The sequence below is a fragment of the Ruegeria sp. CE6 genome, assembly GCF_056537485.1.
In genome coordinates this window covers 393,573-847,570 of sequence record NZ_JBQFRR010000001.1, presented here as the reverse complement: position 1 = coordinate 847,570, position 453,998 = coordinate 393,573, and the positions used below count along the sequence as shown (strand labels likewise).

Below are 453,998 nucleotides of genomic sequence, written 5' to 3'. Positions count from 1 at the left end.
GAATATGTTCGTCGAGAAAATCCTGCCAAGCGCCATAGTACGTGATCTGGCACCGCAAGAAATGTCGCAGTACCGTGCGCCCTTTCCCACAGCACGAAGTCGCAAGCCGGTTCGTGTGTGGCCTTGCGAGATTCCGATCGATGGCACGCCTTCTGACGTTCATGAGATCGTCAGCGCCTACAGCCGTTGGTTGGGAGAAACGCAAACCCCGATGCTGATGTTCCACGCCACGCCCGGAGGCACCATCGGGACAAAAGAGGTCGCCTGGTGCCATCAGACCATCCAGAACCTCGAAGCGGTGGATATCGGCAAAGGCATTCATTTCCTACAGGAAGATAACCCCCATCTGATCGGAGAAAAGCTGGAGGAGTGGTTGGCGCGATTGCCCGCATGACCCCGTGCTGCCACGTGTAGCGGCTGAGCCGTATACATAAATCAGATTTCCTGATTTTATGCTTTAACTATCACCCAATACGTTCAAAGGCCAAACACCGGAGGGAAACCCTGTTGAATCTGACGACCCCCATCCCTTTGATTCTAGCGGCTGTACTGCCCGCCTTTCTGGACCGGTGCTCCGGGTCTGATACCAGCGTCGCTTTGGGCGTATTGGCGCGCGACCGGGTGGCTTTGACCGCGACAGCCAGCGAAATCGTCGTCGATTTGCCTATTGCCGAAGGTGCCGTGGTCAAGGCAGGCGACACGCTGGTTCAGCTTGATCCAACATTGCAAAGCTCAAAACTGGCACTGGCGCAGGCTGAACTGGAAAAGGCGCAGGCCACGCTTCTGAAGCTGCAGGTGGGGCCGCGAGAGGAGGAGATTGCGATAGCCGAGGCCAAAGTCGCGGGCGCTGTTGCACGCCTTGCCGATGCCGAAGCCATCTATGACCGAAACGCCAGACTGGTCGAAAACTCGGTCGTGACCGAAGCGCAGGTAGCAAATGATCTGGCCCTGCGCGATTCCGCGCGAGCTGAACTGGCCAGCGCTCAGGAATCGCTTAAAGAGTTGCAGAACGGCACCAGACCCGAAGACCTGGCGGTTGCCGAAGCCAACGTACGGGCCGCCGAAGCGTTGGTTTCCGCCGAGCAAACAGTTCTGGACGACTTGACGGTTACGGCCACCCGCGACGGCGTGCTGGATTCTCTGCCGTGGAATTTGGGCGAGCGGGTAACATCCGGCAGCCCGGTTGCCGTGATGGTCACGGGCCAGACGCCTTACGCGCGCGTCTATGTGCCCGAGCCGCATCGCGTCAATCTGAAACCCGGCGACACGCTGGAAGTACGCATTGACGGGCTGGCCGATCCGCTGGACGGCGTGATCCGCTGGATCAGCGACGACGCGTCCTTCACCCCCTATTACGGATTGAACAAGGACGACCGCACGCGCCTTGTCTATTTGGCCGAGATTGACTTGCCCACTGCAACACCCGACCTGCCCGCCGGAGTGCCAGTGCAGGTCCCCATGCCATGAGTGATATCGTCGTCTCGACGCAGGGTCTGACCCGTCGGTTTGGGGAAAACACCGCAGTCAACAATCTGGACCTCGAAATCCGAACGGGCCAGATATACGGGTTTCTCGGCCCCAACGGCTGCGGCAAGACAACTACCATGCGCATGCTGACCGGCCTACTGACCCCCAGCAGCGGGGCAATTTCGGTTTTGGGCCGATCAATGCCCGAAGCGGCTGAGCCGTTAAAAAATGAGATCGGGTACATGACCCAGATCTTCTCGTATTACCGCGACCTGACAGTGCTGGAGAACCTTCGGTTCGCGGCAGAAATTTATGGCATTCCAGTGAAGTCGGCCAAGGACCGGATTGAAGAACTGCTGCACACCTATGACCTGACAACCAACATTGATCAGCTCAGCGGCAGCATGAGCGGCGGGCAAAGACAAAAACTCGCCCTTGCAGCGACCGTCATGCACCGACCAAAACTGTTGTTTCTGGATGAACCGACCTCGGCCGTTGACCCCGAAACCCGACGCACTTTCTGGGAACAGCTGTTCGATCTGGTCGATCAGGGCGCGACGATGATCGTCTCGACCCATTTCATGGACGAGGCCGAACGCTGCCACCGCTTGGCGATCTTGCAGCACGGGGTGAAGAAGGCGGACGGCTCTCCGCGTGAGTTGATGGATGATCTGCAGGCCGATGTTGTCGAAGTTGAAGGCCCGGACCTGCGCAAGGTCAAACACGCGTTGGACGTCCAGCCCATGATCTTGTCGACCGCGCAAGTCGGATCGCGGCTGCGTGTGCTGGTGGATAAATCCGAACCTCAGCCGGTGGACATGTTGCGCGGCCAACTTGCTGCGTTTCCCGACCTGTCCCTGACCCTGCAGCGACCAAATCTGGAAGACGTGTTCGTCAGCGCCACACGGGGGCCAAAACAGTGATCTCGCCACGCCGCATCGCTGCTGTACTGAAGAAAGAACTGTTACAACTGCGGCGGGATCGGATGGCCTTTGCCATGGTGATCATGATCCCCCTGATCCAACTGCTGCTGTTTGGCTATGCGATCAACACCAACCTGCGCCATGTGCCTGTCGCACTGGTGGACCAGTCCGGAACAGAGTTGTCCCGAACATTGGCGCAGATCGTTCAGGCCACGCAGGTCGTGACCATCACCGAACATCTAACAACCCCGCAAGAAGCCGAGCGCGCGATCACTGAATCCCGCGTGCGCGCCGCGCTTATCATCCCATCAGACGTCAGCCAACGCCTTGCCCGAAGCCCGTCTGTCGGGCTGGGCCTGCCCAACGCAACGGACAAGACCAGTAGCCGACCGGTTGCCCATTGGATCGTCGATGGCTCGGACACGATGGTGGCCAGCGCAATCAAATCCCTGCGCACGATGCCTTTGACAGAACTGCTGAAACAACCACCAAACCGGCAGGTGCCTACCTTCGAGGTGACGCTTTACTTCAACCCTGAACAGCGATCAGCAGTCAATATCGTGCCAGGTCTTGTCGGCGTGATCCTGACCATGACGATGATCCTGTTCACTTCAGCCGCCATCGTCCGCGAACGCGAACGGGGCAATATGGAGATGCTGATCAACACCCCGATCAAATCGATCGAACTGATGATCGGGAAGATCATCCCCTATATCTTTCTGGGCCTGATACAGGTCGCAATCATCCTCGGCCTCGGGTATGTCCTTTTCGATGTCCCGATAAACGGCGGATTGGGCATTTTGCTTGTGGTGACCTTGTTGTTCATCATCGCCAGCCTGTCGCTTGGGCTGGTGATTTCCACGCTTGCGCAGAACCAATTGCAATCAATGCAGATGACTATCTTTGTTCTGCTGCCATCGATCCTGATGTCGGGCTTTATGTTCCCCTTCGACGGCATGCCGCAACCAGTCCAGATGATTGCTCAGGTTCTGCCCGCCACTCATTTTATGGACATGATCCGCGGCGTGGTCCTGCGTGGCGCGTCGCTATACGAGTTGCGCTGGGGAATTCTCTGGATGATTGGATTTGCGGCATTCGGATTGTTGGCGGCCACTCTAAGGTTCAAGAAACGGTTGGGTTGAAGGCGGCCCAGAGCTGCCGTCCGTGCGGGAATTGAATGCTGCATTGAGGCTTCCCAGAATCGGGAATTGAAAGACCTCTGTTGAAAACTAAACAACTCGAGGCGCAACCGCAGCCTCATCCGAGCAACGTACGCATCTCACCGTTTTCAAGAACAGCAGTACGACGAGGATCGTGCATCGCAGTTTGAAGCATGGCATGAGCCAATTCATCGGAAGTTACACCGATGGACGGCATCAGCCTTTGGAGCGGTTTGAAAAGGTAGTCAGCCAACTTCCATGTGTTTCTCGGGCCTGACGGCGCAATATAGCCTGGACGAAAGGCGAACCTCCGTTCGAGGTCAGATGCAAACAGTTTGCTCTCCGCTTCGCCCTTAATCTTCAATGCAAAGGACATACCGCCGCCATCTGGCCGAGCACCTTGTGCGGAAAACAAGCAGAACGTCGCGCGGGGCGCAGACCTCTCGCAAGCCGCCAGCAAAGCGCACATCCATTCTACTGTGATTTCCTCGTATTCTGTTCGACTGACGCGCGCGGAATAAGTGGCAAGGCAATGGAAGACGGTGTCGATGCCATCAAGATAGGTTTCGATGGCTTGGGTATCGCCGAATGCTGCAAAGCTCACATCGTTCAGCTTTTGGTGATCTATATGGCACGGCCTGCGCCCAAGTGACACTATTTCGCGCGCAGTTTTTTCGTTCAGCAATGCCGCAAGTACCGAGGAACCCACCATTCCCGTCGCACCCGTCAGCAGGACGCGCCCAAGTGGTCGTATTGTCTTGTCAGGCGGATTGAGCACGGCGCTCTGCCTCTGCTTTCAAGCCGCGATTGAAAGCTTGGTAACCTTCCACATACATTTTTGCCAAACGCCCTCCCATCAGGAACGTGATGCCTCCTATGATTTCATCGGATTGTATGAAGCGAGTTTTGCCACTCTCCAGCGGCTCGACACAAAAGTGATGGTTATCGCGAATACCGCCCGGTCCTTTCTCCGCCCAATAGAACTCTGCCCCGTCCACGACCGAGATTGCGTGATCCAGCGTGGTCAACTTCTCTTTTGATGAATCAAGCTGAAAGTCGACGGTGATCGTCGATTCATCCGTAATCTCTCCCTTGATACCCACAAGGAACACAGCCCAGTCCTTGTAGTTTGCCGTGTCGGTCAACACCGACCAGACCACGTCCGGCGGCGCATCGATCACAATGTCGGTGTGGATTTTGTGATGTGAGAGGCTCACTTTTTCCGATGATCCGGTTTCCATGACAATCCTTCCTTTGAGGTCTCAGGCGTTCTGTGGTGATACGCGATCCCCGCCCTGAATTGTGATCTGCCCAAAACGATCCCGCATGCGCTTGGATCGAAAAAGGTAGATCGAGATGATGATGTAATTGACCCATTCCTGGGCGAAGTTCCGGTAGCGATCCGGATTTTCCAACATGTCTAAGGTTTGCACAGCACACATCGTGGCAAGCGCGGTGAACATGACCAGCATGGCAATCGGAGTGACGCTCCAGCGCAGGACGTATCTGGCCAGATAGGTGGCACCCGAAGCGGTGATCAATATCCAATGGAGAGTTTGCATGCCCGGCGGAAAGGTCGCGTTTTGCAAAGGCATAAGCGGCGCCAGCCCGGTGAAGTATTCAAGAAACCCGAGAAGCCCCCAGCCCAACATGTAGCTGAGGCGAGCACGATCAGATACTCGAAACCCCGCGAGAGTCGCTGCATGAACCTGTTCATCCCCGTCCCTCAGATCACGAATGTCTGGTCGGTCATCTCTTCCGAGAGACGCCACAAACGTTTGGCCAAACCGTGGTCTTCGCAAATTGGATTGCGGATCGCGACACCGGTCTTGCCACTCATCTCTTCGGGGCCTGTAGGGCCGTAGTACTCGCCGCCTTTGACCTGATCAGACAAAGCGGCGAACAGAGATGGCCTCGCAGCGTCTTCATTGGAGTGCAGAAGTTGTTCGACTTGTGCCTTCATGTTAGCGCGCGTTTCTTCGTCCAAATCGTTGAACAGACCGGAGTCCGACCCGCCCGGATGCACAGTTAGCGACTTCAGCAACTTGCCCGAAGCCTTGAGTTGACGGTCCAGTTCGTCGCCGAACAGAAGGCAGGCGAGCTTTGATTGACCGTAAGCGACACCACCGTCCCGGTCGCATGTAAGATCGTCAAAGTGAATGTTCGCGTTCTTGTGGGCGATACTGGAAAGCGAGACGATCCGCGATGCGGGGTCGTCCAGGAACATGTCGATCAGCAGTGCGGTCAGCAGAAAATGTCCCAGGTGGTTGGTTGCGAATTGCAACTCGACACCATCAGCATTTGTTTGAGCTGAGTAAAGCAGAATACCCGCGTTGTTTATCAGCACATCCAGCTTGGAGTACCGGGCGCGGAAAGCCTCAGCGAACGCGCGAACCGAAGTCAAATCACTTAAGTCCAGCACGAGGATGTCGATTGATGCGGAAGGAATTCGCGCGAGAACGTTTGCTTTGGCGGCTGCGGCCTTTTCAAGGCTGCGGCACGCCATGACGACGTGAAAACCTGCTTCGGCCATACCGACTGTCGTTTCAAACCCGATTCCATTGTTTGCACCGGTGACGATCGCGACTTTTCCAGATTGTTTAGACATCTCGCATCCTGACAAATTGACATATTGTGATTGATTGTCAATGTTGACACTAAGCGCTCATTTGTCAATATGTAAATCATGAAAGATCGCTACGACTACATCCTCGAAGCCGCGAAGCAGCTTTTTCTTCGCTACGGCGTGAAGCGAACGGGCATGAACGACATCGCCCATGAAGCGGGCATCTCGCGGCAAACACTATACAAAGCATTCGCAAACAAGGATGAGGTGCTGCAGGCCACGATCCGATCGCTGGCAGACAGAGTCGTTCTGGATATCGAGGCCGGTCTTAAAAAAGCTGACGGACTTGGAGCACAACTTGATATCGTCTTCAAATATGCCGTCATTGAGCACTATGATTTCTTGCAGTCTTCGCCCAATGCCGAGGACATCATCGCTGGCGTAACTTCGACAAGTCAGAATGAGCTGGAGGCCGGTGCAAAGCGAAACACCGAGATCATCGCGCGTGTCCTGGAGCCGTATTCGAGTGCGATTGAAAGCTGTGACCTGACTGTTGATCAGTACGCGGATTTTATCCAGCGCTCTTCAACAGCGGCCAAGTACAGCGCAAAGAACAAGAAACACTTGATCGGATTGCTGTCCGCTTTGCGAATGTCGGCGTTGAAAGTCACCAGCAGCGTTCAGACGGGCTAGGCCCATAGCAGACCTTGAACAGAAAATTGAAATGCTGCGTTGGCAGCCCGCGTTGCCGACATTGGCGGCAAGCGCACAGTATCGATACAGTTCTGAAAGCTACCTAGGGCGGTCTGGGGCGTGGGGGTTACGCGCAATCAAGCTTTCTATTTCGTTTATTGCTGCAACCGGCAAGGCACCGAAGGTCAATGCCGCTGAAATACCCTCAATTTGTTCTTCTGTCCGAGCGCCTGGAATCGGTATGTATGTTTCAGATTGGCCCCAAATCCACCCGAGAGCCCCCTGCACAAGCGTTCGGCCATTTGTGGTCAGTAAATCGCGAATCGCATCGAGTTGTCGCATGAAATCTGGATTTGCCCTGCCATCCGTATAGTACTCCATCCAGCTTTCGCCGGATGCGCGCACATCATCCGATGCGATAACGGTATTCTGATGGTACTTCCCTGAAAGCAGCCCCATCGCAAGTGGTGAGCGGATAAGGGACAACAGTCCTTCCTCTTGGACAACCTGTTGCATGCGAGGCGCATCGAAAAAGACGTTCATCACGTATTCGACCGCCTTGAAGCCATCCCTGGTCGAGGCCGCCCTGGCGTTTTGGGAATAGTCAGTGCTCCAACCATAGGCGCGCAACTTCCCGGCCTCTTTTAAACGGTCCAGTTCGTCAAACACGGCCTCGGCCTGGTCTATTGGCATATCGTTCACATGCAACAGCAAGAGATCAATCCGATCCCGTTCCAGCCGCGACAGACACCCATCTAGTGCAGGGCCAACCTGAGCTGGGGTGAAGGGGTCAAATGAAATCTGCCTGCTCGCTTCATCGATCCCAACCCCAATCTTTGTGACAATCAGGGTGTCGGGTCGATGCTTGAGCGCTTTGCCTAACAAACGTTCCGAATGCCCCGCGCCATAGGCGGCAGCGGTGTCAAAAAGTGTGATTCCACCATCCAATGCGGCGTGGATTGTACGAATGGAGACACCGTCGTCCGATCGGGTGTAACCCAACGACTGCTCGCCACAATACATTTTGCCACCAATCGGCCAGCACCCCATGCCAAGGGGTGAGATTTCGGTTTCGAGAAAGTTCATGTGTGAGTCTCCTGACTGATACTTCAGAAGAAACGCCATCACAGTCTTTTCATCAACAATATAAAATGTAAGTTTCATTTCATGTATGAAAGCTACTTTGACTGGGACAACCTGCGGCTTTTTCTTGCGGTTGCCAGAGCGGGCGGGCTTGGGCCAGCAGCTGAACAGACCGGCAAGAGCGCACCCACACTGGGTCGGCGCATGATCGAGTTGGAACGCAATCTGGGAACTGAGTTGTTTCACCGTAAACCGCGTGGGTATGATCTGACTGAGGACGGACAAGCGCTGTTGAAAAAAGTCGAACGCATCGAAGCGCGTGTCCTACCTGTCACGGAAAGCGGCCTTGCCACCTCACCACCGTTGGTTAAAATTTCGGCCGGGACCTGGGTGACAAGGATTTTGATCAGCGCTGTCGGAAGACTTACGGGATCAATGTCAGTTCGGCTGCGTTTCATCTCGTCAGAAGACCTACTGAACATCGGGCACAGGGAAGCCGCGATTGGTATTCGAAATCACCGGCCAGAAGAGATAGGCTTGGCCGGTCGCAAGATCGGGCGAGTTCGGTTTGGAGTCTATGCTGCGGATGAAAGCATTTCGACCTGGGTTCGCGTGATGTCCAACACACCCTCGGCCAGATGGGTGAGAGAGCATTCGCAAGAGGACGACGCCATCGAAGTTACGGCGCCACAAAATGCGCTTGAGCTTGCAAATGCAGGTCTTGCCCGAGCGGTTCTGCCAACTTTCATTGGAAACACGCAGCCGGGCCTGATACCAGTGTCACCTTTGATTGACGATCTGGAACATGATCAATGGCTCGTCACGCATCATGAAGATCGGTTTCTTGCTGAGGTGCGGCATGTCATAGATCGCGCTCATGCAGTGATGTCGGAAGCTTGTGAAAACGGTTGAACCGATGTTGGCTGTTAGCACTATTCGCCCAACAGTTCCATCAACCGCGCGTAAGCTGTTTGGCCGCGTCTGAAGGTTGGCAGACGGAAAAACTCGTCCGGTGCATGTTGGTTTTCATCCTCATGTCCAAAGGCAAACATGACAGCGTGCAAACCCAGCTCGTCCAGTAAGGTCGACATCACAGGGATCGAGCCACCAACGCGGGTTTTATAAGCGGGTTTGCCGTAAACCTCTTCGAGAACCTGACCCGCGATGGCAGTTGCGTTGTGGCCAGCAGGTACAAGAAATGGGTCCGCGCGCCCAGGGTTGCGCGATACCTGAGCGGTGACACCCGGCGGGCATTCGGCCTCGACATGGGCGGAGATCAGATCAAAGATCTTTTCAGGACTCTGATTGGCGACCAAGCGACACGTGATCTTAGCCGAAGCAACCGCGGGCAAAACGGTCTTTGTGCCTTCCCCTTGCCAACCGCTGGTCAGGCCATTGACCTCAAGCGTCGGACGTGCCCACAGATTTTCACGTGTGGAATATCCTGGCTCGCCCAAGGTCTCTGGTGCTCCAGTCTGGGCAAGATAGGCCGCTTCATCCCAAGGCACCCGCGCAATTGCCGTGCGATCTTCATCGGTCAGCTCGATGACATCGTCGTAGAAGCCATTCACCGTGATTCGACCATTGGTCGATTTCATACTGGCCAGCAACTGGGCAAGCGCCATCGCGGGATTTGCGACGCCGCCGCCATGCATGCCAGAATGCAGATCGGATTTCGCGCCCTGAACCGAGATCTCAAGTGAGGTGAGCCCTTTCAGACCCAGAACCAGTTGCGGCGTCTCGGTATCCCACTGACTTCCATCGGCTGAAAAGATCATATCGGCCTGAAGTCGGTCGAGATTCGCTTCGATAAAGGGCGGAAGGTCGGGCGATCCGATCTCTTCTTGGCCCTCAAAGAAAAACCGCACGTTCACAGGCAGCTTCCCAGTCTTCGCCATCAATGCCTCAGCCGCAAGGATCGGTATTAACATTGCACCCTTGTCGTCGGTCGCCCCACGCCCGTAAATCCGATCGCCGCGGATCGTCGGCTCGAACGGAGGTGAGGACCAGAGCTCAAATGGTTCGGCTGGTTGCACGTCAAAATGGCCATAGATCAGGATTGTAGGCGCATCCGACCCGGCATGCAGCCAATCGGCACAGACCACCGGATGGCCTGCTGTCTCCATCATCTGAACGTTTTCCATTCCCGCCATAACCAACCGATCAACCACCCACTGCCCGGCCTTTCGAACATCGCCCGCGTTTTCGGGTTTGGCTGATACCGATGGAATACGAATGAAGTCGCACAGCTCTTCAACAAAGCGCGATTGGTGTGTGTCGAGATATTCGGTCCAGCTCATTCCATGCCCTCTCTGATGCTGGCGCCTAACTTACGAAACTGGACGTGGCCCGCAAGCCTACGGAAATCAGTGCATCCTGACCCCAATGTAAAGCCAAACTGACGACGCCTACAGAACTGCGAGATCAGGGCGTAGATAGGCCTCAGGGTAAGACATTGGTTTAGATGGCCCTCGGGGAACAACGCCATTCCAACTGCGCCCGAAATATCCCTGGCGGCAATGCACAAGGGATCCGGAGTTTGCAACGCCAGGCAGTGCATACACACGGCATAGCCAACGCCATAAGTATGGATAGTCCAATATCCGCGCTCCGTTAAGCTTCATCCGCACATAGTAGACGGGATCATGGCGATAAAGCGTAGGGAACAGGCGCAGATCGGCCTCTGTGAAGTGAATGCCGGTTAAAAAAGGCCTGCCATCAGAAAGGAGCTGCTCCAATTGTTCAAGTGCCTCGAAATAGGCGTCAAATGCTGCCGTATAGATCGTTTGATCGGACGAAAATCCGGCCTTGTAGGCGCCGTTGTTGATCGCAGTGTAGATCAAGTCATTCAAGTTATGGATGTGTTGGCGCAGTGCTTCGTCGTCCGGGTAAAGCCTCACGCGCCTCTTTGCTGGGATGGTGCCGCCAAGGGACTCTGCAGAGGCATCCAACATGCGGATAATTTCGGCGCTTTCGTTGCTCACGATTTGGCCTGATTTCTTATCATAAAGGATCGGCAGGGATTGTTCTTCGGAGCCTTCGGCACGGTAAATATCTTTGGCAAGGCGCAGTCCTCTGCCAGTTCCGGTCTCTCCGGTGCACTCTGGCAAGGTCTCGCTTGTGAGCGAAGCAATGCGGTTGGGTGCGAACTCCCACAGGTTCGGTCCTTCTGGATCGTCTTTGCCAGTGCGGTTGGGAAATGCCACATCCATCGTGACGCCGTCCTGCAACCCCAGAACACTGCGCGCCAAGGTCACGCGATGACACCACGGGCAATTCAGCGCCACAAACAGGTGATATCGGTTGGGTTCTGCAGGAAAATCCGGATCGCCAACGGAGTGGCGAAAGCCGCTGACGCCGCGCACAAATTCACCCCGTGCGCGGCGCTCAGTGATGGCAGTCTGGTCTTCTTCAGTAGATGTGTCGGTCATGACGTCAGCATCATCCTCTGAGTCTGTGATGCAAGATAATTGGTACGGCCAATTCTTCTTCATCACTCAAGTGGCGTTCCAGAAACGCTTTGATCGCTTCGCTTGTCGCATGGAGCTGCCCGGTCTCATCATAGGCTTGGGCCTCATCCAGAGCAGACAGTTTGATCACACGGTTCGCTGCGCGGGTGAAATCATCCAACACCTTGTTCAGATCGGCGTGATCCTGTTCCAGAAGCTCAAGCCCCGCATCAAATCGCGGGTCTGCAGTCGACAATTCAGGGAAATAGCTACGATCTTCCCAGCCGTGATGACCATGCAGGCTCCCGACCAGGTTGCCGCCATAGTGGGACAGCCGCCCAGCATAATCGTCCAACCCCAAATCGTTGTTCAACACATTTTCCGTGTCCAATCGAATACGTTCCGCCAAGTGGTGGAACATCAGGTGTGCGCCGAGCCAATGCTTGGTTTTTTCTTTGAACCCAGGGTGCGCATCCCAGCTGTCGCGCGGGTATTTTTCCAAGAGAAACCGCATCTCTTTCGGCATATCGTCTTGGCGGATAGTGTATTTATCGAGCATCGGTCGTCTCCTTTCGTGACATAGGTGGGAAATCGGATCAGTCTCACCAGTAGCGCAAAACGCACAGTGACTATGCGTCAGCGAACCCCCGCAAAGTGCATGCCGCCTTGATCAGCGATCGCGTATTTAAGTTGGTGATGTCACGTTGCGTGAAGTCAGACAGGCTGTCTTGGCCGCAAACGCCAGCGTAGACCTGCATAAATTGAGCGGTTATACCAGAGTTTCGCGCGAACCGTTACGCACCGACCTTCAATGCAAACACTGGGTTGTAATGCACGCTCTAGTGCGTGCTTCTCCGTTGGCCATTCAGATTAGAAGTGCGGGGCGAAAAAACGCGCCCCGCACAAGCTTCTAACGACCGCCCGCTTTCCCGGGCATGTTCATCCGCTTGGCCATACGTCGTGGCATTTTCATGCGCAGTTCACGCGGCGGCTTGGCTTTGGTCTTCACACGATTCGTAGATTTCGATGTGTCCTCCACAGCAGGAAGGGTTCGCACACGGGTGATTTTTGGTGGCTTGAAGGGCATATTGCACCTCATGACAAAAAGAAGCTTAAGTCGCGCAGATGCACGACTACGAACGCCCACAAGGGGCTAGCGTCGTGTGTCCATTGTCAGAGTCCTCCGCAGGAGTGTTTCGGTGCGCATTCTGCCATTTAGGTCAGCGCGCGGCGGGATCAGAGAGTATGCTGGTCCATTGTTAGAATCTCCTTTGCGAATGTTGGGAGCGTCTCAGACAACCGAGTATCTGTCAAACCTGTTCAACGAACAGCGACATTTGTCGCCTCGCTTCCGAGCGCGGCCCTGAACTGCGGCTGGTCGATCGGTATCATTGCAATTGCGCGTGGCGTCAGAGAAGAAAATTTCTGCTCAACCAAAACAGACTGCAGTCCTGCATCAAGAACCTTGAGACTACCCCAATTGTTCATGCGGGCATTTCTTAGGCTTATTGCTGATCAATTTCGAATGCTCGGCGATCAAGTCAGCCAACTCTGGCCGGCATGAACCGCAGTTCGTTCCCGCACTAAGGGCGTCTCCGATATCGTCCACATTGATCAAACGCTTGTCGTGAATGGCGCGGATAAGGGTTTTTAGCCCGACTTCGAAACACGAACAGACGATTGGGCCGCAGTCCTCAAAATCAACAGATGAATGGCCAGACAGAATCTGCTGAGGCGTTACCTCAGGCAAAGTTGCCAAATAGTCTCGCATCAGGGTGATAGGTCGGCGCGAGACGAAGAGCACTGCCAGAATGCGCTGACCGTCTGACAGCGCAATTCTATAAGAGCCGCGTTTGGGATCTTCTACTGAAGTAGCCGTTGCATCCGGTAAACTAAACCAAACGCGAGCGGTCTTTTCCCAGTCTTCAATAATCTGGTTCCCTGCCAACTCCATCCTGTAGCCGTTGGTTGTTCTGGCTGTCGCCGAATACTCTGCTTCAGGGAACGCTGCATCGGCTGAAACGGCGAAACCGTACCATGCTGCTCTCATACGTCGAACAGATACCGCTGTTGATTTGCTTTCCGGTTGACCAGAAATCGGGTCAGTTACACTAGGAATTATCTCGTTTACACGGGCCGACGGTGCCGTTTCACCGGTCCAGTGAATGGGTGCAAACACATTGCCACGCGCAATAGATTCCGTAATGCGAAGCCGAAATATGCCGCTTCCGACTGAACTACTAACTTCGACCAAATCGGCAGGACCAAGCCCCAGTTGATCAACGTCCTTCAGGTTCATTTCCAAATAGGGCTCGGCAAGGTGGGCCGATAAACGAGGCGACAATCCGGATCGGGTCATGGTGTGCCACTGATCCCGATTTCTCCCTGTGTTCAACAGGAAAGGATAGCGTTCTGATGGCTCTGCCTTGGGCGTTCGATGGGTGACCGGCACAAACCGCGCCTTGCCATCAGGATGAAAAAACTGCCCGTCTCCGAAGAAACGACCGTCAGTTTTCCGCGATGCCGTGGGCCATCGTGTCGGGCGCATCGCATCATAATCTTCGTCGTTGATGTCCGAAAAGCCAGCAATCTCAAAGTCTTTGCCAAATGAGACGGCAAGCGAGGACATGTTCGCATATTCCCTAAAAATCTGCGCCGCAGACTCATAGCTGAAGGCCTCGGCCCAACCCATGCGGCGGCCAACCGCGGCCAAGATATCCCAATCCGCACGTGCCTGTCCCGGAGGGGTCAGAACGGCGCGTTGCCTACTGATCATGCGGTCGGAATTGGTTACTGTGCCGCTTTTTTCGCCCCATCCTGCTGCTGGAAGCAATACGTCTGCGAGACGCGCGGTGTCTGTTTGGGCAGTCAGGTCGCTTACAACGGTGAATGGGCAGTTTTTGATCGCCGCATTGACTCGATCGGCGTCCGGCATCGTGGCCGCTGGATTGGTGTGGATGATCCAAAGTGCTTTGATCTGGCCATCTTTAACGGCGCGAAACATGTCGACAGCTTTGAGCCCCTGCTTTTCTGGCAGGATGGGCGCTTTCCAAAAGTCCCGGACGGCTGCTCTGTGGGCCTCGTTTTCGATATCCAGGTGACACGCAAGCATGTTGGCCAGACCGCCGACCTCTCGACCACCCATGGCGTTTGGTTGACCGGTAACCGAGAACGGGCCCATCCCTGCGCGTCCGATGCGTCCCGTAGCCAGATGGCAGTTCAGGATCGAGTTGACTTTGTCTGTTCCGCTGGAGGATTGGTTTACGCCTTGACTGAAAATCGTAACAACCCGCTCGGTTCCAATCCACAGATCGCAAAACGCTTCGATTTCACCTGGGGTAAGTCCGGTCTCATCCGGATCATCAAGCTGTGCGAGTTCGAGGGCTTCAGTGTACCCTACGCTGCGATCCAGAAAATCCGGTGCCACATGCCCCGATTGGTGAATTCTGCTCAGCAAGCGGTTGAACAATGCCACGTCACTGCCGGGTTGCAACGCCAGATGGAGATCGGCCTGATCGCAGCTTGCAGTTCGACGTGGATCGACAACCACAATCTTCGTACCGCGCACCTGACGCGCAGCTATGACGCGTTGATAGAGAACGGGATGGCACCATGCGAGGTTTGAGCCAACCAAGACAACCAAATCAGCCTCATCCAGATCCTCATAAGTCCCGGGCACGGTATCTGTGCCAAAGGCGCGTTTGTGTCCGGCCACAGTTGACGCCATACACAGTCGAGAATTGGTGTCGATGTTGGCCGACCCCATAAAACCCTTCATCAGCTTGTTGGCGACGTAATAATCCTCTGTCAGCAATTGCCCCGAGACGTAAAACGCCACGCTGTCCGGCCCATGGTTTTGAATTGCTTCAGAAAAACGATCTGCGACCAGTTGCAGCGCGTTGTCCCAGTTGGTGTCTTGGCCAAAGGCGCGAGGAGCCAGCAACCGGTGTTCCAGCCCAACTGTTTCGCCCAAAGCCAGCCCTTTCGAGCACAAACGACCATGGTTCGCCGGATGATCCGGATCGCCGCGAACAGTCAAGCCGCCGACCCCATCAGGCCGCAGAAGCACACCGCAGCCGACCCCGCAATAGGCGCAGGTCGAGCGAACCTCGGGCAGACCACTTCCGTCCATCAGGCGGCGCTCCGCCGGGTAACTGCGCTGTCGTCTAACAGGATACGGTCGTCTTCAATACGCACGGGATAGATGGTGATGCGGCCATCATCCGCGCCTTGCGCCTCGCCCGTATTCAGGTCAAATACCCAATTGTGCAAAGGACAGGTCACCGACTGCCCGTGCACAATACCCTCAGACAAAGGACCGCCCTTGTGCGGACAGCTGTTAGTCGCAGCATAGACCTCCACCTCGGCAGTACGGAAGACAGCGATGCAGCCGATATGCGTCTTGACCAGACGCGCCCCACGCAAGGGAACCTCGTCGATATGTCCGATGTCGATCCAGCTCATTCTGCGGCCTCCAGCGTGAAATCTGCAATTGGCGCGTAGGTTTGCGCTTTTTCTTTGACGTGTTCGGCCCACGGGTCTTTGCGGTAGATGTTTTGCGACAGTTCGAACCGCGCGACGAGGGCCGCGCGATTTTCAAGGTCGTCCACGACCTGCACCTTGACCCAGTCCATGCCCACCTTACCCAGCCATTTATATAAACGGTCCAGATACTTGCCGCCTTCGCGATAGGCTTGCGTGACGGCCATCACGATCTCGACCGCTTCTTCTTCGGTGGGAATCTGACAGAGTAGCTCGGTCTCTTTGACATCCATCCCTGCGGCCCCGCCGATGCTGATCTGATAGCCAGATTCGACGCAGACCACGCCGATGTCCTTGCAGGTCGCCTCGGCACAGTTTCGAGGGCAGCCAGATACGGCCAGCTTCAGCTTGTGCGGCGTCCACGACCCCCACAGGATTCTTTCAAGCTTTATGCCAAGCCCGGTGCTGTCCTGAGTACCAAACCGGCAATGATCGGTGCCGACGCAGGTTTTGACCGTGCGCAGACCTTTGGAATAGGCGTGGCCAGAGACCAGCCCGGCTTTGTTCAGGTCTGACCACATGGCGGGCAGATCTTCGCCTTTGACGCCCAGCAGATCGATCCGCTGACCGCCCGTGACCTTGACGGTGGGAACATCGTATTTATCCGCCGCATCTGCAATCGCGCGCAGTTCGTCGGGCGTGGTGATCCCGCCCCACATACGCGGTACAACGCTGAACGTGCCATCCTTCTGGATGTTGGCGTGTTTGCGTTCATTGACGAAACGGCTTTGTGGGTCGTCTTGGTATTCCAGCGGCCAGTCGGCCAGCAGGTAGTAGTTGATCGCGGGCCTACAGACATGGCAGCCATTGGGCGTCGTCCAACCCAGTTCCTGCCAGACGGCAGCCTGACTTTTTAACTCCTGCCCTTTGATCAGGCGTCGCACATCCTCATGAGTCAGGTCGGTGCATCCGCAGACCGGCTGCGCGGCAGGCATCTGGAACGCGTCGCCCAGAGTGACCTGCAACAACTGCTCAACCAATCCTGTGCAAGTTCCGCAGGATGCGCTAGCCTTTGTGGTCGTGCGCACCGCGCCCAGATCACCCGCCCCCGCATTGATCGCCTCGGCGATGTCACCTTTGCATACGCCGTTGCAGCCGCAAATCTCCGCCTCATGCGGCAATGCTGCAACGGCTGAGAGAGGGTCCGCAGTGTCGCCCCCCTGATATGCGGGTCCGAAGATCAGCGTCTCGCGCATTTCTTCTACGCTGGCGCCGTCTTTGATGAGGCCAAAGAACCAGCTGCCATCTGTGGTGTCACCATACATGACCGCGCCGACCAGCCGATCCTCTTCAATCACAAGCCGTTTGTAGACCCCGCGCGAGGGGTCGCGGAACACGATATCCTCGCGCCCCGGCCCATCCGCAAAATCCCCCGCACTGAACAGATCGCAGCCGGTGACCTTCAACTTGGTCGAGAGGGTTTTCTGAGCAAACGCAGCCTCTTCACCCAACAAAGCCTGCGCAGCCACTTTCGCCTGATCGTAAAGCGGCGCGACAAGACCGAAGACCGCCCCGTCATGTTCGACGCATTCACCTACCGCAAAGACATCCGAATCCGAAGTCAGCATCTGGTCATCCACATGGATACCGCGCCCGGTGGCCAGCCCAGCCTCTTGCGCCAGAGCTGTGTTGGGGCGGATACCCACGGCCATGACAAGCAGATCACAGGGCAATTCGGTCCCGTCATCCAGAAGCAGCGCGCGGACCTTTCCGTCCTGTCCGAGGATTTCTTTAGAGTTCGCCTGCAGGCAAATCCTGATGCCTTTGTCTTCCAGCGATTTCTTCAGCAGGTAGCCTGCGGCCTCGTCCAGCTGTCGCTCCATCAGGTGACCCATGATATGCACCACCGTCACGTCAACGCCATGGGCAGCCATACCCGCGGCGGCCTCGAGCCCCAGCAAGCCGCCGCCGATCACGACCACCTTGTTGTCAGGGCCCATGCCTATCATCTGCTCGGTGTCTTCCAGATCGCGGTAGGCAATCACGCCCTCCAGATCATGCCCTGGCAGAGGGATCATGAACGGGTTAGACCCGGTCGCAATCACCAGCTTGTCATACGGAACGTGGCCGTTCTGACCTTCGACCACCTTCATCTCGCGGTCGATCTTCGCGACCTTTTCGCCAAAGCGGCAGGCAATGCCCCGCGCGGCGTACCACGCGTCGTCATGGGTGACGATCTCTTCATAGGTTTTCTCGCCCGACAGTACCGGGCTGAGCATGATACGGTTGTAGTTCCCGCGCGGCTCGGCGTTGAACAGGGTGATGTCGAACGCATCCGGCGCGGCTTCGGTCAGGTGTTCCAACACCCGGCCTGAGGCCATACCCGCGCCTATGACAACAAGTCTTTGCTTCATGATTTCACTCCGCTGCAATCGCCTTGGGGGCGGGTGTTTTTGGCATGGCGCCATGTTCATATTCTTCGAGGAAATCGAGGACTTCCTGCCGGTAAGCATAGTAATCCGGATGCTCCAGAAGGGCTTTGCGCGTGCGCGGACGCGGCAGCTCGACCTTGGTGATCTTGCCGATCGTTGCCTGCGGACCGTTGGTCATCATCACCACGCGATCAGCCAGTAAGATCGCCTCATCCACGTCGTGGGTAACGCAGATCGCAGTGACCTTGGTGCGGGACCAGACCTCCATCAGGACTTCCTGTAATTCCCATCGGGTCAGGCTGTCGAGCATCCCAAAGGGCTCATCCAGCAACAGCAGCTTGGGGGACAGGGCAAAGGCGCGGGCGATGCCGACGCGTTGCTTCATGCCGTTCGACAAGTCGGAGGCGGATTTGTCCATAGCATCGGCCAGTCCGACCCGTTCCAGATAGTATTCGACCACATCCTGACGCTCGGCCATGCTGGCCTTTGGATAGACCTTGTCCACCCCAATCGCGACGTTCTCCTTGGCGGTTAACCATGGGAACAGGTTGGGGGATTGGAACACCACCGCGCGTTCGGGATCGGCCCCTTCGACGTGACGGCCATCCAGCTTGATCGCACCCTTCGAGATGTCGTTCAGCCCCGCCGCCATGGTCAAAACCGTGGACTTGCCACAACCCGAATGGCCGATCAGCGAGATGAACTCGCCCTTGTCGATCTTCAGTTCGAAATCCTCGACCACGGTCAGAGGGCCTTTGGGCGTCGGATACACCTTGTGAAGCTGTGAGAAGTCGAGGAAGCGGTTCTCGATCAGCCCCTTTTGCGCCTCGGCCACCGCCGTTGGAACACCGTGGATTGGAGTGACATCCGGGAGGATACGCGAGCCTTCAACCTTGGCCTCGATCCCCACATCCATCAGGTATTTGGTGACGTCCGCGCGCAGGCGTTTGAAAGTCTCGTCATTGTTCATCGCAGCGCGTTCGCGCGGACGCGGGATTGAGACAGGGAATTCCTGCCCCAGTGTGCCATCCGGGTTCAGGGCAATGATGCGGTCGGCCAGAATGATTGCCTCGTCCACATCATTGGTGATCAGTACGCAGGTTTTTTTGTCGACTTCCCAAATGTGTTCGATCTCATCAGCCAGATTGGCGCGGGTCAGCGCGTCGAGCGCCGACAGAGGCTCATCCAGCAACAAAACTTCGGGGTTCATCGACAACGCACGCGCCACGTTGACCCGCTGGCGCATGCCACCCGACAGCTCGGCCGGACGGCGTGTGGCGGCATGGCTGAGGCCAACCATCTGTACATAATGCGCGACTTTCTCGGCTTTCTCGGTCTTGCTGAGACCCGGGAAGACCGTATCAACCGCCAGACCCACATTGCCGCTGACCGTCAGCCACGGCATCAGCGAGTAGTTCTGGAAGATCACGCCCCGCTCCGGGCCCGGCCCTTTGATCGGGGTACCTTTGAACGTGACCTCTCCGCTGGTTGGGCTATCCAGCCCGGCCATCAGATTGATCAGGGTCGTCTTGCCAGTGCCCGAGAAGCCAAGGATCACCAGAAACTCACCCTCTTGCACGTCCAGATTGATGCCTTTCAGCACATCCGTGCGCGCGGTACCTTCACCGAAGGATTTCGAGGCGTTCTTGAAACTCAGGATGCTCATCGTACTCACCGGTTGTTTGTGAAGGTAAACAGGGATTGCAGCGCGTACATCACCCGGTCCAGCAGGAAGCCGATGATACCGATGGTGAAGACCGCAACCATGATCTTGGCGAGCGAACTGGAGGAACCGTTCTGGAACTCATCCCAGACGAATTTGCCCAGACCGGGGTTCTGCGCTAGCATTTCCGCCGCAATCAGAACCATCCAGCCGACGCCCAGCGACAGGCGCAGGCCGGTGAAGATCAGAGGCAGGGCCGAGGGCAGCACCAGCTTGGTGATCTTTGTATAAGTATTCATTTTCAAGACTTTGGAGACATTCACCAGGTCCTTGTCGATGGAGGCTACACCCAAAGATGTATTGATCAACGTGGGCCATAGCGAACACAGGGTCACGGTGATGGCCGAGATCAGGAAGGATTTCGCGAACCAGCCGTCATTGGTGACGTAAACGGCCGAGACGATCATGGTGACGATCGGCAACCAGGCCAGAGGCGAGACCGGTTTGAATATCTGGATTAGCGGGTTTAGGGCTGCATTTGCAGTCGGAGACAGGCCGGCCGCGATACCAAGTGGGACCGCGATGACGGTGGCGATCAGAAACCCAAAAAACACTGTTTTGATCGAAGTCCAGATTTGCTGGTAATAGGTCGGAGCACCCGTGAAGGCGACCTCTTTCACTTTCTCCGGCTGGCCAGCGTCAATGAATTTCTGATTGCGCTTCTCGACCATGGCCTCGAACTTCGCGCGTTTGGCCGCTTTGGCCTTGGCATCCTGGTTCAGGCTGACCATCTCTTCCCAAACCTGCGCCGGCCCCGGAACCGCGCCTAGAGAGGTCTGCACCTTGGGGGCCAGCGTTCCCCACAGCAACAAGAAGGCGCAGATCGACAACAGAGGCACGATCAGCAACCGCCATATCTCGGTCATCTGAGCGCGGGGATTGTCTCCGGCAGCAGCTTTCAGGATGGGTGTGGCCCAGCTGAGTCCCAGCACCTGGAACCATTTGTCGGCTGCATTGATGCGGGTGAAAAGGCGAGCGCGACGTTCCTCTCGGGCAGCGTCCGCGTTGAATTCGGGATCGACCGTTGTCATCTGATGTGTCCTTGCGATGGCGGGGCACTTTGGGGGCTGCGCCCGGCGCGGGCCGGGCGCGGGGTTTGGGGAATTAGCCTTGCACGTCCGAGCCGATGATCTTCTGCTCGCCCTTCAGGCCTATGGACAGGCTTTCGAGATAGGCGTTGGGTGTGCGTCCGTCGTAAGCGATGCCGTCAATGATATCCTGGGCCGGGGTCGGCGCTTTGTAACCATCGCTGTCCCAGGGGAAGTCGGCTTCATTCGCCAGACCTTCGTCGACCAGCAAGCGGGCGGCTTCCAAATAGATCTCGGGTTTGTAGACGGACTTGGCGACCTCGTCATACCAGCTGTCGGGCTTGGACTCGGCAATCTGCCCCCAGCGGCGCATCTGCGTCAGGTACCAAACGGCGTCCGAGTAGAACGGATAGGTCGCGTTGTAGCGGAAAAACACGTTGAAATCGGGGACCTCACGCTTGTCGCCCTTCTCATACTCAAACGTGCCGGTCATCGAGTTGGCGATAACCTCATAATCCGCGCCCACATATTCAGCCCGGCTCAGAATCTCGACGGCTTCAGGGCGGTTGGCATTTTCGTTCTCGTCCAGCCACATCGCCGCGCGTATCAGGGCCTTGGTCACGGCCAGAGTGGTGTTGGGGTACTGTTCTGCGAACTCAGCATTGAGACCAAAGACCTTTTCGGGGTTGTTCTTCCACAGCTCGTAGTCGGTAATAACCGGGACGCCGATACCCTTGAACACAGCCTGCTGATTCCACGGCTCGCCCACGCAATAGCCATAGATCGTGCCGGCCTCCAACGTGGCAGGCATCTGCGGTGGAGGGGTCACCGACAGGAACACATCCGCACCAATCTGACCGGTCACGTTTTCAGGGCTGTAGTAACCCGGATGCAGACCACCGGCGGCCAGCCAATAGCGCAGCTCGTAATTGTGGGTCGAAACCGGGAAGACCATGCCCATGTTAAATGGCTTGCCTTCTGATTTGTACTTATCGACGACCGGGGCCAGAGCCTCGGCGCTGATCGGATGCTGAGGACGGCCGTCGTCCATCACCGGGACGTTCGGCTTCATCTCTTCCCAAATCTCGTTGGAGACGGTGATGCCGTTGCCGTTCAGGTCCATTGAGAATGGCGTGATGATATGGGCTTCGGTCCCATACCCGATGGTTGCGGCCAATGGTTGTCCAGCCAGCATATGTGCGCCGTCAAGCTGTCCGTCAATCACGCCATCCAACAGCACCTTCCAGTTTGCTTGTGCTTCCAGCGTCACGAACAGGCCTTCGTCCAGAAAGTACCCATTCTCATAGGCGACCGCCAGCGGCGCCATGTCGGTCAGTTTGATAAAGCCAAAGGTCAGCTCGTCTTTTTCCAGTTCCAATTCGGCCAGTGCTGGAGACACAAGCGCCGTCGTCGCGGCGAGGCCTAAAAGAAGCTTTTTCATCTCGATCCCTTTCGGTTCAGCCCAACCCCATGGGCAAACAAAAAAAGCCGCCGACACAGTCCGCCGGGAGGAGGTGGCGGATGGTCGAGCGGCTTTGCTCTTCTAAGGTGCCCTGGATTGTGGGCGAATTCCGTCGGTGGGCGTCGTTGCCTTCCGATGTCCCGATTAAGTCAGACGCGCAGTGCGACGTCATCATTTTTTGACATCTTCACTTCGAGAATTCTGCAGCGCAGCAAAAAGAGATGCTGCGCTGCAAAAAAATTGTGCAATCTTACCCTGCGGGCTCGAAAATGCGCCGGTCGAAGAAGACGTTCCGAGATAGAATCAGGCTACCATTGGCTGAGGCAACTGCCGTCGACTCAGACAAAGCTCCTTCAAGTTTCTCGGATGCGCCGGGTGTTTCCACACCAAGCCCTTGCAACTCCCGACGATAGAGATCACTTCGAAAGACCTTGGCTGCTTGTCGTTCCGCTGTCCCGACGTCCAGCCCGTTTCTTAGCGCCAATTGATGCGCGACCCATTTTGCCTGACTACGCCACGGGAAGGTGGCAGCACCGTCAAAAAACTCGACAAACCCTTCCACACTGCGTTGCTCGCCGCGTGCAGATATGGCGAACTCACCCATTAACGCTCGGTCGATCAGCTCGGGTGAGACATTGAGGTAGGTTTTGCGTGACAGCATCTCGGACGCGGTTGTTCGGATGTCCGTGTTTGACAGCCAGCGTCCCGCACGCCATACGGTCCGCATGAGACTTCCCAGCAAATGCGGTTCCGTCTCGGCCCAGTCGTTTCTGACTGCCAACACCTTTTCAGGTGCACAAGTCCAGATCGCCTTTCCGGGCAACAGCAGTGCGCCAACACTGTCGTCCACTGCGAAGGAGCCCCAAGGCTCGCCCACGCAAAAGGCATCGATCTCGCCTCCCGCAAGCGCCTGCGCCATGAGTGGCGGCGGGACGGTACGGATTTCGACCTGTTTTGAGGCCAGTTTGGTTCCCGCAATCCAATAGCGCAGCAGCTCGACATGCATTGAAAATGGGAAAGGCACGCCAAACACCAAGACTTCATCGGCAGCTTTTGCCAGTGCAGCCCCAGCTGCAGCGGCATCAGTGAAATCAAAACCATAGCCCTGGTCGATCAATCGCTCGGCCAATTGCGTTCCAACACCGATAACATTGCCATTCAAAGACAGGACAGATACCGCGGATAGCGGTGTCGCGATTCCACCAAGACCCAAAGCCATCGCAACGGGGACAGGCGATAGTAGATGCGCCGCGTCCACATGCCCAAAGGCCAGCATATCGCGCAAAGAGGACCACGATGGCGCCGGACGCAGGTCTAGCGAGATGCCTTCAGCATGGTCGAACCCCATTTCGCGCGCAACGATCAACGGGGCCGCGTCGACAAGCGGCATATACGCGACGGGCAGTGTTACGGTTCTCATGACAACAACCCCGAAGCAGTGACCAAGGCTTCTGCCACCTCGGCGACACGGCGGTTTTGGTTCATCGCGGTATTTCGGAGTAGCGCATAGGCTTCGTCTTCCGAAATGCCCTTGGCTTTCATCAGCAAACCTTTTGCGCGGTCGATCACTTTACGCTCTTCAAGCGCACGGCGGGTTTCTGCAAGTTCAGTCCGCATCTGGCGCAACACCTGAAACCGAGCGATGGCGGTATCGATAACAGGTTTAATTCGCTCAGCTTGCAATCCATCGACAACATAGGCCGACACACCGGCCTCAACAGCAGCTTTTGCCAATCCGCCTGCGGCGCCTGAGACGAACATAGCCACGGGTCGTTCCAATGGGCCCGAAGCAACGGTAAGTTCTTCCAACATATCTCGAGAGGGGTTGTCGATATCGATCAGGACAATGTCTGGGCTTTGCATTGCAATTTTACGTGCTAACCCAGAGACGTTGCCGATTACAGAAACGTCTACGTCTCCGGCCTCTTTAAGAGCATCTACAATCGCAAAGGCTCGTTCTTGGTTCTGCTCGACTACAACGACAGTTAGATGTTGGTTCATAGGGTCACAAGTGAGGCCAAGGCGCATTGGTAGCAATTCCAGCGCCATTTAATGCTTCATCAGGCTGCCGTTCGCCCAATTTTTCAGCTTGATTTCACACTTAGCGGAATAGCTGCACAGTTTTTCTACATGCCATCAAAGAAATCCGTGATAGCACATCGCATCATTTTTTGGTTTTTCAGTTGCGCTACCAGTTTGCTTGAGGCACCAGATTCCACTTCCATTTGCAGATCAAAACCGAAGGTCCGCTTTGACAACTAATACAATGTGTTCCCGCGCCTGCAGCAAATGACTGCTTTCCGCCGATTCTTTAGAAAAGCAACGTGTTCTGGAGCAGAAGTAACGGCAAAGCCAACTCAGCCGCACTTGTTTTTGGGGCTAGTAGGATTTGGACAAGCCAAACGCCTCTGGCGATCAGGGGTAAGACGCTGCCTTCCCCCTCGGGCAACCCTATTAGACAAATCCGTGTCTTCCGCTGCGCTTGCGGGCCGCACCACTATTGTCGAATAACATTGCGTCGCCCCCAAGCGCGTTCGCCACGCGGCAGAGCAGCAGGAACAGGCGCCTCCGGCGTCTGATCTGCAAATCAGCCCTGGTTTTCTCGAAAGGAAGTCAGGATCAACTAAATCGGTCCGGGTTCTGGATGAAGGAAGGGACGCGAAAACGGCAAGGCTCTGTCGCTGCTGGCAGAACTATGTGTCGCCTTACAACAAGGAAATGTGGAACTTCACTGATCGTGGACTCAATCGACAACCAAAACCTCAACAAAGCGGTCGATCACGTCATTCAATTCTGACCCAAACGTCAAGCATTTCTGACCCAATACTAGTAACCGCCATTCAACGACGCTGCTGTTAGTGTCTCAAAAGAGTACAGTTTACCGTCCATCTTTCCGAATAGAATAACCGCTACTCCCGCTTTGAGGTTCCCGAAACCCAGAACTCGTTTCGCCTAGACCTGACCCGCTCGGACATAAAATCGACGAAGAGCCGGACACGCGTGGTGTTTCTAAGATCACGATGCAGCAATAGCCAAATGTTTCGGTACGGTATCGGCTTTTGGAAGGGCGCACGGATCAGATCGGGATGGCGGTCGCCAAGATTGCACGCAAGATAGGCCATGCCAAGACCGGACGCCGCCAATGTGATCAAGGGCACAAGTTCTGAAACACGATGCTTAAGCCGGGCTTTCGGATAGTAACTGTCTTTGATCCATTTGGCTGTAGTGGCCTCTTCTGGCTCATGCCAACCGATGAAATGCAACCCCTCGCCGCCATTGTCGCAGATCCGTTCGGCGTAGTCTCGCGTGCAATAGGCTGCTTGAGACATCTGGACCAACTTTCGCCCGACCACATCGTCCGTCACCTCATCCGCGATACGCAGGGAGATGTCAGCCTCTCGTCGCATCAGGTCTCGGATGTCGTTGGTGAAGTTCAAGCTCAGGATGATGTCTGGGTAAAAATCTGCGAAGGCGGCAAAATCATCCATCAACGATGTCATTGCCAATCCATGGGGAAGAGTAACGTAGACCGTGCCCGAGGGTTGCGCATCTCTGCCAACAATGACGCGAGACGCAGCGGTCATTTCAGCTTCTACCCGTTCGGCGTGAGGCATCAGATCTTCGCCGAGCTGAGTCAGGGCGAGGCCGGTTTTTGAGCGATCAAACAACCGGCTGCCGACGCGTTCTTCCATGACTGAAATCCTGCGCGTCAGCGTGGTGTGGTTCACCTGAATACTGTCAGCTGCCCCCCGAAGAGTTCCGGTTCGGGCAACCGCCAGAAAGTACTTCAGATCGTCCCAGTTCAGGGAATGGCTTTCCTTGATCGACATACATCTTGTGTTTCATTTTTGAAGCACTGTGTCCAGAAATACCTATCTACAGATCATTTATTGGCCATCCTACCTTGGGCGCATCAATCGCAAACCCAAGGACCATACCCCATGAACCAAATACAATCTGTATTGATCACAGGCGCAAATGCCGGACTGGGCCGCGAGGCGGCCCGACAGCTTGCACTGCAAAAGGGCATATCCAAAGTTTATCTGGCTTGCCGCAACCCAACGAAGGCGGAAGCCGCAATTGCAGCGTTGGAACGTGAGACCAGGCGCAAAATCTTTGAAATCGTCCTGATGGACGTGACCGATCCGGCTTCGGTTCGCGCCGCTGTAGCCGAACTTTCCACCCCAATCGACGCCGTAATCCTGAATGCAGGCGGTACGGGTGGACGGCATCCGAACAGCCTCACCAGCGATGGCGTGACCAACATCTTCGCCACCAATGTTCTCGGCCACGTGGTGTTGGTAGACGCATTATTGGAGCGTCAGTTGGTAACGTCCACAATTCTGTATGCCGGATCCGAAGCCGCACGCGGCATTCCCAAAATGGGTATGCGCCGCCCGGACTTGTCCGATAGAACAGTCGACGAATTCAAATCAATCGCTGATGGCAGCAAGTTCGGCCCCGAGGGCGATCCGATGCAGACCTACGGCTACGCCAAGCTCACCGCGACCCTGTGGATGGGAGCGATGGCACGCCAGCACCCCCATATTCGCTTTGTCACAATGAGCCCGGGTGGTACCGCAGGTACCGCTGGCTTTGACGACCTGCCGTTTATAAAACGTATTGTCTTCAAACATATTGGCGGCGTTCTGATGCCCATATTCGGGATGATGCACGGCGTTGAGGCTGGGGCAAAACGGTATCTGGACGGTTTGCTGAACCCGGAATTCAAGACTGGCCACTTCTACGCCAGTCAAACCGGCTATCCCACCGGAGCAGTCGTGGATCAAGCTAGCATCGACGGGGCTCTGTCAGACGTCACCACTCAGGATAACGCGAACCAGGCACTACGTCAGTTCGCCTGAAGCAAAGGAGAAATGAAATGGAAACCATACTGAACATCTTGGTCATCCTTGCAACTCTTATGCTGTCTAGTCTCGGCCTCATGTCAATGTTTGCACCCCGGCGCATGATAGCCAACTTTGCTATCGAGCCGGTCGGCACCACTGGACTCAGCACGATCCGTTCGGTGATCGGCGGGCTGTTTCTGGCCTCAGTGGCTTTGCTGGTGATCGGTCTGACCACTGGGCAGACACTGGGATATGTGGCTGTTGCAATCCTGATGGCGGTTGTTGCTGTCGGACGTATTGTGGGAATTCTTGCGGATGGGTTTGACAAGGCAGTTCTGCCACCGTTGGTCGTTGAACTTGTGATCATCGCGGTTTTGCTGTCAGCCTACTACCAGCTCTCCTACTAATCGCCTTCGAAATAGATGGATGGTGGCGAGAGTGAAGTGGCCGCCGTCCAATCAGCCCATCATTATTCGCACCAGCTAGCATTCGAACAGTTTCCGCTTTGTCCCGTATAGCGACCGGATCAGATCACGGGACCGAACATTCCGGATATCCAAATCTGTCATTCGTGAGGGGCACAAAGAATGTCAGCGACGAGCGCTAAGAAATGAATGCCGTGAACTGCTCGAACTGATAGTTCGATTTGACATGCAACATTATTGTTGCATGATGAAGCATGAGCGTTCATTTTGATCCGCAACTAAGCATTCTTTTCAACGCCCTTGGCGACACCACGCGGTTGTTGATCCTTGAAGAGCTGAGAAAGCGTCACGACCAGACGCTTTTCGAACTTTGTGCTCGTTTGTTGGAAGAGCATTCAGTCACAATTTCCAGACAAGGCATAACTCGACATCTGAATACGCTTGAGCAGGCAGGTCTGATCACCACGACTTGGCGGGGGCGCACAAAAATTCACACCCTGGTGGCCGCGCCGATCGCGGGTGCGATCAATCCCTGGGTGGACCTATATTCCCAAGGAGACGCACTATGAAAATGTACATGACGAGTATTTCTGTGGACGATCAATCTAAGGCTCTGGATTTTTACACCAACAGACTTGGGTTTGTAGTGAAGCACGATTTTCCACTCGGCCAGCACCGCTGGTTGACACTGGTATCAGCGGAGGAAGCCGAAGGAGTGGAGTTAGGCTTAGAACCGAATGTGCATCCGGCGAGCCGTACCTATCAGGAAGCACTTGTGGCTGATGGCATTCCCGTTTCGGCATTCAGTGTTGACGACATTGACGCTGAGGTTGGCAAGTTCGAGGCGGCAGGGGTGGAATTTATTCAACCCCCAGTGAAGGCAAGTGGCGCAACAATGGCAGTGTTCGACGACACCTGTGGAAACCTTATTCAGCTAGTTGAGTTGCATGTCTGACCGTCAAGAATGGCAATCCCGTCAGTTAGACGACGTGGGTATGCAAGACATCGATGTCAGCTTTAGTGATGGAACACTGGGGCACGTCACACAACCCATCAACTCAGACCTCCCAGCTGAAACCAGTCGCCTTTTCGGATACGTTCCATAGCTGAACCATCACATCCTTCTCATATGCATATGGGTTCAATGTACCCTTGCCGACCGGGCCAACAGCTTCTAAGCGGCCTGTTGGTCCGTAGAGTGCGCGTTGTTCGGTCAAAGTCTCTTCGATGGCGCACATGACTTCGGGATAGGACCCTTGCTCGGCTGTTTGAACCATAGGTGTCTTGGTTGTCAGCCACCAGATGAACCGCATCGTCCGGCTGCCGCTCGTACTGATCAGTGACGTTGCCGACGAGCCGGGGTGGCAGACATAGACCTCGACCTCGGTGCGCCCGGCGGCGGCAAGCCTGTCCTGTAGTTCATAGGCGAACATCATTTGCGCCAGCTTGCTTTGCGAGTAGGCGGTATTCGGCCCGTAACCCTCTTCCCAGTTCATGTCGTCGAACTTGATCGTCTTCAAACCCATGTTGTAGCCGAGACTGGCGACAACAACGATCCTACCTTTCGAGGCTTCGATCCGCTCAAACAGAAGACCACAGAGCAGGAAGTGACCGTAATGGTTGGTACCGAGCTGACTCTCGAACCCATCCTCTGTCAGCTTGCGGGTTGGCACCTGCGCGATGGCAGCATTGCAGATGAGCGCATCAATCCGGGGAACAGAATTCAGAACTTCTTCCGCAGCTTCGCGTACGCTTGCCAGCGAGGCCAGATCCATGCGAATGAAGCTCACTTCCGCCTCGCTGCCGAACTCAGTTTTCAGGTCCTCAACAGCTGCCTGAGACTTCTCAACCGAGCGGTTCAACATCACGACCTTGGCGTTCTTTTTTAGGAGCGTCCGCGCGGCCTGGAACCCGGCACCGGCGTTAGCACCCGTGATGAGGTAGGTCTTGCCGGAGAGGTCGCCGAGGCGCTCAGGCATCCAGCCTTTGGGTCCAAAGGTGGTATCGGGCATCTTTTGTCTCCTAACTGCGTCAGCGCAGGGATCGAGTGAAGAGTGTGTTAACTTGGAAATGCATATAACTCTCACCAAAGCACAGAAACAGGCGAGATCATCGCGAATACTTGCCCGATTACATCAAGGTAGTTGCCAGCATCGATCTGGAGCCATTACATCTCTGTTATGAGCAAGGATCAGATTAAACAAATCATCGCTAACCGAACCGAAACAGACGGCCTGACCGAGACAGGAATCACGGGCGTGCGGCTATTTCGCGCCACGCAATCAATCCCCTGTGTTCCAGCCGTTTACGAGCCCTGCATCGTGGCCATTGTGAGTGGTGTGAAGGAAGCCGTTCTGGATGGCCGAAGATACGAATATGACAACAGTCAATACCTCTGCTGCCCAATGTCGATGCCGGTCAAGGCGGGGACGCCTTTGGCCTCGCATGACAACCCTCTCTACGGGGTTATGATCTCTCTTGAGCAACACGCCATGGCCGAGTTGGCAATGGAGATGGAAAATGCCGGGGGCGTTCTGCCTTCGGTCAAAGGAGATCTGCGGGAGCCAGGAATTAGGTTTGCACCATGGGACGATGGATTCACTGAAGCTCTGCTGCGGCTACTGCAGCTCGGAAACAGCAAGACGGATACAGCAGTTCTTGGCGAGGCGCGATTACGTGAGGTGTTCTATGCGATCCTGAGGGGAGAAGCTGGCACCTTCGCCCGGCAGGCATTCGGTGCTGGCAACGCCATCGCACGTTCAATTGCACATGTGTCGTCACACTTGGATGCGCCGGTCTCGATTGACGATATGGCAAGCCGAGCGGGCATGAGCCGGGCCGTCTTCCATCGTAAATTCAAGCAAGTCACGACGATGGCACCAATCCAATTCGTTAAGTCGATGCGCCTCAACAACGCCGCCATGAAGATCGCGGGCGGGATGCCTGTGAACGAAGCCGCAATGGACGTTGGTTACGTCAGCCCGTCCCAGTTCAGTCGCGAGTTCAGGCGCATGTATGGGCAATCGCCGAGGCAATGGGGTAACGCACAGAAACTTCCGGTCAGTGTTGCTCAACGCTGACTTTCGAAGGGAAGGCAGACGTTGGCGCAGCTTCGGCGAAAGCTTCATTCGTCCCGTGAGGAGGCAGCCTTTCGAACTTGTTCCACAGAACGGCCATCACTCAACCAGAGATCGCTTGACATAAAACCGCTTCAGCAATGTTCGCGGTTTATTATGGCGCTGCAATTCGAGCGATGGTTGCAAAAATCGGTCAAACTGGGAACTCTGCTGGTTTCAGCGCCAAGCTTTATCGCAACTAACTTCATGGAGTCGCCTGGCGCTCTTTTTCTGGCCAGAATTCATCCACCACGACATATGCGATAATTACAAAGAAAGCGGCGCTGGCGACTTGCAATACTCGAGTGATGCTCTTGACGTCAGCCTCGTCTGAAAAGGGCGCAACCGAACCGCCATATACAATCAGAGCTGTTGTAATAGCGGAACCGGCGGCGGCGGCGAGCGGGACTTTTGACTTTCCAAGTGCTCCGAGTGTTAGGCAAAAGAAAAAACACAGCAGAATGGGGGTTAGAATAACCGGAGCTATTACGTTTATTTCATAGCATATGATGGAGACTGCCGCCCCAAGTAGATTTGCCGTCAGCATTGCTTTTGCAACTGCTTTGCCTGCAGCAGGCATTGCCGCAAGTTGCTGGCTCAGCAGGGCGACAAAAAACAGGACTAACAAAGCAGAAGCGCCGGAAATAAAGAACGCCATAGCAAAGGGCACTGTGACAAGAGACATCCTGACTATTCGGCGATGTGAGTCGAAGTCCGGCGATGCTGCAGCTTTCTTTTGAGGTGCCGTTTGAGGTGCAGCGGGTATCAACACGAACATCAGCGTCGATACGAAGCCAGCAAACAGCAGGTTCAACGGGATCCAATACACAAGCACCAAAGCCAGATCCTGTGATTGCAGCACCAAATTCGGAATCATCAACGCCCCCATGAGAGCGATGACACCCGGCAATACTCCGGCACCGGAAACTGACCAAATGAAAGACAGGATTATTCCAATGGCCACCAGAATGAGAAACACAAGTGGATAAGGTGAGAAGATTGACGACAAAAGGAACGAAATGAACATCAATCCAATCGAGAAGACAAACAGCTTACCAAATGCTGCCAAAGGTAGTGCCGCAGGTGCTTGAAGGAAAAGGGCAGTGAACACCGCCCCAACAACGGCAAGGGGCCACCCAAGAAATAGGCCCAATGCAAAGACACCCGTAACACCCAGCGCAAGCCGGGTGACAGAGCTTTGATCCTCAGTACGCATAGGAGAAGATTGAAACTACGCGGATGTAGGCGCGGCCTACGAGGTTCAGCAACGAGTTGTCGCTTAGATACATGATCACATCGGCCTGCCCGTTCAGTTGAAAGCGAAGATCGTCTTCGGCACTTCCAGCTTCATAGCCGGGTAAAACAATCCTGACCGGAAACCTTTCAGGCTCCCGCAAAAATCCCTTGGTGCTTGGCGGGCTCGCCAATTGCCCCGGCTCATCACCGCCACTCAAAGAAACAGCAGCACTAAAGCTCTCAATGACGCCCGGAACAATCTTACCTGGATGCATATCCAACACCACATCAACCGGAGACCCTATTGAAGCTCTTCCCAGATTGTTTTCGGTAAAATACGCCTCGATCCAGACGTCGGTTGCATCCAGAAACGTCAAAAGATCCTGGCCGGATCGCGCATACGTTCCGGGGGCAATCAGCAGATTAGAAATGACACCTGTCGCCGGAGCACGCAGTTCGGTCCATTCAAGGTTCAGTTCCGCATCCGCCAAGGCCGCCAGTGCGCGCTGGATTTTCGGGTTTTCAATCCCATCGTCACCAAGCCTTTGCTTCGCTTTTTCCAGATCAGCTTTTGCGTTCTCAAAGTTTGCCTCAGATTCTGCCAGTTGTCCTCGTGCATCATCGGCCTTTGAGACGGCAATCAACCCTTTCTTTTCGAGCGCAAATACACGTTCCGTCTGAATGCGCATTGTATCCAGATCGCTCTGCGCCCTTGCGAGTTTGGCTTGTGCCGCACTTACCTCTGCCGAAGACGCACCCACTTCTTGGGTCGCCGCTTCAAGATCAGCTTCCGCCTTTGAACGCTCGATTTCGTAGGGTCTGGAATCTATTCGAACCAGAACATCACCTGCGGAAACGACTTGGCCGTTTTCTACCAAAACTTCCGTTACCGTTCCGGTCACCTGAGGCACGATTTGGGTGGCCACAGCTTTTACTCTGGCGTTCCCGGTAAATGGCGTTTTTCGATCAGCGACCAAGTACCAAACAAGAAAAAACAGAATGACAGCGAGGGTTGTCCATATTGTCTTTCTCATTTCAACGCACCTTCAGCAGCGTCATCGGCTTCGGGCGACGCATCAATCCAAACCTTGAACAGCTCATAGAAGACAGCAAAGAGAACCGGCCCCATAAAGACGCCGATCAAACCGTAGGCCATCATACCTCCGAGAACACCGATGAGGATGACCAACATGGGAGTCTCAAGGCCTTTTGAGATGAACACAGGTCTTAGGAAACTGTCCATTATCATGACTGGAACGGCCAGTATGGTGAAGATCAAAGCAGTTCCGCCAGACATGGAGCTCCATGCGTAGATAATTACCGGTATAAGAACCAATCCGGGCCCGATTTGGATAATTGAGAGTATGAGGCAGACAAATGCCAGTGTGGCGGCCGAAGAAATCCCAAACAAAGCCAGCAGTATCCAAACGAAAACAGCCTGAATGGCTGCTACGCCAATCACGCCTTTTGTAACGTTCCGGATCGTTGCGCCTGCCAGTGTCACGAATTCACCGCCGCGTGGTGCAAAGACACGGTTGGCAAAGCGCTGAAGACCCTGGACCAAATTTGGCCCCGGGCTGAACAATGCCCCCATAATCAATACAGACAGAGCTAAGCCAAGAAGCCCGATACCAATGCCCAACACCTTTCCGAAGAGCGATTTGGTGATCTCAAGGATTTGCGCGCCGTATTTTGCAAGCGCGCCGTCAAGATTGCGCTCAAACATTCCCCAGACATCGGAGATTTTATTTCCAACCAACGGCAATTCCTTGAGGCCCTCGGGCGCAGGGGGGATTTTCAATTCACCCTTGTCTGCTTGTTCCGCGAATTCAGACCCTAGTTCTGCAGCACCAGACACCGCAGTTGCGACTGGCCCCAGGGTCAGAACAAGGCCCAACAGAACGATAATTGTTGTGGCAAGCTTCTTACGTCCTCCCAGCTTGGATTGCAGCCAATCAAATGCCGGGTAGAGCGCGACGCAGAGTATCGTTGCCCAGATAACCACACTTGCAAGCGGAGCCACCATGACCAGGGCGCTGTAGAGGAATAATCCGAGAAAGAGCAATCGTATCGCGAGGTCGACAATCTTCGCGTCCTGGGTCTTTTCCATTCCATCCCTCCACTATCTGTTTTCCAAACAATACACTCAAAAAACGTAATATGTATATTTTTTGAGTTTTCGGCGATCATCTATCAGTTTGAAGGTACGAGTGAATCCGAGGCACGGCTTCAGATGCGCGGTCGCACTGATACCTGCGCATGAACTCAAATTGCCTTAATTTGGGATAATTTATTTGTCCGTTTTTTCGTCGTCTTGGGACAAGATTGTATCTGCCACTGTGGTCGCCGCAGTCACGAAAACACCCAAGCCTACAATGATATACACCATTGTGAAGATTTTCCCCGCCGCAGTTTCAGGTGAGAAGTCACCGAACCCTACGGTCGAAATTGTCACTACGGAAAAGTAGATCGAGTCTAGCCAACTCCAACCTTCGACAAAGTGGTAGAAGACTGAGGCCCATAAAATCATTCCGACTGTGAAGGCAAGAAGGCCTTTCACTCTACCGTCCTTGAAAGCGACGCCTATCCCACGTGTTATTCTAGTTAGCGAATTCATTGTGTCCCCGTCGTTTGAAGAATTCACATATAACAGTAATTAGATGGATGTGGGAAATTGAAGCATTTTAACTGCGTCCAGTTTAATTGGGGTGTCCAGGCGCAGTAGTCAAAGCTAATGCAATGTGCTCGTTTATGAAACGTTAAACGCGTTTCAAGCCAGCTATTTTGAAACTGGGTCAGCAGCACATCCTAAATTTGGTCCTTTAACCGTTTCTTGGTCGCCCGACCAATTCCGCAAGAGAAGTCGGCTAAATGGTCAAGGTCATTTAGGGTTCAGCAAAATAAGAAGCCACATATTCCATTAACATGATGCTTTAATGGTCTAGTCTGCCCAAGAAAGGAATCAGAACCTTAGGAGAAAAGCGTGCGGTTCATCACAAGAGGTGTAATGGTTTGTTGCGCTGTCGCGTTCGTCGCGGTTGTTGTGGCATGGCTTTTCCTGTCCTCTGCGTTGTTTTCTTCTGTCAGAACCACTTTTGTTGAAAACCTGATCTCGAAGAAACTTGGTCAGGACGTGTTAATAGAAGATGAAGTGCGTCTAGGCCTTGGTCGGCAACTGCAGGTATCCGCAGCGGGATTGGTACTACCCGGCGCGATCAAGACCAAAGCGAATCTGGCGGCAATCGACAAACTTGAGTTCAATATTTCTGCCCGCGACCTTTGGAACAGCAAATTGTCGCTGAGTGAGCTTTCTATCTCGGGTGTTCACCTCAACTTGATCACGGACAAAGACGGTGTCGGAAACTGGCAGTCCGCTTCCCAAACGGGCGCTAAAGCCGGGGATCCGGCCAAACCTGCAAACCTGTCTGTGGCTGGAATTCTAACGGACCAAAAAATTGACCTGACCGATGTTGCCGTTCTTTACCAGAACGATCTAAACGGGCTTGTGCTGGATCTGCAGCTTCCTGAGCTGTTTTTAAAGCGTGATACGGAAACCGACGTTGCGACCGCGGTTGGGGCTGGTTCACTAAATGGAGAGAAGTTTGATCTGAACGCGAGCATTCCCGCGGACGACCCGTTTCAGGTCGCAGTGAACTTCGAACAGATTGCGATTGCCGCCGAAGAAGTCCCTGAAGAGAACGGGCTACAAGTGAATACGACCATAGAGGTTGCCGAACTTGGTCAGCTTCTTGATATCCTGAAACTCAATCGCGTTCTGGAGGGTTCAGGAAGCATTGGTGCAACATTCAAATCAGTCGACGGCGTAGCCCGGATTGATGACCTGGCTGTATTGACTGAATTGGATGGTGGGCAAAGCCTTTCGCTGACGGGACAAATCGGAGAGTTGGGAAACCCAGAAGACGTATCCCTGACAACCCGCATTCGGTTGTACCCTGAAGATGCTGAACCCGCCCCAGCCGCGTCGCGGTATGATCTAAAACTAATAGCAGTTGACATGGTTATCGATAGCGTACCCGGGCAGGTCCCGCAGCGGCAAATGGTCATTGAAACCAACGGGTTCACATTGGATACCTCTGGTGAAGGGCCGCCCCCGATTAAGTTTTCCGAGCTTTCCAGAACACCCGAAGGCGCCTTGAGTGTTGGAAACATCAATTTGAGAATTGGGAACCCTGCTGATCCATTTATCATTTTGGACGGTTCGATCGAAGACGCGTTGCAATTACAAGGCATATCGGCCGACGGGTTAATGGATATACCCGCAAGCAGCTTGATCTCATCAGAGCTTCTGGGACCGGATGATCAACTTGGTCGATTTTCTGGTAACTTTCATTTGAACGGCGACATCAATCAGCTTTCGCTGACAAATTTGGATGGCCAGACAAGCGAAACGGAACTTTGGAACCTTGAGGTGCATGGCTCTGTCAAAAATGTGCTCAAATTCGAGAACCTGGACTTGGCAATTCAAGTAGAAGTCCCCTCCGGAGCGGACCTGTTAGAAGCCCTGTCGCTTGAACGGGTGGAAACTGGACAGGCTATCTTTAAAATTGGCCTTGCCAGCGAAGGAACCGATTGGGATGCGAATGCCAAAGTCAAGGTTGCCGACTCTGTCCTGCAAATTGTGGCCGATCTTGATGATGCAACGAGTGATCCTGTACTACAGGGTTCCATAGAGAGTGACTTGATAAAGATAGATCAGATCCGAACCATCGTTCAGGCCGCTGCACAATTGAGGAAAATTGGCGGTCCAGAGCCCGACGAGGAAGACGTCATTGAGGAATCTGGCGTCACTAGTCCTCTAAGAGACGTAACACTTAAACCTATTGGGCGTTCAATTCTCTTGTCCGGTATGGATATGGATGTCGACGTTGATCTTCGGCACATAGAGGGCGCCAAAGGCATCAGCAGTCTGCGGAGTGGACTGACGCTCAACGAAAATGAACTCAAGGCCGGACCTTTGAATTTTGAATACGGAGGTGCTCATTTCGATGTCAGCGGACAAATGGATCTATCGAACGACGCGCATCTGCTCACGCTGACCGGCACAGCAGGCGGCTGGCAGCTGGATGAAATTCTTCACAACCTGAACTTCAAAAAGGGTGCAAGCGGTACCATCTATGCAGATTTTTCGGTGACCGGCGGAACCGATTCACCTAAGCATTTTGCCAACAGCATGAACGGCAATGCCACGGTCTCAATGCGTGACGGCTCGATCGAGACCCAGCTTTTGGATCTGGCAGGGCTAGGGATACTACCTTGGGTGTTTACCAAAGAGAAACAAAAGATTGCTCCGATCGTATGTTTGCGTGCACCGATTAGTATTTCAAATGGAAGTATTTCGACGAAACAAACCACATTGGAGACAGATCATGTCCAAGTCGTCGTCTTTGGCGGTGTTAATGTGGCGGGCAAGGTTTTGGACTTAAACCTGCAGCCCCGCAAGATTGGCGAACCTCTGTCGAAGAGCCCCTGGCCCGTGACCTTGAAAGGCCCACTAGCGAAGCCGAAGATCAAGGTAAAAGACGGTCCCAAGCGACTGAAACGATCGGATGGTGCGGACAAAATGCCGGCAAAAAGAAAACTCTGCGTTCCGGATATTTTACAACTGCAGTAGTGGCGAAGGCAGTCGACAAAAGAACACAAATAAAGTTCAAAAAGAATGACATCGCTTTCAGGATGCGATCTTTGCTTTGGGTTTTCTCTCGATGTATTCCACACTTTAGTTGAATGGAAGCTCTCTTAGAGTTCAGCCGACATGATGGAAGGACTTTGAGACGCAAATGGAAAAACGTGTGCACTATTGAAATGGCAGCTAAAGTAAAATCAATCGCTTAGTTAAGCGTGAACGACACATAGTTCTGCCACCAGTGACAAAACCTTGCCATTTTCGCCTCACTTCTTTCATCAGGTATCCAATTCAACTTCATCTTTTGGGATTACTTCGGGCGGAATGCGGAAATTCGCAGCAGGTGAGAGGGATATCCGGCGAACTTAAGTAGCAAGCATTCAGGTTTAGGTGACTGTGCAGGCTATACTCTGACGAGTCGACCACTCAACCAGAGAACGCCTCACATAACTCCCACAGGACGCTCGTGTTTCGACGTTTTTAGTAAACAACCAATGGTTTTGTACCCCGCCAATGAAGGCTTCTTTTAGCGATGATGTCTTTTTTCCCAAGCCTTGTAGCCAAGCGTTCCTTTCGACCTATCTGATCATGGAAGATAGATTACTGGAGCTTAAAATGAATCGGCACCGGTAGACTGAGGGTTACGACGAAGCGATTAAAACACAATGCGCGCTTCGCCGTACACTGTAGTTACTTCAGATAAGTGTTGAGCCAATCAATGGTGCGGTACCAGGCTAGGTTTGCCATTTCCTCGTCATAACGAGGCGTGCTGTCGTTATGAAAACCATGGTTGGCATTATCGTAGATGTAGGCTTGGTAAACCTTTTCGTTGGATTGCAGGGCGGCTTCAAAATCCGGCCAACCTGCGTTGCTGCGCTCATCAAGCTCTCCCATCTGAATCTGCAACGGTGCCTGAATTTTGGCCACATCCTCAACTGCTGGCTGGCGACCATAGAATGGCACGCCCGCCGCCAATTTTGGGGAGGCCACGGCAATTGCGCTGACCACACCACTGCCATAGAAGAAACCCACAACTCATCCCGCCCTGGCTCTGAAACTTCACTAAGCCTTTGATAAAAATTGACACTTTGATCACTGGCGTAGATGCGGGCTGTCGCAGAAAGTTGAGCCGCATCCAACTCAAGTTGGTCATTCAACTAGACAAAAAAGTCTAGTTTCTCCGTATCATTCAGGGTGTGGTAGCGCCATAGGATCGTAGACGCGAGAGTGAAGCCTGAAACTTCACCTTCGGCAGACAATAGCGCTTCGCATAGTTCGGCAATGGACCGTTTGTCATCTTGGCCACGCCTATTTCAGTACGCTCCAGAAATTGGTTCAATAGATCACCCAGAAACCAATTCCGCTGCATTTCAGGGCTCCATCTGACTACTCAGGTATTCGCCTGTTCGACGATAGTGATCAACCAGGTGCCGAGTTGCGCTGTCCGCGTCGTGGTTCAGTGCGGCGTCCAAGATTTGCTGGTGCTCAGCGGCAATGTCCCGCTTCTTGTAGCTCGAACCGCCAGCCGCCAGATAGCGATAGCGAATGTTCAGGTCGTAAAGCTGCGAGCAATACCGCATAAGCAACGGCAGATTCGAATTGTCCAACAAGGCCATATGAAACTCCTTGTGAGCGTCTTCAAAGTCACGCGCGCCGTTCTGGCCGGCCTTTTTCATATGATGGTGACGCAAAACAAGCCGATCTTCCCAGGCCTCATCCGCGTTGGTGATAGAGGCGCGCAACGCGGTTTCCTCAAGGTTGCAGCGCAACAGAAGTATTTCTTCGAAATTACATTTGCTGACTGGTGCTGCGCGAAATCCGCGCTGATCAATCCGCTCGACCAACATGTCCGAAGTCAAAAGGCTAAGCGCTTCGCGAACCGGACTAGCGCCGGTGTCCAAAAGGCCCCGAAGCTGCTCGATCTTGAGTTTTTGTCCCGGAGGTAATTCTCCGGTCAATATCATGTCGCGCAGCCTTCGATACGCGCCATGCGTGGCAGATGTCTCTTTGCCCTCAGTATCAAGCATGGCGTCCATATCCGACCGTTCCTTTGTTCGCGGCAAAACTTTTGATTGCTCTTAACTGAGGGCACTCGTTCCAGTCGATAGGCCAACTGAAAGGCTCAGCGAGCCTTCGTTGATCATCCAGCGCCGAAGTTCAAATTCGCGCGCACCGCTTTGATGCATCGGATCGTCCTCGGCCAGTTTTCGGGCAGCCTCAAGACTGTCAGCACGATAGATAATCAGGCCCATTCCTTGCATGTGCTCACCAGTCTCATCAGAAATTGGCCCTGCAAAAGCCAGCTGTCCCGCGCGTTCAAGCTGTGCCTGATAGGCCAGGTGGTCAGGTAGCGACGCCTTTACATCTTCGGGTTTTTTGGCAGGCGTGCTGAGTACTACGTAGAGTTCCAAAGCAAGTGCACCACGGCTTTTTGCTTCTGATTTGTAGTTCGCCCAGGCAACCATTTGCGTCCTCCAAAAATATCGATATTATTTGACATATTGCAAAATAGTCGGCAAAAATCAAGTGAACTGACATGGATGGTGAAAATGAAATACCTGGTGGGAGAGACTTTGGATGGCACAGCGGTTTTTGCTGTAAACGGCGAAAATGCAGTGAATCTAACGGCTTTGCATCCTGCAATCGGTTCGGATTTGATGGGTTTGATAGCCAAGCCTGAACTGGCCGACTCACTTGCCCCCCAAATTGACGCGGCAGACAGTGTGCCCGTGTCTTCCATCACTCCGGCATTGCCCGTTGCCGCTCCCGGAACGATCATTTGCATGGGGTTGAACTACACGGACCACATCAAGGAAGGCGGGTATGATATCCCGGAGTATCCGACGCTGTTTATGCGCGGGAAGAATTCGATCATGGCGGCAGGGCAACCTATGGTGCGGCCGACCTGTTCCGAGAAACTCGACTACGAAGCCGAGCTTATGCTGATCGTTGGAAAACGCGGCCGTCATATCTCGGAAGAGGACGCATTGGATTATGTCTTCGGCTACACCGTGTTTAACGACGGGTCGCTGCGGGATTATCAGCGTAAAACCGTTCAATGGACGCCCGGCAAAAACTTCGATGACACAGGCGCGATCGGCCCTTTCACTGTAACGCCGGAAGACTTGCCGGAGGGAGCATCCGGCCTGAAAATCGAAAGCCGCGTGGGGGACGAAATCCTGCAAAGCTCGAACACCGCCAACATGATCTGGGGGGTCCCTCAGGTCATCGCCACGATCTCGGAATATACCACGCTCGAACCCGGTGATCTGATTGCGTTGGGTACGCCGCCGGGTGTTGGTCACGCCAAAAAGCCCAATCCACGTTGGTTGAAGCCGGGTGAAACCGTCGAGGTCGAAATTGAGGGCATCGGCATATGCGCCAGCCCCGTCATTGACGAAAAGGACGCCGAGACTAAGGTGGCCGCAGCATGAGCGCACCAACCGGGGCAGAGCTGGAGGCACTTCGCGCAAAGGCGCAGCAAGATCATCGCGATCTGCGCGAGCGTATCCCACGTCTTTCAGACGACGCAATTGCCCTGATCCTCCGCGAATCCAGATCTCATTACGCCTGGACCGACAAGGCTGTTTCTAACGAATTGCTTGAAGAGATCTACGACATCACGATCAACGGCGCGACCAGCATGAACACGCTGCCCGCCCGCTTCGTTTTCGTGAAAAGTGCGGAAGGTAAACAGCGCCTAGCCAAGTCGTTAAAGCCGAAGAACGTGCCAAAGATGATGGATGCGCCGGTCACTGCGATCATTGCTTATGATATGGATTTCTGGAAGGAATTACCTTTTCTTTTCCCGCACGAAGATCGACGGCCACTTTTCGAAACTAATCCCGAATATGTAGCCGATACAGCGTTTCGCAATGGAACGCTTCAGGGCGCTTACTTTATGATCGCGGCCCGGGCTGTCGGGTTGGACGTCGGCGCCATGTCTGGCTTTTCAAACAAGATCGTCGACGAGGAATTCTTCGCGGGCACAACGCTCAAGTCGAACTTTCTTTGCAATCTGGGCTACGCAGACGAAACAGGATTGTTTCACAAGTTGCCTCGCTTCTCATTCGAAAAGGTTTGCTCTTATGCATGAGGAGGTGACGCTGTGGCGATGAAAGTCAAACCTGTCGTAACCTACCGTACGACAGCTCAATGCCCGACACACGCGCGAACCGAGATCCCAATTCGCGATCTGGACGTGATTATCGACGAGCCCGTGGAACGAGGCGGAACAAATCTTGGCCCGTCTCCGACCGAAACCGCAATGGCAGCCCTGATCGCCTGTACGAATGTCATCGGGCACAAGAACGCACATCGGTTGGGAGTTGACCTCGGCACTGTGACAATCGACGCGAAATGCAGGCTGGATCGGCGCGGTGTCCTGATGGAAGAGGAGATCGATGTTCCGTTTCCCGAAATCGAACTCACTGTGAAGTGCGATACGCCCGCCAGTCAGGAGGATCTGACACGCGTGGGCGAGGAGACAGCCAAGTATTGCGCCATCGCAAAACTGTTTCAAGCGGCAGGCACGGACCTGACCGTCAACTGGGTCAAAACCAACCAATAAAAATCGACAGGACCCGACTTTCTGGGAGGAGAGAAATGAAAAACTGGACTAAACGCAGCCTAATGGGATTTGCTCTGGCAGGCACCATGGCGTTGCCTCTTGCAGCAGAAGAGACCATTTCCGCCGTCGTGATTGATGGCTATCCCGATCGGGCCTTGTGGGTGAAAGAATTCACCAACTTCTTCATTCCAGAAGTGGACAAGCGGCTGGCCGACTCCGGCAACTACAAGATGAACTGGCAAGAGAACTATGGCGGTTCGATCGTAAAGCCGAAGGGCGTGCTGGAAGGGATCCAGCTTGGCCTTGGCGACATCGGCATTGTCACAACTATCTTCCATTCGTCCAAGTTGCCCAGTCAGGGGATATCGGGGTCGACCCCCTTCGTGTCATCGGACTCTCGCGCGGTAGCCAAAGCCGTGGATGAGATCGCGCGCGAATACCCAGCGATGCAAAATGAGTTCGCTGCACAGAACCAAGTCTATCTGGCGACCGGCGTAGTACTCGATACCTATCAGGTTTTTTGTACAGAGCCGGTCTCGGCTGTTTCTGATCTGGAAGGCCGAAAAGTGGCAGGGGCGGGACTGAACCTCCGATATCTCGAAGGTATCAAAGATGCAGCGGGGGTTCGTGGTGGCCTGACCGATTTCTACAATATGCTGCAAACCGGCCTTGTTGATTGTGCGATGCTGTGGCCTGAAGCAGCCAAGACCTTCAAGATCGCCGAAGTGGCTCCCTACATGCTCAAAGCTGACTTGGGTGCCGTGAACTCCAAGACGATCACGGTGAATTCTGACTATTGGGCAAAGTTGCCGGATGAAGTCAAAGGCGTTCTGCAGGCCGTCGCAATTGACTACCGTGATCATGTGGCCGGCATCGCTATGGACCGGGCTGCGGCCTCAAGGGACGCATACACCGAAGCCGGCGGGACGATTGTCGAAGTTTCGGACGAAGACCGAGCGGCCTGGGCCAACGCAATGCCAAATGTAGCACAGGAATGGGCAGCCACACTGAATGAGAACGGTGAACAAGGCGACGCGATACTGGCCGCTTATCTCGGCAAGCTGCAGGACGCCGGTTTTACCGGAGTGCGTGACTGGACGGCCGAGTAACAGTCTGGCGATCCACGAAAGGGGCCTTTCATGCTGAAGACCGCAGTTGCTGGCTTGTCGCGGGTCGCCAATTCGCTTGCTATCGCCGCCAACGCATTGGGTACGCTTGTCGTCCTTGCGTTGGTGGTCATTCTGAATGTCGACGTCATTGCGCGCGGTCTGTTTTCGGCACCTCTGCGTGGCACCTATGAAATGGTGCAGTTTTCGGTCGTGATGATCGTTTTTTTGCAGCTGGCCGACGTAGTCAGAGTGGATCGGCTGACGCGCTCGGACGGGTTTCTGAACCTGCTACACCACCGCCGTCCTGGGCTAACGGCCAACCTGAGGCGCATTATCAATGCCATCTCCGCAATCTTCATGGGTCTGATTGCTTATGTAACCTTTCCCGAGTTCCTGCATATGTGGGAGACACAGGACTACTTCGGAGTTCCGGGTCTTTTCACTCTGCCATGGTGGCCGGTCAAACTGGTCATCGCGTGCGGTACTGCGCTTGCCTGCGTGATCTTCCTGCTCAAGGTTGTCACGGCGCAGGACCGCCCGCATCTAATTCGCACCCCTGAACATGACGAGGCCGCAGAATGACGCCGATTGAGATTGGCCTGATCTCGGTCATAGCCATCGTCTTTCTGATTTACGCAGGCGTTTACATTCCGATTGCTTTGGGCGTGGTCTCGTTCGTGTCGATCTGGCTGATGCGGGACAATTTCACGCTTGCGCTCAACCTGCTGAAAGTGGCGGTCGGCGACAGCGCGATGGAATACAGCTTTGCAACCATCCCATTGTTTACTTTTATGGGGCTCATTGTCTCAAAAGCCGGGTTGGGCAGGGACATCTACGAAGTCATGACCATGCGATTTCGCAAGGTCAAAGGCGGTATCGGTATGGCAACCGTTGGAGCCAACGCCGTCTTTGCCGCAGTGACTGGGTCGTCAATAGCCTCCGCATCCGTGTTCACCAAGGTCTCGGTCCCGCAGATGATGGCGCAGGCTTATAACCCACGGTTTGCTGTTGGCGTGGTCGCCGGGTCTTCGGTTTTGGGGATGATCATCCCGCCCTCGGCGATGCTGATCATCTATTCCTTTGTCGCCGAGCAATCTGTTGGGGACATGTTCCTTGCGGGGGTTATTCCGGGGATCATGCTGGCGATCGCTTATGTAGGCGCGATTTGGGTTATGGGTCGTTTCACCCCAGCATTCGTCGGTGGCCGCGTTGTCGAAGACACCGAGTGGATGTCAGGGCGCGAGATAGCCTCCAAAACACTGCCGACACTGTTCATCATTACCATCGTCCTTGGTGGTATCTACACAGGTTGGTTGACTGCCGTAGAAGCAGGGGCCGCCGGAGCTCTCGTTGCGCTAATCATCGCGGTTGCCCGCAAGTCGATGTCTCCACGCGCATTCTGGGACGCGTTGCTGGAAACCGGTCACATCACAGCCGCGATCCTGTTCCTGATCACGGCCGCTTCAATCTACAGCCGCATGCTGGGGCTGGCCGGGCTGCCCAATCAACTACAGGATCTGCTTGCGGGGAATTCCGCATCTTTCTGGTCGATCATGCTGCTCTATGTTCTGTTGATGCTGTTTCTGGGAACATTGCTCGACACCGCGTCGATCATTCTGATTGTGGTACCGCTGTTCCTGCCCATGGCCGAAGCGCTTGATATGTCGCTGATATGGTTTGGCATTATCACCGTGGTCGGGGCTGAAATTGGTCTCTTGACACCACCTTTGGGTATATCCTGCTTCGTTATCAAATCCACGATTAACGATGACCGCATATCACTTAAGGACGTGTTCATGGGCGCACTTCCCTTTGCGTTCGTGATGCTGATCGTTCTGTTCATTCTGATCGAGTTCCCGATCCTCAGCCTTGCCCTGATTTAAGGAGGACAAGATGCGCTCTGTCACCAAAGACAATATCACCGACGTCTTCATGGGGTACCTGTCCAAAGATACTGATCCACGGATGCGTGAAATCATGGGCTCCCTGGTCAAACACCTCCACGACTTTGCGCGGGAAACCAACCTGACGCATGACGAGTGGCGGGCCGGGATTGCGTTTCTGGAAGGCTGCGCTGCGGTGGAAACCGAGGATAGGCATGAATTCGTGCTAGCCTCGGACGTGTTGGGCCTGTCGTCATTGGTTGATATGCTGCATTCCAGTGCCGATGCGACCAGTTCGTCCGTTTTAGGTCCATTTCACGTCTCGGGCGCCCCCCCGCTGCCAATCGGTGGCGATATGAAGCGTCACTACGGCGGGCCGGTTCTACTTGCAGAGGGCGTGATCCGCGATACCGAAGGTCATCCGATTGCCGGGGCAGAACTGGATATCTGGCAAACGGCACCCAACGGCCTCTACGCCAGTCAGGATGAAGAACAGGACACCTATTCTTTCCACGGGCTGATGTCAGTTGGCGATGATGGCAGATATGCGTTCACCACAGTTAAGCCAGTTGAATACACCGTGCCGTCTGACGGGCCAGTCGGTGATATTCTGCGCGCTTGTGGTCGCCATCCATGGAGGCCCTCACACTTGCACTTTATCGTCAAAGCCCCCGGGTATCGCTCACTCGTGACGGAGATTTTTCCGGACAATGATCCCTATTTAGATCAGGATACTGTCTTTGGCGTTCGGGACGATCTGGTAATGACATATGTTGAACGACCTGCATCAGAATTTCCCGATGGCATGGAGCTTTCTGGTAAGATTGCCGAACCTTTCTTGCACGTGAATTTCGACGTGACGCTTGCCAGGGTCTGAATGATATTGAGGAGGCTTGCGGTGCTGAAACATATCTCCATTTTAAGTGCAGCGTTATTTTGCAGTACCGCCGTCGCAGAACAGCGACCGATCTTTGACGCACATATTCACTACAGCCACGATGCAGTCAAACTGGTTCCGCCTGAACAGGTGGCCGAAATCCTTCGAGATGCAGGCGTGCGTAAAGCGCTGATTTCCAGCTCGGATGACAATGGCACTCAGCTATTGTTGGCCGTGGCACCGGACATCGTTGTTCCGGCGCTTCGCCCTTATCGTCGTCGCGGTGAGATCAACACCTGGATGCACGATGAAACTGTAATCGAGTATCTGGAAACAAACCTGGCAAAAAACAACTACGAGGCCATCGGCGAGTTTCACGCTTACGGAGATGACATCAAGACGCCGGTCATCCAGCGTATGATTGCACTGGCGAAAGAGCGGAACCTAATCCTGCACCACCATGGTGATCGCGAGGCCGTTGACTTGATCTTCGAAACATGGCCGGAAGCTCGGGTATTGTGGGCCCATTCTGGGTTTGACGATCCAGCCAGTGTGGTCGATGCGCTAGACATTTATCCCGGGCTATGGGCCGATCTGGCATTTCGTTCGGACATGGTTTCGCGGGGCCGTGTCGACCCGGATTGGAGGGCTGCGTTCCAAGCCCATCCCGATAGGTTTATGGTCGGTACGGATACGTTCGCACCTGAACGTTGGTACTACGTAGGCCCTCATGCCGATTTTTCGCGTGAATGGTTGGATTTGCTGCCGGACCAGATCGCAGACAACATTGCCTATGCTAACGCAGAACGTTTGCTGGCATCAGAATGACCCACTGCGCTGCTTGGTTTCTTATATGGTCCAGCGCGGCGGTTGCTTGTGAAGCGACGGGGCAACGCATGAATTCGGAAGTTCAAAACGCACCCAAGGTTTATCTGACGGTCGACGAAATTCCGTTGGCCCAACCGTTTTCGGTGTTGGTTTCAGTTTGTAGTGAAACTGCTGTGGGCCAAATGCGTGTGGATGCAATCATGCCCGCTCATCAACATGGTATGAACTATACTCCCAAGGTTACCGCATTGGACGGCGGAGTGTTCCGAATTGATGATATGTTGTTTCACATGCCGGGTTTGTGGGAGCTGCAAATCGATGTCGACGTCAGTGGCCAATCGGTTTTCTACACGTCAGAAATTGCGCTGAAATGAAGCTGTGGATGACAGCTGCGCTAATTTTTCTGACCGGGGCAGTACGTGCAGATGTCTTGTTGACCGAAGACGAAATTGAACAGACGTTGTCCTTTGGGCCGTGGCCACCATCCTTCCAGTCGGATCCAAGCAATAGGTTTTCCAAAGACGCCACGGCAATCAAGCTCGGACAGGCTTTATTCAACGATCCGGTGTTATCAGTCGATGGTGCATTTTCCTGTGCAAGTTGTCATGATCCTGATCAGGCATTTACGACGCCGGAGGCGCGGGCACTCGGTCGTGATTTGTTAAATCGAAACACACCATCACTGCGAAACCTTGCCGGGCTGCGCTGGTATGGTTGGGGCGGCAAAAGCGATAATCTTTGGGCAGCCAGCCTGCATCCGATCATCGAAGAACAAGAGATGGCGCATAGTGCCGAAAGCCTAAAGATAGCTATCTCTGAAAGTACCTACATTGATGATTTTGAAGCCATATTTGGTCACCTCCAGGATCAAAGCCCTGAACTTTTTCTGGTGAATACTGCAAAAGCTCTTTCTGCTTACTTAGAGACCTTAGCCACCGACCGGACGATATTTGACGATTTTCGCGATGCTTTGGAGCGCCGAGATATTGCAGCGGCTAAGGAATACCCAGAAGCAGCTCAGCGAGGTCTTCAGCTCTTTTTAGGGCGCGGGAAATGCGTATTTTGCCACAACGGTCCGAGGTTTTCCAACAACGAGTTCCATGACGCTGGTGTGCCATATTTTCTGAATGAAACCGAGGTTGACCAAGGTCGGTTCGGAGGATTGAACATTTTACTCTCAAGCCCCTACACATTGGACGGCGACTGGAACGACGATCCAGAAAAGAAAGGTGCCTGGGCGGTGCGAAATGTACGCAGGAGCCATTCTGATTTTGGAACCTTTCGGACGCCCAGCCTGCGGGGAGTGGCTGAAACCGCTCCTTACATGCATGACGGCAGCTTAGATGATCTGAAATCTGTGATACGGCATTACAGCAAAATTGATACTGAAAGGCTGCACGCCGACGGTGAAGCCATTCTTTCGGAATTGAATTTGTCTGAGCAGGAGATTGCAGACTTAGTTGCGTTTTTGGTCACGCTCTCCAAGGATTCTTAATAAAGCACTGGTGTAAAGGGCTTGGGAATGGGCTAATTGGCGAGCTATCTTAGCCTCTTCGTCTCTGGGACTAATTCGCTTCCGAAATTCTTAAACCTCCGCCTTTCACAAGCAGATCCACAATTGCGTCGACCCCGCTTCTGTGACGAAGTGACGAAAACAAGAAGGGCCTTCCTTTACGCATCATTTTCGCATCACGTTCCATAACCTGCAGCGAAGCGCCAACATGCGGTGCAAGGTCGGTCTTGTTGATTACAAGGATGTCTGATTTCGTAATCGCCGGCCCGCCTTTCCTGGGTATTTCTTCGCCTGCAGCGACATCGATCACGTAGATGGTCAGATCCGCCAGTTCCGGGCTGAATGTGGCTGATAGATTGTCGCCTCCGCTTTCAATCAAAACAATATCGAGATCCGGATGACGTGTCTGCATCTCGGCGACGGCGGCCAAATTGATCGAGGCGTCTTCGCGAATTGCTGTATGCGGGCAACCGCCAGTTTCGACGCCGATGATCCTGTCCCGCGGCAGGACCTGCATGCGCATCAGCGCTTCGGCATCTTCCTGCGTATATATGTCGTTAGTAATAACTCCCACCGAACAGACATCGCGCAGCGCTTCAGACAAGGCGGCGGTCAAAGTGGTTTTTCCGGCTCCTACTGGGCCTCCAATACCTACGCGAAGCGGGCCGTTCATACTGGTCATGTGCGGAAAATCCTCGAATATTGTGTTTCGTGCTTCATGGCCGCAATGTCCCCCAAGAACGCGGTAGAGCTTAACTCGTCCAGACTCGCCTTTTTTGCCCTTTCAGCAATCTGGGCGCACAACGGTGTCAGCTGGCGGATCAACCGCTGCGCCTCGGTCTGTCCCAGTGGTACCAGGCGCGTCGCACAGGCGACAAGGTTGCTTGCGAAAGCTTGCAGAAACATCTTGGTCGTCAGCAGCAAGGGAAGGTTTTGAAGTCTTGCAGCCCGTCCAATCGAGACGGGGTAGGTGAATTGCCCAAGGTCCAATTCCCAGACACCTTTGGTGACGTTTCCGAAGGCCTGTCCCAGCAACTCGGTTTCCATGAGCCTTTCGGATGTCGCACAAAAGGCGCGCGCCGCGATATCGACGTTGATCAGTTCTTCTTTGTCATGCGCGTTGAAGGCCGCCACAACGAACACAGCATCATTCCACCCAGAGCCATGTTCCAGCGCATCTGAAATCCAGGCTTCAGTATCCCGAGAATTCGCGACAGTTCCCCCGTCAATCGCAGCTTCAAGCCCGTGAGAGTAGGCAAACCCCCCAACAGGATAGGCAGGGGACAACCATTGTGTCAGCGTCAGGATGTCGGCGTCAGTGGGTGTGGCCATGGGTCCTGCCGTGGCCATAGGCCCCGCCTTCGGGGGTGAATGGTTCATTCACCTCTCGCACCTTTGCTCCGATTTTAAAAAGCATATCACGGATGACGTGATCGACTTGGATCAACAGGCGGGTCTTTTCGATCTGACAAGGCGTGTGCCGATTGCCGATATGCCAGGCGATACGTGTCAGGTCCGGTGCTTTTACCTCCAGCAACACTTCCGGTGCTGCCTGTATTTCCACTTCGCGACCGTCGTCCAAAACCAACGCGCCACCGTGGTTCAGTGAGGTCGTTTGCGCGAGATCGATGAGAATCTGTTCGCCGCTTTCGCAGGTAAGAACCTTACGCCGCAAAAAACGGTCGTCGTAGGTCAACGAGAGACAGTCTGCCGGATCGCCATGCGTGTGATCCGAATACTGGCGCGCAGTACAGAGCAGGGCGGTCATACCATCACCTCCTCTGCAGCGGGAATAGTCAGAGCCAGATTGAGTCCGAGAACACCCGATGCACGATCCGTTCGCGCGTCAGACCGCGGTTTTTCAGCTCTTCGTCGCTGAGCGATTGCAGGAATTCGACTTTCCGGACGCGAGATTGAGCTTCGGCTACGCTGATCAGGGCCGAGTAAATTGACGACCCGATGGATACGATTAAACCGGCCAGCGAAAAGCGCGTGTTTGTATGTGTTGCTGAGTGTGCCATTTGGACCCTCGTAAACGTTGGTCCTCCCATGGGTTTTTATATCTGTCATATTGGCCTCACTTAGAAGTGCGTATTTGGTCATTGCTGCCTTGCACGCGCCGCAACGCAGCACATTTTTTGATCAGAATAAAAAATACCGTTGCGCCATCGGCAGCGTTTCGGCGGGTTGGCAAGTCAGCAATTCGCCATCCGCCCGCACCTCGTAGGTTTCCGGATCGACCTCGACATGCGGTGTCGCGTTGTTCAGCAGAAGATCCTGCTTGCCAATTTCTCGTGTGTTTTGGACGGCGACGGTTTGCTTTGCCAATCCCAGTGTATCACCGATCCCATCCGCATGGGCCGCCTGCGAGACAAATGTGATCGCCGAGTTTTCCACTGACCGTCCGTAAGCGCCAAACATCGGCCGACTATAAACCGGCTGCGGTGTAGGGATCGACGCGTTGGGATCGCCCATTTGCGCGCAGGCTATGGTGCCGCCCAGCAGAACCATCTCGGGCTTCACGCCGAAAAAGGCCGGGTTCCAAAGGACGAGGTCGGCGCGTTTGCCTTCCTCGATGCTCCCGATCTCGTGGCTGAGCCCATGGGCAATAGCAGGGTTGATCGTGTATTTGGCGATATAGCGACGGACGCGAAAGTTGTCGTTCTCACCGGTTTCTTCGGGCAGGCGCCCGCGCTGTTTCTTCATCTTGTCAGCGGTTTGCCACGTGCGGATCAAAACCTCTCCGACCCGACCCATGGCCTGACTGTCAGACGCGATGATGCTAAATGCGCCCATGTCGTGCAGTATATCCTCGGCTGCGATTGTCTCACGCCGGATGCGGCTTTCGGCAAAGGCCACGTCCTCGGGGATGGATTTGTCGAGGTGGTGACAGACCATCAGCATATCCAAATGTTCCTCAACCGTGTTCACGGTGAAGGGCCGCGTGGGATTGGTCGAGGACGGCAGAACGTGGTTCTCGCCGCAGATCTTGATGATATCCGGAGCATGGCCTCCGCCTGCGCCTTCGGTGTGGAAAGCGTGAATAGTGCGACCCTTCATGGCCGCCACGGTGTTTTCAACAAAGCCTGATTCATTGAGCGTGTCAGTGTGAATCATCACCTGCACGTCCATCGCGTCGGCCACCGACAGGCAGCAATCAATGGCGGCCGGGGTGGTTCCCCAGTCCTCGTGCAGTTTCAGGGCGCAGGCTCCGGCTTTGACCTGTTCTTCGAGCGCGGCAGGCAGCGAAGCGTTACCCTTACCCGCAAAGGCCAGATTCATCGGGAAAGCATCCGCCGCTTGCAACATCCGCCCGATATGCCATGGACCGGGGGTGCAAGTGGTGGCCAATGTCCCATGCGCAGGACCTGTGCCACCGCCCAGCATGGTGGTCAGGCCGGAATGTAGTGCGTCTTCAATCTGTTGCGGGCAGATAAAGTGGATATGACTGTCGAACCCACCTGCCGTCAGGATACGACCCTCGCCAGCAATGGCCTCGGTTCCGGGTCCTATGATGATGTCGACACCGGGTTGTGTATCGGGGTTTCCCGCCTTGCCGATCTTGGCGATCCGCCCGTCTTTCAGGCCAACGTCGGCCTTGTAGATGCCCGAGTGATCAACGATCAGAGCATTGGTGATGACCGTATCCACAGCGCCTTCGGCGCACGTGGTCTGAGATTGCCCCATCCCGTCGCGGATTACCTTTCCGCCACCAAACTTGACCTCTTCGCCATAGCTGGTCAGATCACGTTCGACCTCAATCACAAGATCGGTGTCGGCCAACCGCAGCTTATCCCCTGCGGTCGGGCCGAACATCGCGGCGTAGTCTGAGCGCTTGATTTTTGCTGGCATCAGAGTGCCCCCATGACCTTTTGATTGAAGCCGTAGACCCTGCGCGCACCACTGATCGGGATCAGCGAAACTTCGCGGGCCTGCCCCGGTTCGAACCGCACAGCGGTGCCTGGCGCAATGTCCAGGCGCAGGCCACGCGCGGCAGTTCGGTCAAAGTCGAGCGCCGGGTTGGTTTCGGCGAAATGGTAGTGTGAGCCGACCTGAACCGGGCGGTCGCCGGTATTGGCGACCATCAAAGTGATCGCATCAGTGTCGGGGTTCAGGGTAATTTCACCATCAGCCGGGAACAGCTCCCCGGGGATCATTTGTTCAGCTTTGTGATCAGCGCGACAGCAGCCAGCGCAACAACCGCCAGCCCAACGCCCATCGCCGCATAATCGGTGCCGTGCGCGTGGATATGCGTTCCGTTATGGGCGGCTGCCGGGCCAGCGAAGATCAGGGCGGGGAAAAGCATGCGTGTCATATTGGTTTCCTTTTTCAGCGAATGGGGTTGTGGACGGTCACCAGCTTGGTGCCATCTGGAAAGGTGGCTTCGACCTGAACTTCGTGGATCATTTCGGGCACACCTTCCATGCATTGCTCTCGGGTGATCACCTCGGCCCCGGCTTGCATCATGTCAGCAACTGAACGCCCATCGCGTGCACCTTCGACCACGGCATCGGTGATCAGGGCGATCGCCTCGGGGTGGTTCAGTTTGACGCCGCGGTCCAGGCGTTTGCGGGCGACTTCGGCGGCCATGGCGACTAACAGTTTGTCTTTTTCGCGAGGGGTCAGGTTCATGTCAAAGCATCCAGCATCGAGGCAGCGTGTCTTTGTTCAACCGTCGCAAGATCGGCATCAATGTGCGACGGAGGGCAAAGCTGTTTTCGGCAAGAACACGAGCAACCAACAGGTCATTGCGGATCATAGTTGCACCTGCGGTATTGGGCAGCATCTGACGAATGGCATTCAGATGACCTTCGGCTGACTCCGATACGAAGACGATCAACGCCATCGCACCCGCGCCGTTTGCAATATGCGGTTTGGACAGATGTTTGTGCCAATCACCCGAGTACTGGATCGCGTCAAGGAACACCTTTTTTCCTTGGTACCGTATCTCGATCCGATCGTTTAGACGGATATCGGTCAGCGTCTCGCCCATCGCAATGCGGCCGAAGACCAGCGGCTCTACCATCAGCATCTCGGCATCTGGCGCCATCTCGATTTTCAGGCGTCGCTCCAGAGCGCTGCCATTGAACAGAATAGTCTCTTGCGGCAACCAGTTCAGCCGGGCTTCAGTCTCAACAGTCAGATGACTGGTAATCTGGCCACATTCTTGCGGCTTGGCCTTGTAGGCGCGCTCGCAGGCTTGTGTTGTCAAAGTCAGCGCCGTTCCTTTTGCTGCCTTACCGGAAAGTCGAAATGAGTCGCCTCCGGTTACGCCGCCTGCCGTGTTAAGAAGAACCGCGTCAAGATCAGGTGTGTTGGTTCTGGGGAACAGACATTTATAAGACCCGGACTGGCGAAACTTGTTCAGCACCGTCCTGTCACCCAATTGCTTGGTACTCAAACTGACGGCGCCTGCAGCGCGCGGTGGAATAGCACTGTGCATAGGCAATATGGCTGCAACGTGGGTAATAGGGCACCTTTGGAGCTTTGATTGGTGCCACTTGTTTCTCTGTTGAAGGGGCGGAACACTAATCTACAGTGTCGAAATCTGCTTAATTCGACATCGCGCGTCTAAATTTTAGACAGCGACCCCGGTCTTGGATGAAAAATTAGGCGCATCGCGCCGATTTTCCGAATTGGGTTAAAGGTAAGTTGCCAAGCTTGCTGCGATGCAGAAACCGTATGGGTGCCACCGCGGAAACGACCCGGGGGTGTGTGACGGCTGCGCGAATTGGACCTCGAACACAACCGCCACACGGAACGCAACAACAGTTGCGGGGATCAGGTAGAAGAAGAGTGTGCCTTTGTGCAAGCCCTCTCTCCCGGCCCCGCCAGGAGGATCACATGAAATCGCTCAAATCCACACTCGCCGGATCGGCAGTATTTGCTGTCATGGCCACCGCCGCCTTGTCGACCGAAGACACGATCAAGGTTGGAGTGCTGCATTCGCTTTCCGGTACGATGGCGATCTCGGAAACGACGTTGAAAGACACCATGCTGATGCTGATTGACCAGCAAAACGCCAAGGGCGGTCTGCTGGGTAAACAGCTTGAAGCTGTCGTGGTCGACCCGGCCTCTGACTGGCCTCTGTTTGCCGAAAAAGCGCGTGAGCTGCTAACCGTCCACGAGGTGGATGTAATCTTTGGCAATTGGACTTCGGTGAGCCGCAAGTCGGTTCTGCCAGTGATCGAGGAACTAAACGGTCTTCTGTTCTATCCGGTCCAGTATGAGGGCGAAGAAAGCTCTAAAAACGTCTTTTATACCGGTGCTGCTCCGAACCAACAGGCCATCCCCGCCACGGACTATTTCCTGGAGGAACTGGGGGTCGAGAAATTCGCTCTGCTCGGCACAGACTATGTCTACCCCAGGACCACCAACAATATCTTGGAAAGCTATCTGAAGCAAAAAGGTATCGCGGAAGCAGATATCTTCGTTAATTACACGCCTTTCGGCCATTCCGACTGGTCCAAGATCGTGGCGGACGTGGTCGCGCTGGGCGCGGATGGTAAAAAAGTCGGTGTGATCTCGACCATCAATGGTGACGCCAATATTGGTTTTTACAAGGAATTGGCAGCGGCTGGTGTTTCGGCAGATGACATTCCGGTCGTGGCCTTCTCGGTCGGTGAGGAAGAACTGTCCGGTTTGGACACCACCAACCTCGTCGGTCACCTTGCCGCTTGGAACTACTTCCAGTCGGCGGATACTGAGGCCAACGCGGAATTTGTGGACACCTGGAAAACCACCATGGGTGATGAACGTGTGACCAATGACCCGATGGAGGCGCATTACATCGGCTTCAACATGTGGGTAAACGCCGCGACCGAGGCCGGTTCGACCGAGGTCGATGCCGTGCGCGCCGCGATGTATGGGCAGGAATTCCCGAACCTGACCGGAGGCACCGCTGTGATGCTGCCGAACCATCACCTCGCGAAACCGGTTCTGATCGGTGAAATTCAAGAAGACGGTCAGTTCGATATCATCAGCGAAACCGACGTCGTGCCGGGTGACGCCTGGACCGACTTCCTGCCGGAGTCGGCTGTGCTCGTCTCGGATTGGAAAGAGCTGGGTTGCGGTATGTACAACACCGAGACCAAGACCTGCGTTCAGACCCTGTCGAACTACTAACCGACACGCAAGGCGGGTTTGTTTGCCCGCCTTGCTAAAATAAAGACATTCGGGTTTCACCACATGGTACGACTTTTCCTTGCGGGCCTCGCAATCCTGTGCGCCTGCCTGACTGCCAACGCACAAGAGGTCGGTCTGCAACCGATCCTGCAAGAGCATCAGGAGATCATCGCCAAAAGCTCGCGCAAGACGATCAAACCGGCGATTGATGCGATTGCGTCAAGCGGCTTGCCTCAGGCGCAAGTGATGCTTGAGACATGGGCAGCCAAGAACATGTGGATGCGCAAGTCGGACGGTCTGTTCTTTTCTGGCCAGAAAGGAGAGGGGCGGTCGTATGAATTGACCGACTTCGATACCGGAGAAGTCGTCGGTACGTTTGAGAAATCCGAGCTTAGGCAGCTGAAGCCCAACAGCGGTATCCGCGCGATGATCGGGACCGCTCTGGTCCAGTTTCAATTGACCGATCCGGATCGCGCAAAACGTCTGGCCGCATTGCAATCCATCCAACGTGATCCCGAAAGTGCACTCTTGGAGCCACTTCGCGCTTCGATAGGGGATGAACCCGAAGCAGAGTTGAAGGCGCAAAAGCAGCGGCTGGAACGGTTGCTGACGATTGGTTTTGACGAAGATACCGCAGCCCGCGTGGCGGCGATCAAAGAAATGTCCGGCGATCTGGGCGTAGACGTTCGTGCGGCTCTGAACCCGTTGCTCGTCACTGCCCGCCAAGCCGCTACCGAATTGCCCCAGGACCTGAACGTCGCCGTTATTCTTGAAGCGGGCTCAGACGCCTTAACGTCTGACGAAGCATATGACTTGCTCGTTGCAGGAAACCTGGCCGCACCGCGTGTTTCGGCGGAAGATATCAGATCGGCACTGGCGGCCAATATAGAAGGTGGTCGTGTAGGTGGTACTCCCGTCGCACAGCTGAATTCAGATGCAATGCGCGCGCGTGCGTATAACTCTCTGGCAGAGGCGGGGACTGTGCCAGCCTTGGTCACGAAGGCGGATGTCAACGCCGCAGTTAACACGCATGTATTCTTCGAAACCTACAGTGAGCCATCTGCCGAGGTCACTGAAGCAGCAGAGAAAGCCCTGCAACAGATCGAACTGAAGGTCGGCCTGAGCCAAACACTCGACCTGACGCTGGACGCGATCTCACTGGCGTCGATCTATTTCCTCGCCGCCATCGGTCTGGCCATCACCTTCGGCGTGATGGGCGTGATCAACATGGCCCATGGCGAGTTCATCATGATGGGTGCTTATACCGGCTACGTGGTGCAGCAGATTATCCCTGATCATACGCTTTCGATCATGGTTGCTATTCCAATTGCTTTTGCTGTCACCTTCGCGATGGGCGTCGCTATGGAGCGGTTGGTGATCCGCTGGCTTTACGCTCGCCCATTGGAGACGTTGCTGGCAACGTTCGGCATCTCAATTGCCCTACAGCAGCTGGCCAAGAATATCTTTGGCACGCAGGCGCGCCCGCTGACTGCTCCCGATTGGTTGGATGGTTCGTGGATGCTGAATGACGTGGTTTCAATCAGCTACATCCGCATTGCGATCTTCGTTCTGGCGCTTATTTTTCTGGGACTTTTCCTCTACATCATCAAACGGACGAGGCTAGGGCTTGAGATGCGTGCAGTAACGCAGAACTCGCGCATGGCGGCGTCAATGGGGATTAATCCCGGGCGAGTGAATATGCTGACCTTTGGGCTTGGCTCCGGCATTGCCGGCATCGCCGGGGTCGCGATTGGCCTATTCGCCAAGGTCACGTCCGATCTGGGCAGCGACTATATCGTGCAAAGTTTCATGACAGTGGTTGTGGGCGGGGTTGGTAACATCTGGGGGGCGCTTGCAGGTGCGGGTATGATCGGCTTCCTGCAGAAGGGGATCGAGTGGATGATCCCGTCGAACACCCTCGCGGCCCAAACCTACATGATCATCTTCATCATCATTTTCATCCAGTTTCGGCCGCGGGGCATTATCGCCCTCAAGGGTCGCGCGGCGGGGGATTGAGCCATGGAACGCAGCTTTATCGCCAAGAACCCATCCGTGCTGGTCTTTCTTGCCATCCTGTCCCTGTTCACCCTGAGCGTAACCATCCTGTCCGAGGGTTTCGGGATCGGTGTAATCTCGACCAGTTTCGTCAAAACGCTGGGCAAAACCCTGTGCCTTTGCCTGATCGCAGTGGCGATGGATCTGGTCTGGGGCTTCACCGGCATCCTGTCACTGGGTCACTTCGCCTTCTTCGGGCTGGGGGGCTACATGATCGGCATGTGGCTGATGTACGAACGCACCCGCCTGATCGTGGTCGACTCGCTGGCACAGGCCGAAATTCCACCGACGTCGTCCGAAGTGGTGGACGCGATTGGAACACAAGTCTTTGGCGTTGTCGGATCGTCGGAGTTTCCGTTGATCTGGGCGTTCTCCCACAGCCTGACCCTGCAACTGATCCTGGTTGTGCTGGTCCCGGGTCTGTTGGCGCTGGTCTTCGGATGGTTGGCTTTCCGGAGCCGTGTCACCGGTGTATACCTATCGATCCTGACACAGGCGATGACGTTGGCACTGGCCCTGTATCTGTTTCAGAACGACAGCGGGTTGCGTGGGAACAACGGCTTGTCCGGCCTGCAGAACCTGCCAGGTGTCACCGCTTCGCAGGACGTGGTGTCGATCTGGTTCCTCTGGGCCTCGGCGCTGGCCTTGGGTCTGGGCTATATGCTGGCAGCCTGGATCGTGTCAGGCAAGTTCGGCTCGGTCATCCGCGGCATTCGCGATAACGAGGCACGGGTGCGCTTCCTTGGCTATTCAGTCGAGGTATTCAAGCTGGCCGTCTTCACCCTGACTGCTTGTATCGCAGCCATTGCCGGCGCGCTTTATTACCCGCAAGCAGGCATCATCAATCCCGAGGAAATGGCCCCTATCGCCTCGATCTATTTGGCCGTCTGGGTCGCCATCGGTGGACGAGGCCGATTGTATGGCGCGGTAATTGGTGCAGCTTTTGTCAGTCTTCTGAGCACGTGGTTCACGGGCGGACAGGCCCCGGATATTCCGCTTGGATTTTACACGATCAAATGGGTCGACTGGTGGCAGGTGCTATTGGGCATAACTTTTGTGTTGGTTACGCTGTTCGCCCCGCAGGGTATCGGAGGATTGTTCGACTTGTGGACCGACAGCCGCCACCCGGACAGGCATGGGGCAAATCTGGGACCGGATGACGGCGCTCTGCGCGAGAAGGAGGCCATCGAATGAGCACTTTGCTTGAGGTTAGCGGCGTTTCGGTCACTTTCGATGGTTTCCGTGCTATCAACAACTTGTCGTTTCAGATCGGCGAGGCCGAGCTTCGCGCTGTGATCGGCCCAAACGGGGCAGGCAAGACCACGTTCATGGACATCATTACAGGTAAAACCCGGCCCGATGAAGGACGTGTCATCTGGGGGGAGAAATCGGTATCTTTGTTGGGGCTGTCCGAGGCAAAGATCGCTCAGGCTGGGATCGGAAGGAAGTTTCAGAAACCCACGGTTTTCGAAGACCAGACCGTGCAGGAAAACTTGCTGATGGCGCTTCAGAACAAACGTGGCTGGCTTCACGTGCTTTTCTATCGAACCTCCACTGACGATTTGCAGAAAGTTGAAGATCTGGCTGTCGAAATCGGCCTGTATCAGAATCTAAGCCGCAAAGCTGGTGAACTGAGCCACGGTCAAAAGCAGTGGCTGGAAATTGGCATGCTGCTGGCTCAGGAGCCGCGACTTTTGCTGGTGGACGAGCCTGCCGCTGGCATGACACCGCAGGAGCGCGAACACACCACCGACTTGCTAGTACAAGCCGCCAGAACCCGTGCCGTTGTTGTGGTGGAACACGATATGGAATTTGTCCGACGCCTGAATTGCAAAGTCACGGTTCTACACGAAGGGTCCGCCTTGGCTGAAGGCAGTCTTGATCACGTGACATCTAACCAGGACGTCATCGACGTATATCTAGGGCGCTAAACAATGCTGAAGCTAACAGATCTGACTTTGCATTATGGGCATTCGCAAATCCTCAACGGGATTTCCATGGAAGCCAGACAAGGTGAAGTGACTTGCGTGATGGGGACCAATGGTGTCGGGAAAACCAGCCTGATGAAAGCAATATCAGGTACGCATCCGCGATCGGGCGGCAGTCTGGAACTGGACGGGGAAATTCTGGGCGTCCTGCCCGCTCATCAAATGGCGTGGAAAGGTGTGGCCTATGTCCCACAAGGTCGTGAGATATTTCCTTTGCTCACAGTTCGCGAAAATCTTGAAACGGGGTATGCCTGTCTGCCTGCCAGCGAACATTTCATTCCAGGTGATATATTTGATATGTTCCCGGTCCTCAAACAGATGCAAAACCGTCGCGGAGGTGACCTTTCTGGCGGTCAGCAGCAACAGCTGGCGATTGCACGGGCATTGATAACACGACCACGCCTGCTTCTGTTGGACGAGCCGACCGAAGGTATTCAGCCCAACATCATCCAACAGATAGGCGAAGTCATCCGACACCTCAGAACCACGAGCGGAATGGCAATCATTCTAGTGGAGCAATACTTTGACTTTGCCTATGAACTTGCCGACAGATTTATCGCGTTGCGACGAGGAGAAGTCATAATCAACGGCACCAGGGAAGACGTGACACGCGATGAGTTGCTGCAGGCTGTAGCAGTCTAGTGCTGATACTTGAAATTGGTTTCGGAATTGAAGGATGAAATCCAAAATTTGGCACAATCTAAGCTCGGGACATGGTTTGATCATCTGAACAGGTTCAATTGAAACTGTATTTTCTTCTGAAACCCGATCGTGCGATGTCTTCCGGCTTGAAGAGCAAATATTTTTTGATCAGATGACGGGCTTCATTTCGTCCTATGGCTCGACGTGGACGCTCCTCGAACTTGCACCGCAATTAACGTAGTGACGGCTTTCTAGACGCACCTTTGTTGTGGAAGGCTTTTGAGCAGCAAACGGCAAAACCTGTACGCCGAAGAATTACCGAATGACTAATAGTCAATGACTTAAGTGTCATTGGAGGGTAAAACTATGTATCGCACAACTTTCCTGTTGAATGTCACACAAACCTGATCCAACCGTCATAGTCAGACCAGAAAAGCAGGGTACTTTCGACATCGGAAGGCGCTGCCAACGTTGGGCATCAGTTGAATTTGACCTTTGCGTCCTAAGCTTTCCGCAATAACGGGGGCGCTGCAGCCGGAGGGCGGCCCGGTTACGCGAATCTACTCCGTCCGAGGCAGGAGCAAAGCAGTGCATCTTGATGAACTGTAAGAAGCCGCATCGCGTTACATCGATCTAACCCTTGTTCTGCGCGAAACATCCAAAGAGGACCGCCTCGACGCATCAGCCTTTTTCGGTTTCGCGAGAGACGTGGTGGAAAAAACCGGTTTGTATTGCGGACCCGTCACCCTTCGGGATGTTTTTGGAAAGGCCTTAATGAAAAAGGCCTGTTCGCCCGACGCTTTCACTATGCGTTGTTCGAGATCCGATAAGTATTCAATGTCCGTTTTTGTTGTTGGCGGTGTAATCAAATGCTGCCTCCAGCTCTACACTCAGACTTGCGGCCATATCAAAAAACCGTCGTCGCACGGTCTCGGCGTAGGGATTGGCCTTCTCAATCGCTTCGAATACTTCTGGCGCATCGTGCTGAACCATGGAAATCGCCTCAGACAGCAAGTCAAAACTCTTCGTGGTCATGCGCGTTGGCAGCGGTCCCATTCGCAGAAGCACTTTGGCGATGAGGTGCGTGAGCCCTTGAACTACTGCCGCTTCTTGGTCGTGATCTTCTGGTGTTGTCATGATGACAGTCAGACCCAGTGTCTTGCGCAAAAACGCAGCAAGTCTGGCATGTTGCCTTCCCTGAATGGGGCAGACGGCAATTTTCAAACCCTTAATACCTGTCGCAGCACTCTGAGGACCAAACAAGGGGTGGGTCGCGATTATGTCTACATCGTTCGGTAGCCGCCGCCGCATGATTTCCGAGGGAACTACCTTTACTGAGCCTACATCAACAATCAGCGCGCTGGGCTTACAAGCAGCCGCGATCTCGCTGACAACTTGCTCAAATGAGGACACTGGTGCAGCAATGAGGACCACGTCAGCCTGCGATACTGAGTATAATGATGACGGACGTACTCCGAGTTGCTTTGCGGCCTTGGCAACGTCTGGGGACGGATCGTAAGCAGATATTTCGAAGTGCTGGCTAAGATGAAGGGCTGCAAGCTGTCCGAACGCACCAAACCCCACGATACCTAGTGAAGTGTTTTGATTTCTTCTGTTGTTGTTCATTTTTCGACCTTTAAATTTGCCGCCCGGCACAAGGTCGATTGTTTGTTGACCGCTGTCAGGGGCAGCGGAAACTAATGATGAAGCACCCGCAGCTATCGAAGCTGAGGATAATAGTCTTGGAGTGCAAAGAACGATTTCATCATGACAACAGCGATAAGACACCCGAGAGAGCAGAGTCAACGATATTGCTGCATAGCGGCAATCGGCTAGGGCGCTGCGTTTTAGAGTTTTGGATTCTATGCGGCCGTTCGACCAACTCGATTTGAAGCCCGCATTGCGGGTAAAGTAGATGTTGCTTTTGACGCAGACTGTCCTTCTGGCAGCCGACTACTCGGCTGCCAAAGCCTTGTGCCGGCAATAACATGATGCTTTGATTGGCACTTCGGCGCGGGCAGCGGCCTTGTCCAGTTGTAGTTTTATTTGGGGCGCTTCAACCGTTTCACCGCGCCGAGTTAGGCATTCGTACAAGCCGTGCAAGCTCCAGACATTGCCTGGGTGCTGGCAGGCCCGGCTAAGCGTTGCATCCAGACCAAGGTCGGCGCGATAGACGCTTTCCGCTTCCACCATATGGCCTTGCTCCAATAATAAAGCGCCGAGCGCATGCCGAGTGGGCTGCATCCAACCCCAGGGTTCGTCATAGGGCAGCGCATCATCAATCTCGACCGATCTGCGCAGATGCTCGAAAGCGCTCTCGTGCTCTCCCTTGTGATAGGCTAGCTCACCTAGCATCATTTGCTCAGCAACCTTCAAGATGTCGAGGCACGTGTTGTTGAACAGCATTCTGGTTTCAGGCACCTGATCCAAAGCTTCATAAAACTTTACCTTTTCACCATCGGCTTCAGTGATCTTGTGCTGGTTCGCCAAGGCAACGGTTCGCGCGTACCGCATCATGGCGGTAGTGACGCAGAAAAGCTCTTCATCCACTGGCAGGTCCTGATCGAGTATCTCTTGCCAGCGTCCGAACCGGATCAGAACATGTTGCTTCATAGGGATGAAACCTTCGAACCAGTCGGCCATAGGGCGAAGGGTCTCCGCAGGTAATGTCGCAATCAATTCTTCCGCCGCTTCTATCGCTGCACTCGGTTGTCCGAGGAACATCGCTCCGTAGATCTTGAAGTGGTAATTGTGGCAGCGATAAACGGAGTAGAAGTTGTCGGGGCCTTCGTGCTTCAGAAACTTCCTGTCGGCAACGATGGCCGCTTGATTGCGAAGCACCACGTTCATGTAGTCACCGCACAAAACGTCGACATGAGTAGGCATATGCAGTAGGTGCCCGGCGTCCGGAATCAGTGTGCTGAGCGCATCGCCATGGCGCAGCGCCCTTTCGGGGTGTGGGGACATTTCCATCAGATGGATATACATGTGCAGAAGCCCAGCATGTTCCCATGCGCCAGGAAGAGAGGAGAACGCTGTGTCGAGCACGCCAATTGCCTCAAGCGTGTCTGCGCCTTCGGCTGGCTTCCCGGTCGGTAAATCCCAAAGCTGCCAAGGCGTCCGGTTCATGATAGCCTCGGCAAGGACGGCGCACACGTCCAGATCATTGCTGAATTCGGCATGGACTTTGCGCATTGCGGTAGCAAAGGCATCATTCCAGGGTCTGAAATCCTCTACGTCTGGCGAACTCGGATAGCGGGATGGGATCGCCTCGATCAAGGCACGTTCAATTGGTGTCAATCGATCTAAAAGCGCGGTAGCGGCTTCGATTGATGCACTTGCCAATGCGATGCAGTCGGGCTTCTCGTCGTCCTCAAAAGTTTCCCAAGGCTTGTTGTAGTTAGGTCCGATGCAATACGCGATGCCCCAATGCGCCATCGCACAATCGGGGTCGGCGGCAAGAGCCTTTTGAAAGCAAACTATCGCCTCTTCGTGATTATAGGCATATGTCCACGCCAAGCCCCGATCAAACCATCTCTGAGCGTTATCTGACGACGTTGAAATCTTACGAGTGTAGTCGCCGAGGTCGTAGTACTCCATCGGGATTTTCCCCCACTAAATTCGCTAAGTTTATCATGGAACGCCTTGAGTCGATAGCGACGCCGCAATTTGGCGAGAAATGGAGTACCTGCTCATTCTTTTAGCTGATTTGCGCTCACTGTTGTCATGTGGGCGCTTCTGTCTGATGACGCCTGTCTTCGCTATGCGGTTCTTGGCTGTCTCCGGTTCGAGGTTTCAGTCTTTCAGGTCCGGTTCTTCCGTCTGCGTAAGCTCATCAAGATCGAGGCAAGGACAGAGACTCGGACAAAACGGCCTTTCGCAAAAAGACGTATCTGCAGGCACTTTACGTGACTGTATCTCCGATTTTCCGACTTTTAGAGACCTTGCGAACGGTAATCTCGAAGCAAAAAACACGCCTTCTGACAAGTTATCGATTCTAACATCTTATGGGCGTGGTAGAGTTTTCGAGCAATCTTGCGGGAAATAACCATGAGCCAACGTCGCCTTGCTGCAATCCTGTCTCTCGACGTCGTCGGCTTCAGTCGGATGATGCAGGGTGGCTCAAAGGCACTGCTCAAAACACTGAACACGCTGTACCGCGATTTGGTGACACCAATCGTCGGACAGCACCATGGCCGGGTGGTCAAACTTCTTGGCGATGGGGCACTAATAGAATTTCCGTCAGCGAGTCACGCACTCGAAGGGGCAATCGCGATTCAATCCCACCTTAGAGAGCCAGACCATCCATATTTGGTTCCAGAACGCATTCAGCTTAGAGCAGGCTTGCATGTAGGCGATGTCACTGTGGACGGTGAAGATATCTTCGGAGACGGCGTAAACATTGCGGCACGTCTCCAAGCGGCAGCTGAACCCGGTGGCATTCTGGTCTCAAAAGTACTCTGCGATCTTGCCGGGTCGGATTATGCCAACCGATTGCACAGAGAGGGACTGCGGACACTCAAAGGTATTGCACAGCCGATTGAGGTATTGTCGATTAATTTCACTGATGAAGGTGTATCAAAGTCACGAGTTGATTTCGCCAAAACACAAGAAATCCGCTACTGTCAAACTGATGACGGCATTAGTCTGGCTTGGAGCGTAGTGGGTGACGGATCCCCGGTTGTTAAAGCACCAAGTTGGATTGGACATCTAGAACTGGACTGGCGCAATCCTGCGGTGGCTCCAATTTGCACTTCGGTTGCGCAACATCACCGACTAATTCGATTTGATGCACGGCTCAACGGTCTTTCTGACTGGGATGCAGAAACTTGCACGTTCGATAGGTTCGTCGATGACTTGGAAACCGTTTACGACACGGCTGGTTTAAAGCGCGCGCCAATCCTTGCGATTTCACAGGGGTCTGCTGTAGCCGCCGCCTTTGCAGCCCGTCGACCAGACCGGGTCTCGGCAATTGTTATGATCGGTGGTTTCCCAGTAGGACGAGCAAAACGTAAGTCTCCGAAGGATGTGGCGCGGGCTCTGGCTATGAAACACATGATGACTGCAGGGTGGGACGACGAGTATCCGTCTCTACGCGATTTGATGGCGCAGATCATTGTGCCAGGCGCGAGCCAAGAAGCCCGGCGGCAATATGCAAAAGACATGAGCCAAATGATCTCGCCCGAAAACATGGGACGGTATCGCGATGTGATCGACCAAATTGATATCCGGCAAACATTGTCAAAGGTTGAGGTGCCGTGCCTGGTTTGTCATGCGACGGGAGACAGGATGCAACCGGTCGATCAGGGGCGACTGTTCGCTAAGGGATTACCCAACGCGAAGTTCATCGCCTACGAAAGCTCTAACCATGCCATGCCGGACAACGACCCAGAGTGGCCGCGTTTCGAGAGAGACGCATTGGCTTTCTTAGCAGAACACAAGTGAAAGGTTATGTCAGATTAACTAGGCTTCACCGTGGCACGGGATGGCGTTTGGGAATGACCAGACCAAACTCCGTCAAGTACTTCAAAAGCATTCCCGAGGTCATTCGCCCAATCGTGATCCTGGTAGGCATCGACCGCTATCCGGCGATTGAAGTAGTGGTTTGCTTGGTCCGCAGGGGAACTGACCACTCAACCAAAGATCGCTTCATATTAAACCCGTTAAACATCGCTTGTCGTTTGTTTTATCCCATTTATGGCGAGCGGGTTTGAAGGTGCTGGCTGAAGTATGAGTACCCGATCCGCAGTTTGTACAGGGAGCAACTATGGCCGCTTAGGTAAACAAACGTTGGGCATGCGATGAAGTGGGCTTTTGTTCGCAGCCTATTCTGCGCGGTTGCACCTGCATCCGGTCAATTTGCGCGCTTCGCAATCGACTAGTGCCTTGAGCCGATCTACCACCTCAACGACATCGAGGTTTAGCGCTTTAGAACCCACTTATGCGTTCTATGAGCCAGTACATCGATACTGACCCGATGCCATAAGCGGCAATCACAGTCGCCCTTTGGCTAACTGGACGTGCCATCAATCGCCAGATCGCGACAAGAAGTGCCAAAGCTCCGACAAAGCTCAACTGACCAGCTTCGACGCCTAGGTTGAAGGCAAACAAGGCTGCAGGAATATCGTTGGAGGGAAGTCCTATCTCGGCCAAAGCGCCTGCAAAACCAAGGCCGTGCAAAAGCCCAAATCCGAAACAAACGATCCAGGGCTTTTGTTTTGAAAGTCGAAAACGCCCGTCACCGCCCTTAACAATTTCCATTGCCAAAAAAACGATAGAAAGCGCAATGACGGCCTCGACCGGCGGGCCGGGGACATTCAGAAATCCCAGCGTTGCCAGTGCCAGTGTTATTGAATGTGCCAAGGTGAATGCCGTGATTGCCCCCGCCAGTCTCCACGGATCAGGGACCAAAATAAATAGGGCGAAGACGAAGAGCAGATGATCCCAACCTTCTAGTATGTGTTCATAACCCAACTGAAAATAGGCTATGAAAACAGACCATGTTGTCTGTTCAAAAGGTATGTTTTGGATGGCAGCATCCGGGGTGAAACGAAGCGTGGCAGGCTCGGAGTGCAGAGGATGCACACGGACCAAAACGTCGTTCTTTTGTGCCGCCAGTCCGTCGATCTCGATGGATTGGCCCGCGATCTCAGCACGGCATTCGACAACCCAGGAAGAAACCCACGCTCGCCCATCGGAGATTGGGTCAGGGCCGTGTGAGGGTGTACAGCCATCCGGTAACACCGCATCAATCGCCATTGGTTGACCATAAACATCTGGTTTTCGCCAATGAACACTCCAAGTGTCCGTAGTGATTTGTCGAATTTCCAAGTATCCCGGATCAAGCGCATGCGCGTTGGCGTACCCCGTGGGCCACGTGAACAGCAGAGCAAACATCAAGCTGAAGATGAAGTTCATTTGACCTGACCTGTGAGATCGGGTGCTGTGATCTCATAATTGTCGGCAAGAGCCTTGTATTGCGCCTGCGCCAAATCTTCGCTCATGGCGCGACGCCAATCACGAAGCACCACACTGTGGATCTCTTGCAAGCGAGGTATCCGGCTTGGTTCAATGGCAAGCACTTTCACCAGATGGATGCCGTAACCCGATTGGACCGGCCCCATCCACTGGCCTTTTTCGAGATTGGCGAGACCATTGGAAAATCCGGTTCCAAAGACCGAGTCGATTACCCGTGTCGCGGTTAGGGGCATTGATGCAGGCAGCAGTGTCGCGCTTTCCAAGCCGGAAGTCTCTTGCTCCGCAAGCAAGGCGGCCAGTGCCCTTTCAATCTCGGTCTCACTTGGTTCTTCACCAAGAAAAACTTGAGTGAACGCGACCTTATTGGGTGTCGCGTAGCGGTCCGCGTTTTGTTGGAGAAAAGCCTCTAGATCTTCGTCTTCTGGAATAACTGAAGCGGCGATGGCTTCGGTCAGAAAATCCATCTTTTGGCTCAGCCGCGACCTGATCACGCTATCTCCGCGTTCCAAGCCAAGTTTTCTTGCTTCTCTAACTAAAACTTCTTCGCGAATTGAAGCGTCGACCAACGCTTGTAGCTCAGAACCGCTTGGCTGGCGTTTCCACCTTGCTTCGAACTGTGAAGCTAACAGCGCGGCATCACTTTCGCTTATCGCTATCGTCTCCGGATCTGCAGCGGCGTCGTTATCTGGTGATATTATGTGGAACCAAATGAATATGGCAGCTCCGATCAAGAAGAAATGGAACAGAGGTTCTTTCACTATTCGCATGAAGGCTCCTGCGTGAAACGCGATACGGCATTATGTTTTATGCTGGCATCAGGCAGTTGAATAACACAAGGAATTGCAACTCAAGGTGCGCCGCTTATCATAAGAGCGTCCCGAGTTAGTGATTGCGACCTGGGTCCCCAAATCTGCACGAAGTAAGGTCACTCTGCCGGCGTGTACCAAATCGGCGAGGAATACGCGCGCTCCTGATGCGTAAGTACCGCATCTTCCGGCAGCTCCGCACCAAACCTCAGTTTGTCGTACAACACCCAGCGTGGGGTTGGGATTTCGAGCGCACGTACGTAATAGAATGCCCGCGCATTTGGATCGAAATCAGGATCAGACCAAACGGTTACCAGTTCGGCGGTTCCAATTGTATTGGTCCAGCTGGCGGTTTCCAGATCCACGGTATTCCCAACCGCAGGGATCTTGCCGTTTTGATCGGCAACACGGTTGTCCGACCATGCCACGTCATAGACGTTTTCCTGCAAAGCACCTTCGGAATCGAGCCATCCCTTTATCACCTGTACACGATCCAGGTTGGCCCCGACCGGGTCGCGCAGAGCAGCGATCAGGAATGTGGGCGGACCTTCACCCTCGCGAGGTCGCAGATCCGAACCCATTGGAACACCTTTTGTGTAGCCCACATCCGCAAGGAAGCGAGTTTCAACATCAGCGTCATCGAAATCCCATCCGCCAAAGAACCGTAGACCAATCCGCGGTCCAGTGCTCGCGTAGGTTTCGCGCCGCTTGAACGCATCGAAGATCGCAGCGCGAGTATTGTCGGTCGCCCAAACGGCCGTGTACCCGGAAGCTACAAGGAGGTCGCCAGGAATTTCGCCAAGATCGTTGGCGATGAAAGGATGCTTTATTCTCGTGGCCGAAGGTTCAACGCTGACGGATTTTCCGAAGAAGTTGTCTTCCTCAGCAGTTGCCAGAGACGTATGGCTGTCCGTCGCGCCACCCATGCCAAACTTATATGGGTTCACGCCGAACTTATCTTCCAACAACAAACCGCGCTTCAAGGCTTCTCGGGCGTACTCGCCGGCCAGCATGTCATCAGTTTTCAGCTCGGTTATGTCGAGGTTGCCAACGTCCCAGTTTTCGTAATCCGCGAATTCGTCGTCGGGGCTCAGATAGGGGTGCGCTTCGCCATCGCCCTTGATCTGAGTGACTTCGTAATGGGGTTCCCATTTTGCGCGGGCAGCCACATATTCCTCGTCGACCTTGCCACCGTGATAGGTGTCTTCGGTCGGGAACATCCATCCGTTCGACAGGTTGCCATTATGGGCGAAAGCTACCGCGCGACCACCCGTTTTTTCTTGATAGTCATCTAGCCATGAATACAGCGTTCTTGGGTCGGTATCACCAAAGGGCGGTTGCGTGACTGGCGGCACCATCTGAAGCGCCCTGATGGGCCCATCGCGCAGCATAACATTCCGGTGCAGGTTGAAGCCCTTGGGTACGGAAGTCCACTCGAACCCTATGAACGCCGTGAAATTGCCGGGGTCGTTATGTTCTTCCGCAGCCAGAACGATTTGCTCCCATGTAAAAGCAAAAGCGTCAGCACCCGGGCTGTAGGAGTCCAGAAGGACTTCTGGCAGGGTCATTTGCGAGAAATTGGTAATGATATCGAACGCCGCTTTGCCGGCCTCTTCGCCGCCTGCCTTGTAACCTTCGTACCATTCCAAACCTTTCGGATCGGCAAGAACGCCTGGCTTGCCAGCCTGAAGGTCAGGGGCGAATCCCATTAGGTCAGTGTGATCCGTGAGAACCATCCAGTCCAAAGGCCGGGCCAGTCTTACTGGTTGACCCGTTGAAGAAGTAACCTGTTCACCTTTTGCAAAACGCCATGCTTCATCAGGCAACAGAGTGTTCCCAAAAGCACCTGCGTCCAGCGAAAGCCCGGTGTGAAGATGCGTGTCTCCCCACAGCGGTCGCTCGGGGAAAGTGCGTTCGGCATACGGGGAATACGGTTGATCTGAGAACAAGCCTGCCGCGGCTTCTTCACTTGGAACAGCATCTGCAAGGACAGTCGATGATGCCAGCCCTAGTGAGATAGAACAAACAAAAGCTCGAAGCATGTGGAACTCCTAAATCAAGATAGCTCGGTGGTGCCGATGATCTGCAACTCAAGAATTAATATTCCTATTTCTCTATATAACATCAATTTTCCGTTTGTGGGGATATTCCGCTTTTGGCATTGTCACGGTGGTACACTTAGGAGTTTGTCTGAAGAAGTTGGTCTAACAATAACTCCATAAGCCATCTCCTAGATTGTTGTGCTCAACATCGATAACGGAAGCTTTAGAGAAATTGCGACTCAGCACCGTTAGGATTGGCAAATGCTCGGCCGCCCTCCATTGCAGCAGCCATCTAACTTTAAGATGAAGGCCTGAGATGGATCTTGGGATGATTTAAGATCAGCAACTCGCCGCAGCCCAAACCAGGCCTTCAAACCTGCGCCTTGCAATTCTAGCTTTGCAGACTTTGCCGCTATTAGCGATTAACTGTTTTAATTTCCGCTCTCAGATCAAAGAAGAAAGCAAAAAAAGCGGTCAGGCTAAGGAAAGCTGACCTTCGACGACCCGGAGCTGAAGGCCCCGCTTGCGGACAAAGCAAGGGTAAATTTCAGAACTGAATCGCGGTAATTTAAGTTGCTAATAGTATCAAGATATTCAACGCTGTGCATCAGATGGGCGCGCGCGCATTGCTCGGAAGCTTGCTTGAGGGTCCCGTTCAGCCAATCCCTGCGTTGGCGAGGATCAATGTTTGCACAATGATTGGATAGCCCCATGGCCTTCTCATTTCGCTTCCTGTTAGCGCCCGTTGCATTAATCGCCCTTGCGACGACGGCAGTACACGCTCAAACCGCCGACACCATATACACCAATGCGCAGGTCTATACGGTCGACCCTGAACAAGAATGGGCCCAGGCGTTTGCGATTGAGGATGGACGTTTCATTGCTGTCGGTTCAGCAGAAGAAGTCGTTGCGCTGGCTGGGAGCGAGACTGAAACGATCGACCTTGCGGGTGCGATGGTATTGCCGGGCCTTTATGACATCCATGTTCATTTCCGCAATTGGTACGTTGCTGCGGCATTGTCTGACGAGGTGATCCTACTCCCGGGCGATGCCGACCCGGAAGCGGCAACGGAGTTGATTCGCGAATTTGTAGCTGCGCGCCCAGATCTCGAATACCTTTTTGGATCTGGATTGGCCAACGAGTTGTTTGATGGAGAACCGAACACTACTTGGCTTGATGAGGCAGTCTCTGATATTCCGGCCTATATTATCACTGCAACCGGGCACGAGGCAGTGCTGAATACACCGGCGATGATCGATAGCGGTATTGATGTCGATACACCGGACCCACGGAACGGGATCATTGTGCGGGATCCAGAAACAGGAGAAGCAACAGGCTACATGAAAGAGGCCGCGATGGGTCTTTACGCGATGCCATTTCTACGCGGGCTGGATATCGAAACCCACGTTGATGGCGCAAGGGACGTGCTACACTTGCTTGCCTCAATGGGTGTGACATCTGCCAGAAACATGCATAGCGAATTGATAAATGTGCAGGCGCTACATCGGCTTGCAACGACCGAGGGGCTTCCGATCAGGGTTAGTGTGGCGTGGACCTACGATTCTCCGACGCGGGCATATCAATCCGTGGAAGACCAACGTGCTGCAATCGACACGTTTCAAGACTTGATCGCGCCACGGCTGGACCCAACCTTTATTAAGGTCAATATCGATGGCATTCCGACTGAAACCGGAGCGATGCTGGAACCTTTCCTGACGAACGCCTCGAAAGCGGAACAGTCCCAATCTGACGCGGTTTCAAAGTATGATCCTCTTGCTTCTGGTCAGGGCGACTATGGGCTAATCTTTTTCACCGAAGAGGAACTTGTGGCCGACATTATCCGGTTTGAAGAACAAGGTATGAAAGGCATGGTTTTCCACACTGTGGGTGATCGCGGTGCTAGGCTTGTTCTGGACGCAATGGAAATCGCACGAAACCAACTCGGCGAGCTGAAAGGCCGCTACCAGCTTGCCCATTCGTTTTTCATATCGGAAGATGACATGCCAAGACTGGTAGAACTCGATCTGACACCGGAATTCTCGCCAGTACTATGGTTTTCGAACCCCCACAACGATGTCGTCAACCGCGTGGTTGGCCCGGAACGCGCGCAGAGGGTTTTCCCAATGCGCTCTGTGGCTGACGCCGGAGGACGGGTCGTTATCGCTTCTGATGGTCCGTTGTTCATGCAGACCCCATTGGCATCGATCGAGGCGGCCGTGACCCGTATCGATCCTGTGGCTGACACGAGTCCACCCGATCCTGCGGTGGGCCAAGCGATCACGCTGAAGCAGGCAATTGATGCCCGCACAATCAACTCTGCATACTTGGATTTTGCGGAAGAAGAGCTTGGCTCAATCGAAACCGGCAAGCTTGCCGATTTCATCGTGCTTGACCGCAACCTATTTGAAATTCCGATCTCGGAGGTCAGTGAGACGCAGATATTAAAGACGTTCGTCGAGGGCGAGATGGTTTTTGAGGCCAAATAACGTTTTGATCTGAGTTTATTTAACTCACTGGCAGCAAGGCTTCCGAAAGAGACGCATGGTCCAGGCTCTCTTGGGGGTTACAAGGCCATGCGCTTGTGAACGCACCGGGTTCAATTCGGCAAGGCCGAGCGCCTGTACAAGTGTTTGTTTCAAGGCACGCCTTCAACCATGTAATTCTCGCTTTCCGTGCTTCTTTTTCATTGGCAAACCTTGCGTCATTGGGCGCGATGGGCTCGAGGCACGTGTTTGGCAAACTTGAATAATTGGCTGTTAAGCAGACAAAAGCTGCCGTTGATCGTTCAGTACGATCGGTACTCAAAAAACTAGTCGGTGGGCATTCTGAGAAAGCCGCTATCGCACCTTCTTCACTTTCTGGGTTGTGCTTTTGATCACAACGAGTGTCTCATCTGCTTGTAATATGTTCGTTGGATCTTAGCCGTGTTCGAAGCGCCGACATACCTCGCGATAACATCGATTGCAGTCATTGGTACTGTTCACGTCTTCTGCGTGTCTTTTTTCCGCAGATTCCCGGCCCCGGCAAGCTGGCTATCTGATTTTTCATCAGGGATCGGACTTGGCTATGCTTTCCTTTTCTTGCTGCCAAAAATCGGTGAATTGTCAGCCGGTTTAGCTGCAACCGGGAAATGGGAACACTCGCTGTATGGTTACTCTCTGCTAGGATTTCTCGCTTACTACTTGTTGGAAGCCGGTCGCGAGATAGGGGTCGACAACAGGTTGTCTCTTGGCTTGGATACTGTGGCACTCGGAACCTATAACTGCTTGCTTGCCATTACAGTCATGCAAGCAACCGCAACTTCGCCTGAACTGTACGTCATAGGAACGTTGGCCTATTCGCTGCATTTATTTGGAGTGAATATTTATCTCTATAAAACCCACCCCGGGCATATGTCTGGATGGCTACGTACATATTTTGTCGCTTCACTTACGGTCGGCATATTGATCGGTCTCAACGCGGACAAAAGTAGCATGCTCTATTCAATCGCGACCGGGTTAACGGGGGGCGTGATTATAGCTCTATCTCTTCGGGTTAAACTGCCCGATCGTTCTTCAATGAATACAAAGGCTCTTTTGATTGGTGTGGTGTTCGCTGCGGTCGCAGTCGTTGTAACCCGGTACTGATCCGAGGACACTATTGGACTTTTCTTTAGATTAATGCACCGGATGTTTCTCAGCCTTTTTTGAGAGGTATGGGCAAAGCATCGGATTGCTCTTCAGGCAGCGCCCTCTACCAATTGGCTTTGAAAACACACTTAGAACTTCAGTCGGATGATCGTGCGTTTGCCACAATTGTTATTTTCGTCCGGCCACAATCCGATCCAAGATTAACGCGCAGAACAAGATTGCCAAACCGGCCAGAATTCCTTGTCCCGCCGCTGCGTATTGCAGTGCCTCTAGCACGTCCTCGCCCAAACCCTTGGCGCCGATCAGCGAGGCGACAACAACCATTGCCAGAGACATCAGGATAGTCTGGTTCACACCTGCCATGATGGTTTTGTGCGCCAAGGGCAGGTCTACCCGCCATAGCAGGTAACGAGGCGTTGCTCCAAAGGCCAAAGCGGCTTCCCGCACAGTTTCAGGGACTTGCTGCAGGCCAAGTACCGTAAAGCGGATTACCGGAGGGCTACCGAAAATCATGGTTGCAACTACGCCTGCAGGCTTTCCAGATCCAATAAAAGCCACCACCGGGATCAGGTAGACGAAGGAGGGCATTGACTGCATGAAATCTAGAATGGGCCGCACGATGGCAAAAGCACGTGGGCGACGGGCGCAATAGATACCCAATGGAATGCCCAGCGTGATCGAAATCAGCGCCGCGGCGCCCAACAGGGCGATTGTAGTCATCGCCTTTTCCCAAAAATCCAGCAGGCCTAGATAGGCCAGCGCGGCTCCGGTGAAGATCGCCACACGGGGACCAGCCGACAGGTAAGCCAGCATGATGATCACCAAAGCTACGACCGGCCAGGGGGTATCGACCAGCACAACCTCGATCCAGTCCAGCAGGGTGCGCATACCATAGGTCAGCCCATCAAAGAAGCCGCGCCCGGCAGTCTTGGTCCACTCGAACACCGCTTGCACACCATCGCCTACGTTCAGACGCCAGTCCCGGTTGGTTGGGAAGGTCTTGAGCACAGCCACCGCGTCCGGTTGTGCAAATTTGATCATAGACAGGATCACCACCACAGCGGTCAACGCCGTTGCCACAATCAGCCGAGAGATAGACCAGCCATGGGCTACACTTGGGTCTGAACGCCAGCGCGCGAATTGACCTTCAAGCGTCCAGTTGGCCAGCGAAGCAGCTAAAAACTTGACTGCCAGCAGAAGGGCGATCCCAATGATCAGATACGTGACACCGGTAGAGTCCGCTGTGCGTGCGGCCTCCTGCGCGCCAGCCAGAGCACCTTCAAGTGATTCCGCCGCGCGTTTCAACGACTCCAACGTGGTCGACCCGGATTGCTCCGCCGCTGCAATCTGCTGTCGGCGCAGCTCCAGTGTCTGCTCGATCTGTATCGCCCGCTCGCGGAACTCGCGCCCAAGATCACCAAACAAACCCAGACCGATCTGGATGTAGGCCAGCGTTTCCAAAACCAAAAACCCGAGAAACCACGACCACAGCCCGCGTGCACCAAACCAGATCGGCCCGAGGATTGCTGCAGCTGTGTTTAAAGTAAAGCGATAGCCTGGGGCCTGCATCATGTAGGCGAAGGTCTTCTGGTAATAGGCGTTCCCCTGACCGACAAAATCTCCTATTAGCCCATTCAGACGGTCGGCGGTTTCCGGTTGGATCTGTTGCGTATCAACATGTTTCATATCGTTGCCCTTACGCCTGACTGTCCTGAATTGCGCGGATCAAACCCGCACGGTTAATAACACCTACCGTCTGGCCATCCTGCGTTACGGCTACGACTCCATGTCCGTCCACGCAGAGATTCATCAGGTCGGACAGATCCATATCTGGGTGAGCCTCTTTGGCATCCTCCGGGAGTTCGCCGTGATGCGCCTCGAACTCATCGACCGGTTTCATGACCGCATGGGCGAAGATCATATTGAGTTTCGAAATCCCCGCCACAAAGTCGGCCACATAGTCGTCAGCGGGGTTGAGTATGATCTCTTCCGGTGTGCCGATCTGCACGATGCGCCCGTCCTTCATGATCGCGATGCGGTGGCCGATGCGGATTGCTTCATCCAGGTCGTGGGTGATAAACATCGTGGTTTTGTTCAGCTTGTGACTGAGGTCCATGAACTGATCCTGCAACTGCTTGCGGATTAGCGGGTCTAGGGCCGAGAACGGCTCATCCATCAAAAGGATTTCAGGGTCTGCAGCGATCGCACGGGCCAGTCCCACGCGTTGTTGCATACCGCCTGACAGCTCATGTGCGTATTTGTCTTCCCAACCGTTCAGCTCGACCAGCTCCAGCACCCGGTCGGCCTCTTCCCAGCGGCGTGCTTTTCCGGTTCCGCGAATTTCCAGCGGCATTGCTACATTGTCGCGGACTGTGCGGTGAGGCATCAAGCCAAAGTTCTGGAACACCATCGCAACGCGCCGGTTACGCAGATCGCGCAGACCTTCATCGTTCAGGCCCATCACATCCTCGCCATCCAGATAGATATGGCCGTCAGTGGGCTCCAGCAGACGGTTCACATGACGCACAAGGGTCGATTTACCCGAACCCGACAGGCCCATGACGCAGAACAGTTCACCTCGTTCGATCTCAAAGCTGGCATCAGCCACGCCGACAACGCAGTTGAAGCGTTCCAGCACCTCAGCCTTGCTCAGGCCCTCGCTGTGGATAGCGTTCAAAGCCTCCTGCGAGCGTGTACCGAAAACTTTCCACACGCCTTTTGCGTCGATTGCTATTTCCGCTGTCATATTGGCCCCATTGGAATTGTGTTGGTTCGCGCCCCCGATAGTCAGGGGCGCATGGGCTTTAGTTGGTCGTCAGTCCCAGCCAACCGTCGACGATATCGCCGTTGGCGGCGATCCATTCGGCTACGACTTCATCCGTGTCACGGCCCTTGACTACGACTTCATAAGTCAGACCGCTTAGCTCTCCCGCATCCATGTCGATATTGGCAAGGAAAGAGGCCGCTGCCGGGTTGCGCTGTTCCAGCGATTTCGAATGCGCCACTGTCACGGTTTTGACCGGTTCACCCGTGCTGACATGGGATTTGTTATACCAATCGGCATCCTGATCGGGCTGAACCATCTTGTAGGTGGCCGCGTCGTGCTCGGGCTCTTCCAGAATGGTCACATCATATAAGGCGTGCACGTAGTGTGGCGCGTAGCAGTAGAAGGCCGCGCCTTTCTTCTGGTCGATCTGATCTTTCAGACGGGAATAGAACACGGTTTCGTCTTCGGTGGTCGGCGTCAGAAATGTCTCGATCCCATAATCCCGCACCCGCACCTTGAACGTGTTGGTCGAGGCCCAGCCCGAGGCACCAACCCAGACCTCACCCATGCCGTCGCCATCGGAGTCAAACAGCTCTTGCGCGACGGGTGTCGCCAGGTCGTAGATCGAACGGATGTTGTGATCTTCGACCATGTAGTTTGGCACACAAATCCCAGCGCGGCCTTCGTAACTGCCTGAGGACAAACCTACGGTGCCTTTCTGATCGACATATTCATCCGTAAAGGACGACTGGTTCGGCAGCCAAACATCCGGGTGTACGTCGATGTCACCACGACCGCCATCCATGGCGGCAAAGATCACCGCGTTTGCTCCGGGGGCATAGCCAGCTTCTCCACCCAAGCGGGTCTCAATGATCTGGCCGATCACACGGCTCATTATTTTGGCACCGGGCCAGCTGGGCTCGCCCACCATAACCTTTTCTTGTGCCATCGCCGTTGTTGCGCCGAAAGCAAAGGTCAAGGTTGCAATAAGTTTCAGTTTTTTCATGTACTTTCTCCCGTTGCGTTGAGTTGCATGCGCCTTCAGGCGCGCGCCCGCTTACGTTGCGGGTCTATGAATGGAATATCCGAGACGGTGGCTCGCAGGCGTTTCATCCGCCCGTCGAGTTGACCGATCTCAAGTTGAGTGCCGTTTTCCGCGTGTTCGATGGATAACCGTGCCATTGCGATTGCGTGTTCCAGCGTCGGTGATCGGGTGGCAGACGTTACCACTCCTACTTGCCGTTCACCTGTATAGACGGGTGCACCGTGCGTTGGCACATCATCGCATCCGATTAAAAGCCCTTTGAGCGCCCGACGTGGCTCGCGCAGGTTGCGTTCCAGTGCGGCTTTTCCAGTGAATTCAGTTTTTGTCAGATCGACGGCGAAGCCAAGACCAGCCTCAAAGGCATCGACACCCGGCGCAAACTCGGCATTGGCCGCGGCCAGCCCTGCCTCTATCCGGATGATGTCCAGGGCGGCCGAGCCCATTGGCGTGATCCCAAACTCTTCCCCAGCCGCCATCACCGCATCCCAGATCGCAACGGCGTCGGATTTGGAACAGAAGACCTCATACCCCAACTCACCGGTATACCCCGAGCGTGACAGCATAAACGGCGCACCCTCGCGGTCACGTAGCCGCGCGACGGTGACGCCGAACCATTTCAGATGATCCAAGCCTGGCACATGCGGTTGCGTAAAGGCGATCTTGCGTAGCAGTTCGCGCGACTTTGGCCCTTGAATGGCCAGGTTGGGCATTGCTCCACGCAGTGCATGGATCCGCACTTGCAGGCCACGCGCATCGGCCAGTTCTTGCAACGCGCGCCCGCTTTCCTCGGTGCCGCAACACCAACGGAAGATTTCGGGCGCAAGTCGGAACAGGGTGCCATCGTCGATCACCGAGCCGCTCTCGTCACACATCAATGTATAAGACCCGCGCCAGACCGATAGCTTCGCCACATTGCGCGTGGTGGCCAATTGCATCAGAGCCTCGGCATCCGGGCCGACAATATCGAATTTGCGAAGCCCGCTCATGTCCTGAACAGTCACCGCCTCGCGACAGGCCCAGTATTCACCCAACGTGCCGTGGGCAGGGTAACTGACGGGCGCCCATAGGTCGCGCGCAGGTGCGAAATGCTGGGTTAACGGGGCCAGACGGTCGTGAAAGGCCGACTCCTGACTGATCGACATGGGCGCGTCTTCCTTTTCACGATAGGCAACCGCACGGCGGATGGGCGTTTTGGGGCGGTAGATGCGTACATGCACATCGGTCGGGTTCCAGCCATTGATGGGATCAATGTCGTCCGGGCAGGCGGTCGAGACGCAAACCAGATCCTCAAGCGCGCGCATGGCGACATAGTCACCGGGACGCGAGTGGGATTCCTCGGTTAGAATGTGATGGTTCGTCGGGTCGATCCATGTATTCCAGAAGAAATTGATTGCAGGCCACGCAGCCCGCTGTGAAACACCGTAAGGGGCCAAGGCATTTGACATATTATCCGAACAGTTCAGATGGCCGGGGAACCCTCGCTCCTCATACCCGCGAGCGGTACAGGCTAGCCCGAATGTGTCATGCCGACCGCAGGTATCCTGAACCACATTCAACAGCGGGCGCATCTCACGATCAAAGAATTTGTCCAGCAAGCCGGGGCCGGGATAGGCACGGCGCACCATCGACCGAGTGGCAGTTGAATCGATCATCCATTCCTGGCCACGATCCAGCCCATCAGTTCGCAGCGCCATGAAGTCAGAACACTGCTGGCCTTCAATGTCGATGATTTGAACAAATTCTCCAGCCTTCAGTTCATAGGCCAGAGCGCTGCCGCGTTGCACGGTGAATTCGTCCCGTGTATCACCCAGCAAAGGTGGCAAAGGCGGCCCTTTGACCATTGCTGGTTTGTGCAAGACTGTGATGTTCCCGGTCGCACTGCCTTCAATCAACCCTGTAACCCCGGTTGTACTTATCACCCAGACAGTAACCGTGTGGTCTGCGCGGAGAATCAGCGGCTCGGGTATATGGTCCAGCCTGTGACAGGGAACCTGCCGACTGCCGCCATGCGCCGTAACCCAAGTCAGGAGCTGTGTACTATCAAAATCGTCCCATTTGACGTGCCCGGTTGCTGTCAAACTCAGCGCCGCCAGTCCCGACTTTCCATCATTGGTGAACGCCACAACATCCAGTGCTTGCTTTGGACCAACCCCTTCTATCGAAAGCAAATCACCGTGCTTTACGACCAGTCGAACAGCCTCACGTGGGGTAAGGGTGTGCATGCGGGTGTCAGAAGCGTTCTGAAACCCAGGAAACAGGCGGCCAGGGCTGTCAAACCCCGAGTTGGTAAACGCGTGTAAGACGGATGACCCCTGCATATCGCTGCTGAATTCCCAAAATGTAACTAGTTACAGAGGTTGATGAAACTAGTTACATATGTCAACTCTTTACTCAGAATTCCGCGAAATGGACACCAAATCCTACGATGCAAAAAGCCCCAGAGCCTAAAAAACGCGCAAATCTCAGAGATGTAGCAAAGGCTGCGGGCGTGTCTGTCGCGACGGTGTCGCGCGTGTTGAACGAACCGAGTGTGGTTAAGAAAGATACTCTGGAAAAAGTTCAAGCCACCATCGCTGACCTCAAATTTGTCCCAAGTGCGGCCGCGCGCGCGATCAACTCCGGACGCACTAGATTTGTCGGCGCATTGGTCCCAACTCTGGACAACGCAATCTTTGCCCGCTTTCTTGCGGCGCTAGAGCGCAAGCTGTCGGACCACCAATTGTCACTGATCGTAGCAACCACCGAGGCAAATCTGGATATCGAAGCCAAGAAAGCCAAAAGCCTGCTGGATATCGGAGCTGAGGGGCTGATTATCACCGGAGCCACACACAATGCCGCGCTGCTCGATCTGATCGAGCGCACTATGTTGCCAACAATCATTACGTCTTTCTTTGACCCCGAAAACCCGTTGCCGACCATCGGGTATGATAACGCAGCCGCGGCGCAACTTGCATTGCAGCACCTTGCAGATCTCGGACATCGGGACATTGCTGTCGTACATGGCCCGGTTCACGACAATGATCGCACACGAGCTCGCCTTGCAGGCATTACAACCTTTCCCTTCGCTGGAAATCTTTCAACCTTCGAAACCGAGATCAGCCATCAGGGCGGAGTAAACGTTGCAAAACACCTCGGCGGTCTAAACACCAAGCCAGATGCAATTTTATGCCTATCTGACGTCGTTGCGCTTGGGGTTTTGCTTGGTCTTCAAGCGCAAAACATCAGCGTCCCGGATCAGATTTCTATGATGGGCGTTGACGACCTTCCAATTTCGTCCGTGACCGTTCCGCCTCTGACAAGCGTGCATCTACCTGTTTCTAAGATGGGTGAACGAGCAGCAGACGCGCTAGCCGATTGGATCGCTTCTGATCAGGCACCTAAATCCGAAGAGCTCGCCACACGACTCGTTGTTCGGAGCTCTACAAAACGAATTTAGACGACCTGGGCATCACGATTTGCGAAACGAGCGAGGCTATGGATGATGCCGAAGGCCTATTACGGGCGCTGATCACCAGCCGGCACAAACCACAGTGGATGTCAGAGAGAAGCGCGTTTGCTCATTGGTCGAGACGCAGCTAATACCTGAGAAATTCTAAGAAGGGCGCTGACTAATCGGAAATGCCTTGACTTGCGAATGTTAGTGTCTGCGCTCCTCTAAGGAAAAATAACATATAAAATCAGTAAACTAATATCTATCGAATCGCAAAGCTATATGTCTCCCCGCATTCCTGTTGTTTAAAGTCAAGCGAACCCGACCTAACCGTCATAGTTGGACCAGACAAGCGGTGGACGTTCGTCATCAGAAGACGCCCCCAATGTTAGACATTAGTTGAATTTGACATTTGCTTCATAAACTAACCCACCGCCTCCAGTTCATGCTCCGACGGACTGTTTGGTTTGATCTGACTTCCCTTTCGGAAAATCAGAGCTGATTTGTAGGTCAGGCAGCGAACAATGGGGTTGCCTTAGAGGTCAGCCGCGCCTTTTGCGACGTTAGTAACCTTAATGATCGCGCGTTTCCTGCCACCGGACGAAACCCTTGAAGGCCTGAAAGCGTACAGTCCGCCCGAGCGAGGGCGCGACTTCCCGTTGTTCTCAGCGGCAGAGTGTTTTGTTGGCTATGCGATCAATCAAAGCTCGTTGTACAATGGCAAACCTCGGAGTGTGTGCTATTTCATCAAGTGTCGCGACCCACAGTGGAACATCAATTCTAGGATCCATCTCGCTCGATAGCTGAAGCCGAGGGTCCGCGTTCCCGATGAACAAGGGCAGAAACGCTCTGCCCACCCCAGATGCAGCCATCTGCTGAAGCACTAAGAAGCTATCTGCTCCGTTGGTCATTTCATCCGCACTGACATGATCGGCAAGCCATTTTGCTGGAAGAGAACGACTCAATGCCCCATCAAGCCGCATCCATTTTTGATTGGTGCCGCCGTCGTCGAAAACTCCAAATGACAGCGTACCTGCGCGTTCCCCAACAAGCCCTTCTTCAAGTTTTATGGAGGGCCTTACGGCGATGTCCGCAGTTAATCTCGATAAATCATGATGGCTGTTGCCGCTCAATAAAGTCAGCTCCAAGCCAGGGTACAACTGGGATATCTCTTTAAGTATTTGGGGCAAAACAAGCTGGCAAAGGCTGTCAGTTGACGCGATACGTACGTGACCTACCGGAGACCGGTTTGCTCCTACAAGCGCACGTTCGACCGATAGCACCGCATCTTCGACGCTTTCCATAGCCGACAGAACTGCTCTGGCCTCGGGCAGGGCGGAGTATCCCGAAGGGCTTTTCTGGAAAATCACACAGCTATTGCGCTCTTCGAATGCGGCCACCCTTCGCAACACGGTCGCATGCGTGACGCCCAGTGCCGCTGCCGCTGCATTGAGTGAGCCGTATTTGCTTACGGCGAGCGCGTACCGAATATCATCCCAGTTTTCGTTGTTCATAAATTAACAAGTGACGACCAATAACAAACAATTACAAGAAAAATCGTTCAAGTTAACATTCGGAGCATTAAACAGGGAGACACATCATGAAGAAGAAGTTCTCAGTATTCGCGACCGGTCTTTTGTCATTGGCCGCCATTGGCACAGCCATCGCCCAAGAAAGTGAAAACCCAGCTGTGAAAGCTCGTACCTCAATCATGCAACTCTATGCCTTCAACCTTGGTACACTTGGCGGAATGGCTAAGGGAGAGGTCGATTATGATGCCGAGGCCGCAACTCGGGCCGCGAATAATCTTGTTGTACTGACACAAATCGATCAATCCGCGATGTGGCCCCAGGGATCTGACAATGTGTCCGATCCGACCACCCGTGCATTGCCTGCGATCTGGGAGAACTTCCCTGACGTGGGTGCAAAAGGGCAGGCCATGGCAGACGCCGCTGTTGCGATGCAGGCTGCGGCAGGTCAAGATGTTGATGCCCTGAAAGCAGCGATGGGCGATCTGGGCGGAAGCTGTTCGGCATGTCACAAAGCATACAGAGCTCCAAAGAACTGATTGGGCCCTGACGGTGCGGCGCTTTCTTTTCTTTGTCGCAATCGTCATTGCGCTGGTCGGGTTGGCCGGTTTGGTGCTGACCCGACCTCAACGAATGGAACAATCACGACTCGACGGTTTGAACCCAGATCTTGCCAGAGGTGAAATCGTGTTCCACGCGGCAGGATGCGCATCCTGTCATTCAGCGCCGGATGCGGTCGGTGAAGACAAGCTCGTGCTCGCTGGTGGTCGCCGGTTTGAGACGGAATTCGGCACGTTCATTGCCCCCAACATTTCCAGTGACCCGGAAACTGGTGTCGGATCCTGGTCTGCCCTGGATCTGGCCAATGCCTTGATCCATGGAACCGGACCCGAAGGGCAGCACTATTTCCCAGCGTTTCCCTATACCTCTTACGCCAACATGTCGGCCGAAGACGTGGTTTCGCTACACGCATTCCTCGGCACGCTGCCAGCGGCCGCAACGGAAAGTGTTGCGCATGACGTAGGTTTTCCTTTCAGCGTTCGGCGCGGATTGGGGGGATGGAAGCTCTTGTTCATGTCATCAGGCTGGGTGGTCGAAGATGATCTGACCGACCAACAAAAACATGGCAGGTATTTGGTCGAGGCGCTGGGTCATTGCGCTGAATGCCATACCCCGCGAAATGGTTTAGGGGGCCTGAAACGAGACCTTTGGCTGACGGGTGCACCAAATCCAAACGGGAAAGGTCGTATCCCCGGCTTAACCTCAGACCAGCTTGATTGGTCAGAGGCAGACATTGCCGAATACCTAAAATCTGGCTTTACACCAGACTATGACAGTGCGGGTGGTGAGATGGTGGAAGTCATCGAGAACACCTCACGGCTGACGGATGAGGACCGTTTGGCGATTGCCGCCTATCTCAAGGCTGTTCCTGTTTCGTCGACCGGGCTTTCATCCGAATAACAGTCGTTTGGCGCCACGCAGCGGCGACCAGATGCTGTCGCCAATAGGATGCCGTAAGACCTATTCCCTTTTCGCCAAACACCTGTTTTACGTTTTGAACATCGGAGCTCACCAATCACCCGAGTTTCTGTACATGATTGACTGAGGGTCGCGGCCAAATGACACAAAAAATCGCTCTTTGGTCTATCCCGATATCCATTGCGGTACTGGCCCTGAAACTGTTGGCTTGGTGGCTGACAGGTTCGGTGGCTTTGTTGTCAGACGCAATGGAATCAACCGTGAATGTTGTCGCGGCTTTGTTGGCGTATTTCGCAGTTCGGGTTGCCAATAAGCCCCCTGACCAAAACCACCCCTTTGGTCATAAAAAAGCGGAGTATCTTTCAGCCGTGGTTGAGGGCGCGCTGATTGTGTTGGCGGCGTTCTTGATCATCAGAGAAGCTGTACTGGTGCTCCCGAACCCGCATCTTGAGGATGCGCCGCTGCTTGGAATTGCCGTCAATATCGTTGCAACGGGTGTGAACGGTGCATGGGCCTTCCTCTTGCTTAGGACAGGTAGGCGCGAGGGATCGCCCGCCTTGGAAGCGAGCTCCCGCCACATTTTTACGGATGTTATGACTTCTGTTGGTGTCGTCGCAGGACTGATACTAGCGCTTGTCACTGGCTGGTTGATCCTTGACCCGATCCTGGCAATTCTTGTTGCGCTGAACATCTTGTGGGAGGGCTGGAAAGTTATTCGGGCATCCGTCGATGGCCTGATGGATGTGAGCCTGTCGGAACATGACTTGCAGACTGTTTCTAATGCAATCGAAGCAAATCTCGGCGCAGCCTTAGAGTATCATGACCTCAAAGGGCGCAGATCCGCGAATGTTATCTTTGTAGAGTTTCACCTTGTTGTGGACGGCACAATGCCAGTCAGCGCAGCGCACGATATATGTAACGACATAGAGGAAGAACTAGAGTGTCTGTACCCGGGTTCCGTCTTTGTCATTCACCTCGAACCTGATGACGAGTTGAAAGGCGACGGGGTTAATCCCCACTGAACTGCTCATTTGGTTCTGCAAAAAATCTATTGGTTTGACTGATCTGATTAAGACGTTCGGCTTGAAATTCGTCAGACCTAAGCCCGATGTGGGAAAGTCGGACCGGTAGTAGCCTGTCTCCAATGTCACGATGCGTGTCGATCAAAATTGGAGGCGAAAATGAAAATTCAAAGAAAGCTGGGTCAACTTCTAAGTACCGCGGCGTTGGCTTCGTTGATTGCCGCGACGCCTTATGTGCCAACCTTTGATGAGGATGGTCGCCTACTTTTTGAACCGTCATATGCCTTTGCCAAAAGCGGCAAAGGGAAAGACGGGGATGATCGTGACGATGACCGGGATGATGATCGTGACGATGACAGGGATGATGATCGCGATGACGACAGAGACGATGATCGAGACGACGACAGAGATGATGACCGGGACGACGACAGAGATGATGACCGGGACGACAATTCGGGATCAGGAAAAAGTGGTCGCGACGACGATGACGATGACGATAATGACGACGATGACTCCAAACGCTCCAATAAGGGCAGCGGAAAGAAGGATCGGTCTCAATCAGGGGGTAAATCGTCGGGTTCGGCTGGGATAACAAAGGTCGAAACAAACGCCAACGGCATCGAAGTGCGTTACTCGGACGGAACCAAGGAAGAGATCGAAAACGGGCGGTATGAGAGAAAGAATGCTCAGAACCGAACTGTTGAGGAACGCTCCGCGACAGGCGCTGACGTTTCAAGGCTTCGGTCCTTGGCGAATGGTATCTCAATCGACAATGTACGCTCATCTGGGCAAGGCGGCACTGCTGGAAGTCGACCCACGAAAATCGAACGCCAAGGCAACAATATCGAAGTAAATTATGCCAATGGTTGGAAAGAGGAGATCGAGTTTGGGCGTTACGAGTTGAAAGACCCTTACAACCGGACTGTTGTTGAAAGAAACGCAACGGCCTCTGATCGCCGGAGGTTACAGTCGGTCGCCAACTGAGCTGCAATTCCAGTCGATAATCCGTTGGCGGCTTCTTTTTGGTGAGGGGCCGCCACCGTCGTCAAAGAGACCGCAGCTATTCTCCCTTGTTCCAAACATCATGTGCAATGAGCGCGGCCTCTACCCGATTTCGCGCATGAAGCTTGGACAGAACTGCGGTCATGTAGTGCTTCACGGTCTTTTCCTGAAGGTCTAACTCGTCGGCGATTTCACGATTACTCAGTCCTTTGGCCACACGTCTCAGTATTTCTTCCTCACGATGTGTAAGGTCATCTAGAATGCTGCTGTTAACAGACATGCCGGTGTCAGCGTTGATTTGAAGAAGTACCCGCGAGGCCAAGCCAGAAGAAACGAACCCTTCACCTGCGGCGATGCTGCGTAAAGAAGCGGTTAGTTCGCTTGCGGTTACTCCCTTCACAATGTACCCAATCGCACCCGCCTCCAAGGCGTCCGCGACATCGCCGCTGTTCTCTGAGACTGTCAAGATTGCAATGACGGGTGGATTTGCCATTGCCGCGATTTTACGTGTCGCGCTTATCCCGCCACCGGGCATCGAGAGGTCAAGAATAGCTATGTCCGGCTGATGCGTGCCGACCAGCGATACTGCCTCTTCAGCACTGGACCCAGCGGCTAAAACTTCGAAGCCATCTGCTTCATCCAACGTGCGTTGCAAACCATCCCTGAATATCGGGTGATCATCGGCTATTACGACAGATGTAGTCATGATGTGCCTAACTTTCTGGGAAATAGTGTCATAGCTATGGTGGTGCCTTCGCCCGGTCTCGATGCGACGTCGAACCTGCCACCAATACTCTCGACCCGATCTCGCAAGCCCATAAGCCCCTGGCCACCATCGTCTCGCAACGCGGTTTCTTCTGACCTGTCAAATCCTGGTCCGTCGTCTGTGATCTTTACAACTATGCGGTCGTTCTGCGCCTCAGCGATAACAGTGCACTTGGAAGCTGGAGCATATCTCGCCGCATTGGAAAGCGTTTCCTGGAGGAACCGAAAAACGCACAGTTTGTCGGACAATGACAACTCTGGGGCCTGGCTGCCCAGGAATGAAATATCCGGTCGCAACGGGCTGTGTTCGGCGTGATCCTCTACGGCTCTCTTCACAACATCGACGAGTGGCAGGCTATCGATATCTGGCGCGGACAGCCCTCGCGAAATTGCACGAATTTCAGCCAGCGATTTTTGCAAAGACTGCTGAATTTCCACTGCCTCTTTAGGCCTTTCCGACTCTTTGGAAAACGCCGCCTCCAGTCTAAGGGCGGCGAGCGACAGGTATTGCGCAGGGCCATCATGTAGCTCAGCTCCAAGATTCTTGAGGAACCGATCTGTTTGCGTGGTATATCTTTCTGACGCCTCGACCACACGCGACCGCAGCAGCGCATTCTGCTCAGCCATCTTCTCACTTTCTTTCAACCGCTGTTTAAGAAGAGACCCCTGTCGTCGAATTGTTTTGTCGCCAATTGCGACGATGGAATACAAAACAATTGTACTTGCCAGAAATGCGGAGCCGACGACCAACCAACTTGTTCGCCTAGCCTTGGCTAAGTCTAACTCAAGCTGGTCAGCTCTTTCGTAGAACTCCGCAACTGCGATGATTTCGCCGGACCAGAGTTCGCGGATGGGGCTGTAAACTTCAAGCAGTGGTATCCCCAATGCCGCCTCGGCGGCGCTCTCGGCATGATCAAGCTCTTCGAAAGAGCCGGAGATATCACCGTTCCACGCTCGCCTTAAATCATCCGTTGGATTGAAACGGTTTCCTATGATGTCTGTATCCGAGGCATGCGCAATCACACCACCTTGCTTCCAGAATTTGTAGGAAACGATACGGTCACGCATTGGCTGGGTCATGAATATCTCATCCAGCGCCAGGCTCGCCTGCTCAGAAAGGCGGTCGCCATGTGCCAATTCCTGGCTGAGCGGGGAAACTACGCTTTCCATATACAGCGCTGCGGAGTTGGCGGAGTTTTGCACGACTGCGTTCTGAATTCGATTAGACACCCAGACCCCAACGATTGCGGTAGCAGTACCCATCACGAAGATACTTGCCGCAAGAAAGACTCGCGACAACGACCAATTGCCAATCGTCAGGTCAGTTACTTTCGCTCTCATCGTGAAATCGACTATGAACTACAATCTGTTACCGCACCACAGACCTTGGTCTGAGGTGATCTGGCTAAATCTCAGACCCTGAGTTTCCGCCCAGTGTCCAGAGTCAGATATCATCCATCGTTCGCAGACTTTGCAGCATCGGGCAGTGAACGTTACCACTATCACAATTGGCAGTAAGCTCACTCAAGGCGTACTCCAGACGTCTGAGCTCATCAATCTTGCTTCGAACGCTAGAAATATGCGCCTCGGCCAGCTCTTTCACCGACCGGCAGTCTTCGGCACTTCCTTCTGACAGCTCTAAAAGCGCCTTTGCGTCTGGGAGAGGAAATCCCAGGTCGCGGCACCTCTTCAAAAATCGAAGTCTTCCCACATCGCTTGCTGAATAGAGGCGACGATTGTTCAGAGCTCGCACAGGTCTTGGTACGATACCTTCGCGTTCGTAGTAGCGGATGGTTTCTATGCCAACCCCGGATTGCCGGGAAGCCTCACCTATCGCAATCATGTGAAGTGCCTCCACTTGATCCTGTAGTTACTACAGGTGTTATACGCTCTGAATACCGGTGCTTCAACACAATCAAATCGAGCATCTCGGGAGCAAAAGATGAAGAAATACGTGAACCTCAGCTACTTGGGATCGGTTTCAGCTCTGGGCGTCGCAACATGCTGTGTTCTTCCAATGGCCATGATGTTGTTAGGCTTGGGCGGCAGTTGGTTGGCAGTATTCGGAAAAATAGCGGCGGCAAGCTACTGTGTTCTCGCCGTCTCAACAGCGCTGGCCGGGGTTTCGTGGTTCTTAGCGCATCTAAACGGGACGTTGGCAAATCTGAAATGGTGGCTTGTCGGAAGCACGGCGACTACCGCGTTGGCATGGGTCATCGTGTTCAATGAGGCTCAAATCAACGACTATCTAATCATGCAGATGTGAGACAATGACAAATCAAACTGTGGTGCTCGATAGCATTTTGACCTGCCCTCGGTGTGGGCACGTTGAAACCGAGAAAATGCCAATTGACTCGTGCCAGTGGTTTTATGAATGCAAATCATGCGAGGCAGTTTTGAAACCGCTGGCAGGCGATTGCTGTGTCTTTTGTTCCTACGCAACTGTACCATGTCCGCCAATTCAGTTGGGGGATAGCTGCTGTAGTAAGGCCACTGCGGCTAAAGGTTTCGACCCCCAATGAAAATAAATGAGCTAGACCGATTTTTACCTTGGCTGCTTGGGAAAAGATTCAATCACTAAATCCGCTCATTTTTCACTTTTCAGATGCGACAAGTGTTCTTGCGGGGCTAGTGTAACGGCTCAACAAAGGTTTAAGAGGTCTTAGTCTTTCTAAAACTAAGAGTGTCAGAATTCGCCAGCACAACTTAGGTTTTTTTGTTTCTACTTTGTTTCCTCAGTCCGCCCAACGAACCCTTTAAAAACTGCAAGGGTCTCTTCGCTTACATGATGCTCAATGCCTTCAGCGTCATGCTCTGCGACTTCCGGTGAAACGCCCAAGGCGATCAGGAACTCCACGACAATCCGGTGACGCCTTCTACAAGCTTCCGCCAATTGACGCCCGGCATCGGTCAGTTGAAGTGAGCGGTAGGGAATTTGTTCTATGAAACCTTCTCGTTTCAAACGGGCCAAATTCTTCGAAACCGTAGGTTGGGTTACGCCCAACCGCTCGGCTATTTCGACCGGGCGCGCCGTGCCATTCTGATGGATCAACTCCGCAATAAGTTCAACGTAGTCCTCAACCATTTCGCTTTGGTGCGCCTGTCGCACAGCCTCAAACCCGCTCGCCTGGGTATCAATACTACGATCTGAATCTTGCGGTGTCGTTTCAGTCATCGGCTCACGATTAGGTCGTTAATCCAGTCACTAGTGTATGCACCTGAAAGCCGAACTTGACAATGAGCATGCCTTCATCAATAAATTAGACAAGGCTAACTTTAATAGACAGTGCTATGAAATATCTGATAGCGTCCACACTTCTTTGTGCATTGCCAGTGATCGCGGATGCCACGGCGATTGAAGAATCTCCTTGGGCTCCGCGCGCTGCCGCGTATCGACTGACCTTGTTCATGGGAAATCTAACCCCGGTTCCCTGGGATGAAATTGAGAGGAGTTGGACCTCGCCCGCACCTGGCAGTGACATTCAGGTCGCTCCATTGTCACGCGTTTCCGACAAAGAGGCGCTTGCGATCAACCAAGCTATGGAAGCCGAAGATCTCCAGGCGCTGTTCGAAGCAAGCACAATTGCCATTGCTGAGGGAATTCTGCGCCATCTGGATGTCGCAAAGACCGCGCTGGGTCAGCCTGAGGCGGCCCGCGAGGTTGCACAAGCGGCAGCTCTGTTCCGCGCATTCGAAGATGGTATCAAGGCTGCGGATGCGTCGGCGGCTCGCGATCTGGGCCGGGCATGGCTGGTTCTGAACTCCACCCTTGGCAGCGCAGGAGTACTGGGCAATGGTGCACAAACGGTGGATGTCGACCAATTTGCGGAGGCTCAGGCCATTGTCGCTGCCTATATTCGTGCCAACTATCTGCCATCCGAGTATGCCCAACGCGACAAGTTAACACCGCTGCCTGAAACAGTTGTGCTTTCCGGCGAACAAATCACAATGCCCGCCACGCTGCCGCCAGGGTCGAACATCGGAGATCAGGCGCAGCTGCCGCGGCTGGTTCTTCAGTTTGAAGAGGCGGGTGAGGATGAAGCCAATCTACCGCTGGTGGCCTATGGCGATATGCTGTTCGATAGCCCTGAAATCTTCGGCGGCCCGGCGCGCGAGTTAGGCATCGCCTGCTCGACCTGCCACAACCGCTCCGACGTGAACCGGGATTTCTTCATTCCGGGCCTTTCATCCCATCCGGGTGGGATGGATGTGGACGGATCGTTCTTCAATCCAATGTTCAATGACCGGACCGATGATCACTTGGACACGCCTTCCATGCGCGGCATCCGCTTTACCGCACCTTATGGCCGCGACGGGCGCGAACCCAGCCTGCGCCGGTTCATCCGAAATGTGATTGTGACCGAATTCGCGGGAAAGGAACCAACGCCGTTCCAACTGGACGCGCTGGAAGCCTATGTCAAACAGTTCGACTTTCTTCCCAACCCAAAGATCGATCGGTCCGGTAAGCTGACGGATCTGGCGTCAGATGACGCCAAGCGCGGGGAGGTGCTATTCAACACCAAATTTGCAGGACTTGGTGACAAGTCCTGCGCTTCGTGTCACACGCCTGACCGTCAGTTCCGCGATGGTCTGACCTACGACATCGGCAGCGCTGAACCACCATTCCCCGGCGGCACGGCTTCTGCGTTCGAAACCCCGACGCTGCGCAACGTCAATTTCACTGCACCTTACATGCATGACGGATCGCTGCCGACGCTGGCCAGCGTTGTTGACTGGTTCAATGATACCAAAAATTTGGGTTTGGACGAAGCACAGCGCGCAGATCTGACGGCCTACGTCGAAGCTGTTGGAGACGGTGAAGACCCCTATCAAGTATTCGAAGGTCGCAACAGCGTATTCCGCTTGTCCTGGGAGGAGCTGACGACATTCGCCAGCACGCTCGATACCCTGCTGCCGATGCAGGATGCCAAAAACATAGCGGTTCTGATCGACACGGTAGCTCCTGATCTGGCCGCGGATGCCAGTGTCATGGTCAATCAGAACGCCAAGCCCGAAATCTACGAATTCGCCGCGATCCTGCGAGCGGTTGGCGATGCCAGCGCCGAAGGAAACTGGACCGAAGCCACCCGCCAGTGGGAACTGTTCAAGGCCATGCAGGCCGAAATTGACGAGAGGATGTTCTGATGTTGTCGCGCCGCAATTTTCTGGTCGCTGCAGCCGCATCTGCAGCCCTGCCCGTAATGGCTGCAACTGACCGGGGGCTGAAGCTGGCCTTCATCCCGCAGGAGAACCCCGAAAAGCTGTTGGGTGACATCAACGTCATCACCGGCTGGCTTTCAGAGCAGATGGGCGTCCCGGTCACGGGGTTTGTCACGTTCGACCACGCTGCTGCCGTTGAGGCGCTGCGCAACGGTGATGCCGATATCTCGTTCATGGGAGCGTTGCCCTTTGTGTTGGCCGAAGACCAGATCGGCGCCGTACCGCTATTGTCCGAGGTTTATCGCGGGCAACCCAGCTATTCGGGCCGGGTCTTCGTGCGGCGTGACAGCGGAATCGAAACGCTGGCAGATCTCCGGGGACGTGACATCGCCTTTTCCGATCCGGTCTCGGAATCCGGTTACATCTATCCCCTTGATCTGTTTGTGCGCGCCGGGCTGTTCTCGGGCACGGGCGATGCCGACAGCTTTTTCGGGCAAAAATTCTTTGCTGGCGGATATCAGCAAGCGATGCAGGCCATGGCCAATGGGCTGGTCGATGCGGCGGGTGCGAGCCAGTATGCCGATCTCTATCTGACTCCGGATCAGCAGGCCGAGGTCAAGGTGCTGGCGGAATCAGAACAAATTCCCAGCCACGCAATCATTGCCCGCCCTGATCTGGACGCCGGGCTGCAGGCGAAGTTCATTAAAACCATGCTGCGCCTCAACGAGAGTGAGAACCGTCATCTGCTGGCTTACCTCTATGGCCCGGACGGGTATCTTCCTGCTGATCCTTCGGTTTACGAAGGCGTGCGCGAGACTGCGCGGCGCTATGGGTTTCTGAAATGAACCCTATAGTTTCACTCAACGCGGTATCGCAGCACTTTGCCAGTGCGGCAGCTCTTTCAGATGTTTCGCTGTCGGTGCAGCCCGGTGAAAGCGTCGCGCTACTGGGTCCTTCGGGTGCGGGCAAATCAACGTTGCTGGCGTTGTTGGATGGTCGTTTGAGTGGATGGCAGGGCGAGGCACAGGTGCTGGGCAAGCCACTTTTGGCAACAGGAATTCCATCCCGCGAGGACCGTGCCAATACTGGCTTTGTCTTCCAGGAATTCGCATTGGTTGATCGGCAGAGTGTTTATCAGAATGTGATGAACGGTCGGATGGGCCGGATGACTATCTGGTCCTCACTCTGGGGTCGGTTTCGGGAAGAGGACCATATGTGTGTGACACGAGCGCTTCAGGATACGGGGCTGTCCGATCTGGCAAGCCGCCGTGCCGATCAGTTGTCGGGTGGACAACGGCAGCGCGTTGCGATTGCAAGATGTCTGGCACAAGAACCCGAGTTGATCCTTGCGGATGAGCCCGTCAGCAATTTGGACCCTGCTCACGCCGAACGCATTCTGAGCCTGATCACCAGCTCTGCACGTAGCCGCGAAATCGGCGTCATTTTCAGCTCGCATCAGCCCGACCTGTCACGCTGCTTTGCTGAGCGCATCATAGGCCTGCGAGATGGCGTGGTATTGTTCGACAAACCTTCGGCTCAGTTGACCAGCGGGGACATCGATGAACTGTATCACGGTGCCGGTGTCACATCGGGGCTGCGTGTAGTCAGTTGATGGGTCGATCCGTCATTTGGGTCATGCTGGTGCTGGCGATCCTGTGGTCGCTGACCAGCGGAGATATGGGATTGGGCAAGCTGCCAGGCGCGGGACCCCGTCTGGCAGAGTTTTTGGGGCGCATGATCCCACCTGACCTGTCCGTTTGGCGCGAGGTTCTGACCGGGCTGGCGGAGACACTGAGGATCGCCATTCTGGGAACATTGTTCGCTGTGATCCTGTCGGCGGGACTGGCCGTTTTGGCCTCTGAAACTATGGTGCCAGCAGCGATCTGGCGTCCCGTCCGTGCCTTGCTTGCGGTTATCCGGTCGATCCCACTGATCCTGGTCGCTATGCTAATGGTGGGCGCTGTTGGGTTGGGCCCGCTTCCCGGTATTCTGGCAATCACATTTCACGCGACCGGCATGTTGGCAAAGTTCTATGCGGAAGCCATCGACAATGTTGCCACCGCTCCTGTGGCGGCGCTTGAAAGCGCAGGGGCCAACAGAATTCAACAGTTGCGTTGGGCAATCTGGCCGCAGATGGCGCCTGTGATCGTGCGCGATACCGTATTTCGGTTTGAGCTAAATCTGCGCGAAAGCCTGATACTGGGCATTGTCGGTGCCGGTGGCATCGGGTTGTATGTACAAACCTACGTACGGTCGTTTCAGTATGAAAAGGCTGCGACCGTGACGTTGGCAATCATCGTTTTGGTTTTATTGTCAGAGGCACTGAATACGGCCTTGCAAAAGCGCTTCAGTTGAAGCCCCGCTATGCATTTCCGTGTGTATGCGTGGCGGCCATTCGAGCCTTCAGCTTCCCATTGCGCAGGGAACGTACGCGCGCGTTCATCCAGTGACGGAATATGAAGCGATAGAGCCAACCACGAATGCTCCCGAAACTTTGCGCATGGTCAGCATAGAACGCATCCGGACTATCAAAAACGCCAAAATCCTTCACGATTCCGGTTTTCTGAATGTACGTGTCACGACCTTCCCATTCGACCTGAGGGGTGCTCAAACAACGGGTACCCGCCCCATAACCGCACAGGCTTTCTGTTTCTGCAAAGTTATGCTGCAAGGCCTCCAAGTATGGCTGATCCAGAATAAATCCTTCGAGGTTGACCCAACGACCGTCTACTTCGACTTCGACCCACGAATGCAAGATTTCTTCTGGCGCCAGCGGATAAATCAATTCGGGGACCACACCCCTCTGCAACTCTTTGTGGATCGTAAAGCCATGCAAACGGCATCGAATACCGCTGCCGCGAAACAGTGCCATCAAAAGAGTGCCCTTGGTATTGCATTGCCCAAAGCCGTTAGCGAGCACCTCTGAAGCCAGGATATCGTCTGCACGGTTGTAACCAAAGGCAATCTCGTTACGAACGAAATCATAAATAGCGCCAATTCGATCCCCGATAGGCAGATCGGGCCAGCGCCGTTCCGTTATGAGCCCAGAAATTGCGGGTGTTTCAAAATCAAGCAGAGGTGTGGCGGTTAACAACGGGTCTCGGTTCAGCATTTGGTCTCTCGTCGAATCAACTCAGAAAGACTTGTAATTGCTACAGTGACTGTAGCTTCAAGAGGCTATTTCCAGTTCGCAACAACGCTGCCTAGGGTTACGCGCCGATGTCTTCGTGATCAGTAAGACATTCGGAATGATCGCGTAGAACTTCGAGTACACGACAATCCGAGGTGTTGCCGCCACTGCATTCATGCACCATGCGCTCCAGCTCGGTCCGCAACGCTTCTAGCCGCGCCATTCTTTGCTCAATCTGTTTGAGTTGTCGGCGCGCAATACTGTCGGCTTCATGACATGGGCGATCCGGATCGTCGGACAAATCAAGCAGTTCGCGTATCGCCTCAAGCGAAAACCCCAATTGGCGGGCGTGACGGATAAAAGCCAGGCGATCCAGTTCGGTATGGCCATAACGCCGCTGGCCACCTTCGGTGCGCCCCGGTTCCGGCATAAGTCCGATCTGCTCGTAGTAGCGGATCGTCTGAACCTTGGTTCCGGTCTTTTTTCCAAGCGTTCCGATCGTCAGCATCTGGGTCTCCTTACAAAGCTACAGCTTATGTAGGCTCGGGTTGACGCCGCACAATAGCACCTTCCAGACGTTGGACCTGTGACACCCAGCCGCAGGCTCAAAATCCCCTTTGAACCTCTAGCAGGTAGAGGGTGTACATGCCGTTCTGAACCAAGAATCACAGGCGGACGGCTAGCTTTGAAACTGACCGTATTTCAGAAAATCTTATGGGCACTGGCTGGTGTCGCAACGGCGGCATTTGCATATCTGATGCTGTGGTCAGAATATAGACCTGCGCGGATTGAGGAGGGGTCTGTTCCGTTCGAAGCCAGGTTCGAACTGACAGATCACTCTGGTGTTGTCCGTACCCAGAACGACTTTGCAGGCAAGTGGATGTTGGTGTTTTTCGGTTTCACCAACTGCCCGGACGTTTGCCCTACAACACTGTCCGAGGTGGCAGCAGTGCAGGAAGGTCTGGGAAATCAATCAACCCAAGTGCAACCTATCTTCATATCCATCGACCCCGAGCGCGACACTCCGGCCGTGCTGGCCGAGTACGTGCCACTTTTCGATGCGGGGATCATTGGGCTTACAGGCACGCCGGAGCAGATTGCGGAGACGTCCAAGACCTTTCCAATTTTCTACGAACGGATCGAACAAGCCACTGCGCCGGACGGTTATACGATGGGGCATACCTCTCATCTGTTTCTGTTCAACAAGGACGCTGGATTCGTCCAGTCCTGGTCATATGGCACGCCTGCCGAAGAAATTCTTGCGGATCTGAAACAGAGACTCTGAGCACCATGTCCCGGTTTTCTAAAGATACACTTCTTGGCCTGGCCTGGGCGATTGCTCTGGTTGCGTCTCTTTCTGTTCTGTTCATTGGAGAGATCCTGGGGCAGACGCCCTGTGTGCTGTGCTGGTTCCAGCGTGCGTTCATGTTCCCATTGGCGATCGTACTGGGGCTTGGCCTGTGGTGGCAGGACCAGAACGTGGGCCGATACGGGATAGCACTGGCATTTGGGGGCGCTGCTGTCGCCTTGTGGCACATGGGCCTGTATGCTGGTCTGATCCCCGAAAAAATCCAACCATGCTCGGCAAGTGGTCCGTCCTGCACCGACGCAAATCAATCTGTTTTGGGCATCCCGATTCCGCTGATGGCGCTCGTTTCGTTTGCGCTGATCGGCGCTCTATGTGCTCTTTCACTCAAGGAGAAACAAGTATGAACAGACGTGGCATGATCTTGTCCGTTCTCGCGCTCGGTGGGGCCGGATTCGGGGCCGCCGCCTGGTACGTGAACCGAACGACTGCTTCAGGCAATATCGAGCCTGTCGCACCCGAAATCGCTGAAACACTTATCCGTTCTTACTCGCCTGTTCTCGGCCCTAAAGATGCACCGGTTACAATTGTCGAATTTTTCGATCCGGCTTGTGAAGCCTGCCGCGCCTTTCATCCGGTCGTGAAGGACATAATGGCTCAGCATGGAGACGCCGTGCGCGTTGTGATCCGGTACACCCCTTTCCATGGCGAGGGCTCAGAGGAGGCGATCCGCGTGCTTGAAGCGGCACGCATGCAGGGGGTCTTTGAACCGGTACTGGAAGCCGTGTTGCGAGAGCAGCCCAAATGGGCCGCGCATGGTGCGCCTGAGCCTGGTCTTATTATTCGAATTGCAGCAGCGGCGGGACTGGATGCCGAGGCAGCGCAGGCACAAATGCTTGCGCCCCAGACAGTCGGTGTTCTCAATCAGGATCGCGCTGATGTCGAAGCGGTCGGTATAAGGCAAACTCCGACATTCTTCGTCAATGGCAAATCTCTGGATCCGTTTGGTGAGGCTGAATTGAGACGCCTGGTCGCTGCAGAAGTTGCAGCACTGCAAAGCTGAGCAGTAGCGAGAGGTACTATGAGACTCACTGCAAAAAATACACTTCTGGCAGGTGTGCTAAGTGCATTCGGTTTTACGGCCATTCTCTCGGCGCCGGTACTGGCAGGGGTCGATGATGTTGTCGTTGAAGGTGCCTGGTCGCGCGCGTCTATCGGCACCAACCGGCCGGGGGCCGCTTACATGACGATCCGCAACACCGGCAATGAGGCCGTCACGCTGACGTCTATCCGCACCGATCTTGCGATGATGCCCGAGATCCATCAGACATCGACCAATGCAGAGGGCGTCAGTTCCATGGCACCAGCTGGCGAGCTGGAAATTGCGCCGGGCGGTTCCGTAGCGCTTGAGCCGGGCGGGCTCCACGCAATGCTCATGCGGCTGCAACGCCCTATGACCGAAGGCGAGAGCTTTACGCTGACTCTTATCTTTGCCGATGGCGCAGAAAAGACTGTCAACGTACCGATATTTGGTATTGCTGTGCGAGGCCCCGAGAACTGATGCAACGGCGACGCGTTCTCACATTTGGGGCTGCTGGGCTTGGTGCAATCGAGCTGACACTCTTTGCCGGATGGTGGCAAGTGGATGGGCCGGGAGCGGCTCAATCTGATCGCCTTCGTCCCCTTGCGTTGTCAGACATGAACTTTCGCATGGTTGATCACGAAGGGACCACCGTCACCCCGCAATCGCTCGTCGGACGTGCAACAATGGTGTTCTTCGGCTTTACCTACTGCCCGGATGTTTGCCCGACGACACTTTCGGATATTTCCCTCTGGCTGGATGATCTGAGCAATGACGCGGATGAATTGAACGTCGTGTTCATAACCGTAGACCCTGAAAGAGACACAGTCGAATCTATGGCCGACTATGTCAGCTACTTTCATCCCGCTGTCCGAGGGTGGGTCGGCGTTTCGGACCAAATCGCTCAGGCCGCAGACGATTTTCGCGCCACTTATGAAAAAGTTCCAATGGAAGATGGCGACTACACAATGAACCACACTGCAAGTGTATTTCTGTTTAGCCCCACAGGCGAATTTGTCAGCACCATCGACTATCATGAGCAGAGAGAATTCGCTGTGCCCAAGATCCGTCGTGCTTTGAAAAGTGGAGCGGATAAAACATCATGAACGCACGGTTTCTAGCAACCTCGGCAATCGCGATCAGCAGCGTCTCAATTGCTTCGATCGTGTTCATTGCCTCGAACAGGTCTGAAGTGACGGCGCCTGCGCCCACGGTCTTTCCGGTGCCCAAGCTTCCTGCGGAACCGCAGATCACATCGGCTCCGTTGCTGAACGTACCATCGGCAGAACTCGCTCCAAGCCCCGTTTCGTTTCGACCTGCTCAGCCGGAACCCATTCAGGCAGAGGAACCTTTGCCACCTGTTGAACCACCTTCACGAACATGGACGCGCGAGCTTGCGGTGGGTGACACACTCGACAGTATGCTGTCTGACGCGGGGATCGACGCAACCGATCGCGCCGAAATCGCACTTGCACTTGGCGCTGAATACGACTTGCGGCGCTTGCGGCCGGGTCACTCGATAACAGTCGTTGCAACGGCAGCGGATCAACTGCGGAGTGTGGAGCTCGCTGTGGAAGATGGAGTGAGAATTGAAGTGACACTTAGCGAGACGTTGTCCACGCGCGTGGTCTCACCGGAACCCGACACTGTCATTCTGGCCCGCAAAACAGAGATCGAAACTTCGATCTCAAATGCTCTGAGTAGCGCAAAGATCCCGGTTCGTTTTGCGGTGGATCTGGCGCAGATGCTGAGCGGCACAGTGGATTTTCGGAGGGACCTGACAGGTGGTGAAGCTCTCCGTCTTCTCTGGCGCGAAAAGAGCATCGATGGCGAGAGAACAGGCCAGCCAGAACTCATTTTTGCGGCGCTGGAAGTTGATGACCAACTTTACGAAATAGCATGGCCAGACGCCGAAAATGGCCGCGCCACAATCTATGTCGATGGTGAGCTTCTTCGCGTCTTTTCGCAGCCAGTCGAGGGCGCGCGCCTGAGTTCAGTCTTTGGTCGGCGGAAGCACCCGGTCTACGGAAATGTTCGGATGCATACAGGTGTCGATTTTGCTGCTGCACGTGGTACTCCGGTGCATGCTACGGCCCCGGGCCGCGTGTCTTATATTGGTTGGCGCGGGGGGTATGGGCGTGTGGTCGAAATCGCTCATGGATCGGACACGGTCACGCGATACACGCATCTTAGCGCAACCGCCGATGGTCTGACCAAAGGTCAGCGCGTGGAGGCGGGCCAGGTGGTTGGTCGTGTCGGGTCGACCGGCACCGCGACCGGCCCAAATCTTCATTATGAAGTATTGGTCGACGGGCGCCCGACAGACCCGCTTTCTGACGATCGACTTGCTGCCGCTGCGAATGACAAGGTAGAAAACGAAGCAGCGCAAAAGCGATTAAGTAGTGCACGGGCACAGCTTGAGAAGCAGCTGGGCGATCTCACTGCCAAGAAACGCGAAGCTAACTCGTGAGAGTTCTTTCAGAACGCCTCCAGACGCGCGGCTATCAGTTTGACGGTTTGAACGCCTGAAGTGAACTGCACCGCAAATGAACAAAATCAGAGGATGTAAGATGATGGCAATCGCAGGTGCCTTGGTTGGCGCCGTTTGGGGTGGGGTCCTGGCAAAGCGCCGGAATGGCAACAGCCTTGATATTCTTCAGTATGCTGCAGGATACGCCATCGTTTGTGGCCTGATTGCGTTCTTTCTGTCGATCGCAGTTGTGCGTCTGGTGTCCTAGGCTGATCCGATTGGTGGTTGAAATTGAAAGCGCTGCTCAGGATTGTGCTTGGGTTGGTTCTGGCAGCCCTGTTCATCGCTACTGTCTGTTTCAGCACGGCTACATATCTCATGCTGGCTTCTCTTCCGGACTATGAGGAAGATTTTAGGTTAGAGGGTTTGAAAGATTCTGTGGAAGTCCTGAGGGACTCTATGGCGATCCCACATATCTCGGCTTCATCCCCGTCCGATGCCTATTTCGCACTTGGTTTCGTTCATGCGCAGGATCGATTGGGTCAGATGTTAAGGGAACGGCGGTCCGCTTCGGGCAAAGTGCCGGTTCCGCGATATCGCGATATGGATCCAGTTTTGTCCGAAATGCTGATTGCCTATGCAGCTGGCGTCAATGCCTGGATCGGGGAGGTGTCAAAAGACCGGCGTGGCCGGGGGGCACCAGAACTGTTGTTGTACGATGAAAAGACCATCATGGCTTGGCGGCCAGAGGATAGTCTCAGAATAACTCAACAGTTTCTAGACAATCTGCGGGAGACAGAGAGCGGCGGCGCGTCAATTCCAGGCGACAGACCGAAAACACCTGGATTGATCATGAACACGCCAAAAGCTCGGCTGGGAGCCTGGGCATTGACCAGTGAACGAACGGTTTCCAATTCCCCAATTCTCGCGATCGAGACTAGCGGGCCGCTTTCGCTCCCATCATCCTGGTACATGGCTGATCTTCAATTTCCCTCGGGGGCAGTAGCAGGGGTGACTTTGCCCGGCGTTCCGTTCGTTGTTCTGGGTCGTTCAAATGACGTTGCTTGGGCCTTGGACTCAAATGCCGGGCAACCTGAATTGCAAAACGGCACATCCGAACGGGTAGATAGCGATATCTTTTTAAAAACTCTTTACCGACTGACACAGGTAGTCACCGCAAAAGACGCCGTGAAGTTGATCTCTGAAATGCCTCTGTTCGGGTTGGAGACCGTCGTTATTGACAAAGAAGACGTCATGACCTGGCCGGGCATCTCCGATGAAGATGCAATCCTGCTTCGGCAGCAACGGCTCACAGAACTTGATGCGCGCCAACGCGTTTTTTCAGTTGATGGTGTTATGGCGGTACAACAAGATACCGTTAGTTCAGCAGCGCGTAGCTTGTTGCCTCTGATGGCAGCGGACTTGTGGCGTTCTGCACCCATGATCCCCGCAACCGACGACCCGCTCGATGGAATCCGACAGGATGCCTTGAACCGCTTGGCTGAATGGAACGGTGAAATGGATCGTTTTTCGCCGGAGCCATTGATATTCTGGGCATGGGCGCGTGCTTTGCAACGCCGATTTCTACAGGATGAATTTCCTGCGGCGCGTGATTTGTGGACCAATCCGAATCCATATTTTCTTGCCGCGGTTCTTTCAAATAGAGAAGAGGCCGCGATGTGGTGTGACAATCGCACCTCAACTCGTGTCGAAACCAGCGACGAGTGGATCGTTCTCGCACTCGACGATGCGCTCGTCTGGATAACCGAGCGCTACGGTCCCGACCTTTCTTCGTGGAGCTGGGGATCTGAACACGTTGTGAATCTGGATTGGTCTGCGGTTAGCCCAGCCGGATTCCTCAATGGGTTGTTATCTGTGCGGGAACCGAAGTCCGGAGGACCTTATTCATTGCTCTCGTCTCAATTCGGGATGTCTGACGAAAAACCGTTTGCAACAAATATCGGCACGAATTTTCAGGCCGTCATGTCTGTTTCAGAAGACAAAGGCTTCTTTTTCCTGACACCATCCGGGCAGTCGGGACACCCGCTTTCGCAGTTCTACAAGAACTTGTTTTCTTCATGGATGCGCGGTGATTACAGGATGATGGCAATGGATCTGGCAGTAGCAGAGGGTGGGGCAGTGGGGCGATCCAAACTAACCCCCCTCATTCAGGATGAAGTTGACTGATTAAAGTGCGGCTCCGGGAAGCCAGATCAGTGTCAATGTGCCCTCATCTTCAGGATGAAATGCCATACAAGATCCAAGACTGATTGATACATCGGGCACCACGCCACAGTGATAGATTGTGAAAATCGGCTGTGGGATGCTGATTTCAGTGGGCATCCCACAGCACACGCGATCTTAGGTGCCGCGCGCCTGATTACTGCCCATGCGTCAATTCAGCATTTTCACCTGGCGTTCCAACGGTTTCTGTTCCTGTTGAGTGTATGTTACCCTCCGAGGCTTTCAGAAGCCGCAAGGCGTTAGCCACGACCAGCAAGGACACTCCGACATCTGCGGCGATTGCACCCCACATTGATGCCAATCCAAAACCGGTAAGGGTCACAAACAGTGCTTTGGTCGCAAGTGAGAAGCCGATGTTCTGACGGATGATCGACATGGTTCGACGTGAATGATCGATCAGCCAGGGTACTTTGCCGATGTCATCAGTCATCAGAGCAATGTCTGCAGTCTCAATAGCAGCATCAGATCCAACTGCACCCATCGCAACTGCATAATGTGCCCGAGCCATCGCAGGCGCGTCGTTGACGCCATCGCCGATCATCGCAACCATCTCGTGCTGTTCTGCCAGTTCCTCAATCGCAGCGACTTTGTCCTCCGGCAGAAGTTGGGCCCGGACTTCGTCGATGCCGACTTCGGCTGCTACCGCTCTCGCTGTTTGTTCGTTGTCACCAGTCAGCATGATGATTGACTTCACGCCCTGCGCATGAAGCTGGGCTACGATGCTTCGGGCTTCGGGTCGAATGCGGTCCCGCAGCTCAAGCAAACCGGTTAACCCGTTCTCATCCCCGACAACAACAAGTGTGCTTCCCGCGCTCTCGATTTGGTTGCGCAACTCGGCAGGGATGGACGCGCCAAAGCCTTTCTCGACAGCGAAGCGGTCAGAGCCAAGCCAGATATCTCCACGCTCGGTACGGCCTTCCAGACCACGACCGGGAACGGTTCGGATGTCTTCAGCCGCCGATATCGAAATGTCGGTCTGTTCTGCCTTGGTCAAAATGGCGCGGGCCAGCGGGTGTGAAGACCGAACCTCAAGGCTGGCAGCGCTCGCCAACAGCTCCTGCTCGGATGCGGCGCCCAGCGGATAGACATTGGCCACTTCAGGCTCACCCATGGTGATCGTGCCTGTCTTGTCCATGGCCAGTGCGGTGGTACGCCCGGGGGCCTCGATATATGCGCCGCCCTTAATCAGAACCCCAGCCCGGGCCGAAGCGGTCAAAGCCGCAACGATTGAAACCGGTGTGGAAATTACGAGCGCACAGGGGCAGGCGATAACCAGCAGAACAAGCGCATTGTAAAACCAGAAGCCCCACGATGCGCCAAATGCAAGCGGCGGGATCAGGGCGATGGCCACTGCGACGACCATAACGATGGGCGTATAGATCCGCGCAAATTTTGTAACCCACTGCTCAACCGGCGCGCGGCGCGCATGAGCATCACCGACCATCCGGATGATCTTGGCAAGCACGGTGTCTGACGCTGTTTTCGTCGCACGTATTTTGAGGGTGCCTTCACCATTGATTGTGCCGGCATAGACCTCATCACCCAGCTCTTTGGGAATCAGCGCGCTTTCACCTGTGATTGGAGCCTGGTCAACGGCACCAGCCCCTTCGATGACTTCCCCGTCAAGTGGAATGCGATCCCCACCCTGAACGATGAAGCTGTCACCGACAAAGACATCCGCCGCCGGGACCGTTGCCTCAGAACCGTCAGCACGAACCAGCCGAACCGTCGGGGGGGCCAGATCAAGCAGCGCGGATACCGCGTTCCGAGCACGTCCGACACTCCAGCTTTCCAGATAAAGAGAGAGCGAGAAGAAAAATGCTACAGTTGCGGCTTCAAAAAACTCACCCAGAGCGATGGCACCAGCGACGGCAACAACCATCAAAAGGTTCATATCCGGCGAAAGTCGACGCGCCGAAGACCAGGCCTTAGGGGCCACCAGCCAGACGCCAAACAAGATCGCGACCGCGAACAAAGCTGCCTCGGGCAAAGGCATCGGAACCTCACCATGTCCCGAGAACAGCCCGAGCGCACCGCCCATGCCGGTTTCGAAAATGTGCCAGCCAAAACCCGCTGCCCAAAACCCTCCGCTAAGAGTGGTGAACCGCCGCTGACGTGCAATATGCGCCGCCTGGTCCTGGGCGGCATTTCCGTCATCCCATGGTTTGGCGGTCATACCAGTACTGGCAACCAGCATCATGACATCTTCGTCAGATAACTTGGCAGCACTTTCAAGAAGTGTCATCCGACCGTTGATCACATCAAATGCAAGATGCTCTTCGCCACCTGCTTTCGGGCCGACGACACGGTTCAGGATCGCCACCTCTTCGGCGCAATCAAGGCCAGAGACCTGAAAGCTTCTACCACCTTCAGGAATTGGACCGGCGGGGGCGATGTCGCCACACCCGCCGCTACCGCATGCGTGGTGACCATGTTTGTTTTCGTGGCCATGGTCGTGGCTATGGGTATCGGATGACATGATTGGACCTCAAGAATCTCTATGGTCCTTTGTAAATAGTTCCTACAGTAACTAGAGCTTCAATACCTTTTATATTTTTTTCATCCGGGTTCTTTGCCTGCGATATTGTTAGTTCATTTCGTCTTGCGGGCCGGCCGTGTGGATGCAATCTAATTGCAGATGACGCAAAAAATTTGGAACAGATCAATGCAGAAACAGATCGCAATTACCATCACGTTAGTCTCGATTACGGCTGGTTGCTCAGCCCAGTTCACTGGGGCCAAAAGCAAAGCACTTGAACCAGGCAACGTGCCAGATTCGGTCGTAGCGCTGGCAGGGCCGGCGCAGGATTTGACCACGGCACGCCTTTTGCCAGAAGATAATTGCTTTTGGTATGAGCACAGCGGACCTGTCGAGACGACATTGGTACCATTGCGCGCGACGAATGGCGCTCCGATCTGCATTGCGCGCGACGCCTGATCGAAATGAGGGCAGCGACGTCCATGTACGCTGCCCAATATTCATGAGCGGGCTGTGACGCTATCTTCGGCAGAGTATAGGAAAGCGGTCGAGCCGGTTTTCACGTTTGGGTAGAGGTCATTGATATGAGCCATGATCATTCGCACACATCCAGAACTTGCGCGACCGCCGATGCTTCTTGGCTCAGGCGTGCCGTGAATTCTGAGATATGTGTCTCGGTCTCCAACGTATAGATAAAGGGCACGAGAGCCGAGAGCATTATTCGGCCCGGGCTCCATGCCATTCCGGAATTCCGCGTATTCGGGGTTGCGCTCGATCATTGAAGCGGTTGGTGTCCAGTGTGGCCATTCGACCTTTCGGCGGATAACATAGGTGCCGGGCTCGTAAAGATTCCCACGCGCGATCGCTACGCCATAGCGCATTGCGGTCCCGTCTTCTTCGATATGATAGAGATAGCGCGCGACGGCATCCACATGGATGTCACCTGGAACCAAACCATCATTTGCCGCGACGCGTCTTGGTAAAAAACGGTCATGAACACCCCACGGATTTGAGGTCATTGGATCGTAACCAATTGGCGTGACCTGACTGTCCCAATAGGTCTTCTGCGATGCGGTTGGCCAGGTTTTGGCGATCAATGGACTGGCCGCAGACGCCGAGAACAGCGCTGTGGTGGATTGAATGAAATGGCGCCTTGTAAGCATAGGTCTCGTCCTGGTTCACAAGTTTAACGTATTTGGATCGCACTATCGCGAATTAATCCGAATCTTAAAGCCTCTAGCAGCTAGAGCTTCAAGAGGTTTCAGGTAACGCTTGGTTTACCCTGTCGATCAAGTGACCGGTTGCGTGAATCCTGCTTCGGTCGAGTTTACATTGGAATAGGTCGCAAAGACAATTGACACAGGCGAAGCCGCCATTGTAGCGGTGAATTGTTTTCGGTTCCTGATGGCTGAAGCCAAAAGGATTAAAAGGGAATACGGTTCGGTGTTTTCAATGGCGCCAATTCCGTAACTGCCCCCGCAACTGTGAGCGGAGAGCGATGCCAAGACACCACTGGTTCGTAATGGAACCGGGAAGGTTGGCGGAGCGAGCACCCGCGAGTCAGGAGACCTGCCGTAAAGCGCCGGGCTATGCCCAGACTGAACCTGTCGGCCTTACGGTCGATTCAACCTGACAAGCCGCCGGGTGAGGCGGTAGGGAGAAAGAACATGCATATCGAACCGGGCATCGTGAATGGTGCCAAAATCGCGCTTTCCTATGTTACCGCCGCAGGTGCGGCTACTTACGCAGCGAAAGAAACGTTTTCCACATTGCGAGCGAATGGACCTGCATCTTTTGTTATGCGCTCGGTGCTCGCCACCGTTGGGGTTTTCCTTTTCTTCGAAGTCCTGCCGCATTTCCCGGTTGGTGTCTCTGAAGTCCACTTCATCCTGGGGTCGACGCTGTTTCTGCTTCTCGGTGCTGCACCCGCGGCTTTTGGATTGGCAGCTGGTCTCCTGATTCAGGGTGTGTTTTTTGCCCCGTTCGATCTTCCGCAGTACTTCATCAACCTGACCACTCTGCTGGTGCCGCTATTTGCGCTACAAGCACTGGCCAGCCGCATCATCGCACCCGGCACAGCATATGTTGACCTCAAATATAGCCAAGCTCTTGCCCTAAGTGCGACGTATCAGGGAGGAGTAGTCGCATGGGTTGGGTTCTGGGCCTTCTACGGCCAGGGTTTCGGCGCAGAAACCATGGCGTCGGTTCTGTCCTTTGGCGGCGCTTATATGCTGGTAATCGTCATTGAGCCGATTGCTGATCTGGCAGTGCTTGCGGCAGCCAAGGCAATGCGCGGTTTGAACAGTACAGGTCTGGTGACTCCGCGTTTGTACAACGCTGCGAAAGCTTGACCAAAGTTTGAAGCGGTGTCCTAAACTTGGGTTGCCGCGAAACAACCAGTAGTCGCAGGACCAAAATTTTATTGTGGCGCGTCTCTAAGGCGCGCCACATTGTCTTTAGCCGCTAGAAACCTGTACCCAACGATCAGGGTGATTTGGGTCCTGTATTCGTAGGAAAAGATACCTCGTTTCCTTCCACGATTTGATCCTGTTGGTGACATTGTCCAGAATCAAATCGCCTTCACTCGAGCGATAAACTAAAACTGCATGGCCACTGCGATTGGTGTCTAAGACAGTTGCAATAAGTAGCTTCGTAGGATCCAAGCCGTTCTGCATTAGTTCAAACTTCTTTTGCAAAGCGAAATCTTCGCAATCCCCTGACCCCTGCATTGGTAGCGTCCAGTATTCCTTTGTCCCGTATTGGTTTTGATCCGAAACGGCGCGGATCCTCCGATTGACGCGCAAGTTAATCGCTTTAACGATCTGTTTCTCCTGCGCTTCTGGCAGACCAGAAGTACGAGTATTCGCGCACGCCCACGAATAATCTTTGCAGAGTGATTTGGCGCCCGATGGCGCCTGAACCTCTCTATCTAGTTTGATCCAGGGAAGCTCAGAAGCTTGCAATGAAGCGGCGGAGACAAGGTAGCTGCATATGATACAGGCCAACGATAGATAAACTGGTAACCGTTCCGAAAGTTTTTTCTGAGCGGAAGTAGGTTTTGTCATATCTGCTTTCCCCATACTCGTTTCTCCTGGGTATCTGAAGCTACCGAGCCAAGAGAACTCTATTTCAATCTTTTATGTTCATCGACGCATTACAACAGCTTATTCAATTTAAAATGCAGAGCAGCAAAGTTCGCGAGCGCGCAGTTATTAGTCGTGATTATGTGGGTGAGCTTAATTGAGATTCTTGCAGCGGCATAGAAGAAAGCCGGCTAGTAGTCCTGGGTTAGAAACGCTTGAGGTTTGTGGCGGATTTGGATGACGCGTCAAGCTGAACATCTTTGTGCAATGAAATGGGTATCAACCGTTCGCCGAGGCGCACCCTAACAGTGTATCTGCGATTATATGTTTCATGCGGCCAGATGTAACTGGCAATTGCAGATTTCCCCTGACCAAGGTGTGCAGGTTTTGATTGGAAATTCTAAAACAATGACTTCGTCGCTACACTCAGTCCTCTGTTAACGCGCACAGCGACGGGAGCGATGAGTTGGGCAGGTTCAGTGGCCTACGAGACATATTGCGTCAGGTTTCTATGATGCGTGCAAGTTTCGTACGATCGACTTTGGAGGCATGACGCTTGTCCATAGGGATGTGCTTAATCGAAATCACATTTGGAACGTCAAAACCAAGCGCAGATTTAGTCCAATCGTCGATGTGATCCGCGGAACCTTGGACGCAAAGTGTGGGGCCTGCTTTGGTATTGATGAGCGCGCATCGATCTACGCCTGGCCATCGCTGTGCCGCGATTTCGATAGCAAAGGGGAAGAGCGTACCTGAAAAGACTTCAATTTCGGACCCGACGTGCCCCCATAACCATAAACGCCCGTCATCATCCAGCGTGCCAGCGTCACCGGTCCGATGCCATATGACACCACCTTCTGCGATTTTGTTGTTCTTTGAGTGGGTCGGGTCCAAATACCCGTCATTCACATGTGCGCCGGCGACCTGAATTTCATTGTCGCGGATGCGGAGCGTGATTTCGGGCACCGGGTATCCCACAAGTAGACCCCTTCCAACAGCCATGTCGTGGTGATCCTTCACCGTGATATCCGCGGCGTCAAGATGGGCAATCGGTTCAGCCTCAGTCGACCCGTAGACGCACACAACCGACAGACTGTGCCGGGTTCTCAACGCCTCGACAAGACTCGGAAACACCGGACCGCCGCCGGTGAACACCGTGTGCAACGGACCGGTATCGTCGGATTGAACCAGTTTTTCACATAGCGATGGTGGGATGAGGGCCCGGGTGATCTGTTGCGTTTGGAGCCAGCTTTCCAACTGCACAGTCGACAGGCGGTCCGGCTTGCTGAACCTCCAGTTGGGCAGAACACTTGTGCGCCCGGCCGCCAGATTGATCAGGGTGAACACCGGAAAGGCCACCAGATCGCGCTCGGCCTTGCGGCTGTCGAGGAGGGGTGCGATGGCATCGTGCTGCGCCATCAGAAACGCATGTGAGCGCGGAATGGCCTTGGGCAGGCCAGTTGTACCAGAGGTAAAGGAAATAAGGGCGATATCGTCCGGTTGTACCTTTTGCGCCACCGGGTTACTGCGGCTTTTACCAGGCGTCAGCAGGGGCAGGGCCCAGAGATCCGGAACCAGAAACTTCAGCAAAGAATACGCACCCGCTGCACAGAACGCTTTTGGCTTCGTTGTTCGGGCGGCGTGGCGCAGACCGGCCAGCCCCAAGGCTGGCTCTGGTAAGACAACGGTTGCGCCAAGGGTCCAAAGCGCAGCCAGACTCGCATATAGGTCCGCGTTGACAGGCATGGCCAACAACACGCGATCACCTGACTGGATACCCTTGTCCTGCCACCGACCTGCCAAGTGCTGAACGCGCGTGCGCAGGGTTTGAAAGGTGATCTCGCGGCCCTTGCCGTCCACTATGGCTGTCCGGTCAGGAACCCGTTTAACCGCCGCGGCGAATTGGGACAGCAGGTCAGCCATTCAGTTTCCGTCCAAGCAAAGTATAGCGCCGGAATATTGTCGCACCTTCCGCTGCACTGCGCTCGGCGGAGGTGTTGTCATCATGGATCAGCGCATGAATGGCGGTTTCGTACCCCATCCTGAGCGCCGCCTTGTGAAACCGGTGGGCTAGATGCCGTCCGGCGCCCGGTTCGAGACTTGCATAGGTCTTGAGGATTGCGGATGCCGGATTGGGGCCTTCGGCATAATTGGGAATGCCAAACAGAAACCCGGCCAATGTGCCGTCATGGCGGCGCGTAAAAAGGATCAGTTCGCGCTTCATCATCGGCACAACTGGCATATACATGGCCAGAAAATCTGCCTCGGCAATCGGCTTGTAGAACGCGTTGTTTGAGAACGCACGGGTTGAAAGTTTGAAGACCTGACGAAACAGGGCCTCGGGGTCTGTTCCATCCCATTCTTCCACGACAAAACCATCGGTTACTGGCGGTGCTGATCCAGCGGCGGTCCGCAACGACACCCGGGCCGAAAAATACCGGCTGATCTCTGTAAATCCCGCCGACTGGAAAACCCTGGGCTCATGAAGTTTGTTGGTAGGCTCCATCAGGAACGGAGCGGACCCGTCGCTATCCGAGACGAACCGGTAACTGTGCCAGGTGTCGCCCGACATCGGCCCGATGATGCGATCCAGGCCTGCGTCTTGCACCCTCTCGATCCCTTTGCGCAGGATTTCGGCACCGGCTTCGGGCGTTTTGCAGGAAAAATCGCCGAAGGTCGCGGCGCGCGCGCCGTCCCAGATCGGACCGTTCAGATAAACGGTCAGCTTTGCATCCGTCGTTCTGATGATCTCTTTGGTCATGAAAAAACTCCGGCAAAGAACCCAGCACTTAGCGATCCAACAACGATCCAAACGTAGTAAAGCAACGGCGGCGCGAGGGCCAACAGCGTCAGCCTGAGCACCCGATCTTTTTCGAACCAAGTTGGTCGGAGCAACGGCGCTGCGACTGAACAAGTTAATGAGAACAGGGCCAGTACCGTCAGCGGCTCGGCCCAGTTCGACTGTTCAGAATTCTGGGAAACAGCCCATGTCCGAATAAGAAACAGGACAACCGCAGCAAGTGGTATAACAACAGGAATGGGACGCAGCGCCACAGCAGTGAGCCCCATAGCTAACCCCATCGCACTGAGCCCAAAAAAGGAAACTGCATCCCATCCCGTTGCATTTCCAGCCGCAAGCCAACCGAACCCCAATAGCCCCAAGGCGGCTATGATATCCAGATCGGGGTACTTACTGTCACAAGGAGAAGCGGTACGCGCCCAGCCATGTGCGGCAAGAACCATGATCGGCAGTACTGTGTTCTGCAATTTTGCGGCGGCCAGCAGCAAAAAAACCGCGACAACATACACACGGGTCGCATGTTTGGTCAGGCCCAGTTTGGTTCCCACCACGCCAAAACTGGCAAGGGCGGCAAAGAACATGGCGGCCAACAGGGCGAGCTCTGCCAAAGAGCTGAAATAGTGGCCGTTTAGGAAAATCAACAAGCCAAGCGGCAGGAAAAGGTTGTCAAACCCGCGCCAGCTTTGTGCTTCGACCAATGTGCCAAAAGCCGCAACCATAAGGCACAACATCATGATGTTAGATGGCGGGAGTTTCGATAAGAACAAGAAGCAGATGATCGCAACCAATAGCGTTACGACAAAAAACACCACGGACCCTTCTAAGCTCTTGTCGCCATCTTCTACCACGTAGCGTTTGGTTCCATACGTGGTCCCGGCAAGCGCAGCGGCTGCATCCGCCAGTGTCAGAACGGCAATTGGCAGGATGTAGAACAGCGTGTTTTCCCCGGCTAGCAGAAAACATAGCCCAACTGACAGGGCGAGCAGAAAGTCACCGTAGGACGTACGATCCACACCATGCAAAGTTGCACCCAGACCCGACGAAAAACGAGGCAGGCGCAGCGCCAGCATCACCAGGATTGTGGCCGCAATCAGCATGTAAACCGGCCAGCGATCGGGAAACAACCAGGGCAGCAACAACGCAAAGAGGCCGGTGCTGACATGCATAAGCTTGCGCTGCACTTCGGGTTTCAGGCCCGCTGTATTAGCCAGATTGCGTATAATCATCATTACGCCGACCAGAGCCAGCACCGACCCCGCCGCCAGCAGAATCTGCCCAAGAACAGTCACGGTTGAAACTCTTCGACGACGAAATCCGAATAGAAGAATGCCATGTCGCGGGCCTTCTGCTGTGTTTCGATGTCGGTCAGGGTTTCAACCTTGTTTCTGAATTCTGGCGGAACCCTCCGGGGTGCCATCATGTTCCAATAGACTAGTCGGGCATTTGGCTCTGCAGCGGTCAGGATCGACCCGTAAACCTGATGGAAGGTCTCGGGCGACATGTACTCGAAGATGTCGGACAGGTTGAATCCTCTGGCTTTTTCGTCGGTCGACACAAAAGCCTCAAGCGATCCAAGGCGGATGTCGAGACGATCCAACCGGGATCGGATTGTCTCATAATGCTCGGAACGCCACGCCATTGGCAGCGCGTCGCCATGATCGCCTTTGAGAATCCAGTGCAGATAGGGATTTTGCGAGGGATCGATGGTGACCCCCGCATGACGGATGCGGCGGGCGACATGTTGGGCCGGGCTACCCTCTACATGGTCAAAAAACGCACTGTCCCGGCCCATGCGGCCCATGACGAGGCGAGAGAAGAAGATGTTCAGCAAAAGACGCCATCGCACCGTGTTGAACCGTGTGTCGAAGAACGACTGTCGCTCTGCGGGCGAGCGGGGTACAAACACTGCGTCAATCGTTCGGCGTGAATGCACAAGAGGCAGTAGCCAAGTTCGAAAGATGCGAAAATAGCGCTCGAACTTGCCGACGCCACCGATGCCGTGTTTTTCGACTTCCGTGATCAGAGTCCGCCAGAAAGCGCGCGTTTCGGCATCTGTGGCTTCCAAAACCTGGTTCAGCAATGCGCCCCGTCGGGTACTTCGCCGCGAGCCGGTGAGTTCAATGAATTCGGGATGGGTCAGCACTTTGTAGGCCGCGATCCTAAGCTTAAGGCAGGCGATCTGGGCCGGTGAAAGATCCAGAACGACAATGCGCGCGGGATCGAGTGTTAGCATTGCCAGCGCATTATCCCCGGCAGAGCAGATGGAGACCAATGTCTTGCCCGCACAATCGCCCAGGGCGGAGGTAAGAACATCCGCGTCTTCCCACAGTTGGGCATAGCGGATATGGTCGAAATCCGCCTTTTTCTCAATCTCACTGCTATCCATCGCACCGCTCTACCGCGCCGCTTGCCCCGTCGACCCGGATCATCTCGCCATCTTCGATCCAGTTGGTGGCGCCTTTCAGGCCAACCACGCAGGGGATACCTAGTTCGCGTGCGACAATCGCAGAATGTGACAACAGAGATCCCCGTTCGACGACGATGGCGGATGCGTTCGAGAATACGGCGATCCAGCCCGGATCGGTGTGGCGCGCCACGAGTATATCTCCGGGGTTTAAGGCCTCGGTGCGCGGGTCGCGGATCACGCGCGCGCGCGCCTTGATCTGACCTGCGGAACAGCCCGTGCCCTGCTTCATCCGTGCAGTGTCCGCCTCCGCTTCTGCGCTCTCGGACCAGACCGGCGCGATGGCGGGGCCACGGATTTCGATGCGTTCCGGCGGATCTGGGCGTCGGGACGAGGCTTCGTCTTCCAGTTTGCGCTGCGCAACGATGCCTTTCAGATCGGGTGACAGGCTATAACCTTCGACTGCTCCGAGAACTTCATGTGTTGTCAGGAAGAATACATCCTTTGGCGATGAAAGCAGGTCACGCGCAGCGAATTCGCGGCCGATGCCCAGAAACACGCGCCGCGCATAACCAAATATGCGCGTGCGTTCAAAGCGCAGGTTTTCTCGGTCGCGCACCCGCGCCTTGGTCCAGCCCAAAATCCATTTGGCGAAGTACCGTTTGAGTGGGTTTGACGGAAACAGAGCCTTCCAGTCCGGTTCATCGCCGTCCTGACGCCCGGAAGGTGGACGTTCAGCGCTGGCTGCAATGGCCAGCAACAGACTGGTCGGGTCATCGCGTAACGGAACGCTTTCCAGCTTGAGCTCTTCCGTACACCGGTCGCCGAACTTCTCAAGATACGCATCAACCTCAGCTTCGATTTGTCGGTGTCCTGACAAAACCGACAGATTTGCATTGGCCTTCAAAGGAGCGGCAAGCCCTGCCTGCCGAACCAACTCTCCCATCCGGGCGATGCGTTGCGCGGGTTCCGCCGAAACGATATCACCTTGCCCGATCATGAGGTCGTTGTGCAGGGTCAACCCGGCCTCGCCCAGCCACTTTTGCAGCAGGTTGCGCGAGCCGCCAAAGGCAATCATGCACAGGAAATCGTTGATCAGCGGGGCATCCCACCGATCCAGCAGAGTGCTTTCAATGCGCCGGTATTCCGCAGCCAGTTGGGTCGCGTTAGAGGCATCCACGTTCAGCCCCGTCTGTAATATGTCGTTCAGCCTGCGGTAAAAATCACGCCGGGTCTGCGGTAGGCGGATGGCCTGCCAGATCAGGCCGCCCGCAACCTTGGCCAGTTTCGCGTACTCCACGATCTTGTGCCAGCCGGTGGTGGGGGGTGGGGCAAGAGCATCCGTGACCTCACGCGGCATCGGTTCAGAAACGCCCATCATCGTTTCCATATAGTTGCGGTTCAGTGAAAACCCGGGCAACAGTGCCAGCGCGCGATACCAGTTGATCAGATTGTAATAGGCGCGCCCGTCCACCCGCCCCAGTAAATTGTCAAACACAGTGGGGTTCAGCGCGACCGTGTGCCGGGACACGCCCAGCAGCCTAACGAAAGCGCGATATACCTGAGAATACACGTGCAGGGCAAAGGAATAAGTCAGCGGGCTGACGATGCCCGGATAGCTTTCGACGATATTGGAATTGTCGAAAATGGTAAGCGTCTGATCTTCGAGCGGGGCAGGGCGCAGGGCCGTGGTGATCGGGCGGGCCTGCAGAATATGCAGCCCTTGCGCATCAATGGCCCATTCGATGTCCTGAGGAGAACCGAATAACGCCTCGGCCTTTCGGGCTAGGGCTGCGATGGATCGCGCCTCCGTGACGGTCAAATGTGCAGGGGCGTCAGGAGCGCTTTCCGGTACGCCATCTGCATCGATGACCCAGTCTTCTCCGTCCGCTTCCCCCGACACAAGCTGCTCTGCAAGCCCGTCAATCGCTGAGATAACGACCACATCGCGCCGGCCACTGACCGGATCGGCGGAAAAGGCTACCCCGGCCGCTTTGGCATCGATCATGCGTTGCACGATGATTGCGGGGGCCTCGGCCTCGCCGCCGGATTTGACCGCGCGGTAGGTTTCGACCGTTGATGAGAAACCGGATTGCCAAACCTGCTTGGCCGCCGCGATCACACTCTTGCCGGGAACATTCAGGACCGTTGCGAACTGTCCTGCATGGCTGTGGTCCACGCCATCTTCGGACTGGCCAGAACTGCGTACCGCGTACGGCCCGGACCCGAGTGTTTCAAGCGCGGTGGACACAGCCAGTCGCAGGCCTTTTTGCGCGATCGGGCCCGATTGCCCCATACGAAACGCGTCATTTGTGATGACAAAGAATGCGGGCAGGGAAAACCCGTGCTGTGACAGATGCCACAGGGCTGCCGCTTTGCCTCCAACCACAGAGATGTCGTTGGCATCCATTTGGTCGACGATGAAAGTCATGCTACGGCTCCGATCAGGTAGGGTAGGAAACCAGCCGTGGCATAACAGAAAAATACCCACAGACCGGAAACAGTGTCCATCCTGTTCTGTGCTTTCACAGTGGGTGCCTGACCGTAGTGGAATGCAGCAACCCCGCAGGGAACCAGCGCTAGTGCGCCGATCAGGGCGCTTGGCCAGCCAACTCCGGTGGCGCTTCCTGTGCCGGCGAGAAGCGCGTAGGATAACAGAACGCAGCCGATCCAGATACGTCCCGCCGTACGCGGACCCCATAGGGAGGAATAGGTGTCGACCCCTTCAATCTCGTTTTCGGGCGCCCACAATTTCCGCCCGATCTCAAGGACGCAGCCATTCACAAAGGACAACGCCAGGAACAGCCATAGTGAGGGTGCTGCGCCGCCTGCCGGCAGCCATTCGAGGCCAGTCAGCAATAGATCGATCAAGGGCATGATTGCCATGTGGCTTAGCAGGTACAGAACCGGCCGGGCCTTCAGCCAGGCCGGGACACCGAATTCAACTGTCATCGCAGCGAGCCAGATCCAAACCGCGCCCAACAGCCACAAAACCGACGGGTGCCAGAACCAGGAAGCCGCAAGTGCAATTGGAATGGTCAGTAAGCCCAAGCTCAAAACTTGGCCTGGTGAGACCAATCCGCGTGGGATTGGCCTGTTGGGTCGGTAACGTCGGTCATCCTCGGCGTCTTTGAACTCGTCACAGACCCGCATCTGGAAGAACAGCGCCATGGCCAGCACAAAACCGGCGGCAAAGGCAGGCCACTCGGGCAAGGGGCGATCTGCCAGACGGGCAGACACACAAATGCTGGCCGAGGAAAACACCAGCAGCAGGGGGACGGTTTTCTTAAGCGGAAAGCGCTCGGATTGGTAAATCCAAAATCGGTTCTGAAAGCTCATCTGTGGCGGGCCAGACTTTCATGGGCGCGGGTGAAATGACCGGCAGCAATCGCGGCGACAATGGAGATTTCGCCGCATAAACACGTGGCCGCAGCAACTTCGGCCAAAGCCGTGCCACACCCGCTGCCCCGTAGACCGAGTATGTTCAGCGCTGCTGCCTGGCTTGGCAAACCGGTTCCGCCGCCGACCGAGCCGACAAGGATGTTCGGAAGCGTGACCGAGCAGAATAGATTGCCGCCCCTAGGTTCCATACGCGTGACGCCCATTGCACTTTCGGCAACGCAGGCCGCGTCTTGTCCGGTTGCGATATAGAACGCAGCCAGCCCGTTGGCATAATGCGCCTGTGCGCCAAACTGGCCAGACAAATGTGCGCCCAGATTGGCGACACGGCCATAGTCCAGCATCGCCTCGACCGTCGTGCCCAGCGTCTTTTCGACAATCTCAGCCGGAAGCGTAACCGAGGCGCTGACTTTCCGCCCGCGCCCCGTCACCAGCCCCAGAGCCGAGGCCTTTTTGTCGCCCGAGAAATTACCTTCGACATACCAGTTCTCAATCGCAACAGGACAGCTATCCGCGATTGCGTGGCAAAGGGCGTCGGTGGCGATGGTCACCATGTTCTGACCTGCAGCATCACCAGTGGTATAGCGGCAAATCAGGAAAACGACGTTGGTGTCAATGAATGGCTCCAGCGATACAAGCTTGCCATGACGGGTCGTCGCTTCGGCCGCAGATTTGAGCCTGTCAACATTGGTCACCACCCAATCCACAAATTGCCCCGCTCTTAGCAGGCTATCGAACACAAAGGCCGGGGTCCGCAGCACGCCTTCGTATAAAACAGCGGTACTGATACCGCCCGACCGAGTGGCGGCGTAGGCGCCCCGGGCGTAAGATGCGACCAGCGCTGCCTCGGTTGTTGCGAGGGGGACATGAAAGTCGCCGTTGGCGTTCATTCCGTTCAGGCGTAAGGGGCCAATAACCCCGACTGGAAGCTTAACCGTCCCGATGAAATTCTCGATATTGGCGCCATAGGTCTCGGCATCTTCGATAGCCGCCGAATCTGCAATTTGTGCCTGATCCTTGTCGCTGGCCGTTGGTTTCAACTTCTCCCAGAATCGTGCGACCATCTCCTTGGTCGGCTTGCGAGATGGGCGTAAGGTTGAAAACTCTGCATCGCTTGGCGCCATCTGCTGAGGTATCTGGTCAGCATCAAATCGTGCTTTTATGCGTTGAAGCATTTCCCGGACATGAAACGGAATTACCAATAGCGCGCTCCAATAGATTTTCTGTGCAACGCTGTTGCAACCAAAAACCGCTGCGAGGCAAGTTATCAGTCGTTTGATCGAAATCCAGTCAAATGTTCATCGATCAAGTGTTTGATCCCAAAGGGTCTCGCATTTGTCGCAGTTGAAAGTACCGGTAGGCCTGATGACGATGATCTTGGCACGACACGCATCGTCAAAGCGGGCCCCCAACTCACGCTGGGCCGGCTCGTTTAGTAAACATCTCAGGCGCAGCAAAAAAGGGCGCGGAAAGCCTGCATTCGCAGCAACTTTAAATAATGTACTTCATTCCTGATAGGTGCCGGATTTGTCAAAAACGAAACAATTCAAAGGATTATCGGAAGCTCAAGCGTAACGCTCGCTCCTCTTTCGACTTGGTTGATTAAGACTGATCCTTCGTGGCGCTGCGCCACCGCAGAGACGATTGACAAACCCAGGCCACTGCCTTCGGAATATTCCAACTGGGAGAACCGACTAAATGCAGCTTCGCTTTGGTCGGGCGAAAGGCCAGCGCCGTCATCAGCGACAGTAAGCCTAACGTTTCCGCCGTCAGAACGCAGGACGACTGAAATGCGGCTTAGTTTAGCGCCACCGTGCTTAACAGCATTGTCTAACAGGTTCTTTAGAGCTTCAGTTAGAAACACCCGATCACCTGATACCATGACCGCCGTCTCGGGCATCGTGACATCAAACTCGATGCCTTTTGCAAGAATGTGAACTCCCATTTCTGCGCAGGCTTCTTCGACAACCGAGCGGAAATCAATTTCAACCATTTGATCTTGGTGCGTCGGTTGCCTGAGCCGTTCAAGTGATAGCAGTTGTTCAGCGACTGTTGCTGAGTTTTTTGCCGCTGCGACAAGCTCGATGATGCGCTTATCGCGGTCTTCATCGGTTTTCGCATCTCGAAGCGCTTCGGCCATCGACTGAACGGCGGCCGCCGGGTTCCGTAGCTGATGTGCCGCTTCGGATATGAACACCTGATGGGCATTGATACTTTTTTCCACCTGTCCAAAGAGTCGATTCAAGGTTTTGACGACACCTTGAACTTCGACCGGTACAGGGCGTTTGATCTCACTCAGGTCATCTGGGGAGCGCAGGTCGATTGCGTCCTGTAAATCCAGGAGGGGCCGCAGGCCGCGAGCAACTCCGAACCATACCACAAATGCCAGAGTGGCAAGTAGGATTCCCATGAGAATTCCTGCGCGGATTGACAACTCATTTGCAAATGCGTTGCGATCCGCCATACGTTGCCAAACTGTGACCGTCGCATCTCCTATGAGATTTTCTATGGTCACACGTTCTGTCAGCTTAAGAACTCGCACCGGCTCGTCGCGATAGAGTGCTTCGAAAAACTGCGGCCTGTTCGCCTCTTGAGCAGACGGGTTCGCGGGTGCCGGAGGGTATGCATAGCCAGTCACGTAGATGCCACCCGGGCCCGTAACATGATAAAAGATCTCTCCGCCCGACGCGTCGCGGATCAAGCTGCGCGTGGTGGGCGAAAGTGCGTCACCTCCTGAAATCGCGACATCTCGTGAAATTGCAAGACCGGCAGATAGCAGGCTGTCGTCGAACAGCTCCTGAGCCGTTTCCTGGGCAATCATAAAGCGCCAAAGCCCAAGAAGGATCGCAAGAAACACCAAGGGTGTCAGGATAAGAATGAAGAGTCGTAGCCTGAGGGAGCCGTGCCTGATCACTTCTGCACCTCAAGAAGGTACCCCAGACCGCGCGCTGTCTTGATCTTAATGCCGAGATTCTGAAGGCGTTTTCGTAACCGCGACACATGAGGTTCAACAGCTGAGTCATCGACATCGGCCCCAACGCCATAGACATAATCTGTGAGTTGGCTTTTAGGAACAATTCTGCCCCGACGCTCCAACAGGCATTCAAGCACCGCTATTTCCCGCCGTGGTATATCCATGACTTCGCCCTGAACACTAACCTGACGCGATGCGCGGTCGAATTCGAGGCTACCGATGCTCTCCCGCGCTCCGTAGTCAAGTTCTTTGCGCCGAGAAAGTGCTCGGACGCGTGCTTCTAACTCGTCCATTTCGAAGGGTTTGACCAGATAGTCATCTGCGCCCATATCCAAACCGATCACCCGGTCGCTTGTTTCGGTGCGCGCTGTTAGCAGGATCACGGGCGCACTGTCACCACGTTCGCGAAGCGACCTCAGGATGTCCAACCCTGACCGGCCGGGTAGGTTGATATCCAAAACGATCAAATCCGCGCCTTCTTGTTGAAGGTAAAGGTCAGCCGCATCTCCGTCAGTCAGTATATCTGCCGCATGACCTCGGTCACGAAGGCGATAAGCAATGGCATTGGCGAGTGGCTCATTGTCCTCGACTATGACGATCCGCATCGGGTCTCCCGCAAGTTTCGCGCAAGGTTGGCGCTCCATGATTGCCAGATGGGAGGGGGAATCAACCCCACAGTTCTATTTGCGATCACGGTAGCGCCGGGGGCGATGACGTGATTGTCTGGTCAACAGGGAGGAACCAATGACCATTTCCAACTTCACCCGTCGCGCCGTCGTGGGGCTGATCGCCGCCGCCGGTATCGCTGCACCTGCCGCTGCCGAGGTTGATTTCTCGGGCAAGACCATCGAATGGGTCATCCCGTTCTCGGAAACGGGTGGTTCGGCGAAATGGGCCAACTTCTTTGCGCCGCTTCTGTCCGAAGCTCTTCCGGGTCAACCGACCGTGGTCGTGAAATTCATGCCAGGTGCTGGTTCGACCAAAGGCGCAAACTGGTTCCAGGAACAAAGCCACGATGATGGAACCTTGTTGTTCGGCACTTCCGGTTCAACTCAATTCCCTTATCTACTGAGCGATCCGCGCGTGCGTTATGAATACAACGACTGGATCCCGGTTATGGCGTCCGGGACAGGAGGTGTCGCCTATCTGAACGCAGAAGATGGTGCCAAGTTTGATGGCTCCGCAAATGCGTTGAAAGACACGAACTTCATCTACGGCTCGCAGGGCGCAACGCGTCTGGATCTCGTGCCGCTGTTGGCATGGCAAATGCTGGGTATGAACGTTGAGCCAGTCTTTGGCATCAAAGGCCGTGGCGATGGTCGTCTGATGTTCGAACGTGGCGAAGCTAACATCGACTATCAGACCTCATCCGGTTACTTGGGTGGATCGGCCCCGCTGGTTGAGGCCGGTCAGGCTGTGCCGATGATGACCTGGGGGGCGCTGGATGCCGATGGAAACATTGTCCGTGATCCGACCTTCCCTGATATTCCAACCTTCAAAGAGGTTTGCGAGGCAACGGATGGCTGTGAAACCAGTGGCGAGGCGTGGGACGCTTGGAAAGCGTTCTTTGTCGCGGGTTTCCCGGTTCAGAAGTTGGCTTTTCTGCCGGGTGATACACCACAGGAAGTGGTTGACGCCTACACTGCAGCGTTTCAGGCTGTGACCGAGCGCGGCGACTTTGCTGATATTTCGTCCAAACGCGTCGGTAAGTACCCGGTATTTGTGGGCGACGGTTCCAAGGCGGCGCTGCAAACCGCAACAAACGTCGACGACAATGCCAAAGGCTATGTTCTGAACTGGCTCAAAGAAGCCTATGGTGTCGAGCTGAACTAAGCCCACACACCACAGCGCGCACCCCAATGTCGGGTGCGCGCTTTTTCAAACACAAGACAGTATATGAAAGGCGGCCGCTATGGAGGTTTTCGCCACCGCTCTTCCTGCGTTCAGTGATGCGTGGGGTCTAATCCTGCAACCCATTGTTCTGGGGTATCTTGTTCTCGGTGTCGTTATGGGACTGGCCGTAGGTGTTTTCCCGGGACTTGGCGGTATTGCTGGTCTGTCCCTGTTGCTGCCTTTCATGTTCGGGATGGACCCAATCCTTGGTTTGGCGCTGATGATCGGGATGGTCGCCGTTGTTCCGACCTCTGACACCTTTGCTTCTGTTCTTATGGGGATCCCCGGCAGCTCCGCCTCTCAGGCAACTGTCCTAGACGGCTTCCCAATGGCGAAGAAGGGTGAGGCCGCGCGGGCACTATCTGCCGCGTTCGCTTCATCGCTGTTTGGCGGTTTGGTCGGCGCAACCTTCCTAACAATGTTCATTCTGGTCGCGCGGCCCATCGTTCTGGCGTTTGGTCTACCAGAGATGTTGATGATCACCATCCTCGGCCTTTCCATGGTTGCCATTCTGGCTGGGCGCATCCCCTTAAAGGGCGTCGCAGCTGCTGGGCTTGGGTTGATGGTGGGCACAATTGGTGAGGCGGACGCTGGCGGTTCGCTCCGTATGGCAACCTATGATATTCCGTATCTGACAGATGGTTTGAAGCTGGTCATCGTTGGATTGGGCATCTTTGCCGTTCCCGAAATCGTCTCGCTGCTGCGGCAGGATCGATCGATTGCCAAAGGGGCTTCGCTGGGGGCGGGTTGGCTGGACGGCGTCAAAGACTGGGCCGCGAATATCTGGCTGTCTGTTCGCTGCTCGATCATCGGGGTGGTCGTTGGCGTCATTCCCGGCCTAGGCGGTTCGGTCGTCGACTGGATCGCTTACGGCCATTCGGTTCAATCGACCAAAGATAAAAGCAACTTCGGCAAGGGCGAAGTGCGTGGCGTCATCGGGCCGGAAAGCTCAAACAACGCCAAGGAAGGCGGCGGGCTGGTGCCTACGCTACTGTTCGGCATTCCCGGCTCGGGCTCGATGGCGATCTTCATCGGTGCAGTGGCTCTGTTGGGGTCTGGCGACATCGAGGTCGGTCCGAGCATGCTCAAGGACAATCTCGACATCACCTATTCGATCGTTTGGCTTTTGGCGCTTGCCAACGTCGTGGGCACCATCCTGTGCATCGCGGCTTCCGGAGGCATCGCCAAGCTGACAACGATCCGCTTCACCTATCTGGCACCTTTCCTGTTCATGCTGATCAGCTTTGCAGCCTTCCAGTCCGGTCAGAACTTCGAAGACCTTCTGGCGCTGTTCGTGATCGGCCTGATCGGGATCTTCCTGCGCCGGTTCGATTGGTCGCGCCCGGCCTTTCTTATTGGGTTCGTGTTGTCGAACCCGGTTGAGAAGTTTACCAATCAGGCATTCCAGATTGCCTCATTCCGGTTCCGCAAAAGCTTTGGTGAGGGCATGGAGTATGTCTTCAGCCCGATCGTGATTGTTCTGATCTTGGTCACCGTGGCTTCGGTCATTTTAGGAATTCGGCAGGCTAAGATGATCATGGCCGAAGGTGAAGTCCAGTCTGGCAGCAAGCGCGCGCCGTTGATCTTCCTGCTGGTGATCATGGCCTACCTAATCGCGGCATTGATCAACGCCAACATGATCCCAGACTACAACATGACCGACAAGATCATCCCGTTGGTGATCGGCAGTGTGTCCTTGTTCTGCTGCGTGATCCTGCTGATCCAGATGATGCGGAGACCCGAGGGTGATGCAATCTTTGCCGATAAGGAAATTGCCGGTGAAGATGCGAGCGCTCCGCATGGGCTTTGGTCGACGTTGGCGTGGTTTGCAGGTCTTATCGCGGCAACGTGGGTTGTTGGTTTCATCCTAGCCCTGATCGGGTTTCTGATTGCCTTCTTCCGCATTCGAGCCGGTTCAAGCTGGCAGATGACGCTGATCCTGACAGCCTGCGGCATCGGTTTCATGTGCGTCATGGCAGGCGCTCTGAACCGGGATTTCCCACCGGGACTGTTGCAAGACATGGTGAGCCTGCCATGGCCACTGAAATGAATGCTCCACAGAGGTCCGGCCTGCGAAGCGGTCAGGTCGGACAAAGCTGAAAACACAACAGTTTTTGACGGTTTGTAGAGGAGGGGTTCGAGATGACCCAGACAGCAATCCCGTATATTTTCATGCGTGGCGGTACTTCGCGGGGGCCCTATTTTCGTCGCTCTGACCTGCCCGTGGATATGGACACGTTGGCTGATGTGCTGGTCGCTGCCCTAGGGGCCGGGCAGGCGTTTAACATTGACGGAATCGGTGGCGGTACTGCTGTGACGACCAAGGTAGCCATGTTATCTGTCAGCGATGATGAATGGGCCGATATCGATTATTTCTTCGCGCAGGTTTCGGTTGAGGAAAAGCTGGTCGACTTCAAGCCAACTTGCGGAAACATTCTTTCCGGCGTCGCTCCGGCCGCAATTGAAATGGGTTTGTTTCAGCCTCAAGGCGATGAGACCGTGGTCCGGATACGCGCAGTTAATACGGGTGCGCGAGTGGTTGCCAAAGTGCAGACCCCGGGTGGTGAACTGGCCTATGAGGGCGATGCCGAGATTGCCGGAGTTCCTGGGCAATCTGCACCGGTACAACTGAGTTTTATGGGAGTTGTGGGTTCGGCAACAGGTGCATTTCTGCCCACCGGAAATCTGCGCGATACGGTGCAAGGGGTCGAGCTAACCTGTATGGATGTTGCCATGCCTATGGCTATGGCCCGCGCCACCGATTTTGGACTAACTGGGTATGAAAGCGCGGAAGAACTGGACGCCAACCGCTCTTTCTTTGCCCGGATGGAGGCAGTTCGGATCGAAGCCGGGGAACTGATGGGTATGGGGGATGTATCGAAATCGGTAACCCCCAAATTCGGGCTGTTGGCACCAGCCAAAGAGGGCGGAACCCTTGCAGTTCGGTATTTCATGCCATGGAAAACTCACCCGACAATGGCCGTTACGGGTGCGCAGTGCATGGCGTCTTGTGCTTTGACGCCCGGAACCGTCGCTGATGGGTTGTTGGACCGACCTAAGGCAAGCCCGGCTGAAGTTGTGCTGGAACACGCTTCTGGAAAGATTGATGTGCTGTTGGACTTCTCGAATGACGGGGACTTCAACGTAAACTCTGCTGGTCTGGTGCGGACTGCGCGAAAGCTTGCAGATGGGCATGTCTATATACCCGGATCTGTGTGGAGTGGCAGTTGAAACTGGGATCTCTGTTATGTATACTAAGGTATACAATATGAAGGTGCCACGATGAACAATTATTCTGAATGCCTCGATATTGCGCGTCAGGAACTCAGGCTGGCGCAGTCGGTCCTGCGGCGGGACATTGCGGAATACCCGACACCGATCGCCGGGTGCGATGAGCAGTTCAACCATTTGCTGGATCAAAGCGAGCGGGTCCGCAATGCGCTTGCAGCACTCGATACGCTGCATTTTGTGCCGACGCCAAGAAAACTGAACACCGGGCAAGGTGTGGAAAGTCGATGAAGGTTCACATTCTGGATGATTGGTTTGATACACTGCAGGGCTTGCCTTGTTTTGGAAAGCTATCCGACCACGAAGTGAAGATCTGGACAGATCATGTCGAGGATACCGATGAATTGGCGGCACGGTTGCAGGAGGCCGAAGCGTTGGTTCTGTTTCGCGAACGCACCAAAGTTACCCGCGAGTTGATCGAAAAGCTGCCGAACCTGAGATTGATAAGTCAGCGCAGCGTGTATCCGCACGTTGATGTGCAGGCATGCTCGGACAACGGTGTTCTGCTGTGTTCAAACATGCATGGTGGAACGCCTTCATATGCTGCAGCCGAACTCACTTGGGCGCTGATCATGGCTGGGATGCGCGATTTACCGGCGCAGATGGCCTCGGTCAAAGCGGGGCGGTGGCAGGCCGGAGTTGGCAAGACGCTGAGAGGGCGGCAACTGGGACTGTACGGCTATGGCCGTATCGCACGCGCTGTCGCGGGCTACGCCGAGGCATTTGGAATGAATGTAGTCTGGTGGTCCTCAGATGAAGGCCGGGTTCGGGCGCAGGCAGATGGTGTTCAGGTCGCCGCGAACCGCGAAGCTTTCTTTGCTAACAGCGATGTTGTCTCGATCCATGTTCGCCTGAAGCCAGGCACAAACGGCATCATTACTGCGTCGGACTTCGCACACATGAAGCCGGGATCACTGTTTGTGAATACATCCCGTGCTGGCCTTATTGCAAAAGGGGCATTGCTTGGGGCGCTGAATGCCGGCCATCCCGGGAAGGCCGCAATCGATGTCTTCGATTCCGAACCCCTCAATGATCCGAAAGACCCCTTGCTTTCTCATCCAAATCTGATTGCGACGCCGCATATCGGCTTTGTGACCGAGGATGAGTTCGATCTGCAATTTTCGGACATTTTCGATCAAGTGAACGCCTACGCTGCAGGCGCTCCGGTTCACATGATCAACCCCGAGGTTTGGACCAGCGCAGGATAAGGTTGGCCGCTATCGGCGCACCGATGATTACCAACACGATCCTTGTCAGATGATGCGTGATCACAAAGCCCAGATCCGCGCCTGAGACGATGGCCAGAACTGTCATTTCTGCCTGCCCGCCGGGGGCAAAGGCCAAAAATGCCTCGACCGGTTGGCCCAGCCCCAAGGTGGTGACAACGGCGGTGAAAGCGGCTGCCAGAACGGCGAGGACAATGACATAGGCGAAGCCCGCCGCCACCACACGGCGTAGTTCGACCCATGTGACACCTACGAATTTCACGCCGATACCGCAGCCGATAAAGAACTGAGCTGCAAGGATGGCCTCGCGAGGCGGTCGGGTGTGAATGAAGTCGCCCAGTGACAACGCAGCCGTCAGGATCATTGGCCCTAGAATCGACGCCCCGAACAAGCCGATCCGCTCACCGCCTTTCCAGCCGACAAAGGCAGCAAGAACCATCAGCGCCAATTCATGTATCGGCAGGTTGCGCGCGGGCTCTCCGATTGGGTTGGTGAGTTGGGCGTCGTAAAACACCGTAAGAAACAGAGGGGCCAGCGTTACAATAATCAGAACGCGGGTTCCGTGGATCAGGGACAGCGTTCGCGGGTTAGCGCCAGCCTCGGCCCCGAAGATGATCATATCCTGCAATCCGCCGGGCATGGCCGCGTAAAACGCGGTCGTGGTATCAAAGCCCCAGACCTTGCGGAAGAAAGGCACTCCGACCAGCGCGATCAGCAGGATAAAGAACGGGATCAGTGCAATCGACGCTGCCATCTTCGGCAGTTCTGCAAATAGGGCTGGGGTAATCGAAGCCCCCACAGCCACGCCAAGTATGGTTCGCGCCGCAATCGAGACCTGACCAAAGCCTTCCATTGGAGCATGAGCCAGAGCCGCGATCAGACACGCGCTCATCGGGCCGAACAGAAAAGGTAATGGCAGATCCAACGCCCAGAATAGCCCTGTGCCAAGAAGTGCCAAGCCCAGTGTTAGGGCCCGCTTTGCGAGGAGAGAAGGTGTTTTGTTCTGGGTGGGCAAAGTGCAGCTTCCAACAATATTGACTCACTATGTATCCAAATGTATACAAATGGACGCAAGAAGACAAGTGAGCACGCGATGACCATTCAGGACGACCCCTTACAGCCTGGCCCGCAAGGCAATTCGGCGTATCAACGCCTGTTGGATGAGATTCGCGAGGGCACCCTTCTGCCCGGCGAGCGCCTGCGCGAGATTGAGCTGTCTGAACGGTTGGGTGTCAGCCGAACACCGGTGCGCGAGGCGATCCGGCAGCTGGAGACCGACGGCCTGGTCACGCATGTACCGCGGCAGGGCGCGACCGTCCGCAGTCTGGATTACGCCGAGGTGATGGAACTCTATGAGATGCGCGCAGTGCTCGAGGGCACTGCGGCCCGTCTAGCAGCGCGTGCGGCGTCGGATGTCGAATTGGACGAGTTGGACGTTTTGAATGATCGTTTGGCCGAGGCTGGCACAGGTCCAGACGCGGCTCGGATCAACCGGATATTTCACGCCACGCTTTTGGATGCAGCCAAGAACCGATTTCTCGCGAAATCCATGCTGTCCTTGCAGAAGGCGCTGCTGATCCTTGGGCCGTCGCAATTGTTGGACGGGGATCGGGCCGAAGCGGCAGTCGCTGAACATCGGCGTATCATGGCCGCGCTGAAGGCACGTGATGGCGCGGCGGCCGAGACAGAAATGCGCGGGCATATTCAGGCCGCACAACGAATGCGTATCCGGGCGTTGCAGGAACGCGATCGGACAACCGACGAAAATCACTAGGTAGACAGGATATGGCCACCCAAAAGGAAGCTTACGATATCGCTGTGATCGGTGGCGGGAACGCTGCTCTATGCGCCGCGATGACCGCCGCCGAAGCCGGTGCCCGCGTTCTGATACTGGAAACCGCGCCAAAACCCTATCGCGGAGGAAACTCGCGCCATACGCGCAATTTTCGCTGCATGCATGGTGGCCCTTTGGGCCCGTTGATCGAAGAGTATAGCGAAGACGAATATCTCGCGGACTTGATGAAGGTCACCGGCGGCAAAACTGACGAGCATCTGGCCCGCCTCGCGATCCGCACTTCCGAGGAATGCCTGCCATGGATGGAAGAGCACGGTGTCAGGTTTCAACCCTCTCTTTCCGGAACACTTTCTCTGGCGCGGACAAATGCCTTTTTTATGGGAGGCGGGAAGTCTCTGGTGAATGCTTATTACCGAACTGCGGCGGGTTTGGGTATCGATGTTTTGTACGAAGCCGCCGTCACGCATTTGGAGCTGAACGGGGATCGGATCGAATGGGTCGACTATACCTATGAAGGTCAAATCCACCGGATAATGCCAAAAGCAGTCATCGTCGCCTCGGGCGGGTTTCAGGCCGATACGGATTGGCTGACCCGTGCATGGGGTGAGCCTGCAAAAAACTTTCTGATCCGAGGCACTCCTTATAACCGAGGCGTGGTCCTGGCTGATCTTCTGGATCAAGGCATCGAGAGTGTTGGCGACCCGACCCAATGCCACGCCGTTGCTATCGATGGGCGTGCACCGAAATTTGACGGTGGTATTGTGACCCGTCTGGATTGTGTGCCGTTTTCGATCGTCGTGAACAAGGATGCCGAGCGCTTCTACGATGAGGGCGAGGATGTCTGGCCCAAGCGCTATGCAATCTGGGGGCGCTTGGTGGCAGCCCAACCGGATCAAGTTGGCTATGTGATCATCGACGCCAATTCGTTGAATCTGTTCATGCCGTCGGTGTTTCCACCGCTGAAGGCAGATACGTTGGAAGAACTGGCCGGGATGATGGGCCTGCCTGCCGAAAAGTTGACCGCAACAATCGCTGAATTCAACGCCGCCTGCGGAGACACCAGCGCCTTTCATCCGACAGAGCTGGACGGCGTTTCAACATCTGGCTTGAACCCGCCCAAGACCAACTGGGCGCGTCCGATCACCGAGCCGCCATTTTACGGTTATTCGCTGCGTACGGGCGTAACCTTCACCTATTTGGGCCTCAAAGTCGACGATGCCGCGCAATGTTCGAGCGCCGACGGCAAGATCAAAAACATGTGGGCGGCTGGCGAAACCATGGCGGGCTCGATCCTTGGGCAAGGCTATCTAGCCGGTTTCGGCATGACCATCGGAACCGTCTTTGGACGCATCGCAGGACGTGAGGCCGCCGCTTATGCAAACTGAATTGATACAGGAAGCCCGCCGTCAGGCTGAAATTTGCAACGCTTGCCGCTATTGCGAGGGCTATTGCTCGGTCTTTCCGTCGCTTCATGCGGAACGCGCGTTCTCGGATGGGGACATCACGCAACTGGCCAACCTGTGCCACAACTGCCGCGGCTGCTACTACGCCTGCCAGTACACAGCCCCGCACGAGTTCGACCTGAATTTGCCGAAGGCTCTGGCCGAGGTACGGAGGGACAGCTGGGAAAGCTTCGCATGGCCGCAGCCGTTGGCGCGCCGATTTCACACCCATGGCGGGGCGATCGCGCTGGCACTTGTGGTCGGATTTGCCCTGTTGTTCTGGGCAATTCGCGCGATAGGTTCCAGCGGAGGGGACGGGTTTTATGCCGTTCTGTCGCATAATGCGATGGTTGCGATTTTTGCTCCAGCATTCTTGCTGCCACTCTTTAGCATTGCTATCAGCCTAAGGCGCTATTGGGCCGAGGTGGGGGGAAAACCCATCAAAATGGCGGACCTGCTGACCGCCTTCAAACGAGCGGGTAAAATGCAGGATCTTGCCGCAGGTCATGGTGAAGGTTGTAATTTTGAAGACGAAGACCGGTTCAGTCAGGCGCGACGTCATATTCACCACGCGATCATGTATGGCTTCCTGCTTTGCTTCGCGTCGACCTCGATTGCAACGGTTATGCATTATGGCTTTGGAATTCACGCGCCCTACGGGTTCTGGTCTTTGCCCAAACTATTCGGAATTTCCGGCGGTGTGATGTTGACAGTGGGTTGCTGCGCCATGGTAATTCTCAAGCAAAGGTCCGATCGTAATCTCGGTGATGCTTCGGCATGGGGCGGCGATATCGGTTTCATCCTGTTGCTGGGATTCGTCGGTTTTAGCGGACTTGCTCTTTACGCTTTCGGATCAACGGCTTTGATGCCCGCGTTGCTTGCTATTCATCTTGGATCGGTCCTGACATTCTTCCTGCTGACGCCCTACACCAAGATGGCCCACGGTTTCTATCGGCTTGCTGCTCTTATTAAGGATGCGCAACGGAAAAGAGATAGTTACTAGGCTGCGGCGACCCTGTCGCTCCTTGGGAAACGGTGAAAAAGTAAACTTAAATCGCAGCTTGAGGTCTGACTTTGGGATCAGACAGGGCGGTCCCACCTTGGTGTCGTTGAAGCAAATTGCCCTCCCGTACGTAGAGCGCAATCACGATCATGATGCAGCCTTGCGACCAGCACCTCTAGATCGCGCAGCCCGGGCCGATAATGGCCCGGGCCACTCCCAGTTTGCTTTAGCTGGCCAGGCCGCAGGAGGAAGAGTCGCTGTTGTTGGTGGTGTCTGTCTCCGTCACACCATCGGCCGGATTGGCATTGACGGTGATCTTGAAGGGGATCTGCTCGCCACCTTTGACCTCGTCCGGGAATTCGAGCGATAGCGTGGTCTCATCCCCGTTTGGCCCCAGTGCCGGTGTCGGCAGATCGACCACCACGCCGCTCTGGAAGAAATCGACCCGCGTGGTCGAAGGCCCGGCAGCCCCTGCACCAATGTTACGCACGATGATCCTCAACTTGCGCGGCTCCTCACAATACCAAGCCGGGAAGGGTGGCGGGCCGGGAGGGAAGGGCTGCACCGGGATCAGGTCCGGCTTGTCCTCGGGTGGAGGCGGCGGCGGAGGTGGCGGTGGCGGGGGCGGTACCTTTTTGATCAGCCGAGGCACGACTGGTTCGACATCGATGGTTTCCACTTCGCCTTCACCATGGGCAGCGGTGTATACCGCGACCACGTCCAGCGGTGTTTCGCTGTCGATAAAGACAAACCCTTTCAGGAAACAGCATTCGGCCACCCGCAGGTGTCGTGCCACATCCTCGCAATCGATCTCCATCGATTCCCAGGGACCGAGTTTGTTTTTCGTTCTGGCCGAGACATTGCCCGGTTTTTCGTTTGGCAAGGCCGACGACACCCGTTTACGAAAACGCACAGCATCGCCGCTGCCGTTTCCGATGTTGATTGCTGTGTGATAGCGGCCCTGGGACAAAATGCGGCCCTTGGAACAGCCGCAGACGAACTTGACAGCGTAACGATACGTCATCTTCGGTTCTTCCTCCTCGCAGCAAGGGGTGTCATCTTCGGCGCGGTTCACCTCCATTCGGCGAAGGGCGACGTTGTTGTCACCAAGCGCCAGTCGATCGACAGGCAGACTGCCTGCGATCGTTTCGACATTGCTGCGGTCTTCTGGCGTATCCACGCTGGCAAGAATGTATTCCTCGCACAGGTCCTCGGGGCACCATGGGATCGGGCCGACGATCACTTCGTCGCCACAATGCACTGATTGGCCGATAGGTTCGCCTACGATAAGCGGATCCCAGTCATCCGGCCATGTGGTGCCCTTGCCTTCCGTCGCGCGGGCTAGTGACAAAGTCACTGATTGGGCTGGGTAGTTGCCGCGATTGCCGATCCGGACATACAGATAATTCTCGACGCAGCGGCGCGGAGTCTCGTGGTCGGTGCCGCCGTCAGGGCGGTGCCGATTCCAGAAGCCGGGAGCATTGTTGCCCGGTTGGTGCCAAGGGTATTCACCCTGTCGTCCGTCATCAATGAAGACGTCAACATCAGGCGGGGATCCGTTGTAGAGCGCCTGTTTCTCAAAGCCCCAGCGTACCACTTTGTGTGCCCAGCCTCCGGCTGCACCGTCGAATTGAGCGGTGTTCTCGTCTGATTCCTGCAAGGCGCGGGAAAAACCTTCGACTGTGTTGGGCACGATCCCGGCCAAAAGCGGCACCGCCTGCAGGATCAGATAGATCGTGTAGCGGCTGGCATGCAGCCTGTCGTCGAGTTCTGTGGAATCACCTCCGAGAGATCGATAGATTCGGCCTAACGTAGTGGCATTGATCTCGGTCGACCGATATCCGCCCACGTCCATCGTGCCACCCCAGCCCCAACCCGAGGCGACCGACCGGTCCCATCGCCGGGTGATTAGGTTGCTGAAGGGGAAGGTACGGAAACGATCCGGCGCAATACCTTGAGGATCGTAGAGTATTGCCGCCAGCGCGTCACCAAACCCATGACAAAAGCCGAAATTGGGCCAATTGAGATGATCCCATAGCACCGCGTGCCCGAATTCATGCGCCGATACGCGCGAGTCTGTGGCCATGCCGACTGTGGAGCCATTTGCCGCAAGCGCATAACGAAAGCGTAGCACACCATTGCCTATGGCATTGCCTGGCGCCTGAGCATTCACCGGTCCTGCAATGGGATTGAACCAGCGGTGATCAACATCCACTGGGAAGGTCACCCCGTCGAAATAGCTGGGCAGATCGAAGCCCAAAGACTGGACGAAGCGATACAGGAAATCATGGTTGTAGTACGCACAGACCGCCGCGAAATCGTCGCTGTCGGCGGGATAATCAAAGATCGATGCTGCACCGGCGTTTTCAGTCGGTGGGGCGATGTTTGGTGTGTCGAGATCCCGTACCGCCACCAATTCGCCGCTTAGTTCCACCGGTGCGCCACCGCCCGGTAATATCAACCGTTCCAGCGCCACCAGTTCGCGTTGCGCATCCAAAAGCGCAACCGGGGCCGTCGGATCAAGCTCTGAATCTCCTGAAAGTGATATCGGGTCGTCTGTGAAGACGTAACCCGAAACACACCCCACCAATGGCCGGATGTAAAGCACCGCGCCGGTTTCCCAATCGACCAATGCTCGCCAGTTCAGCTCTCCGTAGTCGGGAATTTTGCAGCCAAAATGTACAAGGCTTACGAAACGCCATTCGCCGTCCTTGATGCCCTTTGGCACACGACCAATCTCTGGCAGCGGGGTTAACTCGGCCCCTTCGATCTCGCCCGGTTCTTTGTGTGGCAGGCGATGTTCTGCGTCGTAGCGATAGACAAAGTCCCGGGTGTCATTAACCTTGAATTTTGTGAACTTGGCCCCTTTCACAGCTTCGCGCAGAACCGTGCCAGCTTGTTTGTCGCGGCCAGCAGGCGGAGTAGGGGCGTTGCTGAGTTCGATATCGGCAGCAACACTTGAGGACGAACCGGTGACCACATTGTCTGGGCCGGCCATGCGCAGTGTCAGACCGCGCTCCCAGACCGGGATGCCGTGATGTGTCTGACGAAATGTGTAGACCAGAAAGGACTGTACTGCCTTGGCTTCTTCCAGCCGCAGCTTGCTGCCCTCCTCGCGATTATACTTGCCTGAAACACTCTCGCCGAGCCTGTCAAGAAAATCGGGCTTTATCCGGTAAAGCCCCGCCACTTCGGCGGCATAAGCCTGTGCCACATCCAGCGCACTGGTTCCTTTAGAACGCCCTCCAAGAGGGTCGCCATGATGCTGAAGTCCAATGATCGCGCCGTCTGGCGCGCGTTCAAATACTGTTTCGGGCATGTCTGCCTCCGTTCAAAATCATTCTAAAACGCTGGGCCAGAAGCCCCGGATCGCCCGGCCGAACGGCAGAAAAAAGAACTTGTTGTAATAAAAAAGAATAACGAAGCGCGATGGCCGGAGAGACCCAGCGGCGATCCTGCCAACAAAGCTATCGTAGCATTTATTGCCGATTCCCGCAAAAATCTGCCAGCTAAGCCTGAAGACACGATCACCTTTGTTTTGCTATCGCCGCTCACCTGAGGCTCTCGGTCAAGGCGGAGCTGTAGCTGTAGGTATGTAACGGTTAGCGCCGTGCAACTGGCATCGAATTTGCAACGCCATCACGGATGTAATCACTGTGTTGCTGAAGAAGAGGGTCATCAGACTAGGAAGCCATGAATATCCTCTACGCGGACATTCACATTGATGGCCTAGAATGATGCGACCGGATTTTCGGGAAATACCGTCCTATCGCACCGCTGCATTGCCTGACCAGTCGTTCGCGACAACGCTTGGCATTTGGGGCGCTATTAGAAATGGTGGCGCGGAATTGCGAGCGCGGCGAGATGAGTTTTCCGCATTCCTGTTGCATAAGCTACATCAGCTTTGTTTGGGCATACCCAAGCAACCATCTTGGGTTGGTGCACAAAGATGGTAACCTGATCTGCAAGACGATTGCAGGAGAAATGCCATGAACAATTCGTCGCAGCTTTGGGGCACCATGTCAGTGCGCGATCACCTTCGACCGAGCGCTTTCGTCGCCGAGTTGGTGCTTTTCGAGACACTGGTGATCCCCCGGCCACCGCAAGGAACGACCTGGCCTGCAAAATGGAACCCGGTGCGCCAGGACAAGATACTAAGCTGGATTCCCAGTGAACGTTTGATGGAGGTTTCCTGGGACAACACGCACCACATGGAGTGGAAAAAACGAAAGATCGCTACGGACGCCGAAATGGATGTGGCCGATCTTCAGCAACAGCCCGGATTCGAAGCAGCGCAAAAGGAAGAGGATTTCGATGCGCCTGCGTTTCACCTAACCCGTCGGGTTCTTCAGGATTTCGTGGATGCCAAACGGAACCGGGCGCTGATCAAGGGAATACCTCTCACCGAGGTCGCAGTTATCCCGGCCTATGATGGCCCTCAGGCTTTCCTTGATGACACTCCAGAGCAGGAACCTTTGCTGCGCGCGTTTGGTTGGGAATTTCTGGTTCCACATCACGAAACTGCTGAGGGCAAGACACGCTCTCATCAAGACCAGATCAAGGCCGCGCTTGATCTTTGCGCAATGCCTGAGGTGCAGGAACACCGCAACGCCTTGCGTGCCTGGACATCGGTCGAAGCTTTGAGAGGAACCAGCAAACAAGAGGCGCGCGAGCGCATGGAGACGCTGGTTAAGGCCTACGCAAAGGCTGTTGCAGCCACCAAAATACCAGTCAGATTGAAATGGGGCGCGGGCATCGCTGAATTCATTGGTGCGATCGCAGCTCTGTCCATCAATCCTGCCTTCGCACTGCTCGGACCGGCGATCAAATTGGGCGATACAGCAGTCGAGCCCCGTGTTGAAAAGGCGGCAGAGATTCCCGATGCTATAAAACCCGCAGGATTAATCCATGCTATGCGAGAAGAGTTCACAAATGCTCAGGTCGCACACCTGAACTTTGACGACGCTCAACGGACCAGGATCGAAGATCACTGGCCCAATGGGTCGCCATATCTGTTCCTTTAGCGGATGATGAGAATCCCATCATCAGTATAGAGGCATACGCATTGGGCATAATCACTGGTCAGTTGCGATAGCTCGAAACAGAAGAATTGGACTGATTGACCAGTTTGAAATGCGACCAATCAAAAGTGATATTAAAGACAACGTTCCAAAGCAACTCAGCCAAGGAATAGAACACCCCAAGCATCAATGATTTCTACGCGTCGATATGTGTGATTAGCGGAAGTAGTAGGGCAATACTTATGAGCGCAACGATCTTGAACAACACCGCGTGCACAATCCGACCGGCAAAGCTTATGAAAGTTCTCCTCAATTCATATCGTTGGGCAAGCAACGGACTGTTGTTGCGATCCATAAAGCTGGCTACCATACTGATGATAGATAGATGGAAAGAGGGTTCTGATGCGCGCGTCATTCGAGCAGTTGGAGGCGTTCGTTACTACCCACAACGAAGGATCCTTTTCCGCCGCAGCCAGAAAATGCAACAAAGCACAATCGGTGATCAGCACTTTGGTCGCCAATCTAGAGGTCGATCTGGATGTCGAACTTTTCGATCGCAGCCGAAGATATCCCTCGCTTACCAAAGCAGGAGAGGCGTTGATCTCGCCGGCCGAAATTCTGTTGGAACGGCGCAGCCGTTTTCTAGCGGTCGCAGATGCCTTGTCCATGACATTGGAAAACCGCGTTACCCTCGCTATGGCGCCGCACATCAAACTGGCCAATCTGGGAGAGATCATTCGCAGCTTCAGTGAAGAATTTCCTTCTGTCGATGTGGAGATACGTGCCTTTACTGCCGCTGAGATTCAGCAATTGATCGTCGATGGTGTGGTGGATTTGGGGGTTATTCTGGAACCTGAGGGCATCCCCCAGGCACTAGACTTTTGCTCATTGGGCACGCTCAGGCTGGTGTGTATCAGCCATCCCGAAGGTCCGCTTGCTCAAATGTCGTCAGTCTCTTGGGAAGAATTGCGACTACATCGTCAGATATTATTGAAGGAAGCCGATAATCCCAACAGCGCTATCCTTAAGGCATCGTCGTCTATTTGGCAGGTCAGCACTGCATCGGAAGCCATTGATCTTGTGCAGGCCGGCCTAGGCTGGTCGGCGCTGCCATTGCACGCGGTGGACGTCTTTGTTCAGACCGGAGCGTTAAAAATCCTGCCACTGCAATTCGAGACCAAGAACTACGCCGAACGCTCGGTGGATATGATCTGGTCTTTCGAAAGGCCTATAGGTCGAGCGACGGTAAGGCTTAAGGAGTTGCTTGCTGAAAAAGCCGTTATTCAAAATTCCAACGTGACTTAAGCCTCATTTCGAAGCTCCTCGGCGAATGAGGTAATGGTGTGTTTTGGCGCTCCAAGAATCCCACGGGTTTCTCTGTCCACTTGCTCTTCCCGCAACTGTTGCACAAACGTCAAAACGTGTTCGATGAAAACGGCCTGCTCTTCCGGCAGCCCCATTTCATCAAGAGCATCCATGGGTAACTCAACCACCTCCGCCTCGGGGGCGAAAGAAGCGAGGAATTCTTTGGCCGCTTCGGAATACGTGACGGCCTGTTGACCCTGCACGGCAAATTCCATGTTTTTGGCAGCATCGTTACCGATGGCATTGTGGACGAGTTCTGCAAGATCGCTGGAATTGGTGAACCAGATTGGATGAATGTGATTTCCGATTACGGCCAATTGATTGTCCATCAATAGCTTGGGCAATGAATCCAAAAAGAAGGAGCAAAAGAAAAAAGTATAAGGAATGCCAGATGCTTTGATGGCATTGATCCCGCCCGTGCGTATCGCGTTGGTGCCATAGGCCATGCCCTCGGTCGAAAACTGCGGATAAGCGTAGTCGACCCCTGCAATTTGCATGATGTGCTGAACATCGACCTCTTTTGCTGCCGCGATAATGTTGATTACGCCTTCCCGCTCTGTGTGGAATGGTGCGGTGGTGTCCAGAGATTCGGTATTCAGCGTAATGTACAGCGTCTCAGTGCCGTGAAGGGCTGATCTCAGGCTGGCCAAGTCCGACACGTCGCCCTGGATAAGCCGAACCTGCGTGGGAAGCATTGATTTTGCCGCCTCAGGATCACGCACGATGGCAGTTACTTCTGCACCTTTCTCAACAAGTTTCGCGGTCACGCGATGCCCCAAATGGCCTGTGGCACCGATGATTGTGATCTTCTTGGTCATAGTGGCATCTCCTGTGTTCTGCCACGCTTCTACAAGTCAGGATGCGATGTGTTTAGTTATGATCTATCTGGATGATAGATACTATTCACAGGGCGATAAGACGAAACCAGCAGCGCCATCGCGTTAGTATCGGTCACTAAACTCTTGAACATCCGTTCCGACCAATGCAGCGCGCCGGAAGTCAAAAGAAAGACCTCGGGAACAACGATCCACTCCCCAATCCAGACGCCACCGGATCGTTCATGCTCATGATGGGTCAGTTCACCTATTTGTCCGGCCCGTTGGCGTCCCAGCCGAGCGACGGCCTCCCCAAATTCCGATGCGCGTTGATTTCGTTTGTGGGCCATCGCTGAAGACGATCCTTTGCCAGGTTCATGAACTTCGGCGAATTCACCGATGTCGGATGATGACAGTTGATTGACGTTGTGGGCGATTTTGCACAGCGTCCCGCAAAGCGAGCCAAGGGCGGTGACGATGTCAGCGATACCGTCACGAGCGTTCTGCCAGTGCGGTTCGACGACGTTCAGACCGAGTGAATGAGCAACATCCTGTTTAATCTGGCGACCAATGCCATTTTCATATCCGCGCAAGTCTCCGACGGGGCCACCAATCTGAACATTCAATCCACGTTTTGCCGCCTCTTGAAGTGCCTCAGACCGCCGACCCAGTTCAGATCTCCAGACTTCAAGCTTCGTCGCAAGGCGAATGGGCACAGCATGCTGACCATTGGTTCTTCCCATCATCATTGTGTCTGGATGGGCGGAAATATGATGAGCGATCGCAGCCATGACATCGCCGAGGGTGCTTTGTATTTGCTCAAGCCCCAGTTTCATCTGCATTGCCAACGCCGTGTCCATCACATCCTGCGTGGTCGTACGATAGTGCACATGGGCCGAGTGTTCTGGCAATAGTTGGCGCAACTGTTTGGCCAGTCCTACGATGGGGCGGCCAACAAACATCATCTCTTTCCGCAATTCCTCATGGTTCAGATCGCAGATCGAAATCTCCTCAATTGCCTCAGCAGCCTCAATCGGGATTAGACCAGCCGCAGCTTGATGCGCCGCAAGAACCTGTTCGACCTTAAGCCAGGCGGATATCGTGGCGTGCTCAGACCAGATCGACCGCATATCGGCGCTGGAAAAGCAATCTCGGTAGATACTGTATTCAAGCATCTTCGAGCCCTCCACGAGAGATGCGGCGTTCTTTGACGATACCTCGGATTCGGAACGCGATGGCAGCAAAGCCGACGATGATGAACACAAGAGCTATGGGGCGTTCGACAAATATCAGTGCGCCGCCTTCGGACATCAGTAGGGATTGGCGAAAGGTTTCCTCGGCACCCTTAGCCAGCACAAAGGAAATTACGAACGCTGCAACGTTGAAGTCGCATTTCCGCATCAGCCAGCCGGAGAACCCCGCTACGGTCATGACGGTTACGTCAAACATCGATCCACGGGCTGAATAGGCCGCCACAAACGCGGTTAGGAAGATCAGTGGATACAGCACATTGGTCGGAATCTTCAGGATCAGGCGGGCAACTCGTGTGGCGCCGAAGTAACCGATCAAGCCATAAGCCAGAATACCCAGCATGCCGCATGCAAAAAGTTTGTACACCAGCTCCTTATCCGTCAGGAATAAGGTCGGACCAACCTGAATGCCGTGGATCAGGAAAACGCCCAGCAATATTGCCCCGATGGTCGAACCTGGAATGCCCAGCGTCAGCAATGGAGCCATTGATGGACCGGACACAGCATTATTGGCAGCCTCAGGTGCGGCAACGCCTTCTAGTGCCCCCTTGCCCCACATCTCGGAGTTGTTTGCGTGGCGTTTGCCTTCTCCATAAGAGATGAACGCCGCGATCGCCGATCCCAGGCCGGGCAATACACCGATGCCTGCGCCGATGAACCCACCACGCAATGCGTGCGGAAGACAGGGTTTGTATTCCGCCCAGGTTAGACTGTTGCCATCCGCTGTGGTTTCATTCTCTTTGGTCTCTCCGGTGGCCTTGCGGCGGGATTCTAGCTGCGCGAATACTTCGCCCAATACAAAAACACCTATCATCAGGGGTACCAAGCCGATGCCATTGGATAGATCGAACGATCCGAATGTATAGCGCTCTTCGCTCGAAATCGGGTCCAGCCCGACCATGGCGATCAGGATGCCCATCAAGGCCGATACCAGACCCTTGACGATGGAAGTGCCAATGACAGAACCGATTACGACAAAAGCGGCAAAGTAGATGGCGAAAGTCTCAGGCGGGCCGAGTTTCAGTGCGACGGCCGCAATGAAACCTACACCGATGACCAGCAGGACATCCCCCATCAGGTCGCCGATGACGGACGAGATTGTCGCCACTTTCATAGCTTTTCCTGCTTTGCCCGCTCGTGCCAACGGATAGCCATCGATCTGAGTCGCTGCACTGGCCGCTGTTCCGGGTGTGTTGAACAGGATTGCTGCGATCGAGCCGCCGTACCGACCGGACTTGCCGATCACATACAGAAATGCCAACGCAAAGATCGGCGACATATAAAAGGTGATTGGAAGCAACATCGCGATGGCCGCAGAGGCAGTCAGGCCAGGTGTCGCACCAACCACCATCCCAACCGCCGCTGCAAGTACGATGGCAAAGAGCAATGTAGGGTCAGTCACCACCGACAGAAGTGCAGGAAAGATCTCCATGATGTTTTACCCCTGAATCCAGCTGAGAAGGTCGAAAACTTCGCCATATGGCGGGTACACACCCAGCAGGACAAAAAAGATGAGATGGAAGGCCAGCGGGCAAAGAACGATCGACAAAACCAATCCGATCCGACTGCGTACGCCGAAAATGTAGAGGACGATCGGCGTCACGGTCGCAGTCGGCAGCAGGTAGCCGAACCAGCGGAACGACTGCTGGTACAGCATAGCGATGATAAACAGACCTATGATCTGTAAAGTCGCGTTGCTGTCTTGATCGTCACTTGTATCACCCGCCGTCTGGCGCGTTGCGCTCAACACCATAACACCGGACAGAGCAAGTAGAGCGAGAGCGGCGTAGAATGGCACAATCCCGGCCCATGTATCGCCCGGAGATGCGGCCGGTACTTGCCAGGCCCCCCAGATTGCAAAGATTGAGATGAGGGCAAGCACCAGACCTTCTGCATAGGCACGCATGTCTTTCCTCCGAGATATTAACATGAACAAGGGGGTCGGGTGACCATTGTTCACCCGACCATGAGGACATTAGTTGGTCAGGCTTTGGATCAAGGGAGTGGCGTCCTCTTTCATTGCGGATAGGGTTGTTTTTGCGTCCGCTCCATTCTGGTAGACCGGGCCGGTTCCGCGTGAGGCAAGGAGTTCCGCAAATTCTGGCTTGGCGGCAATTTCTTCCAGCGCGGTCTCCAACGCAGCAATCACTTCTACCGGTGTGCCCTTAGGTGCAAAGACGATCACTGGGGATGATACTGCAGCGAATGGAATGCCCAGCTCACCAAACGAGGGGACATCAGTCATGATCCCATCCCGCTCCTGACTGTTGACGGCCAGTGCCCTCAACTGCTCTTGAAAACCAGCAAGTTGCTGAACGCCAAGGAACCCGAAATCAGCCTGCTCGCCGATCAGGGCAGCCCGGGTCGGCCCGCCGCCTTTGAACGGCACATCCTGGGCGTCAATCCCGTTACTGGCCAGAAAGCCCAACCCACCGACGTGGTGGAATCCACCACGCCCAGAGTGTGCCCAACGCAGCTCGCCGGGATTGGCCTTGGCCGCGTCAATTAAATCCTGAACGGTCTGATACGGACTGTTGACTGGCACCATAAGCGACGTCTGCAATTGTCCTACCTGAGCGACAAAATCGAAGCTCTCCAATGCATCAATGTCAGTATCTCGGGTCATCGTCGACAAAAGGAACGATCCTCCGGATGTCATCATCAGAGTATACCCGTCGGGCCGTGCGCCAACCACCGCATTGGCCCCATTCAGGCCGCCCGACCCCGGCTTGTTGACCACAACAACGGGCACATCCAGCGTGCCTTCCGCCGCGGCCGAGATGGCGCGGGCATAGGCGTCAGTACCGCCCCCGGCCTTGTAGGGAACAACCAGGTTGATTGGTCGTTTTGGCCAATCCGCTGCAAAGGTTGCGGTGGCAGTCGTGGTGACGGCTATGGCGGCAATAACAGCACCAAGAAGCGTTCTGCGTTTCATGAGTAACCTCCCAAATTCGCTTGGGATCAAATTACGCGAAAACATCAATTGTAAAAAATGCAAATATGTTATCTACTCTTGCAAAAATTGAAAGTATGGATTGATGAACATCAAGGCCCTACGCGCCTTTCGCGCAACATTGTCCGAAGGCTCGCTAGTTGCCGCATCCGAGATTCTGCACCTTAGCCAGCCTGCGATCAGCCGCTTGATTTCGGGGCTCGAGGCCGAACTCAAGCTGACGCTGTTTGACCGCAGCGGCCGCAATCTGACCCCGACACCCGAAGGGTTGGCGTTCTACCGCGAGGCAGGCCGCATCCTGGACAACCTTGATGAAGTTCCTCGGATCGCTGCCGAAATCCGGGCAGGTCGCACGGAAACTCTGAGGATTGTAACCATGCCCCGAATTGCGCAGTCGCTGTCAGCCCCGGCCGTAGCGCGATTCATGAAGGCCAGCCCCGGCACCAATATCAACCTTGATGTCCGGGCAAGACGTGAAGCGGGGAAATGGTTGGCCGGACGAGAATACGATATCGGTATTGGTGCTTTGCCCGTCGATCATCCGGGCATTGTCACTAAACCTTTGTTGAGAGTGAGAGCACAAGCGGTCTTACCATTGGATCATCCTCTTTCCATCCGAGAAGAAATTACGGCGAGTGATCTCGCGGAAGAAACTATCATACGCTTGATGCACGGTCTGTTGTTGCGCGACCAGTTGGACGATATTTTTCACTCTGCTGGTGTCACACCAAAGCAAACTTGCGAAGTGGCAGCATCTCAACTCGCGTGCTCGCTTGTTGCAGAGGGTGCTGGTGTAACTGTTGCGGACGAGTTGGTCGTCGCCCAAACCAATTCGGACAAACTAGCACTTGTACCGGTGACGCCTGAACGCTGGATGACGTTTGGCCTGCTTTACCCGATCGTGGATGCGAAGTCCGATGCCTTGCTTTCATTCGAAAAAGAGTTGTTTGGCGTGGTCAACGCGTTGGCTCAACTAAGCCCGACGCTTGAACGTGTTCAATGACCCTGTCTGCCGGACTCCATGTTTCGACAGATTGGGACTTACGGGAAAGATGTAATGATTGCAGTTTTCTACCCATTACTTCCCATCAATCAGCTCATTGCTGCCTATCGTGGCGTAACTAAAACTATGACGTGGTTGAACAAATCAGACATTGCTGCAAGGTGCGATACTGTCTGCAAGAAGACTGCTCACATCAAACGAAGGACTGTGAAACTTCGGCGGCACCTGACTTCAGCCGCTCATTTCGACCAGAAAATCGATCATAGCGCGGGTCTTTGCGGGCAGGTTGTCGCGGCTGGCATAGATCACATGGACTCCGATAGAAGGCGGGCTGAAATCGGGTAAGATCGCCACCAATGCCCCGGCATCCAGTTCAGCCTGACAGGAAAGCTGAGGCAGACGTGTAATCCCACGACCAGCAAGGGCCAGCACCTTTTCGGTATGACCATCGTTGCATCGAATACGAGGAGCGATTGGAACCGCGATTGCCTCACCATCTGGTCCTGGGTAGGTCCAGTTTTGGGTGGCCCCGTGAAACGAAAAATCAATTAGTTGATGCCCCTTTAGGTCATCGGGGTGGCGGGGCGTGCCGTTTCGTTTCAGATAGGCGGGGGAAGCCAATGTAAGACCTTGTGTACGAAAAAGTTCGCGTGCAATCAAATCGGACGGAGGCAAATCACCGATGCGCACCAGCAGATCGATGCCTTCACCGATCATGTCGGCCCGGCGCTCGGATATGTCAATGTTCAGATCAACTTCGGGGTATCGCTGCAGAAATTCGGGCAACCGATCGTTCAGCCATCCATGTGCAAAAACCACAGGAACGCTCATCCGAAGCTCTCCAAAGGGTCTGTCGCCGATGGAATGCAACCTGTTTTGTACGGCGCGGGCGTCATCCACAATCCGGCGGGCGTTTTCATAGTATATGCGCCCGGATTCCGTCAGGCTGATCCGACGCGTGGTCCGATTCAATAACCGGGCGCCAAGCCGGGCCTCAAGCCGTCCGATTTCTTTACTGACATGGCTAGGCGTATGGCCCAGCAGTTTTGCGGCGGCGCTCATGCCTTCCTGTTCCACTACTGTGCAGAACAGAACCACGCCGTCGAACAAATCCTTATTATGATCCATTTGGAAAAAATTACCTTCCAGATGAGCTATTAAGCATCAATGCAAGTATAGTTACATTGGTTGCAGTGTAATGAAAGGCCAAACCATGTTGGATATAAGAAACTTCGATCACATTGGCATCCGCATCAGCGACCGCGATACATCAGTCGCCTTCTATGAGTTGCTGGGATTCGAGTTGATCGCGGATGGCGGCTATGACCATGGCCATCCGTTGGTGATGCTGCATCCGTCCGGGATCAACATCAACCTGTTAGGCCCCGCTACAGCAAAAGCTGGTGAAAACGTCTTGATGGATGAGGTCGAGAAGTTTCCCGGCATCACGCACCTGGCCGTCAAGGTAAGGGACGCCGAAGCAACCGAGGCCTTTGTTACCGAACACAGCATAGCCATAACAGGTCGTCGAGAATTTCGCGGTACCAAGACAATTTTCATCCGCGATCCGGATCGTAATGTCCTGGAACTTGTTGGTCCCGGACCATCTGTCGCGCAACTGATCGCCGAGCATGTGCACGGTTGAACCCCCATCATTAATGGAGATGCTCCCATGACCACTTTCATCAAACCGTTCGCCACTGCCCTGAGCTTGACGATCAGCGCCGTAGCACTCCCTGCAACCGCAGAAATACCTATGATCAAAACAGTGGATGGTGTCGCAACATACCCAGACGGCTATCAAGGCACGCCTGTCCGAGCCGCAGATAATGACCCGTTTCTGTCACCGACTAACTCGGCGCTGATCCTTATCGACTACCAGCCGCCGATTTTGGCTGGGGTTAAGAATATCAACCACGAAGAGCTGATCAACAACACCACTGGTCTGATAAAGACCGCCGTGATCTACGACATCCCGATCATATTCAGCCATGTAGCCGTAGGATTGAACGGCTATGATCCTATGATCGAAGAATTGCGCGAACTGGCCCCGAACGCGGTATTTGTTGACCGGACCAATGTGAACGCTTGGGAAGAGCCTGAATTTGTAGCTGCAGTTGAAGCAACGGGCCGAAAGAAGCTGATAATGGGCGGTCTTTGGACGGATGTGTGTCTGGCTTATCCCGCGATTGAGGCCGAGTTGGCCGGATATGACGTCTACGTTCCGGAAGACGCCGTTGGATCGATCACTCAGACCAGCCACGCAAACGGCATGCGCCGCATGATCGAGGCTGGTGTTGAACCTATAACATGGAATGTGGTTCCAGCCGAACTGCAACGCGACCACGCGCGCACCGATAAACTGCAGGCCGTCACTCGCGTGTTTATGGAGCATCTTTTCAAAGTTGACCCGGACTCATCCTGGTAAATTCAACATCTGTCAGGGGCTTCGGTCCCTGGCGGCGAATTCTGCTTGAAATCAGGCTTTACCTGTTTGCACTTGAGCAGTTTACAGAAAGCCGGCGTCTGTTACTATGGGGAACCTGATTGGGACAGCTCCCCGCTGCTGATTGCGGTTCAGCAACAACTTGTCCTTCCGGGCGCAAACACCAAAATCGAGAACAGCCCGAACCCACCATTTGCTTGAGGTTGCCATTGTGACGGTTGGGTCCGTCAAATCAGGCATTCGCGACATTGGCAATTTAATGGTCCGAACTCACACCATAGGCAATTTTGCGCACCCTCGGGGCTGTATTCTATATCGGCTGAATGGCGGAAACAGCTGAGCCTTCCACAGTTACTCGATGCATCAGGCGTCGAAATCCGTGATAGTCGTTGATGGCCTTGTGCCATGTCGCTCGGTTGTCCCACATGGTGATGTCTCCAGTCCGCCATCGGACGCGGCATTGGAACTCAGGTTGTTTGCAATGTTCATAGAGCAAGGCAAGGATTGCATCGGACTCCTCACGGGAGAGGCCCTCGATATGCGTGGTAAACACCGGGTTCACGAATAATCCGCGACGCCCACTCAAGGGATGCGTGATGACTACTGGATGGCGTGCGTCTTGAACGGCGTTTTCTGCGTTGCTCAGACGCCCGCTCGTTGCAGCCTCGCTTTCTTGCGCAGCTGCACCAAAGACATGCCGCGATGAATGAATGGCTGTAAGCCCATGCAGAAACTGGCGCACCGGCACGGACAGTGCGTCATAGGCTGCGCCCATTGAAACAAAAAGCGTGTCCCCGCCGTATGGCGGCATTTCGATGGCATGGAGAATAGAACCCATGGCGGGTTCTTGATCGTACGAATGGTCGGTATGCCATCCTTCGCCGACCGCTTCTCTTTGATCCTTTTCCTTAAGCACCATGGCGATCTCAGGATGGCCATCGACAGGTCTGAAGAATCGATTGACATTGATCGGACCGAAGCGACGGGCAAATTCCAGGTGATCGTCTGGGCTGACCTGCTGATCTCTGACGACGATCACAGAGTACTTTGCAAACGCGGCGTGAATATCTTCAAACTGGGTACTGTCGCGGATGTCAGCATCCATGATCTCAGCTCCCAAACCGCCTGTCAGTGGTCTTATGTCCATTATTCTGCTCCTTGCTCTAGTGGCGGAAGTTTAAGGGTGGCCAATGATCGGAGAAACTGAACTATCTGGACACAGTTTTGTTGGTGCTGCGTAAAACCTGCATCTGAACTGGCTCGATCATTTCGTGTACAGTGCGCTGGTTCAGCATAAGTGCGTTTACGTTGTTCAAACTTAACCTTCGATAACATCGGTCCCCGCATTTCGATCAACCTGCACTACGGATAAGCCTGCCTCTTACTGCAGCGCTAGCACGTTGGTCAGACGAATGCTATTTGCGCGGTCAAATGGACTTTGGCGAGCAAGGATTAGGAAGCTTGCAATTGATGCTCCTTTGCGAAATTTATGGCTGTTTCACTGATCATGGCTGAATGGGTGTGGATCGCTTTGGTGCTGGATCCGGATGATGCCCAGAGGTCTCAAAACTCTGATGTTTCTTATGCAGAAAGGGGTAGGTGATTTGTCGGCAGCGCAAAGGCTCTTTCATGTGCCGTGGTTTTTTGACGGGCTCATTGGGCTTTGAACGGTTTTAAGCTTTCTTGAAACTGTTCGATGAATTCGAGTGTCACCAGTGACGGTTGTTTCAATATTGGGCGCACAAGCGATAGTGTATGTGGAAGCAATGGCTTGAACGGCCTATAGCTCAATCCACGCGTTGAATACTGGATGGCGTCCAACTCGCTTACCACGGAAACTCCGACACCTTTTAGTGCCAACTCACAAGCTGCGGTGAACTGCCTGACTTCGATGTGGGAATTCAACTCTACGTTGGCGCTCTGAAACGCTTTGGAAAGCCGCCCAAAAAAGTCGCTGTCGCGTCGTGTATGGATAATTTTAGCATCTTTAATATCCGCTGGTGTCACCTCAGCGAGGCTTTCCAATTCATGCCCGGTGGGAAACACGCAAACTGTGCGGACATTGATGTTTCTGCTTTCAACGGCCGGGTGACCGTTAAAGCTGTCCGTGATCCCGAAATCATACTGCTCACCTATCATCCACTCGAGAATCCGTTCCGGTCGATCTGGTTCAATCGTCAGGGTGACGCCGGGCCGATCCTGCAAAAACTTGGCGACGACATCGGGAAGATGACTTGTGGCGAACCCCGGTAAGCAAGCGACGCGGATGTGACCCGCTTTGCGCTGTGTGATGTCCTGACTGACATCCGAGATTTGCTTCATCAATTCCAGAACGCGCTCTACGCTGGGTTGCAGATATCGTACCTCCTGTGAGGGCACCAAGCGACCTTCGCGGCGATCAAAAAGCTGAAAGCCAAGTGATTTTTCCAAATCAGAAAGCAGTCTGCTGACTGCGGGCTGACTTATCCCAAGATCCGTTGCTGCAGCAGTGACCGACCCATTGGTGGAAACGGCCATGAGCGCTTCCAATTGCCGGATCCGCAAAGTTTGACTCATATTTTGAACCTGGTTCGTTGTTTGCCTGGTTGGTTTATAATGTAATGTTATGTTTTTCTCAAAAATTAAATGCTTGAATTATAAAATTGTAACGTTAACGTCGTGAAATCGTCATGTGTGCTGATTACGCGTTGCGGTCGGTATTCAACGAAGCATCAACCCCTGATGCATGGGAGGAATCATGAAAAAGAATTTTCTAGGCGCTCTCGCCTTAACAACTGCTCTGTCGCCGGTGGCGGCTATGGCGCAAACCGAAATTCAGTTCTGGCATGCCTTCACCGGTCGACTAGGCGATCTTGTGAAGGCTCAGGTTGAAGAGTTCAATGCCAGCCAAGATGAGTTCACTGTAGTAGAAAGCCATAAAGGCAACTATTCGGAAACCTTGAATGCGGGTATTGCTGCTTTCCGAGCAGGTGAACAACCACATATCCTGATGGTTTTCGAAGTAGGCACGGCAACGATGATGTCGGCCGAAGGGGCTATCAAACCCGTGTATGAAGTGATGGCTGAAAGCGGTGCATCATTCGATCCTGATGCCTACATTGGTGCCGTCAAAGGCTACTATACGACCACTGACGGGGACATGCTGTCGCTGCCCTTCAACTCGTCAACACCCGTTCTCTGGGTCAATCGCGATGCTATGGAAGCGGCGGGTGTTGACCCAGACACGGATTTGTCGACCTGGGAAAAAGTTGGTGACGTTCTTGACCAGCTTAAGGCTGGGGGTGAAGACTGTCCGCTGGTCACTGCTTGGCAAAGCTGGATCCACCTTGAGAACCTTTCGGCCTATCACGACGTCCCATTCGCTTCGAAGGATAATGGATTTGCCGGTCTTGATACCGAACTGATGTTGAATGGACCGACGCAGGTGGCGCACCTGACCGCGATGGGTGACTGGGCCAAAGATGGTAAATTCATCTATACCGGCCGCAGAAATGAAGGTGGCGCGAACTTCCGGGCAGGTGAATGCGCGCTATTCACCGAAAGTTCGGCAGGTTATGCCGGCATTAGCTCTGAGGCTGAGTTCGAATTCGACGTGCGCCCATTGCCCTATTGGGAGGCGGTCGTAAGCGAGCCGCAAAACACCATTATTGGTGGCGCTTCGCTTTGGGTGATGGAGGGTCACGATCCTGAAGAATACAAAGGTGTCGGTGAATTCCTGAGCTTCCTGTCATCTTCGGACGTTCAGGCGAACTGGCACCAGAACACAGGGTATCTTCCAATCACCGCCGAAGCTGGCGTCGCGACCCGAAATGCTGGTTTCTATGAAGAAAACCCAGGTACTGACATTGCTGTCATACAGATGACCGCCAAAGAGCCGACTGCGAATTCGAAGGGTCTGCGTCTGGGGTCGTTTGACCAGATTCGCGGCATCATCGACGAAGAGCTCGAGGCTGTCTGGTCCGGTGAAAAGACCGCTCAGGAAGCAATGGACAGTGCGAAAGAACGCGGCGATGCCCTGCTGCGCCGGTTCGAGTCTGCCAATCAATAAGTCCTAATTTGATGCGGGCCTGTTTCGGGCCCGCATCTTCTTTATTCGGTGGTTTATCGGGATGGAAAAACGCGTCACCTTTCGCGGCTGGCTTCTGCCATTGGCGCTGATTGCCCCGCAGGTCATCATCTCCGCTGTCTTCTTCTTCTATCCGGCCGGGCAGGCGGTGTGGCAGTCCCTGTTCATTCCTGACCCATTTGGGCTGTCGTCCCAATTTGTTGGATTGGGTAACTTTGAATTCCTGCTGAGCGATAAATTCTACCGTGCTTCTTTCGTGACGACGGCGGTGTTTTCAACGCTCGTAACACTGTGTTCAATGATCCCGGCGTTGTTTCTGGCGGTCATAGCGGACCGCCTGATCAAAGGATCGGGTGTTTACCGGACGCTGCTGATCTGGCCCTATGCCGTTGCCCCCGCGGTTGCAGGCGTGCTGTGGCTGTTCATGTTCAACACACGCGTTGGTGTCGTGTCGTGGTACCTCGGCCAGCTTGGTTATGACTGGAACCACGTTCTGAACGGCACCGAGGCCATGGGCCTGGTGGTTCTAGCCTCAGCCTGGGGGCGTATCAGCTATAACTTCTTGTTCTTCTTCGCAGCGCTGCAGTCGGTCCCAAGATCGGTGATCGAGGCTGCGGCAATTGACGGCGCGCGCTTCTGGCGCCGGTTCTTCACAATCGTGCTGCCGCTTTTGTCACCAACCGCGTTCTTCCTGTTGGTGGTGAATGTTGTCTACGCATTCTTTGAGACCTTTGGCGTCATCCACACGATCACTGGCGGTGGCCCACAGCAGGCGACGACCATTCTAGTTTACAAAGTCTTCTCGGATGGGTTCGTTGGACAAGATCTCGGTTCGTCCTCCGCTCAGTCCGTTATCCTGCTTATTGTCGTTGGTCTGCTGACCGTCATCCAATTCAAATACGTGGAAAAAAGGGTGCACTACTGATGGCAGCCCAACAACACGGAATGGTCGAAAAACGTGGCATGGGGATCTGGTTGACCCATGCCATGATGATCCTTGGCGTCTTAATCATATTTTTCCCGATCTGGCTGGCGTTCGTGGCATCGACTGTGACCCAGCCGGAAATCGTTTCGCCGCCCATGCCCATTCTTCCCGGCGATCAATTCTGGGAAAACTATAAGGCCGCTCTGTTCTCCGGCGTGAACGTTCCAGTCGCCACAATGTTGTTCAACAGTCTTGTGATGGCCATCGGAATCGCAGTGGGCAAGATCATAATTTCGCTGCTGTCAGCTTTTGCGATCGTCTATTTCCGTTTTCCCGGGCGAACGACATTCTTTTGGCTGATCTTCCTAACGCTGATGCTTCCGGTCGAGGTTCGTATTGTGCCGACGTTCGAAGTTGTCGCCGGGTTCGGCATGCTCAACAGCTACTATGGGCTGATCTTCCCCTTAATCGCCTCGGCCACGGCAACGTTCCTGTTCCGGCAGTTCTTTCTGACGATCCCGGATGAACTGGCCGAAGCTGCACGCGTCGATGGTGCCCGCCCGATGCGGTTCTTCATTGATATCGTGGTCCCCATGAGCCGAACGAATATCGCGGCGCTATTCGTGATCCTTTTTATCTACGGGTGGAATCAATATCTCTGGCCGCTGCTCATCACTACCGATCCTGAAATGAACACCATCGTGATGGGTATCAAACAGATGTTCCCATCCGGCGACGACGTAGCTGAATGGCCGGTCATCATGGCCACTTCGATTTTGGCAATGATCCCGCCGGTCATCGTAGTGGTGTCTATGCAAAAGCTCTTTGTCCGCGGCCTTGTCGATAGCGAGAAATAAGAAATGGCAACAGTAAACTTAGAGAATGTCAAAAAGAGCTTTGGCCCGACGGACGTTATCCATGGCATCGACATAGATATTGCGGACGGTGAATTCATTGTGATTGTTGGCCCTTCGGGCTGCGGAAAATCCACGCTTTTGCGAATGGTTGCGGGCCTTGAAACCGTAACGTCCGGTGAAATCCGGATTGGAGAAGAACGAGCCAACGACAAAGAGCCGATGGATCGCGATATCGCGATGGTGTTCCAGAATTACGCGCTCTACCCACATATGTCGGTGCGCCAGAACATGGGGTATGGGCTGAAAATCGCGGGGCTTCCAAAGAACCAGATTGACCAGAAGGTGACCGAGGCCGCCAAACTGTTGCAGCTGGAAGCTTTGTTGGACCGCAAACCCCGGCAGCTTTCAGGCGGTCAACGCCAAAGGGTGGCAATGGGGCGGGCAATTGTTCGCGAGCCGGCGGTTTTCCTGTTTGATGAACCACTCTCAAATCTTGATGCAAAGCTGCGTGTTCAGATGCGTTTAGAAATCCGCGAGCTTCAGGAAAAGCTTGGAATTACATCGCTTTACGTGACTCACGATCAGGTCGAAGCGATGACGATGGCAGACAGGATGATCGTGATGAACGGAGGCATCGCTGAGCAGATTGGGACGCCATTGGAGGTATATGAAACACCAGGAACCCTTTTCGCGGCTCAGTTTATTGGTAGCCCTGCAATGAATATCTTTGATGCTCAGCGTGAAAACGGAACGGTTAAGATAGGGGGCTTAGAGATTGGCCCATCCACGGGGCCTGATATCCCACTAAAGCTTGGAATCCGACCAGAGCATCTGTTTCTGGACGACAATGGTCCGTTGGAAGCCGCTATTCAGATGGCGGAACCGCTAGGCGCAAACACCTTATTGCATGGCCAGCTCACGGATGCAGGCGACGCGATTACGATAAGTCTTCCGGGTGTCCACCCAATCGAAGGCCGGCATCCGAGCATGCGGTTCTCAGTTGCCTCAGAGCACATGCATCTGTTTGACCATTCATCCGGCAAGAGGTTGGAAGGCTGATGGTCTTTCCACAGGTTGAAGCCTTTCGTGGTGGCAAAAACCTGATCCGGGTTGTGGGGCATCGAGGTGCGCGGGGTGTGCTGCCCGAAAACAGTATGATTGGCTTTGACTTTTCGCTCTCTATCGGCGTCCCGCTGCTTGAGTTTGATGTTGTCCTGACGGCCGATGACGTACCGATCATAACCCACAACCATCGGCTGCACGCTCCTAGCTTTCGTGACGCAAATGGCCTGTTTCTGACCGGAGAAGAGCCGAAGGTCTCGTCATTGACGTTCGAGCAAATCCAGCAATTTGACATCGGGCGGTTGGATGGTCATTCGGCTTATGGCCAACGGTTTCCGGACCAGGCTCAACTGGATGGCATCCGTGTTCCAAAGTTGCAGGATTTGCTGGATTTGGTTGATGATCCAAAATACGGCGACGCCTATTTGATGCTCGAACTGAAGTCGGATCCGGATTTGGCTCACGATGCGCTTTATAGGAAGAAATTTGTCGGGCGGGTTCTTCAAGAAGTACGTGACAAAGGATTGTCTTCGCGCGCGGTGCTCCACAGTTTTGATTGGAACCTGTTGGAGGAGTGTCAGCGGCAGGCTCCTGACATGCCGTCTTCCTACCTGACGCAGCTTCCGGAAAACGCGGCGGATGTTGGTGAGGATTCCTCGAAAGCGGTTTGCCCTGACTTTCGTGGTCGTCGTGATGAAATTCCAAATTTGGTCAAGCAAGCTGGCGGTTCGCTTTGGTGCCCATACTACACGGATGTAACGGCTGAAAATGTGGCGCGCGCAAAAGAACTGGGCCTATGTGTTGCCGTGTGGACGGTCAATTCGCACGAAGAAATAGGCAGAATGATCGACCTGCGCGTGGATGCAATTGTATCTGATTATCCTGGGCGGGTTCAAAGGCATCTGTCGGATTTGGGCATGAGGTGGAGTGTCGATTGCCGGTGAGCACCGCGCCACAAAAGCTGACGCCGTTCATGTTCTTTTCAGTTGCAGTTGGGAAGGATCAGACACATCAACTAGCCTAAATTTGCAAAAGAACCATCGTCTAAAGTACTGTGCAATTGTCAGGTAGCCGCATTGGATCATGCCGAAAGGCTGGCCAATGGATGCGATTAAGATCCGTGTGCAGCAGAAATTGCTTCGCTTGGAGAGGTCGGCGTGAACAGTGTGTTACACTAACAAAAAACATACCGAGAAAAAACAAAGCTATCCATGAAGTGGCGCATTCAATTAGAGGGGCGCAGTTTGTGAAAACTCAGTGTCGTAGTGAATTTGCGGTGAATGAGCCGATATCCCCCGCTTCATCGAGATAATAATTTGGACCTGCAACCAACGGAAAACCGGATACTCGGGACAAATGCCCAATCAACGAAGCTTTAGTGTTCAATGTAGGCTGAATGTCCGTCTTGCAACCTGATGAAGCCGTCTTGAGGTTCGTTCAATTCAAATACCTCTTGTGCGGATAGGCCCAGGAAGATTCCTCGAAACACGCGGGATGTTAATCCGTGGCCAACAATTATCACTGTTCCTTCGAACGAGCTGCTCGAATACCATGAGGAAACACGATTGTGCACGTCAGCATAGGACTCTCCACCCGGGGGTGGATAATTCCAGCGATCAGAGCATCGCGCTTCCCATTCCTTGGGAAACTGTCGAGTGATTTCTTTTTCAGTCAATCCTTCCCATTGCCCGAAACTGCATTCCACCAAACTGGTCTCGTACTCGATGATTTCTGGCGGCAGACCTAGTTCCTTGATCACGATTGATGCTGTCTGTGCAGCTCGGCCAAGCGGGCTCGAAAATATTGTAAGCGAATGATCGAAAAAAAGGCGGCTTCGTAGTTTACTTGCGTTTGCCAATGCTTGACGAATGCCTCGTTCGGTCAGGGGCGAGTCCCGACGTCCTTGCCTCCGTTTTTGGGAGTTCCATTCGGTCTCGCCGTGACGAAGCAAATAGAAGGTTGGGCTGATGTTCTGGTCTCGCACTTGTTGACTATTTTATTCATCGACGCAAAGCGAAGTAATTCTGATTTTTTTTAGTTTAAGCAGTATCTCGTCTAAGCAGGCAACTATTGTCGAAAAAAGCAACCAATCCTCTGGTTGACACAATTGATAACACGAATGAAGGGCCGCTACACGACCTGTGCGTTAAATGAGGCGTCGCTCATTTTGATCCTTTAAGGGCTCTCCGCCGACTTGGTTTGCGCTTAAATTCGATGACATCTTCTCGGATGCGTGGACATGATGGAAGAACTTATAGGCGAAAATCGCAAAACTTGCGCGTAGTGGGTATTGGGGTCGTATCAAAATCGACGGCTTCGCTAAGGCCGAATGGCTGAATACTGTGTCGCTCGATATTCGTATCGGAGACTGACACTGCTCTGCAAAGCGCGTTCAGAAAAAGGCTCAACTGCGATTGATATATTCCGCGATAGCTGCCCGACTGCCGTGTTTCCAGATCGTAGTTAGCCAGAAGGCAAAAGCTTTGGGAAAGTCTGCGCCGAGGGCGCAAGCATCGCTATAGTGTTGCTGGCCGACCCAGAGTTCTGGATCGTCTTTGGACGCCAGCGAAGCTTTCTGTAGACTCTCCCATTGGGGGTCATTGGGGGCGATTTCGGAGCCATCTTCACGGTATCCTGCACACATCCGGCACCAGAAAGCTTCGGCCAGCGCGAGCCCGCTTATGGAAGAGCCTGCCGCAAGTGCATCACGAAGTGACGGCAGCAAGAACCCGGGGTGTCGCGCCGATCCATCGAAAGCAACCCGGCGCGTCGTGTCGTGAATGGCCGTATTTGCAAATCGCGTCTCAACTTGCTCAAGGTATTCATTTGCAGTCGCTCCGGGGACGGCTGCGACATGAGGCAGAATTTCTTCTTCTTGGACCTTTCTGAAAAACGCCAAGATATCCCGGTCCTGCATGCAATCCGAAATTGTCGGGACATTCAGTATTTCGCCGACATTAGCAAGCAACTGGTGACCGCCGTTCAAGATGCGCAGTTTCATCGTCTCATAGCTTTGGACATCACGGGTCAGCGTGACGCCCACCTGTTCAAGGGGTGGCCGCCCGGCGCAGAAATCGTCCTCGATCACCCATTGGCGATAGTTCTCGTGCGATACGGGTGCTTGGTCATCGACGCCAAGTGCGTGGCATTGTGATATCACTTGGTCTGTTGTAGCGGGCACGATGCAATCCACCATTGAATTGGGGAATGCGCCGTTCTGGTCTATCCAGTCGGCCAGAGCAGGGTCAGACAGGCGTGCTAGACCGACAACGCAGTTCCTCAGGATCACGCCATTATCCTTAAGGTTATCGCAGCTCAGCGCGGTGAAGGGTTTGATGCCCTGCGCCCTGCGCTGCTTGAGCGCCGCAATGATCGCACCGAAGGCCGTGCGCGGCTGGTTTGGATTTGCTGCATCATGAAGAATTTCTTGGTGATCTGTGTCGAGGGCACCCGTGTTGGCATCTCGGTAATATCCACCTTCGGTCACTGTCAAAGACACAATCTTGATGGAAGGCTCGGACATCTTGCGGATCAACGCTGCATTGCCTGCCTCGACCGGAAGATAGTCGATCATCGGACCAATTACCTGGGCGGACATCCCTTTCGGGTCCAGTTCGATCAATGTCGTCAAGCAGTCCTGCGCCAGCAGACGCCCTCGCATCTCGGAATCGTAGCTTCGCACACCGGCTCCGATGATTGCCCAGTCGTGGGCCTGACCTTGCTGCATCAACTGATGGATATACCAAGCCTGATGCGCGCGATGAAAATTCCCAAGACCGATATGGACAATGCCGGGCGTCAGGTCCGAGCACCTGTAAGATGGGGTCCTGACAGTTGTCGGCAGGTTTGAAAGGTTATCTCGCCTTAGATGTACTGCAGGATTTGCGTTTGCCACAGGATTCATCAGCTCATCCAGTTTCCGCCATCGACGTTATATGTCTGGGCGACAATGTACCTGGCTTCGTCAGAGGCCAGAAATACAGCCATCCCGGTCAGATCCTCTGCGCGACCCATCCGCCCATAGGGAACAGCTGCCGCCACTTCGCGTTTCTTTTGGCCGAGCGGTTTATCTTCATGTTTTGCAAAGAACGCATCAACGCCGTCCCAATGCTCGCCATCAACAACACCCGGAGCAATTGCGTTCACGTTGATCCCATGAGCGATCAGGTTCAGCCCTGCCGATTGGGTCAGCGATATGATCGCCGCCTTGCTGGCGCAGTAAACCGCGACCAAAGGTTCCCCCCTTCGCCCAGCCTGAGATGCCATGTTGATGATCCGACCTTTGGTCCCGTGCTCGATCATGTGCCGGGCGACCGCTTGCATCGTGAACAAAGCACCCGAGACGTTGATGTCAAACACGCGGTTGTAGTCTTCCCGATCAATCTCAACGATTGGGGCGGCGGTGAAGATTGCCGCATTGTTGATCAGAATGTCGATAGGGCCGAAATGTGTAGCGGCTCTTGCGACGGCCTCATCTATGCTTTGTTGGTTTGTCACGTCCATCTCGATGGCGAATGCAACCTGACCCAATTCTGCGGCGGCGTCTTTCGCACGCTGGATGTCGATGTCGGCGATGGCAACACGCGCGCCTTCTGCAACATAAGCTTTGGCAAAGGCCAATCCGATGCCTCGCGCAGCCCCGGTGATCAGGGCGGTTTTGCCTGCCAAGCGTGTCATTCGATTCGCAAGCCTTTCGCATCAAACCGATGGATGACATCTGCACGCGGTGTCAGGTGAATTCGATCCCCATGGCGGAAGCCGACCTCACCATCTGCGCGGACGGTAATGGTTTCGGCCAGGCCGGTCTCGTGGACGTGAAAAAAGGTGTCCGATCCCAAGTGTTCTGAAACGCTGACGATCCCGGACCATTCACCTTCAGTTTCCGAAACCGCGATGTGTTCCGGGCGAATACCGATTGTTTGTGCTCCGTGTTTCGCCGCCTCTGGTCCTTCGATGAAGTTCATTTTGGGCGAGCCGATGAACCCTGCAACAAACAAGTTGCGCGGCGTCCGATATAATTCAAGCGGGCTGCCGACCTGTTCGATCACACCGGCTTGAAGCACGACGATCTTGTCGGCCATTGTCATGGCTTCAACCTGATCGTGCGTCACGTAGATCATCGTTGTCGCCAGACGTTCGTGCAGTTCGCTGATCTCCAGCCGCATGCCAACGCGCAGCGCCGCGTCTAGGTTTGAAAGGGGCTCGTCGAACAGGAATGCCGCGGGCTCACGAACAATGGCGCGACCAATGGCAACGCGCTGGCGTTGCCCACCGGAAAGCTGCCCCGGGCGGCGGTCGAGATAATCGCTCAGGTTCAGGACGCTTGCTGCGCCTTCGACCCGCTTGTCGATTTCGGCCTGATCCAGCTTGGCCATACGCAAGGGAAAGGCGATGTTCTTGCGCACACTCATATGCGGGTACAGAGCATAAGACTGGAACACCATTGCCAGACCACGTTTGGCGGGCGGTACGTCGGTTGCATCCGCGCCATCAATGTCGATGGAGCCCGAAGTGATGTCCTCTAGCCCCGCAATGAGCCGCAACAGCGTGGACTTGCCACAACCAGAGGGCCCGACGAAGACGGTGAATTCACCGTCCTCGATAGTCAAATCTAGTGGTGGAATGACCTCTACGTCACCGAAGCTTTTGGTCACTGACTTGAGTTGGATACGTCCCATAGTCGTCTTCCTTATTTCACAGCGCCGAAAGTCAGGCCGCGGACAAGTTGTTTCTGGCTGAACCAGCCAAGGATGAGGATTGGTGCGATCGCCATGGTCGATGCCGCGCTGAGCTTGGCGAAGAACAGGCCTTCGGGGCTGGAATAGCTGGCGATGAATGCGGTAAGCGGCGCTGCGTCAACGGCTGTCAGGTTGAGCGTCCAGAATGCCTCGTTCCAGGCAAGAATGAAGTTCAGTAGCACGGTCGAGGCGATGCCGGGCACGGCCATGGGTGTCAGCACATAGAGGATTTCCTCTTTCAGCGTGGCACCATCCATCCGGGCGGCTTCCAGAATCTCACCGGGGATTTCACGGAAATAGGTGTAAAGCATCCAGACGATGATCGGCAGGTTGATCAGCATCAGCACCACGACCAGCCCTCCGCGCGTGTCCAGTAGACCCAACCGGATGAACAGCAGATAGATCGGGTAGAGAACACCCACCGCGGGCAGCATCTTGGTGGACAGCATCCACAGCAGGATGTCCTTGGTACGCTTGGACGGCACGAAGGCCATGGCCCATGCTGCGGGCACTGCGATGATCACGCCCAGAATGGTTGATCCACCTGCGATGATCACCGAATTCCACAGGAACCGCATGTAATCCGAGCGTTCCTGTACGATTGCATAGTTCTCGAGCGTCCAATCGAAGTTCAGGAACAGCGGTGGGCTGGCGATCGCCTGAGCTTCGGTTTTGAAGCTGGTCAGGATCGTCCAGAGGATCGGGAAAAAGATCAGCAGACCAACGGCCCAGGCAAGGGCGGTGTTCAGCGATTTACGACGGGTTGTGACGGCGCGGGCCATGGTCGTTCCTCCTCACGCGTCCAGGTTTTTGCCGACGATGCGCATCAGGAAGATGGCAACGATATTGGCAAGGATGATGGCGTAGACACCTCCGGCTGATCCGAGGCCGACATTCTGGCTTTCCAGCACACGCTGGAAGATCAGGTAGGTGAGGGTGCGGGTGCCGAAGGCGCCGCCGGTGGTCACGAAGATTTCGGCGAAGATCGACAGAAGAAAGATCGTCTGGATCAGGATCACGATGGTTATCGCGCGGCTCAGATGTGGCAGGACGATGTGATAAAAGCGTTTCAGGACTGGCGCACCATCCATTTCGGCTGCTTCCAGCTGTTCACTGTCCAGTGACTGAATTGCGGTCAGCAGGATCAGTGTCGCGAAGGGTAGCCACTGCCATGAGACGATCATGATGATCGAAGTCATCGAGGCCTCGGATAGCCATGAGATCGGCTCGGCCCCGAAAAAGCGCCATAGATGGGCCAGCAACCCATTCACAGGATCCATGAACATGTTCTTCCACACCAACGCAGACACCGTGGGCATGACAAAGAAGGGAGCGATCACGAGGATACGGACAACGCCCTGACCCCACATGGGTTGATCCAGCAGCATCGCTAGTAGAATGCCTAGAATTACGGTGATCACCAAGACGCCGCCTACGATCATCAACGTCGCTTGCACGGCGGGCCAGAAGGAGCTGGACGAGACGAACCGGACATAGTTGTCGAACCCGACCCAGCCCAAGTCGCCACCGCGAAGGGGCAGATATTTCTTGAAGGAAAAATACAGCGTCATCGTCAGGGGCACGAGCATCCAGCCAAGTAGCAGGACCACTGCGGGTGCCATCATCAGGCGCGCGACGGATCGGGAATGTTGAGTTGCCATGACGCAAACCCTCTCTGTTCAGGCATAACCAAAGCCTGCGAGAAAAACGCGAGTTGTGGAAGGGTAGAGCGGGGGGCAGACCTCTGCCCGCCCGCCGGGGAGGGATGCCTCAGTAGCCTGCGGCTTCCATTTCTTCGGTGGTGAAGGCCTGCGCTTTGGCGAGTGCTTCGTCCACTGACTGCTGTCCGGCATAAACTGCCGAGAACTCCTGACTTACTTGCGTAGCGATGCCGGCAAACTCGGGGATCGCGACGAACTGGATACCCGTGTATGGCGTCGGCTGTGCGCAGCAATTCTGTGGATCGGCCATCAGGATCGACTCTAAGGTCATGTTCGCAAAGGGAACTTCCTTGTAGTTCGGGTTCTCATAGAGCGAGGTTCGCGCGCCCGGCGGCACATTGGCCCAGCCTTCATTTTCGGCCACCAACTCAATGTAGTCTTTCGAGGTCGCCCATTCGATGAATTGCTTTGCCGCGTCCTCTTGCTGCGTGCCCGCTGGGATCGCTAGCGCCCAGGCCCACAACCAATTGGCGCGTTTATCTACGCCTTCCGAGTTCGGTGCCAGTGCAAAACCAACCTTGTCTGCCACTGTCGAGTCGTCAGGGTTGGTCACGAAGGACGCCGCGACGGTTGCGTCGATCCACATGCCACACTTGCCCTGCTGGAACAGCGACAGGTTTTCATTGAACCCATTGGTGGCGAAGCCCGCCGGGCCAGATTCATTCATCATGTCGACGAAGAAAGTGAGCGCTTCTTTCCATTCCGGCTGATCGAACTGGGGCTTCCAATCCTCGTCAAACCAGCGTGCGCCGAAGGAATTGCCTGTCACGGTGATAAAGGCGCCGCCTTCACCCCAACCAGCCTTGCCACGTAGGCAGATGCCGTTGATGTCATTGTCCCGATCCGTCATCGCAGCGGCAGCTTCGCGGATGAATTGCCAGGTCGGCGCGTCGGGCATTTCAAGGCCGGCCTGTTCCATCAGGTCAGTGCGGTACATGATCATCGAGCTTTCACCATAGAATGGCGCTGCGTACAGCGTCCCTTCATGGCTTAGGCCCCCCGCCATTGCGGGCAGAATGTCCCCGACATCGTAGTCTTCGGACAAACCATCCAGCGGAACCAACCAGCCATTCGCGCCCCAGATGGGCGTCTCGTACATGCCGATGGTCATGATGTCGAACTGACCGCCCTTGGTCGTGATGTCGGTGGTGACGCGCTGACGCAGCACGTTCTCTTCCAGCGTTACCCATTCGACGTCGATACCGGTCGCTTCGGTGAATTTGTCAGTATAGCCCTGCATCCGGATCATGTCGCCATTATTCACGGTGGCGATCGTGATAGATTGCGCGTGGGCTGCGGCCGTAGCGACGAATGTCAATGCAGTCGCCGCGCGAAGTGCTTGCTTCAGATACATCCCTGTCCTCCCTGAGCTTGGATGTCGTGCAGAGAGCGTAGAGCGTAAATTGTCGCGCCGTCAATAAAAACTTTACGCGCGTTAAAATTATCGAGTTATGCCGAATTCCTTAATACGAGCCGCGCAGGGAAAAGGGTTTCTGTTCGCGTCTCAAATTCTCCCCCGTTTTCAATGAGTTCGAACAGCGTTTCGACACTTCTTCCGGCCACGTTGTCGTAGTCATGCGCAGCTGTGGTCAGAGAAGGGCAGGTGAATTTTGCGAACGGATGATCGTCATTTGAGGCCACGCGCAGCGTGCAATCGTTCTTGCGTCCGACCCGAATCCCCTGTTCGTAACAGGCCGCAAGAAAGCCAATTGCCAGTCGGTCATTGCTGCATAGAACTGAATTCGTCCTCAATTGACGCTCGTCCAGAACCTTCAACGCGCCCCGGTGACCGATCTCTTCAAATGCCCAGCCTATGCCGTCGACTTTGATGATATGAGGCTCGAAACCGAGACGCTCCATCACCTCAACATAGGCTTTTCGACGTTTGTTGGCGTTCGGATTCGCAGGCGTACGCATTTCAAAGAAAGATGGCGGTTCGCCCGTGCGGGTCATGTATTCGACGGTTTGTGACACAAAACTGAAATTGTCCGATCCAACAAAGGCAGCCCCCAAACCATCCAGGTTGCTGTCAAATAAGACCGTTGGCACGTTGGCACAGAATTTCTCGATCGCGGATCGGTCCGAGATACGCCCCAAAGGGGCTAGCAAAACCCCGGCGGGTTTCAGGGATTGCAGGCCGTCCAGAATTTCGTTCTCGAGCTTTTGCTCGCCATGTGAGCTGAAGAGAGACGGTCGATAGCCCGCCGCGATGCAGGATTGTTCCAGATACCGTGCGATTTCTGCAAAGAAAGGGTCAGACAAATAGGGTACGACGATGCCGATATTCTTAGTCAGCTTTCGGTTTTGGTTCACCGCATAAATGTTAGGGCGGTAATCAAACCGTTCGAGCGCTTCTTCGATACGCGCCCTTGTCGTCGGGCGAACACTTTCGGGATCATGGAAATATTTGGATACCGTGGGCCGCGAAATGCCGCTGAGGGCTGCGAACTCTTCCATATTCTTAATCTTGGTCATGCTAGTCTGCCTGCGGATCATAGCCGCCTTGATTTTATCGTATCTTTACATATTCTTTGCGCGCGCTAAAAAATCAATAGCCAGACGGTCTCCGAGTAGTTGAACGGGGCGAGGGGTTTGAGTGTATCTCGGGATCGATATCGGAACTTCGGCTGTCAAGCTTGCCTACACGGATAGCGACCGGATTCTCGCGACATCTTCGGTGGGGATACAGACATCTTCACTCCAACCCGGCTGGTCTGAGCAGCACCCGGACCTTTGGTGGAAGGCGACAGTAGACGCTTTGAACCAACTTGTGGGCCGAATTGAGTTGTCCGAAATCAAGGCCGTCGGATTGTCCGGTCAAATGCATGGAGCCGTTTTGCTGGACCGCGATCTGCGTCCGATCCGCCCGGCGATCCTTTGGAATGACAGCAGATCAGCACGCGAGTGTGATGAACTGCGTGCGGCCGAACCAAAGATTGGACAGATTGCGGGTGTCCTGCCCTTGCCAGGCATTACCGCACCTAAGATTGCATGGCTTAGACAACATGAGCCCGAACATTACGGTCGACTTGCCCATATCCTGCTGCCCAAAGACTACATCGGCTTATGCCTGCATGGAGAATTGGCAACCGATACGTCCGATGCGGCCGGAACAATGTGGCTCGATCAGGCGTCGCGCAAATGGAATGCCGCTGTCACCGAAGCCACATTTGTAAAGCCCGACTGGTTACCGCCAGTATTCGACGGTCAAACGGTCGTTGGGAAAGTGACCGCACGTGCTGCGGCAGAGACAAGGCTGAAACCCGGTATTCCCGTCGTGACCGGAGGAGGGGACGCGGCAACAGGGGCGGTGTCATTGGGTGCTACCGAGCCAGGGCGTGGGTTCATCTCACTTGAGACATCCGGTCAGCTATTTGCGGCTAATCGAAGTTATAAGCCTAACCCTGAAAGCTATGTTCATGCTTTTGCACACACGCTGCCCGATCGTTGGTATCAAATGGCTGCGATGCTGAACGGGGCAAGGCCCATTTCATGGATTGGGGATCAGTTGGGGCTGACTTCTACCGAAGTTGTCGCGCTTGCTGAAACGGTCAACGGTGATCGCGTTCCGATTTTTCTGCCCTATCTGACGGGTGAACGCAGCCCGCACGGAGACCCACGTATTCGGGCCAGTTTCTTTGGACTGGAGGATTCAACAACACGTGCTGACATCTGCCGCTCTGTAGTTGAGGCAATTGCGTTTAGCTTTGCCGATGCAGCGCTCAGTTTTGGTGACACAATTGACGACCTGCCCGAATTGGCCGCCATAGGAGGCGGCAGCCGATCAGAATTGTTGCTTGGTTTGATCGCACCGGTGATTGGAAAACCCATTGTACGATCTGATGGGGCGGATTCCGGTCCGGCATATGGCGCAGCCCGGCTGGCGGCGTGTGGTCTCGGCGCGTTGACGAAAGCTGATTTGGCATATCAGCCGCCCACAACCGAAAGGTTTGAACCCACTGAAATGACTGCACTTTCCGAACGGTTGATGAAATTTCGCCGACTTTATTCTGCGGTTAAAGGTGTAAATTGATCGCACTAATAATCTTCAGTATTTAGATCGTCCCCCGCGCTAGATGGACCTGCGTTGGTGAAGCAATAGGCATGACATGGATCGACGTATGGGTGATAACTAGGTCTGAGAGGTGCAGATCATGCCTTCAATTTTCGGTAGGAATAGGTGCTGAGGATCTGAGTTTTGGGCTGAGCTATGGCTATCTTGACCACAATGAAATGAGTGATGTTAGCGACCCAGAGCCCCTCAGGAACTAATCTGCACCATTACAGCAAGAGCGAAAGGGGTTGCGAAGCAAAAACTCGTTATCAGCATAGCCATGGATTAATCCATGTTTCTTGGCGGTTGTTGATAGATACTCGTGGCCCTCAATCTTGTGCTAAGGCGGTAGCACATACTCCCTAGCTGCGCGAACCGCTTGCCGTGATTGGTAGTCTTTTCGGGCGCTCGGAAGAACTCTTTCCAACACTTTTGACTGCGAAGCATTTTTTCGATAGGCAGTTTCAATTACTCGACCGAAACGTGTTTCGCACCACAATCAGCGAATCCGCGAATTAGTCTTGCCGCGTCTTCTTCGTTGTCCGGTACAAGCGGCTGCAGACTCGCCGAGACGGGAATCCCCAGCCTCACGAGTTCAGCCATCGCATTGAGTCGCTCGGAGACCGCCGGAAAGCAACACTTCTCTGCAGCTAGTGGTGATCGAGGTCTTTCGGGACCCGTCGTGTGAAGTAGAAGACCTCTGCATTCACAAATGAGAAGGGAACGGTTTTGTTCTCCAGCATGTACTACGCCCTTGGTCAGCTTCAGTTAAAGCTGAAGGGAAACAGTAGCTTACCTGTTGGGAATGGTGCCCGTGGGCGGCACCCTCTTTCTGTTCTTGGAAGTCCATACCCATTCATCGCTGCGCGATATCGCATTGCAAACAATGGAAAAACTGTCCGACACTGTATTGCTTCGCCTCAATGCGTCCGTTACATTAGGGTGGATATTTAGGTGGATAAGTATGCGAGCAAGAAACCGACTTTCCGCATCATTCGTACAATCCGCACCGGTGGGAAAGCACTGCGATGGCGCTGGGCTTTGGTTAGTGAAGCGAGATGATGGCGGGGCGCAATGGGTGTTGCGTTTGACGGTTCACGGTAGGAGGCGAGAAATGGGCTTGGGTGGCTATCCCACCCTGGGCTTGGCCGAAGCTCGCAAGGTAGCTCAGCACTGGCGAGAGGAAGCAGCAGGTGATCGTGATCCCATCAAAAGGCGGCGAGCCGAAAAGCGGGCGGCACGACGCGAGGACATCTCTTTATCCGTCATCACGGCAGATGCTTTCGAGGCCCGCAAGGCAGAACTGAAAGGCGACGGAGCCGCGGGTCGATGGTTGTCACCACTTAGAAATCACGTATTGCCCAAGCTTGGCCGCGTGCCGGTTACGGATCTAGATCAACGCGACATTCGTGATACGCTTGCTCCTATCTGGCACACGAAAGCGGACACCGCACGAAAAGCCATAAACCGGCTTTCCATCGTGTTAAAACACGCGGCGGCATTGGGCTTGGATGTGGACCTCCAAGCAACCCAAAAGGCCAAAGCTCTGCTTGGGAAAACGCGCCATGTGCCAAAGCACATTCCCGCGATGGCTTGGGCGGATGTACCTGAATTCTATCGGAGTCTAGAAGAACCAACGCTGACCCATCTTGCTTTGCGTCTTTTGATACTGACAGGAGTGCGATCTAAGCCCCTTCGCCTGATACGACTTGAACAAATGGACAGTTGCGTGTGGACCATCCCCGGTGACAACATGAAAGGGCGCAAAGGCAAGACGCCTGATTTTCGCGTGCCGCTATCCGCCGAAGCCCAGCGCGTTGTCGAATTAGCAGAACCCCATGCCCGCAACGGCTTCCTTTTTCCCAACAGCCGAAAGGGAGTGATCAGTGACATGACGCTTTCACGCTATATGGAGAGGCGGGGACTGGAAGCGCGTCCACACGGGTTTAGAACATCTCTGCGCACTTGGCTGGCCGAAGCCACAGACGCCCCTCATGAAGTCGCTGAAACGATATTGGGTCATACTGTTGATAGTGGAGTGGTACGTGCGTATCGCCGAACGGATTTTTTAGAGCAACGCGCCAAGTTTGCGGCGCGTTGGGCAGATCATGTGACTGGTGGCACTGGTTGTATTCTAAAACTGGTGGGTGCGGAATGATGCCTGAATCAGAAGACTACGCGAAGGCCATGATGCGCGCGAAAGAACTACTTAAGCGCAACTCGTTGCAAGAAAAAATCATCAAAGACTTTGAAGCGGACATTGTTGAGTTCTCAGCAGAACGGATAGAGAGAGATCTAATGGAAGCTCTTAAAAATCCAACAGCGAATGACTTTGATGTCGGAGTGATGTTGGCGGCAGAGTTGTTGCGTGACGGTGAAAGGCTTCCTCGTTTTCTAGCAGAGTTTGCAGCTGATGTTCTGGAGGGAAAACAAAAGCGACCGAACAAGAGAGGTCCAGACCCAGACAAACACTACCTAAGAGACTATCAGCTAGCTTTTACGGTCCTGCAAATCTCAAGAGATTTTAACTTACCAAAATATACAAACAACGAACTCTCAACAAAACTTACGGCAGCTGAAATTGTGGCTGAGGCATCAGGCTGTACGTTGGAGGTCGTCCATAAAGCTACTATCAAATTTGGATGGCGGTTAGAAAGTCTCGATTAGAATCGGGAACCATTTTTCTGGGTGCGTAATTTAACGAATAACTTCGCCCCAAGTTCAAAAAAATATGTTCGGACATGTTCGCACTGCGCCCTACTAGAAAGGAAAGTGCCAAATGCAGAAGTATCTTACATTAAATGAATTGCGCGAAAGGCTAGGTAACCGAAGCCGAAGCGCCATCTATCTGGACCTAGCCAAAGGCCGACTGCCAAAACCAACCAAGTTGGGCGGGCGGCTATACTGGCCAGAAGGTGAACTTGAAGACCACCTAAAAAACCTGCGTGAAGAGGCAGCGTGATATGAGCGGCGGGCAAAGTAAAACCCCGGAGCGCTGGCAGGCGCACCCGGGGCCAGGGAGCCGCTGTTCAATTGCGGCGGGCACCTCAACTGTAGCACAGGGTAGGGAATTCTCAACGCAAACAGAGGCTTATCAGATCCACCCGCGAGGTAACGGAACGCCTTTCACCTTTCGCGTCAAAGGCCGTAACGGATGGGCGTTAAAAGGGAATTTCAACTGATGTCGAAGCGCCCTTACAAGTACGGCAAAAGGGGTGCTGGACGGCATGTCCAACTTCCAGAATGGCTTCAAGCGACACCGGCGTGGGACACCATGCAACCAGGGCCACGGGCGCTCTACATCGAATTGAAGCGTCGTTTCAATGGAATAAACAATGGAGAGATCTATTTGAGTCACCGTGATGCCGCCAAAGCCCTCAACGTCCACCGCAACACCGTCGGCCCATGGTTTAACGTGCTGCAGGAGCGAGGGTTTATCGTCCTAAGCACGCCACCTCACCTCGGGCCGAACGGTATTGGTAAGGCGTCAAAATGGCAACTAGAAGAATTACCAATCCAAGACGGCAAGCCAGCGACGAAGAGTTTTATGAAATGGTGGGAAAAACAAAACCCCCGCACAAAAAACAGGACACCGCGTCACAATAATTGTGGCATATATAAATCTAGCCATAGGCCAAAGGATTTTGGTTTGGCTTTAGCGGACGAACAAATGAAGCAACGTAAACGAATTGAGGTCCTGGAACGCAAGAAGACAGTTCTGACGCCGGATCAAAACCCACTGGATATCTCCAAGCTTTCTAAGTCGACCCGTAGTGAAATCAAGGCCCAAGAAGATGATGGGCTTGAGAGGCTCGACGTAACCCGCCTTTCCAATGCCGCATTGGAGGAATTGATCAATGTCTACGACCAGCCGTAAAAACGGATCGCAAACGGGGCGCGATGGAGCAGGCCGCTTTGCAGAGGGAAACCCAGGCAAACCCAAGGGCGCGCGCCACAAGGCCACACAAGCAGCCATGACCCTACTTGATCGTGAAGCTGCCGCACTAACACGCAAAGCTGTGGACCAAGCCTTAGAGGGCGACACAACGGCTCTTCGCCTATGCCTTGAAAGGATAGCACCGCCACGAAAAGACACGCCGGTAGTGGTGGACCTACCTTCGATGCAATGCGCCTCGGATGCCGCAAAGGTCGCTGGTGCGGTGTTGGAAAAAGTTTCGCTGGGTGAATTAACACCGACTGAGGGATCACACTATATGGCCTTGATTGAAACCTACCGGCGCACCCTGGAAACCAGCGAACTGGAAACTCGGATTTTGGCCCTAGAAGGCGACGCATGTGACCCAATAAAAACGACCTGAACTTCTGGAACTGGGAAATTCACAACATCAAGCCCAAAGCCAGATTTTGATTTGTCGCATCCGCCCAAGAAAGCCGCGAGCAAGTTTTCACGTCATTTCTCGGTGGAAAAACATTGTATCGAAGTGGTGCGGAAACAGAGGCGCACATTGAATCTCGCGTGAATTTGAGCTGAGAGTTGAAAGTTATCGTGCCGGGCAACTCACGCTGATAACGCGAGTTCATTTCTATGCGGTGTCAGCTTGCGTACTGCGGGTTAGGCTGCCAAAATCCGAGCTTCCAGTTCGCTGGAGATCGGACAAAATGGTTTGCCAATGGCACATCAGCAAAAAGGACGGGCGAAGAGTGACCGGCCCCCGATCAAGCAATTGGTCCATTGAAGATTGAAAGCTTTTACTGAACACAAAGGCCGTGCGTTGCTGCGACCGCCAAGATATTGTTCTAGATCGCGCCATGTTTCTCTAAACCTGTCCCCCCACGCCTTTGAATTTTTCGACGAACGATGAGATCTTTTCATAAACAGTAGTCTTCTTGGTGCGAAACTGTGGGTTAAGAGGGCTCATCTTCGGTAGTACGGCATTTAAGTCAGCGCCGTTTTCACTTGCAAACTCGCGTTTTATTGAAGCAGAAATATAGCGCCTTGCTGCATCAGAATTTAGACCTTCCGACTTGATAAGCTCTTCAACCTCTTTGCTTTGTTCTGCCTGAGCAAAGGAGAAAAATGCATCGATCACACCGACCTTGTCATCAAAGTGATCAAGATCGGTCCGGTTGATGAAGTCCACAATCAGGCTCTCTTTGGCTCGATTTCCAAGGCTGCCACGAATGACGCGGCGAGCTTCCTCAATCAGATCCCTCTTACTCTCCGCTTTCTTGGTTTTCTCAAAAATTAACTCGAGGATGTAGTCGAGGTTGATCTCTTGCGATTTTAGAAGATCCACTTCAAAAACAACATCATCCCACTCGATTTTGCTCTGTTCCTGTTCAACCGAAGACTTTTCTTTGCGCAGCCAATCGCGAATGTCATTGTATGTAGATCGATAGTCTTGAATTGCTCGATCTGAAGGCAGGTCTATAGCGTCTAGGTCTCGAAGGTCCTCGTCACTCAAGTAATGCTTTTGCTTAAACTCCTCAACTGCAGATGGATCTGCAAAATCTATGTCTTGATAAGCCTTCAATGCTGCAAACTCGTCGTAGTTCCGGAGTACGTTCTCAACCCTCAGATACTCGCCAAAGAGCTTCGCAAATTCTTTCTTGTCTGCTTCTTTGACGATCTCGTCTGGCTTCGGAAACCGTCCAGATAGCTCTTTCAAAACATCAATGAATCCGCGCCGCGCCGCTCCGGTTTCCTGATCAACGAAACCTTTCATATACTCGTCGTAGCTCTTCTCCAACACGACGTTCTTTGTGTTCTTGTCACCAAACAAGGTGATGGCATCAACCGTCGCTTGCTCAAGGTCCCTGAACGCTACAATATTGCCAAATGTTTTGGTCGCGTCGTAGATTCGATTGGTTCGGGAGAACGCTTGCATCAATCCGTGAAAGCGAAGATTTTTGTCGACAAACAAGGTATTAAGCGTTGGCGCGTCAAAGCCTGTCAGGAACATACCGACGACAATAAGTAAGTCTACTTCCTTGGAGCGAACGCGGCTGGCAAGGTCGCGGTAGTAATTTTGGAAACCATTGCTATCGACACTGAAACTCGTTTTGAAGAAGGCATTGTAGTCATCGACTGCGGCGCTCAGAAACTCCTTGGAGCTGCTATTCATCGCCGAAACGTTGAAGCTCTCGTCTTGGATATCCCCGATCGCGTCTTGCTGTTCGTTGGCTGCAAAAGAGAAGATCGTCGCAATCTTCAGCGGCTTTGCACTGTCAGCTTGCAGAGCGTTTAAGGTTTCATAGTATAGCTTTGCGGCATCTACACTGCTGACAGCAAACATGGCATTAAACCCACTGCTGCCTGCTTGCATCCGGTGAGTTTTTTGCCGGAAGTTGTTCAGAATATACTGCGATACTTCCCGAAGACGTTCTGGATGAAGAAGAGCTTGCTTGTTTTCAGCAGCGCTGAGCTTTTTTTCATCTTGCTCGGTTTCAAAGGCTTTGAACCGGGGGCGCACATCGTTGTAGTCGACCTTGAACTTCAAAACCTTTTCATCGCGAATTGCATCAGTGATCACATAGGAATGCAGTTTACGGCCAAAGACACTGGCAGTCGTCTCCGCCCCTAGAGCATTCCCCTTCCGGATCAGTTTGCCATCAACGATGTCATCTCCGAAAATTGGTGTTCCTGTGAAACCGAACTGGTAAAATCGTTGGAACTTCTTCTTCAGATTCTTCTGTGCCTCACCAAACTGGCTGCGATGGCATTCATCGAAAATGAAGACCGCCTGCTGTTCATAAACAGGCAGGTTAGTCTCTGATTTCATTAAGTTGTTCAGTTTTTGGATCGTCGTGACGATGATTTTGTTATCGTCCTTAGCCAAATTACGCTTCAACCCGGCTGTGCTGTCAGAGCCATTGACGCTGTCAGGAGAAAATCTCTGGTACTCTTTCATGGTCTGGTAGTCTAGGTCCTTCCGGTCCACGACGAAGAAGACTTTGTCGACGAAATCCAGCTCTGTTGCCAACCGTGCCGCCTTGAAACTCGTCAGAGTTTTGCCTGAGCCAGTGGTGTGCCAGATGAAACCACCGCTCTCCGGCTTCCTCCAGTTTTTGGCCTCATATGAACTCTTGATCTTCCATAGGATGCGTTCAGTCGCTGCAATCTGATAGGGGCGCATGATCAGCAACGTTTCGCTAACGTCAAAAACCGAATACTGCAACAGAACGTTCAGCAGCGTACTTTTCTGAAGGAAGGTTGCGGTGAAGTCCTTGAGGTCTTTGATTAGCTCGTTGTCCGCGTTCGCCCAGTTCATGGTGAAGTCGAAGCTGTTTTTGTTTCGCTTAGTCGTGTTTGCGAAATACCGGGTATCGGTTCCGTTCGAAATCACGAAGAGCTGCAAGAACTTGAACAGGGAATGCTCGCTGTTGAAGCTTTCCTTGCTGTAACGGTGAATCTGGTTGAAAGCTTCCCGGATCGCTACGCCGCGTTTCTTCAGTTCGATTTGAACCAACGGCAAACCATTTACCAAGATCGTCACGTCATAGCGATTAGCGTGTGTGCCGACCTGTTCAAACTGCTTTATCACCTGCAGTTTGTTGCGGGTCATATTCTTCTTGTCGACCAGGTAGATGTTCTGGATACGCCCGTCGTCAAAGACGAAATCATGGATGTAATCGTCATGTATCTTGCGGGTTTTGTCGACGATGCTGTCGCTCGGCTTGTCGAGGTAAGTCTCAACAAAGCGCTTCCATTCATCTCCCAAAAACTTGATGTTGTTCAGCTGTTCCAGCTGTTCCCGGACGTTGGCAAGCATCGCGTCTGGGTTCGTAAGGGTGGGCAGGAACTCATAACCTTGGTTGACCAAATCCTGCACAAGCTCACGTTCCAGATCGTCTTCGCTCTGGTAGCGATCAGCGGCGTCCCATTCCTTGTAGTACTTATCGAGAACGATGAAATTTTTTGTTTCCGCAATGGTTTTTGTTTGCTCAACCATTTTGGTTGTCCTGCTTCCAATAGCCGTAGTTGTCTACCAAATTTTTCAACAGGATCTTCACTGTGTTCTTCTCGGGTGGTGTGGGTTCGCGCATTTGCTCATGCGAAAGAGCAGAATGGCTGAAAGTGTTAATTGCACGTACATAAGCATTCTTGTCGCCAGGCGCGGTGTCAAGAAGATCAGCCCATTCTCGATACCCCAAGAATCCCGCAGTCTTTTCGTAAAGGTTTCGGAGAAGTACGAAGTGATAGCGCTCGACTTTGCTATCACCATTGTCGGGGGTCGCCTCTTCCAACACTCTCTTTAAATGTAAGTGATAGGAAAAGCTTTTGTTTGCATCGCCGGGCTTGACGTTCAGGTTGTATGTCCCATCTTCAAATCGCTCCAACAAATAGCACCCATCTTTTTTGCCTTTCTTTTTCATACCGAGTTCGTTGTGCAAGACGTTATAGAACAAAGGGCTATGAGTGGTGATAATGAATTTCAGTTGCTCTGGCGCAGACTTGACCAAAGAAGCTAGGTTCACGGCCAAACCTATCAGATGGTTTTCATCGAGCGAGCTCACCGGATCATCAATGAAGACATATTCCAGCTGATCGAATTGGCTGGTACTGCGCTCCTCAGCTTCTGGGACATTTAGGACAGAGACCACTTCTTCGAGCAATGTGTAGAAAATGCTCCAGACAAAAACGCTCTCCTCGCCCTTCGAGATCTTGAAGTTGCCGATTTCCTCGTCGTCGCCCGTATCTATTGAAAACGTCACTTCGGAAAAAGCCTTGACCGTCGTTTCATTCTCATTTGCGTCTTGGCGCGTGTATTCCTGGTTGAACGTTGGAGTTAACTTTTCATTTGCATATCGCTGAAAGTTCTTGGTGATGTTAATCTCTTGTCCCTGATCAACCAAGATCCAGTCGGTGAAGGTGTTTGGCTGAATCATCAACTTGGGGTCACTGTCACCAAGAAGGTCATTGTCCCAGAAAAACAGATCTTCAGTGAAGGCGTTATAATAAAGGACTTTTTCGCGCGAGAGCTCACCATCTTCCCCATCCTTTAACTTTGGAGCGATCAGTTCTTTGAGTGCACGAGACAGCCGCGTCTTGCCGGTGCCATTGAAGGCATAAATCAACTGTACTTTCGGGACAGGTTTTGTTTGCTCAATTTCCCTGGGGGGAATCTGCTTTGTTTCCTTTGTCACAGTGGTTCGAATGGTCTGTGGCGTACTTAGCTGCCGCGCAATCTCTTCGAGGGTTTGACTCATTTACGATTCCCCCTTGGGTTTGGGGAAGTTCAAAAGTAGGTCCCGGTAGTATTCATGCTGCAGCTGACGCAACTTGATTTCACGCGGAAGCCCCTCACTGAGCGATGTGGTCAGCGTGTCGAATTTATCGAGGATTTTGACGACGCGCTCTTGCTCTTCAGAAGAGGGGACAGGAATCAAGATCTTGGCAAGGTTGTCGGCATTGACGCGCCTGACTTTTGCACCGGTTATGTACACACGTTTCTGTTTATGAAACTGCTCGGATTGGAAGAAGTACGCGACAAACTTTGGGTTCAATTTGTGCGAGAAAAAGCATGCATCGCTGCTGACGGCGATACCCTCATCTCCCAACCAAGCTACCGCTTTGCAAACGTCGTCGTCGTTCTCACTTGTGGTCGCAATCACCAAATCACCTGGCTTGGCGATGCGAGCTTTCTTCGCAAACTCCTCTGAAACAAAGCTCTTCGTTGTGTGGGCATAGGTTCCGTAGTGGGTGTAAATTTGACCGTAGTGAATGCAACCAACCCCTGACTCCGCGAAGTCTTTCTTTTGGAGGCCGCCCCCGCGCGTAAAGGTTCCCACCCTCTCGTCACCCAAAGGCAAATGCTCAACATCTTGGCCCTCATACTCTAGCAATTTCTCTCTATAGTGGCTGTATTGCTGCTTGCGGGCCCTAAGCTCGACTGTCAGCTCGGCTGTCAGCTCGGTGAAGTTGTCCAAAATCCGAACAATCTCTGTTTGGATTGCGAGTGATCTTTTGGGGTCTTCTGGACTTGGAATGGGAACTGAGAGCCTCTCCATGTCGCTCTTTCTAATTGACGGCACAGCGCCAGAGTCACTAGCAAGCGAGCTGAGATTTACAATCTGCATCCAATGAAAAAGAAATCTAGAGACGATTTTTTTATTTGGAATCAAACCCATAACATTATTGTCGTACGCAGACGGGGCTGACAAGATTCGCTTCTTGTTTGTTGCAATCGTTGCACCAATTTTTGGGAAGATGATGGTGCCTGCGGGCGCGGGCTTAACGCCTAGCTTGGCAGCTGTTGTATCATCGATAAAGTTATTAGCATTAATCATGGTTGTTTCGTTGCCAACAAGGTTCATGTCGCTGACCTTATAAAAGGGACAAGACCCCTCCGTTTCTCCTTGATAAGCCCTTGGGAAGCCCCAGCCACTACGCACTTCCGCAACAACAGACATCGGCTTCCACTCTATAGCCGCCCCATCAAGCAGCTTTTCGAGAAAGCTAAGATTGCTCATTCTTCGATCTCCGCAACTATTGCGTCGATGTCTGCACGTAGCTGATTGATCTTGGTGACAGTGGTTTCAAGATCAGCATTCAACTTGGTGATACTCACGACCTCGCGGGTGTTTTTGGACTCTACATAAGCGCTGACCGACAGGTTGTAGTCTTTCTCGACAATCGTGTCGTAAGGGACGGTTTCAGCTACGTGGGGCACATTGGCTTTGTTGTCGAACCTCATCATGATCTCGGCAATGTGCCGGTCATCCATTATGTTGATGTTTCCATCCTTGCGGAAAAAGGTGTCTTCCTCGGTAGCATCTATGAATTGGACAGCCGTGTCGGACTTGTTCTTGGCCAACACAAGGATGTTCACAGCGATGGACGTACCAAAAAATAGGTTCGGCGCGAGGGAAATCACCGTTTCGACGAAGTTGTTATCGACCAGATACTTGCGGATTTTCTGCTCTGCCCCGCCACGGTAGAAGATACCAGGGAAACAAACTATCGCAGCCCGCCCCTTGGCCGATAGGTAGTGCAACGAGTGAAGGACAAAGGCAAAATCTGCCTTTGATTTCGGGGCCAGCACACCTGCTGGGGCAAAACGGTCATCGTTGATCAACGTTGGATCATCTGAACCCTTCCAATTCACAGAGTAAGGCGGATTCGAAACGATGGCATCAAAGGGCCTATCATCTCCAAAATGCGGCTCCGTCAACGTGTTGCCGTATTGTATGTTGAACTTATCGTAGTTGATGTTGTGCAAGAACATGTTCATGCGAGCAAGGTTGTACGTAGTGTAATTGATTTCCTGCCCGAAGAAGCCGTCCTCAACGATATGGTTCTCAAACTCTTCCTTGGCCTGCAAAAGCAGCGACCCAGACCCCGCCGCTGGATCGTAGATCTTGTTGACGCTGGTCTGCTTATGCATGGCCAGTTTGGCGATGAGTTTAGACACATGGGTCGGCGTGAAGAACTCACCGCCGGATTTGCCCGCGTTGGCGGCGTAGTTCGAGATCAAGAACTCATATGCGTCGCCGAATAGATCGTTCTTGTTGTCTTCAAATTTCAGCTGCAAGCCTGCCACGCCTTTGAGGACCTCAGCCAGCCTTTCGTTCTTCTGTTTGACCGTGCTGCCTAGGCGGTTGCTGGTGGTGTCGAAATCAGCAAAGAGGCCTTTGATATCCTGCTCGGATGGGTAGCCACTCGCCGAAGCCTCGATCGCTGAAAAGATCTCCGCTAGGTCGGTGTTCAGGCTATCGTTCTTGCTCGCGGTCTTCACCACAATTTGAAACAGTTGGCTGGGATAGATGAAGTAGCCCTTGGTCTTGATCGCGTCGTCTTTAACTTCATCGGGGATCTCAGCGTCGGACATACCGGCATAGTTGATGCTGTCGTCGCCACCTTCGATGTATTTGGTGAAGTTCTCGCTGATAAATCGATAGAACAAAGCGCCCAAGACAAACTGCTTGAAGTCCCAGCCGTCAACCGCACCACGTACCCGGTTTGCGATGCTCCAGATTTCTCTGCGCAATGCCTCCGCCTGTTGTTGCCCAGTCATTTTTGTTCCCCTTCTTGTTTTTGTTCCCACTCGACAAACCATCGGTCGATCTCGCTTTTGCGAAATCGCCATGCCTTTCCCACCTTGAACCCGGGAACCTTGCCCTCAGATGCGAACCGATAAGCCGCTTTCTCGGCGATTTTGAGATACTCAGCTAAGTTTTTCACGGTTCAAATGTCTTGATTGGGCATTTCGAAAATGTCCTCTGTGCGGGATTTGGGTTGAAACTAGTAGACACCAATTGAACGAACAAGTGTGGTTCAGAAACCGTTCACTTGGTCGCACGTTGAGGAATTACAAAATGACGGAAAAATGATGACGCGACTTTATGACTTTCGACTGCAGTTCGCTTTTGACTGCCGCTGAATTTGACTTCGAAAACCAAAAGAACGACGGCTTCACTTCAGATACTCAAGATTTCGCGGCAAGCCTGTTGTAGGCATATGAAAAACTCAGCGCAATCAAGCGATGATGCTCTTGAGGCTGCTCCAGATGGATGGCCGATGAAACTAAACTATCCACCTAGCTCGAGTAGCCTTTACGGAAGTTTGCTTTCCTAAAGGCCATAGAGCGCCGCAACTTCCACGAACAATGGGTGTATAAATAGGGGGATATAGATAGCATTATTTTCAAAAATATATCTAATATCAGATATTTAAGAATTTTTAATGGTGCCCGGGGGCGGAATCGAACCACCGACACGAGGATTTTCAATCCACTGCTCTACCCCTGAGCTACCCGGGCACGGGAATGGCGTTTGCCATTGGGTGGAGGCCTTCTATGACTTGCCACAGGCAGTGTCCAGAGGCTTTTTGACATTTTTTCAATGCGGGCGAGACGTGGGGCTTTCGGTTGGTTCCGAGGTCGTCTCGGCGTCTTCTTCACGTTGCGATGGCACCGCATAAGAACCGTTTAGCCATTTTGCCAGATCGATATCCGTGCAGCGTTTGGAGCAGAATGGTCGAAAGGCCTGCTGGGTATCTTCTCCGCAGATCGGGCAGCTCATTTCAGGATCTCCGTCAATGGGATACGACCACGTTTGCGCTGTAGTTCGAAATGGCCAAGCGGGGTCCAACCGGCCAGGATCGTCTCATCAGGATCGGACTTGAATGCCGCCCGCAAGGCCGATTCGAAACCCCTCCGGTCTTTCTTGGGCATCGGTGCAAGGTCCAGAGTGATCTGCCCCCCCAACCCGCGCACGCGCAGGGCGCGCGGCAGGGCTTTGGCGCAGGCGAAGTTAGCTTTGGTTCCCGCTGCGAGAGATGTGTCGGCGCCGGTGTTCACATCCACCGCAACCAGCGCGCGGGTCGGTTGGATATAGAGGTGTCCTCCACCGGGAAGCGTTTCGGAAATCCCCTTTGCTGTATCGAGCGCATCAACGACACCGTGGTCCTCAAATCCACCGGATGTGGTCACGACCTCGGCCGGGTCCGTCCAATCACGCCAGGCCAGGATATGCGGACCATCGCCCTCGCTCAGCAATTCTGGTTCACTGCCCGTATCAGCCAATACCTGCTCGGCAAGTGCCAACATGGCTGTGATATCTTCAGCGATTTCATCTGCATCCGCCGTCTGACAGCACGAGCGCAGGATCAGGCCGTGCGTGCTGTTTCCCATTTGCTCATGCGCGATTTCGAGAAGTTGGTCGCGCGTATCTTCATCACGGATACGGCGCGAGATGTTCAGGCCGGGCGCGTCAGGTGTCACGATCGCAAAGCGGCTTTTGAACAAAATACGGTTCGAGACGGGTATGGCTTTGCCGGGCTCGGCATATCCGGTCACCTGCACCAGTAGCAAAGCGCCGGGTGCCAACCCTTTGACTTGCCTCAGAAAAGCCGGGCCGTCGGGTGTGGTGAGAAACATGCCGCCCTGACCTTTGACCGGGCGATCGGCGCGGGCGCGGTAGATCGTACCTGGCGCAGGGGCATCTGTGGCGATCAGGAAATCGTCGAGAATACCATCCACCATCAGAGCTGCAGCTTCGCGTCCCTGAATATGATCCAGAATGATGGTACGACCCTTCATGAAACCTCGCGATATAAGGGATAGCCGATGCCTTGCAGCAGTGCAGCAGTTTCGGACAGGGGCAGGCCGACGATACCGGTGAACGAGCCTGAAATCCACGGGATGAACGCACCGGCAGGACCTTGTATTGCATAGGCTCCGGCCTTGCCCTGCCAGTCATCCGTCGCAAGATAGGCATTGATTTCGCTGTCGGACAGACGTTTCACTTTTACCTGAGAAACCACATCACGCTCGAGGATTTTAGCCCCGCGCCGCACAGCGACCGAAGTGATCACCCGATGGCGTCGGCCGGACAGGGCGTGCAGAAACTCAGCAGCTTGTCCCGCGTCTTCGGGTTTGCCAAGAATGCGGCGACCCAGTGCGACCGTTGTGTCGGCACATAAGGTGATATCATCGCTATCAGCTTGAACAGCCTGAACTTTTTGCCGCGTGATGCGGCTGCAATAGGGGGCTGGCAGTTCGCCTTTCAGCGGCGTTTCATCGATATCCGGCGGACGGATCGCATCGGGCCGAACGCCAAGCTGCGCCAGCAGGTCCAGCCGCCGCGGGCTGCCCGATCCGAGGATAAACGCCATGTACGAAGCGTTACTTGAAGCGATAGTTGATCCGACCCTTGGTCAGATCATATGGGGTCATTTCGACCTGAACTTTGTCGCCGGCCAGAACACGGATGCGGTTCTTGCGCATCTTGCCTGCCGTATGTGCGATGATCTCATGGCCGTTTTCCAGCTCGACCCGAAACGTCGCATTAGGCAGGAGTTCCTTCACGACACCGGGAAATTCGAGCGTATCTTCCTTGGCCATGTTGTCTCCATCATTAGGTTGCACCTGCAGAATCTGCAGATCGTGCGCTTAAATGAGCCTATTTCGGCCTTATTTCAAGGGCGAAGTCACCTAAAGGGGTGATATTGTGACTGAATCGACCCGAGCGTCTTGCTCGGTCCAGTGCGTGCGGTTCAACACCCACCCGTCTGCGCGGACGTTTGCAATTGTGGACAGGTCGGCCTCGGCATAGGTCCAGCCGGCGGTATTCAGCGTGCCCTCGGCAAGCACTCCCGACGGTGGGAACCCGATATCGGGCGGGCCAAACACGCCACCCATGCCGGTATTCATGTCGACTGCTTCGGACCATTCATTGCCGCCAACTAACGATGACATTACCGTAACACATTGATTTTCAAGGGCACGAGACATGGCACCGATCCGCACACGCCAATACCCGGACAGGGCTTCGGTGCAGGATGGAACGAGGATCAAATCGGCCTCGCTCAGGGCCCGACCCAAGAGAGGGAACTCACTGTCATAGCAGATCAGAACGCCGATTTTACCCAATGCGGTATCAAACAGCTTCAACGAACTGCCCGGGGCGATGTCCCAGGCCTCGCGTTCAAACCGTGTCATGATCTGCTTGTCCTGATGATCGAGACGACCGTCAGGAGCGTAGAACATTGCGCGGTTCACCGGGCGCCCTGGTCCGTCGATGACCGGGGCGGAAGCCCCCAGAATGTATGTGTTGTACATCTTTGCAAGGCGCGAATGCACAACTTGTACATCTTCCATCCGGTCGGAAACCGCCCGGATTGAGCGTTCGAGATCACCGGCCACCTTAGGGCCGTCGAGCGTCGACAACTCCATTGCGCCGTATTCGGGAAAGACCAGAAGGTCGGCACCTTGTCCCGCGGCCTCGGAAACCCATGCCTCAAGTTTGTCTTCATATTGAGCCCAACTATCGAGCCAATCGAGGTCGTAGGCGGCGGTGGCGATTTTCATTCCCGAGTCCTATGTCTGGTCGCTGCGCGACACTAGAACAGCAGATCGTCCAGGGCTACTGCAATCGCGGTACGGGTGGTTCTAAAACCTATGTTGCGACTTACTGTTTCGAGGCAGGGGTGTGTGTATTGGCAGGCTTTCTCGGCTGCCGGTGCAGAGATTGCATCGAATGGCTGATCAGAGGTCGATTTGACCTATCGAAGAACCTGAACGAAACAGGCAAGGAACTCCACCTCGGGCATCAGTTTTTCAAGTTCCTCAAGCGTGCGAAGGGGCAGTTTTACATCAAGAACATTGGCCCCGGGGATATCGACTCACAGAAACAAGGCGTTGTCATTTGTAACGGCATCGTGCACCAAGGATGCGGCCAGAAGGGCAAATCCGGGGATCAGGTATGTCCTCGATCTGGTCGGTCAGGCTGGTTTGCGAAATCCCGAAAAAGCGGTGAAACGCTTTGTCCAGACCTTCGTGAATCTCGAACCCTTCATCGAAAGCGAGGAAGGCGAACCCCAGTGTAATCAGCAGCCAGATAATATGCTTGCGTTGCAGGAAAACCTGAAAATTAGCCAAGGCGACTTAATGGACGCGATCAGGCTGTCGCAAAACGGTCACTACCACGCGCTCTGATCGTCGGTAAACTGCGGTTCAATCGGGGCTTCAAGTTCATTTGGGTGTGGATGTCGGGCTTGATTACCGGATCGGATTACTCGGGATTTTCCGCACGGAACAGGGCCCATGCGTCCTGCGAGGTGCCGTCCGGCTTGGTGCATATACCCACCTGACCCGAACCAGTGTCTTTGATCTTGTAGCTGCCGCCGATCTCAAGGCAGTAGGCTGCTGCGGGGTTCACCACCTGATGCGTTTTTCCATGTGCCTTGCGGTACAGCTCCCATGCATCGGCGGACGTACCGTCGCTCAGTGCGCAGCGAGACGTGGTCAGGTCATATTCGCCTCCAATTGAGCCACAGTACACGGCGGCGGGATTTGCAAGGCCGACCGGCTTGCTGCCATCCGCGCCCGCATGGTGTTCACGAAAATAGGTCCAGGCATCGATCCGGGTGCCGTCGGGTAATTGGCAGATACCGCTCTGACCGTCCGGGCCGTCATGTATACCGTAGAGCCCGCCTTGCGCGATGCAATATGTTGCCGCGGGATTGGCCAGACCGGTGTTGGCAGAGCTTGCGGCGGGCAGGGCCATTGAAAAGGCCATCGTCAGGGCCGCAATCGGGCCTGCGGAATTCAATAGACGCTTTGTCATGGTCACCTCGCAACATTGTGGACAGGGCAGGTTCTGAGGATTTTCGCCGTTTTGCAGATCGATCCGGTCCTGCACGGATACTTGGATCAGAGTTGTTCCACCTTGATCGAGTCTGCGGGATAAAAGGCCAAGTGATCCTTGATTTCGGCCACCGCGTCGATCGGGTTTTCATAACTCCAAGCGGCGTTTTCGGTGACTGAGGATTTGTTTACGATCGAGAAATGCGTGGCGTCTCCCTTGCCTGCGCATTGGGTGACTTTGTTGGTCCGATCCAGAAAGGCCATCGCAATGTCCGCACGCGGGAAGTAGATAACCGGGTCTTTGTCGCCTTCCAGAAGTTCCAGCGCGTTGTTGGTTTCACCCAAAATCGCGCCGCCTGAGCGGACGCTCCATTTGCCCGGTGCTTTGCGGATCGTGATGGTGTCTGTCATTCCTGTTCCTTCCCTCGTCGTGTCAGGGCTTCTCCTCTGCCCAAACTATGTAACAATCCGGTGTCAGACCGGTGCGGTTGCGGCATCCAACCACAGTTGAGCGGCGTCGCCCAGCCTTGGCCGGACTTTTTCCGCCACGTCGCGGTGATAGGCGTTCAGCCAAGCGCGTTCCTCTCGTGTCAGCATATCGACTACAATCAAACGCCTGTCGATTGGGACATAAGTCAGCGTACGCCAGTTCAGCATGGCGCGTTCGTCGTCACCGCTGGGCAGGTTTGGGGCCTCTTCCACTACGACAAGGTTCTCAAGCCGGATGCCAAAAGCACCCTCGCGGTAATATCCCGGCTCGTTCGACAGGATCATACCCGGCTCAAGCGGGACATGGCTGACCCGAGACAGACGCTGGGGGCCTTCATGCACGCTGAGATAGGTACCGACCCCATGACCGACCCCATGGTTGAAATCCTGCCCGGCCAGCCACAGCGGCAGCCGCGCTACGCATTCGATATCGCGTCCTGCCAAGCCAACAGGCCAGCGTAGCATCGACATGGCGATCATGCCTTTGAGGACGCGTGTAAAGCAGTCCTTTTCCTCATCCCCAACATCACCGATTGCAATTGTGCGGGTGATATCGGTGGTGCCGTCCAGATATTGCCCACCGCTGTCCAGCACCAGCAGGTGACCGTTTTCCAGCCTGCTGTCGGTTTCCTCGGTCACGCGATAATGCATGATGGCCCCGTTCGGCCCGGTGCCCGCGATGGTGTCGAATGAGATATCCTGCAGCGCGTTGTCCCGGCGGCGGCTTTCTTCCAGCCGCGTTACTACCTGTGTCTCGGTCAGGGTGCCGGGCTTCTGCGTGTCCAGCCAACACAGCAGTTCGATCACCGCTGCGGCATCTCGCAGATGTGCCTCGGCCGTGCCTGCGATTTCGGCCGGGTTCTTGCGGGCTTTGGGCAGGGCGCAGGGATCGCCGCCATCGACCATACGGTCCCCCAACGCATCCGCTATGATCTGCGGAACCGTTCCCGGATCGACCTGTACCTTGCCTTCAAGTGCCTCAACCGCTGTCAGGAACGCGTCGGGTTGGTGTTGGGTGACCTGCGGGCCCAGATGATCCCCGATCCCGGTCAGTTTGGCAGCGGCCATGAACAGATCCACCCGCCCATCACCGTGCAGGATGGCAAAGCCATGGGCCACAGGGTTGTATGCGATGTCCGCGCCGCGAATGTTCAACAGCCACATGATCGAATCCGGCAAGGTGATCACCGCTGCCGCACGATCTGCGCTCTGCAGGTCACTCGCGAGGCGCTTGATTTTGCTCTCGGCGCTTTCACCTGCAAATTCAATCGGATGTGCCCTGACAGGATTCATCGGAGGGTCGGGTTGATCCGCCCAAATTCGGTCTACAAGGTTATCACAGCGCACCAGTTCGACGCCGCTGCCTTCAAGCTCTTTCTGTGCAGACGAAATCTGTCCTGCAGCGTGGAGCCACGGATCAAACCCGACTTTGCCGCCATTTGGCAATTGCTCTTTCAACCAGGCGCTCAGGCTGACATCTGGCCATGGGACCGGCGTGTAATCCTGTGCGACCTGGGCCTTTACCTGAGTGCGATAGCGCCCGTCGATGAAAACCCCGGCAATGTCCGTGAGCGCCGCGCAAAACCCCGCAGAACCGGTGAATCCGGTAAGCCAGGCCAGCCTTTCATCCCGAGGGGCCACATATTCACCCTGATGCGCATCCGCACGCGGGATCAGGAAGCCCTGCAGGCCTTCGCGCGCCAGCTCGTCCCGCAAAGCGGCCAGTCGTGGTGGGCCTTGCTCGGGGCGTGCGGTCACTTCGAAACTCTGGAACATGGGCGGCCTCATTCGTCAGTCTTGCTGCGCGCAAACCTGCGGCCTGCGGTAGGAAATGTCCAGCGCCCCGGCGCACACTATTCTTCTGTCTCAAGAAAGCGTTGAATGGCCTGGATATACGGGTTGTAGGCCTCATTTCCAGGTAATGGTATCTGGTTGCCGGTCTCAAGGATCACGAGCGAGGCATTGGGGATTCCAGCCGCCAGTTTGCGCGCCTCGGACAGGGGGTGAACGGCTGTGTGCCGCCCGTGCAGAACCAGCGTGGGGCATTGCACCATCGGAAGAAGTTGCAGCACCGAGGTGCTATTGGCGATGTCACGGTAGTGAAGTCTCTCCTCGCTTGAATAAAGTGTCTGCAATTCATTGACCATGTGCCGAACGCTATCCAGCGGACCTTCTGGAAAATAGCTGAATTCAGCGCCCATAGCATAGCCGCTGCCCGGCGTGTTCCACCCTTCCGCGATCAGTGACCGGATCGAGTCGGGTTGTTTGGTATCTTCCCGGTAATCTCGCCCTTCTGCCCATCCGCCGGAGATAATCAGCTTGTCAATCCGCTCGGGGTGTCTTGCGGCGAAGTGTAGGGCAGGGAAGGTGCCGCCCATTTCACCGAGAATTGAAAAGCGGTCAAACCCCGCTGCATTCACGACGGTCAGGATTTCTTCTATTCTGCGGTCATACACCGCCTGATGGTCGATGTTTGAGCTGACGTCATTGTCCTTGTTGTAGCGTAACAGGCGGAAACGGTTTGCCATGTCCTGTAACCGGGTACGCTCGGACGGGATGCGCCATTCCGCCTCCAGATCGTGCACGACCGAACCGATGCGCAGCACCGGCAACCCATCACCGGAAAGCGTGTATGGAACAGCGCGACCCTTCGCACCGCGCGCGTAACGCAGCCGTTGCGTATGGTTGTCTACGCCTGAATCGGTGTCGGCGTCACAGGTCACATCCGCCGCCATTTGCAACCCGCGCCGTACGACTGTCCGAATGATCCGCTGCGCTTTGCCATCGTCGCCGACTGCTTTACGCGCCGCTGCAATTCGTGCGCTGATGGTAGAATCCGAGACAAAGCGGCCACTCCAAACACGCGCGATGATCTCGTCCCGGGGCACCAGCTTACCTGGGTGCTGGGCCAAGAGGACCAACAGATCGAATACCTGAGGTTCGATTGCGACGGGCTCACCCCGGCGGGTCAGGACGTGTCGATCCACATCCAGAATACAGTCTGCAAACTCATAGCGCATGGGGCAAATACACTCCGTTTCTCGCGGAACGACAAGGTTCAACAACAATCTCAAGGGTTTCTAGGGCGTATCTCAGGACCAGCTACAAGCAGGCCGGGCAGGGTTGGGACACTATCCAAGCAGATAAACAGGAGAACGAATGATGTTCCTGCCCTTCGATATAGCGCTTATGCGCTATCCGTTACGCCACCATAAGCAAAGTCGCCTTCAGCGGTGCAAAAACTGGCTTGGATGGCACTAAGTCTGCAATGTCGAAGCAGGGCCGTCAACTGGCCCGCTTCATCCCCATCACGCGCGCGCGGGCGCGCGGGTCGCTGTCGAACAGTGCGGCCAACTGCTCGGTCATAGCACCCGCAAGCTGCTCGACATCGGTGATCGTGACGGCGCGATCATAATAGCGGGTCACGTCATGGCCGATCCCGATGGCCAGCAATTCCACCATCTTGCGTTTTTCCACCATAGCAATCACGTCGCGCAGGTGTTTTTCCAGATAGTTCGCCGGGTTCACGCTGAGCGTTGAATCATCGACCGGCGCGCCATCCGAGATCACCATCAGGATCTTGCGGGCCTCACGCCGCGCGAGCATCCGGCGATGCGCCCATTCCAACGCCTCACCGTCGATGTTTTCCTTCAGCAGGCCCTCTTTCATCATCAGACCCAGATTGGGTCGCGCGCGACGCCATGGGGCATCGGCGCCTTTGTAGATGATGTGGCGCAGATCGTTCAGACGCCCCGGTTGCTGCGGGCGGCCATCGTTCAGCCACGCCTCGCGCGCCTGACCGCCTTTCCAGGCCCGGGTGGTAAAGCCCAGGATCTCGACCTTGACGTTGCAACGTTCCAGCGTCCGCGCCAGGACATCTGCACAGATCGCGGCAATCGAGATCGGACGGCCCCGCATCGAGCCGGAATTGTCCAGAAGCAGCGTCACCACTGTATCGCGGAATTCGGTATCTTTTTCGACCTTGAAGCTTAGCGGCGTGGTCGGGTTGGCCACGACACGCGCCAGACGTCCGGCATCCAGAATGCCTTCCTCGCGGTCGAATTCCCAAGACCGGTTCTGCTGCGCCTGCAGGCGGCGTTGCAACTTGTTGGCCAGACGGCTCACTGCGCCTTTCAGCGGTTCAAGCTGCTGGTCAAGGTACGCCCGCAGGCGCTCCAGTTCAGCCGGTTCCGCCAGATCCTCGGCAGCAATCTCTTCGTCATGGGTGTTCAGGTAGACCTTGTAGTCCGGATCAGCCTCGGATGCGGGCGGAGGAGCAGGGGGTTCCAGCGGAGCCTCGCCCTCGGGCATTTCAGCCTCATCGCCCATCTCATCCTCGGCCATCTCGTCCATCGAGACCTGGGCCTGAGACTGGTCCTGCTGTTCTTCCTGAGTTTGTTCAGGGGTTGCATCGGCGTCTTGTTCGTCCTGATCATCCTGCCCGGTGCTGTCGGGATCGGGCTGCTCTTCGGCATCTTCTTCGGCCTGATCTTCCTGTTCGTCGTCCAGTTCATCCGGGTCATCACCCAGCTGATCGCCGTAACCCAGATCTTTGATCATCTGTCGGGCAAACTTGGCAAATTCGGCCTGGTCCGAAAGGATTTCGTCAAGGTTTTCCAGCGTCCCGCCGGCCTGTTCCTCGATAAATCCGCGCCACAGGTTCATGACATTCTCGGCGGCAGGCGGCATGTCGCGGCCCGTGGCCAGATGCCGGATCAGATAGCCCGCCGCCACAGCCAATGGCGCATCCGCAGGCTGTTTGCACTGATCATAGCCGCGCCGGATCGCCTCATGCCCGATCTTGACGTCGATATTCGACGCGGTGCCGGGCATATCCCGCGCACCCATCGCCTCGCACCGGGCGGTCTCCATCGCCTCATAGAGATCCCGCGCCATATCACCCGGAGGGGCATATCGCGCATGGGTCGCGTCATCATGATATTTGCGTTGTAAAGCTAACGCGTCTGCCGTCCCGCGCGCCAAAAGAACCTCTTCGCGCGTCATCCGGCGAGAGACCTGCGGCAAACGCATCGACTCGCCCGACAGGCCCGATGGATCAACAGTGTAGCTCACCGACAATTCGGGGTCGTCGGCCATAACTTTAGTAGCCTCGGCCAGAGCCTTCTTGAACGGATCAGCAGGATTGTCGTTCTTCTGCACCATGTTCAATCGCCCTTTGTGTTGCAGTGACCCGCCGCATCAATGCGAAACCGGATCCCCCTTCATCTGGCCAAAAATACCTCCGCCGGAGGCATTGCGCCCCGGAGGGCGCAATTCATATTGCTTAGCCCAAGCTCGCGCTCGCCGCGCTTTCCGGCAGTTCCTCATCAAAGCAGCGCTGATAGAACTCAGCAACCGTCTGGCGCTCTAGCTCGTCACATTTGTTCAGGAACGACAGGCGGAAGGCATAGCCGATGTTGCGGAAGATTTCTGCGTTTTGGGCCCAGTTGATCACGGTCCGGGGGCTCATGACGGTCGACAGATCGCCGTTCATGAAGGCGGTCCGGGTCAGGTCGGCGACGGTGACCATCTGGCTGACGGTCTTGCGGCCCTCGGCGGTGTTGTAATGCGGCGCTTTCGACAGAACGATCATCGTCTCGGCATCGTGGCTGAGATAGTTCAGCGTCGAAACCAGAGACCAGCGGTCCATCTGCGCCTGGTTGATCTGCTGAGTACCGTGATAGAGGCCGGTGGTGTCGCCCAGACCCACAGTGTTGGCCGTCGCAAACAGGCGGAAGTTCGGGTTCGGTGTGATGATCTCGTTCTGGTCCAGCAAGGTCAGTTTGCCGTCATGTTCCAGCACGCGCTGGATCACGAACATCACATCCGCACGGCCTGCGTCGTATTCGTCGAAGACGATGGCAACGGGGTTGCGCAGCGCCCAGGGCAGGATGCCTTCGTGGAATTCAGTGACCTGCTTGCCGTCGCGCAGTTTGATCGCGTCCTTACCAATCAGGTCGATCCGGCTGATATGGCTGTCGAGGTTCACGCGCACGGCAGGCCAGTTCAGACGGGCGGCAACCTGTTCGATATGGGTCGATTTCCCGGTGCCGTGATAGCCCTGAATCATCACCCGGCGGTTATGGGTAAAGCCCGCAAGAATCGCCAACGTGGTTTCGGGATCGAACTTGTAGGTCGGGTCGATCACCGGCACGCGGTCGCTGCGTTCGGCAAAGCCTTTGACTGCCATATCGCTGTCAATGCCAAACACCTCGCGAACCGAAATGTCCTCGGTGGGTTTTGCGTTGATGTCGATCGATCCGTCAGCCATGCGCCTTGTCCTTATCCTTTGGCCCGTTCACCGGGTTTGAACCCGTGTGTGGTGCAACATATTGCGGGCAAGGGCAAGGGAAAGAGGTGACCGGATCACGTTAGCCAGATGTTTCTTTGAAACTGGCCTTATGCTGGCGCGGGTTCTAGTGAAAATCCCGGCTTGGGAACAGACGCTTGGCCTGTTCGCGCGGATGGCGGGCGCTTGGGCCGTTCTGCCGGGGGCGCGGGGTGTCATCCGCTTGCGGTTGGGTGATGCCGATGGCCTCATCCAGCGGATGCCCAAGCTCGGACAGTTTATGCGACATATCGGTGATTTCCTGCGCGATCAGATGCACGACGATCCCCTCGCGCTGCAGATACCCGCGGACCTGCAGCAAGCGCCCGCCCATCACGATGCGGCGAAATCGTTCATAGACCTTGGGCCAGACAACCACATTGCTGACCCCGGTTTCATCCTCGAGCGTCAGAAAGATCACGCCCGAGGCGGTTCCTGGCCGTTGGCGCGTGATCACCAGCCCGCAGACGCTGTAGCGGCCCAGCGGGATGTCCTGCAGCGTGGCATGCGGCACAAGGCCGGGCAGGGACGGGCGCAACAGCTCCATCGGGTGCGAGCGTAGGGTCAGACGGGTCGAGACGTAGTCTTCGACAACCTCCTCGCCCAGATGCATCACCGGCAGGTTGACCTGCGGCTCATTGATGCTCTCGCCATCGATGGGGTCATTGAACAGCGGCAGGGCGCTTCGGCTGCGGATGGCTTTGACATGCCACAGGGCGTCGCGCCGGGTCAGGTCCATGCCGGAGAACGCATCCGCCTCGGCCAGACGGGTCAGAACATCCGGGCGCAGCCCTGCGCGCAGCCACAGCGTTTCGGGGTCCGGATACCCATTGCCGCGCGCGGCCACGATCCAATCCGCATCCTCCTGCTTGAACCCCTTGATCTGGCGAAAACCCAGCCGCAGGGACAGCGCCCCATCGGCGCGGCGTTCCAGCAGATTGTCCCATTCCGAGGCGTTAACGCAGACCGGACGAATCTCGACCCCATGCTCGCGCGCGTCGCGCACGATCTGGGCAGGCGCGTAAAACCCCATGGGCTGCGAGTTCAGCAGCGCGCAGGCAAAGATCGCCGGGTGGTGGCATTTCATCCAGGCCGAGACATAGGCCAGCATCGCAAATGCCGCGGCATGGCTTTCGGGAAAGCCGTAATCGGCAAACCCTTCGATCTGGCCAAAGCAGCGGTCGGCGACCTCGGGCGTATAGCCATTGTTCAGCATTCCCGCGATGAACTTGTCGCGATAGGTGCCAATCGTCCCCATGCGCCGGAACGAAGCCAAGGAGCGGCGCAGGTGGTCAGCCTCTTCCGCCGAAAAACCTGCCCCAACCACGGCGATTTGCAGGGCCTGTTCCTGAAACAGCGGCACGCCCAGCGTGCGCCGCGTCACCTCTTCCAAGGCGGGGCCGAAGGGTTCGGATTTTTCCAGCCCGTTGCGCCGCCGGATATAGGGCTGCACCATATCGCCCTGAATGGGGCCGGGGCGGACGATGGCAACCTCGATCACCAGATCGTAGAATTCGCGCGGTCGCATCCGGGGCAGGAAATTCATCTGCGCCCGGCTTTCGACCTGAAACACGCCCACCGCATCAGCGGCGCACAGCATGTCATAGGTCGCCGTGTCCTCTTGCGGGACGGTGGCGATGCTGAGGGTTTCGCCATTGTACTGCTGCATCAGGTCAAACGCCTTGCGGATACAGCTGAGCATCCCCAGCCCCAGTATATCGACCTTCAGAATGCCAAGCGCGTCGATGTCATCCTTGTCCCACTCGATCACGGTGCGATCTTCCATCGCGGCGTTTTCGATCGGGCAGAGCTCATCCAGCCGCCCTTTGGTGATGACAAACCCGCCCACATGCTGCGACAGGTGGCGGGGGAAGCCGATGATCTCGCCAATCAGGCGAACCGTCTGCATCAGGCGTCGGTCCTTGAGGTCGAGGCCCAGTTCCTGCAGCCGCTCGGCATCAACGCCGCCATTGCTCATCCCCCAGATCTGGCCGGACAGACCTGCGGTGACGTCCTGAGACAGACCCATTACCTTGCCCACCTCGCGGATTGCCGCGCGGGATCGGAAATGGATGACCGTGGCACAGAGGCCCGCGCGGTGGCGGCCATATTTCTCATAAATCCACTGGATCACCTCTTCGCGCCGCTCGTGTTCGAAATCCACATCGATATCCGGCGGCTCACCCCGGTACTTCGAGACAAAACGCTCGAACACCATGGCGATCATGTCGGGGCTGACATCGGTGATGCCCAGCAGATAACACAGGATCGAATTGGCGGCTGATCCGCGCCCCTGACACAGAATCCCCTGCGAGCGGGCGAATTGCACAATGTCGTGCACGGTCAGGAAATAGGCCGGGAAATCCAGATCGGCGACCAGGGCCAGTTCTTTCTGCATCAGTTGCAGTGCACGCTCGGGCGGGCCACCCGGATAGCGCCGTTTCAACCCCTCGCGCGCCAAACGTTCCAGTCGCGCCAGCGGGGTCTCGGTGCTGGCGATTTCGTCAGGGTATTCGTAAGACAGTTCACTCAGGTCAAAGCTGCAGCGGTCGGCGATTTCCAGCGTGCGGCGCAGCGCGCCGGGGTGGTCCTGAAACAGCCGGGCCATATCCGCGTAGCCTTTCAGCCGCCGCTCGGCATTGGGCAGGGCGCGGGTGCCGATCTGGTCAATCGTGATGTGCTCGCGCATACAGGTCAGCACATCGGCCAGTTGGCGGCGGTTGCCACGGTGCATCAGCACATCGCCCACCGCCACCATCGGGGCCGAGGCCCGCAGCGCCGCCTGCGCACAGGCCGCCAGATAGGCCCGGTCACTGCCGTCATAGCGCGGCACAGCGCCCAGAAAGACCGCATTGGGGAATTGCCGCCGGACGGTCTGAATGTCGGGGATGGCCTGTTTCAACCCGGCCTGAGGCAGCGCGATCAGGATCATCCCCTGACAGGCCGCCAGCATGTCTTTCAAATCCAGATGACAGTCGCCTTTCTCGGCCCGTCGCTTACCCAGCGTCAGCAGCCGGGTCAGCCGCTGATAGGCGGCGCGGTCGCGGGGCAAGGCCAGCCAGTGCACCGCGCTGTCGCGCAGAACCAGACGGCAGCCAACGATCAACTTGGGCAGGGCGGGCACATCCGGTTTATCGATCGGCTGCACATGCCCAACCTCTTGCCGGGATGAGGAATCAAGGCGGTGTTGCGAGCGGATCTGAACCGCGCCTTCCGCCTCGCGCCGCAGCTCTTTCAACGCGCTCCAGCCCCGGACCACCCCGGCCAGAGAGTTCCGGTCGGTGATCGCGATGGCCTTCAGGCCCAGCTCTGCCGCGCGGGTTACCAGCTCTTCTGGGTGCGAGGCTCCGGTCAGGAAGGTGAAATTTGTGGTCACGCACAACTCGGCATAGCCGGGGTCCTGCGCGTGTGAGCTGGGCGGGTTCGGTTTGCTCATGCGAATTCCCCATGCACGAACCATCCCGGATTCTGCGGCGTGTAATACAGCCACAATCGCCGCCCCTGTCGCGTTTCAACCTGCCAGTAATCGCGCAGGCCCGTGCGCCAGTTCTCATCTTCCAGCCACCATTCGGGGCAGATGCGTTCGGGGCCGGTTGAGCGGCCTGTGGTCAGCGACATCCGCCGCCAGCGAAAGCGGCGCGGCGGGTGTGGGCCCGATCCGGCGATGGGTTCCGGCGGAAACAGCTGCAGGGGGCGGGGGCGCAGGGCGACCCACCCACCCGCGGGGTCGGAATAGGCGGCGGGCGAGATGATAAAGCTGCGCTCGGGGATGTGGCTTTGCGCGGGTAGCAGGCGGTGGACCTGCTCTAGCCCGATCCGGGTGCCGATGCGGGTGATCAGGTCATCCAGTTGATCCTTGCCCCGGCTGGCGGCGCGACTGATCTGGCGCACCGGCAAGGGTTCCACCAGCGTAGCCTCCAACCGCAGTTGATCGACGCCAAAGCCTGCATCCACCTCGGTCAATCCACGCTCGAACAGGGGCAGGATGCGATATGGATCACGCAAGGGGCGGGCCAGCCGCAGTTCGACCTGCTGATGATCCTGATCCACCCGGCGCAAGGTGATGCACAGCTTGCGCGCGCCCATTTCCTGCGCTTTCAGCTTGTCGCAGAGCCGTTCCAGCAGCCGTTCCGCCCCGGCCATCATGTCAGACAGCAGCCCAATGGGCTCGGGCAGAGTCATGCGCACGCCGTAATGGGGCGGATCGGCCAACGGGGTGATCTGTTCGGGCTGATCCCCCAAGGCCTGATCCAGCCGCATCAGCACCTTGGGGCCAAAGCGGCGCGTCAGCGGCGCGCGCGGGGTTTGCGCCAGCTCGCCAATCCGGCGCAGGCCCAACCGTTGCAGCGCGACCGAGGTATCCTCATCCAGCCGCAGCGCTGCCACCGGCAGGGCGCGAATGGCCTTCAGCGTATCCTGGGTCGCGACCCCTTCGCCATAATGCGCCAAGGCCCAGGCCGCACCGCGTGTGGGGGCAAGGCCGATCTGCACCGCCAGCCCGGCCCGGGCCAGACGCCTGCGCATATCCGTCAGCATCATCTCTTCCCCGCCCGCAAGATGCGCCGATCCGGTGATGTCCAGAACCAGCCCGTCCTCACCCTCGAGCCCGACCCAGGGGCAATAGCGCGTGGCCCAGCGGCGCAGGGCGTGCAGAAACCGTTGATCTCCTTGCGGGTCGGCAGGATGGCTTTGCAGATCGGGGCAAAAGGCGCGGGCATCGGAATAGGGCATGCCGCTGTGCAGGCCTTGCCGCTGGGCCTGCACATTCAGGCAATACACCCGGTTTGCATTGTTCTGTTTCAGCGTCAGAACAAACGGCCCATCCACCGGGCGCAGGCGCAAAGCCCGGTCGCTTGCCAGCCGGGGAAACCAGAGTGAAACGATGCGGCGCTGCATCCCGCCGAACATATAAAACCCCCAAATGTTCTATATTTGTTCTTATATGTTCTTGACCCTCAAAGAGTCGAGTCCTTGAGGGCCAGATCGTCAGGAATTCAGAGCCCGCGCGCTTACTTCAACGCCCGCGCCAGAAAGGCCTGCGTGGTCTGGTGCGAGGGGTGGTCGAACACCGCTTCGGGCGGGCCTTCTTCGATGATCCGTCCGCTGTCGAGGAAACAGATCTTGTCAGCGGCCTCGCGGGCAAAGCCCATTTCATGCGTGGCCATCACCATCGTCATGCCCTGTTTCTTCAGCATCAGAAGAACATCCAGCACCTCGCCCACAAGTTGGGGATCGAGGGCTGAGGTGATTTCATCAAACAGCATGACCTCAGGCTGCATGGCCAAGGCGCGCACGATGGCGACGCGCTGTTGCTGACCGCCCGACAACTGGTCGGGATAATTATGCATCCGGTCGGCCAGTCCGAACCGGGCGAACAGCGCCTCGACCTCGGGCTGCAATTCGGCGCGTGTCAGTCCACGCACCCGGCGGGGGGCGAGCATGACATTCTCAAGCGCGGTCATATGCGGAAACAGGTTGAAGCTCTGGAAAACGATCCCGATCCGGGCGCGCACCGATCGCGGGTTCAGACCGGGGATCGAGATATCCTCGCCATCCAGAAAGATTGCGCCGTCTTCGATGGGTTCCAGCAGGTTGATACAACGCAGCAAAGTCGACTTGCCCGACCCGGATGCGCCGATCAAGCAAACCATTTGGCCCTCATCAACAGTGAGATTAATCCCGTCACAGACCGTGCGGTCGCCAAAGCGTTTCACCACGCCCTGAAGTTCCAGTTTTGGCATCAGCGCCTCTCTCGCATTTGGCGGGCCATCAGGTGATCGGCGTAGCGTGTGGCGGGGATGGTGACGATCAGGAAGATGATCGCCGCGCCCACATAGGGGGTGAAATTCGCCAGTAGCGATTTGAATACCCCCGCCTGACGGAAGATTTCGACCGGGCCGATGAAGCTGAGCAGCGAGACATCCTTTTGCAGCGCGATCAGCATGTTCATCTGTGACGGCACCACGTTGCGGATGGCTTGCGGCAACACCACGTCGCGCATGACCTGCCGTTCGGACAGTCCCAGCGACAAGGCGGCGGCGCGCTGGCTGTGGTGGACGCTGTCGATGCCAGAGCGGAAGATCTCGGCCACATAAGCCGAATAGGTCAGGATCAGCGCCAGCGAGCCCCAGATATAGGGCGAGTTCCACGGGCGCGGCAGGCCTAGTCCCGGAATGCCGAAGCCGATCAGATAGACCGTCAGGATCACCGGGACGCCGCGAAAAATGTCGGTGAACGCCGCGCCAAAGATGCGCAGCGGAAACAGGGCGGGCGATTTGGCATCCCGTGCCAAGGCGATCAGTAGGCCAAGTACCGCGATTGCAGGGGCGGACCACAAAAAGATCATTACGTTGATCCGAAACGCCTCAAGCAGTTTCGGGAAAGTTTTGACCAGCGTCTCGCCGTTGAAAAAGCTCTGCTGAACCTTCGACCACCCCGGCGCCAACGGCACCAGAAAGTAAATCGCGGCCACAACTGTGACCGTGCTTATCGTGGCGATCACCAACGACCTGCGTCGTTGGTGCGCCTCGTACCGTTCGCGGCGGGTCATCCCCGCCGCCTTGTGATCTGCCATGTTACTTGATCAGAGGGACACCAGTGGTGTCCTGCAGCCATTTGGCTTCGATTTCGGCCAGTTTGCCATTCGCTGCGAGTGCCGCCAGCGCCTCGTCCACGCAGGTTTTCAGCGGGTTGCCTTCTTCCATCAGCATGCCGAAATGGTCGGGATTGTCATTTTCATCCGCCGGGAACTGACCGATGACTTTTGAGCCTTCGATCATCACCGCGCTGAGGAACAGGGCGGTGGGCAGATCGAACAGCGCCGCATCGATCTGGTTGGCCGTCATCGCGGCGTTCACATCCGCATTGTCGCCATACAGCAGCGGATCACTGTCGGGCTGGATGATGCTGGCAAGTTTCGGCACCGCCGTGGTCGAGCCGACGGCCCCCCATTGCAGGCCTTTCAACGCTTCCAGCGTTGGGGCCGTTTCGGTTGAATTGGGGCTGACCAGAACCGCCATCGGAGCGGTGTAGTAGGGGGCAGAGAAATCGACCACCTGATCGCGCTCGGGCGTGATCGAGTATTGCTGCATGTTGACGTCGAATTCCTTGGCGCCGGGCTGGATCGCCTCGTCGAAGGACGAGCGGACCCAGACCACATCATCAGCCGCGAACCCCATTTCTTCAGCCACGGCATAAGCAACGGCTGCCTCGAACCCTTCGCCGCTTTCAGGCGCGTCGTCGATCACCCACGGATAGTAGGCCGGGTTGCCCGTTGCGATGGTGAATTTGCCGTCTGTCAGCGTTTTGCCGGCAGCGCATTGTTCCTGCGCATAGGCCGCTGTTGACAAAAACAGAATTGAAGTTGCCGCGATCGAGAGTGTCTTGGACATCCGATACAAACCTCCTGTTGGATTGGGTTGCGGTCAAAGTAATTCTGCCTAACCCGACTGTCCAGCGGATGCTTGATCGTCGACCATCATGAGGGGTTGGCGTTCATGTGTCCGATGACATTGTGCCGGTCTCTTCGCCTGCCAGGAATCCCAAGGACGGCACAGTGAGGAAACCTGTTGCATCAGTGACCGCACGCTCGGCCAACGGTCGGAATGTGGCGCAGGAACTGGCAATATTCTGCCGGGGAGCAGCTGGGCTCTTTTCTTTTTCCTAAAGATATTATTAAAACTGCTTCACCACTCAAACCGGCAAAGAACCTTCTTGCAGTACAACGCACGCAATACCGATACGATCTGGTCGCGCCTGCCCGGCGTCGCGCGAATTGCCGTTGTTTTGGGACTTTTCAGTCTGATCTCGGCCTGTGCCAAGAATCCGAATGAGGTGGACTTGGATCCCGAACGTCAGGCCATGGCGTTGCAAGAGGTCTCAAGAAAACATGCGCTGGGACAAAGAGTGTGGTGCGTGCCCTACGCACGCAACCTCAGCGGCATCGAAATTCGTGGCAACGCCAAGGATTGGTGGGGCAAGGCCCGCAATGGGTTTGACCGGGGTAATGAACCGGAGGTCGGTGCGGTGATGTCGTTTCGGGCCACCAGAGGGATGCCCCTGGGACATGTGGCTGTCGTGTCCGATATTGTCACCGAGCGGGAAGTCATTGTGAACCACGCAAACTGGCTCCGGAATAAGGTGTCGTTGCAGATGGGCGTGAGGGACGTGTCCAAAAACAATGATTGGACGCTTGTCCGGGTTGAAAGCCGGCCGGGCAGTTACGGCAGTTCGTACCCGGTGAACGGGTTTATCTATCCGAATTTTGGTGAGTAATCTAAGCTCTCCGCGCCCCCGCCGATAGCTGGTACGGTGAAGCCGAGCGTCCGACGTGCCGCTGTCATCCGGGCGCGTGTGTTCGGTGGCGGGTATGTTTACATTGACACATGATCAATGACTGCAGGGCAGCGCAAAGCAGCCACTTGAAAACCAGGTGGCTTCCTCATCTAACGATATCCGTCTGGGTCGTTAGGGGTGTGTAGCAATGTGCCTTCAAACGCGTCGAGATCATCAGTCATTTGCAGCCAAGGCAATTTGCTTTGCTTGTTGACGTGAAAAGTCGGTTTGAAATCTTCCGGGTTTTCGAGCGACGCTGCGTAAAGGTGCATACCACCCGGATAATGATCGGCTTCAAATCCAATAGGTGATCCGCACGTCCCGCAAAAGTGCCTGAAAACGCCTTTGGAACTTTCATAAGTGCCGGGTTTATCGCCGGTCCACTCAAAGTTCTCTATCGGCACGCCTAACCAGGCAACCACCGGCGCGGCACAATTCCGACGGCAATCATCACAGTGGCAATAGCATGCCCATGTTTGACCGCCCTGGTAGGCCCAACTCGTTCTTTTACACAGACAATACCCGCGCGTCGCCATTCGATTTCCCTCCCAACCTCCTGAAACATAGGATGCAGGCAGGTTTTGAGATGGATATTTTGGGACGTTTCATCAGCAGAAAACGTCGGCGCTCAGGGCCAATTTGGACTCTTTCCCGCCATTTGAATGAAAATTGAGTATCTTTGGCATCAGCTCATACGCTTGGCTGATGTCCTCATGAAAAGAAACCCGCCGAAATTTGGCGGGTTTCATGTGGTTCAATGGTAGTTCGTTGCCTAGATCAGCCGAACACACGCCCCAGCGCGCCGTCTACGGCGTCGGTGATCTGATCGATGTCGTCCGCTGTCGCGATCAGCGCTGGCGAGAAGCACAGCGTGTTGTTGCGGCTGGGGATCGAGCGGTTGGTGGCACCGATGATGACGCCCTGCGCCATACAATCTGCGACAACGGCCTGAACGCGCTTTTCGTCCATCGGATCCTTGGTGGTCCGATCGGTTACTAGCTCGGCGCCAAGGAACAGACCCTTGCCGCGCACGTCGCCGATGACTTTGTGCTTTTCCATCAGCGCCTGCAGGTTGCCCATCATGCGATCACCCATGTCGACGCAGTTCTGCAGCAGGTTTTCATCCTTAATGATGCGCATGTTTTCAACCGCTGCCGCCGGACCGGCAGTGCAGCCGCCAAAGGTCGAGATATCACGGAAATAGTTCATCGGGTCTGCCGCGTCGTCTTTGAACATGTCAAAGACTTCCTCGGTGGTGACCATGCAGGCGATCGCGGCATAACCCGAGGCAACGCCCTTGGCCATGGTCACGAAGTCCGGCTTGATGCCGTACTGCTGATAGCCGAACCACGTGCCGGTCCGACCTACGCCGCAGACAACCTCGTCAATGTGCAGCAGGATGTCGTATTTCTTGCAGATCTCCTGCACGCAGGGCCAATAGCCTTCAGGCGCTTCGATGACGCCACCGCCTGCGGTCACGGGCTCAAGGCACAGGGCGCCAACGGTGTCGGGGCCTTCGCGCAGGATGACCTCTTCGATCTGATCTGCAGCCCATTCGCCAAAGTTCTCTTCAGGTGCGCCGTCCAGCTCGTGCTTGCGGTACTCCATGCAGTGAGGCACGCGCACGAAATCGGGTGCAAAGGGACCGTACTGCGCGGTGCGCTCGTCCTGACCACCTGCCGACATGGTCGCCAGGGTGGAGCCGTGATAGTCGCGGTCGCGATACAGGATTTTGGTTTTCTTGCCGCCATATTTCTTGTGCGCGATCTGGCGGATCATCTTGAACGCCTTCTCGTTCGCCTCAGAACCTGAATTGGTGTAGTACACGCGGCTCATGCCCGGCATCTTGTCGATCAGCATTTCCGCGAAATTCGAACCGGGGATCGAGCCTGCGGTGTTGGCGAAGTAGCACAGCTTCATCAGCTGGTCATAAACCGCCTTACAGATAGATTCGCGGCCATAGCCCACGTTCACGGTCCAGACACCGCCTGATACGGCATCCAGGTGCTCTTTGCCCTTTTGGTCCCACACGCGCATGCCTTTGCCTTCGACAATGATACGGGGATCGTTGGTCTCAAACGGCTTGTGCTGGATCAGGTGATGCCAGAGGTGGGCGCGGTCGGCTTCGACGACGCGGGAAAGATCGTTTTCGTTGAACGTGCCGTCCATGACATGTCCTTTCAAAAGTGGGGCGCGCGGGGAATCAGTAGGTCCCGGCGGGCGCAAAGTGACGTGATACTGCAGATCAACGCGAATGGTGCGCGTGAAGTAGGGCCAGATTAGCCCATAGGATATCTCCAGTGTAGCTCAAACGCGTATTAATACGGGTTTGTTATGACGTAAACTTTGTGCTCAATACGACAATCTGACGAGTTTGGGAGGATCGCCGGATGACAGCCACACCTATCTACCAGCAACATCTGGATAAAACCCCGGCGAATTTCACGCCGTTGTCTCCGCTGAGCTATCTTGAGCGGACGGCGGCAGTGTATCCGGATTACCCATCCGTTGTGTATGGCGAGCGCCGGTATAGCTGGGCAGAAACCTATGCGCGGAGCCGACGTCTGGCCAGCGCGCTGACTACGCGTGGCGTAGGCGTGGGCGATACAGTCTCGATCATCGCGGCCAATATCCCCGAGCTGTATGAGGCGCATTTTGGCGTGCCCATGGCAGGGGCGGTGCTGAACGCGATCAACACGCGGTTGGATGCGCCGATCATCGCCTTCATTCTGAACCATGCCGAAGCCAAGGTTCTGCTGGTCGATCCCGAGTTTTCAGGCGTCGTGAAACAGGCGTTAGGACAGGTGGATCACAACATTCTGGTGATCGACATCGAAGACGCCAGTATTGACGGTGGCGAGCGATTGGGAGATCTGACCTATGAGGGTCTGTTGGCCGAGGGTGATCCGGAGTTCGACTGGTCTTTGCCCGAAGACGAATGGGATGCGATCACGCTGAACTATACCTCGGGCACCACCGGCAACCCCAAGGGTGTAGTCTATCACCACCGCGGCGCGGCGCTGAACGCGACGTCGAACATTCTGACATGGGGGATGCCGCAGCATTCGGTCTATCTGTGGACCTTGCCGATGTTCCACTGCAACGGCTGGTGTTTCCCGTGGACGATGGCGGCCAATGCGGGCACCTCCGTCTGCCTGCGCGCCGTACGGGACGAACCGATCTATCGCGCCTTCCGAGAAGAGGGCGTAACGCATTTCTGCGGCGCGCCGATCGTGCTGAACATGCTGGCCAATGCACCGGATCACCTCAAGGATTTCACGCAGCAGATCAAGGCGATGACCGCTGGCGCTCCACCGCCGGCCAAGGTGATCGAAGCGATGGAAGGGATGGGTGTCGAGGTTACCCATGTCTATGGGTTGACCGAGACTTATGGTCCATCCGTCGTCTGCGCCTGGAAGGACGAATGGAACGACAAGGGTGCAGAGGACCGCGCCGCGCTCAAGGTGCGTCAGGGTGTGAAATACGTGGCATTGTCTGGCTTGATGGTCGCAGACCCTGAAACCATGGAGCCTGTTCCTTCGGATGGCGAAACCATGGGTGAGATATTCATGCAGGGCAACATTGTCATGAAGGGCTATCTCAAGAACGCCGAGGCGACAGACAAAGCCTTCAAGGGCGGGTGGTTTGCCTCGGGAGATCTGGGCGTGATGCATCCGGATGGCTATATCGCGCTGAAGGATCGGTCCAAGGACATCATCATCTCGGGCGGCGAGAATATCTCATCCGTTGAGGTCGAAGACACGCTTTATAAACACCCGGCCGTGATGGAGGCGGCGGTGGTGGCCCGCCCGGATGAGAAATGGGGTGAAACGCCGTGTGCATTTGTTGAATTGAAACCGCAGGCAGAGGCGAATGAGGCGGAGATCATCGCTTTCTGCCGGGATCATATGGCCCATTTCAAAGCACCCAAGACGGTTGTGTTTGGGGCGTTGCCCAAGACGTCGACGGGGAAGATTCAGAAGTTCATCCTGCGCGACCGGGCGCGTGAATTGGGTTAATCGAAGATCGACAAATCAAGCGGCAGCATCTCGCCCATCCAGATAGCGCGATCCCGGTGATCAGCCAAGTGATCGCCGGTTTCTGGATGCGTAAAGATGGTCAGCCCTTGCCGGTTCAGGATCAGCCAGGGAAAGACCTGATCAAAGGCTTCGGCGGGAAAGCCCAGCTGGCAACTCCATCGCGGATGCGGGCCAACATTACGCGCATGCATGTGGCCCATCTGGACAGCGGGAAACAGACGCGCGGCCTCTTCACAGACCTGCCGTGCCGTGTCCTGAGTGTCGGCGTCGAAATAGACATGGGCGTGGTAGCCGGTGATCTTGGGCATGGGGTTCTCCATCTGTCGTTGCATAGAAACCTAAGGACGGCGCGAGGATTTGTGCACCCGCACCGCCACACAGACTCTGTGCGCCGGTTCAGAGCGGAGCGTGCAGGTCAGGATGGGCTGCGGCAAAGGCCGAATGCTCGGCGCAGACGGCCTCGACTGCTGTCAGGCGTGGCATATCGGATAGATCAACTTCCCACCGGCGCGCATTATAAAGCTGTGGGATCAGGCAGATATCGGCCAGACCCGGCGTTTCACCGGTGCAGAACGGGGATTGATCAAAGCCGCCCAGCAGCGATTCAAACGCGAGCAGACCCGGCCGGATGAAGTGACGCATCCAGTCGCCGGGCATGTCGCCTGCACCTTGGGTGAGCGCGGTGGCATGTTTGGCAACCGACAGATTGCAGACCGGATGGATATCCACCGCGATACTGTGCGCCAATGCCCGCGCCGCGGCTCGCTTGGCCGGATCGGTTGGCAGCAGACCCAGTTCGCGGGTCTCATCCAGATAATCGATGATCGCCAGCGATTGGGTCAATCGAACCCCATCGATATCCAGCACCGGGACCAGACCTTGCGGGTTGCGGTCCAAATGATCCGGGGCGCGATGCGCCCCGTTCACCAGATCCACGACGACCGGGCGGTAGGTGATCCCAGCCAGATTCAGTGCAATCCGCACCCGGTAACTGGCGGACGAACGCCAGTAATCAAACAGAACCACTTCGGACATACGATGGTTAGCCTTTGCTTAGTTCCTTGGCATGCAGCCAGTCGGCATGCTGAGGGGCTCGTTTGGTGCGCGACCATTCTTCGAGCATATCCCATTTGACCGAATCCAGCCGGGCCAGCATGGCCTCTTCCTCGGGGTCGGGGCAAGCCAGTTCCACCCGGTGACCGTTCGGATCGAAGAAATAGATCGAATGAAAGATCGAATGATCCGTGACACCCAGAACCTCGACGCCGTTGGCTTCGAGATGGTCCTTGAATGCGATCAGCTCATCACGGTCCTTCACCTTGAATGCGATGTGCTGCACCCAAATCGGCGTGTTGGGATCGCGCCCCATTTCCGGCTTGGTAGGCAGCTCAAAAAACGCCAGCACATTGCCATTTCCGGCATCCAGAAACAGGTGCATGTAGGGATCAGGTTCATGGGTGGAGGGCACATGGTCTTCGGCAATCGCCAGAATGAAATCCATGTTCAGCATCTTGCCGTACCATTCAACGGTCTCTTTCGCGTCCTTGCAGCGATAGGCGACGTGGTGAATCTGTTCGATTTTCATGGGCTTACTCCTGTTTCAGGGCTGCGGCATCCAACGCCTGCTTCAGCACCGCGTTGTCGCCGATGTGGTTTGCCAGAACCAGCACAAGGCGCGCGTTGAACGCATCGCTTTCGGCTTTCTCAAGCCCTTCATGGGCGGCCACCAGATCGGCATAGAAATCGTCTGCCTGGGTCAGATTGGATGAGAGGATCAGATCAGCCATGTCGCTTACTCCTTGCCTGTGGCGCGGCGCACCGCGTGCCGGAATGCATTTTCTTCGTAGGTGTCGCGGCGGGCGGCCACGTGCTGATCGGGACGGATCAGATAAACCGCTCCGCTGGCATCGCCTAAATAGCGGCGCTTCAGCGTCAGGGTCGGGTCGTCTTTGACCGAGAGTGCCAGGCGTTTGACGATGATGCCATCGACCTCGATCTCATCTGGTGCATCGGCGTCGATGGTCAGCAGCGTGAACTGTCCAGCCAGTTTAGGCAGTAGAAAGCCATCACCCAAAGGCGCATCGGGACAGGACGCTCCGGGGCGCGTCAGCGTCGGCCCATTCAACGCATCCGCCGAATTCAGCGACGAGCCGTCATAGACGCAAGGTACGCTCAGGCGGCCAGAATTCACCATCGGGCGGGCGAAGTCATAATGTTCGCTCAAGTCCAGCACCGCGTCGCGCAGGATGCGGGACATCTGCGATTTCGGGGTGATGAAATCGGTCGAGCGGGTCGAGTTGAGGATGTTCTCGTCCGCGCCGTGAATGCGTTCCTGATCGTAGCTGTCCAGCAAAGACTCAGGTGCGCTGCCCTCAATCACCAGTTTCAGTTTCCAGCACAGGTTGTCGGTATCCTGCACGCCCGAGTTTGCGCCCCGTGCGCCAAACGGGCTGACCTGATGGGCACTGTCACCGGCAAAGATCACGCGGCCATGGCGGAATTGCTCCATCCGGCGGCACTGGAAGGTGTAGATGCTGACCCATTCCAGCTCGAAATTTACCTCCTCGCCCAGCATGGCCTTGAGGCGTGGGATCACGTTTTCCGGGCGCTTTTCGCGTTCCTTGTCGATATCCCATCCCAGTTGCAGATCGATGCGCCAGACGCCATCGGGTTGTTTATGCAGCAACGCAGATTGGCCCTTGTTGAAGGGCGGATCGAACCAGAACCAGCGTTCCGAGGGGAAGTCGGCCTCCATAATCACATCAGCGATCAGGAAGTTGTCTTCGAACACACGGCCTACAAAATCCTTGCCCATCATGGCGCGCATAGGTGAGCCCGCGCCGTCGCAGGCGATGACCCAATCCGCCTCGATGGTGTATGAACCCTCAGGCGTTTCGACCTCAAGCTTGACGTGATCGGGGTGGGTTCCAACGGCTTCGACCTTGTTGCGGCCGCGGATTTCGATCGGTGCACCCTGCGCTTGCAATTCGCGGACGCGGTCGACCAGAAACTGCTCGAAATAGTATTGCTGAAGGTTGATGAAGGCCGGGCGCTGATCGCCGCTGTCGGGCTGCAGGTCGAACTCGTAAACCTGACGTTCGTCGAAGAACACTTTGCCCTTGTTCCAAAGAACGCCTTTGTCCACCATCGGCTGCCCGCAACCCAGACGGTCGAGGATTTCCAGCGGGCGTTTGGCAAAACAGATGGCGCGGCTGCCGAAGCTGACCTTGTCGTTGTCGTCCAGCACCAGCACCTCGACCCCTTGCTGGGCCAGATCGATGGCGGCGGCCAGACCCACCGGACCGGCCCCGACAACGATGACCTTGTGGCGCACGGGCGCTGGCGCGGATTGATCCGGGCTGGCCTCGTAGGCATAAAGTGGAACTTCAAAAATCTTGTTCACTCTCTCTCTCCCATTTCTGGCGCATCGGGCGCACCTCATCTGTTCCCCGGCACAGTTGCGCCGGAGGTCTTGCGTTAGAGTTTCACCGTCAAATCCGGGCCGCCACGATCTGGATCAAATCCGGCCCGGAATTCTTAGCCCTGCAGGGCCTCCCACATCTCCAGATCGCGCTGGGCGGTCCAGATCCGGGGCGTGTCGATGCCGCGGGCCTCGTCATAGGCGCGGGCAACATTGAAGGGCAGGCAGTGTTCGTAGATCGCATAGTCAGCGAATTTTGGGTCGCATTCTGCGCGCACGGCGTCCCAGGCTTCTTTCAGCGAACCGCCACGCGCCGCGACCTTTGCTGCCGGGCGGTAGGTGCTTTCCACGAAACCGCGGGTGTTTTCGATGGCCGCGTTGACCATGTCTTTACCGATCAGAGCGTCGCCGCGCCCCGGCGCGATAGCGTCTACGTCGAACCACTTGATTTCGTCCAGCGTATCTCCCCAGTCGCTGAAATGCCCATCGCCGCAGTAGCAGGCCGAATGGTATTCGACGATGTCACCGGTGAACATGACATTCTGATCGGGCACGTGGATGACGATATCGCCAGCGGTATGCGCACGGCCCAGATGCATCAGGTCGATCCGGCGGTTGCCCAGATAAACCGTCATTGTGTCGCTGAAGGTGGTGGTGGGCCATGTGAGGCCGGGGATGCTTTCGTGTCCTTCAAAGAGACGCGGGAAGCGTTGGAATTCGCTGTCCCAGTCTTCCTGACCACGTTCAACCACCATTGCGCGCGCCATATCCGACATCAGTATCTGTTGCGCACCAAAGGCGCTCGCGCCCAGCACGCGTACTGCGTGGTAATGGGTCAGCGCCACATGGGTGATCGGCTTGTCAGTCACCGACCGCACGCATTCGATCACCTTGTTGGCCAGACGCGGCGTCGCCTGCGCCTCGACAATCATCACGCTGTCATCGCCGATGATCACGCCCGAGTTCGGGTCGCCTTCGGCAGTGAAGGCATACAGCCCTTCGCCCACCTCAGTGAAGCTGATTTTCTTTTCCGACATGTCCCCCTGGGACGCAAATGCCTTGGCCATATCAGTGATTTCCCTTCTGGACAGCGACTGGCTTTGATGATGTTGTCGCCATATGTTTGAACGTCGATTTTTGCCTTATTGGGCAACCGCTTGTGTTGTCATTGCCTGCGCCATCATCCTGCTGTGGATGGGCCGCGAACCGATTTGCAAATGCGGTTATGTCAAGCTGTGGCATGGTGAAACCTTCAGTTCCGAAAGCTCGCAGCATCTGACCGATTGGTACACGCCCAGCCACATCATTCATGGCTTTCTGTTTTACGGTCTTCTGTGGCTGGTGGCGCGCCGCCTTGCCGTTGGCTGGCGGTTGTTCATCGCCACCTTGATAGAAGTCGCGTGGGAGATTTCCGAGAACACCAATGCCGTGATCGAACATTACCGCGCGGTCACGATCTCGCTGGATTACTACGGCGACAGTGTCGTCAACTCGATCGCCGATATTGGCGCGATGATGCTGGGGTTCTGGTTGGCGCGTCGCCTGCCGATCTGGATGACGGTCACCATTGCGCTGGGATTCGAGATCCTGACCACCACGCTGATCCGCGATGGTCTGACGCTGAACGTGCTGATGCTGCTTTATCCCATCGAGGCCGTTAAGGACTGGCAGAGCGCGCTCTGAATATGCGGACTGGACCTGCATCAATCTCTGGCGAATGGATTTTCGAGTGCGGGCAGCACAGTGCCGGTGCAATCGCCGAACCCGATGGAATAGCCGTCGCCCTTGGCTGCGCCGGTCAGGGTCAGCGTGTCGCCGTTCTCGATGAAGGTGCGGGTCTCGCCTGTGTCCAGCGTCAGCGGCTCTTTCCCGCCCCAGCTGAGTTCCAGAAGTGATCCGCGCTCTGGCTTGTTCGGCCCCGAAATGGTGCCGGACCCCAACAGGTCGCCCGTGTTCATCGGACACCCAGACGTCGAGTGATGCGCCAACTGCTGCGCCGCCGAGTAATACATCTCGCGATAATTGGTTCGTGCGATGGTCGTGGCGTCTTTATTCTCGGGCGCCATCGTTACGGATAGATCGATGTCATAGAGCATCGGGCCGCAATCCTTCAGGTGGTCCAGCAGTGCAAACTCACGGTCGGGCGTATCGCAGCGGAACGGTTCCAGCGCCGCTTTGGTCACGATCCACGGACTGATCGAGGTCGCGGTCGCCTTGGCCTGAAATGGCCCCAGCGGCTGGTATTCCCAGGCCTGAATATCGCGCGCGGACCAGTCGTTTAGCAGGACATAGCCAAAGATGTTGTCATCGGCTTCCTGCACTGAAATTGGGCCGTCAGACGGTGTGCCCACGATTGCACCCATCTCTAGTTCGATATCAAATCGACGGCTGGGCAGGAAAGCAGGCAGGTCCTGATCGGGCGATTTCAACTGACCCCAGGGGCGACGGATATCCGTGCCTGAAACGACAACAGACGAAGCGCGGCCGTTATAGCCGATGGGGATGTGCAGCCAGTTCGGCGGCAACGCGTTTTCCGGGCCGCGGAACATGGTGCCCACGTTCTGGGCATGGTGGCGGCCCGCGTAGAAATCGGTGTATTCGCTGACGGCAAAGGGCATGTGCATCTCGGCCTCGTCCTGCGGGATCAGCAGACCTTCGATCTTGTGCTGTTCGTCCGAATCTTCAGCCAATAGCGTAGAAAGGCGGTCGCGCAATGCAGCCCATACGGCAGGGCCTTCTTCCATTAGCGGATTCCAGAAGGGCAGATCGAACAGCGGCTCATCCGACAGCGCGATTAATCCATCAGCTTCGGCAGCAGTCACGTCGAAGATCATGTCGCCGATGGCAACGCCGCAGCGGGGCTCGGTGGTTTCGGTCGAGAACACGCCATAAGGCAGGTTGTTCAGCGGGAAGGGGTGGTCGGCGGAATTGGCCGATGCGACCCAGGATTTCTTCAAAGGCATATTGCGTCCTTATGTCTTTCGGTTACGAGGCGGCGCGCAGGGATTTGAAGCCCAGCAGGACTGCCGCCAATATCATGAAGCTGCCACCGATCCGGTCGAGCCAAAGCCTTGCCGGCCCCTGCAGGCGCCGGGCCAGCCAACTGGCAGTGGAGCCATAGGCCATCAGAAACAACCCGTCTATGATCAGATATGTGGCCGAGAGGATGGCGAATTGCGGCCAGAATGGCAGCGCGCCATCGATGAACAGCGGAAACAGAGCGGCGAAGAACACCACCGCCTTGGGATTCGCGGCAGAGGTGATGAAGCCCTGCATCCAGAGCGCCTTGCGGCTGGCACGTGGCGCATCGCTGGTTTCGGCAACGCGTGCCTTCACGATTTGCTTGACGCCGAGATAGACCAGATAGGCCACGCCCAACCACTTGATCACGGTAAAGGCGGTCCCGGACGTGGCGATCAGGGCAGCCAGACCCAGACCGGCGGCCAACATTTGAAAGAAATTGGCCGTCAAATCACCCGCAGCGGTAAAAAAACCTCGCCGCAGCCCATTGGTTGCCGAGTTCGACAGCATCAGCAACTGGCTTGGCCCCGGTGTGCTCATCAGCAGCAACACCGTCGCCACATAGGTGATCCAGATATCAAAACTCATCTCGTCTCCGGTGATCCTTCAACTTGTCACTTGTCGAATAATAGTTGATTTTGTAACTAACAAGGATGACCCAGCCTAAAAATGACCAAAAAGATGAGTTTGATTTGCGAAATTTCCTGCCGTTCCTGTTGAATCAGGCGGCCGAGGAAAGTTCGCTTGAGTTTCAGCGCGTTTACAAGGATCGCTACGGAATGCTGCGAACTGAATGGCGGGTGCTGTTTCATCTGGGCAATCATGGTGAGATGACCGCACGCGACATTGTTGAGCGTGCCAAAATCCACAAAACCAAGGTCAGCCGTGCGGTCAGCCGATTGCAACAGCGCCGATATTTGCAAAGGTTGCGGGATGAAAATGACCGGCGGGTTGAGCGGCTATCGCTGACCTCGGCTGGCCAGAAGGTTTATCGTGAGCTAAGCGGTATCGCGCAGGATTATGATCAGAAACTGGCATCGCGTTTCACCACGGGTGAGGCCGCTTTGCTGCGCATGATGCTGCGACGTCTGGCCGGAATGGATTAGGGTACTGGTAATCCGGTACAGCTGCCCCCAGATCAACGTCATAACGGACACAGGAACGACACATGACAGCGCCGGATTCCCCAACGGCAAAATCCCATGATCTGATAGATTGGTTGGTGACCCGCGGCCTGGAAGGGGCCGACAAACAAGAACTTCTGGACGGGTATTGCACCCGTTTAGTTGATCTTGGTGTGCCCTTGATGCGCTTTCATGCGGCGCAACCGGCCTTGCATCCCGTCTATGGCGGAACGGGCTATAGCTGGTACCGCAGCAAAGGAAGTAATCTGGAAACCTTCGAGTATTCCGAAGAGCCCAGTGAAGTTTGGACACAAAGTCCGCTGTATGCCGTATTGCACGAAGATATCGATGCTATCCGTGAACGGCTGGTCGATCAGAACGAACCCAGCCGTTTTCCCCTGCTAAACGAGTTGCGGGAAAACGGGGCCACGGACTATTACGCGACTGGCATCAGCTTTGATATGCCGGCTCAACGCAACCCCTATGATGCGAAAGAGGCAATCGACGGCGTCTTGATGTCCTGGTCCAGCAATGCGCCGGAAGGATTCTGCGACGATGATCTGGACGTAATCAATACGGCGCTACCGCATCTGGGGCTGGCTCTTAAATCAGCCTCGAACGCGCGGGTGTCGAAAGATTTGATGCGGGTTTATCTGGGGCGCGATGCCGGTCGTCGGGTCTTGTCCGGTGAAATCCGTCGCGGGTCACTGCAGCAGATTGATGCAGTGATCTGGAACTTCGATCTGGAAGGGTTCACCAGCCTGTCGGAAGAGATGCCAGGGATCGAAGTCATAGATATGCTGAATGACTACCTGGGTGTGGTGGTCGATGTTGTTCATCAATGCGAAGGCAACATCCTGAAGTTCATGGGCGACGGTGTCATGGCGATGTTTGATGTCGGCGAGATCGATGCCGATGCCCGCGCTGCGCTGGCTGCGGCGACCATGCTGCAAGAGCGCATGGCCGAATTGAACACTCAGCGGAGTTCACGGGGACAACCGGTTTCGAACTATACGCTGGCATTGCACTCTGGTGAGATCCTCTATGGAAACATCGGCTCCGAAAGTCGGCTGGATTTCACGGTAATTGGTCCGGCGGTCAACCAGACGTCCAGAATTGCGGGGATGCATCGGTCACTGGGGCAGCGCATCCTGATTTCCGACGATGTAGCCCGCGCGGCGCATCCTTGTGATCAGGACCTGATTTCGGTCGGGCGCTATATGTTGCGGGGTGTGGCTGAACCAAAAGAGTTGTTTACCATCTACAGAACAGCTGGCTAGATCTGGCCATTGTACAGCTGCTTAATGCGGTAGCTTGAGGCCAGAGGTCAACACCACTATTTTTCAACGCTGACCAATCCAGAATAATCTGTCTTGGCAACGCTGCGAATGGCGTCTGAGATAAAGCTGAATGCGCGATGGTGGCCACTGGATGCGCGCCAGACAAGGCCAATCGACCTATTCAGGCGGCCGGGCCTATAGGGCACAAGTGCCACGTCCCCGCCAAATTTGGGCACTTCGGACGCCACATAAAGTGATGGAAGGAATGAGATTCCGATATTCATAGCGGTCATCTGACGAATGGCATCCAAACTGGTGCCTTCATAGTCATACAGCAGATTTGCGCCGACCTCCTTGGTCAGGTTTTCGATCTGGCTGTGGAGGGTGAAGCGCCGCGACAGGACCAAAACGTTTTCCCCCTTTAGATCTTCGTCTTCTACATATTCCTTTTTTGCCAGCGGATGGCTGAGGGCCACAGCCAGATGAAGAGGCTCTCGCAGTAATCGCTGAACAAAAACATCGGCCGATTTCACCGGCAGTTGCGTCAGAATAACGTCGTGCATTCCGCTCAGCAGTTCTTGCAGCAGTTCTGAGGGGGGGCCGTCACGCACGATCAATCTCAGATCTGGGTGGTTCTGATGCAAATGCAGAAAAACGCGCGGCAACAGATAGGGCCCCAGCGTTGGGGATGAGCCGAGGCGAAAACTTCCTGAAAGTTCGGATTTCATCCGATTGTGTGTTTCTTGTAGGGCCATCACATCAGATAGTATGCTTCGGGTTTGCTCAAGAATTTCTCGTCCTTCAGGCGTCAGCATCGCTCCGGCGCGGCCTCGTTCGACGAGGTTCAGACAAAGCACAGATTCCAAATTGGCAATCTGCAGGCTAAGGGAAGGCTGGCTAATGCCGATACGCTCGGCGGCTTTCCTGTAGTGGCCAGTGTCGGCCAGCGTACGGAAATAGGACAGTTGTTTCAATGTCAGCTGGATGTCGATCAATAGGTTTTTCCAATCAAATATTGTTGAATAATAGGCTATCCTATTTTGCTGGAATATCCAACAATTGGCGCAGTCTCTTGTTTCAGAGCACTTGGTGTTGGTGTGTTCGCTCGGAGGACGTCATGAACATTCAAAACAAATCTATTCGATCTGAACACTCCTGCGGGCATTCGAGATCAGTTGATCTGCGCAGATTGAGGTCGCAGGGCGTTCTTTCCGAACGTGAAGTCAAATGGTGTCAGTCGAACGGTGTCGAGGTCGCTTACGACCCGATTCAAATAGGCTGGGTCCCACTGGAATGTGAGGATGACATCCTGGGCACATTTGGGCGTCCGAATCCCCGGCCATTCCACTTCCGTGCATGGGATCTGAAGGACTCGGCAGAGTATGCGGCGATGCTTTCCTCTGAGCGCCTGTGGCGCTATCTGCCGGAGGTCTATCCAGGCCCAATCAGTGCGGACGATGCCGCCCAATTGATCGAACTGGGCTACGAAGATCATCATCAGGTGTTGGCCATCGAGAAAGATGGGCACGCAATCGGACAGGTTCGTATGCTAGAAAAGGGATCGGGCAGCGCCGAAGTCAGCTATTGGTTGGGTGAGAAGCATTGGGGCAAGGGGTACGCCAGTTCGATCGTCGCACAGTACTGTGACGAATATTTGCGCCAACGCCCCAATGTTTACCGGGTGATCGCGGTTGTGCACGCAGACAACTTGGCATCTCAAGCTGTTCTCCGGAAATGTGCGTTTACTGACTCTGCGCGCGACGGAGCGTGGCTTACACTTGAGCGGCTACGTAGAGCATCTTAAGGCACTTGGATTTACTTTGGTTAGCTGTGCAGGCGCTGCCACGCGGCTAGAAGTCGATCTCAACACCCGGCAAGCTCAGTTCCTTCATCATGTCGCGCAGTTCCTGGCGTGCGGCGATGTTGGAGATATTGAGCTGCTTGACCCCGATATCCTTGAGGTCCAGCAAAGTCAGTCCTCGCGGGAACAACTCGCGGAAAATCACTCGCTCGGAAAAGCCCGAGGCGACGCGGAAGCCGATGCGCTGTGACAGCATTTCGATCGCGCGTTGCATCTTTTCCTTGTTGACCATGCGCTGGGTGCCGACCCGGTTGCGGACGACGACCCAGTCGATTGGTTTCAGCCCAGCTTGGGCGCGCAGTTGGCGGGCATTCCAGACCATTTCGGAATAGACTGAGGGGCCAAGGATTCTCTCACCTTTGGAATCGATCCGCGCCAGCAGGTCAAAATCGATGAAACTGTCGTTCAGCGGTGTAATCAGCGTATCGGCCAGCGAATGTGCAACCTGGCTGAGTCGAGTGTGCGAACCTGGGCAGTCGATCAGGATGAAATCGCTATCGCTTTCCAGTTCGGCCACGGCGGCCGAAAGGCGGTGGTCATAGATGTTTTCACCGGGTTGCAGAGCGCTGGCGTCAATCTCGGGCAGGTCGTGGTGGCGTGGGCTGGGCAGAGACAGGTCCGAGCCGTTCAGGAAGTTCAAGCGGTTCTCGAAATAACGACCCAGACTGCGCTGCCGCAGGTCAAGATCGAGTGTGCTGACCTTGTGCCCCAGCCGTGCCAATGCAGTGGCCACATGCATCGACACGGTTGATTTGCCTGCGCCGCCCTTTTCGTTCCCGACCACAATGATATGTGCCATGCCTGTATTCCCAAGTCCCGCCGTGTTTGCCTACACGTTGTTGGCAGCCACTATATGTTGTGTAGGCCGGGAAGGGAAGAACCTCGGGCCGTCTTGAGCGGTATTATCAAGCCTCAAATTGGAAAAGTGCTTGGTACTTGGGGGTTAGGGTAAATCCTTGCCAAACACACACCCCTGTTTCACTGTCCATCCTATGGATTTGTGATCGAGGGCAGCCATTGGATCATCTGTTTCTGAACGTTTTGAACGTGGTTCTGCCTGTCCTGATTTGCGCTGGAATCGGTAACGCTCTGGCTTTGATCAAGGCCCCCTATGACAACAAGGTCATTGGCGGGATCGTCTCGCGGGTCGGGTATCCGACGCTGATTATCTCGCACCTTTCAACCACCCAGATTGCGGTCGGCACCTTTCTTGATGTCATGATGGCCGCCGCTTTGGCGATTGCAGGTTTTGGGCTGTTGGGGCTTGTCGCGCTCAAACTGATGCGGCTGCCGGTGCGGGCATTTCTGACGCCACTGATGCATGGCAATGTCGGCAATATCGGCCTGCCCATTACCCTTTTGGCGCTGGGCGATGCGGGAATGGCCTATACGATGGCATTTGTGGTGGTTGTGCTGATCAGTATCTTCACGATCGGCATGTGGATTCCGGCCGGAGAGTTCTCACCCAAGAAACTGGCGACTTCGCCGATTATTTACGCGGTCGCACTGTCGCTGGTGTTGATGGCGACGGGCACCAGCCTGCCGCAACCGGTGGCCAAATCCTTTGATATTCTGGGCGGTCTTTCAATCCCGCTGATGTTGCTGACGCTGGGCCACACGCTGGCGACCCTGCGGATCAAAAGCCTTGGCCGAGCCGTTTTGCTGACGGCGCTGCACCTGCTGATGGCTGCGGTGATTGCCAGCGCGTTGGTCTGGAGCTTCGGCTTCACTGGGGCTGAGCGGGGCGCGGTGATCCTGTGCTGTTTGATGCCCTCCTCTGTCGCGACCTATTTGTTCATCGATCAGCATGTGCCGGAATACGGACCCGATGTGGCCGGGTTCATTCTGGTTTCGACTCTGTCCACGATCTTGGTGCTGCCATTGGCGCTGTCCTACTGGATCTAATAGGCGCTGCGCGCGCAGCGCGCTAAAAACAGTATCTATCAGCAAAAAACCGTTTAATAATAGGCACAACACGGTGCCCGAAGGGCCAGCGCGCTATTCCTGAACGGGGGACAGGCAGATGCCAAAAGACGTCACTGACGACATATCCGGCGCGGGAGGGGCACGTCTGGTTCTGGTGATGACCGCGCTGTGCATGATGGTTGTTGGCTTCAACACAACCGCCGTTGCGACGATCCTGCCAAATCTGAAGGCCGAGTTCGATCTGTCGCCTTCCAGCCTGCAATGGGTGATGGCGATCTATACGGTGGTTAGCGCGACCCTCGTTACCATCGTCAGCCGATTTGGCGATATCACCGGCAAGATGGGCGTCTTCTTTGCCGGAATGATCGTGTTCGGTCTTGGCTCGGCCCTTGTGTTGTTTTCACAGGATGCAGCCATGTTGCTGGCAGGCCGCGGGGCCCAAGGTGCCGGGGCGGCAGCGCTGTTTGGCACCTCGCTTTCGCTGCTAACTGCCGCCACGCCCGAGGAACAACGGGCCAGCGTCACCGGTGCCTGGGGCGCGATCGTCGGGCTGGCAATTGGTGTTGGTCCGATCGTTGGCGGCGCGTTTGCGCATTACCTCAGCTGGCGGGGCGTGTTTGCCACCGATCTGGCGCTGCTGATCGTGGCCTTTGCGGTCGGGTTGCGGGTCAGCAAAGAGCATTACGTCCCCGACACCCGTCTTGCAGGCGCAAAGTTCGATCTTGCGGGTGCAATCGCACTGGTCCTGCTGCTTGGCCCGCTATCCTTCGCCCTCAGCAATGGGGAAAGCCACGGATGGGCCACAAGATCGACCCTGTTCCCGCTTGCCGTGTCGGCTGTAGCGGTGATTGCACTGATCATCACCTCGCGCCGCAGCGCGGACCCTCTGATCGAGCTGCGCTACTTCCGCCACCCCCGTTATTTCATGGCGGCGGCAGGGATGTTCATTACCGGTTTCGCGCTGTTCAGCTTTTTCGTCTATTTCAACGTCTTCGTGCAATCGCCAGATGCATTCGGTCTGTCTGCCGTCGGGGCCGGGGTGGCGATCCTGCCGCTAAGCCTCAGCATGTTCGTCGTGTCGGTGGTCGCCCCGCGCTTTCTGGCGCCTTACAGTTTTCGATGGCCGGTGATTTTGGGCATGGGGTTCATGGCCTGCGGGTTCCTGCTGTTGACCACAACGACGAACACAACCGGAATGGGCGCAATCTGGTGGAAGCTGGTGATCATCGGAATCGGGATGGGCATCGGCTTTTCGCTGCTGCCGCGTCTGGGCTTGCGCTTGTTACCGGAAGAGCATGTGGGTCAGGGTTCGGGCGTGGTGAATGCGTTCCTTTATTTTGGTGCCACGCTTGGTGCGGTGGTCGGCGGGTTGGCCGAAGCGGTCACCACCCGGCGTGGCCTGACCGAGGTGATCAATGCCTTGCCCACCGGGTCCGAGCAACGGGCTGATCTGGCCCATGCGCTGACACATGGCACCGCAAGTCAGGTGCAACAGCTTATCGCTGGGCTTGATCCGACCACAGGCGAAACGCTGGCGCGTGCCCTGCGGGATTTGCAGGATGATGCCTTTAACAGCGCTATGTTTGTCGCTGCCATGGCGACGCTTTTGGGGATGATCCTAGCCGCCGCGCTGCTGCGGGGACCAGTGCCCCCACCACACAGCGCCGTTGATCTGACCAAGGACTGAATGCCCAATGGTTCCCTTGTGACCGCGGCCCAATCGGCCTAGGTTTTCGCCATGTGTGGAAAATTTGCAGCCGGTCACCTGACACAGCGGGAAATGCTGGCGATTACTGAGTATTTTCTCTACGGCAAGGTCTCGCCTGATCTGCCCGAACAGCTGCCTTCGGGCGGGTACAATGTGTCTCCGACCAATCGGGTTGGCATGGTCCGTTGGGACGGAGACCGGGCCGAGCTGGCGACGGCGCGCTGGCAGATCAAGGACCCGCGCAGCAAGAAGCCGATGATCAACTCGAAGATCGAAAATGTCAGCTTCTGGAAGGAGTACTGGAACAAGGGGCGCTGTCTTATTCCGGCGCTGGGCTATTACGAATGGCCCAAGGATCAGGGCCATGATTGTCCGGTTTACATCACGGTTCAGCGCAATGCCCCGGTGATGTTCTTTGCGGGGTTTTACCGAACGGATGATGGCAGCCACAGCTGTACGATCCTGACCCGACCACCCAGCCCTCAGATCGCGCATATTCACAGTCGAATGCCGGTGATCCTGACCCCGGATGAGATCGAAAGCTGGCTATCGGGCGTCACAACTGCGCAAGAGGCGCAGCAGTCGTTGGGCACGCAGTACGAAGGCCGGTTCGAATATCACACCGTCAAACCCATCAAACGCGGGGCCGAGGGTGAGGACATGATCGAGCCCTACACGCCGCCCGTCCAGACCGGGTTTGATTTCTGAGCATGCAGTAAACGCGGCAGGAGAACAAAAAAGGCCGCCCAAACAGGACGGCCTTTCGCATCTTGAATAAAGTCCGGCTTAGAAGCCCAGACCTTCGTATTTCTTCTTGAACTTCGACACACGGCCGCCAGCGTCCATCAGGCGCGACGAGCCACCGGTCCATGCGGGGTGCACGGAGGGGTCGATTTCCAGAGCCAGCTGGTCGCCTTCGGCGCCCCAGGTGGATTTCATCTGAACCACGGTGCCATCGGTCATTTTGACGTCGATGAGGTGATAATCGGGATGGATGTCTTTTTTCATCTTTCCGCTCCTTACGCCTCGGCGCCAGCCTTGGGCTTGTAGTTGGTGACTTCTGCGATACGTGCGGATTTACCGCGACGGGTACGCAGATAGTACAGTTTGGCGCGACGAACGCGGCCACGGCGGACAACGGTGATGCTGTCGATATTGGTCGAATGCAGTGGGAACACACGCTCCACGCCTTCACCAAACGAAATCTTGCGAACGGTGAACGAACCGGCGATGCCGCTGCCACCTTTGCGCGCGATGCAGACGCCTTCGTAGTTCTGCACACGGGTACGCGACCCTTCGGTCACTTTAAAGCCGACACGGATGGTGTCACCGGCTTTGAAATCGGGGATGTCTTTCCCCAGGGCGGCAATTTGCTCCGCCTCAAGCTGTGCGATCAGGTCCATCGCATTTCTCCTATCTGCTCGTGGTTGGTCCACGAAGTTTGGGCACGGCCTGAGAGCTCTTGGTCTTCACCGGGTCCTGCGTACAGCCCGCCAGAGGTCAGATCGAATGTTCCTTTTGGTCCGGTCCGCCCTGTCGCGCCGGTGCCGAAGAAAGCTGGGCGTCACGTCAGGATGCAAACCAAAACACCGGAGTCGCATAACGCCACACCGGATTGCGCTGCTTTACGGGCTTTGCGGGCGGGGATCAAGCCTTATTCTTGGTGAAACAGGTGAGTTTTTGCCACCCGTCAAATCCACCGTTGCCTTGTTCACCAGATCAGGCATTCTGGGATTAATTATAAGAGCAGATATTTGATACAGGATCATAAGATGCGCAAAGCACTTCTGCTGGCCGTTATGGCGCTTGCACTTGTCTCATGTGGTCGCCGCGGCCCGCAACCTCAGGTGGTTGAGCCGCAGGCCTTCGCGGACACGACCCCGCCTTCGATCATCTACCCCGCCTTTGGTGACGCTGACCCGCACCCGTGGGAGGGACGTCATCCCGGCCATTACCCGGTGCATGGGCTGGATGTCTCGCGTTGGCAGGGGCCGATTGATTGGCGCACCGCGCAGAAGAACGGTGTCAGCTTTGCCTTCATCAAAGCCACCGAGGGCGGAGATTTTACCGACCCGATGTTCGACGAGCACCGACGCGGCGCACAAGCTGCCGGAGTGCCGTGGGGGGCCTATCACTATTATTATTTCTGCCGTCCGGCCCATGAACAGGCGCGTTGGTTCATCCAGAACGTGCCCAAAGGGGCCGACCTGCCGCATGTGCTGGATATGGAATGGACGCCCCATTCCAAAACCTGCACCCTGCGCCCTGATGGCCGAACCGTTCGGGCCGAGGCGCAGCGGTTCCTTGATATTCTCGAGCGCCACTATGGCCGACGCCCGATTGTCTACACGACGGTAGATTTCTACGGCGACACCGATATCGGACGACTTCCCAAAACTGAGTTCTGGCTGCGCTCGGTCGCGGGCCACCCGCGCAACGTTTATCCAGGCTCGGTCTGGCGGTTCTGGCAATACACCGGCACCGGGCTGGTGCCGGGGGTTCAGGGTAAGGTGGACATCAACACCTTCAACGGCACACCGGAAACCTGGGCGTTGTGGAAGGCAACCCGTTAGTCTTAGCCCTTATCTTCTGATTTTCGATAGGCGTCCCACAGATCCGGCCGCCGTTCGCGGGTGATCTGTTCCGACATTTCATGACGCCAATCCGCAATGCGTCCATGGTGGCCTGACATCAGGATCTCGGGGATCGGGCGGCCTTTCCAGTCGGCGGGGCGGGTGTATTGCGGATGCTCCAATAAGCCAGAGGAAAAGCTCTCCTCCTCGGCTGAGGCCTGATTGCCCAGAACGCCCGGGATCAGCCGCACGGTGGCGTCGATCAGGGCCTGCGCGGCGATTTCACCCCCGGTCATGACAAAATCACCCAAGCTGATCTCTTGCACGCCGTAATGTTCCAGCACCCGCTCATCGACGCCTTCGAAACGACCACATAGCAGTGTCATGCCATCGCAGCGAGCCAGGTTTTGCATCATTTTCTGATCCATCCGACGCCCACGTGGGCTGAGGTAGATCAACGGCCAGTTGCCCCGGATGCCCGCCATCGTATGCTCAATGGCCTCACCCAGCACATCGGCACGCAGCACCATGCCCGCACCGCCGCCCGCAGGGGTGTCATCCACATTGCGGTGCTTGCCGATCCCGAATTGGCGCAAATCCACAGTTTCCAACTGCCATAGCCCTTCTTGCAGGGCCTTGCCGGTCAGGCTTTCGCCCAGAACACCGGGGAAGGCAGATGGGAACAACGTGATGATCTTGGCCTTCCACACCCCGTGCAGATCGGGCGTCGGCGTCATCAACTCGCGCGGCTTCAACGTTGGACGGATGGCTTTGCGGCCATGGGACTTTCCGGGTTTATCTGTCATCTCGAGCCGATCAGATCGTTCTGGGTGCTTTGAACCAAAGCCGTCTTTTGATCGATCAGCGCAGCATCGTCCAGATCGGATCGGTTCATTTCCAGCATCTGCTGCAAGACATCCTCGGGCAGGCGTGGGTTTGATCGGGTCGGGCCTACCAATTCGGCGGCTTTGTCCGCAGGCAGGTCAAGGAATTCAGCAAAAGTGCTTCCAAGCCCATGTCGCTGGCCCTGCAGGTCTTCCAGCCATTCGGTGCGGACCGAGACCGAGGGCAAACGGTCGCGCACAGCCGCAGCAGCAATCTGAGGCGACGGCACCGGTTCAAGCCGGGCGCGAAAGGTCTCAAAATCCTGAATCAGGCGCGATCGTTGCAGATCATGCGCCCACAGGCTGCGTAGCCAGCTTCCCCGTTGGCGCAGCGAGTAGTAGATCGTGATATGCACCTCTTCCCCGGCAAACCGGTCGCGGATCAGGCCGACAAGGCACGAGGCAAGCTCGGGCGCGGCCTCATATCCCACCGCGACATTGCGGCTAGGGCGCAGGCCCGAGAAATTCTCTTCGCTCAGAACCAGCCCGCGCTTCTGGCCGAATTCCAGTGAATTCAGGAAGTGCCGCATCTGATCCTTGAAATCGCTCATCGCGCCGGGGGTGCCGTAGACGGAATAGCGTGTGGCTGCTTCGGACAAGCCGGTTTTGCGGGTCCGATAGGGCAGGACCAACGCATGGTGCGGCCAGATCAGTGAGCGGTTTTCGAACAGAAAGGACTGTGCCGCCGTTGTCCCGGTCTTGTGCAGACCCAGATGCAGCAACACGCGGCGCATTACAGCAGGCCCTCGGGCGGGTCGGCGATGATGCGGCCTTTTTCCAGATCAACGGTCGGAACGGATTCGAGTGTAAACGGCAGCAGCACGGTGGCCTTTAAGCCCGGACCGTGCAGTTCCAACAGATCCGCCGCGCCGTGATTTTGAACCGATTTCACCCGGCCCAGCAGCGTGCCGCCGGTATCATAAACCTCAAGCCCGATAAGGTCGGTGTGGTAAAACTCATCATCCGGCAGCGACGGCAATTGATCGCGCCGCGCATAAAGGCGCAGACCGTTCAGCGCATCCGCCGCTTCCTTCGTCTCAATGCCACCCAGCCGGGCGGCAAAGCCGTTCTTGATCGCGCGGGTCAGGACTACGGGATAGCGCTCTTTACCTTCTTCGTCTGTCAGCGGCGAATAGCCTTCGATATCCTCGGGGACGGCACAGAAACTTTTCAGCCGCACCTCGCCGCGCACCCCATACGAGCCCGCGATGCTGCCTACGCAGATCAGATCACTCATTTCGACCATCCGTCACACATAGCCCGTCCCGCCATTGTCCGATCACCTCGCACGCCTCGCGCTGGTTCGAGCGTTCGAAGAATACGCCCACAATAAATGCGATCGCCAGCAGGATGGGAAGACGTAACAATCCGAACATGTCTAGCGCACCTCGATGGGCAGAGAGGTGTCTCTGCATTCCCAGCCGACCTGCTCCAGTTCCGGCGTATCGGATTGGGCCTCGGGCCAGCCCAAGCAGAAATATCCGATCAACCGCCAGTCCTCGGGGACATCCAGATCGCGCACCATCTGGTCCGGGTCGAGGATCGAGACCCAACCCAGCCCCAGCCCTTCTGCCCGTAAGGCAAGCCAGAACAGGGTGATGGCAGAGACCACAGAATAGCGCCGCATCTCGGGCATAGTACCTGCGCCCAGACCTTGACCCTTGTCGGTGGCATCGTCGCAGAACACGGCCAGCTGCACCGGAGCTTCTTTCATCCCGGACAGTTTCAGCTGGCTGTACAGCTGCGCCTTTTCGCCGGAATACCCGCTCAGCGCCCGCTCGTTGGCCGCTTGGAAATTCTTCAGCGCCGCGTCGCGCGCGGCCTGACTTTCGATGCGGATCACGCGCCAGGGTTCGCTGAGCCCAACAGAAGGGGCCAGTCGAAACGCGTCGAGGCAGCGCGTAAGCACTGCCTCGTCAATTGCATCGGTGCGAAACCGGCGCACATCACGCCGGAGCCGCATCAACAGATCGAACTGCGTGCGAAAATCGTCGGAAAAGGCCTGATCCTGCACGCGCCCGACTGCTTATTCTTCTGCAGCAGCTTCTTCAGCCGGTGCAGCAGCCGCTTCGGCAGCTTCAGCAGCCTTGGCAGCTTTCTCTTCCGCGCGTTCCTGAGCTTTCTTGCCCGGAGTGCCCTTGTTGGGGTTGTTGCGCTCGGCCTTGTCACGGGCGCCGGCAGCTTCCAGCATGCGTGCGATCCGGTCGGTGGGCTGTGCGCCCTGATCCAGCCAGTACTGGATGCGCTCCATGTTCATTTTCACGCGCTCTTCGCTGTCTTTCGGCAGCAGCGGGTTGTAGGTGCCCAGTTTTTCGATGAAACGACCATCGCGCGGCATACGGCTATCAGCCGCAACAATGCGATAGAAGGGACGCTTTTTCGAGCCGCCGCGGGCGAGACGAATTTTCATTGCCATGGTGGTATCTCCTTTGAATGGCGTATCCGGTGCTAGACCGGCTTAGTTCTGGTGTTTCTTGTGGTGTCGGATGACTTCCTGAATGATGAAATTCAGAAAAGCCTTGGCGAAATCGGGGTCCAGATCGGCCTCTTTCGCCAGGTCTTCTAACCGTGCGATCTGCGCAGCCTCGCGCGACGGATCGGACGGGGGAAGGTCGTGTGCGGCCTTGAGCTTGCCAACGGCCTGCGTGTGCTTGAACCGCTCGCCCAGCGTATAGACCAGGATCGCATCCAGCCGGTCGATGCTTTCGCGGTGATCCTTCAACAGCGCGGCAGCTTGTGTCACGGGGTTGTTCATTGGCCGGTCCTTTCGGTGGTCAAATCAATCTGCGGATGACGCCAGATCTGAGCGTGCTTGCCCAGAAGCTCGGCTCTCTCAATCTCCAGCGTTGCGTCCAGCCGTTCGGCCAGCGCGCGCGAGCGGTCATTGGCATGGGCGATGTAGGAAATCACACCGTTCAGCCCCTGATGCCGAGCTGCATAGTCGCGTGCAGCCGCAGCGGCCTCAAAGCCCAAACCTTTGCCTTCGGCCTCTGCCATCAGCGTCCAGCCCAGCTCGGGCTCCGCCCAGCCGGGTACGTAGATCATGCCTGCCCATCCCACGAATGCGCCGCTGGCCTTTTCAGTCAGATGCCACAGACCATAACCGCGCAGCGCCCAATGACCCAATCTGTTCGAAAGAGAGCTCCAGCTTCCAAGAGCGTCCTTGGGGCCACCAACCATATGGCTGCGCTCGGTCGCGTAGAACGCGGTCATCGCAGGCAGATCGTCCAGATGCGGCGCGCGCAGGATCAGGCGATCGGTTTCGACGGTGGGTATAGTGAACGAGGTCATGCGTATGCCTCCACGCCACCATTTACCAGATCGGCAGGCGCAGAATGACGCCAGACCTGCATCGCCCCGAAAGCCGGGTGTTCGAACATATATTCAAACTGCGCGCCCAGCCGTTCCGCGACAGCCTTGCTTCCCAGATTGTCCGGATCGATCAGCGAGATTGCGGTTTCCCAGCCCAGCACGTCATAGGCATGTGCGCGTGCAGCCAGTGCCGCTTCGGTCGCATAACCCTTGCCGGTGGCGTGGTTCATCAGGGTCCAGCCAATTTCGGGCTCGGGCCAGCCGTGAGGGTTCCACAAGCCAACATGGCCTACATAGGTGCCGGTGTCTTTTTCCTCGACACCCCAGAAGCCATATCCCCGCATCGCCCAGTGGCCTAATAGCATCGCAACAGCGCGCCATGTCTCATCCGGGCGTTTCGGGCCGCCGACGAATTTCGAGGCGTCGCTGGCAAAAAACTCTGCCTCAGCCTCAAAATCGGCCTCGCAGGGGGCCCGCATGATCAGGCGTTCGGTTTCCAGCGTTGGTATGGCCATGGCAAGTGTCATGCCTGCACCTCGCCGTATCGCCAGACATGCTGGGTTGGACCAAAGGCGCTTTCGGCAACGGCGTCGCGCGTTGCACCCAGACGCTGTGCCAATGCGTTCGAACGCGTGTTGGATTGCGAAACGTAACTTACGAACTGACCGGACCCGAGCAGATCGAAGCCAAAATCGCGAACGGCGCTGCACGCTTCGGTCGCGTAACCTTGCATGCGGAACTTGCTATCGAACATATAGCCAAGCTCGGGCTCGTGATCGTCCCATTCGAGGCCCAGAATGACGAAGCCAATGACCTGATCATCATCGTCTTTAAACGTGACGGTGAACAAGCCGTGACCATGCAAAAGCCAGCCTGATGTGTAGTAGGAAAACTCAGTCCAGGCGTCTTGCTCGGTATCGCCAAAGCTGTCCTTGCAGATCGACGTCCAAACCGGCAGGTCGTCCAGAGTGGGCGCACGCAGAACCAGCCGCCGGGTTTCAATGACCGGCAGGGCCGCGCGATACTGCGCTGCTGCCATCGCCGCCTTTCCGGACGGGGGCTGGGTGCAGCGTGCTGACGTCACTTTTTCTTTCCAAAACCGCTCAACCCCGGGGGCAGGCCCATGCCGCCACCCAGTCCGGGCAGACCGCCGGGCATCTTACCGCCCATCGCTTTGGCGGCTTGTTCCAGCGCCTTGGGGTCCATGCCCGCAGCCATTTCCTCGGGGCTTGGGCCACCTTTGCCGAACATGCCTTTCATGGCCTGTTTCAGCATCTTGCCTTTGCCCATTTTGCCCATCTTTTTCATCATGTCGGACATCTGCCGGTGCATCTTGAGCAGCTTGTTGAGATCGCTGACCTCCATACCCGAACCGGCGGCGATGCGTTTCTTGCGGCTCGCTTGCAGCAGTTGCGGGTTGGCGCGTTCGCGTTTGGTCATCGACTGGATCAGCGCGATTTGCTGGCGCAGGATTTTATCGTCCAGACCGGCCTGATCCATCTGCTTGGCCATCTTGTTCATGCCCGGCATCATGCCCATCATGCCCTGCATGCCGCCCATCTGGATCATCTGCTCCAGCTGCATTTTCAGATCGTTCATGTTGAACTGACCTTTGACCATGCGCTTCATCATGCGCTCGGTCTGTTCCATCTCCATCGTTTCCTGGGCTTTTTCGACCAGAGCAACGATGTCGCCCATGCCCAGAATACGACCGGCGATCCGGTCCGGCTCGAAGGTTTCGAGCGCGTCCATCTTCTCGCCCAGACCAACAAAGCGGATCGGCTTGCCGGTGACCGCGCGCATCGACAGCGCCGCACCGCCGCGCCCGTCACCGTCCATACGGGTCAGGACCACGCCCGAGATGCCGACCTTGGCATCAAACTCTTCGGCCACTTCAACAGCGACCTGACCGGTCAGGCCGTCGACCACCAGCAGCGTCTCGCGCGGGTCGACCACGTTACGAACCTGCTCGACCTCGTCCATCAGGACTTCGTCGATATGCAGACGGCCCGCGGTGTCGAGCATATAGACGTCATAGCCGCCCAGCGTTGCCTGTTGCTTGGCGCGCTTGGCGATATCAACCGGCGTCTGACCGGGTACGATCGGCAGCGTATCTACACCAACCTGCGTGCCCAGAACCGCAAGCTGATCCATCGCCGCTGGGCGATAGACGTCCAGCGAGGCCATCAGGACCTTCTTGCCCTCTTTCTCTTTCAGGCGTTTCGCCAGCTTACCGGTGGTGGTCGTCTTACCCGAGCCTTGCAGGCCGACCATCAGGATCGGCGCAGGCGGGTTGTCGATCTTCAGCGCGCCGGGGTCTTCTTCGCCACGCAGTGTATCTACCAACGCGTCGTGCACGATCTTGACGACCTGCTGGCCGGGCGTGATCGATTTGGTGACAGCTTGACCGGTCGCCTGTTCCTGTACTTTCTTGACAAACTCGCGCGCCACCGGCAGCGAGACGTCGGCCTCAAGCAGGGCAACGCGGACTTCGCGCAGGGCGGTTTTCACGTCTTCTTCAGACAGGGCACCCTGTTTGGTCAGCCGGTCAAAGACGCCGGAAAGGCGTTCGGATAGATTTTCAAACATGCCTTCGGCCTCCTTAGCCGGTTATCTGGTGGCGTGCCCTAGATAGGACGCGTCGGTTAAATGCACAAACGCCCCCACGGGCGAAACTCGCTGGTGGGGGGCGATCCCTGAACGACTCAAGGGACCGGAAGATCAAACGCTTCCGGATGTTGGCGGCGATTTAGGCCGATTGGCTGGCAGAGTCAACCTTGCGTGCCGGAAGCCAATCGTTGACCGCATCCACCAGCCGATGCGCGCCGCGCCCACTGGAATAAGCCTCGACAATGGGATGCCGTCCGGCGCTCATGCCCTCATCCAGTATTAGGACAGGGCGATAGAGGGTCGATGTGCCATTGTCGCTACGTGAGGTCGTGCTTTCGGTTTCCGCGTGCGAGAGGTGCGAGAGCTCATGTTCCACGGCATCATATCCAAAGACTGACTGTCTGCGGATCAGGATGCTGTTATTATTGCGATCCAGTATGACCTGCACGCGCCGGACAAAGGCGCAAAATGCACCAAAACCCATGCCTCCGCCGAATAGTGCGAAGAAAATGCCGAACAAGATACCCTCGCCACCTTCACTGGCCAAGAAGACGCCCGCGCCGACAAATGCCAGAATGAAGAAAACCAGCGTGATGCCGATGAACCATGGCGTATTGGACAGGATCAGTTGGCTCGGAGTGTTACGCGTGACTTTCATGGCGGCACGCTAGCACCGAATGCCGCGCCTGTCGTGGCTTGAATTTACCTGTCGGTTGGGCGATGAGCGCGCCATACGAGGAGGTTCCCATGGACGCATCATCTGCCTTTCAGGATACGTTGCCGCTCAGCTCGGATGCGCTTTTGGCGCAGTTGGATGAATGGGGGCTGCCCTATCGGTTGCATACACATATCCCGCTGCGCACGGTTGAGGATGCAAAGGGGGTGGAAGGCCAGTTCATGGTGCCGGGTGAAAACACATTGCGGCTTAAGAACCTGTATCTGCGCGACAAGAAAAAGCGGAATTATCTAGTGACGCTGGAACAGAGCCGCGAGATCGACCTCAAGGCGCTGGGCGCGGAGTTGGGGGTTGGCAACCTGTCCTTCGGCTCGGCGGATCGGCTGTTCCAGAACCTCGGCATCCGCCCTGGCGCGGTCAGTCCGCTGGCGATGATCAACGGCGTTGAGAACAACGTTAAGTTCTTCATGGACGCCGCCGCGCAACAGGCCGATGTCATCAACATGCACCCTTTGGTCAACGACCGAACCGTCGTTTTGTCGCGCGAAGACCTGATGGTGTTCTTTGATAAGATCGGGTGCGAGATAAACTGGCTGCCGTGATCACCCCTCAAGCGCTTCGTTCAAAGCGGCAGCGACATGGGCGGCGGAGGGGTTGACGAACAGGTGACCGTCCGCCTCGAACACCGGATCGTCCAGATGATCGGGGAAGGCCAGAGGCAACTCGGTACAGGCCAGCAAGATCGCGGTTCCGGGTGTGGCGTGTTTGTTGCAGAAGGCCAGCAGGCGCGCATGTGCGGTGTCGGATGCGCCGCCGTAGAAATCACTGTCGATCATCGCCTGCATCTCGGCGATCTCAGGCTCGGGCAGGCGTGTGTTTGCCGTGATACCCTCGGCGGCCAGCCGGTCGGCATAGTTTGTGGCCTGCATGGTGACTGCGGTTCCAAGGACCAAAGCATTGGTGGCGCCGGTCGAGGCGGTCGCGTCGGCGGTTGCGTCAAAAATGCTGAGAATAGGCATGGAGACGCCTTCGCGGATCGTGTGAAGCCGCGCGTGTGGCGTATTGGAGGCGATGATGCCGAAATCGCAGCCTGCGTGTTCCAAAGTCAGCAGTGCTTCGCGGAACACCGCGTCGAAAGCGGCCCAGCTGTCTTCGTCACCGGCCACGCCGCGCAAGGCGCGGGTTTTGGCTTGGGTGACGGATTCGATGGTCATGGGTGGGATGGGCAGCGGCGATCCGTGGCCGCGTTCAGCAAAATACCGACCCGCGCCTTCAGCGATCGCCCGGTAGTAGTCGACAGTTGAGGCCCAGCCAACACCGCCCAATATTCCAATCTTTTTCATGTGAAACGCCCAGTCTGCCGATTTGCCTCGGCGCAGACTGGACGGTTCAAGGGGGGCAGGTCAATCAGGCTGCCAGTTTGGTGACAGCTTTCTGCGCATTGGACAGGGTTGTTTCGGGGTCCAGTGCCATGCGATCTGCGGCGATGACCTCGACATCATGGATGCCGATGAAGCCCAGAACATGGCGCGCATAGGTGGTGGCAAAGTCGATTTCGGAGCCCACCGCCGTACCGCCCGATGCAACAGCAAGGATGGCGCGTTTGCCTTCCAGCAGACCTTTCGGTCCTTCTTCGGAATAGGAGAATGTCAGACCGGCACGGGCGACCAGATCAATCCAGGCCTTGAACGCGGCGGGAACTGAGAAGTTGTAGATCGGCAGGCCGATGACGATCGTGTCGGCCTTTTGCAACTCGGACACCAATTCGTCCGACAGGGCCAGCAGGTCTTTCTGTACCGCGTCACGCTGGTCGGCGGGGGTGAAATTGGCGCCGATCCAGTCCTCGGTCAGCAGGGGCAGGGGAGTGGCCAGATCGCGGCGGATGATACGCCCGGCGTTCAGGTGGCGAACCACGCGGTCGGACAGATCGCGGGTGGCAGATCCAGTGCGGCGGGCCGAGGCGTCGATATGCAGGATGGTTTTGGTCATTTCGGGGCGTCCTTTGTTGCGGAATTAGCTTCTGTTGCCCCAATATGGCTGTTGCGTGCATGAACAAAACTCGGATATATCAACAAGCATTGTTAGAATTTGCACATTGGATCAGATGCAATGGACAATTGGGATGAAGTGAGAACCGCCTATCAGGTGGCGCGTATGGGAACGGTCAGCGGGGCAGCGGACGTGCTGGGCGTGCACCACGCCACCGTGATCCGCCATATCGACGCAATCGAGGCGCGGCTGGGCGTCAAACTATTCCAGCGTCACGCGCGTGGGTACACACCAACCGAAGCGGGTGAGGACCTGTTGCGGGTCGCGCAGGCAACCGAAGATCAGTTCAACCAGTTGGTTGGTCGCATGAAGGGGCGCGGAGACGATGTCTCGGGCGAGATCGTGGTCACCTCACTGGCCTCACTGGCCCCGCTCATCGTACCGACGCTGACCGAGTTCCAGCAGACCCACCCGGGATTGATCGTGCGCTATCTGACCGGCGACCGCCTGTTCCGGTTGGAATATGGCGAGGCGCATGTGGCGATCCGCGCCGGGGCCGCGCCGGATCAACCGGACAATGTGGTGCAGCCGTTCATTCCACAAGAGGTCGGACTATTCGCCAGCAAGGCCTATCTCGCGCGCCACGGCAAACCCGCGGACGTTGCAGATTTCGCCAATCACCACTTCGTCGGCAATGATGATGAAAACAGCCGCGCGCCGTTTTCCCGCTGGCTGCGTGCCAACGCGCCGGAGCAGGCGATCACTTTCCGCTGCACCAATAATTTCTGTATGCGAGAGGCTGTTCTGGCCGGTGCAGGCATCGGCTTTATGGCCCGTTGGGAGGCCGCGCGCGATCCCGATCTGGTCGAGGTGATGGCACCGTTGCCCGAGTGGTCTGGCAAGCTGTGGCTGGTGACTCATGTGGATCTGCACCGGACCACCAAGGTGCAGGCTTTCCTATCCTTCCTGAAAGATCAATCCAGGGGCTGGCTGCCGTGACACCGCAGGCGCGCGGCCATCTGGCCATGCTGACATTCTCGGCTTTGGTGGCGGGCAGTTTCTCGCTTGGCTCAATGGCGGCAAATGAGATCGCACCGTCGGCGATCACGGCAGCGCGCTTTGCGATTGCGGCGGTTGTGATCGGCATCGCTGCGATTGCCACAACGGGCATTCCGCGCAGCGCGGCTCGGGCACCATGGCGCTATCTGGTGCTTGGCGGATTGTTCGGAGCCTACTTTGTCCTGATGTTCTACGGATTGAAAACCGCTCCCCCGGTCAGCGCGGCGGCGGTCTTTACGCTGACCCCGGTCATGTCGGCGCTGGCCGGGTGGGTGCTGCTGCGCCAGATCACCACTCCACGCATGGCGCTGGCCCTGACGGTCGGTGCGGTCGGTGCGCTGTGGGTGATCTTCAGAGCGGATTGGCAAGCCTTTCAGGTCTTCGAGATCGGAGGCGGCGAGATCATCTATTTCTGGGGTTGCGCCGCGCACGCCGTCTATACGCCGATGATACGGCGATTGAACCGGGGAGAGCCTGCGGTGGTGTTCACCTTCGGTACGTTGGTTGCGGGGTGTTTGATCCTGACGGTCTGGGGCTGGTCCGATATCCGTGCAGTAGATTGGGGCAACCTTCCCGGGATTGTCTGGGTGACGCTGCTTTATATCTCGTTGTTTGCGACCGCCGCCAGTTTTGTACTGGTTCAGTTTGCAGCCCTGCGTTTGCCCGCGGCAAAGGTCATGGCCTACACTTACCTGACGCCCAGCTGGGTGATCCTGTGGGAAATCGCCCTGGGACGTCCTGCGCCGACGGCATTGGTGTTGGTTGGTGCCGGGCTCACCGCTGTTGCGCTGTTGTTGCTGCTGAAAGGAGAAGACGCGCCTGCAAACACTCCGGTGCGCTCGAATTGAAGCTTGTGATTTCTACCTGATGTGGCAGCCTGCCTGGCACCACCAAGGAGCTGGGCCATGAAAACAATGTCACTTATTCCCGCATTGCTGGCGCTGTCCGCCTGTGCCCCCGGTAGCGCGAAAGACGCTGCAGAGGCGGACCTGCAAGCCAGCTGCGAAGCTCTGGTGGGCGCCGAAACCGGCACAGGGCCTGATGGTGTCAAAGCGATGTCGACCCAGTCCAGCCCGACAGGCTCGGTCACCAGCGTATTCGTGGCAGGGGCCGAGGCTCCGTGGCTCTGTCGTGCCGACCCAACGGGGGTTGTGACCGGGGTGGAATATAGCCGCGAGGGCTGAGCCTGCCGTTTGGATCGTCCCGACGGGTCAGACTGGCGAACCGCCCGGGTCGACATATCTCAGGATCAGGAGGACGCCAATATGTTCAAACACATCATGGTCCCGGTCGACCTGCACTTGCCGCCCGAGGTCAAGAAAGCCACCGAGGTTGCCGCGCAATTGGCCAAATGGCAGGGCGCCAAAGTGACCATCGTCAGCGTCACCGGCCCGCAGCCTGGGGATAGCCACCTGACAACAGACGCGATCAAACAAGAATTGCTGACCTGCGCCAGTGAAATTGCGATGCAAAGCGGCACAAGTGTGGACACACGCAACATTCACTCGGTTGATGTCGCGGTCGAGATCGACAAGGACCTGACCCACGCAGCAGAGGAAATGGGGGCCGATCTGATTGTTGTGGGAACCCACGCACCCCGGATCACAGACTATATCCTGTCCAGCCACGCGGGATATCTGGCCAAACACGCCAGCATGTCGGTCTTAGTTGTGCGTTAGGCCTCATCCGGGGGCAGTTCAACTTCAAGAAACCGCTCGAACGCATCCAGATTGACCGGTTCGAACTGTCCGAACCCCTGCATCCAAACCGAGGCCGCTCGAAGCGCGTCGGGTTCTAGTTTGCACCACTTCACCCGTCCGCGTTTTTCCTGAGAAATCAGACCTGCTTTGGTCAGGATCACCAGATGCTTTGAAATCGCGGCCAGCGACATTTCGAACGGTTCGGCCACGTCGGTGACGGCCATGTCATCTTCCAGCAGCATCGCTAAGATGGCACGGCGGGTGGGATCGGCGAGGGCTGCGAAGACAGTGTCGAGGTCGTTGGACATGGTTCCGCTGAACCATAGCCTGTGAGTTTGGTCAACCATTTGGTTGAATATGCGGATTCAGGCTTATCCGCCCGGTCAGCGAACTATACGCCATCGGCAGGTTTCACGCGGTCTGTGATTTTATTATTAAAATCTTATACTTAGCGACGTTCATGCTGCGGCTTCATTGCCGTTGACTCTGCGCCTTCAGCCCCTTAGCACCCTACCCAAGACTGTGCGAGGGAAACGCCCGTGACCGAAGATGACCAAAAGCAGCGTATGGCGCAGCTGGAGGCCAAGATCGAAGCGGCGAAAAAGGCCAAAGCGCCGAAACCTCGTGCGGATGCTGACGTATCCGGAGGCGAGCTTGCCTGGAGGATGGTCATCGAAATGGTTTCCGGTCTGGGGATCGGATTTGGCATCGGATACGGGCTGGACAGCCTGCTCGGGACGATCCCGATCTTTCTGGTGCTGTTCACATTGCTGGGCCTTGTCGCGGGCGTGAAGGTTATGCTCCGCAGCGCGAAAGAGGTTCAAGAGAAACAAGCGGCCGCAAGCGCGACCGAGAAGGACGAGAGGGACTGAACGTGGCAACCGAGACCACCGCAGAAAAAGGCAGCAGCCTGGCTTTCCATCCAATGGACCAGTTTATCGTCAAGCCGTTGTTCGGCGACGGTGCGATTGCCTGGTACACGCCCACAAACGTGACCCTGTGGTTGTTCCTGGCGATTGCGGCGATCTTTGCCCTGCTGGTTCTCAGCACGTCCAAGCGCGCCATTGTTCCGACGCGGATGCAGTCGGTGGCCGAGCTGGCCTATGGTTTCATCTACAAGATGCTGGAAGACATCTGCGGCAAGGAAGGCGTCAAGTACTTCCCCTATGTCATGACCCTGTTCATGTTCATCGTCTGCGCGAACTTCCTGGGCATGTTGCCCATGTCCTTCACCACCACATCGCATTTCGCCGTGACCATCCCGCTGGCGCTGGCCGTGTTCCTGACCGTGACCGTTTTGGGTTTCGTCAAGAACGGCGCTGCGTTCCTGGGCTTGTTCTGGGTCTCCAGCGCGCCGCTGGCGCTGCGCCCTGTTCTGGCGATTATTGAGCTGATCTCGTACTTCGTTCGCCCGGTCAGCCACTCCATTCGTCTTGCCGGTAACGTCATGGCAGGCCACGCGGTTATCAAGGTGTTCGCAGGCTTTGCCGCGATTGCCGTGATCTCGCCCGTGTCGGTTCTGGCGATCACCGCAATGTATGGCCTTGAGGTCCTCGTGTCCTTCATTCAGGCCTACGTCTTCACCATTCTGACCTGTGTGTATCTGAAAGATGCGCTGCATCCGTCGCACTAAGGTCCGAACCCCCAACATCGAAACTTCCAAATCGTAAGGAGAATTCTCATGGAAGGCGATCTCGCACACATCGGCGCAGGCCTGGCAGCAATCGGTTCCGGCGCAGCCGCAATCGGGGTGGGCAACGTTGCAGGCAACTTCCTGGCCGGCGCCCTGCGCAACCCTTCGGCGGCTGCTTCGCAGACCGCAACCCTGTTCATCGGTATCGCGTTCGCAGAAGCGCTGGGCATCTTCGCATTCCTGGTCTCGCTGCTGCTGATGTTCGCCGTATAATCTGCGGAACCTGATCCTTACGCGCAGATGGGCCCAAGCCATAGCGGCCCATCTGTTGTAAAGACAACGTTCCGACGGAGGACATCATGGCGACTGAACCCATTGCTGAAGAAGTAGTAGGCACATGCGTTGATTCCAGCGGCTACGCCGTCGGGATGCCGCAGCTCTGCTTCGATTGGTTCCCCAACCAGATTTTCTGGCTGGTCATCACGCTGGTCGTCATCTTTCTGGTCCTGTCCCGCGTGGCTCTGCCCCGCATCGCGGCAATCCTGGCTGAACGCCAGGGGACCATTACAAATGACCTGGCTGCGGCCGAAGACCTGAAGGCCAAAGCGGTCGAGGCCGAAGAGGCCTATAACAAAGCGCTGGCCGATGCCCGTTCTGAGGCTCAGCGTATCGCAGCGGAAGCCCGCGCCGAAATCCAGGCCGGTCTGGATGACGCGATTGCCAAGGCGGATGCGGAAATCGCTGCAAAGGCGGCTGAATCGGAAAAGGCAATTGCCGAAATCCGTGCAGGTGCGCTGGAAAGCATTCAAGTGGTTGCCAAGGATACGGCGGCTGAACTGGTCACAGCACTGGGCGGCGAGGCGGATGCCAAAGCCATCAACAGTGCAGTAGATGCGCAGACGAAAGGATAAGTGACATGCGGAACACTCTTGCCCTTATCCTGACCGTTGGTGCCGCCAGCCCCGCGCTGGCCGCAAGCGGCCCGTTCTTCTCGCTTGCCAACACTGACTTTGTCGTCACTCTGGGCTTCATCGTCTTTATCGCGGTCCTGTTCTACTTCAAGGTCCCCGGTATGATCGGTGGTGCGCTGGACAATCGCGCCGAAGGTATTCAAGCCGAGCTGGACGAAGCCCGCGCCCTGCATGAAGAAGCACGCAGTCTGCTGGCCTCGTACGAGCGCAAGCAGCGCGAAGTTCAGGGTCAGGCCGAAGCTATCGTTGCCGCGGCCAAGGAAGACGCGGTTCTGGCGGCTGAACAGGCTAAGGTGGATCTGGAAAAATCCATCGCGCGCCGTCTCGCGGCAGCGCAGGATCAGATCGCATCGGCTGAGGCATCTGCTGTCAAGGAAGTCCGCGATCAGGCCATCACCGTAGCGGTTTCGGCAGCCAACGCCGTGCTGGCCAAACAGATGACCGCAACGCAGGCGAACAAGCTGATCGATGCATCCATCGCGGATGTGGGTGAAAAGCTACACTGATCGCCTGGATCATATGATTTGAAAAACCCGAGGGCTTCAGGCTCTCGGGTTTTTTCTTTTCGTGGCTTCCAGTTTGAAGGATCAGACCTCTCCAGTCTCGTGCTTCAAACGCTGTTGCGCGATCTCTTCATTGCGCAGGGCCTTCTGCTGATCGGCCATGCAGCTTTTGACAAAGTTCAGATGATCTTCGACCGCCTTCCGTGCCCCTTTCGGGTCGCGGTCCTGCAGCGCTGTGTTGATGGCTCGGTGCTGGTCCAGAATTGCGTCGCGGGTGGTGCGTTGCTGGAACATGATCTGTCGGTTGTAGAATACGCCCTGCCGCAGCAGATCGAACATCGACCGCATCATATGCAGCATCACCACGTTATGACTGGCCTCGATGATCGCCATATGGAACTGGGCGTCCAGATGCGCCTCTTCTTCGGCTGCATTGCGGGCGTGGGCGTCTTCCATCTTGTCCAGTATGGTCTGCACCACCTTCAGATCGCTGCCCGAGCCCATGCGGGCGGCACGCTCAGCCGCTAGACCCTCCATGTCACGCCGGAATGAGAGATAGTCGAACACTGCCTCGTCGTGATTGCCGAACAACCGGATCAAAGCCGGCGCGAAGGCCGAGCCCAGAACCTCGGCCACATAGATGCCCGATCCGGCCTTGGCAGTTAGCAATCCCTGTTCCTGGAGGTCCGAGATTGCCTCGCGCAGCGACGGGCGCGACACGCCCATCCGCTCGGCCAGCTCCCGTTCCGAGGGCAGGCGTTCTCCGGGGCGCAGAATGCCGCGCAGGATCAGCAGTTCGATCTGGCGCACAACAGCCAGTGACAGTTTTTCGGTTTGAACTTTTTGAAAAGGCATCTGGCTACCACTTGGAATTGGTCAAGTCACTTGACCACGTTTGTAAGGGGCGTTCAAGTCGCTCACAGAGGTTGAAACATTAGGTCAGAATTATTGACATAAGAGGCGCATTGCCTAATCTGCGTCCCAAGGGCGGAGGAGGCCCCCTACGATGGATCAGCTCTACGCCACCCGAACCGCTCGGATGAAGGCTTCCGAAATCCGCGAATTGCTGAAACTGCTGGGCGAGCCCGGTATCATTTCCTTCGCAGGCGGTATTCCCGACCCCGCTTTGTTTCCAGCAGAGGCTTTCGCCGAAGCGTTTCAAAATGCGCTTAGCCCAGATCAACAGGCGCAGGCGCTGCAATATTCGGTCAGCGAGGGCTATGCCCCGCTGCGTGAATGGCTGGCCGACCATATGCGTGGGATCGGCGTTACATGCGGCACTGACAACATCCTGATCACCTCAGGCTCGCAGCAAGCGCTGGATTACTTGGGTAAGTTGTTCTTGTCACCGGGTGATACTGCGTTGGTTGGGTGGCCCACATATCTGGGCGCGCTCAATGCGTTTGACGCTTATGAGCCGCGCTTTGACCAGCTTAGCATCAATGGCAATCGTGGGGCTGCCGAATACCAGGCCGCCGCCGGCAACAGCCCGATCAAATTCGCTTATCTCTCCGCCGATTTTGCAAATCCGACTGGTGAGACGGTCGATCTGCGGGGCCGGGAGGCGCTGCTCGATCTGGCAGATGAATTGGATTGCGCAGTGATCGAGGACGGAGCCTATCAGGCGCTGCGCTATGACGGCGATCCGATCCCTCCGATCCTCGCGTTAGAACATGCGCGCAAGGGATCGATCGAGAACTGCCGGACGATCTATTGCGGCAGCTTCTCGAAAACTCTTTCACCGGGGTTGCGGCTGGGTTGGGTGGTTGCAGCAAAACCGGTGATCTCGCAACTGGTGCTTCTGAAACAGGCGGCTGATCTGCATTCTTCTACGATCAACCAGATGGCGGTTTATCAGGTGGCGCGGGATCGCTTCGACACTCATGTCCCCATGCTGCGCCAGACCTATGCCGCGCGCCGCGATGCGATGCTTGAGGCGCTCAAAGAACACATGCCCAATGGCGTCGACTGGACCCGACCCGAAGGCGGCATGTTCATTTGGGTCACTCTGCCCAAGGGAATGAACGGCGCCGACCTGCTGGCGAGGGCGCTGGAAACGGTCAAGTTGGCCTTTGTCCCCGGTCAGGCTTTCTATCCCGACGACAGCGGGTCCAATACCATTCGACTGAGTTTCTCCAACTCGGATGAGGACACGATCCGCGAGGGTATACGCCGGTTAGGAGAAGTGTTGCGCGCCTGAACCGGGGAAAGGTTTCATTAACCATATTGTCGCTAATAAAGCAGCATGATCCGCGTGCTCGCTTTCCTGTGCCTCGCCGCCTGCTCGGGTGGTACACCCTATTTTCGCGACTTGCCCGCAACGCGCGTCGCGGTGAATGGCAGTATCTTCGACGTCCGCGTCCGCAATGAACTGGCCGAGGCCGTCCGCGTGAACCCGCAATACGCGCCGCGTCTGGGTCCGATCCGCGATCGGGCTGCGCTGGCCATGGCGCAGGTCTCGGGCTGTCCGCTTCTGGATGTTCTTGGCGATGCGGCCGTCACTGTGGGCGTGCTGGGCTGCGACCAGGAACTGGGGGAAAAACTGATTTTCGGCGCACTCCTTCGCCGTCCCTATGAATGCGTTGATTACGGATATTACGAAGACTACGGATATCAGGTCTTTGAATGCTCGCCTTACTGAGATACGCGGGACTCCGCGTAGTTTTGCCAAGATGTTGTGGATAACTTGGTCCAATCTCCCATATCCTGCGCAATCACGTTGACACCTCCCCCATCCGTTGCGCAGACTTCTTACCCATAGGAATCATACCAAGAGCAGCCATTGCGCTTTAGCAAACTCAAACTGACCGGCTTCAAAAGCTTCGTGGACCCGACCGATCTGATCATCGCGGACGGGCTGACCGGAGTGGTTGGTCCGAATGGCTGCGGCAAGTCCAATCTGCTGGAAGCGTTGCGCTGGGTGATGGGTGAAAACCGTCCCAAATCCATGCGCGGTGGCGCGATGGAAGATGTGATCTTTGCGGGCGCTGCCACTCGGCCTGCGCGCAACTTTGCCGAGGTGGTCCTGACGATGGACAACTCGGAACGTTTGGCGCCATCCGGCTTCAACGACAGCGACCAGTTGGAAATTGTCCGCCGCATCACCCGCGATGTGGGCAGTGCCTACAAGACCAACGGCAAGGACGTGCGCGCCCGCGACGTTCAAATGCTGTTCGCGGACGCCTCGACCGGTGCGCATTCGCCTGCGCTGGTGGGGCAAAACCGCATTGCCGAACTGATCAACGCCAAACCCCGCGCACGACGTCGCATTCTGGAAGAGGCCGCCGGCATCTCCGGGCTTTATCAACGCCGCCACGAGGCAGAACTGAAACTGAAAGGCACCGAGGCCAACCTGACCCGCGTGGATGACGTGCTGGAACAATTGGGCGGGCAGTTGGCACAACTCGCCCGTCAGGCCCGGCAGGCGGCGCGGTATCGCGAGATCGGCGAGCTGTTGCGTCAGGCCGAAGGGATGCTGCTCTATCGCCGTTGGAAAGAGGCCGACATGGCCCGTCAGGCGGCCGAGGAAAAGCTACGCGACCGGATCACCGAAGCCTCTCGCGCCGAGGCATCCGCCCGTGAATCCGCCGCCAAACGCGCTGAGATCGAGGAAACCCTGCCGCCCTTGCGTGAGGAAGAGGCCATCGCCGCAGCCGTCCTGCAGCGCCAGCAGGTGCAGCGCGATCAGCTGTCGGATCAGGAAACCCGCGCACGCCAGACGATCGAGACTCTGACCAACCGTATCCAGCAATTGGGCAACGACATCGAACGCGAATCCGGTCTGAACCGGGACGCGGGTGAGATGATCGAACGGCTCGAATGGGAGGCCCGCGAGCTTGCAAAAGCCGCCGATGGCTATGACGAAAAGGTCGCTGAAGCTGCTGAAGTTGCGCGCGAGGCCGCGTCGGTGTTGCAGGATCGCGAAGATCACCTGTCGCAGGAAACCGAAGACATGGCCCGTCTGGTGGCTCGCCACCAATCGGCGCAACGACTGGTTGAAGACAGCCGCAAGACACTGGTTCGTTCCGAGGGCGAGGAAGAAAAGGCCCGCGCCGCCGTGGACGAGGCGCGCAATGCCCTTTCCCGTGCCAGCGAGGCGTTCGAGACCGCGCAAGAGGGTGAGGAAGAAGCCCGCGAAGCTGCTGAAGCAGCGGAAGAAGCACTGGCCGCCGCCGACGAACTGCGCAACGACACGCAGGCGCGTGAGGCCGAGGCCCGCGCCAAACGCTCCGAGGCCGAGGGTGAACTGGGCGCGATAAGGGCCGAGACCACCGCGCTGGCCAAGCTGGTCGAACGCGACACGGCTGAGGGTGGGCAAGTGCTCGACATGCTGCGGGTGGCAACGGGCTTTGAAAAGGCATTGGGGGCTGCGCTGGCGGATGACCTGCGTGCACCGTTGGTCGAGGGCGACGGACCTTCAGGTTGGGTGCAGGTAGCGGGCTATGACAGCGACCAGCCCTTGCCCGACGGGGCCGAGCCGCTGGCGTTGCATGTGTCCGGCCCCGACCGCCTAAGTCGCCGTATTGCGCAGATCGGTCTGGTCGATGCGGATCAGGGCGCGCGCCTGCAGGCGTCGTTGAAACCGGGTCAACGCTTGGTCTCACGCTCGGGAGATTTGTGGCGCTGGGACGGATTCCGCGCCTGGGCCGAGGATGCACCAAGCGCTGCCGCCCTGCGTTTGGAACAGCTCAACAAGCTTGAGGCGCTGAAACAGGAACTGACACGCACCGAGGCGCAGGCCGACGGCGCGCGCGCCGCGCATGAAGCGCTGTCGCAGCAACTGGCCGACGTCACCGAAGCCGACCGCCGCGCCCGCGAGGCCCGCCGTGCCGCGGATCAGCGCATGGCGGAAACCGCGCGGATGCTCAGCCGGGCTGAGGCGGATCGAAATCTGGCGCAGGGCAAGCTGGAAACACTGACACTCGCGGTCGACCGTCATAAGGAAGACGCCATGTCCGCCCGTGCACAACTGCGTGAGGCTGAAGGCGCGTTGACTGGCCTGGGCGATCTCGACAGCGCCCGCGCGCAGGTCGAGGACATCAAGCAGACGGTCGAGGCGGCGCGGATCACCATGCTGACCCACCGCTCGACGCATGATGAATTGCGCCGCGAGGGCGAGGCGCGCACCCGGCGCACGCAGGAGGTGACTAAGGACCTCAGCGGTTGGCGGCATCGGCTGGAAACGGCGGAAAAGCGGATATCGGAACTGGCCGAACGCAAGGAAAGCTCGGAAGAAGAACTGACCGACGCGATGGCGGCCCCCAGCGAAATCGCCGAGGCACGGGAAGAACTGAACGAGCTGATCGAAACCGCTGAGGCTCGGCGCGCCGAAGCCGCCGACAAGTTGGCCGAGGCCGAGACCCAGCAGCGCGAGGTGGTTCTTGCCGAGCGCGAAGCCGAACGTCTGGCCTCGGAGGCGCGCGAAAGCCGCGCGGCGGCTGAGGCGCGTTGCGACGCCGCCAAGGAAAGCGTAGTCGCCGCAGCAGAACGCATTGCCGAGGATCAGCAACTGACGCCGAACCAGCTGCTGAACCAACTGGACGTGAACCCTGACCAGATGCCCGCCGCCGACGCACTTGAAGCCGAAGTGAACCGCCACAAGCGTCAGCGCGACGCCATGGGCGCAGTGAACCTACGGGCTGAAGAGGACAGCAAAGAAGTTCAGGAAGAATTCGACACGCTGAACGGCGAAAAGGCCGATCTGGAAGAGGCGATCAAGGCCCTGCGCAGCGGCATCGCCAGCCTCAACCGCGAGGGTCGCGAACGCCTGCTGACCGCGTTCGAGCAGGTGAATTCCAACTTCGCCATGCTGTTCAAGCACCTGTTTGGTGGCGGTGAGGCCAATCTGGTCATGGTCGAAAGCGACGATCCGCTGGATGCGGGCCTTGAGATCATGTGCCAGCCGCCGGGCAAAAAGCTCTCGACTCTCAGCCTGCTGTCGGGCGGCGAACAGACGCTGACCGCGACCGCGCTGATCTTTGGCGTGTTCCTTGCCAATCCCGCGCCGATCTGTGTGCTTGATGAGGTCGACGCGCCGCTGGACGATGCCAACGTCACCCGCTTCTGCGACTTGCTGGATGAGATGTGCCGCCAGACCGATACGCGTTTCCTGATCATCACCCACCACGCGGTGACCATGGCGCGGATGGACCGTCTGTTTGGCGTGACGATGCAGGAACAGGGCGTCAGCCAGCTGGTCTCGGTCGACCTGAAAAAGGCCGAGCAGATGGTCGCCTGAGCGATCACCGCAACGTTATGACCCATTCCCGGCTTGCCGGGTTAGGGTAGCGTATGACCCGATCACTGATCTTTTTTCTGCTATGCGCCACCCCACTTGCGGCCGCCGAATGGGCCACCAAACCCGGAGACCAGCCGCTTTCTCCGCAGGAGCTTGAGGCTTTGGCAGGCCAGACTCTGACATTCTATGATGACGGTCAGTCCAAATACTCGGCCGGAGGGGCCTATTCCTATACCTATGCCAGCGGAGAATCCGCCTTTGGCACCTATTCCATCGCCGGGGACGGCAGTGTTTGCATCGCGTATCGCAATGGGTTCAGCCGATGCGACCTATATGTCCGCAGTGGTGAGCGGTTGATCCTGATCGACGAGAAAGGCGATCGCTACCCGGTCAGAGCGAGTAATTGATCTGTTTTTCCCGATCAATTGGTAAATTTGATAGAGGCTTTGAATAAAAACGGAAGAAAACGGGATAATCATCGTCAAATCAAGTTGTAGAATGCCCTGGATCGAAAAACTGATGGGGATGCCAAATGTGCCGTTTTTTGGCTTGGGTTGGGGAGCAGCGATATCTGGATGAATTGATTCAGGAGCAAGAGCAATCGCTTGTCATTCAAAGCCGCAACGCGTTGATTGGGAAGACACCAATCAATGCCGATGGGTTTGGACTGGCCTGGTATTCTGATCGCGAAACGCCCTGTTTCTACAAGGACACTCATCCCGCATGGTCCGATGCAAATCTCAAACAACTGGCTCATCACACACGATCACGACTGTTTTTGGCCCATGTAAGAGCGTCGACAGGCACTGCGACCTCGCGCAACAACTGTCACCCATTTGGATTTGGCAAATGGAGCTTCATGCACAATGGCCAGGCTGGAGGGCATGACCAAATCCGGCAGCAGCTCGATGCTATGATCCCGGCACATTTATACGGGCACCGAATGGGTGCGACAGAAAGTGAAGCGATCTTTTTGATTGCTCATGGCGAAGGTCTGGATTCAAATCCGATCGAGGCAATGGCACGGGCCGTGGGGCGGGTGGAAGCGCTGTCCCGACAATGCGGATCGTCGCCTTATATGCGGTTTGCTGCGTGCTGGTCAGACGGCAAGCGTGTATTTGCGGCGCGCTATGCGTCTGATCATTATGCACCCAGTCTGCATTACCGAACCTCAGAAGACGGGATAGTGATATCTTCTGAGCCGCTTGATGCAGACAGTGACGGCTGGGTTGAAGTACAGCCCAATACCGCCATCGTCACAGAAGGCTCGCTGGTATCTATCCATGCGTTTGATCCGTCAGTGAAGCGTGAACCAGCAAAGGTCGCCTAGGCGCTGACCCTTATAGCTGGTTCAGCAGCTGTGTCGTTGGCCACGCATCCGCTGGCAAACCCAGACGCAATTGTTCAGCCTGCACAGCCGCACGGGTTCCGGCCCCAAGGATGCCGTCGATCTTGCCTACATCATAACCCCGTGCCTGTAGCTTGCTCTGCAACTGCTTCATCTGTGCGCCCGTCAGCCCCGGCGCGGGGTTGCCTGCGTCGTAGATCTGCGCGCCTTCCAGCCGTGTGCCGAAATAGGCGGCGGTCAGGACGTAAACGAAGCTCTGGTTCCATTCGAAATAGACGTCGAAATTCGGGTAAGCCAGAAAGGCGGGGCCTTTATGCCCTTGTGGCAGGATCAGCGAGGCAGGCAGATTCGCCAACGACCCACTGCGCGCCTGCACGCCCATCGCCTGCCATTCGGACACTGAGCGGGGCTTGCCGGGGCCTGATAGTGACCAGTCCATCTGCGCGGGCACGGTGACCTCCTGCAGCCATGGCTGACCCGGTTGCCAACCCAGATGCGACAGCATCTTGGCCCCGGACATCAGTGCATCCGGCGCCGAGGTTTTTAGCGAAACCTTGCCGTCTCCGTCCCCATCCACGCCGTTTTCCAGAATGTCGCGGGGCAGCATCTGGACCATGCCGATTTCACCGGCCCAGGCTCCGGTGGTGCGGGTGGGGTCAAAATTGCCCTGGCTGTACAGCTCGATCGCGGCGAAAATCTGCGGGCGGAACAACTCGGGGCGGCGGCAGTCGTGGGCCAGCGTCACCAGCGCGTTGCGGGTGTTGAAATCGCCCTGAAAGGACCCGTAGTCGGTCTCGAACGCCCAAAATGCCAGTAGCACACCGCGCGAAATGCCGTATTCCTGCTCAATCCGGTCAAACACCGCGTCGTATTTGCCCGACATGGCCTTGCCCCGGTCGATCCGGTTCTGTGAAATCAGGCGCCGCGAGAAGTCGATGAATGGTTTCTGGAATACGCCCTGCGCGCGGTCGGCTTTCAGAACGGCTCCGTCCTGCTGAACGCCCTTGAAAAAGCTGTTGACGGTGGATTTGTCGTAACCCTGCTGAATGGCTTCGGCTTTCAGCCCTTTGGCGAAGGCATTGAACCCACCGCCGCATTGGGCGAGTGCAGGCGAGGCGAAGAGGGCGGCGGCAATAAGGCCGGAAAGGAAACGCATAAGGCTGATCCGTCAGAATATGAAGTTGAACCCAACCCACACCGACACGAGCCCAAGCGCAAGCCCCCATACCTGCCAGAGCATGTCTGATGCGCGAAAAACCTCCGCCGCGTCGATATTCTGCCGCGCATTCCCGTTCACCCAGGCAAGATCCCGCATCTGCCCGTCATAGCTGCGCGGTCCTGCCAGCGCGATATCAAGCGCACGTGCCATCGCGGCCTCGGGCCAGCCTGCGTTAGGTGAGATATGGCGGCGTGCATCCTCAACCATCTCTCCCCAGCGCGACCATTGGCTGGACAGTGCCACGATCATTACAAAGGTCAGGCGTGCCGGGACAAGGTTCAGCAAATCATCCAGCCGCGCTGCTGCCCAGCCGAAGGCGCGGTATTTGTCGTTGCGATAACCGATCATACTGTCGGCGGTGTTGACGACCTTGTAAACCAGAAGTCCCGGCAGACCTGCGACCAGAAACCAGAAGGCTGGGGCAATCACCCCGTCGCTCAAGTTTTCGGCGGCGCTTTCGATGGCCGAGCGCGCCACCTGCGCCTCGGTCATATCTCGCGTATCGCGCGAGACAATCATGGCGACCTGCGCGCGCCCTTCGGCAAGCGAGGTCAACAGGCCTTCGCCAACTGCGCGAACATGGGTGATCAGGGATTTCTGGGCCAGAAGGATGGCGCAGACCACGATCTCGACGATCGGACCAAGCAGCTCCAGCAACCGGCCAAGGATGAGTGCCACCGCAACCAGGATGAGTACCGTCGCAACCCCTTTGAGGCGGCGATACGCTCCATGGTTCAGCCGGTTGTCCAGCCAGCCAATCGCGTTGCCCATCAACACGGCAGGGTGGCGAATCCGCGACCACAGCCAATCCGGCTCACCCAATGCCGCGTCCAGACACATAGCGCAGACCAATAGGAACGCGGTGCTCACAGCGCTGCTTCCAACCGGGCCCAACCATCTGCTGGCGGTAATCCAAGGCGCAGGTAGGTCCGGGAATAGGGAAAAATACGGCTCCAGATATGCGCCCGCGCCAATCGGTCTTGCCAGGCGGTCGCGTCATCAACGTCGTAGAGGCGGAACAGGCTGGTGCCGCCAATCAGCCGCGCATCCTTGGCCGTTACAAGCTGATCCAACCGTGTTGCTTCATTTGCCAGACGCATGCGCGTTTCATTAGCCCATTTTACATCGTGCAACGCTTGCGCGCCGATCCGCAGTGCCGGGCCGGATACGGCCCATGGTCCCGTCAGGTCATTCAACCGCGCAATAAGATCGGGATGGCCGATTGCAAAACCCAGTCGCAACCCGGCCAACCCCCAAAATTTGCCAAAGCTCTTCAGCACCACGATGCCGGGCCGCTGGGCCAGATGAATCAGCGAGGCTTCGGGCGTTACGTCGCAGAAGCTTTCATCGATCACCGTCAGCGGCGCGTCGACATCCGCGTCCTGCCAGATGCGCCCATCAGGATTGTTGGGGTTTACGATGACATGTGCCTGAGCCGGGCCGCTCTCGTGCACCGTCCAACCCTGAGCGGTGAATGCAGCGGCATGTTCGTTATAAGTGGGCATCGTGATCTGCACGCGGCCGGCTTTGGTCAGCGCGGGCACGCGGGCAATCACCGCAGAGGCACCAGGCGATGGCAGAATCTCGGCCCCATCAGGCACGTTCCAAAACACCCGCGCCGCGTCCGAGAGGCGTTCGAACGCGCCATGATCCGGCAGTTCCATCCAGTCCGGAGGCTGCAGGCCCGAGACCTCATAAGCATGCGGATTGATCCCCGTGGACAGATCGAACCAGTCTGCGCGCGTGCCCCCAAACCGCGTCATCGCGCCATCCAGCCCTCCGCCATGATCGCGCGCAGCCCGAGGGTTCAATCTGTCATCCTGTCCAACCATCTGCCCCAGCCGGAATCGCCTATTTCTCATGCTTCAAGCGGATTTTTGCCGTTCTTACAAGCGAATCCGCCCGATCACGGCGCTGTGCGGGTCTTGTTAACACTTTGTTAAGGAAATCGCGTGATCACGGACAACAGGGGTCGGCACCACTCACCCATATCACGTGCCGAGGTTGTTGCAAATGAAAGTACTGATTGTTGAGAGTAACCCCGATCTAGGTCGGGTCTGGCAGCGGCATCTGCAAAGGCAGGAGGCCGAAGTCACGCTGGTCGAAACGCAAGAGGCCGCGATCCTGGCACTGTATGGTACCGCATTCGATATCATCGTGCTGGATCTGGTTCTGGAAACCGGCAGCGCCTTGGCTGTTGCCGATTTCGCAAGCTATCGCAGGCCCGAGGCGCGAGTGATCTTCGTCACCAACACCACATTCTTCTCGGACGGATCAATCTTTGCCCATAGCGCGAATGCCTGCGCCTATGTCCAAAGCTCGACCCCGCCCGAGGATCTGGCGGCTATGGTCGAACACTACGCGGCGGGGCGCTGATCCCGCCCATGGGGTTCTGAATAGTCCAACGTTGGATTCACCGGAATAATTCGGTGCGGATTGATGCTGTCATGGCTGAAGTGATAGTGGCGCACGATGTGGTTCATGTTCACAGACTGCGCCACGCCGGGCCATTGATATAGCTCCCGCGTAAAGGCCCAGAGGTTCGGGTAGTCCACCAACCGACGCTTGTTGCACTTGAAATGTAAATGATAAACCGGGTCGAACCGGATCAATGTGGTGAACAGGCGCCAGTCGGCCTCGGTCACGCGGTCACCCATAAGATAGCGGTTCCGGGCCAGACGATCCTCAAGCCAGTCCAGCGTGTCGAACAGAGGGCCAACCGCGGCGTCATAAGCTTCTTGCGAGGTGGCAAAGCCGGATTTGTAGACCCCGTTATTGACATCGGAATAGATGCGCGCGTTGACCTCTTCGATCTCGTCCCGCATTGCCTCGGGCCAGTAGTCGTCTGTGTTGCCGGTGATCCCGTTGAAAGCCGAGTTGAACATGCGGATGATTTCCGAGCTTTCGTTCGACACGATCGTTTTCTCAACTTTGTCCCACAGGATCGGAACCGTAACGCGGCCCGAATAGTGAGGGTCGGCACGGGTGTAGATTTGATGGGCAAATTCTGATCCGAACAGTTTGTCGCCGGTCGCGCCATGGTCGTCGGTCTCAAAGGTCCAACCTTTATCCAGCATATCCGGATGCACGACCGAGACCGAGATGTGGTCGCTCAGCTCTTTCAACTCACGAAAGATCAGTGTGCGGTGCGCCCAAGGGCAGGCGTGCGAGACATAAAGGTGATAGCGCCCCGATTCCGCCTCGAACCCGCCGCGCCCCGAGGGGCCGGGCGCGCCATCGGCGGTGATCCAGTTGCGAAACTGTGCGGCCGAGCGTTTGAACGCCCCGCCTGTGGATTTGGTGTCATACCAGGTGTCATGCCATTCGCCGTCGACAAGCAGGCCCATCGTTATTCCTTTCGCATTGCGATTGGGTCAAAGATAGGCCGTCTTGCGCCACGATCCTATTTCACCGGGCGCGCATCAGGCCTGCATGCGCGCACAGGTGGGGTGCGGTGTCTGGGCACCAGAACCGCAATGCCAAAACTTATGTGACGCCGTTCACTGGATTTTTACAGGAATCGCGTCAGACTAATGAGTGTTAAGGGGGGAAGTATATTATGAGTACCTATGTTTCCAAGGAAATTCGCGCCGAATTGGATGCGGCCCGAATCGCTACCCTCAAGAAATCCAGCCGTTTGCGGGTGGAGGTTGGCGACAATAGCTTCAAAATTTTGACATTGTGGAAGGATGGTTTCACCGTCGAGGCCGAAACCACGCCACGCCTGCGCGGGCTCGTCGATATCTATGACGGTGCCAATCACATGTATCAGTGCCTGATCATCGCAGATGAAGAAGCGGTGGGTGAGATGCGCTATGAGTTCAAGCGCAGCACCGTGGCAGCCGACAAGGCCCCGCTGGATTTCTACCGCGCCCCGGATGCACCGATCGCATTGCTCGAAAACCGCGACTGACGCGCGCACCGTTTGACCTTTGGCACCGACGCGCCACCGGCGCTCGGGCGGCAATGGGGCCTCAAGATTCTCAGGGATCAGGCCGGACGGTTTAGTCGGAGGCTGTCAGGGTCAGGTGCACAGGAGCCAAACCATCGATGCCGCCTTCAATTCGGTCTCCGGCGACCACAGGCCCGACCCCGGCGGGTGTGCCGGTCAGGATCAGATCGCCGGGGCGCAAATGGTAGAAACCCGATAGATGGGAGATCAGTTCATCGATCTTCCAGACCAGCTCTGACAATGTGGCGTCTTGTACGACCCGCTCATTGACGCTCAGATAGATGCGCTTGTCATCAGATGGGCTCCAGTCATCGGCGCGGGTCAGCGGAGCGAAGACCGCGCCGTTTTCCACATCCTTGCCCAGATCCCAGGGGCGCTGCTTGTTGCGCTCACGAATCTGCAAGTCGCGGCGCGTCATGTCCAAGGCACAGCCGTAGCCAAAGATCGCGGCTTGGGCCTGCGCGGCCGTGGCCTGAAAAACCGGCTTGCCGATGGCAACGGCCAGTTCCATTTCATGATGATAATCCTCGGTCCCTGCCGGATACGGCACATGCGCTCCGGTCAAAACCGCGTTGGGCGCGGATTTGGTGAAGTAAAACGGCGCCTGACGATCCACCTCATGCCCCATCTCGGCAGCGTGGGCGGCATAGTTGCGGCCCACGCAAAAAATCCGCCCGATCGGATAGGTCGCCTGTTCCCCCTGCACCGGGATGCTTGGGATGTCCGGAAGCGTAAAAAGGTGGTTGGGCATGACGTGCCTCCGATTATTTGTGAACGGGGTTCATTGTAAATCGCCAAAGGCTGTCTTCAATCGCGCACAGGCTTCTTCAACCCGCTCGCGTTGGGTGGCCAGATTGAAGCGCTCGAAGGTTTCTCCACCGGTGCCAAAACCGGGGCCTGAGGATGTCGCGATCCGCGCATCTTCGCGTAGGCGGCGGACAAACTCATCGTGGCTCATACCCGTGCCCGAAAAATCGACCCATGCCAGATAGGTCGCCTGCAGAGGGATCGACCACAGGCCCGGTATCTCGGCGATGGCAGCATCAAACAGCTTCCGGTTCGCGTCCAGGTGGGCAATTTGTTCATCGACCCATTTTGCACCTTCCGGCGAATAGGCGGCAGTGATCATCGCCACACCCAACGCACTGGGGTCATAGTCCAGCGTGGTGATCCGGTGCCGCATCTCGGCCCGCAGCTTGGCATCGGGAATGATCATGTTGCCGGTACGCTGCCCGGCGATGTTGAATGTTTTCGACGCCGCGGTCAGTGTCACAGTCCACGGGCGCGCATCGGGGGCGGCCGTATCCATCGGTACGAAGGTATTGCCCGGATAAACCAGATCATGGTGAATCTCGTCCGACACAAGGATCAGCCCGTTGCGCTCCGCAAACGCCGCTACAGCGCGCAGTTCTTCCGGCGTCCAGACCCGACCTGACGGGTTCTGCGGCGAGCACCACAGCAGCAGCTTTTCTGATCCGTCCAACTGCGACTGCGCATCGTCCAGATCAAGCCCATAGCTGTCGCCATCGCGTACCAGCGGGCATTCCACCACGCGGCGGCCGGATTTGTTCACCTTATGGGCAAACTCATGGTAGACGGGCGTGAAGATCACGACGCCATCTCCCGGGTCACTCCAAACATCCAGACACAGGGCAATCGCATTGCCCAACCCTTGCGAGGTCAGAATCCAATCGGTGTCGATCTCCCAGCCATGGCGAGTCTTCATCCACCACTGGATTGCATTCAGATAATCCGGGTGCATCCATGAATATCCAAACGCGCCATGATCGGCCGCTTCCCGCACCGCCTCGATCACGCAAGGGGCCGTGGCATAGTCGGAATCAGCCGTCCACATGGCCAGCCCATCCTCGGGGGCGACACCGTAAAGCTGCTCCATCTTGTCCCATTTTGAAGAGTTGGTGCCCCGGCGGTCGATCAGGTCGTTGAAAGTCATGTCATCTCCATCTGTCGAGGCGAAAGCTAACCACAAATCCATAAGGTGCAAGGGGGCCGTTGCGGAGGCGGGCGCGATGGCCTAAATCAGCCCCATGAAACGTAATATCCTGATCCATCCCGATCCCCGCCTGAAAAAGGTCTGCGCGCCGGTGGCTGACATCACCGATGATCTGCGCAAACTGGCCGATGACATGCTGGAGACGATGTATGACGCGCCCGGTATTGGCCTTGCTGCGCCGCAGATCGGTGTGCTCGACCGGCTGATCGTGGTGGACTGCGTCAAAGAAGAAGGTGAGGCCCCACGCCCACTGGTGATGTTCAACCCCGAGGTCATCGCCTCCTCGGACGAGACCAACGTTTACGAAGAAGGCTGCCTGTCGATCCCTGAGCAATATGCAGAAGTCACGCGCCCGAAGACGGTTGATGTCACCTGGCTGGACCGTGACGGTAATCTGCAGCAGGAAACCTTTGATGATCTCTGGGCGACTTGTGTGCAGCATGAGATCGACCATCTGAACGGTAAGCTCTTCATCGACTATCTCAAACCGCTCAAGCGTCAGATGATCACGCGTAAGATGCAGAAGCTCAAGCGCGAAAAGGCCCGCACATGACGGTGCGGACCTGCCTGCCGTGGCCCGACAAGCGCTTGCGCACCAAGGCCGAGGACGTCCCCGAGATCACCGACGACATCCGCACCATCTGGGATGACATGATCGATACGATGGAGGCGATGCCGGGCGTTGGCCTCGCTGCGCCGCAGATCGGAGTGATGCTGCGGCTGGCTGTCGTGGACGGCTCGACCCAGCGGGGCAAAGCTGTGCGACTGGCCAACCCCGAGATTCTGCACAGCTCGGTTGAGCTGCGTGAACATGACGAGGCCAGCCCGAACTTGCCCGGCGTGTCTGCCAAGGTGAAGCGACCGCGCGCAGTGACCGTGAAATTTCTCAACGAACAGGGCCAGATCGACCGCCGTGATTTTGTCGGCATCGAAGCCACCAGCGTGCAGCATCAGATCGACCACCTGAACGGGCGGATGTATTTCGACCGGCTCAGCAAGGTCAAACGCGACATGCTGCTGCGCAAAGCACAGAAGATGGGGTGAAACCCCATCCTAGGGAGGGACGGATGCGTATCATCTTCATGGGAACGCCAGATTTCTCGGTGCCGGTGCTGGATGCGCTGGTCCGTGCCGAACACGAAATCGCCGCCGTCTATTGCCAACCGCCACGCCCCGCCGGTCGCGGTAAAAAAGACCGTCCAACCCCGGTGCACGCGCGTGCCTTGGCGCTGGGCTTAGACGTTCGCCACCCCACCTCGCTGAAATCGCCCGAAGAACAGGCCAGCTTTGCCGCGCTGAACGCCGATATCGCGGTCGTCGTCGCTTATGGCCTGATCCTGCCACAACCCATTCTGGACGCGCCGACCCATGGCTGCCTGAACATCCACGCCAGCCTGCTGCCCCGCTGGCGCGGGGCCGCCCCGATCCACCGCGCGATCATGGCAGGCGATGTGCAAACCGGTGTTTGTATCATGCAGATGGAGGCCGGGTTGGATACAGGCCCCGTTCTGCTGCGCGAGGCCACCGAGATCGGGATTGAGGAAACCACGGCGGAACTCCATGACCGCCTGTCGGGCATGGGTGCGGCGCTGATCGTTGAGGCGCTGAACACGCTGCCGAGCCTGACCCCCGAACCGCAGCCCGAGGTCGGCGTAACCTACGCCGCCAAGATCGACAAATCCGAGGCGCGGATCGATTGGTCGGCCCCCGCATCCGAAGTCGATAGAAAAATCCGCGGTCTCTCCCCGTTCCCCGGCGCATGGACCGAGGTCGAGGGTCACCGGATCAAACTACTGGCTTCGCGGCTGGCCGAAGGACGGGGCACTCCGGGCGAGGTGCTGGACGACCACCTGCGCGTGGCTTGCGGCGAAGGCGCGGTTGAGCTGCTGCGCTTGCAACGGGCAGGCAAGGGCGCGCAGGATAGGGAAACTTTTCTGCGGGGATGGCCCATGTCGGCCGGGACCCGCCTGTCATCGGAGTAGGCGTACATGATCATGATCATGATGGGCACGGTCGTGATTGCCGGGATCGTAGGCTATCTGTCTGAACAGACTGGCTTTACCCATAACGGCTATCTGCAGTCGATCATCATCTGCGTGGGTGGTGCTTTCCTGTTCTATTTCGTGCGCATCATGTTCGGCATCAGCTTTGGCCCGCCGGGGTTGGACGCGGTGCTGTCCTCGATCGGTGCGCTGATCATCGTTCCCACGCATTGGAGGAAATGATATGCCGATCATCGCCCTGATCATCGTCGGAGCCGCTGCAGGTTTCCTCGCCACCCGCCTAATGCGGATCGAGGCCGATATTCCAACCACCATGCTGATCGGCATTGTCGGCGCTTTGGTGGGCGGTTTGGTGCTGCGCACGCTCATCACTGTGATGGGCTGGCTCTCAGGGTTTATCGGCGCCGTTCTGGGGGCGCTCTTGGTGATCTGGATCTGGCAGACATATATCCGCCGCTGATCGCTTGACCCGACCGTGATCTGCGACCAATGTCCCGTCAATTCTTTGTTGAAAGGCCTCTCATGTCGCATGATCTGACCGCCGGAGACGTCGCCCTGATGGGTGTGCCGTTGGACCTGCATTCCTCGTTCCTGCAAGGCCCCGCCTTTGCCCCGGGTCGCATCCGCGAGGCGTTGCATTCCGGCGCGGCCAACCTGACCGCCGAGGATGGCACTGATCTGGGCGCAACCGACCGCTTCAAAGACACCGGCGATCTGGATGTGTTCGAGATGATGGGGCAGGAACCCATCGACCGGATCGAGGCAGGGGCCGCCGCCCGGATCGAAGCCGGTGCACGATTATTGTCGTTGGGGGGCGATCACTCGGTCGCCTATCCGCTGATCAAGGCCCATGCGGACCGGTATGAGGGGCTGAATGTCTTGCATATCGATAGCCATCCCGACCTTTATGACAGCCAGCAGATTGGCCCGCTGGGTCATGGCTGTCCATTTGCCCGCGTGATGGAGACCGGCAAGATCAAACGTCTTGTTCAGGTCGGGATCCGCACCATGAACAAGCACCAACAGGAACAGGCCGACAAGTTCGGGGTCGAGGTGATCGACATGCGCAACTGGCGCCCCGATCTGGAGATCAGCTTTGACGGCCCGGTCTATCTGTCGCTGGACCTCGATGCGCTGGATCCAGCCTTTGCTCCCGGCGTTTCACATCACGAACCCGGCGGTCTCAGCACGCGCGAGGTGATCGACCTGATCCATCGCTTCAAAGGGCAGCTGGTCGGCGCGGATATTGTCGAGTTGAACCCGCACCGCGATCCCTATGGCATGACTGCCATGGTGGCGGCGAAATTCGTCAAGGAAATCGGCGCGCGGCTGCTCAGTCGCTAACGTTCGTCGCAGATTGCGGCAGTGCCAAGGCGAGGGGCGGACCGTGTAGTCATGTCGAACCGGTTCGCCTCGGACGCCGTCATCCAGTGCATCTCTTCCTCGGATGCTGCATCCAGCGTGAACCAGTAGAAGTCGGGATCGACGCCGATATCTTCGAAATAGTTCAAATACCGGTCATGCTCGGGGTGATCTTCGGGTAGCTCCGCAGCGACATAGCCGCCGCCGCCCCAGCTGTGGACCCCCACGCAGGCGCCGGGTTCCAGCACGCGTCGGTTACCCGCTAGAAACAAATCGGTGCCGCCCGAGGCCACCAGCCCGTTTGACGGAACCACTGTGTCGAAACCTTCCTCACGCACTACGCGACTGAAGACAACATTCGAGTCATCATCGACCGAACCTTCGATATTTTGCAGCACCAGTGTCTTGATCTCGGGGTTTTCGTCCATCACTTCTTCAAACGCGCTGAGCGTTGTGTGGTCGATCGTTCCAGATGCGACGATCTGATTGCCCACTGCCGTGAAACTGACCGGGGCGTATTGCTCTGCGCATGCCGTTAGCAGCAGTGCCGTGGCCAGAAACGAAAGTCTGTAGGTCATCGCGATCTCTTGTCCGTTTATATCCTATTGCCGAGGCGGTCGGGCCTTGTAAACCGGCAACTGCCAACCGAACAACAGAGATCCGGCGCGCAACGCCCAGCAAATCAATGCACATAAGCCCAATGCCAGCAGGCCCTCCAGCCCGAGGCGAGTGGCAAACACAGCGGTCAAAGCTCCGATAAAGGCGCAGGATACGTAAAGCTCACCCTGTTTCAGTACCAGCGGCACCTCGTTGCACACCACGTCACGCATCAAGCCGCCCAAACAGCCCGTGGTCACCCCCATCAGCACTACGATTATACCGGATTGATCCAGTGACAACGCCGCACCCGTGCCAGCAGCGACCGCGATGGACAGGGCAAAACTGTCCAGCCAGACCAGCCAATTATAACGGCTTTCGACCAGATGAGCGGTAAAAAACACCAGCACCGCAGCGCCGCAAGCGATCAGGATATAAGCGGGCTGACCGACCCAGAAGATCGGATGTCGGTCCAGCAGCAAGTCGCGTACGGTACCACCGCCCACTGCCGTCAGACATGCGATGAAGGCAAACCCGACCAGATCAAGCTGCGCTCGGCTGGCCACCAGCGCACCGGTCAGCGCAAAGACCAAAACCGAGGCGTAATCCAGCAGGGCAAGCCCGCTCACGCCTGCGCCTTCTTAGGTTTGAACGGGGCCATGCCGGCGCGTGCCAACTCATCCGCGCGTTCATTTTCGGGATGGCCCGCATGACCCTTGACCCATTCCCATGTCACCTGATGCCGCTCTTGCGCCTCATCCAGCCGCTGCCACAGATCGACATTTTTGACCGGCTTCTTGTTCGACGTCTTCCAGCCGTTCCGCTTCCACCCGAAAATCCATCCCGTAACGCCGTTCTTCACATAAGCGCTGTCGGTGACGATAGTCAGCTTCGAGGGCCGCTCCAGCGTCTCCAAAGCACTGATTGCAGCCAGCAGTTCCATCCGGTTGTTGGTTGTCTCGGCTTCGCCTCCGCTCAGCTCGCGTTCTTTCAGGATGGTCTCGCCATCCATCGCGCGCAGCAGTACGCCCCAGCCGCCGGGGCCGGGATTTCCGGAACAGGCACCATCGGTATAGGCAAAGAGATCAGGCATGAGCGAATACCAGAATGAACCCGTCGTAAGACCCGGCCAAACCCTTCCCCATTCCCTGCACGGTACGATCAATGGTGAAACCTGCCGAGGTCAGGGCGTCCTTGATCTGGGTCTCTGAATAATAGGTATAGTAACGGTCCAAATCATCGCGATGCTCGCCCGTGCCCAGCTTCATTCCTAGAAACAGCTGCCCGCCCGGCTTCAGTGCGGTGTGGATCGCGTTCAGATAACGCGGGAAATCGGCGCGCGGGGCGTGCAGCAGGCAGAAACTGGCATAGACGCCGTCATACTCTGACACCTCGGTGACGTCTTCGAAGGTGCCAAGGTGGGCGTCAACACCGTTGCTCCGCGCATGTTCAACAAAGGCAGGGGTTGCATCCAGCGCCCGTACCTTCAGCCCTTGCCGCATCAGAAACGCGCTGTCTGATCCGGGACCCGAGCCCAGATCCAGCACATATCCACCCTCGCGGACCGCATCTACAAAAGCCTGACGCGCCTCTAGCTGCTCGGCGGGCAGGGGGATCCTTAGGTAATCCGCAACGCGATCCGTGTAGGCCTTGATGGTCCGTTCATCACTCACAGGTAAACTCCCATAGCAAGACAGGTCAGCACGACAGCAGTTAGCAGGACGCGCAGCCGCATCCACCAGACCGGGGTCAACCGCCAATATGAGAACATGGCGTCCAGCAAAAGCAAGCCCGCAAACCCATACATCAGGTTGGTGCCCGCATTCACCGGACCGCCGCCGGTCGTGAAAAATGCCCAAAGTGCAGGTAACACCGACAAGGTGTAACAGGCCGCAGCTTTGCTGCCTGAGGTTTTGGTGGCGAAGCCCCACAACACGCCCGACATGAAACTCAGGATTACCGAGCCATAAAATAGCTGAATATACGGCCCCACGAAGCGCGACCCCAGCGTCTGCCGACCCCAATCGTTCAAATCACCGTTCAGATAAGTCAGCGCGCCCCAGACAAACGGGATCAGCCCAGTCAAACCAAGGAATAACGGCGCGCGGGGGATGCCGCTCATGCTGGTTCCCGCAATACGCGGGGAACTTTGAACTCGACATTCTCGACAGCGGTTTCGACCAGTTCGACGGTGACATCGTAGTGGTCGCGGAATGCATCGATCACCTCGTTCACCAGCACCTCGGGCGCGGATGCCCCGGCGCTGACCGCAATGCTGGAAATTCCTTCCAGCGCACGCCAGTCGATCTCGGTCGCGCGCTGCACCAGCTGCGCATAACTGCATCCGGCGCGCGAGGCGACCTCGACCAGACGACGTGAATTCGATGAGTTCGGCGCACCCACCACCAGCAAGGCATCGGCTTTCGGAGCGACGGCTTTCACCGCTTCCTGCCGGTTGGTGGTGGCATAACAAATGTCTTCCTTGTGCGGCCCGACGATGGCGGGGAAGCGGGCCTCAAGCGCGGCAATAATGTCCTTGGTGTCATCCACCGATAGGGTTGTCTGGGTGACAAAGGCCAGCTTTTCGGGGTTACGCACAGCGACCTGCGCCACATCTTCGACCGTTTCAACCAGCAGCACCTCGCCCTCGGGCAGTTGCCCCATGGTGCCGATGGTTTCGGGGTGGCCCTTGTGACCAATCATGATCATCTGCAGCCCGGCATCCGCGTGGCGCTGCGCTTCGACATGCACCTTGGATACAAGCGGGCAGGTGGCGTCGACATATATCATCTCGCGCTGGGCTGCTGTGGCGGGTACCGATTTGGGTACACCGTGGGCCGAGAAGATCACGGGGCGATCATCAGGGCATTCGTCCAGCTCCTCGACAAACACGGCACCCTTGGCGCGCAGACCGTCGACGACGAATTTGTTGTGAACGATCTCATGGCGCACAAAGACAGGCGCCCCCCATTTTTGAAGGGCCATTTCCACAATCTTGATGGCACGGTCCACACCGGCGCAGAATCCGCGCGGGGCGGCCAGATATAATGTCAGCGGCGGCTTTGTCATTCGGCGATCTCCTGGACCGAACACCTAGGTCTTTTCATTGCCATGGTCCAGACAGCACTGCGTCATTTCACTGACATGAATCGCTGTTAGCACAAGGGTGTTTTCAGCACCTATACCTTTAAAGTCGCGCGGCCAGGGCTTCTGGCCCTGGCCGCGCATATTCTTGCCAACCCCCATTGGTGAGTGGTGGGGTTTGGTGGGGTCAGTGCCCGCCTGCAGCTGCGACACTGCGGGGTTCAGTCGGCATCTCGCGCGGAGGGCGGCCGATCACGTCGCGCAGGTCTTCCAGCTCAATGAAGTTATCGGCCTGGCGGCGCAGTTCGTCCGAAATCATCGGCGGCTGGCTACGGATGGTCGAAACAACGGAAACACGTACGCCCTGCCGTTGCAGGCTTGCGATCAGCGGGCGGAAATCCCCATCGCCCGAAAACAGTACGATATGATCAACGCGTGGTGCCAGTTCCATGGCATCGACGGTAAGCTCGATATCCATGTTTCCCTTGACCTTCCGACGTCCCATGCTGTCGGTGTATTCCTTGGCCGGTTTGGTGACCATGGTGAAGCCATTATAGTGCAGCCAGTCCACCAGAGGCCGGATCGGGGAATACTCGTCATTTTCCAGTAGCGCTGTGTAGTAGAAAGCTCTAAGCAGTTTGCCTCTGCGCATAAATTCCTGACGCAGCAACTTGTAGTCGATGTCAAACCCCAGTGCTTTGGCGGCTGCATAAAGATTCGAGCCGTCGATGAACAGCGCTAGCCGTTCGTCCTTGTAAAACATAAAATGGTCCTTCCGGTATAAGCCACCGCACCGTGAGCTCCGTGAGTGATAAAGTAATAGGTCAGTGCAATGGTGTCCTTAAAATAGGTGTTTTAGGCTTTATCGCAAGTATTCTCTGGTCCGAATATGGGGTCTGAAGTGGACAAAACCTTGTCAAAAGCGGTCATTGCCCTAGGGGCAAATCTCAGTCTGAGAGGTTGTGGGCCCAAGGTGACACTTGAGCGGTCGCTGATCGCGATGGCCGAGGCGGGCTTGGTGATTCGCAAGACAAGCCGGTTTTTTGCCACCCCATGCTTTCCGGCAGGGGCAGGGCCGGACTATGTCAACGCAGCGGTTTTGATCGAATCGGACCTCACGCCACAGGGTGTTCTGGACCTGCTGCACCGCATCGAACATGATTTTGAGCGCGCCCGTGAACAGCGTTGGGGCATGCGCACTCTGGACCTCGATCTGGTCTGTTGGGATGAACTTGTTCTGCCGGATGACGCCGAATACCAGCGCTGGCTGACCCTTCCCCCCGAAGATCAGACCAAATCTGCGCCGGAACACCTTATCCTGCCCCATCCGCGCTTGCAGGACCGCGCTTTTGTGCTTGTTCCCATGATGGATGTCGCCCCCGATTGGCGCCATCCCGTTCTGGACCGGACAGTGACGCAGATGGTTGCAGCCTTGCCGCCCGATGAGGTGGCAGAGGTCAAGCCTCTGTGATCCTCGCATTTGCGGCATTTCTTGCTTGTCAAGGCGGGGATTCGCGCTTAGATAAACCCCTTCCTGCCACGGATTCATTTACGGAGAGCGCCCCATGGCCCGCGTTACGGTCGAAGATTGTGTAGACAAGGTCCCGAACCGGTTCGAACTGGTGATGCTTGCAGCCCACCGGGCACGCGAGATTTCTGCTGGTGGCCCGATCACCGTTGACCGCGATAACGACAAGAACCCTGTCGTCTCGCTACGCGAAATCGCCGACGAAACCCAAAGCGCTGATGAGCTGCGCGAGCGTCTGATCGAAGCCAACCAGACCCAGATCGAGGTTGATGAGCCCGAAGAAGATCAGATGGCCCTGCTGATGGGTGCGGAATCTGACAAGCCTGCGGATGACGACATGTCGGAAGAAAAGCTCCTGCGCGCTCTGATGGAGGCCCAGGGCCAGGGGTAACCCAAGCGACAAAGGTGCGGACCGGATGATTTCAGAAGAAGACCTGATTGCGCTGGTCCGCAATTACAATCCCAAGACAAATGCCGACCGCATCGAAAGGGCCTATGAATTTGGCCAACAGATGCATGAAGGCCAGTTCCGCCATTCCGGCGAGCCCTATTTCTCTCATCCCGTTGCCGTTGCCGCCATCCTGACCGAACAGCGTCTGGATGATGCGACCATTATAACGGCCCTGTTGCACGACACGATCGAAGACACCAAAGCCAGTTATGGCAAGGTTACCGAACTGTTCGGGGATGAGGTCGCCAAGTTGGTCGATGGCGTCACCAAGCTGACCAACCTGCAGCTGTCCAGCCGTGAGACCAAACAGGCCGAGAATTTCCGCAAGCTGTTCATGGCCATGTCCAAGGACCTTCGGGTTATTCTGGTCAAGCTCGCCGACCGCCTGCACAACATGCGCACGATCAAGGCGATGCGCCCTGAAAAGCAGGTGCAAAAAGCGCGTGAGACAATGGATATTTACGCGCCGCTTGCGGGCCGGATGGGGATGCAATGGATGCGCGAGGAACTCGAAGACCTTGCCTTCCGCGTCCTGAACCCCGAAGGCCGCCAGTCGATCATCCGCCGCTTTATCACTCTGCAACGCGAAACCGGCGACGTGATCCATCGCATTACCGGCGACATGCGGCACGAATTGGAAAAGGCGGGCATTGAAGCCGAAGTCTTTGGTCGCGCCAAGAAACCCTATTCGATCTGGCGCAAGATGCAGGAAAAGGATCAGGGTTTCTCACGTTTGTCCGACATCTACGGGTTCCGCATCATCACCCAGACCGAGGAAGACTGTTACCGCACACTCGGTGCCATCCACCAGCGCTGGCGCGCGGTGCCAGGGCGATTCAAGGACTATATCAGCCAACCGAAATCGAACGGTTATCGCTCGATCCACACAACAGTTTCGGGGCGCGACGGCAAACGGGTCGAGGTCCAGATCCGCACCCGTCAGATGCACGATGTGGCCGAAACCGGTGTTGCAGCGCACTGGTCCTATCGCGACGGTGTGCGGTCCGAAAACCCCTTTGCGGTCGACCCGGCAAAGTGGATCGCAAACCTGACCGAGCAATTCGACAGCGAGGATGATCATGAGGATTTCCTCGAAGCTGTGAAGCTCGAGATGTATTCGGACCAGGTGTTCTGCTTCACCCCCAAGGGCGATGTGGTGAAACTGCCGCGTGGGGCGACGCCGATTGATTTTGCTTACGCAATCCACACCCGCATTGGTCATGCCTGCGTGGGGGCCAAGGTTGATGGCATTCGTGTGCCGCTCTGGACCCGGCTCAAGAACGGTCAATCGGTTGACATCATCACCGCCGATGGCCAGAGCCCGCAGGTCACTTGGCTTGAGATCGCGGTTACCGGCAAAGCCCGCACCTCGATCCGCCGCGCCTTGCGCGAGGTCGACCGGGAACGCTTCATCAAGCTGGGTAAGGAACTGGCCCGCGCCGGGTTCGAAAACCTGGGCCGCAAAGCCACCGACAAGGCGCTGGAAACCGCTGCCAAACACCTGCGTTTAAAAGATCGGGACGAGTTGCTGGCCCGTCTGGGCAGTGCCGAGTTGACCGCCCATGAGGTGGTCGAAGCGGTATATCCCGAACTCACCAAGGATGATGGCGACGCGATCTCGCCCCGTCGCGCTGTGATCGGGCTTGAACCGGGCCAGAAATTCGATCGTGCCCCCTGTTGCCAGCCACTGCCGGGCGAGCGCATCGTCGGAATTACATATCGCGGCAAGGGTGTTGTCGTGCACGCCATCGACTGCGATCGCCTGACCGAGTTTGAAAATGAACCCGAGCGCTGGGTTGATCTGCACTGGCATTCGGGCACCCACCCCGCCGTCTATGGCGCGACGCTGGATTTGACCATCGGCAATGATGCCGGGGTGCTGGGGCGTATTTGCACATTGATCGGCGAGAAAAAGGCCAATATCTCGAACCTTGAATTTGTCGACCGCAAACCGGATTTTTATCGGCTGATGATCAATGTCGAACTTCGCGATCTTGAACAGCTGCATTCGCTGATGCTGATGCTCGAGGCTGAAAGCGACGTTGCTGCGGTCGAACGGTACCGGGAAAGTGCGAAACCCGCCGTTGCGGCTGGCTGAGAAGGGGTGATCACGAGTGGTTTTCAAGCGCCGAGATCGCCGCTCGCCTGTCCAAGTCGCGTCAGAGTTCGTCTATCCGCGCGGCGGATGGACCCGTGCCTTTCACTATGTCAAACATCGGGTTCGGCGCCTGCCTGACAGCCCGGAACGCATCGCGCGTGGCATCGGGGCAGGGGTGTTTGCCTCGTTCACGCCTTTCTATGGCTTGCATTTCCTGGTCGCCGCCGTGCTGGCGCGGCTGCTGAACGGCAACATTCTTGCCGCGCTCAGCGGCACGTTCTTTGGCAATCCCCTGACCTATGTGCCGATCGCGGTCATAAGCCTGCAAACCGGGCATTTCCTGCTGGGGACCAAGTTCCGCAAAGACGATACCGATGGGTTGATGGGGAAATTTGCGGATGCGATGGGCGATCTCAAGGACAATTGCATCGCCATGTTCACCCATCGCGAGGCGGACTGGCACGGGCTTAGCCGGTTCTATGACGATGTGTTCTTTCCTTATATGATCGGCGGGGTCATTCCAGGCATCGTGGCCGGAGTGATCTGCGCCTATCTCAGCCTGCCGCTTATCCGTACTTATCAGCAACGCCGCCGCGCCAGAATCAAAGCGAAGTTTGAACAAATCAAACGCCTTGCTCAGGCAGAGGCTGACGTTCCCCCGACAAAACCACTAGGCTCGACCTCAGGGACAATGAAGGATTCGAAAGATGTCTGACAACCGTTTGCGTCTGGGCGTGAATATCGACCACGTAGCTACCGTGCGGAATGCGCGCGGCGGGGCCTATCCCGACCCACTGCGCGCCGCCCGGATCGCGGAAGAGGCCGGGGCCGACGGCATCACAGCACATCTGCGCGAAGATCGCCGCCACATCTCGGACGCCGATATCGACGGGTTGATGGAGATCCTGTCGGTGCCGCTGAACTTCGAGATGGCCGCAACGGACGAGATGCAGAAAATCGCTCTGCGCCACAAGCCGCACGCCGTCTGCATCGTTCCCGAAAAGCGCGAGGAACGCACAACCGAAGGGGGGTTAGAAGTCGCGCGCGAGGAAAATAAGCTGGCCCATTTCATTGCGCCCTTGCGCGATGTGGGCTGCCGCGTGTCCATCTTCATCGCCGCCGACCAGCGCCAGATCGACGCCGCCCACCGCATCGGGGCCGAGGTGATCGAACTGCACACCGGTGCCTATTGCGATTTCCACGCCGAAGGCAAACTGGACGACGCCGCGCGCGAACTGGAAGCCCTGCGCGAGATGTCCGCCTATGCCCATTCGCTGGGTCTTGAAGTTCATGCGGGTCACGGGCTGACTTACGACACCGTGCAACCGGTGGCGGCCTTCCCTGAAGTGCGAGAGCTGAATATCGGCCACTTCCTGATCGGCGAGGCCATCTTTCGCGGCCTCACCCCGGCGGTTCACGAAATGCGCCGCCTGATGGACGAGGCGCGGGCATGATCACACCCGGTTTTGTGGCGATCTGGTTTGCATGGCTCATGGCCGGGGGCTCTCCGGGCCCTGCCACCATGGGCATCGCCGGAACCGCCATGAACGAAGGCCGCACCGCCGGTCTGGCCTTTGCGCTGGGCATCTGCGCCGGGTCCGCCGCGTGGGGCATCGCCGCCGCACTGGGGCTGTCGGCGATTATGCTGGCCAATGTCTGGGTGTTCGAGGTGATCCGCTATATCGGCGTCGCTTATCTGGGCTGGCTGGCGCTCAAGGCGCTGCGCCGCGCGCTGACTTCGGATGAGGTCGCGCTGGGCAATCCAGTCACCGGCTCATTGGGTACGATATTTGCCAAAGGTGCGGCGATCCACCTGACCAACCCCAAGGCGATCCTCAGCTGGGGCTCGATCTACGCCATCGTTGCGCCAAATGACGCCAGCCTTGCTATGCTGCTGGGTTATTTCGCCATGCTCTATGCGGGTTCACTGCTGATCTTCATCGGCTACGCCTTCCTGTTTTCGTCTGCGCGCATGGTCAACGCCTATCGCCGCGCCCGCCGCTGGTTTGATTTTGCCTTCGCGGGTTTCTTTGGCGTGGCCAGCTACAAGATTCTCACGGTGCGCCTGTCATGACCTCTGAGGTGCAATGATGATCCGCCATTGCGTGATGCTGCGACTCAAGCCCGATCACGACACCGCAGAGCTTGACGCTGTGATGGATGGGCTGGGCGCGGTCGCAGACCGTTTGTCGGGCTGCGGTGGCTTCATCCACGGCCCCAACCGCGATTTTGAGGCAAAATCCCCAAGCTATCCCTACGGCTTCACGCTGGATTTCGCGGCTCAGGCCGACCTACAGCGCTATGCCAGTGACGAAACCCACCGGCAACTTGGCGCACGGCTTGTCGCGCTGTGCGTGGATGGGGCCGAGGGCGTCTTGGTGTTCGATCTGGAAACGCCCGACGCGGCCGACCAATAGGAGACGAGGGACTGTCATGAAAGCAATCACCTATCGCGGATTTGGTGCGGCGGCGGATGTCCTTGAGTTGGTCGACCTGCCCACGCCCAACCCCGGCCCAGGCGACGTTCTTGTCCGGGTTCACGCCAGCGGCATCAACCCCTCAGACGTCAAGCTGCGCGGCGGCGCGCGCCCTGGCGCCGTGATGCAATACCCGATGGTTGTTCCCCACTCGGACGGGGCCGGAGTGATTGAGGCCGTAGGCGAAGGGGTCGATCCCGCGCGCGTCGGCGAACGTGTCTGGATCTGGAACGGCCAATGGCAACGCGCTTTTGGCACTGGGGCCGAATACATTGCGCTACCCTCCGAACAGGCCGTATTCCTTCCAGATACGACCGGCTTCGCCGAGGGCGCGTGTTTTGGTATCCCAGCCTTGACTGCATGGTATGCGCTCTATTGTGACGGACCGATCAATGACCAGACTGTGCTTGTGACCGGTGGTGCAGGAACGGTTGGGCGCTACGCCTGCCAGATGGCCGCGTTGGGTGGCGCGCGCGTTATCACAACGGTCAGTTCAGATGAAAAAGCCGCCCATTCCGGCGCGTCCGAATGGATCAACTACCGCACGCAAGACGTGGCCGAGGCGGCGATGGACATGACCAACGGCGCAGGCATAGACCGCATTGTCGAGGTTGATTTCGCCGCCAACCAACCCGCTTCCCTTTCTATGATCCGCCCCGGTGGCACCATCGCCAGCTATGCCTCGGCTTCGCAAATGAAGCCCAAACTGGATTTCTATGGCTTCATGTTCAAGAACATCCGCCTGCATATGCTGATCGTCTACCAACTCGACGCCGCCGCCCGCCGTCGTGGCGAGGCGCAGTTGGACCAGTGGCTGGAACAAGGCGCACTGTCCCACGCCGTCGTCCCCGGCGGAGGGCTGATGGATGCGGCAAATGCACACGCAATGGTCGAGGCGGGGCAAAAGCTCGGGACCGTTGTGTTGGAGGTCTGACATGATCCTCGGCATCGGCACCGACCTCGCAAATATTGATCGCATTCAGGGCACGCTCGACCGGTTCGGCGACCGCTTCCGTAACCGTGTCTTCACTGAAACCGAACAGCGCAAGGCTGAGCGTCGCGCCGATACTGCGGGCACCTACGCCAAACGCTGGGCCGCGAAAGAGGCGTGCTCGAAGGCGTTAGGCACCGGCCTGCGGATGGGGATCGCGTGGAAGGACATGGCGGTGACCAACCTGCGCACCGGCCAGCCCGTTATGCATGTCACCGGCTGGGCCGCCGAGCGCCTGAAAGAAATGACTCCCGAAGGCCACGAGGCGATCATCCACGTCACCCTGACCGATGATCATCCCTGGGCGCAGGCCTTTGTGGTGATCGAGGCCCGTCCGCTGCAAGAAGCACCCGCGCAGCCTTGACTTGCCCCCAACTGACCCGCATGTAGCACCCCAACCACGCAGAGACTGGAGAGAGCAGTATGGCCGAGGAAGCCAAATCCGGAAACGCCATTTGGGAGACGATCAAAACCATCGTCTATGCCCTGCTGATCGCGGGCATTTTCCGCACCCTGTTCTTTCAGCCGTTCTGGATTCCTTCCGGGTCGATGAAGCAAACCCTACTGATCGGGGATTTCCTCTTCGTCAACAAGATGGCCTATGGCTATTCCTATGCCTCGTGCCCCAGCCTTATCATCCCCAGCGTTGGCCTCAACATCGATGCCGAAGACATCTGCGGCTGGATGCAGAGCGATGACAACTCGCGTCTGATCGGCGGCGACCCTGATCGCGGCGATGTCATCGTCTTCCGCCATCCGGTGACAGGGCGCGACTATATCAAGCGACTGATCGGCCTGCCGGGTGATCGTATCCAGATTCGTGGAGGCCAAATCATCCTCAACGACACTCCTGTGCCGCAGCAACCCGACGGTGTGTTCACCGAAGTTGCTGAACCGCAGGGCCCACAAGGCCTGCGCCCGCGCTGTTCCAACGGTCCCGTCGGGATCGGCGGTGTTTGCGAAAAGAACCGCCTGATCGAGACCCTGCCAAATGGCGTGTCCTACGACGTGCTGAACATCGGCAATCAGGGATCGGACAATACCGGGGTCTATACTGTACCCGAGGGCCACTATTTCTTCATGGGCGACAACCGCGACAACTCGGCCGACAGCCGCTTGCCGCAATCCGCCGGTGGCGTGGGCTATGTTCCTTACGAAAACCTGATCGGTCGCGCCGACCGGATCATGTTCTCCTCCGCAGGTCGCTCGATGCTGTTCTTCTGGACATGGCGCGGTGATCGTTTCTTCAAGGCGGTCAATTGAAGCTATCGGCTGAGATAAAGGCGTTCCAGCAGCGTTTGGGGTATGAGTTTTCCGACCCTGAACTGCTGGTGCGTGCGCTGACCCACGGCTCGGTGTCCTCTGCCACGCGCCCCGACAATCAGCGTCTTGAATTTTTGGGCGACCGCGTCCTGGGTCTCGTCATGGCCACTGCTTTGCTTGAGGCCGACAAGAAAGCTTCCGAAGGCCAACTGGCCCCCCGTTTCAACGCGCTGGTGCGCAAGGAAGCCTGCGCCGATGTGGCCCGCCAGATTGATCTGGGTGCGGTGCTGAAACTGGGCCGGTCCGAGATGCTGTCCGGAGGTCGTCGCAAGCAGGCCTTGCTGGGCGACGCGATGGAGGCGGTCATCGCGGCCATCTACCGCGACGCAGGGTTCGAGGCTGCCCGAGACGTGATCCTCGCCCTCTGGGGCGATCGCATCCACAAGGTCGAGGCCGACGCCCGCGATGCAAAAACCGCCCTGCAGGAATGGGCACAGGCCCGCGGCCAGAAACCACCCAGCTATGTCGAGGTCAAACGCACCGGCCCTGACCATGCCCCGATCTTCACGATCGCCGCTCGTCTGCAGAATGGTACCGAAGCTCAGGCCACCGCAGGCTCCAAGCGACAGGCCGAACAGGCAGCGGCAAAGGCGTTGTTGGAACAGTTGTCTTGATCCGTTTTGCGGCCAGATCATGAAGATCAGACCCGCCCAGAAATCCGATGCCGCCAGCCTCGCCGCCTTGTCGATTGAGGTCTGGATCGGAACCTATCTAAAGCGTGGTGTGAACGCCTTCTTTGCCGAATTCGCACTGTCCGAATTCACAACCGCCCGGTTCGAAGCCATATTGGACGACGGCCAAGATCTCTTGATGGTTTCTGAAAACGAAGACGGGATCGACGGCTATATTCGGCTTGCGGAAAGTCGCGCCGCACCCATGGACGGGCTTTCTGACCTAGAAATCGTAACGTTCTACGTCCAGCCCCGCCATCATGGTAAAGGCATCGGCTCAGCGCTGCTGGACGTCGCGGTCGACTACATGCATGAAAAAGGGCACCCGTCGATTTGGCTGACAACCAATTCCGAGAACACGCCCGCAATCGACTTCTATATAGCCAAAGGGTTCCGGCAGGTCGGAGTCACAGATTTTCGGATCGGGGACCAAGCCTATCCGAACCAAGTTCTGGCGTTGAACACTACAACCTGATCGCGCGATCAAGCCCGGCCAAAGCCGGCACCGGCCGACTGGGCAGCGTCGCCTTAGGGGCCGCAAACTGGCCTTCGCTCACTGATATCCGCAATGCAACAAATCCCTCTGGCCCGTCCGCGCATTCTGCTATAGGGGTGCGCACTTGCAAACAGGATCGCAGGACACATGAGCACACGCGCCGGATTTATCGCCCTGATCGGAGAGCCCAACGCAGGCAAATCCACCCTTCTGAACCGCGTGGTCGGAGCCAAAGTCTCGATCGTGACGCACAAAGTGCAAACCACCCGTGCTCGTATCCGTGGCGTGGCGATGGAGGGCGATGCGCAACTGGTCTTTGTCGACACGCCGGGCCTCTTCAAACCGCGCCGCCGTCTGGACCGTGCCATGGTAGCCGCCGCTTGGGGCGGGGCTGCGGATGCGGATGTGGTCGTGCTGATGATCGAGGCGCATCGCGGTATCACCGAAGGTGTCGAACGCATCCTCGAAGGCCTCGAAGAGATCGGGCAGGGCCGCACCATCGCACTTGCGATCAACAAGATCGACAAGGTGCCCTCGGAAAAGCTGCTGGCGCTGACCAGTGACCTGAATGCGCGTTATCCCTTTGCCGAGACCTTCATGATCTCGGCCGAAAAAGGTCACGGTGTCGACGACCTGCGCAAATGGCTGGCCTCGGAACTGCCCGAGGGCCCGTGGCTCTATCCAGAAGACCAGATTGCGGATCTGCCTCTGCGCATGATCGCGGCTGAGATGACGCGCGAGAAACTGACTCTGCGCCTGCATCAGGAACTGCCCTACCAGCTGACCGTCGAGACCGAGAACTGGGAAGAGCGCAAGGACGGCTCGGCCAAGATCGATCAGGTCATCTATGTTATGCGTGATGGCCACAAAGGGATTGTGCTAGGCAAACGTGGTGAGACCATAAAGGCCGTCAGTCAGGCGGCGCGTGCCGAGCTGGAAGAGTTTTTGGACCGCAAGATTCACCTGTTCTTGCAGGTGAAAGTCCGGCCAAACTGGCTGGAGGAGTCCGAGCGCTACTCGGAAATGGGTCTGGATTTCAAAGACGGCAACGCATGACCCGGGCCAAGAATTTTCGTCGAAAATTCTCAACCCCTACGGAAAGGTCAGAACCATGACCCGGCTGACGGCTGAATTCTGGGTGCATGCCTATCTGGCGCGGCTGCGGTTTCAGGAAATACCGGCTTTTGTTGTGGCGCATGGGGATGACACCGCTGGGGCGGTGCTTATCAAACTCAACACACTCAACGGGCGGGCCGCAGCCTTTCAGCGCAGTTTTGATCTGATGAGTGGCGAGCGCAAATGGGTGGAGCTCTCATCCGGAGAAGAGGCAGACGTAGATGCCGCCATCACCCGCCAACGCAGTTTTGACCCCGACCTTTGGGTGATCGAGGTGGAAGACCGCCAAGGCAGGCACCTGCTGGGTGAAGAAGGTCTGGACTAACCCGCGCCAAATGATCTTGGACGTGCGGCGCAAAGCGACTATTTTGCTTTGCAACCGGCTGAATGAAACGGCCCAATCTTCCGGGGGCCGCAGGAACAGGAGGGGGTTGAGTGGCTGAAACGCTTGCCCAGAAACTGGAAAACTCAAATCTCGGTCACTGGATGCAGCGGTTCGAGGGGTTCATGGTCTTCATCGGCGTCGTTGGCCCCTTCGCCACGCTTCCACAACTGATCAAGCTTTATTTCACCCACTCCGAACATGCGACCGGACAGTCGCTGCTGTCCTGGTCTCTGTATGCTGGGCTGTCGTTTTTGTGGTTCGCCTATGGGCTGGTGGTGGGCAAGTTGCCCATCTATGTGGGCAACGGTATCTCAATGGTGCTGAACCTGCTGATGGTTATCGGCATTCTGATTCACGCAGGTGTGACGTTCTAGGGCGCGCGATCAGCCTGCATCGCTAAAATAGACAAAGCTCATCTTGTTGCCATCAGGATCGCGCGCATAAGCGCCATAGAAGTTCGGGCCATATTGAGGTCGATCTCCGGGGTCACCTTCATTTGTTCCGCCATTGGCAAGAGCCTCGGCATGCACCTCGCGAACTTCCGCTTCACTTTCGCAAAGCAAGCCAACCATGTTACCGTTTCCAACCGTCGCGGCCTCTTTGTCAAAGGGCGTCGCGACCCACATGGACCCACCGCCCCGCAGCTCGTAACAAACAGCGTGGGGCATATATTCAGCAATAACCTTGCCGCCGATTTTGGGTACAACCGCATCGTAAAAGCTTCGCGCTTTGACGACATCATTTGAACCGATCATGACATAGTTAAGTGACATTTCTTAAATTCCTCCGTGCAGAACATAAAGTGAACACTATTGCGTGAACAGATGTCACGCAACGTGTTTTTGGTGTTCCACAGGGTCAACCTGACGCGTTTCTACCTTGAACCTGCAACGGCCATAAGATTTCCTGCGTATATATCTGGTGACCTGACGAGGCCAAACTTGGACTGGCGTGATCACGGCATTCTTCTGACCTCTCGCCGTCATGGTGAGACAGCGGCGATCATCGAGGTCTTTACCGAAGCCCATGGTCGACATGCAGGTGTTGTGCGCGGAGGCACCAGCCGCAAGATCGCCCCGATCCTGCAACCCGGCGCGCAACTGGACGTGCTTTGGCGCGCGCGGCTCGAAGAACATCTTGGCACCTTTCAGGTCGAACCCCTGCGTTCGCGCGCTGCAGCGGCGTTTTCAGGGCGGCTGGCGCTGGCCGGATTAAATGCGGTGGTGGCGCTGCTGTCCTTTTGCCTGCCCGAACGCGAGCCTCATCCGGCGATCTATCAGCAAACAGAACAGTTGATGGACCTGCTGGGTCAGGATGACATCTGGCCACTGGCCTATCTGCGCTGGGAACTGGCGCTGCTGGAAGAGCTGGGCTTTGGCTTGGATCTTTCGGCCTGCGCAGTGACAGGGGCGACCGAGGGGTTGGTCTATGTCTCTCCGAAAACCGGCCGCGCGGTCAGTGCGGCGGGGGCAGGGGACTGGGCCGATAAGCTGCTGCCTTTGCCCCCCTGCCTGCGCGGCGAAGGCGCGGCTCCGGATACCGAGATTGCTGAAGCCTTACGCACAACCGGGTATTTTCTGGAAAACCATCTGGCTCCGTCGCTGGGTCATACGCCGTTGCCGGACGCACGCGCGCGATTTGTGGCGCAGTTTACTCGGCGGCTTTGAACACCATTTCGTGCCCGTCCTCATTGCGCAGGATCAGCACATCGCCGGACACCTCGGACTGGGTCATCGCCATCAGTGCGGCGAAATAAAACCCCTCGGCTTCAAGCCCGGCGCAAGCCGCGCGGGTGGCGACAAGATCGGTGATCTCAAACCACGGGTAGGGTGCATTCAGTGTACCTGAATAAGTGTTGCACGGGGCATTGCCCTCAATCCGACCCTCTTCGGGGAATCGCAAAAGGGCGCTGGCCTCAAAAGGCTGCCCGTCGATCTCTTGCAAAGCCCATGTCTGATCCGCTGCGCCATAGGCGGCGACAGTCTCATCCTTGTCGCATTGGAACAGGGTCAAAAGGGGCAGGAACAAGGCCAGACGTAACATCGCAATATCCTGTCAGTAGGGGTTCACACCGCTGATTAACTCTTCGCGCACTTCAAGGCGGGGGCGCCAGTTGTATTTGGTGTCCTCGCGCACCTGATCCCAGTAAAGCACCCCGCTGTTGCGCCACGGGTCAAGGATGATGCCTTCATACATTGAATCTCCCTTAGCGCTGATCAGAGCCGAATGGTGGATGATCCGGAACGCAGTTGGAGGCGACGTGGCCCAGTGCAGGTCCAGCGTGCGAAAGTTCTCTTGCTTCAAACGCGTGGTCATGGCCTGCGCCCAATCATTGCACAGACCTTTTTCGCGAAATCCGTTGATGACCTTTGCGTTGTGGATGATGGCTGGATCGGTGACGTTCCAGTCCTGTTTCAGTTGATTGGAATAGGCATAAGATATCTCGGCTGCACGCCGCGCCTCGGCAGGGTCAACCTTGGGGTCAAGCTGCTGGATCGCTTGTGCCAATTGGTCCACATCATCGGGCCCGGTGTTTGGTGCCATGGCGCATCCGGCAAGGGCCATGCAGGTGGCCAAAACTGCGATGATGATCTTCACGCTCGATTCTCCTCTGGCCAGCTTGGGCGCTGGGTTTGGTTGACGCCCTTTACCCGATTTCTGCGCTCGATCCGAGGGGGAAGTTTCGCCCATTAAGCCCTGAAACCGAGTTGTACAACTCGGAAGAAATAGGCCTGAAGGTCCGTACAACACGAAAGAAAAAGAAAACCCGGCGCAAGGCCGGGTTCAGTTGGGGAAACCGCGTCGCTTCGGGCGTCAGCCCAGCAATCGACGCGCGATGACTTGCGCCTGTATTTCTGCGGCGCCTTCAAAGATATTTAGGATGCGCGCGTCACAAAGCACGCGGCTAATTTTGTATTCCAGAGCGAAGCCGTTGCCGCCATGAATCTGCAGCCCGTTATCCGCCGCAGCCCAAGCAACTCGAGCACCCAGTAGCTTGGCCATCCCGGCCTCAAGGTCGCAACGTTGACCGTGGTCTTTTTCCCAAGCAGAATAATAGGTTAGCTGCCGTGCGATCATAATTTCGACCGCCATCATCGCCAGCTTGCCCGAGACGCGAGGGAAATTGATCAGAGATTTGCCGAACTGCTTGCGGTCTTGTGCATATTGCATGGCAATGTCCAAAGCACTCTGCGCTACGCCGATGGCGCGGGCAGCCGTTTGGATGCGGGCAGATTCGAAGGTTTCCATTAACTGCTTGAAACCTTTGCCTTCTTCGCCGCCCAGCAGGTTTTCACCCTTCACTTCGAAGCCGTCAAATCCCAGCTCGTATTCCTTCATGCCACGATAACCCAACACCTCAATCTCACCACCAGTCATGCCGGGCGTGGGGAAGGGGTTCTCGTCGGTTCCAGGTGTCTTTTCAGCCAGGAACATGGACAGCCCACGGTGATCGGTACTGTCGGGATTAGTCCGCGCCAACAAGGTCATCACATGGGTGCGCGCCGCGTGCGTGATCCATGTTTTATTTCCTGTTATCTTATAGTTACCATCTTCACCCTTGACGGCCCGCGTGCGCAGGCTGCCCAAATCCGATCCAGTATTGGGTTCAGTGAAAACAGCGGTTGGTAGGATCTCGGCGCTGGCCAGTTTTGGCAGCCAGTTGGCCTTTTGTTCATCCGTACCGCCCGCGATGATCAGTTCTGCGGCGATTTCGGACCGTGTGCCCAGAGAACCCACACCGATGTACCCGCGCGAAAGCTCTTCCGAGACCACACACATTGAGGCTTTGGATAGGCCGAACCCGCCGAATTCTTCGGGGATGGTCAGACCGAACACGCCCATCTCGGCCAGTTCCTCGATAATCTCGATTGGGATCAGTTCGTCCTTCAGGTGCCATTCATGGGCATTAGGCTCAACCTTTTCAACGGCATAGCGGCGAAACTGGTCTCGGATCATCTCCAGTTCTTCGTCCAGACCAGACGCACCAAACATGGTGGCACCGGACTGGTCCTGCATCAACTCAACCAGACGCGTGCGCGCGGCCTGAGAGTTGGCTTGCGCCATCAGTGTCTGCACTTCGCTGCATTGGAATCCCGACAGAGCATCCCAGCCAAGGCCAAGATCCTGCAAACGTACAACCTCGCCCTGGTTCATCGGAATACCACCGGCGATCTGATGCAAGTATTCCCCAAAGGCGATCTGATGCAACAGCTGCTCCATCTCGCCGAATTTTCCCTCGGTCTGAAGCGCCTCGGCCCAGCGCTGCATCTGCTGCAGCGACTGGTGGTATGTGGCCAGCCAAGCTAGGCCATGGGCGGCTGTCTGATTGGCCTCGATCAGTGCGCCCGATATGCGACCTTCGCTTGTCACCTGCGCGCGAACCGATTCGACCGCCTTATCGAACACCGCTTGAACGCCGGGCAGGGCTGCTGCGCTGAGTGTTAGAAGATCGGGCAAAACCGCTGGCTGCGTCATGTTCGTCACATCCTGTCCGTCATGGGCCATGAATCACGTCCTCTGCTGGGTTGTCTGGTCATATCATGCTGCACATGCAGCGCAACAAAAATACGCAAATCATCCATAAAAAGTTCAAAAATTGCTTAGTGACTTTTGCAGTGCAGAAATTTTTTGGACTGGTATGAAGGGTCGATGGGACTATTTTCACTTATGTCGCCGCAGGATTTCTGTCTGGCTTTGGTCGTTGCCTTCGTCGCGGGCTGGGTCAAAGGCATGGTCGGTTTTGCCATGCCAATGGTGCTTGTTTCTGGTCTTAGCATGATGCTGCCGCCTGAGCTGGCGCTGGCAGGTCTAATCTTGCCCACGCTGGTGACCAATGGGGTGCAGGCCTTGCGGGAAGGTTTACCTTCGGCGGCGGCGTCAGTTCGAAAGTTCAAGGTATTTCTGAGCGTTGGGCTGGTCTGTCTATTGGCCAGCGCGCAGCTGATCAACATCTTGTCGCCCAAGGCATTTTTGCTGATCTTAGGCGCACCAGTTTCGTTCTTTGCTCTGATGCAACTACTGGGGCTGAAACTGACGCTGCAAGCGCCCTCAATGCGGGTTGAGGCTATCGTGGGTGCGGTGGCCGGTGCTGTCGGCGGCATCTCGGGCGTGTGGGGACCACCAACCGTGGCCTATCTGACAGCCTTGAATACACCGAAGAAGGATCAGATGCGGGTGCAGGGCGTGATATACGGTCTGGGCGCTGTGGCGCTTATTGTGGCGCATCTAGGTTCGGGTATTCTAAGGACTGACACAGCGGTGTTCTCAGCGCTGCTGATTATCCCTGCCTTACTGGGAATGCGCGGCGGTCAGTTTCTGCAGGATCGTATCGATCAGGCACAGTTCCGCAAACTCACTCTGCTTGTACTGCTGATTGCAGGGCTGAACCTGCTGCGCAGGGGTCTTTTGGGTTAATTGCGTCTTCCAGCAAACCGAAAGGCGAAATAGAGGCCCAACATTAGGAAAAAAAGACCTGAGATATCACCGATCAGATAGGCGATATACTCGGCCGTTGCGCTGCCGAAGGCCATGTTGGTGAGAACGGACACCAATACCGATGTGATGATTCCAACGCCCATCACGCACAGCCAGCATGGCTTCCGATCGACGCGCGGAAACAAATCCCAGCCCAACGCCTTGCAGACATAAAAAACCGCTGGAACTGTGGTGACCGCGATAGTGATCGCCAGCAATCTGCTGGGCAGAAGAACATCCCAACCGCCCACAAGGGCAAAGACGATGGCAACGCCGGGCAACAGTGCGAATATCGCCCTCCATCCCAATAACCAGGCCGACAGAACCCGCACGCCGTGCGGCAGGAACAATAAGCTGGCATAGCTGGGGTATGCGGGAAAAAACACGTTCTGAAGCGGCATCAGCACCTGGAATGTTAGGAACGATGCAGCGACATAGGCCAAAGAGGCATAGAATGTTTCAGAGGCCCATCTGCGCACGGGGTCAGCCGATTACAGATCTGGGGTGGCGATCACCTGGGCGCATGAACCAGATACCGTCCGCGATTGGCGCTGCCGCTTTGCGACAGATAACCCTTTTGAACCAGAGACTTCAGCGCGCGGAAAAATGTCGGGCGAGATACGCTTTTGACCAGCGTGTGTTCGATCAGACCAAAGGTGCGTACTTCGCGATCATCTTTAGACAGTTCTTCGGCGGCATAATAGATGTCGCGTTCGACCGGTGAGAGTTCTTCCAGCCCAAGAGTGCGCTCCATGCTTTGCATCAGTTTGCGCAGTTCGGTGAGTTTTGAGATTTCAGTCATTACTTGCCTATAGTTTCCGTGACGGACCGAGGCAGTTCGAAAGGCTGACCTTTTGAACACATCACGCCGACACCCATCCCCGTGTAGAAATAATCATTACCTTGTTGAACGGCCCGAGACATGATGTGAGTAAGATAGCCCGGATCGCCCGATGTTCAAATTTAACAGAAGCCGCTGCCAAAGGACGCCGGGCTTCGAAGCGTCTTGGGTAAATTGCGATAGCGCATGTTGCACGTTATCGCAATGAACTTGTCTGTGTGCACACAAGGTGCCGAAGCGTAAGCTCTGGTGGGTCAGGGGCCATGATGGCCCCTGAATTCGATCAACCGATCGCGACAGCTTTGATGTCTTCGTCGATGAAGGGCAGGTACTGCTCGAAGTTCTCCGCGAACATGTGCACCAGCTTTTCCGCCTGTTTGTCGAACGCTTCCTGATCGTCCCAGGTGCGGCGCGGATCCAGCAAGACCTCGGGCACACCAGGGACAGAGACCGGCACATCGAAGCCGAAATTGGCGTCCTTGCGGAATTCCGCATCGGTCAGTGATCCTTCCAGTGCAGCCGTCAGCAGCGCGCGGGTGGCCTTAATTGGCATGCGGCTGCCCACGCCGTAGGCACCTCCAGTCCAGCCGGTGTTGACCAACCAGCAGGTCGCGCCATGCTGAGCAATCTTATCGCGTAGAAGGTTGCCATAAGCCTCGGGGCGGCGTGGCATAAAGGGCGCGCCAAAGCAGGTCGAGAAGGTGGGCTGCGGTTCGGTCACGCCACGTTCGGTCCCGGCGACCTTCGAGGTAAAGCCGGAAAGGAAGTGATACATCGCCTGCGCAGGCGTCAACCGAGCGATCGGAGGCAAAACGCCGAACGCATCGCAGGTCAACATGATGATGTTCTTAGGATGCCCGCCCAATGCAGTTTTCGACGCGTTGGAGATGTATTCCAACGGGTAGGCGCAGCGCATATTCGCTGTCAGAGAGTCGTCGTTGAAATCCAGCTCTTTGGTCTCGGGATCAAAAACCATGTTCTCGATCACCGTGCCAAATTTCGAGGTGGTGGCGTAGATTTCTGGTTCGGCTTCGGCGTTCAGGTTGATGGTCTTGGCATAGCAACCACCTTCAAAGTTGAAGGTGCCTCGATCCGACCAACCGTGTTCGTCATCACCGATCAAGGTGCGCGACGGGTCGGCAGAGAGGGTGGTCTTGCCGGTGCCGGACAGGCCGAAGAATACGGCGGTGTCGACCGGGTTGCCAACCGCGTGGTTAGCCGAGCAGTGCATCGGCATCACGCCTTTTTCGGGCAGCATATAGTTCAGCAGGGTGAAGACGGACTTCTTGTTCTCGCCGGCGTATTCGGTGCCGCCGATCAGGATCAGCTTGCGGTCAAAGTTCAGTGCAATCACCGTTTCGCTGCGGCAGCCATGCTTTTTGGGGTCCGCCTGGAAGCTGGGACAGTTGATGATAGTAAAGTCAGCCTTGAAATCATCCAGATCCTCACGATCCGGGCGGCGCAGCAGGTGGCGGATGAACAGGTTGTGCCACGCCAGCTCGGTTACCATGCGCACATTGATCGAGTAGCTGGGGTCAGCCCCACCCACGAGGTCCTGCACGAAGTAGTCGCGGCCTTTCATATGGGTCAGCATATCTTCATAGAGCGCGTCAAAACCTTCAGAGCTCATGGCGGCGTTGTTTTCCCACCAGATGCTGTCGGCAACACTGTCTGTCTTGACAACATGCTTGTCCTTGGGCGAGCGGCCAGTGAATTTGCCGGTGGTGACCAGAAAGGCGCCGCCATTGCCAAGGGTGCCTTCGCCGCGCTTCAGCGCTTCTTCGATCAGCGCCGGTTCCATGAAGTTGTAATAGACATTGCCCAGACCCTCGATGCCCTGATCTTCGAGGCGGAATTGCGGGTTAACCCGTCCAGATGTCATGTGTGTCTTCTCCTGTGGCGGCGCGAGGGCCTTGGGCCGGGTGCACCATTGGGGCGGATACCGGAAAGAGCCGGCGGTCAAGCGCCTCTTATCACGGTATTTTGGGACATGAACAGGAGGGTTGGGGGTAGTTAGCGCAACCAAGTTAAGGTTTAGCGCCATCACGAATTGTGTGCCGTAAATCAAGGCAGCTATTTGGGCGCAGCAAGGCAAATTTGCCGCATACCTGCCGCAAGAATGGCACGATTCGAGGTTACGAGTTGATTCGGTGGCTCAAAACCGCCAACAATGCCTTACAAAAAAGCGTATTATTGCGCGAGTGAGCAGGAATAGGGGTGAACCCGATGTCAAAGATTGCACTGGTGGACGACGACAGAAATATCCTGACGTCCGTGTCCATGACACTCGAAGCCGAAGGGTTTGAGGTCGAAACATACAACGATGGTCAGGCTGCGCTGGACGCTTTCAACAAAAAGCTGCCAGACATGGCCGTACTGGATATCAAGATGCCGCGGATGGACGGCATGGATCTTCTGCAAAGGCTGCGGCAGAAAACCCAGATGCCCGTGATTTTTCTGACCTCCAAAGATGACGAGATTGACGAGGTTCTGGGTCTGCGCATGGGTGCAGATGACTACGTCAAAAAACCATTCTCTCAGCGGCTGCTGGTCGAACGGATTCGCGCCTTGTTGCGCCGTCAGGAAGCGGTCGATGGTGATGTGACCAACGCGGCCTCGGGCGATACAAAAGTGATGGAGCGGGGCGAGCTGCGGATGGACCCGCTGCGCCACGCAGTCAGCTGGAAAGGCAATGATGTCTCGCTGACAGTTACCGAGTTTCTGCTGCTGCAGGCCTTGGCGCAACGTCCGGGCTTTGTCAAAAGCCGCGATCAGCTGATGGATGTGGCTTATGATGATCAGGTCTACGTGGATGACCGGACCATTGACAGCCATATCAAGCGTCTGCGTAAGAAGATGCGCGCCGCCGATCCCGAGTTTTCGGCGATAGAAACGCTGTACGGTATCGGGTATCGTTACAACGAAGAATAGGCGCGGCCGTTTTATCAAGCCGAAGGGGTCTCGTGCGCGATACTGAACAAGCCAACCAAGTGCACGACGCAGACGTCGTTCTTGGGGATGACTGGGTCATCCCCCAAGACCCTGATGCTGCCGAGCTACAGGCCAAGCGTTCGCGACGAAACCTGTTTTCGATGCGCTATTCGCCCCTGGCGCGCAGGATTATCACCTTCAACCTCATTGCCCTTGTCATTTTGGTTGCAGGGCTGCTGTATCTGGACGACACGCGAAAAGAACGGGTTCAACAGACCGCGCAGAACCTGGTCGGTGATGCGCAACTTGTCAGCAACGTTTTTGAAACCCAGCTGCGTCAACCCTCTGCCAATGGTGCAGGCACATTGGATGTCCGTGATACGCTAGCGGGTCTCAGCTTGCCCGAAGGCGGCGAGGTTTTTGTTTATGACGGCACGGGCACTCTGATCGGTTGGACACGCGGGGCGTCCATGGCCGACAAATTGCCCAGCCTTTTGCATCAGGACGCCGACAGCGCCACTGGAAGCACTTTGATCAGCGACGCATTGAATGCGGTTTGGAATGGTGTGTCTGCGGTCTTTAGCGGTTCTTCCGAAAGCGAGGCTCCGACGCTGGCGCAACGGGTGCAGGAAATGATCCCGCAGGCGCTGAACGGCGGATTGCAAGTACAGGCCGTGCACGACGATAAAGGCAAGACGGTGATTGTCGCCGTGGCCCCGATCCTCTTGGACGATACGCCTGTGGGTGCCGTTGCTATGGCGGGCCCGGCGGGCGAGATCGATGCGCTGGCCCGCAAGGAGCAAGAGCGGATCCTGCAGATGTTTGTGGTGGCACTGCTGGTCTCGATCGGTCTGAGCCTCGTTTTGGCCTCAACGATTGCCAATCCTCTTGCTGATCTGGCCGCCGCTGCCGAGATGGGCAAGGACCGCGGAGCCGGAGTGAACCCCGGACGTATCCGCATCCCGGATCTCAGTGCGCGCCCGGATGAAATCGGCCGTCTGAGCCAGGCTTTGCGCGGGATGGTCACGGCGCTTTATAACCGCATTGACGCGAACGAACAATTTGCGGCCGATGTCGCGCATGAGATCAAGAACCCGTTGGCCAGCCTGCAATCCGCCGTGGGCACCATGCGCATGGTAAAACGCGATGATCAGCGCGAAAAGCTATTGGGCGTGATTGAGCATGATGTGCGGCGATTGGATCGACTGGTCAGCGATATCTCGAACGCATCGCGGCTGGACGCGGAACTGGTGAAAGAAGAAGAGCAGCCCTTTGACCTGCTCAATCTGCTTGGCAATATCAGTCAGTTTCTGGGTGAAGATGCCCGTTCGAAAGGCATCGAATATATCACTGACCTTCCCTCGGACCCCATCGTGGTCAACGGGCTCGAGGCGCGTCTGGCGCAGGTCTTTGTCAACCTGATCACCAATGCGATTTCGTTCTGTGAGGACAAAGACGCCATCCGGGTCTGGGTCCGCCGTCGTGACAACCGCGTCCTCGTGGTGGTTGAAGACACCGGTCCCGGCATTCCTGATCAGGCGCTGACCAAGATCTTCAAGCGTTTCTACTCCGAACGCCCCGAAGAGCATTTCGGCAACAATTCGGGCCTTGGATTGGCGATTTCGAAACAAATCGTCGAGGCGCATGGTGGTGTGATCTGGGCAGAAAACATCCGTCCGACCGAAGCCGATATCACCTCGGACCCGCTAGGTGCGCGGTTTGTTGTCGGGCTTCCCGTCTAGGTTATGAGCACCACCCCACTTTCTGAGATAGCGGGTCAAGGGTCGGCCTGCATTCATGGGACCTGTGTTGTGGTTCAGGAAAAAGGCTTATTGATCATTGGCGCCTCGGGTACGGGCAAATCTTCTTTGGCGCTACAGATGATGGCGCTTGGGGCGCAGCTTGTCGCGGATGACCGGGTCGAATTGACTGGACAGGCCGATCACGTGATGGCAGCTGGACTTCCGCAGATCCGCGGCCTGATTGAAGCGCGCGGCATCGGGTTACTGCGAGCTGAAGCCGCGAGGCCGGTCCGATTGGCATTTGTTGTGGATATGGACCAACCCGAGCCCGCGCGATTACCTGAACCCGCTGAAATTCTTGTGTTGAAGCAAACTGTTCCCTTGCTTCGGGGGGCTGGCGTGCCCAATTTGGCTGCAGGACTTATTCAACTTGTGAAAATGGGGCGCGTAGCCCCGGAATGGCCGAATACATGACAGCACAACAGCGCGTCGTTCTGATAACAGGTCCTTCCGGTGCAGGGCGATCGACCGCAATTCATGTGCTTGAAGATCTGGGGTTCGAGGCGATTGACAACCTGCCGATGGGGTTGCTGGCTCGCCTCGTCGACAATTCGGAGCCTGCGCGCCCAATGGCTTTGGGTATCGACGCGCGCAACCGCGATTTTTCAACCACCGGGTTTATCGAACTTGCCGCCAAACTGGGCCGGATGGAGAATGTCGACCTGACGATCCTCTATCTGGATTGCCGGGACGAGGTGCTGCTGCGTCGCTTCTCGGAGACCCGCCGCCGTCACCCGGTTGCGACTGATGCCAGCCCGGAAACCGGCATTTGTCAGGAAAAGGAACTGTTAGCCCCAATTCGCGAGTTTGCCGACACGCTGATCGACACCAGCGCGTTGAATGTGCATCAGCTGCGGGAAGAGGTCGAACGCTGGTTCGCCCCAAAGGGCGGGCGGCATCTGGCGGTGTCGATCGAATCCTTCTCGTACAAGCGGGGCTTGCCGCGCGGTTTGGACATGGTGTTCGATTGCCGGTTTCTGGCCAATCCATACTGGCGGCCTGAACTGCGGGATGCGGATGGTCGAAACTCGGATGTGGCGGCCTATGTTCAATCAGATGCAAACTATGGCGTCTTCTTTGACCGGGTGGTCGACCTGCTGATCGAACTGCTTCCGGCCTTCCGTGAGGAAGGCAAAGCGCACCTTTCAGTTGCATTTGGGTGCACCGGAGGGCAGCACCGCTCGGTCGCGGTGGCTGAAGCAGTTGCAAAGGCCCTTGCAGAAGGGGGGCAGCAGGTGGCAATTAGGCATCGCGAAATGGAACGACGCGCGTTGAATGTGAGGCCGGAGTGATCGGGATCGTTATTGTTGCACATGGTGGGTTGGCTCAGGAGTATCTTGCGGCCACGCAGCATGTGGTTGGAAAGCAACCCGGACTGGTGGCCATCCCGATAGAAGCCGACCATGATCGCGAAGCGAAACAAGTTGAAATCTGCCGCGCGGCGGACGAGGTCGATATGGGCGATGGCGTCGTTGTGGTGACCGATCTGTTCGGCGGCAGCCCCTCGAATCTGAGTCTGCGCGCATGTGCGCCACAAGACCGGCGAATCCTCTACGGGGCCAACCTTCCCATGCTGATCAAACTGGCCAAAAGTCGCCACTTGCCACTGGGCGAGGCCGTGCGTTTGGCTTTGGAAGCTGGACGAAAGTACATCAATGCGCAAAATGTGACATTGGATTGACACCGGATAGATTCATATGACGACCAAGAGTTTGAAAATTATCAATGAAAAGGGCCTTCACGCCCGCGCTTCTGCCAAGCTGGTCGAGGTGGTCGAAGGCTTTGATGCGCGCGCCGAGGTGTCACGAGACGGGCTTTCTGCCTCGGGCGACAGTATCATGGGCCTTTTGATGTTGGCAGCGTCGCGCGGAAGCACTATTGACGTCGAGACGTCCGGCCCGGATGCTGAGGCGTTGGCAGAGGCTTTGGAAACATTGGTGAACGATAAGTTCGGCGAAGGGTTCTGACAGCCACGACACCAAGGACGGAAAGACAAGGCAATTGGCGGAAACCACGCACGATACCAAGACAGGTCCTGTAGTGGATCACGACACCGATCAGGGTGAAATCTACGACCGCAGAACCCTGACCTACGCCAACTCGTTTGACGATGCCTGGACGTCTACGGCCATTCGCGCCATCGAATGGTGCACAGGCAAGCTGACCATCTTGCGCATGGTCAACAAGTTCGAGAAGCAGAACGAACGCTATCGAGGTCAGAAGTTTTGGGGCGGCGCGCTCAAGACCATGGGTATCGAGCTGACAACCCCAGCCGAACAGATCGCCCGCATTCCAAAAGAAGGCGCCGTAGTGGTCGTCGCGAACCATCCGCACGGCATGGTCGATGGCATGATCTTCGCTGAACTCATCGGCCGTGTCCGCAGTGACTATCGCATCCTGACCCGCTCAGTCCTGACCGGGTTGGATGAAGCTGCGACCTCATTCATGATCCCGGTGCCGTTCCCGCATGATCCTGAAGCGCAGGCCAAGATGCTCGAGATGCGCAGCAAGACGATGAAACATCTGGCAGATGGGGGCGTTGTCGCGTTATTCCCGTCAGGTGTTGTGATGTCTTCGGATGATTGGTTCGGACCAGCCATCGAGCGGGAGTGGAATGTCTTCACCGCGAAGATGATCCGTAGGTCGGGTGCCAAGGTCGTGCCGATCTTCTTCCCCGGCAGCAACTCGCGCTGGTATCAAATTGCCAACCGGATATCGCCCATCCTGCGCCAGGGCCTACTGCTGCACGAAATCGTCCGATCCTGCAACAGGCCCCAGTCGCCGGTGATCGGTGACCCGATTTCGGATAAAGACATGGACCTGCTGGAACGCGACCCCCGCGGTTTCATGGCATGGCTCCGTGATCACACCATGGCGCTGGGCAAGACGCTCAAATCCTGATCCGCCCCTTCATCTGGCCAAAAATATCTCGGGAGTGAATTGAGCCATAGGCTCAAGAGAGGGCTGGCCCTCTCAGATTCTACCGTGTGGGTACCGGAACCTCGCCTCGATAATCATAAAACCCGCGTTCGGTTTTGCGTCCCAGCCATCCGGCTTCGACATATTTCGTCAACAGCGGGCAGGGACGATACTTGGTGTCTGCCAGTCCGTCATGTAACACGTTCATGATCGCCAGACAGGTATCCAAGCCGATGAAGTCCGCCAGTTCCAATGGGCCCATAGGGTGGTTTGCGCCCAGTTTCATCGATTGGTCAATGGACTGCACATTCCCGACACCTTCATACAATGTGTAAACCGCCTCATTGATCATGGGCATCAGAATGCGATTCACGATAAAGGCCGGAAAATCTTCGGCGCTGGCTGAGGTTTTGCCAAGCCGGTCCACTACGGCTTTACAGGAGTTAAAGGTTGCTTCATCGGTGGCGATGCCCCGGATCAACTCGACGAGCTGCATCACAGGGACCGGGTTCATGAAGTGGAATCCCATGAAACGTTCGGGCCGGTCGGTGCGGCTGGCCAGCCGGGTAATTGAGATCGACGAAGTGTTCGATGTCAGGATCGTATGTGGCTGTAGGTGCGGCAACAGGTCTTCAAAGATTGCCTGTTTCACCGTTTCCCGCTCGGTCGCGGCTTCGATTACAAGATCGGTCTGCCCCAAATCCGGCAGATTCAGCGTCGTCGTGATCCGACCCAACGCGGATTTCACTGCATCATCCGAGATTTTGCCGCGCGACGCTTGACGCGCCAGGTTGGTTTCAATGGTTGCCATCGCGCTGTTTAGCGCGTCCTGGCTGACATCGTTCAGTAGAACATCATACTCTGCCAACGCCATAACATGAGCAATCCCGTTGCCCATCTGTCCAGCGCCGATCACTCCGACTGATTTTACGTCCATTTGTTCGATGCCCTTGTTCGCAGAATATGGCGACATTATCGGCAGTTCCCTATGGGCGGCAAGGGGACGGGGACAGTCAATTTCGCTTCAAATGCGCGCATTAGGATTTTCTCAAGACTTGCGGCGGCAAAATGGCGGTTGGGTGAATATTTGGGTGAGTGTGATGAGCTATCAATCGATCAATGCGGTCCATTCCGCGGAAACGACGTGCGAATATGAAAATTCGAAACTACGTTTCAGGGGCCCTCAAAGGGCGTTGAACAACCCCTATGTGGCATGTTTGGGGGGCGAAGAGACTTTTGGCCGTTTCGTGGAAACCCCCTTTCCCAATGAGTTGGAACGTCGTCTGGATCGTCGATGCCTCAACCTTGGCAGCCTGTTCTGCGGTGTCGAAGCGTTGACGCAGGACAAAGGGCTACTGGAGATCGCAAACCGATCTGATATATGCGTCCTGCAGTTACCCGGCATGCTGGGGCTATCGAACCGATTCTACCGGGTGCACCCACGACGCAATGACCGTTTCGTTGCGCCAAATGCCGATCTGGTTGCGCTGTATCCCGAAGAAGATTTTACGGATGTCCATTTTGTACAGCACTTGCTGAACCGCCTGTCGGCACGCTCGGATGCCCGAATTGAACTTGTGGAACAAGAGTTGCGCAATGTCTGGATCGAAAAGCTCGGCAAGTTTCTTGCAGAAGTAGGCCCGCCCGTCCTGCTTTTGCATCTGCAAGTGGAGAGAAGCGATTTGGATTCGACACCGGGTGACGGCTTTGCAATCAACCCCGAGATGATTGAGCCTTTGAGACCCCATTGTACGGATATTTTGTCCTTGCAGGTTCAGGTGTCCGGCGCATCCGATGAGCTTGAAGACATGTTGTTTGGCACCCTGCAACAACCGATTGCCGAGCATATGATCGGCCCAGCCACACATCGCAATATCGCTGGCTCACTTGCCCAAGTGATCAACGACCTGGGCGTATAAACAGCAAAGGCCCGCCAGTGGCGGGCCTTCTAAGATTTTTCGTCGAGAAATCTTTGTCTGAAATCAGCCGAGTTTTTCGGTGAGTTCCGGCACGGCCTGGAACAGGTCTGCGACCAGACCGAAGTCTGCGACCTGGAAGATCGGCGCTTCTTCGTCCTTGTTGATCGCAACGATGACCTTTGAGTCCTTCATGCCCGCCAGGTGCTGGATCGCACCCGAGATGCCGACTGCAACATACAGGTCAGGGGCAACAACTTTACCGGTCTGACCCACCTGCCAGTCGTTCGGGGCGTAGCCCGAGTCAACTGCGGCGCGTGAGGCACCAACGGCGGCTCCCAGCTTATCGGCCAGGCCTTCGATCAGTTTGAAGTCGTCTTCCGAGCCAACACCACGGCCACCCGAAACAACAACACCAGCCGAAGTCAGTTCAGGACGGTCGCTTTCAGCAACCTTGTCCTCGACCCACGACGACAGGCCGGGGTTTTCGCCGACCGAGATGGTCTCGACCGCCGCCGAACCACCTTCGCCCGCCGCATCGAAGCTGGCGGTCCGGATGGTCACGACTTTCTTGGCGTCGTTCGATTTCACGGTCTGGATCGCGTTACCCGCATAGATCGGACGCTCGAAAGTGGTGGCATCGACCACGCCGGACGCGTCCGAGATCACCATCACGTCCAGCAGGGCTGCAACGCGCGGCATCACGTTCTTGGCGTCGGTGGTGGCAGGGGCAACGATATGCTCGTACCCATCGGCCAGACCCACGATCAGGGCTGCGGTCGATTCCGCCAGGCGATGACCCAGCGAGGCGTCTTCGGCCACCAGAACCTTGGATACGCCATCGATCTTGGCAGCGGCCTCACCAGCAGCAGCGGCAGAACCACCTGCGGCCAGAACGGTGATGTCGCCCAGCGATTTGACAGCCGCTACGGTCTTGGCGGTGGCGTCAACCGACAGCTCACCATTGTTAACCTCTGCGAGAAGAAGAACAGCCATTATACAGCCCCCGCTTCTTTGAGTTTCTCGACCAGCTCATCAACCGAGCCCACGATGATACCAGCAGCACGTGCCGGCGGCTCTTCGGTCTTGACGACTTCCAGACGCGGAGTGACGTCGACGCCATAGTCGGCGGCGGTTTTCTCATCCAGCGGCTTTTTCTTCGCTTTCATGATGTTCGGCAGCGACGCATAGCGCGGCTCGTTCAGGCGCAGGTCGACGGTCACGATGGTTGGCATTTTGACGGAGATGGTCTGCAGACCGCCGTCAACCTCACGGGTGATCTTGGCAGTGTCGCCTTCGATGTCCAGTTCGGACGCGAAAGTGCCTTGGCTCCAGCCCAGCAGGGCTGACAGCATCTGACCGGTGGCGTTCATGTCATTGTCGATCGCCTGCTTGCCCGCCAGAACGATGCCCGGCTGCTCTTCTTCGACCACTTTGGCGAGGATCTTGGCAACGGCAAGCGGTTCGATGTCCTGATGCACGTCGTCCGCCGCGACAACCAAAATGGCACGGTCGGCGCCCATGGCCAGTGCGGTCCGCAGGGTTTCCTGCGACTGTTTCACACCGATCGAAACGGCAACAACCTCATCGGCCTTGCCCGCCTCTTTCAGGCGGATCGCCTCTTCCACGGCAATTTCGTCGAACGGGTTCATCGACATTTTTACATTGGCGAGATCAACGCCGCTGCCATCCGCTTTCACACGAACTTTCACGTTGTAGTCAATCACGCGCTTGACAGGCACGAGTACCTTCATTTTTGCGTATGCTCCTTACAAAAACGGCAAGCCGCGCAGCGACTCCACCAATGCTCTCGCTGGCTTAGATAGCGGGTCGTGATGTTCTGCGACAGAGCAAAATCGTCACGTCATGGTTTCGAGACGTCGCGTTTTGTCATTTTTTGGACCAGAAACGAAATTTAGTTTCCCGACGGCAGGCGCGATCACCGGTTTGCACCGGGAATCCAGAGCACATCATCGTGCCCGCCGTTGTTGGCACAGCGCGCCGCGACAAAGAACCAATCGCTCAGGCGGTTGAGGTATTTGACAGCCACCTCATTGACCGGCTCCATGTTTGTCAGCTCAACCGCCAACCGCTCGGCCCTGCGCGAAACTGTTCTGCACACATGCAGATGCGCGGCCAAACGTGAGCCACCGGGCAGGATGAAACTGCGCAAGGGCTGGAGCGCTTCGTTCATCGCGTCGATCTCGGCTTCAAGCCGGTCGATCTGAGCGGAAACGATACGCAGGGGCGGATAGTCGGCCTCGGCATCCTTATCCATGTCGGGGCGGCAGAAATCGGCACCCAGATCAAACAGGTCATTCTGGATACGGGACAAGGCGGCTTCGACTTCTCCGTCTGCTTCGGTCCGTGCCACGCCGACAAAGGAATTAAGCTCATCCACAGTGCCATAGGCCGCGACACGCCCGGAATATTTGGCGACGCGCTCGCCATTGCCCAGAGCGGTTTTCCCATCATCGCCGGTGCGCGTGTAAATCTTGTTGAGAACGACCATGCCTTACCCTCCCTGCCCACGCAGATAGACGTAAAGTACGATCAGCAGCACCGCAATGAACTGAAACAGGATACGCAGGCGCATCAGCTTGTTGCTTTTCAGCGCGGCCTCTTTGCCGGGTTTTCCAAAATTGGCAATGCCCATCACCAGCACGACGACGACCGCCGCCATGGCCAGAAGCAGTATGACCATCGTCAGGTCCATAGCTCACCGTCCGTGTTTGTTCAGTTGTTGAGCCGTCATCTAGCGTTGATAGCGGCAAAAGCGAACAGGTAATTTCGCCTCATATGTCCGAGAGGATGCGATCAATGGCCCGGGTGGGCAGAATACGGCGCAGATATCCGGCGATATAGGTGGGCGTCGTCACATAGTATCGCGGACGTGGGCGCTTGGATTCAACCGCATGCGCCAATTTGGCGGTAACAGCCGAGGCAGGCAGTTCGAACTTGTCAGGTCCGGAGGATTCGTAGAGGCGTTTCAGCAGCGTTTCCTCGTATCTCTGTCGCAGGGCTGAGCTTTTCCAGTCAATAAAGCGTTCGAAGACAGGGATCGCGTTCACACGGATCTTCGAGGTGACCGGGCCTGGTTCGATCAGGATGACCTTGATGTCGGTGTCTCGCAGCTCTAGGCGCAAGGTATCGGTCAGGCCTTCGATGGCGTATTTGGTGGCGACGTATGCCCCGCGCCAGGGGAACGCGACCAGTCCCAACACTGATGAGTTCTGCACGATGCGCCCATGGCCCTGAGCCCGCATCACGGGAATCACTTGTCGGGTTAGTTCGTGCCAGCCAAATACGTTGGTCTCAAAAATTAGGCGAAGCCCTTCGATTGGGATATCTTCAACCGCGCCGGGAAGGCCGTGAGCGCCATTGTTGAACAACGCATCCAGCGTGCCACCGGTCGCGTCCAAAACCTGCTGCAGGCCTGAGGTAATGCTATCGGAATCGGTATAGTCGATCAGCGGGCTGTCGAAACCCTGTGCCCGTAGCCGATCACAGTCACGCTGTTGACGGCATGAGGCAAAAACGCGCCAACCGCGCGCGCGCATCCCGTGCGCCGCGTCCAGACCGATCCCGGATGAGCAGCCTGTGATCAGAATTGATTTCTGCATATTGCCCCCGCCTGTGTATTTCGCCCATAGCTATGGCGAGCTTTAGGTCAGGACAATGACACAGTTGCGTCAGTTTGTTGGTTTCCGAACCAGTGAGGCAGAAATCCAACCCACCCGCTGATCAGGGTATAACCGCAACCGCAGCCAGCCGGTGCCGGAATCGCTGAGAACCTCAACGCGCTGGCCAAGTTTGGCTTTGGCGATGATGGGGTAAATCGTTCCGGGCCCATCGCGCATATTGACCCGCGTGCCCGAGATTTCGCGGATATCTTTCTCGGGCTCGATGACCTGATTCACAGGTGTGATGTCATCCTGCACCTCGGCCTCGACCTGCAACAGTCCGGCGGCTCCGTCTTCAAGCGAAGCCAGAGTAAAGCTGACGCCGTTCTCGTCAAATGCAGAGAACTGAGACAGCGGATCGTTGGTGACTTGTGACAGGACGACCGCGGCATCCTCCTCTACTTTTGGCTCGGGCTGAGCGCGCGCCTGTACAATGCGCGCGGCAACGTTGGTCACAAGGTCTTCAGCCCGAGGTGCGTGGTCGTCTTTAGCCCGAGGTGCGTGGTCGGATGCAGGCTCATGTTCTGGCACAGAGGCAACGCGAACCGGTTGCTCGGTGCGGGTGCCGCGCGGTTCGAAATGCGGGCCCCCGCTCATCACATAGAAGCTCCAGCCGAGCATGGCGAAAGTGATAACAATAACACGCTTCATGGCGCACCCCCTGGCAATCGTAACATCAATAAAAGGCAGCAGTCTTAATGTTCGAAAGCCTACCATAGATTCAGCTTCGAGTCGAAAAGCGGGGGAAATCCGATACTTGCCTCCCCCTGTTGCAAAAAGCCCGACTTGTCCCCAGCAAAATATGCGCCGATTGCTTTACCCGCGCGCGCTTGCGTCGTATCACATCATGTATGAACGATACGATCGACGACCCCAATATGGAGACCCCTGACAATGGGGGCGAGGTAGCCGAGCCGCTGCGCCGCGCAATTGGCGAGCGCTACCTGACCTACGCGCTTTCCACCATCATGCACCGCGCTTTGCCAGATGCGCGCGATGGATTGAAGCCGGTTCACCGGCGAATCCTCTACGCGATGCGCGAGTTGCGACTCAGTGCGACGGGCGGTTTCCGTAAGTCAGCGAAAATCTCTGGCGACGTGATGGGTAACTATCACCCTCATGGCGACGCGGCGATTTACGACGCAATGGCGCGCTTGGCACAGGACTTCAACGTCCGATATCCACTGGTCGACGGACAGGGGAATTTTGGCAATATCGACGGCGATAATCCGGCGGCCTCTCGATACACCGAGGCGCGGATGACCATCGTTGCCGAAGCCCTGTTGGAAGGGTTGAACGAAGACGCTGTCGATTTCCGCGACAACTATGACGGCACACTGACCGAACCGGTCGTGTTGCCCGCACAGTTCCCGAATCTACTGGCCAATGGCGCCAGCGGTATCGCGGTGGGCATGGCGACGAATATCCCGCCGCATAATATTTCCGAGCTGTGCGACGCTTGTCTGCATCTGATCAAGACGCCGGATGCGCGTGACGACACGCTATTGAATTACGTTCCCGGCCCGGATTTTCCGACCGGCGGCGTCATTGTCGAGCCGCCCGAAAATATCGCTCAGGCCTACCGCACCGGGCGTGGATCCTTCCGGCTCCGCTGTAAATACGAGGTTGAAGATCTGGGGCGTGGCCAGTGGCAGATCATCGTCACCGAGATTCCCTATCAGGTTCAGAAATCCAAGCTGATCGAAAAGATCGCGGAACTGATCCAGACCAAGAAAATCCCGATCCTTGCCGATGTCCGCGACGAATCCGCTGATGACATCCGCCTGATCCTTGAACCACGCTCTAAGAATGTGGACCCCGAGGTACTTATGGGCATGCTCTATCGCAACTCGGACCTTGAGGTGCGCTTCAGCCTCAACATGAACGTGCTGATCGACGGGGTGACGCCCAAGGTCTGTTCGATGAAGGAAGTGCTGCGCGCGTTCCTTGATCACCGGCAAGAGGTGCTGATCAGGCGGTCGCGTCACCGCATGGCCAAGATCGACCACCGCCTTGAGGTATTGGAGGGCTTTATCGTCGCCTTCCTGAACCTCGACCGGGTGATCGATATCATCCGCTACGACGACGACCCCAAGGCCGCTCTGATGCGCGAAGATTGGGGCATCGATCACGTCCGCGCAACCGATGAGTCCGATTATGTCTCGCCGAAGCCGGGTGAGGGCGAGTTGTCCGAAGTTCAGGTCGACGCCATACTCAACATGCGCCTGCGCAGCTTGCGCCGTCTGGAAGAGATGGAACTGGTACGCGAACGTGACGAACTGATGCTGGAACGCGCCAACCTCGAAGACCTGCTGGCTGATCCCGCCCTGCAATGGGCCAAGATCGCCGAGCAACTCAAAGAGACCAAGAAGACCTTCGGCAAAGACTATGAAGGCGGCGCGCGCCGGACACAATTTGCCGAGGCAGGTCAGGTCGAGGAAGTGCCGCTTGAGGCGATGATCGACAAGGAACCGATCACGGTCGTCTGCTCTCAGATGGGTTGGATCAGGGCAATGACCGGCCATATCGATCTGAAGCGCGAGTTGAAGTTCAAAGATGGTGACGGCCCGCGTTTCATTTTCCACGCGGAAACTACGGACCGCCTGCTGGTCTTTGCGTCAAATGGCCGATTCTATACCGTCAGCGCCGCTAACCTGCCCGGCGGGCGTGGCATGGGCGAACCGCTACGTCTGATGGTCGACCTGCCGAACGAGGCGCAGATTATCGACATCCTGATCCACAAACCGGGGCGCAAGCTGCTTGTGGCCTCGGATGCGGGCAACGGCTTTATGGTGCCGGAAGATGACGTTCTGGCGCAGACCCGGAATGGCAAACAGGTGCTGAACGTCAAAGGAGACGAGACGGCGATGATCTGTAAGCCGGTTGAGGGCGATCATGTTGCTGTTGTCTCGCAGAACGGGAAATTCCTAGTCTTCCCGACAGAGGAGCTGCCCGAGATGACCCGTGGTAAGGGTGTCCGCTTGCAGAAGTACAACATGGCGCGTGGGCGGCAGGGCACACTGGAATTGGATGGTGGGTTATCCGATATCACCACCTTCAACTGGGAAGAGGGCCTGAAATGGTCCATGGGCGGCGACAAAACCCGGCACGAGGCAGATATGTCCCAATGGTTGGCCAAGCGTGCGGGTGTTGGGAAAAAAGCACCTTATGGCTTTCCGAGGGATTACAAGTTCTCGTGATATGCTGTCCGCTTGGTGAAAATCTGCCGATACGGCTTGGCACAACCCGTATCGGTGCGCTACATCCAAAGAAAACAGGCCTATCGAGACGAGAGACATGCTGCGCATTCTGACACTGATCACCGGGTTGGCCCTGATGGGCGCATGCACCCAAACGCAGGTTTATGAAGACCCCGAGTCGCTGGGTGAATTCAAGCTACGCGTGAATTATGCCTTTGCGGAAAAGGCCGTTCAGGGACCGGTTTCGCGGGATGCTACGCCGGATGAATGGACCAAAGCGATCCAGAATGCAGTGGACATCAGGCTTGGCCGGTATGAAGGTTCACAGGAATACGACATTGGCATCAGTCTCGAGGGCTACATGTTGGCACCTCCGGGAATTCCTGTGATTTACAACCCCAAAAGCACCGCCATCGTTCTGGTAAACGTCTATGACGTCGAAAAGAAAGAGTTCCTTGCTAAAGGCAAGCAGTTTCAGGTGCTCGAAGATACCACCGGTGAAAGCGCCCTTACTGGATCAGGAAATGCGCGCACCCGAGAAGAACAGATGAACGGTCTGGCCTTGAAGGTTGCCGACCGGGTTGAGGAGTGGCTGGCCGAAGAGCACAAGGATGATGGCTGGTTTGACAAGCGCCCCAGCTTGATCCAGCCGCTTGAAACCGAAGCTGTCACACAAAATCCGGCGTGATGGATGCATTTCCCTCAGGATGTGCTTGATTTTCCCCCCTGAACCAAATATCTCGCGCGCGCAGATGTAACCACGGGACCAAGGGTCCCCCAAATTGCAAAAAGGGCGCCTGAGGAATGGCAAAGGAAAAGTTTGAGCGTAATAAGCCGCACGTCAACATCGGCACGATTGGCCACGTTGACCACGGCAAGACCACGCTGACCGCAGCAATCACCAAGTATTTCGGTGACTTCAAAGCGTATGACCAGATTGACGGCGCGCCTGAAGAAAAAGCACGTGGCATCACCATCTCGACCGCCCACGTGGAGTACGAGACCGACAACCGCCACTATGCGCATGTCGACTGCCCCGGCCACGCCGACTATGTCAAGAACATGATCACCGGTGCCGCTCAGATGGACGGCGCGATCCTGGTTGTGAACGCAGCTGACGGCCCAATGCCGCAGACCCGCGAGCACATCCTGCTGGGCCGCCAGGTTGGCATCCCGAAGATGGTCGTGTTCATGAACAAAGTTGACCAGGTTGACGACGAAGAGCTGCTGGAACTGGTTGAGATGGAAGTTCGCGAACTGCTGTCCAGCTACGAATACCCCGGCGACGATATTCCGATCATCGCAGGTTCGGCTCTGGCCGCGATGGAAGGCAACAACCCGGAAATCGGCGAAGAGAAGATCAAGGAACTGATGGCGGCTGTTGATGACTACATCGACACCCCTGAGCGTGAAGTCGACAAGCCGTTCCTGATGCCGGTCGAAGACGTGTTCTCGATCTCGGGCCGTGGTACCGTTGTGACCGGCCGTGTCGAGCGTGGCGTGATCAATGTTGGCGACGAGATCGAAATCGTCGGCATCCGTGACACTCAGAAAACCACCTGTACTGGTGTTGAAATGTTCCGCAAGCTGCTGGATCGCGGTGAAGCGGGCGACAACATCGGCGCCCTGCTGCGCGGTATCGACCGTGACGGTGTTGAGCGTGGCCAGGTTCTGTGTAAGCCGGGTTCGGTTACACCGCACACCAAGTTCGAAGCCGAAGCCTACATCCTGACCAAGGAAGAAGGCGGTCGTCATACTCCGTTCTTCGCGAACTACCGTCCGCAGTTCTACTTCCGTACAACTGACGTGACCGGCACCGTGACCCTAGCGGCTGGCACCGAGATGGTTATGCCCGGCGACAACGTCGGCTTCACCGTCGAGCTGATCGCCCCGATCGCGATGGAAGACGGCCTGCGCTTTGCGATCCGCGAAGGCGGCCGCACCGTCGGCGCCGGCGTCGTCTCGAAAATCATCGAGTAATCACGGTAGTCGGGCTTTGGCCCGACAAATCGGTGAACTAAAGAAGGCCGCTCCACATGGGGCGGCCTTTTCTCATCCAATCTTCTCGGCGCATTGAGATTATTCGTCGAATGATCTCGGGCAAGCTGAGTTCATTGAACAAAACAGCTGTCGATCTCGCATTCTTAATCTACCGTCCACTCCAAACGAAGACTGAACTCCCAGCTCTCTATTGCAACAGCAAAGGTGACGCGCAAATCAAGCGCGTCCCGGCGATCAGGGGAGACTAAGATGTTTGGTTTTGAATTTCTAAACTATGGAACGCAAATCCTTCACAGCAAGGATTTGGACGATATGAGAGCCGCTGTTCTCGGTGACGACGCACAGGAAGTTGAGTGCAAAATCAGCGACTTTTGCCGAGAGCGCAAGCGATTTGATATCAAGCTTGCTGAAATGTCGGACAGCATGGCGAGAGGAGCGACCTCGGTCAAAACCAGCGCAGACGCGGCCTAACGGCGCAAAAGTCGTTTCACGCCGGTTTCTGGGTTCACATGCGCTTTGCCCATGGCTCACGCCCGACCATCCGGTCGGCCTCGGCGGTGATGTCGTTCATATGCTGCTCAAGGCTCAGACGAAGGGCCTCAATCTGCTCTTCGCTGGCCTTGCGTGGAACTGGATCGGTCCATTCGCGGCACAGAAACACGCCGTCGTTGCGCCAGGGGCGAGGCATCAGCAGACGATCCCAAGTTCCGGCTTCGCACCCGTGCCGCGCGGAATAGGTGATGCCGAAAACTCGTTTACCTGATGTGCGAGCCCAGACCAGCGGTACAGTCGAGGATACCCGCTCGGGTCCGCGAGGGCCGTCGGCGGCAATGCCGATCGAGATACCCTGTTTCATCTTACCCAGCACTTCCCGCGACAAGGCGACGTGGCGCTTGCGGCTGGACATTGCAATTGTATCCATCCCGAACAGCTTCTGCACTCGCCCCACCATGCTGCCCGCGCGCGCTGCCGAAGTGATCGAGCAGATGCGGCCCTTGTCCAGTGGGAAGAAATATGGCGATTGTGCCAGTCTCTGGTGCCACAGCACCACGATGACCGGTTCGCCCTGTTCTGCCAGTTGATCCAGTTCTTCGTAACCGATGCGCTGCCAGCGTGTGTTGCGATGCACCAATCGGATATAGCTTGCGATCCGTCGCGCGACCCAGTTCAGCACGGCTTCGCTGTCTGCGATTTTCTTGCGGATGCTCAAGGCTGCGGTCCTCCTGCTGGCCGAGCCTTGTCTTAAAGAACTGCGCGCCGGGCGCAACTTTTTTGTCAGCGGTAAAGTGTTCGGAAAACTCAAAAAGCCTCTTGAGTCCGCTGCGCCTCTGTCATATCTGATGGCCCAGCCTAGGGGTATAGCTCAGTTGGTAGAGCGACGGTCTCCAAAACCGTAGGTCGCGGGTTCGAACCCTGCTGCCCCTGCCATTTCCCACCGGACAAGCGAAATTCCTGCAACAGAGGCGCGGGCTTGGTGCATACGTGTGGCGCAATTCACTTGACGTGTGCGGCAATAAAGAAAAAGCTTGATCAAGGCTGAAGGAAAAGCCATCAGGACTGTCCAGCTAATGTGCTAAAGTCGTTCGGCTTTTGTGTCACAATATGCAAGCCTGACCGGGTAGGGGAACCCGGAGACGATCGGGGACAACGGGGATAATGACAGAGATCGACGCATTCCTTGAAGAACACGGGCTGTCGAAATATGCGCCGGTATTCGCGTCGAACGAAGTTACATTGGCCGATCTCGCACACCTCTCCGAACATGATTTGATCGACCTTGGGCTGCCACTTGGACCAAGGCGCCGATTGATGGCCGCATTGGGGCAGGCGCGGGATGCCAATCCGACACCGGTGCAAGGCAGCGGGAAGATCGTCGCCGAGCGGAGGCAACTGACAGTTATGTTTGTTGATCTGGTTGGTTCGACTGCGATGTCCGAGCGGCTTGACCCCGAAGACTTGGGGGAGCTGCTTCGGCGGTTCAAGGAAATTTGCTCGACCTCGGTTGCTCGCTTTGGTGGACATATCGCCGATTTCATGGGTGACGGGGCGATGATCTATTTCGGGTATCCTCACGCGGTGGAAGATGCGGCTTCGCGCGCCGTTCATGCGGGTCTGGATATTCTTGAGGGATTGAATCGCATGGAAGGCCAGGAGCGTCTGACTGCGCGGATCGGTGTTTCGACCGGTCTTGTCGTTGTGGGCGAGATCCATGGCGAAGGGTTGAAGGAACATGACGTGGTCATGGGGCGTACACCCAATCTGGCAGCACGTTTGCAGAGTTTGGCCGAGCCCAATACACTGATCATCAGCCCGTCCACTCGCAGATTGGTGGGCAATGCATTTGAGCTGCAGGATCGCGGGTCTTTCGCACTGAAAGGGTTTTCGGAACCGATACAAGCCTGGAGCGTCACAGGGCAGGCGCGGATCGAGCGCAGATTTGACATAATGCCTGATGCCGGTTCTGGTCGGCTCATTGGGCGCCAGGCAGAGTTCCGCAAGCTGACCGACAAATGGAATGAGGCAAGTAAGGGCGCTGGACAATCGGTTCTTGTCACTGGCGAGGCAGGGATCGGCAAATCACGCCTGATTGAGGGGCTTAGCCAAGAAGTGCTGGATCAAGGCGCGCTTCGCCTGAACTTCCAGTGTTCGCCCTTTCATGCCAACTCGGCACTTTATCCGATCATTCAGCATCTGGAACGCGCCGCAGGATTTGCGCCGACAGACAACGATGAGGATAAACTGGGAAAACTCTCGTACCTCTTGCGCCATCACCCGCCTGAGCATGTGCGCCTGATCGCTGATTTGTTGAGCGTTGATGCTGATGCTACGCTGGGGCCTCTCGACCTGCCGCCGCAAGTGAAGCTTGAGAAGACGTTGGAGGCAGTGACAGAACAGCTTGCAACGTTAGCGCGAGAACGACCGGTGTTGCTGTTGTTCGAAGATGCGCATTGGGTTGATCCGACCACCTTGTCTCTTACAGATCGGGTGATCGAACATATTCGGGACCTACCGGTGCTGATCGTCGTAACAGCACGTACCGGTTTCGATCCGGGTTGGGGTCACCACAACAATACCCTGCGTATACCTCTCAAGCGTTTGACCAATCGGGATGTGGCTGAGATCGTAGCTGAGGTGGCGGGGGGGCACCCAGTACCACCCGAGGTTTGCGACCTTATTGCGGCCAAGACGGATGGCATTCCGCTTTATGTCCAGGAAGTGACCCGCGGCCTTTTAGAATCGGGGCAATTGCGCTTGAGCGACAAGGGGTATGTCGTACGCGGCCCCCTGCCATCGCTTTCAGTTCCCAGCACGTTGCAGGATTCGCTGATGGAGCGTTTGGACCGTTTGGGCAAGGCCAAAGAAGTGGCGCAGACCGGCGCCGTGTTCGGGCGGCAGTTCTCGATCGCGTTGCTGGCCTCTGTTTCGTTTCTCTCTCCGACGGTTCTGCAGGCCGGACTGGAACAGCTCTCATCGGCCGGGATCATTCTTCAAGCCCCGGATGCGGCAGAGGATGAGTTCATCTTCCGCCACGCATTGATTCGCGACATGGCTTATGACAGCCTGCTGCGCACGGAACGGCAGTCGCTGCATGACCGCGCGGCGGGTGCGTTGCTGGAGAACCAGCCGCAACTGGCCCAGACTCAGCCCGAGGTTCTGGCACAGCACTACACGTTGGCCCAACGCGCGGATGAGGCCGTGATGCACTGGCAAAGCGCGGGGCGTCGAGCGATCGAACGCTCGGCCCAGGCCGAGGCGTTGACCCATCTGTCGAAAGCTCTGGATCAGCTTGCCGATCTGCCAAAGAGCCGTGCACGGGATTTGCAAGAGATCGACATCCAGATCCTGCGTGCCGGTGTCCTGCGCTCAACAAGCGGTATTTCGGGGGATGCGACGGGTGAGGCCTATGGGCGTCTGCGCGAACTATGTCACCGAGCTGACGAGACCGAGCGGCTGTTTCCTGTGCTCAACGGGCTATATGCATTCCATCTTGTGCGTGCCGAATATCGATTGGCGAAAGGCGTGGCTGCGCAGATCCTCGATCTGGCGGCGACAAGCGGCAAGACCGAACACCGCATGGTCGGTCATCGCGCCATGGGGGCGGTGCAATTGCATCTGGGCAACCTGTCAGATGCAAAGCGCCATCTTGAGCAAGCTTGGGCGCTTTATGATTTTGATCAGCACAGCCAGCTAGCCTATGTCTATGGAACGGATCATGCCGCGATTACATCAGCATTTCTGGGCACATGTTATTGCCTGATGGGTCGGCATCAAGATGCCCTGCAGGTGCAGAATACAGCGCTGGAATGGTCCAAGAACCTCAAGCACGCTCATAGTGTGGCGCAGATCTTGGTTTACATGTGCAAGGTTCACCTGCTGGCGCGCGACATCCCTGCATTGCAAAGGGATGTTAAGGCGCTGTCCGAAGTCGCCGAGGAGCATTCGCTACCCTTTATGGCGACCATTGCGCGGCTATGGGAAAGCTGGGCAAAGGCGACCACGACCTCTGAAGTCGAACATATCGAGGACCTGCGTCAGGCGTCGGAAGACTGGTGGTCGGTTGGGGCCGGAAATTACAAGACTTTCTTCCCTTCGCTGATTGCCGAGATTCAGACAAACGCCGGCCATCACGACGCTGCGCATCAGACTCTGACGCACGCCAGAAATGTTCTGAGTAAAACCGAAGAGAAATGGGCCGAGGCCGATCAGCTTCGTATCGAGGCCGCCCTTGTAGCCAAGACAGGGGGCGATCCCGTACCGCTGCTGTTGCGCGCTATCGAAACAGCGCAAAGGCAAGGCGCGCGGCTTTACGAGCTTCGTGCGGCGGTCGCGTTGGCGGAGTGGCGGCAACACCGAGGCGAACCGGTTGGTGAGGCGTTGATTTCGGTCATGTCGCATTTCCATCAAGATGCCCAACTGCCGGACCTCAAAGACGCACGAGCGTTGATGGAAACGATTACTTGACCCGAAGGCCAACTTGCTGCCAGCTTGGGCGCGGGCAGAGTTGGGATGATACCTGAATTTCGACTTTTAAGCGCTGGGTCACCAGTCCGGCGCCCCGCTCTTGTGGTATGAGGAGACCTAATGCGTAAGATCAGCAAAACCCTTCTGGCCAAGGATGTCTTGGCGCAAAGCCGTACCGATCTGGCGCTGCAGCAGTACCATTCGATCACGCCCGATGAGTTACGTGAATTTGAGAAGAAACTGATTGGAACGGTCACTCTGCCGACCGACGCGGATTACAACAATGACCGGCAGGTTTGGAATCCGGCTTTCCAGGACTACCCAGAGATCATCGTCTATTGCGAGACCATTCAGGATGTACGCGCCAGCCTTGCTTTCGCGCGTGAGCATGACCTTTGGGTTGTTGCGCGGTCAGGGCGTCACAGCACGGCGGGGTATTCGGTCAATAACCAGATGGTGCTGGATACCAGCCGAATGCGTTACGTGACCGTCGATCCAAAGGTGCCGATGGCCTATGTCGGTCCGGGCACACCGTTCAAGATGCTGAATTCGGAGTTGAACTCCTATCACCTGCATGTGCCGGGCGGGGCCTGTCAGGATGTCTGCGTGGCGGGTTTCATGATGGGCGGCGGCTATGGCTTTACCTCGCGCCGGCTTGGGATGGCCAGCGACAACGTTCTGGGCGTCACGGTCATGCTGTGGGACGGCAGTATCGTGATCGCGGACAAAGATACGAACTCCGACCTCTTCTGGGCCATACGAGGTGGGACCGGCAACAACTTTGGTGTGTTGCTGGAAATCCGCTACCAGCTGCACCAGCTATATGAAGTCTGGGGTTGCCACATCACATGGCCGCTGGACAAAGCCGCCAAGGCACTGGAGTACCTGCAGGCCAACTACATGCGCACCTGCGAAGATGACCGTTTCGGGGCCTATATCTTTCTGGCCTATCAGGGAGATCGAAAAGTGCTGCTGGTGTCGGCGCTCTATGATGGCACGTCCGAAGAGGGGAACGCGTTTGTCCAGCCCCTGCTGAGCGATGAAATCGGCGGCGAGATGGGTGAGGACGACCAGAACTATGGCACCTATCAAGAAATCAACTCATGGCTGTATGACGACAAATATGACATCCCCGTCGTCCCCGATCAGGCGCGTGAAGATAAGCAGGCCGGATATATTGAACGCCAGCTCAACGAAGCCGAATGGCAGCGCGTCGTAGACTACCTCGACAGCACGCCCAACGCTTATGGCGCTGTGGCCATCGAACCCTATGGGGGGGCGATCAATCGGATGCCGTTGGGCAAACAAGGCAATGCCTTCATTCACCGTGATGTGTCGCTGAACTTCTACGTCGATGTGTTCTGGGTATCGGAAGAAGAAAAAGAGATCGTGGTGCCGTGGCTCGACGGTTTCATGGAACTGATGACCGAAGAAGGCTATTTCATTGACCGCGTCTATCAGAACTATCCACGGCGGACCCAGAAGAACTATCGCTGGCAATACTGGGGCGAGTATTTCAACTCTTTGCTGTTCGTGAAGCAGAAATTCGACCCGCATAACTTCTTCCATTATCAGCAGAGCATTTCGCCGGTGCCGGATGACGCTCCGCCAGACATCATCCGAGATACGTCCAAGTCGATCTTCGACGACCCAACGATCACATACGAGAGCTATTCGAACCCCTGAAAGCGGGGGCTGCCAAGGCCAAACGGGGGAGGGCCCAGTATGGACACGATCCAAGAGATTTTCTTTCTGCCACCCATGGCGGTTGCTCGCCTGGGACCGGGCGAGACACCGCTGGAAAGCTATGAGTGGCAGCAGGACATGGATGCCCATGGCAACAACAAAACGGTCATCCGCTCGAACATAACCCTGCGCGAGATCGAAGATGGCAGTGTCACCGCCTATCTTCCCGATCCCGACACGATCCGCTTTCGCGACGAAGGCGGCGCGCTGCGTCCGGTTGCCCCGTTCTTTGAGCTGTGGGCGCGGATGCATGATGCCGAGACGGGCGAGGAATATGAGACACCGGTGACGCTCGATCTGCTCGACGATCAGGGCCTGTCGCTGCAAAACGTGCGCTATTCGGTCACCGTCGGGAACACCAAGGCCGAGCGCCGGACTGGCGACGCGGCTTGCGGGTTTCGTGCACGGGTCGAGATTGCGGGACAGGATTTCACCCCGAAACCCCTGCTGGCCTTCAGCCCGTATACGTCCGAACAACAGCCGATGGTCTATGAGCATAACCCGATCCCGCTAGGCTCAATCCGTGTGATGCATCCTGTGCAGGGTCATGATGAGCCAGTCGAAGGGGAGTTCATCGACCGCAGCATCCTGCGCCTGCGCTTTATGCCTCCGAAAGGTGAGGTTTATGGCCCGCCTGATGCTGCATACGGTCCGGCGACGCTGGCCGTACCGGGCTATCAGAACGACCCGCCGAAATCGGAATATGGTCGCATCCACGAAATCGTGCCCGAACAGAACCGCATCCTGAACCCCGACACCCCTTGGTCGAAATGGATCATGATGTCCGGCACCTCGGACGACCCTGAGCCGCACGATAGTTACGACGGTGCCCGTGTGGGCAATGACCAATCCTGGGGAGTGGCCGATGACACCAGCGATGGCGTGATCGAGGCGACGCTGGCCGTGCGTGGCGAACGCCTAACCGCACGCGCCACGATCATGACCGGACCACCCGATTTTGCACCTGATGCGCGTCCGTTCTATAGCCTTGAGGATGATCTGGCCGATCGTGATCTGTCGCTAATCTCGGTAACTGAAGAAAACTACACGCAAGCTAAGGATGAGGTGGTTGATATTTTCCGCCGTGCCTTCGAGACCAACAGCCTGATCAACCTCGACGATATCCGCGCGCAAGGTTTGAAGGACAATGCCAAATTACAGGCGAAAACCGGGATTTCCCCGACGCCGGGCCTGCCGTCAACCGATGCGAAATCCATGACGGAGGAGGATGCAAGGCCGCCGGACAAGATCGACGAACTGATCCGCCCGCAACCGATCTCGGTCTTTTCGAACTCCGTGCCGAATGATCGGCTGCCCTATTCAGTGGCGACGAAGTTCGTGCATGAGCAGTTGATTGACGAGGCCAACCTGCTGGATTTCCTGCGCCGTCGCCCGGATTTCGTTAAAACACTGCTGCGTCCACCATATGGTATCCTGACCGAGCTTGAAACCGACCCGAACCCTGATCAAAATCCGAACCCGGATTTTCGCGATCCTCGGATTATCCGCGACTCGATGCACGACGCGCGGATGCCGCCCTATATGCGCGATTCCAACTATTACCCACTGTCGCTGTCGCGCAGGCAGTACCATCTGGTGATCTCGTTCATCGACTATCTGGTTGCACAGGAAACGGAGGCTCAGAATGTCTGATCAGCCCGGCCAAATTCGCGTTAAACCCCGCAACCTGACCGCCCGCGCGGCCTATAAGGTACCGGGCAACCCCGACAACACGCGACTGGACGGATCGGTGGGGAATTGCTTTCCCGGTCTGGAAATGGATGTGCGCAACCTGGACCGCCGCTTTTTCCCCGGTCTGGTGTTCAACGCCGCGCGGGTGCCGCTGAACCCTGTGCCCGAGGCACCGAAGAATTCGCAGGGCTTCCATCTGGTTTTTGTGGACTATTTCTATGATCCGATGCTGCCTGACAACAGCCCCGAGGAGTGGGTGCAGACGCTGTTGGAGGCCTACAGCGGTGACATTGGCGCAAAGCTCAGCCAAGGTCGCTGGTTCCTGTCCTGGGTCGAACAAAGCGGCAAGCGGATCACCTTTCAGGAGAAAGACGGCACGCCTTATGACGGGCTGATGATCTGGCGGTTCATCCGCAGTCTGGAACATGGTGATGACAAACCGGTCAGCATTGCTCTGGAACGGCGCAATCATGAGGGCATCGTGGATACCGAGCAGGTCGTCCTGCACGGATTCCGCCGCCAGTACCGGACCGAGGCGGGCGTCTTCAGCGAAGCTTATGACCCCGGCGAATTGACGCAAAGCCTGTGCAATCCGTGGTCCCATGACTTCCGCGACTGCGGCTGCCACTACTGGCCTTCGAACCACCCCGACGTAGTGATGGCTGAGGTGGCGCATGACGATCAGTTACCCTCGGGTCAGTCAAAGAACCCGATCGAGGCCGAGACCTATCTGGATTGGCTGCGCTCGGACAAGTCTCCGTCCGGTAACGTCGCGGCGCTGAATACGGTCGAACAAAACCGCCCCTACCAGATTGACCATTATCAGGTAAATCAGATGTGGAGCGAATTGCCTATCGTCGTTGAAGGCCGCGAAACGGGCGAGGTTTATGAAGTTGATCCCGAAATGCCAGGCGTGGAGCCCTATGACACGCCGCAGGCGATGATCGAGGACCTCAAGACGCGCCTGGCCGCGATGGAGATGACGCTGAGCGTGCAATATCTCTATGCCTATTTTTCGTTGGCGGATCCCGAAACGGCGGATACCCGAAAATGGCCGACGCTGAAAGACGATCTGATATTTGCCCGGCGTTCGGTGCTGGAGGTCGCGATTGGCGAGATGACCCATATGCGCTGGGCGAACCAGTTGCTTTGGGAGCTTGAGCCCGAGGGGTATGAACCCATCTTGACCCCGTCCGAAACCTTGCCGGCGGGCAAGGGTAAGACGCAGCCGCGCGCACTGAGGCCACTGACGGCCCAAGCGCTTGCGGATTTCATCGAGATCGAGCGCCCCGGAGGCTTTATCGACCGCGCTTATGCACAATGTGTGGCGACTTTGGAGCAGGAGGATTTGTTCCCGGAACGCCGCCTTTATGCGCTGGCGGTACGGATCGACACCGACGGGGACGAGCACTTCCTGCGCTTCAGTCAAATGAAGGACGTTTTGGCCAAATACGATACGGGAGAGGGCACGCCTGCCTATTTGCGTCAGATTGAGGTTGGCACTGAAGAGGAGGCCAGGACGGCGCTGGAACTCTACGCGAAGGTCAAGGATGGGTTAGCCAACGCCTATACGCTTGAAGCGGATGGCAAATTTGAAGACTCCCAGGCCTACATCCAGCAGGTGCGCGATGACATGAAGCTGTTCCGCGTCGAGGGCGAAGCGCTGGCCGCCAAGGGGATTGGCATCCCGTTCTGGACGGAGGGTAAGGCGTGATCCCACCCGCCGCGCAGGTGCATTTCTTTGACACAGGGCATGGAGATCACATGCTGGCCGTTGATGGATCGCGCGTGTTTGATGTGCCTGAGGGGACGGCGGACCAATTCGCAACGATGGACAAGAGAAGTCAGAGCGCTTTCCTCAGGTCCATGGGATTGGATGGAACACCTTTCATCGATGACACGCCGCCTCAGAGTATGCCCGTGAGGTCGCTGTCACTGGCAGTGGCGCAGAAATGCAATCTGGCTTGCACTTATTGCTATGCTGCAGGGGGAGAATTTGGCGGACCCGCGCGGAATATGGAATGGGAAGTCGCCAAGGCTTCGGTTGATCGGCTGGTGGCCGAAGCCGAACCCGGTGTGCGGATCAACCTTGCCTTTTTGGGTGGAGAACCTCTGATCAACCGCAATCTGGTGCAACGCACTACGGAATATGCAGTCGATCAGGCGCGGGCCAACGGGTTGAGCGTCGGGTTCTCGATCACGACCAACGGGACCCTGCTACGCCCCGAGGATGCGGTGTTTTTCGAAGCGCATGGATTTGCTGTCACCATCAGTCTGGATGGCGTGGGCGAGGTCCATGACAAGCTGCGCCCAAATCGTGGCGGTCGGGGTAGTTTTGATACGATCCTGAAACGGGTCGAGCCTTTGCTGGCAGCTCAACACCGTATGCAGGTTGGTGCCCGGGTAACGGTTACGCCGCAGAATATGAACCTGCCAGAGACGCTGGATCGGTTTGTGGGAATGGGATTTCATTCGATTGGATTCTCGCCCATGCTGGCCTCGCCCAACGGTCAGCATGAACTGAACCGGAGTGATTTGGACGAGATGCTATCGCAGATGATCCGTTGCGGCGAAGTTTTCGAGGCGGCGGTAATCGAAGGGCGGCGCTACCCTTTCTCGAACATGGCAGCGGCGATGCAGGAGATCCACCGAGGCACCCACCGGCCCTATGCCTGCGGGGCAGGGGGCGGGTATTTTGGCGTGTCTGCTGATGGCGGCCTGTTCGCTTGCCATCGCTTTGTTGAAGACGAAGCCGGAGCCATGGGCAACGTCTATGATGGCCCCGACCTACGGCGCGAGAACTGGTTGGCGGATCGGCACGTGCACACACAATCCCCGTGCGGCACCTGCTGGGCGCGGTATCTGTGCGGCGGCGGGTGTCATCACGAAGTCATCCATCGCGGACGCCCCGCTTGCGACTACATTCGAGGTTGGTTGCACTATTGCCTTCAGGCCTATGTCCGCTTGTCCGAAGCACGTCCGGATTATTTTGGCGTGTCCGCACGGGTGGCCTCTGCCTGAACGGATGGAGATTGAGACCGAAATCTGCGTGATCGGAGGCGGCCCGGCAGGTAGCGCTGCTGCGCTGAGGTTGGCTCAGCTAGGTCGGCGCGTCTGCCTGATCGAGCGGCAAACGTTCCCGCGCCAACATGTCGGCGAGTCATTGCCGCCATCAATCTGGCCGATCCTGAACCTGTTGGGGGTCGACGAAACCGTTTCCCAGGCCGGTTTTCTGCGTGCAAGCGGATCGCTTTTGCATTGGGCCGGAGCGTTCGAACGTCGCGGCGTCGCCGGTGATCACCCCGGACTTTTGGTTGACCGGGGCCAGTTTGATGCGGTGCTGTTACGTGCAGCACAAGCGGCAGGGGTGCAGGTCGTCCAACCTGCGCGCGCATACCGCCCGGTGCGCCAGCAGTCTGGTTGGGAGATTCCCGTTCGGACCGACACGGGCGCCTTTCGGATCCAGGCACAAATCCTGCTGGACGCAGCGGGACGGCAAGCCGGGCTGGGCCGCAGGTTTCTCCCTGCATCCCAACCTTTGTTGGCGCTTTATGCTTATTGGCACGTGCCGCCGGGCTTTGGCCCGCAAGCCCGGGTCGAGGCGGGACAAGGACATTGGTATTGGGGCGCGTTGTTACCGGGAGGAGTGGTCAACGCAATGGTTTTTGTCGATCCCGACGCTTGCATCGGGCTGCCACCCGCAGATCGACGCGATCTCTATCTGAATCTTCTGGCCCGTTCGACATTACTGGCACCCTGTCTGGAACAGCGCCGTATCGGGCCTGTGCGGCGGGCGGATGCGACCAGCCAGGCCGAGACAACACCACTAACGCGCGACCTTCTGCGGGTCGGAGAGGCCAGCTTCGCGGTCGACGCTTTGTCGTCGCAGGGGGTGCAATTGGCGATGGGGCAGGCGGTGCAGGCCGCAGCTGTGGTGAACACGCTTCTGACAACCCCCGATCATAGTGATCTGGCCTTGTCTTTTTATGCGGATCGGCAATTCGAGCGTGTGCAGACCCATGCAGCGCTCGCAGCCGATTTCTATGCACGGCAGCATGCTGTCGATCCTTCGCACTTCTGGGCTGAGCGCGCAAAGCCGTTGGATTGGGTAAAGTCTCCAGCGTTCGATCCAAACACGGAGGCGTTGCGTGATGATCAGCCCCTCATCCTGTCACCTCAGGCCAAGCTCATCACTTCCGGCGTGCAAACCGCTTCGCATATCGAACCCGGCCTTGTCATAGGGCACCCGAATCTTCCAAGGCCAGTTGCAAATCTGGAGGGCGCAATGCTGGGACCGTTGCTAGAGCGGCTGGGCGCCCCGACAACCACTTTGAACATCATCAAGAGCTGGTCAGAGGTTTCGGCCACGCACACGGCGTCGCGCATTCTGCGCTGGCTTTGGTATCATCGCATCGTGATCCCCGCCGTTGATCAGGCGTAATCGAGGTTTCCTCGGCTGGTTGAATGGCCTAAAGTCCGCCGCAACGCCAATCGCCAAGAAACAAGAGGTCGCATGTCGCGTTTTGATGGGTACTTCCTGCGGCAATTGCTGGTGCTGTTTGGCTTTTTCACCCTTGTGCTTGTCGGGGTTTTTTGGATCACGCGTTCGGTCAGCCTTTTTGATCGGGTCATCAGCGGCGGCCAATCGGCGATGGTGTTCCTGGAGTTCACGGCGTTGACCTTGCCGACGCTGATCCGGACGGTCATGCCCATGGCGGTGTTTGCGGCCGCTGTTTACGCCACCAACCGTTTGAGCCGCGAAAGCGAGATGACGGTGATGCTGGCAACAGGCTCCAGCCCGTGGCGACTGGCGCGAGCGGTCTTGGTGTTCGGGCTAAGTGCGGGACTGATGATGGCTGTCATCAGCGTCTTTTTGCGACCTGCATCGGTTGATCAACTGGAATTAAGACAGGATGAAGTTGCCGGAGATGTCACCGCACAGCTGTTGAATGAGGGCGAATTCTTGCATCCAGCAGAAGGTGTAACCGTCTATATCGGCGATATCGATTTGGACGGAACGCTGCGCGAAGTCTTCGTCTCAGACCGTCGCGATGGGATTAACCCTGTCAGTTATTCCAGTGCCACCGCCTATCTGGTCAATCAGGCTTCGGGCATTCATCTGGTTATGCTGGATGGGATTGCGCTGCGGTATGATCAGGCTGGTAACACGCTGTCATCCACGTTGTTCGAAGACGCCTCTTACGACATTTCCGAACTGACCCAGAATTCGAGTATGGGCCATCGCAGCCTTGAAGCCATCCCGACGGTCGAGTTGATCTGGGATCGCGAAGCGGTCTCAGTGAAAGATGATCACAGCATCGGCCATCTGGTGGATGAGCTGCACCAGAGGTTCTCGTGGATTGCGATATGTATTGCGGTCGCATTGGTCGGATATTCGACCCTGATGCTGGGTAGCTTTTCGCGCTTTGGGCTTTGGCCTCAGATCCTGGGTGCCTTTACCATTCTGGTCCTGCTTGAGGGAGTTCGGGGATTCGTATCCCCGTTCGTCATCAATGATCCCAGACTTTGGGGCTTGCTGTATCTTCCCGCCGTTATGGGCGTGCTTGTGTCGGTTCTGTTTTTACTGGCCGCGGGGCGACCCTTGCTGCGAAAAAGGGTTCGAAACGGAGCACCAAAGCCGTCACCGGTCTGAAGTCAGCGGCGAAGTTCCTCCAGGCACTGCAGGATGTTTTCAACTTCTTGACTATCCGAACGGACCACCAAAAACAGCGGTAGCATTAAGTCGCGCGCATCTTTCTCGCGCAACAGCTCGCCCGAGTTCAGATGCTGAGTGATGACATAGTCCGGGAAATACCCATACCCGCCACGCTGTAGGAGATAGCGTAAAGCCATCAAGCAATTACCCAGAAAGATAGTTTGCCCTGTCGCGAGACGCGCTGTGGAACGGACATGATCCCGGTAGGTCTCGCCCAGTTCTATGTTGACAAATACCCGTTCAGCGTCGGTGTTCGCATCCTTCCTGCTTTGAACCAAAGACAGCCGTTCGGGCGCAAGTTCGTGGAATACCACGCGCCGGTCCGCAGGTTTTTCATGGGTCAGCGCGGCGTCAAGTACGTGGGTAGCAACGGCGTCGACCATATCCAAATCATGGTCGTAATTCAGGGTTAAAAGCAATTGTCCAAACCGTTGTTCAAAGCGAACAGCAAGGTCCACCAGTAACGGATCCCACACGCTCAACTGGGCACCCAGACGCAGTGCCAACCGATTTTGAATCTGTTCAGGCAGGTCGTTGGCTGCGAACGACCACAGCGACAGCATCTGTTCAGCATAGGGTTTGAATTGGCGACCGTACTCGGTCAATACCGTTCCGCCTGCCCCGCGCGAAAACAGCGGTTTGCCTGTTGCGTCTTCCAGGGCCCTGATCCGGGCGCTGACTGCGGTTTGGGTTACATTCAACTTACGGGCCGCTGAGTGAAACCCACCGGTTTCGGCTACGCTTAAAAATGTTTCGAGAGATTTGGTTTGCATATTGAAAGTATTTTTTGATCGTATTGATAAAATCAATTCATTTTTTTGCCTATATCTGCCGCTTTAAAGTGATTTGACGAACGTAGCCAAAGGATTCGCGCGATGCTGGACAAGAGCCACAAACCCACCTGGACCAGTTTTGAAGAGGCGACCAAGGCCGACTGGGATGCGGTCATGGAGTATGAAGACAGCTACAACGCTGCTTTGCCGGATCGCATACTGGACGCCATTCGTTCACTGGACGAAGAATGGACGCCGTATCCGGTAAATCGCTATCAGCACAGCCTACAGGCCGCGACACGAGCGTATGAGGACGGCGCTGACGAAGAGTTGGTTGTGGCTGCCCTGATCCATGACACCGGCGATATCTTGTCGCCTTATAATCACGGGGAACTGTCCGCCGCGATGATGAAGCCCTATGTCAGTGAGAAGACACACTGGATTCTCAAGCACCACTGCGTGTTTCAGGGCTACTACTACAATCATCATCTAGGTGGTGATCGGAATGCCCGCGACAAATATCGCGACAGTCCGTATTGGGAGGACTGCCGCTATTTTTGTCATGAATATGATCAGAAGGCGTTCGACCCGGATTATCCGACCAAACCGCTGGAGTTCTTCGAGCCCATGCTACGCCGCGTTCTGAACAAGGGCGAAGGGCACATGGAACTGAATGAGACCGCCGAGGCTTAACAGGCGGCCATCAGGCGATAGACGATCTGGGCGGCGGTAAAATCCCAGGCGGCATTGCCGTTCGGGGCCAGTTCGACGACGTCGAAACCCACACATTTTCGGCCCTTCAGGGCGTGTTCCACCAGGCGCAGTGCTTGATAATATCCCAGCCCGCCTGGGACGGGTGTTCCAGTGGCGGGCATGATTGCCGGGTCCAGCCCATCAACGTCAAAGCTGACGTACACCAGTTCGGGAAAATCCTTGGGCAGATCAACCGAGTGGATGTTGCCGGTAACCAGTTCTTCGGCGTCCACATGAAACACGTGGTTTCTCAGGCGGCTTTGGGCTTCTTCGGTCGAAAAGGCGCGAACGCCGAATTGAGCCAGACGGATACCTTCTTCGGCAAGAAGATGCATGACTGAGGCGTGAGAATGTTTCTCGCCCTGATAGGCGTTGCGCAGATCAGCATGGGCGTCGATCTGCACGATACCAATCGGTTGGTTTAGAGCGCGGGCAACACCCAACACTGCGCCGTAGCTAAGTGAATGCTCGCCACCTAGCGTCACCGGGGTTTTGCCGGCGCGAACGGCCGCTTCCGTGCGTTGGGCTAGGCGTTCCATTATCTCTGGCAACGCTGCATCGCAGTCAACGGGTTCTTCGGTGAAGATCCCCTCGACGCAGGGCTCGGCGTGGCCAGTGATGCGTTCCAGTTCATTACTTGCTTCGATAATTGCGTCCGGGCCTTTGGCGGTGCCCGCCCCGTAAGATACAGTGCGTTCCAGCGGCACCGGGATCACACGGAACCGCGCGTCCTCAGTGCGCTCGGATGCGGACAGTTCACTGTCGAGGAAAATACTCATGAGAGGCGGCCTTTAAAGTCGTCATAGCCGAACTGTTTGATGATTTTCAGTTCGTCCGTTTCGCTGTTCCACAGCGCTATAGTCGGTAGCGGAACTCCGTTGAAGGTGTTGGTTTTGACCATCGAGTAATGCGCCTGATCGAGGAAGGCAAAGCGTTGGCCGATTTCCAGTGGCTTGTCCCAAGTGTAGTCACCGATCACGTCGCCCGCCAGACAGGACGGGCCGCCCAGGCGATAGGTATGGCCTGCCTCGGCCTCATCCATGAGGGCGGGGCGATAGGGGGCTTCGATGACGTCCGGCATATGGCAGGTGGCCGAGATATCGGTGATCGCAAGGGTCATACCGTTGGTCGGCAAGTCGAGGATTTCGCCAACCAGAATGCCCGCATCCAGGGCCACTGCCTCACCGGGTTCCAGATAGACGTCGATACCGTGTATCTCACGGATGGATTTGATGAAGGCGACCAGCCCGTCGCGGTCATAGTCATCACGGGTGATATGATGCCCGCCGCCGAAGTTCAGCCATTTGATTTGGCCAAGGTACGGTTTGAGCTTTGGCTCAACCGCGTCCCATGTCCGCTGCAACGGCGCGAACCCCTGTTCGCAGAGCGTGTGCATGTGCAGCCCGTCCACGCCACTCATAGTCTCGGCGGACAATTGGCTGACCGGCGTGCCCAGACGCGAGCAGGGCGCGCAAGGGTCGTATTTGGGGATTTCGCCTTCGGAATGTTCCGGATTGATGCGCAGACCGACCTGTACGCCGGCGGCTTGGGCTTTTGCCAGAAAGCGGTCCTTTTGCGCGGGTGAGTTGAAGATGATGTGGTCCGATAGCGACAGGATTTCGTCCATGTCCGCGTCTTTATATCCGGCGCAGAAAGTGGCGACCTCGCCGCCATATTCCTCGCGCCCCAGCCGCGCCTCATAGATGCCGGACGCGCAAGTGCCGCCGAGGTGTCGGCGCACCAGTGGGGCCAGCGAGAACATGGAAAACGCCTTAAGCGCGCTCAGGACATGTGCGCCGGAACAGGTGCCGATCTCGGAGAGGATGGTCAGGTTGCGCTCCACGGCTTTCTCATCGACCACGAAGCAAGGGGTGGGCACGCGGTTGAAGTCGAAATTGCGGAAAGCTCCGGCATCTCCGGCTTGGGTGGTCATCATGTCGGACAATTCGGGTGTCTCCGGATTGTGGAGAGGCCGGGGGGCGCTGCCCCCCGGACCCCCCGAGATATTTATAGCCAGATGAAGCTGATGCGGATCAGAAATCGACGGGGCCGTCGAGTTCGTGGACCTGCCACGGCAGGCCGTGGGTGTTCAGCATGTCCATGAAGTCGTCCGGGTCGAGCTGTTCCATGTTCCACACGCCCGGCTGGGTCCAGTTGCCCTTTAGCACCTGCGCCGCACCGATCATGGCGGGGACGCCGGTGGTGTAGCTGACGGCTTGGCTGCCGACCTCACGGTAGCATTCCTCGTGATCGCAGATGTTGTAGATATAATAGGTCTTTTCGCCCGAGCCGTCCTTGGCCTGACCTGTGGCGATGTCACCGATGCAGGCTTTGCCCTTGGTCTCCGCGCCCAGATCGCCGGGATCGGGCAGCAGGGTTTTCAGGAACTGAATCGGGATGATTTCCTTGCCGTCATGCATCACCGGGTCAATGCGAGTCATACCGACGTTTTCCAGCACCTTGGCGTGGGTGATGTAGGCGTCACCGAAGGTCATCCAGAAGCGGGCGCGCTCAATCTCGGGGAAATGGGTGCTGAGCGACTCCAGTTCCTCGTGATACATCAGGTACATGTTCTTGGGGCCGATGGCGGGGAAGTCGAACTCGACCTTGTGGGTCATCGCCGGGCTGTGCTGCCATGCGCCGTTTTCCCAATGGCGCACCTCGGCCAGCACTTCGCGCAGGTTGATTTCCGGGTTGAAGTTGGTGGCGAATTCTTGATCGTTGCTGCCGCCATTCGCGTCCAGCACATCGATCTGACGGATCGTATCCAACTTGTGCTTCTTCAGCCATTTGGCGAAGACGGATGTAACACCCGGATCGAAGCCCGAGCCGAGGATGGCAGTCAAACCAGCCTCTTTGAACCGCTCTTGATAGGCCCATTGCCAGTGGTATTCGAACTTGGCCTCGTCCTCGGGCTCATAGTTCGCGGTGTCGAGATAGTGGATGCCGGCCTCAAGACACGCGTCCATCAGAACCAGATCCTGATACGGCAGGGCCAGGTTTACGAGGATTTCTGCACCCGTTTCTTTGATCAGTTTGACTGTATCTTCAACCTTGTAGGCGTCCAACTCGGCAGTCGCGATGTCCACACCGACGCGGTCCTTAACGGCCGCTGCGATGGCGTCGCATTTCGATTTCGTGCGGCTGGCCAGCGTGATCTCGGTAAAGATGTCCGAATTCATCGCCATTTTGTGCACGGCTGCGTGGGACACGCCGCCCGCGCCGACAACCAGTGTTTTGCCCATGGGATAGTCTCCTCTCAAGGGGTTATTCGTAATAGGTGTAGCCGTTGATCGAGTCGCGATAGGCGCTCATCAGGGTTTTTCGGTCCTTGGCTTGCAGAGTACCGGTCGAAATCGCCTCGTCCACCATTTTGCGGAACGCGGCGACACAGTCTTGCGGGTCGAATTCCACATAAGACAAGACTTGAGAAATTGTGTCGCCCTCTTGTTCATGCAGCAAGTCGAAGCCACCGTCGGTTCGCAGGTCGATGGTGACTACATTGGTGTCGCCGAACAGATTGTGCAGGTCGCCAAGTGTTTCCTGATAGGCGCCAACGAAGAAGACGCCCATGAAATACTCGCCTTCTTCGGGCAGCGAATGCACTGGCAGGCTGGGGGACACGCCGTCGGCCAGTATGAAACGGTCGATCTTTCCGTCGCTGTCGCAGGTGATGTCGGACAGGACCGCGCGTCGGTCTGGTGTTTCATTCAAGCTTTGCAGCGGCACGATCGGGTGTAATTGGTCGATGGCCCAGACATCGGGGAGGGATTGGAACAGCGAGAAGTTGCAATGGTAGATGTCTGCGACCTTCTCAAGCTGGTCATCCACTTCCGTGTCCAGATCATCACTTGCCGCCAAGGCCTTGAGCCGGGCCATAAGGGACAGGTAGATGCGCTCGGCCCGGGCCATCTGGCGCAGGTCGACATACCCGCGTCTGAAAAGCGCGCGCAATTCATTGCGATAGAAAGTTGCGTCGTTCCAGCATTCCTGCAGCCGATCCTTGCTGAGATAGCCGTGTACTGCGGCGAGGTCGGAAACCATGTGGTGGTCATCGGGCTCGGCCATTGGTCCGTTCGGGGCGTCGTAGAGTGTGCTTTCCAACACGTTGAAGACCAGCATGGACGACGTCGCAACAACCGCACGACCGCTTTCGGTGATAAGCGTGGGATGATCGATTTCTGCCTCGTCCATGGCGTAGGCCACGGTTTCGACTACGTTGGCGCAATATTCCTCGACCGTGTAGTTGATCGAGTTTTCCGCGGCCTTTTTTTCGCCCGTGTAATCCACCCCCATGCCGCCGCCGAGATCCAGATAGCTGAGTGGTACGCCTTCACGCGAGAGTTCGGTGTAATACCGGCATGCCTCGCCAACAGCGCGGCGCACATCGTTAACGTCTTGCACCTGTGAACCCAGATGCGAATGTTGCAGCTTGAGGCAGTGCAGCAATCCCGCCGATTTAAGCTTGTCCACGGTGGCAACAAGCTGGTCGGTGTTCATTCCAAAGGCGGAACGGTCGCCCGAACTTTCTTCCCATTTGCCGCTGATCTGATTGGTCAATTTGACCCGAACGCCTATCAGGGGCTCGATCCCCAGTTGGTTATAGACCTCGATGACGGTATTGGCCTCTTTTGGGCTTTCCAGCACGATGACGGTGTTGAACCCGATCTTGCGAGACAGGATCGCCAATTGGATGAATTCAGCATCCTTGACGCCATTGCAGACGATCAACGCTTCGGGGGCCAGGCGATGGGCCAGGGCCACCACCAGTTCGGGTTTTGATCCTGCTTCAAGGCCATAATTGTATTTCTTGCCGAACTCGACGATCCGGTCGACCACCTGCGCCTGTTGGTTCACCTTGATCGGAAAGACACCGCGATAGTGGCCCTTATAGTTTACGCGCGCGATTGCCTCGGCAAAGCTCTCGTTCAGGTGCGCGATTTCATGCTCTAGATAAGACGCAACACGCAAGACCATCGGGGCTTTGATCCCCCGGTCGTCCAGATCGCTGAGGATACCCGGCAGGCTGATTGCCTCGGCCTCGGGGGCCATCGGATTGCGCAGAGCTATCTCGCCCCTTTCTGTCACCTCAATGAGGCCATGGCCCCATTTCTCAACCCCGTAGATGGAATGCGGTGCGTCGGGCGTCTGTTTCAATCAGATCAGTCCTTAACTTGGGTGTGCTGGTTTAGCGCCTGCCAATACGGCAGCAGTTTGATTCGTCCAAGTGTAAACTGTGAGAGGGTTCGCCGACGAATTCTAGCCGTATGTACGGATCGGGATCAGGTGGTTGTCCCACTGGCAATCCGACTGCGCGGTGATTTCGGCGCCGGTGGTCGTCAGAGTGCCAAATGCACCGGTTCCGGCGGTAAACGCCAACCCAGCCTTGCCGGCGCCTAAACCGCAAACATCTTCGAACACTAAAGCTTCGATGAATGCTCCGCTATTTACGTCGAAGCGGTGCAATGCATCGCCTCGTGGACAGGTGATCGCAACCGATTGGCCATCGGTGGAAAAGGCAATGCTGCCAGCATACCCTTGCAACTCTCTTTGCTGCGTTTCGGGCGCTGACAAAAGGCGAGGCTTTTCGCCCCTTTGGTGAAGCCCCAGAAGGGCAGGGTACTTGGTCTGGCTGCCTTGCCATTGCATTGCAAAACCCACTAGACCATCGTCACGCACCGCAAGATGGCGGATCGAGTTTTTGTGCAGCGCGCGGGGTAGCGCTACTTGCTCCAATATCGAACCCGAAATGTCGAGATAGCTCAGGTTGGGCTGCATCGTTGGCAGATTTAGCTTGGTCCGACCGCTGTCGGGGTGTGTCTCGATGCCGCCATTGGCGATGACCAGTATGTCGCCACCGGGAAGCAAGCGCATGTCGTGGGGGCCTATCCCACCTGACGAGAACTCTCCCAGCCGTGCGAAGCTGATCGCGTCCCAGACGCCAACCACACCTTCTGCGGCCTCATAGTCGTTTTCGGTTGTGAAAAACTGTGTTCCATCAGCCGAGAATGCACCATGCCCGTAGAAGTGGCGGCCATTGGGTGCCTCCAGCCGCTTTAGGACAGAACCATCTGTACAATCAATTACAATTGCAAAGGTCCCGGGGCGGCGGGCAAAGGCGACCGCTTGGGCTTTGAACGGATGGGCCGCGGCGGCGTGCCCGCGCGCGGGTAGCGGTATAGCGAACAAAACTGCGCCCGAGTTATCCAGGCCGGACAGGCGGTAGCTACCATCTGGGAATAAGGCAGCGGCCAGATAGCGGGGCGCGCCGACGGACGCCCAGCCCGGCACCGAAGCAAGACTGGCGGCACCAAGGCCTGCAAGAAATTCGCGGCGGTTCGTCAATGGTCAATCCCCATCCAGTGAGTTGAATCCGGCGCTGATGCCGAGCGTCGGGCCAAGCTCGGTCGCGGCGATCTCGCGAATGGCGTTGATCGATTGCTGCAGCGCTTCGATGCGGACGCGACCTTGCGGTGTCGCAACACCGGCGAGGGCGGGGTCGTCCAGTGATTGAGCCCGGTCGATGGCCCGCGCGAAACCGGCATCCAGATCTGCAGCAATCTCAGGGTGGTCAAAGGACAGACGGGCGGCCAAGTCACGCAGGGCGATCAGAGACAGCGTGACATGATGCAACGACCGCTTGGACCGCCGCGCTTCAGCACGGTTCGGGCGCGGACGTTCGAATGTTCCTAAAGGGCGTCCAATGCGTGTGTCGGCTGTGAACTCTAGCCCCGTTGTAAGCGCCTTGAACAGCTCCTGCATCGCCTCATCGCCCGAGCGATAAGGGCTGTGGCCTCCCGGTTGCGTCAGGCGTGGTGCGTAGCTTTGCCAGTTCGTGTTGATCGCGACGGCATTTCGGTTGATATCAGTGGTGATGGCGCGGATAAGCGCGCAACGATAGTCGGCGCTTCCTTGTTCTGTCATCGCTGGATCAAAGAGCATTCGTTCCAATGCAAAAAAGCCGCGCCCGGCGATTGAGGTTTCGGCAAAGGCTTCGGGGTCGTCGACGGCAGTGTCTTCACTGGCGATGTGTCGGGACAGGGTTTTGGGCGTGAATCCTTTGGTATCTGGCCAGAAAGCCAGTGCAAAAGCGCGATCGTCAGCCTCGGAAGGCCCGAAACGCAAATGGCTGGCCGAAATCCAGCTATCGAATGCCGTGGCGTAAGCAGCGCGCAAGTCGTCTGACTCCGGTTCACAATCTGTTTGGGCTGTGGTCGACAAAGCTCCGGTTGCATAAACCAGCTCTGCAAAGCGCGGCAGTATGTGCGTTTCGGTCACATCCATCAAAATCGGAGCTCGATCCTGAGCAAAGGCGCCCAAGGGCACCAGCAGGGCGGCGGCGAAAGTAAGGCTACGCATGGGTCAGAGGCTCCCAAGAAAGCGGATCAGGGCGTCGCGGTCGGCTTTTGGCATTGAAACAACCGTGTCACGGGCGGCCTGCGCCTCGCCACCATGCCAAAGGATGGCTTCAAGCAGTGATCGCGCGCGACCATCGTGCAGGAATTGGGTGTGGCCCGAGACGCGCTGTGTCAGGCCGATGCCCCACAAAGGCGGCGTGCGCCATTCGCGGCCCGTTGCGCGGGCCTCGGGGCGGTTGTCGGCCAGACCCTCGCCCATGTCGTGCAACAGCAGGTCGGTATAGGGCCAGATAAGCTGGAAGCTCTGTTCGGGCCTATCGGGCATCCTGTGGGTGACATAAGCAGGCGTGTGGCAGGATGCGCAGCCCGAGGCAAGAAACACATCTTTCCCGCGCAGCACTTCAGGGTCATCGGTGTCTCGGCGCGCCGGAACACCGAGATTGCGGCTGTAGAAGGCGACGAGGTCCATGCCAATTGCGTCAATCTCGAAACCCCGCGCATCGTTGTCTCCGTGCGGTGCCTCAATGCAGTTGGCCTGTAATTCGGTGCAATCGCCGTACGGCGCGGGGTAAAGCGGACTTGATATGCCGATATCACCTGCGAAGGCCGCCGCCGATTGCTCCATCACCGTGGGCATCCCGGCCTTGTGACCAAAGCGGCCCATCATTGGTTCGCCAAATTCCGTCGACCATACGATGTTCGGACGGCCCGAGATACCGTCGCCATCTTCGTCATCAGGATCGGCTTTGGCCAGCAAGTTCTCAACCGGAATTGATTCCAGCAACCCCAGTCCGATCATCTGCGGCGCAACTCGAGGGCTAAGCATCGCGTCCGGGTGCAGCGGGCCATAGCCTAAATCGGCGGCCTTATAGTTGGGGCGGCGGAGCGAAGCCGTTTCGCCGTCGGACAGCGCGACGGGGACTTCCTCATACGTGATGTCCAGCCGATATTCTGCGGGATGGCCTGCCAGAGCGAAATCCTGCAGTTGAGTGCCATAACTCGGATCAGGCAGGGTGGCGATATAGTCTTCGATCTCGGCAGGCGCGCCCTCTGGCTTGCCGGGAACCGAAACTCTCAGGAACATCGAGACGGCATTGTCATCCGGGCCGTTAGGCGTATGACCGCGCCCGTCCTTGATGTGACAGCGCTGACACGAGCGGGCGTTGTATAGCGGACCCAAACCGTCCGAAGCCAGAGTGGACGACGGAGACGAGACCCAGATCTTTTTGAACAACCCGTTGCCGACTTTGAAGTCCAGCTCCTGTTCGAAGCTTAAATTGGCGGAGGGCTGAGAAAACGCGTCCGCATCAGTGCGCGCCCGCACGGTCGCAGCACCAGCGGACAGTTCTTCGAACCGCTGCGGCACACTGAAGTCATCCGGCGTAGCTGTGACAGCGTCGATCCGGGCGCGTTCTTCGGCAGTTCTTGGAAGGAAATTTAGATGAGAGTCCCGCAGCTCGGTGGCTTGGGAAGAGGTGGCCGTGAGTGCGGCCACCGATGCAAGGGCAAGCTTACTCGCCTTCGTCCATCTTGGATGCGTTAAGTTGCGCATAATTGGCTTCGCCAATCCTTTCATAAAGGTCGAGCTGCGTTTCGAGGAAGTCGATATGTCCTTCTTCGTCGCTGATTAATTCTTCGAACAGGCCCATGGACACATAGTCGCCGGCCTCGCGGCAGTATTCCCGCGCTTCGACATAAAGCGCCCGCGCGTCTTGTTCGGCGGCTAGATCGCATTCCAGTGTTTCTTTCGGGGTCTGCCCGATGCGGAGCGGGTCAAGTTTCTGCAGGTTGGGGTGGCCCTCCAGAAAGATGATCCGCTCGATCAGCTTGTCTGCATGGCCCATCTCCTCGATGGATTCCTCACGGCTTTTCTTGGCCATATGGCCAAGCCCCCAATCCTCTTGCAGGCGGTAATGTAGCCAGTACTGGCTGACCGCCGTCAGTTCATGCCGCAGTGATTTGTTGAGGTATTCTATGACCTTGGGATCGCCCTTCATGTGCTTTCTCCTGTGATACTTCGGATCGTAACGACCGAAGCTGCATGGGGACTTTAAGATTATCGTCTGCGCGCATTGTGTCTAGGAAAAGCGGCATACATCCGCCGCAATCCGCTGACTTGCCAAGGGCATGATAGATCTTGCCGGGAGTGATGATGGTCTGTGGGTCTGCCGTGCGCATCCAATCGATCGCCGCTCGGATGTCGTGGTCAGAGATGTTGGTGCATTGGCAAACGATCATGGCGACTCAGTCGGGGTATGCTATTTCCTAGTGAAATAGTAGGTTATTGAGGGCGCGTCCAGTGCCAAGACGCCACACTCGATGTTGAGAAAGGCCGAGAGCACTAAAAATGCGCCCGGCCATGATACCTATTGGAATACCGCGTCAGGGTTATCCAAGCTGTCCGAGCCTTCGAAATCGATCTGGTCAAGCTCCAGCACGGTCACGATGCGTTCGATGGTCTTGGTCTGATCGACCAGTCCATTGACGCCACCCATAATCAGCGCTTCGCCACCTTCATTGCCGCGTTCCAGCATCTGGTCATACGCAAAACCCGCTTCGGCGGTTGATTTGATACGGCCTAGCGCCAGCATGGTGTTGGCCAGCTTGGCTTTCATCTCTGTATCAAGCGTCGGATCGGCTGCGGTCACCAGATCCGATAGGGATGCACCCGAAACAGGCGTGCCATCGATGCGGGTGTAGCTGCCCAAATACACATTCTGAATGCCCAGGCCGTCATAGTAATGGCTGTTATGGGTGTTGTCCGAGAAGCAGTCCTGCTCTTCCTCGGGGTCGTTCAACATCAGGCCGAGGCGCATACGCTCACCCGCCTGCTCGCCGTAGGACAGCGAACCCATGCCGGTTAGGATCGCACTAACGCCAGCAGTTTCATTTGCGGCAAGAGCGGCACGTGCGTCACCATCTTCGGCCCACTGGGCAGTCATCCATTCCAGATCACTGATCAGCAGATCGGTTGCCGCTTTCAGATACTGGGCGCGGCGATCGCAGTTGCCACCTGTACAGCCGTCACCAACTAGATAATCGGTATAAGGACGATTTCCTGCGCCCGTGCCGTGGCCGTTCAGGTCCTGACCCCACAGCAGGAATTCGATGGCGTGATAGCCGGTGGCGACGTTCGCCTCGATCCCGTCAGCCTCGTGCAGCGTATCTGACAACAGAGCAGGGGTGATTTCGCTGGCGTCGATGGTCTTACCAGACAGATCAAAGCTGGGGTTGGCGATGACGTTCAGCGCGGCAAACTCGTTCTCATCGCTCGGGCCTCCGTAAGAGGAATCCACATAATCTATCATGCCCTCGTCCAGAGGCCATGCGTTCACCTTGCCTTCCCAATCGTCGACGATGGCGTTTCCAAAGCGATAAACCTCGGTCTGCTGATACGGCACGCGCGCGGCGACCCATGCGGCACGTGCGGTGTTCAGAGTGGCATCGGACGGGTCAGCAATGAGGGCGTTGACGGCAGCTTGCAGTTTCTTTGCTGCAATCAGACTGTCGTCATATTTGGCTTCGGCGATATTGGAATATGTGGTCAGAACATCGGCTTTGGACGGGGCCTCGGCGACAGCTGTACTTGCGATACACAAGGTCAGGGCACTGGCCGCGTTGAACAATCTGGTCATGTGGAACACTTTTCTTTCTCAGCGGGATTCGGACCCCGGCAGACGCAGCGGGGCTGGATGCGGCAATTTCTTAGTGAAATAGTCAGCAATGTCAACCTGAGTTTTATTGTCAGGTATTATTCCCATTTCTGACTAACCATATCTGGGGAGCCCGATGCACCCGGCGAACATTGCGCTGAGGCGCAATTGTATTAAAATGCCCTACGGTTTGTTTGGTTAATGGTGAACAGAATGAAACGCGCGGCCGTTGTTCTTGCGCTAATACCAGCCGCGCTGATGGCGCAGGCAGAGACCGCCATCGAAGCGCATACTCATGGCGCGGGTCATATGGCAATTTCATTTGTTGAAACCGGATTTAGCCTGACGCTTGAAGTGCCAGGCGTAGATATTGTTGGGTTCGAGCACACTGCCGAGAACGAAGATGAGAGGGCGGATGTTGCCGTCGCAATCTCGGACCTTTCTAAACCGCTTGAGATCTTTGAGGTGCCGCCTGAAGCGGGGTGTTTGACTGCAACGGCCAATGTGGCGCTTGTTGGTGATGTCTTCGTTCAGGATGAGGGGCAAGTCAGCGATAATGCCGCGCATCACACCGAATTTCAGGCCGATTATCTGGTGCAGTGTCAGGAGCCGTCGTTAGTGACTTCAATCCAGTTCACCTATTTCGAACGGTTTGCACGCGCCGAGCGCTTGTTTGTTGAGCTGACGTCATCCTCGGCCACACAGAACCTTACGGTGGAACGCCAAACGCCACATTTGAAGGTGCCAAACTGAACCGGCGTGTGCCCGCAGCAGCAAAGCTTGACGGTCAACCAGACTGATCCCGGACCAATGCGGCCTGCAACGCGCGGTAGGAGTCCTTTGGCCTTCTTTCCAGCGTCTCGAAATCTACATCGACCAGCCCGAACCGTTTTTCATATCCCAGCGCCCACTCGTAATTGTCGAGAAGGGACCAGATGAAATATCCCTTGATCGGAACGCCGTGGTCCAGGGCCTTACACACTTCGGCAAGATGCTGGTTCAAGTAGTCAATTCTGTCAGCGTCGTTTTGACGTTCTGCGCTCGCCATGCCGTTTTCGGTCACGTAGATAGGCAGGTCCCCAGTATACTCTTGCGCGGTCTGGATCAGGAAACGGGACAGGGCTGCCGGATCAATTTCCCACCCCATTTGCGTTTTTGGCAAGGGGCCGGGGACTTCGGTCAAAGAAGGCCAAGACGTATCTGCGCGCGTTATCAACTTGCGCGTATAGTAATTGAGCCCACACCAATCGACAGGTGCAGCTATCGTGTCGAAATCATCCTGCCACTTGTCCGGCAGATGCGGCTCCAATCCTTCCAGAACATTCTGAGGGTAGGATTTCTTAAATGCGCCGCCCAGGAAAAAGCGGTTGTAAATCCCGTCGTAAAGCGCCGCCGCAGTCTGTGCCTCATCGCTGTCGTCAGCAGGTTCCGCCCATTCAAGGTTGAACACTGCGCCAAGGTTCGACATGCCCAATCCACGCATGGCTTCGATTGCGCGGCCATGGGCCAGCAATACATGATGCATCGCGCGCGCGGTTGCCCGGATGTCGCGCAAGCCGGGGGCATGTTGGCCTTCGAAATGGCTCAGCCAGCTTACACACCAAGGCTCGTTCACAGGTGCGACGCTGAACATCCGATCGCCTATGCGGCCCATGATGATCTCGGTGAAGTCTGCAAACCAATTCGCGATATCCCGGTTTCGCCAACCGCCCAGATCGGCGAGTGGTGAAGGGAGTTCCCAGTGATACAGCGTTGCGCAGGGTTTGATGCCGCGTTTAAGCAGCGCATCGGTCAGGCGATCATAGAAATCCAAGCCTTGCTGATTGATCGGTCCGCGTCCTTCGGGCAGCACGCGCGCCCAACTGGTTGAAAACCGGTAACAGTCGAAGCCGGCGCCCCGGATCAGATCCAGATCCTGTTCGAACCGGTTATAGTGATCGCAGGCCAAATCTCCGTTTTCCGCATTGGCGACGTTACCTGGAGTTGCAGCGAAACTGTCCCAATGGGTCTGGCCTGCGCCCCCATTGGCGTGTCCCTCGATCTGATAGGCCGACGTCGCCACGCCAAACTGAAAATCTGGCGGGAAATCTGCGCGTTTGTACTTCATATCACATCCTTTGTGGGGCTGGCCCCGTCGAGCTGCCGACGACAAGTTCAGCCTCCAGCAAGCGCGTTTTGGGTGGGTCATCCGGAGCGTTGATCCGCTCGATCAGCATTTCGGCAGCCAACTCGCCCGCGTGTCTGACCGACGAGCGCGTTGCGGTGAAAATTGGAACATCCATACCATTGCGCATGTATGACAACTCGTCATCATGAGCGATCACCGAGATATCGCGCCCCATTTTCAGGCCGCTTTCTTCCAGTGCGCGCCGGACTCCAACCGCAGAGATAATCGAAGAGGCCAAAATTGCTGTTGGCGGGTCGTCGAGCTTCAGCATGTCGCAGGCTGTCTGATGCCCATAAATCTCGGTCATCTCAGCGCTGCGCAGTAGGTTTGGATCAGGCGCGATCCCGGCTTCTTTGAGCGCCGCCAGATAGCCGTTCCTCCGCCGACGCGCGAAATCCATTTCCTCGAGCCCGTTGATCAAGGCGATGCGCCGATGGCCCAGATCGATCAAAAACCGAGTAGCGCGTTCGAATGAACGCTGGTTGTTCACATCGATCCAATCATAGGGCTCATTGGCGTAGGTCGACCGGCCATGAACAATGAAGGGCACGCCGAGGCGCGATAATACCGAGATGCGCGGCTCTCGTACCTTGGGGCCTTGCAGGACCACGCCGTCTACGACGCCCCGATTGAACAGGCTGCGATAGGATTCTTCAATTGATGTGTCCGGCGCGTGCGTGAACATCATGTCATAATTGTTCGCCGCATAGGTTTTGGCTGCGCCTGCCACAAAATCTCCGAATATCGGATTGACCATTTCGTGCCGGGACGAGGTGGGAATCACATGGCCGATGACCATAGACCGCCCTGTCGCCAGCCCCTTTGCGCGGCTGTTGGGGCGGTAACCATGCTTGTTCGCAGCAGCCTGAACCCGGATGCGCGTCCCTTCGCTGACCTCCGGGTAACCGTTCAGCGCGCGGCTGACGGTTGTTTGTGAAAGACCGAGGATCTCAGAGAGTTGCTTTAGGTTCATTTTACTCAAAGCGCCTTCAAATTGATGCCCATTTGTTTTGTTGTGAAAACCTGGCTCAGTCAACATGTTTCGAGAGAATGTCTTAGAATGGCAGTTTTTTAGGTGTTAGTAGGCGAGATATTGACAGGGTCTGAATGTTAGCGGATAAAGTACGGCATCCAAAGCGCTTTGAAAACGAATCTCGTTTGCGCCGAAAATATTGGGAGGAGAACTCATGAGACACGCACTTTATTCGGGTGCGGCGGCGATCGCTCTGCTGGCCGGGTCGGTACAAGCACAAGATTTGGTCTTCGCGCCGGGCGAGGGGCCGTTCAACTGGGACAGCTATAATGCCTGGGCCGAAAGCGCCCCGGATCTGAGCGGTCAGACGGTCACGATTTTTGGTCCGTGGCTGACCCCGGAAGACGGTTACTTCAACAACATGATTGCCTATTTCGAAGAGGCGACTGGCGCAGATGTGATCTATACCGGTTCCGACAGTTTCGAGCAGCAGATCGTTATCGATGCCGAGGCAGGATCAGCCCCCAATATCGCGGTCTTCCCGCAGCCAGGACTGGCCGCGATCATGGCATCCAAAGGGCAGCTGACACCGCTGGGTGAAGATATGGCGGCCTGGGTTGGTGACAATTATGCGGCTGGCGATTCCTGGGTTGATCTTGGCACTTACAAAGACGCCGACGGCAATGACCAGATGTATGGCTTCTTCTACAATGTGAACGTCAAGTCTCTGGTCTGGTATAACCCGGAAAACTTCGAGGATGCCGGATACGAAGTGCCGACGAGCATGGAAGAACTGAAGGCCCTGACCGAGCAGATCGTCGCCGATGGCGAAACCCCGTGGTGCATTGGCCTGGGATCGGGTGCCGCCACCGGTTGGCCCGCGACCGACTGGGTTGAAGACATGATGCTGCGGACTCAGCCGCCCGAGGTTTACGACCAGTGGGTGACAAACGAGATTCCGTTTGATGATCCGCGCGTTATCGCCGCAATCGAAGAGTTTGGCTGGTTCGCGCGTGATGACGCCAAGGTCTCGGGTGGGTCAGATGCTGTCGCCTCGACTGACTTCCGCGACAGCCCCAAAGGCATGTTCTCATCGCCGCCCCAGTGCTACATGCACCGTCAGGCGTCCTTTGTTCCGGCCTTCTTCCCCGAAGATGTCGAGTTCGGCCTGGATGCAGATTTCTTTTACATGCCGTCTTTCGCAGACAAGGACTTGGGTAACCCGGTTCTGGGTGGCGGTACTCTGATGGCGGTAAGCAATCCATCGGATGCGACCAGCGCGTTCATGGAGTTCCTCAAGCAGCCGATTGCACATGAAGTCATGATGGCACAAACCGGATTCCTGACCCCGCATAAGGGCGTGAACACCGAAGCCTATAAGGATGATACTCTGCGCGGTCTGGGTGACATTCTTCTGGGTGCGACCACCTTCCGCTTCGACGGCTCGGACCTAATGCCGGGCGCCGTGGGTGCGGGTACGTTCTGGACCGGCATGGTTGACTATACTGGCGGGAAATCCGCCGAAGAAGTCACCGGCGAAATCCAGTCATCTTGGGACGCAATCAAGTAATCCGCTGAACCTTCGGGCAACCTTTCAATCAGGTTGCCCGAAACCCTAGCAAGGGAGAGGACGCCATGAATCCGGCAATTCAGGGCCTGCTAACAATCGTAATCGGTGTGTCGGGATGCGTGGGCTATTTCTACCTGTCCAACCAATTTCTGGATAAAGTCCTGTTCCCTGCGCGTGGACCGAACGCGGGTCGCAATATCAACCGCGCGAATATGATCCGGCCCTGGCTGTTTCTGCTTCCCGCGATCCTCGCCCTTGGGGTCTATCTTGCCTATCCGGTGTTTGAGACGCTGCGCCTGTCTCTGACTGATCGCGTAGCCGGAGGCGGATATGAATGGGCGGGTTTTGACAACTATACCCAGATGGTAGCCGAGCCGAAATTCTGGGAGGCGATGCGCAACAACATGCTTTGGCTGATTGTTGTACCTGCCATGTCCACCGCATTTGGCCTGCTCGTGGCGCAGCTAACGGATCGCATCCGCTGGGGTAACGTCGCCAAGTCGTTGATCTTTATGCCGATGGCGATTTCTTTCGTTGGCGCCTCGGTAATCTGGAAACTGGTCTATGATGCACGTCCGGCCGATCAGGATCAGATCGGCGTCCTGAACGCGATCTACATCTTCTTTGGTGGAACCGAAACGCACACCTGGCTGACCCTGCCTTTCTGGAACAATTTCTTCCTGATGATCGTGCTGGTCTGGATACAAACCGGCTTTGCCATGGTCATTCTGTCCGCCGCGCTGCGCGGCATCCCGGAAGAGACCATCGAGGCGGCCATTCTGGACGGGGCCAATCCGTTCCAGATTTTCTTCAAGATCAAAGTGCCGCAGATCAAAACCACGATCATGGTGGTCTGGACCACCATCACCATCGTGGTCCTCAAGGTCTTTGACATCGTTTTTGCGATGACCAACGGCCAGTGGGAGACCCAGGTTCTGGCCAATTACATGTACGACAAGATGTTCCGCGCCAATGACTGGGGCGTGGGATCGGCATCCGCCATGGTGATCATGTTGCTGGTGACGCCGATCCTGATCTGGAACGTGCGCAATGCGCGCAAAGAAATGCAGTAGGAGGACCGGGTTATGAGCGATATTGCAGGAACCCGCCCAGCCCTAAGATGGGTCGTTCACGCCTCGGTCGTGCTGCTTGTGGTGCTTTGGGTTTTCCCAACACTCGGTTTGTTGATCTCGTCATTCAGAACAGCGGACCAGATATCCAGCAGCGGCTGGTGGCGGGCGCTCTTCCCGTCGGAACAAAACCTGACTCTGCGCGCGGCGGCACCTGAAACACAAGTTTTGCAGGATGGTCTCTATGTGATAGAAGGCAATATCTTCGATGGTGATCGGGCCTCGGACATTTCGCGATGGGGTGTGAATTCCCGTGCGATTGATGCCTTTGCTCCGGGCGAAACGGCTGAGCTTCGTCGTGGCGGGACGATCACGGTTCAGGCCAACGGTGACTATCGGATGGAAAACGCAGAAGAGTTTTCGGGCAAGCGCGGCCCTCGCGTGTTTGTGACGACTACTCTGCCGCCTGAATTCACCTTGGAAAACTATGCCCATGTTCTCTTCAACGAAAGCAGTTCCGACAGTATGGGCAAGGCGTTCTTCAATACCCTGACGGTGACGATCCCGGCGACGATTATCCCGATTCTTGTCGCAGCATTTGCGGCTTACGCGCTGGCATGGATGGATTTCCCGGGGCGTGCCCTGCTGATCGCTGCGGTGGTTGGCCTATTGGTGGTGCCATTGCAGCTGGCGCTGATCCCGTTGTTGAAACTGCATCTCAATATCGGGATCGGCAAAGGATACCTGGGGGTCTGGATGGCCCATACCGGGTTCGGGATGCCATTGGCGATCTACCTATTGCGTAACTACATGGCCGGGCTGCCTCGTGACCTGATTGAGAACGCCCGGGTAGATGGCGCAACCGAGTTTCAGATTTTTACCAAGTTGATCCTGCCGCTTAGCTTTCCGGCACTGGCATCCTTTGCGATCTTCCAGTTCCTTTGGACATGGAACGATCTGTTGGTTGCCAAAGTCTTCCTGATCGATGCCAGCGGCCAGACAACGGTAATGACCAACCGTATCGTCGAACTGCTGGGTACGCGGGGCGGTAACTGGGAAATCTTGGCCACGGCGGCGTTTGTCTCAATCGCGGTGCCGTTGGCAGTCTTCTTTGCAATGCAGAAATATCTGGTTCGCGGCTTGCTGGCCGGTTCCGTAAAATAAGGGCGTGTGATGAACGTGCAGACCAACGCGACAGCATTCGAAAAAACCAAGTCGGCGTCAGATTGGTGGCGGGGCGGGGTGATCTATCAGATCTATCCGCGCAGCTTTCAGGACAGCAACGGTGACGGGATCGGAGACTTAAAGGGTATCACCCAGCGGTTAGGCTACATCGCCTCGCTAGGGGTTGATGCAATCTGGATTTCGCCGTTCTTCAAATCTCCGATGAAGGATTTCGGCTATGACGTCAGCGACTACCGCGATGTCGATCCGATGTTCGGTACTATGGCGGACTTCAAAGAGCTGCTGGATCAAGCCCATGCGCATGGGTTGAAGGTGATGATCGATCTGGTGCTATCCCACACCTCAGATCAGCATCCATGGTTCAACGAAAGCCGCGCCAGCCGCGAGAACCCGAAATCCGATTGGTATGTCTGGGCTGATCCCAAACCCGACGGGACACCTCCGAATAACTGGTTATCGATTTTTGGTGGTTCGGCTTGGCAGTGGGATGCGCGGCGTTTGCAGTATTATCTGCACAACTTCCTGACTTCGCAGCCAGATTTGAACTTCCATTGCAAGGCTGTCCAGGATGCCCTGCTGGATGTGGCGCGCTTCTGGCTGGAAATGGGGGTCGACGGCTTCCGTCTGGACACCATCAATTTCTATTTCCACGACGCCCAGCTACGTGACAATCCTGGCCTGCCGATGGATCAGAGGAACTCATCAATTGCGCCGATGGTGAACCCGTATAACCATCAGGATCACCTCTATTCCAAAAGTCAGCCCGAGAATATCGCCTTCTTAGAACGTCTGCGCGCCCTGACCGATGAATACGAGGGCCGCGCATGTCTGGGTGAGGTCGGCGACGCGCAGCGCGGGCTTGAGATTATGGGCGAATACACCAGCGGCGATAAACGGATGCACATGTGTTATGCTTTCGAGTTCCTCGAAAAGCGGGCTTTGACGGCAGCTTACGCAAAGCAGGTTTTTGACCAGCTTGAGGACAAGGCGGGTGATGCATGGCCATGCTGGGCCTTCTCAAACCACGACGTGCAACGCCATGCTTCGCGTTGGGGTTTGGACGATGCAGCTGTCCGGCAGCACGCCGTTCTGATGATGTGCCTGCGTGGCTCAGCCTGCCTGTATCAGGGTGAGGAACTGGGGCTACCCGAGGCAGATGTTGCGTTCGAAGATTTGCAAGACCCCTATGGTATTGAATTCTGGCCGGAATTCAAAGGTCGCGATGGCTGCCGTACTCCGATGGTCTGGGCCGCACAGGACGAACAATCCGGGTTCAGCACGAGCCGTCCCTGGTTGCCAGTCAGCGCTGTGCAGGCCGAGCGGGCGGTGGATCGGTTGGAAAAAGATCCAGCGTCGATGCTGCACCACTACCGCCATGCGATTGCATTGCGTCATGCGCACTCAGCGCTGATGTCCGGCGCGCAGACAGGGATGTCACAAATCGGTTCGGTATTGACCTTCACCCGAGAGGATGAAGCCGAGCAGGTCTTCTGCGCCTTCAATCTGGGTGACTGTCCGGTTGGCGTGACCCTGCCAGAAGGTGACTGGCAAGTGATCGGGGAGGAGTTGGGCGGCGTTCGCGGGGAAAGCAACGTGACGCTGGATGCCGCTCAATTCTGTCTATTGGCTCGGGAAAAGAGGTAAACCATGTCGGAACTCAAGCTTACGGATGTGGCCAAATCCTATGGTCCTATCGATGTTCTGAAACATATCGATCTCGAGATCGAGCAAGGCGAACTGATTGTCTTTGTCGGCCCGTCAGGTTGCGGAAAATCCACTTTGCTGAGGATGATCGCGGGCCTTGAAAAGATCACTGGCGGTACGCTTGAGATCGAAGGGCAGGTGGTGAACGATGTGCCACCTGCACAACGCGGCATCGCGATGGTGTTCCAGTCCTATGCGCTTTACCCGCATATGACGGTGCGCGAAAACATGGCCTTCGCGCTCAAGATCGCGAAGATGCCGAGCGCTGAGGTTGATGCCGCCGTGGAGCGCGCGGCCCAGATTCTACAGCTTGAACCCCTGCTGGATCGCCTGCCCAAGGCATTGTCTGGTGGACAACGCCAGCGCGTTGCCATCGGTCGTGCCATCGTGCGCGACCCCAAAGTATATTTGTTCGACGAGCCGCTTTCGAACCTCGACGCTGCCCTGCGCGTGGCGACGCGGATCGAGATTGCACGCCTGAAAGAGGCGATGCCCGACAGCACGATGATTTACGTCACCCACGATCAGGTCGAGGCGATGACACTCGCCAGCCGCATTGTGGTTTTGGCCAATAAGGGAGTTGCGCAGGTTGGCACGCCGCTGGAACTCTATGAGACGCCAGATAACGAGTTTGTCGCGCAGTTCATCGGCTCACCAGCAATGAACCTGCTGCCCGGGACTATTACCGCGACAGGAGAGACAACAACCGTCACGCTGGATGATGGCGGCGTGGCAATCTCATCAATCCCGACGGATGCCGCTGACGAAGGCAAAAAGGTCAATATCGGTGTCCGGCCTGAGGACTTAAACATCACTGATGGAACACCAATTTATTCCGGCTTGGTGGATTTCACCGAAGCTTTGGGTGAGGTCACGCTGCTTTACTTTGCAGTCCCGGATGGACGGGAGGCCGTGATTGCAAAACTACCTGGTGTTCAGCGCAATCTGCGAGGAAAAACCGTCTCGGTCACGGCGGCACCCGAAAAGGTGCATCTGTTCCACAACGGTCAGTCGATGAGGCGCTAGTCGAGCTTCGCAAGGAAGGTGGAAACTTTTTCCAGCCCTTCGCGAATGATCGACGGAGTATTGGCGTAACCGATCCGAACACAGCCTTCGAGACCCAAGGCAGAGCCCGGTGTGAACATCACGCCGGTTTCCTGCAGCAGTTTCACGCAGAACTCGCGCGAGGGCATGTCGACATCGTAATACAAAAGTGCAGTTGTTCCTGCTTTGGGTTTGACCCAGCTGATTTTGGGCTCGCTTTCGACCCATTCTTCCAGCATGGCGAGGTTGCCGCGCGTTATGGCGTGGCTGCGCGCCAGAATCTTGTCGTGGTTTTCCAGCGCAAGCGCGGCGAAATGGTCGTCGATCATGCCGACCGAGATCGTGTCATAGTCCCGATGGATCGAAACCGCTTCGATCAATTCTGGGTTGGCCGCAATCCAACCCAGTCGCAGCCCTGCCAGCGAAAACGCCTTGGACATGCCCGCGGTTGAAATGCCTTTCTCATAAAGATCTGCAACCGCATCCGTCATGCCCGAACCTTCTTGCCCGGTACCGCGATAGACTTCATCACACAGCAACCATGCTCCAGCGGAGCGCGCGATTTCGACGATCTCAAGCAGGAATGCGCGATCCATCACCGCACCGGTTGGGTTGTTGGGGTTGTTGATGGCAATCAGTTTGGTGCCCGGAGTTACGGCGGCGCGCAGCTCCTCAAGATCGGGCAAATAAGCGTTCTCGGCCCGTAAATGGATCTGCGTCACCTCCGCGCCGATGCTGGCCGGGATGGAATAGTGTTGCTGATAGGTGGGCACGACGGCCACCACCTTGTCGCCGCGCTCGACCAGCGTTTTGTGGACCAGCATGTTGGCACCGATGGTGCCATGGGTGACGATGACATTCTCACGCTTTTGCTGTTCATATAGGCTACAAATCGCATCGCGCAGCCGGTCCGAGCCCCGGATCGCGCCATAGGTCATTTTCATCCCCAACAATTCAGACAGATCATCCGAGTTTTTGCCGGAAAGCTTCAAAAGCTCGGCGATACTCAGGCTCTCGACGCAAGTCTCTGCAAGGTTATAGGCGCAGCGGGTTTCCCATTCATCCATCCAGATTTCGACGCCAAAGGGTTCGATCTTCATCGCGCTATCCTGTTCGACTAAGCCATCGCGCATCGTTCCCATGGCGAAGCGGCAAGGTCAACCTCGGCAGATGACCGTTATCGAACTTGCACAAGAGGCGTGTATCGTTACCGGTAGATCGCCACAGGATCACCCAACGCATCTTCATCTGGGTGAACGCCAAGGCCCGGTGTTTCGGGTAGATGCAGGTGGCCATCCACGTTTCTCGGCCCACGCCCACCGGCGATATCGACGGTGATCATGTCCTGACAGGCCCAGACAGCATGGCAATTCGCATCCGGAATTGTCGCCGCCAGATGCAGCGCTTCGGTATCCGCCAGCACAGAACCACCGGTTGCCATTACAAACATGTCAATCCCATGCGCCAGCGCGACATCGCGCATTCGGACCGCTTTGGTCAGCCCGCCGACCCGGTTGAGCTTGATGCCAAATATTTCGGCAATGCCATCGCGGGCTATGCGCGTCGCGTCCTGAAGGGTCACAAGGCTTTCATCAACGGAAACAGGCGAAGCATGTTTGCCTGAGATCGCGGCAATGTCATCCAGTGTTTCGCAAGGCTGTTCGATCATGACATTGAGGTCTTCGACCGCACTCATCACGCGTAATGCCTGCTGCCGCGTCCAGCCGCGATTGACGTCATAGAGGATGATGTCTTCGGGATTGCGCAGGCTTTCCATGTCACGGATTCGGGCGATATCACGGGCCACATCGCCGCCGATTTTGACGGAATGGGCGATATAGCCGCGCTGCCGGTATCGTTCGATGACGGCGCGGGTTTCTTCGATTGTCTTGGCTCCTACGGAGGATGCGATTGGGCGCGGCGTACGCGACCCTCCCCCCATCAAATCAGCAATCGGAAGACCAGCAACCTGACCGGCTATGTCCCAGCACGCCATGTCAATCGGGCTTTTGGCGTAGAGATGCCCGGGTAGGGCCTGATCCATCGCGCGTTCAACATCCAGAACTCGCCGCGGGTCGAGGCCAAGAACAAACGGTGCCATCGTCTCGATCCCGGCCCGTATGCCGGGGCCGTGGGCGGGTACATAGGTATGCCCCCAGGGCGTGCCTTCGCCCCAACCAACAAGCCCTTTGTCGGTTTCAATCTTGACCAGCGTCGCATCGAGCTTCTCAAACTTCAATCGCCCGCCTGACAGCCAGTATGGATGCTCCAATGGCAGGTCGATTTGAAAGACAGAAATCCCGGCAATTTTCATTTTGGTTTCACCTCGACGCAGTATGTCATGCGGCATCCATCCGAGGCAGATCATCCATTCCATCGCCCCGCCACAAGACAAAGGTCAGGATTGAATGATCGCTTGTCGTCATGGCGTGGCTTTGCCAACTTTCATGCTGGCGGGTCTGGCCCGGCCCGACAAGCTGTGCATTCCCTTCAACCTTAAAACAGGCTTTTCCAGCGAGCGTCAGGTATAGCTCTTCAGCCTGATGGCTGTGCCAGTCATACTGCAGACCTGCGCCCCAATAGGCGACATAACCGCGTAGTTGGGTCGAATGGAAATGCCCGCTGGGTCCGAACAGTTCGTAATACCCGTATCGAGACAAGAAATCCGCACCGACTTCGGATTCGGAATAGGTCAGTTTCCAGTGCGCTTGCTCAGCAGTTGCTGCAATAGCCGTAACCAATGCCTGTGTTTCGGGCGTACCGTTCAGACCAAATTTGCTGACAAGCCGGGTTGCCGGAATCTGTGCGGGCTGTAAGTCCGTTCTGAATAAATCTGTTGGCCAACCCCCAAAACCCGCCAAATCCGGGTGGTTCTGATGCAATCGCCTGGCAGCCAATAAAACATCATCCAACGTCATGGGATCACCACGATGTTTCCGGTGTGTTTCTTCGCGATGAAGGCGGTTTGTGCCTCATGCAATTGGCTTAGAGGGTAGGTTGCGGCCAGGGCCGGTTTTACTTCGCCCGCTTCGATATAACGTACAAGATTTTGCATTACTTCGGGGTCGATGACGGTCGAGCCTGTAAAGGTCAGATCGCGCAAGTAGAACGTCCGCAAATCGAACTCGACCATAGGGCCCGCGATGGCGCCCGAGCAGGTATAGCGTCCGCCGCGTTCAAGAATGCTGATAAGCTGCGGCCAGTATGACCCGCCCACCACGTCGGCAACGACCGTGATCTTTTCGTCTCCCAACGATTTGCGCAAATCATCGGGGGCGCGGGACAGGATGACATCTGGACCCAAGAGGGCCACGTCGTCGTGCTTAACCTCCGACGCCATCGCGATGACCCGCGCATTTCGGCGCTTGGCCAGTTGAACCAGAGCGCCACCGACGCCGCCAGATGCGCCCGGAACAAGAACAGTGTCAGCCGCAGTGACCTTGGCGCGGGTCAGCATACCTTCGGCGGTTGAGTAGGAACAGGAGAAGGTTGCCAGCTCAGCATCTGAAAGTGTTGATTGGATGGCTATCGCATTGACGGCCGGGATCGTTGTGTATTCAGCAAAGCCGCCATCTCGCTCTGATCCGAAGTAGCCGGTTTTGTCCTTGTTCACCGGATCGGTTGGATCGCGCAACCAGCAATCGGTTATCACACGCTCGCCCAAGCGGTTTGGATCCACGCCGTCTCCAACTCCAACGATCTGCCCACAGACATCCGCCCCTTGAATGCGCGGAAAGGCCAGTGGCGCTCCGCCCCAGGTTGGGTCATCAGTGCCGACCTCTTCAAACGCGCCACCGGTGGTCGCATCGCTGACTGTTTTAGAATACCAGCCGGACCTAGTGTTTACGTCGGTATTGTTCAGGCCACAGGCACCGACCTTGATCAGAACTTCGCCCGGTTTGGGAGTGGGACAGGGCCAGTTTTCGTGCCAGATCATCTGATCCAGATCACCGTGCCCCATGGTGACCATCGCCTTCATTGTCTCGGATTGGGCCATGCGGCAAACTCCGTCGATGCATTTACGGTGACCTCAATCAAGCGCGGGAGTGAGCTGAAAGACATCGGTCCGGCCCCCTGAGTCGATTTGGTCTCGACACCGTATGCAAACAAAAATACCATCGTCAATCATGAATGGGACAGATGTATCAAATTTAGTTTTGGAACGGCTGGCGGAAGAACTGTCTCAGTTGACACCCGAGGCACGCAAGGCTGCGACCTATGTGCTTGAGAACCCGCGCGACGTGGGCGTATCGACTGTACGCGAAATTGCTGAAGCCGCCAATGTGAAACCCAATACCATTGTCCGAATGGCGCGGCAGGTGGGGTTCGAAGGCTACGAAGATTTCCGAGTTCCCTTCCGCGAGGCGATCAGGCGCGGGCAGGCCGATTTCCCGGAGCGCGCGCGTTGGCTGCAGGATATTCGTAAGTCCGGCAATATGGGCGGGCTTTATGCGGATATGGTTCAGGACGCCCTGCGCAATGTCGAGGAGACGTTTGCCAATATCTCGTCCGAACAGCTGAAAGCCGCCGCTGAAGATATCTGGAATTCGCGTAACGTGTTCGTGCTGGGCGTTGGTGTGAACAATTCGAATGCGCGAAACTTTGTTTATCTGGCCTCGACGGGCATGGTGCAGTTTCATGCTATCCCGCGCGCCGGATCAAATCCGATTGACGATCTGGCATGGGCGGACAAACGCGATGTGCTAATTGCGATGACCTGCAAACCTTATCGGAATGAAGTGGTCGAGGCGGTGCAAGTTGCCCGAGAGCAGGGCATGACGGTGGTCGGTCTTTCTGACAGCCCAGCCAGCCCTGTTCTGCGCAATGCACAACACGGGTTCGTCATCTCGGCGGATACGCCGCAATTCTTCCCGTCATCAGTAAGTACTATCGCATTGCTCGAAACGCTTTTGTCCTTCGTCATTGCAGTGGCCAGCGACGAGATTGTCGAAAGAGTGGCGACCTTTCACAAGCGTCGCCATCAGCTAGGCCTATATCACGCGGAAGAGCCCTGATTGGATCAGGCCAATCCGCATTGGCCATTCAGCCACGCACCAGGTGACCTCCATCCACATCCAGCACAGCGCCTGTGAGATAGCCATTTGTCATTGCCATTATCACAGCTTGGGCGATGTCCTCTGCCTCACCAATGCGTCCGACGGGCAGGCTGTTACCAACCTGAGCGAACATGGCCTCGCGAGCCTCATTCGACATTGCCGCGTAAGCCTCGGTCGCAACCATTCCAGGGCTGATGCAGTTCACACGCGCACGGTTTGATAGCTCCAATGCCAACCCCTTGGACAGGGCTTCGACCGCCGCGTTCACGGCCCCAAGACCCGTTGCACCGGCAGAGGGTCGGCGGCTGAGGACGCCAGAAAAGAAGGTGATGGAGCCGCCTTCAGTCAAGACAGGCAAGACTTCACGCGCCGCCACATAGGGCCCGATAAATTTAGCCTCGAACATCGCGCGCAGGTCAGTGGTTGGCAATTCGGCGAAGGCCCCACGCGCTGCGCTTGAGGCAGAGATGACCAGATGATCTACTTTTTCAAGGCCGCTGGCCCAGGACTTCATGCCAGTTTCGTTGGTGGTATCGACCGGTGCGATCTGAACTTCGCCTCCGATGTCTGCCGCTGCTGCTTCCAGCTTGGCGGGACTCCGGCTGGCGATGGTAACTTTCGCACCAAGCGCCACCGCCAGCTTTGCGGTGGCCTTACCCATGCCGCTGCTGCCGCCAATGATAACAACGTGTTTGCCGATGAGGTCCGTTTCGAAAACCGAGTTCATTGCTTTGGTTCCTTGCTTGTCGTGTTTGTTAAATGAGTCAATCGATGCTGAGCACCAACTTGCCGGTGGTTTCACCCGCCTCTAGGCGGCGATGCGCTTCCGTGGCCTTGGCGATTGGGTATGTGGTGATCTGAGGACGCAGAATGCCAGTTTCCAACAGCTTGAATACCTTGGTCATGTCCGCGCCGAATGCAGTTGGTCGGTTGGAAAAATACGTGTAAATATCGCTGACCCGCACTGAGACAGATTTCTGGAAGTGTTTCGCCAGATCCTCGGCAAAATCGCCAGCTGGCGGCCCGGCAAGGAATCCGAAGAGCACAGCCGTTCCAAGGGGAGCCAGCGCATCAAGGTCTGATTTCAAGGAGTCACCGGAAACCGGATTCAACGTCAGATCAACACCGCGCCCACTTGTGATCTCTGGCACCAGCGTGGCCACGTCCTGAGTACGATAGTCGATGACAAAATCTGCTCCTTGCGCCTGGGCGTATCCGACCTTTTCAGTGCTGACCGAAGCGATCACAGTCATGCCCAGATGCTTGGCGATGTGGAGGGCCATCGTGCCCACTCCGCCTGCAGCCGCATGCACCAGTACGGATCTTCCGGCCGCCGCACCGCCCAGATTGACCAGCATGTGATAGGCCGTCATTGCGTTTACAGGGATTGCTGCTGCGGTTTCAAAGGCGATGGTATCGGCAATTTTGGTTACATAAGGTGCACTTATTACGGAATGCGTACCATAGCCGCCCGCACCAATCGGGCCCATCCATGCGACGCGATCACCCACGGCGAAACCAACGGCATCTTTGCCCGTCGCTTCGACGATTCCGGCACCTTCAACGCCGGGTACATGGGGCAGGTCTGGCATCATGCCCTCTGGCATTTCGCCACGGCGAATAATCGTATCGATAAAATTTACCGCCCCGGCATGATTACGGATCAGGATTTCTCTGGCACCGGGCTGTGCGACAGCTTGGTCAACGCTTCGCAGAACTTCGGGCCCGCCAGTTTGGGTGATTTCTATCGCGTACGGCATCATGCATCTCCTTTTGTTTCGCAGAAGATAGCGATGACGCCATTTCGTGATAATCGTTGAATCTAGAAGGTATTATCTCATAAATAGAATTATGATCTACAACGACCTTGGCCTGTTTACTGTTGTCGCCCACCACCTCAGCTTTTCCAAAGCTGCAGATCGGCTGGGTATTCCGCTTAGCAGGATTAGTCGCAGGATTGCCATGTTAGAGGATCATCTGGGCGCTAAGCTATTCGAGCGCACGACAAGGCAGGTGCGCCTGACCGAAGAGGGGCGCCGTCTTCTGGATCGTTGTCAGGATCCGATTGAAGCGCTTCAGCGTGTTGCGGGTTTTACCGATGACACGCGGCACCACACGATCCGCATTACGGCCCCACCCTTGGCAGCTCGTACAACGATTGGGCCAAAGCTGGTGGATTTCGCCGAACAAAATCCTCAGGTCCAGCTTGAACTGACGACGACTAACATCATGCTGGATTTTTTCGCGGACAATATCGACCTCGCCTTTCGGGTCGGTCCGCTTGCGGACTCCGGTCTTGTTGCCAAGCGGTTATGGTCAGTTCCATATTGTTTTTGCGCAGGGCAGGGCTTCATTCGAGAGCACGGGCTTTCGGGTCCTTTAACGCGACCGAAGTTCCAGACTCTTCCTGCGCTGATGGCGGGTCAACCTTGGGTACTGGAAACGGGAGAGACGGTGAATCCAGCCCACATAGCCCATAATATTGGCGACCTTGATGTCATAGCACAGGCCGCTCGTCGTAATCTGGGGATAGCGATGTTGCCGAAGGATATGGTGGAGGGCGATCTGCGACGACTGGAAGTTGAGAATACTGTCCCGCTGACTCGAGACATGTATGCGGTTTATCCCAGCCGTCGCCTGTTGCCCGAGCGTGTCAGGAAACTGATCGATTTCATGGCGCCGAGATAAATCCTACCAATCAATTTGCACCCCATCCCGAAAGAAACCACCTGTTGGACCGTTCACGGGCAGTGTTGCAGCCCACACGACGCCCTTGGCCCCTTCGGACACCGGGCGACCACCCCCGCCCATGTCAGTGGCGACCCAGCCGGGGCACACTGCGTTGACAAGGATGCCTTCGGGTTTCAAATCAGCCGCAGTCTTGATGGTCAGCGCATTGAGCGCTGTTTTCGAGATGCCATATCCAGGAGTGCTGGATGACATGCCTGTCAGCGCTCCTGAGCCGGAAGACACGTTTACAATCCGGGCATCATGACCATTTTGAAGTAAGGGAACGGCCGAAATGGTTGTTGCCCAGGCTCCGAAGAAGTTGGTCTCGAAAGCACGACGCACGCGCACCAGGTCGGCGCTGAGCGCGTGCTGATCCGTGTCGTAGTCAACGCCTGCATTGTTTACCAGTATGTCGAGATATCCGTATTCGGAGTTGATCTTATCAAAGGCAGCGTTGACCGAGCTCTGATCGGACACGTCCAGTTGCAAGGCCCTAGCTCCATGCCCAATCTCTTCGGCCGTGGCTTGTCCCTTTTGCGGGTCGCGCGATGCTACCAAAACAAATAATCCATGATCGCGGGCCAGTTGTAGGGCGACTTCTTTACCGATGCCTCGATTGGCTCCGGTCACAAGTGCGATACGTTGTTCGGTCATGAGGTTTCCTTTGAATTTTCGTCAGTTAACCGAAAGCAAAGCCTAATAGTGAGATTGCCAACATCGCTCTGGCAAGGCAGCCGGCGCGCAACGATGCGGCGTTAACTGATGTCAGTTGGCCCCGGCCCCGCGTTCACCAGCGAGGGCGACGAGACCACGGTCGCCGGTTTCCCAAAGAGCGGTCATCGTCATCGTTGTCACAACCCAGCGTTCACCTGTTTTTTCCAACGCATAGTCATAGCGGCCGCCCAATACCCATAGGCCATCGTCAAGCCGGTGGGTAGCGGTGAAATCAGCCTGCGCCGTCGCGGCGGTTTCTGAAACTGAGGTGATTGCGTGGTTGGTCACCATGTGATGCGTGCTGTCGAACCCGGGCAGGAAGGCGGCCCAGCCCGCAACAAGTTCGTCAGCGGGTTGGGTTGCCGGGTCTCCACCCCAAAGGCTGGTGTAGTCAATGGTGACGTGATCGGCGAAGGCATCCCTTACACGGGTCCAATCATGCCGGTCTGCGCCTGCAGCGATATCCGTTAGGGTGCGGGTGATGTCGGTTTGATCGGCCATTGCAGGGCCTCCAATCATTGTTATGGCGGTGAGCATGGCGATGAGGGATCGTTTCATATCCGAGTCCTTTGTCAGAGTTGTACAAAGCAACGTGCGTTGCTGCGCCTGCTTCATTCATTAGCCAAGCGTTCAGGCACGGGCGCTAAGTTGTATTGCGACCAAAAAAACGTATTCGCCGCATCCTGATCGGCACTGAGATTGGTGGCCTCGACGATCTTGCCGTTCTCGATCCGGTAGACCAGAGCCCAGATGGTATCGACATTCGGCTTACCTTCGGCGTTGGACCAGCCTCGGTGAATATCTACAACATGGGTTTCATCCGCGCCAAAGTAGATCGGGTCAGCCTGAAACCCAGCTGCGCCCAACTGGGCGAAGAAGGCCAAAACTTCATCCCGACCGTTTTTGGTGCCGCTCAGCGGATGGCGGCCGGGAATGTGCCATTGTACGTCCTCGTCCATGACAGCGGCGATTCCATCAAGGTCGTTCGAGCCGTAAGCCGCAAAAAAGTTCTGAACCACTTTCATATTGTCTTCGGGGGTATCGGCCATTGCGTTGCCTCCCATAACGGTCGCGACCGCGAGTGCTAGTTGAAGTTTTCGGGTCATTGGGGTCTCCAAGGGAATGAGGCGTCGGATAGCGAGGTCCGACGCCTGATCAGCAGGATCAATTATCCAATCCGGCGCGGAAGTGGTCGGCAACGGCGTCGGCCGCCCGTGTCACGTCCTCGGGGTTGTCGTAGAAATCGAACTGCGTGACATCCTCGAGCCACTGCGCAGTCGCGTCACCGGCAAATCCGGCAAGGAAGGTCTGCACGCCCTGCGGGATCGCTGCGCTTTCAGAGTGAACAATGGTCAGCGGTTTGTCCAGACGCTGTGGGTTGTCGGCGGGATGGTAGGTCAGCCAGCCTTCCCAGCCTGCATTGTTCCATTTGTCATCATATTCCGGGATCGCCCCACGGTCAGCCTCATAGTAGTAACCACCGATCGGCATCAGCACGCCTTCGGCACCTTCTGGACCCGCGGCAGGAATGATCTGGCCCCCGGCGGCTTCGGCAGCCCGAGAGACTTGAAGCAAGCCGGCAACACCTTCTGCGCCGCCGTAGACGGCCTCAACAATTTCGGCGTTCTGCAGCCAGGGAGCAACCAAACCAAGTCGCTGAACCAGCGGGTTGCCCGAGACGGCATCGACCATATAACCCGCTGAGGCGCAGATACCCAGCCCATTGATGTGCTCGGCGTCCACTTCTGGCAGGGTCGCTATGAATTCGATCGCTGCCTTGATGTCCGAGGTCTTGGCTTCGGGGCTTTCGACAAAGCGCGCTTGGTTCGGCAGATCGCCGGATTTACCCCAGCCTCGGAAATCGAAGGTGAAGGCGGCAAATCCGCGTTCGGCCATTTCCCGGGCATAGTTCGCCGGCATCTGTTCTTGTACCGAGGTCCAGGCCCCTGTGACCACGACCGTTGGCAATGGTGCATCGCCGCGTTCTTCGGGTAGGTACAGTGTGCCGGATAGGGTGGCACCTTCATTCTCAAAGGTGACAATGCGGGTTTCGACCTGTGCGACGGCAGCTGTCGAGGCCATTAAAGCCGCAGCGGTATTCAGAGCGAGGGTTTTCATCGCGATATCTCCCAAAGTCTGTCTGGATGGGCGCAAGCCCGATGACGAAAGAGATACGTTGCCGGAGGTTCACTTGATTGCACCGGACTGCTGTGTTTTTGAATGATCCTGCATCAAGCCATGTTGGCCGCGCGATAAGCCTTGGGGGTTTGTCCCACCACCTGTTTAAAGCTGCGCGTGAAATGAGCCTGATCGGAAAAGCCACATTCCAAAGCGATATCACCCAGAGGACGCTGCTGGTCCTGCATCATCTTCATCGCCTGTTCAATTCGGTAGGCCATGACATATTGCATCGGGGTCGTGCCCAACGTCTCTTTGAACATACGTGCGAAGTGCGAAGGGCTCATTCCCGCCTCGGTCGCGAGCTGCTCAACGGTTATGGTCTGATCCAGCCGGTTCTGTACAAAGGCCAAAACGCGCTGGTAATGCCGGGATGTGAAGCGGGATGACAACTGAACATCTTCGATCCGGCGTTTTCCATATTTCTGGAGCAGTTTCACTAGGAATACGCGGCTCATGGCTTCGAACATCACGACTGAAGACATGTCGGTCGATTCCAATGCGTCACGCAGTATAACGCCAGCCGTGCACAGATCAGGGTCCGAGAACTGCGGCAAATCCCGAAATTGCTGCGGGTCAAGCAGCATGCCCAGCTCGGACTGAGCAAAGCGTTCAACCTTAGCCGGGTCCAGTGTGATAACGATGACATCAGACGTCGCGTACCACCGCCAACCCGATCGCATACCAGCCGGAGTGACGATGATTTCATCCTTGTGAAACATGAAATCCCGCAACTCACCATCCCTCCAGTTCTGAACTCTGTGCGGAATGGTCTGGAGATTGAGAAGCACGTGATGCTCTTTGAAAACATCCTCGGGCATCTGATCCGGCTCAGCCCGGAAATACCGAACGGACATCAACCCTGCAGCCGAAGGCCGCTCGATCGCATCACTGTTTAGTAAAGGTTCCGAGGGGTAAATGTCCGCATATCTCGAAGGCAATCGTCGGCTCCCATAGTGTACCTGGGCAATTCTCGCTGGCGTCGATCGCACACGGTTGAAAACATCCAACAGGGGTGCGAACCCATGGAGTGGTTCCGTGGCCACCTGCTTCTCGCAACGCAGCCGTAGCGTTCGGGTCGACGCTTAGAGAATTTTCAAGATTGCGGTCGCTGAATCAAGACGGAACACGATGCCCGACGAGAAACACGCGCTGCCGTTGATCCGAGAAAATAGTCCATTGCCGATGGGTGATGCGCTCCGACAACAATCAAATCAGCGCCGATTTCACGTGCGAACTCGGTAATGCGCAGCCCTGGCTTTCCCGTTTCTACCTGGCAGTTTATATCGGTCGCTTCTCCGGCGATCGACTTTAGGGTTCCCATGATTTTGTTGGTCAGATGGTTCTCGGATTTCACTGTCACGAATTCCGCCGTAAAACCCGGGATCTGTTCCAGAACTGTAAGTAGTGTGATCTTTCCGTCAGCTGCCAAAAGCTTGCGGGCAGTGGTGATTTTCTCGGCAACCAACTCTTCATGATCAATGGCAACGGGGATCAATATGGATTTATACATGTAAAGCACTCCCAGTGAGTTTCGGCGATGTCAACGAGCAGGGCTTGGTGCATCATAACTTGATAAGTACTTTCAGAATTAAAGGTTCTGATCTGTTGCCCAGGACCCCGCCCTGCCTTAGTGGCCAAACACCTCGAGCCGCGCCCATTCTGGACCTCGGTTCAAGAGAAAGACGGCCACCGCATATGCAATGGCCGCCTTGAGGTTACTATGCGCTGCGATACAGTTTTGTCATCGAGAATTCCCGATGTCCCAGCGCCTCTGCCGCGGTGTTACGGCCGTTTGCTGTCCTGCGGATCATATCGATCAGAGCATCACCAGCCTGATCGATGGTTTGTTCGCGCCGCAAGATGCCTGAAACATCAACGTCCACATGCTCGCCCATGGTGCGCACTGTACGCGGGTTCGCGGTGATCTTGATGACCGGAACGATCGGGTTGCCCACCACGTTGCCCTGACCTGTCGGGAAGGTATGGATCACAGCACCGCCCGCCGCCATCAGCGTCACACATTCCGCCGCAGCTGATGAACTGTCCATGAAGTAGAGGCCTTTGCCCGAGTTAGGTTGCTCGGCAGGTTCCAGAATGTCGATATACTGCGAAGTCCGGCCGATCTTTTCGAGGTTGCCAAGCGCCTTTTCCTCAATGGTGGTCAGGCCACCTTCGATGTTGCCCTTGGTTGGCTGGCTGTCGCTGAGGTCATCGGTCTGATGGGCAAAGATTACATCGTCCTGATAGGCTTTCCACATCTTGTACCAGCGTTCGCCCACTTCTTCATTGATGGCGCGTTTCTGGCAGATATGTTCCGCCCCGGTGATTTCCGAGGTTTCACCAAAGAACCCGGTGATCCCTTCGGGCAGCAACTTGTCATACATGTTGCCAACGGTTGGGCAGGACCCCAGACCCGTTGTCGTGTCGCTTTCACCGCATTTGGTCGAAATCCAAAGCTCGTTGATCGAGCATTCCTCGCGCTGGACCTCGGTGGCCTTGTGGACAAAATCCTTGGCGGCCCATGAAGCGCGCCGGATGGTTTCAAAATCACCGTTCTGTTCGATTGAGAACTCTGCCACGTCCTTGCCGGTCTCGCGGATGCCGTCGGCAATGCGTTTGGTCCAACCCGGCTCGATGCCGATGACGACCACCGAGTGGACATTCGGGTTGGCCCCTGTGCCGATCATAGTGCGGAAATGCAGCTCGAGGTCCTCACCGAACTGAAGGCGGCCATAAGCGTGTGGGATTGCCAGCGTGCCCTTGACGTTGTTGGCGACTGCCTCGCAGGCGGCGTTGGAAATGTCATCGACGGGCAGGATCAGCACGTGGTTGCGCACACCAACCCGGCCGTTTTCGCGCCGGTAGCCCATGACAGTCATGTTTGAATATTTGCTCATGGTATTAACCCCTTACCAGCGCTTGGTCTTGCAGTTTTGCGTGTGGACATGCCCGCCGCGTGGGATGTCAGCGATGATCTTACCAATGTCTTCGCCATATTTGATCGCCGTATCGCCGTTCTTGAGGTCCGTGAGCGCAATCTTGTGGCCAATCGGAACATCCGCGCCTGCGGTCAGGCGAAAGGTCGAGTTGTCATGTGTAATACAGCACAGCATGTCGGTGCCTGCAGTCAGGCCTTCAACGACCACGACACCGACATTGTCTTCCTCTTCATGCACCAAAAGGTGCGGTATTTCATTTGGGGCTGGATTTGACATGAAGGTCTCCGGTTTTTGCTATGGTTTAAGGATGGTTTTCGGCGCAAGCGTCTTGCCAGCGCGAATGTCTGTAAAGGCCGCGGCCCCGTCGGACAGGTCGCGGGTTTCAACCCAGTCAAGCGTCCCGAGGCGGCCGTTGAACATGGCATTGCATGTGTCGCGGAAGTCCTGTGCGGTATAGGTGTAGGTGCCGATCAGCGTGATTTCCTGCAGCGTGATGCGTCGGATATCCAATCCACCTTCGGAACTGCCTAGGCCGATGTGCAAAATCACCCCGCCCGGGCTGACGAGCGCCGAGGCAACCGCGCGGGTAGACGCAAACCCCACTGCGTCGATCACCAATGGAATGTCCTGTTCCGGTGTGTCCACAACGGCGATTCCACAGGTGTCGCGAAGATAGGTCGCACGGGCTGCGTTGGGTTCGGATAAGGTCACCTGCTCGACCCCCATCGCAGTGAGCGCGAGAGCTGCCGCTAGCCCGATTGCCCCGCCGCCAATCACATGGGCACGCCGTTCGTCTGCCGGGTGCAGGGCCGCAAGCCCCAGCCGCACCGCATGCCAGCTGACCGCAATCGGTTCGGCGAGTGCGGCCTGCTCCAGCGTGATATGCGAGGGCACTTCAATCAAATTGCGCTCTGGGATAGCGACATATTCCGCAAAAGCGCCTTCGCGCGGCGGCATTGAGATGATCTGTCGCGAGGGGCAAAGGTTCTCACGTCCGGACCGGCTGGCCGCGCTGTTGGGGTCGTTTACCAGCGGATTGATGGTTACGCGGCGACCATCAGCAGTCACTCCGGCCCCTTCATGGCCGAGGATCAGCGGTGCCGGGCGGCGGTCATCATGGCCCAGATAGGCGTGCATGTCGGACCCGCAAATGCCGACGCTATCGATACGGACGAGAACCTCATCGGGGCCGGGCTCCGGGTCCGCGAAATTGCGGTATTCCAGTGTTTCTACATCGGTGTAGACTAACGCTCTCATTTCGCTGTAAACCCCCCATCAACCATCAAAACTTGCCCGGTCACGTAGGCACAGGCATCAGAGCAAAAGAACAGCAACGGGCCGTCGAGGTCTTTGGGCTCACCGTTGCGACCGATACAGGTCTGCGCAGCATTACGGTTCGCGCGTTCAGGATCATTGAACACTGCAGCCGTCAGCTCGGTTCGAAAGAACCCAGGGCCAATCGCGTTTACGCATATTCCGCTTGATGACCAGGCCTCGGCCATTGCTCGGGTCAGCTGTGCCACGCCGCCCTTAGACGCCCCATAGCTAAGCCCACCTGGAAAAGCTCGGCTGGACTGGAGCGATGCGAAATTTACGATCCGTCCCCAGCCTTTGGCCTTCATATCGGGCACTAGGTGCTGCGACAGAAAGAAGGGAACGGCAAGGTTCAATCCCAGTGTGATGTCCCACCCCTCAGGCGATACATCATCCGCAGCCTCGCGCGTGTTGATTCCGGCGGCATGCACCAGAATATCCGGTGCCCCAAACGGCTGCGACGCGGCAACGGCCAGCTCTGCCAACCGATCGCGATCCGAAAGATCCCATGGCAGCGCATGAACCTGATCCAGCTCGGCCAACGCTTCTGCACGTCGCGCCACGCCCACGACCTTAGCGCCAGCATGCGACAGTACCTCTGCCGCTCTGCGACCAAGGCCGGAGCTGGCCCCGGTCACAAGAGCGGTATGTCCAGTGAGATCAGGATGATAGGTCACGGGTTGGGTCAGTCTTCGGCTGTCAGGTCAAAGTTTTCATCGGGGAAGAACTTGGCCAGTCGAATATCCGCGGTACGCGCGTGCCCCTCCATACCTTCAAGGCGTGAGATACGGGCCGTCGCCTGCGCAATCGGCTTCATCGCATCAGCGGTCGAGCGCTGCCAGGTCACGATCTTCATGTATTTATGGACGCTGAGGCCACCGGTGTAAGTGGCCGCCCGGCTCGTGGGCAGCACGTGATTGGTGCCCGAGGCTTTGTCGCCAAAGGCAACCGTGGTCTCTTCGCCCAAGAAAAGCGACCCATAGCACGTCAGCCGATCCAGCCACCAATCAAGATCATCGGCCATGACTGTCAGGTGTTCCGGGGCGTATTGATCCGATGTCGCCGCCATTTCTTCGCGATCCGCGCACAGGATGACCTCGGCATAATCGCGCCACGCAGCCGTAGCGTTTTCGCGGTTCACTTCGGGCAGGTCCTCGATCAGCACTGGAACCAAGCGCATAACCTCTTCGGCGAGGTCGCGATTGTCTGTCACCAGCCAAACCGGTGAGTTGTATCCGTGCTCGGCCTGCCCAACGAGGTCAGTTGCAACAACCATCGGATCAGCAGTGACATCCGCAAGGACCAGACTGTCCGTCGGGCCCGCGATCATGTCGATGCCGACACGCCCGAACAGGATACGCTTTGCTTCGGCCACAAACTGATTGCCGGGGCCCACAAGGATGTTAGCCTTGGGAAGCCCGAACAACCCGAAGGTCATCGCCGCAACCCCCTGCACGCCGCCCATGGCCATGATCTTGTCGGCGCCACAGATATGCGCGGCGTAGACGATCGCAGGCGCGATACCGACATCCGGGCGCGGCGGTGAGCACGCGACAATGTGCTTACATCCCGCCACCTTCGCCGTCGTCACGGTCATGATCGCGCTGGCGATATGGCTGTAGCGCCCGCCTGGGACGTAGCAACCGGCTGCATCCACCGGGATCATCTTCTGGCCAGCGGTCAGGCCCGGCACAACCTCGACTGCGATGTCGGTCATGGACGCTTTCTGTGCCTCGGCAAAGCGTTTGACGTTGCTGTGGCTGAACTCGATGTCGCGCTTCAGCTTTTCTGGCACGGCATCCATCGCGGCCTGGATTTCGGCATCGCTGAGAATGACGTTGCCTTCGTAGTTGTCGAATTTGGCTGCGTATTCCAACGCCTTGGCATCGCCACCTGTCTCAATGTCGGTCAGGATTCCCTGCACAATTTCACTGACATCCGACGCTCCGCTGCGCGCGGTCAGCGTGGCTTTCTTCAGGTATTCACGGGTCATGAATTAGGTCCTTTTCTTACCGCGTCTTTCGGCGGCTTATCGATAGACATCAGGCAACAGCGAGGTAGAGAACGCCGGGATATAGGCGATCATCAACGTCACGATCAGCATGAAGAAAACAAACGGGATGGCGCGGTAGGCGATCTTGAGGATCGACTCGCCCGTAATCCCCGACACCACGAACAAGTTCAGCCCCAAGGGTGGAGTAATAAACCCGACCCCCAGCGCGGTGATCATCATGATGCAGAACTGAATCTGGTTCATCTCAATCTCTTGCGCCAACGGGTAGAGGATCGGTGCCAGGATCACGATGTTGGGCGTCGTTTCCATAACGCAGCCCGCAATGATCAGGATAAGGACCATCATGGCGATCAGTACGAATTCGTTACTGCTGACTGAGGTCAAAGCTCCGACAAATCCTTGCGGCACTCCAATGATCGCCAGAGCTTCGGCCAGAGGGATCGAGAAGGCGATGATCGGAAGGATCACACCGTTGACCTTGGCCGAACTGACCAGCATGGCCGGGAAGTCGGACAATTTCAGTGTGCCCAGGATAAACCCGATGAATATGGTCACGACGACCGCCACGGCACCTGCCTCGGTCGGGGTCAGTTTCCCCGAGAAGATGCCGTAGAAAATGATGCCGGGGACAAGGAAAGCGTACCAGCCGGACTTGACCGTCTTCCACAGGTTCGCGCGCCATTCAGCTGCGGTCATCATGCCGCCGCCTTCCCAAAGGTTCAGCCGGTTCATCACGACGTTGGTGATCAGGATGGCCGTCAGGATCAAGAGGCCGGGGATCAGCGCAGCAAGGAACAAGGTCGAGACCGCTATACCCAGCACGAGGCCGATGATGATATAGGCGATAGAGGGCGGGATGAGGATGCCGGTGCAGGCTCCTGCTGCGACCAAAGCACAGGCGTAGGGGCGGGGATAACCGCTCTCGACCAGCCGGTCGATAGTCATGCGCCCTACCGCTGCCGCACCTGCTGCGTCCGACCCGGAGATCGCCGCGAACATGCCACAGACAAGGACGGTGGCCGAACCGAAGCCACCCTTGGCCCAACAGGTCAGGGCTTCGGCGACGTCCAGAAACTTTCGACTGAGCCCGGTTCGGACAAGCACGTCACCGGTCAGGATGAACAGCGGTACGGCCGTCAGCGCGAAGGCATCGATGCCCGAGAACAGCTTTTCACCGACAAGGCTCAGCGGAAGCGCACCAGACATGATCAGCATAGTGATTGAGGCAGCGCCTATTGCGGCCCAGACCGGAACGGCGAGCGCGACAAGAGCGACGAAGAGAATGACGGAGGCGTAGAAATCCCACCCAAGTTCAAGAGTTTGACCGCCGAGTTGTTGCCACATCATGGCTCAGGCCCTCCCTTAATCAAACAGCTTGTCGCCTTCGTAGACGGGACGGCCCGTTCGAAGGTCGGCAATATCGCGGAGGAAGGACTGCACCAGCCGAAAGATGACCAGCGCGAAGCCAAACGGCACCGCCATGAGGAAAAAGACCTGGCTGATCCGCAGGCCGTGTGTGACAGACCCGAATTTCCAGGACACGTGGACTGTCTCCCACGACCAATAGATCGCGACGAGCGCCACGATGAACATCACGATGTCGCCGAAGATATAGAGCAGCGTTTTGACCGTGCGCGGTACGTAGTGCATCAGAACATCAATGCGGATATGCCCGCGTTCCTTGACCGCAGCGGCGGCACCGATCCATGCGAGATAGATGAACGCATACCGGACGATTTCTTCGCCCCAGATGGACGAGTAGGCAAAGACCTCGCGCCGGACCACTTCGATAAACATCGTGCCGACGAGCATGACGTAGAAGACTAAAAGCAGCCAACGTTCGGCATTTTTATCAATCGCTCGAAAGAGCTGAGACATGGCATCCTCACTGCCGTCGCGCGGCGGCGACGTGTTCTAGTGGGTTTTTAATGGACAAACATCGGATGAGCCGACGCTGGACGCGTCGGCCCGAAGACGCGATCAGGCGTCGTGCACGTAGTATTTCGCACGCGTGTCTGCGGCTTCTTCCAGCTTGGCGAACGCATCCATCGATCCGGCCAGCTCGGTCTTGAAGCTGTCCCATTCGCTGCGCTGATAGCCACCGGCCTCTTTCCATTCGCCCAACTGATCTTCGCTTAGCGAGTGGAACTCGACGCCGTTCGCGATCAATTGAGACATGGCGTAGGCCCGTGCCGAAGGCACTTTGGACAGGTTCTGCTGCTGGGTGACTTCGCCCGCAAATTCGATACCTTCCTTGACGTCCATCGGCAGGCTGTCGAACCATTCAAGGTTGATCGAATAGACCTGACTGTCCGGCACCGCCTGAGTGAAGGTCACATGGCTGAGGATCTCACCAAAGCCAAAGACATGCAGCGCGCCCACCGAGGGATCAAGCGCATCTGCGACGCCTTGCCGGATCGCTGACGGAGTCTCACCCCACGCAACAGGCGTCGGGTTCGCACCCACCATGCCATAATACTGCTGCAGCATTTTTGATCCGGGTACGCGGAATTTGACACCGGACATATCGCCGGGGGTGATAATTGCGTTGCCTCCCTGGCGAACAGCGACGACGCGCGGATCGATCACGATATACATCAGCGCTTTAAAGCCGGATGCCGCGATCTTGGGGTCTACTTCCGCCTTCCAAGCTTCGGAGGAAGTCAGGTTCGTGAACCGCTGGTTGGACCCACAGAAATATGGAAGGTTGATCAGATCAACCACGCTCGCAAAGGGTGCGAAATTCGACAGCGAGTGTTGCGCGGCTTGAATGGTCCCCCCCTGAACCGCCTGCGCCAGTGCACCACCAGCGCCAAGCTGACCACCGGGCGCCAGTTTCACATAGACCTTGCCATTCGTCATGTTCTGGATGTTTTCTTTCAGGTCCAACTGCATGATCGGATAGCTGCGAGACGCGCCCAGAACATAGGCCGTTGCCAACGTCATCTTGAATTCAGCCGCGTTTTCGCGATCGCGTTCCTCGGCGGCGGTCTGTGCTGCCGCTTCGCTGGACCACAATGTCCCAGCCGCGCCGGCGACCATGGCCGCCGTGAACGAGCCGGTGCCCGCGAGTTTCAAAAAATTCCGACGCTCGGCCGAAGCCAGCTCCTGTTTAGTCTTGTCCATGTGTTCTCCTCCCGTTGGACTTTTTTCGGATTTATTCCTTTGATTTTTTCTCCGAAATTTCTTTTGCTTCGCTCCGCAGAATGCCGATCGAAAAGGCGATGGCCGCGGCAAACAAGATCAACATTTCCCAGATATTGTTGACCAAGGGCGCATTCGAGACTGCTCCGATCACTACGTTCGCTACAAACGCGAGCAGCAATATTCCAGCTATCAAGTATGGCATGCGTCCTCCCCAACCCATCCAATGTCTCGCACTGAGTCGTCCGCAATGTAAGCGCTTACATTTTGTTATGCAAGCGCTTACATTGCATATGTGCTGTAGGTTCCCGACAAATCGTGCTTTTGATAGAATTTGTCTTGAGCTAGTTGCCCATCCAGAATGACAAGAAAAACCATGCCTCAAAGCGGTCACGAAAACACAGTCCCAACCCTTGCAGATGTTGCCCGACATGCGAACGTGTCCACCGCAACTGTCTCGCGGTGCCTGAACTCGCCAGAGCGGGTAGGGCAAAGCACAAGGGAACGAGTTCTGGCAGCCGTACGAGAACTTGGGTACGCGCCAAATTTCGGAGCCCAAGCCCTTGCAGCAAGGCAGACAAATACCATCGCCGCCGTGATACCGACTATGGAGAACGCTGTTTTTGCACGCGGATTACAGGCGTTTCAGGAAGAGCTGGTGAGGCATGGTAAAACGCTTCTGGTTGCTTCGTCCGCCTATGATTCAGAGCTGGAAGAACAACAGGTGCGTGCGTTGGTAGCGCGGGGTGCAGATGGGTTGCTGCTGATTGGGTACGATCGCGAACCGGAAATCTATGCGTTTCTGGAAAAGCAGCGTGTACCAACTCTGATCGCCTGGTCATTTGATCCTGACCAATCCCCGCCGGCCATCGGCTTTGACAATCGGGCTGCGATGTTTGCCCTTGCCCGGCAGGTCATTGGATATGGGCATCGGCATATCGCGTGTATCTCTGCTCCGACCGCTTCGAATGATCGGGCAAGGGAACGCGTTCAAGGCATTCGGGATGCCAAACAAGAGGCCGGTCAAGACCCGAATACAATGTTTCTTGTCGAGACCGCTTACGGCGTTGAAACTGGTGAAGTTGCTTTGCGCGAGGTCATGACAGCCGCACCAGAAACGACTGCCGTGATGTGCGTCAATGATGTTTTGGCGGTCGGAGCCTTACGTGCGGCTCGGGAAATGGGGCTTGAGGTGCCTAGAGACCTCTCAATTACCGGTTTTGACGATATCGAAATTGCAATGCTCGCCGAACCCGCTCTTACGACGGTACATGTCCCGCATCGCGAGATGGGGCGTCGCGCCGCTGGGATGCTGATCCAGATACTCCGTGATGCGCACAGCGGTCAAAGTGTTGAGTTGCCGACAGAAATAAGACTACGTCAATCACTCGGTCCTGCCCGCACTATTGTGTGATCCCAACCTTGAGGGCTATCTCTGGAAATCTACCCGCTCGAATCTACCAACGATGTACGACCCGGATTCGGCATGCACGGCCAATCCAACTTGAACTACTGGTGTGAGTATTTCTTAGACTAAGAGTTTATGGCTAGCAGACTAAGAAAGCTGTGAGGAAGGCCTTTGTACGCGGCTCATCCGTTGCGATGCAGAATGCTCCGAACCGGACGATGCCTGCCGCGGCAATCGGGCAAAAATTATTTTGTCGCGGCTGTCTTTCAGGTTCTGGTCACGTGGTTAACAGAGCCGAAAGTTCATTTGCCCCCTTTTTCAGGATACCCAGAAACGACATCAGGCTGTTGACGTTGTGACGTTGTGTCGGTGCATGAACCGAAAGTGTGCCCACCAATCGGCCTTGCCCATCTTGAACGGGTACTGCTAGGGCTGCCATTCCACTCATGAACTCTTCATCATCAGTGGAATAACCGTTCTGAGCGATATGTTGGATTTCCGTGCGCAATGACTGCGGATCGGTCAGGGAACTTTCAGTCTGTGGCTGCAGATTTCCTGCTGAAAGAAATCCATCCAGTGTTTTCTGCCGGAGCGTGGACAAGTACATCTTGCCGCTGGCGGTGCAATGAAAGGGAACCTGTGTCCCGACCGGTAATTGAATGCGCAAAGGCCACTTCGTCTCAACCCGGTCAAGATAGATCATGCCCTCTCGGTCAGGAATGGCGAGATTGCATGTCTCACCAACCTGCTCGGCGACACTGCGTAAGATCGCCAAACGCGCTGTGCGCAGATGCTCGGACGACATGGTGTTGACTGAAAGCAACCTTAGACGGTGCCCGGGACCGTATGAGCGGCCATCCAGATCACGCTGCAGGAAACCTTCGGCCTCTGCTGTTTGCAACAAACGGTGGATTGTTGGTTTCGCCAGACCGAGTGCCTCGATCAGGTCCGATGGTTTGACGGCAACCCCGCGTCGCGCCACCTCCTCAAGGATGAGGAGAAGGCGCAAGTTAGTTGGGATCTGGGTTTCTTTGTCTTGTGTTTCCGTTTCGGCCATCCCGCAACAGTCTAGTTATTTGGCAGCAGGATCAAGGCCAGATCAGGTACAAGCGAGATCAAAATCCACACTGATATCAGCGCTGCTAGATAGGGCACAGTGTACCGAAGCAGACGGAAGTAGGGAACGCCAGTCACCCCTGATGCCACGTAGAGATTGAGACCGTAGGGTGGTGTGATGAAGCCAATCGAAGCCCCCACAAGGAAGATTACCGAGAAATGGATCGGATCAATCCCGACCGAGGCCGCAATCGGTGCCAGGATCGGGGCCAGGATAATCGTGACAGGCAGGCTTTCGAGTACCATGCCCGAGAAGAAAACGATCACCATCGAAGTAAACAGAACCGCATAGTAGCCACCCATCGAGGTTACGAAATCCCCAATGGTTTGCTGAGCGCCAAGCAATGACAGGATCTGCTGCATCACCACAGAAATCGCGATCAGCGGTGCGAGGATACCTGTGATCTGGGCCGAGCGGATCACGATTGAGGGGATCTCGGGGATCGTGAAGCCTTCGACGACAAACATCTCGGCATAGCTTTTTTCGGTGGGTGAGATGTCGTTCCGCGCGCCCATGATCCGATTGATCGGATAGCTGACCAACCCTGCAATAACGCAGAAGCCGACCGTCACTCCGGCTGCCTCAGTTGGTGAGAATTTGCCTGTGTATATACCCCACAACACCAGCCCGATGGCGAAGAACCCAAGCCAGGCACCGAATGCGGTCTTCAGCACCCGGTTCAGTTGTAGCGGGATCAGATGACCCCACCCGTTCATGCGGCAGATGATCCAGCAGGCGAACTGCATGCCAAAAACCATCAGCGCGCCCGGAAGGATACCCGCCACGAATAGCTCGGAAATCGGCAGGTTCATCAGGAAACCGTAGACGATAAAGATAATCGAGGGAGGAATGATGATCCCCACCGTACCGCCTGCCGCCGCCGTGGCCGCGCTGAACCGTTCGTCATAACCCCCTTTGACCATCTCAGGGTGCAGCATCGATCCGATCGTGGCGGTTGTGGCCGAGTTTGAGCCTGAGATTGCTGCGAACAATCCGCATGCCCCAAGGGATGCCATCGCCAGCCCGCCGCGTATCCAGCCCAGACAGGCATAAGCAAAATCGCTGAGACGTCTCGCGATCCCCGATTTATTGATCAGGTCTCCGGTCAGGATGAACAGCGGCATCGCCAGCAAGGCGAAACCCTTGTTGAACACGTTCAGAAGTTCAGCACCCATGTTGTCCAGCGTCAGGCCAAGAACAAACGAACAGCCGATGACCCAATAGCCGATTACCAGCAAAACCGGCACGCCCAGCATGAACAGAAAGGTGACCGCAAGAGAGATCAGTGTGACCATAGTTCCGTCTGTCATCAGTCTGCTCCGATCACGGCCTGCTTGATCAGCGGCTCGCCTGTTTTCCAGTTGTTCAGATCATCGGCAAGGTTCTGAAACACGCGCCCGACCATCAGAAAGAACGACAGCGGTGCGGCCAGAAGGAACCACCACTGCATGATATTGTCTGTTCCCAGAACGATCTGAAAGTTTGATGCCGACAATGCCACCAGCCGTGTTGTGGTCACGATGACGATCACCGCAAAGATGAACCACAATATCGCGTCGAGTATCAGGCAAGCCAATTGCCCAGCCCTCGGCATTGCAGTGCGGAATTCGCTGAAGCTCAAATGTGTGCGCAGGCGGACGTTATACGACGCCCCAAACCACGCCATGACCATGAACAGCAGCGGGGGGATGGTGGTCGACCAGGGTTCCTGATCGTTGAACACAAACCGGTCGATCACGCCCCAGAAGATGATTAATGCGATCGCAAGGTAGGAATACACCATCACCGACCGTTCCAGATGACGTTCAACAAAGGGCACCGCCCGATAGATCAACATGATCACGATTCCGCCAATCGCCGAGACAATCGCGCCCAACACCCAGGCGGCGTCGGATTCCAGTGCGGATTGAATCTCGAACGAATCCTGGCTGAGAAAGGCGCTGAAAATCGCGCCGATGTCTGCCCAAAACGACATGAACCCCGTCCTCCCAGTCGGTATAAAGTTGAACCGGCCCGCTCAGGGCCGGTTCGTAACAGTCTATCAGGCTTCGCCTTTCCACCAACGGCGCGGTTCGACATTTTCCGGCAGGGTGTCGGCCGGAATCTCGCGCGCGATGTCGTAGATTTCCTGATAGGTATCAATGCCGCCTGCCCATTTATTCAGACGTTCGCGCCACTGGGCCCAAGGCTCTGGGTTGTAGTTCGGAGCGCACATCTCTTCGGCCAGCTTGATCTGATCGTCAGCCAGGAAGGCCGGGCGCACGCCATTTTCGGCGAAGATCGTGTCCGGCAATTGCGGCTCCGAGAAGCCTACCGTATTCAGCAATGCGGCTTCATTCGCACCCTGGATCAACGCTTGAGTGAAGTAGGAAGATTCCATAACTGCGTCTTGCAATTCTCCACTCAGGCCGTCAAAGACCTCGGCCGACATGGACGTATGTTCAGTGCCGCAGAAAAATTTCAGATTGACCGACTGCGAAACCACCGGCGCCATGTTGGCGTAAGCCACGGCCGAGGCCCAGGTTTCCGCCCCATCGATCAGCCCTGTCTTAAGCGCATCCAGCGTCTCTTCCCAAGCCACCGGGACTGGGTTCAGATTCAGCAATTGCATTGCAATCCGGCCCAACTGCGTACCCGTCACGCGGTTCTTGGTACCAAACAACTCTTCCAGTTTGGTGACGGTCGGCTTGTCGGCAAAGGTCGAACCCATTTGCAGGCCGCGTAGCTCACAATGGGTAAACAGGAACTTCAACCCGTGCCGTTTTTCCAGCGGATCACGCAGGATGCGCTGGCTCGCCGGGCTATAGAAGAAGTGATACTGCGCCGCGCGGCTGGGGAACATATAGGCATAGTCCAGCACGTTCAGATAAGGTGCGCCTCCGGCCGAGTTCTGAGTTGAGGCAGCATAAATATCGACGATCCCCTGTTGGGTCTTTTCGACACAGCTCAGCTGGCCGCAGATCTGGTTGTCGCCGATGAATTCGATGCGAATCTCGCCGTCCGTGCGTTCTTCCAGGTCGCGCGCGAACTCGATTGCGCCGGCGCGCTCAATCAACAGGTTGCGGGTGTTGAAACCCGACGCGCCGAATTTCAGCGTGTGCTTCGGCTCTTTCGAAAAGCGCTTCTCATAGGTGGATTCGGCGGCCTGCGCCAGATTCGCCAGACTCATCGCGCCGCCGAACCCGCCTGCCGCCAGCAGTGTCGAACTCATGCCGTAACGCCCGGCCACGCGGAAGAAATCTCGCCGTGAAATACCACTTAGTTTCCGTCCGATCTCCATTGCTTACCTCCCTGATCGCAATTATTGAGACGTTTTGTATCAAAAAAGGCTAGTATAATTCTTGCATCTTGCATAGAGTTTTTTTCAGCGAGTTTGGAAGGAGGCGGTCATGGAGGTGGATTATGCAGTTGTTGGCGCAGGATCGTCGGGCTGTGTCATTGCCAATCGGTTGAGCGCAGACCCCAACACAACTGTTGCGCTGCTCGAAGCAGGTGGCCGCGATACCAACCCGTGGATTCACATCCCCGTCGGCTATTTCAAAACGATGCATAACCCCTCGGTTGACTGGTGCTATCGCACTGAGCCCGACCCCGGCCTTAACGGTCGATCCATCGACTGGCCACGGGGCAAGGTACTGGGTGGCTCATCTTCGCTGAACGGGTTGCTCTATGTGCGTGGCCAGAAGGAAGATTACGACCGCTGGCGGCAAATGGGCAACGAGGGTTGGGGCTGGGACGATGTGCTACCCCTGTTCAAACGCTGTGAGGATCAAGAACGCGGCGAGGATGAATATCATGGCGTCGATGGCCCCTTGTCAGTGTCCAACATGCGCATTCAGCGCCCGATCTGCGATGCCTGGGTCGCAGCAGCACAGGCCGCCGGTTACCCGTTCAACCCAGATTATAACGGGGCCGAGCAAGAAGGCGTGGGTTACTTCCAACTGACCACGCGCAATGGGCGCCGCTGTAGCGCCGCCGTCGCCTATCTCAAGCCCATTCGCGGTCGTCAGAACCTCAACATCATCACCAAAGCGCTTGTGTCGCATGTGGTTCTGGATGGGAAAAAAGTAACCGGGCTGGTCTACCGGGATCGTTCTGGTAACGAGCAGACACTGACTGTTCGGCGCGAGGTCATCCTGTCCGGCGGGGCGATCAACTCTCCCCAAATCCTGATGTTGTCAGGGATCGGAGAGCCGGATCATCTAAAGGAAAATGGTATCAAACCGCTGCACGCCCTGCCGGGTGTTGGCAAAGGTCTTCAGGATCACTTGCAGGCGCGGCTGGTGTTCAAATGCAATGAGCCCACACTGAATGACGAAGTTCGCAGCCTGTTCAATCAGGCGCGAATCGCGCTGAAATATGCACTATTTCGTGCGGGTCCGATGACAATGGCCGCCAGCCTTGCGACTGGTTTCATGAAAACCCGGCCCGATGTTGAGACGCCCGACATTCAGTTCCACGTGCAACCCTGGTCCGCCGACAGCCCAGGCGAAGGTGTGCATCCGTTTTCGGCCTTCACGATGTCGGTCTGCCAACTGCGTCCGGAAAGTCGGGGAGAGCTGCGCCTGAACGGACCGGACCCATCCGAACATGTCAAGATCATCCCGAACTATCTGTCCACTGAAACGGATTGCCGAACCATTGTCGACGGCGTGAACATCGCGCGCGGGATTGCCAAACAAAACCCTCTGGCCTCGAAGATATCAGAAGAGTTTCGACCAACGGCAGAGCTGAGCTGCGAAGATTATGAAGGCACTCTGGATTGGGCCAGATCGAACAGCGTGTCGATCTACCACCCAACCGGCACCTGCGCGATGGGGAACGCCGAGACGTCTGTTGTCGACGCAAGACTAAAGGTACACGGTATTTCGAACCTGCGGGTGGCTGATTGTTCGATCATGCCGGAAATCGTCAGCGGCAACACCAACGCACCAGCGATCATGATTGGCGAAAAGGCAAGCGACCTGATTAAGGCGGATGCTTGAGAAATCTGCCATCGTATCTGATCGCCTGATCCCTACAGTATCAATAGATCAGTGCGTCAATCGCATCAAAAACGATCTGGCGCTGTGCCAGTGGTTGGAATCTGCATGCGCTTTGCGACCTCTTCGTCTTGTGACTAAACGAAGTCTGGTAACAGAACCTCGGATTATATTGCGTTAGCCAATAGTCCTAACCGCAACTCCAACTTTCCTTTGACCTCCCCCGCGTTTCGGCCGGCTCAAAGTCGATCTTTGCTGCCTACATTAATGTCTCAGGCAGCTCCCTTTGGCTGACATTCACGAATTCCAAAACGACACGCCACCTACGTACTAATGACGTGCCAGCAGGGAACTCATAATAAAGTCTTCAGCGCACACAATGATCCCGGTCATGGGCATTTCTGACAGCACACTACGATATGCACTGCCTTCCAGAACTTCGATCACCAGTTGTGACGCCTGAAGGGGATCCGGAACGGCGCGCAATTCACCGCCGGTAATTCCTCGCTTCACTACGGCTTCCAGGGCCTCAGTCAAACTCGACCGGTTCTCGACGAACAGCTGCGCGATGTCCGGTTGACGAACTGCTTCGCTCGAAATTTCCAATGTTAAAATAACGTTATCCGGCGCAGCAAGGTATTTTGCGTAGGCCTTGATGAACTTTCTTATGACTTTGGGCGCGGGCGCATCTGAGTTCAGGATTTTCAGAAACGGCTCCATCTCGCGGCGTTCAAGTATTGCGATTTCTACAAGCACATCATGTTTGCCGCGAAAATGATTATAGAGATTTCCAAGGCTGACGCCCGCCCGCGCTGCGATATCGCGGACGCCTGTCTGATGATAGCCGCGCTCAAGGAAACACATAACTGCGGCCTCCAAAATCTGGTTGCGACGCTTGGCTGTTGCCTTTTTCCGGATTGATTCCGGCTTCCTGGTGTCATCGGACATTTTTTCAACTTAATATTGAACGAACGATCGTTCATAGTATATGACACTCTATCGAATGCCACAAGGTGCAATGGATTCGGCGGCACAGGAAAGACAGGTCTATGACAGACAAAACTTTGGAAACTCGGCAAAGACCGACCCGGCGATGGCTTTGGATTGGACTATCGTTGGCACTGTTTGTAGCGATCGTCGTCCTCCTGTTTGATACAGAAGATACAATTGATGTTCAGGCAACAACGACCTCACCTCCGCCACCGACCGTCTCGGTCGTCACGGTTGCTTCAGCAACCGTACAAGCGCAGGTTTCGGCGTTTGCCGAAGTTCGGCCTCGGTGGGATGCCAAGCTGCGATCTGCTGTGTCCGGGCGCATCATTGCAGTGCACAACGCCGCTTTGGCAGGGACTAAGGTGGAACGGGGTGCCCCTTTGTTTTCAATCGAAAATGCACCTTATCAAAGCGCCGTTGCAGCCGCTGAGATGGAGCTTGAGCAAGCGGAACTGGCGTTATTGCGCGCGCAGAACAAAGTGACAGTCGCGCAACGACAGTTTGACCGGGATGAAACAGAACCGCCAAACGAACTGGCTGTGAATCTGCCGCAATTGCGCATTGCCGAGAAATCCGTTGCAGCTGCGCAGGCACGGCTGAATGCGACGCGAAATGAACTGAAGGACGCGGAGGTTGTCGCCCCTTTTTCGGGATTTGTAACCCATCGCTTTGCCAGCCTGGGCCAGACGGTCAACCCAGGCGATGCCCTGATACACCTTTCGGACGACCAGCAATTCGAACTGGTCGCCGAGTTTAGTCAGGCGGACTGGGCGTTGTTGGATCATCCGATCTCTGGCGCCACTGCTGATCTGACACAGCGCTCGGGCGGAGCGTTGGGGCGGGCTCAAGTCCGGCGTGGAGGAGGGTTTCTGGATCAAGACACACGGCAGGTGCGGGTCTTTCTGGATGTCACAAAGCCCGATGATCGCATACTCGCCGGAGACTTCCTGCAGGTTCACATTCCCGGACGCCGGATCTCGGACACATTAACCCTACCCGAAAGCGTCCTGACCCGTGCGGGATACATTTGGATTGTAGACGATAAGGACCAATTGCAGAGGCTTAGCCCGAACATCCTGTTCCGCAGCGAAAGTACAGTGACGGTATCGGCTCCCGAAGGGACCGGCCCGTGGCGCGTGGCCAAAACACCTTTGGCCTCGTTTCTACCGGGTCAGCGAGTGACGCCGCAATCAGATGGAGGCTGAGCCATGCACGCTCTGACATCCTGGTTTATCCGAAATCCGGTCGCTGCCAATCTGATGATGGCACTGATCCTATTTCTTGGGGTGCAAACGCTGCTGAACATTCGGATCGAAGGCTTCCCCCGCATTCCGCCGGAAAGTGTTACAATCGCGATCGAGTTTCCGGACGCCACAGCCGAACAGGTTGATGAATTGGTGACCCAGAAAGTTGAGCAGGCCCTCGAAGGTTTGGAAGGCGTGCGTAGTGTGATCTCACAATCCCAGAATGACCTAAGTGTCGTGACTGTCCGCCGCGCAGGTGGCCAGAAACTACAAGCCGTCCTGGATCGTGTCCGTATTCGGATCGACGGCTTGACTGATCTGCCTGATACTGCGCGCCGACCCGTGATCGAAGCCTCGGGTTTCGATTTCCCGGCGCTGTATCTGAACTTGTTCGGAGAAACAGACCCCGCCACATTACAGAGCTTGGCGCAACGCCTGAAAGAAGAGTTGCTGGCGCAACCGGAATTGTCGCGGTTGCAAATCTGGGGCCTGATACCGCGGGAATTGCGCATCGAAATCGACCCGGCGTTGCTGCGCCACTATGGGTTGACGGTTTCGGATGTGACCCGCGCCATCGAAGGGAATTCGCTGGCCTTTCAGGCAGGTCGTCTGAGGACTGATGGCGGTACGATTTATCTGCGGGCCGATGACAGGGCGAAATACGTGCCGGAATACGCAGCTCTGCCGATCATCGAACGTGACGACGGGTCCTATGTGCCTTTGGGCGATATTGCCAAAATCGAAGACGGGTTTCAGGACGGCGAGTACCTGTTTCGCCTGAACGGCAAACCAACCGTAGGGATGGAGGTTCTGGTCGGGCAGAAGGAAAACCTGCTGGAGATCAGTGATGTCGTGCGCAGCACGGTTGACGAGTTCAGCCGACAGCTGCCGTCGCAGGTACAGGTCGAGGTTTGGGGTGATAGCGCTGGCTACATCTCGGACCGTCTGGCGCTGTTGCGCTCAAACGGGGTGCAGGGTTTGATCCTTGTGACCCTGATGCTGTCGATTTTCCTGAACGTGCGTTTGGCCTTCTGGGTTGCCATGGGCATTCCCGTTTCGGTCATGGGGGCGCTTGCTGTCTCGGGCTCGAAATGGGTGGACTATTCGCTGAACGATGTCACGACTTTTGGTCTGATCATTGCCTTGGGAATTCTGGTCGATGATGCCGTTGTAGTCGGCGAAAGCGTTTTTGAAGAACGCCGCAAGGGGAAGGACCCGATTAGGGACACGGAACGCGGCGTACATCGCGTGGCTGTTGCGACCGTTTTTGGCGTGCTGACCACAATCGCAGCCTTTTTCCCGATGCTGTTGATCGACAATCCGCTGGGCAAGGTACTTGCCGGGTTCGCGGGCATCGTGATCCTGACGCTGATCTTTTCGCTTATCGAAAGCAAATTCATCCTGCCCGCCCATCTGGCGCAGGTTTCGATGCGGCAAGAGCGTCGATACTTGCCGACCCGCTTGTGGGGGCGGGTACAGGATTCTGCGCAGGGCGGGTTGTACTGGGTGCGGGATTGCATCTACCAGCCTTTGCTCGTCGCGGCGGTGCGTCAGCGCTACGCTGTGCTGATCTTGTTCATTGCCGCCGCAACGCTGGGGCTTGGCCTGATGTACAAGGGCAAGGTCAGGACGGTGTTCTTTCCCGAGGTGCCCGGTCAGGTCATCACGATGAACCTGGAAATGGATGCCCGCGCCCCCTTTGCACTGACCCGCACGAACGTGAATCGGATCGAAGCCGTGTTGAACGAGCTGAACGTCGAGCTTGCAGAAGAGGCGAGTATGTCTGCTCCACCCGTTCAGACAGTATTCACCATCATCAACAGCGCTGGAAATGCCCAAATTTTCGCTGAAATGATCCCGGTAGCTGAGCGTCCGAATGTCCCGATCCTTTCCGTGGTCCGCGAATGGCGCGACCGGGTCGGTGCGGTCGAGGGTGCCACCGAGTTGGAGTTCACCGGATCGGAAACGCTTGCCGGAGGGTTCCGAATCCGGTTGGCGTCAAAAGACGAAGACCTTCTGCAGCAAGCCAGCGCCGAAATGAAAGGTTTCCTGTCGAACATCGAGGGCGTGGCAAATGTAAGGGATGGGTTGGTGGGCGGCCAACCTGAACTGAAACTCCGCCTGCGCCCGGACGCGCGGCACCTTGGTTTTAACGCCGAGGCTCTGGCCAGACAGATTGGCTATGGGTTCGGCGGGGCCGAGGTGACCAAGGTCAGACGCGATGGGTCCGAAGTCCGCGTAGTCGTACAGAACGCGCGTGAAAACCGCGATACGTTGGCGGATCTGGTGCAGACCCGGTTGCGCAGCGCATCCGGCGCTTGGGTGCCGCTTGAGACCGTCGCCGAAATCGAGGGCACCTATGCCTCTGGCACTATCGATCGCCGTGACGGCAAGCGCATGAACATCGTAGCAGCGTCCATCGACCGCGACCTTGTTGCTCCCGAAGAGGTGGGGCAGGCGGTGTTCGAGCAGCTGGTCCCGAAACTCCGTGCCAAATATCCCAGCGTAACCGTCCTGCCGGCCGGTGAACTGGAAGAAATGGCCGATATAAGCGATGGCCTGAAGCGCGCGCTGTTGCTGGCAGCCGTTCTGATCTATGTGCTGATGGCCGTGCCGTTGAAAAGCTATTGGCAGCCTTTCGTCATTCTGGCCATCGTGCCATTCGGCTTTATCGCAGCCGCCGTCGGGCACCTGATCATGGATGTCTCGCTGTCGCTGTTTTCGTTCTTCGGCATGCTTGCTCTGACCGGTGTGATTGTGAACGACAGTCTGGTCATGATCACCCGCTACAATCAGGCGCGAGAGGAAGGTCAGCCCGTGAATCTGGCGCTGAGAAGCGCAGGCATTGGACGTTTCAAGGCGATCTTTCTGACCACCGCAACTACAGTGATTGGTCTGCTGCCTTTGCTGACCGAAACCTCTGAGCAAGCACAGTATCTGATCCCTGCGGCAATCTCTTTAGCTTTTGGAGAACTCTTTGGCACAGCCCTCATGCTGCTGCTGGTGCCGGTACTGATCGCCATCACCGAGGATGTCATTGCCATTTTCAAGTCACCCCTTCCGCAGCCTTCTGAAGAAAGGACAAAGCCATGATACGGAACCTTCTAGCCCCTGCATTCGCCGTGGTAACGCTTGCGACTCCGGCCTTCGCCGAGGGTCTGAATGTGACTGTGGACGGCATCCGCAACGCCAAGGGCAACATCGTGATCCTTGTATTCGATAACGCGCGCGCCTTTGACAGTTTGGATGTCTGGAGCGCCATTGACTACGCCCAGATTCCGTCACGTAAAGGCAGCGTCAGCCATGAGTTTTCTGACCTGAACACGGGCCCATACGCTGTGCTGTTGTTTCATGACGAAAACAAGGACGATGACCTGAACATGACTGAGACAAAACTGTTGGAGGGGCTGGGTTCAACAGGTGCCTCAGACCCTCAGGACGAGCCGGATTTCAAGGCTGCCTCGGTCTGGCCGGGCGATGTGCGTGTTCGCATTCACTATGATCAGTAATTCGACATGCTGACAGATCGAAAACTGACAATCGGCACGCTTCTGAGTGTGTTCCGCTGGCGCGTAGGGCTTACGTGGTTCCTGATCCTGGTTGAAACTGCCCTGACGGTTCTGATTCCGCTGTTCGTCGGCTTCGCCATAGATGGATTGCTGAGCGAAGATTTTGAGCCCTTTGTGCAGTTAGGTGCGCTCATGGTTGCCCTCACTATGATCAGCGTGATCCGGCGGATTTACGATACACGTGTCTACGGTATGATCCGTGTCGAATTGGGCAAGGCGCTTGCCGCGCGGTTTTCAAATCTTCCAATTTCGTCGCTGAACGCCCGGATCGGCATGGGGCGCGAACTGGCCGACTTTCTTGAAGAGATCCTGCCTTCGGCAATCGCGGGGGTGGTGCAGTTCGTCGTATCAGCAATTTTGCTGTTTTACTTCTCGCCAGTTCTGGCCCTGTCTGCCTGTGGGGTTCTTGTCGGAATGATATCTGTATACGCTCTGTTTCATTCGACGTTTTGGCAATGGAACCGTGCGCTGAATGAGCAAATGGAGCATCAGGTCAGTGTTCTGGAACAACGACGTGACCGTCCGGTTTTCGTCCACCTGAGTAAACTGCGCCGGTTCGAAGTAAAGCTCTCGGATACCGAAGCCGTTCTTTATGGCGTAATCTTCATTCTGTTAATAGGTCTGCTCCTATTCAACCTGTGGTTCGCGACCCAAAACCTGGATGCGACACCGGGCATGATATTTTCGATTATCAGCTATTCGTGGGAGTTTGCGGAAGCCGCACTTGCTTTGCCCGTCACCTTACAATCCTGGTCTCGCCTGTCAGAAATTACGACCAGGTTGCAGAGCGATTGATCAGGCTTGCATACCATAAATGGCGTGATACGGGATTTGTAATCAGGAAGTAACCAGTCCATTCCGGTCGTGCGCAGCCTAGCTAAAGGAGGGGTAAGAAGAGCTGATAAACTAGAGCTTTGTGAATTCAGACAAAGCCTGCAACGGGCGCATTATGACTGAAGATCGGGCGTCGCGCTGTAATCGTTCGATGAGCTTCTTGAATATGGCCGGATTTCAATAGCAGATTCAGGTAAGTCAGCTCCAAAAGGTCACGCTGTGCGCGGCTGCCACCCAGACGAGCGTGATCTGCCATGACCGGAGTCAGCTGTTGCAGCGCATCCGTCCAATCTTGTCGCGCAATCGCGCCCCACGCACGGGCCACCGGGCGAACAAGATCTGCCGCAAAACCCAAGCTTGTTTCGGTCAGAACCGCAAGGCGTTCTCCTTCCCCTGCCATTGCATGAGCCAGCGCGCCATGTATGTCCGCAAAACTCATGCCTGGGTTTGGAAAAAACCGTGATGCGTATTCGCTCAGGTCGCGCCAAAGTTTGGGCGCAACTGTTAGACCCGCAATTTCAGTGCGGTGCAAAAGTGCAGCAGCATCGGTTAGAACATTTATCGGCAACGAATAGGACGCTGCGGGTGCGATAGCTCCCTCGTAAATCGTCCATAGCTCAGCCTCATCCCCTTGCTCCAAGGCCCACAGAGCGCGATGCCAACTTAAGTGGCCGTGCAATACCGAGCGCACATCATAATCCGCGATCCAGTCGGCAAGGTATGCGCGACCGGCCTCTCCATAACCTTGCTCGTAGAGCGTGTGCGCTTTGAAGTGTGACGCGTTTGCATTGGCGTTGTTCAAAGCGAGCGAGCCGTCCATCATGGACATGGCCTCATCAAGCCGCCCAACTTCGCACAGCGCCTGACCGTGTACGCTCATAACCCACCAGTCTTCGCCCAAGGCATCAAATAATTTGGTCGTGTAGGCAAGTTGCGTGCTTTCCCGACCAGGCTCACCCGATGTCCCAATCAAACCAAAAATGTTGGTACAGATCTGCGCGACAAGGACATCGCGGGGGTGATGAGCAGCGTGCTTCAGAACTGCGCTTCGTGCCTGTGAAACACGTCCCTGAAGCAAGAGATCGAATACCGCGAGATGACCCTCCTCGCGCTCAGTCAACCCAGATGCGCAAGCGCGGGCCGACGCCATTGCCTCTTGAGCGCCAGACATATCGTTTTCATACATTCGAGCTCGAGCAAGCCCAACGTGACCGAGGGCGAAGCCGGGATCGGCCGTGATGGCGGCGGAAAAAGCTTCGCTTGCACCAAACGTTGCTGCAAGGATGTGATCAAGCCCCGCGACATAGGCGTCCCGCGCCTCTGGCAGGCTGGTCGTCAGCGTCAGTCCATATCGGTCAACCAGCATCTCCATACTCCCACTTTCGTTAGCATGCTCAAACGTGCGTGCTCGCAACTGCCCAACGCTAGCATAAAAAGCGAAACCATAAGCACTATTGTGGATAATCGATTGCTATAAGGATCGAACCATCGGTTAACGGGCTGGCCTTCTGGCCTTCACTACTGATTGAAAAGATATTGATTGAACCAAGCGTGCCTCATAGCCTTTCTTTGCCAATAGGGTTGTCCTAAGGAGGCACAGTGATGAGGTGCACATTGCCTACCAAGTATATGGCGATGGCTTTCTCGCTACGTTTGACGGACCCGGCCAGGCGATCCATCGTGGCAAGGCGATTGGCGATGCCATTTCCAAGCTGAATCTGGAAGTTCGCATAGGGGTTCACACAGGCGAAGTCGAAGTTTCTTTGCATTATGTGCGCGGAATTGCCGTTAACATTGCAGCGCGTATCTCTGAATTGGGCGGAGGCGGCGACATCGTCGTTTCCAGAACAGTAAAAGATCTGGTGGCTGGGTCCGGTCTGGACTTCGAAAGTCTTAGAACAAAAGAATTGAAGGGCTTATCCTAAGACTGGCAAGTTTATAAAGCGGTCTAAAGGCATCTCTAGCCATTCCCCCCAACAGCTTTCGGAAGTCACAAATTAAACATCAAATGATGACGGCGGGAGGAGTCGAGCAGACCTTCATTAGCCATAAATTGTGGTTTTCACCCAATCAATATGAACGGCGGATTTGGCCTCAAGGCCGCCGAATAGTAGCGTGCTATCCACCTCGGCACGAATGCTTCGGAGCTGGGCATCGCCTAATGTGTAACCGCTCTTTGAACGTCCGACATCGTTGATCCATTTGCCAAACGCATACTTTTTAGCCAATTTGCGACAATGGAGTTTCTCGACGTCAGCCACAACAGTTTCCTCGTCGCCATGTCCTGCATTGTTGCCTTCGTGGCAGGGTTTACAGGATTGTCGATGACGCGAGATCTTTCGACGAAGCCGGTATTTGAAAAGAAGGCCTCGGTGGCTCTTGCGGCTGTTTCGCTTGGCGGTGGAATCTGGGCCATGCACTTCGTGGCCATGCTCGGGCTTCAGATGCCGATCCTGTTCTATTACGACGCTGCAATCACACTTGTGTCTGCCCTTGTCGCGATCCTGCTCGTCGGAGCTGCGCTTATTCTGTTGCATTTCACCGAACGCAACCGCGCTACGATTGCGATGGCAGGAGGCGTTGTTGGGTTGGGCATCTTGGCGATGCACTATATTGGCATGGCTGGCTTGGAGCTTTGCCGGGCAGTGTATACGCCCAGTGGCGTCATCTTGTCCTCGATTGCTGCAATAGCGCTTTGTATGCTGGCTTTCGCGATTGCCTACGGGCAGCGAACAAACAGAAACATTTTGCTGGGCACTTTGTGTTTTGCAGCGGCGGTTTGCACCGTTCATTTTCTTGCTCTGGCGAGCACCCGTTTCGTCGCGGTGCCAAGTGGGGTTGAGTTTGGCCCGTTGATGAGCAATGAGACGCTGGCCATTGGCGTAATCCTGTTCAGTTTCATCATATTTGGTGCTTGCTTGTGGGTCAGCGTGACCTACCTGCCAGGACCTTCGAGGAAAGACCCGGAGCCAACAGAAGCGACCGTGGATGTAAAACCATTGCTGCAAATTCCTTGCGAACGGGATGGTGGAAAGGTCTTCATCTCTGCCGAAGATGTTCTGTTTTTGCGCGCGGATGGGCACTACACCCAAGTTTACACCGAAACGGATCGGTTGTTTTGTGTCTGGCCAGTGACCGAGGCCGCCAAGCGATTGGTGCCCACCGGATTTCTCCAGACCCACCGCAGCTACCTTGTCAATCCTCAGCGCGTGGCGCGGTTTGAGCGTACCAAAGATAAGGGTCGATGCCTGTTCGACGGGGATGGTTTACCACCCGCGCCGGTCAGTCGATCCAAACTCAAGACGGTTCAGGATGCGCTTGCATCGCAGGTGGGCGCAATTCGTGCGACCTAGGGCGCATTTCGTGCAAAATACCTGTTTTTTGTTGATTTCCTGAAGCGTCGCCATCCAAGCGCATGCAGTGATCCTTTCAGCCAGAACATTTGCTTGAAGGGAGGAGAGCCGATGATTCCAGCGGCATTCGAATACTACAGACCCAAGGACATGGCCGGTGTGCTGTCGATCCTGGAAGAGCATGGCGATGATGCCCGCGTCATGGCCGGTGGGCACAGCCTGATTCCGATGATGAAGCTGCGGATGGCGGATGTGCCGCATCTGATCGATCTTCAGGATGTTGGCGGCATGTCTGATATCGAGATCGGAGGTGACAGTATCCGCATCGGTGCGATGGTCACCCAGCACGCGATTATTGATCACGACGCACTGGCTGAGGCCGCTCCGATTCTGCGCGAAGCTGCCCTTCAGATCGCAGACCCGCAAGTCCGATACATGGGGACAGTTGGTGGCAACGTGGCCAATGGCGACCCCGGCAATGACATGCCCGGCCTGATGCAGTGCCTGAATGCGCGCTTCACTGTCGAGGGTCCTGACGGGGAACGCGACATCGCTGCCCGCGAGTTTTACGAAGCCGCCTACATGACTGCTCGGGAAGACGAAGAAGTGTTGACGGCAGTCACCATCCCAACGCCTCAAGGCGGTTACGCCTATGAAAAACAAAAGCGCAAGATTGGCGATTATGCGACCGCTGCCGCTGCAGTCCAGATCGTGAAAGAAGGTGGCACCTGTGCCTCCGCCTCGATTGCAATGACCAATCTGAGCGACACACCGGTCTTTTCCGAGGCGGCTGGGGCCGCTCTGGTTGGCACCGGCGTCGATGCAAATGCCATTAAGACCGCTGTGGCCGCCATGCTCGGTGATATTGACCCCACCGAGGACAACCGCGGCCCCGTCGCTTTCAAAAAACACGTGGCAGGTATCATTCTGACCCGCGCCATTGAGCGCGCCTGGTCGCGTGCGTGAGGAGATCGTCCGATGTCAAAGAAACAACACTACAAGATCACGGTGAACGGCAAGGAAGAGGAATTCCTTGCCGAGCCACGCGAACTTCTCATCTACACGCTGCGCGAGCGGCTCAATATCACCGGCCCGCATATTGGTTGCGAGACTTCCCATTGTGGCGCTTGCACCGTCACCATTGATGGCAAATCAGTCAAGTCCTGCACCATGTTCGTGGCGCAGGCCGATGGCAAGGATATCACAACCATCGAAGGCATCGGTGGGCCTGACGCGCTGCACCCGCTGCAAGAGGCGTTTAAGGAACATCACGGGCTGCAATGCGGCTACTGCACACCGGGCATGATCACACGTGCGGCAAAGTTGCTCGAAGAGAACCCGAACCCGTCCGAGGAAGAGATCCGTTTTGGCATGGCAGGTAATATCTGCCGCTGTACCGGGTATCAGAACATCGTGAAGTCCATCAAAGCCGCAGCGGCCGAGATGAATGCAGCCAAGGAGGCGGCCCAATGAATGACATGACACCAGATCGTGAGGAACGCACCGCGAACCTCAAGGGCATGGGCTGTTCGCGCAAAAGGGTCGAAGATGCCCGCTTTACTCAAGGCAAGGGCAACTACGTCGATGACGTGAAGCTCGACGGGATGCTCTTTGGAGATTTCGTCCGCTCTCCCTACGCTCACGCACGGATCACCAACATCGATACGGCGGCAGCGCTTGAAGTGCCCGGCGTTCTCGCTGTGCTGACCGCCAAGGACCTTGAACCGCTCGGCCTCCATTGGATGCCGACGCTGGCCGGCGACAAGCAAATGGTTCTGGCCGATGGCAAGGTTCTGTTTCAAGGCCAGGAAGTGGCGTTTGTGGTGGCCGAAGACCGCTATGCGGCGGCAGATGGAATCGAGGCCGTCGAGGTCGAATACGAAGAGCTTGAGGTTCTGGTCGATCCGTTCAAGGCGATGGAATCAGAGATAGTTCTGCGTGAAGACACCGTGGGCGAGGATGGCAAACCAATCGATGGAGCACATGGTCCTCGAAAGCATCACAACCACATCTTCACGTGGGAAGCGGGCGACAAGGATCCAACATTCGAGACAATCGACAATGCCGAGGTCGTTGCCGAAGAGACCATGTATTACCACCGTACGCACCCATGCCCACTGGAAACCTGCGGCTGTGTCGCCTCAATGGACAAGGTCAATGGCAAGCTGACTCTTTGGGGCACGTTCCAGGCGCCTCATGCTATCCGCACTGTGGTCAGCCTGATTTCCGGGATCGAGGAACACAATATCCGTGTGATCTCTCCCGATATTGGCGGCGGGTTTGGAAATAAAGTTGGGGCCTATCCGGGCTATGTGTGTTCGGTCGTCGCCTCCATCGTCACCGGAAAACCGGTAAAGTGGATCGAAGACCGGATGGACAATCTGATGACCACCGCCTTTGCCCGCGACTATTGGATGAAGGGCCGCATTTCTGCCACCAGGGACGGCAAGATCACCGGGTTGCATTGCCATGTGACAGCGGACCATGGTGGATTTGACGCCTGCGCCGACCCAACCAAATTCCCGGCGGGTTTCATGAATATCTGCACCGGATCTTACGACATCCCGACTGCATTCCTTGAGGTTGATGGCGTCTACACCAACAAAGCGCCGGGCGGGGTCAGCTACCGTTGTTCCTTCCGCGTGACAGAGGCGGTTTATTTCATCGAACGGATGATCGAGGTGCTGGCGATCGAGTTGAACATGGACGCGGCAGATTTGCGCCGGATCAACTTCATCAAGAAAGAGCAATTCCCCTATCAGGCTGCGCTTGGCTGGGAATATGACTCTGGCGATTATCACACTGCCTGGGACAAAGCGCTCAGCACCGTCGACTACGAGGGATTGCGCAAGGAACAGGCCGAGCGTGTAGAGGCGTTCAAACGGGGCGAAACGCGCAAGCTTATGGGAATCGGTCTCAGTTTCTTCACTGAGATAGTGGGTGCTGGCCCAGTGAAGAATTGCGATATCCTGGGTCTCGGCATGTTCGATAGCTGCGAAATTCGCATCCATCCCACGGGCTCTGCAATTGCACGGCTTGGAACGATTTCGCAGGGGCAAGGCCACGCGACGACATTCGCACAGATACTGGCCTCCGAGATCGGATTACCTGCCGATAGCATCACCATCGAAGAGGGCGACACCGATACCGCGCCCTATGGTCTGGGCACCTACGGCTCGCGCTCGACCCCGGTTGCCGGGGCGGCTACGGCCATGGCTGGCCGCAAGATCCGCGCCAAGGCGCAAATGATCGCGGCCTATCTGTTGGAAGTGCATGACGATGACGTCGAGTTCGACGTCGACCGTTTCGTGGTCAAAGGAGCGCCCGAGCGGTTCAAGACCATGAAAGAAATCGCATTCGCCGCCTACAATCAGGCCATTCCAGGGATTGAGCCAGGGCTTGAAGCGGTTAGCTACTATGACCCGCCGAACATGACTTATCCGTTCGGTGCCTATGTCTGCGTGATGGATATTGATGTGGATACAGGCGTGCCAGACATCCGCCGCTTCTACGCGCTGGACGATTGCGGTACCCGGATCAACCCGATGATCATCGAAGGACAGGTGCATGGCGGCTTGACCGAGGCACTCGCCGTCGCTTTGGGCCAGGAAATCGCCTATGACGATCAGGGCAACGTGAAGACGGGCACGCTGATGGATTTCTTCCTGCCGACGGCATGGGAGGTTCCGAATTACGAGACCGACTACACCGTCACGCCGTCGCCACATCATCCCATCGGTGCGAAGGGCGTGGGCGAAAGTCCGCATGTGGGCGGGGTGCCATGCTTCTCCAACGCGGTGCAAGATGCGTTTCGGGCCTTTGGTCTGCGGCATACCAACATGCCACATGATCACTGGCGGATCTGGAAGACCGCCAATGAGCTTGGCCTGCACGGCTAAAGGCGAAAGGCAGGGCGGAGACGTTCCGCTCTGCCCGGAGACACACATGACCTGGACCGATTTACAATCCGCTCTTGAAGGGCAGGGCTATGTCGCATCCGACGACCTAGCAGTTGCTCTCCATTTGGCGCTGACGTTGGAGCGGCCCCTTCTTCTGGAGGGCGCCGCGGGCGTAGGTAAGACAGAGGTCGCGCGCACCCTGAGCGATGCGCGCGCCACCAAATTGCTCCGACTGCAATGCTATGAGGGGCTCGACGCCGCGCAGGCCATCTACGAATGGAACTACCAGCGGCAATTGCTGACGATCCGCGCCGCCGCCGAAGATGGTGAGACGGGCAAAAGCGTTGAAGAGCGTATTTTTTCCCGTGATTTCCTGTTGGAACGCCCTCTATTGGCCGCCATTACCCAGGACACGCCGCCTGTTTTGTTGATCGACGAAATTGACCGCGCTGATGTGGAATTCGAAGCCTACTTGCTGGAAGTTCTGGCCGACTATCAAGTGACTGTCCCAGAACTCGGCACCATCACGGCCTCTAGTAAGCCGATCGTGATCCTGACCTCAAACGGCACACGCGATCTATCCGATGCACTGCGTCGTCGCTGCCTTTACGCCTATGTCGATTATCCGGACCGACAGACAGAACTTGCAATCCTCAAAGCCCGCTGCCCTGCGATTGAGGCGCGTCTTGGCGCGCAAGTCGTAGGCTTTGTACAAAAGCTTCGCGAGGAGGAACTGGAAAAGACGCCCGGCATCGCTGAGATGCTCGATTTTGCTGCCGCCTTGATGGGACTTGGGATTGCGGATCTGACCAACGATCCAACCGTGTTGCACTCCACCTTAACCACGCTGCTGAAAACTCAAAGCGATCAGGCACAGATCACCGCTGAAGTCGCGGCCCGTATCGCGGGGAAGGCCGCATGAGCCGGGTTTCCAAATTTGCGGCGCGTGATCCGGGGCCAGCGGCCCGTGTCGCCGGGTTCATTGCGCATTTGCGCCAGAACGGCCTGCGCCTAGGTGTGGCAGAGGCAGAGCTTGCCTTGCTTGCCCTCGGCGAGGTCAATGCCGCTGTCCCGAATGAAAGCCGTCGCGCGTTACGGGCCATCTGCACAGGATGCAAGGATGAGGCCGAACGGTTCGACAGCCTCTTCGATAGTTTTTGGATGGATTCCGGTCGGGTGAAGCAAAGGGCCGTGCCCAAAGCGCAGTCTGCGCTCAGCGATGACGTGCATTCCTCTCGTCAAGCCAAGGGTCAGGATATGGGCGCATCGGGCAGCGCCATCGCTCCTGATTCCGGTGACGGCGAGGCCGACAGCGACGGCACCGGTAAACTTATCGCAACTCAGCAACGCAATCTCAGCCGCCGCGATCTGCGTGATCTGGTCCGCGCGGATGATATCGCAGAGGCCGAAGCAGTTGCGCGTCGCATCGGTGCCGCTTTGCGCGATCGACGTTCGCGCCGTCGGATCGCCGCCCGCAAAGGCGACCGCCTGCATTTTCGCAAGACCATTCGCCTGAGCCTTGCGACAGGAGGGGAACCTCTGCAGCTCTTACGCAAGTCTCGCCCAGATCGCAGCCGCAAAATCGTTGCGCTTTGCGATGTATCGGGATCGATGAGCGTCTATGCACAAGTTTTCCTTGCTTTTCTCGCTGGGCTGATGCGCGCTGACAAAGATGCCGACGCTTATCTTTTTCACACACGGCTGGTACGCATCACTGAAGCATTGCGCGACAAAGATGCACTGCGTGCAATTGGTCGGATGTCGCTGATGGCAGATGGCTTCGGCGGTGGATCAAAGATCGGGCCATCGTTGCAACGCTTTGCCGATACCTATGCGCGGCGCTTTGTAGATGGCCGGTCTGTCGTAGTGATCCTGTCGGACGGCTATGATACTGAGCCACCCGCAATCCTGGCAGCAGCGCTTGAGAAGCTGAGAAAACGCGGCTGTAAGATCATCTGGCTCAATCCACTGAAGGGTTGGAGCGACTACGCGCCTGTAGCTGGCGGAATGGCTGCGGCCTTGCCTTATCTCGACCTTTTTCAACCGGCCAACACCCTTGCCGATCTTGCCGCCCTGGAACCAAAATTGGTGACGCTATGAGTCCGGCAGAGATCTTAGACACGGACCTTGCCGATGCGGCACAAGACCTGCGTGACCGGCAAGAACCTTTCGCCTTCGCGACAATCGTGCGCACTGCGGGGGCGACGGCGGCCAAGCCGGGTGCCAAAGCGCTGCTCAGCGCGGACGGGACAATCCTGCATGGATGGCTTGGTGGCGGATGCACGCGTGGCGCGGTCAAACGCGCTGCGGTAGAGGCTTTGCGCGCCGGTCAGCCGCAACTGGTTTCTGTCGCGCCCGAGGAACTCCTGGAAGAAATGGGCGTGATAGCGGGGGATGAGGTCAACGGGACGCGCTTTGCGCGCAATGGTTGCCCGTCAAAAGGCACCGTCGACATTTTTATCGAGCCCTGTTTGCCAATGCCTGAACTTGTCGTGCTTGGCGCATCCCCTGTGGCCCAAGCGCTTAGTTCCCTGGCACCGCAATTCCACTGGTCGGTTTCTGGCACCTCGTCGGCTGATACGACGTGCAATCGACGACGCTTCGTTGTCATTGCGACGCAAGGCCAAGGAGATCTGGACGCGCTCAAATCCGTACTGACAGATTTGCCCGACTATGTTGCCTTTGTCGGAAGCGCTCGGAAATTCGCGACACTGGCTGAAAAACTAAAGACCGCCGGCATAACGCCCGAGGTCATCAACACCGTCCACGCCCCGGCGGGTCTAGACCTGGGGGCGGTCACGCCCGAGGAAATAGCGCTGTCGATCCTTGCGCAGTTAGTCCGTGTCAGACGGCAGACTGTGGGGCTTGCCGATGGCTGATGTTGCCGCGATCCTTCTGGCCGCCGGTCTTTCCCGTCGCATGGGGGCGCAAAACAAGCTGCTGTTACCAATAGACGGCGTGCCGATGATCCGCCGGGTAGCCATGGCTTACTTAGGTGCCATTGATACTGACCTGACGGTGGTAACAGGACATGAGGCGAGCGCCGTGCGCCGGGCATTATCAGGGCTAGCTGTTTCTTTGGTTCACAATGCAAACTTCACCAGCGGCCAGCAGAGCTCGGTTGCCACGGGATTGCATTGTGCACCTGACGCCCATCTGCTTCTGATCGGCTTGGGTGATCAGCCGCTATTGACCACTCAGGATCTGCAAGATCTGATTGCCGCTCACGTTGCAGGTGATGCGACTAAAGTGACGATACCTGTCCATAACGGCGCACGAGGCAATCCAATTACTATCCCGCAGCTATTGCGCCGGCGATTGCTGGAAAACCCCGCACGCCCCGGCTGCTTGGGCTTCACGCGCGATCATCCCGAACATGTACAAGCCGCTAAGCTGCCATCGCCAGGGTTCTACACCGATGTCGATACCCCGGATGACTATGCGACCCATTTGGAAACCGCGAACGAGCCGATCTCATGAGCCGACTTCTGATCTGGATGCGCGGGCGTCTTAAATCGCTCGAAATGACCACTGAACAAGCAGACAACATAAGATTTCCCTGTTGCTAAGAAGGACAAGACTATGGAACTGAAGGACGAAATCATCATCAACGCCCCGAAAGATCGCGTCTATGCGGCACTGAATGATCCCGAGGTGTTGAAACAATGCATCCCGGGTTGTGAAGAACTAATCAAGCATTCTGATACTGAACTGGAGGCCAAGGTCTTGCTTAAAGTAGGGCCCGTCAAGGCGCGGTTCGGAGGCAATGTCACCCTGGACCAGACCGGCGCCCCTGATGCATTCTCGCTGTCTGGTCAGGGCAATGGTGGTACCGCTGGTCATGCAAAGGGTGGCGCAGATGTGACGCTGAGTGCAGACGGCGACACGACGATCCTGCGCTATGAAGCCAAGGCCGAGATTGGCGGAAAACTGGCTCAGCTCGGCAGTCGTTTGATCCAGAGCACAGCCAAGAAGCTCGCTGGAAAATTCTTCAAGTCCTTCGCTGATGTAGTGAATGAAGACGCGATGATTTGATCATAATGGGTGGAGATGAAGCAGGTCTGTAAGCTTGCTCCACTCGCTAACGACCAGAAAGGCAACTTGTACCGCCTGCGCAACTGCCTTACGTCATCGCCAATGGGACAGTTTAAGTCGATTTGATAAGAGAGGGTTTCTGGCTCATCGTAACCGCCAAGGAGTGGAGATGAGAAAGCAACCCGGAACCAAGCAGAGCCACGGTGAGAAGGTCGTAAAGGACATTCCCCGTGCGACCCGCAAACAGTATTCCGCAGAGGAAAAGATCAGGCCGTTCCGGATGACCGGAAGGGTGAGGATAGCATGCCGAGTTTTGCCGCTGTGAAAGCATTGCACAGAGCCTCTACTACAGCTGGTCCAAGGAATTCCTGGAATCCGGCAAGAAACGCGTGGCAGGTGATACGGCCCGCGCGGCGACTTCCACGTAAGTAAAGGATCTGAGACGGGAAGCCCTTGATCTAAAGGAATTTTTTTCTGAATAGGCCTTGGAATTGCGCCTGCTCAAAGAAAGCGTGATCGCGGATGGGGACGACGACGAGCGGGGCTCAAAAGTTTCCCTTTGAGGCTTCCGTCAGGAACAATTTGTCCAAGTCAGATCTGAAGCCGCGTGTTTCAGCCGCTCGGTCTCTTTCTAACGCCGTTTCAGTTCCTTCAACTGGTCTACGCCCATTCCACCGTTCTTCTTTCTCCAGCAGTAATAGGTTTGTTCAAAAACCCCGATCAGTCTGATCGCATCAAGACGGGACATGCCTCGCCCCATAAGAACTTCAACCTGCCGCAACCACGAGACAATCTCTTCTGGCTTCGGTCGCTAGTTTGCCATTCTCATTCATCCGTTTCCTAAACATATCGGTGGACCAGTTCAGTTGGGGAGGCTCACATCTCTTCTGGACTTTCGAAATGATGCAAGTTTTCAGCATTTGTCCCAGGATTGGCGGCGCGAAAGCATGCAGCGGCGTTACGTTTACAATTTCGATTGGATGGGGCGGCCAATTATCCAATATCCGCAGGATATAGTCGCCTTGCAAGAGATAGTATGGGAGACAAAATCCGATGTTATTCTTGAGACGGGCATCGCCCATGGTGGCTCTTTGATTTTGTCCGCGTCATTGCTGGCCATGCTCGACTATGCTGACGCTGTGGAAACCGGAGATTTGCTTGATCCGGCTAATCCGAGGCGACGCGTCGTCGGCATTGACATCGATATTCGTGCACACAACAAAGTCGCGATGGAACGCCATCCGATGGCCTCCCGGATCACTATGATCGAGGGATCCTCGACTGCGCCAGACACTATCGCGCGTGCCAAGGATGCTGTGGGCGACGCAAAGAGAGTCATGGTTTGTCTCGATTCGATGCATACCCACGACCATGTTGTCGCCGAACTAGAGGCATAAGGGCCTTTGGTTGCCTCAGGTTGCTATTGTCTGGTTCTTGATAGCTTTGTAGAAAACATGCCGCAGGGATTCTTCGAAGACCGCCCATGGGATGTTGGGAACAACCCCAAAACGGCTCTGCACAGCTGGTTAAAGGACAATCCCGATTTCACCATTGATCGCGATATGGCGACTAAACTGCAGGTGACCGTTGCACCTGATGGATTTTTGCGTAGGGATTAGATTTGACGGTGAAGACTTTTATGTAGTCGCGATCAGCAGAGCCATGCACTTAGCTTTCTTTTTGTTGGATAGACGCCGTTCAATTTGTTCCCGTTGTTGCGACAACGTGAACAAGATCGATGCACTTAAGGTTTTGTTGCGTGGAATAACATCGCTAGAGCGTCCTATCGAAAAACTGAAGCGCCGGGATTCCCATGAGAACTGAATTGTAATTCATCGTTTATGAGAGGATGGATCATAACAGCACCATTGCCAGATGCGTTTCGGTCGCGGCTTCGAAAGTTGATTGAAGAATGGTTATGCGGGAGCGCGACGGCGTTATGGTTGTAACTTTCGCCTGCAACCGGCGCACGCACAAGGTTTACGGTCCGACGAACTGGACGATTGAAGGCCGCGCCGCAGGTTCGACCTTGCAGTGAAAGCAATCTTGATCCCCATCGCTCATTTCTTATCGAACGGATTGAGCAAGACGAAGACACAACCATGCCTGAACTAGCCAATGTACTGGCATATACGACCGGTGTACAATCACACCCTAATGCGATGACAGGTTTCCGAGCAAGTTTGGCTTTAAGTACAATAGAAGACGCTGGTGGCCACCTAGCGACGCTACACACGGACAAGGGGACAACGCTACGACTGGTCTACCCGCCACCCGCCAGCTGTCTCGGCCAAGCCAGATCGCGTTGGAGCAAGGACATTCACTGAAATGTTCGGCGCCTTCTCAGAGATCTACGCTCCCTTCTCACCAGAAGAATGCTGGAACCACTTTAGGGCTGCCAGATTTGTCTCAAGTTAAAAGCCGGTGGTTTAAATTGTGTGTCCAAGTCGTTGTATAGCAACGTCATGTGCCGGGGATTGTACTGGTTGGAAACGATTGCGTCTTGAACGTGTGCCTCTGATACGATTGAAGTTCTGAGTTCAACAACGCTGCGTTAGAATGGTATGGCAACTATGCGGCATAGCAGTTGAATAAAGGGGATCGCCGGTTGCACTGATGCGCTTTCCTAGAATAGTTCTGCGTATCTATTGATACAATCCAGATCGGTGGTTCGAATTGCCCTTCAGTCTTCACCTTAGTTCATCATTGCATGCTATAATCTTTCGACTGACACACCCAAGAAAGTACGTCGAAGCACGTAAACTTCGTTCTGCGGCAAAACACGCTCTCGAGAAGAAGAACTTTCGTTCAGCGTCGGGGACGATTTTGAAGGCGTTGAATTGTAATCCAGCGCTGAGGAATGGCGCGCAGCTTCTTGCTAAAGCAAAGGCCGCGGACGTTCGAGCAGGAAAGGCAGACTTAGTTGCAGAAGCGGAAATAGACCTTGTTCACGAAGTCGAACGGAAACTTGAGACCCGCAGATTGTGTTCTGATGCAACGTTCGAAGCACTGGCCGTAGTCAAGGCATTGCAACTTGATGCCGAACAGTCGCTGGACGCTCTTTCGCGTTTGAAATCGCGCCGCCGCCGCAAGGTACTGTCTTTTGCAGTGATCGGCGTGTTGAGTAATGCGTTCGAGGATCGTAGCCATTTCCAAAAGTTCATTCAGTTGTTGGACCAATTTGGTGTGGCCGAAGAGGCAAATTCTCGCCGAAGTGTATTCAATATGTGGTTGGTGCACGAACTGAAGTTCGGGGTGCCTTACAAGGGTGGACATCCTCTTCTGGTTCCCGAAGTTTTTCAGAGGTTTATACAAACCGTGCAGGAAGGTGATCCCGCCGTTGCTTCTTTCCCTATCGAATTGCAGGACCTTATAAGGGCAGGGCAGGTTGGCGGCGCGCATGGTGGTTCCCCCGTCGAGTGCAAAAAGGTGTTGGTCGTCTCTGACAACTGGAACTTTTTTCCGCTGGCTGCGAAGGCACTCGAGGACGATGGATTTGAAGTGCGTTACCTCGATTTTGGAATTATCAGGCAGGCGTTTCCCAATACGGATCGCAAACTGGGTATTTCGTACCAAACAAAGAGCATCGCCGGGCGACCCTCTGCGACCGCTATCCGCGAAGCGCTGGCAGACCGCAATCCGTTAGCGAGTGACCTTGTTGGTTGGGCTGATATCGTTTTTTGTGAGTGGCTGACGGAGGGCGCTGTCTGGATGAGTCACTATTTGCAGGAAGAAAAGCCGCTGATAGTTCGTTTACACAGCTACGAAGCATTTACGGCATACCCTCTGATCGCGAACTTTCGCAGGATCAATGGGTTAGTATTCATTGCGCCACAAATTCGTAAGGTGTTGACTGCGCTGGTGGGTGAGAAGGCTCTTTTGGACACCGTTACAAATGTCATTCCCAATATTAGAGATGTGTCGAATTTCAACTTTATAACGCGCGAGACGTTATCAAAAAAGACCCTGGGTATGACGCAATACGCTTCCGCAAACAAGGACCCAATATTCGCTCTCGACATACTCAAAGAACTTCAGGTGCATGATCCATCCTGGAGGCTTCGTTTCGTTGGAAAGCCTTGGGGTAGCGATGTATCGGACTCTGAAGCGCAATATCAACTCAATTTCAAGAAAAGACTTTCTGAGTTTGGAGATAGCGTTTCAGTTGAAGGGTATACAAACGACATTGCTAGTTGGTACCGGTCGATCGGCTTTGTTTTATCTACGAGCCAAAGAGAAGGTAGTCATGAGAGTCTCGTCGAAGGCATGCTTACTGGTGCTATACCGGTTCTACGGAATTGGCCCATGATGGCACCTTTTGGGGCTCCCGAGTCAGTCTTCCCGGATCTTGAACGAGTAAATACTGCGGCCGAAGCAGCTGCATATATTCTTCAAGCATCCGATCAATACGAAATGCGCTCTAAAGCCGCTGCAGATTACGCCGTCGATTATGTGACTATGGATAGGCCGGAAATTGAGTTGCCACGGTTTGTCCGAGCAGTATGTCGGCCTGACCGCATTGGACAATCCGTGGTTGCTTCGTGACTGTTCTCATCACCGGAGACGCTGGCTACGTCGACAGCCATATCGCCTGGGAGTTTCTGGACCAAGGCGACTCTGTCGTGATCCTTGACAACTTGATGACGGGTGTCTGTGGAAATCTACCAGAATCGGCAATTTCTTGTTGAAGCTTGCATTGGTGATGAAAAGGTAATTGCAGAACCACATTCTGGCATCCACACCATCCTGGTAATTGACCTCACGATTGCGTTGGGAAAATGTAAAAAAATTTTGTTCTTTCTGAAAATGGTATGAAAAAAAGTAGCGGTAGCGTTTTTCTCGCTTTGTTTCTTACCCTCTCGAAACAAACAGCCATGGATTTCACGATCCTCAAGCGTGGTACAGAAACGGACGTTGGAGTGGCGTCGGTTTTCCGCGGTTGGTTTGTGGCGGCCGACTTACTAACCAACCACAAGAGTTAAGTCGGCCGCCTAAAGCTGTACGGCAGGCGCATTATCACTTGGTGCATGGCTTAAGAACTATATTGGCCGCAGCCGAAATGGAGTCTACGGCTAAATCTATGCTATCGGATTGGGCGCACCATCGATCTGTTTTGAAACGTGACGTAAGTTACTCTCCGTCCCGAATACAACTTCCGTGATCTTCTAGGTTTTTGGAACCGTGCGTAGACAACTCGTAATTCATCGTCGGGAAAAGAGTCAGCGTCCAGACTTCATTTGATGCGATGTGGATAAACGTCACACCATCAAGACCATGCGCAACCGTATGGGTCTTCGAATTCAACGGCTTAAACCAATCAAAAGCAGATAGAGCCGTTTCACCAAATCCTACGGGTGAAATGAGTTCCTGCGCGAAATTCACGGCAGTTCGTTCGCTTTACAGTCGCTCGTAGAAGAAGCATTTCCACCATCGCAATGCATAACAGCAAAGTGGGCTACGTTCGCCGCATTTGAGGTCATTTATGGATGTCGGCTCGGAGCCAAATTCGTGGGCCCGCTGATTCGAGCTGAACGGCAGCTTTGGTCCGCTCACCTGCCACCTAACACTGGATTTGGAATGTCAGGAATGCGCGGTTGTGGCATGCTGCATGAACGAATGGCAGAGGTGGAATCAAAGGCAGGTGAGGGCTTATACTTCAAATCGATGCCCACCGCAGAGAACGGCGGGAGAGTGCCCTTATCGGCCATTGCTACAACGGTTCAGCGCTGCGGACGCATTAGACAGGTCTGCAGCCCAAAGCGGACATTCAAATCCAGGCATGATGACTTTCAAGATGCGGACAATCTGCCGTTCGCTTTCATCCGCGCAATGCCTGTATCCGGTAAGCGATATTCTCTGAGGAAAGGTTCAACTATTTGGGAAACAGCAAGGTAGCTACAAGTCTCGCGCCCCAACCATCGGGCCCACTATCGGGGCCGTCGGCCGAATAGCGTATCCCCCCGCCTACGCTAATAAGTTGATCCCCGAGTTGGGTAACTTTGGTGACAACACCGTTGATTGGCACAGACCATTGATCGTTTTCCCAATCGTAGGTGGACTCAGTGTTTATAGTGAACGTCCACGCGTTCGAATTTGTGTAGGAAATAAATGGCTGTAAGAACGTCTGGTTGATGTCGGTGTCACCATCAATGTCCCAAATGTGATTTGTCAGGCCACCATATGTCCAGGGACCCTGTTGTTTGAGTGCCACGCCGGTAACTCCAGCACTCCACTCTCCGAGACCTAAGCTGTTATCTGTCGACGTTGGCAGCAGAAAAACGGGTCCAGCCCCCCAGATCCAACCGCCCGCACTTGGTTTTTTGGGCGAAAGAAATAAGCTTTGAACAGTATCTCCTAGCCCAGTCTCGGATCCAGAACCCGGTATGCCACCATCTATGGAGGCGATTGGGAGAATTGTTCGGGATATGACGTTCCAATCGTCCGTAAGATTAAAGGGTACAACCGGCTGTACATTCAATATCCAACGCGAACCGTTTCTGTCGGCACCCAAATTCTGATCATAGTTCAGCTGGAATGGCACACTAATCAGAGCGGCCACGGGGTTGGCAAGTTGCTTTGCTAGTTCTTCTTCCTGGGACTCTGCCCACGCAGTACCAGAAAGGACACCAACCCCGGCAAGTATGGAGCAGCGTAGCAACCTTAGTTTCATAGGCGGTCTCCTTTCAGCTGGCCGTTTTCTCAAGGGTGGCTTGCAGTTGAGATCGCCAGATTGGCAATGACGTCTATGGCCCACTCAAAGTCCGCCGCCGCCGAACGGGATGAAATTATCCAACCTAGTTGACTTATAGCCAAAATACTTGGTCGAAACTGGCTTTCAGACTGTCTCCATTAGCGTGTCCGAAAGCACATCCTCGGAGAGCGCCCCCGGTGCGCCTATTGCGACAAGCCTTGTTTCGGGTTTGCGGTCACCCCAAGCACCATCCCGTGCGATGTCCATTCGTTTTCCAACCACCTGAACAAGAATGCGATGATCTGGATCCTCCTCGCTGAAAACAAAACCCTTGAGGCGATAAACGTCGCCCGGAAGCTTCCGAATTGCACTCCGGAGGGAAGACAGGCTTATTGGGCGTTCAGCTTTCATCATGGTCGTAGAAAAGCTGTCTGAGTGATCAGAGTGGTGGCAACCACAATCTGGCCCATGTTCGTGATGATCGGGTATTTCTGTTTCGAGCTGTTCGGCGGCAAAGCGACCGACTGAAAGAAGTATGTCCAGAGGGACGTCTGCGTTTACAGCTTCGACAAGACGATAGCGACGGAAGCGAGAGCCAAGCCAGTCGTGCACCTTCTGAACTGTGGCCCTGTCGACAAGATCAACCTTGTTCAAAATAACCATGTCCGAGAACGCAATTTGACGAAGCTTCAGTTCCATTTGTTCTGGCGCAGCAAATAGCTGTTCCGCATCGACAAGACACATAAGGCTGTCCAAGCGGATCATGTCCCGGAACCGTTGATCCGTAAACGTCATGGCGATTGACGATGGATCCGACACTCCGCTTGCTTCAAGGACGATGTATTCTGGTTTCTCAGGCCGAGCGAGAACAGCTTCTACCGTTTCAATCAGATCATCTCGTATCGAGCAGCAAACGCACCCATTAGCCAAGCTCATCACATCATCTTCGAGGCCAACCACCAAGTCGGCGTCTACGTTTATTGATCCAAAGTCATTCACCAGAACTGCCACTCGCAATCCGTGATTGCCGGTAAGGATCCGGTTCAAAAGTGTCGTCTTACCGGCTCCAAGAAAGCCGGTAAGGATCGTAACAGGGATCGCAGAAGTCGAACCAAATTCAATCATTGTTCGATCTCCTCTCAGTCTTCATCACGCGAGCCGATTACATCCGAAACTCTGATGGTAAAGTCTTGCGGCCAGTCCCCGCCGGGTGCTCGGAAAACGTCAGTTGGGTAGTATTCGCGTGGATCGATCTCCATATCTCGATACTTCTGGTCTTGCTGGTCTGCGCGAGTGAGTCTTGGGTTCGGTAATGTGATTTCATCCGGAAGCTCAATACGCCCGGCCTCGGCCGCCGCAGCCAGTTCACGAAATGGTGGCACTGTACCGGATTTTCCGGGCAGTGCAGCTTTCCTGTACCAGATTGCATCCTTGGTCACGTTCACAACGGCTACATCGAGACCCCATTGGAACAGACCGTCATAGTGGGCGCGAATACCAGCCAGCATTTCAGCGTCGATGTCTTCATCCTGGGTATAGTGTGTCACCATTCCCAAACGCGGCCTTGTGTCAGCAAAGAGCTTACCCACGGCATAGTGGGAGGTGTGATGCGTATCGATAGTGTAGTTAAAGAGATCTTGTGGGATACCGTATTTATAGGTCATCAACTGACCAATATCCTGCCCCGACATTTCGGTTACAAAGACATCAACGCCTTCGCCGTATTTTCGTGAAAGCTCATCTGGGCGACCATCGCCGGTCCAAACAAAGCTCAGACCATTCCAATCGAGCCGATAACCAACCGCACCGTCCTTGGCATGACTTCGCGGCCAAGACCGAACAGTCACACCGTCTTCGTCATAAACAATACCACCTTCCTGGCGGAAATCGAATTCATTGACTTCGATCTCGTAGCCGTCCCCAATCGGGAAAACATCAAAGGCCTCCAGATGCCATTTGAGCATCTGTTGCATGCCTTTGACCATACCGGCTGTACCAAGCTCGGGCGTTCGACCTGACGGCCCATGGATGCGTAGTGGCGTGTAGCCACCCGACCAGGCACGGAAGGGGTAAATATACGGAATGTCGGCATAGTGGTCGACATGCAGGTGAGAGATGAAGATGTCGTTGATCAACTGCCCAGGCACTTGCATCGCAATGATGTTGCGTACACAACCGGATCCAAAATCGAAGAAGAACCTTTTTCCGTTACCCAGCTCGACCATAATACAGGTGCCCGCTTGATCTTCGCGCGGCGGATATGGTGTTGAGCCACAGAATGAGATACGCATCTCATCTGGCCCCAACTCCTCACTAAGCGGAAAATAGTTCGCATTTGAACCCGTCATGTACTTCGTCGGACGGAAGTACTCCGGCAATGATATGCCACCTGCGGGTCGACCACCATATGGGTTTTTGAGTGTTTCTCCTAGAGGGCCGTCACCTTCGTGGGCCTCGGCGCTTCCTGCCGCAAACCCAGCTGCCCCTGTGGCAGCCGCTCCAGTGGCCAAGCCCTTTAGAACACTCCGCCGCGACGGGTCTTCAATTTGATCTGACGCCTGAACCTGTTTGTCGTCCTGGTCTTTTCTATTGTCTTCCTTGGTCATGGATTGGTCCTCAGTTAGAGTATCTCACAGGTTGCGCTTCAACATCCTGCGAAGCTCGTTGATGAGTTCAGATTTGATGTGGGCCCATTCGGCGCGCTCTGAGGCCGTGATCGATGCGTCTTTCGAAAACGCAGATGCTTTCTTCAGATCCTCGATGACCTCGCCGAGTAGTGCATCCGTTTCGATGCGCCTCGAGAGCACATCGGAAAGTTCCGGAATTTCTTCAATCAGGTCCACCGTCACTGGAAAAATCCCGACGCCCACTATCTATTCTCAAATCAAGATGAGTACGGTTGACCACAAAGGCCAAGTGAGTCACCGTGAGTTGGGGGTGAGTTGACATTGAACAAATCAAACGATTTGCCAATAAATCAACAAGTTGGCCAACCTTCTTCGGAACTCATCCGGGAAGCTCTGAGTCGAATTGTATCAAGCGACGGGTTTCAAGCTTCACCCCGACTCACGCAGTTTCTCACCTATATAGTCGAGGAAACTCTATCTGGTCGAAGCGCTCAGATTAGAGGCAAAGCTATCGCTGTTGAGGTCTATGGGCGGCGCATAGATGGTACTGGTGGTCAAAACCTAGTTCGCGTTGAGGCTAGGCGACTGCGTCGTCTTTTACATCAGTTCTACGAAGATCACTGGGACGGCAACGGAGTTCGCATTTTTGTTGATCCCGGCGGATACAAGCCGCGGTTTTCATACGAATCTACAATCGAAGACCGTACATCAAGTGAACTGAAGAGCGACAATCCAGTTGGCCGTTGGCGTTCGCGGCAACTGCTGCCTGGTGGACTAGGTGTTGTTGCATTAGTCGCTGTGCTTGGCATCTGGATGAACCAGGATAACAGGGAGGTTGTGCCGACAACTCGATCCATTGAGAAAGCAGAACGTGTGGCGCTTGGTGAACAATCATTGACGAGACTCCAGGCGGCCAACATTGCAGACCAAGCACGAGGCATGTTTTTTCCCGTTTTTGATGTCAAACGTCAGCAGATAGCACTGGGAATGTTCCAGCACGCGATGGAACTCGACCCGGCTCTGTCCGACGGCTATGCCGGATCAGCGCAGGTCCTGGCGATCTTGGCGGTGTTGTCGCCGGATGAATCACAAAGGGATGATTTCTCCAATCAAGCTTCAGAAATGTCTGAAAAAGCGCTTCAATTGTCCCCGGCCGACGCCTGGGCAAACAGCGCAAACGGTTGGGTGCTGGCTGTCAAAGACCAGCCAAACGAGGCATTGAAATACGCAAGGATGTCGGTCGAACTGGCGCCGAATGATGGCCATATTCTCGACCTTGCAGGTATCACCGCCATCTTGGCTAACGCCCCGGAATTTGCCGCCGAGGTTAGCAACCCGGATAGACCCAAATCAGGATCCGGGAGGTTTGGTGCGAGAAACATCTGGGGCGTCTCGCAACTTATGCTCGGGAACTACGAAAATGTTGTTGAAGCTTTTCAGGGAGCGCCAGCTGCTGGAGCGCCAGTCAGTGCTCCTTCGCTCTTGTTCCAAGCCGTTGCGCACGATCAGTTGGGAAATTCAGAAGAAGCACGACGGCTCGTTGCTGAAATGCGCAGGACATGGCCTGAGTTTCCGTCCGAATTTCTCGCCGACAGGATTTTCCACAACGACATCAATACGCGGAACATAATACTAGAGGCACTGAGCAGATACTGACGAAACGTATCGCGACTATTGCCTCGAAAAGAGCGTCAAAATCTATTCAAATAGTTCCGCTTCGAAAGGGTAAGATGCCGATAAAATCGGCGATTGAACCGGACTACGCCGTTTGTGGATTGAGGGTGGACATTGCAGACTTGCAGAGTCTGCCTGCCGCGCATAGCCGCCGCTCATGAGGCGCAGTGTTGCTGATGCAGCGAACGGCAGTTTGGTGGCCAATTTGCTGCATCAGCTAGAACTCATAAAGTGACTAATGGCGGTAGTGGCTCTATCTGCCGAAATTGTCTGGACTTTGGTCCGTAAGAAAGCGGTACTGAAATCGCCAATATTTGCCCGGAACAGCCGGGCTCCGCTCAGTACATGGCGCAGGATCAGCCTGTGTCCTTAGAGTGGAGACATAAATGACAACTTCATCCGATACAGAAATCAATAAATCGCCTGCCAAATCCGCGCGAATCAAACTGACGCGTCAGCAACAATTACAGAAACAGCTGTGCCGCAAGTCAGGTGCCACGATTGCGCAGATGCGGAACACCTTTGGCTAACAACCGCATTCAGCACGCGCAGCGATTTCGATGATGCGCAAGTCAGGACATACTGTTGAGCGATCAGGATCTGACAAAAGCACAGTCTATCGGATTGTGAAGGCGCGCCGGTGGTTGGCGATGATCAATGATGGCAGAGCTTTCTCAGAAATCGTTCAAGAAGAAGGTAGCTCCAAACGCCGGGTGCAGGATGTGGTCGATCTGGCCATGCTGGTGCCTGATGCTCTGGATGCCATCGATTCAGGCGAACAAACTGATGGCCTGACAATGGACTACCTGATCAAGTCGGGATTCCCGGTGATCTGGTCATATCAACACAAGCGCTTCTCTGCCCTCTGATCTGCCGCCTCTCCGAAACACACCAAACTCGTACCGTCGGAATCGCGACCCGGGACTGTGGTCGGAAATCGACCACTGTTGCGCACACGCTCGGGTCTCAGTTGAAATTGCTGGATCTTAAGTCGCTGAAAACACGCTATAATCGGCGTGCAACTTCTCGGTATGTGATTTCCGGGAAATCATGGCTGGGGTGGTAGGATTCGAACCTACGATACACGGTACCAAAAGGTAAGTATACGTGACACAGGCCAGTATATCTTGCCAAATATTCACTTAAAGTTCAGTAAGTTATGCAAGGCGAACTTGGCATGTGTGCGGTTTTGCTTACACGTACCTCCTTTTTGCTATGTTTGTGTTACATTGCGCATCATTTAATGTAGCGCAGGATCAAAAACTGGGGGAAAAACCCCCACTAAATATAGCGCTTTCAATCTAAACATTAACACCGGTTTTGTGGTCGGAAAATCAGATTTCGTACCTGTAGAATCGATACGTTGAGAGCTTTTCGTCCGCAGCTAGGATGCAAACAACTTGGTAGCCGCTATTTTGCTAGGGAGGGGCTGCTCGAATGTGTGCGCCTGTCAGTTATGAGCTGCGTCGGTTTCTGAGGCATTGTCGCACAAATAATCCAAACAGCGCTGTGCCTTCAGATGTGTTTAGATAGCTCTTTAGACGGACTTCTTTTGATTGACCGTTGTGCAAGTCCTCTCGCTTGTCATTGATGCACGCTGCTCGAATTCCGTTGGAAAGCTGGTTTGAAAATTGGATTTCGAAGATCATCACTTTTGGCACGAACGACAGCACTACCAATAAGCAAGACTCCGGCTGGCAAATCCACCCACGATTGTTCATATTCGCCTCAAAGGTTAAGGGACATAAACAAATCAATGAAAATTAGCGAAGTTATTCTTGAGCGAATTAAGCACAACCACGCGCTAGATGCTTACGTAAAAGGCGCAGTTGCACGGGTCGCCAACCATATTTCATCAAATACCATGGTCTTCTTTCCAGAATATACAGATCATGACATTTCCCACTTCGAGGCAGTACTTGAGACAGCGGTTGATCTAGCTACCGAAAAGTCAATGGACCTCATGACTGACGTGGACTTAGCGATTCTGACCACGTCAGTAATGCTGCACGATCTGGGCATGCATCTTAGCAAAGATGGTTTCAAGACACTCGTCGATCCAGACGGACCAATGAGGCCGATCTCCGGCTTCGACGACGTGCCTTGGCACGAGCTTTGGCAGTCCTTTTTATCAGAAGCCCGCCGCTTTGATGCGAAGAAACTCGAGGACCTCTTTGGGCCGAACTATCAGCCAGTGACGACTTTTCCATCCTTTGATGATCCATGGAACGAATTCGACTATCTACTAGTTGGAGAGTTTCTGCGTCGCCATCACCCGCGATTGGCTCATGAAATTGCGTTACACGGAATGCCAGCGAAGGATGGCGCTGTCATTTCGTTTTGTAGTGTCAATGACAGTACAGAATTGTTCGTAAGCGATATCAGTGGACTAGTGGCCAGAAGCCATGGGATGTCCCTGCGGCACACTTTTCCCTACTTGGAGCGTAACTACAACAATGTAATTGAAACGCGCTCTTCGCACCCGATCTACCTTATGGTTCTTTTGAGAGTGGCTGATTACCTTCAAATTCAAAGTGCTCGTGCACCATCTGCGCGAACAGATGTTTCCAAACTGAAAAGCCCAGTCTCAACCCGCGAGTGGTCGGTGCACCAATGTGTAACTGACATCAATAACATTGCTGATCCAGAAGCAATTGATATCACTGCAAAGCCAGAAGACGTTGAGACATTTCTACGGTTGAAGTATTGGCTGACTGACCTCCAGAAAGAGCTGGATACGTCTTGGGCGGTGTTGGGTGAAGTCTATGGGCTGCAGGCTCACAGTGGGTTGAACAAGCTTGGGCTTAGAATTCGCAGGCTCAGATCTAACATTGATAGCCTCAGCGATTTCGCAAAATCCGTTGACTATATTCCAAAGCAAATTGCTTTCACGACCGCTGGTAGCGACCTTTTGAAACTGCTGGTTGGTCCTCTTTATGCCAACCAAGTATATGTTGGTCTAAGAGAGTTGATCCAAAATGCGACAGATGCCGTCAAAGAGCTGGATAGCCTCGTCGACCAAGGTTCTGTCGAGAATATAGAGAAAAGATCAGATATTTCCTCAGATGTTCAAGTGGATTTCGTGACTGATGGAGACGGTATATCTCTGTGGAATAGGAAAGTTACAGAAATTTCAATTACTGACCGAGGCGTCGGGATGACGTCAGAGATACTTCAAAACTACTTTCTGAAGGCGGGGGCTTCATTCCGGAGTTCAAATGCCTGGAAAGCGAAATTCGAAAAATCTGATGGTTCCAGTCGTGTGCAAAGAAGTGGTAGATTCGGGGTAGGTGCTTTAGCGGCATTTTTGCTGGGCGACGAAATATCGGTCGAGACCCGCCACTACTCTGAGTCAAGTCCGAACGGTTTGAAATTCTCCGCCGGCATTGAGACTTCGTCAATCAATGTCGCGCGGGGGAACTGTGAAGTTGGGACAAAAATCAGGATAGAAGTACCTGAGAGATTGCAGACGAGTGTAGGGCAGTTACTACCTTTTGGCCGCAAGCCTCAAGTGGGTAAGCAAAATGGGATTGGTGAGTACTTTGGCACCTATCCGGAATTGACTTACACGGTCGACGGTTCGCAACTGCCTTGGGACGAGAAGTGTCTTCTGCCCGCGCAAAATACAGCGTTTCAAGACCCTTGGAATTATTTTGAAGCGCGCGACTTTGAGGTGAACTGGACTTACGCTGATGGCGCCGTGGGTTTAGCAGTCAACCAAATTCGAATTTCGGGAAAAGGGAACCAATACTACAGTGGTCGATCTAGTGAAGCTGGTGTAAACCTTAGGTCAGGCATCTTCAGCGAACCTTGCCTCTCAGTTGGAGACAATTCGGGCGCATTTGCACTCAATTTGCAGCGAAGCACATACGCTGCATCGAGCCTACCATTTAGCGCTGAGCTGATGCAGGAGATAACAGATGAGTTTCTGTTTAACTGTATTTGGCAAATGGCGACTAACGGCACAGATGTGTTCCCGCGATACTCAGGGTTGAAATCCAAGAGCTACGGGAAGACTGAGCCGAGGTGGCTAAATTGTTCAGATGGGATTGTCCTAAATGAACAGCAATTCTTGAAGCAATACGACCCGAGTTTCTGTTTCTGTCGCCACGGTGGACCATCCGACTTCCGCCGCTTCCAAGGTGTATTGGAAGCTTTGCCGAGCAAGTCGATCTACTTGCACGATGGCGAGTCTGATTTCATCCAGAGAAAGTTCAAAATGAAGGGCAGGGTTTCGAGAGTCCTACAAGGAGAAGCAATAGAGTTCGTCGAAAAGGTTACCATTGCTCAAACGGTTTTCGTTCCCAATGCCTTCGTGGATTTGATCCGAAGAGATATGAAACCCGGCAAAGACGCGCTAAAGCTCTTGGATAACTTGAGACCCGACGGATTGGACGGATGGTCAGTTCAGTCGGCAGGAGCGGTTTCTGAGCCGCAAGGCGTTCGAGATTGGCGCGCGGACTTAGAAAGGGATGGCAAGAACACTTGTGTGGTCAGCCTGCACCGACTGTCCACTCAAAGTTTCTCTGTAAAAGAAAGCAATGACAAAATCGTTCTTGATCGCTGGATGGAACTCATCGAACAACCATACATTCCTCGCGAGGCCAGTGAGTTGGCAGAGTTGCAAAGCCTATTGTCTGGCAAGCTCGGATCAAAATATGAGGTTTTTGAGCGGCGAATGAAAGCGGCCGAACGGAAAAAAGCCGAAAACAGTCAAAATGCCGACTAGCGGCAAATACTGCCGCTGTTGAAGCTTCCGCCTAATAACGCTGAGTCGGTGGGTGGCACGATCCACTGACTGCCTTTTCTTGAAAATTGGGCTTATAACGGTTGGTTCGCTCTCGACCACTCTCAGGAAGAGTGCCGGAGCAGCTCACCTTACGACTGATGCCGAACCTCAGTTTCCATCTTTCAGTATCACCGCCATTCTCAGCGTGGGGGAAATTCCCCCAACAACTTGTGTAGGACACCCCTAAAGCAATGGTCTGCCGATATGAAATTCAACGTGAGCTACTGCCAGAACGCCTAGCGGCCTTTGTCTAAATTCTGAAAACGTGGCACCATTAAAACCCGAGTCGACTTTAAGTTGAATGTCTCCATTTATGCGAGAAAAAGTGACCTCATTTGTCACTAACACTTTCATTTTAAATAGTAATCCATCGTTTAGAATGCTCTTGTCGAAGCAAGAGGAATGTAAGATGAACCGAAAAATCACGCGAAAACCCAAGGAGCATGTGCGGCTTCTACGTTCGGACCAAGTTGTTAAAAAACTTCATGCTCTTGGCATGGATGACGTCAATAAGACTTGGGTCGATAACCGGACAAATCGTGGGCAACTTCCGAGTGTTAGGGTGGGTAAATACAGAAGGTATAGAGAGGATTTGTTGGATAAGATGATCGAAAAGTGGCTTCGTGACGCGAAATGATGATGCGTTTGCCTACGATACATTTGTTGTTGCAACCGTGTATCGTAGGTTTAAATAAGTTAATAAAAACAATACTTTAGCATGCTGTATTTTTACTTTTTACTCCCATTCCCCCAGTTTTCACCCAGAAATACCCAGCAGAATCTGAGCGGCGTCGAGACAACCCGGACATCGACTATGGGTTAAGTGATTGAAATGTAATGAATTTTATGGCTGGGGTGGTAGGATTCGAACCTACGATACACGGTACCAAAAACCGCTGCCTTACCACTTGGCTACACCCCAACGGTGAGCGGCTATCTACGACTGTTGCTTTCAGGGTTCAAGGGCTTTTTTGGACAATTTTGATGTGGATATGCAATTTAGTCTGATGGCGGTTGGATCGTCGGGATGGTCGAGTATTGGTCAGGCGATTGTTTGAGGCGAAGCTAGATCTCTAAAACGAAAATCCAATTGGCAATCCTTGGTTTTGCGGTCGCGAGATACAATCCGCAATGCGCTACAACGCTCGTTCCTGCGACTGCGTTTCAATAGCACAAGAATTGGATTAAATTATTGATTAATAGCGATAAAAATTACCTTTATCAGTTGAATGTCTTTGGCTTCGGACCTAGCTAGATAAAGTCCGCTAACCAGCACGAAAAAGGAGCGAGCAATGAAATTGAACCCGCAAGTTGCAGAAGCATTGAATAAGCAGATCAACAATGAGCTCCACGCTTCGTACACCTACTTGGCGATGTCGGCTTATTTTGAGGCGCAGGATCTGCCAGGATTCGCCAGTTGGTTTCGGGGGCATTCTGCCGAAGAGGAAACCCATGCAATGCGTATATTCGACTTTATCGCCAAGCGGGGTGGGAGGGTAAATCTCGACGGCATCGCAAAACCGCAAACGGACTATGAATCACCCGTTGATGTACTGGAGCAGGCGTTGGCGCAGGAGCAAACCGTGACGGGCCAGATCAACGCGTTGTTTGAGCTGGCGCATGAGGTCAAAGAATACAGCACACAGAATATGCTGAACTGGTTCCTGGCCGAACAGATAGAGGAAGAAGACCTGTTCACATCGATCCTGGACAAGGCCAAGGCGGCCAGCGGGGACCGATGGAACCTGCTGTTGTTGGATCAGGAACTGGCCAAACGCGGCAGCGCTGCAGGCGCGGAGTAGCTCAGTCGGCGCTGTTGCGCACGTACGTCATTCCCGAATCTCGGCGGGGTCGACCCCCCAAAGATTGCTTTTCAGGGTCCAGCCCCGATAGCCGCCTGCCGAGATGCGGCACCAATCGGGTGAGCACTTTTCAAGCCGGGCGACGACGCCGGTTTCAAATTGCGCGTTCACCTGCGATTTGGGATCAGGCATCGCGTAAACCGGCAGCAAGTCCGCTTCGATAAGAACTGTCCGCACACCTGAAAGCAGCGCGTAATGCACCCAACCCCCGGCACCGTCTCGATCCTGAACCTTGCGCCAGTTTCCATATTCGGCCGTGATCTGCAGCGGCATCCCACGGCGTTTGAACACCCAATCGATTCGGTGAGTCAGCGAAGGGCCGCGACGGACATTACCCTCGGCGGCTTTCATCGAGACATATCGCGGAAGCGGTAGATTCGTCACTGGACCGCGTTTTTCCTGCGCGGACACGGCCACTGCGCCGAGCACGAGCAGGAAAACCGATATCGACACCACAAAATGGCGGTTCACTGAAAAACTAGCACTCACTGCCTGTCTGCTCTTATGCCTGTGGATCGTATGCAAAAAAGGTTGAGACGATGCCCAAGGGGTTCTTGTGCCCCGTGTAATCCTGCGCCACGATGCCATGGCGCGCGGCAGTTTGCAAAGCGGTAGGAGGGTCAAGGTGCCAAGAGAACGTCTGAGTGTTGTCGTTACGCGACGGTTGCCCGAAGCGGTGGAAACACGGCTAAGCGAACTTTTCGATGTAAAACTGCGTGACACCGACGATCCCATGACTCGCGAAGAGCTGGTGGCGGCAGTGAACACAGCAGATGTGCTGGTTCCGACGATAACCGATACAATTGATGGCGGTATCCTGGGGCAGGCTGGTGAGAAATTGCGATTGATCGCCAATTATGGTGCCGGTGTCGACAATATTGATGTGGCGACGGCGAGGCAGCGCGGGATCCTTGTCTCGAACACACCAGGAGTACTGACTGACGATACTGCAGATATGACTATGGCTCTGATCCTGGCGGTTACACGACGTATCCCCGAGGGGTTAGGTGTGATGCAAAAGGGCGATTGGGCCGGTTGGGCCCCGACGGCCTTGCTGGGTGGCCGGGTCGGTGGTCGCCGCTTGGGTGTTCTTGGGATGGGCCGGATAGGGCAGGCCGTTGCGCGACGTGCAAGCGCGTTTGGAATGCAGGTTCACTATCACAACCGCCGCCGGTTGCGCCCCGAGATTGAACAGGAACTGGAGGCGACCTACTGGGATAGTCTTGATCAGATGGTGGCGCGGATGGACGTCATCTCGATCAACTGCCCGTCGACCCCTTCGACCTTTCATTTGATGAATGCGCGGCGTTTGAAATTGATGAAACCCACGGCCGTGATCGTGAATACATCACGCGGTGAAGTCGTCGATGAGAACGCCCTGACACGCATGATCCGCGCCGGTGAGATCGCGGGCGCTGGTCTGGATGTTTATGAACAGGGCACGGATGTGAACCCACGCCTCAGGCAATTGCCGAATGTGGTGCTGCTGCCTCATATGGGCTCGGCTACGCTTGAGGGTCGGATCGAGATGGGTGAGAAGGTCATTATCAACATCAAGACCTTCGAAGACGGTCATCGCCCGCCAGATCAGGTTGTGCCTGCAATGCTTTAGGCTGTGGCCTGAGAAAAGGGGAACGCAATGGTTCAGGCAACCGCTTTGCCGCGAAACGAGGCCGGGATCGACACGGCGCTGGGAATTCTGAAGCAGAGGTTCGCAGACCGGCTGCAATCTGGTGCTGCGATTTGCGAGCAGCACGGGCACACGACAACGTGGATTGAGAACCAGAGTCCGGATGCGGTGGTTTTCCCGCATTCAACCGAAGAAGTGGCCGATATCGTCAGGACCTGTGCCGAGCACAAGGTGCCAGTCATCCCGTTCGGAACAGGCACCTCGCTCGAAGGTCATGTGAACGCTCCTGCTGGTGGCATATCCGTCGATCTGAGTCAGATGAACAAGATATTGGCGGTCAATGTCGGTGATCTAGATTGCGTTGTCCAACCGGGTGTCACCCGAGCCGAATTGAACACCCATCTGCGGGATCAGGGGTTGTTCTTCCCGATTGATCCGGGCGCGAATGCGTCGCTAGGTGGCATGGCCGCGACACGCGCGTCTGGCACCAATGCTGTGCGTTATGGGACAATGAAAGACAATGTGCTTAGTCTTGAGGCCGTGATGCCGGACGGGCAAGTGATCCGCACGGGGCATCGTGCGCGCAAATCTTCGGCGGGTTTTGATCTGACCCGCTTGCTAATCGGTGCCGAGGGCACGCTGGGAATAATCACCGAAATCACATTGCGATTGCAGGGTATCCCCGAGGCCATCAGTTCAGCTCGCTGTTCGTTTCCATCGGTGGATGCAGCCTGTCAGGCTGTGATGATGACTATTCAGTATGGTATCCCGGTTGCGCGGATCGAATTGCTGGACCAGATGTCGGTCAAAGCTGCAAACGCTTATTCGGGACTGGATTTGCCAGAAACGCCACTGCTGCTGCTGGAATTTCACGGTTCGGACAGCGGTGCAGCGGAACAGGCAGAGACCTTTGGCCAAATCGCGGAAGAATTTGGTGGCAGCGATATCACCACCACTACGACAACCGAAGAGCGTAACAAGCTGTGGCAGGCCCGGCACGATATGTATTGGGCCAGCCTACAACTGCGCCCAGGCGCGCGCGGCATTTCTACGGATGTATGTGTTCCGATCTCGCGTTTGGCCGAATGTGTGACCGCCGCACAGGATAAGGCCGCTGAATTGGGTTTGCTGGCCCCAATCGTGGGTCATGTTGGTGACGGTAACTTCCATACACTTCTGTTAATCGACATGGATGACGCAAAAGAGGTCGCAAGTGCAGAGGAATTCGTCGGTTGGCTAAATGATCTTGCAATTGCGATGGAGGGCACCTGTACCGGAGAACACGGAATCGGGCAGGGTAAACGCCCCTATCTGGTGAAAGAACTTGGTGCGGCGACAAATTATATGGCGGCGATCAAAGCAGCGCTGGATCCCGATAACATTATGAATCCGGGCAAGGTACTCTGACCGCGATTGTTGGGCTCGGCCATAACAGCGCCTCAATTTTAGGTGAATGATCTGGGAAAGAGCAGTATTTGATTCCGAGGTTATTCATGGGCGCGTTGCGTTTCATTGGGTTTTTGCTGATTGCGGTCGTGGTTGTCGTAGGTCTGGATTATTATCAGCAGGATAAGAAAGTCGAAGGCAGGTTGTCCTTCAACGGATATGTCGACACGATTAATCAGCGGTTCAACTTATATCAGGCGGAGCTAGCCGCGGAAGAAGTTGAACGCGAAAGGCAGAAGCGTTGGCGAGAGGGGGCCAAGCCGTACCTGCCGGATTCGGGCGAAGGCTGGGTGCGTCGTTCGATCGTGGATGCAGATTTTACACGCGATGCCCGAGAAGGTGTTTTGCAGGACGGAATAAGTGAAGCTGCTCGTCCAATTGCAAAAAGAGTTGCTGTGCAAGAGACCGAACAACTGGTCAGAAAACTCGATAATTCTAGTTGGGTCTACGAAAGCGGCGAGCATACGGTCTGGCTACAGGCGAAACTCAGGAAAGACGCTAAATCCAATACACTGACTGGCAACATCGCCAGGTCTGTCGAAGGGTTGGGCGCAGGATCGAGTGGCTACACTCCATTCGGCATAATTGGTGGTGCTGCGTATTTCAGGTTTGAAAACAGCCGATACAAACCCGTCACAGTGAAAGATCGAAAGTTTTGGTCAATGATCACGGCGAGCCTGACGGACCTTGAGGTCGAACCTCGGTTTGAAATCTACAAGGCTACAATCGGACTGGGCGAAGAAATTCGTTTGCAAGTCTATTCCGATGCACCAGCGCCTATGCTGCGAGCGTTTCTGGATCGACTGGATTATGACGGATTGAACGCACTGCTTCAAAAGCAAGTGCCTGGCGTCGGCAACGATACCGTTTTTGATGCTGAACGAGAAAGTGAACTGGCGACAAACATGGCCGCCTTGCGCGGCGAGTTTGTCAAGCTGCGCAGCGAGCTGGCGCGTTTGAAGCTAGAAAATATTGATGGATTGTCTCTTGTCGCAAATACTTTGGCCGCGCAATACGGTTTGCCGGCAGACACCTTCGACTTGACCGCGAACAGAATCGAATCTGCGGATGATTTGGTCCAGGTCGGATACCGCAAAGGACTGACAGATTTGCTTGAAGACGAGATGCAGCAGGCAGACAGAGATGACGAGGGTTTCTTTGGAAATTTGTTCGCCAAATTCAAAGATAAGGAAACCTCTGAAGAAGTCGCATCTGTAAACGAAAATGAAGGCTTCCTGTCCGGACTGTTGTCAGCCTTTGGTAGCTCTGATTCCGAAGCAGAAACTGCCGTGCGGGTAAACCGAGGCGGTTCCGGAACGGGCATAGATTGCGCAACCACCGGAACGTTCAAAAGGTGCAAACTGGGGGGCGGATAACACGTCAGATCGACTGTTGGAAAGCGACCTGGTGCAACGCTCAGGTCGCTTTTCTTATATCACTGGTCGGATGAATGTCGCGTCGAGCCCCTCAAATGCGCCATATGGTGTCAACTGAATTCAAGGGGAGACACCCGGCTATGAAAACCCAAGTCAAAGCACTGGTCGTTGGCGGCGGCGCCGTCGGGACCTCGATTGCCTATCACCTTGCCAAAGCGGGCTGGGATGATGTGATGCTGATCGAGCGGGACGAACTGACTTCCGGTTCCACCTGGCACGCAGCGGGCCTGTTGCCGTTGTTCAACATGTCCTATGCCACGACCCACATCCACAAGTACTCAGTCGATTTCTACAAGACACTAGAGGAAGAAACCGGCCTGAATGCAGGCTTCGCCGTAGTCGGAAACCTGCGTATGGCACAGACACAAGAGCGTATGGATGAATACATGCTCTATGCATCCACAGCGGAAACTTGTGATGTTGCATATGAGTGGCTGACGCCCGAGCAAATCAAGGAACGTTGGCCTCTGATCGAAACTTCGGACTTGAAAGGCGCAATCTATCACACTGAAGACGGCTACATTAACCCTGCCGACGTGACCCAGGCGATGGCCAAAGGTGCGCGTCAGCGCGGTGTCGACATCGTTCGCAAGATGCAGGCTGATGCGTTCCACTGGAACGGTACTCACTGGGAAGTCACCTGCACTAAGATGGTCGAAAAGGGCGGCAACCTCATTCCGTCAGATGAGCAGGTTGTGATCACCGCCGAACATGTCGTGACCGCGTCAGGCAACCACGCACAGCGGACCGCGAAAATGCTGGGTATCAAGATGCCCGCGATCCCGGTCGAGCATACCTTCATTGTCATGGACAAAGACCCTGAGCTGGTCAAATGGCGCGAAGCAGGCAACCCCGAGCATCCGGTTGTGCGTGATGCCGACAACGAGTCATATGCGCGCGAAGAACGTGGCGGCTGGATTCTGGGTATCTACGAACATGGCGCTCCTGCGCAGTTCGAACACGGCGTGCCGGACAGCTTCCGCGCCGACCTGTTCCCGCTGGATCTGGATCGGATTGCCGATCAGTACATGGCGATGGCCGAACGCGTGCCGTCCTGTGCTGAGTCCGGTCTGAAAGACGATTTCAACGGCCCGATCTGCTACACACCTGATGGCAACCCGCTGGTTGGTCCGGCTCCGGGCCTGCGCAACATGTGGCTGGCCGAGGGCTTCTCGTTCGGTATCACCGCTGCGGGCGGCACCGGTTATTATCTGGCTCAGATGATGGTCGATGGCGAAGCCGAGATCGACATGGCTTCGCTGGACCCCAAGCGGTATTCGTCGAACTGGATGACCACCGAATTCGCGGCGCGCAAGAACGAAGAGTGCTATGAGCACGTCTACATCCTGCACCACCCCGACGAAGAGCGCGAAGCCTGCCGTCCGCTGCGCACCGTTCCGGCCTACGACCGTCAGAAAGCGCGTGGCGCACAGTTTGGCTGGGTCAACGGCTGGGAGCGTCCGAACTATTTCGGCCCGCTGGATGCGCCTGATAACTTCGACAAAGAAAGCCGCAGCTTCCGCCGCGGTGGTTGGTGGCAGTATGCCGTCGAAGAAGCCAAAGCGATCCGAGAAGGCGTTGGCCTGATCGATGCGTCGGCCTTCACCAAGCATGTCGTCAAAGGCCCCGGTGCGACCCAGTTCCTGGATTGGTTCACCTGCAACAAGCTGCCCAAGGTCGGTCGCATCAACCTGACCTACGCGCTGACCGCGCACGGCACCACCCGCACCGAATACACCATCGTCCGCAATGGCGAGAACAATTACTACATCGTCTCTGCCGGTGCCTGGACCGAGTACGACGCCGACTACCTTCGCAAGGCGGCCGAGGACAAGATGGAGGAGTTCGGCTACATCGAAATCCAGGACGTGACCACCCAGTGGGGCGTCTTCGCGATCGCCGGACCCAAGTCGCGTGACGTTCTGAAAGAGGTCATCAAGGACGCCGATCCGGAAACCGCGCTGTCCAACAAGCGCTTCCCTTGGTTGTCGGCCCGTCAGATCGAACTGGGCATGTGCCCGGTCAACGCGATCCGCGTGGCCTATACGGGTGAGCTGGGCTGGGAACTGCACCACCCGATCGAGATGCAGAACTATCTGTTCGACCTGCTGGAGAAGGCCGGTGAAAAGCACGGCATGAAACTGGTTGGTGCCCGCGCCCAAAACTGGCTGCGCCAGGAGAAATCCTATCGCGCCTTCGGCACCGAACTGGGCCGCGACGCGACCCCGCTGGAAGCTGACCTGCCGCGCTTTGTTGATCTGTCGAAAGACTTCTACGGCAAAGCCAAGCTGGAAGAGACCGGCGTGCGCGTGAAGTGCTGCACTCTGCTGATCGACGGACCGGACGATGCCGACCCCTGGGGCCGCGAGGCGCTGTACACGCCGGAAGGTGAGCGCGTGGGTCGTTTGACCTCGGGCGGGTACTCGGTGGCGTTCGATAAATCCATCGGCATGGGGTATGTGAAGCCTGAGCTGGCGGTCGAAGGCACCAAGCTGCAGGTCAAAATTCAGGACAAGCTGTGGGATGCGGTCGTCACTTGTGACAGCCCGTATGATCCGAAGAACGAGGTCATCCGCAAGGACGGCTGACGCTTTTTAGAAATAAGGCGGTACTCACGTAGCACCGCCTACTAAAAGCCCGCTCTCGGTGGGCTTTTTTCATGCGCTCAATTCATCAAAACAGTCTAGTGCCTTGGCGGCGTACATCATGGACGGCCCACCGCCCATCTGGATGGCCATTGCCAGAACGTCCGAAACCTCATCGCGGGTGGCTCCCGCCTTGGCCAACGCCTCGGAATGCAGGGTAATGCAAGGCTCACACCGTACTGCGATTGACATGCCTAACGCGATGAACTCTTTGGTTTTGTAGTCCAGCGTTCCGCCTTCCTTGACAGATTTTCCCAGCGCCCCGAAGGCACGCGCCGTATCAGGAATGGCTCCGTTAAGGTTACGCAAGCTTTTGCGCGTTTCGTTCAGTGAATCCTGCCAGCTCATTATCACGTCCTTCTTGATACATATGATAATCTGCATATGAGTGATGAAGAGCAAAGCAGACTTTGATCCTGATCAGATTCCAGTTTTTTGGGCGACAAATGCCAAGTTGTTCGCAGGCATCTTTACGATTTCGACCAGTTCGAGGGCGTTGTCCTTTAACATAGACAATATATGTGTGTCGTCTTTGTACCCGATCTCAGGGTCTTGTTGGACCAGTGCGTCGTGAAACCGCTGGTCGCCATCGCTTGTTAGGTGTCCGTCACGTTTGAAAGGGCCATAAAGCACCAAACGCCCGTCCGCTTTCAGAGCGCACGCTGCTTCGGCAACGAGGGTTTCAGCCTCGGGTAAACTGATCAGGTGCAAGAGGTTGATCAGTAAAACCAAATCTTGCTGCGCCATTGATTTGTGCCAACCCTCCGCAGTTGCATCCAGATGAACGGCTGCGGCGGTGTTTGGTAAACCCTTGGTGTACGCGTCGATGCTGGCGCGCCGTTCTGAGGTGACTTCGCTGGGTTGCCAATGCAACCCGGGCATCCGCTGGGCAAAGGCCGAAATGTGTTGTCCGGTTCCACTGGCCAGTTCCAGGGCCTGTCCTGATGACGGAGCGACCCGTGCCAGAAGATCGCACAGCACAACCGTGTTTCGGCTGGCGGCTGGGGCGACGAGTTTGCTGCCGTCGCCCTCGGTGGCGACGCTGGCATTTGAGGGCAGTTTGCGTTTTGTCATCGTTACAGCCTACCGGGTGTCAGCGCTTTCACAATCGCCGCATCAAGGCGCGGCGACGCGCCAGTCACAAGATCCGCCACAAGTTGCGAGGCTGCAGGAGCGGTCTGAAACCCATACCCTCCCTGTGCTGCCGACCAGATAAACGATGGATCGGATGGATCAGGTCCGAGCACCAGCGTGCCATCGGCAACAAAACTACGTAACCCCGCCCAATTGGTTTCTACCCGAGTTACAGTTTCAGTAACCATCGCTTCGTATCGTGCCAGTCCTTCTGCGAGAACCATGTCATCGGCGTAAGCGTCATGGGGTGTGGTTGGGTCCGCCTCGCAAGGCGAGACCAGTAGCTTGCCCGCATCAGGTTTGGCGTACCAGCTCTCGCCTGCGCCTAGCATCATTGGCCAGTTTCGCAGGTCATGTCCGCCCGGTGCGGGGATGCGCGCAATCGATCGACGGTAAGGTGTGATCCCGATGGGGGAGATTCCTGCCATCTGCGCCACCTCATCGACCCAGGCTCCGGCGGCATTTACCAGATTGCGTGCCTCAAAGGATTCTGAGGTTTCGACGGTCCAATGAACCGATTTGCGGATGCTGCTGACCCTCTGACGGGTCAGGACCGAACCGCCATTCTTGCGGACGGTTCGCGCAAAGTCCTGCAGGACGCGATCTGTATCGATATCATATGCGCTATTACTTATGGCTGCATAACCGACAGTTTCAGCATTCAGGACAGGAATGTGTCCGATGGCATCATCCGGCGAAATCTCTTGCACACCAAGATCTTGGGCGTCTTTTTGAAACAGCGCCTGTTGATCCCTTCCGCCAATCAGCATCAGGCCGCGTGGTGTTAGGTACGCATTTGTTTCAAAAAACGCAGCACTTGCCTCGTTCAATGCCTTGACCGAGTTTGGACCGTAACCCTTTTCGAACAGGGCAGCTGAACGACCCGAAGTATGATATCCCAATCCGTCCTCGGCCTCTAACACCGTGACTGTGCTGTGCTCTGACAGGCGCGCACCTGCGCTTAGCCCCGCGACACCGCCACCGATTATCAGAAAATCAATCATGCGTTTTGTTCCGTTTCCGGCCGCCAAGTGATCGAGGCGGTGGTAAGTTGACTGGCGACATTGGCGGACCATGGCACGCGTACTGCCAAACGAAAAGACACAAGCCCACCGCAATGGAAACTTGATCGTAGGCGGCCGGCCTGCTTTTAGTGCAAACAACATAAGATTCGGAGGCGGACGTGAACGCGGCAGATATTCACCCGATGGCAACGGGGCACATTCCGTCATATGTGACACAGGCAGATGGTAGCGACTTCCTCTTCACCTTCATGTTGTTTTTTACCGTCGGGATGGTCGTGCTGATCGGGGTTGCCTACTTCACGTTGCATTCGATCCCGGAAAAAATGGCGCATGAAACCAATCACCCGCAATTCCAATTGGTTGGGATTCTGGCGCTTTTGGCTTTGTTTACGCATAACGGCCTTTTCTGGGTTGCCGCCATCCTTGTGGCTGGGTTCCAGTTCCCTGATTTCGCAGCACCGCTGCGCTCGATTGCCGATGCCATCCGATCTTTGGCGCCTGGGCAGGACAAAGAACACGCTTCACCCCCTCCTGAGCTGGAAACTGAGCCCGAACAATCCAAATCCTCCGAACCGGCAGCACAGGGGCACTGAACAATGATCGAGACGATGCTGTGCGCCCTGATTACCGTGCTTCCTGACTATCTGTTTCGCCGCTTTGTGCAGGGCAAACGGATCGGACACGAGATCACGCTTTTCACCATGTGGTACGAGTTGCGCTGGGGGCTGACGACTTGCGCTATTTTGGCGCTAACCGTTATCACAACGCTGTTTTATTTCCACCCGTCCAGCAAAACAGCGGCTTCCTACTTCCGGACGGTAACGATCCTTCCGCAGCTAGGGGGGCGCGTTTCCGAAGTCTACGTGCGCAACAATGAACAGGTGACAGCTGGACAGCCGATTTTCCGGATCGAAGACTTCACGCAAACCGCACAGGTCGAAGCGGCGCATGCCCAGATTGCTCAGGTTCAAGCCTCGTTGAAGGTGGCGGAAACCGATCTGGCCGAGGCTGAGGCCGGGATTGCAGGCGCGCGCGCAGCTCTGGATCAGTCGCTCGAGGATCTGGAACGCAATACCACCCTACGTGACGAGGGATCCAGCGCGGTGCGCTTGGCCGAGATTGATCGGTTGGAAAATCTGGTTGCCGAGCGTGAAGCGCAGGTCAAAGCAGCCGTCTCAAAACGCGCAGCGGTTGTACAACAGATCGAAGAGCTGATCCCGGCCCAACTTGCCAGTGCCAATGCGCAGCTGGATGCGGCATTGACCGAGTTGGACAAGACTGTGGTAAATGCTGGAGTGACGGGCAGGGTTGAACAATTCGGGCTTCAGGTCGGCGACTATGTCAGCCCTTTGCTGCGCCCGGCGGGTATTCTGGTGCCATCCTCCTCCGGACATGACCGATTCCAGGCGGCGTTCAGTCAGCTTTCGGCCCAGGTGGTCAAACCGGGTATGATTGGCGAATTGGGCTGCATGACCAAGCCCTTTACCGTTATCCCGGTGGTTGTCGTCGAGGTGCAGGATGTGATCCCATCGGGGCAGATCAGGCCATCTGATGAGTTGCGGGACGTGCAGAGCAACACCAATCCTGGTTCGATCCTTGTCTACCTTGAACCGCTCTACAAAAGCATGGCCGATGATGTGCCTCCGGGCAGCAACTGTCTGGCGAATATCTATACGGATAATCATGCAAAGCTGGAGGATGAGAGCCTCGGCTTCTGGGAAAAATCGTTCCTGCATGTGGTAGACACGATTGGCGTCGTTCATGCGGCAGGCCTGCGCCTGCGACTGATACTGATGCCGGTGAACACTCTGGTGCTGGGCGGACACTAATTTCACGCCCTAGAACCTAACCATTGCGGCGATTCAATCGCTTGAAGTCCTGACCCGACGACAGCTGGGTATCGAAACGCTCGTGGTTAATATTGCCCACGGGCCGATGGTGTTGGGTCGCCAATAAGACTGGCCACCAAGTAGACCTTCGCCGCGCGTGCAGCATTTGCTTTCTTGGAATGCAGCTATGCAGACTTAGCGGCTGTCTAGCGATTTGCTCATGCTTTTGAGAACTCGTTGATGGAGTTCGGTTGGTGCATCTTCAACTGCAGGTCTTTCGATCCATTCCAAATCCAAGTTCAGTGATCCCGCAGGTACGATTTTTCTTGCGATTTCGGGCGGCGTGGTATCGTCAGTCGTTCCATTCTTCCAGTCGTGAAAGGCTGATGAGTATCGAACAACCGCTCCGCTGGTCGACAATTCGAGCAATCCGCCCTCGGCAAAGAACGTCAGCGCATCACCCATTTCCTCACCAATGAGTTTGAGCCTGTTTCCCAATCGATGTTTGAGGATGGCTACAAACACTATCGCTGCGGAAAACGTGAATTTATCGACAAGCATAACAACCTGCTTGTTTGCGCTTTCTGAGATCGCGTCGATCAAGGGCATCGTTAGAAGAAAGTCGCCACCAGTGTTTCCGCGAACATCAATTAGTAGTGTTTTGTTCGAGGATGCGCGCACGCATTCCACCGCGGCTGAGATGGCTTTAGGCAGCGCATTTTCGTTCGGATCAAAGAAGCTTGGTAACGCTATTGATAGCCCTAGCTCTTGCCAGTCCTTTATCTCTACAAATATCTCGGGTTCCCAGGCTGGATCAGCCTTGCCGTGCTCGTTTCTCGGATAGAGCATCGATCCAGGAACTGTATGTTCATTGGCCACTTTCAGATTGGCTATCCGCCCATTTTCGTCCTGCACACGGAACTCGGTCGTGCCGCCGTTTGACGAAAAACCCAAACGTGCCAAAGCGTACGGCCAAGCCAGTAGAATCGGGCCGATGACCCGTTTCCTTTGGCACGTTCCCGCCAGAAATTTCTCTGCAGTGGCTTCAATCTGGCTCAAAGCTGAGCCGTTGACCGCTATCAACTCTCCTCGCGGTGCGGCTATCTCTGGCGCCGCGTCGATGAATTGAACGGAACGTCCAACGCTCACGAATCTCAGCGGTAGCACCGCGATCGCATCATTCGGGATCAGCCGTGTGTGCCCATTGCCGGGAAGTGCCAATAAACGCATCGCTGACAAAAGGAAGGCTTCGACAGAGCCCTCTGAGGCATATTGCCGGGTTTCACCAATACAGTCGTCAATCACGGCCTTTTCGATCTGTCGAAAACTGGGATCGGTCGGCAGGGCAGTTTCTAAAATTTGGTTCAGGTCTTCCGTGAGCGACATGTTTCACGATGCGCATAGCCACTCGTCAATGTCCAGATTGGGCTCAGGGCGACTAAAAAGGCCCGCAAAAAACATGCGGGCCTTGTTGTTAGTTTCCGGGTCAGTTTCTACTGCGGGATTTCGCCTTCCAGCCCCTCAACGTAGAAATTCATGCCCGCCAGCGTACCGTCATCGGCGGTCTCGCCTTCGGCCAGCCAGTCACTGCCGTCCTGCTTTTTCAGCGGGCCAGTAAAGGGGTGGTATTCACCGGCTGCCATCGCGGCTTTCAGCGCCAGTGCTTCTTCTTTAACATCAGCCGGAACGGCGTCCGAAATCTCACCAATTGCTACCATGCCTTCCCGGATGCCATCCCATGTGTTGGCACTTTCCCATGTTCCGTCCATCACGGCCTGGGTCCGCGCGATGTAGTAGGGAGCCCAATCGTCGATGATTGAAGACACACGCGGGAAGGGTGCGTATTCGCTCATGTCGGAGGCTTGGCCAAAGGTGACAACGTTTCCTGCCTCTTGCGCGGCTGCCTGCGGTGCAGTCGAGTCAGTGTGCTGCAGGATCACGTCCGCGCCCTGTTCGATCAGAACTGTGGCGGCGTCAGCTTCTTTCGCAGGATCGAACCAAGTGTAGGCCCAGACGATCTTGAACTCGACATCCGGATTCACCTTCTTGGCGTGGATATAGGCTGAGTTGATACCACGGATCACTTCAGGGATAGGGTAGGACCCGATGTAGCCGATGATATTCGATTCCGTCATTTTACCGGCGATGTGGCCTTGGACTGCGCGACCTTCATAAAAACGGGCCGAGTAGACCGAGACGTTGTCGGCGGTCTTGTAGCCGGTTGCGTGCTCGAATTTCACATCCGGGAATTTCTTCGCGACATTGATGGTCGGATCCATGTAGCCGAACGAGGTGGTGAAGATCAGGTCCGCGCCTTCCAGCGCCATCTGGGTCATCACGCGTTCTGCATCTGGGCCCTCAGGCACCGACTCGACGAACACGGTTTCAACCTTGTCGCCAAAGTGCTCTTCCACGGCCAGACGGCCCTTGTTGTGCTCATAGGTCCAGCCGCCGTCGCCCACTGGGCCGACATAGACGAAGCCGACTTTGGTCTTGTCTTGGGCCATGGCCCCCGAGGCCAGACCCAGCGCCATTGCGGCGCTTGCCAAAAGTGTAGTGAATTTCATGTGTTACTCCCCAAGTTGGTTCAGTTGGCCTCGCCTAGTGCGAGGCATGGAAGGTCCGGCCCAATGCGGCAGGTGCGCTGCTCTTGTCGGCCGAAAGGATCACAAGCACAAGGATCGTGATGATGTAGGGCGACATTGCCAGATACTCGACAGGAATGGCAACGCCCGCTGCCTGCAAATTAAGCTGCAACACAGTGATGCCGCCGAACAAATAGGCGCCCAGCAAGACACGCCATGGTTTCCAGCTGGCAAAAACCACCAGCGCCAAGGCAATCCAGCCGACACCGGCAGTCATGCCCTCGGTCCACTGCGGCACGCGGATCAGGCTGATGTAGGCGCCGCCCAAGCCAGCGCAAGCACCACCAAACAGGATCGCCATGATGCGAATCTTGATGACTTTGTAGCCCAGCGCATGCGCCGCATCGTGGTTTTCGCCAACGGCGCGCAATATCAGGCCGATGCGTGTGTATTTCAGCGTGGCCCAGACGGCGGCCGTCAGGGCAATTCCGACGTAGAGGATCGGGTCGTGCTGAAACAGGATTGGTCCAATAACAGGGATATCGCTGATCACCGGGATATGGATTTCACCCATGCTGGGCGGCTTTATTCCTACGTAGCTCTGCCCCATCAGCGCGCTGAACCCGAGGCCGAACAATGTTAGGGCCAGGCCACTGGCAACTTGATTGGCCAGCGCCACCTGCGTCAGCAGTACAAACAACAGCGATAGCACCGCGCCACCGATTGCTGCCGCGATAAAGCCCAGCCAGGGCGAACCGGTCTCGACCGAGATTGCGAAGCCGCTGATTGCGCCCACGATCATCATGCCCTCGACACCGAGGTTCAGGACGCCTGCTTTTTCGACCACCAATTCTCCGATTGCGGCCAACAAAAGTGGGGTTGCGGCCACCATTAGCGAGGCGACCAGAAGGACGGGGTTAATTTCACCAAGGTCCATATCAAGCTACCTCGCTACGGGCCGCACGGATGCGGTAGTTTGTCAGAAGATCGAATGCCAGCAGGAAGAACAGAAGCATCCCCTGGAATACCTGAATGGCTGCGGCGGGCAGACCCAGCTGAGATTGGGCGATTTCACCGCCAATATAAGTCAACGCCATCAGGCCTCCGGCCAGCAGGATGCCCACCGGATGCAAACGGCCAAGGAAAGCCACGATGATCGCGGTAAAGCCGTAACCGACGTTGAAATCGATACTGACCACGCCAGCAGGGCCCGAGACTTCGAACATCCCCGCAAGACCGGCCAGCGCGCCGGCCAGACCCAGACAGAACAGGATCAGGCGGGCAGGGTTTACACCTGCGAACTTCGCCGCACGCGGGGCCTCACCTGTCAGGCGGATGTGGAAGCCCAGCATGTGCCGGTTCAGCAAGACATATGCAAAGATAACAGCGATCAGGGCAGTGACTACGCCCCAGTGCATGCCTGAACCCGCAATCAGCTCGGCATTATACGCGCTGTCGTAGGATTGCAGATTGCGCGAACCCGGAAAGCCGAACCCTTCGGGATTCTTCAGCAGGCCTAGCGAGACCGAGGCCAGCATCTGTTCGGCCACATAGACCAACATCAGCGACACAAGGATTTCATTAGTACCGAAGCGCACTTTCAGGAAGGCTGGGATCATTGCCCATAGCCAGCCGCCAAACGCGCCTGCAATCACCATGATCGGAAAGATGTAGAATGCATCCAGCGGATAGAATGCCAGACCAGCACCCGCACCGAAAATGGCCCCCATAATGTACTGACCCTCGGCCCCGATATTCCAGATACCGGCGCGGAAGCCTAAAGACAGGCCGATAGCGATCAAAACCAGGGGCGCGCCCTTAACCAGCAATTGCGGCCGATAATAGAAGGCGAACTCGCCAAACAGGGGTTCCCAGAAAATGGTTCCAATAGCCTCGACCGGGTTTTTGCCCAGAATGGCGAACAGGATGCCACCAAAAACCATCGTCGCCAGGACCGCGACCAGAGGGGTGGCATAAGACCACGCCTTGGACGGCTGAGGCCGTTTCTCCAACACAATCATTTGCTCATACCCCCGCGTTTCTCTTTTCTTGTAACTGTTTAGACATGGGCCACCTCCATGCCATGCGCGCCGCCCATCATCAGGCCGATCTCATCGACCGTCAGACCCGTGGTTTCACGCGGGGCGCTTAGTCGTCCTTCGTTCAAGGCGGCGAAACTGTCTGAGATTTCCATCAGTTCATCGAGGTCTTGCGAGATACAGATGACCGCAGTTCCCTTGGCCGCCAGATCCAGAATGGCCTGCCGGATCGAGGCCGCCGCCGCTGCATCCACGCCCCAAGTCGGCTGGTTCACGACCAGAACATCCGGGTTTTGCAGCACTTCGCGACCAATCACGAACTTCTGCAGGTTCCCGCCCGACAGCGACCGGGCGGCATTTTCAGGACCCGGCGTACGCACGTCAAAGGCGCTAATGATCTTTTCGGCAAAGCTCTTGGTCTCGGACCACTTCAGAAAGCCGTTATTCTCTAGCCCCTCGCGGACCGACCCGGTCAGCAGAGCGTTTTCGGTCAGGCTCATATCAGGGGCAGCCGCGTGGCCCAGCCGTTCTTCGGGCGCGGTCAACACGCCCAGCTTACGCCGCGCGGTCGGGCCGAGTTTGCCGATGGGTTGACCGCTGAATTTGATCGCATCTGCGGTGGTCGGAATTTCGCCAGAAAGCACACCCAGCAATTCATCCTGACCGTTCCCCGCGACACCCCCGATCCCCAGAACCTCGCCCTTGCGGACGGTCATGTGGACGTTGCGAAGCGCGGTTCCGAATTCCGACGGCGACGGCGCTGACAATCCGCTGACATCCAGCGCAACGTCACCGAACTCCCGGCCGGAACGTTCAGGTGTCTGCAGGGTCGAGCCCACCATCATCTCAGCCATATCGCGCGCTGAGGTTTCAGCTGGTACACATTCGCCCACATTCTTACCCAGCCGCAGAATCGTGGCGTGGTCGCATAGCGTTCGAATCTCTTCCAGCTTGTGCGAGATATACAGGATCGATGTCCCTTCCGAGCGCAATTTGTTCAGCGTTTTGAAAAGGATTTCAACCTCTTGCGGCGTCAGAACCGAGGTCGGCTCGTCCATGATCAGCAACTTTGGGTCCTGCAGTAAGCAGCGGATGATTTCGACCCGCTGACGCTCACCCGCAGACAGATCACCCACCGTACGGAAAGGATCCAAGGGCAAGCCGTAGGTTTCGGATACTTCGCGAATACGCGACGCCAGATCTCCCATCGGGGGTGGGTTCTCCATCCCCAGAGCGATATTCTCGGCGACGTTCAACGCATCGAATAGCGAAAAATGCTGGAACACCATCGCGATCCCGTCCGCAAGGGCGGCGCGCGGTTCAGGCGGTGCATAGGACTGCCCCCGCAGCAGCATTGAGCCGCTGTCGGGCTTCACCAGCCCATAGATCATTTTGACAAGCGTGGATTTGCCTGCGCCGTTCTCGCCCAGCAGCGCGTGAACTTCGCCTTCACCGATGTCAAAGTACACCTGATCATTGGCCACGACGCCGGGATAGGCTTTGGTCAGCCCTTGCAAGCTCAGAAGTGGAGTGGTCACGCGCTCAGGTCCTTCTTCAATTCGTTCTGTCGGGCGGGGTGTAACAGTTGCGCTGCCACGCCAACGGCGATCATCTGCGGGTGTTTGCCCAAGCCCGGATCGCCGATCGGACAGGTGATCCGGCTGATCCGCTCGGGCGGATGCCCAAGGGCTGCAAGTCGCGACCGGAATCGCGCCCATTTCGTAGCCGAGCCGATAAGCCCCGCAAAGAGGAAATTGTGCGAAAGCAGCCGGTTGCACAGTTCCAGATCCAGATTGTGCGAATAGGTCAGCACCAGATGCTCGGCATCGGTTGGCGCGTGGCGAACCAGCTCGGCGGGTTTTGCGGTCGGAACCGGGGTTACACCGGTTGGAACCACATCGGGAAACCGCTCGGGTCCGGTATCGACCCAGGTGATTGCCAGATCGGGTAGGGGGGACAAAACGTCCACCAGCGCCCGGCCTACATGGCCTGCGCCCCAGATCCACAGATTACGCGTCGGTTTGTGAACGGGTTCGACCATCCAACCTTCGATCAGTTGGGGCTCGGGCGCGACACCCTGTCCTCGCGCTGCCGCCAGCCGACGTTTGACCGATAGCGGCATCTCTCCGCCCGAGGCCGAACGCGCGATGACGGTATCGTCCAGTGCATTCAGCGCTTCATGATCAAATACTTCACTCAGCAATGAAACTGCACCGCCGCAGCATTGCCCCATGTCGGGGCCAAGAGCGTGATGCGTTAGTCGGGTGGCGGTGGTTTGGGATCGCGCAGCTTCAGTTGCCTGATACTCCAACGTGCCTCCACCGATGGTGCCGCTTTGCCCGTCCTTCCAAACAAGCATCGCGGCCCCCACTTCACGTGGAGACGACCCTTTGATGCCGGCGATGACCACCCGGACCACTGTTCCGTGGGTTTTGACCGCCTCCCTCAAAGCCTCCAAGTCAAATCCCATCAGATGCCTCCCTTCATCTTTTGGACGCCGCGCCAAACTTCTTCAGCCGTGGCTGGTGCATCAAGAGCGGGGTAGGCCTCTCCACAGGCCGCGACCGCATTCGACAGGGCCAGCCATGCTGAAATACCCAGCATGAACGGCGGTTCGCCCACCGCTTTCGAACGATAGATCGTGTCCTCACGGTTTTCGGCATCCCAGAGTGCGACGTTGAATACGTCGGGTCGATCTGAGCAGGCGGGGATCTTGTAGGTCGAGGGTGCGTGTGTGCGCAGGTTGCCCGTGCCGTCCCAGACCAGTTCCTCGGTCGTTAGCCAGCCCGCGCCTTGCACATAACCTCCTTCGACCTGCCCGATATCCAACGCCGGGTTCAACGAAGCACCGGCATCATGCAGGATATCGGTGCGCAGAATGCGGTTCTCACCAGTCAGAGTGTCGACGGCCACTTCAGTGACCGACGCTCCGTAGGCGAAGTAGAAGAACGGACGGCCTCGTCCGGCGATCCGGTCCCATTCGATCTTGGGTGTCTTGTAGAAACCGGTCGCCGACAGGCTGATCCGACCCTGATAGACCAGCGCCGCAGCTTCAGCGAAGGTGTAGCGTTCTGCGCCAACCGAAACATGGCCATCAGAGAAGGTGACAGTCGACGGATCGGCCTGATGCCGCTCGGCCAGATAGTCCGCCATTCGATCGCGGATCGTATCGCAGGCCGCCTTCACTGCCATACCATTCAGGTCACTGCCCGAGGATGCTGCCGTGGCCGAAGTGTTCGGCACCTTGGCCGTGTCTGTGGCGGTAATTTTGACCATCTCCAGGGGGATGCCAAAGCGCGAAGCCGCCACCTGCGCGACCTTCTGGAACAGGCCTTGACCCATCTCGGTGCCGCCGTGGTTCAGATGGACCGAGCCATCCTGATACACATGCACCAAAGCGCCTGCCTGATTCAGGTGGGTCAGCGTGAAGGAAATCCCGAACTTGACCGGAGAGAAGGCGATGCCCTTCTTGATCACACGATTCTCGGCGTTCCATTTCGCAATGGCGGCCTTGCGCGTTTCGTAATCGCTGGATTTCAGTAGGGCCTGAGTCATCCCGTGCAATTCGAAATCGCTGACCTCCATTCCGTAGGGTGTGGTATTGCCACCAGCGGGCAGAGGGCGCACGGGGGCGTCCCCGGTTTCGACCGCGCCGCGGCTCGTCAGGTCCTCATGCGGGTCGGGATGACCCAAAGGCTGCTCGGACGGCGTGATCTCGGCAACCGCATGGGCCGGTTCGTAATAGTTTCGGCGGCGCAGTTCCACCGGGTCCAGACCCAGCTCATACGCGGCGTGGTCCATCACGCGTTCGATGCCAACCATGCCCTGCGGGCCGCCGAAGCCGCGATAGGCGGTGGCGGATTGGGTGTTGGTCTTCAGCCGGTGGCTTTCGATACGTGCATTTGGCAACAGATAGGCATTGTCAGAATGCAGCATCGCGCGGTCGGCGACGGGCAGGGACAAGTCCTGCGCCCAGCCGCAGATGGCGTAGTGGTGGAACGAGACGCCCTGAATATGGCCGTTCTCGTCAAATCCGGCCTTATAGGCGATGCGGAACGCGTGGCGTTTGCCGGTGATGGTCATATCATCGTCGCGGTCATAGCGCATCTTGCACGCCTTGCCAGTTGCGCGAGCGGCCACCGCGCAAGCAACGGCCAGCGCATTGCCCTGGCTTTCCTTGCCACCAAAACCGCCGCCCATACGGCGCGTCTCGACCCTGACGGCGTGCATCGGAACGCCCAACGCATCGGCCACCTTGTGTTGGATCTCGGTCGGGTGCTGGGTCGAGCTGTGAACCAGCATATCCGCGCCTTCATTCGGCACGGCCAAAGCGGCCTGACCTTCCAGATAGAAATGCTCCTGCCCGCCAAGCTCGAATGACCCTTCGATCACATGGGCGGATCCTGCAATAGCCGCATCAGCATTGCCTTTGGCATAGATGCGCGGGCCGTCTTCGAACCGACTGTCGGCGGCCAGAGCCTCTTCGACGGTTAGGATCGGGGTTTCCTCGGCATAGTCGATCTTGCCCAAACGGGCCGCCTTGCGGGCGGCCAGATGGCTGCTGGCGATGACCAGAAACACCGGCTGGCCGATATAGTGGACCGTTCCGTCCGACAGCAGCGGTTCATCATGGATCGAAGGCGATACGTCGTTGGCGAAGGGCAGATCATCCGCGGCCATAACCATCACGACGCCCTCGGCGGCCCTCACCGCAGACAGGTCGATTGCGGTGATCTTGCCTTTGGCAATCGGGCTGAGGCCAAAAGCCAGATGCAAACTGTCCCTGGGTGTTGGGATATCGTCCACATACCGCGCGGTTCCTGAAACGTGCAGCGGTGCTGCGTCGTGGGGGAGGGGTTTGGTCACGCTCATGCCGATACCTCCAGCACATTGGTCACTTCGCCCTGATCTTCCAGGAAGTATCTTTCGAGCATCGCTTTGGCGGATTCCAGTCGATAGGTGGCCGAGGCGCGCATGTCTGTGAGTGGTGAATAATCGTCAGCAAAGGCAGGCAGCGCGGCGTCAATCGCCTCGCGCGCCCAAGGTTTACCGACCAATGCGGCCTCGACATGAGTTGCCCGTTTCGGGATGCCGGCCATGCCGCCGAACGCGATGCGCGCCTGCGTGACGATGCCGACCGAGACGGTGATGTTGAAACACCCGCAGACGGCCGAGATGTCCTGATCGAACCGCTTGCTGAGTTTATAGACCTTCAGGCGATCCAGCTGACGGGGGAAGCTGACAGCTTCGACGAATTCACCGGGAACGCGGTCCTGTTTGCCATAGTCGATAAAGAACTCTTCCAGCGGAAGGGACCGGCGGGTGTCGCCTTTGCGCAGATGAAGGGTTGCGTCCAGAGCAATCAGCGCAGGCGGGTTGTCCCCAATGGGCGAGCCATTGGCGATGTTGCCGCCCACCGTTGCAGCATGGCGCACCTGAACACTGGCGTAGCGGCGGATCATTTCGGCGTAAGAGGGGTGAAGATCGGCCAGAGCCTCACCCATCCGATTCATGTCGACCATTGCGCCAAAGCGAATTTCATCGTCGGTGATGGTGATTTGTTTGAGATCATCGCAACGGTTGAGGAAGATTACTGGATCCAGGTCGCGCAGTTGCTTTGTCACCCACAGGCCGACATCTGTTGCTCCGGCAACCAGCGTGGCATCTGGGTTTTCAGCATAAACAGCTGCCAGTTCATCGGAAGATTCAGGCAGCATGCGCGACGCAGCAGAAGATGCGAGTGGCTTGTCTTTGACCCAGACTGGCACGGGACGGTCCTCGACCGCTTTCGCAGCGCGAATAATCGGTGCATAGCCAGTGCAGCGGCACAGGTTTCCGGCAAGCTGGGTGTCATGATCCGTGGCGCCCGTCGCATGACTGGCGACCATCGACATGACAAAACCCGGAGTGCAAAAACCGCATTGCGAGCCGTGCAGGTCAACCATTGCCTGTTGAACGGGATGTGCTTCGCCATCCGGGCCGCTTGCCCCTTCGACTGTACGAACCGCTTTGCCATGCAGTTGGGGCAAGAACAGGATGCAGGAGTTCAGAGCTTTTGCGCCGTCTTCGTCCGTCACCATGACCGTGCACGCGCCGCAATCGCCTTCGTTGCAGCCTTCTTTGGTGCCTGTCAGACCGCGATCTTCACGCAGCCAGTCCAGTAGGGTGGCCGTCGGATCGACATCCGGCAGCTCCACTGTCTCTCCGTTCAGAAGAAACGTGATGTTCATTCGAGAAACCCGTCGCGTTACCCGGTTGCGCCCGTTCGGCCCTCCTTCGATGCGACGTAGAAAGAGTGGCGGGCGGTAGCTTGCCGTCAGATGTTAGAAACAGCGCACCTTATCTGGCAAGAAAAACTGCCTATATGATACACCATTGCACCCGAGCGGCCCATGATTGTCGTGTATGTGTGAAACTTAATAAATTGAAAATAAACACTTTTTGGGAAGGTGTGCGTTCCTGCGCCCGAAGCACCTTCTGAAAAAGCCGAATAATCACCGATGATTTTTTCGGCATTCGATGGTGCCGGTTCCCGCTTTTGCAACGTCGCTGGCTGAGATAGCTTAGCCTGTATGAGCAGTTCCCCCCGATTCATTCACCTCCGCGTTCACACTGAATATTCGTTGCTGGAAGGTGCCGTGCGGCTGAAGAAGCTGCCGGACCTGTGCCAGAAGATGGAGATGCCCGCCGTCGCGGTGACGGATACCAATTCAATGTTCTCGGCCTTAGAGTTTTCGGTCACCGCCAGCGGGGCGGGTGTGCAACCGATCATGGGCTGTCAGGTCGATCTCAGTTACGTTCAGGCGCAGCCGGGAGAAAAGCCAAAAGCACCCGCGCCGCTGGTGCTGCTGGCACAATCCGAGGTGGGATATGAGAATCTGATGAAGCTCAGTTCCTGCCTGTATGTAGACAAAAGCGGGCAGTTGCCGCAGGTCACTTTGGACGAATTGGCGGAACGATCAGATGATTTGATCTGCTTAACCGGCGGTCCAGACGGGCCCGTAGGGTTGCTGTTACAGCAAGGTCAGCGCCCTGCTGCCGAGGCTCTGGTGGATCGTTTGTCCGCGATTTTCCCGGATCGCCTTTATGTTGAGTTGCAGCGTCACCCAGGCGAAGGAGGCCAACCTGAGGCCGAGCGCTTGACCGAGCGCAGTCATGTCGAGATGGCGTATGACAAGAACCTGCCGCTGGTGGCCACCAATGACGTCTATTTTCCGACTTCGGACATGTACGAGGCCCACGACGCGCTGATCTGTATCGCCGAGGGGGCTTATGTCGACCAGCAGGACGGTCGCCGACGTCTGACCGCGCAGCACTATTTCAAGTCGCAGCAGGAGATGGTGACGCTGTTCGCCGATCTGCCCGAAGCCGTCGAGAATACGGTTGAAATCGCGCAACGCTGCGCCTTCATGGCCTATCGCCGCGACCCGATCCTGCCGAAGTTTGCAGATGATGAGGTCGCCGAACTGCGTCGCATCGCCAACGAGGGTCTGCAAAAACGTCTGGCCGTGATCCCGCACGCCGTGACACCTGAAGAATATCAGGAACGACTGGATTTCGAACTTGGCATCATCGAAGGGATGGGCTTCCCCGGCTATTTCCTGATCGTTGCCGACTTTATCCAGTGGGCTAAGGATCATGACATTCCGGTGGGTCCGGGGCGAGGCTCGGGTGCGGGATCACTGGTGGCTTATGCGTTGACGATTACCGACCTTGATCCGCTGCGGTATTCGCTTCTGTTTGAACGGTTTCTGAACCCCGAGCGGGTTTCTATGCCCGACTTCGATATCGACTTCTGCATGGATCGCCGTGAAGAGGTTATCCGCTACGTGCAGCAGAAATACGGGCGCGACAAAGTAGGGCAGATCATCACCTTCGGTGCCTTGCTGTCGAAGGCGGCTGTGCGCGATATTGGGCGTGTATTGCAGATGCCATACGGGCAGGTTGATCGCCTGTCCAAGATGATCCCAGTCGAAGGCGTCAAACCCGTTTCCATCGAAAAGGCGCTGAAGGATGAGCCGCGCCTGCGGGAAGAGGCACGCAATGAAGAGGTCGTGGACCGTCTGCTCACATATGGCCAGCAAGTCGAGGGGCTGCTGCGCAACGCCTCGACACACGCTGCCGGCGTGGTGATCGGAGACCGGCCGCTGGATGCACTGGTTCCAATATACCAGGACCCGCGCTCGGACATGCCTGCGACCCAATTCAACATGAAATGGGTTGAACAGGCCGGGCTTGTAAAGTTCGATTTCCTGGGTCTGAAAACACTGACCGTGATCCAGAACGCGATGGATTTGATCTTTAAGTCAGGCCGTGACCTTCACATAGCTCCCGATGGCACGGAACTCTATGAACCCGCCGAAGGGGCAATAAATCAGATCAACGCCATCCCGCTGGATGACGAGGCGACGTACAAACTCTATTCGGCGGCCAAGACGGTGGCGGTGTTCCAGGTTGAATCCTCGGGCATGATGGATGCGCTCAAGCGGATGAAGCCGGATTGTATCGAGGATATCATCGCCCTCGTCGCGCTTTATCGACCCGGCCCGATGGAGAACATCCCCAAGTTCTGCGAAGTCAAGAACAAGCTTAGCGAACGCGACACGCTGCACCCGTCCATCGACCATATCTTGGATGAGACGCAGGGCATCATCGTCTATCAGGAACAGGTGATGCAGATCGCGCAGGAAATGGCGGGTTACAGCCTTGGGGGCGCGGACTTGCTGCGCCGCGCGATGGGTAAGAAAATTCAGGAGGCGATGGATGCAGAGCGGCCCAAGTTCCTCAAAGGTGCTGCCGAAAACAATGTGGATGAGGCCAAGGCGACCGAAGTCTGGAACCTGCTGGACAAGTTCGCCAACTATGGCTTCAACAAATCCCACGCCGCCGCCTATGCGGTGGTCAGCTATCAAACCGGCTGGCTAAAGGCGAACCACCCGGTCGAGTTCATGGCAGGTGTCATGAACTGCGATATCCATCTGACCGACAAGCTCGCGATCTATTTTGAGGAAGTCCGCAAGGGGCTGCAGCTGCCCTATGTTCCGCCGTGCGTAAATCGATCCCAAGCGACCTTTGATGTGGCCGATGGGCATTTGGTCTATGCGCTGGGCGCGCTCAAGAACGTAGGCGTCGAGGCAATGAATCTTGTGGTTGAGGGGCGTGGCGAAAAGCCTTTCGTAAACCTGTTCGACTTCGCCCGCCGTGTTGACCTGAAGAAGGTCGGCAAACGCCCGCTTGAGATGCTGGCTCGCGCCGGTGCCTTTGACGAGCTCGATAAAAATCGTCGCCGTGTGTTTGAAAGCCTTGATCCGTTGGTTCAGTATTCGGCGGCGATTCACGAGCAGAAGAATTCCAACCAAGTTTCCCTGTTTGGCGAGGCAGGCGATGACCTGCCCGAACCGCGTCTGTCCCCTTCGCCTGATTGGCTACCTGCCGAACGCCTAAGCGAGGAATTCAAGGCCATCGGATTCTACCTGTCTGGCCATCCGCTGGATGACTATATGCCGGCCCTGAAGCGCAAACAGGTGCTGACACTGGACCAGGTGACTGAAAAGGCGCGCTCTGGACCATTTATCGCTAAGATGGCCGGAGTCGTTGCAGGTCGGCAGGAAAGGAAATCAGCGCGTGGCAATCGGTTTGCTTTTGCGCAGCTCTCTGATCCGACTGGGGCATTCGAGGTCACGTTATTCTCGGAAACACTGGAGAAATCCCGAGAGTTTCTGGAAACCGGCGCACAGGTGGTACTGACGGCCGAAGCGACCATGGAGGCCGATCAGCTGAAACTGCTGGGCCGTTCCGTTGGTCCGGTTGATACAGTTGTGGCCGATGCGGGTGCGACGGGTTTGCGTGTGTTTGTCGAGGATTCGAAGGTTTTGCCGAACATGGCCACGGTACTGGAAGGCGCAGAGGCTTCAGCCAAAAGGGTGGCCAAGGGACCTGTTTATGTTTGCCTATTCGATCCCGGACTGCCAGGCGAGGTCGAGATGGATCTGGGCCGGGAATTTCCGATCAACCCAGAAATCAAAGGCGCGCTGAAGTCGCTCGAGGGGATATCGGAGATCGAAGAAATCTGATCCCGAACCGTAATGTTGCCACACGCGATGGACCCCGCTAGGCTGGGTGAACATCCTCAAAGGTCATTTCACAGGAGGGTTCCGAAATGGCAAGTTCAGGCAATGTTTTCAGGATATTTACACTCGCCGCGGCATGTTCACTTGCATTGGCCACTGCGGTACATGCAGACGACAAAAAGAAGAAAAACACTCTTACCGGGGCCTTGGTCGGCGCGGGCGTTGGCGCGCTGGTCGGCGATGGTAAAGGGGCTGCGGTCGGTGGGGTGGCCGGTGCGATTATCGGACATAACTGGAAGTGAAGCTGATGCAGTCAATTCTCGTAAAATCTACTTTCTGTGCCACGCTCTTTGTCGTACCCACATTCGCGCTGGCTGACGATTCAGCAGAGCAGATGGTACAGGATGCCTTGCCTGTGATGCACTACACATGTGCGTCGATCGCAGAGGAGGCTGATGGCGACGAAGAATTTGTCGTGGCCGTTGTTGGAAAAATGACGGCCCTGTCACTCTATAACCGCCAGATCAATATCGAAGATCATGCGGCCACTGACGAGGAAAAGACCCAACTGCGCGAAGCCTTCATTGCTGCTCTGTCAGAGGGTTGTGCCGCCGACAAGAATGCCCTTCTGGGCGGTGTGGTCGATAACGCGGTGAAGTCGACGCTGGGGTTGTAACCCCTCAGTAATGCGGCGGGCGTTCGTCGCCGAACACAACGCCGCCTAAGCCTTCCTGCGCGCGTTCCGCCTCGCGTTGCAACAGCATCTCGACGCGGCGGGTCAGGCGGTCGATCTCGTTCTGTTGGTTTGTGACGACCGAGTTCAGCTCTTCGACCGTGCGGGTCAGATGGGCGATCTGCTCTTCCAGATGCTGCATGGGGCTCTCCTTATAGGCGTCTCATAGCGACCCTGTGACGCCCTGGCCAGAGAAACCCCGCCTTGCCCCGAAACAGACCATGGGATAGACCGCGCGCGGAACACTAAATCCCAAGGACGCCCCACATGGCCAAGCCCAAGAAACAGCCCCGCCCCAAGGCCGTAACGCCGAAAGGGTTCCGTGACTATTTCGGCGAGGAAGTCACGCAGCGCACCGAGATGCTGCGGACGATTGCAGGCGTCTATCATCGTTACGGGTTCGATGCCTTGGAGAGCAGCGCGGTTGAAACGGTTGAGGCGTTGGGCAAGTTCCTGCCCGACGTGGACCGCCCGAACGAGGGCGTATTTGCATGGCAGGAATTTGACGAAGGCGGCAATGGCGACTGGATGGCGCTGCGCTATGACCTGACTGCGCCTCTGGCCCGTGTCTATGCGCAGCACCGCAACGATCTGCCGACGCCTTATCGCCGCTATGCGATGGGTCCGGTCTGGCGGAACGAGAAGCCGGGGCCGGGGCGGTATCGCCAGTTTTATCAGTGCGATGCGGATACGGTGGGCACGGCCTCAATGGCTGCGGATGCCGAGATTTGCGCCATGCTGTCGGACACGCTGGAAACCGTTGGAATCCCGCGCGGTGACTATCTGGTGCGGGTCAACAACCGTAAGGTTCTGAATGGCGTGCTCGAAGCGATGGGTTTGGGTGAAGACGCCGCCGCCCGAGATAACGTTCTGCGCACGATCGACAAGTTCGACAAGGTGGGCGAGGCTGGTGTGCGTGAGCTTTTGACCAACGGCCGATTGGATGCCTCTGGCGCTTTTATCGATGGTGTTGGTCTTAGCGGTGATCAGGCCGAGCCGGTGATTGCCTTCCTGACTTCTAAAGCTGCAGATACCGCCGGAACGCTGGCCAACCTGCGCGCCGCTGTGGGTGACAGCAAGATCGGTGCGGACGGGATCGCTGAGTTGGAGCAGATTGGTGCGCTGCTGGATGCAGGCGGGTATGGTTCGGACCGGATCGAGATTGATCCTTCGGTCGTGCGTGGCCTCGGCTATTACACCGGGCCGGTCTATGAGGCCGAACTGACCTTCGAAATATACGACGAGAAGGGCCGCAAGCGGCAATTCGGGTCGGTCTCGGGTGGTGGTCGCTATGATGATCTGGTCAAGCGGTTTACCGGACAGGAAGTACCCGCGACCGGCATCTCCATCGGTGTTGACCGATTATTGGCCGCTTTGCGTGAGAAGGGGCGGATCGCGGCGCAGGCCACCGGCCCAGTGGTTGTGACCGTGATGGACCGCGATCGCATGGCGGACTATCAGGCGATGGTGGCAGAACTGCGCAATGCCGGTATCCGAGCCGAGGTCTACTTGGGCAACCCCAAGAACTTTGGCAACCAACTGAAATATGCGGACAAGCGGAACTCTCCAATTGCGGTGATCGAAGGCGGTGACGAAAAGGCAAATGGGATCGTACAGATCAAGGACCTGATTCTTGGCGCCAAGATTGCCGAAAGCGCCACGCTTGAGGAATGGAAAGAACGGCCCAGCCAGTTCGAAGTGCCCCGCGGCGATCTGGTCGCTAAGGTGCGCGAGATTCTGGACAATCAGGACTGACCCATGCCGAACCGTTCCCAAATACAGGCCCGCGCCGCCATGATGCGTGTCCGGTTCGAGGCGGCGGGCGCGCAGGTGGTTGATACGCCTCTGCTGCAGCCAGCCGGGACGCTGCTGGACCTCTATGGAGAAGATATCCGCGCCCGTGCTTACGTAACCTCGGACGCGCTGCGGGGTGAGCAGATGCTGCGCCCGGATTTCACCCTGCCGGTGGTGCAGATGCACATGTCCGACGGGGCTGAACCAGCAAGATACACCTATTCCGGCGAAGTGTTCCGCCGTCAGGAACACGATCCGGATCGTGCTAATGAGTATATCCAAGTCGGCTACGAAGTATTTGATCGCGAAGACCCCGCCGGAGCCGATGCCGAGGTGTTTTCGTTATTTGCCCTGCAATTGCGCGGGCTGCCCTTGCGGGCAGCGACAGGTGATATCGGTATTCTGATCGCCGCTGTTGAGGGTCTCAAGACCACTAGTCGTCGTAAGGCTGCACTGATGCGGCATCTCTGGCGGCCTCGCCGGTTCCGCGTTTTGCTGGACCGATATGCCGGACGCAAAGCTAGTCTCGAGGGGCGCGATGCTTTGCTTGACGCGGTCGACCCATTGGCGATTGACGTGCCCATGATAGGCAAGCGCCGCACACCCGAAATTCTCGAACGGATTGATGCTCTGCGCGAAGACCGCGCTGCGTCGCCGATCTCGGACAATGAACTGGCCGGTTTGGAGACGCTACTTAATGTGCGAGAAACCATGCCTTTCGCGCTGGAACAACTGCGTGACATTGCGGTTGATCTGCCACAGATCACATCTGCTTTGGATCGTTTGGAAGCTCGTATCGCAGCCCTGCAAGCGCGGGGCGTAGATGTGGATACACTGGATTTTGAGGCGTCTTATGGCAGGACCTCGATGGAGTACTACGACGGGTTTGTATTCGGCTTTTATGCCGAAGGCCGCCCTGATCTGCCACCGGTCGCAACCGGTGGGCGCTATGATGCGCTGACCAGGCAACTGGGTGGTGGAGCCGAGATTCCGGCAATTGGCGGCGTGATCCGCCCGGACCTGATGCTCGAAATCGAGGAGGCTGCGCAATGAGCCTGAAACTCGGTGTGCCTTCGAAGGGCCGGTTGATGGACAAGACCTTCGCATGGTTTGAAAAGCGCGGCATTACACTGTCGCGCAGCGGATCAGACCGAGAATACGCGGGCAAGGTTGATGGGATTGGTGGCGTCTCGCTGATCCTATTGTCTGCAGGAGAGATTCCGCGCGAGCTGGCGGCGGGACGCATTCATTTGGGCGTGACCGGCATCGATCTTGTGCATGAAAAGCTGCCGCGCTGGGAACAGCAGGTGGAAGAGGTTGCACCTTTGGGGTTCGGCAAGGCGGACCTTATCATCGCAACCCCAGCCTGCTGGGTCGACGTGGACACTCTGGATGATTTGGATGCAGCGGCGGCAGGTTTTCGCAGGGCGCATGGCCATCGGCTTCGGATCGCTACCAAGTACCACCGTCTGGTCCGCGAATTCCTGACCGAAGCGGGAGTGGCCGATTATACGCTGGTCGACAGCCAGGGCGCAACCGAGGGGACGGTGGTGAATGAGACAGCCGAGGCGATTGCCGATATCACCTCGACCGGGGAAACACTGCGGGCGAACCACCTGAAAATCCTGTCGGATGGGTTGATCCTGCAATCGCAGGCCACGCTGTGGCGCAGCCGCGTGGCCAAATACGATGCGGCTGAAAAGACGGCTTTGAATGAGCTGTTGGACAGGTTGGCCTAAAGCACCCCAATTTCCGCTAATGCGCGGTTCAGGTCGTCGGGCAGGGCATCGTCCTGCTCGCGATTTTTAGGCAAGTCGGCAGGGGTGTCCTCAGGCTTGAGATACCGCCAGCCCTGGAATGGACGCTTCAGAGCGTTCTGCGTTCTGTGTACCTCGGGGTCCAGGACGATGGCGCAGCGGCGGATGCCATCCTCGCCTCGGACTTCATCCAGCCGCAGGATGCGCTGGCGGCACTGGACCACACCTTTGATCACCCAATAGATCGACCCGCCATTCAGAATTTCAGCGTCGCGCTTGGGCCACATGCGGGTGACGTGGCGCGGGTATCCGTCCTCATAGAGTGGTTTGCGGCTGTCTTGCCACGCCATCAGCGTGTCGACACTTTCTGACCCAACCGAAAGTTTGATGAGGTTTACGTACTTATCCACAGCTTTCCCACAGAGTCGTCCCAAGGGTGATCCCTATATTGTAGCCCTCATGCGCTTGTCATCAAGGTGTTGTGGTTTGGATGTGATCTGGGCTAATCTGAATGCCTCTTTCAGCACAGGGAATCACCAATGAGCCGCTTTGCCGCCCCCATCGCCGAGCAGATCTGGGATATGAAATACCGCTTTAAACAGGCGGATGGTACGCCCATCGATCAGACAGTCGAGGACAGCTGGCGGCGCATAGCTCGTGATCTGGCGCGTGTGGAAGAAGACCCGGCGCATTGGGAAGAAAAATTCTATGAGGCGCTAGAGGATTTCAAATACCTTCCTGCTGGCCGCATCACCGCCGGGGCGGGCACCGCGCGACAGGTAACCCTGTTCAACTGCTTTGTGATGGGGACGATCCCCGACAGCATGGGCGGTATCTTCGACATGCTGAAAGAGGCCGCGCTGACCATGCAGCAGGGTGGCGGGATCGGTTACGATTTCTCAACCATCCGTCCACGTGGCGCGGATGTGAAAGGGGTTGCCGCTGATGCCTCTGGCCCGCTAAGCTTTATGGATGTCTGGGACGCCATGTGCCGGACGATCATGTCTGCAGGCTCGCGTCGTGGTGCGATGATGGCGACCATGCGCTGCGACCATCCGGATATCGAACAGTTCATCACCGCGAAATCCGACCCGGCGCGTTTGCGCATGTTCAACATGTCGGTTCTGGTCACCGATCCATTCATGGAGGCCGTCAAGGCCGATGGACCGTGGGATCTGGTATTTGACGGAAAGGTCTATCACACCGTTCAGGCGCGCGATCTTTGGAATAAGATCATGCAGGCCACCTATGATTATGCCGAGCCGGGCGTGATCTTTATCGACCGGATCAATCAGGCGAACAATCTGAATTACGTCGAGACGATCTCGGCGACCAACCCGTGCGGAGAACAACCTCTACCGCCTTATGGTGCCTGTTTGCTGGGCTCGATCAATCTGGCACGGTTGGTTGCCGAGCCGTTCGAGGATGCCGCGCATCTGGACGAGGAGGCCTTGCAAGAGCTGGTGGCCACCGCCGTTCGCATGATGGACAACGTGGTGGACGCGTCGAAATTCCCGCTGGCCGAACAAGAAGCCGAGGCGCAAGACAAGCGCCGCATCGGGCTGGGCGTGACTGGTCTGGCCGATGCGCTGTTGATGTTGGGTCTGCGCTACGGCTCGGACGAGGCGGCGCGTCAGACCGAGCGCTGGTTGCACGCAATCGCGCGCGCCGCGTATCTGGCGTCGGTCGATTTGGCGAGGGAAAAGGGCGCTTTCCCACTGTTTGACGCCGAGAAATATCTGGCCAGCGGCACCATGCAACAGATGGATGACGATGTGCGCGACGCAATCCGCGAACACGGCATCCGCAACGCGCTGCTGACCTCGATCGCGCCGACGGGTACGATTTCGCTTTATGCGGGCAACGTGTCTTCGGGGATCGAGCCGGTTTTTGCCTATGCCTATACGCGCAAGGTGCTGCAAAAGGACGGTTCGCGCACCGAAGAAGAGGTTGTGGACTATGCGGTGCAGATGTGGCGCGACAAGTTTGGCGACGCCGAATTGCCCGAGTATTTCGTGAATGCGCAAACACTAAGCCCGTCCCATCACGTAAAAATGCAGGCGGCGGCTCAAAAGTGGATCGATAGTTCGATATCGAAGACGATCAACTGTCCCGAAGATATCAGCTTTGACGCCTTCAAAGACGTCTATATGCAGGCCTGGGATCAGGGGTGCAAAGGCTGCACGACCTATAGGCCAAACGATGTGACCGGCTCGGTTCTGAGCGTATCGGAAAGCGACGACAAAGCGCCAGGTGAAAGCGCGGATGCCCCGCATGAGGTTGACGGGGGCGAGGTCGTTTATATGTCCGAACCGCTTGATCGCCCACAATCGCTGGAAGGGTCGACTTACAAGCTAAAATGGCCGGACAGCGAGCACGCAATCTATCTGACAATTAACGATATCGTCATTGGCGGACGCCGCCGTCCCTTCGAGGTGTTCATTAACTCGAAGAATATGGAGCATTATGCTTGGACGCTGGCTTTGACCCGGATGATATCGGCCGTGTTCCGACGCGGTGGCGATGTGTCCTTTGTGGTCGAGGAACTGAAAGCTGTGTTCGACCCGCGAGGCGGGGCCTGGGTTAAAGGCAAGTACATTCCGTCCATCCTGGCCGCGATTGGCGGCGTGATCGAGCAACACATGGTCAATATCGGCTTCCTTGAGGGCGAAGGCAAGGGCCTGAAGTCCGATCCTCAGGCGCAGGTGGTCAACATGGACGCCCCGCGTGGCAAGGCTTGCCCATCCTGTGGTCAGTTCGACATGGTGATGATCGAAGGCTGCATGACCTGCCGCAGCTGCGGTCATTCTAAGTGTGGCTGATTTGGCGGAAGAGGACTTGATGTCGTGGTGCTTCAGGCGACACCGCCATTATTGTCACCAAATGACCTCTAACTGCGATCTGCCGACCTGCTGACGGAACCTAAGAAGCGCTAGTTTTTTTTTACGTTTCTTGTCTGAAGGAAATTTACTGGCCTTGTCGACCGAAGCACCTTTGGCGAGTTGCTTCGGCTTCTCTGTGCGACTTGATGCATGGCATTTGTTCCAAACATTTGCTTTGGAGTACTTTTTAGTTCTTCAAGCGTCAGGTGCAGGTTCAAACCTTGAACGTTTAATAGAGCAGCACCCTAAACTCGCTCGTCGAGTGGCATTGCGTCTGCGACAAATTTTAAGAACTGCTCCGGGGGAATGCTAAGTGCGCGCGATAGTATAACAAGTTCTGGCACATCTATGCGCCTTTGGCCGATCTCAATCCTGGCAATAAATAACGGATGACACTTTAACTTCTTGGCGAGCTTCGCCCGCGAGTATCGTTGGGCTTTGTCGGCGGCGATAGGCGCGGAGATCAGCGCGAGATGCCCTGACGAGCGGAGAGATTTGGCCGCTTTGGTGTCCGTTTAATGCTTCGGACATTTCCTAATCTCATTTTCAGAGTGTTTAGAAAGTCAGATTGAATATCTAAGAGCGGATGATGAAAATTGCTAAACATATAATCAACGCAGCTTTTTTCCCCTGTTTTGCGTTTGCCCGAGAGCCACTCACACTAACTTCAGACGAATATGAGCACTTGGAGCCTATCTACTAAATCCTTTGCGTAGCGCCCGGTAGGACCACTGACGAAGCAATGGAAGCGTTATTAGCGCACTTCGATCAACCACTTGCCAATGAAGTGGAGACTCTGATTGTGCGTAGTTCATGCGGCGCGAATTTCGATACGAATTTACCCAGCGGTTGCTGTCCCCAAGTTCCTACGAGAATCGTGCTTCGACCAGCATGATTGTCATTCTTAGTATCTGATACCTTCGCACCGGCAGCTGATCAAATCAATTCACCAGAATCTAAGCGATTGTTAACGTTGATTTTATTGTATTTGATCGGTACGGAAAACAAAGCTCTTTCTGAAAGCGAACTGGCATTATGTCTAAGAAAAGTTGGATTTTCACAATGGCTTGACGATCTGAAGCCACCTTTGAAACCGCCTCATGTGCCTACGGCAGCAGTATTCCAGACGAAATTTCCCTTACGCAAAACCTGTTGTTTGTTGACCTTCCAGCGCGGGAACCGGGCATACAGCCCAAATGAGTCGTAAAGCAAGAATACACGTTTGGGGTGGCAGGCATGAAACCGAACAGGGATAGAAAGGCCGTTACGCGACGCGGAGTGATTGCCGCGTTTGCTGCGACAACTCTCTTTCCAGCACCGGCCGTTTGGGCCCAATCGATGACAACCCAAGGGACGCGCCGCAATGTTTCTTCATTCCGCGTTGCTAAATGGCAGGATCACTTTGATACGCTTAAGAATGGTGTGATCCTGTCCGATACACAGTCCAAGGTCCTGCAATATTGGTCAGAAGACGAGAGCGTCTATCGGATGTATCCAACCAGCGTGCCGCTGACGGAAGACCTTACAAGGCTGGGCTACACCACAGTAACTCGCAAGGTTGAGGGGCCATCTTGGCGACCGACACCAGCAATGAAAAAGCGCAACCCCGCTTGGCCCGACTATGTGGGCCCGGGTCCGGAGAATCCTCTGGGGACACATGCACTATATTTGAGCTGGCAATACTACCGGATCCACGGCACCAACGATACACGCAAGATCGGAAGAAGATCCTCCAATGGCTGCATCGGCTTGTACAATGAGCAGATCGCGGACTTGTTCGAACTGGCCACCGTGGGCACGCAGGTAAAACTGATCTGACCATGGTCAAGTCGGCTTTTCTGGACAGGTGCTTAAGCTCGGTAACTGACAACTACGTGAAATAGTAAAATGGATAAACTTACACTCATGATAGGCGGTGTGGCGATCGCAGGTGCCGTCGCAATCGTCTACAATCTAAATCAGCAACCAGCTGGCCATTCGATGACGACACCTGATACGTCGACGCTGGCGTCGGGAGACCCAATCCAAAACGTCAATCTACCGGACCAGCTAAGCGAATTTGCGGCCGTCGGCAAAGTGGCATTCGACGCAAAATGCTCGGCGTGCCATGGCGGGAATGCAACTGGTCTGGAGGGCCTTGCACCACCATTGGTGCATAAAATCTATGAACCAAGCCACCATTCGGACGAGGCATTTTACGTGGCCGTCCAGAATGGTGTTCGGGCACACCATTGGAAGTTCGGTAACATGCCGCCGGTCGATGGTTTGACCCGCGCGGATGTGAAGGGCATCGTGGCGTACATAAGAGAGTTACAGCAAGAAAACGGGATTTTCTGAAGGTGACGAGTCTAGTGAGCACAGCAATTCGTTACTCCATCCTGTCAATTGCGCTGGCTATTGGCGGGCTACTTGTAACGGCCGATTCTGCTCATGCACATGGCGGTGATTCACAGCATGTGATTGACCAAACCGACTCTGCGGACGTCGAACATGTCAAGCAGGGTCATCCCGGGCATTGTCATGGCGGAGCGATCTGCAACGCTGTTGGACTATTTTTGATGGGTCCAACACCGCCTGGTCCCCAAGGCACGGAACGAAGATACTCGATCCCTCAAGCTCAATACCGGGTTCTTAGTATTATCGCGTTTGACCCACCACCGCCGCGCGTCTTGATCTGACGAGTCGAATTGCGCCCAAGATGGGCGCGTCGAAGCAGACGAAAAGGACAAAGAAATGAACTTTCTAAAAATGACTACAGGCGTGGCCCTGGTTTCACTATTTGCGGCGGCCGCCCTGGCGCATGGTGGCGCAACCGGCGTCGTCAAAGAACGCATGGACGGTATGTCCGCGATGAAGGACAGCATGAAGGTCCTTACACCGATGATGCAGGGGAAAACGCCCTACAATGCGCAAACGGTACGAAGCGAAGCCAAGAAAATCGGAAGCCACGCCGGTGAAAGCATGACAAAGCTGTTTCCAGAGGGATCTGATGGCAAACCCTCGGAGGCCAAATCGCAAATCTGGCAGGATTGGGGTTCCTTTACAGAAATAGCCAGACAGTTGGAAATCTACTCAGAAGGCCTTGCGCTTTCGGCAGACAACGGGCTGATGGCGTCCGGATCGGGTCATGGTTCCGGCATGATGGGCGGCAAATCCATGATGGGAGGTCGTTCCATGATGGGAGGTGGTTCCATGATGGGAAGTGGTTCCATGATGGGAAGTGGTTCCATGATGGGAGGTGGTTCCATGATGGGCAGCGGGATGATGGCTGGCAGTCCAAACTTAGCACAGCTGTCTGAAATGCCGGCAGATGGTGTGTTCATGATGCTGAGCCAGACATGCTCGGCGTGTCACACGCGATTTCGGTCGGAATAGGAATGCATCATGAAGCCGACAATACGGTTGGGTCTTGCTGCCGCCGTTACGGCGTCAGCAGGGTTTGTTGCTGTGATGGCTTGGCCGATTGGCCAGCCCTTACAAGCTCTCGACATTCAAGGTGACGTTAACCGCGGGGCGTATCTGGCAAGGGCAAGCGGCTGTATCGCCTGCCACACAGACTTTGCCAAAGGAGGTGCGCTCTTGGCCGGTGGGGTGGAGTTGGATACCCCGTTCGGCACGCTCTTTTCGCCGAACCTGACCACAGATCCCGATCACGGGATCGGTGATTGGACCATCGAGGAATTTGCCCGCGCGGTACGTCAGGGTGTGTCGCCCGACGGAGAATCCTATTACCCGGCCTTTCCTTATCCGTTCTATGCCAATTTCACGGATCAGGACATCGCCGATCTTTGGGCCGCCTGGCAAACGGTTCCGCCAGTAGCGGAACCGTCAAAAGAGCAGGAAATGGTGTTCCCCTTCAATCAGAGATGGGGCCTGAAGCTGTGGCGGGCGGCATTTTTGGAACCGCCGCAGACCGATCCCGTGCCGGGCAATGATGATGTATGGAACCGGGGCCGTTTACTCGTTGAAGGTGCCACGCATTGTGCCGCCTGTCACACCGGGAGGAACCTGGCTGGCGCAAGAAATTCGGACACGGAACACTTCAAGGGAAGTGACTCTCTGCCGGGCGGTGACAAGGCACCGGCTATCGATTTTGGGACCCTGCAAAAGCGTGGTTGGACGGTAGATGATTTGGCTTACGCGTTGCGCACCGGCGTCATGCCTGATGGCGATGTCCTCGGCGGGGCCATGGGAGAGGTTGTAAACTATGGCACCAGTTTTCTGACAGACGAAGACCTGAAGGCAATGGCGACCTATCTGCTGGATGTGCACGACGGGGGATAATCCAGTGCGAGATCAAGTATTCTTTGGAAGAAAGTCCTAATGAAGCTCAATCGCAGGCAATTCGTTGCAGGCACGTCGGCACTAATCGCAGCGCCAACTATCGGGAGGGCGGCTACCGCCCCCCGAATAATCGAGGCGCGTTCAGGATTGGCGCGTATTGCCCCCAACAACTATCCGGAAACCGAGATATGGGGATATGATGGCGGTGTTCCAGGCCCTGAAATTCGTGCCCGGCAAGGCGAAACGGTTCGCCGGACACTCCTGAACTCGCTACCTCAGCCTACAGCAATCCATTGGCACGGATTGCGGGTTCCGAACAATATGGACGGGGTGCCGGGCCTTACGCAGGAGGCTGTACCAACCGGCGGCAAATTTCAGTATGACTTGCCTCTGAAGGACGCGGGGACCTTCTGGTATCACTCTCACAACCAGTCAACGGAACAAGTGGCCAGGGGCCTTTACGGCGCGTTCATCGTCGACGAAACGGACCCGCCGGACACGGACCATGACATCACGATCCTTCTGGATGATTGGCGGTTGGGTAAGGACGCTCAAATAGTAGATGATTTTGGTGCAATGCATGATTGGACCCATGCAGGTCGCATGGGAAACTACGTTCACGCGCGCATATCGCCAATGACCGAAGTTTTGACGAACCAGCGATTGCGAATTCGAATGGTCAACGTGGCAACTGATCGGATCATGTATGTGTCAGTAGGTGGCGCAAACGGGAAACTGGTCGCTTATGATGGCATGCCTGTAAGGCAGCCAGAAGATTTCGAAACACTTGTTTTCGGACCTGCGCAGCGAGCAGATTTGATTGTCGACGTCACAGCGGAATCGAACGAAGCCGTTCAAATAACTCTTCACGAACGCGATGAATCATTTGTTATCGCTGAGATCCCGGTTTCGGGAAGCGGTACATCTGCCAGCCGCGGTGAGATCGAAGCTCTGCCACCCAACCCTGTTTCTTTTCTTGAAGATGTTTCTGACGCCTTAAAGGTTCCATTGGTGATGGAAGGCGGGGCGATGGGCGGACTGCGTCAAGGTACTTACAACGGCCAAGTCATGAGCGCTAATGAGTTGGTTCAGGAAGGACAGATCTGGACATTCAACGGAGTCGCAGGGTTACCCGAAGACCCGCTCGCTTCTGTTTCGCGTGGCGACATAGTCCGTATTCAGATGCAGAACGACACCGTCTTTGCGCACGCCATGCATTTGCACGGGACGCACTTTCAGGAAGTTCTGCCGAACGGGAGCCTGGGACCTCTGCGAGACACAATACTGGTTGACCGGATGGAAACGCGGGAGATTGCGTTCGTTGCGGATAACCCGGGGGACTGGCTGTTTCATTGCCACATGCTTTCGCATCAGGCCGCTGGAATGAAGACCTGGCTGAGCGTGGCGTCATGAACAAGAACGCGGCGAAATGGGTGTCACTAGCTGCTGTGGTGATCATTGTCGCGGTCGCTGGCTGGGGCCTGAGCGGGCGCGCACAAAACGGTGCATCAGCGGATTCGGCACGTGGTGCAGTTTTGTACGCCGAAAACTGCGCGTCATGCCACGGGGCAGATTTGGAGGGTCAACCAGATTGGCAGACACCTGATCCAGATGGCGTCTTGCGAGCTCCCCCGCATGATCGAACAGGGCACACCTGGCATCACGGCGACAAGCTGTTGTTCGATTATACAAAGCTTGGCGGGTACCAAACACTAAAACAGATGGGCGTCGCTGATGTCAAAAGCGGTATGCCAGGTTTCGAGGACACTCTTTCGGATCAGGAAATCTGGGACATCCTTGCCTTCATCAAGGAGAGTTGGCCGGATCGGGAACGCAAGCTGCAAGAGCAGCGCACCGAGGCAGAACAAACGGAAGGAAACTGACGTGAGACGATTTTTTGCAGGCTTAATTGCCATCACTATGTCGATTGGTGCTGCTATGGCGAGTGCTGACGAATTGTCTGACTCCGATGTAAAACGGCTGGCTCTGGAAGCCATTATGGAAAACCCCGAAATCATCATGCAGGCGATTCAATTGCTTCAACAGCGCGAAGATCAGGCAAAAGCCGAAGCCATTGGAAACGTCTTGGAAAATCAGCGTGAATTGCTGGAACAGGATCCGAATGCGCCTGTCATCGGAAACCCGGAAGGTGATGTAACCGTAGTCGAGTTTTTTGACTATAACTGCCCATATTGCAAACGCGCGGCCCCAGTCGTGAAAAACGTAATCGCAGGCGATTCCGAAGTCCGAGTTGTCTACCGAGAATGGCCCATACTCGGAGAAGGTTCCGACTTTGCGGCACGCGCTGCGCTTGCCTCACGTAATCAGGGAAAATATGAAGAATTTCATTGGGCGCTTATGGCTCTGAACGGTCGTGCCACAGAGGCCAGTGTCCTGAAAGTTGTTCGGGAACTTGGCCTGGACGAGGATCAATTGCGCGCAGACATGGAGGCGCCGGAAGTCGACGCGCATATCCAGGTGTCCATGGAATTGGCCCGGCAGCTTGGCTTCAGTGGCACCCCTTCGTTTGTGATTGGAGATGCGCTTGCCCCGGGTCTGATCGCCGAAGATGAAATGACCCGGCTAATCGAGGCAGTCAGAGACGCAAGATAGAACTAAGGGACGACAGCATTTGCGCTCCTAAACTTCTGTTGCGAACGTGGCTTCGCATCCCTCGGACTCTGAGCTGCAAGGATATGATCAAGTTGATTGGTGCTTAAGACACGTACCCTGCGGTTTTTCATGTCAAAGTCCAACTGTGCGGAGGAACTTACTGTGTCAATGGCTTTGTCTATAGCTGACTTGCGGTGCCCGCAGCTCATATCCGGGATACTTAGCGTCGTCATGAATGATGAGAAAGAAAGTCAGCCTCATCCCTTGACCTTCCACTTGCTGGAACCCTTATGTTGCCTGTCAGCAGAACATACGTGGTGACAATATGACTGAAAATTCACATGCGCGGTTCCAGGTTCAGGGTATGAGCTGTGCTTCCTGCGTTGGGCGCGTCGAGCGCGCATTGAAAGATGTGCCAGGGGTAGATGCCGCTTCGGTTAATCTCGCCAGTGAAAGCGTTCAGGTCGATTTCCGCGATCCAGCCGATAAAGCGGCCATTGCTGATGCGTTAAACCGCGCCGGATATCCGGCGCGGACCGCAGAGGTCACGCTGGATATTCAGAACATGTCCTGCGCATCCTGTGTAGGGCGCGTTGAACGAGCCCTGGAAGCCGATGGCGGCGTCTTGTCCGCGTCGGTCAATCTGGCCACTGAAAGTGCAACTGTGCGTTATGCTGAGGGAGTCACAACACCCGAAGCCATAGCGGCGCATGCGGCGTCTGCTGGCTATCCGGCGAGCCTGCGATCCGCAACGCAGACCGAACCACACGACCGCAAAGCGGCAGAGATCAGCCATTTGGCGCGGCGAACAAGCTTCGCCGCCTTGCTCGCATTGCCGGTATTCATTCTCGAAATGGGCTCGCATGTTATTCCGGGCATGCACCACCTGATAGCGAGCACCATCGGCATCCAGAACAGCTATTACCTGCAATTCCTTCTGACCACGATCGTTCTTTTTGGGCCAGGCTTGCAGTTCTACACCAAGGGATTCCCTTCCTTGTTCAGAGGCGCGCCGGACATGAATTCTCTGGTGGCCCTGGGCACTTCGGCGGCCTATGGGTTCTCGCTTATCTCGACCTTTGCGCCGGGTGTTCTTCCGGTCGGAACCGCAAATGTCTACTACGAGGCCGCAGCGGTGATCGTGGTTCTCATATTGCTCGGGCGATTCCTCGAGGCGCGCGCCAAGGGTCGAACTGGTGAAGCGATCCGAAAACTGGTCGGTCTGCAGGCAAAAACAGCGCGAGTTGAGCGCGACGGATCGGTTGTCGAGCTACCGATTGAGCAGATTGTTGTAGGTGATATTGTGCACGTTCGACCGGGCGAAAAAATCGCGGTGGATGGTGCCGTAATGACCGGCGCGTCATATGTCGATGAAAGCATGATCACCGGAGAGCCGGTTCCCGTCGAAAAAACCGAGGGCGCAACTGTGGTTGGGGGGACCGTAAATGGCGCGGGTGCATTGACGTACCGTGCTGAAAAGATCGGCGCAGACACTATGTTGGCCCAGATCATTCAGATGGTCGAACAAGCACAGGGTGCCAAGCTTCCGATTCAAGGCCTGGTCGACCGCATCACGCTGTGGTTTGTGCCGGTAGTGATCGCAGTGGCCGTTGTAACAGTGCTGGTATGGATGTTGTTCGGACCCGATCCCGCGCTTAGCCTGGCGTTGGTGGCCGGGGTTGCGGTACTGATCATTGCTTGCCCCTGCGCCATGGGGTTGGCCACACCTACTTCCATCATGGTCGGCACTGGCCGCGCTGCCGAGATGGGCGTCCTGTTCCGAAAGGGCGATGCCTTGCAAATGCTGCAGGAAACCACCGTTGTTGCGGTGGACAAGACGGGCACCCTGACCGAAGGGCGTCCGGAGCTGACCGACCTGATTGTGGCCGAAGGAATGACCGAAGACGAGGTTCTGCACCTTGTTGCTGCCGTTGAGGTCACTTCCGAACATCCAATCGCCACAGCCATCGTGCGCGCGGCAGAAACCCGTGGTCTGGAGCTTTCCAAGCCAGAAGACTTCACGTCGATCACCGGTTACGGGGTAAGCGCCTCAGTCGAAGGCCATAAAATCCTGATCGGGGCCGACCGCCTGATGAGTCGCGAAGGGGTAGAAATGGGCGCGCTTTCTGATCGGGGCGCTGAACTCGCAATCAACGGAAAGACTCCACTTTATGCTGCCGTAGACGGGGCTATCGCGGCCGTAATCGCTGTGGCGGACCCAATCAAAACCACCACGCCGGACGCAATCGAAGCTCTGCACGGGCTGGGCCTGAAAGTAGCGATGATCACCGGTGACAATGCCTCTACTGCCAAATCCATTGCGGCGCAGCTTGGCATCGATCATGTCGTGGCTGAAGTTCTGCCCGAGGGTAAAGTATCCGCGTTACAGGATTTGCGTACAAATGGCGGAAAACTGGCCTTTGTGGGTGATGGCATCAATGATGCGCCTGCTTTGGCGGCAGCTGACGTAGGAATTGCGATCGGGACAGGCACTGACATTGCCATCGAAGCGGCTGACGTCGTTCTGATGTCAGGCGACCTGACGGGCGTGGTCAATGCCTTCGATATTAGTCAGCGCACCATGCGTAACATCCGCCAAAACCTGTTCTGGGCATTCAGCTACAACACACTGCTCATACCGGTAGCGGCAGGGGTGCTTCATCCGTTTGGCGGTCCGCTGCTATCGCCGGTTTTGGCCGCAGGTGCCATGGCGCTGTCCAGCGTATTTGTCCTAACCAATGCGCTGCGGTTGCGCTGGGTAAAGCCGATCAAAGTTGGGCGAGAACAGATCTCGCAGAACACCGAGCAGACGCTGCGTTCAGCGCCTGCTGGATAGTATAGGAGAACCGCTGTGAATATCGGAGATGTAGCAGAACGTTCGGGTCTGCCTGCCAAAACCATCCGCTATTACGAGGATATCGGGTTCATCAAACCCAAGCGGAGCCTCAATGGGTATCGCCATTTCGACGATAAGGAACTGCACAAGCTGGCCTTCATCGGGCGGGCCCGTTCATTGGGCTTTACCATTGAGGATTGTCGTTCACTACTGGCGTTGTACGAGGACAAAGAACGTGCCAGCGCGGACGTGAAAGAAATTGCAAAACAGAATCTGAAAGAGATCGACGATAAGATTGCCGATCTGAAGGCGATGCATGAAACACTGTCTCATCTGATCGAAGAATGCGCTGGCGACCACCGCCCAGACTGTCCAATTCTAAAAAACTTGGGCCAAGCGTAGTTAACCTTGTTGTTTGATCTGCCTCCAAGTTTGGCAATCTTTTTCTTCAGACGTGGCAATCCGCTCTTCTCTAGTGCGCGCCGCACTATCAATTGTAGTTTTGTTGGCTTCGGGTCAGCACGTTGCCACGATCACACTACGTCCGCAGTACGGTGAATGAGTTGATCCCTGTTTTAAGAGAAACGCTTTTAGTGTGCGTCTGTCTTACGGTGACAATCATCGGCTCTGTTGCTTTTGCAAACAACGACTTTGAGATCGCAGACAGCCACAGACAGTATGGCGTTTCGATCGCGTCAAAAGCATCTGAATTCAAACACAACAATCGCCGTTCGCATTCTACCACCGATCAAGATTGCGCGGACGACTGCGTGAGTTGTGGCGGGGCATGCCACACCGGAACCTGTTGCGTTGGTGAAAACCCGACCCAATTAGGACTTGCGGTTTTGGTGGAAGCTTATGGCCAGAGAAACCGTAACATGGACACGGATAACCATAATTCTCAAGCGCCTCTGACGCCCAATCTTCCTCCACAAGTATCCTAACACCCAAAGTCCCGAAAGTGCGGGTTTTCAAATTGTTTCTGTTCGAGCATGCACTGCGGTCGTAAGGAGATTATTATGTGTGGAAGAGAGGCTAAACTATCAGTATTTGCCTTGGCGCTCATCTTATCCAAACGGTTGCGACATGCGTGCGCTATGCACCGAAAGCGAACAGAAACAGGGCTAGTCATGATCGCGTGCTTGACACAAATCATAGCACTTGCCTGCGATTTCGGTCACAAGACCGAATATCACAGCGCAGGCGTAAACACGGAAAGGAAATGACATGACCACCATGAAACTTGACCGACGCCTTTTCCTGGCTGGCCTCAGCGCCTCCGGCATCGCCCTGGCTTCACCTACATTTGCAACGACCAAACCGCTGGTGAAGGTTCTCAAGGACCCCGCATGCGGGTGTTGTGGCGCGTGGATTGATATTATGCAACGCGAAGGATTCGAGATGGAAGTGCAGAATGCCTCCTGGGAGACTTTGTCTGAATACAAAGCTAACAAGGGTATACCAGAAGAGATGGCGTCCTGTCACACGGGCTTGCTCGAGGGCTATGTCATAGAAGGTCATGTGCCCCCGGCGGACATCCGGCGCTTGTTGGCCGAACGCCCTGATGCGGTCGGGCTGACAGTGCCAGGTATGCCCTATGGCTCACCTGGTATGGGGCCGGAGAGTGAGCGGGAAGCCTATTCGGTTTTCCTGATCGGTAAGGATGGCACCACTGAAGTTTTCAACCATTACAAGGCAGCGTGATCGCCAATTTTTTTTGCAACAACCGCAAACGGAATTGTCATGCGTTTAAGGTGAATTTCGGTAGCAGCGATTGAAAAGCGAGTTCAAGGTCGGCTAGTCCGATACGGGGCTGGTCCGATGCTCCGAGAGAGTAAGGCCCACCCAAGACGCTCTACAACTGCTGAAAACGTTAGAGCGACAACGGCGTGTTTGCACGGATCATGGAAGGGCTGGCTTCGGACCATTCCGATCACAGGGCGATCATGATAAAAGTGAGCAGGTGAACGCCATGCGTTCGAGTGGGCCTGCGCAAGTATCTGAAGGCACATCGCATGGCTTTAAGCCTACGGTTGAAAAAAGGGGCGCTGGTGCCTGATTGGGCGTGCCAAAGGCGGAATGAACACCAAGTTGCATGCCGTCACCGATGCTTCTGGTCACCCAGTCCGGTCTTTCATAACTGTCGATCAGATCAGTGACTACACGGGTGCCAGGGCACTTCTGAGCAGCCTACCAGCCGCCGATTGGATGATTGCTGATCGGGGTTACGATTCTGACTAGTTCCGAAAGGTTACGAAATACAAAGGGACACGCCTATGCATGCCCGGCAGAAAGTCACGCGAGAAGCCTGTCCGAAAAGACAAACACAGGTTCAAGCGCCGAAACCGCATCAAGATCATATTCGGTCGCTTGAAGGAATGGAGCCGAGTAGAAACCCGCTACGAAATATGGCCGAAAGTGTTCCCATCAGCCATCGCACTCGCAGAGATTTTCAGGCTCCGAAATTCAATGAGCCTAGAGTCTAGCGCAGTGCGCCAGACGTTCACCAACATTCGACGATAAGTATCAATATGAGGCTGTTCTTTAGCAACATTTTCGTGATTGCTACATTTCGGTCTCTTTTCCGCCCATTTTTTCGTTGATACACAAGCTCAGTTACTTGTGGGATGAGTAAAAGTGCGGGCGGACAGATGAGAACCGGTTGTAACGGTCGGATAGCAATATTTTGGACACAGACGGAAGTTGACGGGCTTGAGGCGGCGCCTTTGGCCCACTTGCGCGTTGGTAGCTCTTGGTCCTGGAGGGGGCGAGGGGTCCAACTCGCCGCAAGTGCTGACCAAGTTGCGCTGCACGCAGACTCCACCGGTCTTGGATCTATATTGGCGGCCAGAGCCAGTTTCACCAACCCCGGCGAGATCAACGAAAGTGCCAAGATCGAGTTGTCAAACGGCGCTCAGACTTTCGTTGCCGAGCTGGTGCGTGAGTTGAACGAAGCGTCTCTGGTGCTTGTGTTTGAGGATGGATACCCTGAGCCTGATCAAGATTTCTGGGTAAGTTCGGCAGTTTCGCATATTGAACCTGTTGAGATTGACAGCGGTTATGACGACAAGGTTGTCGTGTTCCCGGCGGCTCGTGCAAATGCAAGTTCAGTGCCGGTAAGTCTATCAAATACTGCCGGTTGGGCCGCTGAATAACGGATACTTCTCAGAAAGATTCCAACTCTAAGCAGAAATCCTACCCTTTGCTTGCTGTGGCGTGTTGACTCTGGCCGAAGCAGGGATATAAGCGCGGCTTCATTGGTGTTGGTGGCCCCCGCGAGGGGATGCCTGTCATGGGGGAAACCTCAAGAGGACAACGCCCTTCATAGTGGCCCATCGGGGCCTCAATCTAAAGAAGGAGATCAGCCGTGACCAAACGCACGTCTGCCAAGTACAAAATCGACCGCCGGATGGGCGAAAACATCTGGGGTCGTCCGAAATCCCCGGTTAACCGTCGTGAATACGGCCCCGGCCAGCACGGCCAGCGCCGCAAGGGCAAACTGTCTGACTTCGGTCTGCAGCTGCGTGCCAAGCAGAAGCTGAAAGGCTACTACGGCGACCTGACCGAGAAGCAGTTCCGCCGCATCTATGCAGAAGCTGAGCGTGTCAAAGGCGACACCGGTGAAAACCTGATCGGTCTGCTGGAGCGCCGTCTGGACGCCGTTGTTTACCGCGCCAAGTTTGTTCCGACCGTGTTCGCCGCACGTCAGTTCGTGAACCACGGCCACGTTAAAGTGAACGGCAAGCGGGTCAACATCCCGTCCTACCGCGTCAAAGAAGGCGACGTTATCGAAGTGCGTGACAAGTCCAAGCAGTTGGCCGTTGTCCTGGAAGCTGTCGGCTTGGCCGAGCGTGATGTGCCTGACTACATCGACGCCGACCACTCGAAAATGACCGCGACTTTCGTGCGTGCACCGGGCCTGAGCGATGTGCCTTACCCGGTTATGATGGAACCGAACCTGGTCGTCGAATTCTACGCGAAGAACTAATCTTCGCCGACCTGTTGAGTTTAAGGGCCGCGCTTTCAGCGCGGTCTTTTTTGTTTCGATGGGGCTCTGCCCCAGTCGCTGCGCGACTCCCCCGAGATATATTTGGCCAGATGAAGAGGCGGATCAGATAGGAAGCGGGCGACTTTCGGCAATGGCCTCCATTGCGAAATAGGAGGTGACGCTGTCCAGTTCGATCTTATCGATGAGGCGTTGATAGACTTTGTCGTAAGAGGCCATATCTTCTGTAACGACCTTGAGTTGATAGTCATAGTCGCCGCCAATGCGATGGAAATCGACCACTTCAGGAATGGTCAGGACATGACTGCGAAAGGCCTGCAACCATTGGGCAGAGTGGTGGCGCGTGCGTAGCATGACGAAAACCACCAGATTCAGCCCAAGCTTTTCGCGCGCGATGCGCGCCGTAGAACCTTGCAGGACACCTGTGTCGTTCAAGGCCTTTATTCTTCGCCAGCAGGCATTTTGGGACAGGCCGACCCTATCTGCCAATTCTCGCTGGGAAAGTGTTGCGTCTTTTTGCAGTTCCTTCAGAAGACGCGTGTCAATTTGATCTAATTTTTTCTCCATATAAACTCATATGACACAAAACTTGGACATATAAAGCATAAAATTGTGAGGTTTCCGCAGGATGGATCAATCATATTGGAGTTAGCAATATGGAGCCTGTGTTATGACCTTGTCCAACTTTCGCGCAGAAATTCAATCTGCTGCTCACGGAAATACTCTGCGTGATGGGCTGATCGGTGAGGGGGTACTCATCCCGGGTCTGCATGGGGACGTGCCGCTTGTGTATGCGGACTACGTTGCCTCGGGTCGCGCGTTGCGACAGGTCGAAAATTTCGTGGCTGAGCATGTGTTGCCGTTCTATGCCAACAGCCACACCGAAGCCTCCTATTGCGGTTCCTATATAACCCGTTTGCGCCGCGAGGCGCGGGCCGAGATCGCCTGCATAGTTGGCGCCAAGGAAGAGGACGCGGTGATCTTTACCGGGTCTGGCGCTACAGCGGGTCTTAACCGGCTGGTTAGTCTGCTGGGAGTGCAAGAGGCTAATCAGCCGGTCGTTTTGATTGGTCCGTATGAGCATCATTCGAACATTCTGCCGTGGCGTGAAAGCAAGGCGCGGGTGATCGAGATTCCAGAAGCCGTTGACGGCGGTCCCGATATGCAGGTGCTAAAGGCGGCACTGGTAGAGCACGCAGATTCCGATCTTGTGATTGGGTCATTCTCAGCGGCGTCAAACGTCACCGGCATCATCACCGACCCTGATCCAGTGACGCGGATGCTGAAAGAGCATGGTGCGCTTGCGGTATGGGACTATGCGGGTGGTGGACCTTATTTGCCAATGGACATGGGGCCGGAAGATGCGCGGAAGGACGCGATCGTTGTCTCTTCGCATAAGTTTCCGGGCGGGCCGGGGGCATCGGGTGTTCTGGTTGTCAACCAATGCGCGGTGAAGCGGACGTGTCCGAGTTGGCCCGGAGGTGGGACTGTCAGCTTTGTCTCGCCTTGGCGACACGACTACAGCGCCGATCTCGCGACACGAGAAGAGGCGGGTACACCAAATGTGATCGGAGACATTCGCGCGGCCCTGGCCTTCATCGTCAAGGATGCGGTCGGAACGGATGAAATCGCACAGCGTGAGGCGCAGTGTAACCGCATGGCGTTGGATGGGTGGTCCGACAACCCACATCTGACATTGCTAGGTGCCGAGAATGCACACCGCCTGCCGATATTCTCGTTCCTCGTGTGTGATCGGAATGGGCAGCCGGTGCATCAGCAGCTGTTTACCCGGATGCTCAGCGATATCTACGGCATCCAGGCACGTGGCGGCTGTGCCTGTGCCGGACCCTATGCGCATCGTCTGCTGGGCATTGATCGGGCAACATCGGAAGAATTGCATGCGGCCCTGTCGGAGGGTGAGGAAATGAAGAAACCGGGTTGGGTGCGGTTGAATTTCTCTTACCTCATGAGCGAAGAGACCGTTCAGTTCATTATCGACAGCGTTAACGAGCTGTCGCGCCGGACCGAGGAGTTCGTCCCATTCTACAATGCCGATCCGGCGACGGCGCGCTTCAAAGCGGCGTAAGATAATTGCCGCTTTTCTCAACCCGTTGAGAAAGGTATGAGGGGCCAAGCTAGTGGAGCCCCTCATGAACCAGATCACACCTCAACCCGGCATAATGGACATCGCGCTGTATCAGGGCGGACAGTCGCATGTTGACGGTGTTGCGGATGTCATCAAGCTGAGTTCCAACGAAAACCCGTTTGGGCCAAGTCCCAAGGCGATCGAAGCGGTGCGCGAAAGTGCCGTTTCGCTGCATCGTTATCCCAGCACCGATCATACCAGCCTGCGCGCCGCAATTTCTGAACGGCACGGACTGGATTCCAATCGGATCATCTGCGGTGTCGGCAGTGATGAAGTGTTGCAGTTCGTGGCGCAGGCCTATGCTGGTCCGGGTGATGAGGTGATATATACCGAGCATGGATTCTCCATGTATCCGATCATCGCGCGAATGGCTGGCGCGACCCCGGTCTTGGTGCCCGAGAGAGATCGCCGTGTAGACGTAGATAGCATCCTTGCCGCGGTCACTGGGCAGACACGGATTGTCTTTGTGACCAATCCGGGAAATCCTACTTCAACCATGATCTCTGACGCCGAATTGCAGAGGTTGGCGGATGCATTGCCAGCCAATTGCCTGATGGTGCTGGATGGTGCCTATGCCGAATTTGTCGATGGTTTCGATGGAGGCGCAGGGCTGGTGGACCGGTTTAGCAATGTCATCATGACCCGGACGTTTTCGAAAGTGTACGGTCTAGGTGGGATGCGCGTTGGCTGGGGCTATGCGGCGAAAGAGATTATTGATGTGCTGAACCGCGTTCGTCAGCCGTTCAACCTGTCGCTGACGGCTCTTGCGGCGGCTGAGGCCGCCGTGCGGGATGAGGAATATCTGCGGTTCTGCCTATCTGAAAATGCACGCCTCCGGATTTGGTTGTCTGATGAACTGGCGAAGGTTGGCGTCGCATCCGATATGTCATGCACGAATTTCATCCTCGCCCGCTTTGCTGACAGGGTCGAGGCGGAAGCCTGCGATGACTATTTGAAAACGCAGGGTTTGATCGTGCGGCGGGTCGCGGGCTACAACCTGCCAAACGCGCTGCGGATCACCGTAGGTGACGAAATCGCCTGCGGCCGCGTGGTTGCAGCGATTACTGCGTTCAAAGGGGGCGCTGCATGAGCCAGATTTACGACCGTGTTGCGCTGATCGGGTTGGGCCTGATTGCATCGTCCATGTTTTGGGCGATCAAACGGGCTGGGCTTGCGGGGGAAGTGACGGGCTATGCGCGATCCGAGGCAACCCGCGAGACGGCGCGCCAGATCGGCCTTTGTGACCGGGTTTGCGAGACCGCGGAAGAGGCGGTCGAAGGTGCTGATCTAGTGGTTTTGTGTGTCCCCGTTGGTGCAATGGGACCTGTGGCGCAGCAGATTGCGCCGGTTCTGAAATCCGGTGCCACCGTTTCAGACGTGGGGTCGGTAAAGCGTCACGTGATTGACGCCGTCTCACCCCACATACCCGATAGCGTTCATTTCATTCCGGCACACCCTCTGGCCGGGACCGAGCATTCCGGGCCTGAATCGGGATTCGCCGAACTGTTCGACAACCGTTGGTGCCTGTTGGTGCCGGTCGAAGATTCCGACCCGGATGCAATCGCTCGCCTGCGGGCTTTGTGGGAGGGTCTGGGATCGAATGTCGATGAGATGGACGCCGCGCATCATGATTTGGTGCTTGCGGTCACCTCGCACGCACCTCACCTGATTGCCTATACGATGGTGGGAGTTGCGGATGATCTCCGGCGGGTTACAGACACCGAAGTCATCAAGTATTCGGCAGCTGGTTTCCGCGATTTCACCCGCATCGCGGCTTCGGACCCGACGATGTGGCGTGATGTGTTTCTGACCAACAAAGACGCAACGCTGGAGATTCTGGGCCGGTTCACGGAAGAGCTCTTTGCGCTACAGCGGGCCATCCGAACAGGTGACGGAGAGCAATTGTTCGACTACTTTACGCGCACACGGGCGATCCGCCGCGGCATCATTGATGCGGGCCAGGATACGGATGCGCCAGATTTCGGGCGGGGAAAAACATCGACATGAGAAAGATCGGTTGCAGCCATTTGATTTTCTGCGTTGCTTTGGCGGCAACGACTGCAAATGCGGCGGCGCCTGAAACTTCTATTGTGCCGTTGACGCGCCCGGAAACCACCCAAGCGATGGTGGCAATCGTCACCCCCAACATCCGGCCTGTGCTACGGCCCGCTTCGCCGCAGGTAACGGCCGCTGCAGCCCGTCCCGCTGAATTACCATTGCTCGGGCCCGAGAATTCGATCCGCCCGTTTGTGCGCCCGGAAGAATTGGAACAACGCGTCTTTCTTAAGAAACGCAAGCTGCGTAAGGGTTCAGTCTGTGGCGATATCGATATTCAGGGTAAGCCGGTTGGACGTGTGAAGGGCAAGATCAAAGCCTGCGGGATTAAGGATGCAGTGCAAATCACCTCAGTATCGGGGGTCAGGCTGAGCCGCCCGGCGACGATGGATTGCGGCACTGCACAGGCGCTGAACAATTGGGTCGACAAAACTGTAAAGCCCACGTTCAAACGCCGAGGTCCGGTGGTCGAGCTACAGGTCGCCGCGCATTACGCCTGCAGAACACGTAACAACCGTAAAGGGGCGCGGATTTCTGAGCATGGTAAAGGGCGCGCCATCGACATTTCGGGCTTCAAGATGGCCGATGGTGAGGTGGTGACGGTTCTGAATGGCTGGCGCAAAAATCCGTCCAAGAAGCAACTGACCAAGGTATGGCGCGGCGCGTGTGGGCCATTTGGCACGGTTCTCGGACCAAACTCTGATCGCTTCCATCGGGATCATTTCCACCTAGACACCGCGCGCTACCGCAGCGGCACCTATTGCCGTTAACGCAGTACCAGTCTCGGGGCAGGACCAAGGGGCAACGGACCCAAGGCGACGAACCCATCTCTGAAATTCAGCTGTAAATCCAGCGCATTTGGGTTGCCACCCAGTCCAGCCATGAAGCCCAATGCGCGGGTCACAGGATCGACTGCCTGATCCGGCAGCGCACCTGCGGCGTTTGCCATCGCGATCATGTCGCGCCAGTTTTCGGCTTTCATCGCAATTTCACCCGTTGGAATGCCCTGTTCGTCAACTTCCAGTTCGCCGGTGGCGAACAGACGCAGCTCACCCCATTTCATTTCTGCCAAACGCAGATCAATCGCAACGGGTTGGGGGCGACGCTGCTCAAGTGCGGTGCGGTCCCAGGGTTTGTCGAAAGTGACAAACATATCCATTTCCAGCGTTTCGAACGATTGCGGCAGGGTCGATGCTGAACGCATCAGGCGTCTCAGATCATCGCCGGGAGTAAATCCGTCGATCTTCGCGGTAATCCCATAGCTTTCGGGCGCTCCAGATTGCTCCATTACAAGGCTCAGCGACTGGCCTCCGGCTTGCGGATCACCTTCGGTTGTCAGCAGCCAGCGCTTTGAGGTCAGCGCCATTTTCTCGAGCACCAGCGCGACACCGGGTTGGAGCTGCAATTCGGCTTGTAGCGCTTCGGCCTGAACGGTCGTGGTCTGGTCGAAATAGGAAAGGCGCTGCGGCGTACTGGCAAAGCGCAGCATCTGGCGGCCGGGCCAGATTGCTGGGCTTTGGAACTCGACCCAGTCCGCACTCCACGCCGTTCCGTTGACCGGATCGGCCAAAGCGGGATTATTTAGGCGTGTGATGTGCTGAAATGGATATCCTGCCGTCGACACGTCCGAGAATTCGGCCTGCCAGCCCAGTTCTTGCTGTCGGTCAAACCAACCGGTCAGGGCGTTTCGCAGACCATAACCGGCGACAAACCAGTAGGCGCTCCACGCGAGGGCGATAAATACGAAAACGCGTATCAGACGGCGCATGATGAATGGCCCTTTTTCCTGCCTCGGATTTGATGTTTATAGGGCCAAACGGGCAAGGACCAGTGCAATGACGATGTGGGTATTCGGATATGGATCGCTGCTGTGGAACCCGGGCTTTCCGGTGGCACGCAGCGAACGCGCTAAATTGCACGGATATGCGCGGTCGTTTTGCATGCGCTCTATCCACCATCGCGGCACGGAAGAAGACCCCGGTTTGGTATTGGCGCTGGACGAACAGCCAGACGCGCATTGCACTGGATTGGCGCTTGCTGTCGAGGCAGGTCACGAAGAGCGCACTTTGGCTGAATTGCGTGAGCGTGAGCTGATCTCGTCAGCCTATCTGGAGCGGATGCTGGACGTGCATCTGGACTGCGGGCAGATCGTAAATGCAGTGACTTACGTCATCGATGCTCACCACGTTCAGTATTGCGGCGGTCTTCCATTGGAAGAGCAGGCTCAGATCATCGCCCACGCGGTTGGCGGACGTGGGCCAAATACCGAATATCTCTACAATACTGCCTCGCACTTGACCGAGATCGGACTGCACGACCCTGATCTTGAGTGGTTGTCGCAACGGGTGCGGACAATCAGCGCATAAACTCTTGGCGTCACGGGGCGAACTTCGATAGGTTCAGCCCAGAGCAGACAATACCAGGAGCCACGCGCATGGCGCAGGCACAACAGGGCGTGAGACCACATTTCTCACAACCGATCCGTCAGATTTTGATGATGCTGATCGCAATAGGGCTGTCAGGACTTGGCGTGTTCATGGCGTTGCCATATGTGCTGCCGGTTATTCAGGCCAATCTGTATCTTAACGGGTTCATTTTGCTGGTTTTTGTCATCGGTGTCGCTGCCTGTTTTCTGCAAGTCACACAGCTGATCGGATCGGTTCGTTGGATCGAAGCCTTTGCCGGAGGGGTCGAACGTGACGATGTGCGCCCGCCGCAACTGCTTGCCCCACTGGCGTCGTTGTTGAGGGAACGCGGGGCGCGGTCTCAGATCAGCTCTAGCTCTACCCGATCGATCCTCGATTCCGTCGCCGAACGGGTCGAAGAAGAGCGCGAGATCACCCGCTACATCACCAACGTGCTGATCTACCTTGGCCTACTGGGGACATTTTTTGGTTTGGCCACCACTGTCCCCGCCATCGTTGATACGATCCGCAGCCTGAACCCGCAGGAAGGTGAAGAAGGTCTGGCCGTCTTCAACCGTCTGATGACAGGATTGGAAGCGCAGCTGCAGGGCATGGGCGTTGCTTTTGGGTCGTCATTGCTGGGTCTGGCCGGATCCTTGATCGTCGGTTTGCTGGAACTATTCGCGGGCCATGGCCAGAACCGGTTCTATCGCGAATTGGAAGAATGGTTGTCCTCAATCACCCGCGTTGGCTTTGCTGCGGGCGATGAGGGCGGCGCGGAACTGGCCGTGCTGACCCCAGTACTGGATGCCATGTCCGAGCAGATGGATGCACTGCAGGATATGTTCTCGGCGCAAGAGGCTGATCGGACGGACGTATCAGCCAAGCTGGGGCAATTGGTCGATGTCATCGGGGAAATGAACCAGCGTCAGGCCCAGACCGAAGGTGTTACGGCTGCGCTTGAACGTGTGGCGCTGGGGCAGGACGCGTTGCTTGATCACATGCGCGAACATGGCGCGGGCGAGGGGATCGATGCGGAAAGCCGCATGCGCCTGCGGTCGATGGATGTTCAGTTGCTGCGTATACTCGAAGAAATCTCCGCTGGTCGTCAGGACAGCATGAACGAACTGCGCAAGGATTTTGAGCTACTGGTCAAAGCATTGACCTTGCCACGGGGCGCCGTACGTACGCCGCCAGAAGGAGAGTAACTCATGGCGCTGTCCCGCCGCACAGGTCAACGATTCTCGGGCTCGGTCTGGCCCGGCTTCGTGGATGCGATGACGGGATTGTTGATGGTGCTGACCTTTGTACTGACCATCTTCATGGTCGTGCAATTTGTGCTGCGCGAAACGATTTCGGGGCAAGAGGATGAACTGACGGCCCTATCCGACGAAATCGCCGCGCTGGCCGGGGCGCTGGGGCTGGAAGAGCGGGAAAACAGCCGTCTTCAAGCGCGTCTTGGGAACTTGAATGCAACGCTTAATCAGGTCGAAGACGATCTGGCGCAGGCACAAACCCGCATAACCGACTTTGAAGCACAGGTCGCGGCTTTGCTGGCTGATCAGGCGCGTGCGCAGGGGGATATCGCCGCGCTAGAAACGCAACGCGATGAGTTGCTAAATGAACAAGATGCCTTGAATTTGGCACTTGCTCAAAGCAGACAAGAAATCGACGCACAGGCCGAAGCCGCCCGCCTTGCCGCGGCTCGACGCGAAGCACTTGAAGCTCTCGTCGCCGAACTTGAAACCAGCGAAGATGCACAGGCAGCTCAGATATCCGAGCTAGAACAGCAACTGACCGAGGAAGAGGCCGCGCGTCTGGCCGAAGCCGCCGCTGCTGAGGCGTTGCGTGATCGATTGCAGAATGCAGATGCTGAACTGACAGCGATGACCTTGGCGCTGGAAGCGCAGCGAAAGGAAGCCGAGGACACTCTGACTTTGCTGGCTGCGGCACAGGCTGCCAAGGCAGAGCTTGAGCGCCAGTTTGGTGAGATCAATGCCGAAGAACTGAGGGCACAATTGCAAGCCGCATTGGATGCCCAAACCCAGGCGCAAGCAAATGCAGCCGAACAGAGGTCGCTGGCCGAGGAGCGCGCGGCGCTGCTGGCGCTCGCCCGAGAGGCGCTTGCATCGGAACAGGAAATCTCGACCGAAGCGCAACGTCAGACCGCGCTGCTTAATCAGCAGATGGCAGCCTTGCGCAGCCAGTTGGGATCGCTGCAGGCTTTGTTAGACGATTACGAAGAACGTAATACCGCCGCCGAGATCCAGATACAGACGCTGGGCCAGGATCTGAATGCCGCTCTAGCGCGCGCAGCCTCGGAAGAACGCCGTCGCCGACTGCTGGAAGAGGCTGAACGTATTCGGCTGGAAGCCGAGGCCGAGAAACTGGCGGGCCAAAATCAGGAACTAGCCGCACAGGCCGAGGATTTGCAGCGCTATCGCTCGGAATTCTTCGGGCGACTGCGCGATGTGCTGGGTGATCAGGATGGCGTGCGCATTGAAGGTGACCGTTTCGTGTTCTCGTCTGAGGTGTTGTTTGCCACCGGGTCCGCAAACCTGTCTGCGGAAGGTCGTCAGGAGGTTGCCAAAGTTGCCAATATCCTGCGAAGCGTTGCCGCCGAAATACCCGAGGGGCTGAACTGGGTCATCCGTGTCGATGGGCATACCGATAATGTGCCACTTGCAGGCAGCGGACGATATCGCGACAACTGGGAGCTCAGCCAGGGCCGTGCCCTTTCTGTGGTGCGCTACATGGTTGATGCGCTGGGCATTCCACCTGATCGTTTGGCGGCAAACGGGTTCGGAGAATTCCAGCCCGTTAATCCCGCCGACACACCCGAGGCGCGCGCCCAAAACCGTCGGATCGAGTTGAAGCTGACAGAGCGATAAGGCTGGTACGAACCAACTTGGATTACCTGCCAAAAATGAAAAACGCCCACCGAAAAGGCGGGCGTTTTTCGTTATAGAAGCAGTGGGTTAGTCCGCCGTCAAAAGCGGGGGCTTGTCGCCCGGAATGCGGGGCTGATCGGGGCCCAGGATTTCCAGATTCAGCTCGCCCTTCTTCATCGAGACACGGACCACGCCGCCTTTGGCCAGTTTGCCGAATAGCAGTTCCTCGGCCAGAGGTTTCTTGATGTGTTCCTGAATAACACGACCCAGAGGTCGCGCACCCATCTTGTCATCATAGCCCTTGTCGGCCAGCCATTCGGCGGCACGCGGTGTCAGATCGATGGTCACGCCACGATCCAGCAACTGTGCTTCCAGCTGCAGGACAAACTTCTCAACGACCTGCAAAATGACCTCTTTCGGTAGTGGTGCAAATGAGATCACAGCGTCCAGGCGGTTGCGGAACTCCGGCGTGAACATACGTTCGATCGCTGCGGTATCCTCACCTTCGCGCCGGTCGCGGCCAAAGCCGATGGCGGCTTTCGCCTGCTCCTGCGCACCTGCGTTCGAAGTCATGATCAGGACCACGTTGCGGAAATTCACCGTCCGGCCATTGTGGTCGGTCAATTCGCCGTGATCCATCACCTGCAACAGGATATTGAATACGTCCGGGTGCGCTTTTTCGATCTCATCAAGCAACAAGACGCAATGTGGGTGCTGGTCGACACCGTCGGTCAGCAAACCACCCTGATCAAACCCGACATAACCCGGAGGCGCACCGATCAGACGGCTGACCGCGTGCTTCTCCATGTATTCCGACATGTCGAAACGCAGCAGTTCAACACCAAGCGTGTCAGCCAACTGTTTCGCCACCTCTGTTTTGCCAACACCGGTGGGGCCAGCGAACAGATAGTTGCCGATGGGTTTTTCGGGCTCACGCAGACCGGCGCGCGCCAGTTTGATCGCACTGGACAGCGCTTCGATCGCTTCATCTTGACCAAACACCACGCGTTTCAGCGAGGTTTCGAGATCTTTCAGAACCTCGGCATCATCCTTGGTGACGTTCTTGGGTGGGATACGCGCAATCTTGGCAACCACCGCCTCGATCTCTTTGACGCCGATGGTCTTGCGACGTTTGCTTTCGGCGAGCAGGTGCTGCGCTGCCCCGGCCTCATCGATCACGTCGATGGCCTTGTCGGGCAGTTTGCGGTCGTTGATATAGCGCGCCGACAATTCGACAGCTGTCTTGATCGCGTCGGCAGTATATTTGATCGAGTGATGCTCTTCGAAATATGGTTTCAGACCGCGCAGAATTTTGACACTGTCCTCGACCGACGGCTCGTTCACGTCGATTTTCTGGAATCGGCGGCTCAGCGCGCGGTCTTTTTCGAAATGCTGACGGAACTCTTTATACGTGGTCGAGCCCATGGTGCGCAGTTTGCCACCCTGAAGCGCTGGCTTCAGCAGGTTCGACGCATCCATCGCTCCGCCCGAGGTTGCACCCGCTCCGATCACAGTGTGAATCTCGTCGATGAAGAGAACTGCATCAGGGTGCTCTTCCAATTCGGTCACAACCGCTTTCAGACGCTCTTCGAAATCGCCGCGATAGCGAGTTCCCGCAAGCAGGGCACCCATATCGAGCGAGTAGATGGTGGTTTCCGACAACACGTCCGGGGCCTCGCCCGCAACGATCTTATGCGCCAGACCTTCGGCGATGGCGGTTTTGCCGACACCGGGGTCACCTACCAGCAACGGGTTGTTCTTGCGCCGGCGACACAGCACCTGAATACAGCGTTCAACCTCGTCCGAGCGTCCGATCAGCGGATCTACATCACCGGCGCGTGATTTGGCGTTCAGATCAACGCAATATTTGCCAAGCGCACTTTCTTTTTGCTCGGCGTCACCAGATGTCGTCTGAGCCTCTTCTTCGGCTTCATCAGCACCCGTTACAGGACGATTCTCTCCATAGGCCGGGTCTTTGGCCACACCATGTGCGATGAAGTTTACCGCGTCATAACGGGTCATGTCCTGCTCTTGCAGGAAATAGGCTGCGTTGCTTTCACGTTCGGCGAAGATGGCCACCAATACATTGGCCCCGGTCACCTCTGTGCGGCCAGAGCTTTGAACGTGGATCGCGGCGCGCTGAATGACACGCTGGAAGGCTGCAGTCGGTACTGCTTCTGACCCGTCGATATCAGTGACGAGGTTTGACAGATCTTCGTCGATGAATTCGACCAAGGTGCTGCGTAACTCGTCCAGATCGACGCTGCACGCTTTCATGACGCGCACCGCATCGGGTTCTTCCAACAGCGCCAGCAGCAGATGCTCTAGCGTTGCGAATTCATGTCGCCGTTCATTCGCCGCCGCAAGGGCCGCGTGGATGGCTTGTTCAAGTGTGCTCGAGAATGAAGGCACGCGGGTGCTCCTCTGTATTGGGCCGGAAGGGGGCGGGCTGCAGGCCGGATCCCCATCCCAACCATGTCCTCATACTATTAGAGTTTGGTTGATCCCGCCCCGGCTTCAAGGGTTTTCTTTCACTTGACAGTCACATTTGTTGTGACCGTGGCCGTGATTGGGGCTTGAAACGGGTTAAAAGCTGTCTTTTTGGGCTCGAATTTCGGCGAATACGGACACGGGATCAGAGTTTTCCATGCCCAGATGGGCCTGAATCGCCGGGTCAGTGGCCCTTAGAAACGGATTTGTCGCCTTTTCCAGGCCCAAAAGCGAGGGCACAGTGGGTTCTCCGGCAGCGCGGGCGCGATTAATATCGGCCACGCGGTCAAGCAAGGCTGGGTTGTCGGGATCGATGGTCAGGGCGAACTTGGCGTTTGCCTGTGTGTATTCGTGGCCTGAGCACACGATTGTTTCATCGGGCAGGGCCGCCAGCTTGCTGAGAGAGGCCCACATTTGTGCAGGCGTGCCCTCGAACAATCGTCCACATCCCAGCGCCATCAGGCTGTCAGCGGTGAATACAACGCCAGTTTGGGGCATGTAGAATGCAATGTGCCCAATTGTATGACCGGACACATCAAGAACCTCGACCGGCTCACCGCCGATATAAAAAGTGTCACCTTCAACCACCGCCTGATCAAGTTTTGGCAACCGATGCTCATCTGCTTTTGCGCCGATCACACGCGCGGGCTGTTTCGCCAGAATGTCGCCCAGCCCGTCCACATGATCCCAATGATGATGGGTCAGCAACACATGGCTTAGCTGCCAGCCGCGCGAATCCAGTTCAGCCAGAATCGGAGCTGCCTCTGGCGCATCGATCAAGGCAGTCTCACCGCTGGCCGGATCATGGGCGAGAAAGGCGTAATTATCGCTGAGGCAAGGAATGGTAACGATCTCAAGAGGCATGGCCTTTTGCCCTTTCATTGCTAGACTGCGCCCAGCTAAGCCGATTGACCGGGTGTCCGCAATGCATCTTGATGTGCAGGATCTGAGGAATTTCTACTATCGCAGCACCCTGGGTCGCGCGGCCCAGGCAGCGATCCGTGGTCGGTTGGTGGATCTTTGGCCCGAAGCCAAGGGGCAAACTGTGGTCGGATTTGGTTTTGCCGTACCTTTATTGCGGCCTTACCTCAAAGATGCGCGCCGTGTGATTGGTCTTATGCCTGGTCCGCAGGGTGTAATGCCATGGCCTGCGGGGATGCCCAATGTTTCCGTTCTGACCGAAGAGACGATGTGGCCAATCGAAACTGGCCATGTGGATAAACTCGTGGTGATGCATGGTTTGGAAACTTCAAACCGACCCAGTCAATTGCTGGAAGAATGCTGGCGCGTTCTGGGGCCCGGAGGGCGTGTGCTATTTGTCGTACCGAACCGGGCCGGGCTTTGGTCGCGCTCAGACCGGACACCGTTTGGCTTTGGGCAGCCCTATTCAACGACCCAATTGGAAAACCAATTGCGAGCGCACCACTTCGTCCCCGAAAACCATTGCTCGGCGCTTTACCTGCCGCCTTCGTTCCGTCGGTTTTGGCTAAAATCAGGTAGCCTGATCGAGAAGACTGGACAACGCATCCCAACCGTCATGGCCGGAGGCGTGCTTATGGTTGAGGCCAGTAAACTCATTCGCCCGCCTAGCGGGAGCGTTACCAAAGACACAGCGAAGCGCCCGATCAAAGCGTTGGATGGTTTGTTAAAGCCTGCGTGACAGTCCGGCGCATTTTGAACGGAAAAAATGCGGGAAAAAGGTCACAGGAATCGCAAAAACCTGCATATTCGTAACATTTTTCAACTGCCCCAATCGGTCCAAAGGGTCGCAGTTGGGTTAAGTGTATGAAAAATAATAATTTGTGGATAAAACTGTTACCGCTATAGCGTATTGCTTGGTTGGAACACCTCTGCTACATCCCCGGTGATTTTGATCCCCGCCCTAAATGGACGGGGTTTCCTCACGCCCCAAGGTAGCGGCCGCTACTCAAAATCGGGGCCTCAAATATCGGAAGGGTGGACGTGTCCGAACCAGCTTCGATTTCCACTGGCATCGCCGAGCGCTATGCCACCGCGATCTTCGAGATCGCTAAAGAGAATAACGACCTTGCAGGTCTGGAAACAGGAATCAACGATCTGGCAGCAGCATTGGGTGACAGCGCTGAATTGCGCGACCTGATCGCATCGCCTTTGGTTTCGCGCGCCGAACAGGAAAGCGCAATCACCGCTGTTGCGGACAAGATGGGCCTGCATGCCATCCTGCGCAATACGCTGGGTCTGATGGCGCAGAAACGTCGTCTGTTCGTTGTACCGCAACTGGTGCAGGTTCTACGCGACATGCTGGCTGACGAGCGTGGCGAGGTGACCGCCGATGTCGCCTCGGCCAAGGCGCTCACCAAGACCCAAATGGATAAACTGTCCAAGACGCTGTCCGAGCGTGTGGGCAAGACCGTGACAATCAATGCGACCGTTGATGAAAGCCTCATCGGCGGTCTTGTCGTTAAAGTGGGCTCGAAAATGATCGATAGCTCGATCCGTTCGAAGCTGAACTCCCTACAGAATGCAATGAAAGAGGTCGGATAAATGGGAATCCAAGCTGCAGAGATTTCTGCAATCCTGAAGGACCAGATCAAGAATTTTGGTCAGGAAGCCGAAGTGGCCGAGATCGGCCGCGTGCTGAGCGTCGGTGACGGGATTGCCCGTGTATACGGCCTGGACAATGTGCAAGCCGGTGAGATGGTCGAATTCCCCGGTGGCATCATGGGCATGGCCCTGAACCTGGAAAGCGACAACGTCGGTGTCGTTATCTTCGGTTCCGATCGTGACATCAAAGAAGGTGACACTGTTAAGCGCACCAACTCGATCGTGGACGTTCCGATTGGTGACGAGCTGCTGGGCCGCGTTGTTGACGGTCTGGGCAACCCGCTGGACGGCAAAGGCCCGATCAACGCGACCAAGCGTGGCGTTGCAGACGTTAAAGCGCCGGGCATCATTCCGCGTAAATCGGTTCACGAGCCGATGGCAACCGGCCTGAAATCGGTTGACGCAATGATCCCAATCGGCCGTGGCCAGCGTGAGCTGATCATTGGTGACCGTCAGACCGGTAAAACCGCCGTTGCTCTGGACGCGATCCTGAACCAGAAAGTTTACAACGACGCAGCAGGCGACGACGAGTCGAAGAAGCTGTACTGCGTGTACGTTGCGATCGGTCAAAAGCGTTCGACCGTTGCTCAGCTGGTGAAGAAACTGGAAGAGTCCGGCGCGATCGACTACTCGATCGTTGTGGCGGCAACCGCGTCCGACCCGGCACCGATGCAGTTCCTTGCACCTTACGCCGCAACCGCGATGGCCGAATACTTCCGCGACAACGGCCGCCACGCGTTGATCATCTATGATGACCTGTCGAAGCAGGCTGTGTCCTATCGTCAGATGTCGCTGCTGCTGCGCCGTCCGCCCGGACGTGAAGCCTATCCTGGCGACGTTTTCTACCTCCACTCGCGTCTGTTGGAACGTTCGGCAAAGCTGAACGAAGACTTCGGTGCGGGCTCGCTGACCGCTCTGCCGGTTATCGAAACTCAAGGTGGTGACGTTTCGGCGTTTATTCCGACCAACGTGATCTCGATCACCGACGGCCAGATCTTCCTGGAAACCGAACTGTTCTACCAAGGCATCCGCCCTGCTGTGAACACCGGTCTGTCGGTTTCGCGTGTGGGCTCCTCGGCTCAGACCAACTCGATGAAGTCGGTTGCCGGTCCGGTTAAGCTGGAGCTGGCTCAGTACCGCGAAATGGCTGCCTTTGCGCAGTTTGGTTCTGACCTCGACGCCGCGACCCAGCAGCTGCTGAACCGTGGTGCGCGTCTGACCGAGCTGATGAAACAGCCGCAGTACTCGCCGCTGACCAACGCCGAAATCGTCTGCGTTATCTTCGCCGGTACCAACGGTTACCTCGACAAGATCGACGTGTCCGATGTTGGCCGATACGAAGCCGGCCTGCTGGCGCACCTGCGTGGCAAGCACGCGGATCTGCTTCAGTGGATCACGGACGAAGATCCCAAGATCAAGGGTGACGCTTCCGACAAGATCAAGGCTGCGCTGGACGAATACGCCGCAACCTTCGCTTAAGGGAGAGGCGGGCATATGCCAAATCTTAAGGACCTTAAAAACAGGATCGAGTCGGTCAAATCGACCCGCAAGATCACCAAGGCCATGCAGATGGTCGCGGCAGCAAAACTGCGCCGCGCCCAGGAATCTGCCGAAGCCTCGCGTCCCTATGCCGAGCGGTTCAATGCCGTGATGGCGGGACTGGCGGCTTCGGTCGGGGGCAGCGACAGCGCCCCCAAGCTGCTCCGTGGCACGGGCAGTGATGATGTCCATCTGCTGGTTGTCATGACAGCTGAACGCGGCCTGTGTGGCGGCTTCAACTCGAACATCGCCAAGCTCGCTCGCCAAAAGGCGGACGAGTTGCGCGCCAAAGGCAAGACGGTCAAGGTTTTGACCGTCGGCAAAAAAGGCCGCGACGCGCTCAAGCGTGATTTTAGCGATCTGTTCGTTGGACATATCGACCTGAGCGAGGTCAAGCGTCTGGGGTATTCCAACGCGCAAGACATCGCCAAGGACGTCCTGTCTCGTTTCGACGGGGGTGAGTTCGACGTTGCCACGATCTTCTACTCGAAGTTCGTCAACGTTGTGACCCAGATCCCGACGGCACAGCAGGTCATCCCCGCCTCGTTCGAAGACGAAGCGACGGGTGACGACAGCGGTGCGGTATTCGACTACGAGCCCAGCGAAGAGGCCATCTTGGCCGACCTGCTGCCCAAGGGGGTTGCCACCGCGATCTTCTCGGCTCTGCTCGAAAACGGAGCGTCTGAACAGGGTGCACGGATGTCCGCAATGGACAACGCGACACGCAACGCGGGTGAGATGATCGACAAGCTGACGATCCAGTTCAACCGCTCGCGTCAGGCCGTGATCACCAACGAGCTGATTGAAATTATTTCCGGCGCCGAAGCGCTGTAGAGACATACCGGAGACGAAACATGGCGAATGCAAAAGGCAAAGTCACACAGATCATCGGGGCCGTCGTCGACGTGCACTTCGAAGATCAGCTGCCTGAAATTCTGAACGCGCTGGAAACCACCAACAACGGCAAGCGCCTGGTGTTGGAAGTTGCTCAGCACCTGGGTGAAAACACCGTCCGTACCATCGCGATGGACGCGACCGAGGGTCTGGTCCGCGGCGAAGCCGTGACCGACACTGGCGCACCGATCTCGGTTCCGGTTGGTAACGCCACTCTGGGCCGCATCCTGAACGTGGTTGGCGAGCCGATCGACGAAAAAGGCCCGGTTGAAGCAACCGAAGCCCGTGCGATCCACCAGCCTGCACCGACTTTTGACGAACAGTCAACCGAGTCGGAAGTTCTGGTAACCGGCATCAAGGTTGTTGACCTGCTGGCCCCATACGCCAAAGGCGGTAAGATCGGCCTGTTCGGCGGCGCCGGCGTTGGTAAAACCGTTCTGATCATGGAACTGATCAACAACATCGCAAAAGTGCACTCGGGCTTCTCGGTGTTCGCGGGTGTTGGTGAACGGACCCGTGAAGGCAACGACCTGTACCACGAGATGATCGAATCGAACGTTATTAAACCGGACAACCTGTCGGAATCGCAGGTGGCCCTGGTTTACGGTCAGATGAACGAACCTCCCGGAGCACGTGCACGTGTTGCGCTGACCGGTCTGACGCTGGCCGAACAGTTCCGCGACCAGTCCGGTACCGACGTTCTGTTCTTCGTCGACAACATCTTCCGTTTCACGCAGGCGGGTTCTGAGGTTTCGGCTCTGCTAGGTCGTATTCCTTCGGCTGTGGGCTATCAGCCGACGCTGGCGACTGACATGGGCGCTCTG

General features: G+C 56.1%; 440 protein-coding genes, 3 tRNA genes, 4 pseudogenes and 1 riboswitch (2 of these 448 cut by a window edge). Of the genes and pseudogenes, 218 read left to right on the top strand and 229 right to left on the bottom strand.

Features of this window, described 5'->3' with window-relative positions; translation table 11 throughout:
- The 4 genes from ACR0DK_RS04145 to ACR0DK_RS04130 all read left to right on the top strand — a co-directional run.
- On the top strand, positions 1 to 394 hold the 3' end of the coding sequence (locus tag ACR0DK_RS04145; protein ID WP_480734880.1) for a haloalkane dehalogenase. 497 nt of this gene lie to the left of the window's left edge; the window shows 394 of its 891 coding nt (coding positions 498–891); the start codon falls outside the window, past its left edge; its stop codon occupies positions 392 to 394.
- A 113-nt stretch (positions 395 to 507) separates the two neighbouring features.
- On the top strand, positions 508 to 1,467 hold the full coding sequence (locus ACR0DK_RS04140; protein ID WP_480503697.1) for an HlyD family secretion protein: 960 nt from the start codon (positions 508 to 510) through the stop codon (positions 1,465 to 1,467).
- Positions 1,464 to 2,390 carry an ABC transporter ATP-binding protein gene (locus ACR0DK_RS04135; RefSeq protein WP_170392835.1) on the top strand — a complete coding sequence of 309 codons (927 nt, stop codon included), beginning with the start codon at positions 1,464 to 1,466 and terminating at the stop codon, positions 2,388 to 2,390. Before ACR0DK_RS04140 ends, ACR0DK_RS04135 begins: the two co-directional genes overlap by 4 nt.
- Positions 2,387 to 3,532, top strand: coding sequence for an ABC transporter permease (locus tag ACR0DK_RS04130; RefSeq protein ID WP_480734878.1), 1,146 nt, complete (start codon positions 2,387 to 2,389; stop codon positions 3,530 to 3,532). Before ACR0DK_RS04135 ends, ACR0DK_RS04130 begins: the two co-directional genes overlap by 4 nt.
- 115 nt (positions 3,533 to 3,647) lie before the next feature.
- Here the strand turns inward: ACR0DK_RS04130 and ACR0DK_RS04125 are convergent, their stop codons facing one another.
- The 4 genes from ACR0DK_RS04125 to ACR0DK_RS04110 form a co-directional block, all read right to left on the bottom strand.
- Entirely contained in the window at positions 3,648 to 4,328 is a 681-nt protein-coding gene (locus tag ACR0DK_RS04125; protein WP_480734877.1) for an NAD-dependent epimerase/dehydratase family protein, read from the bottom strand.
- Positions 4,312 to 4,791, bottom strand: a complete 480-nt coding sequence (locus tag ACR0DK_RS04120) for an SRPBCC domain-containing protein (RefSeq protein WP_480734876.1) — start codon at positions 4,789 to 4,791, stop codon at positions 4,312 to 4,314. The genes ACR0DK_RS04125 and ACR0DK_RS04120 overlap by 17 nt, the downstream gene beginning before the upstream one ends.
- Positions 4,792 to 4,812: 21 nt before the next feature.
- Positions 4,813 to 5,112, bottom strand: coding sequence for a hypothetical protein (locus ACR0DK_RS04115; RefSeq protein WP_480734874.1), 300 nt, complete (start codon positions 5,110 to 5,112; stop codon positions 4,813 to 4,815).
- Between the two features lie 164 nt (positions 5,113 to 5,276).
- Positions 5,277 to 6,158, bottom strand: coding sequence for an oxidoreductase (locus ACR0DK_RS04110; RefSeq protein WP_480734872.1), 882 nt, complete (start codon positions 6,156 to 6,158; stop codon positions 5,277 to 5,279).
- 78 nt (positions 6,159 to 6,236) lie between these two features.
- Here ACR0DK_RS04110 and ACR0DK_RS04105 point away from each other — a divergent pair, with 78 nt between their 5' ends.
- Positions 6,237 to 6,809, top strand: coding sequence for a TetR/AcrR family transcriptional regulator (locus ACR0DK_RS04105; protein ID WP_480734870.1), 573 nt, complete (start codon positions 6,237 to 6,239; stop codon positions 6,807 to 6,809).
- A gap of 99 nt (positions 6,810 to 6,908) precedes the next feature.
- Here the strand turns inward: ACR0DK_RS04105 and ACR0DK_RS04100 are convergent, their stop codons facing one another.
- Positions 6,909 to 7,895: an aldo/keto reductase gene (locus ACR0DK_RS04100; RefSeq protein WP_480734868.1), complete on the bottom strand. Its 987-nt coding sequence runs from the start codon at positions 7,893 to 7,895 to the stop codon at positions 6,909 to 6,911.
- 81 nt (positions 7,896 to 7,976) lie between these two features.
- Here ACR0DK_RS04100 and ACR0DK_RS04095 point away from each other — a divergent pair, with 81 nt between their 5' ends.
- Positions 7,977 to 8,804, top strand: a complete 828-nt coding sequence (locus tag ACR0DK_RS04095) for a LysR family transcriptional regulator (protein ID WP_480734866.1) — start codon at positions 7,977 to 7,979, stop codon at positions 8,802 to 8,804.
- A 20-nt stretch (positions 8,805 to 8,824) separates the two neighbouring features.
- Here ACR0DK_RS04095 and ACR0DK_RS04090 read toward each other — a convergent pair whose 3' ends face one another.
- The 12 genes from ACR0DK_RS04090 to ACR0DK_RS04035 all read right to left on the bottom strand — a co-directional run bounded on the left by ACR0DK_RS04090 (position 8,825) and on the right by ACR0DK_RS04035 (position 26,298).
- Positions 8,825 to 10,192 (bottom strand): dipeptidase, encoded by a 1,368-nt coding sequence (locus ACR0DK_RS04090; RefSeq protein WP_223117038.1) that lies wholly within the window; start codon positions 10,190 to 10,192, stop codon positions 8,825 to 8,827.
- Between the two features lie 108 nt (positions 10,193 to 10,300).
- Complete coding sequence (locus tag ACR0DK_RS04085) at positions 10,301 to 11,323, bottom strand: glutathione S-transferase C-terminal domain-containing protein (protein ID WP_480734863.1); 1,023 nt, start codon at positions 11,321 to 11,323, stop codon at positions 10,301 to 10,303.
- A gap of 10 nt (positions 11,324 to 11,333) precedes the next feature.
- A complete protein-coding gene (locus ACR0DK_RS04080; protein WP_170392824.1) occupies positions 11,334 to 11,900 on the bottom strand; it encodes a hemerythrin domain-containing protein in 567 nt (188 codons plus the stop codon).
- Between the two features lie 912 nt (positions 11,901 to 12,812).
- Positions 12,813 to 15,473: a molybdopterin-dependent oxidoreductase gene (locus tag ACR0DK_RS04075; RefSeq protein ID WP_480734861.1), complete on the bottom strand. Its 2,661-nt coding sequence runs from the start codon at positions 15,471 to 15,473 to the stop codon at positions 12,813 to 12,815.
- Complete coding sequence (gene nirD, locus ACR0DK_RS04070) at positions 15,473 to 15,805, bottom strand: nitrite reductase small subunit NirD (RefSeq protein ID WP_170392822.1); 333 nt, start codon at positions 15,803 to 15,805, stop codon at positions 15,473 to 15,475. Before nirD ends, ACR0DK_RS04075 begins: the two co-directional genes overlap by 1 nt.
- A complete protein-coding gene (nirB, locus tag ACR0DK_RS04065) occupies positions 15,802 to 18,237 on the bottom strand; it encodes a nitrite reductase large subunit NirB (protein ID WP_480734859.1) in 2,436 nt (811 codons plus the stop codon). Before nirB ends, nirD begins: the two co-directional genes overlap by 4 nt.
- Before the next feature lie 4 nt (positions 18,238 to 18,241).
- Positions 18,242 to 19,921 carry an ABC transporter ATP-binding protein gene (locus ACR0DK_RS04060; protein WP_480734857.1) on the bottom strand — a complete coding sequence of 560 codons (1,680 nt, stop codon included), beginning with the start codon at positions 19,919 to 19,921 and terminating at the stop codon, positions 18,242 to 18,244.
- Between the two features lie 5 nt (positions 19,922 to 19,926).
- Positions 19,927 to 21,009, bottom strand: coding sequence for an ABC transporter permease (locus tag ACR0DK_RS04055; protein WP_170407182.1), 1,083 nt, complete (start codon positions 21,007 to 21,009; stop codon positions 19,927 to 19,929).
- Positions 21,010 to 21,082: 73 nt separating this feature from the next.
- A complete protein-coding gene (locus tag ACR0DK_RS04050) occupies positions 21,083 to 22,447 on the bottom strand; it encodes a CmpA/NrtA family ABC transporter substrate-binding protein (RefSeq protein WP_480734855.1) in 1,365 nt (454 codons plus the stop codon).
- 271 nt (positions 22,448 to 22,718) lie between these two features.
- Positions 22,719 to 23,888 carry an ABC transporter substrate-binding protein gene (locus ACR0DK_RS04045; protein WP_480562582.1) on the bottom strand — a complete coding sequence of 390 codons (1,170 nt, stop codon included), beginning with the start codon at positions 23,886 to 23,888 and terminating at the stop codon, positions 22,719 to 22,721.
- On the bottom strand, positions 23,885 to 24,469 hold the full coding sequence (locus ACR0DK_RS04040; protein ID WP_480562683.1) for an ANTAR domain-containing response regulator: 585 nt from the start codon (positions 24,467 to 24,469) through the stop codon (positions 23,885 to 23,887). The genes ACR0DK_RS04045 and ACR0DK_RS04040 overlap by 4 nt, the downstream gene beginning before the upstream one ends.
- Positions 24,470 to 25,377: 908 nt before the next feature.
- The gene (locus ACR0DK_RS04035; RefSeq protein ID WP_480734852.1) at positions 25,378 to 26,298 is read right to left on the bottom strand and encodes a LysR family transcriptional regulator; all 921 of its coding nucleotides are present in this window, start codon (positions 26,296 to 26,298) and stop codon (positions 25,378 to 25,380) included.
- Between the two features lie 111 nt (positions 26,299 to 26,409).
- Here ACR0DK_RS04035 and ACR0DK_RS04030 point away from each other — a divergent pair, with 111 nt between their 5' ends.
- From ACR0DK_RS04030 to ACR0DK_RS04015, 4 genes are all read left to right on the top strand, one after another.
- Positions 26,410 to 27,333, top strand: coding sequence for an SDR family NAD(P)-dependent oxidoreductase (locus ACR0DK_RS04030; protein WP_170392814.1), 924 nt, complete (start codon positions 26,410 to 26,412; stop codon positions 27,331 to 27,333).
- Between the two features lie 17 nt (positions 27,334 to 27,350).
- Entirely contained in the window at positions 27,351 to 27,725 is a 375-nt protein-coding gene (locus ACR0DK_RS04025) for a DUF4345 family protein (RefSeq protein WP_170392813.1), read from the top strand.
- Between the two features lie 272 nt (positions 27,726 to 27,997).
- On the top strand, positions 27,998 to 28,312 hold the full coding sequence (locus tag ACR0DK_RS04020) for a winged helix-turn-helix domain-containing protein (RefSeq protein WP_170567335.1): 315 nt from the start codon (positions 27,998 to 28,000) through the stop codon (positions 28,310 to 28,312).
- Entirely contained in the window at positions 28,309 to 28,698 is a 390-nt protein-coding gene (locus tag ACR0DK_RS04015) for a VOC family protein (protein WP_480562580.1), read from the top strand. Before ACR0DK_RS04020 ends, ACR0DK_RS04015 begins: the two co-directional genes overlap by 4 nt.
- Positions 28,699 to 28,801: 103 nt before the next feature.
- Here ACR0DK_RS04015 and ACR0DK_RS04010 read toward each other — a convergent pair whose 3' ends face one another.
- Positions 28,802 to 29,755, bottom strand: coding sequence for an SDR family oxidoreductase (locus ACR0DK_RS04010; RefSeq protein WP_480562579.1), 954 nt, complete (start codon positions 29,753 to 29,755; stop codon positions 28,802 to 28,804).
- 168 nt (positions 29,756 to 29,923) lie between these two features.
- Here ACR0DK_RS04010 and ACR0DK_RS04005 point away from each other — a divergent pair, with 168 nt between their 5' ends.
- Complete coding sequence (locus ACR0DK_RS04005) at positions 29,924 to 30,823, top strand: AraC family transcriptional regulator (protein ID WP_480734848.1); 900 nt, start codon at positions 29,924 to 29,926, stop codon at positions 30,821 to 30,823.
- A gap of 241 nt (positions 30,824 to 31,064) precedes the next feature.
- On the opposite strand, the gene ACR0DK_RS04000 is transcribed toward ACR0DK_RS04005, so the two are convergent.
- The 4 genes from ACR0DK_RS04000 to ACR0DK_RS03985 form a co-directional block, all read right to left on the bottom strand.
- Positions 31,065 to 32,075, bottom strand: a complete 1,011-nt coding sequence (locus ACR0DK_RS04000; RefSeq protein ID WP_170424669.1) for a DUF2955 domain-containing protein — start codon at positions 32,073 to 32,075, stop codon at positions 31,065 to 31,067.
- Positions 32,065 to 33,129, bottom strand: coding sequence for an HlyD family secretion protein (locus tag ACR0DK_RS03995; RefSeq protein ID WP_170597638.1), 1,065 nt, complete (start codon positions 33,127 to 33,129; stop codon positions 32,065 to 32,067). The genes ACR0DK_RS04000 and ACR0DK_RS03995 overlap by 11 nt, the downstream gene beginning before the upstream one ends.
- A complete protein-coding gene (locus ACR0DK_RS03990) occupies positions 33,126 to 34,205 on the bottom strand; it encodes an AI-2E family transporter (protein WP_170511664.1) in 1,080 nt (359 codons plus the stop codon). Before ACR0DK_RS03990 ends, ACR0DK_RS03995 begins: the two co-directional genes overlap by 4 nt.
- Positions 34,206 to 34,385: 180 nt before the next feature.
- Positions 34,386 to 34,655 carry a potassium channel family protein gene (locus ACR0DK_RS03985; RefSeq protein WP_480439390.1) on the bottom strand — a complete coding sequence of 90 codons (270 nt, stop codon included), beginning with the start codon at positions 34,653 to 34,655 and terminating at the stop codon, positions 34,386 to 34,388.
- Positions 34,656 to 35,078: 423 nt separating this feature from the next.
- Between ACR0DK_RS03985 and ACR0DK_RS03980 the strand changes: the two genes are divergently transcribed.
- The gene (locus ACR0DK_RS03980; RefSeq protein ID WP_480734844.1) at positions 35,079 to 37,727 is read left to right on the top strand and encodes an AsmA family protein; all 2,649 of its coding nucleotides are present in this window, start codon (positions 35,079 to 35,081) and stop codon (positions 37,725 to 37,727) included.
- A 702-nt stretch (positions 37,728 to 38,429) separates the two neighbouring features.
- On the opposite strand, the gene ACR0DK_RS03975 is transcribed toward ACR0DK_RS03980, so the two are convergent.
- The 4 genes from ACR0DK_RS03975 to ACR0DK_RS03960 all read right to left on the bottom strand — a co-directional run bounded on the left by ACR0DK_RS03975 (position 38,430) and on the right by ACR0DK_RS03960 (position 40,204).
- A complete protein-coding gene (locus ACR0DK_RS03975) occupies positions 38,430 to 38,771 on the bottom strand; it encodes a dienelactone hydrolase family protein (protein WP_370644314.1) in 342 nt (113 codons plus the stop codon).
- A gap of 157 nt (positions 38,772 to 38,928) precedes the next feature.
- The gene (locus tag ACR0DK_RS03970) at positions 38,929 to 39,108 is read right to left on the bottom strand and encodes a hypothetical protein (RefSeq protein ID WP_223117021.1); all 180 of its coding nucleotides are present in this window, start codon (positions 39,106 to 39,108) and stop codon (positions 38,929 to 38,931) included.
- Between the two features lies 1 nt (position 39,109).
- Entirely contained in the window at positions 39,110 to 39,766 is a 657-nt protein-coding gene (locus tag ACR0DK_RS03965; RefSeq protein WP_255611858.1) for a GntR family transcriptional regulator, read from the bottom strand.
- A gap of 51 nt (positions 39,767 to 39,817) precedes the next feature.
- Positions 39,818 to 40,204 (bottom strand): YciI family protein, encoded by a 387-nt coding sequence (locus ACR0DK_RS03960; RefSeq protein ID WP_223117020.1) that lies wholly within the window; start codon positions 40,202 to 40,204, stop codon positions 39,818 to 39,820.
- 84 nt (positions 40,205 to 40,288) lie between these two features.
- On the opposite strand from ACR0DK_RS03960, the gene ACR0DK_RS03955 reads away from it, so the two are divergent.
- From ACR0DK_RS03955 to ACR0DK_RS03910, 10 genes are all read left to right on the top strand, one after another.
- Positions 40,289 to 41,173 carry a fumarylacetoacetate hydrolase family protein gene (locus tag ACR0DK_RS03955; RefSeq protein WP_480734839.1) on the top strand — a complete coding sequence of 295 codons (885 nt, stop codon included), beginning with the start codon at positions 40,289 to 40,291 and terminating at the stop codon, positions 41,171 to 41,173.
- Positions 41,170 to 41,835, top strand: a complete 666-nt coding sequence (locus ACR0DK_RS03950) for a malonic semialdehyde reductase (RefSeq protein WP_170513197.1) — start codon at positions 41,170 to 41,172, stop codon at positions 41,833 to 41,835. The genes ACR0DK_RS03955 and ACR0DK_RS03950 overlap by 4 nt, the downstream gene beginning before the upstream one ends.
- An 18-nt stretch (positions 41,836 to 41,853) precedes the next feature.
- Positions 41,854 to 42,309 (top strand): OsmC family protein, encoded by a 456-nt coding sequence (locus tag ACR0DK_RS03945; RefSeq protein ID WP_170513201.1) that lies wholly within the window; start codon positions 41,854 to 41,856, stop codon positions 42,307 to 42,309.
- 35 nt (positions 42,310 to 42,344) lie between these two features.
- Positions 42,345 to 43,418: a C4-dicarboxylate TRAP transporter substrate-binding protein gene (locus ACR0DK_RS03940; RefSeq protein ID WP_170392798.1), complete on the top strand. Its 1,074-nt coding sequence runs from the start codon at positions 42,345 to 42,347 to the stop codon at positions 43,416 to 43,418.
- Between the two features lie 30 nt (positions 43,419 to 43,448).
- Positions 43,449 to 44,000 carry a TRAP transporter small permease subunit gene (locus ACR0DK_RS03935; RefSeq protein ID WP_170565459.1) on the top strand — a complete coding sequence of 184 codons (552 nt, stop codon included), beginning with the start codon at positions 43,449 to 43,451 and terminating at the stop codon, positions 43,998 to 44,000.
- Positions 43,997 to 45,301, top strand: a complete 1,305-nt coding sequence (locus ACR0DK_RS03930) for a TRAP transporter large permease (protein WP_170565456.1) — start codon at positions 43,997 to 43,999, stop codon at positions 45,299 to 45,301. The genes ACR0DK_RS03935 and ACR0DK_RS03930 overlap by 4 nt, the downstream gene beginning before the upstream one ends.
- A gap of 10 nt (positions 45,302 to 45,311) precedes the next feature.
- A complete protein-coding gene (locus ACR0DK_RS03925) occupies positions 45,312 to 46,178 on the top strand; it encodes a dioxygenase family protein (RefSeq protein WP_170597623.1) in 867 nt (288 codons plus the stop codon).
- Between the two features lie 21 nt (positions 46,179 to 46,199).
- Positions 46,200 to 47,006: an amidohydrolase family protein gene (locus ACR0DK_RS03920; RefSeq protein ID WP_170513215.1), complete on the top strand. Its 807-nt coding sequence runs from the start codon at positions 46,200 to 46,202 to the stop codon at positions 47,004 to 47,006.
- Between the two features lie 68 nt (positions 47,007 to 47,074).
- Complete coding sequence (locus tag ACR0DK_RS03915; RefSeq protein WP_170392793.1) at positions 47,075 to 47,380, top strand: hypothetical protein; 306 nt, start codon at positions 47,075 to 47,077, stop codon at positions 47,378 to 47,380.
- Positions 47,377 to 48,501 (top strand): cytochrome-c peroxidase, encoded by a 1,125-nt coding sequence (locus ACR0DK_RS03910; protein ID WP_480734834.1) that lies wholly within the window; start codon positions 47,377 to 47,379, stop codon positions 48,499 to 48,501. The genes ACR0DK_RS03915 and ACR0DK_RS03910 overlap by 4 nt, the downstream gene beginning before the upstream one ends.
- 70 nt (positions 48,502 to 48,571) lie before the next feature.
- On the opposite strand, the gene ureG is transcribed toward ACR0DK_RS03910, so the two are convergent.
- The 9 genes from ureG to ACR0DK_RS03865 form a co-directional block, all read right to left on the bottom strand.
- A complete protein-coding gene (gene ureG, locus ACR0DK_RS03905; RefSeq protein ID WP_170392791.1) occupies positions 48,572 to 49,201 on the bottom strand; it encodes an urease accessory protein UreG in 630 nt (209 codons plus the stop codon).
- Positions 49,198 to 49,851 (bottom strand): urease accessory protein UreF, encoded by a 654-nt coding sequence (locus ACR0DK_RS03900; protein ID WP_480734831.1) that lies wholly within the window; start codon positions 49,849 to 49,851, stop codon positions 49,198 to 49,200. The genes ureG and ACR0DK_RS03900 overlap by 4 nt, the downstream gene beginning before the upstream one ends.
- Positions 49,835 to 50,287, bottom strand: a complete 453-nt coding sequence (gene ureE / locus ACR0DK_RS03895) for an urease accessory protein UreE (RefSeq protein ID WP_480734829.1) — start codon at positions 50,285 to 50,287, stop codon at positions 49,835 to 49,837. Before ureE ends, ACR0DK_RS03900 begins: the two co-directional genes overlap by 17 nt.
- 28 nt (positions 50,288 to 50,315) lie before the next feature.
- Positions 50,316 to 50,540, bottom strand: a complete 225-nt coding sequence (locus ACR0DK_RS03890) for a hypothetical protein (protein ID WP_480734827.1) — start codon at positions 50,538 to 50,540, stop codon at positions 50,316 to 50,318.
- 121 nt (positions 50,541 to 50,661) lie between these two features.
- A complete protein-coding gene (gene ureC / locus ACR0DK_RS03885; RefSeq protein ID WP_480734826.1) occupies positions 50,662 to 52,371 on the bottom strand; it encodes an urease subunit alpha in 1,710 nt (569 codons plus the stop codon).
- Positions 52,371 to 52,676, bottom strand: coding sequence for an urease subunit beta (locus ACR0DK_RS03880; protein WP_170402578.1), 306 nt, complete (start codon positions 52,674 to 52,676; stop codon positions 52,371 to 52,373). Before ACR0DK_RS03880 ends, ureC begins: the two co-directional genes overlap by 1 nt.
- Positions 52,673 to 52,834: a peptidase M23 gene (locus ACR0DK_RS03875; RefSeq protein ID WP_170392785.1), complete on the bottom strand. Its 162-nt coding sequence runs from the start codon at positions 52,832 to 52,834 to the stop codon at positions 52,673 to 52,675. The genes ACR0DK_RS03880 and ACR0DK_RS03875 overlap by 4 nt, the downstream gene beginning before the upstream one ends.
- Positions 52,835 to 52,848: 14 nt before the next feature.
- Positions 52,849 to 53,151, bottom strand: a complete 303-nt coding sequence (locus ACR0DK_RS03870; RefSeq protein ID WP_170392784.1) for an urease subunit gamma — start codon at positions 53,149 to 53,151, stop codon at positions 52,849 to 52,851.
- A gap of 1 nt (position 53,152) precedes the next feature.
- Positions 53,153 to 53,920 carry an urease accessory protein UreD gene (locus ACR0DK_RS03865; RefSeq protein ID WP_480734822.1) on the bottom strand — a complete coding sequence of 256 codons (768 nt, stop codon included), beginning with the start codon at positions 53,918 to 53,920 and terminating at the stop codon, positions 53,153 to 53,155.
- A gap of 443 nt (positions 53,921 to 54,363) precedes the next feature.
- Between ACR0DK_RS03865 and urtA the strand changes: the two genes are divergently transcribed.
- The 5 genes from urtA to urtE all read left to right on the top strand — a co-directional run bounded on the left by urtA (position 54,364) and on the right by urtE (position 60,329).
- Entirely contained in the window at positions 54,364 to 55,644 is a 1,281-nt protein-coding gene (urtA, locus tag ACR0DK_RS03860) for an urea ABC transporter substrate-binding protein (RefSeq protein WP_480734820.1), read from the top strand.
- 63 nt (positions 55,645 to 55,707) lie between these two features.
- On the top strand, positions 55,708 to 57,660 hold the full coding sequence (gene urtB, locus ACR0DK_RS03855; protein ID WP_480734818.1) for an urea ABC transporter permease subunit UrtB: 1,953 nt from the start codon (positions 55,708 to 55,710) through the stop codon (positions 57,658 to 57,660).
- Positions 57,661 to 57,663: 3 nt separating this feature from the next.
- Entirely contained in the window at positions 57,664 to 58,893 is a 1,230-nt protein-coding gene (gene urtC / locus ACR0DK_RS03850; protein WP_170424908.1) for an urea ABC transporter permease subunit UrtC, read from the top strand.
- Positions 58,890 to 59,630 carry an urea ABC transporter ATP-binding protein UrtD gene (gene urtD / locus ACR0DK_RS03845; protein ID WP_170392779.1) on the top strand — a complete coding sequence of 247 codons (741 nt, stop codon included), beginning with the start codon at positions 58,890 to 58,892 and terminating at the stop codon, positions 59,628 to 59,630. The genes urtC and urtD overlap by 4 nt, the downstream gene beginning before the upstream one ends.
- 3 nt (positions 59,631 to 59,633) lie before the next feature.
- Positions 59,634 to 60,329 carry an urea ABC transporter ATP-binding subunit UrtE gene (urtE, locus tag ACR0DK_RS03840; RefSeq protein ID WP_223117014.1) on the top strand — a complete coding sequence of 232 codons (696 nt, stop codon included), beginning with the start codon at positions 59,634 to 59,636 and terminating at the stop codon, positions 60,327 to 60,329.
- A gap of 834 nt (positions 60,330 to 61,163) precedes the next feature.
- Here the strand turns inward: urtE and ACR0DK_RS03835 are convergent.
- A complete protein-coding gene (locus ACR0DK_RS03835; protein WP_480734815.1) occupies positions 61,164 to 62,135 on the bottom strand; it encodes a prephenate dehydrogenase/arogenate dehydrogenase family protein in 972 nt (323 codons plus the stop codon).
- Positions 62,136 to 62,282: 147 nt separating this feature from the next.
- Complete coding sequence (locus ACR0DK_RS03830) at positions 62,283 to 63,929, bottom strand: hypothetical protein (protein ID WP_170565409.1); 1,647 nt, start codon at positions 63,927 to 63,929, stop codon at positions 62,283 to 62,285.
- A 450-nt stretch (positions 63,930 to 64,379) separates the two neighbouring features.
- Between ACR0DK_RS03830 and ACR0DK_RS03825 the strand changes: the two genes are divergently transcribed.
- Positions 64,380 to 65,774 carry an alpha/beta fold hydrolase gene (locus ACR0DK_RS03825; RefSeq protein WP_255611849.1) on the top strand — a complete coding sequence of 465 codons (1,395 nt, stop codon included), beginning with the start codon at positions 64,380 to 64,382 and terminating at the stop codon, positions 65,772 to 65,774.
- A gap of 483 nt (positions 65,775 to 66,257) precedes the next feature.
- Here the strand turns inward: ACR0DK_RS03825 and ACR0DK_RS03820 are convergent, their stop codons facing one another.
- The 3 genes from ACR0DK_RS03820 to ACR0DK_RS03810 all read right to left on the bottom strand — a co-directional run bounded on the left by ACR0DK_RS03820 (position 66,258) and on the right by ACR0DK_RS03810 (position 70,155).
- The gene (locus ACR0DK_RS03820; protein ID WP_480734812.1) at positions 66,258 to 67,088 is read right to left on the bottom strand and encodes a HupE/UreJ family protein; all 831 of its coding nucleotides are present in this window, start codon (positions 67,086 to 67,088) and stop codon (positions 66,258 to 66,260) included.
- A gap of 155 nt (positions 67,089 to 67,243) precedes the next feature.
- The gene (locus tag ACR0DK_RS03815) at positions 67,244 to 68,074 is read right to left on the bottom strand and encodes a peptidyl-prolyl cis-trans isomerase (RefSeq protein ID WP_480734810.1); all 831 of its coding nucleotides are present in this window, start codon (positions 68,072 to 68,074) and stop codon (positions 67,244 to 67,246) included.
- 158 nt (positions 68,075 to 68,232) lie between these two features.
- On the bottom strand, positions 68,233 to 70,155 hold the full coding sequence (locus ACR0DK_RS03810; RefSeq protein WP_223117011.1) for a DUF3604 domain-containing protein: 1,923 nt from the start codon (positions 70,153 to 70,155) through the stop codon (positions 68,233 to 68,235).
- 711 nt (positions 70,156 to 70,866) lie between these two features.
- Here ACR0DK_RS03810 and ACR0DK_RS03805 point away from each other — a divergent pair.
- Positions 70,867 to 72,642: an amidohydrolase gene (locus ACR0DK_RS03805; RefSeq protein ID WP_170565392.1), complete on the top strand. Its 1,776-nt coding sequence runs from the start codon at positions 70,867 to 70,869 to the stop codon at positions 72,640 to 72,642.
- Positions 72,643 to 73,080: 438 nt separating this feature from the next.
- On the top strand, positions 73,081 to 73,782 hold the full coding sequence (locus ACR0DK_RS03800) for a hypothetical protein (RefSeq protein WP_170392770.1): 702 nt from the start codon (positions 73,081 to 73,083) through the stop codon (positions 73,780 to 73,782).
- A 171-nt stretch (positions 73,783 to 73,953) separates the two neighbouring features.
- On the opposite strand, the gene ACR0DK_RS03795 is transcribed toward ACR0DK_RS03800, so the two are convergent.
- Genes ACR0DK_RS03795 through ACR0DK_RS03780 form a run of 4 tightly spaced genes read right to left on the bottom strand, consistent with a single transcriptional unit; the run spans position 73,954 to position 79,819 of the window.
- Positions 73,954 to 75,471: an ABC transporter permease gene (locus tag ACR0DK_RS03795; RefSeq protein WP_170392769.1), complete on the bottom strand. Its 1,518-nt coding sequence runs from the start codon at positions 75,469 to 75,471 to the stop codon at positions 73,954 to 73,956.
- A 10-nt stretch (positions 75,472 to 75,481) separates the two neighbouring features.
- The gene (locus ACR0DK_RS03790) at positions 75,482 to 76,531 is read right to left on the bottom strand and encodes a quaternary amine ABC transporter ATP-binding protein (protein WP_170565386.1); all 1,050 of its coding nucleotides are present in this window, start codon (positions 76,529 to 76,531) and stop codon (positions 75,482 to 75,484) included.
- 58 nt (positions 76,532 to 76,589) lie between these two features.
- The gene (locus tag ACR0DK_RS03785) at positions 76,590 to 77,558 is read right to left on the bottom strand and encodes an ABC transporter substrate-binding protein (protein ID WP_170392767.1); all 969 of its coding nucleotides are present in this window, start codon (positions 77,556 to 77,558) and stop codon (positions 76,590 to 76,592) included.
- Positions 77,559 to 77,593: 35 nt separating this feature from the next.
- Entirely contained in the window at positions 77,594 to 79,819 is a 2,226-nt protein-coding gene (locus ACR0DK_RS03780) for a DUF1989 domain-containing protein (RefSeq protein WP_480734805.1), read from the bottom strand.
- Between the two features lie 203 nt (positions 79,820 to 80,022).
- Here ACR0DK_RS03780 and ACR0DK_RS03775 point away from each other — a divergent pair, with 203 nt between their 5' ends.
- Positions 80,023 to 81,033, top strand: a complete 1,011-nt coding sequence (locus ACR0DK_RS03775) for a LacI family DNA-binding transcriptional regulator (protein ID WP_170625029.1) — start codon at positions 80,023 to 80,025, stop codon at positions 81,031 to 81,033.
- A gap of 659 nt (positions 81,034 to 81,692) precedes the next feature.
- On the opposite strand, the gene ACR0DK_RS03770 is transcribed toward ACR0DK_RS03775, so the two are convergent.
- Positions 81,693 to 82,541, bottom strand: coding sequence for a LysR family transcriptional regulator (locus ACR0DK_RS03770; RefSeq protein WP_480734803.1), 849 nt, complete (start codon positions 82,539 to 82,541; stop codon positions 81,693 to 81,695).
- Positions 82,542 to 82,627: 86 nt separating this feature from the next.
- Between ACR0DK_RS03770 and ACR0DK_RS03765 the strand changes: the two genes are divergently transcribed.
- From ACR0DK_RS03765 to ACR0DK_RS03750, 4 genes are all read left to right on the top strand, one after another.
- Positions 82,628 to 83,095: a c-type cytochrome gene (locus ACR0DK_RS03765; protein WP_223117006.1), complete on the top strand. Its 468-nt coding sequence runs from the start codon at positions 82,628 to 82,630 to the stop codon at positions 83,093 to 83,095.
- A gap of 13 nt (positions 83,096 to 83,108) precedes the next feature.
- The gene (locus ACR0DK_RS03760; RefSeq protein WP_480734801.1) at positions 83,109 to 84,017 is read left to right on the top strand and encodes a c-type cytochrome; all 909 of its coding nucleotides are present in this window, start codon (positions 83,109 to 83,111) and stop codon (positions 84,015 to 84,017) included.
- A 158-nt stretch (positions 84,018 to 84,175) separates the two neighbouring features.
- Positions 84,176 to 85,057, top strand: a complete 882-nt coding sequence (locus ACR0DK_RS03755) for a cation diffusion facilitator family transporter (RefSeq protein ID WP_480734799.1) — start codon at positions 84,176 to 84,178, stop codon at positions 85,055 to 85,057.
- 159 nt (positions 85,058 to 85,216) lie between these two features.
- Entirely contained in the window at positions 85,217 to 86,041 is an 825-nt protein-coding gene (locus tag ACR0DK_RS03750) for a hypothetical protein (RefSeq protein WP_480734797.1), read from the top strand.
- 76 nt (positions 86,042 to 86,117) lie between these two features.
- Here ACR0DK_RS03750 and ACR0DK_RS03745 read toward each other — a convergent pair whose 3' ends face one another.
- The 3 genes from ACR0DK_RS03745 to ACR0DK_RS03735 all read right to left on the bottom strand — a co-directional run bounded on the left by ACR0DK_RS03745 (position 86,118) and on the right by ACR0DK_RS03735 (position 88,667).
- Positions 86,118 to 86,765, bottom strand: a complete 648-nt coding sequence (locus ACR0DK_RS03745; RefSeq protein WP_480734795.1) for a response regulator — start codon at positions 86,763 to 86,765, stop codon at positions 86,118 to 86,120.
- The gene (locus ACR0DK_RS03740) at positions 86,762 to 88,165 is read right to left on the bottom strand and encodes a sensor histidine kinase (RefSeq protein WP_480734793.1); all 1,404 of its coding nucleotides are present in this window, start codon (positions 88,163 to 88,165) and stop codon (positions 86,762 to 86,764) included. The genes ACR0DK_RS03745 and ACR0DK_RS03740 overlap by 4 nt, the downstream gene beginning before the upstream one ends.
- Positions 88,166 to 88,268: 103 nt before the next feature.
- Positions 88,269 to 88,667: a MerR family transcriptional regulator gene (locus ACR0DK_RS03735; RefSeq protein WP_480734792.1), complete on the bottom strand. Its 399-nt coding sequence runs from the start codon at positions 88,665 to 88,667 to the stop codon at positions 88,269 to 88,271.
- Between the two features lie 99 nt (positions 88,668 to 88,766).
- On the opposite strand from ACR0DK_RS03735, the gene ACR0DK_RS03730 reads away from it, so the two are divergent.
- Entirely contained in the window at positions 88,767 to 89,090 is a 324-nt protein-coding gene (locus tag ACR0DK_RS03730) for a hypothetical protein (RefSeq protein ID WP_480734791.1), read from the top strand.
- 4 nt (positions 89,091 to 89,094) lie between these two features.
- The gene (locus ACR0DK_RS03725) at positions 89,095 to 89,346 is read left to right on the top strand and encodes a GDCCVxC domain-containing (seleno)protein (RefSeq protein ID WP_480734790.1); all 252 of its coding nucleotides are present in this window, start codon (positions 89,095 to 89,097) and stop codon (positions 89,344 to 89,346) included.
- Between the two features lie 200 nt (positions 89,347 to 89,546).
- Here the strand turns inward: ACR0DK_RS03725 and mntR are convergent, their stop codons facing one another.
- Positions 89,547 to 89,999, bottom strand: a complete 453-nt coding sequence (gene mntR, locus ACR0DK_RS03720; protein WP_480734789.1) for a manganese-binding transcriptional regulator MntR — start codon at positions 89,997 to 89,999, stop codon at positions 89,547 to 89,549.
- A gap of 116 nt (positions 90,000 to 90,115) precedes the next feature.
- Here mntR and ACR0DK_RS03715 point away from each other — a divergent pair, with 116 nt between their 5' ends.
- From ACR0DK_RS03715 to phnE, 4 genes are read left to right on the top strand one after another with little or no spacing between them, the layout of a single operon-like run.
- Positions 90,116 to 91,969: a cytochrome c peroxidase gene (locus ACR0DK_RS03715; protein WP_480734788.1), complete on the top strand. Its 1,854-nt coding sequence runs from the start codon at positions 90,116 to 90,118 to the stop codon at positions 91,967 to 91,969.
- Entirely contained in the window at positions 91,969 to 92,829 is an 861-nt protein-coding gene (locus ACR0DK_RS03710; RefSeq protein WP_480615653.1) for a phosphate/phosphite/phosphonate ABC transporter substrate-binding protein, read from the top strand. The genes ACR0DK_RS03715 and ACR0DK_RS03710 overlap by 1 nt, the downstream gene beginning before the upstream one ends.
- On the top strand, positions 92,826 to 93,596 hold the full coding sequence (locus ACR0DK_RS03705) for a phosphonate ABC transporter ATP-binding protein (RefSeq protein WP_480734787.1): 771 nt from the start codon (positions 92,826 to 92,828) through the stop codon (positions 93,594 to 93,596). Before ACR0DK_RS03710 ends, ACR0DK_RS03705 begins: the two co-directional genes overlap by 4 nt.
- Positions 93,596 to 94,339, top strand: coding sequence for a phosphonate ABC transporter, permease protein PhnE (phnE, locus tag ACR0DK_RS03700; protein ID WP_223116998.1), 744 nt, complete (start codon positions 93,596 to 93,598; stop codon positions 94,337 to 94,339). The genes ACR0DK_RS03705 and phnE overlap by 1 nt, the downstream gene beginning before the upstream one ends.
- Before the next feature lie 7 nt (positions 94,340 to 94,346).
- On the opposite strand, the gene ACR0DK_RS03695 is transcribed toward phnE, so the two are convergent.
- Entirely contained in the window at positions 94,347 to 95,096 is a 750-nt protein-coding gene (locus ACR0DK_RS03695) for a transglutaminase-like domain-containing protein (RefSeq protein ID WP_223116997.1), read from the bottom strand.
- A gap of 97 nt (positions 95,097 to 95,193) precedes the next feature.
- Positions 95,194 to 95,622: a MerR family transcriptional regulator gene (locus ACR0DK_RS03690; RefSeq protein ID WP_170392752.1), complete on the bottom strand. Its 429-nt coding sequence runs from the start codon at positions 95,620 to 95,622 to the stop codon at positions 95,194 to 95,196.
- Positions 95,623 to 95,799: 177 nt separating this feature from the next.
- Between ACR0DK_RS03690 and ACR0DK_RS03685 the strand changes: the two genes are divergently transcribed.
- From ACR0DK_RS03685 to ACR0DK_RS03650, 8 genes are all read left to right on the top strand, one after another.
- Positions 95,800 to 96,399 carry an SCO family protein gene (locus ACR0DK_RS03685; RefSeq protein ID WP_480734786.1) on the top strand — a complete coding sequence of 200 codons (600 nt, stop codon included), beginning with the start codon at positions 95,800 to 95,802 and terminating at the stop codon, positions 96,397 to 96,399.
- Positions 96,400 to 96,404: 5 nt separating this feature from the next.
- A complete protein-coding gene (locus ACR0DK_RS03680) occupies positions 96,405 to 96,827 on the top strand; it encodes a disulfide bond formation protein B (RefSeq protein WP_480734785.1) in 423 nt (140 codons plus the stop codon).
- Positions 96,824 to 97,483: a DsbA family protein gene (locus tag ACR0DK_RS03675; RefSeq protein ID WP_223116995.1), complete on the top strand. Its 660-nt coding sequence runs from the start codon at positions 96,824 to 96,826 to the stop codon at positions 97,481 to 97,483. Before ACR0DK_RS03680 ends, ACR0DK_RS03675 begins: the two co-directional genes overlap by 4 nt.
- An 18-nt stretch (positions 97,484 to 97,501) precedes the next feature.
- On the top strand, positions 97,502 to 97,981 hold the full coding sequence (locus tag ACR0DK_RS03670) for a copper chaperone PCu(A)C (RefSeq protein ID WP_480734784.1): 480 nt from the start codon (positions 97,502 to 97,504) through the stop codon (positions 97,979 to 97,981).
- Positions 97,981 to 98,607 (top strand): SCO family protein, encoded by a 627-nt coding sequence (locus ACR0DK_RS03665; RefSeq protein ID WP_480734783.1) that lies wholly within the window; start codon positions 97,981 to 97,983, stop codon positions 98,605 to 98,607. Before ACR0DK_RS03670 ends, ACR0DK_RS03665 begins: the two co-directional genes overlap by 1 nt.
- Positions 98,604 to 99,971: a peptidoglycan DD-metalloendopeptidase family protein gene (locus tag ACR0DK_RS03660; protein ID WP_480436031.1), complete on the top strand. Its 1,368-nt coding sequence runs from the start codon at positions 98,604 to 98,606 to the stop codon at positions 99,969 to 99,971. Before ACR0DK_RS03665 ends, ACR0DK_RS03660 begins: the two co-directional genes overlap by 4 nt.
- 100 nt (positions 99,972 to 100,071) lie before the next feature.
- Positions 100,072 to 100,239, top strand: coding sequence for a hypothetical protein (locus ACR0DK_RS03655; RefSeq protein WP_480436033.1), 168 nt, complete (start codon positions 100,072 to 100,074; stop codon positions 100,237 to 100,239).
- A 23-nt stretch (positions 100,240 to 100,262) separates the two neighbouring features.
- Positions 100,263 to 102,158, top strand: a complete 1,896-nt coding sequence (locus ACR0DK_RS03650) for a penicillin acylase family protein (RefSeq protein ID WP_480734782.1) — start codon at positions 100,263 to 100,265, stop codon at positions 102,156 to 102,158.
- Positions 102,159 to 102,351: 193 nt separating this feature from the next.
- Here the strand turns inward: ACR0DK_RS03650 and ACR0DK_RS03645 are convergent, their stop codons facing one another.
- Positions 102,352 to 104,694, bottom strand: coding sequence for a heavy metal translocating P-type ATPase (locus tag ACR0DK_RS03645; RefSeq protein ID WP_480734781.1), 2,343 nt, complete (start codon positions 104,692 to 104,694; stop codon positions 102,352 to 102,354).
- A gap of 186 nt (positions 104,695 to 104,880) precedes the next feature.
- On the opposite strand from ACR0DK_RS03645, the gene ACR0DK_RS03640 reads away from it, so the two are divergent.
- Positions 104,881 to 105,153 carry a hypothetical protein gene (locus ACR0DK_RS03640; RefSeq protein ID WP_480734780.1) on the top strand — a complete coding sequence of 91 codons (273 nt, stop codon included), beginning with the start codon at positions 104,881 to 104,883 and terminating at the stop codon, positions 105,151 to 105,153.
- A 41-nt stretch (positions 105,154 to 105,194) separates the two neighbouring features.
- Here ACR0DK_RS03640 and ACR0DK_RS03635 read toward each other — a convergent pair whose 3' ends face one another.
- Positions 105,195 to 105,857 carry a L,D-transpeptidase gene (locus ACR0DK_RS03635; RefSeq protein WP_170392745.1) on the bottom strand — a complete coding sequence of 221 codons (663 nt, stop codon included), beginning with the start codon at positions 105,855 to 105,857 and terminating at the stop codon, positions 105,195 to 105,197.
- A 215-nt stretch (positions 105,858 to 106,072) separates the two neighbouring features.
- Positions 106,073 to 106,285, top strand: a riboswitch (cobalamin riboswitch).
- A gap of 76 nt (positions 106,286 to 106,361) precedes the next feature.
- On the opposite strand from ACR0DK_RS03635, the gene ACR0DK_RS03630 reads away from it, so the two are divergent.
- Positions 106,362 to 107,045: an energy-coupling factor ABC transporter permease gene (locus ACR0DK_RS03630; RefSeq protein WP_170663599.1), complete on the top strand. Its 684-nt coding sequence runs from the start codon at positions 106,362 to 106,364 to the stop codon at positions 107,043 to 107,045.
- A gap of 105 nt (positions 107,046 to 107,150) precedes the next feature.
- Here the strand turns inward: ACR0DK_RS03630 and ACR0DK_RS03625 are convergent, their stop codons facing one another.
- The 10 genes from ACR0DK_RS03625 to ACR0DK_RS03580 form a co-directional block, all read right to left on the bottom strand.
- Positions 107,151 to 107,774, bottom strand: a complete 624-nt coding sequence (locus ACR0DK_RS03625; protein WP_255611833.1) for a transglutaminase-like cysteine peptidase — start codon at positions 107,772 to 107,774, stop codon at positions 107,151 to 107,153.
- A gap of 504 nt (positions 107,775 to 108,278) precedes the next feature.
- Positions 108,279 to 109,700 (bottom strand): AMP-binding protein, encoded by a 1,422-nt coding sequence (locus tag ACR0DK_RS03620; protein ID WP_480734779.1) that lies wholly within the window; start codon positions 109,698 to 109,700, stop codon positions 108,279 to 108,281.
- The gene (locus tag ACR0DK_RS03615) at positions 109,693 to 110,538 is read right to left on the bottom strand and encodes a hypothetical protein (RefSeq protein WP_480734778.1); all 846 of its coding nucleotides are present in this window, start codon (positions 110,536 to 110,538) and stop codon (positions 109,693 to 109,695) included. Before ACR0DK_RS03615 ends, ACR0DK_RS03620 begins: the two co-directional genes overlap by 8 nt.
- Positions 110,535 to 111,866 (bottom strand): hypothetical protein, encoded by a 1,332-nt coding sequence (locus ACR0DK_RS03610; RefSeq protein ID WP_480734777.1) that lies wholly within the window; start codon positions 111,864 to 111,866, stop codon positions 110,535 to 110,537. Before ACR0DK_RS03610 ends, ACR0DK_RS03615 begins: the two co-directional genes overlap by 4 nt.
- Positions 111,863 to 112,963, bottom strand: coding sequence for a BtaA family protein (locus ACR0DK_RS03605; protein ID WP_480734776.1), 1,101 nt, complete (start codon positions 112,961 to 112,963; stop codon positions 111,863 to 111,865). Before ACR0DK_RS03605 ends, ACR0DK_RS03610 begins: the two co-directional genes overlap by 4 nt.
- Positions 112,956 to 115,412: a PEP/pyruvate-binding domain-containing protein gene (locus tag ACR0DK_RS03600; RefSeq protein ID WP_480734775.1), complete on the bottom strand. Its 2,457-nt coding sequence runs from the start codon at positions 115,410 to 115,412 to the stop codon at positions 112,956 to 112,958. Before ACR0DK_RS03600 ends, ACR0DK_RS03605 begins: the two co-directional genes overlap by 8 nt.
- Complete coding sequence (locus ACR0DK_RS03595) at positions 115,409 to 116,320, bottom strand: UbiA family prenyltransferase (protein WP_480734774.1); 912 nt, start codon at positions 116,318 to 116,320, stop codon at positions 115,409 to 115,411. Before ACR0DK_RS03595 ends, ACR0DK_RS03600 begins: the two co-directional genes overlap by 4 nt.
- Positions 116,317 to 117,555: a hydroxymethylglutaryl-CoA reductase gene (locus tag ACR0DK_RS03590; protein WP_480734773.1), complete on the bottom strand. Its 1,239-nt coding sequence runs from the start codon at positions 117,553 to 117,555 to the stop codon at positions 116,317 to 116,319. Before ACR0DK_RS03590 ends, ACR0DK_RS03595 begins: the two co-directional genes overlap by 4 nt.
- A 371-nt stretch (positions 117,556 to 117,926) precedes the next feature.
- Positions 117,927 to 119,237 carry a sensor histidine kinase gene (locus ACR0DK_RS03585; RefSeq protein ID WP_480734772.1) on the bottom strand — a complete coding sequence of 437 codons (1,311 nt, stop codon included), beginning with the start codon at positions 119,235 to 119,237 and terminating at the stop codon, positions 117,927 to 117,929.
- Between the two features lie 53 nt (positions 119,238 to 119,290).
- Positions 119,291 to 119,959 (bottom strand): response regulator transcription factor, encoded by a 669-nt coding sequence (locus tag ACR0DK_RS03580; RefSeq protein ID WP_480734771.1) that lies wholly within the window; start codon positions 119,957 to 119,959, stop codon positions 119,291 to 119,293.
- 139 nt (positions 119,960 to 120,098) lie between these two features.
- Between ACR0DK_RS03580 and ACR0DK_RS03575 the strand changes: the two genes are divergently transcribed.
- The 5 genes from ACR0DK_RS03575 to ACR0DK_RS03555 all read left to right on the top strand — a co-directional run bounded on the left by ACR0DK_RS03575 (position 120,099) and on the right by ACR0DK_RS03555 (position 125,743).
- Positions 120,099 to 121,187, top strand: coding sequence for a type 2 periplasmic-binding domain-containing protein (locus ACR0DK_RS03575; RefSeq protein WP_170402506.1), 1,089 nt, complete (start codon positions 120,099 to 120,101; stop codon positions 121,185 to 121,187).
- 79 nt (positions 121,188 to 121,266) lie between these two features.
- The gene (locus ACR0DK_RS03570) at positions 121,267 to 123,297 is read left to right on the top strand and encodes a tripartite tricarboxylate transporter permease (RefSeq protein ID WP_170662980.1); all 2,031 of its coding nucleotides are present in this window, start codon (positions 121,267 to 121,269) and stop codon (positions 123,295 to 123,297) included.
- Between the two features lie 92 nt (positions 123,298 to 123,389).
- Positions 123,390 to 124,478 carry a 4-oxalomesaconate tautomerase gene (locus ACR0DK_RS03565; RefSeq protein WP_480734770.1) on the top strand — a complete coding sequence of 363 codons (1,089 nt, stop codon included), beginning with the start codon at positions 123,390 to 123,392 and terminating at the stop codon, positions 124,476 to 124,478.
- A gap of 51 nt (positions 124,479 to 124,529) precedes the next feature.
- On the top strand, positions 124,530 to 124,766 hold the full coding sequence (locus ACR0DK_RS03560; RefSeq protein ID WP_170391780.1) for a hypothetical protein: 237 nt from the start codon (positions 124,530 to 124,532) through the stop codon (positions 124,764 to 124,766).
- Positions 124,763 to 125,743: a D-2-hydroxyacid dehydrogenase family protein gene (locus ACR0DK_RS03555; protein WP_480734769.1), complete on the top strand. Its 981-nt coding sequence runs from the start codon at positions 124,763 to 124,765 to the stop codon at positions 125,741 to 125,743. Before ACR0DK_RS03560 ends, ACR0DK_RS03555 begins: the two co-directional genes overlap by 4 nt.
- On the opposite strand, the gene ACR0DK_RS03550 is transcribed toward ACR0DK_RS03555, so the two are convergent.
- Complete coding sequence (locus tag ACR0DK_RS03550) at positions 125,712 to 126,776, bottom strand: AbrB family transcriptional regulator (protein ID WP_170424977.1); 1,065 nt, start codon at positions 126,774 to 126,776, stop codon at positions 125,712 to 125,714. The two genes, ACR0DK_RS03555 and ACR0DK_RS03550, sit on opposite strands and share 32 nt — an antisense overlap.
- Positions 126,777 to 126,854: 78 nt before the next feature.
- On the opposite strand from ACR0DK_RS03550, the gene ACR0DK_RS03545 reads away from it, so the two are divergent.
- From ACR0DK_RS03545 to tcuB, 3 genes are read left to right on the top strand one after another with little or no spacing between them, the layout of a single operon-like run.
- The gene (locus tag ACR0DK_RS03545) at positions 126,855 to 127,535 is read left to right on the top strand and encodes a GntR family transcriptional regulator (RefSeq protein WP_170392730.1); all 681 of its coding nucleotides are present in this window, start codon (positions 126,855 to 126,857) and stop codon (positions 127,533 to 127,535) included.
- Between the two features lie 11 nt (positions 127,536 to 127,546).
- The gene (gene tcuA, locus ACR0DK_RS03540) at positions 127,547 to 128,941 is read left to right on the top strand and encodes an FAD-dependent tricarballylate dehydrogenase TcuA (RefSeq protein WP_480734768.1); all 1,395 of its coding nucleotides are present in this window, start codon (positions 127,547 to 127,549) and stop codon (positions 128,939 to 128,941) included.
- Positions 128,931 to 130,001, top strand: coding sequence for a tricarballylate utilization 4Fe-4S protein TcuB (tcuB, locus tag ACR0DK_RS03535; RefSeq protein WP_480734767.1), 1,071 nt, complete (start codon positions 128,931 to 128,933; stop codon positions 129,999 to 130,001). The genes tcuA and tcuB overlap by 11 nt, the downstream gene beginning before the upstream one ends.
- Before the next feature lie 226 nt (positions 130,002 to 130,227).
- On the opposite strand, the gene ACR0DK_RS03530 is transcribed toward tcuB, so the two are convergent.
- Complete coding sequence (locus ACR0DK_RS03530; protein ID WP_480562551.1) at positions 130,228 to 133,320, bottom strand: hypothetical protein; 3,093 nt, start codon at positions 133,318 to 133,320, stop codon at positions 130,228 to 130,230.
- Between the two features lie 670 nt (positions 133,321 to 133,990).
- Here ACR0DK_RS03530 and ACR0DK_RS03525 point away from each other — a divergent pair.
- Positions 133,991 to 135,025, top strand: a complete 1,035-nt coding sequence (locus tag ACR0DK_RS03525) for a hypothetical protein (RefSeq protein ID WP_480734766.1) — start codon at positions 133,991 to 133,993, stop codon at positions 135,023 to 135,025.
- A gap of 399 nt (positions 135,026 to 135,424) precedes the next feature.
- Complete coding sequence (locus tag ACR0DK_RS03520; RefSeq protein ID WP_480734765.1) at positions 135,425 to 136,327, top strand: LysR family transcriptional regulator; 903 nt, start codon at positions 135,425 to 135,427, stop codon at positions 136,325 to 136,327.
- Here the strand turns inward: ACR0DK_RS03520 and ACR0DK_RS03515 are convergent.
- The 5 genes from ACR0DK_RS03515 to ACR0DK_RS03495 form a co-directional block, all read right to left on the bottom strand.
- Complete coding sequence (locus ACR0DK_RS03515) at positions 136,324 to 137,205, bottom strand: SDR family oxidoreductase (RefSeq protein ID WP_480734764.1); 882 nt, start codon at positions 137,203 to 137,205, stop codon at positions 136,324 to 136,326. The two genes, ACR0DK_RS03520 and ACR0DK_RS03515, sit on opposite strands and share 4 nt — an antisense overlap.
- Positions 137,206 to 137,261: 56 nt before the next feature.
- Positions 137,262 to 138,377: a lyase family protein gene (locus ACR0DK_RS03510; protein WP_480734763.1), complete on the bottom strand. Its 1,116-nt coding sequence runs from the start codon at positions 138,375 to 138,377 to the stop codon at positions 137,262 to 137,264.
- Entirely contained in the window at positions 138,370 to 139,884 is a 1,515-nt protein-coding gene (locus ACR0DK_RS03505; protein WP_480734762.1) for a tripartite tricarboxylate transporter permease, read from the bottom strand. The genes ACR0DK_RS03510 and ACR0DK_RS03505 overlap by 8 nt, the downstream gene beginning before the upstream one ends.
- Before the next feature lie 6 nt (positions 139,885 to 139,890).
- Positions 139,891 to 140,358, bottom strand: a complete 468-nt coding sequence (locus ACR0DK_RS03500) for a tripartite tricarboxylate transporter TctB family protein (RefSeq protein ID WP_480734761.1) — start codon at positions 140,356 to 140,358, stop codon at positions 139,891 to 139,893.
- 69 nt (positions 140,359 to 140,427) lie between these two features.
- Entirely contained in the window at positions 140,428 to 141,387 is a 960-nt protein-coding gene (locus tag ACR0DK_RS03495) for a tripartite tricarboxylate transporter substrate binding protein (protein ID WP_170425015.1), read from the bottom strand.
- A 103-nt stretch (positions 141,388 to 141,490) separates the two neighbouring features.
- Between ACR0DK_RS03495 and ACR0DK_RS03490 the strand changes: the two genes are divergently transcribed.
- Positions 141,491 to 142,408, top strand: coding sequence for a LysR family transcriptional regulator (locus ACR0DK_RS03490; protein WP_170818911.1), 918 nt, complete (start codon positions 141,491 to 141,493; stop codon positions 142,406 to 142,408).
- Positions 142,409 to 142,639: 231 nt separating this feature from the next.
- Here ACR0DK_RS03490 and ACR0DK_RS03485 read toward each other — a convergent pair whose 3' ends face one another.
- Complete coding sequence (locus tag ACR0DK_RS03485) at positions 142,640 to 143,536, bottom strand: LysR family transcriptional regulator (RefSeq protein ID WP_480734760.1); 897 nt, start codon at positions 143,534 to 143,536, stop codon at positions 142,640 to 142,642.
- A gap of 85 nt (positions 143,537 to 143,621) precedes the next feature.
- Here ACR0DK_RS03485 and ACR0DK_RS03480 point away from each other — a divergent pair, with 85 nt between their 5' ends.
- On the top strand, positions 143,622 to 144,053 hold the full coding sequence (locus ACR0DK_RS03480; protein WP_170392717.1) for a VOC family protein: 432 nt from the start codon (positions 143,622 to 143,624) through the stop codon (positions 144,051 to 144,053).
- A 27-nt stretch (positions 144,054 to 144,080) separates the two neighbouring features.
- The gene (locus ACR0DK_RS03475; RefSeq protein ID WP_480734759.1) at positions 144,081 to 144,836 is read left to right on the top strand and encodes a hydrolase; all 756 of its coding nucleotides are present in this window, start codon (positions 144,081 to 144,083) and stop codon (positions 144,834 to 144,836) included.
- Positions 144,837 to 145,164: 328 nt separating this feature from the next.
- Here ACR0DK_RS03475 and ACR0DK_RS03470 read toward each other — a convergent pair whose 3' ends face one another.
- Positions 145,165 to 146,001 carry a TauD/TfdA dioxygenase family protein gene (locus tag ACR0DK_RS03470; protein WP_223116971.1) on the bottom strand — a complete coding sequence of 279 codons (837 nt, stop codon included), beginning with the start codon at positions 145,999 to 146,001 and terminating at the stop codon, positions 145,165 to 145,167.
- A gap of 506 nt (positions 146,002 to 146,507) precedes the next feature.
- On the bottom strand, positions 146,508 to 147,410 hold the full coding sequence (locus ACR0DK_RS03465) for a LysR substrate-binding domain-containing protein (RefSeq protein WP_223116970.1): 903 nt from the start codon (positions 147,408 to 147,410) through the stop codon (positions 146,508 to 146,510).
- 181 nt (positions 147,411 to 147,591) lie between these two features.
- Here ACR0DK_RS03465 and ugpB point away from each other — a divergent pair, with 181 nt between their 5' ends.
- The 5 genes from ugpB to ACR0DK_RS03440 all read left to right on the top strand — a co-directional run bounded on the left by ugpB (position 147,592) and on the right by ACR0DK_RS03440 (position 152,708).
- Entirely contained in the window at positions 147,592 to 148,902 is a 1,311-nt protein-coding gene (gene ugpB, locus ACR0DK_RS03460) for a sn-glycerol-3-phosphate ABC transporter substrate-binding protein UgpB (protein WP_170392713.1), read from the top strand.
- Between the two features lie 61 nt (positions 148,903 to 148,963).
- Positions 148,964 to 149,845: a sn-glycerol-3-phosphate ABC transporter permease UgpA gene (gene ugpA / locus ACR0DK_RS03455; RefSeq protein ID WP_170392712.1), complete on the top strand. Its 882-nt coding sequence runs from the start codon at positions 148,964 to 148,966 to the stop codon at positions 149,843 to 149,845.
- 20 nt (positions 149,846 to 149,865) lie between these two features.
- On the top strand, positions 149,866 to 150,702 hold the full coding sequence (ugpE, locus tag ACR0DK_RS03450; protein ID WP_170392936.1) for a sn-glycerol-3-phosphate ABC transporter permease UgpE: 837 nt from the start codon (positions 149,866 to 149,868) through the stop codon (positions 150,700 to 150,702).
- Between the two features lie 3 nt (positions 150,703 to 150,705).
- Complete coding sequence (gene ugpC, locus ACR0DK_RS03445) at positions 150,706 to 151,761, top strand: sn-glycerol-3-phosphate ABC transporter ATP-binding protein UgpC (protein WP_223116968.1); 1,056 nt, start codon at positions 150,706 to 150,708, stop codon at positions 151,759 to 151,761.
- Positions 151,761 to 152,708 carry a glycerophosphodiester phosphodiesterase family protein gene (locus ACR0DK_RS03440; protein ID WP_480734758.1) on the top strand — a complete coding sequence of 316 codons (948 nt, stop codon included), beginning with the start codon at positions 151,761 to 151,763 and terminating at the stop codon, positions 152,706 to 152,708. Before ugpC ends, ACR0DK_RS03440 begins: the two co-directional genes overlap by 1 nt.
- A 431-nt stretch (positions 152,709 to 153,139) precedes the next feature.
- On the opposite strand, the gene ACR0DK_RS03435 is transcribed toward ACR0DK_RS03440, so the two are convergent.
- The 8 genes from ACR0DK_RS03435 to ACR0DK_RS03400 form a co-directional block, all read right to left on the bottom strand.
- Positions 153,140 to 153,748, bottom strand: a complete 609-nt coding sequence (locus tag ACR0DK_RS03435; protein WP_170565226.1) for a histidine phosphatase family protein — start codon at positions 153,746 to 153,748, stop codon at positions 153,140 to 153,142.
- 420 nt (positions 153,749 to 154,168) lie between these two features.
- Positions 154,169 to 155,668 carry a mannitol dehydrogenase family protein gene (locus tag ACR0DK_RS03430; protein ID WP_170565222.1) on the bottom strand — a complete coding sequence of 500 codons (1,500 nt, stop codon included), beginning with the start codon at positions 155,666 to 155,668 and terminating at the stop codon, positions 154,169 to 154,171.
- Entirely contained in the window at positions 155,668 to 156,441 is a 774-nt protein-coding gene (locus ACR0DK_RS03425) for an L-iditol 2-dehydrogenase (RefSeq protein ID WP_223116966.1), read from the bottom strand. Before ACR0DK_RS03425 ends, ACR0DK_RS03430 begins: the two co-directional genes overlap by 1 nt.
- A complete protein-coding gene (locus ACR0DK_RS03420; RefSeq protein WP_170392707.1) occupies positions 156,438 to 157,442 on the bottom strand; it encodes an ABC transporter ATP-binding protein in 1,005 nt (334 codons plus the stop codon). The genes ACR0DK_RS03425 and ACR0DK_RS03420 overlap by 4 nt, the downstream gene beginning before the upstream one ends.
- Positions 157,443 to 157,453: 11 nt before the next feature.
- On the bottom strand, positions 157,454 to 158,284 hold the full coding sequence (locus tag ACR0DK_RS03415) for a carbohydrate ABC transporter permease (RefSeq protein ID WP_170543174.1): 831 nt from the start codon (positions 158,282 to 158,284) through the stop codon (positions 157,454 to 157,456).
- A 12-nt stretch (positions 158,285 to 158,296) separates the two neighbouring features.
- Positions 158,297 to 159,163, bottom strand: a complete 867-nt coding sequence (locus ACR0DK_RS03410; protein WP_170392706.1) for a carbohydrate ABC transporter permease — start codon at positions 159,161 to 159,163, stop codon at positions 158,297 to 158,299.
- 109 nt (positions 159,164 to 159,272) lie between these two features.
- Positions 159,273 to 160,577: an ABC transporter substrate-binding protein gene (locus tag ACR0DK_RS03405; RefSeq protein WP_480734757.1), complete on the bottom strand. Its 1,305-nt coding sequence runs from the start codon at positions 160,575 to 160,577 to the stop codon at positions 159,273 to 159,275.
- 95 nt (positions 160,578 to 160,672) lie between these two features.
- A complete protein-coding gene (locus ACR0DK_RS03400) occupies positions 160,673 to 161,698 on the bottom strand; it encodes a LacI family DNA-binding transcriptional regulator (protein ID WP_170565216.1) in 1,026 nt (341 codons plus the stop codon).
- Between the two features lie 121 nt (positions 161,699 to 161,819).
- On the opposite strand from ACR0DK_RS03400, the gene xylB reads away from it, so the two are divergent.
- The gene (xylB, locus tag ACR0DK_RS03395) at positions 161,820 to 163,256 is read left to right on the top strand and encodes a xylulokinase (RefSeq protein ID WP_480734756.1); all 1,437 of its coding nucleotides are present in this window, start codon (positions 161,820 to 161,822) and stop codon (positions 163,254 to 163,256) included.
- Between the two features lie 489 nt (positions 163,257 to 163,745).
- Here xylB and ACR0DK_RS03390 read toward each other — a convergent pair whose 3' ends face one another.
- Positions 163,746 to 163,880, bottom strand: a complete 135-nt coding sequence (locus ACR0DK_RS03390; protein WP_480734755.1) for a hypothetical protein — start codon at positions 163,878 to 163,880, stop codon at positions 163,746 to 163,748.
- A 361-nt stretch (positions 163,881 to 164,241) separates the two neighbouring features.
- Here ACR0DK_RS03390 and ACR0DK_RS03385 point away from each other — a divergent pair, with 361 nt between their 5' ends.
- The 5 genes from ACR0DK_RS03385 to ACR0DK_RS03365 all read left to right on the top strand — a co-directional run bounded on the left by ACR0DK_RS03385 (position 164,242) and on the right by ACR0DK_RS03365 (position 167,596).
- The gene (locus ACR0DK_RS03385) at positions 164,242 to 165,435 is read left to right on the top strand and encodes a tyrosine-type recombinase/integrase (protein ID WP_480735687.1); all 1,194 of its coding nucleotides are present in this window, start codon (positions 164,242 to 164,244) and stop codon (positions 165,433 to 165,435) included.
- On the top strand, positions 165,432 to 165,944 hold the full coding sequence (locus tag ACR0DK_RS03380; RefSeq protein ID WP_480734754.1) for a hypothetical protein: 513 nt from the start codon (positions 165,432 to 165,434) through the stop codon (positions 165,942 to 165,944). Before ACR0DK_RS03385 ends, ACR0DK_RS03380 begins: the two co-directional genes overlap by 4 nt.
- Positions 165,945 to 166,056: 112 nt before the next feature.
- Complete coding sequence (locus tag ACR0DK_RS03375) at positions 166,057 to 166,239, top strand: helix-turn-helix transcriptional regulator (protein ID WP_480734753.1); 183 nt, start codon at positions 166,057 to 166,059, stop codon at positions 166,237 to 166,239.
- A gap of 219 nt (positions 166,240 to 166,458) precedes the next feature.
- Complete coding sequence (locus ACR0DK_RS03370) at positions 166,459 to 167,154, top strand: hypothetical protein (RefSeq protein ID WP_480734752.1); 696 nt, start codon at positions 166,459 to 166,461, stop codon at positions 167,152 to 167,154.
- Complete coding sequence (locus tag ACR0DK_RS03365; RefSeq protein WP_480734751.1) at positions 167,135 to 167,596, top strand: DUF5681 domain-containing protein; 462 nt, start codon at positions 167,135 to 167,137, stop codon at positions 167,594 to 167,596. The genes ACR0DK_RS03370 and ACR0DK_RS03365 overlap by 20 nt, the downstream gene beginning before the upstream one ends.
- Before the next feature lie 459 nt (positions 167,597 to 168,055).
- Here the strand turns inward: ACR0DK_RS03365 and ACR0DK_RS03360 are convergent, their stop codons facing one another.
- From ACR0DK_RS03360 to ACR0DK_RS03250, 23 genes are all read right to left on the bottom strand, one after another.
- Positions 168,056 to 171,190: a type I restriction endonuclease subunit R gene (locus ACR0DK_RS03360; RefSeq protein ID WP_480734750.1), complete on the bottom strand. Its 3,135-nt coding sequence runs from the start codon at positions 171,188 to 171,190 to the stop codon at positions 168,056 to 168,058.
- Entirely contained in the window at positions 171,183 to 172,448 is a 1,266-nt protein-coding gene (locus tag ACR0DK_RS03355) for an AAA family ATPase (protein ID WP_480734749.1), read from the bottom strand. The genes ACR0DK_RS03360 and ACR0DK_RS03355 overlap by 8 nt, the downstream gene beginning before the upstream one ends.
- On the bottom strand, positions 172,449 to 173,711 hold the full coding sequence (locus ACR0DK_RS03350) for a restriction endonuclease subunit S (RefSeq protein ID WP_480734748.1): 1,263 nt from the start codon (positions 173,709 to 173,711) through the stop codon (positions 172,449 to 172,451).
- Positions 173,708 to 175,255 carry a type I restriction-modification system subunit M gene (locus ACR0DK_RS03345; protein ID WP_480734747.1) on the bottom strand — a complete coding sequence of 516 codons (1,548 nt, stop codon included), beginning with the start codon at positions 175,253 to 175,255 and terminating at the stop codon, positions 173,708 to 173,710. Before ACR0DK_RS03345 ends, ACR0DK_RS03350 begins: the two co-directional genes overlap by 4 nt.
- Positions 175,252 to 175,422, bottom strand: coding sequence for a helix-turn-helix domain-containing protein (locus tag ACR0DK_RS03340; RefSeq protein WP_480734746.1), 171 nt, complete (start codon positions 175,420 to 175,422; stop codon positions 175,252 to 175,254). Before ACR0DK_RS03340 ends, ACR0DK_RS03345 begins: the two co-directional genes overlap by 4 nt.
- Positions 175,423 to 175,924: 502 nt before the next feature.
- Positions 175,925 to 175,999, bottom strand: a tRNA-Phe gene (locus ACR0DK_RS03335).
- Positions 176,000 to 176,078: 79 nt separating this feature from the next.
- Positions 176,079 to 176,261, bottom strand: a complete 183-nt coding sequence (locus ACR0DK_RS03330; protein ID WP_480734745.1) for a DNA gyrase inhibitor YacG — start codon at positions 176,259 to 176,261, stop codon at positions 176,079 to 176,081.
- A complete protein-coding gene (locus ACR0DK_RS03325; protein ID WP_480734744.1) occupies positions 176,258 to 177,280 on the bottom strand; it encodes a ribonuclease E/G in 1,023 nt (340 codons plus the stop codon). Before ACR0DK_RS03325 ends, ACR0DK_RS03330 begins: the two co-directional genes overlap by 4 nt.
- Positions 177,277 to 177,855, bottom strand: a complete 579-nt coding sequence (locus tag ACR0DK_RS03320; protein WP_480734743.1) for a Maf family protein — start codon at positions 177,853 to 177,855, stop codon at positions 177,277 to 177,279. The genes ACR0DK_RS03325 and ACR0DK_RS03320 overlap by 4 nt, the downstream gene beginning before the upstream one ends.
- A 10-nt stretch (positions 177,856 to 177,865) precedes the next feature.
- The gene (infA, locus tag ACR0DK_RS03315; RefSeq protein ID WP_005978431.1) at positions 177,866 to 178,084 is read right to left on the bottom strand and encodes a translation initiation factor IF-1; all 219 of its coding nucleotides are present in this window, start codon (positions 178,082 to 178,084) and stop codon (positions 177,866 to 177,868) included.
- Positions 178,085 to 178,174: 90 nt separating this feature from the next.
- A complete protein-coding gene (locus tag ACR0DK_RS03310) occupies positions 178,175 to 179,050 on the bottom strand; it encodes a carbon-nitrogen hydrolase family protein (protein WP_170565201.1) in 876 nt (291 codons plus the stop codon).
- 333 nt (positions 179,051 to 179,383) lie between these two features.
- Positions 179,384 to 179,620: a hypothetical protein gene (locus ACR0DK_RS03305; RefSeq protein ID WP_170597494.1), complete on the bottom strand. Its 237-nt coding sequence runs from the start codon at positions 179,618 to 179,620 to the stop codon at positions 179,384 to 179,386.
- A gap of 133 nt (positions 179,621 to 179,753) precedes the next feature.
- A complete protein-coding gene (locus ACR0DK_RS03300; protein ID WP_170402456.1) occupies positions 179,754 to 180,308 on the bottom strand; it encodes a DUF333 domain-containing protein in 555 nt (184 codons plus the stop codon).
- An 86-nt stretch (positions 180,309 to 180,394) separates the two neighbouring features.
- Positions 180,395 to 180,739, bottom strand: a complete 345-nt coding sequence (locus tag ACR0DK_RS03295; protein WP_170392698.1) for a DUF427 domain-containing protein — start codon at positions 180,737 to 180,739, stop codon at positions 180,395 to 180,397.
- A 63-nt stretch (positions 180,740 to 180,802) separates the two neighbouring features.
- Positions 180,803 to 182,593, bottom strand: a complete 1,791-nt coding sequence (locus ACR0DK_RS03290; RefSeq protein WP_480734742.1) for an aminopeptidase P family protein — start codon at positions 182,591 to 182,593, stop codon at positions 180,803 to 180,805.
- Positions 182,594 to 182,670: 77 nt separating this feature from the next.
- Positions 182,671 to 183,837 carry an alpha/beta hydrolase gene (locus tag ACR0DK_RS03285; protein ID WP_170392696.1) on the bottom strand — a complete coding sequence of 389 codons (1,167 nt, stop codon included), beginning with the start codon at positions 183,835 to 183,837 and terminating at the stop codon, positions 182,671 to 182,673.
- Positions 183,838 to 184,102: 265 nt separating this feature from the next.
- Complete coding sequence (cobT, locus tag ACR0DK_RS03280; protein ID WP_170392695.1) at positions 184,103 to 185,980, bottom strand: cobaltochelatase subunit CobT; 1,878 nt, start codon at positions 185,978 to 185,980, stop codon at positions 184,103 to 184,105.
- 121 nt (positions 185,981 to 186,101) lie between these two features.
- On the bottom strand, positions 186,102 to 187,088 hold the full coding sequence (gene cobS, locus ACR0DK_RS03275) for a cobaltochelatase subunit CobS (RefSeq protein WP_010437533.1): 987 nt from the start codon (positions 187,086 to 187,088) through the stop codon (positions 186,102 to 186,104).
- Positions 187,089 to 187,233: 145 nt separating this feature from the next.
- Positions 187,234 to 190,581, bottom strand: coding sequence for an error-prone DNA polymerase (locus ACR0DK_RS03270; protein ID WP_480734741.1), 3,348 nt, complete (start codon positions 190,579 to 190,581; stop codon positions 187,234 to 187,236).
- Positions 190,578 to 192,053, bottom strand: coding sequence for a Y-family DNA polymerase (locus ACR0DK_RS03265; RefSeq protein ID WP_480734740.1), 1,476 nt, complete (start codon positions 192,051 to 192,053; stop codon positions 190,578 to 190,580). Before ACR0DK_RS03265 ends, ACR0DK_RS03270 begins: the two co-directional genes overlap by 4 nt.
- 101 nt (positions 192,054 to 192,154) lie before the next feature.
- Positions 192,155 to 192,886, bottom strand: coding sequence for an amino acid ABC transporter ATP-binding protein (locus ACR0DK_RS03260; protein ID WP_480734739.1), 732 nt, complete (start codon positions 192,884 to 192,886; stop codon positions 192,155 to 192,157).
- Positions 192,886 to 193,719: an amino acid ABC transporter permease gene (locus tag ACR0DK_RS03255; RefSeq protein ID WP_010437538.1), complete on the bottom strand. Its 834-nt coding sequence runs from the start codon at positions 193,717 to 193,719 to the stop codon at positions 192,886 to 192,888. Before ACR0DK_RS03255 ends, ACR0DK_RS03260 begins: the two co-directional genes overlap by 1 nt.
- A 1-nt stretch (position 193,720) precedes the next feature.
- Complete coding sequence (locus tag ACR0DK_RS03250; RefSeq protein WP_480734738.1) at positions 193,721 to 194,536, bottom strand: ABC transporter substrate-binding protein; 816 nt, start codon at positions 194,534 to 194,536, stop codon at positions 193,721 to 193,723.
- Between the two features lie 322 nt (positions 194,537 to 194,858).
- On the opposite strand from ACR0DK_RS03250, the gene ACR0DK_RS03245 reads away from it, so the two are divergent.
- Positions 194,859 to 195,419, top strand: coding sequence for a CHAP domain-containing protein (locus tag ACR0DK_RS03245; RefSeq protein ID WP_170392689.1), 561 nt, complete (start codon positions 194,859 to 194,861; stop codon positions 195,417 to 195,419).
- Positions 195,420 to 195,589: 170 nt separating this feature from the next.
- On the opposite strand, the gene ACR0DK_RS03240 is transcribed toward ACR0DK_RS03245, so the two are convergent.
- Positions 195,590 to 196,015: a GFA family protein gene (locus tag ACR0DK_RS03240; RefSeq protein ID WP_480734737.1), complete on the bottom strand. Its 426-nt coding sequence runs from the start codon at positions 196,013 to 196,015 to the stop codon at positions 195,590 to 195,592.
- Positions 196,016 to 196,256: 241 nt separating this feature from the next.
- A complete protein-coding gene (locus ACR0DK_RS03235; RefSeq protein WP_480734736.1) occupies positions 196,257 to 197,648 on the bottom strand; it encodes an aminotransferase family protein in 1,392 nt (463 codons plus the stop codon).
- 221 nt (positions 197,649 to 197,869) lie between these two features.
- On the opposite strand from ACR0DK_RS03235, the gene ACR0DK_RS03230 reads away from it, so the two are divergent.
- Positions 197,870 to 199,498 (top strand): acyl-CoA synthetase, encoded by a 1,629-nt coding sequence (locus ACR0DK_RS03230; RefSeq protein ID WP_480600959.1) that lies wholly within the window; start codon positions 197,870 to 197,872, stop codon positions 199,496 to 199,498.
- Here ACR0DK_RS03230 and ACR0DK_RS03225 read toward each other — a convergent pair.
- From ACR0DK_RS03225 to ACR0DK_RS03200, 6 genes are all read right to left on the bottom strand, one after another.
- The gene (locus ACR0DK_RS03225) at positions 199,495 to 199,827 is read right to left on the bottom strand and encodes a DOPA 4,5-dioxygenase family protein (protein WP_170402428.1); all 333 of its coding nucleotides are present in this window, start codon (positions 199,825 to 199,827) and stop codon (positions 199,495 to 199,497) included. The two genes, ACR0DK_RS03230 and ACR0DK_RS03225, sit on opposite strands and share 4 nt — an antisense overlap.
- An 88-nt stretch (positions 199,828 to 199,915) precedes the next feature.
- Positions 199,916 to 200,554 carry a maleylacetoacetate isomerase gene (gene maiA, locus ACR0DK_RS03220; RefSeq protein ID WP_170402426.1) on the bottom strand — a complete coding sequence of 213 codons (639 nt, stop codon included), beginning with the start codon at positions 200,552 to 200,554 and terminating at the stop codon, positions 199,916 to 199,918.
- A 7-nt stretch (positions 200,555 to 200,561) separates the two neighbouring features.
- The gene (locus tag ACR0DK_RS03215; RefSeq protein ID WP_170392683.1) at positions 200,562 to 201,104 is read right to left on the bottom strand and encodes a VOC family protein; all 543 of its coding nucleotides are present in this window, start codon (positions 201,102 to 201,104) and stop codon (positions 200,562 to 200,564) included.
- A 4-nt stretch (positions 201,105 to 201,108) separates the two neighbouring features.
- Complete coding sequence (locus tag ACR0DK_RS03210; RefSeq protein WP_170392682.1) at positions 201,109 to 201,306, bottom strand: DUF2783 domain-containing protein; 198 nt, start codon at positions 201,304 to 201,306, stop codon at positions 201,109 to 201,111.
- A gap of 5 nt (positions 201,307 to 201,311) precedes the next feature.
- Positions 201,312 to 202,922: an FAD-dependent oxidoreductase gene (locus tag ACR0DK_RS03205; RefSeq protein ID WP_170662939.1), complete on the bottom strand. Its 1,611-nt coding sequence runs from the start codon at positions 202,920 to 202,922 to the stop codon at positions 201,312 to 201,314.
- Between the two features lie 134 nt (positions 202,923 to 203,056).
- Positions 203,057 to 204,007 carry an MBL fold metallo-hydrolase gene (locus ACR0DK_RS03200; RefSeq protein WP_480592556.1) on the bottom strand — a complete coding sequence of 317 codons (951 nt, stop codon included), beginning with the start codon at positions 204,005 to 204,007 and terminating at the stop codon, positions 203,057 to 203,059.
- Positions 204,008 to 204,059: 52 nt separating this feature from the next.
- Here ACR0DK_RS03200 and ACR0DK_RS03195 point away from each other — a divergent pair, with 52 nt between their 5' ends.
- Positions 204,060 to 204,623 (top strand): DUF2585 domain-containing protein, encoded by a 564-nt coding sequence (locus ACR0DK_RS03195; protein WP_170402422.1) that lies wholly within the window; start codon positions 204,060 to 204,062, stop codon positions 204,621 to 204,623.
- A gap of 20 nt (positions 204,624 to 204,643) precedes the next feature.
- Here ACR0DK_RS03195 and fahA read toward each other — a convergent pair whose 3' ends face one another.
- Together fahA and ACR0DK_RS03185 are read right to left on the bottom strand one after the other, a co-directional pair.
- Complete coding sequence (fahA, locus tag ACR0DK_RS03190) at positions 204,644 to 205,903, bottom strand: fumarylacetoacetase (protein WP_480734735.1); 1,260 nt, start codon at positions 205,901 to 205,903, stop codon at positions 204,644 to 204,646.
- A 22-nt stretch (positions 205,904 to 205,925) separates the two neighbouring features.
- Positions 205,926 to 206,549, bottom strand: a complete 624-nt coding sequence (locus ACR0DK_RS03185; RefSeq protein WP_223116951.1) for a LysE family translocator — start codon at positions 206,547 to 206,549, stop codon at positions 205,926 to 205,928.
- Between the two features lie 65 nt (positions 206,550 to 206,614).
- Between ACR0DK_RS03185 and ACR0DK_RS03180 the strand changes: the two genes are divergently transcribed.
- Positions 206,615 to 207,067 carry a MarR family winged helix-turn-helix transcriptional regulator gene (locus tag ACR0DK_RS03180; RefSeq protein WP_170392676.1) on the top strand — a complete coding sequence of 151 codons (453 nt, stop codon included), beginning with the start codon at positions 206,615 to 206,617 and terminating at the stop codon, positions 207,065 to 207,067.
- 62 nt (positions 207,068 to 207,129) lie between these two features.
- Positions 207,130 to 208,365 carry an adenylate/guanylate cyclase domain-containing protein gene (locus tag ACR0DK_RS03175; RefSeq protein WP_223116950.1) on the top strand — a complete coding sequence of 412 codons (1,236 nt, stop codon included), beginning with the start codon at positions 207,130 to 207,132 and terminating at the stop codon, positions 208,363 to 208,365.
- Positions 208,366 to 208,421: 56 nt separating this feature from the next.
- Here the strand turns inward: ACR0DK_RS03175 and ACR0DK_RS03170 are convergent, their stop codons facing one another.
- Positions 208,422 to 209,360, bottom strand: coding sequence for a hydrogen peroxide-inducible genes activator (locus tag ACR0DK_RS03170; protein ID WP_255611813.1), 939 nt, complete (start codon positions 209,358 to 209,360; stop codon positions 208,422 to 208,424).
- A gap of 122 nt (positions 209,361 to 209,482) precedes the next feature.
- Here ACR0DK_RS03170 and ACR0DK_RS03165 point away from each other — a divergent pair, with 122 nt between their 5' ends.
- On the top strand, positions 209,483 to 210,169 hold the full coding sequence (locus ACR0DK_RS03165) for a GNAT family N-acetyltransferase (protein WP_480734734.1): 687 nt from the start codon (positions 209,483 to 209,485) through the stop codon (positions 210,167 to 210,169).
- Between the two features lie 46 nt (positions 210,170 to 210,215).
- Here the strand turns inward: ACR0DK_RS03165 and ACR0DK_RS03160 are convergent, their stop codons facing one another.
- Positions 210,216 to 211,025 carry a division plane positioning ATPase MipZ gene (locus ACR0DK_RS03160; protein WP_170402416.1) on the bottom strand — a complete coding sequence of 270 codons (810 nt, stop codon included), beginning with the start codon at positions 211,023 to 211,025 and terminating at the stop codon, positions 210,216 to 210,218.
- Between the two features lie 218 nt (positions 211,026 to 211,243).
- On the opposite strand from ACR0DK_RS03160, the gene ACR0DK_RS03155 reads away from it, so the two are divergent.
- The 3 genes from ACR0DK_RS03155 (at position 211,244) to ACR0DK_RS03145 (ending at position 214,568) form a co-directional block, all read left to right on the top strand.
- Positions 211,244 to 212,131, top strand: a complete 888-nt coding sequence (locus ACR0DK_RS03155; RefSeq protein ID WP_480734733.1) for an AEC family transporter — start codon at positions 211,244 to 211,246, stop codon at positions 212,129 to 212,131.
- Positions 212,132 to 212,249: 118 nt separating this feature from the next.
- Positions 212,250 to 213,839 (top strand): MFS transporter, encoded by a 1,590-nt coding sequence (locus ACR0DK_RS03150; RefSeq protein ID WP_480734732.1) that lies wholly within the window; start codon positions 212,250 to 212,252, stop codon positions 213,837 to 213,839.
- A gap of 51 nt (positions 213,840 to 213,890) precedes the next feature.
- Entirely contained in the window at positions 213,891 to 214,568 is a 678-nt protein-coding gene (locus tag ACR0DK_RS03145; RefSeq protein ID WP_170686613.1) for an SOS response-associated peptidase, read from the top strand.
- Between the two features lie 78 nt (positions 214,569 to 214,646).
- Here the strand turns inward: ACR0DK_RS03145 and rpmE are convergent, their stop codons facing one another.
- Both rpmE and rplS read right to left on the bottom strand, forming a co-directional pair.
- The gene (gene rpmE, locus ACR0DK_RS03140) at positions 214,647 to 214,868 is read right to left on the bottom strand and encodes a 50S ribosomal protein L31 (protein ID WP_170542971.1); all 222 of its coding nucleotides are present in this window, start codon (positions 214,866 to 214,868) and stop codon (positions 214,647 to 214,649) included.
- A gap of 11 nt (positions 214,869 to 214,879) precedes the next feature.
- Positions 214,880 to 215,263, bottom strand: a complete 384-nt coding sequence (gene rplS, locus ACR0DK_RS03135; RefSeq protein ID WP_039541573.1) for a 50S ribosomal protein L19 — start codon at positions 215,261 to 215,263, stop codon at positions 214,880 to 214,882.
- A 369-nt stretch (positions 215,264 to 215,632) separates the two neighbouring features.
- Here rplS and ACR0DK_RS03130 point away from each other — a divergent pair, with 369 nt between their 5' ends.
- The gene (locus ACR0DK_RS03130; RefSeq protein WP_170648527.1) at positions 215,633 to 216,433 is read left to right on the top strand and encodes a glycoside hydrolase family 25 protein; all 801 of its coding nucleotides are present in this window, start codon (positions 215,633 to 215,635) and stop codon (positions 216,431 to 216,433) included.
- Between the two features lie 2 nt (positions 216,434 to 216,435).
- Here ACR0DK_RS03130 and trmD read toward each other — a convergent pair whose 3' ends face one another.
- The 12 genes from trmD to ACR0DK_RS03070 all read right to left on the bottom strand — a co-directional run bounded on the left by trmD (position 216,436) and on the right by ACR0DK_RS03070 (position 223,897).
- On the bottom strand, positions 216,436 to 217,239 hold the full coding sequence (trmD, locus tag ACR0DK_RS03125; protein WP_170392667.1) for a tRNA (guanosine(37)-N1)-methyltransferase TrmD: 804 nt from the start codon (positions 217,237 to 217,239) through the stop codon (positions 216,436 to 216,438).
- Entirely contained in the window at positions 217,236 to 218,051 is an 816-nt protein-coding gene (locus ACR0DK_RS03120) for a hypothetical protein (RefSeq protein WP_170425117.1), read from the bottom strand. Before ACR0DK_RS03120 ends, trmD begins: the two co-directional genes overlap by 4 nt.
- The gene (gene rimM / locus ACR0DK_RS03115; RefSeq protein WP_170802230.1) at positions 218,051 to 218,554 is read right to left on the bottom strand and encodes a ribosome maturation factor RimM; all 504 of its coding nucleotides are present in this window, start codon (positions 218,552 to 218,554) and stop codon (positions 218,051 to 218,053) included. Before rimM ends, ACR0DK_RS03120 begins: the two co-directional genes overlap by 1 nt.
- Positions 218,547 to 218,693: a hypothetical protein gene (locus ACR0DK_RS03110; RefSeq protein WP_170392664.1), complete on the bottom strand. Its 147-nt coding sequence runs from the start codon at positions 218,691 to 218,693 to the stop codon at positions 218,547 to 218,549. The genes rimM and ACR0DK_RS03110 overlap by 8 nt, the downstream gene beginning before the upstream one ends.
- A 2-nt stretch (positions 218,694 to 218,695) precedes the next feature.
- Positions 218,696 to 219,331, bottom strand: a complete 636-nt coding sequence (bluB, locus tag ACR0DK_RS03105) for a 5,6-dimethylbenzimidazole synthase (protein ID WP_170402403.1) — start codon at positions 219,329 to 219,331, stop codon at positions 218,696 to 218,698.
- A gap of 12 nt (positions 219,332 to 219,343) precedes the next feature.
- Positions 219,344 to 219,733, bottom strand: a complete 390-nt coding sequence (gene rpsP / locus ACR0DK_RS03100; RefSeq protein WP_010437590.1) for a 30S ribosomal protein S16 — start codon at positions 219,731 to 219,733, stop codon at positions 219,344 to 219,346.
- A 42-nt stretch (positions 219,734 to 219,775) separates the two neighbouring features.
- Positions 219,776 to 220,072 (bottom strand): chorismate mutase, encoded by a 297-nt coding sequence (locus ACR0DK_RS03095; protein ID WP_170392662.1) that lies wholly within the window; start codon positions 220,070 to 220,072, stop codon positions 219,776 to 219,778.
- The gene (locus ACR0DK_RS03090) at positions 220,069 to 220,608 is read right to left on the bottom strand and encodes a GNAT family N-acetyltransferase (protein WP_170662929.1); all 540 of its coding nucleotides are present in this window, start codon (positions 220,606 to 220,608) and stop codon (positions 220,069 to 220,071) included. The genes ACR0DK_RS03095 and ACR0DK_RS03090 overlap by 4 nt, the downstream gene beginning before the upstream one ends.
- On the bottom strand, positions 220,605 to 221,156 hold the full coding sequence (locus ACR0DK_RS03085; protein ID WP_170402397.1) for a GNAT family N-acetyltransferase: 552 nt from the start codon (positions 221,154 to 221,156) through the stop codon (positions 220,605 to 220,607). The genes ACR0DK_RS03090 and ACR0DK_RS03085 overlap by 4 nt, the downstream gene beginning before the upstream one ends.
- Positions 221,153 to 221,668 (bottom strand): GNAT family N-acetyltransferase, encoded by a 516-nt coding sequence (locus tag ACR0DK_RS03080; RefSeq protein WP_170625088.1) that lies wholly within the window; start codon positions 221,666 to 221,668, stop codon positions 221,153 to 221,155. Before ACR0DK_RS03080 ends, ACR0DK_RS03085 begins: the two co-directional genes overlap by 4 nt.
- A gap of 41 nt (positions 221,669 to 221,709) precedes the next feature.
- Entirely contained in the window at positions 221,710 to 223,218 is a 1,509-nt protein-coding gene (gene ffh / locus ACR0DK_RS03075; protein ID WP_170402391.1) for a signal recognition particle protein, read from the bottom strand.
- 160 nt (positions 223,219 to 223,378) lie between these two features.
- Positions 223,379 to 223,897, bottom strand: a complete 519-nt coding sequence (locus ACR0DK_RS03070) for a hypothetical protein (RefSeq protein WP_170392657.1) — start codon at positions 223,895 to 223,897, stop codon at positions 223,379 to 223,381.
- An 89-nt stretch (positions 223,898 to 223,986) separates the two neighbouring features.
- On the opposite strand from ACR0DK_RS03070, the gene ACR0DK_RS03065 reads away from it, so the two are divergent.
- Positions 223,987 to 224,517 (top strand): prolyl-tRNA synthetase associated domain-containing protein, encoded by a 531-nt coding sequence (locus ACR0DK_RS03065; RefSeq protein WP_170392656.1) that lies wholly within the window; start codon positions 223,987 to 223,989, stop codon positions 224,515 to 224,517.
- Here ACR0DK_RS03065 and ACR0DK_RS03060 read toward each other — a convergent pair whose 3' ends face one another.
- Positions 224,518 to 225,258: an aspartate/glutamate racemase family protein gene (locus ACR0DK_RS03060; protein ID WP_170465150.1), complete on the bottom strand. Its 741-nt coding sequence runs from the start codon at positions 225,256 to 225,258 to the stop codon at positions 224,518 to 224,520.
- 64 nt (positions 225,259 to 225,322) lie between these two features.
- Positions 225,323 to 225,904, bottom strand: a complete 582-nt coding sequence (locus ACR0DK_RS03055) for an FMN-dependent NADH-azoreductase (protein ID WP_170392654.1) — start codon at positions 225,902 to 225,904, stop codon at positions 225,323 to 225,325.
- A 120-nt stretch (positions 225,905 to 226,024) separates the two neighbouring features.
- Here ACR0DK_RS03055 and ACR0DK_RS03050 point away from each other — a divergent pair, with 120 nt between their 5' ends.
- The 4 genes from ACR0DK_RS03050 (at position 226,025) to ACR0DK_RS03035 (ending at position 228,642) form a co-directional block, all read left to right on the top strand.
- Positions 226,025 to 226,903, top strand: a complete 879-nt coding sequence (locus ACR0DK_RS03050; protein ID WP_170392653.1) for a LysR family transcriptional regulator — start codon at positions 226,025 to 226,027, stop codon at positions 226,901 to 226,903.
- Positions 226,900 to 227,811, top strand: coding sequence for a DMT family transporter (locus tag ACR0DK_RS03045; protein ID WP_170392652.1), 912 nt, complete (start codon positions 226,900 to 226,902; stop codon positions 227,809 to 227,811). Before ACR0DK_RS03050 ends, ACR0DK_RS03045 begins: the two co-directional genes overlap by 4 nt.
- Before the next feature lie 57 nt (positions 227,812 to 227,868).
- A complete protein-coding gene (locus ACR0DK_RS03040; RefSeq protein WP_170392651.1) occupies positions 227,869 to 228,147 on the top strand; it encodes a hypothetical protein in 279 nt (92 codons plus the stop codon).
- A gap of 81 nt (positions 228,148 to 228,228) precedes the next feature.
- Complete coding sequence (locus ACR0DK_RS03035; protein WP_170597447.1) at positions 228,229 to 228,642, top strand: universal stress protein; 414 nt, start codon at positions 228,229 to 228,231, stop codon at positions 228,640 to 228,642.
- Here ACR0DK_RS03035 and ACR0DK_RS03030 read toward each other — a convergent pair.
- Positions 228,639 to 228,971, bottom strand: a complete 333-nt coding sequence (locus ACR0DK_RS03030) for an ArsR/SmtB family transcription factor (protein WP_170392649.1) — start codon at positions 228,969 to 228,971, stop codon at positions 228,639 to 228,641. The genes ACR0DK_RS03035 and ACR0DK_RS03030 overlap by 4 nt on opposite strands.
- A gap of 231 nt (positions 228,972 to 229,202) precedes the next feature.
- Here ACR0DK_RS03030 and ACR0DK_RS03025 point away from each other — a divergent pair, with 231 nt between their 5' ends.
- The 5 genes from ACR0DK_RS03025 (at position 229,203) to ACR0DK_RS03005 (ending at position 231,773) form a co-directional block, all read left to right on the top strand.
- On the top strand, positions 229,203 to 229,535 hold the full coding sequence (locus ACR0DK_RS03025) for an AtpZ/AtpI family protein (protein ID WP_170392648.1): 333 nt from the start codon (positions 229,203 to 229,205) through the stop codon (positions 229,533 to 229,535).
- A gap of 2 nt (positions 229,536 to 229,537) precedes the next feature.
- Positions 229,538 to 230,296 carry a F0F1 ATP synthase subunit A gene (locus ACR0DK_RS03020; protein ID WP_170392647.1) on the top strand — a complete coding sequence of 253 codons (759 nt, stop codon included), beginning with the start codon at positions 229,538 to 229,540 and terminating at the stop codon, positions 230,294 to 230,296.
- Positions 230,297 to 230,344: 48 nt separating this feature from the next.
- Positions 230,345 to 230,569, top strand: coding sequence for a F0F1 ATP synthase subunit C (locus ACR0DK_RS03015; protein WP_005981269.1), 225 nt, complete (start codon positions 230,345 to 230,347; stop codon positions 230,567 to 230,569).
- Between the two features lie 86 nt (positions 230,570 to 230,655).
- Positions 230,656 to 231,207 (top strand): F0F1 ATP synthase subunit B', encoded by a 552-nt coding sequence (locus ACR0DK_RS03010; protein ID WP_170402362.1) that lies wholly within the window; start codon positions 230,656 to 230,658, stop codon positions 231,205 to 231,207.
- A gap of 5 nt (positions 231,208 to 231,212) precedes the next feature.
- A complete protein-coding gene (locus ACR0DK_RS03005; RefSeq protein WP_170392645.1) occupies positions 231,213 to 231,773 on the top strand; it encodes a F0F1 ATP synthase subunit B in 561 nt (186 codons plus the stop codon).
- A gap of 81 nt (positions 231,774 to 231,854) precedes the next feature.
- Here the strand turns inward: ACR0DK_RS03005 and ACR0DK_RS03000 are convergent, their stop codons facing one another.
- Positions 231,855 to 232,625 carry a FadR/GntR family transcriptional regulator gene (locus ACR0DK_RS03000; protein WP_170392644.1) on the bottom strand — a complete coding sequence of 257 codons (771 nt, stop codon included), beginning with the start codon at positions 232,623 to 232,625 and terminating at the stop codon, positions 231,855 to 231,857.
- Between the two features lie 151 nt (positions 232,626 to 232,776).
- On the opposite strand from ACR0DK_RS03000, the gene ACR0DK_RS02995 reads away from it, so the two are divergent.
- The 5 genes from ACR0DK_RS02995 to ACR0DK_RS02975 all read left to right on the top strand — a co-directional run bounded on the left by ACR0DK_RS02995 (position 232,777) and on the right by ACR0DK_RS02975 (position 239,338).
- Positions 232,777 to 233,970, top strand: a complete 1,194-nt coding sequence (locus ACR0DK_RS02995; RefSeq protein ID WP_480734731.1) for an aminotransferase-like domain-containing protein — start codon at positions 232,777 to 232,779, stop codon at positions 233,968 to 233,970.
- Between the two features lie 45 nt (positions 233,971 to 234,015).
- The gene (locus ACR0DK_RS02990; protein ID WP_170392642.1) at positions 234,016 to 234,411 is read left to right on the top strand and encodes a hypothetical protein; all 396 of its coding nucleotides are present in this window, start codon (positions 234,016 to 234,018) and stop codon (positions 234,409 to 234,411) included.
- Positions 234,412 to 234,552: 141 nt separating this feature from the next.
- Entirely contained in the window at positions 234,553 to 238,008 is a 3,456-nt protein-coding gene (locus ACR0DK_RS02985; protein WP_480734730.1) for a chromosome segregation SMC family protein, read from the top strand.
- 53 nt (positions 238,009 to 238,061) lie between these two features.
- On the top strand, positions 238,062 to 238,415 hold the full coding sequence (locus tag ACR0DK_RS02980) for a hypothetical protein (protein WP_170625094.1): 354 nt from the start codon (positions 238,062 to 238,064) through the stop codon (positions 238,413 to 238,415).
- A 125-nt stretch (positions 238,416 to 238,540) separates the two neighbouring features.
- Positions 238,541 to 239,338 (top strand): class II glutamine amidotransferase, encoded by a 798-nt coding sequence (locus tag ACR0DK_RS02975; protein ID WP_480734729.1) that lies wholly within the window; start codon positions 238,541 to 238,543, stop codon positions 239,336 to 239,338.
- A 10-nt stretch (positions 239,339 to 239,348) separates the two neighbouring features.
- Here ACR0DK_RS02975 and ACR0DK_RS02970 read toward each other — a convergent pair whose 3' ends face one another.
- The 3 genes from ACR0DK_RS02970 to ACR0DK_RS02960 are packed head-to-tail and all read right to left on the bottom strand — an operon-like array spanning position 239,349 to position 242,407.
- Positions 239,349 to 240,512, bottom strand: a complete 1,164-nt coding sequence (locus ACR0DK_RS02970) for a lytic murein transglycosylase (protein ID WP_480734728.1) — start codon at positions 240,510 to 240,512, stop codon at positions 239,349 to 239,351.
- 12 nt (positions 240,513 to 240,524) lie between these two features.
- The gene (cbiB, locus tag ACR0DK_RS02965) at positions 240,525 to 241,445 is read right to left on the bottom strand and encodes an adenosylcobinamide-phosphate synthase CbiB (RefSeq protein WP_170513402.1); all 921 of its coding nucleotides are present in this window, start codon (positions 241,443 to 241,445) and stop codon (positions 240,525 to 240,527) included.
- Entirely contained in the window at positions 241,442 to 242,407 is a 966-nt protein-coding gene (locus tag ACR0DK_RS02960; RefSeq protein WP_480735685.1) for a threonine-phosphate decarboxylase, read from the bottom strand. Before ACR0DK_RS02960 ends, cbiB begins: the two co-directional genes overlap by 4 nt.
- 181 nt (positions 242,408 to 242,588) lie before the next feature.
- On the opposite strand from ACR0DK_RS02960, the gene ACR0DK_RS02955 reads away from it, so the two are divergent.
- Positions 242,589 to 242,951, top strand: a complete 363-nt coding sequence (locus tag ACR0DK_RS02955; RefSeq protein WP_008756687.1) for a response regulator transcription factor — start codon at positions 242,589 to 242,591, stop codon at positions 242,949 to 242,951.
- Here ACR0DK_RS02955 and ACR0DK_RS02950 read toward each other — a convergent pair.
- Positions 242,933 to 243,922: a glutathione S-transferase family protein gene (locus ACR0DK_RS02950; protein WP_480436080.1), complete on the bottom strand. Its 990-nt coding sequence runs from the start codon at positions 243,920 to 243,922 to the stop codon at positions 242,933 to 242,935. The genes ACR0DK_RS02955 and ACR0DK_RS02950 overlap by 19 nt on opposite strands.
- A 212-nt stretch (positions 243,923 to 244,134) precedes the next feature.
- Here ACR0DK_RS02950 and ACR0DK_RS02945 point away from each other — a divergent pair, with 212 nt between their 5' ends.
- Positions 244,135 to 244,488, top strand: a complete 354-nt coding sequence (locus tag ACR0DK_RS02945; protein ID WP_170513411.1) for a hypothetical protein — start codon at positions 244,135 to 244,137, stop codon at positions 244,486 to 244,488.
- Between the two features lie 91 nt (positions 244,489 to 244,579).
- On the opposite strand, the gene ACR0DK_RS02940 is transcribed toward ACR0DK_RS02945, so the two are convergent.
- Positions 244,580 to 245,278, bottom strand: coding sequence for a fumarylacetoacetate hydrolase family protein (locus tag ACR0DK_RS02940; RefSeq protein ID WP_170609756.1), 699 nt, complete (start codon positions 245,276 to 245,278; stop codon positions 244,580 to 244,582).
- Between the two features lie 30 nt (positions 245,279 to 245,308).
- Positions 245,309 to 246,481 carry a MalY/PatB family protein gene (locus ACR0DK_RS02935; protein ID WP_480734727.1) on the bottom strand — a complete coding sequence of 391 codons (1,173 nt, stop codon included), beginning with the start codon at positions 246,479 to 246,481 and terminating at the stop codon, positions 245,309 to 245,311.
- A gap of 94 nt (positions 246,482 to 246,575) precedes the next feature.
- On the opposite strand from ACR0DK_RS02935, the gene def (ACR0DK_RS02930) reads away from it, so the two are divergent.
- The 6 genes from def (ACR0DK_RS02930) (at position 246,576) to speB (ACR0DK_RS02905) (ending at position 249,888) form a co-directional block, all read left to right on the top strand.
- A complete protein-coding gene (gene def / locus ACR0DK_RS02930) occupies positions 246,576 to 247,094 on the top strand; it encodes a peptide deformylase (RefSeq protein ID WP_170392632.1) in 519 nt (172 codons plus the stop codon).
- Positions 247,091 to 247,585: a peptide deformylase gene (def, locus tag ACR0DK_RS02925; protein ID WP_170513416.1), complete on the top strand. Its 495-nt coding sequence runs from the start codon at positions 247,091 to 247,093 to the stop codon at positions 247,583 to 247,585. Before def (ACR0DK_RS02930) ends, def (ACR0DK_RS02925) begins: the two co-directional genes overlap by 4 nt.
- A gap of 23 nt (positions 247,586 to 247,608) precedes the next feature.
- Complete coding sequence (gene fmt / locus ACR0DK_RS02920) at positions 247,609 to 248,523, top strand: methionyl-tRNA formyltransferase (RefSeq protein WP_480734726.1); 915 nt, start codon at positions 247,609 to 247,611, stop codon at positions 248,521 to 248,523.
- 6 nt (positions 248,524 to 248,529) lie between these two features.
- On the top strand, positions 248,530 to 248,766 hold the full coding sequence (locus tag ACR0DK_RS02915) for a hypothetical protein (protein WP_170392629.1): 237 nt from the start codon (positions 248,530 to 248,532) through the stop codon (positions 248,764 to 248,766).
- Between the two features lies 1 nt (position 248,767).
- Complete coding sequence (locus tag ACR0DK_RS02910) at positions 248,768 to 249,004, top strand: GlsB/YeaQ/YmgE family stress response membrane protein (RefSeq protein WP_170392628.1); 237 nt, start codon at positions 248,768 to 248,770, stop codon at positions 249,002 to 249,004.
- A 62-nt stretch (positions 249,005 to 249,066) separates the two neighbouring features.
- The gene (gene speB / locus ACR0DK_RS02905) at positions 249,067 to 249,888 is read left to right on the top strand and encodes an agmatinase (RefSeq protein WP_170565072.1); all 822 of its coding nucleotides are present in this window, start codon (positions 249,067 to 249,069) and stop codon (positions 249,886 to 249,888) included.
- Here the strand turns inward: speB (ACR0DK_RS02905) and ACR0DK_RS02900 are convergent.
- The 7 genes from ACR0DK_RS02900 to ACR0DK_RS02870 all read right to left on the bottom strand — a co-directional run bounded on the left by ACR0DK_RS02900 (position 249,885) and on the right by ACR0DK_RS02870 (position 254,350).
- Positions 249,885 to 250,484: a COG3904 family protein gene (locus tag ACR0DK_RS02900; RefSeq protein WP_170392626.1), complete on the bottom strand. Its 600-nt coding sequence runs from the start codon at positions 250,482 to 250,484 to the stop codon at positions 249,885 to 249,887. The two genes, speB (ACR0DK_RS02905) and ACR0DK_RS02900, sit on opposite strands and share 4 nt — an antisense overlap.
- 24 nt (positions 250,485 to 250,508) lie before the next feature.
- On the bottom strand, positions 250,509 to 251,132 hold the full coding sequence (locus ACR0DK_RS02895) for a trimeric intracellular cation channel family protein (RefSeq protein WP_170392625.1): 624 nt from the start codon (positions 251,130 to 251,132) through the stop codon (positions 250,509 to 250,511).
- Positions 251,129 to 251,596, bottom strand: coding sequence for a ribonuclease HI (rnhA, locus tag ACR0DK_RS02890; RefSeq protein ID WP_170402325.1), 468 nt, complete (start codon positions 251,594 to 251,596; stop codon positions 251,129 to 251,131). The genes ACR0DK_RS02895 and rnhA overlap by 4 nt, the downstream gene beginning before the upstream one ends.
- Entirely contained in the window at positions 251,589 to 252,176 is a 588-nt protein-coding gene (locus tag ACR0DK_RS02885; RefSeq protein ID WP_170392623.1) for a class I SAM-dependent methyltransferase, read from the bottom strand. The genes rnhA and ACR0DK_RS02885 overlap by 8 nt, the downstream gene beginning before the upstream one ends.
- The gene (locus ACR0DK_RS02880) at positions 252,173 to 252,625 is read right to left on the bottom strand and encodes a DUF3429 domain-containing protein (protein ID WP_480734725.1); all 453 of its coding nucleotides are present in this window, start codon (positions 252,623 to 252,625) and stop codon (positions 252,173 to 252,175) included. Before ACR0DK_RS02880 ends, ACR0DK_RS02885 begins: the two co-directional genes overlap by 4 nt.
- Positions 252,622 to 253,572, bottom strand: coding sequence for a 4-hydroxy-3-methylbut-2-enyl diphosphate reductase (ispH, locus tag ACR0DK_RS02875; protein WP_480734724.1), 951 nt, complete (start codon positions 253,570 to 253,572; stop codon positions 252,622 to 252,624). The genes ACR0DK_RS02880 and ispH overlap by 4 nt, the downstream gene beginning before the upstream one ends.
- 202 nt (positions 253,573 to 253,774) lie before the next feature.
- Positions 253,775 to 254,350, bottom strand: coding sequence for a LabA-like NYN domain-containing protein (locus ACR0DK_RS02870; RefSeq protein ID WP_039541714.1), 576 nt, complete (start codon positions 254,348 to 254,350; stop codon positions 253,775 to 253,777).
- A gap of 126 nt (positions 254,351 to 254,476) precedes the next feature.
- Here ACR0DK_RS02870 and folK point away from each other — a divergent pair, with 126 nt between their 5' ends.
- From folK to ACR0DK_RS02795, 15 genes are all read left to right on the top strand, one after another.
- Complete coding sequence (gene folK / locus ACR0DK_RS02865) at positions 254,477 to 255,058, top strand: 2-amino-4-hydroxy-6-hydroxymethyldihydropteridine diphosphokinase (protein WP_170818862.1); 582 nt, start codon at positions 254,477 to 254,479, stop codon at positions 255,056 to 255,058.
- A 94-nt stretch (positions 255,059 to 255,152) separates the two neighbouring features.
- Positions 255,153 to 255,506 carry a DNA-directed RNA polymerase subunit omega gene (rpoZ, locus tag ACR0DK_RS02860; protein ID WP_010437681.1) on the top strand — a complete coding sequence of 118 codons (354 nt, stop codon included), beginning with the start codon at positions 255,153 to 255,155 and terminating at the stop codon, positions 255,504 to 255,506.
- A 25-nt stretch (positions 255,507 to 255,531) separates the two neighbouring features.
- Positions 255,532 to 257,664 carry a RelA/SpoT family protein gene (locus ACR0DK_RS02855; RefSeq protein ID WP_170392619.1) on the top strand — a complete coding sequence of 711 codons (2,133 nt, stop codon included), beginning with the start codon at positions 255,532 to 255,534 and terminating at the stop codon, positions 257,662 to 257,664.
- 16 nt (positions 257,665 to 257,680) lie between these two features.
- Positions 257,681 to 258,379, top strand: a complete 699-nt coding sequence (locus ACR0DK_RS02850; protein WP_170392618.1) for a DUF2062 domain-containing protein — start codon at positions 257,681 to 257,683, stop codon at positions 258,377 to 258,379.
- Positions 258,372 to 259,118, top strand: coding sequence for a pyridoxine 5'-phosphate synthase (locus tag ACR0DK_RS02845; protein ID WP_170392617.1), 747 nt, complete (start codon positions 258,372 to 258,374; stop codon positions 259,116 to 259,118). Before ACR0DK_RS02850 ends, ACR0DK_RS02845 begins: the two co-directional genes overlap by 8 nt.
- Positions 259,115 to 259,738 (top strand): LysE family translocator, encoded by a 624-nt coding sequence (locus tag ACR0DK_RS02840; RefSeq protein ID WP_170425202.1) that lies wholly within the window; start codon positions 259,115 to 259,117, stop codon positions 259,736 to 259,738. The genes ACR0DK_RS02845 and ACR0DK_RS02840 overlap by 4 nt, the downstream gene beginning before the upstream one ends.
- 16 nt (positions 259,739 to 259,754) lie before the next feature.
- Complete coding sequence (locus ACR0DK_RS02835; RefSeq protein ID WP_480734723.1) at positions 259,755 to 260,081, top strand: Dabb family protein; 327 nt, start codon at positions 259,755 to 259,757, stop codon at positions 260,079 to 260,081.
- Positions 260,082 to 260,097: 16 nt separating this feature from the next.
- Entirely contained in the window at positions 260,098 to 261,075 is a 978-nt protein-coding gene (locus tag ACR0DK_RS02830; RefSeq protein WP_480734722.1) for an NADPH:quinone reductase, read from the top strand.
- Between the two features lies 1 nt (position 261,076).
- Complete coding sequence (gene acpS, locus ACR0DK_RS02825; RefSeq protein WP_170392613.1) at positions 261,077 to 261,496, top strand: holo-ACP synthase; 420 nt, start codon at positions 261,077 to 261,079, stop codon at positions 261,494 to 261,496.
- A 59-nt stretch (positions 261,497 to 261,555) separates the two neighbouring features.
- Positions 261,556 to 262,395: a signal peptidase I gene (gene lepB / locus ACR0DK_RS02820; protein WP_480734721.1), complete on the top strand. Its 840-nt coding sequence runs from the start codon at positions 261,556 to 261,558 to the stop codon at positions 262,393 to 262,395.
- Complete coding sequence (gene rnc / locus ACR0DK_RS02815; protein ID WP_170392611.1) at positions 262,392 to 263,069, top strand: ribonuclease III; 678 nt, start codon at positions 262,392 to 262,394, stop codon at positions 263,067 to 263,069. Before lepB ends, rnc begins: the two co-directional genes overlap by 4 nt.
- A 19-nt stretch (positions 263,070 to 263,088) precedes the next feature.
- Positions 263,089 to 263,601 carry an N-acetyltransferase family protein gene (locus ACR0DK_RS02810; RefSeq protein WP_480734720.1) on the top strand — a complete coding sequence of 171 codons (513 nt, stop codon included), beginning with the start codon at positions 263,089 to 263,091 and terminating at the stop codon, positions 263,599 to 263,601.
- Between the two features lie 168 nt (positions 263,602 to 263,769).
- Positions 263,770 to 264,678: a GTPase Era gene (era, locus tag ACR0DK_RS02805; RefSeq protein ID WP_480734719.1), complete on the top strand. Its 909-nt coding sequence runs from the start codon at positions 263,770 to 263,772 to the stop codon at positions 264,676 to 264,678.
- Between the two features lie 55 nt (positions 264,679 to 264,733).
- Positions 264,734 to 265,063, top strand: coding sequence for a DUF1491 family protein (locus tag ACR0DK_RS02800; RefSeq protein WP_170402292.1), 330 nt, complete (start codon positions 264,734 to 264,736; stop codon positions 265,061 to 265,063).
- Positions 265,064 to 265,173: 110 nt separating this feature from the next.
- The gene (locus ACR0DK_RS02795; RefSeq protein WP_480734718.1) at positions 265,174 to 265,497 is read left to right on the top strand and encodes a SemiSWEET transporter; all 324 of its coding nucleotides are present in this window, start codon (positions 265,174 to 265,176) and stop codon (positions 265,495 to 265,497) included.
- A 9-nt stretch (positions 265,498 to 265,506) separates the two neighbouring features.
- Here ACR0DK_RS02795 and ACR0DK_RS02790 read toward each other — a convergent pair whose 3' ends face one another.
- Complete coding sequence (locus tag ACR0DK_RS02790; protein ID WP_170402289.1) at positions 265,507 to 265,896, bottom strand: VOC family protein; 390 nt, start codon at positions 265,894 to 265,896, stop codon at positions 265,507 to 265,509.
- Between the two features lie 168 nt (positions 265,897 to 266,064).
- Here ACR0DK_RS02790 and recO point away from each other — a divergent pair, with 168 nt between their 5' ends.
- Positions 266,065 to 266,790 (top strand): DNA repair protein RecO, encoded by a 726-nt coding sequence (gene recO, locus ACR0DK_RS02785; protein WP_480436098.1) that lies wholly within the window; start codon positions 266,065 to 266,067, stop codon positions 266,788 to 266,790.
- Here recO and ACR0DK_RS02780 read toward each other — a convergent pair.
- The 3 genes from ACR0DK_RS02780 to ACR0DK_RS02770 all read right to left on the bottom strand — a co-directional run bounded on the left by ACR0DK_RS02780 (position 266,774) and on the right by ACR0DK_RS02770 (position 269,629).
- Positions 266,774 to 267,166: an META domain-containing protein gene (locus ACR0DK_RS02780; RefSeq protein ID WP_170402286.1), complete on the bottom strand. Its 393-nt coding sequence runs from the start codon at positions 267,164 to 267,166 to the stop codon at positions 266,774 to 266,776. The two genes, recO and ACR0DK_RS02780, sit on opposite strands and share 17 nt — an antisense overlap.
- 12 nt (positions 267,167 to 267,178) lie before the next feature.
- A complete protein-coding gene (locus tag ACR0DK_RS02775; protein ID WP_170402284.1) occupies positions 267,179 to 267,721 on the bottom strand; it encodes a hypothetical protein in 543 nt (180 codons plus the stop codon).
- A 216-nt stretch (positions 267,722 to 267,937) separates the two neighbouring features.
- Positions 267,938 to 269,629 (bottom strand): acyl-CoA dehydrogenase family protein, encoded by a 1,692-nt coding sequence (locus ACR0DK_RS02770; protein WP_170609732.1) that lies wholly within the window; start codon positions 269,627 to 269,629, stop codon positions 267,938 to 267,940.
- A 144-nt stretch (positions 269,630 to 269,773) separates the two neighbouring features.
- Here ACR0DK_RS02770 and ACR0DK_RS02765 point away from each other — a divergent pair, with 144 nt between their 5' ends.
- The gene (locus ACR0DK_RS02765) at positions 269,774 to 270,538 is read left to right on the top strand and encodes a sulfite exporter TauE/SafE family protein (protein WP_480734717.1); all 765 of its coding nucleotides are present in this window, start codon (positions 269,774 to 269,776) and stop codon (positions 270,536 to 270,538) included.
- On the opposite strand, the gene ACR0DK_RS02760 is transcribed toward ACR0DK_RS02765, so the two are convergent.
- The 3 genes from ACR0DK_RS02760 to ACR0DK_RS02750 all read right to left on the bottom strand — a co-directional run bounded on the left by ACR0DK_RS02760 (position 270,535) and on the right by ACR0DK_RS02750 (position 273,321).
- Complete coding sequence (locus tag ACR0DK_RS02760; RefSeq protein WP_480734716.1) at positions 270,535 to 271,077, bottom strand: hypothetical protein; 543 nt, start codon at positions 271,075 to 271,077, stop codon at positions 270,535 to 270,537. The two genes, ACR0DK_RS02765 and ACR0DK_RS02760, sit on opposite strands and share 4 nt — an antisense overlap.
- Positions 271,078 to 271,109: 32 nt before the next feature.
- The gene (locus ACR0DK_RS02755; RefSeq protein WP_170392600.1) at positions 271,110 to 271,400 is read right to left on the bottom strand and encodes a hypothetical protein; all 291 of its coding nucleotides are present in this window, start codon (positions 271,398 to 271,400) and stop codon (positions 271,110 to 271,112) included.
- A gap of 322 nt (positions 271,401 to 271,722) precedes the next feature.
- Positions 271,723 to 273,321, bottom strand: a complete 1,599-nt coding sequence (locus ACR0DK_RS02750; protein ID WP_480734715.1) for a phosphoenolpyruvate carboxykinase — start codon at positions 273,319 to 273,321, stop codon at positions 271,723 to 271,725.
- A 344-nt stretch (positions 273,322 to 273,665) separates the two neighbouring features.
- Between ACR0DK_RS02750 and ACR0DK_RS02745 the strand changes: the two genes are divergently transcribed.
- Genes ACR0DK_RS02745 through ACR0DK_RS02715 form a run of 7 tightly spaced genes read left to right on the top strand, consistent with a single transcriptional unit; the run spans position 273,666 to position 279,073 of the window.
- Positions 273,666 to 274,370 (top strand): response regulator transcription factor, encoded by a 705-nt coding sequence (locus ACR0DK_RS02745; RefSeq protein ID WP_170392598.1) that lies wholly within the window; start codon positions 273,666 to 273,668, stop codon positions 274,368 to 274,370.
- 32 nt (positions 274,371 to 274,402) lie between these two features.
- The gene (locus ACR0DK_RS02740; RefSeq protein ID WP_170392597.1) at positions 274,403 to 276,112 is read left to right on the top strand and encodes a sensor histidine kinase; all 1,710 of its coding nucleotides are present in this window, start codon (positions 274,403 to 274,405) and stop codon (positions 276,110 to 276,112) included.
- Between the two features lie 3 nt (positions 276,113 to 276,115).
- Positions 276,116 to 276,586 (top strand): HPr kinase/phosphorylase, encoded by a 471-nt coding sequence (locus ACR0DK_RS02735; RefSeq protein WP_223116927.1) that lies wholly within the window; start codon positions 276,116 to 276,118, stop codon positions 276,584 to 276,586.
- Positions 276,583 to 277,464, top strand: a complete 882-nt coding sequence (gene rapZ, locus ACR0DK_RS02730; protein WP_255611801.1) for an RNase adapter RapZ — start codon at positions 276,583 to 276,585, stop codon at positions 277,462 to 277,464. Before ACR0DK_RS02735 ends, rapZ begins: the two co-directional genes overlap by 4 nt.
- A complete protein-coding gene (locus tag ACR0DK_RS02725) occupies positions 277,461 to 277,853 on the top strand; it encodes a PTS sugar transporter subunit IIA (RefSeq protein WP_480734714.1) in 393 nt (130 codons plus the stop codon). The genes rapZ and ACR0DK_RS02725 overlap by 4 nt, the downstream gene beginning before the upstream one ends.
- A 16-nt stretch (positions 277,854 to 277,869) precedes the next feature.
- Positions 277,870 to 278,139, top strand: a complete 270-nt coding sequence (locus tag ACR0DK_RS02720) for an HPr family phosphocarrier protein (protein ID WP_170392593.1) — start codon at positions 277,870 to 277,872, stop codon at positions 278,137 to 278,139.
- Between the two features lie 34 nt (positions 278,140 to 278,173).
- Positions 278,174 to 279,073 (top strand): lysophospholipid acyltransferase family protein, encoded by a 900-nt coding sequence (locus ACR0DK_RS02715; RefSeq protein ID WP_480734713.1) that lies wholly within the window; start codon positions 278,174 to 278,176, stop codon positions 279,071 to 279,073.
- 79 nt (positions 279,074 to 279,152) lie between these two features.
- Here ACR0DK_RS02715 and ACR0DK_RS02710 read toward each other — a convergent pair whose 3' ends face one another.
- Positions 279,153 to 280,028, bottom strand: a complete 876-nt coding sequence (locus ACR0DK_RS02710) for a 3-hydroxybutyryl-CoA dehydrogenase (RefSeq protein ID WP_170392931.1) — start codon at positions 280,026 to 280,028, stop codon at positions 279,153 to 279,155.
- A 163-nt stretch (positions 280,029 to 280,191) separates the two neighbouring features.
- On the opposite strand from ACR0DK_RS02710, the gene ACR0DK_RS02705 reads away from it, so the two are divergent.
- A complete protein-coding gene (locus ACR0DK_RS02705) occupies positions 280,192 to 281,010 on the top strand; it encodes a DUF6473 family protein (RefSeq protein ID WP_480734712.1) in 819 nt (272 codons plus the stop codon).
- 63 nt (positions 281,011 to 281,073) lie between these two features.
- Here the strand turns inward: ACR0DK_RS02705 and ACR0DK_RS02700 are convergent, their stop codons facing one another.
- From ACR0DK_RS02700 to ACR0DK_RS02675, 6 genes are all read right to left on the bottom strand, one after another.
- Positions 281,074 to 282,003, bottom strand: a complete 930-nt coding sequence (locus ACR0DK_RS02700) for an electron transfer flavoprotein subunit alpha/FixB family protein (protein ID WP_170402252.1) — start codon at positions 282,001 to 282,003, stop codon at positions 281,074 to 281,076.
- A complete protein-coding gene (locus ACR0DK_RS02695; protein WP_170392589.1) occupies positions 282,003 to 282,761 on the bottom strand; it encodes an electron transfer flavoprotein subunit beta/FixA family protein in 759 nt (252 codons plus the stop codon). The genes ACR0DK_RS02700 and ACR0DK_RS02695 overlap by 1 nt, the downstream gene beginning before the upstream one ends.
- Before the next feature lie 185 nt (positions 282,762 to 282,946).
- A complete protein-coding gene (locus ACR0DK_RS02690; protein WP_170425243.1) occupies positions 282,947 to 283,519 on the bottom strand; it encodes a cob(I)yrinic acid a,c-diamide adenosyltransferase in 573 nt (190 codons plus the stop codon).
- 3 nt (positions 283,520 to 283,522) lie between these two features.
- Entirely contained in the window at positions 283,523 to 283,723 is a 201-nt protein-coding gene (locus ACR0DK_RS02685) for a twin transmembrane helix small protein (RefSeq protein WP_170392587.1), read from the bottom strand.
- Positions 283,724 to 283,802: 79 nt separating this feature from the next.
- Entirely contained in the window at positions 283,803 to 284,630 is an 828-nt protein-coding gene (locus ACR0DK_RS02680; RefSeq protein WP_480734711.1) for an SDR family NAD(P)-dependent oxidoreductase, read from the bottom strand.
- Positions 284,631 to 284,699: 69 nt separating this feature from the next.
- Positions 284,700 to 285,341: an SH3 domain-containing protein gene (locus ACR0DK_RS02675; protein ID WP_480734710.1), complete on the bottom strand. Its 642-nt coding sequence runs from the start codon at positions 285,339 to 285,341 to the stop codon at positions 284,700 to 284,702.
- Positions 285,342 to 285,541: 200 nt separating this feature from the next.
- Between ACR0DK_RS02675 and parC the strand changes: the two genes are divergently transcribed.
- The 4 genes from parC to ACR0DK_RS02655 all read left to right on the top strand — a co-directional run bounded on the left by parC (position 285,542) and on the right by ACR0DK_RS02655 (position 290,362).
- A complete protein-coding gene (gene parC / locus ACR0DK_RS02670; RefSeq protein WP_170513470.1) occupies positions 285,542 to 287,890 on the top strand; it encodes a DNA topoisomerase IV subunit A in 2,349 nt (782 codons plus the stop codon).
- A gap of 97 nt (positions 287,891 to 287,987) precedes the next feature.
- Positions 287,988 to 288,578: a hypothetical protein gene (locus tag ACR0DK_RS02665; RefSeq protein WP_170392584.1), complete on the top strand. Its 591-nt coding sequence runs from the start codon at positions 287,988 to 287,990 to the stop codon at positions 288,576 to 288,578.
- Between the two features lie 116 nt (positions 288,579 to 288,694).
- Positions 288,695 to 289,870: an elongation factor Tu gene (tuf, locus tag ACR0DK_RS02660; RefSeq protein ID WP_010441214.1), complete on the top strand. Its 1,176-nt coding sequence runs from the start codon at positions 288,695 to 288,697 to the stop codon at positions 289,868 to 289,870.
- Positions 289,871 to 290,140: 270 nt separating this feature from the next.
- Positions 290,141 to 290,362, top strand: a complete 222-nt coding sequence (locus ACR0DK_RS02655) for a hypothetical protein (protein ID WP_480734709.1) — start codon at positions 290,141 to 290,143, stop codon at positions 290,360 to 290,362.
- Positions 290,363 to 290,396: 34 nt separating this feature from the next.
- Here ACR0DK_RS02655 and ACR0DK_RS02650 read toward each other — a convergent pair whose 3' ends face one another.
- On the bottom strand, positions 290,397 to 291,101 hold the full coding sequence (locus ACR0DK_RS02650; protein ID WP_223116924.1) for a lysophospholipid acyltransferase family protein: 705 nt from the start codon (positions 291,099 to 291,101) through the stop codon (positions 290,397 to 290,399).
- 142 nt (positions 291,102 to 291,243) lie between these two features.
- On the opposite strand from ACR0DK_RS02650, the gene ACR0DK_RS02645 reads away from it, so the two are divergent.
- The 8 genes from ACR0DK_RS02645 to lptF all read left to right on the top strand — a co-directional run bounded on the left by ACR0DK_RS02645 (position 291,244) and on the right by lptF (position 303,944).
- Positions 291,244 to 291,319: transfer RNA gene (locus ACR0DK_RS02645), tRNA-Trp, on the top strand.
- Between the two features lie 228 nt (positions 291,320 to 291,547).
- Complete coding sequence (locus tag ACR0DK_RS02640) at positions 291,548 to 294,853, top strand: adenylate/guanylate cyclase domain-containing protein (protein ID WP_480734708.1); 3,306 nt, start codon at positions 291,548 to 291,550, stop codon at positions 294,851 to 294,853.
- A 120-nt stretch (positions 294,854 to 294,973) separates the two neighbouring features.
- Entirely contained in the window at positions 294,974 to 296,539 is a 1,566-nt protein-coding gene (locus ACR0DK_RS02635; RefSeq protein ID WP_480734707.1) for an FAD-binding oxidoreductase, read from the top strand.
- A 39-nt stretch (positions 296,540 to 296,578) separates the two neighbouring features.
- Positions 296,579 to 298,252, top strand: coding sequence for a hypothetical protein (locus tag ACR0DK_RS02630; RefSeq protein WP_480734706.1), 1,674 nt, complete (start codon positions 296,579 to 296,581; stop codon positions 298,250 to 298,252).
- Positions 298,245 to 300,005, top strand: coding sequence for a ferritin-like domain-containing protein (locus ACR0DK_RS02625; RefSeq protein WP_480734705.1), 1,761 nt, complete (start codon positions 298,245 to 298,247; stop codon positions 300,003 to 300,005). Before ACR0DK_RS02630 ends, ACR0DK_RS02625 begins: the two co-directional genes overlap by 8 nt.
- Entirely contained in the window at positions 300,002 to 301,312 is a 1,311-nt protein-coding gene (locus ACR0DK_RS02620; protein ID WP_480734704.1) for a radical SAM protein, read from the top strand. The genes ACR0DK_RS02625 and ACR0DK_RS02620 overlap by 4 nt, the downstream gene beginning before the upstream one ends.
- 4 nt (positions 301,313 to 301,316) lie before the next feature.
- Positions 301,317 to 302,732, top strand: coding sequence for a flavin-dependent monooxygenase QhpG (gene qhpG, locus ACR0DK_RS02615; RefSeq protein WP_480734703.1), 1,416 nt, complete (start codon positions 301,317 to 301,319; stop codon positions 302,730 to 302,732).
- A 72-nt stretch (positions 302,733 to 302,804) separates the two neighbouring features.
- Entirely contained in the window at positions 302,805 to 303,944 is a 1,140-nt protein-coding gene (lptF, locus tag ACR0DK_RS02610) for an LPS export ABC transporter permease LptF (protein ID WP_170392575.1), read from the top strand.
- A gap of 2 nt (positions 303,945 to 303,946) precedes the next feature.
- Here the strand turns inward: lptF and ACR0DK_RS02605 are convergent, their stop codons facing one another.
- A complete protein-coding gene (locus ACR0DK_RS02605; protein WP_223116917.1) occupies positions 303,947 to 304,780 on the bottom strand; it encodes a LysR family transcriptional regulator in 834 nt (277 codons plus the stop codon).
- Between the two features lie 102 nt (positions 304,781 to 304,882).
- On the opposite strand from ACR0DK_RS02605, the gene ACR0DK_RS02600 reads away from it, so the two are divergent.
- The gene (locus ACR0DK_RS02600; protein ID WP_170564393.1) at positions 304,883 to 305,473 is read left to right on the top strand and encodes an HD domain-containing protein; all 591 of its coding nucleotides are present in this window, start codon (positions 304,883 to 304,885) and stop codon (positions 305,471 to 305,473) included.
- On the opposite strand, the gene speB (ACR0DK_RS02595) is transcribed toward ACR0DK_RS02600, so the two are convergent.
- From speB (ACR0DK_RS02595) to ACR0DK_RS02555, 9 genes are all read right to left on the bottom strand, one after another.
- Complete coding sequence (speB, locus tag ACR0DK_RS02595; RefSeq protein ID WP_480734702.1) at positions 305,470 to 306,312, bottom strand: agmatinase; 843 nt, start codon at positions 306,310 to 306,312, stop codon at positions 305,470 to 305,472. The genes ACR0DK_RS02600 and speB (ACR0DK_RS02595) overlap by 4 nt on opposite strands.
- Positions 306,309 to 307,478 carry a carboxynorspermidine decarboxylase gene (gene nspC / locus ACR0DK_RS02590; protein ID WP_170819338.1) on the bottom strand — a complete coding sequence of 390 codons (1,170 nt, stop codon included), beginning with the start codon at positions 307,476 to 307,478 and terminating at the stop codon, positions 306,309 to 306,311. The genes speB (ACR0DK_RS02595) and nspC overlap by 4 nt, the downstream gene beginning before the upstream one ends.
- Positions 307,479 to 307,566: 88 nt before the next feature.
- Positions 307,567 to 308,778, bottom strand: coding sequence for a saccharopine dehydrogenase family protein (locus tag ACR0DK_RS02585; protein WP_480615103.1), 1,212 nt, complete (start codon positions 308,776 to 308,778; stop codon positions 307,567 to 307,569).
- A 22-nt stretch (positions 308,779 to 308,800) separates the two neighbouring features.
- Positions 308,801 to 310,690 carry a biosynthetic arginine decarboxylase gene (gene speA / locus ACR0DK_RS02580; protein ID WP_170636796.1) on the bottom strand — a complete coding sequence of 630 codons (1,890 nt, stop codon included), beginning with the start codon at positions 310,688 to 310,690 and terminating at the stop codon, positions 308,801 to 308,803.
- 102 nt (positions 310,691 to 310,792) lie between these two features.
- A complete protein-coding gene (locus tag ACR0DK_RS02575; RefSeq protein ID WP_480436112.1) occupies positions 310,793 to 311,878 on the bottom strand; it encodes a DUF1513 domain-containing protein in 1,086 nt (361 codons plus the stop codon).
- A gap of 3 nt (positions 311,879 to 311,881) precedes the next feature.
- Positions 311,882 to 312,892, bottom strand: coding sequence for an imelysin family protein (locus ACR0DK_RS02570; RefSeq protein ID WP_480734701.1), 1,011 nt, complete (start codon positions 312,890 to 312,892; stop codon positions 311,882 to 311,884).
- 3 nt (positions 312,893 to 312,895) lie between these two features.
- Positions 312,896 to 314,386 carry a di-heme oxidoreductase family protein gene (locus tag ACR0DK_RS02565; protein WP_480734700.1) on the bottom strand — a complete coding sequence of 497 codons (1,491 nt, stop codon included), beginning with the start codon at positions 314,384 to 314,386 and terminating at the stop codon, positions 312,896 to 312,898.
- Positions 314,387 to 314,402: 16 nt separating this feature from the next.
- Positions 314,403 to 314,888 carry a bacterioferritin gene (gene bfr, locus ACR0DK_RS02560; protein WP_170392566.1) on the bottom strand — a complete coding sequence of 162 codons (486 nt, stop codon included), beginning with the start codon at positions 314,886 to 314,888 and terminating at the stop codon, positions 314,403 to 314,405.
- A complete protein-coding gene (locus ACR0DK_RS02555; protein ID WP_480735683.1) occupies positions 314,836 to 315,069 on the bottom strand; it encodes a (2Fe-2S)-binding protein in 234 nt (77 codons plus the stop codon). The genes bfr and ACR0DK_RS02555 overlap by 53 nt, the downstream gene beginning before the upstream one ends.
- On the opposite strand from ACR0DK_RS02555, the gene ACR0DK_RS02550 reads away from it, so the two are divergent.
- A complete protein-coding gene (locus ACR0DK_RS02550) occupies positions 315,019 to 315,168 on the top strand; it encodes a hypothetical protein (protein ID WP_255612159.1) in 150 nt (49 codons plus the stop codon). The two genes, ACR0DK_RS02555 and ACR0DK_RS02550, sit on opposite strands and share 51 nt — an antisense overlap.
- A gap of 89 nt (positions 315,169 to 315,257) precedes the next feature.
- On the opposite strand, the gene ACR0DK_RS02545 is transcribed toward ACR0DK_RS02550, so the two are convergent.
- Positions 315,258 to 316,526, bottom strand: a complete 1,269-nt coding sequence (locus ACR0DK_RS02545) for an imelysin family protein (RefSeq protein ID WP_480734699.1) — start codon at positions 316,524 to 316,526, stop codon at positions 315,258 to 315,260.
- A 231-nt stretch (positions 316,527 to 316,757) separates the two neighbouring features.
- Here ACR0DK_RS02545 and ACR0DK_RS02540 point away from each other — a divergent pair, with 231 nt between their 5' ends.
- Entirely contained in the window at positions 316,758 to 317,297 is a 540-nt protein-coding gene (locus tag ACR0DK_RS02540) for a ZrgA family zinc uptake protein (protein WP_480734698.1), read from the top strand.
- Between the two features lie 34 nt (positions 317,298 to 317,331).
- On the opposite strand, the gene ACR0DK_RS02535 is transcribed toward ACR0DK_RS02540, so the two are convergent.
- Together ACR0DK_RS02535 and ACR0DK_RS02530 are read right to left on the bottom strand one after the other, a co-directional pair.
- On the bottom strand, positions 317,332 to 318,651 hold the full coding sequence (locus ACR0DK_RS02535) for a GH1 family beta-glucosidase (protein WP_480734697.1): 1,320 nt from the start codon (positions 318,649 to 318,651) through the stop codon (positions 317,332 to 317,334).
- A gap of 1 nt (position 318,652) precedes the next feature.
- Positions 318,653 to 319,684, bottom strand: a complete 1,032-nt coding sequence (locus ACR0DK_RS02530) for a LacI family DNA-binding transcriptional regulator (RefSeq protein WP_480734696.1) — start codon at positions 319,682 to 319,684, stop codon at positions 318,653 to 318,655.
- 214 nt (positions 319,685 to 319,898) lie between these two features.
- On the opposite strand from ACR0DK_RS02530, the gene ACR0DK_RS02525 reads away from it, so the two are divergent.
- From ACR0DK_RS02525 to ACR0DK_RS02505, 5 genes are all read left to right on the top strand, one after another.
- A complete protein-coding gene (locus tag ACR0DK_RS02525; RefSeq protein WP_170512843.1) occupies positions 319,899 to 321,254 on the top strand; it encodes an ABC transporter substrate-binding protein in 1,356 nt (451 codons plus the stop codon).
- A 65-nt stretch (positions 321,255 to 321,319) separates the two neighbouring features.
- Positions 321,320 to 322,327: a carbohydrate ABC transporter permease gene (locus ACR0DK_RS02520; RefSeq protein ID WP_170402173.1), complete on the top strand. Its 1,008-nt coding sequence runs from the start codon at positions 321,320 to 321,322 to the stop codon at positions 322,325 to 322,327.
- A gap of 12 nt (positions 322,328 to 322,339) precedes the next feature.
- Entirely contained in the window at positions 322,340 to 323,488 is a 1,149-nt protein-coding gene (locus tag ACR0DK_RS02515; protein WP_170392558.1) for a carbohydrate ABC transporter permease, read from the top strand.
- Positions 323,489 to 323,497: 9 nt separating this feature from the next.
- Positions 323,498 to 325,153, top strand: a complete 1,656-nt coding sequence (locus ACR0DK_RS02510; protein ID WP_480734695.1) for an alpha-glucosidase — start codon at positions 323,498 to 323,500, stop codon at positions 325,151 to 325,153.
- Positions 325,154 to 325,156: 3 nt separating this feature from the next.
- A complete protein-coding gene (locus ACR0DK_RS02505; protein ID WP_170420443.1) occupies positions 325,157 to 326,239 on the top strand; it encodes an ABC transporter ATP-binding protein in 1,083 nt (360 codons plus the stop codon).
- Here ACR0DK_RS02505 and ACR0DK_RS02500 read toward each other — a convergent pair.
- From ACR0DK_RS02500 to ACR0DK_RS02485, 4 genes are all read right to left on the bottom strand, one after another.
- Positions 326,236 to 327,357, bottom strand: coding sequence for an aminotransferase (locus ACR0DK_RS02500; RefSeq protein ID WP_480734694.1), 1,122 nt, complete (start codon positions 327,355 to 327,357; stop codon positions 326,236 to 326,238). The genes ACR0DK_RS02505 and ACR0DK_RS02500 overlap by 4 nt on opposite strands.
- 107 nt (positions 327,358 to 327,464) lie before the next feature.
- The gene (locus tag ACR0DK_RS02495) at positions 327,465 to 328,571 is read right to left on the bottom strand and encodes a mandelate racemase/muconate lactonizing enzyme family protein (protein WP_223116906.1); all 1,107 of its coding nucleotides are present in this window, start codon (positions 328,569 to 328,571) and stop codon (positions 327,465 to 327,467) included.
- Positions 328,572 to 328,596: 25 nt separating this feature from the next.
- On the bottom strand, positions 328,597 to 329,175 hold the full coding sequence (locus ACR0DK_RS02490) for a dimethylsulfonioproprionate lyase family protein (protein WP_480734693.1): 579 nt from the start codon (positions 329,173 to 329,175) through the stop codon (positions 328,597 to 328,599).
- On the bottom strand, positions 329,172 to 330,254 hold the full coding sequence (locus ACR0DK_RS02485) for an alcohol dehydrogenase family protein (protein WP_480592720.1): 1,083 nt from the start codon (positions 330,252 to 330,254) through the stop codon (positions 329,172 to 329,174). The genes ACR0DK_RS02490 and ACR0DK_RS02485 overlap by 4 nt, the downstream gene beginning before the upstream one ends.
- A gap of 130 nt (positions 330,255 to 330,384) precedes the next feature.
- On the opposite strand from ACR0DK_RS02485, the gene ACR0DK_RS02480 reads away from it, so the two are divergent.
- A complete protein-coding gene (locus tag ACR0DK_RS02480) occupies positions 330,385 to 331,272 on the top strand; it encodes a MurR/RpiR family transcriptional regulator (RefSeq protein ID WP_170392553.1) in 888 nt (295 codons plus the stop codon).
- 28 nt (positions 331,273 to 331,300) lie between these two features.
- On the opposite strand, the gene ACR0DK_RS02475 is transcribed toward ACR0DK_RS02480, so the two are convergent.
- Both ACR0DK_RS02475 and ACR0DK_RS02470 read right to left on the bottom strand, forming a co-directional pair.
- Positions 331,301 to 332,041, bottom strand: a complete 741-nt coding sequence (locus ACR0DK_RS02475; RefSeq protein ID WP_480734692.1) for an SDR family oxidoreductase — start codon at positions 332,039 to 332,041, stop codon at positions 331,301 to 331,303.
- Positions 332,042 to 332,078: 37 nt separating this feature from the next.
- Positions 332,079 to 333,074, bottom strand: a complete 996-nt coding sequence (locus ACR0DK_RS02470) for a quinone oxidoreductase family protein (protein ID WP_223116904.1) — start codon at positions 333,072 to 333,074, stop codon at positions 332,079 to 332,081.
- 91 nt (positions 333,075 to 333,165) lie between these two features.
- On the opposite strand from ACR0DK_RS02470, the gene ACR0DK_RS02465 reads away from it, so the two are divergent.
- Complete coding sequence (locus ACR0DK_RS02465; RefSeq protein WP_223116903.1) at positions 333,166 to 334,002, top strand: LysR family transcriptional regulator; 837 nt, start codon at positions 333,166 to 333,168, stop codon at positions 334,000 to 334,002.
- 3 nt (positions 334,003 to 334,005) lie between these two features.
- On the opposite strand, the gene ACR0DK_RS02460 is transcribed toward ACR0DK_RS02465, so the two are convergent.
- The 15 genes from ACR0DK_RS02460 to ACR0DK_RS02390 all read right to left on the bottom strand — a co-directional run bounded on the left by ACR0DK_RS02460 (position 334,006) and on the right by ACR0DK_RS02390 (position 346,555).
- A complete protein-coding gene (locus tag ACR0DK_RS02460; RefSeq protein ID WP_480615075.1) occupies positions 334,006 to 334,698 on the bottom strand; it encodes an SDR family NAD(P)-dependent oxidoreductase in 693 nt (230 codons plus the stop codon).
- Between the two features lie 111 nt (positions 334,699 to 334,809).
- Positions 334,810 to 335,316, bottom strand: a complete 507-nt coding sequence (locus ACR0DK_RS02455; protein ID WP_170420457.1) for a nuclear transport factor 2 family protein — start codon at positions 335,314 to 335,316, stop codon at positions 334,810 to 334,812.
- 53 nt (positions 335,317 to 335,369) lie between these two features.
- Positions 335,370 to 335,864, bottom strand: a complete 495-nt coding sequence (locus ACR0DK_RS02450; protein ID WP_480615073.1) for a nuclear transport factor 2 family protein — start codon at positions 335,862 to 335,864, stop codon at positions 335,370 to 335,372.
- A gap of 58 nt (positions 335,865 to 335,922) precedes the next feature.
- Complete coding sequence (locus ACR0DK_RS02445; RefSeq protein ID WP_170513551.1) at positions 335,923 to 336,876, bottom strand: alpha/beta hydrolase; 954 nt, start codon at positions 336,874 to 336,876, stop codon at positions 335,923 to 335,925.
- Between the two features lie 113 nt (positions 336,877 to 336,989).
- Complete coding sequence (locus ACR0DK_RS02440) at positions 336,990 to 337,877, bottom strand: helix-turn-helix domain-containing protein (protein ID WP_170402136.1); 888 nt, start codon at positions 337,875 to 337,877, stop codon at positions 336,990 to 336,992.
- 155 nt (positions 337,878 to 338,032) lie between these two features.
- A complete protein-coding gene (locus tag ACR0DK_RS02435; protein ID WP_170402133.1) occupies positions 338,033 to 338,449 on the bottom strand; it encodes a universal stress protein in 417 nt (138 codons plus the stop codon).
- Between the two features lie 208 nt (positions 338,450 to 338,657).
- Positions 338,658 to 339,836 (bottom strand): UxaA family hydrolase, encoded by a 1,179-nt coding sequence (locus tag ACR0DK_RS02430; protein WP_170392544.1) that lies wholly within the window; start codon positions 339,834 to 339,836, stop codon positions 338,658 to 338,660.
- A gap of 12 nt (positions 339,837 to 339,848) precedes the next feature.
- Complete coding sequence (locus tag ACR0DK_RS02425) at positions 339,849 to 340,154, bottom strand: UxaA family hydrolase (RefSeq protein WP_170392543.1); 306 nt, start codon at positions 340,152 to 340,154, stop codon at positions 339,849 to 339,851.
- Positions 340,155 to 340,172: 18 nt separating this feature from the next.
- Positions 340,173 to 341,135, bottom strand: a complete 963-nt coding sequence (locus ACR0DK_RS02420; protein ID WP_170646665.1) for an alcohol dehydrogenase catalytic domain-containing protein — start codon at positions 341,133 to 341,135, stop codon at positions 340,173 to 340,175.
- Positions 341,132 to 341,869, bottom strand: coding sequence for an SDR family oxidoreductase (locus tag ACR0DK_RS02415; protein WP_170609663.1), 738 nt, complete (start codon positions 341,867 to 341,869; stop codon positions 341,132 to 341,134). The genes ACR0DK_RS02420 and ACR0DK_RS02415 overlap by 4 nt, the downstream gene beginning before the upstream one ends.
- 8 nt (positions 341,870 to 341,877) lie before the next feature.
- Positions 341,878 to 343,185: a histidinol dehydrogenase gene (hisD, locus tag ACR0DK_RS02410; RefSeq protein ID WP_170392540.1), complete on the bottom strand. Its 1,308-nt coding sequence runs from the start codon at positions 343,183 to 343,185 to the stop codon at positions 341,878 to 341,880.
- 36 nt (positions 343,186 to 343,221) lie between these two features.
- Positions 343,222 to 344,553 carry a TRAP transporter large permease gene (locus tag ACR0DK_RS02405; protein WP_170392539.1) on the bottom strand — a complete coding sequence of 444 codons (1,332 nt, stop codon included), beginning with the start codon at positions 344,551 to 344,553 and terminating at the stop codon, positions 343,222 to 343,224.
- A 15-nt stretch (positions 344,554 to 344,568) separates the two neighbouring features.
- The gene (locus ACR0DK_RS02400) at positions 344,569 to 345,084 is read right to left on the bottom strand and encodes a TRAP transporter small permease (RefSeq protein WP_170392538.1); all 516 of its coding nucleotides are present in this window, start codon (positions 345,082 to 345,084) and stop codon (positions 344,569 to 344,571) included.
- Positions 345,085 to 345,186: 102 nt separating this feature from the next.
- Positions 345,187 to 346,332 carry a TRAP transporter substrate-binding protein gene (locus tag ACR0DK_RS02395; RefSeq protein WP_170392537.1) on the bottom strand — a complete coding sequence of 382 codons (1,146 nt, stop codon included), beginning with the start codon at positions 346,330 to 346,332 and terminating at the stop codon, positions 345,187 to 345,189.
- Between the two features lie 31 nt (positions 346,333 to 346,363).
- Positions 346,364 to 346,555, bottom strand: a complete 192-nt coding sequence (locus ACR0DK_RS02390; RefSeq protein WP_170392536.1) for a hypothetical protein — start codon at positions 346,553 to 346,555, stop codon at positions 346,364 to 346,366.
- A gap of 156 nt (positions 346,556 to 346,711) precedes the next feature.
- Between ACR0DK_RS02390 and ACR0DK_RS02385 the strand changes: the two genes are divergently transcribed.
- Entirely contained in the window at positions 346,712 to 347,764 is a 1,053-nt protein-coding gene (locus tag ACR0DK_RS02385; protein ID WP_480567412.1) for a LacI family DNA-binding transcriptional regulator, read from the top strand.
- Between the two features lie 271 nt (positions 347,765 to 348,035).
- On the opposite strand, the gene ACR0DK_RS02380 is transcribed toward ACR0DK_RS02385, so the two are convergent.
- From ACR0DK_RS02380 to ACR0DK_RS02365, 4 genes are all read right to left on the bottom strand, one after another.
- Positions 348,036 to 348,815: an IclR family transcriptional regulator gene (locus ACR0DK_RS02380; RefSeq protein ID WP_170392535.1), complete on the bottom strand. Its 780-nt coding sequence runs from the start codon at positions 348,813 to 348,815 to the stop codon at positions 348,036 to 348,038.
- Positions 348,816 to 348,826: 11 nt separating this feature from the next.
- Positions 348,827 to 350,185, bottom strand: coding sequence for a TRAP transporter large permease (locus ACR0DK_RS02375; protein ID WP_170594355.1), 1,359 nt, complete (start codon positions 350,183 to 350,185; stop codon positions 348,827 to 348,829).
- Positions 350,185 to 350,850 (bottom strand): TRAP transporter small permease, encoded by a 666-nt coding sequence (locus ACR0DK_RS02370; RefSeq protein WP_170392533.1) that lies wholly within the window; start codon positions 350,848 to 350,850, stop codon positions 350,185 to 350,187. The genes ACR0DK_RS02375 and ACR0DK_RS02370 overlap by 1 nt, the downstream gene beginning before the upstream one ends.
- Positions 350,851 to 350,916: 66 nt before the next feature.
- Entirely contained in the window at positions 350,917 to 352,155 is a 1,239-nt protein-coding gene (locus ACR0DK_RS02365) for a TRAP transporter substrate-binding protein (RefSeq protein WP_170402109.1), read from the bottom strand.
- A gap of 109 nt (positions 352,156 to 352,264) precedes the next feature.
- On the opposite strand from ACR0DK_RS02365, the gene ACR0DK_RS02360 reads away from it, so the two are divergent.
- Entirely contained in the window at positions 352,265 to 353,860 is a 1,596-nt protein-coding gene (locus ACR0DK_RS02360; RefSeq protein ID WP_223116896.1) for a GMC family oxidoreductase, read from the top strand.
- Between the two features lie 327 nt (positions 353,861 to 354,187).
- Here the strand turns inward: ACR0DK_RS02360 and ACR0DK_RS02355 are convergent, their stop codons facing one another.
- Positions 354,188 to 354,805: a TetR/AcrR family transcriptional regulator gene (locus ACR0DK_RS02355; protein ID WP_480734691.1), complete on the bottom strand. Its 618-nt coding sequence runs from the start codon at positions 354,803 to 354,805 to the stop codon at positions 354,188 to 354,190.
- 101 nt (positions 354,806 to 354,906) lie between these two features.
- Here ACR0DK_RS02355 and ACR0DK_RS02350 point away from each other — a divergent pair, with 101 nt between their 5' ends.
- The 4 genes from ACR0DK_RS02350 to ACR0DK_RS02335 are packed head-to-tail and all read left to right on the top strand — an operon-like array spanning position 354,907 to position 360,458.
- Positions 354,907 to 356,055 (top strand): efflux RND transporter periplasmic adaptor subunit, encoded by a 1,149-nt coding sequence (locus ACR0DK_RS02350; RefSeq protein ID WP_480734690.1) that lies wholly within the window; start codon positions 354,907 to 354,909, stop codon positions 356,053 to 356,055.
- 3 nt (positions 356,056 to 356,058) lie between these two features.
- Positions 356,059 to 359,187, top strand: coding sequence for an efflux RND transporter permease subunit (locus ACR0DK_RS02345; protein WP_480734689.1), 3,129 nt, complete (start codon positions 356,059 to 356,061; stop codon positions 359,185 to 359,187).
- Positions 359,184 to 359,603 (top strand): DUF2141 domain-containing protein, encoded by a 420-nt coding sequence (locus ACR0DK_RS02340; protein WP_480734688.1) that lies wholly within the window; start codon positions 359,184 to 359,186, stop codon positions 359,601 to 359,603. Before ACR0DK_RS02345 ends, ACR0DK_RS02340 begins: the two co-directional genes overlap by 4 nt.
- A gap of 6 nt (positions 359,604 to 359,609) precedes the next feature.
- The gene (locus ACR0DK_RS02335) at positions 359,610 to 360,458 is read left to right on the top strand and encodes an ABC transporter six-transmembrane domain-containing protein (protein ID WP_480734687.1); all 849 of its coding nucleotides are present in this window, start codon (positions 359,610 to 359,612) and stop codon (positions 360,456 to 360,458) included.
- Positions 360,459 to 360,585: 127 nt separating this feature from the next.
- Here ACR0DK_RS02335 and ACR0DK_RS02330 read toward each other — a convergent pair whose 3' ends face one another.
- Positions 360,586 to 361,863, bottom strand: coding sequence for a tetratricopeptide repeat protein (locus ACR0DK_RS02330; protein ID WP_480734686.1), 1,278 nt, complete (start codon positions 361,861 to 361,863; stop codon positions 360,586 to 360,588).
- 241 nt (positions 361,864 to 362,104) lie between these two features.
- Here ACR0DK_RS02330 and ACR0DK_RS02325 point away from each other — a divergent pair, with 241 nt between their 5' ends.
- Positions 362,105 to 362,422, top strand: coding sequence for an adenylate/guanylate cyclase domain-containing protein (locus tag ACR0DK_RS02325; RefSeq protein WP_480734685.1), 318 nt, complete (start codon positions 362,105 to 362,107; stop codon positions 362,420 to 362,422).
- 117 nt (positions 362,423 to 362,539) lie between these two features.
- Here the strand turns inward: ACR0DK_RS02325 and ACR0DK_RS02320 are convergent, their stop codons facing one another.
- Positions 362,540 to 362,758 carry a hypothetical protein gene (locus ACR0DK_RS02320; protein ID WP_480734684.1) on the bottom strand — a complete coding sequence of 73 codons (219 nt, stop codon included), beginning with the start codon at positions 362,756 to 362,758 and terminating at the stop codon, positions 362,540 to 362,542.
- Between ACR0DK_RS02320 and ACR0DK_RS02315 the strand changes: the two genes are divergently transcribed.
- The 10 genes and pseudogenes from ACR0DK_RS02315 to ACR0DK_RS02270 all read left to right on the top strand — a co-directional run.
- A complete protein-coding gene (locus ACR0DK_RS02315) occupies positions 362,735 to 363,850 on the top strand; it encodes an MHYT domain-containing protein (RefSeq protein WP_170420487.1) in 1,116 nt (371 codons plus the stop codon). The genes ACR0DK_RS02320 and ACR0DK_RS02315 overlap by 24 nt on opposite strands.
- A 111-nt stretch (positions 363,851 to 363,961) precedes the next feature.
- On the top strand, positions 363,962 to 364,816 hold the full coding sequence (locus ACR0DK_RS02310) for an FAD binding domain-containing protein (RefSeq protein ID WP_170392522.1): 855 nt from the start codon (positions 363,962 to 363,964) through the stop codon (positions 364,814 to 364,816).
- A 12-nt stretch (positions 364,817 to 364,828) separates the two neighbouring features.
- Entirely contained in the window at positions 364,829 to 365,323 is a 495-nt protein-coding gene (locus ACR0DK_RS02305; protein WP_170392521.1) for a (2Fe-2S)-binding protein, read from the top strand.
- A complete protein-coding gene (locus tag ACR0DK_RS02300; protein WP_480706934.1) occupies positions 365,320 to 367,749 on the top strand; it encodes an aerobic carbon-monoxide dehydrogenase large subunit in 2,430 nt (809 codons plus the stop codon). Before ACR0DK_RS02305 ends, ACR0DK_RS02300 begins: the two co-directional genes overlap by 4 nt.
- 46 nt (positions 367,750 to 367,795) lie before the next feature.
- Complete coding sequence (locus ACR0DK_RS02295) at positions 367,796 to 368,671, top strand: AAA family ATPase (protein ID WP_480734683.1); 876 nt, start codon at positions 367,796 to 367,798, stop codon at positions 368,669 to 368,671.
- A complete protein-coding gene (locus ACR0DK_RS02290) occupies positions 368,668 to 369,849 on the top strand; it encodes a vWA domain-containing protein (protein WP_480734682.1) in 1,182 nt (393 codons plus the stop codon). The genes ACR0DK_RS02295 and ACR0DK_RS02290 overlap by 4 nt, the downstream gene beginning before the upstream one ends.
- Positions 369,846 to 370,628, top strand: coding sequence for an XdhC family protein (locus ACR0DK_RS02285; RefSeq protein ID WP_480734681.1), 783 nt, complete (start codon positions 369,846 to 369,848; stop codon positions 370,626 to 370,628). The genes ACR0DK_RS02290 and ACR0DK_RS02285 overlap by 4 nt, the downstream gene beginning before the upstream one ends.
- Positions 370,621 to 371,229, top strand: coding sequence for a nucleotidyltransferase family protein (locus tag ACR0DK_RS02280; protein ID WP_170392516.1), 609 nt, complete (start codon positions 370,621 to 370,623; stop codon positions 371,227 to 371,229). The genes ACR0DK_RS02285 and ACR0DK_RS02280 overlap by 8 nt, the downstream gene beginning before the upstream one ends.
- A 102-nt stretch (positions 371,230 to 371,331) precedes the next feature.
- Entirely contained in the window at positions 371,332 to 371,784 is a 453-nt protein-coding gene (locus tag ACR0DK_RS02275; RefSeq protein WP_170420491.1) for an SRPBCC family protein, read from the top strand.
- A 169-nt stretch (positions 371,785 to 371,953) separates the two neighbouring features.
- Positions 371,954 to 372,263: pseudogene (locus ACR0DK_RS02270) on the top strand (transposase); the annotation flags it as partial.
- A 28-nt stretch (positions 372,264 to 372,291) separates the two neighbouring features.
- Here the strand turns inward: ACR0DK_RS02270 and ACR0DK_RS02265 are convergent.
- Positions 372,292 to 372,577: pseudogene (locus ACR0DK_RS02265) on the bottom strand (IS3 family transposase); the annotation flags it as partial.
- 154 nt (positions 372,578 to 372,731) lie between these two features.
- On the opposite strand from ACR0DK_RS02265, the pseudogene ACR0DK_RS02260 reads away from it, so the two are divergent.
- Positions 372,732 to 373,403: pseudogene (locus tag ACR0DK_RS02260) on the top strand (cephalosporin hydroxylase family protein).
- Positions 373,404 to 374,610: 1,207 nt separating this feature from the next.
- Entirely contained in the window at positions 374,611 to 376,329 is a 1,719-nt protein-coding gene (locus ACR0DK_RS02255) for a glycosyltransferase family protein (protein WP_170660560.1), read from the top strand.
- A 1,327-nt stretch (positions 376,330 to 377,656) separates the two neighbouring features.
- Here the strand turns inward: ACR0DK_RS02255 and ACR0DK_RS02250 are convergent.
- The 4 genes from ACR0DK_RS02250 to ACR0DK_RS02235 all read right to left on the bottom strand — a co-directional run bounded on the left by ACR0DK_RS02250 (position 377,657) and on the right by ACR0DK_RS02235 (position 381,324).
- Positions 377,657 to 378,454, bottom strand: a complete 798-nt coding sequence (locus tag ACR0DK_RS02250) for a transporter family protein (protein ID WP_480734679.1) — start codon at positions 378,452 to 378,454, stop codon at positions 377,657 to 377,659.
- 165 nt (positions 378,455 to 378,619) lie between these two features.
- Entirely contained in the window at positions 378,620 to 379,600 is a 981-nt protein-coding gene (locus tag ACR0DK_RS02245) for a CobW family GTP-binding protein (RefSeq protein WP_170402051.1), read from the bottom strand.
- Between the two features lie 14 nt (positions 379,601 to 379,614).
- Positions 379,615 to 381,081, bottom strand: a complete 1,467-nt coding sequence (gene gntH / locus ACR0DK_RS02240; RefSeq protein ID WP_480615033.1) for a guanitoxin biosynthesis MBL fold metallo-hydrolase GntH — start codon at positions 381,079 to 381,081, stop codon at positions 379,615 to 379,617.
- Between the two features lie 24 nt (positions 381,082 to 381,105).
- Positions 381,106 to 381,324 (bottom strand): hypothetical protein, encoded by a 219-nt coding sequence (locus tag ACR0DK_RS02235; protein WP_170519419.1) that lies wholly within the window; start codon positions 381,322 to 381,324, stop codon positions 381,106 to 381,108.
- Between the two features lie 99 nt (positions 381,325 to 381,423).
- Here ACR0DK_RS02235 and ACR0DK_RS02230 point away from each other — a divergent pair, with 99 nt between their 5' ends.
- The 4 genes from ACR0DK_RS02230 to ACR0DK_RS02215 all read left to right on the top strand — a co-directional run bounded on the left by ACR0DK_RS02230 (position 381,424) and on the right by ACR0DK_RS02215 (position 387,505).
- The gene (locus ACR0DK_RS02230; protein WP_480734676.1) at positions 381,424 to 382,758 is read left to right on the top strand and encodes a tetratricopeptide repeat protein; all 1,335 of its coding nucleotides are present in this window, start codon (positions 381,424 to 381,426) and stop codon (positions 382,756 to 382,758) included.
- A 404-nt stretch (positions 382,759 to 383,162) separates the two neighbouring features.
- Positions 383,163 to 383,306 carry a hypothetical protein gene (locus ACR0DK_RS02225; protein ID WP_480734674.1) on the top strand — a complete coding sequence of 48 codons (144 nt, stop codon included), beginning with the start codon at positions 383,163 to 383,165 and terminating at the stop codon, positions 383,304 to 383,306.
- 120 nt (positions 383,307 to 383,426) lie between these two features.
- Positions 383,427 to 383,645, top strand: coding sequence for a hypothetical protein (locus ACR0DK_RS02220; protein WP_170594387.1), 219 nt, complete (start codon positions 383,427 to 383,429; stop codon positions 383,643 to 383,645).
- An 887-nt stretch (positions 383,646 to 384,532) separates the two neighbouring features.
- Entirely contained in the window at positions 384,533 to 387,505 is a 2,973-nt protein-coding gene (locus tag ACR0DK_RS02215) for an HD domain-containing protein (RefSeq protein ID WP_480734673.1), read from the top strand.
- 907 nt (positions 387,506 to 388,412) lie between these two features.
- Here ACR0DK_RS02215 and ACR0DK_RS02210 read toward each other — a convergent pair.
- Positions 388,413 to 388,487 (bottom strand) — tRNA-Gln (locus ACR0DK_RS02210).
- A 370-nt stretch (positions 388,488 to 388,857) separates the two neighbouring features.
- On the opposite strand from ACR0DK_RS02210, the gene ACR0DK_RS02205 reads away from it, so the two are divergent.
- Positions 388,858 to 389,367 carry a ferritin gene (locus ACR0DK_RS02205; protein WP_170401952.1) on the top strand — a complete coding sequence of 170 codons (510 nt, stop codon included), beginning with the start codon at positions 388,858 to 388,860 and terminating at the stop codon, positions 389,365 to 389,367.
- A 27-nt stretch (positions 389,368 to 389,394) separates the two neighbouring features.
- On the opposite strand, the gene ACR0DK_RS02200 is transcribed toward ACR0DK_RS02205, so the two are convergent.
- Complete coding sequence (locus ACR0DK_RS02200) at positions 389,395 to 389,883, bottom strand: SH3 domain-containing protein (RefSeq protein ID WP_480735681.1); 489 nt, start codon at positions 389,881 to 389,883, stop codon at positions 389,395 to 389,397.
- Between the two features lie 169 nt (positions 389,884 to 390,052).
- On the opposite strand from ACR0DK_RS02200, the gene ACR0DK_RS02195 reads away from it, so the two are divergent.
- The 4 genes from ACR0DK_RS02195 (at position 390,053) to ACR0DK_RS02180 (ending at position 396,527) form a co-directional block, all read left to right on the top strand.
- Positions 390,053 to 391,039, top strand: coding sequence for a 2-hydroxyacid dehydrogenase (locus tag ACR0DK_RS02195; protein WP_170392503.1), 987 nt, complete (start codon positions 390,053 to 390,055; stop codon positions 391,037 to 391,039).
- 27 nt (positions 391,040 to 391,066) lie between these two features.
- Entirely contained in the window at positions 391,067 to 392,464 is a 1,398-nt protein-coding gene (locus ACR0DK_RS02190; protein WP_170733023.1) for an FAD-linked oxidase C-terminal domain-containing protein, read from the top strand.
- Between the two features lie 86 nt (positions 392,465 to 392,550).
- Positions 392,551 to 393,879, top strand: coding sequence for a hypothetical protein (locus ACR0DK_RS02185; RefSeq protein WP_480734670.1), 1,329 nt, complete (start codon positions 392,551 to 392,553; stop codon positions 393,877 to 393,879).
- A 140-nt stretch (positions 393,880 to 394,019) separates the two neighbouring features.
- A complete protein-coding gene (locus ACR0DK_RS02180) occupies positions 394,020 to 396,527 on the top strand; it encodes a GcvT family protein (RefSeq protein ID WP_480734667.1) in 2,508 nt (835 codons plus the stop codon).
- Between the two features lie 69 nt (positions 396,528 to 396,596).
- On the opposite strand, the gene ACR0DK_RS02175 is transcribed toward ACR0DK_RS02180, so the two are convergent.
- From ACR0DK_RS02175 to ACR0DK_RS02165, 3 genes are all read right to left on the bottom strand, one after another.
- The gene (locus ACR0DK_RS02175; RefSeq protein ID WP_170401940.1) at positions 396,597 to 396,932 is read right to left on the bottom strand and encodes a carboxymuconolactone decarboxylase family protein; all 336 of its coding nucleotides are present in this window, start codon (positions 396,930 to 396,932) and stop codon (positions 396,597 to 396,599) included.
- A gap of 72 nt (positions 396,933 to 397,004) precedes the next feature.
- Positions 397,005 to 397,658 (bottom strand): DUF938 domain-containing protein, encoded by a 654-nt coding sequence (locus ACR0DK_RS02170; RefSeq protein ID WP_480734665.1) that lies wholly within the window; start codon positions 397,656 to 397,658, stop codon positions 397,005 to 397,007.
- Positions 397,659 to 397,660: 2 nt separating this feature from the next.
- The gene (locus ACR0DK_RS02165; protein ID WP_480734664.1) at positions 397,661 to 398,722 is read right to left on the bottom strand and encodes an NAD(P)/FAD-dependent oxidoreductase; all 1,062 of its coding nucleotides are present in this window, start codon (positions 398,720 to 398,722) and stop codon (positions 397,661 to 397,663) included.
- Between the two features lie 203 nt (positions 398,723 to 398,925).
- On the opposite strand from ACR0DK_RS02165, the gene ACR0DK_RS02160 reads away from it, so the two are divergent.
- Together ACR0DK_RS02160 and ACR0DK_RS02155 are read left to right on the top strand one after the other, a co-directional pair.
- A complete protein-coding gene (locus ACR0DK_RS02160) occupies positions 398,926 to 399,336 on the top strand; it encodes a hypothetical protein (protein WP_170512621.1) in 411 nt (136 codons plus the stop codon).
- A 3-nt stretch (positions 399,337 to 399,339) separates the two neighbouring features.
- Positions 399,340 to 400,572, top strand: coding sequence for an HlyD family secretion protein (locus ACR0DK_RS02155; RefSeq protein ID WP_170392496.1), 1,233 nt, complete (start codon positions 399,340 to 399,342; stop codon positions 400,570 to 400,572).
- A gap of 195 nt (positions 400,573 to 400,767) precedes the next feature.
- Here the strand turns inward: ACR0DK_RS02155 and ACR0DK_RS02150 are convergent, their stop codons facing one another.
- The 8 genes from ACR0DK_RS02150 to xdhA form a co-directional block, all read right to left on the bottom strand.
- On the bottom strand, positions 400,768 to 401,802 hold the full coding sequence (locus tag ACR0DK_RS02150; protein WP_480735679.1) for a S41 family peptidase: 1,035 nt from the start codon (positions 401,800 to 401,802) through the stop codon (positions 400,768 to 400,770).
- 263 nt (positions 401,803 to 402,065) lie between these two features.
- Positions 402,066 to 403,139, bottom strand: coding sequence for a BMP family ABC transporter substrate-binding protein (locus ACR0DK_RS02145; RefSeq protein WP_170392494.1), 1,074 nt, complete (start codon positions 403,137 to 403,139; stop codon positions 402,066 to 402,068).
- Between the two features lie 34 nt (positions 403,140 to 403,173).
- Complete coding sequence (locus tag ACR0DK_RS02140) at positions 403,174 to 404,094, bottom strand: ABC transporter permease (RefSeq protein ID WP_170392493.1); 921 nt, start codon at positions 404,092 to 404,094, stop codon at positions 403,174 to 403,176.
- 1 nt (position 404,095) lies between these two features.
- Entirely contained in the window at positions 404,096 to 405,178 is a 1,083-nt protein-coding gene (locus ACR0DK_RS02135; protein ID WP_170392492.1) for an ABC transporter permease, read from the bottom strand.
- Between the two features lie 38 nt (positions 405,179 to 405,216).
- Complete coding sequence (locus tag ACR0DK_RS02130) at positions 405,217 to 406,734, bottom strand: ABC transporter ATP-binding protein (protein WP_480734659.1); 1,518 nt, start codon at positions 406,732 to 406,734, stop codon at positions 405,217 to 405,219.
- Positions 406,731 to 407,666 (bottom strand): xanthine dehydrogenase accessory protein XdhC, encoded by a 936-nt coding sequence (gene xdhC / locus ACR0DK_RS02125; RefSeq protein ID WP_223116872.1) that lies wholly within the window; start codon positions 407,664 to 407,666, stop codon positions 406,731 to 406,733. The genes ACR0DK_RS02130 and xdhC overlap by 4 nt, the downstream gene beginning before the upstream one ends.
- Positions 407,666 to 410,068, bottom strand: a complete 2,403-nt coding sequence (gene xdhB, locus ACR0DK_RS02120; protein WP_480734658.1) for a xanthine dehydrogenase molybdopterin binding subunit — start codon at positions 410,066 to 410,068, stop codon at positions 407,666 to 407,668. The genes xdhC and xdhB overlap by 1 nt, the downstream gene beginning before the upstream one ends.
- Positions 410,065 to 411,426, bottom strand: coding sequence for a xanthine dehydrogenase small subunit (gene xdhA / locus ACR0DK_RS02115; protein WP_480734657.1), 1,362 nt, complete (start codon positions 411,424 to 411,426; stop codon positions 410,065 to 410,067). The genes xdhB and xdhA overlap by 4 nt, the downstream gene beginning before the upstream one ends.
- A gap of 342 nt (positions 411,427 to 411,768) precedes the next feature.
- On the opposite strand from xdhA, the gene dnaE reads away from it, so the two are divergent.
- The 3 genes from dnaE to ACR0DK_RS02100 all read left to right on the top strand — a co-directional run bounded on the left by dnaE (position 411,769) and on the right by ACR0DK_RS02100 (position 415,942).
- Positions 411,769 to 415,269, top strand: a complete 3,501-nt coding sequence (dnaE, locus tag ACR0DK_RS02110; RefSeq protein ID WP_480734656.1) for a DNA polymerase III subunit alpha — start codon at positions 411,769 to 411,771, stop codon at positions 415,267 to 415,269.
- A gap of 86 nt (positions 415,270 to 415,355) precedes the next feature.
- Positions 415,356 to 415,568: a YMGG-like glycine zipper-containing protein gene (locus tag ACR0DK_RS02105; protein ID WP_170392486.1), complete on the top strand. Its 213-nt coding sequence runs from the start codon at positions 415,356 to 415,358 to the stop codon at positions 415,566 to 415,568.
- Between the two features lie 5 nt (positions 415,569 to 415,573).
- Positions 415,574 to 415,942 (top strand): hypothetical protein, encoded by a 369-nt coding sequence (locus ACR0DK_RS02100; RefSeq protein ID WP_170392485.1) that lies wholly within the window; start codon positions 415,574 to 415,576, stop codon positions 415,940 to 415,942.
- Between the two features lie 4 nt (positions 415,943 to 415,946).
- Here the strand turns inward: ACR0DK_RS02100 and ACR0DK_RS02095 are convergent, their stop codons facing one another.
- On the bottom strand, positions 415,947 to 416,141 hold the full coding sequence (locus ACR0DK_RS02095; protein ID WP_480615013.1) for a SlyX family protein: 195 nt from the start codon (positions 416,139 to 416,141) through the stop codon (positions 415,947 to 415,949).
- A 125-nt stretch (positions 416,142 to 416,266) separates the two neighbouring features.
- Between ACR0DK_RS02095 and hisS the strand changes: the two genes are divergently transcribed.
- Genes hisS through hisG form a run of 3 tightly spaced genes read left to right on the top strand, consistent with a single transcriptional unit; the run spans position 416,267 to position 419,532 of the window.
- Entirely contained in the window at positions 416,267 to 417,754 is a 1,488-nt protein-coding gene (gene hisS / locus ACR0DK_RS02090; protein ID WP_170392483.1) for a histidine--tRNA ligase, read from the top strand.
- 3 nt (positions 417,755 to 417,757) lie between these two features.
- A complete protein-coding gene (locus tag ACR0DK_RS02085) occupies positions 417,758 to 418,846 on the top strand; it encodes an ATP phosphoribosyltransferase regulatory subunit (RefSeq protein ID WP_170802005.1) in 1,089 nt (362 codons plus the stop codon).
- Positions 418,843 to 419,532: an ATP phosphoribosyltransferase gene (gene hisG / locus ACR0DK_RS02080; RefSeq protein ID WP_170401909.1), complete on the top strand. Its 690-nt coding sequence runs from the start codon at positions 418,843 to 418,845 to the stop codon at positions 419,530 to 419,532. The genes ACR0DK_RS02085 and hisG overlap by 4 nt, the downstream gene beginning before the upstream one ends.
- On the opposite strand, the gene ACR0DK_RS02075 is transcribed toward hisG, so the two are convergent.
- Positions 419,529 to 419,960 carry a DUF1489 family protein gene (locus ACR0DK_RS02075; RefSeq protein WP_170392480.1) on the bottom strand — a complete coding sequence of 144 codons (432 nt, stop codon included), beginning with the start codon at positions 419,958 to 419,960 and terminating at the stop codon, positions 419,529 to 419,531. The genes hisG and ACR0DK_RS02075 overlap by 4 nt on opposite strands.
- A 129-nt stretch (positions 419,961 to 420,089) precedes the next feature.
- Between ACR0DK_RS02075 and ACR0DK_RS02070 the strand changes: the two genes are divergently transcribed.
- Complete coding sequence (locus ACR0DK_RS02070) at positions 420,090 to 422,372, top strand: adenosylcobalamin-dependent ribonucleoside-diphosphate reductase (protein WP_480734653.1); 2,283 nt, start codon at positions 420,090 to 420,092, stop codon at positions 422,370 to 422,372.
- Positions 422,373 to 422,677: 305 nt separating this feature from the next.
- Here the strand turns inward: ACR0DK_RS02070 and ACR0DK_RS02065 are convergent, their stop codons facing one another.
- Positions 422,678 to 422,884 carry a helix-turn-helix domain-containing protein gene (locus tag ACR0DK_RS02065; RefSeq protein ID WP_255612146.1) on the bottom strand — a complete coding sequence of 69 codons (207 nt, stop codon included), beginning with the start codon at positions 422,882 to 422,884 and terminating at the stop codon, positions 422,678 to 422,680.
- A 784-nt stretch (positions 422,885 to 423,668) separates the two neighbouring features.
- On the opposite strand from ACR0DK_RS02065, the gene ACR0DK_RS02060 reads away from it, so the two are divergent.
- From ACR0DK_RS02060 to rpsD, 14 genes and pseudogenes are all read left to right on the top strand, one after another.
- A complete protein-coding gene (locus ACR0DK_RS02060; RefSeq protein ID WP_170421575.1) occupies positions 423,669 to 424,250 on the top strand; it encodes a L,D-transpeptidase in 582 nt (193 codons plus the stop codon).
- A gap of 69 nt (positions 424,251 to 424,319) precedes the next feature.
- Positions 424,320 to 424,769, top strand: a complete 450-nt coding sequence (locus ACR0DK_RS02055; RefSeq protein WP_170392477.1) for a c-type cytochrome — start codon at positions 424,320 to 424,322, stop codon at positions 424,767 to 424,769.
- Between the two features lie 396 nt (positions 424,770 to 425,165).
- On the top strand, positions 425,166 to 425,807 hold the full coding sequence (locus ACR0DK_RS02050; protein ID WP_480734651.1) for a c-type cytochrome: 642 nt from the start codon (positions 425,166 to 425,168) through the stop codon (positions 425,805 to 425,807).
- A 9-nt stretch (positions 425,808 to 425,816) separates the two neighbouring features.
- Positions 425,817 to 426,716, top strand: coding sequence for a c-type cytochrome (locus ACR0DK_RS02045; protein ID WP_480734650.1), 900 nt, complete (start codon positions 425,817 to 425,819; stop codon positions 426,714 to 426,716).
- Between the two features lie 147 nt (positions 426,717 to 426,863).
- On the top strand, positions 426,864 to 428,129 hold the full coding sequence (locus ACR0DK_RS02040) for a multicopper oxidase family protein (RefSeq protein ID WP_480734649.1): 1,266 nt from the start codon (positions 426,864 to 426,866) through the stop codon (positions 428,127 to 428,129).
- Entirely contained in the window at positions 428,126 to 428,599 is a 474-nt protein-coding gene (locus ACR0DK_RS02035; RefSeq protein WP_480734648.1) for a c-type cytochrome, read from the top strand. The genes ACR0DK_RS02040 and ACR0DK_RS02035 overlap by 4 nt, the downstream gene beginning before the upstream one ends.
- Before the next feature lies 1 nt (position 428,600).
- A complete protein-coding gene (locus ACR0DK_RS02030) occupies positions 428,601 to 429,329 on the top strand; it encodes a DsbA family protein (protein ID WP_480734645.1) in 729 nt (242 codons plus the stop codon).
- 325 nt (positions 429,330 to 429,654) lie between these two features.
- Positions 429,655 to 432,165: a heavy metal translocating P-type ATPase gene (locus ACR0DK_RS02025; RefSeq protein WP_480734644.1), complete on the top strand. Its 2,511-nt coding sequence runs from the start codon at positions 429,655 to 429,657 to the stop codon at positions 432,163 to 432,165.
- 15 nt (positions 432,166 to 432,180) lie between these two features.
- Positions 432,181 to 432,567 carry a Cu(I)-responsive transcriptional regulator gene (gene cueR, locus ACR0DK_RS02020; protein ID WP_480734643.1) on the top strand — a complete coding sequence of 129 codons (387 nt, stop codon included), beginning with the start codon at positions 432,181 to 432,183 and terminating at the stop codon, positions 432,565 to 432,567.
- A gap of 152 nt (positions 432,568 to 432,719) precedes the next feature.
- Positions 432,720 to 433,109, top strand: a complete 390-nt coding sequence (locus tag ACR0DK_RS02015; RefSeq protein WP_170735046.1) for a hypothetical protein — start codon at positions 432,720 to 432,722, stop codon at positions 433,107 to 433,109.
- A gap of 292 nt (positions 433,110 to 433,401) precedes the next feature.
- Positions 433,402 to 433,869, top strand: coding sequence for a DUF411 domain-containing protein (locus tag ACR0DK_RS02010; protein ID WP_480735677.1), 468 nt, complete (start codon positions 433,402 to 433,404; stop codon positions 433,867 to 433,869).
- 110 nt (positions 433,870 to 433,979) lie between these two features.
- A pseudogene (locus tag ACR0DK_RS02005) lies at positions 433,980 to 434,688 on the top strand (IS5 family transposase); the annotation flags it as partial.
- A 317-nt stretch (positions 434,689 to 435,005) separates the two neighbouring features.
- Complete coding sequence (locus ACR0DK_RS02000; RefSeq protein WP_480567375.1) at positions 435,006 to 435,320, top strand: hypothetical protein; 315 nt, start codon at positions 435,006 to 435,008, stop codon at positions 435,318 to 435,320.
- Between the two features lie 212 nt (positions 435,321 to 435,532).
- A complete protein-coding gene (gene rpsD / locus ACR0DK_RS01995) occupies positions 435,533 to 436,153 on the top strand; it encodes a 30S ribosomal protein S4 (protein ID WP_170392466.1) in 621 nt (206 codons plus the stop codon).
- A gap of 123 nt (positions 436,154 to 436,276) precedes the next feature.
- On the opposite strand, the gene ACR0DK_RS01990 is transcribed toward rpsD, so the two are convergent.
- Complete coding sequence (locus ACR0DK_RS01990; RefSeq protein WP_170401903.1) at positions 436,277 to 436,738, bottom strand: Lrp/AsnC family transcriptional regulator; 462 nt, start codon at positions 436,736 to 436,738, stop codon at positions 436,277 to 436,279.
- A 103-nt stretch (positions 436,739 to 436,841) separates the two neighbouring features.
- Between ACR0DK_RS01990 and ACR0DK_RS01985 the strand changes: the two genes are divergently transcribed.
- The 4 genes from ACR0DK_RS01985 (at position 436,842) to ACR0DK_RS01970 (ending at position 441,142) form a co-directional block, all read left to right on the top strand.
- Positions 436,842 to 438,257: an aminotransferase class V-fold PLP-dependent enzyme gene (locus ACR0DK_RS01985; RefSeq protein WP_480734641.1), complete on the top strand. Its 1,416-nt coding sequence runs from the start codon at positions 436,842 to 436,844 to the stop codon at positions 438,255 to 438,257.
- A gap of 64 nt (positions 438,258 to 438,321) precedes the next feature.
- A complete protein-coding gene (hisC, locus tag ACR0DK_RS01980; protein WP_480734640.1) occupies positions 438,322 to 439,407 on the top strand; it encodes a histidinol-phosphate transaminase in 1,086 nt (361 codons plus the stop codon).
- Positions 439,404 to 440,324 carry a prephenate/arogenate dehydrogenase family protein gene (locus ACR0DK_RS01975; protein ID WP_170392462.1) on the top strand — a complete coding sequence of 307 codons (921 nt, stop codon included), beginning with the start codon at positions 439,404 to 439,406 and terminating at the stop codon, positions 440,322 to 440,324. The genes hisC and ACR0DK_RS01975 overlap by 4 nt, the downstream gene beginning before the upstream one ends.
- Complete coding sequence (locus ACR0DK_RS01970; protein ID WP_480734639.1) at positions 440,321 to 441,142, top strand: extensin-like domain-containing protein; 822 nt, start codon at positions 440,321 to 440,323, stop codon at positions 441,140 to 441,142. Before ACR0DK_RS01975 ends, ACR0DK_RS01970 begins: the two co-directional genes overlap by 4 nt.
- On the opposite strand, the gene ACR0DK_RS01965 is transcribed toward ACR0DK_RS01970, so the two are convergent.
- Entirely contained in the window at positions 441,139 to 442,140 is a 1,002-nt protein-coding gene (locus ACR0DK_RS01965) for a DUF2125 domain-containing protein (RefSeq protein WP_170392459.1), read from the bottom strand. The two genes, ACR0DK_RS01970 and ACR0DK_RS01965, sit on opposite strands and share 4 nt — an antisense overlap.
- A gap of 67 nt (positions 442,141 to 442,207) precedes the next feature.
- Between ACR0DK_RS01965 and ACR0DK_RS01960 the strand changes: the two genes are divergently transcribed.
- The 3 genes from ACR0DK_RS01960 (at position 442,208) to ACR0DK_RS01950 (ending at position 445,668) form a co-directional block, all read left to right on the top strand.
- Positions 442,208 to 442,738: a gamma-glutamylcyclotransferase gene (locus tag ACR0DK_RS01960; protein ID WP_170392457.1), complete on the top strand. Its 531-nt coding sequence runs from the start codon at positions 442,208 to 442,210 to the stop codon at positions 442,736 to 442,738.
- 68 nt (positions 442,739 to 442,806) lie between these two features.
- The gene (locus tag ACR0DK_RS01955) at positions 442,807 to 443,985 is read left to right on the top strand and encodes a biopolymer transporter ExbB (RefSeq protein ID WP_170636081.1); all 1,179 of its coding nucleotides are present in this window, start codon (positions 442,807 to 442,809) and stop codon (positions 443,983 to 443,985) included.
- A 3-nt stretch (positions 443,986 to 443,988) separates the two neighbouring features.
- A complete protein-coding gene (locus tag ACR0DK_RS01950; protein ID WP_170392453.1) occupies positions 443,989 to 445,668 on the top strand; it encodes a peptidoglycan -binding protein in 1,680 nt (559 codons plus the stop codon).
- 87 nt (positions 445,669 to 445,755) lie between these two features.
- On the opposite strand, the gene clpA is transcribed toward ACR0DK_RS01950, so the two are convergent.
- Complete coding sequence (gene clpA / locus ACR0DK_RS01945) at positions 445,756 to 448,080, bottom strand: ATP-dependent Clp protease ATP-binding subunit ClpA (protein WP_170401887.1); 2,325 nt, start codon at positions 448,078 to 448,080, stop codon at positions 445,756 to 445,758.
- A gap of 174 nt (positions 448,081 to 448,254) precedes the next feature.
- Complete coding sequence (gene gloB / locus ACR0DK_RS01940; protein ID WP_170512527.1) at positions 448,255 to 449,022, bottom strand: hydroxyacylglutathione hydrolase; 768 nt, start codon at positions 449,020 to 449,022, stop codon at positions 448,255 to 448,257.
- Between the two features lie 61 nt (positions 449,023 to 449,083).
- On the opposite strand from gloB, the gene ACR0DK_RS01935 reads away from it, so the two are divergent.
- From ACR0DK_RS01935 to atpD, 5 genes are all read left to right on the top strand, one after another.
- Entirely contained in the window at positions 449,084 to 449,818 is a 735-nt protein-coding gene (locus tag ACR0DK_RS01935) for a methyltransferase domain-containing protein (protein ID WP_170401881.1), read from the top strand.
- 302 nt (positions 449,819 to 450,120) lie between these two features.
- Complete coding sequence (locus tag ACR0DK_RS01930; protein WP_170392445.1) at positions 450,121 to 450,681, top strand: F0F1 ATP synthase subunit delta; 561 nt, start codon at positions 450,121 to 450,123, stop codon at positions 450,679 to 450,681.
- Positions 450,682 to 452,220 (top strand): F0F1 ATP synthase subunit alpha, encoded by a 1,539-nt coding sequence (gene atpA, locus ACR0DK_RS01925; protein ID WP_170392443.1) that lies wholly within the window; start codon positions 450,682 to 450,684, stop codon positions 452,218 to 452,220.
- Between the two features lie 15 nt (positions 452,221 to 452,235).
- Complete coding sequence (locus ACR0DK_RS01920) at positions 452,236 to 453,114, top strand: F0F1 ATP synthase subunit gamma (RefSeq protein WP_170392441.1); 879 nt, start codon at positions 452,236 to 452,238, stop codon at positions 453,112 to 453,114.
- 20 nt (positions 453,115 to 453,134) lie between these two features.
- Positions 453,135 to 453,998: the 5' portion of a F0F1 ATP synthase subunit beta gene (gene atpD, locus ACR0DK_RS01915; protein WP_039537698.1), read on the top strand. The gene runs 561 nt beyond the window's last position; the window shows 864 of its 1,425 coding nt (coding positions 1–864); its start codon is at positions 453,135 to 453,137; its stop codon lies off the right edge, out of view.

Excerpts from the sequence above, each read along its gene's own strand:
- ACR0DK_RS04135 (WP_170392835.1), top strand. The coding sequence starts at position 1,464 with ATGAGTGATATCGTCGTCTCGACGCAGGGTCTGACCCGTCGGTTTGGG.
- ACR0DK_RS04120 (WP_480734876.1), bottom strand. The coding sequence starts at position 4,791 with ATGGAAACCGGATCATCGGAAAAAGTGAGCCTCTCACATCACAAAATC.
- ACR0DK_RS04115 (WP_480734874.1), bottom strand. The coding sequence starts at position 5,112 with ATGCAAACTCTCCATTGGATATTGATCACCGCTTCGGGTGCCACCTAT.
- ACR0DK_RS04110 (WP_480734872.1), bottom strand. The coding sequence starts at position 6,158 with ATGTCTAAACAATCTGGAAAAGTCGCGATCGTCACCGGTGCAAACAAT.
- ACR0DK_RS04105 (WP_480734870.1), top strand. The coding sequence starts at position 6,237 with ATGAAAGATCGCTACGACTACATCCTCGAAGCCGCGAAGCAGCTTTTT.
- ACR0DK_RS04100 (WP_480734868.1), bottom strand. The coding sequence starts at position 7,895 with ATGAACTTTCTCGAAACCGAAATCTCACCCCTTGGCATGGGGTGCTGG.
- ACR0DK_RS04095 (WP_480734866.1), top strand. The coding sequence starts at position 7,977 with ATGTATGAAAGCTACTTTGACTGGGACAACCTGCGGCTTTTTCTTGCG.
- ACR0DK_RS04090 (WP_223117038.1), bottom strand. The coding sequence starts at position 10,192 with ATGAGCTGGACCGAATATCTCGACACACACCAATCGCGCTTTGTTGAA.
- ACR0DK_RS04085 (WP_480734863.1), bottom strand. The coding sequence starts at position 11,323 with ATGACCGACACATCTACTGAAGAAGACCAGACTGCCATCACTGAGCGC.
- ACR0DK_RS04080 (WP_170392824.1), bottom strand. The coding sequence starts at position 11,900 with ATGCTCGATAAATACACTATCCGCCAAGACGATATGCCGAAAGAGATG.
- ACR0DK_RS04075 (WP_480734861.1), bottom strand. The coding sequence starts at position 15,473 with ATGGACGGAAGTGGTCTGCCCGAGGTTCGCTCGACCTGCGCCTATTGC.
- nirD (WP_170392822.1), bottom strand. The coding sequence starts at position 15,805 with ATGAGCTGGATCGACATCGGACATATCGACGAGGTTCCCTTGCGTGGG.
- nirB (WP_480734859.1), bottom strand. The coding sequence starts at position 18,237 with ATGAAGCAAAGACTTGTTGTCATAGGCGCGGGTATGGCCTCAGGCCGG.
- ACR0DK_RS04060 (WP_480734857.1), bottom strand. The coding sequence starts at position 19,921 with ATGAGCATCCTGAGTTTCAAGAACGCCTCGAAATCCTTCGGTGAAGGT.
- ACR0DK_RS04055 (WP_170407182.1), bottom strand. The coding sequence starts at position 21,009 with ATGACAACGGTCGATCCCGAATTCAACGCGGACGCTGCCCGAGAGGAA.
- ACR0DK_RS04050 (WP_480734855.1), bottom strand. The coding sequence starts at position 22,447 with ATGAAAAAGCTTCTTTTAGGCCTCGCCGCGACGACGGCGCTTGTGTCT.
- ACR0DK_RS04045 (WP_480562582.1), bottom strand. The coding sequence starts at position 23,888 with ATGAGAACCGTAACACTGCCCGTCGCGTATATGCCGCTTGTCGACGCG.
- ACR0DK_RS04040 (WP_480562683.1), bottom strand. The coding sequence starts at position 24,469 with ATGAACCAACATCTAACTGTCGTTGTAGTCGAGCAGAACCAAGAACGA.
- ACR0DK_RS04035 (WP_480734852.1), bottom strand. The coding sequence starts at position 26,298 with ATGTCGATCAAGGAAAGCCATTCCCTGAACTGGGACGATCTGAAGTAC.
- ACR0DK_RS04030 (WP_170392814.1), top strand. The coding sequence starts at position 26,410 with ATGAACCAAATACAATCTGTATTGATCACAGGCGCAAATGCCGGACTG.
- ACR0DK_RS04025 (WP_170392813.1), top strand. The coding sequence starts at position 27,351 with ATGGAAACCATACTGAACATCTTGGTCATCCTTGCAACTCTTATGCTG.
- ACR0DK_RS04020 (WP_170567335.1), top strand. The coding sequence starts at position 27,998 with ATGAGCGTTCATTTTGATCCGCAACTAAGCATTCTTTTCAACGCCCTT.
- ACR0DK_RS04015 (WP_480562580.1), top strand. The coding sequence starts at position 28,309 with ATGAAAATGTACATGACGAGTATTTCTGTGGACGATCAATCTAAGGCT.
- ACR0DK_RS04010 (WP_480562579.1), bottom strand. The coding sequence starts at position 29,755 with ATGCCCGATACCACCTTTGGACCCAAAGGCTGGATGCCTGAGCGCCTC.
- ACR0DK_RS04005 (WP_480734848.1), top strand. The coding sequence starts at position 29,924 with ATGAGCAAGGATCAGATTAAACAAATCATCGCTAACCGAACCGAAACA.
- ACR0DK_RS04000 (WP_170424669.1), bottom strand. The coding sequence starts at position 32,075 with ATGCGTACTGAGGATCAAAGCTCTGTCACCCGGCTTGCGCTGGGTGTT.
- ACR0DK_RS03995 (WP_170597638.1), bottom strand. The coding sequence starts at position 33,129 with ATGAGAAAGACAATATGGACAACCCTCGCTGTCATTCTGTTTTTTCTT.
- ACR0DK_RS03990 (WP_170511664.1), bottom strand. The coding sequence starts at position 34,205 with ATGGAAAAGACCCAGGACGCGAAGATTGTCGACCTCGCGATACGATTG.
- ACR0DK_RS03970 (WP_223117021.1), bottom strand. The coding sequence starts at position 39,108 with ATGCAGCGGAATTGGTTTCTGGGTGATCTATTGAACCAATTTCTGGAG.
- ACR0DK_RS03965 (WP_255611858.1), bottom strand. The coding sequence starts at position 39,766 with ATGCTTGATACTGAGGGCAAAGAGACATCTGCCACGCATGGCGCGTAT.
- ACR0DK_RS03960 (WP_223117020.1), bottom strand. The coding sequence starts at position 40,204 with ATGGTTGCCTGGGCGAACTACAAATCAGAAGCAAAAAGCCGTGGTGCA.
- ACR0DK_RS03955 (WP_480734839.1), top strand. The coding sequence starts at position 40,289 with ATGAAATACCTGGTGGGAGAGACTTTGGATGGCACAGCGGTTTTTGCT.
- ACR0DK_RS03950 (WP_170513197.1), top strand. The coding sequence starts at position 41,170 with ATGAGCGCACCAACCGGGGCAGAGCTGGAGGCACTTCGCGCAAAGGCG.
- ACR0DK_RS03945 (WP_170513201.1), top strand. The coding sequence starts at position 41,854 with ATGAAAGTCAAACCTGTCGTAACCTACCGTACGACAGCTCAATGCCCG.
- ACR0DK_RS03940 (WP_170392798.1), top strand. The coding sequence starts at position 42,345 with ATGAAAAACTGGACTAAACGCAGCCTAATGGGATTTGCTCTGGCAGGC.
- ACR0DK_RS03935 (WP_170565459.1), top strand. The coding sequence starts at position 43,449 with ATGCTGAAGACCGCAGTTGCTGGCTTGTCGCGGGTCGCCAATTCGCTT.
- ACR0DK_RS03930 (WP_170565456.1), top strand. The coding sequence starts at position 43,997 with ATGACGCCGATTGAGATTGGCCTGATCTCGGTCATAGCCATCGTCTTT.
- ACR0DK_RS03925 (WP_170597623.1), top strand. The coding sequence starts at position 45,312 with ATGCGCTCTGTCACCAAAGACAATATCACCGACGTCTTCATGGGGTAC.
- ACR0DK_RS03915 (WP_170392793.1), top strand. The coding sequence starts at position 47,075 with ATGAATTCGGAAGTTCAAAACGCACCCAAGGTTTATCTGACGGTCGAC.
- ACR0DK_RS03910 (WP_480734834.1), top strand. The coding sequence starts at position 47,377 with ATGAAGCTGTGGATGACAGCTGCGCTAATTTTTCTGACCGGGGCAGTA.
- ureG (WP_170392791.1), bottom strand. The coding sequence starts at position 49,201 with ATGACCAGTATGAACGGCCCGCTTCGCGTAGGTATTGGAGGCCCAGTA.
- ACR0DK_RS03900 (WP_480734831.1), bottom strand. The coding sequence starts at position 49,851 with ATGGCCACACCCACTGACGCCGACATCCTGACGCTGACACAATGGTTG.
- ureE (WP_480734829.1), bottom strand. The coding sequence starts at position 50,287 with ATGACCGCCCTGCTCTGTACTGCGCGCCAGTATTCGGATCACACGCAT.
- ACR0DK_RS03890 (WP_480734827.1), bottom strand. The coding sequence starts at position 50,540 with ATGGCACACTCAGCAACACATACAAACACGCGCTTTTCGCTGGCCGGT.
- ureC (WP_480734826.1), bottom strand. The coding sequence starts at position 52,371 with ATGCCAGCAAAAATCAAGCGCTCAGACTACGCCGCGATGTTCGGCCCG.
- ACR0DK_RS03880 (WP_170402578.1), bottom strand. The coding sequence starts at position 52,676 with ATGATCCCCGGGGAGCTGTTCCCGGCTGATGGTGAAATTACCCTGAAC.
- ACR0DK_RS03875 (WP_170392785.1), bottom strand. The coding sequence starts at position 52,834 with ATGACACGCATGCTTTTCCCCGCCCTGATCTTCGCTGGCCCGGCAGCC.
- ACR0DK_RS03870 (WP_170392784.1), bottom strand. The coding sequence starts at position 53,151 with ATGAACCTGACCCCTCGCGAAAAAGACAAACTGTTAGTCGCCATGGCC.
- urtA (WP_480734820.1), top strand. The coding sequence starts at position 54,364 with ATGAAATCGCTCAAATCCACACTCGCCGGATCGGCAGTATTTGCTGTC.
- urtB (WP_480734818.1), top strand. The coding sequence starts at position 55,708 with ATGGTACGACTTTTCCTTGCGGGCCTCGCAATCCTGTGCGCCTGCCTG.
- urtC (WP_170424908.1), top strand. The coding sequence starts at position 57,664 with ATGGAACGCAGCTTTATCGCCAAGAACCCATCCGTGCTGGTCTTTCTT.
- urtD (WP_170392779.1), top strand. The coding sequence starts at position 58,890 with ATGAGCACTTTGCTTGAGGTTAGCGGCGTTTCGGTCACTTTCGATGGT.
- urtE (WP_223117014.1), top strand. The coding sequence starts at position 59,634 with ATGCTGAAGCTAACAGATCTGACTTTGCATTATGGGCATTCGCAAATC.
- ACR0DK_RS03830 (WP_170565409.1), bottom strand. The coding sequence starts at position 63,929 with ATGGAGTACTACGACCTCGGCGACTACACTCGTAAGATTTCAACGTCG.
- ACR0DK_RS03825 (WP_255611849.1), top strand. The coding sequence starts at position 64,380 with ATGAGCCAACGTCGCCTTGCTGCAATCCTGTCTCTCGACGTCGTCGGC.
- ACR0DK_RS03820 (WP_480734812.1), bottom strand. The coding sequence starts at position 67,088 with ATGGCGATTGATGCGGTGTTACCGGATGGCTGTACACCCTCACACGGC.
- ACR0DK_RS03815 (WP_480734810.1), bottom strand. The coding sequence starts at position 68,074 with ATGCGAATAGTGAAAGAACCTCTGTTCCATTTCTTCTTGATCGGAGCT.
- ACR0DK_RS03810 (WP_223117011.1), bottom strand. The coding sequence starts at position 70,155 with ATGCTTCGAGCTTTTGTTTGTTCTATCTCACTAGGGCTGGCATCATCG.
- ACR0DK_RS03805 (WP_170565392.1), top strand. The coding sequence starts at position 70,867 with ATGGCCTTCTCATTTCGCTTCCTGTTAGCGCCCGTTGCATTAATCGCC.
- ACR0DK_RS03795 (WP_170392769.1), bottom strand. The coding sequence starts at position 75,471 with ATGAAACATGTTGATACGCAACAGATCCAACCGGAAACCGCCGACCGT.
- ACR0DK_RS03790 (WP_170565386.1), bottom strand. The coding sequence starts at position 76,531 with ATGACAGCGGAAATAGCAATCGACGCAAAAGGCGTGTGGAAAGTTTTC.
- ACR0DK_RS03785 (WP_170392767.1), bottom strand. The coding sequence starts at position 77,558 with ATGAAAAAACTGAAACTTATTGCAACCTTGACCTTTGCTTTCGGCGCA.
- ACR0DK_RS03780 (WP_480734805.1), bottom strand. The coding sequence starts at position 79,819 with ATGCACACCCTTACCCCACGTGAGGCTGTTCGACTGGTCGTAAAGCAC.
- ACR0DK_RS03775 (WP_170625029.1), top strand. The coding sequence starts at position 80,023 with ATGCAAAAAGCCCCAGAGCCTAAAAAACGCGCAAATCTCAGAGATGTA.
- ACR0DK_RS03770 (WP_480734803.1), bottom strand. The coding sequence starts at position 82,541 with ATGAACAACGAAAACTGGGATGATATTCGGTACGCGCTCGCCGTAAGC.
- ACR0DK_RS03765 (WP_223117006.1), top strand. The coding sequence starts at position 82,628 with ATGAAGAAGAAGTTCTCAGTATTCGCGACCGGTCTTTTGTCATTGGCC.
- ACR0DK_RS03755 (WP_480734799.1), top strand. The coding sequence starts at position 84,176 with ATGACACAAAAAATCGCTCTTTGGTCTATCCCGATATCCATTGCGGTA.
- ACR0DK_RS03750 (WP_480734797.1), top strand. The coding sequence starts at position 85,217 with ATGAAAATTCAAAGAAAGCTGGGTCAACTTCTAAGTACCGCGGCGTTG.
- ACR0DK_RS03745 (WP_480734795.1), bottom strand. The coding sequence starts at position 86,765 with ATGACTACATCTGTCGTAATAGCCGATGATCACCCGATATTCAGGGAT.
- ACR0DK_RS03740 (WP_480734793.1), bottom strand. The coding sequence starts at position 88,165 with ATGAGAGCGAAAGTAACTGACCTGACGATTGGCAATTGGTCGTTGTCG.
- ACR0DK_RS03735 (WP_480734792.1), bottom strand. The coding sequence starts at position 88,667 with ATGATTGCGATAGGTGAGGCTTCCCGGCAATCCGGGGTTGGCATAGAA.
- ACR0DK_RS03730 (WP_480734791.1), top strand. The coding sequence starts at position 88,767 with ATGAAGAAATACGTGAACCTCAGCTACTTGGGATCGGTTTCAGCTCTG.
- ACR0DK_RS03725 (WP_480734790.1), top strand. The coding sequence starts at position 89,095 with ATGACAAATCAAACTGTGGTGCTCGATAGCATTTTGACCTGCCCTCGG.
- mntR (WP_480734789.1), bottom strand. The coding sequence starts at position 89,999 with ATGACTGAAACGACACCGCAAGATTCAGATCGTAGTATTGATACCCAG.
- ACR0DK_RS03715 (WP_480734788.1), top strand. The coding sequence starts at position 90,116 with ATGAAATATCTGATAGCGTCCACACTTCTTTGTGCATTGCCAGTGATC.
- ACR0DK_RS03710 (WP_480615653.1), top strand. The coding sequence starts at position 91,969 with ATGTTGTCGCGCCGCAATTTTCTGGTCGCTGCAGCCGCATCTGCAGCC.
- ACR0DK_RS03705 (WP_480734787.1), top strand. The coding sequence starts at position 92,826 with ATGAACCCTATAGTTTCACTCAACGCGGTATCGCAGCACTTTGCCAGT.
- phnE (WP_223116998.1), top strand. The coding sequence starts at position 93,596 with ATGGGTCGATCCGTCATTTGGGTCATGCTGGTGCTGGCGATCCTGTGG.
- ACR0DK_RS03695 (WP_223116997.1), bottom strand. The coding sequence starts at position 95,096 with ATGCTGAACCGAGACCCGTTGTTAACCGCCACACCTCTGCTTGATTTT.
- ACR0DK_RS03690 (WP_170392752.1), bottom strand. The coding sequence starts at position 95,622 with ATGCTGACGATCGGAACGCTTGGAAAAAAGACCGGAACCAAGGTTCAG.
- ACR0DK_RS03680 (WP_480734785.1), top strand. The coding sequence starts at position 96,405 with ATGTCCCGGTTTTCTAAAGATACACTTCTTGGCCTGGCCTGGGCGATT.
- ACR0DK_RS03675 (WP_223116995.1), top strand. The coding sequence starts at position 96,824 with ATGAACAGACGTGGCATGATCTTGTCCGTTCTCGCGCTCGGTGGGGCC.
- ACR0DK_RS03670 (WP_480734784.1), top strand. The coding sequence starts at position 97,502 with ATGAGACTCACTGCAAAAAATACACTTCTGGCAGGTGTGCTAAGTGCA.
- ACR0DK_RS03665 (WP_480734783.1), top strand. The coding sequence starts at position 97,981 with ATGCAACGGCGACGCGTTCTCACATTTGGGGCTGCTGGGCTTGGTGCA.
- ACR0DK_RS03660 (WP_480436031.1), top strand. The coding sequence starts at position 98,604 with ATGAACGCACGGTTTCTAGCAACCTCGGCAATCGCGATCAGCAGCGTC.
- ACR0DK_RS03655 (WP_480436033.1), top strand. The coding sequence starts at position 100,072 with ATGATGGCAATCGCAGGTGCCTTGGTTGGCGCCGTTTGGGGTGGGGTC.
- ACR0DK_RS03645 (WP_480734781.1), bottom strand. The coding sequence starts at position 104,694 with ATGTCATCCGATACCCATAGCCACGACCATGGCCACGAAAACAAACAT.
- ACR0DK_RS03640 (WP_480734780.1), top strand. The coding sequence starts at position 104,881 with ATGCAGAAACAGATCGCAATTACCATCACGTTAGTCTCGATTACGGCT.
- ACR0DK_RS03635 (WP_170392745.1), bottom strand. The coding sequence starts at position 105,857 with ATGCTTACAAGGCGCCATTTCATTCAATCCACCACAGCGCTGTTCTCG.
- ACR0DK_RS03630 (WP_170663599.1), top strand. The coding sequence starts at position 106,362 with ATGCATATCGAACCGGGCATCGTGAATGGTGCCAAAATCGCGCTTTCC.
- ACR0DK_RS03625 (WP_255611833.1), bottom strand. The coding sequence starts at position 107,774 with ATGGGGAAAGCAGATATGACAAAACCTACTTCCGCTCAGAAAAAACTT.
- ACR0DK_RS03620 (WP_480734779.1), bottom strand. The coding sequence starts at position 109,700 with ATGGCTGACCTGCTGTCCCAATTCGCCGCGGCGGTTAAACGGGTTCCT.
- ACR0DK_RS03615 (WP_480734778.1), bottom strand. The coding sequence starts at position 110,538 with ATGACCAAAGAGATCATCAGAACGACGGATGCAAAGCTGACCGTTTAT.
- ACR0DK_RS03605 (WP_480734776.1), bottom strand. The coding sequence starts at position 112,963 with ATGGATAGCAGTGAGATTGAGAAAAAGGCGGATTTCGACCATATCCGC.
- ACR0DK_RS03600 (WP_480734775.1), bottom strand. The coding sequence starts at position 115,412 with ATGACTTTCATCGTCGACCAAATGGATGCCAACGACATCTCTGTGGTT.
- ACR0DK_RS03595 (WP_480734774.1), bottom strand. The coding sequence starts at position 116,320 with ATGAGCTTTCAGAACCGATTTTGGATTTACCAATCCGAGCGCTTTCCG.
- ACR0DK_RS03590 (WP_480734773.1), bottom strand. The coding sequence starts at position 117,555 with ATGCTTCAACGCATAAAAGCACGATTTGATGCTGACCAGATACCTCAG.
- ACR0DK_RS03580 (WP_480734771.1), bottom strand. The coding sequence starts at position 119,959 with ATGCGGATCGTCATAGTCGAGGACAATGAGCCACTCGCCAATGCCATT.
- ACR0DK_RS03575 (WP_170402506.1), top strand. The coding sequence starts at position 120,099 with ATGACCATTTCCAACTTCACCCGTCGCGCCGTCGTGGGGCTGATCGCC.
- ACR0DK_RS03570 (WP_170662980.1), top strand. The coding sequence starts at position 121,267 with ATGGAGGTTTTCGCCACCGCTCTTCCTGCGTTCAGTGATGCGTGGGGT.
- ACR0DK_RS03565 (WP_480734770.1), top strand. The coding sequence starts at position 123,390 with ATGACCCAGACAGCAATCCCGTATATTTTCATGCGTGGCGGTACTTCG.
- ACR0DK_RS03560 (WP_170391780.1), top strand. The coding sequence starts at position 124,530 with ATGAACAATTATTCTGAATGCCTCGATATTGCGCGTCAGGAACTCAGG.
- ACR0DK_RS03555 (WP_480734769.1), top strand. The coding sequence starts at position 124,763 with ATGAAGGTTCACATTCTGGATGATTGGTTTGATACACTGCAGGGCTTG.
- ACR0DK_RS03545 (WP_170392730.1), top strand. The coding sequence starts at position 126,855 with ATGACCATTCAGGACGACCCCTTACAGCCTGGCCCGCAAGGCAATTCG.
- tcuA (WP_480734768.1), top strand. The coding sequence starts at position 127,547 with ATGGCCACCCAAAAGGAAGCTTACGATATCGCTGTGATCGGTGGCGGG.
- tcuB (WP_480734767.1), top strand. The coding sequence starts at position 128,931 with ATGCAAACTGAATTGATACAGGAAGCCCGCCGTCAGGCTGAAATTTGC.
- ACR0DK_RS03530 (WP_480562551.1), bottom strand. The coding sequence starts at position 133,320 with ATGCCCGAAACAGTATTTGAACGCGCGCCAGACGGCGCGATCATTGGA.
- ACR0DK_RS03525 (WP_480734766.1), top strand. The coding sequence starts at position 133,991 with ATGAACAATTCGTCGCAGCTTTGGGGCACCATGTCAGTGCGCGATCAC.
- ACR0DK_RS03520 (WP_480734765.1), top strand. The coding sequence starts at position 135,425 with ATGCGCGCGTCATTCGAGCAGTTGGAGGCGTTCGTTACTACCCACAAC.
- ACR0DK_RS03515 (WP_480734764.1), bottom strand. The coding sequence starts at position 137,205 with ATGACCAAGAAGATCACAATCATCGGTGCCACAGGCCATTTGGGGCAT.
- ACR0DK_RS03510 (WP_480734763.1), bottom strand. The coding sequence starts at position 138,377 with ATGCTTGAATACAGTATCTACCGAGATTGCTTTTCCAGCGCCGATATG.
- ACR0DK_RS03505 (WP_480734762.1), bottom strand. The coding sequence starts at position 139,884 with ATGGAGATCTTTCCTGCACTTCTGTCGGTGGTGACTGACCCTACATTG.
- ACR0DK_RS03500 (WP_480734761.1), bottom strand. The coding sequence starts at position 140,358 with ATGCGTGCCTATGCAGAAGGTCTGGTGCTTGCCCTCATCTCAATCTTT.
- ACR0DK_RS03495 (WP_170425015.1), bottom strand. The coding sequence starts at position 141,387 with ATGAAACGCAGAACGCTTCTTGGTGCTGTTATTGCCGCCATAGCCGTC.
- ACR0DK_RS03490 (WP_170818911.1), top strand. The coding sequence starts at position 141,491 with ATGAACATCAAGGCCCTACGCGCCTTTCGCGCAACATTGTCCGAAGGC.
- ACR0DK_RS03485 (WP_480734760.1), bottom strand. The coding sequence starts at position 143,536 with ATGGATCATAATAAGGATTTGTTCGACGGCGTGGTTCTGTTCTGCACA.
- ACR0DK_RS03480 (WP_170392717.1), top strand. The coding sequence starts at position 143,622 with ATGTTGGATATAAGAAACTTCGATCACATTGGCATCCGCATCAGCGAC.
- ACR0DK_RS03475 (WP_480734759.1), top strand. The coding sequence starts at position 144,081 with ATGACCACTTTCATCAAACCGTTCGCCACTGCCCTGAGCTTGACGATC.
- ACR0DK_RS03470 (WP_223116971.1), bottom strand. The coding sequence starts at position 146,001 with ATGGACATAAGACCACTGACAGGCGGTTTGGGAGCTGAGATCATGGAT.
- ACR0DK_RS03465 (WP_223116970.1), bottom strand. The coding sequence starts at position 147,410 with ATGAGTCAAACTTTGCGGATCCGGCAATTGGAAGCGCTCATGGCCGTT.
- ugpB (WP_170392713.1), top strand. The coding sequence starts at position 147,592 with ATGAAAAAGAATTTTCTAGGCGCTCTCGCCTTAACAACTGCTCTGTCG.
- ugpA (WP_170392712.1), top strand. The coding sequence starts at position 148,964 with ATGGAAAAACGCGTCACCTTTCGCGGCTGGCTTCTGCCATTGGCGCTG.
- ugpE (WP_170392936.1), top strand. The coding sequence starts at position 149,866 with ATGGTCGAAAAACGTGGCATGGGGATCTGGTTGACCCATGCCATGATG.
- ugpC (WP_223116968.1), top strand. The coding sequence starts at position 150,706 with ATGGCAACAGTAAACTTAGAGAATGTCAAAAAGAGCTTTGGCCCGACG.
- ACR0DK_RS03440 (WP_480734758.1), top strand. The coding sequence starts at position 151,761 with ATGGTCTTTCCACAGGTTGAAGCCTTTCGTGGTGGCAAAAACCTGATC.
- ACR0DK_RS03430 (WP_170565222.1), bottom strand. The coding sequence starts at position 155,668 with ATGAATCCTGTGGCAAACGCAAATCCTGCAGTACATCTAAGGCGAGAT.
- ACR0DK_RS03425 (WP_223116966.1), bottom strand. The coding sequence starts at position 156,441 with ATGACACGCTTGGCAGGCAAAACCGCCCTGATCACCGGGGCTGCGCGA.
- ACR0DK_RS03420 (WP_170392707.1), bottom strand. The coding sequence starts at position 157,442 with ATGGGACGTATCCAACTCAAGTCAGTGACCAAAAGCTTCGGTGACGTA.
- ACR0DK_RS03415 (WP_170543174.1), bottom strand. The coding sequence starts at position 158,284 with ATGGCCCGCGCCGTCACAACCCGTCGTAAATCGCTGAACACCGCCCTT.
- ACR0DK_RS03410 (WP_170392706.1), bottom strand. The coding sequence starts at position 159,163 with ATGGCAACTCAACATTCCCGATCCGTCGCGCGCCTGATGATGGCACCC.
- ACR0DK_RS03405 (WP_480734757.1), bottom strand. The coding sequence starts at position 160,577 with ATGTATCTGAAGCAAGCACTTCGCGCGGCGACTGCATTGACATTCGTC.
- ACR0DK_RS03400 (WP_170565216.1), bottom strand. The coding sequence starts at position 161,698 with ATGACCAAGATTAAGAATATGGAAGAGTTCGCAGCCCTCAGCGGCATT.
- ACR0DK_RS03390 (WP_480734755.1), bottom strand. The coding sequence starts at position 163,880 with ATGGCTGAACTCGTGAGGCTGGGGATTCCCGTCTCGGCGAGTCTGCAG.
- ACR0DK_RS03385 (WP_480735687.1), top strand. The coding sequence starts at position 164,242 with ATGCGAGCAAGAAACCGACTTTCCGCATCATTCGTACAATCCGCACCG.
- ACR0DK_RS03380 (WP_480734754.1), top strand. The coding sequence starts at position 165,432 with ATGATGCCTGAATCAGAAGACTACGCGAAGGCCATGATGCGCGCGAAA.
- ACR0DK_RS03375 (WP_480734753.1), top strand. The coding sequence starts at position 166,057 with ATGCAGAAGTATCTTACATTAAATGAATTGCGCGAAAGGCTAGGTAAC.
- ACR0DK_RS03370 (WP_480734752.1), top strand. The coding sequence starts at position 166,459 with ATGTCGAAGCGCCCTTACAAGTACGGCAAAAGGGGTGCTGGACGGCAT.
- ACR0DK_RS03365 (WP_480734751.1), top strand. The coding sequence starts at position 167,135 with ATGTCTACGACCAGCCGTAAAAACGGATCGCAAACGGGGCGCGATGGA.
- ACR0DK_RS03360 (WP_480734750.1), bottom strand. The coding sequence starts at position 171,190 with ATGGTTGAGCAAACAAAAACCATTGCGGAAACAAAAAATTTCATCGTT.
- ACR0DK_RS03355 (WP_480734749.1), bottom strand. The coding sequence starts at position 172,448 with ATGAGTCAAACCCTCGAAGAGATTGCGCGGCAGCTAAGTACGCCACAG.
- ACR0DK_RS03350 (WP_480734748.1), bottom strand. The coding sequence starts at position 173,711 with ATGAGCAATCTTAGCTTTCTCGAAAAGCTGCTTGATGGGGCGGCTATA.
- ACR0DK_RS03345 (WP_480734747.1), bottom strand. The coding sequence starts at position 175,255 with ATGACTGGGCAACAACAGGCGGAGGCATTGCGCAGAGAAATCTGGAGC.
- ACR0DK_RS03330 (WP_480734745.1), bottom strand. The coding sequence starts at position 176,261 with ATGAGCTGCCCGATCTGCGGAGAAGATACCCAGCAGGCCTTTCGACCA.
- ACR0DK_RS03325 (WP_480734744.1), bottom strand. The coding sequence starts at position 177,280 with ATGAAGGGTCGTACCATCATTCTGGATCATATTCAGGGACGCGAAGCT.
- ACR0DK_RS03320 (WP_480734743.1), bottom strand. The coding sequence starts at position 177,855 with ATGGCGTTTATCCTCGGATCGGGCAGCCCGCGGCGGCTGGACCTGCTG.
- infA (WP_005978431.1), bottom strand. The coding sequence starts at position 178,084 with ATGGCCAAGGAAGATACGCTCGAATTTCCCGGTGTCGTGAAGGAACTC.
- ACR0DK_RS03310 (WP_170565201.1), bottom strand. The coding sequence starts at position 179,050 with ATGAAAATCGCCACCGCCGCCTACGACCTCGATTGGCTCGATAGTTGG.
- ACR0DK_RS03300 (WP_170402456.1), bottom strand. The coding sequence starts at position 180,308 with ATGACAAAGCGTCTATTGAATTCCGCAGGCCCGATTGCGGCCCTGACG.
- ACR0DK_RS03295 (WP_170392698.1), bottom strand. The coding sequence starts at position 180,739 with ATGACAGACACCATCACGATCCGCAAAGCACCGGGCAAATGGAGCGTC.
- ACR0DK_RS03290 (WP_480734742.1), bottom strand. The coding sequence starts at position 182,593 with ATGTTCCAGAGTTTCGAAGTGACCGCACGCCCCGAGCAAGGCCCACCA.
- ACR0DK_RS03285 (WP_170392696.1), bottom strand. The coding sequence starts at position 183,837 with ATGCGCTATGAGTTTGCAGACTGTATTCTGGATGTGGATCGACACGTC.
- cobT (WP_170392695.1), bottom strand. The coding sequence starts at position 185,980 with ATGGTGCAGAAGAACGACAATCCTGCTGATCCGTTCAAGAAGGCTCTG.
- cobS (WP_010437533.1), bottom strand. The coding sequence starts at position 187,088 with ATGGCTGACGGATCGATCGACATCAACGCAAAACCCACCGAGGACATT.
- ACR0DK_RS03270 (WP_480734741.1), bottom strand. The coding sequence starts at position 190,581 with ATGAGCAAACCGAACCCGCCCAGCTCACACGCGCAGGACCCCGGCTAT.
- ACR0DK_RS03265 (WP_480734740.1), bottom strand. The coding sequence starts at position 192,053 with ATGTTCGGCGGGATGCAGCGCCGCATCGTTTCACTCTGGTTTCCCCGG.
- ACR0DK_RS03260 (WP_480734739.1), bottom strand. The coding sequence starts at position 192,886 with ATGCCAAAACTGGAACTTCAGGGCGTGGTGAAACGCTTTGGCGACCGC.
- ACR0DK_RS03255 (WP_010437538.1), bottom strand. The coding sequence starts at position 193,719 with ATGGCAGATCACAAGGCGGCGGGGATGACCCGCCGCGAACGGTACGAG.
- ACR0DK_RS03250 (WP_480734738.1), bottom strand. The coding sequence starts at position 194,536 with ATGTCCAAGACACTCTCGATCGCGGCAACTTCAATTCTGTTTTTGTCA.
- ACR0DK_RS03240 (WP_480734737.1), bottom strand. The coding sequence starts at position 196,015 with ATGGCGACGCGCGGGTATTGTCTGTGTAAAAGAACGAGTTGGGCCTAC.
- ACR0DK_RS03235 (WP_480734736.1), bottom strand. The coding sequence starts at position 197,648 with ATGGACGGCACGTTCAACGAAAACGATCTTTCCCGCGTCGTCGAAGCC.
- ACR0DK_RS03230 (WP_480600959.1), top strand. The coding sequence starts at position 197,870 with ATGACAGCCACACCTATCTACCAGCAACATCTGGATAAAACCCCGGCG.
- ACR0DK_RS03225 (WP_170402428.1), bottom strand. The coding sequence starts at position 199,827 with ATGCCCAAGATCACCGGCTACCACGCCCATGTCTATTTCGACGCCGAC.
- maiA (WP_170402426.1), bottom strand. The coding sequence starts at position 200,554 with ATGTCCGAAGTGGTTCTGTTTGATTACTGGCGTTCGTCCGCCAGTTAC.
- ACR0DK_RS03215 (WP_170392683.1), bottom strand. The coding sequence starts at position 201,104 with ATGAAAATCGAACAGATTCACCACGTCGCCTATCGCTGCAAGGACGCG.
- ACR0DK_RS03210 (WP_170392682.1), bottom strand. The coding sequence starts at position 201,306 with ATGGCTGATCTGATCCTCTCATCCAATCTGACCCAGGCAGACGATTTC.
- ACR0DK_RS03200 (WP_480592556.1), bottom strand. The coding sequence starts at position 204,007 with ATGGCCAAGGCATTTGCGTCCCAGGGGGACATGTCGGAAAAGAAAATC.
- ACR0DK_RS03195 (WP_170402422.1), top strand. The coding sequence starts at position 204,060 with ATGTTTGAACGTCGATTTTTGCCTTATTGGGCAACCGCTTGTGTTGTC.
- fahA (WP_480734735.1), bottom strand. The coding sequence starts at position 205,903 with ATGCCTTTGAAGAAATCCTGGGTCGCATCGGCCAATTCCGCCGACCAC.
- ACR0DK_RS03185 (WP_223116951.1), bottom strand. The coding sequence starts at position 206,549 with ATGAGTTTTGATATCTGGATCACCTATGTGGCGACGGTGTTGCTGCTG.
- ACR0DK_RS03180 (WP_170392676.1), top strand. The coding sequence starts at position 206,615 with ATGACCCAGCCTAAAAATGACCAAAAAGATGAGTTTGATTTGCGAAAT.
- ACR0DK_RS03175 (WP_223116950.1), top strand. The coding sequence starts at position 207,130 with ATGACAGCGCCGGATTCCCCAACGGCAAAATCCCATGATCTGATAGAT.
- ACR0DK_RS03165 (WP_480734734.1), top strand. The coding sequence starts at position 209,483 with ATGAACATTCAAAACAAATCTATTCGATCTGAACACTCCTGCGGGCAT.
- ACR0DK_RS03160 (WP_170402416.1), bottom strand. The coding sequence starts at position 211,025 with ATGGCACATATCATTGTGGTCGGGAACGAAAAGGGCGGCGCAGGCAAA.
- ACR0DK_RS03150 (WP_480734732.1), top strand. The coding sequence starts at position 212,250 with ATGCCAAAAGACGTCACTGACGACATATCCGGCGCGGGAGGGGCACGT.
- ACR0DK_RS03145 (WP_170686613.1), top strand. The coding sequence starts at position 213,891 with ATGTGTGGAAAATTTGCAGCCGGTCACCTGACACAGCGGGAAATGCTG.
- rpmE (WP_170542971.1), bottom strand. The coding sequence starts at position 214,868 with ATGAAAAAAGACATCCATCCCGATTATCACCTCATCGACGTCAAAATG.
- rplS (WP_039541573.1), bottom strand. The coding sequence starts at position 215,263 with ATGGACCTGATCGCACAGCTTGAGGCGGAGCAAATTGCCGCCCTGGGG.
- ACR0DK_RS03130 (WP_170648527.1), top strand. The coding sequence starts at position 215,633 with ATGCGCAAAGCACTTCTGCTGGCCGTTATGGCGCTTGCACTTGTCTCA.
- trmD (WP_170392667.1), bottom strand. The coding sequence starts at position 217,239 with ATGACAGATAAACCCGGAAAGTCCCATGGCCGCAAAGCCATCCGTCCA.
- ACR0DK_RS03120 (WP_170425117.1), bottom strand. The coding sequence starts at position 218,051 with ATGCGCCGCGTGTTGCTGCATCTGGGTCTGCACAAGACCGGGACAACG.
- rimM (WP_170802230.1), bottom strand. The coding sequence starts at position 218,554 with ATGAGTGATCTGATCTGCGTAGGCAGCATCGCGGGCTCGTATGGGGTG.
- ACR0DK_RS03110 (WP_170392664.1), bottom strand. The coding sequence starts at position 218,693 with ATGTTCGGATTGTTACGTCTTCCCATCCTGCTGGCGATCGCATTTATT.
- rpsP (WP_010437590.1), bottom strand. The coding sequence starts at position 219,733 with ATGGCAATGAAAATTCGTCTCGCCCGCGGCGGCTCGAAAAAGCGTCCC.
- ACR0DK_RS03095 (WP_170392662.1), bottom strand. The coding sequence starts at position 220,072 with ATGAACAACCCCGTGACACAAGCTGCCGCGCTGTTGAAGGATCACCGC.
- ACR0DK_RS03090 (WP_170662929.1), bottom strand. The coding sequence starts at position 220,608 with ATGACCTCGTTCACTATACCCACCGTCGAAACCGATCGCCTGATCCTG.
- ACR0DK_RS03085 (WP_170402397.1), bottom strand. The coding sequence starts at position 221,156 with ATGACACTTGCCATGGCCATACCAACGCTGGAAACCGAACGCCTGATC.
- ACR0DK_RS03080 (WP_170625088.1), bottom strand. The coding sequence starts at position 221,668 with ATGGCAGCAGCGCAGTATCGCGCGGCCCTGCCGGTCATTGAAACCCGG.
- ffh (WP_170402391.1), bottom strand. The coding sequence starts at position 223,218 with ATGTTTGAAAATCTATCCGAACGCCTTTCCGGCGTCTTTGACCGGCTG.
- ACR0DK_RS03070 (WP_170392657.1), bottom strand. The coding sequence starts at position 223,897 with ATGAAAGTCACGCGTAACACTCCGAGCCAACTGATCCTGTCCAATACG.
- ACR0DK_RS03065 (WP_170392656.1), top strand. The coding sequence starts at position 223,987 with ATGGACGCATCATCTGCCTTTCAGGATACGTTGCCGCTCAGCTCGGAT.
- ACR0DK_RS03060 (WP_170465150.1), bottom strand. The coding sequence starts at position 225,258 with ATGAAAAAGATTGGAATATTGGGCGGTGTTGGCTGGGCCTCAACTGTC.
- ACR0DK_RS03055 (WP_170392654.1), bottom strand. The coding sequence starts at position 225,904 with ATGACCAAAACCATCCTGCATATCGACGCCTCGGCCCGCCGCACTGGA.
- ACR0DK_RS03050 (WP_170392653.1), top strand. The coding sequence starts at position 226,025 with ATGGACAATTGGGATGAAGTGAGAACCGCCTATCAGGTGGCGCGTATG.
- ACR0DK_RS03040 (WP_170392651.1), top strand. The coding sequence starts at position 227,869 with ATGAAAACAATGTCACTTATTCCCGCATTGCTGGCGCTGTCCGCCTGT.
- ACR0DK_RS03035 (WP_170597447.1), top strand. The coding sequence starts at position 228,229 with ATGTTCAAACACATCATGGTCCCGGTCGACCTGCACTTGCCGCCCGAG.
- ACR0DK_RS03030 (WP_170392649.1), bottom strand. The coding sequence starts at position 228,971 with ATGTCCAACGACCTCGACACTGTCTTCGCAGCCCTCGCCGATCCCACC.
- ACR0DK_RS03015 (WP_005981269.1), top strand. The coding sequence starts at position 230,345 with ATGGAAGGCGATCTCGCACACATCGGCGCAGGCCTGGCAGCAATCGGT.
- ACR0DK_RS03010 (WP_170402362.1), top strand. The coding sequence starts at position 230,656 with ATGGCGACTGAACCCATTGCTGAAGAAGTAGTAGGCACATGCGTTGAT.
- ACR0DK_RS03005 (WP_170392645.1), top strand. The coding sequence starts at position 231,213 with ATGCGGAACACTCTTGCCCTTATCCTGACCGTTGGTGCCGCCAGCCCC.
- ACR0DK_RS03000 (WP_170392644.1), bottom strand. The coding sequence starts at position 232,625 with ATGCCTTTTCAAAAAGTTCAAACCGAAAAACTGTCACTGGCTGTTGTG.
- ACR0DK_RS02995 (WP_480734731.1), top strand. The coding sequence starts at position 232,777 with ATGGATCAGCTCTACGCCACCCGAACCGCTCGGATGAAGGCTTCCGAA.
- ACR0DK_RS02990 (WP_170392642.1), top strand. The coding sequence starts at position 234,016 with ATGATCCGCGTGCTCGCTTTCCTGTGCCTCGCCGCCTGCTCGGGTGGT.
- ACR0DK_RS02980 (WP_170625094.1), top strand. The coding sequence starts at position 238,062 with ATGACCCGATCACTGATCTTTTTTCTGCTATGCGCCACCCCACTTGCG.
- ACR0DK_RS02975 (WP_480734729.1), top strand. The coding sequence starts at position 238,541 with ATGTGCCGTTTTTTGGCTTGGGTTGGGGAGCAGCGATATCTGGATGAA.
- ACR0DK_RS02970 (WP_480734728.1), bottom strand. The coding sequence starts at position 240,512 with ATGCGTTTCCTTTCCGGCCTTATTGCCGCCGCCCTCTTCGCCTCGCCT.
- ACR0DK_RS02960 (WP_480735685.1), bottom strand. The coding sequence starts at position 242,407 with ATGGTTGGACAGGATGACAGATTGAACCCTCGGGCTGCGCGCGATCAT.
- ACR0DK_RS02955 (WP_008756687.1), top strand. The coding sequence starts at position 242,589 with ATGAAAGTACTGATTGTTGAGAGTAACCCCGATCTAGGTCGGGTCTGG.
- ACR0DK_RS02950 (WP_480436080.1), bottom strand. The coding sequence starts at position 243,922 with ATGGGCCTGCTTGTCGACGGCGAATGGCATGACACCTGGTATGACACC.
- ACR0DK_RS02945 (WP_170513411.1), top strand. The coding sequence starts at position 244,135 with ATGAGTACCTATGTTTCCAAGGAAATTCGCGCCGAATTGGATGCGGCC.
- ACR0DK_RS02940 (WP_170609756.1), bottom strand. The coding sequence starts at position 245,278 with ATGCCCAACCACCTTTTTACGCTTCCGGACATCCCAAGCATCCCGGTG.
- ACR0DK_RS02935 (WP_480734727.1), bottom strand. The coding sequence starts at position 246,481 with ATGACTTTCAACGACCTGATCGACCGCCGGGGCACCAACTCTTCAAAA.
- def (WP_170392632.1), top strand. The coding sequence starts at position 246,576 with ATGAAACGTAATATCCTGATCCATCCCGATCCCCGCCTGAAAAAGGTC.
- def (WP_170513416.1), top strand. The coding sequence starts at position 247,091 with ATGACGGTGCGGACCTGCCTGCCGTGGCCCGACAAGCGCTTGCGCACC.
- fmt (WP_480734726.1), top strand. The coding sequence starts at position 247,609 with ATGCGTATCATCTTCATGGGAACGCCAGATTTCTCGGTGCCGGTGCTG.
- ACR0DK_RS02915 (WP_170392629.1), top strand. The coding sequence starts at position 248,530 with ATGATCATGATCATGATGGGCACGGTCGTGATTGCCGGGATCGTAGGC.
- ACR0DK_RS02910 (WP_170392628.1), top strand. The coding sequence starts at position 248,768 with ATGCCGATCATCGCCCTGATCATCGTCGGAGCCGCTGCAGGTTTCCTC.
- speB (WP_170565072.1), top strand. The coding sequence starts at position 249,067 with ATGTCGCATGATCTGACCGCCGGAGACGTCGCCCTGATGGGTGTGCCG.
- ACR0DK_RS02900 (WP_170392626.1), bottom strand. The coding sequence starts at position 250,484 with ATGACCTACAGACTTTCGTTTCTGGCCACGGCACTGCTGCTAACGGCA.
- rnhA (WP_170402325.1), bottom strand. The coding sequence starts at position 251,596 with ATGCCTGATCTCTTTGCCTATACCGATGGTGCCTGTTCCGGAAATCCC.
- ACR0DK_RS02880 (WP_480734725.1), bottom strand. The coding sequence starts at position 252,625 with ATGAGCGGCATCCCCCGCGCGCCGTTATTCCTTGGTTTGACTGGGCTG.
- ispH (WP_480734724.1), bottom strand. The coding sequence starts at position 253,572 with ATGACAAAGCCGCCGCTGACATTATATCTGGCCGCCCCGCGCGGATTC.
- ACR0DK_RS02870 (WP_039541714.1), bottom strand. The coding sequence starts at position 254,350 with ATGTTTTACAAGGACGAACGGCTAGCGCTGTTCATCGACGGCTCGAAT.
- folK (WP_170818862.1), top strand. The coding sequence starts at position 254,477 with ATGGGGTCTGAAGTGGACAAAACCTTGTCAAAAGCGGTCATTGCCCTA.
- rpoZ (WP_010437681.1), top strand. The coding sequence starts at position 255,153 with ATGGCCCGCGTTACGGTCGAAGATTGTGTAGACAAGGTCCCGAACCGG.
- ACR0DK_RS02855 (WP_170392619.1), top strand. The coding sequence starts at position 255,532 with ATGATTTCAGAAGAAGACCTGATTGCGCTGGTCCGCAATTACAATCCC.
- ACR0DK_RS02845 (WP_170392617.1), top strand. The coding sequence starts at position 258,372 with ATGTCTGACAACCGTTTGCGTCTGGGCGTGAATATCGACCACGTAGCT.
- ACR0DK_RS02840 (WP_170425202.1), top strand. The coding sequence starts at position 259,115 with ATGATCACACCCGGTTTTGTGGCGATCTGGTTTGCATGGCTCATGGCC.
- ACR0DK_RS02835 (WP_480734723.1), top strand. The coding sequence starts at position 259,755 with ATGATCCGCCATTGCGTGATGCTGCGACTCAAGCCCGATCACGACACC.
- ACR0DK_RS02830 (WP_480734722.1), top strand. The coding sequence starts at position 260,098 with ATGAAAGCAATCACCTATCGCGGATTTGGTGCGGCGGCGGATGTCCTT.
- acpS (WP_170392613.1), top strand. The coding sequence starts at position 261,077 with ATGATCCTCGGCATCGGCACCGACCTCGCAAATATTGATCGCATTCAG.
- lepB (WP_480734721.1), top strand. The coding sequence starts at position 261,556 with ATGGCCGAGGAAGCCAAATCCGGAAACGCCATTTGGGAGACGATCAAA.
- ACR0DK_RS02810 (WP_480734720.1), top strand. The coding sequence starts at position 263,089 with ATGAAGATCAGACCCGCCCAGAAATCCGATGCCGCCAGCCTCGCCGCC.
- era (WP_480734719.1), top strand. The coding sequence starts at position 263,770 with ATGAGCACACGCGCCGGATTTATCGCCCTGATCGGAGAGCCCAACGCA.
- ACR0DK_RS02800 (WP_170402292.1), top strand. The coding sequence starts at position 264,734 with ATGACCCGGCTGACGGCTGAATTCTGGGTGCATGCCTATCTGGCGCGG.
- ACR0DK_RS02790 (WP_170402289.1), bottom strand. The coding sequence starts at position 265,896 with ATGTCACTTAACTATGTCATGATCGGTTCAAATGATGTCGTCAAAGCG.
- ACR0DK_RS02780 (WP_170402286.1), bottom strand. The coding sequence starts at position 267,166 with ATGTTACGTCTGGCCTTGTTCCTGCCCCTTTTGACCCTGTTCCAATGC.
- ACR0DK_RS02770 (WP_170609732.1), bottom strand. The coding sequence starts at position 269,629 with ATGGCCCATGACGGACAGGATGTGACGAACATGACGCAGCCAGCGGTT.
- ACR0DK_RS02765 (WP_480734717.1), top strand. The coding sequence starts at position 269,774 with ATGGGACTATTTTCACTTATGTCGCCGCAGGATTTCTGTCTGGCTTTG.
- ACR0DK_RS02755 (WP_170392600.1), bottom strand. The coding sequence starts at position 271,400 with ATGACTGAAATCTCAAAACTCACCGAACTGCGCAAACTGATGCAAAGC.
- ACR0DK_RS02750 (WP_480734715.1), bottom strand. The coding sequence starts at position 273,321 with ATGACATCTGGACGGGTTAACCCGCAATTCCGCCTCGAAGATCAGGGC.
- ACR0DK_RS02745 (WP_170392598.1), top strand. The coding sequence starts at position 273,666 with ATGTCAAAGATTGCACTGGTGGACGACGACAGAAATATCCTGACGTCC.
- ACR0DK_RS02735 (WP_223116927.1), top strand. The coding sequence starts at position 276,116 with ATGAGCACCACCCCACTTTCTGAGATAGCGGGTCAAGGGTCGGCCTGC.
- rapZ (WP_255611801.1), top strand. The coding sequence starts at position 276,583 with ATGACAGCACAACAGCGCGTCGTTCTGATAACAGGTCCTTCCGGTGCA.
- ACR0DK_RS02720 (WP_170392593.1), top strand. The coding sequence starts at position 277,870 with ATGACGACCAAGAGTTTGAAAATTATCAATGAAAAGGGCCTTCACGCC.
- ACR0DK_RS02710 (WP_170392931.1), bottom strand. The coding sequence starts at position 280,028 with ATGGACGTAAAATCAGTCGGAGTGATCGGCGCTGGACAGATGGGCAAC.
- ACR0DK_RS02705 (WP_480734712.1), top strand. The coding sequence starts at position 280,192 with ATGAGCTATCAATCGATCAATGCGGTCCATTCCGCGGAAACGACGTGC.
- ACR0DK_RS02700 (WP_170402252.1), bottom strand. The coding sequence starts at position 282,003 with ATGGCTGTTCTTCTTCTCGCAGAGGTTAACAATGGTGAGCTGTCGGTT.
- ACR0DK_RS02695 (WP_170392589.1), bottom strand. The coding sequence starts at position 282,761 with ATGAAGGTACTCGTGCCTGTCAAGCGCGTGATTGACTACAACGTGAAA.
- ACR0DK_RS02690 (WP_170425243.1), bottom strand. The coding sequence starts at position 283,519 with ATGGTCGTTCTCAACAAGATTTACACGCGCACCGGCGATGATGGGAAA.
- ACR0DK_RS02685 (WP_170392587.1), bottom strand. The coding sequence starts at position 283,723 with ATGGACCTGACGATGGTCATACTGCTTCTGGCCATGGCGGCGGTCGTC.
- ACR0DK_RS02680 (WP_480734711.1), bottom strand. The coding sequence starts at position 284,630 with ATGCAGAAATCAATTCTGATCACAGGCTGCTCATCCGGGATCGGTCTG.
- ACR0DK_RS02675 (WP_480734710.1), bottom strand. The coding sequence starts at position 285,341 with ATGAAGCGTGTTATTGTTATCACTTTCGCCATGCTCGGCTGGAGCTTC.
- parC (WP_170513470.1), top strand. The coding sequence starts at position 285,542 with ATGAACGATACGATCGACGACCCCAATATGGAGACCCCTGACAATGGG.
- ACR0DK_RS02665 (WP_170392584.1), top strand. The coding sequence starts at position 287,988 with ATGCTGCGCATTCTGACACTGATCACCGGGTTGGCCCTGATGGGCGCA.
- tuf (WP_010441214.1), top strand. The coding sequence starts at position 288,695 with ATGGCAAAGGAAAAGTTTGAGCGTAATAAGCCGCACGTCAACATCGGC.
- ACR0DK_RS02655 (WP_480734709.1), top strand. The coding sequence starts at position 290,141 with ATGTTTGGTTTTGAATTTCTAAACTATGGAACGCAAATCCTTCACAGC.
- ACR0DK_RS02640 (WP_480734708.1), top strand. The coding sequence starts at position 291,548 with ATGACAGAGATCGACGCATTCCTTGAAGAACACGGGCTGTCGAAATAT.
- ACR0DK_RS02635 (WP_480734707.1), top strand. The coding sequence starts at position 294,974 with ATGCGTAAGATCAGCAAAACCCTTCTGGCCAAGGATGTCTTGGCGCAA.
- ACR0DK_RS02630 (WP_480734706.1), top strand. The coding sequence starts at position 296,579 with ATGGACACGATCCAAGAGATTTTCTTTCTGCCACCCATGGCGGTTGCT.
- ACR0DK_RS02625 (WP_480734705.1), top strand. The coding sequence starts at position 298,245 with ATGTCTGATCAGCCCGGCCAAATTCGCGTTAAACCCCGCAACCTGACC.
- qhpG (WP_480734703.1), top strand. The coding sequence starts at position 301,317 with ATGGAGATTGAGACCGAAATCTGCGTGATCGGAGGCGGCCCGGCAGGT.
- lptF (WP_170392575.1), top strand. The coding sequence starts at position 302,805 with ATGTCGCGTTTTGATGGGTACTTCCTGCGGCAATTGCTGGTGCTGTTT.
- ACR0DK_RS02605 (WP_223116917.1), bottom strand. The coding sequence starts at position 304,780 with ATGCAAACCAAATCTCTCGAAACATTTTTAAGCGTAGCCGAAACCGGT.
- ACR0DK_RS02600 (WP_170564393.1), top strand. The coding sequence starts at position 304,883 with ATGCTGGACAAGAGCCACAAACCCACCTGGACCAGTTTTGAAGAGGCG.
- speB (WP_480734702.1), bottom strand. The coding sequence starts at position 306,312 with ATGAGTATTTTCCTCGACAGTGAACTGTCCGCATCCGAGCGCACTGAG.
- ACR0DK_RS02585 (WP_480615103.1), bottom strand. The coding sequence starts at position 308,778 with ATGGGCAAAACACTGGTTGTCGGCGCGGGCGGCGTGTCCCACGCAGCC.
- ACR0DK_RS02570 (WP_480734701.1), bottom strand. The coding sequence starts at position 312,892 with ATGCGTAGCCTTACTTTCGCCGCCGCCCTGCTGGTGCCCTTGGGCGCC.
- bfr (WP_170392566.1), bottom strand. The coding sequence starts at position 314,888 with ATGAAGGGCGATCCCAAGGTCATAGAATACCTCAACAAATCACTGCGG.
- ACR0DK_RS02550 (WP_255612159.1), top strand. The coding sequence starts at position 315,019 with ATGATAGATCTTGCCGGGAGTGATGATGGTCTGTGGGTCTGCCGTGCG.
- ACR0DK_RS02555 (WP_480735683.1), bottom strand. The coding sequence starts at position 315,069 with ATGCGCACGGCAGACCCACAGACCATCATCACTCCCGGCAAGATCTAT.
- ACR0DK_RS02545 (WP_480734699.1), bottom strand. The coding sequence starts at position 316,526 with ATGACCAGATTGTTCAACGCGGCCAGTGCCCTGACCTTGTGTATCGCA.
- ACR0DK_RS02540 (WP_480734698.1), top strand. The coding sequence starts at position 316,758 with ATGAAACGCGCGGCCGTTGTTCTTGCGCTAATACCAGCCGCGCTGATG.
- ACR0DK_RS02535 (WP_480734697.1), bottom strand. The coding sequence starts at position 318,651 with ATGAAGTACAAACGCGCAGATTTCCCGCCAGATTTTCAGTTTGGCGTG.
- ACR0DK_RS02530 (WP_480734696.1), bottom strand. The coding sequence starts at position 319,684 with ATGAACCTAAAGCAACTCTCTGAGATCCTCGGTCTTTCACAAACAACC.
- ACR0DK_RS02525 (WP_170512843.1), top strand. The coding sequence starts at position 319,899 with ATGAGACACGCACTTTATTCGGGTGCGGCGGCGATCGCTCTGCTGGCC.
- ACR0DK_RS02520 (WP_170402173.1), top strand. The coding sequence starts at position 321,320 with ATGAATCCGGCAATTCAGGGCCTGCTAACAATCGTAATCGGTGTGTCG.
- ACR0DK_RS02515 (WP_170392558.1), top strand. The coding sequence starts at position 322,340 with ATGAGCGATATTGCAGGAACCCGCCCAGCCCTAAGATGGGTCGTTCAC.
- ACR0DK_RS02510 (WP_480734695.1), top strand. The coding sequence starts at position 323,498 with ATGAACGTGCAGACCAACGCGACAGCATTCGAAAAAACCAAGTCGGCG.
- ACR0DK_RS02505 (WP_170420443.1), top strand. The coding sequence starts at position 325,157 with ATGTCGGAACTCAAGCTTACGGATGTGGCCAAATCCTATGGTCCTATC.
- ACR0DK_RS02500 (WP_480734694.1), bottom strand. The coding sequence starts at position 327,357 with ATGAAGATCGAACCCTTTGGCGTCGAAATCTGGATGGATGAATGGGAA.
- ACR0DK_RS02495 (WP_223116906.1), bottom strand. The coding sequence starts at position 328,571 with ATGAAAATTGCCGGGATTTCTGTCTTTCAAATCGACCTGCCATTGGAG.
- ACR0DK_RS02490 (WP_480734693.1), bottom strand. The coding sequence starts at position 329,175 with ATGACGTTGGATGATGTTTTATTGGCTGCCAGGCGATTGCATCAGAAC.
- ACR0DK_RS02485 (WP_480592720.1), bottom strand. The coding sequence starts at position 330,254 with ATGGCCCAATCCGAGACAATGAAGGCGATGGTCACCATGGGGCACGGT.
- ACR0DK_RS02480 (WP_170392553.1), top strand. The coding sequence starts at position 330,385 with ATGAATGGGACAGATGTATCAAATTTAGTTTTGGAACGGCTGGCGGAA.
- ACR0DK_RS02475 (WP_480734692.1), bottom strand. The coding sequence starts at position 332,041 with ATGAACTCGGTTTTCGAAACGGACCTCATCGGCAAACACGTTGTTATC.
- ACR0DK_RS02470 (WP_223116904.1), bottom strand. The coding sequence starts at position 333,074 with ATGCCGTACGCGATAGAAATCACCCAAACTGGCGGGCCCGAAGTTCTG.
- ACR0DK_RS02465 (WP_223116903.1), top strand. The coding sequence starts at position 333,166 with ATGATCTACAACGACCTTGGCCTGTTTACTGTTGTCGCCCACCACCTC.
- ACR0DK_RS02460 (WP_480615075.1), bottom strand. The coding sequence starts at position 334,698 with ATGACCGAACAACGTATCGCACTTGTGACCGGAGCCAATCGAGGCATC.
- ACR0DK_RS02455 (WP_170420457.1), bottom strand. The coding sequence starts at position 335,316 with ATGAAACGATCCCTCATCGCCATGCTCACCGCCATAACAATGATTGGA.
- ACR0DK_RS02450 (WP_480615073.1), bottom strand. The coding sequence starts at position 335,864 with ATGACCCGAAAACTTCAACTAGCACTCGCGGTCGCGACCGTTATGGGA.
- ACR0DK_RS02445 (WP_170513551.1), bottom strand. The coding sequence starts at position 336,876 with ATGAAAACCCTCGCTCTGAATACCGCTGCGGCTTTAATGGCCTCGACA.
- ACR0DK_RS02435 (WP_170402133.1), bottom strand. The coding sequence starts at position 338,449 with ATGTATAAATCCATATTGATCCCCGTTGCCATTGATCATGAAGAGTTG.
- ACR0DK_RS02430 (WP_170392544.1), bottom strand. The coding sequence starts at position 339,836 with ATGAGCAAATATTCAAACATGACTGTCATGGGCTACCGGCGCGAAAAC.
- ACR0DK_RS02425 (WP_170392543.1), bottom strand. The coding sequence starts at position 340,154 with ATGTCAAATCCAGCCCCAAATGAAATACCGCACCTTTTGGTGCATGAA.
- ACR0DK_RS02420 (WP_170646665.1), bottom strand. The coding sequence starts at position 341,135 with ATGAGAGCGTTAGTCTACACCGATGTAGAAACACTGGAATACCGCAAT.
- hisD (WP_170392540.1), bottom strand. The coding sequence starts at position 343,185 with ATGACCCGTGAATACCTGAAGAAAGCCACGCTGACCGCGCGCAGCGGA.
- ACR0DK_RS02405 (WP_170392539.1), bottom strand. The coding sequence starts at position 344,553 with ATGATGTGGCAACAACTCGGCGGTCAAACTCTTGAACTTGGGTGGGAT.
- ACR0DK_RS02400 (WP_170392538.1), bottom strand. The coding sequence starts at position 345,084 with ATGTCTCAGCTCTTTCGAGCGATTGATAAAAATGCCGAACGTTGGCTG.
- ACR0DK_RS02395 (WP_170392537.1), bottom strand. The coding sequence starts at position 346,332 with ATGGACAAGACTAAACAGGAGCTGGCTTCGGCCGAGCGTCGGAATTTT.
- ACR0DK_RS02390 (WP_170392536.1), bottom strand. The coding sequence starts at position 346,555 with ATGCCATACTTGATAGCTGGAATATTGCTGCTCGCGTTTGTAGCGAAC.
- ACR0DK_RS02385 (WP_480567412.1), top strand. The coding sequence starts at position 346,712 with ATGACAAGAAAAACCATGCCTCAAAGCGGTCACGAAAACACAGTCCCA.
- ACR0DK_RS02380 (WP_170392535.1), bottom strand. The coding sequence starts at position 348,815 with ATGGCCGAAACGGAAACACAAGACAAAGAAACCCAGATCCCAACTAAC.
- ACR0DK_RS02375 (WP_170594355.1), bottom strand. The coding sequence starts at position 350,185 with ATGACAGACGGAACTATGGTCACACTGATCTCTCTTGCGGTCACCTTT.
- ACR0DK_RS02370 (WP_170392533.1), bottom strand. The coding sequence starts at position 350,850 with ATGTCGTTTTGGGCAGACATCGGCGCGATTTTCAGCGCCTTTCTCAGC.
- ACR0DK_RS02365 (WP_170402109.1), bottom strand. The coding sequence starts at position 352,155 with ATGGAGATCGGACGGAAACTAAGTGGTATTTCACGGCGAGATTTCTTC.
- ACR0DK_RS02360 (WP_223116896.1), top strand. The coding sequence starts at position 352,265 with ATGGAGGTGGATTATGCAGTTGTTGGCGCAGGATCGTCGGGCTGTGTC.
- ACR0DK_RS02355 (WP_480734691.1), bottom strand. The coding sequence starts at position 354,805 with ATGTCCGATGACACCAGGAAGCCGGAATCAATCCGGAAAAAGGCAACA.
- ACR0DK_RS02350 (WP_480734690.1), top strand. The coding sequence starts at position 354,907 with ATGACAGACAAAACTTTGGAAACTCGGCAAAGACCGACCCGGCGATGG.
- ACR0DK_RS02345 (WP_480734689.1), top strand. The coding sequence starts at position 356,059 with ATGCACGCTCTGACATCCTGGTTTATCCGAAATCCGGTCGCTGCCAAT.
- ACR0DK_RS02340 (WP_480734688.1), top strand. The coding sequence starts at position 359,184 with ATGATACGGAACCTTCTAGCCCCTGCATTCGCCGTGGTAACGCTTGCG.
- ACR0DK_RS02335 (WP_480734687.1), top strand. The coding sequence starts at position 359,610 with ATGCTGACAGATCGAAAACTGACAATCGGCACGCTTCTGAGTGTGTTC.
- ACR0DK_RS02330 (WP_480734686.1), bottom strand. The coding sequence starts at position 361,863 with ATGCTGGTTGACCGATATGGACTGACGCTGACGACCAGCCTGCCAGAG.
- ACR0DK_RS02315 (WP_170420487.1), top strand. The coding sequence starts at position 362,735 with ATGGAGTTTCTCGACGTCAGCCACAACAGTTTCCTCGTCGCCATGTCC.
- ACR0DK_RS02310 (WP_170392522.1), top strand. The coding sequence starts at position 363,962 with ATGATTCCAGCGGCATTCGAATACTACAGACCCAAGGACATGGCCGGT.
- ACR0DK_RS02305 (WP_170392521.1), top strand. The coding sequence starts at position 364,829 with ATGTCAAAGAAACAACACTACAAGATCACGGTGAACGGCAAGGAAGAG.
- ACR0DK_RS02300 (WP_480706934.1), top strand. The coding sequence starts at position 365,320 with ATGAATGACATGACACCAGATCGTGAGGAACGCACCGCGAACCTCAAG.
- ACR0DK_RS02295 (WP_480734683.1), top strand. The coding sequence starts at position 367,796 with ATGACCTGGACCGATTTACAATCCGCTCTTGAAGGGCAGGGCTATGTC.
- ACR0DK_RS02290 (WP_480734682.1), top strand. The coding sequence starts at position 368,668 with ATGAGCCGGGTTTCCAAATTTGCGGCGCGTGATCCGGGGCCAGCGGCC.
- ACR0DK_RS02285 (WP_480734681.1), top strand. The coding sequence starts at position 369,846 with ATGAGTCCGGCAGAGATCTTAGACACGGACCTTGCCGATGCGGCACAA.
- ACR0DK_RS02280 (WP_170392516.1), top strand. The coding sequence starts at position 370,621 with ATGGCTGATGTTGCCGCGATCCTTCTGGCCGCCGGTCTTTCCCGTCGC.
- ACR0DK_RS02275 (WP_170420491.1), top strand. The coding sequence starts at position 371,332 with ATGGAACTGAAGGACGAAATCATCATCAACGCCCCGAAAGATCGCGTC.
- ACR0DK_RS02250 (WP_480734679.1), bottom strand. The coding sequence starts at position 378,454 with ATGAAACTAAGGTTGCTACGCTGCTCCATACTTGCCGGGGTTGGTGTC.
- ACR0DK_RS02245 (WP_170402051.1), bottom strand. The coding sequence starts at position 379,600 with ATGATTGAATTTGGTTCGACTTCTGCGATCCCTGTTACGATCCTTACC.
- gntH (WP_480615033.1), bottom strand. The coding sequence starts at position 381,081 with ATGACCAAGGAAGACAATAGAAAAGACCAGGACGACAAACAGGTTCAG.
- ACR0DK_RS02225 (WP_480734674.1), top strand. The coding sequence starts at position 383,163 with ATGACAACTTCATCCGATACAGAAATCAATAAATCGCCTGCCAAATCC.
- ACR0DK_RS02220 (WP_170594387.1), top strand. The coding sequence starts at position 383,427 with ATGATCAATGATGGCAGAGCTTTCTCAGAAATCGTTCAAGAAGAAGGT.
- ACR0DK_RS02215 (WP_480734673.1), top strand. The coding sequence starts at position 384,533 with ATGAAAATTAGCGAAGTTATTCTTGAGCGAATTAAGCACAACCACGCG.
- ACR0DK_RS02205 (WP_170401952.1), top strand. The coding sequence starts at position 388,858 with ATGAAATTGAACCCGCAAGTTGCAGAAGCATTGAATAAGCAGATCAAC.
- ACR0DK_RS02190 (WP_170733023.1), top strand. The coding sequence starts at position 391,067 with ATGGTTCAGGCAACCGCTTTGCCGCGAAACGAGGCCGGGATCGACACG.
- ACR0DK_RS02185 (WP_480734670.1), top strand. The coding sequence starts at position 392,551 with ATGGGCGCGTTGCGTTTCATTGGGTTTTTGCTGATTGCGGTCGTGGTT.
- ACR0DK_RS02180 (WP_480734667.1), top strand. The coding sequence starts at position 394,020 with ATGAAAACCCAAGTCAAAGCACTGGTCGTTGGCGGCGGCGCCGTCGGG.
- ACR0DK_RS02175 (WP_170401940.1), bottom strand. The coding sequence starts at position 396,932 with ATGAGCTGGCAGGATTCACTGAACGAAACGCGCAAAAGCTTGCGTAAC.
- ACR0DK_RS02170 (WP_480734665.1), bottom strand. The coding sequence starts at position 397,658 with ATGACAAAACGCAAACTGCCCTCAAATGCCAGCGTCGCCACCGAGGGC.
- ACR0DK_RS02165 (WP_480734664.1), bottom strand. The coding sequence starts at position 398,722 with ATGATTGATTTTCTGATAATCGGTGGCGGTGTCGCGGGGCTAAGCGCA.
- ACR0DK_RS02160 (WP_170512621.1), top strand. The coding sequence starts at position 398,926 with ATGGCAACGGGGCACATTCCGTCATATGTGACACAGGCAGATGGTAGC.
- ACR0DK_RS02155 (WP_170392496.1), top strand. The coding sequence starts at position 399,340 with ATGATCGAGACGATGCTGTGCGCCCTGATTACCGTGCTTCCTGACTAT.
- ACR0DK_RS02150 (WP_480735679.1), bottom strand. The coding sequence starts at position 401,802 with ATGCGTTTATTGGCACTTCCCGGCAATGGGCACACACGGCTGATCCCG.
- ACR0DK_RS02145 (WP_170392494.1), bottom strand. The coding sequence starts at position 403,139 with ATGAAATTCACTACACTTTTGGCAAGCGCCGCAATGGCGCTGGGTCTG.
- ACR0DK_RS02140 (WP_170392493.1), bottom strand. The coding sequence starts at position 404,094 with ATGGACCTTGGTGAAATTAACCCCGTCCTTCTGGTCGCCTCGCTAATG.
- ACR0DK_RS02135 (WP_170392492.1), bottom strand. The coding sequence starts at position 405,178 with ATGATTGTGTTGGAGAAACGGCCTCAGCCGTCCAAGGCGTGGTCTTAT.
- xdhC (WP_223116872.1), bottom strand. The coding sequence starts at position 407,666 with ATGGGATTTGACTTGGAGGCTTTGAGGGAGGCGGTCAAAACCCACGGA.
- xdhB (WP_480734658.1), bottom strand. The coding sequence starts at position 410,068 with ATGAGCGTGACCAAACCCCTCCCCCACGACGCAGCACCGCTGCACGTT.
- xdhA (WP_480734657.1), bottom strand. The coding sequence starts at position 411,426 with ATGAACATCACGTTTCTTCTGAACGGAGAGACAGTGGAGCTGCCGGAT.
- dnaE (WP_480734656.1), top strand. The coding sequence starts at position 411,769 with ATGAGCAGTTCCCCCCGATTCATTCACCTCCGCGTTCACACTGAATAT.
- ACR0DK_RS02105 (WP_170392486.1), top strand. The coding sequence starts at position 415,356 with ATGGCAAGTTCAGGCAATGTTTTCAGGATATTTACACTCGCCGCGGCA.
- ACR0DK_RS02100 (WP_170392485.1), top strand. The coding sequence starts at position 415,574 with ATGCAGTCAATTCTCGTAAAATCTACTTTCTGTGCCACGCTCTTTGTC.
- ACR0DK_RS02095 (WP_480615013.1), bottom strand. The coding sequence starts at position 416,141 with ATGCAGCATCTGGAAGAGCAGATCGCCCATCTGACCCGCACGGTCGAA.
- hisS (WP_170392483.1), top strand. The coding sequence starts at position 416,267 with ATGGCCAAGCCCAAGAAACAGCCCCGCCCCAAGGCCGTAACGCCGAAA.
- ACR0DK_RS02085 (WP_170802005.1), top strand. The coding sequence starts at position 417,758 with ATGCCGAACCGTTCCCAAATACAGGCCCGCGCCGCCATGATGCGTGTC.
- hisG (WP_170401909.1), top strand. The coding sequence starts at position 418,843 with ATGAGCCTGAAACTCGGTGTGCCTTCGAAGGGCCGGTTGATGGACAAG.
- ACR0DK_RS02070 (WP_480734653.1), top strand. The coding sequence starts at position 420,090 with ATGAGCCGCTTTGCCGCCCCCATCGCCGAGCAGATCTGGGATATGAAA.
- ACR0DK_RS02060 (WP_170421575.1), top strand. The coding sequence starts at position 423,669 with ATGAAACCGAACAGGGATAGAAAGGCCGTTACGCGACGCGGAGTGATT.
- ACR0DK_RS02055 (WP_170392477.1), top strand. The coding sequence starts at position 424,320 with ATGGATAAACTTACACTCATGATAGGCGGTGTGGCGATCGCAGGTGCC.
- ACR0DK_RS02050 (WP_480734651.1), top strand. The coding sequence starts at position 425,166 with ATGAACTTTCTAAAAATGACTACAGGCGTGGCCCTGGTTTCACTATTT.
- ACR0DK_RS02045 (WP_480734650.1), top strand. The coding sequence starts at position 425,817 with ATGAAGCCGACAATACGGTTGGGTCTTGCTGCCGCCGTTACGGCGTCA.
- ACR0DK_RS02035 (WP_480734648.1), top strand. The coding sequence starts at position 428,126 with ATGAACAAGAACGCGGCGAAATGGGTGTCACTAGCTGCTGTGGTGATC.
- ACR0DK_RS02025 (WP_480734644.1), top strand. The coding sequence starts at position 429,655 with ATGACTGAAAATTCACATGCGCGGTTCCAGGTTCAGGGTATGAGCTGT.
- ACR0DK_RS02010 (WP_480735677.1), top strand. The coding sequence starts at position 433,402 with ATGAAACTTGACCGACGCCTTTTCCTGGCTGGCCTCAGCGCCTCCGGC.
- ACR0DK_RS01990 (WP_170401903.1), bottom strand. The coding sequence starts at position 436,738 with ATGGAGAAAAAATTAGATCAAATTGACACGCGTCTTCTGAAGGAACTG.
- ACR0DK_RS01985 (WP_480734641.1), top strand. The coding sequence starts at position 436,842 with ATGACCTTGTCCAACTTTCGCGCAGAAATTCAATCTGCTGCTCACGGA.
- hisC (WP_480734640.1), top strand. The coding sequence starts at position 438,322 with ATGAACCAGATCACACCTCAACCCGGCATAATGGACATCGCGCTGTAT.
- ACR0DK_RS01975 (WP_170392462.1), top strand. The coding sequence starts at position 439,404 with ATGAGCCAGATTTACGACCGTGTTGCGCTGATCGGGTTGGGCCTGATT.
- ACR0DK_RS01970 (WP_480734639.1), top strand. The coding sequence starts at position 440,321 with ATGAGAAAGATCGGTTGCAGCCATTTGATTTTCTGCGTTGCTTTGGCG.
- ACR0DK_RS01965 (WP_170392459.1), bottom strand. The coding sequence starts at position 442,140 with ATGCGCCGTCTGATACGCGTTTTCGTATTTATCGCCCTCGCGTGGAGC.
- ACR0DK_RS01960 (WP_170392457.1), top strand. The coding sequence starts at position 442,208 with ATGACGATGTGGGTATTCGGATATGGATCGCTGCTGTGGAACCCGGGC.
- ACR0DK_RS01955 (WP_170636081.1), top strand. The coding sequence starts at position 442,807 with ATGGCGCAGGCACAACAGGGCGTGAGACCACATTTCTCACAACCGATC.
- ACR0DK_RS01950 (WP_170392453.1), top strand. The coding sequence starts at position 443,989 with ATGGCGCTGTCCCGCCGCACAGGTCAACGATTCTCGGGCTCGGTCTGG.
- gloB (WP_170512527.1), bottom strand. The coding sequence starts at position 449,022 with ATGCCTCTTGAGATCGTTACCATTCCTTGCCTCAGCGATAATTACGCC.
- ACR0DK_RS01935 (WP_170401881.1), top strand. The coding sequence starts at position 449,084 with ATGCATCTTGATGTGCAGGATCTGAGGAATTTCTACTATCGCAGCACC.
- atpA (WP_170392443.1), top strand. The coding sequence starts at position 450,682 with ATGGGAATCCAAGCTGCAGAGATTTCTGCAATCCTGAAGGACCAGATC.
- ACR0DK_RS01920 (WP_170392441.1), top strand. The coding sequence starts at position 452,236 with ATGCCAAATCTTAAGGACCTTAAAAACAGGATCGAGTCGGTCAAATCG.